This is a genomic window from Erythrobacter sp. S249, from assembly GCF_057364975.1.
Window position 1 is genome coordinate 2,342,797 of sequence record NZ_CP200287.1, and the last position, 457,304, is coordinate 2,800,100.

At 59.1% G+C, this 457,304-nt stretch carries 407 protein-coding genes, 8 tRNA genes, 3 rRNA genes, 1 other RNA gene, 1 pseudogene and 1 riboswitch (2 of these 421 only partly in view); of the genes and pseudogenes, 215 read left to right on the forward strand and 205 right to left on the reverse strand.

The genetic code is table 11. The features are described 5' to 3' along the window. Together AC0V6V_RS11100 and AC0V6V_RS11105 are read left to right on the forward strand one after the other, a co-directional pair. Window positions 1–302, forward strand: partial view of a VOC family protein gene (locus AC0V6V_RS11100; RefSeq protein ID WP_486165446.1) — the 3' portion only. It extends 271 nt beyond the left edge of the window; 302 of the gene's 573 nt are visible here — the last part of the coding sequence; its start codon lies off the left edge, out of view; it ends in the stop codon at window positions 300–302. 176 nt (window positions 303–478) lie between these two features. Further along, complete coding sequence (locus tag AC0V6V_RS11105) at window positions 479–2,401, forward strand: putative bifunctional diguanylate cyclase/phosphodiesterase (RefSeq protein WP_486165447.1); 1,923 nt, start codon at window positions 479–481, stop codon at window positions 2,399–2,401. 63 nt (window positions 2,402–2,464) lie between these two features. Here AC0V6V_RS11105 and AC0V6V_RS11110 read toward each other — a convergent pair. Beyond that, window positions 2,465–2,555 (reverse strand) — tRNA-Ser (locus AC0V6V_RS11110). A gap of 317 nt (window positions 2,556–2,872) precedes the next feature. Between AC0V6V_RS11110 and AC0V6V_RS11115 the strand changes: the two genes are divergently transcribed. The 3 genes from AC0V6V_RS11115 to AC0V6V_RS11125 all read left to right on the forward strand — a co-directional run bounded on the left by AC0V6V_RS11115 (window position 2,873) and on the right by AC0V6V_RS11125 (window position 5,602). Next, a complete protein-coding gene (locus tag AC0V6V_RS11115) occupies window positions 2,873–3,751 on the forward strand; it encodes a DUF1134 domain-containing protein (RefSeq protein ID WP_486165448.1) in 879 nt (292 codons plus the stop codon). Between the two features lie 90 nt (window positions 3,752–3,841). Then, window positions 3,842–5,017, forward strand: coding sequence for an amino acid aminotransferase (locus AC0V6V_RS11120; RefSeq protein WP_486165449.1), 1,176 nt, complete (start codon window positions 3,842–3,844; stop codon window positions 5,015–5,017). 12 nt (window positions 5,018–5,029) lie between these two features. Then, window positions 5,030–5,602 carry a GNAT family N-acetyltransferase gene (locus AC0V6V_RS11125; RefSeq protein ID WP_486165450.1) on the forward strand — a complete coding sequence of 191 codons (573 nt, stop codon included), beginning with the start codon at window positions 5,030–5,032 and terminating at the stop codon, window positions 5,600–5,602. On the opposite strand, the gene AC0V6V_RS11130 is transcribed toward AC0V6V_RS11125, so the two are convergent. From AC0V6V_RS11130 to AC0V6V_RS11155, 6 genes are all read right to left on the reverse strand, one after another. Continuing rightward, window positions 5,599–6,222, reverse strand: coding sequence for a riboflavin synthase (locus AC0V6V_RS11130; protein WP_486165451.1), 624 nt, complete (start codon window positions 6,220–6,222; stop codon window positions 5,599–5,601). The genes AC0V6V_RS11125 and AC0V6V_RS11130 overlap by 4 nt on opposite strands. Before the next feature lie 14 nt (window positions 6,223–6,236). Further along, window positions 6,237–7,184 (reverse strand): bifunctional diaminohydroxyphosphoribosylaminopyrimidine deaminase/5-amino-6-(5-phosphoribosylamino)uracil reductase RibD, encoded by a 948-nt coding sequence (gene ribD / locus AC0V6V_RS11135; RefSeq protein ID WP_486166089.1) that lies wholly within the window; start codon window positions 7,182–7,184, stop codon window positions 6,237–6,239. 32 nt (window positions 7,185–7,216) lie between these two features. After that, window positions 7,217–7,687 carry a hypothetical protein gene (locus AC0V6V_RS11140; protein WP_486165452.1) on the reverse strand — a complete coding sequence of 157 codons (471 nt, stop codon included), beginning with the start codon at window positions 7,685–7,687 and terminating at the stop codon, window positions 7,217–7,219. A 61-nt stretch (window positions 7,688–7,748) separates the two neighbouring features. After that, entirely contained in the window at window positions 7,749–8,483 is a 735-nt protein-coding gene (locus AC0V6V_RS11145; protein ID WP_486165453.1) for a M48 family metallopeptidase, read from the reverse strand. Further along, the gene (locus AC0V6V_RS11150; protein WP_486165454.1) at window positions 8,480–8,956 is read right to left on the reverse strand and encodes a YcgN family cysteine cluster protein; all 477 of its coding nucleotides are present in this window, start codon (window positions 8,954–8,956) and stop codon (window positions 8,480–8,482) included. The genes AC0V6V_RS11145 and AC0V6V_RS11150 overlap by 4 nt, the downstream gene beginning before the upstream one ends. After that, entirely contained in the window at window positions 8,944–9,576 is a 633-nt protein-coding gene (locus AC0V6V_RS11155; protein ID WP_486166336.1) for an SCO family protein, read from the reverse strand. The genes AC0V6V_RS11150 and AC0V6V_RS11155 overlap by 13 nt, the downstream gene beginning before the upstream one ends. A gap of 101 nt (window positions 9,577–9,677) precedes the next feature. Between AC0V6V_RS11155 and AC0V6V_RS11160 the strand changes: the two genes are divergently transcribed. From AC0V6V_RS11160 to AC0V6V_RS11180, 5 genes are all read left to right on the forward strand, one after another. Then, the gene (locus tag AC0V6V_RS11160; protein WP_486165456.1) at window positions 9,678–10,328 is read left to right on the forward strand and encodes an ankyrin repeat domain-containing protein; all 651 of its coding nucleotides are present in this window, start codon (window positions 9,678–9,680) and stop codon (window positions 10,326–10,328) included. Window position 10,329: 1 nt separating this feature from the next. Continuing rightward, a complete protein-coding gene (locus AC0V6V_RS11165) occupies window positions 10,330–10,989 on the forward strand; it encodes a COQ9 family protein (protein WP_486165457.1) in 660 nt (219 codons plus the stop codon). Between the two features lie 141 nt (window positions 10,990–11,130). Then, entirely contained in the window at window positions 11,131–11,640 is a 510-nt protein-coding gene (gene ssb / locus AC0V6V_RS11170) for a single-stranded DNA-binding protein (protein WP_486165458.1), read from the forward strand. Between the two features lie 170 nt (window positions 11,641–11,810). After that, complete coding sequence (locus AC0V6V_RS11175) at window positions 11,811–12,215, forward strand: hypothetical protein (RefSeq protein WP_486165459.1); 405 nt, start codon at window positions 11,811–11,813, stop codon at window positions 12,213–12,215. Beyond that, window positions 12,212–12,415: a helix-turn-helix transcriptional regulator gene (locus tag AC0V6V_RS11180; RefSeq protein WP_472639636.1), complete on the forward strand. Its 204-nt coding sequence runs from the start codon at window positions 12,212–12,214 to the stop codon at window positions 12,413–12,415. The genes AC0V6V_RS11175 and AC0V6V_RS11180 overlap by 4 nt, the downstream gene beginning before the upstream one ends. Here the strand turns inward: AC0V6V_RS11180 and AC0V6V_RS11185 are convergent. Both AC0V6V_RS11185 and AC0V6V_RS11190 read right to left on the reverse strand, forming a co-directional pair. Further along, window positions 12,412–12,951 carry a YceD family protein gene (locus tag AC0V6V_RS11185; protein WP_486165460.1) on the reverse strand — a complete coding sequence of 180 codons (540 nt, stop codon included), beginning with the start codon at window positions 12,949–12,951 and terminating at the stop codon, window positions 12,412–12,414. The two genes, AC0V6V_RS11180 and AC0V6V_RS11185, sit on opposite strands and share 4 nt — an antisense overlap. After that, complete coding sequence (locus AC0V6V_RS11190; protein ID WP_486165461.1) at window positions 12,948–13,475, reverse strand: ubiquinol-cytochrome C chaperone family protein; 528 nt, start codon at window positions 13,473–13,475, stop codon at window positions 12,948–12,950. Before AC0V6V_RS11190 ends, AC0V6V_RS11185 begins: the two co-directional genes overlap by 4 nt. Window positions 13,476–13,690: 215 nt before the next feature. Between AC0V6V_RS11190 and AC0V6V_RS11195 the strand changes: the two genes are divergently transcribed. The 5 genes from AC0V6V_RS11195 (at window position 13,691) to AC0V6V_RS11215 (ending at window position 19,525) form a co-directional block, all read left to right on the forward strand. Further along, on the forward strand, window positions 13,691–14,182 hold the full coding sequence (locus AC0V6V_RS11195) for an outer membrane protein assembly factor BamE (protein ID WP_486165462.1): 492 nt from the start codon (window positions 13,691–13,693) through the stop codon (window positions 14,180–14,182). A gap of 42 nt (window positions 14,183–14,224) precedes the next feature. Further along, window positions 14,225–14,785: an ATP-dependent protease subunit HslV gene (gene hslV / locus AC0V6V_RS11200; protein WP_486165463.1), complete on the forward strand. Its 561-nt coding sequence runs from the start codon at window positions 14,225–14,227 to the stop codon at window positions 14,783–14,785. Window positions 14,786–14,829: 44 nt separating this feature from the next. Continuing rightward, window positions 14,830–16,131, forward strand: coding sequence for an ATP-dependent protease ATPase subunit HslU (gene hslU, locus AC0V6V_RS11205; protein WP_486165464.1), 1,302 nt, complete (start codon window positions 14,830–14,832; stop codon window positions 16,129–16,131). After that, window positions 16,128–16,541, forward strand: coding sequence for an ACT domain-containing protein (locus tag AC0V6V_RS11210; RefSeq protein ID WP_486165465.1), 414 nt, complete (start codon window positions 16,128–16,130; stop codon window positions 16,539–16,541). Before hslU ends, AC0V6V_RS11210 begins: the two co-directional genes overlap by 4 nt. Window positions 16,542–16,642: 101 nt before the next feature. Next, window positions 16,643–19,525 (forward strand): M16 family metallopeptidase, encoded by a 2,883-nt coding sequence (locus AC0V6V_RS11215; protein WP_486165466.1) that lies wholly within the window; start codon window positions 16,643–16,645, stop codon window positions 19,523–19,525. 38 nt (window positions 19,526–19,563) lie between these two features. Here AC0V6V_RS11215 and AC0V6V_RS11220 read toward each other — a convergent pair whose 3' ends face one another. The 3 genes from AC0V6V_RS11220 to AC0V6V_RS11230 form a co-directional block, all read right to left on the reverse strand. Next, on the reverse strand, window positions 19,564–21,402 hold the full coding sequence (locus tag AC0V6V_RS11220; RefSeq protein WP_486165467.1) for an ABCB family ABC transporter ATP-binding protein/permease: 1,839 nt from the start codon (window positions 21,400–21,402) through the stop codon (window positions 19,564–19,566). A 74-nt stretch (window positions 21,403–21,476) separates the two neighbouring features. After that, window positions 21,477–22,427, reverse strand: a complete 951-nt coding sequence (locus AC0V6V_RS11225) for a retropepsin-like aspartic protease (RefSeq protein WP_486165468.1) — start codon at window positions 22,425–22,427, stop codon at window positions 21,477–21,479. 118 nt (window positions 22,428–22,545) lie between these two features. Continuing rightward, window positions 22,546–24,108, reverse strand: coding sequence for a lipopolysaccharide biosynthesis protein (locus tag AC0V6V_RS11230; protein WP_486166337.1), 1,563 nt, complete (start codon window positions 24,106–24,108; stop codon window positions 22,546–22,548). A gap of 604 nt (window positions 24,109–24,712) precedes the next feature. Here AC0V6V_RS11230 and AC0V6V_RS11235 point away from each other — a divergent pair. The 8 genes from AC0V6V_RS11235 (at window position 24,713) to AC0V6V_RS11270 (ending at window position 34,797) form a co-directional block, all read left to right on the forward strand. Then, window positions 24,713–26,198 (forward strand): 16S ribosomal RNA (locus AC0V6V_RS11235). A gap of 188 nt (window positions 26,199–26,386) precedes the next feature. Then, window positions 26,387–26,463: transfer RNA gene (locus AC0V6V_RS11240), tRNA-Ile, on the forward strand. Window positions 26,464–26,481: 18 nt separating this feature from the next. After that, window positions 26,482–26,557 (forward strand) — tRNA-Ala (locus AC0V6V_RS11245). A gap of 281 nt (window positions 26,558–26,838) precedes the next feature. Beyond that, window positions 26,839–29,628, forward strand: a 23S ribosomal RNA gene (locus AC0V6V_RS11250). Between the two features lie 128 nt (window positions 29,629–29,756). Then, window positions 29,757–29,871, forward strand: a 5S ribosomal RNA gene (gene rrf, locus AC0V6V_RS11255). Together the 16S, 23S and 5S rRNA genes with 3 tRNA genes alongside form the textbook arrangement of a ribosomal RNA operon. A gap of 99 nt (window positions 29,872–29,970) precedes the next feature. After that, window positions 29,971–30,047: transfer RNA gene (locus AC0V6V_RS11260), tRNA-Met, on the forward strand. Between the two features lie 273 nt (window positions 30,048–30,320). Then, a complete protein-coding gene (locus tag AC0V6V_RS11265; RefSeq protein WP_486165470.1) occupies window positions 30,321–31,904 on the forward strand; it encodes a bifunctional AfsR/SARP family transcriptional regulator/alpha/beta hydrolase in 1,584 nt (527 codons plus the stop codon). Between the two features lie 220 nt (window positions 31,905–32,124). Further along, window positions 32,125–34,797: a DEAD/DEAH box helicase family protein gene (locus AC0V6V_RS11270; RefSeq protein WP_486165471.1), complete on the forward strand. Its 2,673-nt coding sequence runs from the start codon at window positions 32,125–32,127 to the stop codon at window positions 34,795–34,797. Between the two features lie 10 nt (window positions 34,798–34,807). Here AC0V6V_RS11270 and AC0V6V_RS11275 read toward each other — a convergent pair whose 3' ends face one another. The 10 genes from AC0V6V_RS11275 to AC0V6V_RS11320 form a co-directional block, all read right to left on the reverse strand. Further along, the gene (locus tag AC0V6V_RS11275; RefSeq protein ID WP_486165472.1) at window positions 34,808–37,399 is read right to left on the reverse strand and encodes an EAL domain-containing protein; all 2,592 of its coding nucleotides are present in this window, start codon (window positions 37,397–37,399) and stop codon (window positions 34,808–34,810) included. 68 nt (window positions 37,400–37,467) lie between these two features. Further along, window positions 37,468–40,659: a S8 family peptidase gene (locus AC0V6V_RS11280; protein ID WP_486165473.1), complete on the reverse strand. Its 3,192-nt coding sequence runs from the start codon at window positions 40,657–40,659 to the stop codon at window positions 37,468–37,470. 394 nt (window positions 40,660–41,053) lie between these two features. Beyond that, window positions 41,054–42,919 (reverse strand): methyl-accepting chemotaxis protein, encoded by a 1,866-nt coding sequence (locus tag AC0V6V_RS11285; protein WP_486165474.1) that lies wholly within the window; start codon window positions 42,917–42,919, stop codon window positions 41,054–41,056. A gap of 173 nt (window positions 42,920–43,092) precedes the next feature. Continuing rightward, a complete protein-coding gene (locus AC0V6V_RS11290) occupies window positions 43,093–44,586 on the reverse strand; it encodes a putative bifunctional diguanylate cyclase/phosphodiesterase (RefSeq protein WP_486165475.1) in 1,494 nt (497 codons plus the stop codon). A gap of 234 nt (window positions 44,587–44,820) precedes the next feature. Then, on the reverse strand, window positions 44,821–45,675 hold the full coding sequence (locus AC0V6V_RS11295) for a CheR family methyltransferase (RefSeq protein ID WP_486165476.1): 855 nt from the start codon (window positions 45,673–45,675) through the stop codon (window positions 44,821–44,823). Beyond that, on the reverse strand, window positions 45,666–46,775 hold the full coding sequence (cheB, locus tag AC0V6V_RS11300) for a chemotaxis-specific protein-glutamate methyltransferase CheB (protein ID WP_486165477.1): 1,110 nt from the start codon (window positions 46,773–46,775) through the stop codon (window positions 45,666–45,668). The genes AC0V6V_RS11295 and cheB overlap by 10 nt, the downstream gene beginning before the upstream one ends. Before the next feature lie 29 nt (window positions 46,776–46,804). After that, window positions 46,805–47,170 carry a response regulator gene (locus AC0V6V_RS11305; protein WP_486144498.1) on the reverse strand — a complete coding sequence of 122 codons (366 nt, stop codon included), beginning with the start codon at window positions 47,168–47,170 and terminating at the stop codon, window positions 46,805–46,807. Between the two features lie 54 nt (window positions 47,171–47,224). Next, window positions 47,225–47,665 (reverse strand): chemotaxis protein CheW, encoded by a 441-nt coding sequence (locus AC0V6V_RS11310; protein WP_486137340.1) that lies wholly within the window; start codon window positions 47,663–47,665, stop codon window positions 47,225–47,227. Then, complete coding sequence (locus AC0V6V_RS11315; RefSeq protein ID WP_486165478.1) at window positions 47,662–50,094, reverse strand: chemotaxis protein CheA; 2,433 nt, start codon at window positions 50,092–50,094, stop codon at window positions 47,662–47,664. The genes AC0V6V_RS11310 and AC0V6V_RS11315 overlap by 4 nt, the downstream gene beginning before the upstream one ends. Window positions 50,095–50,179: 85 nt before the next feature. Beyond that, complete coding sequence (locus AC0V6V_RS11320; protein ID WP_486165479.1) at window positions 50,180–51,559, reverse strand: MATE family efflux transporter; 1,380 nt, start codon at window positions 51,557–51,559, stop codon at window positions 50,180–50,182. Window positions 51,560–51,704: 145 nt separating this feature from the next. Between AC0V6V_RS11320 and AC0V6V_RS11325 the strand changes: the two genes are divergently transcribed. Then, a complete protein-coding gene (locus tag AC0V6V_RS11325) occupies window positions 51,705–52,469 on the forward strand; it encodes a class II aldolase/adducin family protein (protein ID WP_486165480.1) in 765 nt (254 codons plus the stop codon). A gap of 34 nt (window positions 52,470–52,503) precedes the next feature. Next, window positions 52,504–53,106 (forward strand): (2Fe-2S)-binding protein, encoded by a 603-nt coding sequence (locus AC0V6V_RS11330; RefSeq protein ID WP_486165481.1) that lies wholly within the window; start codon window positions 52,504–52,506, stop codon window positions 53,104–53,106. Between the two features lie 44 nt (window positions 53,107–53,150). Here the strand turns inward: AC0V6V_RS11330 and AC0V6V_RS11335 are convergent, their stop codons facing one another. Further along, on the reverse strand, window positions 53,151–55,325 hold the full coding sequence (locus tag AC0V6V_RS11335) for a TonB-dependent receptor (protein WP_486165482.1): 2,175 nt from the start codon (window positions 55,323–55,325) through the stop codon (window positions 53,151–53,153). 177 nt (window positions 55,326–55,502) lie between these two features. Here AC0V6V_RS11335 and AC0V6V_RS11340 point away from each other — a divergent pair, with 177 nt between their 5' ends. Next, on the forward strand, window positions 55,503–55,847 hold the full coding sequence (locus tag AC0V6V_RS11340; protein WP_486166090.1) for an arsenate reductase family protein: 345 nt from the start codon (window positions 55,503–55,505) through the stop codon (window positions 55,845–55,847). Between the two features lie 27 nt (window positions 55,848–55,874). Here AC0V6V_RS11340 and AC0V6V_RS11345 read toward each other — a convergent pair whose 3' ends face one another. Beyond that, complete coding sequence (locus AC0V6V_RS11345) at window positions 55,875–57,251, reverse strand: MFS transporter (protein ID WP_486165483.1); 1,377 nt, start codon at window positions 57,249–57,251, stop codon at window positions 55,875–55,877. A gap of 115 nt (window positions 57,252–57,366) precedes the next feature. Between AC0V6V_RS11345 and AC0V6V_RS11350 the strand changes: the two genes are divergently transcribed. Beyond that, window positions 57,367–57,999 (forward strand): class I SAM-dependent methyltransferase, encoded by a 633-nt coding sequence (locus tag AC0V6V_RS11350; RefSeq protein ID WP_486165484.1) that lies wholly within the window; start codon window positions 57,367–57,369, stop codon window positions 57,997–57,999. A 49-nt stretch (window positions 58,000–58,048) separates the two neighbouring features. Here the strand turns inward: AC0V6V_RS11350 and AC0V6V_RS11355 are convergent, their stop codons facing one another. After that, window positions 58,049–58,891, reverse strand: coding sequence for a glycerophosphoryl diester phosphodiesterase membrane domain-containing protein (locus tag AC0V6V_RS11355; RefSeq protein ID WP_486165485.1), 843 nt, complete (start codon window positions 58,889–58,891; stop codon window positions 58,049–58,051). A gap of 64 nt (window positions 58,892–58,955) precedes the next feature. Between AC0V6V_RS11355 and lipB the strand changes: the two genes are divergently transcribed. Together lipB and AC0V6V_RS11365 are read left to right on the forward strand one after the other, a co-directional pair. Continuing rightward, window positions 58,956–59,669 (forward strand): lipoyl(octanoyl) transferase LipB, encoded by a 714-nt coding sequence (gene lipB / locus AC0V6V_RS11360; RefSeq protein ID WP_486165486.1) that lies wholly within the window; start codon window positions 58,956–58,958, stop codon window positions 59,667–59,669. Further along, the gene (locus tag AC0V6V_RS11365) at window positions 59,654–60,022 is read left to right on the forward strand and encodes a hypothetical protein (protein WP_486165487.1); all 369 of its coding nucleotides are present in this window, start codon (window positions 59,654–59,656) and stop codon (window positions 60,020–60,022) included. Before lipB ends, AC0V6V_RS11365 begins: the two co-directional genes overlap by 16 nt. On the opposite strand, the gene AC0V6V_RS11370 is transcribed toward AC0V6V_RS11365, so the two are convergent. Then, the gene (locus tag AC0V6V_RS11370; protein WP_486165488.1) at window positions 60,023–61,141 is read right to left on the reverse strand and encodes an alkene reductase; all 1,119 of its coding nucleotides are present in this window, start codon (window positions 61,139–61,141) and stop codon (window positions 60,023–60,025) included. Between the two features lie 67 nt (window positions 61,142–61,208). Between AC0V6V_RS11370 and AC0V6V_RS11375 the strand changes: the two genes are divergently transcribed. Beyond that, window positions 61,209–62,099, forward strand: coding sequence for a DMT family transporter (locus AC0V6V_RS11375; RefSeq protein WP_486165489.1), 891 nt, complete (start codon window positions 61,209–61,211; stop codon window positions 62,097–62,099). A gap of 64 nt (window positions 62,100–62,163) precedes the next feature. Here the strand turns inward: AC0V6V_RS11375 and AC0V6V_RS11380 are convergent, their stop codons facing one another. The 3 genes from AC0V6V_RS11380 to AC0V6V_RS11390 form a co-directional block, all read right to left on the reverse strand. After that, window positions 62,164–62,748, reverse strand: coding sequence for a prolyl hydroxylase family protein (locus tag AC0V6V_RS11380; protein ID WP_486165490.1), 585 nt, complete (start codon window positions 62,746–62,748; stop codon window positions 62,164–62,166). 40 nt (window positions 62,749–62,788) lie between these two features. Further along, entirely contained in the window at window positions 62,789–63,790 is a 1,002-nt protein-coding gene (nadA, locus tag AC0V6V_RS11385) for a quinolinate synthase NadA (RefSeq protein ID WP_486165491.1), read from the reverse strand. A gap of 88 nt (window positions 63,791–63,878) precedes the next feature. After that, complete coding sequence (locus AC0V6V_RS11390; protein ID WP_486165492.1) at window positions 63,879–64,751, reverse strand: MBL fold metallo-hydrolase; 873 nt, start codon at window positions 64,749–64,751, stop codon at window positions 63,879–63,881. A gap of 96 nt (window positions 64,752–64,847) precedes the next feature. Between AC0V6V_RS11390 and glpK the strand changes: the two genes are divergently transcribed. Beyond that, complete coding sequence (glpK, locus tag AC0V6V_RS11395) at window positions 64,848–66,317, forward strand: glycerol kinase GlpK (protein WP_486165493.1); 1,470 nt, start codon at window positions 64,848–64,850, stop codon at window positions 66,315–66,317. Between the two features lie 116 nt (window positions 66,318–66,433). Here glpK and AC0V6V_RS11400 read toward each other — a convergent pair whose 3' ends face one another. Together AC0V6V_RS11400 and AC0V6V_RS11405 are read right to left on the reverse strand one after the other, a co-directional pair. Continuing rightward, window positions 66,434–66,895 carry a DUF1465 family protein gene (locus AC0V6V_RS11400; protein ID WP_486165494.1) on the reverse strand — a complete coding sequence of 154 codons (462 nt, stop codon included), beginning with the start codon at window positions 66,893–66,895 and terminating at the stop codon, window positions 66,434–66,436. Between the two features lie 128 nt (window positions 66,896–67,023). After that, a complete protein-coding gene (locus AC0V6V_RS11405; RefSeq protein ID WP_486165495.1) occupies window positions 67,024–67,233 on the reverse strand; it encodes a YdcH family protein in 210 nt (69 codons plus the stop codon). A gap of 322 nt (window positions 67,234–67,555) precedes the next feature. Here AC0V6V_RS11405 and AC0V6V_RS11410 point away from each other — a divergent pair, with 322 nt between their 5' ends. The 5 genes from AC0V6V_RS11410 to tilS all read left to right on the forward strand — a co-directional run bounded on the left by AC0V6V_RS11410 (window position 67,556) and on the right by tilS (window position 73,656). Next, a complete protein-coding gene (locus AC0V6V_RS11410; RefSeq protein ID WP_486137318.1) occupies window positions 67,556–67,723 on the forward strand; it encodes a YdcH family protein in 168 nt (55 codons plus the stop codon). A 389-nt stretch (window positions 67,724–68,112) separates the two neighbouring features. Further along, window positions 68,113–70,383 (forward strand): phosphoenolpyruvate--protein phosphotransferase, encoded by a 2,271-nt coding sequence (ptsP, locus tag AC0V6V_RS11415; protein ID WP_486165496.1) that lies wholly within the window; start codon window positions 68,113–68,115, stop codon window positions 70,381–70,383. A 176-nt stretch (window positions 70,384–70,559) separates the two neighbouring features. Then, on the forward strand, window positions 70,560–71,381 hold the full coding sequence (locus AC0V6V_RS11420) for a helix-turn-helix domain-containing protein (protein ID WP_486165497.1): 822 nt from the start codon (window positions 70,560–70,562) through the stop codon (window positions 71,379–71,381). 291 nt (window positions 71,382–71,672) lie between these two features. Next, window positions 71,673–72,644 carry a tetratricopeptide repeat protein gene (locus AC0V6V_RS11425; protein ID WP_486165498.1) on the forward strand — a complete coding sequence of 324 codons (972 nt, stop codon included), beginning with the start codon at window positions 71,673–71,675 and terminating at the stop codon, window positions 72,642–72,644. A 43-nt stretch (window positions 72,645–72,687) separates the two neighbouring features. Then, complete coding sequence (gene tilS / locus AC0V6V_RS11430) at window positions 72,688–73,656, forward strand: tRNA lysidine(34) synthetase TilS (RefSeq protein WP_486165499.1); 969 nt, start codon at window positions 72,688–72,690, stop codon at window positions 73,654–73,656. A 38-nt stretch (window positions 73,657–73,694) separates the two neighbouring features. Here the strand turns inward: tilS and AC0V6V_RS11435 are convergent, their stop codons facing one another. From AC0V6V_RS11435 to zwf, 5 genes are all read right to left on the reverse strand, one after another. Further along, entirely contained in the window at window positions 73,695–74,549 is an 855-nt protein-coding gene (locus AC0V6V_RS11435; protein WP_486165500.1) for a L,D-transpeptidase family protein, read from the reverse strand. Between the two features lie 143 nt (window positions 74,550–74,692). Then, complete coding sequence (locus tag AC0V6V_RS11440; RefSeq protein ID WP_486166394.1) at window positions 74,693–77,467, reverse strand: phosphoenolpyruvate carboxylase; 2,775 nt, start codon at window positions 77,465–77,467, stop codon at window positions 74,693–74,695. A gap of 11 nt (window positions 77,468–77,478) precedes the next feature. Next, on the reverse strand, window positions 77,479–78,459 hold the full coding sequence (glk, locus tag AC0V6V_RS11445) for a glucokinase (RefSeq protein WP_486165501.1): 981 nt from the start codon (window positions 78,457–78,459) through the stop codon (window positions 77,479–77,481). Between the two features lie 3 nt (window positions 78,460–78,462). Further along, complete coding sequence (edd, locus tag AC0V6V_RS11450; protein WP_486165502.1) at window positions 78,463–80,271, reverse strand: phosphogluconate dehydratase; 1,809 nt, start codon at window positions 80,269–80,271, stop codon at window positions 78,463–78,465. Continuing rightward, the gene (gene zwf, locus AC0V6V_RS11455; RefSeq protein WP_486165503.1) at window positions 80,264–81,721 is read right to left on the reverse strand and encodes a glucose-6-phosphate dehydrogenase; all 1,458 of its coding nucleotides are present in this window, start codon (window positions 81,719–81,721) and stop codon (window positions 80,264–80,266) included. Before zwf ends, edd begins: the two co-directional genes overlap by 8 nt. Window positions 81,722–81,885: 164 nt before the next feature. Here zwf and AC0V6V_RS11460 point away from each other — a divergent pair, with 164 nt between their 5' ends. Further along, entirely contained in the window at window positions 81,886–82,905 is a 1,020-nt protein-coding gene (locus AC0V6V_RS11460; RefSeq protein WP_486165504.1) for a LacI family DNA-binding transcriptional regulator, read from the forward strand. Window positions 82,906–82,942: 37 nt separating this feature from the next. On the opposite strand, the gene AC0V6V_RS11465 is transcribed toward AC0V6V_RS11460, so the two are convergent. After that, on the reverse strand, window positions 82,943–83,740 hold the full coding sequence (locus tag AC0V6V_RS11465) for a transglutaminase-like domain-containing protein (protein WP_486165505.1): 798 nt from the start codon (window positions 83,738–83,740) through the stop codon (window positions 82,943–82,945). A 197-nt stretch (window positions 83,741–83,937) separates the two neighbouring features. On the opposite strand from AC0V6V_RS11465, the gene AC0V6V_RS11470 reads away from it, so the two are divergent. Continuing rightward, window positions 83,938–84,762: a hypothetical protein gene (locus tag AC0V6V_RS11470; protein ID WP_486165506.1), complete on the forward strand. Its 825-nt coding sequence runs from the start codon at window positions 83,938–83,940 to the stop codon at window positions 84,760–84,762. 97 nt (window positions 84,763–84,859) lie between these two features. Here the strand turns inward: AC0V6V_RS11470 and AC0V6V_RS11475 are convergent, their stop codons facing one another. Then, window positions 84,860–85,063 carry a hypothetical protein gene (locus AC0V6V_RS11475; RefSeq protein ID WP_486165507.1) on the reverse strand — a complete coding sequence of 68 codons (204 nt, stop codon included), beginning with the start codon at window positions 85,061–85,063 and terminating at the stop codon, window positions 84,860–84,862. Between the two features lie 246 nt (window positions 85,064–85,309). Between AC0V6V_RS11475 and AC0V6V_RS11480 the strand changes: the two genes are divergently transcribed. Further along, window positions 85,310–86,977, forward strand: coding sequence for a bifunctional helix-turn-helix transcriptional regulator/alpha/beta hydrolase (locus AC0V6V_RS11480; RefSeq protein ID WP_486165508.1), 1,668 nt, complete (start codon window positions 85,310–85,312; stop codon window positions 86,975–86,977). A gap of 203 nt (window positions 86,978–87,180) precedes the next feature. Beyond that, window positions 87,181–87,561, forward strand: coding sequence for a hypothetical protein (locus AC0V6V_RS11485; RefSeq protein ID WP_486165509.1), 381 nt, complete (start codon window positions 87,181–87,183; stop codon window positions 87,559–87,561). 4 nt (window positions 87,562–87,565) lie between these two features. On the opposite strand, the gene rimO is transcribed toward AC0V6V_RS11485, so the two are convergent. The 4 genes from rimO to serS all read right to left on the reverse strand — a co-directional run bounded on the left by rimO (window position 87,566) and on the right by serS (window position 92,314). Then, the gene (gene rimO, locus AC0V6V_RS11490; RefSeq protein ID WP_486165510.1) at window positions 87,566–88,975 is read right to left on the reverse strand and encodes a 30S ribosomal protein S12 methylthiotransferase RimO; all 1,410 of its coding nucleotides are present in this window, start codon (window positions 88,973–88,975) and stop codon (window positions 87,566–87,568) included. A gap of 72 nt (window positions 88,976–89,047) precedes the next feature. Continuing rightward, window positions 89,048–90,133 carry a potassium channel family protein gene (locus tag AC0V6V_RS11495; RefSeq protein WP_486165511.1) on the reverse strand — a complete coding sequence of 362 codons (1,086 nt, stop codon included), beginning with the start codon at window positions 90,131–90,133 and terminating at the stop codon, window positions 89,048–89,050. Between the two features lie 16 nt (window positions 90,134–90,149). Beyond that, a complete protein-coding gene (gene surE, locus AC0V6V_RS11500; protein WP_486165512.1) occupies window positions 90,150–90,914 on the reverse strand; it encodes a 5'/3'-nucleotidase SurE in 765 nt (254 codons plus the stop codon). Beyond that, window positions 90,914–92,314, reverse strand: a complete 1,401-nt coding sequence (gene serS / locus AC0V6V_RS11505) for a serine--tRNA ligase (RefSeq protein WP_486165513.1) — start codon at window positions 92,312–92,314, stop codon at window positions 90,914–90,916. The genes surE and serS overlap by 1 nt, the downstream gene beginning before the upstream one ends. 166 nt (window positions 92,315–92,480) lie before the next feature. Here serS and AC0V6V_RS11510 point away from each other — a divergent pair, with 166 nt between their 5' ends. Next, complete coding sequence (locus AC0V6V_RS11510) at window positions 92,481–93,830, forward strand: sulfotransferase family protein (RefSeq protein WP_486165514.1); 1,350 nt, start codon at window positions 92,481–92,483, stop codon at window positions 93,828–93,830. 62 nt (window positions 93,831–93,892) lie between these two features. Further along, window positions 93,893–94,105 carry a TIGR03643 family protein gene (locus AC0V6V_RS11515; protein WP_486165515.1) on the forward strand — a complete coding sequence of 71 codons (213 nt, stop codon included), beginning with the start codon at window positions 93,893–93,895 and terminating at the stop codon, window positions 94,103–94,105. A gap of 81 nt (window positions 94,106–94,186) precedes the next feature. Here the strand turns inward: AC0V6V_RS11515 and AC0V6V_RS11520 are convergent, their stop codons facing one another. Together AC0V6V_RS11520 and sppA are read right to left on the reverse strand one after the other, a co-directional pair. Beyond that, window positions 94,187–96,121, reverse strand: coding sequence for a hypothetical protein (locus AC0V6V_RS11520; protein WP_486165516.1), 1,935 nt, complete (start codon window positions 96,119–96,121; stop codon window positions 94,187–94,189). Window positions 96,122–96,453: 332 nt separating this feature from the next. Continuing rightward, window positions 96,454–98,340 carry a signal peptide peptidase SppA gene (gene sppA, locus AC0V6V_RS11525; protein WP_486165517.1) on the reverse strand — a complete coding sequence of 629 codons (1,887 nt, stop codon included), beginning with the start codon at window positions 98,338–98,340 and terminating at the stop codon, window positions 96,454–96,456. A gap of 231 nt (window positions 98,341–98,571) precedes the next feature. Here sppA and AC0V6V_RS11530 point away from each other — a divergent pair, with 231 nt between their 5' ends. Further along, window positions 98,572–99,609 carry an aspartate carbamoyltransferase catalytic subunit gene (locus tag AC0V6V_RS11530; RefSeq protein WP_486165518.1) on the forward strand — a complete coding sequence of 346 codons (1,038 nt, stop codon included), beginning with the start codon at window positions 98,572–98,574 and terminating at the stop codon, window positions 99,607–99,609. Continuing rightward, window positions 99,606–100,838, forward strand: coding sequence for a dihydroorotase (locus tag AC0V6V_RS11535; RefSeq protein WP_486165519.1), 1,233 nt, complete (start codon window positions 99,606–99,608; stop codon window positions 100,836–100,838). The genes AC0V6V_RS11530 and AC0V6V_RS11535 overlap by 4 nt, the downstream gene beginning before the upstream one ends. Before the next feature lie 122 nt (window positions 100,839–100,960). Here the strand turns inward: AC0V6V_RS11535 and AC0V6V_RS11540 are convergent, their stop codons facing one another. From AC0V6V_RS11540 to AC0V6V_RS11550, 3 genes are read right to left on the reverse strand one after another with little or no spacing between them, the layout of a single operon-like run. Next, complete coding sequence (locus tag AC0V6V_RS11540) at window positions 100,961–102,307, reverse strand: SPOR domain-containing protein (protein WP_486165520.1); 1,347 nt, start codon at window positions 102,305–102,307, stop codon at window positions 100,961–100,963. Between the two features lie 57 nt (window positions 102,308–102,364). Further along, window positions 102,365–102,940: a hypothetical protein gene (locus AC0V6V_RS11545; protein ID WP_486165521.1), complete on the reverse strand. Its 576-nt coding sequence runs from the start codon at window positions 102,938–102,940 to the stop codon at window positions 102,365–102,367. Window positions 102,941–102,955: 15 nt separating this feature from the next. Further along, window positions 102,956–103,678, reverse strand: coding sequence for an AAA family ATPase (locus AC0V6V_RS11550; protein WP_472639565.1), 723 nt, complete (start codon window positions 103,676–103,678; stop codon window positions 102,956–102,958). A gap of 241 nt (window positions 103,679–103,919) precedes the next feature. Here AC0V6V_RS11550 and AC0V6V_RS11555 point away from each other — a divergent pair, with 241 nt between their 5' ends. The 4 genes from AC0V6V_RS11555 to bfr all read left to right on the forward strand — a co-directional run bounded on the left by AC0V6V_RS11555 (window position 103,920) and on the right by bfr (window position 107,561). Then, window positions 103,920–105,002 carry an SPOR domain-containing protein gene (locus AC0V6V_RS11555; protein ID WP_486165522.1) on the forward strand — a complete coding sequence of 361 codons (1,083 nt, stop codon included), beginning with the start codon at window positions 103,920–103,922 and terminating at the stop codon, window positions 105,000–105,002. A gap of 111 nt (window positions 105,003–105,113) precedes the next feature. Next, window positions 105,114–106,421 carry a DUF418 domain-containing protein gene (locus tag AC0V6V_RS11560; RefSeq protein WP_486165523.1) on the forward strand — a complete coding sequence of 436 codons (1,308 nt, stop codon included), beginning with the start codon at window positions 105,114–105,116 and terminating at the stop codon, window positions 106,419–106,421. Between the two features lie 283 nt (window positions 106,422–106,704). Next, window positions 106,705–106,908 carry a (2Fe-2S)-binding protein gene (locus AC0V6V_RS11565; RefSeq protein WP_486137286.1) on the forward strand — a complete coding sequence of 68 codons (204 nt, stop codon included), beginning with the start codon at window positions 106,705–106,707 and terminating at the stop codon, window positions 106,906–106,908. A 170-nt stretch (window positions 106,909–107,078) separates the two neighbouring features. Beyond that, window positions 107,079–107,561, forward strand: a complete 483-nt coding sequence (gene bfr, locus AC0V6V_RS11570; RefSeq protein WP_472644364.1) for a bacterioferritin — start codon at window positions 107,079–107,081, stop codon at window positions 107,559–107,561. Between the two features lie 109 nt (window positions 107,562–107,670). Here the strand turns inward: bfr and AC0V6V_RS11575 are convergent, their stop codons facing one another. The 4 genes from AC0V6V_RS11575 to AC0V6V_RS11590 form a co-directional block, all read right to left on the reverse strand. Then, complete coding sequence (locus AC0V6V_RS11575; protein WP_486165524.1) at window positions 107,671–108,162, reverse strand: DUF2721 domain-containing protein; 492 nt, start codon at window positions 108,160–108,162, stop codon at window positions 107,671–107,673. Window positions 108,163–108,219: 57 nt separating this feature from the next. Then, a complete protein-coding gene (locus AC0V6V_RS11580; protein WP_486165525.1) occupies window positions 108,220–109,020 on the reverse strand; it encodes a hypothetical protein in 801 nt (266 codons plus the stop codon). 117 nt (window positions 109,021–109,137) lie between these two features. Beyond that, on the reverse strand, window positions 109,138–110,595 hold the full coding sequence (der, locus tag AC0V6V_RS11585; protein WP_486165526.1) for a ribosome biogenesis GTPase Der: 1,458 nt from the start codon (window positions 110,593–110,595) through the stop codon (window positions 109,138–109,140). Between the two features lie 75 nt (window positions 110,596–110,670). After that, window positions 110,671–110,967: a DUF3297 family protein gene (locus AC0V6V_RS11590; protein ID WP_486165527.1), complete on the reverse strand. Its 297-nt coding sequence runs from the start codon at window positions 110,965–110,967 to the stop codon at window positions 110,671–110,673. Window positions 110,968–111,204: 237 nt separating this feature from the next. Between AC0V6V_RS11590 and AC0V6V_RS11595 the strand changes: the two genes are divergently transcribed. The 5 genes from AC0V6V_RS11595 to clpX all read left to right on the forward strand — a co-directional run bounded on the left by AC0V6V_RS11595 (window position 111,205) and on the right by clpX (window position 117,516). After that, a tRNA-Leu gene (locus AC0V6V_RS11595) sits at window positions 111,205–111,289 on the forward strand. A gap of 105 nt (window positions 111,290–111,394) precedes the next feature. Then, window positions 111,395–113,044 carry a trigger factor gene (tig, locus tag AC0V6V_RS11600; protein ID WP_486165528.1) on the forward strand — a complete coding sequence of 550 codons (1,650 nt, stop codon included), beginning with the start codon at window positions 111,395–111,397 and terminating at the stop codon, window positions 113,042–113,044. A gap of 258 nt (window positions 113,045–113,302) precedes the next feature. Next, window positions 113,303–115,042, forward strand: a complete 1,740-nt coding sequence (locus AC0V6V_RS11605; protein ID WP_486165529.1) for a methyl-accepting chemotaxis protein — start codon at window positions 113,303–113,305, stop codon at window positions 115,040–115,042. A 229-nt stretch (window positions 115,043–115,271) separates the two neighbouring features. Then, window positions 115,272–115,976: an ATP-dependent Clp protease proteolytic subunit gene (locus AC0V6V_RS11610; RefSeq protein WP_472644370.1), complete on the forward strand. Its 705-nt coding sequence runs from the start codon at window positions 115,272–115,274 to the stop codon at window positions 115,974–115,976. A 271-nt stretch (window positions 115,977–116,247) separates the two neighbouring features. After that, a complete protein-coding gene (gene clpX / locus AC0V6V_RS11615) occupies window positions 116,248–117,516 on the forward strand; it encodes an ATP-dependent Clp protease ATP-binding subunit ClpX (RefSeq protein ID WP_486137277.1) in 1,269 nt (422 codons plus the stop codon). On the opposite strand, the gene AC0V6V_RS11620 is transcribed toward clpX, so the two are convergent. Both AC0V6V_RS11620 and AC0V6V_RS11625 read right to left on the reverse strand, forming a co-directional pair. Continuing rightward, complete coding sequence (locus tag AC0V6V_RS11620; RefSeq protein ID WP_486165530.1) at window positions 117,513–118,226, reverse strand: polysaccharide deacetylase family protein; 714 nt, start codon at window positions 118,224–118,226, stop codon at window positions 117,513–117,515. The two genes, clpX and AC0V6V_RS11620, sit on opposite strands and share 4 nt — an antisense overlap. Window positions 118,227–118,387: 161 nt before the next feature. Next, entirely contained in the window at window positions 118,388–118,960 is a 573-nt protein-coding gene (locus AC0V6V_RS11625) for a fasciclin domain-containing protein (RefSeq protein ID WP_486166338.1), read from the reverse strand. A gap of 293 nt (window positions 118,961–119,253) precedes the next feature. Here AC0V6V_RS11625 and AC0V6V_RS11630 point away from each other — a divergent pair, with 293 nt between their 5' ends. After that, window positions 119,254–120,516, forward strand: a complete 1,263-nt coding sequence (locus AC0V6V_RS11630) for an acyltransferase family protein (protein WP_486165532.1) — start codon at window positions 119,254–119,256, stop codon at window positions 120,514–120,516. Here the strand turns inward: AC0V6V_RS11630 and AC0V6V_RS11635 are convergent. Genes AC0V6V_RS11635 through mtgA form a run of 4 tightly spaced genes read right to left on the reverse strand, consistent with a single transcriptional unit; the run spans window position 120,513 to window position 123,511 of the window. Further along, window positions 120,513–121,295: an anti-sigma factor gene (locus AC0V6V_RS11635; protein ID WP_486165533.1), complete on the reverse strand. Its 783-nt coding sequence runs from the start codon at window positions 121,293–121,295 to the stop codon at window positions 120,513–120,515. The genes AC0V6V_RS11630 and AC0V6V_RS11635 overlap by 4 nt on opposite strands. Continuing rightward, entirely contained in the window at window positions 121,292–121,873 is a 582-nt protein-coding gene (locus AC0V6V_RS11640) for a sigma-70 family RNA polymerase sigma factor (protein ID WP_486165534.1), read from the reverse strand. Before AC0V6V_RS11640 ends, AC0V6V_RS11635 begins: the two co-directional genes overlap by 4 nt. Continuing rightward, on the reverse strand, window positions 121,873–122,826 hold the full coding sequence (locus AC0V6V_RS11645) for a cation diffusion facilitator family transporter (RefSeq protein WP_486165535.1): 954 nt from the start codon (window positions 122,824–122,826) through the stop codon (window positions 121,873–121,875). The genes AC0V6V_RS11640 and AC0V6V_RS11645 overlap by 1 nt, the downstream gene beginning before the upstream one ends. A gap of 4 nt (window positions 122,827–122,830) precedes the next feature. Continuing rightward, window positions 122,831–123,511, reverse strand: a complete 681-nt coding sequence (mtgA, locus tag AC0V6V_RS11650; protein WP_486165536.1) for a monofunctional biosynthetic peptidoglycan transglycosylase — start codon at window positions 123,509–123,511, stop codon at window positions 122,831–122,833. Between the two features lie 111 nt (window positions 123,512–123,622). On the opposite strand from mtgA, the gene AC0V6V_RS11655 reads away from it, so the two are divergent. Then, complete coding sequence (locus tag AC0V6V_RS11655) at window positions 123,623–124,957, forward strand: M20 metallopeptidase family protein (RefSeq protein WP_486165537.1); 1,335 nt, start codon at window positions 123,623–123,625, stop codon at window positions 124,955–124,957. A gap of 70 nt (window positions 124,958–125,027) precedes the next feature. Here AC0V6V_RS11655 and AC0V6V_RS11660 read toward each other — a convergent pair whose 3' ends face one another. From AC0V6V_RS11660 to AC0V6V_RS11670, 3 genes are all read right to left on the reverse strand, one after another. After that, window positions 125,028–125,618 (reverse strand): hypothetical protein, encoded by a 591-nt coding sequence (locus AC0V6V_RS11660; RefSeq protein ID WP_486165538.1) that lies wholly within the window; start codon window positions 125,616–125,618, stop codon window positions 125,028–125,030. A 249-nt stretch (window positions 125,619–125,867) separates the two neighbouring features. Next, window positions 125,868–126,770 (reverse strand): RNA polymerase sigma factor RpoH, encoded by a 903-nt coding sequence (gene rpoH, locus AC0V6V_RS11665; RefSeq protein WP_486165539.1) that lies wholly within the window; start codon window positions 126,768–126,770, stop codon window positions 125,868–125,870. Between the two features lie 113 nt (window positions 126,771–126,883). Beyond that, window positions 126,884–127,837: an RluA family pseudouridine synthase gene (locus AC0V6V_RS11670; RefSeq protein ID WP_486165540.1), complete on the reverse strand. Its 954-nt coding sequence runs from the start codon at window positions 127,835–127,837 to the stop codon at window positions 126,884–126,886. A 16-nt stretch (window positions 127,838–127,853) separates the two neighbouring features. Between AC0V6V_RS11670 and AC0V6V_RS11675 the strand changes: the two genes are divergently transcribed. The 6 genes from AC0V6V_RS11675 to AC0V6V_RS11700 all read left to right on the forward strand — a co-directional run bounded on the left by AC0V6V_RS11675 (window position 127,854) and on the right by AC0V6V_RS11700 (window position 132,514). Continuing rightward, complete coding sequence (locus AC0V6V_RS11675; RefSeq protein WP_486165541.1) at window positions 127,854–128,279, forward strand: M67 family metallopeptidase; 426 nt, start codon at window positions 127,854–127,856, stop codon at window positions 128,277–128,279. A 9-nt stretch (window positions 128,280–128,288) separates the two neighbouring features. Beyond that, window positions 128,289–128,942: a histidine phosphotransferase family protein gene (locus tag AC0V6V_RS11680; protein WP_486166339.1), complete on the forward strand. Its 654-nt coding sequence runs from the start codon at window positions 128,289–128,291 to the stop codon at window positions 128,940–128,942. Window positions 128,943–128,946: 4 nt separating this feature from the next. Beyond that, window positions 128,947–129,693, forward strand: a complete 747-nt coding sequence (locus AC0V6V_RS11685; RefSeq protein WP_486165542.1) for an N-acetylmuramoyl-L-alanine amidase — start codon at window positions 128,947–128,949, stop codon at window positions 129,691–129,693. A 126-nt stretch (window positions 129,694–129,819) separates the two neighbouring features. Beyond that, complete coding sequence (gene aqpZ, locus AC0V6V_RS11690) at window positions 129,820–130,557, forward strand: aquaporin Z (protein ID WP_486165543.1); 738 nt, start codon at window positions 129,820–129,822, stop codon at window positions 130,555–130,557. Between the two features lie 96 nt (window positions 130,558–130,653). Beyond that, an RNA gene (gene rnpB / locus AC0V6V_RS11695) (RNase P RNA component class A) lies at window positions 130,654–131,100 on the forward strand. Window positions 131,101–131,809: 709 nt separating this feature from the next. Continuing rightward, window positions 131,810–132,514 carry a hypothetical protein gene (locus AC0V6V_RS11700; RefSeq protein WP_486165544.1) on the forward strand — a complete coding sequence of 235 codons (705 nt, stop codon included), beginning with the start codon at window positions 131,810–131,812 and terminating at the stop codon, window positions 132,512–132,514. Between the two features lie 343 nt (window positions 132,515–132,857). Here the strand turns inward: AC0V6V_RS11700 and AC0V6V_RS11705 are convergent, their stop codons facing one another. The 4 genes from AC0V6V_RS11705 to AC0V6V_RS11720 all read right to left on the reverse strand — a co-directional run bounded on the left by AC0V6V_RS11705 (window position 132,858) and on the right by AC0V6V_RS11720 (window position 140,251). Further along, window positions 132,858–134,351, reverse strand: a complete 1,494-nt coding sequence (locus AC0V6V_RS11705) for an FMN-binding glutamate synthase family protein (protein ID WP_486165545.1) — start codon at window positions 134,349–134,351, stop codon at window positions 132,858–132,860. 177 nt (window positions 134,352–134,528) lie between these two features. Continuing rightward, window positions 134,529–137,930 carry an autotransporter domain-containing protein gene (locus tag AC0V6V_RS11710; RefSeq protein WP_486165546.1) on the reverse strand — a complete coding sequence of 1,134 codons (3,402 nt, stop codon included), beginning with the start codon at window positions 137,928–137,930 and terminating at the stop codon, window positions 134,529–134,531. Between the two features lie 210 nt (window positions 137,931–138,140). Further along, window positions 138,141–139,451: a UDP-glucose dehydrogenase family protein gene (locus tag AC0V6V_RS11715; protein WP_486166340.1), complete on the reverse strand. Its 1,311-nt coding sequence runs from the start codon at window positions 139,449–139,451 to the stop codon at window positions 138,141–138,143. Continuing rightward, window positions 139,448–140,251 carry a metallophosphoesterase family protein gene (locus tag AC0V6V_RS11720; RefSeq protein ID WP_486165548.1) on the reverse strand — a complete coding sequence of 268 codons (804 nt, stop codon included), beginning with the start codon at window positions 140,249–140,251 and terminating at the stop codon, window positions 139,448–139,450. The genes AC0V6V_RS11715 and AC0V6V_RS11720 overlap by 4 nt, the downstream gene beginning before the upstream one ends. A 272-nt stretch (window positions 140,252–140,523) precedes the next feature. Here AC0V6V_RS11720 and AC0V6V_RS11725 point away from each other — a divergent pair, with 272 nt between their 5' ends. Next, window positions 140,524–141,384: a TorF family putative porin gene (locus AC0V6V_RS11725; protein WP_486165549.1), complete on the forward strand. Its 861-nt coding sequence runs from the start codon at window positions 140,524–140,526 to the stop codon at window positions 141,382–141,384. A gap of 153 nt (window positions 141,385–141,537) precedes the next feature. Here AC0V6V_RS11725 and AC0V6V_RS11730 read toward each other — a convergent pair whose 3' ends face one another. Then, window positions 141,538–142,188 (reverse strand): SIMPL domain-containing protein, encoded by a 651-nt coding sequence (locus AC0V6V_RS11730; protein ID WP_486166092.1) that lies wholly within the window; start codon window positions 142,186–142,188, stop codon window positions 141,538–141,540. 193 nt (window positions 142,189–142,381) lie between these two features. On the opposite strand from AC0V6V_RS11730, the gene AC0V6V_RS11735 reads away from it, so the two are divergent. Further along, window positions 142,382–142,819 (forward strand): VOC family protein, encoded by a 438-nt coding sequence (locus AC0V6V_RS11735; protein WP_486165550.1) that lies wholly within the window; start codon window positions 142,382–142,384, stop codon window positions 142,817–142,819. 88 nt (window positions 142,820–142,907) lie between these two features. Here the strand turns inward: AC0V6V_RS11735 and nhaA are convergent, their stop codons facing one another. Then, entirely contained in the window at window positions 142,908–144,131 is a 1,224-nt protein-coding gene (gene nhaA, locus AC0V6V_RS11740) for a Na+/H+ antiporter NhaA (protein WP_486165551.1), read from the reverse strand. 74 nt (window positions 144,132–144,205) lie between these two features. Between nhaA and AC0V6V_RS11745 the strand changes: the two genes are divergently transcribed. From AC0V6V_RS11745 to AC0V6V_RS11765, 5 genes are all read left to right on the forward strand, one after another. Further along, window positions 144,206–145,642 carry a glycosyl transferase family protein gene (locus AC0V6V_RS11745; protein WP_486165552.1) on the forward strand — a complete coding sequence of 479 codons (1,437 nt, stop codon included), beginning with the start codon at window positions 144,206–144,208 and terminating at the stop codon, window positions 145,640–145,642. After that, window positions 145,639–146,808: a hypothetical protein gene (locus AC0V6V_RS11750; protein WP_486165553.1), complete on the forward strand. Its 1,170-nt coding sequence runs from the start codon at window positions 145,639–145,641 to the stop codon at window positions 146,806–146,808. Before AC0V6V_RS11745 ends, AC0V6V_RS11750 begins: the two co-directional genes overlap by 4 nt. A 90-nt stretch (window positions 146,809–146,898) precedes the next feature. After that, entirely contained in the window at window positions 146,899–147,810 is a 912-nt protein-coding gene (locus tag AC0V6V_RS11755; protein WP_486166093.1) for a sulfite exporter TauE/SafE family protein, read from the forward strand. Beyond that, a complete protein-coding gene (locus AC0V6V_RS11760; protein ID WP_486165554.1) occupies window positions 147,807–148,571 on the forward strand; it encodes a TIGR02186 family protein in 765 nt (254 codons plus the stop codon). Before AC0V6V_RS11755 ends, AC0V6V_RS11760 begins: the two co-directional genes overlap by 4 nt. A 110-nt stretch (window positions 148,572–148,681) precedes the next feature. Next, window positions 148,682–150,511, forward strand: a complete 1,830-nt coding sequence (locus AC0V6V_RS11765) for an ATP-binding protein (RefSeq protein WP_486165555.1) — start codon at window positions 148,682–148,684, stop codon at window positions 150,509–150,511. 244 nt (window positions 150,512–150,755) lie between these two features. Here the strand turns inward: AC0V6V_RS11765 and AC0V6V_RS11770 are convergent, their stop codons facing one another. From AC0V6V_RS11770 to AC0V6V_RS11780, 3 genes and pseudogenes are all read right to left on the reverse strand, one after another. Further along, complete coding sequence (locus tag AC0V6V_RS11770; RefSeq protein ID WP_486165556.1) at window positions 150,756–151,499, reverse strand: 7-carboxy-7-deazaguanine synthase QueE; 744 nt, start codon at window positions 151,497–151,499, stop codon at window positions 150,756–150,758. 550 nt (window positions 151,500–152,049) lie between these two features. Further along, a complete protein-coding gene (locus AC0V6V_RS11775; protein WP_486165557.1) occupies window positions 152,050–152,763 on the reverse strand; it encodes a LysR substrate-binding domain-containing protein in 714 nt (237 codons plus the stop codon). A 66-nt stretch (window positions 152,764–152,829) separates the two neighbouring features. Next, a pseudogene (locus tag AC0V6V_RS11780) lies at window positions 152,830–152,904 on the reverse strand (hypothetical protein); the annotation flags it as partial. On the opposite strand from AC0V6V_RS11780, the gene AC0V6V_RS11785 reads away from it, so the two are divergent. Further along, window positions 152,879–153,499: a UrcA family protein gene (locus AC0V6V_RS11785; protein ID WP_486166341.1), complete on the forward strand. Its 621-nt coding sequence runs from the start codon at window positions 152,879–152,881 to the stop codon at window positions 153,497–153,499. The pseudogene AC0V6V_RS11780 and the gene AC0V6V_RS11785 sit on opposite strands and share 26 nt — an antisense overlap. Before the next feature lie 285 nt (window positions 153,500–153,784). Here AC0V6V_RS11785 and AC0V6V_RS11790 read toward each other — a convergent pair whose 3' ends face one another. Then, window positions 153,785–156,682: a valine--tRNA ligase gene (locus AC0V6V_RS11790; RefSeq protein WP_486165559.1), complete on the reverse strand. Its 2,898-nt coding sequence runs from the start codon at window positions 156,680–156,682 to the stop codon at window positions 153,785–153,787. A 235-nt stretch (window positions 156,683–156,917) separates the two neighbouring features. Between AC0V6V_RS11790 and AC0V6V_RS11795 the strand changes: the two genes are divergently transcribed. The 4 genes from AC0V6V_RS11795 to AC0V6V_RS11810 are packed head-to-tail and all read left to right on the forward strand — an operon-like array spanning window position 156,918 to window position 160,527. Then, complete coding sequence (locus tag AC0V6V_RS11795) at window positions 156,918–158,030, forward strand: ABC transporter permease (RefSeq protein WP_486165560.1); 1,113 nt, start codon at window positions 156,918–156,920, stop codon at window positions 158,028–158,030. Between the two features lie 2 nt (window positions 158,031–158,032). Next, on the forward strand, window positions 158,033–158,845 hold the full coding sequence (locus AC0V6V_RS11800) for an ABC transporter ATP-binding protein (protein ID WP_486165561.1): 813 nt from the start codon (window positions 158,033–158,035) through the stop codon (window positions 158,843–158,845). Between the two features lie 54 nt (window positions 158,846–158,899). Next, the gene (locus AC0V6V_RS11805; protein WP_486137238.1) at window positions 158,900–159,847 is read left to right on the forward strand and encodes an MlaD family protein; all 948 of its coding nucleotides are present in this window, start codon (window positions 158,900–158,902) and stop codon (window positions 159,845–159,847) included. 14 nt (window positions 159,848–159,861) lie between these two features. Further along, a complete protein-coding gene (locus AC0V6V_RS11810) occupies window positions 159,862–160,527 on the forward strand; it encodes an ABC-type transport auxiliary lipoprotein family protein (protein WP_486165562.1) in 666 nt (221 codons plus the stop codon). Between the two features lie 4 nt (window positions 160,528–160,531). Here AC0V6V_RS11810 and AC0V6V_RS11815 read toward each other — a convergent pair whose 3' ends face one another. From AC0V6V_RS11815 to crcB, 5 genes are read right to left on the reverse strand one after another with little or no spacing between them, the layout of a single operon-like run. Beyond that, window positions 160,532–161,233 carry an ATP12 family chaperone protein gene (locus AC0V6V_RS11815; RefSeq protein WP_486165563.1) on the reverse strand — a complete coding sequence of 234 codons (702 nt, stop codon included), beginning with the start codon at window positions 161,231–161,233 and terminating at the stop codon, window positions 160,532–160,534. Beyond that, the gene (locus AC0V6V_RS11820) at window positions 161,230–161,463 is read right to left on the reverse strand and encodes a hypothetical protein (RefSeq protein ID WP_486165564.1); all 234 of its coding nucleotides are present in this window, start codon (window positions 161,461–161,463) and stop codon (window positions 161,230–161,232) included. The genes AC0V6V_RS11815 and AC0V6V_RS11820 overlap by 4 nt, the downstream gene beginning before the upstream one ends. Continuing rightward, window positions 161,460–162,119, reverse strand: a complete 660-nt coding sequence (locus AC0V6V_RS11825) for an HAD-IA family hydrolase (protein WP_486165565.1) — start codon at window positions 162,117–162,119, stop codon at window positions 161,460–161,462. Before AC0V6V_RS11825 ends, AC0V6V_RS11820 begins: the two co-directional genes overlap by 4 nt. Next, a complete protein-coding gene (locus AC0V6V_RS11830) occupies window positions 162,116–163,387 on the reverse strand; it encodes an RluA family pseudouridine synthase (protein WP_486165566.1) in 1,272 nt (423 codons plus the stop codon). Before AC0V6V_RS11830 ends, AC0V6V_RS11825 begins: the two co-directional genes overlap by 4 nt. Then, window positions 163,384–163,788: a fluoride efflux transporter CrcB gene (gene crcB, locus AC0V6V_RS11835; RefSeq protein ID WP_486165567.1), complete on the reverse strand. Its 405-nt coding sequence runs from the start codon at window positions 163,786–163,788 to the stop codon at window positions 163,384–163,386. Before crcB ends, AC0V6V_RS11830 begins: the two co-directional genes overlap by 4 nt. Window positions 163,789–163,904: 116 nt before the next feature. Between crcB and AC0V6V_RS11840 the strand changes: the two genes are divergently transcribed. The 10 genes from AC0V6V_RS11840 (at window position 163,905) to AC0V6V_RS11885 (ending at window position 172,108) form a co-directional block, all read left to right on the forward strand. Next, window positions 163,905–164,447, forward strand: coding sequence for a DUF4287 domain-containing protein (locus AC0V6V_RS11840; protein WP_486165568.1), 543 nt, complete (start codon window positions 163,905–163,907; stop codon window positions 164,445–164,447). Window positions 164,448–164,621: 174 nt separating this feature from the next. Then, window positions 164,622–164,828: a 30S ribosomal protein S21 gene (gene rpsU, locus AC0V6V_RS11845; protein WP_006834591.1), complete on the forward strand. Its 207-nt coding sequence runs from the start codon at window positions 164,622–164,624 to the stop codon at window positions 164,826–164,828. 114 nt (window positions 164,829–164,942) lie between these two features. Next, window positions 164,943–165,548: an FKBP-type peptidyl-prolyl cis-trans isomerase gene (locus tag AC0V6V_RS11850; protein WP_486165569.1), complete on the forward strand. Its 606-nt coding sequence runs from the start codon at window positions 164,943–164,945 to the stop codon at window positions 165,546–165,548. Between the two features lie 22 nt (window positions 165,549–165,570). After that, window positions 165,571–165,873 carry an Asp-tRNA(Asn)/Glu-tRNA(Gln) amidotransferase subunit GatC gene (gene gatC / locus AC0V6V_RS11855; protein WP_486165570.1) on the forward strand — a complete coding sequence of 101 codons (303 nt, stop codon included), beginning with the start codon at window positions 165,571–165,573 and terminating at the stop codon, window positions 165,871–165,873. 1 nt (window position 165,874) lies between these two features. Then, on the forward strand, window positions 165,875–167,356 hold the full coding sequence (gene gatA / locus AC0V6V_RS11860; protein WP_486165571.1) for an Asp-tRNA(Asn)/Glu-tRNA(Gln) amidotransferase subunit GatA: 1,482 nt from the start codon (window positions 165,875–165,877) through the stop codon (window positions 167,354–167,356). Window position 167,357: 1 nt separating this feature from the next. Then, window positions 167,358–167,615, forward strand: a complete 258-nt coding sequence (locus AC0V6V_RS11865) for a hypothetical protein (RefSeq protein ID WP_486165572.1) — start codon at window positions 167,358–167,360, stop codon at window positions 167,613–167,615. Next, complete coding sequence (locus AC0V6V_RS11870; RefSeq protein WP_486166342.1) at window positions 167,608–168,789, forward strand: glycosyltransferase family 4 protein; 1,182 nt, start codon at window positions 167,608–167,610, stop codon at window positions 168,787–168,789. The genes AC0V6V_RS11865 and AC0V6V_RS11870 overlap by 8 nt, the downstream gene beginning before the upstream one ends. After that, window positions 168,786–169,643 carry an FkbM family methyltransferase gene (locus tag AC0V6V_RS11875; protein WP_486165574.1) on the forward strand — a complete coding sequence of 286 codons (858 nt, stop codon included), beginning with the start codon at window positions 168,786–168,788 and terminating at the stop codon, window positions 169,641–169,643. The genes AC0V6V_RS11870 and AC0V6V_RS11875 overlap by 4 nt, the downstream gene beginning before the upstream one ends. Continuing rightward, window positions 169,643–171,139, forward strand: coding sequence for an Asp-tRNA(Asn)/Glu-tRNA(Gln) amidotransferase subunit GatB (gene gatB / locus AC0V6V_RS11880; RefSeq protein WP_486165575.1), 1,497 nt, complete (start codon window positions 169,643–169,645; stop codon window positions 171,137–171,139). The genes AC0V6V_RS11875 and gatB overlap by 1 nt, the downstream gene beginning before the upstream one ends. Window positions 171,140–171,187: 48 nt before the next feature. After that, window positions 171,188–172,108, forward strand: a complete 921-nt coding sequence (locus AC0V6V_RS11885; protein ID WP_486165576.1) for a DMP19 family protein — start codon at window positions 171,188–171,190, stop codon at window positions 172,106–172,108. A 26-nt stretch (window positions 172,109–172,134) separates the two neighbouring features. On the opposite strand, the gene AC0V6V_RS11890 is transcribed toward AC0V6V_RS11885, so the two are convergent. The 4 genes from AC0V6V_RS11890 to AC0V6V_RS11905 all read right to left on the reverse strand — a co-directional run bounded on the left by AC0V6V_RS11890 (window position 172,135) and on the right by AC0V6V_RS11905 (window position 179,538). Further along, window positions 172,135–173,733: a peroxidase family protein gene (locus AC0V6V_RS11890; protein WP_486165577.1), complete on the reverse strand. Its 1,599-nt coding sequence runs from the start codon at window positions 173,731–173,733 to the stop codon at window positions 172,135–172,137. Between the two features lie 214 nt (window positions 173,734–173,947). Next, window positions 173,948–174,250: a hypothetical protein gene (locus tag AC0V6V_RS11895; protein WP_486165578.1), complete on the reverse strand. Its 303-nt coding sequence runs from the start codon at window positions 174,248–174,250 to the stop codon at window positions 173,948–173,950. A gap of 127 nt (window positions 174,251–174,377) precedes the next feature. Next, entirely contained in the window at window positions 174,378–177,215 is a 2,838-nt protein-coding gene (locus AC0V6V_RS11900) for a M16 family metallopeptidase (RefSeq protein ID WP_486165579.1), read from the reverse strand. A gap of 88 nt (window positions 177,216–177,303) precedes the next feature. After that, window positions 177,304–179,538 (reverse strand): acylase, encoded by a 2,235-nt coding sequence (locus AC0V6V_RS11905; protein WP_486165580.1) that lies wholly within the window; start codon window positions 179,536–179,538, stop codon window positions 177,304–177,306. Window positions 179,539–179,670: 132 nt separating this feature from the next. On the opposite strand from AC0V6V_RS11905, the gene AC0V6V_RS11910 reads away from it, so the two are divergent. From AC0V6V_RS11910 to AC0V6V_RS11920, 3 genes are all read left to right on the forward strand, one after another. Next, the gene (locus AC0V6V_RS11910) at window positions 179,671–181,116 is read left to right on the forward strand and encodes an ATP-binding protein (RefSeq protein WP_486165581.1); all 1,446 of its coding nucleotides are present in this window, start codon (window positions 179,671–179,673) and stop codon (window positions 181,114–181,116) included. A gap of 126 nt (window positions 181,117–181,242) precedes the next feature. Further along, window positions 181,243–183,822 carry an ATP-dependent chaperone ClpB gene (gene clpB, locus AC0V6V_RS11915; protein WP_486165582.1) on the forward strand — a complete coding sequence of 860 codons (2,580 nt, stop codon included), beginning with the start codon at window positions 181,243–181,245 and terminating at the stop codon, window positions 183,820–183,822. A gap of 118 nt (window positions 183,823–183,940) precedes the next feature. Continuing rightward, on the forward strand, window positions 183,941–184,492 hold the full coding sequence (locus AC0V6V_RS11920) for a hypothetical protein (protein WP_486165583.1): 552 nt from the start codon (window positions 183,941–183,943) through the stop codon (window positions 184,490–184,492). 136 nt (window positions 184,493–184,628) lie between these two features. Here the strand turns inward: AC0V6V_RS11920 and AC0V6V_RS11925 are convergent, their stop codons facing one another. Both AC0V6V_RS11925 and AC0V6V_RS11930 read right to left on the reverse strand, forming a co-directional pair. After that, window positions 184,629–187,682 carry a TonB-dependent receptor domain-containing protein gene (locus tag AC0V6V_RS11925; RefSeq protein WP_486165584.1) on the reverse strand — a complete coding sequence of 1,018 codons (3,054 nt, stop codon included), beginning with the start codon at window positions 187,680–187,682 and terminating at the stop codon, window positions 184,629–184,631. 471 nt (window positions 187,683–188,153) lie between these two features. Beyond that, complete coding sequence (locus AC0V6V_RS11930) at window positions 188,154–191,159, reverse strand: TonB-dependent receptor domain-containing protein (RefSeq protein WP_486166343.1); 3,006 nt, start codon at window positions 191,157–191,159, stop codon at window positions 188,154–188,156. 397 nt (window positions 191,160–191,556) lie between these two features. On the opposite strand from AC0V6V_RS11930, the gene AC0V6V_RS11935 reads away from it, so the two are divergent. The 6 genes from AC0V6V_RS11935 to AC0V6V_RS11960 all read left to right on the forward strand — a co-directional run bounded on the left by AC0V6V_RS11935 (window position 191,557) and on the right by AC0V6V_RS11960 (window position 197,340). Beyond that, entirely contained in the window at window positions 191,557–192,093 is a 537-nt protein-coding gene (locus AC0V6V_RS11935) for a hypothetical protein (RefSeq protein WP_486165586.1), read from the forward strand. A 161-nt stretch (window positions 192,094–192,254) separates the two neighbouring features. Beyond that, window positions 192,255–193,427, forward strand: a complete 1,173-nt coding sequence (locus AC0V6V_RS11940) for an acetyl-CoA C-acetyltransferase (RefSeq protein ID WP_486165587.1) — start codon at window positions 192,255–192,257, stop codon at window positions 193,425–193,427. A gap of 139 nt (window positions 193,428–193,566) precedes the next feature. Further along, window positions 193,567–194,352, forward strand: coding sequence for an SDR family NAD(P)-dependent oxidoreductase (locus AC0V6V_RS11945; protein ID WP_472644430.1), 786 nt, complete (start codon window positions 193,567–193,569; stop codon window positions 194,350–194,352). Window positions 194,353–194,520: 168 nt separating this feature from the next. After that, window positions 194,521–195,726 carry a hypothetical protein gene (locus tag AC0V6V_RS11950; RefSeq protein ID WP_486165588.1) on the forward strand — a complete coding sequence of 402 codons (1,206 nt, stop codon included), beginning with the start codon at window positions 194,521–194,523 and terminating at the stop codon, window positions 195,724–195,726. Between the two features lie 115 nt (window positions 195,727–195,841). After that, on the forward strand, window positions 195,842–196,714 hold the full coding sequence (locus tag AC0V6V_RS11955; RefSeq protein ID WP_486165589.1) for a crotonase/enoyl-CoA hydratase family protein: 873 nt from the start codon (window positions 195,842–195,844) through the stop codon (window positions 196,712–196,714). Window positions 196,715–196,872: 158 nt separating this feature from the next. Further along, window positions 196,873–197,340: a MarR family winged helix-turn-helix transcriptional regulator gene (locus tag AC0V6V_RS11960; RefSeq protein ID WP_486166094.1), complete on the forward strand. Its 468-nt coding sequence runs from the start codon at window positions 196,873–196,875 to the stop codon at window positions 197,338–197,340. 127 nt (window positions 197,341–197,467) lie between these two features. Here AC0V6V_RS11960 and AC0V6V_RS11965 read toward each other — a convergent pair whose 3' ends face one another. From AC0V6V_RS11965 to AC0V6V_RS11995, 7 genes are all read right to left on the reverse strand, one after another. Continuing rightward, a complete protein-coding gene (locus AC0V6V_RS11965) occupies window positions 197,468–198,469 on the reverse strand; it encodes a type II secretion system F family protein (RefSeq protein ID WP_486165590.1) in 1,002 nt (333 codons plus the stop codon). Between the two features lie 17 nt (window positions 198,470–198,486). Beyond that, the gene (locus AC0V6V_RS11970) at window positions 198,487–199,458 is read right to left on the reverse strand and encodes a type II secretion system F family protein (RefSeq protein ID WP_486166344.1); all 972 of its coding nucleotides are present in this window, start codon (window positions 199,456–199,458) and stop codon (window positions 198,487–198,489) included. Window positions 199,459–199,557: 99 nt separating this feature from the next. Next, window positions 199,558–200,838, reverse strand: coding sequence for a CpaE/TadZ family protein (locus tag AC0V6V_RS11975; RefSeq protein ID WP_486165592.1), 1,281 nt, complete (start codon window positions 200,836–200,838; stop codon window positions 199,558–199,560). A 3-nt stretch (window positions 200,839–200,841) separates the two neighbouring features. Then, the gene (locus AC0V6V_RS11980) at window positions 200,842–201,498 is read right to left on the reverse strand and encodes a CpaD family pilus assembly protein (RefSeq protein WP_486165593.1); all 657 of its coding nucleotides are present in this window, start codon (window positions 201,496–201,498) and stop codon (window positions 200,842–200,844) included. A gap of 23 nt (window positions 201,499–201,521) precedes the next feature. Then, window positions 201,522–203,162 (reverse strand): type II and III secretion system protein family protein, encoded by a 1,641-nt coding sequence (locus AC0V6V_RS11985; RefSeq protein ID WP_486165594.1) that lies wholly within the window; start codon window positions 203,160–203,162, stop codon window positions 201,522–201,524. A gap of 80 nt (window positions 203,163–203,242) precedes the next feature. After that, window positions 203,243–204,343, reverse strand: a complete 1,101-nt coding sequence (gene cpaB, locus AC0V6V_RS11990) for a Flp pilus assembly protein CpaB (RefSeq protein WP_486165595.1) — start codon at window positions 204,341–204,343, stop codon at window positions 203,243–203,245. Between the two features lie 87 nt (window positions 204,344–204,430). After that, window positions 204,431–204,949 carry an A24 family peptidase gene (locus tag AC0V6V_RS11995; RefSeq protein WP_486165596.1) on the reverse strand — a complete coding sequence of 173 codons (519 nt, stop codon included), beginning with the start codon at window positions 204,947–204,949 and terminating at the stop codon, window positions 204,431–204,433. A 156-nt stretch (window positions 204,950–205,105) separates the two neighbouring features. On the opposite strand from AC0V6V_RS11995, the gene AC0V6V_RS12000 reads away from it, so the two are divergent. The 3 genes from AC0V6V_RS12000 (at window position 205,106) to AC0V6V_RS12010 (ending at window position 207,420) form a co-directional block, all read left to right on the forward strand. Then, a complete protein-coding gene (locus tag AC0V6V_RS12000; protein ID WP_486166345.1) occupies window positions 205,106–206,059 on the forward strand; it encodes an alpha/beta fold hydrolase in 954 nt (317 codons plus the stop codon). Next, complete coding sequence (locus AC0V6V_RS12005; protein WP_486165598.1) at window positions 206,059–207,177, forward strand: NAD(P)/FAD-dependent oxidoreductase; 1,119 nt, start codon at window positions 206,059–206,061, stop codon at window positions 207,175–207,177. The genes AC0V6V_RS12000 and AC0V6V_RS12005 overlap by 1 nt, the downstream gene beginning before the upstream one ends. 66 nt (window positions 207,178–207,243) lie before the next feature. Next, complete coding sequence (locus AC0V6V_RS12010) at window positions 207,244–207,420, forward strand: YegP family protein (RefSeq protein ID WP_472639486.1); 177 nt, start codon at window positions 207,244–207,246, stop codon at window positions 207,418–207,420. 135 nt (window positions 207,421–207,555) lie between these two features. On the opposite strand, the gene rnhA is transcribed toward AC0V6V_RS12010, so the two are convergent. The 3 genes from rnhA to ispH are packed head-to-tail and all read right to left on the reverse strand — an operon-like array spanning window position 207,556 to window position 210,052. Beyond that, window positions 207,556–208,023, reverse strand: coding sequence for a ribonuclease HI (rnhA, locus tag AC0V6V_RS12015; protein WP_486165599.1), 468 nt, complete (start codon window positions 208,021–208,023; stop codon window positions 207,556–207,558). Window positions 208,024–208,051: 28 nt separating this feature from the next. Beyond that, window positions 208,052–209,029: a homoserine kinase gene (locus AC0V6V_RS12020; protein ID WP_486165600.1), complete on the reverse strand. Its 978-nt coding sequence runs from the start codon at window positions 209,027–209,029 to the stop codon at window positions 208,052–208,054. Between the two features lie 21 nt (window positions 209,030–209,050). Further along, window positions 209,051–210,052 carry a 4-hydroxy-3-methylbut-2-enyl diphosphate reductase gene (ispH, locus tag AC0V6V_RS12025; RefSeq protein ID WP_486165601.1) on the reverse strand — a complete coding sequence of 334 codons (1,002 nt, stop codon included), beginning with the start codon at window positions 210,050–210,052 and terminating at the stop codon, window positions 209,051–209,053. A 117-nt stretch (window positions 210,053–210,169) separates the two neighbouring features. Between ispH and AC0V6V_RS12030 the strand changes: the two genes are divergently transcribed. From AC0V6V_RS12030 to tatC, 9 genes are all read left to right on the forward strand, one after another. Then, window positions 210,170–210,820 carry a hypothetical protein gene (locus AC0V6V_RS12030; RefSeq protein ID WP_486165602.1) on the forward strand — a complete coding sequence of 217 codons (651 nt, stop codon included), beginning with the start codon at window positions 210,170–210,172 and terminating at the stop codon, window positions 210,818–210,820. Between the two features lie 157 nt (window positions 210,821–210,977). Then, a complete protein-coding gene (gene argS, locus AC0V6V_RS12035; protein WP_486166346.1) occupies window positions 210,978–212,726 on the forward strand; it encodes an arginine--tRNA ligase in 1,749 nt (582 codons plus the stop codon). Window positions 212,727–212,784: 58 nt separating this feature from the next. Beyond that, on the forward strand, window positions 212,785–213,489 hold the full coding sequence (locus AC0V6V_RS12040) for an SPOR domain-containing protein (RefSeq protein ID WP_486165604.1): 705 nt from the start codon (window positions 212,785–212,787) through the stop codon (window positions 213,487–213,489). A gap of 81 nt (window positions 213,490–213,570) precedes the next feature. Continuing rightward, on the forward strand, window positions 213,571–214,590 hold the full coding sequence (gene nagZ / locus AC0V6V_RS12045) for a beta-N-acetylhexosaminidase (RefSeq protein ID WP_486165605.1): 1,020 nt from the start codon (window positions 213,571–213,573) through the stop codon (window positions 214,588–214,590). Next, the gene (locus AC0V6V_RS12050) at window positions 214,587–215,450 is read left to right on the forward strand and encodes a segregation and condensation protein A (protein ID WP_486165606.1); all 864 of its coding nucleotides are present in this window, start codon (window positions 214,587–214,589) and stop codon (window positions 215,448–215,450) included. Before nagZ ends, AC0V6V_RS12050 begins: the two co-directional genes overlap by 4 nt. Further along, complete coding sequence (gene scpB / locus AC0V6V_RS12055; RefSeq protein ID WP_486165607.1) at window positions 215,447–216,127, forward strand: SMC-Scp complex subunit ScpB; 681 nt, start codon at window positions 215,447–215,449, stop codon at window positions 216,125–216,127. The genes AC0V6V_RS12050 and scpB overlap by 4 nt, the downstream gene beginning before the upstream one ends. 68 nt (window positions 216,128–216,195) lie before the next feature. Next, a complete protein-coding gene (locus AC0V6V_RS12060) occupies window positions 216,196–216,447 on the forward strand; it encodes a twin-arginine translocase TatA/TatE family subunit (RefSeq protein WP_486165608.1) in 252 nt (83 codons plus the stop codon). 40 nt (window positions 216,448–216,487) lie between these two features. After that, window positions 216,488–217,102 carry a Sec-independent protein translocase protein TatB gene (gene tatB, locus AC0V6V_RS12065; RefSeq protein WP_486165609.1) on the forward strand — a complete coding sequence of 205 codons (615 nt, stop codon included), beginning with the start codon at window positions 216,488–216,490 and terminating at the stop codon, window positions 217,100–217,102. A gap of 9 nt (window positions 217,103–217,111) precedes the next feature. Continuing rightward, window positions 217,112–218,008 (forward strand): twin-arginine translocase subunit TatC, encoded by an 897-nt coding sequence (tatC, locus tag AC0V6V_RS12070; RefSeq protein WP_486165610.1) that lies wholly within the window; start codon window positions 217,112–217,114, stop codon window positions 218,006–218,008. Window positions 218,009–218,355: 347 nt separating this feature from the next. Here the strand turns inward: tatC and AC0V6V_RS12075 are convergent, their stop codons facing one another. From AC0V6V_RS12075 to AC0V6V_RS12085, 3 genes are all read right to left on the reverse strand, one after another. Beyond that, complete coding sequence (locus AC0V6V_RS12075) at window positions 218,356–218,574, reverse strand: hypothetical protein (RefSeq protein WP_486165611.1); 219 nt, start codon at window positions 218,572–218,574, stop codon at window positions 218,356–218,358. A gap of 409 nt (window positions 218,575–218,983) precedes the next feature. After that, complete coding sequence (locus AC0V6V_RS12080) at window positions 218,984–220,648, reverse strand: amidohydrolase (protein WP_486165612.1); 1,665 nt, start codon at window positions 220,646–220,648, stop codon at window positions 218,984–218,986. Window positions 220,649–220,657: 9 nt separating this feature from the next. After that, window positions 220,658–221,575, reverse strand: a complete 918-nt coding sequence (locus tag AC0V6V_RS12085) for an NAD(P)-dependent oxidoreductase (protein ID WP_486165613.1) — start codon at window positions 221,573–221,575, stop codon at window positions 220,658–220,660. A 99-nt stretch (window positions 221,576–221,674) separates the two neighbouring features. On the opposite strand from AC0V6V_RS12085, the gene AC0V6V_RS12090 reads away from it, so the two are divergent. The 4 genes from AC0V6V_RS12090 to AC0V6V_RS12105 all read left to right on the forward strand — a co-directional run bounded on the left by AC0V6V_RS12090 (window position 221,675) and on the right by AC0V6V_RS12105 (window position 230,538). Beyond that, on the forward strand, window positions 221,675–222,940 hold the full coding sequence (locus tag AC0V6V_RS12090; RefSeq protein WP_486165614.1) for a threonine ammonia-lyase: 1,266 nt from the start codon (window positions 221,675–221,677) through the stop codon (window positions 222,938–222,940). 311 nt (window positions 222,941–223,251) lie between these two features. Next, window positions 223,252–224,097 carry an arginyltransferase gene (locus AC0V6V_RS12095; RefSeq protein ID WP_486165615.1) on the forward strand — a complete coding sequence of 282 codons (846 nt, stop codon included), beginning with the start codon at window positions 223,252–223,254 and terminating at the stop codon, window positions 224,095–224,097. Between the two features lie 49 nt (window positions 224,098–224,146). After that, complete coding sequence (locus AC0V6V_RS12100) at window positions 224,147–226,336, forward strand: autotransporter assembly complex protein TamA (RefSeq protein WP_486166347.1); 2,190 nt, start codon at window positions 224,147–224,149, stop codon at window positions 226,334–226,336. Then, complete coding sequence (locus tag AC0V6V_RS12105; RefSeq protein ID WP_486165617.1) at window positions 226,336–230,538, forward strand: translocation/assembly module TamB domain-containing protein; 4,203 nt, start codon at window positions 226,336–226,338, stop codon at window positions 230,536–230,538. The genes AC0V6V_RS12100 and AC0V6V_RS12105 overlap by 1 nt, the downstream gene beginning before the upstream one ends. 47 nt (window positions 230,539–230,585) lie before the next feature. Here AC0V6V_RS12105 and AC0V6V_RS12110 read toward each other — a convergent pair whose 3' ends face one another. After that, the gene (locus tag AC0V6V_RS12110) at window positions 230,586–231,251 is read right to left on the reverse strand and encodes a lysozyme (RefSeq protein ID WP_486165618.1); all 666 of its coding nucleotides are present in this window, start codon (window positions 231,249–231,251) and stop codon (window positions 230,586–230,588) included. Window positions 231,252–231,461: 210 nt separating this feature from the next. Between AC0V6V_RS12110 and AC0V6V_RS12115 the strand changes: the two genes are divergently transcribed. Further along, complete coding sequence (locus AC0V6V_RS12115) at window positions 231,462–233,234, forward strand: sensor domain-containing diguanylate cyclase (protein ID WP_486165619.1); 1,773 nt, start codon at window positions 231,462–231,464, stop codon at window positions 233,232–233,234. 84 nt (window positions 233,235–233,318) lie between these two features. On the opposite strand, the gene glnA is transcribed toward AC0V6V_RS12115, so the two are convergent. The 5 genes from glnA to AC0V6V_RS12140 all read right to left on the reverse strand — a co-directional run bounded on the left by glnA (window position 233,319) and on the right by AC0V6V_RS12140 (window position 238,227). Then, window positions 233,319–234,728: a type I glutamate--ammonia ligase gene (glnA, locus tag AC0V6V_RS12120; RefSeq protein ID WP_486137175.1), complete on the reverse strand. Its 1,410-nt coding sequence runs from the start codon at window positions 234,726–234,728 to the stop codon at window positions 233,319–233,321. Window positions 234,729–234,797: 69 nt separating this feature from the next. Further along, window positions 234,798–235,136 carry a P-II family nitrogen regulator gene (locus tag AC0V6V_RS12125; protein ID WP_486144236.1) on the reverse strand — a complete coding sequence of 113 codons (339 nt, stop codon included), beginning with the start codon at window positions 235,134–235,136 and terminating at the stop codon, window positions 234,798–234,800. Between the two features lie 255 nt (window positions 235,137–235,391). Next, window positions 235,392–236,324 (reverse strand): N-acetyl-gamma-glutamyl-phosphate reductase, encoded by a 933-nt coding sequence (gene argC / locus AC0V6V_RS12130; protein ID WP_486165620.1) that lies wholly within the window; start codon window positions 236,322–236,324, stop codon window positions 235,392–235,394. 27 nt (window positions 236,325–236,351) lie between these two features. Continuing rightward, the gene (locus AC0V6V_RS12135; protein ID WP_486165621.1) at window positions 236,352–236,699 is read right to left on the reverse strand and encodes a hypothetical protein; all 348 of its coding nucleotides are present in this window, start codon (window positions 236,697–236,699) and stop codon (window positions 236,352–236,354) included. Between the two features lie 127 nt (window positions 236,700–236,826). After that, a complete protein-coding gene (locus tag AC0V6V_RS12140) occupies window positions 236,827–238,227 on the reverse strand; it encodes a leucyl aminopeptidase family protein (protein ID WP_486165622.1) in 1,401 nt (466 codons plus the stop codon). 67 nt (window positions 238,228–238,294) lie between these two features. On the opposite strand from AC0V6V_RS12140, the gene AC0V6V_RS12145 reads away from it, so the two are divergent. Beyond that, on the forward strand, window positions 238,295–239,170 hold the full coding sequence (locus AC0V6V_RS12145) for a PdaC/SigV domain-containing protein (RefSeq protein ID WP_486166348.1): 876 nt from the start codon (window positions 238,295–238,297) through the stop codon (window positions 239,168–239,170). Window positions 239,171–239,213: 43 nt separating this feature from the next. Then, on the forward strand, window positions 239,214–240,041 hold the full coding sequence (gene map, locus AC0V6V_RS12150; RefSeq protein ID WP_486165624.1) for a type I methionyl aminopeptidase: 828 nt from the start codon (window positions 239,214–239,216) through the stop codon (window positions 240,039–240,041). A 447-nt stretch (window positions 240,042–240,488) separates the two neighbouring features. Here map and AC0V6V_RS12155 read toward each other — a convergent pair whose 3' ends face one another. Continuing rightward, complete coding sequence (locus AC0V6V_RS12155) at window positions 240,489–241,139, reverse strand: heme exporter protein CcmB (protein WP_486165625.1); 651 nt, start codon at window positions 241,137–241,139, stop codon at window positions 240,489–240,491. Continuing rightward, window positions 241,136–241,747 carry a heme ABC exporter ATP-binding protein CcmA gene (gene ccmA, locus AC0V6V_RS12160; protein WP_486165626.1) on the reverse strand — a complete coding sequence of 204 codons (612 nt, stop codon included), beginning with the start codon at window positions 241,745–241,747 and terminating at the stop codon, window positions 241,136–241,138. Before ccmA ends, AC0V6V_RS12155 begins: the two co-directional genes overlap by 4 nt. A 72-nt stretch (window positions 241,748–241,819) precedes the next feature. Between ccmA and AC0V6V_RS12165 the strand changes: the two genes are divergently transcribed. Beyond that, window positions 241,820–242,122 (forward strand): 4a-hydroxytetrahydrobiopterin dehydratase, encoded by a 303-nt coding sequence (locus tag AC0V6V_RS12165; protein ID WP_486165627.1) that lies wholly within the window; start codon window positions 241,820–241,822, stop codon window positions 242,120–242,122. Window positions 242,123–242,183: 61 nt separating this feature from the next. Here AC0V6V_RS12165 and AC0V6V_RS12170 read toward each other — a convergent pair whose 3' ends face one another. From AC0V6V_RS12170 to AC0V6V_RS12195, 6 genes are all read right to left on the reverse strand, one after another. Beyond that, window positions 242,184–242,990 carry an SDR family oxidoreductase gene (locus AC0V6V_RS12170; protein WP_486165628.1) on the reverse strand — a complete coding sequence of 269 codons (807 nt, stop codon included), beginning with the start codon at window positions 242,988–242,990 and terminating at the stop codon, window positions 242,184–242,186. Window positions 242,991–243,100: 110 nt separating this feature from the next. Further along, the gene (locus tag AC0V6V_RS12175; RefSeq protein WP_486166349.1) at window positions 243,101–244,756 is read right to left on the reverse strand and encodes an alpha/beta hydrolase family protein; all 1,656 of its coding nucleotides are present in this window, start codon (window positions 244,754–244,756) and stop codon (window positions 243,101–243,103) included. A 37-nt stretch (window positions 244,757–244,793) separates the two neighbouring features. Then, window positions 244,794–245,192: a hypothetical protein gene (locus AC0V6V_RS12180; protein ID WP_486166350.1), complete on the reverse strand. Its 399-nt coding sequence runs from the start codon at window positions 245,190–245,192 to the stop codon at window positions 244,794–244,796. Window positions 245,193–245,362: 170 nt separating this feature from the next. Next, window positions 245,363–245,941 carry a ricin-type beta-trefoil lectin domain protein gene (locus AC0V6V_RS12185; protein ID WP_486165630.1) on the reverse strand — a complete coding sequence of 193 codons (579 nt, stop codon included), beginning with the start codon at window positions 245,939–245,941 and terminating at the stop codon, window positions 245,363–245,365. 24 nt (window positions 245,942–245,965) lie between these two features. Further along, window positions 245,966–246,877 carry a hypothetical protein gene (locus AC0V6V_RS12190; protein ID WP_486165631.1) on the reverse strand — a complete coding sequence of 304 codons (912 nt, stop codon included), beginning with the start codon at window positions 246,875–246,877 and terminating at the stop codon, window positions 245,966–245,968. A 186-nt stretch (window positions 246,878–247,063) separates the two neighbouring features. Further along, window positions 247,064–247,681 carry a DNA-3-methyladenine glycosylase family protein gene (locus AC0V6V_RS12195; protein ID WP_486165632.1) on the reverse strand — a complete coding sequence of 206 codons (618 nt, stop codon included), beginning with the start codon at window positions 247,679–247,681 and terminating at the stop codon, window positions 247,064–247,066. 106 nt (window positions 247,682–247,787) lie between these two features. Here AC0V6V_RS12195 and AC0V6V_RS12200 point away from each other — a divergent pair, with 106 nt between their 5' ends. From AC0V6V_RS12200 to AC0V6V_RS12345, 30 genes are all read left to right on the forward strand, one after another. Next, window positions 247,788–248,105, forward strand: coding sequence for a 2Fe-2S iron-sulfur cluster-binding protein (locus AC0V6V_RS12200; protein ID WP_472639453.1), 318 nt, complete (start codon window positions 247,788–247,790; stop codon window positions 248,103–248,105). A gap of 42 nt (window positions 248,106–248,147) precedes the next feature. Then, window positions 248,148–249,161 carry a cysteine synthase A gene (locus tag AC0V6V_RS12205; protein WP_486137157.1) on the forward strand — a complete coding sequence of 338 codons (1,014 nt, stop codon included), beginning with the start codon at window positions 248,148–248,150 and terminating at the stop codon, window positions 249,159–249,161. Window positions 249,162–249,173: 12 nt separating this feature from the next. Beyond that, window positions 249,174–249,611 carry a hypothetical protein gene (locus tag AC0V6V_RS12210; protein ID WP_486165633.1) on the forward strand — a complete coding sequence of 146 codons (438 nt, stop codon included), beginning with the start codon at window positions 249,174–249,176 and terminating at the stop codon, window positions 249,609–249,611. Continuing rightward, the gene (locus AC0V6V_RS12215; protein ID WP_486165634.1) at window positions 249,592–250,383 is read left to right on the forward strand and encodes a hypothetical protein; all 792 of its coding nucleotides are present in this window, start codon (window positions 249,592–249,594) and stop codon (window positions 250,381–250,383) included. Before AC0V6V_RS12210 ends, AC0V6V_RS12215 begins: the two co-directional genes overlap by 20 nt. A gap of 465 nt (window positions 250,384–250,848) precedes the next feature. Further along, complete coding sequence (locus tag AC0V6V_RS12220) at window positions 250,849–251,340, forward strand: division/cell wall cluster transcriptional repressor MraZ (RefSeq protein ID WP_486144207.1); 492 nt, start codon at window positions 250,849–250,851, stop codon at window positions 251,338–251,340. Further along, complete coding sequence (rsmH, locus tag AC0V6V_RS12225) at window positions 251,337–252,290, forward strand: 16S rRNA (cytosine(1402)-N(4))-methyltransferase RsmH (protein WP_486165635.1); 954 nt, start codon at window positions 251,337–251,339, stop codon at window positions 252,288–252,290. The genes AC0V6V_RS12220 and rsmH overlap by 4 nt, the downstream gene beginning before the upstream one ends. After that, on the forward strand, window positions 252,287–252,853 hold the full coding sequence (locus AC0V6V_RS12230; protein ID WP_486165636.1) for a hypothetical protein: 567 nt from the start codon (window positions 252,287–252,289) through the stop codon (window positions 252,851–252,853). The genes rsmH and AC0V6V_RS12230 overlap by 4 nt, the downstream gene beginning before the upstream one ends. After that, complete coding sequence (locus AC0V6V_RS12235) at window positions 252,850–254,568, forward strand: peptidoglycan D,D-transpeptidase FtsI family protein (RefSeq protein WP_486165637.1); 1,719 nt, start codon at window positions 252,850–252,852, stop codon at window positions 254,566–254,568. The genes AC0V6V_RS12230 and AC0V6V_RS12235 overlap by 4 nt, the downstream gene beginning before the upstream one ends. Beyond that, window positions 254,565–256,073 (forward strand): UDP-N-acetylmuramoyl-L-alanyl-D-glutamate--2,6-diaminopimelate ligase, encoded by a 1,509-nt coding sequence (locus AC0V6V_RS12240; protein WP_486165638.1) that lies wholly within the window; start codon window positions 254,565–254,567, stop codon window positions 256,071–256,073. Before AC0V6V_RS12235 ends, AC0V6V_RS12240 begins: the two co-directional genes overlap by 4 nt. Then, window positions 256,070–257,560 (forward strand): UDP-N-acetylmuramoyl-tripeptide--D-alanyl-D-alanine ligase, encoded by a 1,491-nt coding sequence (locus AC0V6V_RS12245; protein WP_486165639.1) that lies wholly within the window; start codon window positions 256,070–256,072, stop codon window positions 257,558–257,560. The genes AC0V6V_RS12240 and AC0V6V_RS12245 overlap by 4 nt, the downstream gene beginning before the upstream one ends. Then, complete coding sequence (mraY, locus tag AC0V6V_RS12250) at window positions 257,561–258,631, forward strand: phospho-N-acetylmuramoyl-pentapeptide-transferase (protein ID WP_486165640.1); 1,071 nt, start codon at window positions 257,561–257,563, stop codon at window positions 258,629–258,631. 16 nt (window positions 258,632–258,647) lie between these two features. Continuing rightward, window positions 258,648–259,976 (forward strand): UDP-N-acetylmuramoyl-L-alanine--D-glutamate ligase, encoded by a 1,329-nt coding sequence (gene murD / locus AC0V6V_RS12255; RefSeq protein ID WP_486165641.1) that lies wholly within the window; start codon window positions 258,648–258,650, stop codon window positions 259,974–259,976. Continuing rightward, complete coding sequence (locus AC0V6V_RS12260; RefSeq protein ID WP_486165642.1) at window positions 259,973–261,217, forward strand: FtsW/RodA/SpoVE family cell cycle protein; 1,245 nt, start codon at window positions 259,973–259,975, stop codon at window positions 261,215–261,217. Before murD ends, AC0V6V_RS12260 begins: the two co-directional genes overlap by 4 nt. After that, the gene (murG, locus tag AC0V6V_RS12265; RefSeq protein ID WP_486165643.1) at window positions 261,214–262,431 is read left to right on the forward strand and encodes an undecaprenyldiphospho-muramoylpentapeptide beta-N-acetylglucosaminyltransferase; all 1,218 of its coding nucleotides are present in this window, start codon (window positions 261,214–261,216) and stop codon (window positions 262,429–262,431) included. Before AC0V6V_RS12260 ends, murG begins: the two co-directional genes overlap by 4 nt. Beyond that, entirely contained in the window at window positions 262,428–263,864 is a 1,437-nt protein-coding gene (gene murC, locus AC0V6V_RS12270) for a UDP-N-acetylmuramate--L-alanine ligase (RefSeq protein ID WP_486165644.1), read from the forward strand. The genes murG and murC overlap by 4 nt, the downstream gene beginning before the upstream one ends. Next, window positions 263,861–264,835, forward strand: coding sequence for a UDP-N-acetylmuramate dehydrogenase (gene murB / locus AC0V6V_RS12275; protein WP_486165645.1), 975 nt, complete (start codon window positions 263,861–263,863; stop codon window positions 264,833–264,835). The genes murC and murB overlap by 4 nt, the downstream gene beginning before the upstream one ends. Next, complete coding sequence (locus AC0V6V_RS12280) at window positions 264,832–265,353, forward strand: DUF4262 domain-containing protein (protein ID WP_486165646.1); 522 nt, start codon at window positions 264,832–264,834, stop codon at window positions 265,351–265,353. Before murB ends, AC0V6V_RS12280 begins: the two co-directional genes overlap by 4 nt. Continuing rightward, a complete protein-coding gene (locus AC0V6V_RS12285; protein WP_486165647.1) occupies window positions 265,350–266,360 on the forward strand; it encodes a D-alanine--D-alanine ligase in 1,011 nt (336 codons plus the stop codon). Before AC0V6V_RS12280 ends, AC0V6V_RS12285 begins: the two co-directional genes overlap by 4 nt. Next, window positions 266,347–267,264, forward strand: coding sequence for a cell division protein FtsQ/DivIB (locus tag AC0V6V_RS12290; protein ID WP_486165648.1), 918 nt, complete (start codon window positions 266,347–266,349; stop codon window positions 267,262–267,264). Before AC0V6V_RS12285 ends, AC0V6V_RS12290 begins: the two co-directional genes overlap by 14 nt. Beyond that, window positions 267,264–268,583 (forward strand): cell division protein FtsA, encoded by a 1,320-nt coding sequence (ftsA, locus tag AC0V6V_RS12295; protein WP_486165649.1) that lies wholly within the window; start codon window positions 267,264–267,266, stop codon window positions 268,581–268,583. Before AC0V6V_RS12290 ends, ftsA begins: the two co-directional genes overlap by 1 nt. Before the next feature lie 153 nt (window positions 268,584–268,736). After that, entirely contained in the window at window positions 268,737–270,479 is a 1,743-nt protein-coding gene (ftsZ, locus tag AC0V6V_RS12300) for a cell division protein FtsZ (protein WP_486165650.1), read from the forward strand. A gap of 195 nt (window positions 270,480–270,674) precedes the next feature. Then, entirely contained in the window at window positions 270,675–272,267 is a 1,593-nt protein-coding gene (locus tag AC0V6V_RS12305; protein WP_486165651.1) for a tetratricopeptide repeat protein, read from the forward strand. A gap of 141 nt (window positions 272,268–272,408) precedes the next feature. Further along, window positions 272,409–272,915: a type III secretion system chaperone family protein gene (locus AC0V6V_RS12310; protein WP_486139553.1), complete on the forward strand. Its 507-nt coding sequence runs from the start codon at window positions 272,409–272,411 to the stop codon at window positions 272,913–272,915. A 37-nt stretch (window positions 272,916–272,952) separates the two neighbouring features. Next, window positions 272,953–273,759 (forward strand): pyrroline-5-carboxylate reductase family protein, encoded by an 807-nt coding sequence (locus AC0V6V_RS12315; RefSeq protein ID WP_486165652.1) that lies wholly within the window; start codon window positions 272,953–272,955, stop codon window positions 273,757–273,759. Between the two features lie 119 nt (window positions 273,760–273,878). After that, a complete protein-coding gene (locus AC0V6V_RS12320; protein ID WP_486165653.1) occupies window positions 273,879–274,637 on the forward strand; it encodes a Bax inhibitor-1/YccA family protein in 759 nt (252 codons plus the stop codon). 220 nt (window positions 274,638–274,857) lie between these two features. Beyond that, on the forward strand, window positions 274,858–275,802 hold the full coding sequence (locus AC0V6V_RS12325; RefSeq protein ID WP_486165654.1) for a hypothetical protein: 945 nt from the start codon (window positions 274,858–274,860) through the stop codon (window positions 275,800–275,802). 185 nt (window positions 275,803–275,987) lie between these two features. Beyond that, window positions 275,988–276,205, forward strand: a riboswitch (cobalamin riboswitch). Between the two features lie 115 nt (window positions 276,206–276,320). Further along, window positions 276,321–278,312 carry a TonB-dependent receptor plug domain-containing protein gene (locus AC0V6V_RS12330; protein WP_486166351.1) on the forward strand — a complete coding sequence of 664 codons (1,992 nt, stop codon included), beginning with the start codon at window positions 276,321–276,323 and terminating at the stop codon, window positions 278,310–278,312. 39 nt (window positions 278,313–278,351) lie between these two features. Beyond that, window positions 278,352–279,422, forward strand: a complete 1,071-nt coding sequence (cgtA, locus tag AC0V6V_RS12335) for an Obg family GTPase CgtA (protein WP_486165656.1) — start codon at window positions 278,352–278,354, stop codon at window positions 279,420–279,422. Further along, the gene (gene proB, locus AC0V6V_RS12340; protein ID WP_486165657.1) at window positions 279,407–280,537 is read left to right on the forward strand and encodes a glutamate 5-kinase; all 1,131 of its coding nucleotides are present in this window, start codon (window positions 279,407–279,409) and stop codon (window positions 280,535–280,537) included. The genes cgtA and proB overlap by 16 nt, the downstream gene beginning before the upstream one ends. After that, window positions 280,534–281,442, forward strand: a complete 909-nt coding sequence (locus AC0V6V_RS12345) for an NAD-dependent epimerase/dehydratase family protein (RefSeq protein WP_486165658.1) — start codon at window positions 280,534–280,536, stop codon at window positions 281,440–281,442. Before proB ends, AC0V6V_RS12345 begins: the two co-directional genes overlap by 4 nt. 16 nt (window positions 281,443–281,458) lie before the next feature. Here AC0V6V_RS12345 and AC0V6V_RS12350 read toward each other — a convergent pair whose 3' ends face one another. The 9 genes from AC0V6V_RS12350 to AC0V6V_RS12390 form a co-directional block, all read right to left on the reverse strand. Continuing rightward, window positions 281,459–282,250 (reverse strand): phosphoadenylyl-sulfate reductase, encoded by a 792-nt coding sequence (locus tag AC0V6V_RS12350; RefSeq protein ID WP_486165659.1) that lies wholly within the window; start codon window positions 282,248–282,250, stop codon window positions 281,459–281,461. Then, window positions 282,243–282,698 carry a DUF934 domain-containing protein gene (locus AC0V6V_RS12355; RefSeq protein WP_486165660.1) on the reverse strand — a complete coding sequence of 152 codons (456 nt, stop codon included), beginning with the start codon at window positions 282,696–282,698 and terminating at the stop codon, window positions 282,243–282,245. The genes AC0V6V_RS12350 and AC0V6V_RS12355 overlap by 8 nt, the downstream gene beginning before the upstream one ends. Continuing rightward, window positions 282,691–284,322, reverse strand: a complete 1,632-nt coding sequence (locus AC0V6V_RS12360) for a nitrite/sulfite reductase (RefSeq protein WP_486165661.1) — start codon at window positions 284,320–284,322, stop codon at window positions 282,691–282,693. Before AC0V6V_RS12360 ends, AC0V6V_RS12355 begins: the two co-directional genes overlap by 8 nt. A gap of 96 nt (window positions 284,323–284,418) precedes the next feature. Further along, window positions 284,419–284,718 carry a DUF2849 domain-containing protein gene (locus AC0V6V_RS12365; protein WP_486165662.1) on the reverse strand — a complete coding sequence of 100 codons (300 nt, stop codon included), beginning with the start codon at window positions 284,716–284,718 and terminating at the stop codon, window positions 284,419–284,421. Then, complete coding sequence (cobA, locus tag AC0V6V_RS12370; protein WP_486165663.1) at window positions 284,715–285,473, reverse strand: uroporphyrinogen-III C-methyltransferase; 759 nt, start codon at window positions 285,471–285,473, stop codon at window positions 284,715–284,717. The genes AC0V6V_RS12365 and cobA overlap by 4 nt, the downstream gene beginning before the upstream one ends. A gap of 103 nt (window positions 285,474–285,576) precedes the next feature. After that, window positions 285,577–286,674, reverse strand: coding sequence for a mechanosensitive ion channel family protein (locus AC0V6V_RS12375; RefSeq protein ID WP_486165664.1), 1,098 nt, complete (start codon window positions 286,672–286,674; stop codon window positions 285,577–285,579). Next, window positions 286,671–287,903 carry a cystathionine beta-lyase gene (gene metC / locus AC0V6V_RS12380; protein WP_486165665.1) on the reverse strand — a complete coding sequence of 411 codons (1,233 nt, stop codon included), beginning with the start codon at window positions 287,901–287,903 and terminating at the stop codon, window positions 286,671–286,673. Before metC ends, AC0V6V_RS12375 begins: the two co-directional genes overlap by 4 nt. Window positions 287,904–287,906: 3 nt before the next feature. Further along, window positions 287,907–288,755: a 3-mercaptopyruvate sulfurtransferase gene (gene sseA, locus AC0V6V_RS12385; RefSeq protein ID WP_486165666.1), complete on the reverse strand. Its 849-nt coding sequence runs from the start codon at window positions 288,753–288,755 to the stop codon at window positions 287,907–287,909. A gap of 54 nt (window positions 288,756–288,809) precedes the next feature. Then, window positions 288,810–289,697 carry a hypothetical protein gene (locus tag AC0V6V_RS12390; RefSeq protein WP_486165667.1) on the reverse strand — a complete coding sequence of 296 codons (888 nt, stop codon included), beginning with the start codon at window positions 289,695–289,697 and terminating at the stop codon, window positions 288,810–288,812. 82 nt (window positions 289,698–289,779) lie between these two features. Between AC0V6V_RS12390 and AC0V6V_RS12395 the strand changes: the two genes are divergently transcribed. The 3 genes from AC0V6V_RS12395 to AC0V6V_RS12405 all read left to right on the forward strand — a co-directional run bounded on the left by AC0V6V_RS12395 (window position 289,780) and on the right by AC0V6V_RS12405 (window position 292,533). After that, window positions 289,780–290,283, forward strand: a complete 504-nt coding sequence (locus tag AC0V6V_RS12395; protein ID WP_486165668.1) for a hypothetical protein — start codon at window positions 289,780–289,782, stop codon at window positions 290,281–290,283. A gap of 70 nt (window positions 290,284–290,353) precedes the next feature. After that, on the forward strand, window positions 290,354–290,824 hold the full coding sequence (queF, locus tag AC0V6V_RS12400; protein WP_486165669.1) for a preQ(1) synthase: 471 nt from the start codon (window positions 290,354–290,356) through the stop codon (window positions 290,822–290,824). A 215-nt stretch (window positions 290,825–291,039) separates the two neighbouring features. Beyond that, on the forward strand, window positions 291,040–292,533 hold the full coding sequence (locus AC0V6V_RS12405; protein ID WP_486165670.1) for a hypothetical protein: 1,494 nt from the start codon (window positions 291,040–291,042) through the stop codon (window positions 292,531–292,533). Window positions 292,534–292,586: 53 nt separating this feature from the next. Here the strand turns inward: AC0V6V_RS12405 and AC0V6V_RS12410 are convergent. Beyond that, window positions 292,587–292,662 (reverse strand) — tRNA-Thr (locus tag AC0V6V_RS12410). Between the two features lie 191 nt (window positions 292,663–292,853). On the opposite strand from AC0V6V_RS12410, the gene AC0V6V_RS12415 reads away from it, so the two are divergent. Further along, window positions 292,854–293,270, forward strand: coding sequence for a TM2 domain-containing protein (locus tag AC0V6V_RS12415; protein ID WP_486165671.1), 417 nt, complete (start codon window positions 292,854–292,856; stop codon window positions 293,268–293,270). Between the two features lie 15 nt (window positions 293,271–293,285). On the opposite strand, the gene AC0V6V_RS12420 is transcribed toward AC0V6V_RS12415, so the two are convergent. Genes AC0V6V_RS12420 through AC0V6V_RS12430 form a run of 3 tightly spaced genes read right to left on the reverse strand, consistent with a single transcriptional unit; the run spans window position 293,286 to window position 296,223 of the window. After that, the gene (locus AC0V6V_RS12420; protein WP_486165672.1) at window positions 293,286–294,194 is read right to left on the reverse strand and encodes a hypothetical protein; all 909 of its coding nucleotides are present in this window, start codon (window positions 294,192–294,194) and stop codon (window positions 293,286–293,288) included. Next, on the reverse strand, window positions 294,194–294,925 hold the full coding sequence (locus AC0V6V_RS12425) for a hypothetical protein (protein WP_486165673.1): 732 nt from the start codon (window positions 294,923–294,925) through the stop codon (window positions 294,194–294,196). Before AC0V6V_RS12425 ends, AC0V6V_RS12420 begins: the two co-directional genes overlap by 1 nt. Further along, window positions 294,886–296,223, reverse strand: a complete 1,338-nt coding sequence (locus AC0V6V_RS12430) for a replication-associated recombination protein A (protein ID WP_486165674.1) — start codon at window positions 296,221–296,223, stop codon at window positions 294,886–294,888. The genes AC0V6V_RS12425 and AC0V6V_RS12430 overlap by 40 nt, the downstream gene beginning before the upstream one ends. A 106-nt stretch (window positions 296,224–296,329) precedes the next feature. Here AC0V6V_RS12430 and AC0V6V_RS12435 point away from each other — a divergent pair, with 106 nt between their 5' ends. Together AC0V6V_RS12435 and AC0V6V_RS12440 are read left to right on the forward strand one after the other, a co-directional pair. Then, on the forward strand, window positions 296,330–297,121 hold the full coding sequence (locus tag AC0V6V_RS12435) for a PadR family transcriptional regulator (RefSeq protein ID WP_486165675.1): 792 nt from the start codon (window positions 296,330–296,332) through the stop codon (window positions 297,119–297,121). A gap of 107 nt (window positions 297,122–297,228) precedes the next feature. Next, on the forward strand, window positions 297,229–297,651 hold the full coding sequence (locus AC0V6V_RS12440) for a hypothetical protein (protein WP_486165676.1): 423 nt from the start codon (window positions 297,229–297,231) through the stop codon (window positions 297,649–297,651). A 36-nt stretch (window positions 297,652–297,687) separates the two neighbouring features. Here AC0V6V_RS12440 and AC0V6V_RS12445 read toward each other — a convergent pair whose 3' ends face one another. Next, complete coding sequence (locus AC0V6V_RS12445) at window positions 297,688–298,878, reverse strand: glycosyltransferase family 4 protein (RefSeq protein ID WP_486165677.1); 1,191 nt, start codon at window positions 298,876–298,878, stop codon at window positions 297,688–297,690. 134 nt (window positions 298,879–299,012) lie between these two features. Here AC0V6V_RS12445 and AC0V6V_RS12450 point away from each other — a divergent pair, with 134 nt between their 5' ends. The 4 genes from AC0V6V_RS12450 (at window position 299,013) to AC0V6V_RS12465 (ending at window position 303,634) form a co-directional block, all read left to right on the forward strand. Further along, window positions 299,013–300,176, forward strand: coding sequence for a phosphoserine transaminase (locus tag AC0V6V_RS12450; protein WP_486165678.1), 1,164 nt, complete (start codon window positions 299,013–299,015; stop codon window positions 300,174–300,176). A 108-nt stretch (window positions 300,177–300,284) separates the two neighbouring features. Beyond that, window positions 300,285–301,868: a phosphoglycerate dehydrogenase gene (serA, locus tag AC0V6V_RS12455; RefSeq protein ID WP_486165679.1), complete on the forward strand. Its 1,584-nt coding sequence runs from the start codon at window positions 300,285–300,287 to the stop codon at window positions 301,866–301,868. Window positions 301,869–302,008: 140 nt separating this feature from the next. Then, complete coding sequence (locus tag AC0V6V_RS12460) at window positions 302,009–303,115, forward strand: ATP phosphoribosyltransferase regulatory subunit (protein ID WP_486165680.1); 1,107 nt, start codon at window positions 302,009–302,011, stop codon at window positions 303,113–303,115. A gap of 42 nt (window positions 303,116–303,157) precedes the next feature. Further along, window positions 303,158–303,634, forward strand: a complete 477-nt coding sequence (locus AC0V6V_RS12465; protein WP_486165681.1) for a hypothetical protein — start codon at window positions 303,158–303,160, stop codon at window positions 303,632–303,634. A gap of 4 nt (window positions 303,635–303,638) precedes the next feature. Here the strand turns inward: AC0V6V_RS12465 and AC0V6V_RS12470 are convergent, their stop codons facing one another. Continuing rightward, complete coding sequence (locus tag AC0V6V_RS12470) at window positions 303,639–304,742, reverse strand: alpha/beta fold hydrolase (protein WP_486166352.1); 1,104 nt, start codon at window positions 304,740–304,742, stop codon at window positions 303,639–303,641. Between the two features lie 1,082 nt (window positions 304,743–305,824). Between AC0V6V_RS12470 and AC0V6V_RS12475 the strand changes: the two genes are divergently transcribed. Further along, window positions 305,825–307,114, forward strand: coding sequence for an adenylosuccinate synthase (locus tag AC0V6V_RS12475; RefSeq protein ID WP_486165683.1), 1,290 nt, complete (start codon window positions 305,825–305,827; stop codon window positions 307,112–307,114). 86 nt (window positions 307,115–307,200) lie between these two features. Continuing rightward, a complete protein-coding gene (locus AC0V6V_RS12480; protein ID WP_486165684.1) occupies window positions 307,201–307,779 on the forward strand; it encodes a L,D-transpeptidase family protein in 579 nt (192 codons plus the stop codon). Between the two features lie 6 nt (window positions 307,780–307,785). Here the strand turns inward: AC0V6V_RS12480 and AC0V6V_RS12485 are convergent, their stop codons facing one another. Both AC0V6V_RS12485 and AC0V6V_RS12490 read right to left on the reverse strand, forming a co-directional pair. Next, window positions 307,786–308,166: a DUF6768 family protein gene (locus AC0V6V_RS12485; protein WP_486165685.1), complete on the reverse strand. Its 381-nt coding sequence runs from the start codon at window positions 308,164–308,166 to the stop codon at window positions 307,786–307,788. Beyond that, on the reverse strand, window positions 308,166–308,732 hold the full coding sequence (locus AC0V6V_RS12490; protein ID WP_486165686.1) for an RNA polymerase sigma factor: 567 nt from the start codon (window positions 308,730–308,732) through the stop codon (window positions 308,166–308,168). Before AC0V6V_RS12490 ends, AC0V6V_RS12485 begins: the two co-directional genes overlap by 1 nt. Window positions 308,733–308,862: 130 nt before the next feature. On the opposite strand from AC0V6V_RS12490, the gene AC0V6V_RS12495 reads away from it, so the two are divergent. Continuing rightward, window positions 308,863–309,870: a MarR family transcriptional regulator gene (locus tag AC0V6V_RS12495; RefSeq protein WP_486165687.1), complete on the forward strand. Its 1,008-nt coding sequence runs from the start codon at window positions 308,863–308,865 to the stop codon at window positions 309,868–309,870. Window positions 309,871–309,879: 9 nt separating this feature from the next. Here AC0V6V_RS12495 and AC0V6V_RS12500 read toward each other — a convergent pair whose 3' ends face one another. Genes AC0V6V_RS12500 through argH form a run of 4 tightly spaced genes read right to left on the reverse strand, consistent with a single transcriptional unit; the run spans window position 309,880 to window position 313,666 of the window. Beyond that, entirely contained in the window at window positions 309,880–310,767 is an 888-nt protein-coding gene (locus AC0V6V_RS12500; RefSeq protein WP_486166353.1) for a precorrin-2 dehydrogenase/sirohydrochlorin ferrochelatase family protein, read from the reverse strand. 14 nt (window positions 310,768–310,781) lie between these two features. Beyond that, complete coding sequence (gene lysA, locus AC0V6V_RS12505) at window positions 310,782–312,041, reverse strand: diaminopimelate decarboxylase (RefSeq protein ID WP_486165689.1); 1,260 nt, start codon at window positions 312,039–312,041, stop codon at window positions 310,782–310,784. 12 nt (window positions 312,042–312,053) lie between these two features. Then, a complete protein-coding gene (locus tag AC0V6V_RS12510; RefSeq protein ID WP_486166354.1) occupies window positions 312,054–312,290 on the reverse strand; it encodes a hypothetical protein in 237 nt (78 codons plus the stop codon). Beyond that, a complete protein-coding gene (gene argH / locus AC0V6V_RS12515) occupies window positions 312,290–313,666 on the reverse strand; it encodes an argininosuccinate lyase (protein WP_486166096.1) in 1,377 nt (458 codons plus the stop codon). The genes AC0V6V_RS12510 and argH overlap by 1 nt, the downstream gene beginning before the upstream one ends. A 16-nt stretch (window positions 313,667–313,682) precedes the next feature. Between argH and AC0V6V_RS12520 the strand changes: the two genes are divergently transcribed. After that, window positions 313,683–314,279 (forward strand): TlpA family protein disulfide reductase, encoded by a 597-nt coding sequence (locus tag AC0V6V_RS12520; protein WP_486165690.1) that lies wholly within the window; start codon window positions 313,683–313,685, stop codon window positions 314,277–314,279. Here the strand turns inward: AC0V6V_RS12520 and AC0V6V_RS12525 are convergent. Together AC0V6V_RS12525 and AC0V6V_RS12530 are read right to left on the reverse strand one after the other, a co-directional pair. Further along, complete coding sequence (locus tag AC0V6V_RS12525) at window positions 314,225–315,481, reverse strand: FAD-dependent oxidoreductase (RefSeq protein WP_486165691.1); 1,257 nt, start codon at window positions 315,479–315,481, stop codon at window positions 314,225–314,227. The two genes, AC0V6V_RS12520 and AC0V6V_RS12525, sit on opposite strands and share 55 nt — an antisense overlap. A gap of 93 nt (window positions 315,482–315,574) precedes the next feature. Continuing rightward, window positions 315,575–315,650: transfer RNA gene (locus AC0V6V_RS12530), tRNA-Val, on the reverse strand. Between the two features lie 95 nt (window positions 315,651–315,745). Between AC0V6V_RS12530 and AC0V6V_RS12535 the strand changes: the two genes are divergently transcribed. After that, window positions 315,746–316,726 (forward strand): asparaginase, encoded by a 981-nt coding sequence (locus AC0V6V_RS12535; protein ID WP_486166355.1) that lies wholly within the window; start codon window positions 315,746–315,748, stop codon window positions 316,724–316,726. A 115-nt stretch (window positions 316,727–316,841) separates the two neighbouring features. Here the strand turns inward: AC0V6V_RS12535 and AC0V6V_RS12540 are convergent, their stop codons facing one another. From AC0V6V_RS12540 to fmt, 3 genes are all read right to left on the reverse strand, one after another. After that, window positions 316,842–317,954 carry a zinc-binding dehydrogenase gene (locus tag AC0V6V_RS12540; RefSeq protein WP_486165693.1) on the reverse strand — a complete coding sequence of 371 codons (1,113 nt, stop codon included), beginning with the start codon at window positions 317,952–317,954 and terminating at the stop codon, window positions 316,842–316,844. A gap of 91 nt (window positions 317,955–318,045) precedes the next feature. Continuing rightward, complete coding sequence (gene truA / locus AC0V6V_RS12545; RefSeq protein ID WP_486165694.1) at window positions 318,046–318,807, reverse strand: tRNA pseudouridine(38-40) synthase TruA; 762 nt, start codon at window positions 318,805–318,807, stop codon at window positions 318,046–318,048. Beyond that, the gene (gene fmt, locus AC0V6V_RS12550) at window positions 318,804–319,709 is read right to left on the reverse strand and encodes a methionyl-tRNA formyltransferase (RefSeq protein ID WP_486165695.1); all 906 of its coding nucleotides are present in this window, start codon (window positions 319,707–319,709) and stop codon (window positions 318,804–318,806) included. The genes truA and fmt overlap by 4 nt, the downstream gene beginning before the upstream one ends. A 113-nt stretch (window positions 319,710–319,822) precedes the next feature. Between fmt and recR the strand changes: the two genes are divergently transcribed. The 4 genes from recR to AC0V6V_RS12570 all read left to right on the forward strand — a co-directional run bounded on the left by recR (window position 319,823) and on the right by AC0V6V_RS12570 (window position 323,397). Further along, a complete protein-coding gene (gene recR / locus AC0V6V_RS12555) occupies window positions 319,823–320,419 on the forward strand; it encodes a recombination mediator RecR (RefSeq protein WP_472639389.1) in 597 nt (198 codons plus the stop codon). Window positions 320,420–320,457: 38 nt separating this feature from the next. After that, window positions 320,458–321,036 (forward strand): peptide deformylase, encoded by a 579-nt coding sequence (locus tag AC0V6V_RS12560; RefSeq protein ID WP_486165696.1) that lies wholly within the window; start codon window positions 320,458–320,460, stop codon window positions 321,034–321,036. A 477-nt stretch (window positions 321,037–321,513) separates the two neighbouring features. Continuing rightward, window positions 321,514–322,932: a DNA recombination protein RmuC gene (locus AC0V6V_RS12565; protein WP_486165697.1), complete on the forward strand. Its 1,419-nt coding sequence runs from the start codon at window positions 321,514–321,516 to the stop codon at window positions 322,930–322,932. A 135-nt stretch (window positions 322,933–323,067) separates the two neighbouring features. Further along, complete coding sequence (locus AC0V6V_RS12570) at window positions 323,068–323,397, forward strand: hypothetical protein (protein ID WP_486137089.1); 330 nt, start codon at window positions 323,068–323,070, stop codon at window positions 323,395–323,397. Window positions 323,398–323,499: 102 nt separating this feature from the next. Here AC0V6V_RS12570 and AC0V6V_RS12575 read toward each other — a convergent pair whose 3' ends face one another. From AC0V6V_RS12575 to AC0V6V_RS12605, 7 genes are all read right to left on the reverse strand, one after another. After that, a complete protein-coding gene (locus AC0V6V_RS12575; protein WP_486166356.1) occupies window positions 323,500–324,333 on the reverse strand; it encodes a TrmH family RNA methyltransferase in 834 nt (277 codons plus the stop codon). Between the two features lie 8 nt (window positions 324,334–324,341). Next, entirely contained in the window at window positions 324,342–324,620 is a 279-nt protein-coding gene (locus AC0V6V_RS12580; RefSeq protein WP_486165698.1) for an HPr family phosphocarrier protein, read from the reverse strand. Further along, window positions 324,617–325,042 (reverse strand): PTS sugar transporter subunit IIA, encoded by a 426-nt coding sequence (locus AC0V6V_RS12585; RefSeq protein WP_486165699.1) that lies wholly within the window; start codon window positions 325,040–325,042, stop codon window positions 324,617–324,619. Before AC0V6V_RS12585 ends, AC0V6V_RS12580 begins: the two co-directional genes overlap by 4 nt. Window positions 325,043–325,132: 90 nt before the next feature. Next, the gene (gene rapZ, locus AC0V6V_RS12590; RefSeq protein WP_486165700.1) at window positions 325,133–326,041 is read right to left on the reverse strand and encodes an RNase adapter RapZ; all 909 of its coding nucleotides are present in this window, start codon (window positions 326,039–326,041) and stop codon (window positions 325,133–325,135) included. Window positions 326,042–326,096: 55 nt separating this feature from the next. Beyond that, the gene (locus tag AC0V6V_RS12595; RefSeq protein WP_486165701.1) at window positions 326,097–326,573 is read right to left on the reverse strand and encodes an HPr kinase/phosphorylase; all 477 of its coding nucleotides are present in this window, start codon (window positions 326,571–326,573) and stop codon (window positions 326,097–326,099) included. Next, on the reverse strand, window positions 326,540–328,111 hold the full coding sequence (locus AC0V6V_RS12600; RefSeq protein ID WP_486165702.1) for a sensor histidine kinase: 1,572 nt from the start codon (window positions 328,109–328,111) through the stop codon (window positions 326,540–326,542). The genes AC0V6V_RS12595 and AC0V6V_RS12600 overlap by 34 nt, the downstream gene beginning before the upstream one ends. Further along, window positions 328,104–328,868: a response regulator gene (locus AC0V6V_RS12605; protein WP_486137082.1), complete on the reverse strand. Its 765-nt coding sequence runs from the start codon at window positions 328,866–328,868 to the stop codon at window positions 328,104–328,106. The genes AC0V6V_RS12600 and AC0V6V_RS12605 overlap by 8 nt, the downstream gene beginning before the upstream one ends. A gap of 314 nt (window positions 328,869–329,182) precedes the next feature. Between AC0V6V_RS12605 and AC0V6V_RS12610 the strand changes: the two genes are divergently transcribed. From AC0V6V_RS12610 to AC0V6V_RS12620, 3 genes are all read left to right on the forward strand, one after another. After that, complete coding sequence (locus tag AC0V6V_RS12610; RefSeq protein ID WP_486166357.1) at window positions 329,183–330,799, forward strand: phosphoenolpyruvate carboxykinase; 1,617 nt, start codon at window positions 329,183–329,185, stop codon at window positions 330,797–330,799. 121 nt (window positions 330,800–330,920) lie between these two features. Next, window positions 330,921–331,295, forward strand: a complete 375-nt coding sequence (locus tag AC0V6V_RS12615; RefSeq protein ID WP_486165704.1) for a hypothetical protein — start codon at window positions 330,921–330,923, stop codon at window positions 331,293–331,295. Window positions 331,296–331,322: 27 nt separating this feature from the next. Beyond that, window positions 331,323–331,859 (forward strand): DUF937 domain-containing protein, encoded by a 537-nt coding sequence (locus AC0V6V_RS12620; protein WP_486165705.1) that lies wholly within the window; start codon window positions 331,323–331,325, stop codon window positions 331,857–331,859. Between the two features lie 30 nt (window positions 331,860–331,889). Here the strand turns inward: AC0V6V_RS12620 and AC0V6V_RS12625 are convergent, their stop codons facing one another. From AC0V6V_RS12625 to AC0V6V_RS12640, 4 genes are all read right to left on the reverse strand, one after another. Further along, complete coding sequence (locus AC0V6V_RS12625; protein WP_486165706.1) at window positions 331,890–333,485, reverse strand: DUF1570 domain-containing protein; 1,596 nt, start codon at window positions 333,483–333,485, stop codon at window positions 331,890–331,892. A gap of 168 nt (window positions 333,486–333,653) precedes the next feature. Continuing rightward, window positions 333,654–334,607: a hypothetical protein gene (locus tag AC0V6V_RS12630; protein ID WP_486165707.1), complete on the reverse strand. Its 954-nt coding sequence runs from the start codon at window positions 334,605–334,607 to the stop codon at window positions 333,654–333,656. Window positions 334,608–334,618: 11 nt separating this feature from the next. Next, a complete protein-coding gene (locus tag AC0V6V_RS12635) occupies window positions 334,619–336,460 on the reverse strand; it encodes a DUF885 domain-containing protein (RefSeq protein ID WP_486165708.1) in 1,842 nt (613 codons plus the stop codon). A gap of 52 nt (window positions 336,461–336,512) precedes the next feature. Continuing rightward, window positions 336,513–336,905 carry a DUF3597 domain-containing protein gene (locus AC0V6V_RS12640; RefSeq protein ID WP_486165709.1) on the reverse strand — a complete coding sequence of 131 codons (393 nt, stop codon included), beginning with the start codon at window positions 336,903–336,905 and terminating at the stop codon, window positions 336,513–336,515. A 99-nt stretch (window positions 336,906–337,004) separates the two neighbouring features. Between AC0V6V_RS12640 and AC0V6V_RS12645 the strand changes: the two genes are divergently transcribed. After that, on the forward strand, window positions 337,005–337,223 hold the full coding sequence (locus AC0V6V_RS12645; RefSeq protein WP_486165710.1) for a hypothetical protein: 219 nt from the start codon (window positions 337,005–337,007) through the stop codon (window positions 337,221–337,223). Between the two features lie 113 nt (window positions 337,224–337,336). Here the strand turns inward: AC0V6V_RS12645 and AC0V6V_RS12650 are convergent, their stop codons facing one another. After that, entirely contained in the window at window positions 337,337–338,029 is a 693-nt protein-coding gene (locus AC0V6V_RS12650; RefSeq protein ID WP_486165711.1) for a TonB family protein, read from the reverse strand. Window positions 338,030–338,929: 900 nt separating this feature from the next. On the opposite strand from AC0V6V_RS12650, the gene AC0V6V_RS12655 reads away from it, so the two are divergent. Both AC0V6V_RS12655 and AC0V6V_RS12660 read left to right on the forward strand, forming a co-directional pair. Then, the gene (locus AC0V6V_RS12655) at window positions 338,930–348,166 is read left to right on the forward strand and encodes an SdrD B-like domain-containing protein (RefSeq protein ID WP_486166358.1); all 9,237 of its coding nucleotides are present in this window, start codon (window positions 338,930–338,932) and stop codon (window positions 348,164–348,166) included. Between the two features lie 4 nt (window positions 348,167–348,170). Next, on the forward strand, window positions 348,171–351,704 hold the full coding sequence (locus AC0V6V_RS12660; protein ID WP_486165713.1) for a TonB-dependent receptor: 3,534 nt from the start codon (window positions 348,171–348,173) through the stop codon (window positions 351,702–351,704). 197 nt (window positions 351,705–351,901) lie between these two features. Here AC0V6V_RS12660 and AC0V6V_RS12665 read toward each other — a convergent pair whose 3' ends face one another. After that, on the reverse strand, window positions 351,902–352,558 hold the full coding sequence (locus AC0V6V_RS12665) for an alpha/beta hydrolase (protein WP_472644576.1): 657 nt from the start codon (window positions 352,556–352,558) through the stop codon (window positions 351,902–351,904). Between the two features lie 120 nt (window positions 352,559–352,678). Here AC0V6V_RS12665 and AC0V6V_RS12670 point away from each other — a divergent pair, with 120 nt between their 5' ends. The 3 genes from AC0V6V_RS12670 to AC0V6V_RS12680 all read left to right on the forward strand — a co-directional run bounded on the left by AC0V6V_RS12670 (window position 352,679) and on the right by AC0V6V_RS12680 (window position 355,177). Further along, window positions 352,679–353,656: a cysteine desulfurase family protein gene (locus AC0V6V_RS12670; RefSeq protein WP_486166097.1), complete on the forward strand. Its 978-nt coding sequence runs from the start codon at window positions 352,679–352,681 to the stop codon at window positions 353,654–353,656. 115 nt (window positions 353,657–353,771) lie between these two features. Beyond that, window positions 353,772–354,845, forward strand: coding sequence for a cysteine desulfurase family protein (locus AC0V6V_RS12675; RefSeq protein ID WP_486165714.1), 1,074 nt, complete (start codon window positions 353,772–353,774; stop codon window positions 354,843–354,845). Then, complete coding sequence (locus AC0V6V_RS12680) at window positions 354,845–355,177, forward strand: 2Fe-2S iron-sulfur cluster-binding protein (protein WP_486165715.1); 333 nt, start codon at window positions 354,845–354,847, stop codon at window positions 355,175–355,177. The genes AC0V6V_RS12675 and AC0V6V_RS12680 overlap by 1 nt, the downstream gene beginning before the upstream one ends. Here the strand turns inward: AC0V6V_RS12680 and AC0V6V_RS12685 are convergent. Next, complete coding sequence (locus tag AC0V6V_RS12685) at window positions 355,174–356,094, reverse strand: DUF4349 domain-containing protein (RefSeq protein WP_486166359.1); 921 nt, start codon at window positions 356,092–356,094, stop codon at window positions 355,174–355,176. The genes AC0V6V_RS12680 and AC0V6V_RS12685 overlap by 4 nt on opposite strands. A 211-nt stretch (window positions 356,095–356,305) precedes the next feature. Between AC0V6V_RS12685 and AC0V6V_RS12690 the strand changes: the two genes are divergently transcribed. Further along, on the forward strand, window positions 356,306–357,082 hold the full coding sequence (locus AC0V6V_RS12690) for an ion transporter (RefSeq protein WP_486165717.1): 777 nt from the start codon (window positions 356,306–356,308) through the stop codon (window positions 357,080–357,082). Window positions 357,083–357,267: 185 nt separating this feature from the next. On the opposite strand, the gene AC0V6V_RS12695 is transcribed toward AC0V6V_RS12690, so the two are convergent. Further along, complete coding sequence (locus AC0V6V_RS12695; protein WP_486165718.1) at window positions 357,268–359,034, reverse strand: phage holin family protein; 1,767 nt, start codon at window positions 359,032–359,034, stop codon at window positions 357,268–357,270. Between the two features lie 252 nt (window positions 359,035–359,286). On the opposite strand from AC0V6V_RS12695, the gene parC reads away from it, so the two are divergent. Next, window positions 359,287–361,596, forward strand: coding sequence for a DNA topoisomerase IV subunit A (gene parC, locus AC0V6V_RS12700; RefSeq protein WP_486165719.1), 2,310 nt, complete (start codon window positions 359,287–359,289; stop codon window positions 361,594–361,596). 142 nt (window positions 361,597–361,738) lie between these two features. Here parC and AC0V6V_RS12705 read toward each other — a convergent pair whose 3' ends face one another. The 5 genes from AC0V6V_RS12705 to AC0V6V_RS12725 all read right to left on the reverse strand — a co-directional run bounded on the left by AC0V6V_RS12705 (window position 361,739) and on the right by AC0V6V_RS12725 (window position 365,999). Further along, the gene (locus AC0V6V_RS12705) at window positions 361,739–362,911 is read right to left on the reverse strand and encodes a CCA tRNA nucleotidyltransferase (RefSeq protein ID WP_486165720.1); all 1,173 of its coding nucleotides are present in this window, start codon (window positions 362,909–362,911) and stop codon (window positions 361,739–361,741) included. After that, window positions 362,904–363,512, reverse strand: coding sequence for a CoA pyrophosphatase (locus AC0V6V_RS12710; RefSeq protein WP_486165721.1), 609 nt, complete (start codon window positions 363,510–363,512; stop codon window positions 362,904–362,906). The genes AC0V6V_RS12705 and AC0V6V_RS12710 overlap by 8 nt, the downstream gene beginning before the upstream one ends. Before the next feature lie 13 nt (window positions 363,513–363,525). Next, window positions 363,526–364,071, reverse strand: a complete 546-nt coding sequence (locus tag AC0V6V_RS12715) for a DUF1285 domain-containing protein (RefSeq protein ID WP_486165722.1) — start codon at window positions 364,069–364,071, stop codon at window positions 363,526–363,528. 28 nt (window positions 364,072–364,099) lie between these two features. Further along, entirely contained in the window at window positions 364,100–364,657 is a 558-nt protein-coding gene (locus AC0V6V_RS12720) for a GNAT family N-acetyltransferase (protein ID WP_486165723.1), read from the reverse strand. A 172-nt stretch (window positions 364,658–364,829) separates the two neighbouring features. Then, window positions 364,830–365,999: a PQQ-dependent sugar dehydrogenase gene (locus AC0V6V_RS12725; RefSeq protein WP_486165724.1), complete on the reverse strand. Its 1,170-nt coding sequence runs from the start codon at window positions 365,997–365,999 to the stop codon at window positions 364,830–364,832. Between AC0V6V_RS12725 and AC0V6V_RS12730 the strand changes: the two genes are divergently transcribed. The 8 genes from AC0V6V_RS12730 (at window position 365,998) to AC0V6V_RS12765 (ending at window position 374,125) form a co-directional block, all read left to right on the forward strand. Next, window positions 365,998–366,648 carry a ribonuclease HII gene (locus tag AC0V6V_RS12730; protein ID WP_486166098.1) on the forward strand — a complete coding sequence of 217 codons (651 nt, stop codon included), beginning with the start codon at window positions 365,998–366,000 and terminating at the stop codon, window positions 366,646–366,648. The two genes, AC0V6V_RS12725 and AC0V6V_RS12730, sit on opposite strands and share 2 nt — an antisense overlap. 165 nt (window positions 366,649–366,813) lie before the next feature. Then, window positions 366,814–367,737, forward strand: a complete 924-nt coding sequence (locus tag AC0V6V_RS12735; RefSeq protein WP_486165725.1) for a calcium/sodium antiporter — start codon at window positions 366,814–366,816, stop codon at window positions 367,735–367,737. A 238-nt stretch (window positions 367,738–367,975) separates the two neighbouring features. Beyond that, on the forward strand, window positions 367,976–369,151 hold the full coding sequence (locus AC0V6V_RS12740) for a DNA methyltransferase (protein WP_486166099.1): 1,176 nt from the start codon (window positions 367,976–367,978) through the stop codon (window positions 369,149–369,151). 70 nt (window positions 369,152–369,221) lie between these two features. Further along, a complete protein-coding gene (locus tag AC0V6V_RS12745; protein ID WP_486165726.1) occupies window positions 369,222–369,521 on the forward strand; it encodes a hypothetical protein in 300 nt (99 codons plus the stop codon). Window positions 369,522–369,895: 374 nt separating this feature from the next. Further along, window positions 369,896–370,684 carry an outer membrane protein gene (locus AC0V6V_RS12750; protein ID WP_486165727.1) on the forward strand — a complete coding sequence of 263 codons (789 nt, stop codon included), beginning with the start codon at window positions 369,896–369,898 and terminating at the stop codon, window positions 370,682–370,684. A 112-nt stretch (window positions 370,685–370,796) separates the two neighbouring features. After that, the gene (gene folP / locus AC0V6V_RS12755) at window positions 370,797–371,912 is read left to right on the forward strand and encodes a dihydropteroate synthase (protein WP_486165728.1); all 1,116 of its coding nucleotides are present in this window, start codon (window positions 370,797–370,799) and stop codon (window positions 371,910–371,912) included. Between the two features lie 120 nt (window positions 371,913–372,032). After that, on the forward strand, window positions 372,033–372,806 hold the full coding sequence (locus tag AC0V6V_RS12760) for an outer membrane protein (RefSeq protein WP_486165729.1): 774 nt from the start codon (window positions 372,033–372,035) through the stop codon (window positions 372,804–372,806). 146 nt (window positions 372,807–372,952) lie between these two features. Then, the gene (locus tag AC0V6V_RS12765; protein ID WP_486166360.1) at window positions 372,953–374,125 is read left to right on the forward strand and encodes an alkaline phosphatase D family protein; all 1,173 of its coding nucleotides are present in this window, start codon (window positions 372,953–372,955) and stop codon (window positions 374,123–374,125) included. Window positions 374,126–374,149: 24 nt separating this feature from the next. Here AC0V6V_RS12765 and AC0V6V_RS12770 read toward each other — a convergent pair whose 3' ends face one another. Together AC0V6V_RS12770 and AC0V6V_RS12775 are read right to left on the reverse strand one after the other, a co-directional pair. Further along, entirely contained in the window at window positions 374,150–374,908 is a 759-nt protein-coding gene (locus AC0V6V_RS12770) for an SDR family NAD(P)-dependent oxidoreductase (RefSeq protein ID WP_486165731.1), read from the reverse strand. A gap of 31 nt (window positions 374,909–374,939) precedes the next feature. Beyond that, a complete protein-coding gene (locus AC0V6V_RS12775; protein ID WP_486165732.1) occupies window positions 374,940–376,358 on the reverse strand; it encodes a sigma-54-dependent transcriptional regulator in 1,419 nt (472 codons plus the stop codon). 263 nt (window positions 376,359–376,621) lie between these two features. On the opposite strand from AC0V6V_RS12775, the gene AC0V6V_RS12780 reads away from it, so the two are divergent. The 15 genes from AC0V6V_RS12780 to AC0V6V_RS12850 all read left to right on the forward strand — a co-directional run bounded on the left by AC0V6V_RS12780 (window position 376,622) and on the right by AC0V6V_RS12850 (window position 389,579). Beyond that, window positions 376,622–376,744: a hypothetical protein gene (locus tag AC0V6V_RS12780; protein WP_486137047.1), complete on the forward strand. Its 123-nt coding sequence runs from the start codon at window positions 376,622–376,624 to the stop codon at window positions 376,742–376,744. A 9-nt stretch (window positions 376,745–376,753) separates the two neighbouring features. Next, the gene (locus AC0V6V_RS12785) at window positions 376,754–377,875 is read left to right on the forward strand and encodes an NAD(P) transhydrogenase subunit alpha (RefSeq protein ID WP_486165733.1); all 1,122 of its coding nucleotides are present in this window, start codon (window positions 376,754–376,756) and stop codon (window positions 377,873–377,875) included. 92 nt (window positions 377,876–377,967) lie between these two features. Next, on the forward strand, window positions 377,968–378,342 hold the full coding sequence (locus AC0V6V_RS12790; RefSeq protein WP_486166395.1) for an endonuclease domain-containing protein: 375 nt from the start codon (window positions 377,968–377,970) through the stop codon (window positions 378,340–378,342). Window positions 378,343–378,345: 3 nt separating this feature from the next. Next, window positions 378,346–378,627, forward strand: coding sequence for an NAD(P) transhydrogenase subunit alpha part 2 (locus AC0V6V_RS12795; protein WP_472640940.1), 282 nt, complete (start codon window positions 378,346–378,348; stop codon window positions 378,625–378,627). Window positions 378,628–378,735: 108 nt separating this feature from the next. Then, window positions 378,736–380,199, forward strand: coding sequence for an NAD(P)(+) transhydrogenase (Re/Si-specific) subunit beta (locus AC0V6V_RS12800; protein ID WP_486166100.1), 1,464 nt, complete (start codon window positions 378,736–378,738; stop codon window positions 380,197–380,199). 28 nt (window positions 380,200–380,227) lie between these two features. Further along, a complete protein-coding gene (locus AC0V6V_RS12805; protein WP_486165735.1) occupies window positions 380,228–380,587 on the forward strand; it encodes a hypothetical protein in 360 nt (119 codons plus the stop codon). Window positions 380,588–380,647: 60 nt separating this feature from the next. Beyond that, complete coding sequence (locus AC0V6V_RS12810) at window positions 380,648–381,850, forward strand: parallel beta-helix domain-containing protein (RefSeq protein ID WP_486165736.1); 1,203 nt, start codon at window positions 380,648–380,650, stop codon at window positions 381,848–381,850. After that, entirely contained in the window at window positions 381,847–382,866 is a 1,020-nt protein-coding gene (locus AC0V6V_RS12815) for an SO2930 family diheme c-type cytochrome (RefSeq protein ID WP_486165737.1), read from the forward strand. Before AC0V6V_RS12810 ends, AC0V6V_RS12815 begins: the two co-directional genes overlap by 4 nt. 27 nt (window positions 382,867–382,893) lie before the next feature. Next, entirely contained in the window at window positions 382,894–383,859 is a 966-nt protein-coding gene (locus tag AC0V6V_RS12820; RefSeq protein ID WP_486165738.1) for an alpha/beta fold hydrolase, read from the forward strand. 90 nt (window positions 383,860–383,949) lie between these two features. Next, window positions 383,950–384,666, forward strand: coding sequence for an aspartate/glutamate racemase family protein (locus AC0V6V_RS12825; RefSeq protein WP_486165739.1), 717 nt, complete (start codon window positions 383,950–383,952; stop codon window positions 384,664–384,666). Window positions 384,667–384,952: 286 nt separating this feature from the next. Beyond that, complete coding sequence (locus AC0V6V_RS12830; RefSeq protein ID WP_486166361.1) at window positions 384,953–386,125, forward strand: deoxyguanosinetriphosphate triphosphohydrolase; 1,173 nt, start codon at window positions 384,953–384,955, stop codon at window positions 386,123–386,125. A gap of 8 nt (window positions 386,126–386,133) precedes the next feature. Continuing rightward, window positions 386,134–386,853: an NAD(P)H-binding protein gene (locus AC0V6V_RS12835; protein ID WP_486165740.1), complete on the forward strand. Its 720-nt coding sequence runs from the start codon at window positions 386,134–386,136 to the stop codon at window positions 386,851–386,853. Window positions 386,854–386,888: 35 nt separating this feature from the next. Continuing rightward, window positions 386,889–387,338 (forward strand): ABA4-like family protein, encoded by a 450-nt coding sequence (locus AC0V6V_RS12840; RefSeq protein WP_486165741.1) that lies wholly within the window; start codon window positions 386,889–386,891, stop codon window positions 387,336–387,338. A 90-nt stretch (window positions 387,339–387,428) separates the two neighbouring features. After that, a complete protein-coding gene (locus AC0V6V_RS12845) occupies window positions 387,429–388,979 on the forward strand; it encodes a long-chain-fatty-acid--CoA ligase (RefSeq protein WP_486165742.1) in 1,551 nt (516 codons plus the stop codon). A 3-nt stretch (window positions 388,980–388,982) separates the two neighbouring features. Next, the gene (locus AC0V6V_RS12850; protein ID WP_486165743.1) at window positions 388,983–389,579 is read left to right on the forward strand and encodes a DUF938 domain-containing protein; all 597 of its coding nucleotides are present in this window, start codon (window positions 388,983–388,985) and stop codon (window positions 389,577–389,579) included. 178 nt (window positions 389,580–389,757) lie between these two features. On the opposite strand, the gene AC0V6V_RS12855 is transcribed toward AC0V6V_RS12850, so the two are convergent. Beyond that, window positions 389,758–389,886: an entericidin A/B family lipoprotein gene (locus tag AC0V6V_RS12855; RefSeq protein WP_486165744.1), complete on the reverse strand. Its 129-nt coding sequence runs from the start codon at window positions 389,884–389,886 to the stop codon at window positions 389,758–389,760. A 33-nt stretch (window positions 389,887–389,919) separates the two neighbouring features. Next, window positions 389,920–390,831, reverse strand: a complete 912-nt coding sequence (locus AC0V6V_RS12860) for a DMT family transporter (protein WP_486165745.1) — start codon at window positions 390,829–390,831, stop codon at window positions 389,920–389,922. Window positions 390,832–390,880: 49 nt separating this feature from the next. On the opposite strand from AC0V6V_RS12860, the gene AC0V6V_RS12865 reads away from it, so the two are divergent. Together AC0V6V_RS12865 and AC0V6V_RS12870 are read left to right on the forward strand one after the other, a co-directional pair. Further along, entirely contained in the window at window positions 390,881–391,156 is a 276-nt protein-coding gene (locus AC0V6V_RS12865; protein ID WP_486165746.1) for a hypothetical protein, read from the forward strand. A gap of 9 nt (window positions 391,157–391,165) precedes the next feature. Beyond that, the gene (locus AC0V6V_RS12870; RefSeq protein ID WP_486165747.1) at window positions 391,166–391,831 is read left to right on the forward strand and encodes a hypothetical protein; all 666 of its coding nucleotides are present in this window, start codon (window positions 391,166–391,168) and stop codon (window positions 391,829–391,831) included. Here the strand turns inward: AC0V6V_RS12870 and AC0V6V_RS12875 are convergent. Together AC0V6V_RS12875 and AC0V6V_RS12880 are read right to left on the reverse strand one after the other, a co-directional pair. Continuing rightward, window positions 391,828–393,354, reverse strand: coding sequence for a TadA family conjugal transfer-associated ATPase (locus tag AC0V6V_RS12875; protein ID WP_486165748.1), 1,527 nt, complete (start codon window positions 393,352–393,354; stop codon window positions 391,828–391,830). The genes AC0V6V_RS12870 and AC0V6V_RS12875 overlap by 4 nt on opposite strands. A gap of 259 nt (window positions 393,355–393,613) precedes the next feature. Further along, entirely contained in the window at window positions 393,614–394,966 is a 1,353-nt protein-coding gene (locus AC0V6V_RS12880; RefSeq protein WP_486165749.1) for an O-antigen ligase family protein, read from the reverse strand. A gap of 167 nt (window positions 394,967–395,133) precedes the next feature. On the opposite strand from AC0V6V_RS12880, the gene AC0V6V_RS12885 reads away from it, so the two are divergent. The 4 genes from AC0V6V_RS12885 (at window position 395,134) to AC0V6V_RS12900 (ending at window position 400,907) form a co-directional block, all read left to right on the forward strand. Continuing rightward, entirely contained in the window at window positions 395,134–396,042 is a 909-nt protein-coding gene (locus AC0V6V_RS12885) for a DMT family transporter (protein WP_486165750.1), read from the forward strand. Window positions 396,043–396,221: 179 nt separating this feature from the next. Then, a complete protein-coding gene (gene glmS, locus AC0V6V_RS12890) occupies window positions 396,222–398,045 on the forward strand; it encodes a glutamine--fructose-6-phosphate transaminase (isomerizing) (RefSeq protein ID WP_486165751.1) in 1,824 nt (607 codons plus the stop codon). Next, window positions 398,045–398,437, forward strand: coding sequence for a GFA family protein (locus tag AC0V6V_RS12895; protein ID WP_486165752.1), 393 nt, complete (start codon window positions 398,045–398,047; stop codon window positions 398,435–398,437). The genes glmS and AC0V6V_RS12895 overlap by 1 nt, the downstream gene beginning before the upstream one ends. Window positions 398,438–398,543: 106 nt before the next feature. Next, entirely contained in the window at window positions 398,544–400,907 is a 2,364-nt protein-coding gene (locus AC0V6V_RS12900) for a putative bifunctional diguanylate cyclase/phosphodiesterase (protein ID WP_486166362.1), read from the forward strand. 5 nt (window positions 400,908–400,912) lie between these two features. Here AC0V6V_RS12900 and purQ read toward each other — a convergent pair whose 3' ends face one another. The 9 genes from purQ to infA form a co-directional block, all read right to left on the reverse strand. Continuing rightward, complete coding sequence (purQ, locus tag AC0V6V_RS12905) at window positions 400,913–401,584, reverse strand: phosphoribosylformylglycinamidine synthase subunit PurQ (RefSeq protein ID WP_486165755.1); 672 nt, start codon at window positions 401,582–401,584, stop codon at window positions 400,913–400,915. Continuing rightward, window positions 401,584–401,832 carry a phosphoribosylformylglycinamidine synthase subunit PurS gene (gene purS / locus AC0V6V_RS12910; RefSeq protein WP_486137023.1) on the reverse strand — a complete coding sequence of 83 codons (249 nt, stop codon included), beginning with the start codon at window positions 401,830–401,832 and terminating at the stop codon, window positions 401,584–401,586. Before purS ends, purQ begins: the two co-directional genes overlap by 1 nt. 133 nt (window positions 401,833–401,965) lie before the next feature. Then, window positions 401,966–404,851, reverse strand: a complete 2,886-nt coding sequence (locus AC0V6V_RS12915; protein WP_486165756.1) for a M16 family metallopeptidase — start codon at window positions 404,849–404,851, stop codon at window positions 401,966–401,968. A 182-nt stretch (window positions 404,852–405,033) separates the two neighbouring features. Next, window positions 405,034–405,837: a phosphoribosylaminoimidazolesuccinocarboxamide synthase gene (gene purC, locus AC0V6V_RS12920; RefSeq protein WP_472644626.1), complete on the reverse strand. Its 804-nt coding sequence runs from the start codon at window positions 405,835–405,837 to the stop codon at window positions 405,034–405,036. A 45-nt stretch (window positions 405,838–405,882) separates the two neighbouring features. Next, window positions 405,883–405,957: transfer RNA gene (locus AC0V6V_RS12925), tRNA-Phe, on the reverse strand. A gap of 126 nt (window positions 405,958–406,083) precedes the next feature. Continuing rightward, window positions 406,084–406,266: a DNA gyrase inhibitor YacG gene (locus AC0V6V_RS12930; protein ID WP_486137021.1), complete on the reverse strand. Its 183-nt coding sequence runs from the start codon at window positions 406,264–406,266 to the stop codon at window positions 406,084–406,086. After that, the gene (locus tag AC0V6V_RS12935; RefSeq protein ID WP_486165757.1) at window positions 406,263–407,225 is read right to left on the reverse strand and encodes a ribonuclease E/G; all 963 of its coding nucleotides are present in this window, start codon (window positions 407,223–407,225) and stop codon (window positions 406,263–406,265) included. Before AC0V6V_RS12935 ends, AC0V6V_RS12930 begins: the two co-directional genes overlap by 4 nt. Further along, window positions 407,218–407,796, reverse strand: a complete 579-nt coding sequence (locus AC0V6V_RS12940; protein ID WP_486165758.1) for a Maf family protein — start codon at window positions 407,794–407,796, stop codon at window positions 407,218–407,220. Before AC0V6V_RS12940 ends, AC0V6V_RS12935 begins: the two co-directional genes overlap by 8 nt. A 16-nt stretch (window positions 407,797–407,812) precedes the next feature. Beyond that, entirely contained in the window at window positions 407,813–408,073 is a 261-nt protein-coding gene (infA, locus tag AC0V6V_RS12945; protein WP_472644631.1) for a translation initiation factor IF-1, read from the reverse strand. 206 nt (window positions 408,074–408,279) lie between these two features. Here infA and AC0V6V_RS12950 point away from each other — a divergent pair, with 206 nt between their 5' ends. Beyond that, window positions 408,280–411,138, forward strand: coding sequence for a TonB-dependent receptor domain-containing protein (locus AC0V6V_RS12950; protein ID WP_486165759.1), 2,859 nt, complete (start codon window positions 408,280–408,282; stop codon window positions 411,136–411,138). On the opposite strand, the gene AC0V6V_RS12955 is transcribed toward AC0V6V_RS12950, so the two are convergent. From AC0V6V_RS12955 to AC0V6V_RS12965, 3 genes are all read right to left on the reverse strand, one after another. After that, a complete protein-coding gene (locus AC0V6V_RS12955; RefSeq protein WP_486165760.1) occupies window positions 411,135–411,947 on the reverse strand; it encodes an esterase/lipase family protein in 813 nt (270 codons plus the stop codon). The two genes, AC0V6V_RS12950 and AC0V6V_RS12955, sit on opposite strands and share 4 nt — an antisense overlap. Next, window positions 411,947–413,503 (reverse strand): WS/DGAT/MGAT family O-acyltransferase, encoded by a 1,557-nt coding sequence (locus tag AC0V6V_RS12960; protein WP_486165761.1) that lies wholly within the window; start codon window positions 413,501–413,503, stop codon window positions 411,947–411,949. Before AC0V6V_RS12960 ends, AC0V6V_RS12955 begins: the two co-directional genes overlap by 1 nt. Before the next feature lie 194 nt (window positions 413,504–413,697). Further along, window positions 413,698–414,906, reverse strand: coding sequence for a BaiN/RdsA family NAD(P)/FAD-dependent oxidoreductase (locus AC0V6V_RS12965; protein WP_486165762.1), 1,209 nt, complete (start codon window positions 414,904–414,906; stop codon window positions 413,698–413,700). 79 nt (window positions 414,907–414,985) lie between these two features. Between AC0V6V_RS12965 and uvrC the strand changes: the two genes are divergently transcribed. After that, the gene (gene uvrC / locus AC0V6V_RS12970) at window positions 414,986–416,929 is read left to right on the forward strand and encodes an excinuclease ABC subunit UvrC (RefSeq protein ID WP_486165763.1); all 1,944 of its coding nucleotides are present in this window, start codon (window positions 414,986–414,988) and stop codon (window positions 416,927–416,929) included. A gap of 167 nt (window positions 416,930–417,096) precedes the next feature. After that, window positions 417,097–418,695, forward strand: a complete 1,599-nt coding sequence (locus AC0V6V_RS12975; RefSeq protein ID WP_486165764.1) for an AbgT family transporter — start codon at window positions 417,097–417,099, stop codon at window positions 418,693–418,695. A gap of 61 nt (window positions 418,696–418,756) precedes the next feature. On the opposite strand, the gene AC0V6V_RS12980 is transcribed toward AC0V6V_RS12975, so the two are convergent. The 4 genes from AC0V6V_RS12980 to AC0V6V_RS12995 form a co-directional block, all read right to left on the reverse strand. Continuing rightward, complete coding sequence (locus AC0V6V_RS12980) at window positions 418,757–419,668, reverse strand: OmpA family protein (protein ID WP_486165765.1); 912 nt, start codon at window positions 419,666–419,668, stop codon at window positions 418,757–418,759. 356 nt (window positions 419,669–420,024) lie between these two features. Beyond that, entirely contained in the window at window positions 420,025–420,486 is a 462-nt protein-coding gene (locus tag AC0V6V_RS12985; protein WP_486165766.1) for a GtrA family protein, read from the reverse strand. 15 nt (window positions 420,487–420,501) lie between these two features. Then, on the reverse strand, window positions 420,502–421,188 hold the full coding sequence (locus AC0V6V_RS12990) for a ferritin-like domain-containing protein (protein WP_486165767.1): 687 nt from the start codon (window positions 421,186–421,188) through the stop codon (window positions 420,502–420,504). Between the two features lie 198 nt (window positions 421,189–421,386). Beyond that, entirely contained in the window at window positions 421,387–421,773 is a 387-nt protein-coding gene (locus tag AC0V6V_RS12995; RefSeq protein WP_486166363.1) for a hypothetical protein, read from the reverse strand. A 365-nt stretch (window positions 421,774–422,138) separates the two neighbouring features. On the opposite strand from AC0V6V_RS12995, the gene AC0V6V_RS13000 reads away from it, so the two are divergent. Next, on the forward strand, window positions 422,139–423,005 hold the full coding sequence (locus tag AC0V6V_RS13000; protein ID WP_486165769.1) for a LysR family transcriptional regulator: 867 nt from the start codon (window positions 422,139–422,141) through the stop codon (window positions 423,003–423,005). Between the two features lie 97 nt (window positions 423,006–423,102). Here the strand turns inward: AC0V6V_RS13000 and AC0V6V_RS13005 are convergent, their stop codons facing one another. After that, a complete protein-coding gene (locus tag AC0V6V_RS13005; protein ID WP_486165770.1) occupies window positions 423,103–424,626 on the reverse strand; it encodes a spinster family MFS transporter in 1,524 nt (507 codons plus the stop codon). 116 nt (window positions 424,627–424,742) lie between these two features. On the opposite strand from AC0V6V_RS13005, the gene AC0V6V_RS13010 reads away from it, so the two are divergent. Continuing rightward, window positions 424,743–425,336 (forward strand): hypothetical protein, encoded by a 594-nt coding sequence (locus AC0V6V_RS13010; RefSeq protein WP_486166364.1) that lies wholly within the window; start codon window positions 424,743–424,745, stop codon window positions 425,334–425,336. Between the two features lie 104 nt (window positions 425,337–425,440). On the opposite strand, the gene AC0V6V_RS13015 is transcribed toward AC0V6V_RS13010, so the two are convergent. The 12 genes from AC0V6V_RS13015 to hisG form a co-directional block, all read right to left on the reverse strand. Continuing rightward, on the reverse strand, window positions 425,441–426,055 hold the full coding sequence (locus AC0V6V_RS13015) for a superoxide dismutase (protein WP_486165772.1): 615 nt from the start codon (window positions 426,053–426,055) through the stop codon (window positions 425,441–425,443). A 221-nt stretch (window positions 426,056–426,276) separates the two neighbouring features. After that, window positions 426,277–426,939, reverse strand: coding sequence for a hypothetical protein (locus AC0V6V_RS13020; protein WP_486165773.1), 663 nt, complete (start codon window positions 426,937–426,939; stop codon window positions 426,277–426,279). Between the two features lie 101 nt (window positions 426,940–427,040). Beyond that, window positions 427,041–428,567 (reverse strand): carotenoid oxygenase family protein, encoded by a 1,527-nt coding sequence (locus AC0V6V_RS13025; protein WP_486165774.1) that lies wholly within the window; start codon window positions 428,565–428,567, stop codon window positions 427,041–427,043. 84 nt (window positions 428,568–428,651) lie between these two features. Then, entirely contained in the window at window positions 428,652–429,587 is a 936-nt protein-coding gene (locus AC0V6V_RS13030; RefSeq protein ID WP_486165775.1) for an acyl-CoA thioesterase, read from the reverse strand. Window positions 429,588–429,632: 45 nt separating this feature from the next. After that, complete coding sequence (locus AC0V6V_RS13035; RefSeq protein ID WP_486165776.1) at window positions 429,633–430,664, reverse strand: GNAT family N-acetyltransferase; 1,032 nt, start codon at window positions 430,662–430,664, stop codon at window positions 429,633–429,635. Further along, window positions 430,661–431,572, reverse strand: coding sequence for a transcriptional regulator (locus tag AC0V6V_RS13040; RefSeq protein WP_486165777.1), 912 nt, complete (start codon window positions 431,570–431,572; stop codon window positions 430,661–430,663). The genes AC0V6V_RS13035 and AC0V6V_RS13040 overlap by 4 nt, the downstream gene beginning before the upstream one ends. Then, window positions 431,569–432,708 carry a GNAT family N-acetyltransferase gene (locus AC0V6V_RS13045; RefSeq protein ID WP_486166365.1) on the reverse strand — a complete coding sequence of 380 codons (1,140 nt, stop codon included), beginning with the start codon at window positions 432,706–432,708 and terminating at the stop codon, window positions 431,569–431,571. Before AC0V6V_RS13045 ends, AC0V6V_RS13040 begins: the two co-directional genes overlap by 4 nt. Window positions 432,709–432,932: 224 nt before the next feature. Then, a complete protein-coding gene (locus AC0V6V_RS13050) occupies window positions 432,933–435,047 on the reverse strand; it encodes a sodium-translocating pyrophosphatase (protein WP_486165779.1) in 2,115 nt (704 codons plus the stop codon). 157 nt (window positions 435,048–435,204) lie between these two features. After that, on the reverse strand, window positions 435,205–436,062 hold the full coding sequence (gene thiL / locus AC0V6V_RS13055; protein WP_486165780.1) for a thiamine-phosphate kinase: 858 nt from the start codon (window positions 436,060–436,062) through the stop codon (window positions 435,205–435,207). 90 nt (window positions 436,063–436,152) lie between these two features. After that, complete coding sequence (gene nusB / locus AC0V6V_RS13060; protein ID WP_486165781.1) at window positions 436,153–436,605, reverse strand: transcription antitermination factor NusB; 453 nt, start codon at window positions 436,603–436,605, stop codon at window positions 436,153–436,155. Beyond that, window positions 436,602–437,891: a histidinol dehydrogenase gene (gene hisD, locus AC0V6V_RS13065; RefSeq protein WP_486165782.1), complete on the reverse strand. Its 1,290-nt coding sequence runs from the start codon at window positions 437,889–437,891 to the stop codon at window positions 436,602–436,604. The genes nusB and hisD overlap by 4 nt, the downstream gene beginning before the upstream one ends. Then, window positions 437,891–438,571: an ATP phosphoribosyltransferase gene (gene hisG, locus AC0V6V_RS13070; protein ID WP_486165783.1), complete on the reverse strand. Its 681-nt coding sequence runs from the start codon at window positions 438,569–438,571 to the stop codon at window positions 437,891–437,893. Before hisG ends, hisD begins: the two co-directional genes overlap by 1 nt. A gap of 115 nt (window positions 438,572–438,686) precedes the next feature. Between hisG and AC0V6V_RS13075 the strand changes: the two genes are divergently transcribed. Next, a complete protein-coding gene (locus AC0V6V_RS13075) occupies window positions 438,687–439,751 on the forward strand; it encodes a DUF2332 domain-containing protein (protein ID WP_486165784.1) in 1,065 nt (354 codons plus the stop codon). A 7-nt stretch (window positions 439,752–439,758) separates the two neighbouring features. Here AC0V6V_RS13075 and AC0V6V_RS13080 read toward each other — a convergent pair whose 3' ends face one another. Then, entirely contained in the window at window positions 439,759–440,646 is an 888-nt protein-coding gene (locus tag AC0V6V_RS13080; RefSeq protein WP_486165785.1) for an alpha/beta fold hydrolase, read from the reverse strand. A gap of 5 nt (window positions 440,647–440,651) precedes the next feature. After that, a complete protein-coding gene (locus AC0V6V_RS13085) occupies window positions 440,652–441,464 on the reverse strand; it encodes an SDR family NAD(P)-dependent oxidoreductase (protein WP_486165786.1) in 813 nt (270 codons plus the stop codon). A 183-nt stretch (window positions 441,465–441,647) separates the two neighbouring features. On the opposite strand from AC0V6V_RS13085, the gene AC0V6V_RS13090 reads away from it, so the two are divergent. After that, window positions 441,648–442,250 (forward strand): DUF6445 family protein, encoded by a 603-nt coding sequence (locus AC0V6V_RS13090; protein WP_486165787.1) that lies wholly within the window; start codon window positions 441,648–441,650, stop codon window positions 442,248–442,250. Between the two features lie 12 nt (window positions 442,251–442,262). Here AC0V6V_RS13090 and AC0V6V_RS13095 read toward each other — a convergent pair whose 3' ends face one another. The 3 genes from AC0V6V_RS13095 to AC0V6V_RS13105 form a co-directional block, all read right to left on the reverse strand. Further along, window positions 442,263–442,721: an NUDIX hydrolase gene (locus AC0V6V_RS13095; RefSeq protein WP_486165788.1), complete on the reverse strand. Its 459-nt coding sequence runs from the start codon at window positions 442,719–442,721 to the stop codon at window positions 442,263–442,265. 4 nt (window positions 442,722–442,725) lie between these two features. Beyond that, window positions 442,726–443,565, reverse strand: a complete 840-nt coding sequence (locus AC0V6V_RS13100; protein WP_486165789.1) for a helix-turn-helix domain-containing protein — start codon at window positions 443,563–443,565, stop codon at window positions 442,726–442,728. A 74-nt stretch (window positions 443,566–443,639) separates the two neighbouring features. After that, window positions 443,640–443,912, reverse strand: coding sequence for a BolA family protein (locus tag AC0V6V_RS13105; protein ID WP_486165790.1), 273 nt, complete (start codon window positions 443,910–443,912; stop codon window positions 443,640–443,642). Window positions 443,913–443,962: 50 nt separating this feature from the next. Between AC0V6V_RS13105 and AC0V6V_RS13110 the strand changes: the two genes are divergently transcribed. Beyond that, the gene (locus AC0V6V_RS13110; RefSeq protein WP_486165791.1) at window positions 443,963–444,568 is read left to right on the forward strand and encodes a J domain-containing protein; all 606 of its coding nucleotides are present in this window, start codon (window positions 443,963–443,965) and stop codon (window positions 444,566–444,568) included. Window positions 444,569–444,594: 26 nt separating this feature from the next. Here the strand turns inward: AC0V6V_RS13110 and AC0V6V_RS13115 are convergent, their stop codons facing one another. Beyond that, window positions 444,595–445,434, reverse strand: coding sequence for an oxygenase MpaB family protein (locus tag AC0V6V_RS13115; protein ID WP_486165792.1), 840 nt, complete (start codon window positions 445,432–445,434; stop codon window positions 444,595–444,597). Between the two features lie 101 nt (window positions 445,435–445,535). On the opposite strand from AC0V6V_RS13115, the gene cobS reads away from it, so the two are divergent. From cobS to AC0V6V_RS13130, 3 genes are all read left to right on the forward strand, one after another. Continuing rightward, window positions 445,536–446,528: a cobaltochelatase subunit CobS gene (gene cobS / locus AC0V6V_RS13120; RefSeq protein ID WP_486166366.1), complete on the forward strand. Its 993-nt coding sequence runs from the start codon at window positions 445,536–445,538 to the stop codon at window positions 446,526–446,528. A 75-nt stretch (window positions 446,529–446,603) separates the two neighbouring features. Further along, the gene (locus AC0V6V_RS13125) at window positions 446,604–447,113 is read left to right on the forward strand and encodes a DUF3617 domain-containing protein (RefSeq protein ID WP_486165794.1); all 510 of its coding nucleotides are present in this window, start codon (window positions 446,604–446,606) and stop codon (window positions 447,111–447,113) included. A gap of 86 nt (window positions 447,114–447,199) precedes the next feature. After that, complete coding sequence (locus AC0V6V_RS13130; protein WP_486165795.1) at window positions 447,200–449,407, forward strand: transglycosylase domain-containing protein; 2,208 nt, start codon at window positions 447,200–447,202, stop codon at window positions 449,405–449,407. On the opposite strand, the gene AC0V6V_RS13135 is transcribed toward AC0V6V_RS13130, so the two are convergent. Next, complete coding sequence (locus tag AC0V6V_RS13135) at window positions 449,404–449,826, reverse strand: PaaI family thioesterase (protein WP_486165796.1); 423 nt, start codon at window positions 449,824–449,826, stop codon at window positions 449,404–449,406. The two genes, AC0V6V_RS13130 and AC0V6V_RS13135, sit on opposite strands and share 4 nt — an antisense overlap. After that, window positions 449,819–450,319, reverse strand: a complete 501-nt coding sequence (locus AC0V6V_RS13140; RefSeq protein ID WP_486165797.1) for a PaaI family thioesterase — start codon at window positions 450,317–450,319, stop codon at window positions 449,819–449,821. Before AC0V6V_RS13140 ends, AC0V6V_RS13135 begins: the two co-directional genes overlap by 8 nt. A 126-nt stretch (window positions 450,320–450,445) precedes the next feature. Here AC0V6V_RS13140 and AC0V6V_RS13145 point away from each other — a divergent pair, with 126 nt between their 5' ends. Genes AC0V6V_RS13145 through AC0V6V_RS13155 form a run of 3 tightly spaced genes read left to right on the forward strand, consistent with a single transcriptional unit; the run spans window position 450,446 to window position 452,500 of the window. Beyond that, window positions 450,446–450,604: a hypothetical protein gene (locus AC0V6V_RS13145; protein ID WP_486165798.1), complete on the forward strand. Its 159-nt coding sequence runs from the start codon at window positions 450,446–450,448 to the stop codon at window positions 450,602–450,604. Between the two features lie 16 nt (window positions 450,605–450,620). Further along, window positions 450,621–451,607 (forward strand): hypothetical protein, encoded by a 987-nt coding sequence (locus tag AC0V6V_RS13150; protein ID WP_486165799.1) that lies wholly within the window; start codon window positions 450,621–450,623, stop codon window positions 451,605–451,607. Then, complete coding sequence (locus tag AC0V6V_RS13155; protein WP_486165800.1) at window positions 451,592–452,500, forward strand: transposase; 909 nt, start codon at window positions 451,592–451,594, stop codon at window positions 452,498–452,500. Before AC0V6V_RS13150 ends, AC0V6V_RS13155 begins: the two co-directional genes overlap by 16 nt. On the opposite strand, the gene ruvX is transcribed toward AC0V6V_RS13155, so the two are convergent. The 8 genes in view from ruvX to pyrE are tightly spaced (at most 12 nt apart) and all read right to left on the reverse strand, a layout consistent with a single transcriptional unit that may run on beyond the window. After that, window positions 452,497–452,982 (reverse strand): Holliday junction resolvase RuvX, encoded by a 486-nt coding sequence (gene ruvX, locus AC0V6V_RS13160; RefSeq protein ID WP_472644685.1) that lies wholly within the window; start codon window positions 452,980–452,982, stop codon window positions 452,497–452,499. The two genes, AC0V6V_RS13155 and ruvX, sit on opposite strands and share 4 nt — an antisense overlap. Next, window positions 452,964–454,139 carry a DUF3089 domain-containing protein gene (locus tag AC0V6V_RS13165; RefSeq protein WP_486165801.1) on the reverse strand — a complete coding sequence of 392 codons (1,176 nt, stop codon included), beginning with the start codon at window positions 454,137–454,139 and terminating at the stop codon, window positions 452,964–452,966. The genes ruvX and AC0V6V_RS13165 overlap by 19 nt, the downstream gene beginning before the upstream one ends. A gap of 12 nt (window positions 454,140–454,151) precedes the next feature. After that, window positions 454,152–455,051 carry a signal peptidase I gene (gene lepB, locus AC0V6V_RS13170; protein ID WP_486136971.1) on the reverse strand — a complete coding sequence of 300 codons (900 nt, stop codon included), beginning with the start codon at window positions 455,049–455,051 and terminating at the stop codon, window positions 454,152–454,154. Between the two features lie 8 nt (window positions 455,052–455,059). Further along, entirely contained in the window at window positions 455,060–455,470 is a 411-nt protein-coding gene (gene acpS / locus AC0V6V_RS13175) for a holo-ACP synthase (RefSeq protein WP_486136970.1), read from the reverse strand. Beyond that, window positions 455,467–455,784, reverse strand: a complete 318-nt coding sequence (locus AC0V6V_RS13180) for a hypothetical protein (protein WP_486165802.1) — start codon at window positions 455,782–455,784, stop codon at window positions 455,467–455,469. Before AC0V6V_RS13180 ends, acpS begins: the two co-directional genes overlap by 4 nt. Before the next feature lie 9 nt (window positions 455,785–455,793). Further along, on the reverse strand, window positions 455,794–456,090 hold the full coding sequence (locus tag AC0V6V_RS13185; RefSeq protein WP_486165803.1) for a pyridoxal phosphate biosynthetic protein: 297 nt from the start codon (window positions 456,088–456,090) through the stop codon (window positions 455,794–455,796). 1 nt (window position 456,091) lies between these two features. Next, window positions 456,092–456,832 (reverse strand): pyridoxine 5'-phosphate synthase, encoded by a 741-nt coding sequence (locus AC0V6V_RS13190; protein WP_486165804.1) that lies wholly within the window; start codon window positions 456,830–456,832, stop codon window positions 456,092–456,094. A 10-nt stretch (window positions 456,833–456,842) separates the two neighbouring features. Beyond that, a protein-coding gene (gene pyrE, locus AC0V6V_RS13195) for an orotate phosphoribosyltransferase (protein ID WP_472644692.1) crosses the window boundary here: on the reverse strand, window positions 456,843–457,304 show its 3' portion. It continues 120 nt past the right edge of the window; only the last 462 of its 582 coding nucleotides appear in the window; the start codon falls outside the window, past its right edge — the gene reads right to left on this strand; it ends in the stop codon at window positions 456,843–456,845.

Here is a 457,304-nt window from a genome sequence, read left to right on the forward strand (position 1 = left end):
GGGTTCAGCATTTGGCCTTCCGGGTCAGCAGCGAAGCTGAATTGCTCGCGGCAAAGGCGCATGTTGAGGCGCAAGGGATCGACGTGCTCGGCCCAACGCACCACGGCATTTTCAAATCGATCTATTTCTTCGATCCCAACGGCCACCGCGTTGAACTCGCCGCCGATATCGGCACGGAAGAGCAATATGCTGAGCTGAAACGGGTTGCGCCGCTCATGCTCGATGAATGGTCAGAGACGAAGAAAGCCCCGCGTCACGCCGATTGGCTGCATGAATTGGCCCGCAAAGAACACGGCGCGTAAGCCAGGCAGCTAACACGCTTCTTTCTGACTTGTTTCGACCGTGTAAAATCTGAAATTTGGCCAAGAATTGGCCGCAGCATTTGCGGGGTAATACTTACTTCGCTTTAACCACTTGTGCCTATTGGGTTTCCTTCGATCTCGGAGCGTAAACGCCAATGGCGAAACTATCAGCCTCAATGACTTCCAAAACTGCCTCGGCGGTGCAGGAGATCTATAGGCCGATTATTCGTGGTTATTTCGCCGTCTTTGCATCGTATTACCTGCTTCTTCTCCCAACAAATTTCTTTTATTATCAGGGGATTGAGCTTTGGGTCGTGGTTGGCTTTGCCTCGCTGACCTCTTTGGTCGCACTTGTTGGCTTTTTCCGATTGCGCGAAGAAACTGAAATTGACCTGTTGGAACGCCTACTCGTTGTTGTGAATTTCTTGGTTGTGATGAACGTCGTTACGACGCTCAATTTGCTGTTCGCACCAGAGAAGCTCGTCTATTTCGTGATTCTGGTGATGCTGTTTGCGCTTTCCAGCGTTAGTACGCGCCAATCGGTTCTTTCGATCATCTTCGCAAGTATCGCTTTTGTGACGTATTTCCCGCGCCTCGGATCGTCCGATCAGGTGATGTTTGGCTTTCTGGTGTTTGGCGCGGTCATAGCTTCGCTCTCTATTACATATTACCTGCGTAAGTCGATCACCTACATCGCCACTGCGAAACTGGACGCAGAAGATCAGCTCGACGAGGCGCGTGTCGTCGGTGAAAGCCTGCGGCACAAATCGCTCTCAGACAGTCTTACAGGCCTGCCCAATCGCCGCGCCTTCTTTGAGGCACTTCGCAAATCCAAACACGACGTCAGCCGCCAAGCAAAAGAGAGCCGGGACGATCCACAGACGCCAGTTCAAAACCTATGGCTGATTTTAGTCGATCTCGATGGCTTTAAAGCCGTCAATGACGTGCATGGCCATTTGGTCGGCGATTTGCTGCTTAAGGAAGTCTCCAATCGGCTCATGGCGCATTGCGGCGAGACAGCCCATGTCAGCCGGATGGGCGGGGATGAATTTAACATCATCCTGAAGTCCAGCGGAGACGAGGCGGCCATCAAAGCGTGGTGCGATGAGCTCCTCGAAGAACTCGCCAAATCCTATGTCATCGAGGGCCGCTATGTGCGCATTTCGGGGTCTATGGGCTGCAAGGTCATGGATTTGACCCAAGGCGCACGGTCGCAAATCAACGAGGCCGATTACGCGTTGATGGCGGCCAAGAAGCAGGGCAAAAACCGCACTGTCTTGTTCACCGCGGCTCATGCCAAGCAAGCCGATGAGCGCTATAAGGTCGAACAGGCTCTGCGATTTGCGAACCTGCAAGATGAAATCGAGCTGCTTTATCAACCGCAAGTGGACCTGCGCCAAAACCGGATTGTAAGGGCAGAGGCGTTGGCCCGCTGGTCCAGCCCGATCATTGGCGAAGTGGAGCCGAGCAAATTTATCAAGGTGGCTGAAGAAAGCGGCCTGATTACGCAGATCACGCTGACGGTCGTAGAGCGAGCCTTCCGTACGCTTTCCCTGTGGGCGGCACCGGTGCCGATCGCAATAAACCTGTCGTGCCATGATCTGATCAGCGATCCGAGCATTGATCAGATAATCGACATGGCCCGCGACTTCAAAATTGATCCAGCCTTGGTCGAGTTTGAAGTGACTGAAACGGCGATGATGATCGATCTCGACAAGGCGACCACCAATCTCAAGCGGCTTTCTGAGATGGGTTTCTCGATTGCACTGGATGATTTCGGGACCGGCTATTCCAATTTCAGCTATCTGCGGCGTCTGCCGATTGAGAAGCTGAAAGTGGATCGGTCGCTGATGGAAAACTCCGGCGATCCTATGACTGAGAAGGTTCTGTTTTCGCTGGCTGGTATGGCACGCACCTTGGGTGTGGAATGCCTGCTGGAAGGGATCGAGAGCGAGGTTGACCTGTTGGTTGCTAAGCGCGTCGGCGCCGATGCGGTTCAAGGGTTTCTATTCGGCCAGCCTATGACCGTGGGCGAGCTGAGCAAGGTCTTGGAAGGCGAAGCGCGACAAAAGGCTAGCCCGGAAACTGTCACTCAGTGACAAAGGGCATAGTCCGCGTGCGAATATCGCCGCGCAGCCTGAATCAACATTCCTGAAAGATGGTGGCGGAGACGGAGGGATTCGAACCCTCGATACCCGTAGTAGGTATGGTTCCTTAGCAGGGAACTGGTTTCAGCCACTCACCCACGTCTCCGCAACGCTCGCACTGCGTTTTCGCTGCGAAGGCGCGCTATAGGCGCGGCGATTGCCAGCGGCAAGGTACCTCTTTTCAAAAAATTGGCGAGGGGCAGCGGATAGGGCGGATCTATTGGGCGACGCGGGCGGGCTCGGGCTTCGATCACGCGTACCAGCCGCGCCTTAAACCGCCCTATTTGCGCGATCCACCGGGAAATCGATTCGGTTCATCGTGTTTTCGATTCGATTCATCGCCAGGTAATTGTCGCGCGTGCAGCAAAGGACTCTGCTCGGCCCTGAACAGGCCTGAAAATGGCAATAGGAAGGTTAAACCTGATGGTTTTACAGCAGCTGATCACTCGCACGGGTATCGCATTCGCGGGAAGTATCGCGCTTTTGAGCGCGCCTTTGTCTGCCCAAGGGGTGGAAACATTCGATCCAGACGAGGCTTATGATGCTTCGGCCCAGGCCGACCTTGCGCCAATCGATGGCGACTTGCTCGATCCGGCCAGCGCCGCAGCAACGGGCAGCAATGCCCCCGTGCCGGTGCCAGCGAACGATGGCACTTCGACTGCATGGGGCGTCTCGGCACCTGCGTCCCAGCCAGCGCAGCCAACCTTTGATGATGAGTTCGCCACCTATTCGACCGATACGCAGACGGCCCCTGAATGGTCGAACCCCGATGCGAGCGGTGAAGTTGGCGCGGATCCAACGATCCAAACAGCCAATGCTGACACTTACGGCGAAGACGACCTGATCGGTGCAGCTGAAGGCGTGTTCGGCAAAGGCGCAGAGGGCCTGGCCGGACTGATCGAAGATCTGCTTAAGAAGCAGGGTGAGCCAAACGGCTATATCATCGGCCGCGAGGCTGGCGGCGCTTTCATCGTCGGCGCCCGCTATGGCTCAGGCACATTGCACCACAAGATCGAAGGCGAGCGGAAAGTCTATTGGACTGGTCCATCAATTGGTTTTGATGCTGGCGCCAATGCAGGCAACACCTTTGTGCTGGTCTATAACCTCCACGACACCGAGGAGCTGTACGAGCGCTATCCAGCGGGCGAAGGCCAAGCCTATCTCGTAGGCGGTATGCACGCGAGCTACATGCGCAAAGGCGACGTTGTGTTGATCCCAATCCGTGTCGGCGCTGGCCTGCGGCTGGGCGTGAACGCGGGCTATATGAAGTTTTCCAAGAAGCAGCGCTGGCTGCCGTTCTAAGCAAATCGTGATTTGTTCCGCATAACTCGGTCGCAATAGCGCAAAAGCTGGTTGCGGCATTGCTCGCCACGCGGCATTGCGCATGGCGTTATGCTCAATCGACTCGAAACCCAATCGCCCGACGCGCTGCTCGCGCTGATCAAGCTTTATGCCGACGACAGTCGCACCGATAAGATCGACCTTGGTGTCGGTGTCTATCGCACGGATAACGGCGACACGCCGGTGTTCGCCGCGATCAAGGCGGCAGAACAGCGGCTGGTCGATACGCAAGACAGCAAAAGCTATCTCGGGCCAGAAGGCGACATGGGCTTCGTCAATGCGCTGATGCCCTATATCTTTGGCGATGATGCGACGATGGGTGGGCGCATCGCTGGGATGCAGACTCCCGGCGGGACCGGCGCAGTTCGTCTCGCGGCGGCGCTGGCGCAGAAAGCTGGGCTAGAGCGGCTGTATATGGGCACGCCAAGCTGGCCCAACCACGCGCAAATCTTTCGTGATATTGCAATGGAGTTTGCTCCGTTTGAGCACGCCAAGGCGGATGGCACCGCGAATATCGATGGCGTGCTGGAGGCCATTCGCTCCGGGCAGCCCAATTCCGGCATCCTTCTGCATGGCTGCTGTCACAACCCGACGGGCGTGGAATACACCGCCGAGCAATGGGACGCGATTGGCGATGCCATCGCGGAAACCGGCATCTTCCCGATCATCGATACCGCCTATCAAGGGCTGGGTGATGGTTTGGAAGAAGATGCAGCTGGATTGCGCAGCGTGCTGGCGAAAGTGCCGGAGGCCTTCATCGCTTACAGCTGCGACAAGAACTTTGGCATGTACCGCGACCGGGTCGGGGCGTTTTACATACTGGCCGACGATCAGGCGGTGCTCGACAAGGCGTTTTCGAACGCCAATGCGCTAGCGCGGGCCAGCTGGTCTATGCCGCCTGACCATGGCGGCTCTGCTGTGCGCGAGATCCTGCGTGATGGCGAGCTGACACGGGTTTGGCTTGATGAGCTGGACACAATGCGTGAGCGGATGAGCGAAGTGCGCGCCCGGCTAGCCGCGGCGGGACAGACCGGCGGGGTCGATCTGACGCCGCTGGGTCAACAAAATGGTCTGTTCTCCGTGCTTCCTGTTAGCAAAGAGCAAGTGGCGACACTGCGCGAGAAGCATGGGATCTATATGGCCGCATCGGGCCGGATCAACATTGCTGGCCTTAATATGGGCAATATCGACCGGTTCATCGCCGCTGTTGCTGACGTCACTGTGTAAGGGCAATCGCGGGTGGACCGTCAGCCAACCCTAGAAGGTGAGCGGGTTCTCTTAAGGCCTCTACAAGAAGAGGATTGGGAGGCGCTGTTTTCTATCGCCTCTGATCCCGCCGTGTGGGAACAGCACCCGATGCATGATCGCTGGCGCGAGGATGTGTTCCGCCCGTTCTTTGACGATGCGTTGGCGCAGGGCGGGGCCTTGGCGGTTATCGACAAGACCAAAGATGCGATCATCGGGTCGACCCGGTTTCAGGCGTATGATGAAGCGGACGGCGGATCGGTTGAGATCGGATGGACCTTTATTGCCCCGCGCTATTGGGGCCGCGGCCTCAATCCCGAAATGAAGCGATTGATGCTCGAACACGCTTTTGAAAGTGTCGCGCGCGTCGATTTTCGAGTGGGCGAGACCAATTATCGCTCGCGCATCGCGCTGGAGAACATTGGTGCTGAGCGTTCGCGCCGCACCGAGCTTACCCAATATCAGGGGAGGCGGGTGCTTCACATCGTCTATGAGATCACCGCTGAAAGCTTCGCCTTTGGGCCGCTCGTCTCAAATGAGTCCGACGATGAGGCGGACGAAAGCTAGCGAACCGCTTGCAGGCTCTGCATCCGCTTAAGATAGCGCGCGAGCACGTCAATTTCGAGATTGACCTGATCTCCCACCGTTAGCTGGCCAAGAGTGGTGACCTCGTTGGTGTGCGGAATGATATTGAGCGCAAAGTCGCAGGCGCCGTCTTGGCGGTCGCGCACATCGTTCACCGTCAGGGACACGCCATCCACCGTGATCGATCCCTTGGCTGCGATAAAGGGGGCCATGCTAGCCCGCGCGCGGATCGCGACTTTCCACGAATCGCCTTGCTCTTTCGCCAGAACAACCTCGCCAATCGAATCGACATGGCCGGTCACGATATGGCCGCCAATCTCATCGCCAACGCGCAGGCTTGGCTCGATGTTGAGCGTCCGGCCTTGGGTCCACATGTCTCGAACTGTGCAGGACACGGTCTCACCTGAGACATCCACATCAAACCAGGCATCGCCCGCCTCTCCGCCGCGATCAATAACTGTCAGGCACACTCCAGAGCACGCGATAGACGCGCCAATATCGATCCGCGCAGGGTCCAATGGCGCCGCAATCCGAACGCGCAAATCGCCGCGCTGGTCGAGGGATTGGATCGCGCCGATGGCGGTAACAATTCCGGTAAACATGATTGCGTTCCTTGTTAGCGCTGACGCAGATACGACGTGAACGTGTCTCTGCCAAGCTGGCGATGATCTGCACTGGCCCAGCGGCCATGCGCCGCGTCCAGCGAACTAAGCTCCAAAGCCCCTAGACCGCGCAGGCCGTCGCCAATGACGATGGGCGCGCGGTACAGGTGAAGTTCGTCAATGAGGTCTTCTTTCAGAAAGCTTGCCGCTGTCTGCGCGCCGCCTTCAACATAGAGGTGCTGCACGCCTTCAAGCCCGCCGATCTCGCTTGGCGCGGCAATGGCTTGAACACCCTCTGGCGCCTCGCGGCGGGTCAGCACAACTCGCGATGGACTGCGCGCTTCAAGGCCGGGCAGGCGAACATTGAGACGCGGCTCATCCGCGCGCCATGTGCCGCCCCCGACGAGGATCGCATCATTGCGGGCCCGCTGAGTATGAACATGAGCGCGGGAAGCTTCGCCTGTGATCCATTGGCTGGTCCCATCCTCCAGCGCGATGCATCCATCCAATGACATTGCGAGCTTCAGCGTCACAAAGGGACGGCTGAGCTTAACCCGCGTCAAATAACCCGAAAGGCTGCGCTCTGCGCCCGCATGGTCAAGGATAGTGACGTCAATTCCGGCGGCGCGCAGTCGTTCTACGCCAGCGCCCGCAGTGCGAGGATCAGGGTCGCTATGTCCAATCACAACCCGCGCTGGCTGAGCGGAAGCCAGCAAGTCGGCGCAGGATGGCCCGCGTTCTGATTTGTGCGCGCAGGGCTCTAGCGTGACGTAAATCGTCGCGCCTTTCGCGCCGTCTTGGTCAAGCGCCGCCAGGGCAAGCGCCTCTGCATGCGGGCGGCCGCCAGGCTGCGTCCAACCGCGAGCAATCAGCTGGTCATCACGCACGATCAGCGCGGCTACACCGGGGTTAGGGCGGCTGAGTGGGCGGGCGCGGGCAGATAGCCGCGCGGCAGCCTCCATCCAGACATCGTCGGAATGTGCGGCGCGCAAGGTTATGGCGTTTCGCTTTCGCTGCTCGCCGACGACGTTTGCTCGTTGCGGGAGGAAAGCGCCTCTAGGCGTGCCGCTTCGGCGGCGGCTTCCGCGGCGCGGTCCGCCTCCGCTTGGCGCTCCATTTCTTCAACGTCGAACCCGCTAGCTGCGCCAAGGGCCTTATAGGCATCGCGCTTGCGCTGTTCATATTCCGCGATGCGGGCAGCGCGCGCGTCTTTGGCGGCCTGATTTTCCTCGTTGGAGGCGATGATTTCGTCATCCGTGCGATCCGGCGCGAAGCTGGTGATGTAGGTCACGCTTGGGCGCTCTGGCGGCATATAGGCGGTTTCGGATGTTGCCCACAACATGATGAGCGCAAACGGCAGCGAAGACACGAACAGGATCGGCCAGCGATAGGGGTTGGGCTTGCGAAACTCCGACCAGAAGTCTGCAATACCGGCCTTTGGATTGAAACGCGATTTCGACAGCATGGCGGTAATATAGGGCGCAAATGGGCGCTATGCCAGTGGTGCTTTTGAGTGTGCGCTCATCCTAGCCAAAGCTGGCGTAGAGCGTGCGGCCCTGCTTCTTTAGCCAGCGGTCGGCACGGCTGATGTCCTCTTCATAGAGATCCTCGAGCAGAGCGTAGAATGCCGGGCTGTGATCGAAATGAACCAGATGGGTGACTTCATGCGCGGCGACTGAACGCCTGACAAAGTCTGGTGCCTGCACCAATCGCCAATTGATCCGAATTTGGTTTTTCTCAGAGCAACTGCCCCAGCGTTTTTGCGCTCGGGACAAGCCAACGGGCACTTTTCCCAGGTCGGCGCGCTCGCAATAGTCCGACACGTCTTGTTCGAACAGCGCCAAAGCCTCGCGTTCGAGCCAGCTCTTAAGGCGCTTCTCCAGCGCGTTTTCCGGCCCGCCAACCTGTATCTGATCGCCCACCTTACGCGGGCGGCGCGGAGCATCCTGCGACCACTCGACAACTAATGGCTCCCCGCGAAACAGGATCTCACCGCCGGGCTGAGGCGCACAGCGGCGCGGGATGCGCGCCAATTGCTCGGTCAACCATTCTGTGCGGGAGCGGGCAAAATTGAGTGCCTCGCCCGTGCGCGCCCAGGCTGGCATGCTGATGCGCACTTCGCTGCCATCCGGCGCAAGGCGCAAGGTCAGCCGCTTGGCATTTTTCATGCGCCTGAGCGCAATCGGCAAGATCTGATCGCCCAGCTCTATCTCGTGAGTGACCGGCTCGTCAGACTCTGCGCGGCGCAGCCAATCGATCATGGCGCTGCCTTTACGAAAGGCGAGCTGTCCACGCCTTCGCCCCATTCGACGATGTGATGTTCGAGCGGGCCAGCGTCATTCTCGCTCACAACCCGGCCTGCCACTGACATGCCGGCATGCTTCACCGTTTCTCGGTCGCCGCTGATCAGATAGTGCCATTCTGGCAGATCGCGTCCCTCCGCTCGCATCCGATAGGCGCAGGTCGAAGGCAGCCAGGGCACATCTTCCACGATCTTCAGCGTTAAGCGCAGGCAATCGGGCACGAAGGCTTTGCGGTTGCGATAATCGCTGCACTGCGCGCTTTCGCAATCGAGCAATTTGCAGGCGACATTGGTGTCTGTGATCTCGCCCGTGTCAGCGTCTTCGATCTTGTGCAGACAGCAGCGCCCGCAGCCATCGCATAGGGCCTCCCATTCGGCGCGGTTAAGCTCAGCCAGCTTAAGCGTCCAAAATTCGTCTCTTAGCTCACCCATTTGTCGAGTTCTGCTGCGACCGCCTCTGGCCCTTGATCGGTCGGCAAAGTGGCGAGCGGCTCGCCATTCGGCCCAAACAGGTAAGTGATGGCCGAATGGTTGATCAGATAGCCGCCGCCCGGCGTGTCATCACCGCGCTCATAATAAATGCGAAAATTGTCCGCTGCTGTTTTGACCTGTTCGGCGCTGCCGGTGAGGCCGATCAGATCATCGGAAAAGGCAGAGGTGAATTCGCCGACGATCTCCGGTGTGTCGCGCTCCGTATCAACCGAGATGAAAATCGGCTGGATATTGCCAGCGCGTTCCGGCGAACTCTCGGCAAATTGGCCAAGCCCCTGGATCATGCGCTGCACATCGGTGGGGCATATGTCCGGACAAAAGGCAAAGCCGAAATAGACGATCCGATATTGCCCATCAAAATCCGCCCAGCGCACGGTTTCCCCGGTGGAGCTGATCAGCTCGAACGGGCCTCCGATGTCTGCGCCGGCCAGCGGCGGCTCGCCCACGTCTGCGGCGGCGCTTGGCATGCCAGAGCAGCCTGCCAATGCCAGGCTGGCGGCAAGCGCAAGGCTCGCGAAAAAACGTGGGGCTGGCTTCAAGGTGTTGGCGCGCTGGTTCATGGTCTGCTAACTGAGCTTAGTTCAAAAGGATCGAAGCATTGGGGCTCCGCTTAACTGCGCCCTCAATAATGATCTGGCAGGAAATGTGAAAGGATAGAAGCTTGGGGCGCTCATTTTTACGTAGTTTTGGCGCTGCGGCGGTATTGGCGTGCGGCGGAGCAGCGGCCATGGGGCTTGGCGGTGTGGTGCTGACAGCGCCGCTCGCCGCGCAAGGTTTCTCCGATGGTTTTGAGTTTCTCAAAGCGGTTGAAGAGCGAGACGGCGATGCGGCGACCGCTTTCCTGAACGAGCCAGGCACGACCATCGTCAACAGCCGCGACATCACCTCTGGCGAGACGGGTTTGCACATTGTGGTGGCTCGCCGCGACACCGTTTGGGTGCGCTTTCTGCTGCAGCGCGGGGCCAATCCCAATATCCGCGACAAGAAGGGAGTGACCCCGCTGCAGATGGCCACCACGCTTGGCTTTGTTGACGGAGTGGAAGAACTGATCAAGCGCGGCGCGCAGGTCGATGTCAGTGATAAATCTGGTGAGACGCCGCTGATCGCCGCCGTACACCGGCGCGACACCGCGGTCATCCGCCTGCTGCTGGACAAGGGAGCTGATCCCGACCGCAATGACAATTCCGGGCGCTCTGCGCGGGATTATGTTGAGCTGATGAATTCCAACAGCGCGATCCTCGCGGAGTTCACGCGCGCCGATAAAGAACGCGAAGAAAAGGGAACGGATCGCAATTACGGGCCTTCTTTTTGATATGAGCGATTTTTCTGACATGACTCTGGATGAGCTGCGCATCGCGCTGGCTCCGGATATCGCGGCTTCGGCCATCTTTGATGGCTGGAACGAGACGGCGCTGCTTGCGGCCGCAGATATGGCGGGCGCTGATCCAGATGTTGCAAAGCTGGCCTATCCTGGCGGTGCGATGGACATGATCACAGCCTGGATCGAGAATATCGACGCGCAGATGGAAGCGGAATGGCCCGCTGAAAAGCTGGGTGAGCTGAAAATTCGCGAGCGCATTCGTGAACTCGTCGCGTTTCGTTTGAAAGCGATTGATGGGCTCGATGAGGCCTTGCGCCGCGCGCTCTCGATCATGGCAATGCCGCATAATGCGCCCGCATCGCTTAAGATCGGCTGGAACTCAGCGGATCTGATGTGGCGGCTCGCCGGCGACACCGCGACCGATTACAATCACTACACCAAGCGCACGATCCTGGCCGGGATCTACAGCGCGACTTTGGCTGTCTTCGTCAATGATGACAGTGAGGGCAAAGAGGCAACCTATGCCTTCCTCGATCGCCGCATTGATGGCGTTATGAAGTTTGAAAAAGCCAAAGCGAAGTTTTTGGGCGGAGAGCGCGAGACGTTCAGCCTGTCGCGCTTCCTTGGCCGCCTGCGTTACCCAAGCACATAAGGTTACCGCCAAGATGGAGGTGGATAAGCGCGTTCAGCGCTCGCCTCTGCTTGCCCGCTCGCTTATGACAATAGGGAATCGCAAACACGGGCCGCGGGCATTGCCGCGTTCTCAGGCAACACAAGCAAAGGGTTTCAAGACATGGCGGGTTCGCTCAACAAGGTAATGCTGATCGGCAATTTGGGCGCTGATCCCGAAATTCGCAGTTTCCAAAATGGCGGCAAGGTCGCCAATCTGCGCATCGCGACCAGCGAAACCTGGAAGGATCGCAACACGGGTGAGCGTCAGGAAAAGACAGAGTGGCACACTGTCGCGATTTTCTCCGAAGGCCTCGTCAACGTGGTCGAAAACTACCTCAAGAAAGGGTCAAAAGTCTTTATCGAAGGCAAGCTTCAGACCCGCAAATGGCAAGATCAATCGGGCAATGATCGCTATTCCACCGAAGTGGTGCTGCGCGGTTATGATGGCACGCTGACCATGCTCGATGGCCGCGGCGAAGGCGGCGGTGGTGGTGGCCGCTCAGGCGGCGGCCAAGGCGGTGGTGGCGGCTGGAACCAAGGTGGCGGCGGCTCCGGTGGGGGCAACCAAGGCGGCGGAAACGCTGGCGGCGGCGGAGGTTACGATGATCTCGACGACGACATCCCGTTCTGATCGGTTCAAACCAATCCAAACATCAAAGAGCCTCGCAGCGAGTTTTGCGGGGCTTTTTGTTTGCTGAAATACAGAATGTCAAAAGAGTTTGACATTCACGGAAAAATGTTAAAAGGTTTGTACATTGTCGAAGTGGCAATGAAAATTTCTCAAGAGGAGTCACCCGCATCGTGCTTAAGTCAAAATACAATCAGCGTCTGCTGCGCTACTCAGCAATTGCCGCAGTTGGCGTTGTCATATGCGGCTTAGCCATCGGCTTCATTTCCCGAGAAGGAATTCTTGGCGACAATTCCCTCGTGAAATTCCCGATATTCCTTGCACTGTTTGCTGGTGCATTTGCGCTATCCATACCGTGGTGGAGAAGCCTCGATGACGTTCAAAAGCAAGGCCAGCTAAGCAGCTGGTACTGGGGAAGCACAGCGGGTGGCGGTGTCTTCCTCGTATGGCTGATCGCGAACAATACTCATCACACTGAGTTTTCCCAAGGCGCATTCTACATGTTCTTGGCGCAAGCAGGCCTAGCGCTCTTTTGCTATGCTTTCTGGAAATTCCGCGGCCGGGGCGTGGCAGAATGAAGAACTGCCTGCGCGATCTGCGCAAAGGGCGGGGCCTTAATCAGGCTGATCTTGCCGAGGCTCTGGAGGTTTCGCGCCAGACGATCATCGCGGTGGAGGCTGACAAATACGATCCCTCACTGCCGATGGCGTACCGTTTGGCGGCCTATTTTGATGTCGCTGTGGAAGAGCTGTTCTTCAATCCGTGGAAGGCGGATTAGCTCTTTTTAAGCGCGGCCAGCATGTCTGCCATCGGGCCGTCTTGCTCGCCTTCTGCGACAATCCCAGCCTTTTCGCGGGCTGCATCGGCGTTTGGCCCCTCGGCGTAAGGATCAATCGCCAGGCCCAGGCTTTGCGCGACCGCTTCTCCTAGATCAAAGGCGTCGCCTGAATATTCAATCTCGTCGAGGTCTTCATCGGACAATTCGATCTCGAGGTCTTCAGTCGCATCGGCGAGGGCCGCGCGGGTCGTCTCCGCATCGACAAATTTGAGCGCAATCTCCTCGCTCACTTCAACCGGAAATTCCTCGCCCGATACGGCGCAGATCTGCATGAATTTTGCACGCATGGTTCCATGGGCGCGCACCCCGCCGGTTGTCGCACCTTCCAGAAAGATTTCGGCGCTCAGGGACGATATGCTGGCGAGCGAAAACCGGATTGCGACCGCAGCCCTTTCGGCCTCATCTGCCTCAACCACAATGGGCTTTGCTGGCAGAGGCCGGGCTTTGACCATGCGGCTGAGTTCCGGCGTGCTCATTCTACGCCTTCTGCCTTGATCACTTGCTCATCGCTAAGCGCCGCCAGACGAACCGAGAGATCTTGCAGCTTGCCGGAAACACATGCGGCCGAGGCGGTTTCATCGCGGCCTTCCAAAAAGGTCACATTGCGCGCGACGGCATCCGTGATCTTGGCAGAATCGCCCTCGCCAAAGGCGCTGCGATAAGCGCCTAGACGGCCGCCCAGCACGCCCATCAATTTGCCAACACGCTTACCCACGACCACGTCGTTGACGCCAAATTCGCGCAATTGCCCTTCCATGTCCTCAACGAACAGCTCGGCCAGTAGGGCGCTTTCGCTGCGCATTTCAGCTGCCTCAACGCGCAGGATCACGACGCTGAGCACAGCGGTGATCATGTCGAACCTGCCATCCACGCTGTCATCGACGCCGCATTCCGAATAATAGCTCGGCTCGCGCGCAAGCTCGATGACGCGATGCCACAGCGGGCGCACTTTCTCGCGCGGGTCAGGCGCGGTCCCGAGCATTTTCGATAGGAATGACATTCAGGGCCCTTTCGCCTCAAAGTTCAGCCTTGCGAGCACAAATCTCTGTCGCATTCAGCCAGAATTCAACCAATTCACCCCAGCTGCGATAGACAGCGGCGTTGCAAGGTGCGGGTCAGCCGCTTAAAGCCTTGCAAAATGTGATATAGGAAGCCGCTGAAGTGCGGCAATAGATGGCCTTACATTGGTCATGAATTGAAGGATTGGCGGACACGATGAATAGGCTTGATAGTGCAGCGGGCGCGAACATCTGGCGCAAGGCCCGCGCGCTCACCTTGGGGGCTGGGGCTGGACTGGCGCTGGCCGGGTGTTCTTCTATTCAAGAGACACGCGGCTATGTCGTCGACAACGTCTTGCTGCAATCGATCCAGCCGGGGATTGATAATCAGCGTTCTGTCGAAGGGACCTTGGGCCGCCCAAGTTTTACCAGCCAATATGGCGACCCAACCTGGTATTATGTTTCCAGCGTCACGGGCCGCCGTCCATTGGTGCGCCCGCGCATTCAGCAGCATTCCGTTCTGGCGGTTAAGTTTGATGCGGCGGGCAACGTAGCTTCCGTGGAAAACGCTGGGTTGGATCAAGTCGTGTTCCTCTCACCGGATGGCGACAAGACGCCGACCTTGGGCCGAGAGCGCGGTTTCCTAGAAGACCTGTTCGGCAATATCGGCACGGTTGGCTCCGGTGTCGGACCGACTGGAGCGCAATAGCGCTAGCTTGATTGCCAGAATTGAGCGCCCATATCGCTTGCCATGAGTAACGATACGGCGAGCCACGGCCTGACCCAGTGGCACGGCACCACCATTGTTGGCGTGAAGCGCGATGGCAAAATCGTCATCGCGGGCGATGGTCAGGTATCCATGGGCAACACCGTGATGAAACCCAATGCGCGCAAGGTTCGCCGGATAGGCGAGGGCGGCAAGGTTGTTGCTGGTTTCGCAGGTGCGACCGCCGATGCGTTCACTTTGTTTGAGCGGCTTGAGAAAAAGCTGGAGCAGTACTCCGGCCAATTGCTGCGCGCTGCAGTGGAGCTCGCCAAGGACTGGCGGACGGACAAATACCTGCGCAATCTAGAGGCTTTGATGATCGTGGCGGACAGCGAGACTTTGCTGGTGCTGACCGGCAATGGCGACGTGCTGGAGCCGGAAGGCGGCATCGCGGCAATTGGGTCGGGCGGCAATTATGCGCTGGCTGCGGCGAGAGCGCTGGCTGATTATGAGAGCGATGCGGAGCAAATCGCGACCAAGGCAATGGCCGTGGCAGCGGATATTTGCGTCTTCACCAATGGCAATGTGACACTCGAAACAGTTTAAGCTCGCTGACCGCTGAGCTTCCTCTTTCTTCCTGACGGATAATCATGACAGACAATCTTACACCCAAGGCAATTGTTGCTGCGCTCGATGAGCATATCATTGGCCAAAAAGACGCCAAGCGCGCCGTTGCGGTGGCGCTGCGCAATCGCTGGCGCAGGCAGAGGCTGAACGCGGATTTGCGCGATGAGGTGACGCCAAAGAACATCCTGATGATCGGGCCAACAGGCTGCGGTAAGACGGAGATCAGCCGCCGCCTCGCGAAGCTAGCCGAGGCGCCATTCGTAAAGATCGAGGCGACCAAGTTTACCGAGGTCGGATATGTCGGCCGCGATGTGGAGCAGATCGCCCGTGATCTGGCTGAAGAAGCAATCCGGCTCGAAAAAGAGCGCCGCCGCGAGGCCGTGCGTGAAGCCGCCTCTGATGCCGCAATGGAGCGCCTGCTCAACGCTTTGGTCGGTGATAACGCCTCAGAGGCGACCCGCGAGAGCTTCCGCCAGCGCATCATTCAAGACGCGATGAACGAGGTTGAGGTCGAAATCGATGTGACCGAGGCGCCCAACATGCCGTTTGATATGGGCAATATGGGCGGCAATATGGGCATGATCGACCTGTCAGACATGATGGGCAAAGCGCTGGGCAAGACACCCACAAAACGCCGAAAAATGCGCGTGCCAGAGGCGTGGGACAAGCTCGTCGACGAAGAGGCGGACAAGCGGCTCGATGATGACGATGTTGCGCAAACGGCTTTGCGCAATGCGGAAACCAACGGAATCGTGTTTCTAGACGAGATCGACAAGATTGCCGTGTCCGATGTGCGCGGCGGCTCCGTCAGCCGAGAGGGCGTGCAGCGCGACCTTTTGCCGCTGATTGAGGGCACGACGGTCAGCACCAAATATGGCCCGATGAAAACGGACCATGTGCTGTTTATCGCCAGCGGTGCGTTCCATTTGGCCAAGCCATCGGACATGCTCCCAGAACTGCAGGGCCGCTTGCCGATCCGGGTCGAGCTGCGTGCGCTGACGGAAGAGGACTTCGTGCGTATCCTGGGCGAGACCAAGGCCAATCTGGTCGAGCAATATCGCGCGCTGATCGGCACCGAAGATGTCACCTTGGATTTCAAAGATGATGCGGTCAGCGAGATCGCCAAGATCGCTGCTCAAGTGAACGAGAGCGTCGAGAACATCGGTGCGCGGCGTTTGCAAACCGTCATGGAAAAGCTGCTCGAAGAGATCAGCTTTGAGGCCGAAGAGCACCAGGGCGAGACGATCACAATCGATGCCGATTATGTGCGCGGCCGCCTGACCGAGCTGGCTGGTAATACCGATCTGTCGAAATACATCCTTTGATCGGCGGGCCCGTCAGCGATTTGGCCGCGATGCTGGCCGGCATGGATCCGCTGCTGCACGATCTGCCATATGTGTTCATGCCCGAAGATCGCTGGACCGATTTCTCGATAGAGCTCACTGACGTGTTTGCTTCCATGCTCGAGGAGGAGGGCAGTACTTATGTGTTTCCACTCGATCAAGAATTGGAGATGACAGAAGGCCTGCCGCGGTTTGCGCGGATCACCTTGCAAGTGCACTCTGATCTGGAAGCCGTGGGCCTGACCGCCGCCGTATCATCAGCGCTGGCTCAGGCCGGTATCTCTTGCAATGTCATCGCGGCGTTTCATCACGATCATCTGTTTGTGCCCTGGGACCGGCGTCTTGAGGCGATGGCTACACTAAAGCAGCTCGCAAACGACGCAGGTCGATGATTCTCAACCCTTCGGCGAGCGAGCCCGCGATCATTGCTTGAGCTTGCGCGCTAAGAACGCTTTAACAGTGCCCAACACTTTCATGATTGGGGACTGAAAGCATGATCATTCAGACATTTCGCCGCACTTTCCTTGCCAGCGTTGCAACCGCTGCCTTGGCCATGGGCGTACCTGCCGTTGCCGATGACCATTCCGGTGATGCCGCGCAGGAGGCTCCAACCCTCTCCGCCCCGAAAATCGAATACACCCGCTGGCAGCTGGACAACGGCCTGACTGTGATCGCCCTGCCAGACAACACCACCGCCAATGTCACGACGTCGCTGTGGTACAAAGTTGGCTCCAAGCATGACCCAGAAGGCCGCTCCGGCTTTTCGCATTTGTTCGAGCATATCCTCAGCCGCAAGACGGTGAACATGCCGTACAATATGATCAATAAGCTGACCGAGGATGTCGGCGGCCAGCGCAATGCCTCCAACTGGATTGATCGCACCAATTATTTCGAGACGGTGCCCGCGCAATATCTCGAGACGATGCTGTGGACCCACCGCGAGCGGATGGCATTCCCCGTGGTCGATGCCGAGGTGTTTGAGAACGAACGCAATGTCGTAAAGGAAGAGCTGCGCACCCGCGTGCTCGCACCGCCCTATGGCCGGCTTCAGCGATTCGTGATTCCAGAAAACGCCTATGATGTGCTGCCGATGCGCCGCCCTGGCATTGGATCAATCGAAGATCTGGACTCGGCGACTTTGGATGACGCCCGAGCGTTTCATCAGGCCTATTACGGTCCTGATACAGCGACCCTGATCGTTGCCGGCAATTTCGAAATGGAAAAGCTGCGTGCGCTGGTCGATCAATATTTTGCCGATATTGAACCGCGGGATAATCCGATCAGCCTCGAGATCGAGGGCAATGAACCCGTTCGCACAGAGCCGCGCTCCATCGCCGCCACCGCGCCCAATGTGCCTTTGCCAGTGGTTGGCGGAATTTGGAAAGCGCCACCTGTTAGCAGCGAAGACGCAGCAGCGATTGAAGTGCTCACCGCGATCATGGCTCGTGGCCAAAGCAGCCGCCTGCACACGGCTTTGGTCCGCAGCGGTAAAGCAGTACAAGCCGCGCATTTTGACACAATGACGATGGATGGCGGCTTCATTGCCAATTTTGCCGTGCTTAGTCCTGTGGCAAATTCTGAAGAAGCAAACGCCATTCTGAATGCAGAGATCGAACGAATTCGCACAGAGCCAGTGACCGATGCGGAGCTGACCGAGGCGAAGAACGAGATTTTCTCCTCAGCCCTGTCTCAGCGCCAGACGGTTCGCGGGCGCGCTTTTGAGCTGGGTGAGGCCTTGGTCTCAACCGGCAATCCCGATGCCGCCGATGCGCGGCTTGCCCGAATTGCCTCCGTCACCGCGGAAGACGTGCAACGGGTTGCGGCCAAATGGCTCGATCCAAATGCGAAAGTGTCGATGACCTACACGGCTGGTGAGGATGATCCGTCTACCTATGCCAATCCAGTGCCGCGCCCAGCCTATGGAACGGTGCCGCCTGCCACGGGCGCACCGCTGGAATTGCTTCCTGAAGGGGAGCGCATGGCGCCGCCAGCTCCGATTGACGCGCCGGAGGTTGTGCGCAGCGACTTCGTGACGAGCACGCTCGCCAATGGCATTCCGTTGGTGACGACGCAGACCAGCGACGTGCCAATCGCAACAATCACCATTGTGTTCCCGGGTGGGGACGCGAGCGATCCCGCTAACAAGGCTGGCCTTGCCGGTTTCGTCGCAAGCCTCGCCGATCAGGGCACAGCCACGCGCAGCGCGCCAGAAATTGCCGCGACTTTGGAATCGCTTGGTGCATCGCTGAATATCAGCAGCAGCCCGGACGGGACTTTTGCGAGCCTGACCGCGCCCACGGTCAATCTGAACAAAGCCGGAGAGGTGCTGGTCGATATCATTCAAAACGCCAGCTACCCGACCGAGGAGCTGGAGCGGGAACGCAAGCGCGCGATGGATGGAATTGACGCAACGCTCAAAGATCCAAGCTCGCTCGCTGGATTGGTCGCGACCCGCGTGATGTACGGCGATGCGCCCTATGGCCGGGTCGCCACAGTCAGCAGCATTCCGAACATCACCCGCGAAGACCTGCTGGCAACCCGCGCGGCCTATTGGCATCCGCAGACGGCCAAGATCGTCGTGAGCGGCGGCATTGCTGCGGACGAAGCGGCGACACTGGCAGGCAATCTGTTCGGCGAGTGGGAAGCGAGCAGCGCACCGCCCGCAATGGTCGCGAACCCAGCGGGCAGCGGCACTGCCCCGCGCACTTTGGTGATCGATATGCCCAATGCAGGCCAAGCGGCCGTGATTGCCGGCGTTCGCGGCATCTCGCGCTCGGATGAGGACTTCTATCCCGTCTGGCTGGCTAATACGGTGCTGGGCTCCGGTTCCAACGGGCGCTTGTTCGAAGAGGTTCGGACCAAGCGCGCGCTAGCCTATGGTGCCTATTCGCAAATGCCTCAGCTGGCCGATGCCGCCGTTTGGCGCGCAATTGCGCAGACTGACCATGCGACAGCCGATGATGTTGCGGCGGTCTTCTTTGAAGAGTTTGAGAAGCTGAGCGCTCAGCCGGCAAGCGAAGACGCGATTGAGAAGCGCCGCTTGTTCCTAGGCGGAGCGATTGCGCGCAGCCTGGAGACAAGCGGAGGCTTCAACGGCCTGGTTGCGAGCGCCATGCTGCGCGGGCTCGAGCCGGATGAGGCGTTCCAGATTGCGGATCGTCTGTCGGACGTGAGTGCGGAAGAAGCGGCTCAGGTCGCGGCGGAATATCTGACCAAGGATCGCACATCTCTGGTGATCGTCGGCAAGGCTGAAGACTTCTTGGAAGACCTTCAGGCTCTGCGCGGCGAGGTTGAAGTGATCGCTTTTGACGATCTCGATCTGGCCGCAAGTGATTTGCGCAAGTCAGCCGCTGCGGCGCCCGCTGGCGGCGAATAAACGCGAGACATGGAAGCGGTGAGGGGCGTTCTGGCCTCTCACTGCTTCGTGCCGCCCGCCTCTTCTTCAGCGTTTTCATTGGCCTGCCGCGCCCACATTTCAGCATAGAGCCCGCGCTTATTCAGCAGCTCAGCGTGTGTGCCTTGCTCGGCCAAGCGTCCGGCCTCCAGCACGATGATCTGATCCGCATCGGCAATTGTTGAGAGCCGGTGCGCAATCGCGATGGTCGTGCGGCCAGCGGCAATGCGGCGCAAGGTGGCCAGAATTTCCTGCTCCGTCCGCGTATCGAGCGCGCTCGTCGCCTCATCCAGCAGCAGGATCGGCGGATCTTTCACAAGTGTGCGAGCAATTGCCACCCGCTGCTTCTCACCGCCGGACAGCTTAAGCCCGCGTTCGCCGACCATGGTTTCAAAGCCATCGGGCAAACCTTCGATCAGCGGCGTTAGCGCTGCGTCTTGCGCGGCCCGTTCGATCACGTCGTTGCTCGCATCAGCGGCGCCGTAGCCGATGTTGTAGTGCAGCGTGTCGTTGAACAGCACGCTGTCCTGCGGGACGATGCCGATTGCCTCACGCACGCTGGCTTGCGCGACCTCAGCGATGTCTTGGCCATCGATCAAGATGCGGCCGGAGGTGGGATCGTAAAAGCGGAACAGCAGCCGCCCGATGGTGCTCTTGCCTGCTCCGGAAGGGCCGACAATTGCGACATTGCCAGAGGCTGGCACTTCAAAGCTAAGCCCGTGAAGGATCGTGCGTTCTGGATCATAGCCGAAGGTCACATTGTCAAAGACCAGATGCGGCTTGCGAACGATGAGCGCTGGAGCGCCCGGCGCATCGCGCACCTCTACCTCTGTATCCATCAATCGGAACATCTCCGCCATATCGACGAGGCCCTGGCGGATCGTGCGATACACCCAGCCCAGCAGATCTAGTGGGCGGAACAGCTGCATCAGGAAGGTGTTGACCAGTACCAAATCACCAACGGTCAGCTCGCCCTTGCTCCAGCCCCAAACGGTGTAGGCCATCGCGCCCGCCATAAGGGCATTGGTGATCAGCGATTGCGTTATGTTGAGCAGGCCGAGCGAGTTTTCGCTCTTGACCGCAGCCTCGGCATAGGCCCGCGCTGCTTGGCTGTAACGCTTTTCCTCGCGCTCCTCAGCGCCGAAATATTTGACTGTTTCGAAGTTCAGAAGCGAGTCGACTGCACGGTGCAATGCCTGACCATCAAGGTCGTTCATCTCGCGGCGTAGCTTTGTGCGCCATTCCGTGATCCAGCGGGTGACCGCGATATAGGTGACCACGGTGACAGCGGTTGCAGCAACCAGTTCCCAGCCAAAATTGAGGTAAAAGATCACTCCCACCGCAATCAGCTCAATGGCGGTGGGCGCGATGTTGAACAGCAGGAAGTAGAGCATCATGTCGATGCTCTTGGTGCCGCGTTCGATGATCTTGGTAACCTCGCCCGTGCGGCGCGACAGATGGAAGCGCAGGCTGAGGCGGTGCAGGCGGTGGAAGACATCCTCCGCCAGGCTCAAGGTGGCAGCCTGACCAACGCGTTCGAACACGATGTTGCGCAGGTTGTCGAACAGCAGCGAGGTGAAGCGGCCTAGCCCGTAAGCGATCACTAAGGCCAACGCCACTGTTGCGCCTTCGCTGACCGGACCGGCCATCGCATCGGCGGCGTGCTTATAAGCGAACGGCAGCGCTAGAGTGACGCCCTTAGCCGCGAGCACGAGCACCATCGCTATAACAATCCGCCAGCGCAGGCCCGGATTGTCCTTTGGCCAGAGGTAAGGGAGAAACCGCTTGAGCGTTGCCCAGCTTTCCGCCTCGGGCGGGCGGTTTGCATGGTCAGCAGAAGTGGATGTGTCAGGCGGCATCGGTGGCGACCATGTGGGCGCACCTCAGCATAAGCGCAAGGTTCTCAGGCGGCTGTGTTCTCTTAAGAGCCTTCTTAGTATCGGCTTGTCGGCTGATTCCGGCGAAAGTCGCGGCCAACCGAGCGAGGCAGGTCAAACAGAACGCGTTGCCGCGAGAAGTCGATCGCGACCCGGTCAAACATCCTCAGATGGTTCATGCCCAGGGACAGCACTGGCTTATCCTTCAGGCCTAGCGCTTCAAAGGCTGGCGTGTCAGCAAAGGTGATCGGCACATTCTTGAGGGTCACCCCGCCAATCTCCAGACTCCTTACGAACGACATTTCTCCGGAGGCGGACACGCCGTTGACATCAGTGGTCTGGACCGTCGCGGCACGCTTCGTGCGAATGCGTTGGCGCAGCGCATTATTGGCGAGGCTGGCCTGCGCGCCCGTATCGATAATCACGGTGGTTTTTACGCCTTCAACCTCAGCATTGGTAATCAGCAGCTGGCCCAGCTTGTGACGGGCGCGAACCACGATTTCAAAACCACGCTGGCTGGCTTTTTCTTTGGTGACGTCTTCGATCACCATGGTCTCATCGCGAAAATCGATCAGCACTCTGAAATCTTGCAATGTGTCGAGCCCGATGATGCCGTCCGCACCAACGTGATCTTTATAGAGAACCGGGGCTGCAAGGTTATGGATCGTGCTACCGCCGAGCTCGAGGCTGTCCAACTCAACCACTTCAACTGGGCGGCGGCTGGCCATGCCTACCAGAGTTGCGGTGCCAAGCGACTCTAGACCCAGCGTATCATTGATACCGTGCGTGACGGCGGTCGCCTGGCTGCCAGTGTCGATCATGAAGTTGTAGGGGCCGGCGCCATCAATGGTCACTGGCACGGTCATGCGCTCATTGCGCTCTTCTTCCAGGCTCAAAATCTCTGTGTTCGGATTGGTGAAGCTGGGCGCAATCGACTGATCTCCGGCCTGCTGCCCCATACCAATAAAAGCCATGGAAAGTGCGGGGCCGTACCAGAAATAATGCATAATGTGTCCTCCCATGTGCGCAGACTAGGGATGCTGCGCACTGCCCAAGAGGGACAGACTACCAGACGATTGATGATTGCCCAAACCAAAGCGAGATGGGCTTGCATTCACAGCAGGATTAAGCGCTTGCCGCGGTTGGTGCGGTGCCGCGATTGCGGAGCAGGCCCCATGTCTCGCGCACCTTCGCATTCCATCCGAACCAGAATGTGGCGGCATATACGCTGGCCCCGGCAAAGCCGTTCCACACCAGATCAATGAACGGTGAGCCGAATGAAGCGTATCTTTGCAGGGCGAGCACGACCAACGTCATTGCCCCGCAAGCGACGGCGGTCGGCGCTATCTCTTTCAAAAGAGCGAGCGGTGAGGCGCCAATGCGCGGCAAGGTGAGGGAGAGCGTGATGCAGCACAGCAATGGCGCGGCGACCCACCAAGCATGGACGAGGCCCATGGCTCCGAATTGAACGCCCCAAAGGAATGCGAGCGGCATAATGATCGCGCCAGAGAGACTGGTCGTTAGATAGACCTGCGTTCGGCCCATGGCGTTGGTGACGGGCGAGCAGATCAGATGCAGGGCAAAGAATGGCATTGCCAGCGCCAGTCCGCCGACAATCGGGATCATGCCGGCCCATTTCTCGCCAAATAGCGTTAGGATGGCCGCTTCGCTGGTAAGGGCCAGCCCGACATATATTGGTGCAGTCACCATCATCACCATTCGCGCGGTCTTCAAGAAGTATGGGCCGAGTGGCTTATTCGCGCGGTGCAGCTCTGAATAGGCGGCAAGCCCGACCTCATTGATCGGCGGCAAGAACCGGCCCGTAACAATAAGCGTGAGGAACAAGGCTTCTGAATAAAGGCCGAGGTCATAAGTCGACATCTGACGGCCCGCGATCACGATGTCGCTTTGGCTCTGGATGATCCAGAAGATCTGGCAGAGCGTCAGCGTGCCGCCAAAGGTTACCAGATCCCACGCGCCGCGCGGATCAAATATCGGCTTCACCAATAGGCGTGCTGCAATAGAGAGCCCGATCGCGCGGCTGATAAACATCGCAATCGGCGCGTAGACCAATGACCACACGCCAAAGCCGAGCCATGCGAGCGACAATGCAGTGATCGCCCCAATGGCCGCGCAGGCCATATTGACCTGACCCTGCTTGCGGAACTCGAGGCGCCGGGCGAGCAGCTCAGAGGGGAGGGCGGTAAATGGCACGGTGAAGAAGATCACCGCTTGGATGCGGAGCATATCCTCCACCAAGGGCTCACCAAAGTAAGCGGCGGCGTAAGGCGCGAACAGAAACTGCACGAGTGCCATGGAACCATTGAACAGCAGCAGCAGCCCAAAGATCTGTCCGATCCGTCGCTCGTCAATCTTCTCGGTCTGGACGAGCGAGGTGGCAAAGCTCTGTCCATTGAGGATTGCGAGCGCGGCCAAGACCACTTGGGTCATTGCGAACAGGCCGTAATCTGTCGGCTCTAATAAGCGCACCACCAATATAGTGGAGGTCCAGGTTATGATCTGTGCCGCAACCTGTGTGCCCCAGCGCCATTTCACCGCTGACCTTACGCGCCCTGCAAAACCGTCTTCGCTTTGCATCACACCCTCATGGTTCGCAGGCGACTGGCTTTGGCCAGCGCGCGAATCATCGGCCGAATTTGATTCGGAAATAGGGTGCGTCCCGCTCATTCCTTGGCCCCTAACCCTAAAAGGTGAAGAATCTGCCTGTTTAAATGGCCAGATCGGAGCAAGCCGGAGGGGTGATTCCAGCGATTCATTGGAAGTCAGGGTTGAAAAGCAGCTCCAAGGCCCCATTTCATGTAGGCCAGAGCGCAGCGAAACCCGCAGGAAACCGAGGGTTTTGAAGTTCTTTGAAATAAAATTGCAAAAAGGCGTTGACCGAATCTCAGTCCCCGCCTAGATGACCTCCACCGACGCGGCGATGACGGTTTCTAACCGGCTCGCAGCAATCGGTCGCCAACATAAACGGACAACCGGCCCCCGGTGCAGATCGGGGAACCATTGTTGTCCGCTTCTTATGTTGGTCGGCTCTTTGACATTGTTAGTATATGATGAAGGGACATGTGGGCGACGGTGCCCGGTCCAGGGGTTTTAAGGCTCTGGATACCGGTTAAATTATGCCGATTGCCACATTTTGGAAGTGCACCACGCACCTCCTTAATGATGCATGTTCATTCGTATCCATTACGTTTGACAGCAGGTAATCGGCTCCTTGAAGCTCATGCTTGACTGGCTAGCGAACTTCGGTTCGTGCTGGTTTTGTATGTGACACAAACTTGAGAGTTTGATCCTGGCTCAGAACGAACGCTGGCGGCATGCCTAACACATGCAAGTCGAACGAACCCTTCGGGGTGAGTGGCGCACGGGTGCGTAACGCGTGGGAACCTGCCTTTAGGTTCGGAATAACTCAGAGAAATTTGAGCTAATACCGGATAATGTCTTCGGACCAAAGATTTATCGCCTTTAGATGGGCCCGCGTTAGATTAGATAGTTGGTGGGGTAATGGCCTACCAAGTCGACGATCTATAGCTGGTCTGAGAGGATGATCAGCCACACTGGGACTGAGACACGGCCCAGACTCCTACGGGAGGCAGCAGTGGGGAATATTGGACAATGGGCGAAAGCCTGATCCAGCAATGCCGCGTGAGTGATGAAGGCCTTAGGGTTGTAAAGCTCTTTTACTAGGGATGATAATGACAGTACCTAGAGAATAAGCTCCGGCTAACTCCGTGCCAGCAGCCGCGGTAATACGGAGGGAGCTAGCGTTGTTCGGAATTACTGGGCGTAAAGCGCGCGTAGGCGGCTTATCAAGTCAGGGGTGAAATCCCGGAGCTCAACTCCGGAACTGCCCTTGAAACTGGTAAGCTAGAATATTGGAGAGGTAAGTGGAATTCCGAGTGTAGAGGTGAAATTCGTAGATATTCGGAAGAACACCAGTGGCGAAGGCGACTTACTGGACAATTATTGACGCTGAGGTGCGAAAGCGTGGGGAGCAAACAGGATTAGATACCCTGGTAGTCCACGCCGTAAACGATGATAACTAGCTGTCCGGGCTCATAGAGCTTGGGTGGCGCAGCTAACGCATTAAGTTATCCGCCTGGGGAGTACGGTCGCAAGATTAAAACTCAAAGGAATTGACGGGGGCCTGCACAAGCGGTGGAGCATGTGGTTTAATTCGAAGCAACGCGCAGAACCTTACCAGCCTTTGACATCCTAGGACGGTTTCTGGAGACAGATTCCTTCCCTTCGGGGACCTAGTGACAGGTGCTGCATGGCTGTCGTCAGCTCGTGTCGTGAGATGTTGGGTTAAGTCCCGCAACGAGCGCAACCCTCATCCTTAGTTGCCAGCATTTAGTTGGGCACTTTAAGGAAACTGCCGGTGATAAGCCGGAGGAAGGTGGGGATGACGTCAAGTCCTCATGGCCCTTACAGGCTGGGCTACACACGTGCTACAATGGCAACTACAGTGGGCAGCTATCACGCAAGTGTGAGCTAATCTCCAAAAGTTGTCTCAGTTCGGATTGTTCTCTGCAACTCGAGAGCATGAAGGCGGAATCGCTAGTAATCGCGGATCAGCATGCCGCGGTGAATACGTTCCCAGGCCTTGTACACACCGCCCGTCACACCATGGGAGTTGGTTTCACCCGAAGATAGTGCGCTAACCTTTTAGGAGGCAGCTAGCCACGGTGGGATCAGCGACTGGGGTGAAGTCGTAACAAGGTAGCCGTAGGGGAACCTGCGGCTGGATCACCTCCTTTCTAAGGATATTTACGAAAGCGCCTGACCCTGTGTTGGGAAGAGCTTCGTAACTTCCAAAGAACATTGCCGTCGTCCTCATGTCCTTTCATCACTGGAGATTGCCCTCGGGCAGCTGAAAAGCTGCGCGTGGGGTAAACACCTGAGCTGGCTCACGCCCCTCGCGGTCTAACGGCCGCTTGAGGAGTGTAGGTCCGTAGCTCAGTTGGTTAGAGCGCACCCCTGATAAGGGTGAGGTCGGTGGTTCAAATCCACTCGGACCTACCAGTTATTGTCTGGTCTTTAGGGGCCTTAGCTCAGCTGGGAGAGCACCTGCTTTGCAAGCAGGGGGTCATCGGTTCGATCCCGATAGGCTCCACCAGACAACTTAGATCGTACTCCAGGATGAAAAGAAAGCAAATCTCGCGCAGGGTTTACTCTGATCGTGAGTATGCGGCTTCGGCCGCACATCATTTGACATTGTGAATGGGTTTTTAAATCGATGCCGTGGCGGTATCGTCTTGCTAGCATGAGCTTAGGCTCTGGCTAGAGGGATGGTGCCATCACAAATCAATCAAATTGATTATCTGGCTGAGATAATTCTCTGCACTATCATGAAGACGGCAGCTTTTATGCAGGCTTGTCGTTGATGGTGTGGATTCTCAAGCGTGAGGTAAGAGCATTTGGTGGATGCCTTGGCATGTACAGGCGAAGAAGGACGTGGCACGCTGCGATAAGCGTCGGGGAGATGTGAGCAATCTTTGATCCGGCGATTTCCGAATGGGGAAACCCACCTTCACCATTTCTTTCATTGATCCTTCGGGGTCACTGAGAGAGGTGGATAAGGTATCACCTTAGTGAATATATAGCTTTGGTGAAGCGAACCCAGGGAACTGAAACATCTCAGTACCTGGAGGAAAAGACATCAACCGAGATTCCGTTAGTAGTGGCGAGCGAACGCGGACCAGGCCAGTGCCTTTTCATAAATTAGCAGAACTCTCTGGAAAGTGAGACCGTAGTGGGTGACAGTCCCGTATGCAAAAATGATTGAAAAGGACTTGAGTAGGGCGGAACACGTGAAATTCTGTCTGAACATGGGGGGACCACCCTCCAAGCCTAAATACTCGTACATGACCGATAGCGAACACAGTACCGTGAGGGAAAGGTGAAAAGCACCCCGATTAGGGGAGTGAAACAGTACCTGAAACCGGATGCTTACAAGCAGTTGGAGCCCCTTTAGGGGGTGACAGCGTACCTCTTGCATAATGGGTCAGTGACTTAATCTAGCATGCAAGCTTAAGCCGTTAGGTGTAGGCGAAGCGAAAGCGAGTCTGAATAGGGCGACTGAGTATGTTGGATTAGACCCGAACCCCGGCGATCTAGGCATGACCAGGCTGAAGGTGCGGTAACACGCACTGGAGGGCCGAACCGTTGCATGTTGAAAAATGCTCGGATGAGTTGTGTTTAGGGGTGAAAGGCCAATCAAGCCGGGAAATAGCTGGTTCTCCGCGAAATCTATTGAGGTAGAGCGTCAGATGTATGCCGATGGGGGTAGAGCACTGGATGGGCTAGGGCTGCGCGAGCGGTACCAAACCTAACCAAACTCCGAATACCATCGAGTCTTGTCTGGCAGACAGACGGCGGGTGCTAAGGTCCGTCGTCAAAAGGGAAACAGCCCTAACCTACAGCTAAGGTCCCCAAATAATACCTAAGTGCGAAAGCATGTGGGAATCCCAAAACAACCAGGAGGTTGGCTTAGAAGCAGCCATCCTTTAAAGAAAGCGTAACAGCTCACTGGTCTAAATAAGGGTTCCTGCGGCGAAGATGTAACGGGACTAAAGGTATTTACCGAAGCTTAGGGTTGCAGTTTACTGCAGCGGTAGCGGAGCGTTCCGTAAGTTGATGAAGCCGAAGGGTAACCGACGGTGGAGATATCGGAAGTGCGAATGCTGACATGAGTAGCGATAAAGAGGGTGAGATGCCCTCTCGCCGAAAGACCAAGGGTTCCTGCTCAACGCTAATCGGAGCAGGGTAAGCCGGCCCCTAAGACGAGCCCGAAGGGGGTAGTCGATGGGAACCACGTTAATATTCGTGGGCCTGAAGATGTGTGACGGATCGTGGAAGTTGTTTCCTCTTATTGGATTGAGGGAGCAGCCAAGCGGTTCCAGGAAATAGCCTCTTCATATAGACCGTACCCGAAACCGACACAGGTGGTCAGGTAGAGTATACCAAGGCGCTTGAGAGAAGTATCCTGAAGGAACTCGGCAAATTGCCTCCGTACCTTCGGAAGAAGGAGGCCCTGATTCGAGGCAACTCTTATCAGGGGGCACAGGCCAGGGGGTAGCGACTGTTTATCAAAAACACAGGACTCTGCTAAGTCGGCTTCAAGACGACGTATAGGGTCTGACGCCTGCCCGGTGCTTGAAGGTTAAGAGGAGGAGTGCAAGCTCCGAATTGAAGCCCAAGTAAACGGCGGCCGTAACTATAACGGTCCTAAGGTAGCGAAATTCCTTGTCGGGTAAGTTCCGACCTGCACGAATGGCGTAACGACTTCCCCACTGTCTCCAGGATATGCTCAGCGAAATTGAATTCTCCGTGAAGATGCGGAGTACCCGCGGTTAGACGGAAAGACCCCGTGCACCTTTACTGCAGCTTTAGAGTGGCATTAGGAAAGAACTGTGTAGAATAGGTGGGAGGCTTTGAAACTTGGGCGCCAGTCCGAGTGGAGCCAACCTGTGAAATACCACCCTGTTGTTTTCTGATGTCTAACCTAGGTCCGTTATCCGGACCAGGGACCCTCTATGGCGGGTAGTTTGACTGGGGCGGTCGCCTCCTAAAGAGTAACGGAGGCGCGCGATGGTATGCTCAGGCCGGTTGGAAACCGGCTGCGAGAGTGCAATGGCATAAGCATGCCTGACTGCGAGACCGACAGGTCGAGCAGAGACGAAAGTCGGTCATAGTGATCCGGTGGTCCCTCGTGGAAGGGCCATCGCTCAACGGATAAAAGGTACGCCGGGGATAACAGGCTGATACTGCCCAAGAGCTCATATCGACGGCAGTGTTTGGCACCTCGATGTCGGCTCATCACATCCTGGGGCTGGAGCAGGTCCCAAGGGTTTGGCTGTTCGCCAATTAAAGTGGTACGTGAGCTGGGTTCAGAACGTCGCGAGACAGTTTGGTCCCTATCTGCCGTGGGCGTCGATACTTGAAAGGAGTTGCCCCTAGTACGAGAGGACCGGGGTGAACATACCTCTGGTGTACCAGTCATTCCGCCAGGAGTGCCGCTGGGTAGCTATGTATGGACGGGATAACCGCTGAAAGCATCTAAGCGGGAAGCCTCCCTTGAGATTAGGTATCATCGAACCGTAGTAGACCACTACGTTGATAGGCTGGGTGTGGAAGCGCAGTAATGCGTGTAGCTAACCAGTCCTAATAGTTCTGTTCGCGCTTGTAGAATCTGCACCATCAACGTCAGCCCTGCGTGGCTTTCATTGATTGGTAGAGAATTTCTCAAGCCAGATACGCCCAAGAACACTAAACCAAGTGCATCGATTTAAACCCGTTTTCCGCAAGCTTCATTGCTTGGTGGTCATAGCGTCTGTGACCCACCCGATCCCATCTCGAACTCGGCCGTGAAACCAGATAGCGCCGATGGTACTATGTCTTAAGGCATGGAAGAGTAGGTCGCTGCCAGGCATTGTAGCTTGCGGATTGCGGGACAAACCCATTCACTAGTCAAAGGGCTGATCCGTCAAGGACAGCCCTTTTGACGTCTCTAACGACGTCAAACGGTGCCGCGGGGTGGAGCAGTCCGGTAGCTCGTCAGGCTCATAACCTGAAGGTCGTTGGTTCAAATCCAACCCCCGCAACCATCGCATCATTGAAAAATCATGATAATTTCGCCTCACTGTTACCAGTGGGGCTTTTTGCGTTTCTATGCTGGCAAGCGTTCACGCCGCTTTCGTACGCTGTCGCCATAGTGGGAGTGTTCAGTGTGCGGAGAAACGGGCGGAGCGTTCTTTGCTTAGCTCTACGCGCCGGCCACGTTCACTTTCCAAGCGATGAGTTGCTCGCGCTGGGCGCTTGACCCGCCTGTCCGCTTGCTATTCAGATGTCGCGGACGCAAATCAGGGTTGCAACAAGCCATGGTGCTTGAGATTCAGACATTCGGACCGTTTGAGATCCGGCGTCACGGAGCGGCGCTTGAGCTCCCATCCTCGCGTAAGTCGCGCGCTTTGCTGGCTTATCTGGCGATCACAGGCAAAAAGCACTCGCGGCGTGACCTGTGCGAGCTGTTTTGGGACAACACCGATGATCCGCTCGCGGGGCTACGCTGGTCGCTCTCGAAATTGCGGACCCTGCTTAACGCTGAAGGGTATGAGCCAGTCAATTCCAATCGGGACGAGATGTGGTTCGACGGCAGTCAGGCCCTTTTTGACAAGGACGAGTTCAACGACCTCGGCAATCGCGGTCACAAGTCGGAAAAGGAAGCGGACAAGATTTGGAAGGCGACGTCTGGCCTGCCACTCGCCGATTGCGAACTGCCCAACCAGCCTGAATTTATGACTTGGCTTGAGGGATACCGTCAGGACTATGTGAGGCTGCGCATCGGCGTGGCCAAACGGTTTGCGCGCGATGGGCAATTGCAATGGCAGACGCGGGACAAATGGGCGGAACGCTGGCTACGCTTGGCACCTTATTCGCGCGGGGCCGCTTTCACTGCATTTGAGACCAAATACCATGCTGCGGGCCGGGCTGCGGCAACAGGGCTAGTCGGCCATTTGCGCAAGACTTTCGCAGAAGCAGACGTCGAGCCACCCGTTTTTGAGCTGACTGAGGAACCTAGCGAAGGGATCGTCACACCGCGCGATTTGCTGGCGCCCGAAGAACAGCAAATCCGTTTTGTTGATAGCGGTGACGGTGTCTCGATCGCCTGGGCCAGTGTGGGTGACGCGGCCAATCCGCCATTGGTGAAAGCGGCCAATTGGCTGAACCATTTGGAGCTGGATTGGGATGCTCCAGTATGGAGCCCTCTGTTCAAAGAGCTATCCAAGTCGCATAATTTCGTACGCTATGATGAGCGCGGGTGCGGCCTGTCCGACTGGGATGTGGACGAGATCACTTTCGACAAATTCGTTGAAGACTTGGAGCATGTCGTGGACGCTGCTGGGTTGGAGCGTTTCCCTCTGCTGGGGATCAGCCAGGGGGCAGCCGTGTCGATCCGATATGCGGCGCTGCATCCAGAGCGGGTTTCTGAGCTTATCCTGTTCGGCGCCTATGATCAGGGGTGGCGATTTGATGCAACGCCGGAGCAAGTGCGCGAACGCGAAGCTGTGATGGTATTGACCGAAACCGGATGGGGCATGGATAATCCGGTTTACCGCCACGTTTTCTCGCGCACCTTCATGCCCGATGCGAGCCCGGAAGAGCTCGACTGGTTCGACGAGTTTCAGCGCCTCACCACATCGGCAGAAAACGCCGTGCGGTTTCTAGAGGCGTTTTCAACCATCGATGTGCGGGATGACTTGGCAAAAGTGCAGTGCCCCACGCTGGTGGTTCACAGCCGTGGGGACATGCGGATCCCGTTTGCGACAGGGCGCTCCATTGCGTCGCGAATTCCGGGTGCGCAGCTGGCCGGCGTTGAGAGTCAGAATCACCTGCTGTTGGGCCGCGAATCGGCTTCGATCCGATTTGTGGAATTGGTCCAAGATTTTCTGAAATCGGGCTGAAAACACGGAAATGGCGTTTGAAATTCGAGATAAGGCGACGCTCGCCGTGACCATTGGTTGAGCAGAGACGGCGAGATCGCCTTGAGTGATCAGGAAAATGGAAAATGAGGCTATAAATTGTAGGCGCCGTGAGAAGTGGTCAGTGCTAAAAGTGCCCTGAACCGTACATGTGAAACGATCCAATTTTGCCAAAACAGGCATTGTCCTATAGCCGCACCCTATGCTCGATCGGATGCAGTTTTCAGGCGACTGGCGTGACTATCAGGCGCGTGTTCTCGAGCAGATGCATGACCATCTTGCCGATGACAGACTGCACGTTGTTGCCGCGCCCGGTGCGGGTAAAACCATTCTTGGGTTGGAGATCGTTCGCAGGCTGGGAAAGCCAGCGCTTGTCTTTGCGCCCAGCCTTGCGATCCGCGATCAATGGCGCGAGCGATTATCGCCGTTGTTTATGGACGCAATTCCGGGCGATGATGAGATTTCGCGCGATCTTTCGGACCCCGCCACGCTCACCCTTTCGACTTATCAATCGCTGGATAGCTTTCGGCGCAGCGATGATCTGACCTCGTTGATCGAGAGCCTCAATGCGCATGGGTCATTTACGCTGGTTCTGGATGAGGCGCATCATTTGCGCCGTGCCTGGTGGGATTGTCTGGACCGGCTGCGGCGAGAACTCAAAGACGTCACTATCGTCGCGCTCACCGCGACGCCGCCCTATGATGCGAGCTTTGCCGAGTGGCGCCGATATGAGGATTTGTGCGGGCCGATTGATTTGGAAATCGGCATTCCAGAGCTGGTCCGCAATGGCGACCTGTGTCCGCATCAAGACCATTTGATCCTGTCCGAACCCACCGAAGATGCGCTCGCTTTGCTGGACCGCCGCAGGCAGGCGATTGGCGATTTGCAGCGCGACCTACGCGAAGATGCCGAATTCCTGGATTGGTTGGAACAGCATCCGTGGATGACGGATCCTAAGGGGCATATTGAGGCCATACTTGATGCGCCTGAAATGCTCTCGGCGGTGCTGATATTGCTTGGCTCTACCGGGCGAAAACTCCCCAAAGCGCCGCTTAAGGTGCTGGGGGCGTCAGCGCGTGATTTACCAATGCCTTCTTCGTTCTGGCTGGAGCGGTTGCTCGATGGCTTGCTGGCGCAGAATAAGGACGAGTTTCCGCTTTCCCCTGAACGCCGCAAGACGCTGGAAAACCGTCTCCAGAGGCATGGCCTAATTGAGGGTGGGCGGGCACGGCTGCGCCACACACGCTCGGTCTTCCGGCTGCTCGCATCCAGCCTGGTGAAACTAGAGAGCATCACCGCCATCGCAGAGGCAGAGGCAGAGGCGGCATCGCTGGGCGATGATCTGCGCATGGTTGTGCTGTCCGATCATATCCGTGCTGGAGAGCTACCGGAACGAGTAGAGGACGACTTCAAACCGGCCAAGCTGGGCGTTGTGCCCATTTTCGAAAGCTTGCGGCGCGCCGGTGTGAACGCGGGCAAGTTGGCGGTTCTCACGGGCAGTCTGGTCATCATACCTCAGCGCGCGGTGGAAGCGTTGGAGGCGATTACCGGCGAGCTTTGCCTTGATGCCTCTGACCTGCGAACAAGACCAATCGCAGCCTGTCCTGGCCATTTCGAATTGCAAGTCTCAGGCGGTAGCAATGCCGATCTGGTGCGCGTGATCACGGCCCTGTTCATGCGCGGAGACATTCGGATTTTGGTGGGGACGCAGTCTTTGCTCGGGCAGGGTTGGGACGCGCCGGTGCTCAACAGTCTGGTCCTGGCCAGCAACACTGCGTCTTTCATGCTGTCGAACCAGATGCGGGGGCGGGCCATTCGCATCAATCCTAATGCGCCCAGCAAGGTGTCGAACATCTGGCATTTGGCCACGCTAGAGCCGGATACTGGCGGGTTGGCAGAAGCGCTTGAGACCTCGCTCAATTGGGGGGCATTGAACGATGGAGGCTCGTCGCGCACCTCTGACATTGGGGTGGTTGCCCGCCGGTTCAGAGCGTTTGAGTGCATTCCGAACGGCGCATCGCATCTTATCGAAAGCGGGCTGGGACGCCTTGGTCTTGATCCGAGTTTGACGATCGCGCGGCAAAATGCGGCCACTCTAAGCTATGCTTCAGACCGAGCCGGAATCGCCCAGAAATGGGACGAATCCTTGGGGGAAGGGGAGGCGCGATCGCAAGTGCGCGAAACCGCCGCGCCGAATTATGCGCCAAGGGCGCTAAGCTGGTCTGACACGCTGCAGTCGCTGGTGTGGACCGCGACTGGCAGCGCAGGCATTGCGGCCGCGGATCAGCTGCGCGGGGTTGCATCAATGGAGGGGCTGGGCATTTTCGCGATGGGCGCGCTCGGTGTTGCGACGCTGGCTAGCTTGCCGCGTCTAGGGCGCGCGGCGCGGCTCGCATGGCGCAACGGGTCGCTCGAGGGCAGCTTAAGTGAAGTAGCCAGCGCGGTTCTGACCAGCCTAGGCGAGGCGGGGCTTGTGACCGAAAGCGAGCTTGAAAAGGCGCAAATCACCGTCCGAACCAGCGTTGATGGCCGCAATGATGTGATCGTGTCTGAAGTCAGCCGATCGACCGAACGGCAGGTGATGGAGGGCATCGCGGAGGTGTTGGGGCCTGTGCAGAACCCGCGCTATCTCTTGGTGCGGAGATCGCGGCTTGGATGGCGGCTGCGCGCAGATTTTCACGCTGTTCCCGCCGCCTTGGCTGGGCGCAAGGAAAACGCCGAGGCCTTTGCGAAGATCTGGCGGCAGAAGGTTGGACGCGGTGAGCTTGTCTTCACTCGCACCGCCGAAGGTCGCCAGACCTTGCTGCGCGCGCGGATGCGATCATTCGCCGCTGGTTTTCAGCGATCCGTCGACCGGCGTTCGGCTTGGGTGTAGCGTTTGGCGGTTAGGCCACTTTCAGAGCTGATGTGTCGTCATCTTGCGAGCCATCATGGGCGACAGGCTCAGGGCGTCCGAAGTGGAAGCCTTGGAAGCAAGAACAACCCAGCGCCAGCATGGCTTCGGCCTGGTCTTCTTGCTCGATGCCTTCGGCGGTCACGTCAATCTCAAGCGAGCGTGCCAGCGAGACAATTGCGGTCACTACGGCTTGGCTCTTGCGCGAACCAGCGGCGGCAGCCTGAACAAAATCACGGTCAATTTTGATCATCGAGAAGTTCATTTTCTCGATGTAGTTGAGCGATGAATAGCCGCGGCCAAAATCATCAAGCGCGAAGGAGACGCCAAGCTCTCGCAGGCTCTTAAGCTGAGACTCGAGCTCTTCGTCCATTTCCAGCAGGATGGTCTCGGTGAGCTCCAGTAGCAGGCGGTTTGGCGCAAGGCCGCTGGAAGCGAGAGCATCTACCACAGTCGCGAGGAAAGCGCCGGTGGTGAGCTGCAATGATGAGACATTGACCGTGAGTTTGACATGCTCTGGCCAACTTGTCGCTTCAGCGCAGGCTGAACGCAGCATCCAAGCACCAAGCTGTTCGATCAGCAGGGCTTCCTCAGCGATCGGAATGAATACGCTCGGCGGGACAATACCGCGTTCTGGGTGGTTCCAACGCATCAGGGCCTCATGGCCCATCACTTCGCGGTCAGCGCCGCTGATGATTGGCTGATAAGAAATCGAGAGCTGGCCGTTTTCGAGAGCAGCGGAGAGATCGTTTTCAAGGTCTGAGCGATCTTCGAGGCGGTCACGCATGCTCTTGGTGTAGGATACGTGGGTGCCGCGGCCGCGGTGCTTGGCTTCATACAGAGCGAGGTCAGCATTGGTCATCAGCACACTGTCAGACACGCCGCCGGTTATGGTTGTGATGCCAATCGATGCACCAACGGCGAGCTCGAAGTCGCCAACCTGATAGAGTTCACCGACTTGCGCGATGAGCTTGTCAGCAATTTCGGCGGCTTCTTCAATGCTGGTCGATGGCCGCAGGAACAGGCCAAACTCGTCGCCGCCCAAACGGCCAATGACCGCATCTGGACCGGCAGCATGGCGGAAACGTTCTGCCACTTTTGCCAGCAACTTGTCACCCACCGCGTGGCCGTAAACATCGTTCACCTGCTTGAAGCGATCGAGATCGATCAACATCAGCACGCCTTGATCGCCAGTTTCTGCGCAGGTTTGAGAGACGCTTTCGAGCTGGCTGCGGAAGTGATCGCGTGAGAACAGGCCGGTTAGGCTGTCGTGCTGCGTCACATAAGTGAGTTTTTCGTTCGCTGCGCTGATCGCAGCCCGGCTGCGGTTCACTGTGCGCAGGATCAGAAGCGCGACAATAAAGGCTGCGATGACGAGACCGATGACGACTGAGAGCAGGATCACCTGGTTTTGCGCACTGGTCAGGCGGGCTTCGTTCGCTTCTTTCTCAGCCGAGAGCTTTGAAATGCGCAGCTCTCTGTTCTCCGCATCGAAACGCGCGCCCAGCAGAGCATTGTTTGCAACGGCGGAGAGATCCTGTGCTTGTGCCTCAATCCGGTGGTAGGCGGCCAAATGGTCGGCGGCGAGCTTGTACTCACCGCGCGCGGAGTAAATCTTGTGAGCGGCATCGTGAAAGTCGCGGAACAGCGGAGAGGTTGCATCCAGTTCCTGACCATCAAATGCACGGCCAATATATTCGCCGGCACGGCCAAGGTCGCCGCGGCTAAGCTCAATCTGAGCACGTACGCCGTATAGGAATGGTAGCCATTCTGGCGCTTGGTCGTATGCGATGCGAAGGCCGCGCGCTGCGGTGTCTTCTGCAGCTGCATACTGACCGTTCAAATATTGGGTGGAGGCAATATTGGTGAGGATCCGCGCTTCGAGTAGCGGGCTCGACATTTTGCCAGCAACCGAAAGAGCCTGGCGAAATTCGTCCTCCGCCTCTTCCAACCGGTCGAGCTGTTTCAGCGCGTTGCCGGTGTTGTTGTGCGCTGAGAGGGCTAGAGCGTTGTCTTCTGGAAAGGCTTCACCCGCCTGACGGTAATAGCCGAGCATGCGCTCATAATCTCGCGCGTCAGAATAGAGCGATCCGATGTTTTGCAGCACAATTGCGCGGCTGCGGTTTTCACCCAGCGCTTTATAACGCTCATCTGCTTCGAGGAAGAATGACAGCGCTTCGCCATATTCGGCCTGGCCCGCTTTGTAAGAGGCTTGTGAACGCAGCAGGTCGGCGTGCAGCTTGTCGCCAGGGAAGCTTTTGGCCACTTCGGTGAGCGCCGACGCGATGATCGCTTGCGCCTCATCGCCGCGATTTAGGCGCATCAAGGCCTCGCCCTCGAGCCATTGCGCGGTCAGGCGTGACTTGTTTTCAGCTTGGGTGTCGCCGGAGACGAGTTCTTTGGCTTCGCGCGCTAGCTTTAGCGCCTGTGCGGAATCGCCCATCATCAGGGATTTTGCCTCAGCAATCGTCTCTTCGAATGCGTCAGCAGCAGGGGCGGCGGCAGTAGCCGCAGCGGTGACAGGCATGGCGAGAGCTAATGCAGCCGCGATCAGCGCGGCCCATCCTTTGATCCATCTGCCCATGTTAGTCCCCTATTTCCCCGTTCCGCCTCGATAGTTTCCTTCAAGGTCGGATTATTTGCCGTATCGGATTAGAACCGCAGGCCGACACTCGCGCCGAGCACATAGCTGCGGCGGTCATCGCCGTCCCCATCGCTGATGTAGCGACCGAACAATCCTAATTCCGACGACTTGTTTAGCGGCGTTGCGTAAACAATTTCCCCTGTCATGCGGCGTTTTGTTTCGATGCCGATGGATTGGGTCACAAAACCCAATTCGCCGGTCTCGCGATCGATGACCTGTTCCGAGGTAAATTCCAGCCCACCAGATTCCACATTTAGCGGCTGGCCGACCGAAACACGCAGCACATCATTGCTGCCCATTAGGCCCCGCTTGTTCATCGTGATCTGGCCAGCGGTGCTGGTGATACGATTGCTGTTGGCGAAGAATTGGCCGCTAGCAGTGTCGGTGCCAGCACCGGTTGCAGACAGGTCGAATGAGAAGCCTTGGCCAAGATTGACGCTGGCAGAAATGGTCACTGCGTTGGTCTTTGAGCCATTGCCGAGGAATTCGTCAGAAGATGTTTGCACACCCAGCAGCGCGTCATCCTCGCGCAGGTTGGTCCATTGAACGTTGAGTGAGACATTGTCTGTCACCTTCTGCTCAACGCCGAGGGTCATGGCGCGCGCTTCGCGGGCACCAAGGTTGCGCTGAATTTCGCGCTGCAGTTCCGACACACTTGAGATGTCTTGCCAGTCTTCGCGTTCCTCGCTGAAACCAGCAGTGATCGTGGTCGAAGGCGTTGGCTTGAAGCTCGCAGAACCAAAGACTTCGCCCGAGGCGAGACCCAAAATAGGGTTCACACCGCCAACATGCTGATCGTGATCACTGATCAAGCCGAAGCGTTGGCCGGTCAGCGAAAGCGCGCCTTGGCCATGACCCACAGTGAGAGAGAACTTTCCGCTAGGATCAGACAGGCTGGCTGCGGTGTGGACAGGATCATATGTGCCCGCGTCGGTCAGACGCGGTGCGATCATGTCGTAACGCAGAGTCCATGCGCCCCGGGTTGGAGCAACAGCGGATGTGACCTGAGTCACGCCAATTGTGCCGTCACCATCTTTGTCGGCACCTTTGCTGAGCAGCCATTTTTCAAACCGGCCTCTGATAAAGTCCTGGAAGCGTTGCTCACCACGCCCAAGCACATCGGTGGTGCCGCCATAAGTGAAGGACGATACCGGAATAGCGAAATCGCGGTATGTGTTGCCGATCTTTTCAATCGCCGTGATGAACACCCCATCAGTTTCCCAATGCTGCGGGATGCCCGCGCCCAGCAGCTCGCCTACCGGAGTGATGACAGGCACATTGATATTGCCAATTTTCCGGTGGGTTTTGAATGTCAGCGCACTAAAATCGAGTGGCGATTGCGATGCGGCAACGTCGAGCAGGCCGTGGCCGTAAACTTCGTCAACGCCGGGTGCGCCTAGATCCTGCGCAGAACGGAAGATGATCTCAGCGGTCTCTTCTGGATTGCGCGCGAGCCAGGTCCAACGATCATGGAGCAATGAAATCGCGCCTGATACCAGAGGAGCCGCAAAAGAGGTGCCCGAACGGCGGACCACGCCGCCTTCGCCGTCTGAGACAAGGATCAATTCACCCGGTGCAACAACCGTACGATTGTAAAGCTCATTGCCAGCCTCACATACCCCATTGTTCAGTAGGCAGGCGCTGCCCGGACTATTGGAGAAGCTTGAGATTTCCCCATTCAGGCCAAGCGAACCGACCAGAATGAAGGTCGTGTCGCTGGAATAGTCCCAATCAATGTCCGCTGTTTGCGTAATGCCATCATTACCCGCAGCGACGACATAGGTTGTTTCATGATTGTAGCGTCGCAGGTGAGTGCTGTTCAGCACATCAGCCAAGCCTTGCGAAACCGCCCAACCGCTCTCGCCCAGCGAGAGGTTTACAACACTGACGTATCCGGTTTCGTTGCCGCCAACATAGGCATAAAGAAGCTCTTCAATGCCTTCCTGTACGGCGTCCCAAGTCGCGGTGTTATCCGCATCAAATGGGTTGTAGGTGGCGAGCTGTGCTTGCGGCGCGATGCCCAAAATGCCTTCGCCGTCATGCGCAGCGGCAATCAGACTGGCAACGCCTGCGCCGTGGCCGTTAACCGAGGTTGCACCGCCGCCTGACCAGGCAATGTTGTCAGCAAGGTCGGCGTCAGCAGCAAAGCTGCCATCAATAACTCCGATAACCGCCTGCTTGCCTGAACCTTGAATCTGCGTGATTGACGGGGTCCAGTTGATCGTATTCATCCAATGATCGACATGATCGATCCCGGAATAGCCCATCAGGCTGTCGTGCCAGTCGAGGAAGAATGCAGCGCGATCATTGGCTGATTTGCCAGCGAGTGAAACCTTATCGTTCAGATCAACTCCGTGGCGCGCCAGAACTTCTGTGACGAAATCATCGCGGAATGAACCGCCGGTTTCGGCTTCATAAGCTGCGCCAAATTGAGCCTCAGCCTGATCGATCAACGTGCCAAGCGCATTTAGGATCCGATCGGGTGTGCCGTCGTATACGGGCCTAAATTGCCCGTCTATCTGTGTCGTATAGCGTAAAGAGCCCCAGATTTCGTCTGCGTTGGCCATGTGCGAGCTGTTTTCTGCCCAGAACTCACCCAGCAGTTTCAGATTGGTCGCGTCGAAAGCGCCGATATCGCCATAGAAGGCATCAATATCGCCCCAGAATGCGCCAATGTCGCCGTAGAATGGGCTGATGTCTCCGTAAAACGGATTGATGTCGCCATAGAAGGCACCGATGTCACCATAGAACGGGTTAATGTCGCCGTAGAATGCATCAATATCCCCGTAGAATGCGCCAATGTCACCGTAGAAAGGATTGATGTCGCCGTAGAATGGATCAATGCTTCGCAGCGTCACGCGGCCTGTGTTTGCGCTGAGAGTGGCGTTAACGATTGGAGCGGCTGCTGGACGAACTGTGTTGATGGCCGCGTTGATTGGGGTCGCGGTGACAACAGTCCCTGTGGCTTGATCCGACGACCAAGCGGCGAACGCTGGCGAGCTAAGGATGTCCTGCGCTGCCGTGTCGACGTTTAATGGTAGCAGGCTCTGCGTGTTGGCCGCCAGTTCACTTGCAAGAACGAGGTCTTTCTCATCCAAAACAGGAAGTTCGTCGACCGTTTGATCTTGCGCATAGGCAGGGGCTGCGAGCGATGCCGCTATCGCAATCCCAGCAACTCCTGATGCAAACCTGGTAGCCATTCTATTCATCCAATCAATCATTCGGCGTGCAGACACGCCTTCGTGATGCATGGATTACAGTGGGTCAGTTGGACTTGGATTGATGTGAATGGTTAAAATATTAACAAGTTCAAAGGTCTTCGAGACGGTCGCGCTTGTGGACGAGAATCGCCAGATCAACTGAGGCGCGCTGTCAGAGCGGTAAATTTCTAGTAAATGTCGCTCTTGGCGATCACGCCCACGAAAAATTAATCCGCTTTAAGTTTAACGCCAAACGCGCTGAATGTTGGCTGCTACGAATCGCAATGGCGGTTCGTAAGCGCCCAAAAGGGCCATCTAACGCGGCTTGGGGCTCTCCTTTTGGAGCAGTGTTCGAGCAGAAGAGCTAAGGGATATCATCACTCCTATCGAGCGATCAGCCAGCGCGAACGCGGGTTAGAAACGCCTGAACATGCTCTTTCAGGCTGCCGGCCTGTTCCTCGAGGTCTGTGGCGCTGGTCAGCACTTGGCTGGCAGCGGTTCCAGTTGAGAGAGACAGTTCGCGCACGTCTGAAATGTGGCTTGATACCTGATCGGTTCCGCGAGCAGCCATATCAATACTGCGAGCAAGGTCTTGGCCAGCAACGGATTGCTGATCGACCGCGCTGGCAATTGAGACTGCGGTGCTTTCGAGGTCACGGACTTGACCAGCAATCGCCCGTAATGCGTTGACGCTGGCGCCCGTGGTGTCCTGCATGGCGCTGATTTGCGCCGCGACTTCTTCGGTCGCGCGGCTGGTCTGCATGGCCAGTTCTTTAACTTCGCTAGCGACGACGGCAAAGCCGCGCCCTGCTTCGCCTCCGCGTGCCGCCTCAATCGAGGCGTTAAGGGCAAGAAGATTGGTGCGCTGCGCAATCGTCTGGATCAACTCAACCACTTGGCCGACTTGCTCAGCAGAGGCTGAAAGCTCTGAAATGGTCGTGTCCGCCTCTTTAGTGGCATCGGTAGCCAGGCGTGCGAGCTCGCTTGAAGAGGTCGCTTGGCGGCTGATCTCGCCAATCGACAGGGCGAATTCGTCACTCGCTGCCGCGGCTGCTGTGGCGCCTGAATTGGCTTCCTTCATGCTTTGCACGACTTCGCTGGTGCGCTGGCTCGATTGCTCTGCAGAAGAGGCCATTTGGGTCGCCGTAACCTGCAATTGGCTGGACGCAGCGGCCACGCCTTGGACAACATCACCAACCGTGTGCTCAAATTGCTTGGCAAGCTCATTGAGCATTTCTGCCTTACGTTTCTCGTTTTCGGCGCGCTCTTGCTCGCGATCCTTTTGCTCTTGGATTTGCTCTTCGGCACGCTTCGCTCGTTCACGGCCCCAAATTTCCATTTGGCGGTTGGCGCGTTTGAACAGCTCTAGCGATTTCGCCATATCCCCAATCTCATCACCCCGGTGGTGACCGCGTACTTCGAAGTTGGGATCACCCTTAGCCAGGCGATTCATGCCATCAGTGATGTCTGAGATGCTGTGACCAATGCTGTGCGACATATAACGCAGACCGAGCAGCAGGATCAGCACCGCAAAACACCCGAGTGCGATGACAACTCCGATCATTGTGAAAAAATGGTCTACCGCGGTTTGGCGTACCTGCCCGCCGTAAGCCGCTAGATCGATTGCGAACCTTTGCGAGTCTGCAAATAGTGTGTCGCCTTGATCCGAAAGTTCATAGGAGAGCGCAATGGAAGCTTCGCTGCGCCCTTCGCGATCGAGACTCTGTCGCAGTTCCTCGAATGTAGAGTTATAGGTTACTAAATCTGTCTGAATTTGGTTCAGCTGATCGGCCATTCCCGAGGCGTGCATTGTGATCACGCTATCAATTTGGGCAATGTGTGCTTGCGCAGCTTCGTAACTGTCGCGCTGCCGCTCTAAGGCGATAGCCTCACCGCCAAAGATATAACGGACAGAATTGTAGCGCAGTTCTCCTGTGGTTCCGCGCAAATCAACCGACGCTAGTACGGCGTCGTTGATTTCACTGTTTGTTTCGCTGTTCTTCCACTGCTCTGCTATCTCGACACCAAGCACGATAGCCATGGCAAAGCAGACTGCGAAGAATATGCCGAAAACAGCCTTAATTTTTCCAGCGATCCGCAAGTTGCGAAACCACGTAATTCTATCGAGGAGGAAATTGTTGGTTTGATTGGTGGAATGGCCGAGGCTCGCAATTTCTTCTGCGATTTCGCTTTCCATCTTGCGCGCAAATTCAGGCATCGCGAGCTGTGTGAACTCGTCCTGCTGCGTCATCATGTTCATTTCAGAAATTCCCACCTCAGATCATCGTCGAAAAAGTTCCTGAACGAAAATCCTTTATAAATCCTTCACTGAAGGAACTGAGGTCAAATTATTTGAAAATGAGCATACAAGAAGAATAGTATTATTAATAGGCTATACTAGAAAGTATAACTGCATTGCTTGAAATAATGGGGCTATGCTGCGGCCTCATTGCTAAACCCAGCTTTGTTTTCAACACCTTCAGATGGGGCTGTGAGCAGGCCTGCAATCTCGCCTGCTGGCATGGCTTTGTAATAAAGCCAGCCTTGGATTTGATCGCATCCGGCCGTGCGAACCAAATCAGCTTGGGCTGTCGTCTCTACGCCTTCAGCGGTCACTTCCATCTTCAAAGCGCGGGCGACGGCGATGCTGGAGAGCATCATCGCACGGCTGCCTTCGTCATCGCCGGCTTGGACCACGAGACTGCGGTCGAGCTTCAGCTTCTCGAACCGGAACTGGCGCAAGAAGCCGATTGATGCGTAACCGGTACCGAAATCATCAAGCGCCACATTGACGCCAAAGCCGCGAATGACATCCAGCGTGCGCTCAGCCACAATCGGGTCGAGCACGAGGCAGGTCTCGGTGATCTCAAGCTCGAGGCGCTGCGGCGGGAAGCCGCTTTCCTCAAGAATTTGACCCAATTGGATTGGGAATTCGGGGTTGCGCAATTGAGCCGCTGAAATATTGACAGACAGCTTGAGTTCGCCCCACGGCAGCGCGTCGGTGACGGCTTGGCGAAGTACCCAAAGGCCAATCGCATTGATCAGGCCGGATTCTTCCGCAACCGGGATGAAGACGTTAGGGCCGATGTTCTCCCCGTCTGGGCGATTCCAGCGCAGGAGCGATTCCACCGCTACGATCTTGCCGTCGTCCGCATTGACCAAGGGTTGGTAAGCCAGTGCAAATTCGCCCTCGGCAAGCGCCTTGCGAAGCCCTTCGTCCAGTTCACGCACGGCTTCACGTCGACGGTCAAAGTTCTCACTGAACCACGTACAGCGCATTTTTCCGCCGCGTTTCGACATGAACATTGCGACGTCGCTGCGGCGCATGAGCTCTGACGATTCCATCGGATCATCGCCCGTACAGCGAGCCAGGCCAATGCTGGCTCCGACCGGAATGCGGCGATCGCCGATGGCCAATGGCTTGGCCAATTGCTCCAGCACAGTGCGCGACATGCCTTCCAGAATGGTGCCCGCGACTTCGCCGACCATGAGGATTGCGAATTCATCGCCACTCAAACGATAGCAGCGCGCCTCAGGCTCGCTAGCCGACCGCAAGATGTCGGAGCACTTTTGGATCAATTGATCGCCGACGGCATGACCGAAATGGTCGTTGACCTGCTTGAAGCTATCCAAATCGATAATGGCCACAGCAACTTCCGTCGGTGTGCGCAGCGCATCGTCGATGTCTTGGTGCAGGGCGCGCCGATTGGGCAGCTGGCTCAGTGTGTCGGTAGTGGTCATTGCCTCCAGCTCGCGGGCCTGCATTAGGCCAAGGCGGCTGAGCAAAAAGATGGTCGCAGCGTAAACGAGGATCCCAGCGATCACCAGGCTGGAGGGTGAGCGGAATTCGATATCGTCGCTGATGATGACTATGAGCGAGATAGCGCCAAAGATAAGTGACAAAATTACGAATGGTGCAATCACCATCGTAGACGGCGTGAGCCGCAAAGTTGTCAATTTGTTTAGCACCAAAAATTCCCCGTCTTGCGCTCTGTGGCGCTTTTTGCGAATGCCTTTGCTAAGGGGAATTAACTAAAGAAGAGTAAATTGCCATTTATCGAAGCGTTTGAAAAATAACAGTTTTGTTGTTAAGTTTTGTAAAGCCCGGACGATAAACGAAAATTTTCGCTTACTTTGATCACAGCGCAGTCAGCGCCTGGCCTACCCGGTTGCGGACATGCGCAAAGCTTGCGGGCTTGCGTGGACCGGGCTGTAGATACTTGCGCGGTCTGAAATTGGCGCGAACGCATCGGTCTGACCGACCACGGTTTCTCCGGCACCCAGCATCAAAAAGCCGTCCGGTGCCAGTGCGCTGCGCAGGCGTTCAAAGGCTGCCTGACGTGTGATTGGATCAAAATACAACAGCACATTGCGGCACAAAACCAAATCGAAACTCTGCCGGCTTGGTGGCTCTTTGAGGACATTGTGCTGCTGAAAACGGGTGTAGGCCAGCACGTCATCGTGAAGCTGCCAACCGGTGCTGGTCTCATCAAAATGGCGCAGCATTTGTGCAACGCTAAGGCCGCGCTGGACTTCGAACTGAGTGTAGCTGCCGCTGCGTGCAGTTGCGATCGCGCTGTGCGAAATGTCCGTCCCCAGAATTTCGATCGTCCAATCGTGCCAGCGTGCCGCTTGCTCGGCAAACATCATCGCAATGGAGTGCACTTCCTGCCCGGTTGAACAACCGGCGCTCCAGATGGAAAGGCGCTTGGTCGCTGCGCGCTTCTCTGCCAGCTCTGGCAGAACACTCTCGGGCAGCTGATCGAAAGTCGGCTTGTCCCGGTAAAAATAGGTCTCGTTATTGAGCAGCGCCTCGACCACGCTTTGAGCAAGGCTTTCTTGGCCTCGGTCCGCCAGCAGGCAAACCAATTGGTCGATATTGCTGATGCCATGTTCGCGGAATACGCCAGACAATGCGGTTCCGACCCGCCATCTGCGGCTTTCGGTCAGGTGCTGCCCAGTGTGCGCCGCCAAAAGGTCCGCGATAATCTGGTGGGAGGCTTCGCTCACTTCCATGCCGCAGCATCCACGCGCGCCGGGCCAGCAAGGGCGATCATCGCCTCGCGCAGTTCTTCCGGCGTTCCGACTAGGCTGGTCAAACCAGCTTTGGTGACGGCACCCGGCATTCCCCAAACGGCGCTGGTGTCGGCGTTTTGCGCAAAGATGATGCCGCCATTCTTGTGCAGGGCCTCGGCACCATTGGCGCCGTCGCGGCCCATGCCGGATAAGATGATGGCCAGAGCTTGACCGCCGCATACATCCGCAATGCTTTCCAACATGGGATCGACAGACGGCATACAGCCACTACGCGCCGGGGCGCTGGATGTCTTGGTGATCAGACGGTCGCCGCTGCGACGCAGCGTCATATGGCCATGGCCTGGTGCGACAGCAATTTCGCCCGGCGTAATAACAGTGCCTTCTTCCGCGACAGTCGTCTTGCGTCCGCATGCGACCTCGATTTGGCGCGCGAAAACTGGGATGAAGGAAGCAGGGAGATGTTGAGTGATCAGGATCGGCAGGTCGAAACTTGTCGGCAAGTCGCGCAGCAATAGGTTGAGCGCGTGAATGCCGCCGGTCGAGGCCCCAATAGCGAGCAGCTCGGGGCGCTTTTTCGCTGGCGCAACTTTGCGTTTCGCAGGTTCCTGGGCCGCAGCCTTCGCAGGCGCTGCATCCGTGCATTCGCCTTCGTGGCTCCCCAGAGCTTTGATCTTGCTGAGTAATTGCTCACGATATTCGTCGTTAAAGCCGCCCGGGCGGGGTTTGAGCATCGTGTCGGCAGCGCCCATCGAAAGGGCGGCCATGGTATGCTCTGCGCCGTCTTGCGTCAGCGAAGATACGACCAAGACTTGTGTGTCTTTAGCAGTCTTGAGAATTTCTGGCAGGGCATCAAGCCCGCCCATGCCTGGCATTTCCAGGTCGAGCAAAATCACATCAGCATGGGTTGTCTTAAGCTGAGCGATCGCGCGTTCAGCGCTGCTCGCAGTGCCGGCGATCGACATCGCCTGGTCGCTTTCGACCATCCGCTTGAAAACGGTGCGTACCGTCAGCGAATCGTCGACGATCATCACTTCGACAGGCGCATTGCCAGAGCTATCGCTTGGCGGTGTCCTGCGCAAAGGGCGTTTGGATATGGGTGAGTGGGCGCTCACGCAAATCCAACCAGCTGCAGTTTGATCTGAAGAGTTTCGTGATCAAACGGCTTCATGACGTATTCGTCAGCGCCAGCTTGGATTGCCTCGCGGATGTGCGCGACATCATTTTCGGTGGTGCAGAACACGACCTTAGGCTTGTCGCCATCCGGGCGCTTGCGCAGCTGCGTGATGAACTCAATACCAGTCATGACCGGCATGTTCCAATCGAGCAGCACCACATCGGGCATTTGCTCATCACAGCGATCAAGGCCCATCTGGCCATTTTCTGCCTCGTCCACAACGAAACCCAGGGTCTCAAGAATATGTCTTGAGACCTTTCGGATCACCCGTGAATCATCAACTATCAGGCACGTTTTCATAAGGACCCCTGTTGTTCCTTCGTTGTTGCTTACGCTTCACCCGTAAGTTTTGTCTTAAGCTGCCACTGCGAGAGATTCAGGACCTGCGATGAGCAGAGCGAGATCAATAAGCAAAGCTGGACCGGTTGAGGTCTCAACCATTCCAGTGGTGATCCGTGACCATTCTGGCCCAAACCCTCCACTGACGTTTTCGACTTCGGAGATGGCGGTGTTAATATCGTCAATCCGGTCAACCATCAGCGCGTAGGAATGGTTAGCAATCGTTACGACTGCGCCGCGATGATCGGTCGGAAACTTTTCAGGATCCATGCCGAGCGCGCGGCGACAATCAATCACGGTCAGCGATTGGCTGCGCATGGCGGTGATCCCAGCGATGAAATCCGCGGTGCGCGGCACCGGCGTTACTACGCCAAGCTCAATGACAGAGGATACATTATGCGCGTTCAGCGCGCAGCGGCGGCCGGCAATTTCGACCATAACCATCAAATCGTTCATGATTTACCTCCTGCGCGTGCGCGGCGCAGCGCATCGACCAATCCATCGCGGTCGTAGCGGTAGATTGAGCCATCATTGTCGGCTGCATCTGGTTGGCTGCGAAGGCGAATAAACTCACCCTCGGTCAGGCTCGTGCTTGGCTCGCTATCATCCAAGACAATCGCGATATCGCTTGCCTCGTCTGAGCCGCTGACGACTTCATAACCGGCCGCGCTGACGAGCGGTCCGAGGATTGTGCGCGCCCAGTCACTGTCGGGCAGATGACAGGTCGGCTTGCTCGTGAGCTCTGGCGGCTCGCCATAGCGAGCAAAGACCTCATGCCCGTCAATCAGTGCAATTGTTTGGCCATCCACCAGGGTGAGGGCCTCGACTAGCGGATCATCATCAACCGGTTTGAGCGCACTTTCCAGTTCAATGGCATCATCGACCTCTCGCACTGCATAAAGGAGCTCGCAAGTCTTATCCGAAAGACGCAAGAACCGAACTTTACCGGTTGGCTTTTGACTTTCCGGCAGTCCCACCAGCGGCAGAATGACGCCATCAATGACGGCGCGCTTGCCATCAGGCGCAATGTCCATCTCTTCCGCCTTGGCGGTTTCGATCCGTTGGACCAATTCGAGACGAACGGCGCGTTTGCGGCCATCGTAATCGGTGAACAGCATGGCGCGGCTAAGCGCCTCGTCGGTGTCTTGGTCTCGTTGGTTGGCCGCCTGCAAGACGCGGGTGCGCGCATCAGAGACCAGACCATGTTCGGCTGCGACATTGGTCACATCGAGCAGCAAGATCGGTTGGCCGTCATCCAGTAGGGTTGAGCCGGCATAGACGCCGCAATTCATAACCGCCGGAGCCAGTGGCTTGACCACAAGGTCGCCGTGGTGGTGGATGCGGTCGACAGCCAAAGCGAACAGATCGCCACTTGCAAGGCGCAGCAGCACCATAGTGTGCTCACCCTCGGCAATGTCAGTCCCTGGCAATTCGAGCACTTCTGCCAAGGACAGGCAGGGGATCCGATTGCCGCGGAACGTGATCAAAGCGGTCTCGCCAACGCGGGTGAAATCGAGCGATTTCGACGTCGAGTCGATGATCTCTTCGATATAGCTTTGCGGGATCGCAAAGCGCTGATCGCCGACTTCGACTGTGAGGCCAGCAATGATGCTGAGCGTCAATGGCACCTTGAGGGTGAACATTGAGCCGACACCTGGCGTGCTAGAGACGCTGATTGAGCCTCCGACGCGCTCCAGATTGTCGCGAACGACATCAAGCCCAACGCCGCGGCCAGACACATTGCTGACCGTTTCGGCGGTTGAGAACCCGGGTTCGAACACAAGCTGCAGGATTTTGTCGCGGCTCATGGAAGAGCGCTCAGCTGCGGTGATCAGACCAACAGAAACCGCCTTGGCGGCAATGCGCTCTTCGTTAAGGCCATCGCCGTCATCACTGACCACGATAGAGATGGTGTTGCCAGACTGACGGGCTGAGATCGACAAGATGCCAATCTCGCGCTTACCCTTTGACAGGCGGCTGCTTGGCTCTTCGATCCCGTGGTCGATTGCGTTGCGGATAATATGCGTCAGCGGATCGCGGACGGTCTCAATCATCTCGCGGTCGAGCTCAACGTCGCCGCCTTCCAGGTCGATCAGTACCTGCTTGCCGAGGTCGGCTGACAGATCGCGGACCAAGCGGGGCAGGGCGGTGTAAAGCGTTTCGATCCGCTGCATGCGCATCCGGGTGATGGCATCGCGAACATCAGAAAGAATGGTGGTCAGGCGCTCAAACGGGCCATCAATGGTTGGCTGGTTGCCAGCCTGACGCAGGCGGTGGGCCAGGTCATTGCGGGCCAGAACCATGTCGGAAACACCGCTCATCACGCGGTCGAGCAGGTCAACTGGCAGACGGATGGAGCGCTGAACACCAACGTTTTGGGACATAGCGCGAGGGGCGTCTTGGCCGTCTACTGCCTCTTCAGCGGCGCCTTCTTCGGCGCTTTCAATTGCGGCGGCAACTTCTTCCACAGCGCCAACCAGATCGGACAAACCATCGATCTCGCCTGCGGCAAGATCGCTGTTCTCGCCCAATGAGGCGATCAGGGCGTCATCATTGCCTTCGGGGATCTCGTCGCCGGCCTCGATAATGTCGACCATTTCCACGATCCGATCGATCACGGCCAGAACCGCGCTTACCAAAGCGCTATCGGCTTGGCGGCGTCCAGCGCGGCAATCGGACAGGGCATCTTCTGCGGCGTGGCTTAGGCTAGCCAAACGCGGAAAATCGAAGAAGCCGCAATTGCCCTTCACCGTGTGCACGAACCGAAAAATCGTATCCAAACGCGCGCGATCTGTTGGATCAGCTTCCCAGGCGATGATCTCGCCTTCGCTAGCTTCCAACATTTCCCGGGTTTCTGCGACGAAATCCGCCAGCAGGTCATCCATGACGCCATTGCCCCTAATTGTTTCCAGAGGCCTCTATGGCTTACGATGGTTAACGAACGGTCACCAAAGCGATGTTTTGTGCGCGTCAGCCGCTGCGTGCGCGGCGGAAAATAAACGCGATGATCAGGCAGGCACTCACCGCGCCAAACAGGTTGGCGGCCAGTTCCGCGGTGTAAATGGCGGCGCTGCCCCAGCCAGCCTGGAGCACGAATGCGACCGGCAACATGATCAGGAAGACGCGCGCAACCGACTGGAATAGAGCAAAACTTGCCTTGTCGACCGCGTTCAAAATACCATTGGCAACGATCAGCAATCCAAATCCGGCATAACCCCAGGCCGCAATTTGAAGATAAAGAGCGAACTCGGCGATCACGGCTGGGTCTTCAGTGAAGAAATCGGCGAACCATTCCCCGGCTGTGACCATGGCAATGGCCAGCAGCAGGCCCCAGATTACGCAGAAACCGCCGGCGTACAGGGCTGCTTCGCGCGCTCTCCCAAATTGCTTCGCGCCCCAATTCTGCCCGACAATCGAGCCAATGGATCCCGACAGTGCAAGCAGCGGCACAACCGCGAAACTCTGCAATCGGCCCGCAGCGCCAAAGCCCGCGACAGCGGCTTGACCTTCCGCCGCGATCAACGCGGTGAGAATTGATAGTCCAATTGGGTTGATCGCATTGGAACATGCCGCAGGCACGCCCACGCGCAGCATCGCCAGCATTGGTTCAACGGTCGCGCCCCCGCGCAGCTTCGAGGGGCTGAATGGCAATTGTGTGCGCGACAGCAGATAGAGCGCCATCATCAAACCAATCGCCCAACCTATGATCGTCGCATAAGCAGCGCCGATAATCCCATAGCCCTCAAACCCGAACGCGCCGGTGATCAAGATGGGGTCCAGCACCCAGTTGGCCGCCGCATAGGTGAGCGAGACGTAGCTGGTTTTGCGGGCCTCACCTTGGCCGCGCAGCACGCCGTTCAGCCCCATGATGATTACGATCAGCGGGAAGCCGAGGGCAAAGGGCTGCATATAAATCTTGATGATCGGCAGCAGTTCAGGCTGAGCGTTCATCAGATTGAACAGCGGATCGAGGAAAGCGAACAGGGTAAGCCCAATCGCCAGCCCGGTGGCGATGGCAAACAGCACGCCAAAATTCGCGCGTCTCAATGCTTTATCGTGATCACCTTCGCCCAGCGCCCTTGCGACTACCGAGTTGATGCCGACCATCACCCCAACGCCGAGGCTGCTGAGCGCGACAGATATGGGGAAGACGAAAGCAATCGCGGCGAGTTCGGCGCTGCCCAGCTGACCAATGAAGTATGAATCCACCAATCCAATCGACATGATTGCGGCCACGCCAATCACCATCGGCATGGTTTGCGATATCAAATGGCCGGGGATGGAGCCGCTGGCGAGTTTGGCCGATACCTTTTGAGGCTCGCCCGATTGCGGCTTATCAGAATTGCTCATTTCCTGCTGCGCTAGCCGGGCGGCCGCCGCTTGGCAAAGTGAAATCCCGCTAAAGCGCGTCACGGGTTGGCGAAATGCTTGTGCCGTGCGCGGCAATCATGCGATACGCCTAACGAAAGACAATTTGGATTGAGGAGCGAGCCCAATGGCGACCCAGCTGAAACCGAGTATAGAATGCAGCAAAGAAGAGTGGCAGGCGCGCCTCGATCTTGCCGCTTGCTACCGGATTTTTGACCATCTGGGTTGGGGCGAATCGATCTATAACCACATCTCGATTAAGGTGCCCGGAGAGGAAGACACATTCCTCATCAACCCGTTTGGTCTGCTGTATGACGAAGTGACTGCATCGAACCTTGTGAAGATCGATGTCGAAGGCAACAATGTCGGCCAATCGCAATATATGGTCAACAAGGCTGGCTTCACCCAGCATGCCTATTTCCATAAGCATTTGGGCGCGCGTGCGGATGCGATCTGCCATGTGCACACCACCGCCACCATGGCCGTTTGCAGCCACAAGGATGGCCTGCTGCCGACCAATTTTTACGCCTGCAATTTTCAGGGTCAAATTGGCTATCACGATTTTGAGGGCGTTACCGTTCGTGAGGAAGAGGGCCAGCGCTTGGTTGAGAACCTCGGCGATCACTCAATTTTGATGCTGCGCAATCACGGCCCGGTCGTGATGGACAAGACCATCCAGGGCATGTTTGTGAAGATGTGGGCGCTTCAGCGCGCTTGCGAAATTCAGGTCGCCACGCTCGGCATGGGCAATCCCAATATTGTGCCGCAAGAGGTTGTCGATGTTCACCAGCGCGATCTGTCAGTCATGCAGAGCCAAGGCGGTGCGGGTTTGTTCGATTTTGAGGCATGGAAGCGCAAGATCGATCGGATCGACACTTCCTGGCGCGATTGATTCTGAAACAGATTTTCCAGGTTAGGATGCGCTGATGCCGCGCATGACAGTCAATGATCGTCCAGTCGAATTCGACATGGATCCCGATACTCCGCTGCTTTATGCGCTGCGAGAGGCGGCGAACCTCACCGGCACGAAAAGCTGTGGTGGCGGCTCGTGTGTCGGCGCCTGCATGGTGATCGTCGATGGGGCGGCGCTGCGTTCGTGTCTGATCACAATTGCTGAGGCCGAGGGCCGGTTCATCACGACAATTGAGGGGCTGTCACGCGACCGCTCTCACCCAGTTCAACAGGCGATGGTGGCAGAGCAAGCGATCCAGTGCGGCTATTGCACATCAGGTATTGTCATTGCTGCGGCAGCGCTCATTCAGCGCAATCCCGCGCCGAGCAAGCTGGAAATCGAGCAGGCGATCCCCAACATTTGCCGCTGCGGTGTCTATCCGCGGTTGATCCGCGCAGTCGAGCGCGCAGGGCGGGTGGTCCGCAGGCAAGAGAGCATCAGCGCAGCGCCCGCACCGGGTATCAGCTCAGCCGATGCGGCAGAAAATGTCCCAGCCCTTAGAGTTGGCAATGGCGGGCTAGGCACGGTTGCTACGCCTGAGCCAAGTTCGCAAGAAACCTCGCCGCCAGAGGAATAGCGGCCCTGCCGGGCTTAACCGGCAAGGCCGCATCTGTGTTATTCCTAGAACCGGCCAGTCACCGCAAACCGGGCATTGATCGGCGCGCCAACGGTGGCCTGATGCGTAGAGTGCGAACTCGGGAAATACAGCGTGTCGGTCAGGTTTTCGACGTTCACCTGAACACGCAGGTTTTCCGACACATCAAAATAGGCCGCTGCATCCACCCGGGTGTATGCAGGCAGGATAGCGCGAGTAGTAACCACGTCACCGTTTATGCCCGTGTATGATACAGTTCCGTTGGTGATGAAGCTTTCGCCCTGATGCGTGATGCCAAAACCGATCCCAAATCGCTGCGTCACTTCAATCTGGTTCCAGACCGAGAACATGTTCTCTGGCAATTCGCGTGGACGCAGACCTTCGACACCCAGATTGTCGACCTGCACGCCGTCCAGATAGCTGTAACCTGCTGAAATGTTCCAACCCGGCATAACCTGACCTTGCAACTGGACTTCGAAGCCTTGGATATTGCTGTCAATTACGTCGAGGGTTTCTGGGTTATCATCATTGGGCTGGGGCGAGCTTTGCTCGATATCGAACACGGCTGCGGTAAGGCTGAGGCCTTGCTGAAAGTCCCATTTCACACCCGCTTCAAGGTTAGTGAAGGTGTCGGGAGCCAGCGCATTGTTATTGCCATTGATGTTGGCGAACTGTTCACCTGAACGCGGCAGGAAGCTTTCCGAATAGCTCGCATAGATAGAGATGTTCTCTTGCGGCTTGATAATGATGCCGCCGCGCGGCGAGAACTCTTCATCCTTGCGGGTGCGAAGCTCAAGGTTGTCTGGGTCCAGATTGTTAACCGAGATGTCAAAGCTATCGAAACGACCGCCGATCACGACATTGAGCCAGTCGGTCAGCTTGATCTCGTCCTGAATGTAGAGCGAGAAAACCTCAACATCGACATCGGTGTCGTCATTAAGGTCGCTGAATACCGCCGTCGTGGGATTGCCTGCTGCGGTTACGCCCACGCCATTGCGGAAGTTCAGAGGCCGGGCGATAGCGAAAAATTCATTGTCGTCATTGCTATCTGACCAAACGGGATTGAAACGATCTTGCCGCGAATTGGTGGTGATGTATTCGGCGCCAAAAAGCAGAGTGTGATCCATGCTTCCGGTCTCAAACTCACCGACCAGATTGGCTGAAAAGGTCAGATTGTCGCGCTGTGTGGTGTCGATATAGCCATCGGTTGTGACGACCTCTGGCGTAGCTAGCTGATTATAGCCTGATGCGTAAAAGTTCGAATAGACCTTGTCATAATCGCCATATGCGGCGGAAAATACGCCTTTCCAGTCCTCAGAAAACTGGTGGCTGAGATTGGCACGTAGCAGATGCGCTTCGAGCGTGGTGAAGTTCAGTACTTCATCGCCGAAGACAATATCTTCAAAGGCTTCGACCGGGCGGCCATCGGTGCCGGTCGGGATGCCGCGATCGATGAAGCGTTCGTGGTCAGCATATTCATAGGACAGATCAAGGACTGTATCCTCACCGAAAACGAAACGTACAGTCGGGTTAAAGCCGATCCGTTCACCATCGTAGAAATCGCGATGATTGTTTAGGTTTTCATAGGCCGCGTTGACTCGCAGTGCGACATTTTCACTCGCTGAGAGGTTGATGTCTCCCTGCACGCTAAATTCGCCGAACGTATCCACAGCGATTTGTCCGCCGCCGAATGTTTCGCCCAAGACACCTTTTTTGGTCACGCGGTTCAATACGCCGCCGGTGCCGCCGCGTCCGAATAGGAGGGCGTTTGGCCCGCGCAGGATTTCGACCTGCTCAAGATTGTAGAGCCCGCGGTAATATTGCACGTCGTCGCGCACACCGTCGATGAAGAAGTCCGCTGTCGAGCGAGTGCCGCGAAAGACGATCGCGTCACGGTGTCCTTCGCCCTGAGAGGTGTTCACTCCTGGCGTGTAGTCGACGATTTGCCCAATGCTCGTAATACCGCGCTCAAGGATATCCTGTTCAGTGGTAATCGTGAGGCTTTGCGGGACATCGATGATTGGGGTCGGCGTTTTGACCGAATTGACCTGGCTTGAGTAAAGAACCTCGCCCTCAACGATGATGTTAGACTGTTCGCTTTTGCCATCTGCCTCAGGATCATTGCCGGCTTGAGCGAAAGCTGGTGTGGCGATTGAGGCAGCGCCGATTAGCAAGGCAGTGCGCGAAAAACGAGTGTTCATAGGTAAGAATCTTTCCGTCCCAGGAGTGTTGAGCGGGCTGCTATTGCAAGCCGTTCTCATTTGCAAGTCAATTGAAAGTGATTCGCAGTACTATTTATTGCAAGTGTGGTTTTTGTGCGCGCAATCGGATATCTGGCCGCTGAAACCTTCACTCACACACTAAGCGGAACGGCACCTATGAAAGCGACCATCTGGCACAATCCGAAATGCGGCACCTCGCGCAAAACTCTGGCCATCCTAGAAGAACAAGACGGCATTGATCTCAGCGTGGTGCTCTATCTGAAAGATGCACCAAGCCGGGAAAAGCTTGCTCAGCTGTACAAGGACGCTGGCATCACGCCTCAGCAAGGCCTGCGTTTGCGCGGCACCGATGCGGCAGAGCGCGGCCTGCCAGATGCCGATGCGGACACGGTGCTTGATGCGATGGCTGCGGATTCGTCCTTGCTGGAGCGCCCTCTGGTTGAGACTGAGAAGGGCGTTCGGCTGTGCCGTCCGCAGGACGTAGTGCGCGAAATCCTCTAAGGCTGTCCAGAGCTCCGGACTTTGGGCCTAAGCTTCTTTGCCAGTGAGCGTGGCGTCGGCTTGCAGGCCGCGCCAGCCAAGGATTGCGACGATCAGGCAAAAGACAATCACCAGGCCGAAGCCCAGCCAATCGTTGAGGCCATAGAGCCATACGCCAAGCGCCGGCGCGTAGATAAAGCTCGCGCCTGCAACGCTTGCGACAATGCCGGATGCCTGCCCTTGCTCTGCCCGTGTCACCGCCAAAGACGTGCCGGCTGTTGTGCCCGGCCGGAACAATCCAAAACCCAATGAGGCGATGGCATAGCCAAGCGATAGGCCGAACAGCTCATTCGTTGCGCCCAGTATAGCGGTGCCAATCGCTGCCACGATTACGCCCGACAATGTCGCGACGCGCGGCCCCATCTTGAAGCGCGGGATGAGGCCCCATTGCGCGAGCAATGTCGCCACTGCACCAAAGGCGAGCACCAGGCTGACATAGGTTGCGCCTTGTTCTGGATCGCCTCGCAAGTTCAGCCGGTCGAGCACCAGAAATCCGGTGATGCCCATGATCATGGCCTGTGCATGGCCGCCGATTAGCCCTGCGAACACCCATGGGCGCACCCGCGCATCTGTCCACTTTAGCCGCTCAGGAGTGGCAGGCTGCGCATTTGCTTCATCATCGTCATCAATTTCGAGGCCCTCAGACCCGCTGGAATAAGACGCGGCCTGCCCGCGCGCGGCAAATTGCGGCACGTCATTGGGCAGGTACAAGCGCAGCAGCACCAGTGCAGCGAGGCCGAGAAGGGCAAAACCAAGGAACGGACCGACCAGCCCGATACCCAGAAATGTGACGACCATCAGCGGGGCCAGCACTGGCCCAATCACTGTCCCCAACCCAAAGCTGGAGGCGATCAGTGAGAGCGCATTCGTCCGCTCCGCTCGCGGTGTGCGCGATGCGACATAGGCCTGAACGGCTGGCGGTGCGGCGCTGCCAAACCCGCCAAACAGGCTGCGCGCGGCGGCAAAGGCGATCAATGTCCAAAAGGCGTTCATAAAGCCCGCGAGGCCTGCCCACAGAGCCGCTCCGCACAGGACCATCGAGACGACAAAGCCGGTCAGGCCGAGCGCCATCATCGATTTGCGGCCGCGCTTGTCGGATCTGCGCGCCCAGATCGGCGCGCACACCACCCACAGCAGAGCCGACCAGCTGTAGGCGAGGCTGATCCAGACGTCATTGACCTCCAACGCAGTGCCGATCGAGGGCATCACCGATTGCATCGCCGTGTTGCCCGCCGCCGTCACTAGCATCACCGTAAACAGCAATGTCATGCGCCCGTGCGAGATGGAGCTTTGCCCCCCTCCAGCGCTGGGACTGCTCAGCGCGTCGGGGCGCTGGGTTTCAAGATCGGGTTCTGCATCGGCCATCGGTTGCTGCTGCGCTAGGCCAGCGGGCCTCGGCTTGCAATTGGTTAGCGCCTCTGCAAGGCGGATCAGCGTATTGTGTTTGCTCCCCGATCATAGGTGACGATAGGTCCACTCGATGCAATCTGAAGATTTGGCAATTGGCAGCCGCGGCGGCTTGCGCGCACGCTGGCAGCGCTACGGCGCGCAATGTGCGGTATTTTTCCGCGGGTTTGTGGAGCATCCCCGGATGGTCGGCTCAATCATCCCATCCTCGCGTTTCACCGTGCGCAAAATGCTGGAACCGGTCGATTGGGGCAAATGCGAGGTGTTTGTCGAATATGGCCCAGGCATCGGGACGTTCTGCCGGCCCGTTCTCGATCGCCTACGCGGAGACGCCGCGCTGGTCGTGATCGACACCAATCCGCTCTACATCGATTATTTGACCAAGACGATCCGCGATCCGCGCTTTCACGCGGTGCTTGGCTCCGCTGAACATGTGGAGCAACACTTGGCCGAGCTCGGCCTATCGGATGCCGATTATGTGCTGTCAGGTCTGCCGTTCTCAACCTTGCCTGCTGGCGTTGCGACCAAGATCGCCGAGGCAACCTATAAGGTCATCAAGCCGGGCGGCGCATTCCTAGCCTACCAATTCAGCTCCGCTGTGCGCGACGAATCGGCGAAGTTCTTTGAACGCATTGATGCAGGCTTTGAGTGGCTCAACATCCTGCCATGCAAGCTCTATTGGGCCTGGAAAGAGCCTAAGAACTAATCAGCAAGTCCTGCGGGCTTCGCAAGGTGCGAAGCCCGCTGCTTAGGCTTTACTCGAAGACGTCCTGAACATTCTTGCCGGCTTGATCGCCAGACAATTGCGCGTGGATCGCCGCGAATACAGCCAGGAAAACCGCGCCCAGCACAGCGCTCATCAATGCTGCGATAAATCCATTGCCGATCTGTTCAATCGTTCCGCCCAGCGCGGCGAAGATTGTGCCCGTGACCAAGGTCAGCACCAGCGATACAACGGCAAAAGCGAGGAACAGCAGGAACAGGAACAACAGCAAGCGGAAGCTGTTGCCCTTGGTCAGCTGCCAAGATCGCTTCAGTGCGTTGATCGGATTGTACTCACGCTCAATCGCGATGACGGCGGTGTAGAGCGAGAATTTGATCGCGATGTAGATGATCAATGGGAACGCAATCAGGATAGCAATCGCAATCGCCGGGCCCCCAAGAGCGCTTAGCAATCCGATAGGAACACCAATGACGACCGCGGCACCGAGCGCCATGATAATTGCCGCACCAATATAAGGCAGCAGTCCGCGCGCGCCGAGCTTAATCGCCTCACCCACAGTTGGCCGGGACGTGTCGGTCAGCAGGGTGAGCAGCGCAAGCGTGCCAACCGTCTGGAACAGGGTGATGAGGACGAACAGCCAGCCATATTGGCTGTATTGAGCCGTCATTGCGCCCATAGTCGCATCCATCACCGCTTGAACATCGGCAGGATCACCCGCTGGCGGCGGCGCTGGGTTCACCGCCTCTGGTACAAACACGGCAAGCGCGAATTGCGGGAGAAACAGAAACAGGCCAGCAATGATGATCACCAATTCGCGATTGGCGCCCAGCATTGCGGTTGCTTGCGTCCAGGCTTGGCCCATATCCAGCTTCACGTGTACTTCCCCTACATAATTTCACCCTTGATAAGCGCACTCGATGCCCCCAAGCAATCACCATATGACCGCCGCCGCCAAGACATCACCAGATACCTTGCCCGCATCATCGATTACCGCGATCGATTGGCGGCGTGAGGAGCGCCAGGTGCCTTACACAGAGGCCTTGGCTGAGATGGAGGCGCGCAACCAGGCGATTGCCGAGGGAAGCGAGCGCGAGCAGGTGTGGCTGCTCGAACATCCTCCCGTATACACCGCTGGTACAAGCGCGGCAGACGACGAGCTGCTCGATCCGCGATTTGAGGTCGTTAAGGCTGGGCGCGGCGGACGCTACACCTACCACGGACCCGGACAGCGGATCGGCTATGTCATGCTCGATCTGAATCAGCGCGGCAAAGACGTGCGCTGCTTTGTCCATGCGCTGGAGGGCTGGGTGATTGCCGCCTTGCGCGAGTTTGGGGTGGAGAGTTGGGCGGTCGATGGCCGGGTCGGCATCTGGACCAAGGATGTCGATGGGCGCGAGGCAAAGATTGGCGCGATTGGCGTGCGCGTGCGGCGCTGGGTCACGATGCATGGGGTCTCCGTTAATCTTGACCCAGACCTCACCCATTTCACTGGGATCGTCCCATGCGGGATCGACGAATACGGCGTCACCAGCCTATCGCGCTTGGGCCTCGACATTTCTCCCGCCAAATGGGACGAGGCGCTGATCGCCCATGCTGGCGAATTTTTGGAAACACTCGATAAGGCCGAAGCACGAAGATGCGCATCACAATAATTCCTATCCGTGCGGCTATGCTCGCTCCGCTGGCCTTGGCAATGGCGGCATGCGGTGATGATGCCGCGCCAGAGGCGAGCAGCGGCGAAGAGGTGGCAGAAGCCACCGGCGACGTGCTGGGCGGATCGATCAGCGACGATATGCTGCCGCTGGAGGAAGTCCGCTCACAATCGCCATTGGCCCCGCGTGCCAGCGATGCGCCAGGCTCCTCGGGCGGTGGTAGCGATGCGGATGACGCCGGCGAAGCTTCGGGCGACGACGATGCTGAAACGGCAGAGGCCGAAGCATCCGCTGATGCTCCGGCCCCAGAAACGCCCTCTGAACCTGCGCCCCAAGAGGACGCAGGCCAGTAATCAGGCCGCGTTTTCTGCGCTCGCCTGTTCTTCTTCCAGCGTCGGATAGTCGATGTAGCCTTCCGCAATTGGGAAGTACCAGCTCTTAGGCACATTGGTGTTCGGGTTGAAATGCGCGCCCGCTGCGATCCGCTTTTCCAGATCAGGGTTGGAGATGTACGGACGGCCAAAGCTGACCGCATCGCAGCGACCGCTGGTCACATCGGCATCGGCTTCCTCAGCGCTGTAATCAGAGTTCAGAATCAGCGCTCCTTTGTAGTGCTCGCGGATCACACCATCCTGCTTAGGCACATCCGTCTGGCCGAAGGTGCCATCTGGGCCCGGCTGGCGCAGCTCAACAAAGGCGAGGTCCAGATCATTGCAGACCTTAGCCGCTGCGCCAAAGGTTGCCTCTGGATTGCTGTCATCGGTGCCTTGCGAGTCGCCATTGGGTGACAGGCGAATGCCAACCCGGTCTGCGCCCCACACATCGATCAGCGCCTCCAGCACTTCGCGCATCAAGCGGGTGCGGTTCTCAGGTGAGCCGCCATATTCATCGGTGCGCAGGTTCGTCTTGTCGCGCAGGAACTGGTCGATGAAATAGCCATTGGCGCCGTGCAATTGCACGCCATCAAATCCGGCCTTCTTCGCATTCTCAGCCGCGCGGTGATAGTCACCAATCGTGCGCTTGATATCGTCGAGCGTGGCCGCGCGAGCCTCTGCATAAGGCTGCTTGCCAATCGGCGTGTGCGCCTCGCCCGGTGCAGTCGTCGCGCTGGCGGAAAGCGGCGGGTTCCCGTCGAGGAAATAGGGGTGAACGATCCGGCCCATATGCCACAGCTGCATGACGATCATGCCGCCTTCTTCATGCACGCCCTCAACGATCGGCTTCCATGCTTCGGTCTGCTCGTCGGTCCAGATGCCGGGCGCTGATGGCCAGCCCAGGCCCTCTACACTGATTCCAGTCGCCTCGGTCAGGATCATGCCGGCACCGCTGCGCTGGCGATAATATGTGCCCATCAAGGCGTTCGGCACAAACATCGGTTCGGCCGCGCGCCCGCGTGTGAGCGGCGCCATAAAGATACGGTTCTTGGCCTCAAGCGCGCCCATTGTGAGCGGCTGGAAGAGAGCATCGTGCATAGGGTTGGTCCTCTTTTGCAATCTTTTGTATTTGAGCACTTGGGGAATTGCGGGCTAGGGCGCAAGCATGGAAAACGCTGGGGCGCCTCAAAAACAGCCGTTCGATGCGAGAGCTGCGCTGCTGCTGGCGGCTTTGCTGGGCGGAAATATCGCCCTTGCGACCGGGCCCTGGCTTGTGCGTCTGTCGGATACCGGCCCGGTGAGTGCGGGGTTCTGGCGCCTATTCCTAGCGCTGCCATTTTTGGTGCTGTTCGCGCGGCTAAGCGGTCAGCGGCTGGGCGGGATGCCGCGCAAGACGTTGGTGCTGGTGGCTTTGGGCGCGACCGCATTCGCGCTGGATCTGGCGAGCTGGCATATTGGGATTGGGCTCACCCGGCTGGGCAATGCGACCCTGTTTGGCAATGCCGGGTCGATCATCCTGCTATTTTCCGGCTTTGTCATGGCGCGCATGTTGCCGCGCGGATTTGAATGGCTCGCGATTGTGTGCGCTCTCACCGGTGCTGCGATCCTGCTCGGGCGCAGTCTTGAGATTTCGACCTCGACCTTTGTCGGCGATCTCTTTTGTCTCGCCGCAGGGCTGCTTTACGCGATCTACCTGATCACGTTGCAGGGTGAGCGGGCGCGGTTTGGCTCGTGGAGCCTGCTGGTGTGGGTCAGCGTGTTTGCCTGCCCGGTGCTGCTCGCGCTCGCATTGGCGCTGGGTGAGCCGGTGTGGCCGACCGATTGGACGCCGATCCTGATCCTGTTTGTGAGCAGCCAGCTGATTGGGCAGGGGCTACTGGTCTATTCGCTAGGCCACTTTCCGCCGCTGATCATTGGGCTGGCGCTGCTGACCCAGCCCGCAGTCGCGGCGCTGATTGGATATAGCGTGTTTTGCGAAGTGCTGACGCCGCTCGATTTGCTTGGGATGGTACTGGTCGGTAGCGCTTTGGTGATTGCTCGTATGAAGAGTGGTTGACCGATAAGGTGACCACTCTTGCAAGCAAACGCTGGCCTCTAAGACAATTTAGCGGCTTGTTCGTTCAACTCGCCAACCGCTCAAACATCACGTCAGATCGAAGAACATATTTGGCCCCACTTACCACCTTGGAACCCTTATGCGGCACACGGTGAAAGAATAACAACGCCATGCCTGTTTCGGCTTTGACGCTGTGGCTTATTATGTAATTCGGACCACTCTGGGAGCTAAAGACTGTTTCACCGCCTTCGAATTCCTCATTCAAATAAACCATGAACGTCAACACGCTACGGGTTCTGTCGCCTGGGTCGTAGGTGCCATCAAGGTGCCAATCGAACTGTTGCCCTTCAGTGTATTTGTAAAAACGCATCCGTTCGTTCAACCGGTCTGGTCTCCAATGCCCAAAAAATGGGTTTTCAAGGCTCGGCGCGAGTCTTTGCCAAAGCTGGTCAGCCAATGACATATCGTCCGAGATTACTCGAGTATTGTTGCGAATGTCGGGACGCAATATGGCTCCGACTGCATCATTAATGGTCGCATTGTCGTAACCGGACTTTTCACTCGATGCTATGAGGTCTTCGCACTCAGCCTTTGAGAGGAAATTCCGTATGACACCTATATGCTCGGTCTGCCAATCAAGGACATCCATAAGCTAATTCCAATTTTTGCTGTTCGTCTAAAAAAGATGCTCAATCCGCCGTGAACGCGACCTTGCCCAGATCGCCTAGGCCCACGGTGCCGCCGGCCATGCCGAGCATCCGGTCGAGGCTTTCCTTGGCTTTCAGGCGCAGGTCTTCCTCAATCACGATTTGCGGCTCGAGGTCGCGCAGCGCGACATAGAGCTTCTCCATGGTGTTGAGCGCCATGTAGGGGCAGATATTGCAGGAGCAGTTGCCGTCAGCACCCGGCGCGCCGATAAAGTTCTTCTCCGGCAGAGCCTTTTCCATCTGGTGAATGATGTGCGGCTCGGTCGCGACGATCAGCGTGTCGCCTTCAAACTCCTGCGCAAATTTCAAAATGCCGCTGGTTGAGCCGACATAATCGGCATGATCGACAATCGTCGGCGGGCATTCCGGGTGCGCGGCGATTGGCGCATCGAGGTGCTGTTCTTTGAGCTTGAGCAGCTCCGTCTCGCTAAATGCCTCGTGCACGATGCACACGCCCGGCCACAGCAGCATTTCGCGGTTGAACTTGCGCGCCAGATAGCCGCCAAGGTGGCGGTCCGGGCCAAAGATGATCTTCTGCTCTTCGGGGATCTGCTGCAGGATCGTTTCCGCGCTGGAGCTGGTGACGATGATGTCCGAGAGCGCCTTCACCTCGGTCGAGCAATTGATGTAGGTCAGCGCGATGTGATCGGGATGCGCCTCGCGGAAAGCCTTGAACTTCTCGGGCGGACAGCTGTCTTCTAGGCTGCACCCGGCATCCATATCGGGCAGCACGACGATCTTCTCTGGCGAGAGGATTTTTGCGGTGTCGGCCATAAATTTCACGCCGCAGAACGCGATCACATCCGCATCCGTATCCGCCGCCATCTGGCTGAGCTGGAGCGAGTCGCCAACATAATCGGCGATGTCCTGAATATCGGGCGTCTGATAATAATGCGCCAGGATCACCGCATTGCGTTCTTTGCGCAGGCGATCAATCTCGGCCAGCAAGTCTTTGCCAGAGGGCACTTTGGTTGGGGCGGTCATAAAATCAGATCCCGTGAAATTCAGTTGCTTGGGTCATATAGGTAGGAAATGCGGCGAAATCGAGCAGAATTGGTGGCTTAGGCCCAGCTCAGATCGTGCGCCAGACGCCTGCGTCCTGAGCGGCTAGCCCGCGTTTTTCCAGATCGATGAGATGCGCCTCGACGCTCATTTCCGCCGCTGGGATCAGCCGCTCATCCAGCCCCTTATACATGGCAGGAATGAACTCCGGGATTGGCCGGGCGGCCTCACCCATCAGGCGCAAGATCTGGTTTTCGCGCTGGCGGCGGTGGCCGATCATCCCGCGCACCAGCTGCTGAGGCTTGGTGATCGCTGCGCCGTGGGCCGCGTGATAGACCGCGTCATCGCGCGCCATCAGCCGCTCCAGGCTTTTCATATATTCGCCCATGTCACCATCGGGCGGGATGACGACGCTGGTTGACCAGCCCATCACATGATCACCGGTGAACAGCGCTTTGCTCTCTTCCAGCGCAAAGCACAGATGGTTGGAGGTGTGGCCCGGCGTGTGCACGGCGGTGAGCGTCCAGCCTGTGCCGGTCATCTGCTCGCCGTCTTCCAGAACCCGGTCAGGCGCATAGGTGGTGTCAAAGGATTCGTCGGCGCGCGGGCGATCCGATTTCAGCACCAGCGGCGCGCAGCCGACAATCGGCGCACCCGTGCGCTCAGCCAAAGGCGCAGCGGCGGGCGAATGATCGCGGTGCGTGTGGGTGCACATAATCGCGGCAATTTTCGCATCGCCCACGGTCGCCAGAATTGCGTCGATATGTGCAGGCTCGCTCGGCCCCGGATCGATCACCGCCACATCATCGCCCGCGCCGACCACATAACTCTGCGTGCCAGTGTAGGTGTAAGGCGATGGATTGGGCGCAAGCACCCGGCGGATCAGCGGATCAAGCTGTTCTGCGGTGCCCGTGGGCCAGGGTTTTTCAGGTAGTCCGGTCATGCACTTGCATATGAATGGGAGAATGGCACATGTCACGCGGCAGTTATTTGTTTCGCGCCGGAGCGGGTGGCTCCAGACAATTCAGTAAGGGATCCCATGTCCGACTACATTCTTGTCCTAGATGAAGGCACCACCTCGACCCGCGCGATGTTGTTCGATGCGGCGGGTGCATTTCATGGCAGCGCTCAGGAAGAACTGACGCAGCATTATCCGCAGGCCGGCTGGGTAGAGCATGACGCAGCGGAGATTTGGGACAAGACCTTGGCCTGCGCGCGCGCCGTGATCGAGAAAGTGGGCGGGGCAGAGCGCATTGCCTGCATCGGCATCACCAACCAGCGCGAGACCGTGGTTGCATGGGACAAAGCCACTGGCGAACCGCTCGCCCGCGCGATCGTGTGGCAGGACCGGCGGACGGAGCCTTTCTGTGTCGGTCTGCGCGCGGAGGGGCATGAGGCGGATGTGCAAAAGCGCACCGGCTTGCTCCTTGATCCCTATTTCTCCGGCACGAAAATGCGCTGGCTGATGGACAATTCGGCTGAGGTGCGCGCTGCGGCGGATAAGGGCACTTTGGCCTTTGGCACGATTGAGAGCTGGCTGACGTTTAAGCTGGCGGCGGGCCGTCATATCTCTGACGCCAGCAATGCGAGCCGCACGCTGCTGCTTGAACTGGATGGCGCGCAATTTGATGCGGGCCTGTGCGAATTGCTGGGCGTGCCGCATTCCGCTCTGCCCGAGGTGGTCGATATGTCAGGTGCCTTGGCTGAGACCTCGCCTGACATCTTTGGCCGCACAATCCCGATCACTAGCATGGTCGGCGATCAGCAAGCGGCGACGATTGGCCAGGCCTGCCTCTCGCCGGGGGAGACCAAGGCGACTTACGGCACCGGCGCGTTTGTGCTGACCAATCAAGGTGTGCAGATCCCGCGCTCGCAAAACCGCCTGCTCGGGACCGTTCTGACGCAGATTGGCGGGCAGCGGACCTATGCGATCGAGGGCTCGGTCTTTGTGGCTGGCTCGCTGGTCCAATGGCTGAGAGATACGCTCGGTATTGTGGATGTCGCCAGCCAGACAGAGGAGCTGGCGCGCAGCATCCCTGACACGGGCGGGGTCACGATTGTCCCGGCGCTCGCTGGGCTTGGCGCGCCGCATTGGCGGGCGGAGGCGCGCGGTCTGATCTCTGGCCTGAGCTTTGCGAGCGGCAAGGCGGAATTGGCGAGGGCGGCTTTGGAGGCGATGGCGCATCAAACGCATGACCTCGCATCGGCCTTCGCCAAGGATGGCACCGGTTGGGGCACCTTGCGGATCGATGGCGGGATGAGCGCCAATGATTGGATGGCTCAGGATTTGGCCGATGTGCTCGACATTACCGTCGAACGGCCGGAATTCGTCGAAACAACCGCGCTAGGCGCAGCAATGTTGGCGGCAGCGGGGGCAGGGATGCACAGCGACCTCTCAGCGGCTGCGCAGGCGATGCGCGGCCGGCTCAACAGCTTTATGCCGGCAATGTCGGAAGATGTGCGTGAAGAGCGCTTGGCTCGATGGAAGAAGGCGCTGGCGGCGGCTTAGTTTTAGCATGCCATAGCCAGCCCGCGCCCTCCACCCTTCCACCCGGAGCCTACCGGGAGACAATCCGGGTGGAAGGGTGGAGGGCGCGGGCTAGCTCCGGAACGCCGCAGAAACCTCTACCCGAAACGCCCGAAGGCGCGGCCAATCTTGTCTTGAAACGCGCGTGCTGGCGAGGCCACTTCGAAGTCTTTGCGCCATGCTTCATCAAGCCGGGCGATCCGGCCATGCAGCTTCACAGTTTCTTCAATCAGCTCGCGGGTTTCCGGCTCCAGCTTGGCCAATTGCGACGCATCGCTGTCGCGGTCGCCGGGCAATTCGCCATGACGGCGAACCTGGTTCTCGGTCAGTTCGCCAGAAAAATAAGCGCGCTGGTTCAGTAGCCAAGCGAGCACATGCATCATGCGCGTGGTGGTTTTCAGCCCCTCAATCGAAAGGGCCAGGCGCACCTCGTCGTTCTCGCCCATACCCGGCTCTTTGGTGCCAAGCGCGAACACGGCGCGGACATCATCAGCGAGAATGAGCGCCTCTGAATAGAGGGCCTCAATGATCGGGCGAGAAAGGTTGGGGGTGCGGGTCATATATAGCCCAGTTTGCTAGGCTCGATGCGAAAGTGTCGCCAGCTTGGTAACCAGATTATCTGGGTTAAAGTGCAAACCGTCCCGCGCTGATACACAAACAGCCGCAGAATTCCGTCCGCCTCACGGGGTTACGCAATAATATCGGGTAGCAGACGATCTTCGATTAGCGCGATCTGATCCTTCAGCCGCAATTTGCGCTTCTTCAGCCGCGCGATCTGCAATTGATCAATCGAACCGCTAATCTGCCCCGCCTCGGTGAGGGCATCAATCGCGACGTCGAGATCGCGGTGCTCCGACACCAATAAGGTCAGCCGCTTTTCAAGTTCAGCCTGATTCATGCGGGTGCATCACTCTCTTATGGGTTCTTATGCATTGCTGTTCGTGCGCATTATGCCGATCCGCGCAAAGATACCAATAAGCCTATCAAATAAACTTCTGTCCTAGGCGTTCCGCCTAAGTGCGAATGCGATGGCAGTTCAGCGGGAATGGCACTTTACCAAGGGCATTTGCCCGATGCCAGCCACGTGCCACGTAATGGCCTTAATGTACCGCTTTGCAAGCGAGCGATCTTATGGTTCTATGTCTTTCGGCGGTTCGTCCGCACGCAGGCGAGTCGCTCCAACAGGGGTTTGTTGAACCTCATCATGATGGAGATCATTTATGGCATCGTTTGCAGGATTATCCCACGTCAACGCGCTTGAAACAAAGCACGCTGGGCTTGACGCTCAATTGCGCGACGAGATGAACCGGCCCGTGCCTGATGCTGCCACTATTCAAGCGCTAAAAAAGCGCAAATTGCGTTTGAAGGAAGAGATCCAGCGCATCTAACTTCAACCTGGTCGCACAGCACTTAGGCCCTGTTGATAAACTCCCTCGGGGTCACGGTTTGAAGCAAAATTCGCCTTTCACAGGGCGCGATTACGCAGGAAGTGCGGCGCACTTTCAAGTGATTGCAACGCCGTGAGGGCGAATTTTGGTCAAATCCCTCCGGTACGACACAAGAAACGGCCAGCTAAGCGTCGTTCGTCCTTGAATATGCAATAGCATGTCCTTCGTCCTCACTCCTTTAGCTGGCCGTTTCTTGTATCGCCGTGACCCGAGGGAGTTTATCAACAGGGCCTGAATCCGCGCCCGCAATCAAAGCCGCGATTACGAATGCAATTTCACATGGTGGCGGCTTTGCTTTTGCAGGCGCCATTGCCTAGTTAGGAGCGGTGATGACCGCCGCCGCCTCTGCTCGTAAAATCCTCACCCGCCTGCATGAGGTGATGGCCTCGCGTATGCATGCGCAGGGCAAGCTCGATTCTGTCGTCGACATTGTTGGCGAGAGTCTTCGCAGTGAGGTGTGTTCGATCTATTTGCTGCGCGAAAGCATGCTGGAATTGTTCGCGACCAAGGGTCTGAACAAGGAAGCGGTGCACGTCACGCGAATGGCGATTGGCGAAGGGCTGACCGGGACGATCGCTGATAAGGTTGAGACGCTCAACCTGGCCGAAGCAAAGGCGCATCCTGACTTTCTCTATCGCCCGGAAACAGGTGAGGAAAAATTCCACTCCTTTGCCGGCGTGCCGATTGTCTACCGGGAGCGGGCCGTGGGCGTGCTTTGCGTCCAGCATGTCGAGCCGCGCCGCTATGAAGATGTCGAGATCGAGGCTCTGCAGACCACCGCGATGGTGCTGTCCGAACTGATCGCCAATGCCGAATTGGTTGATGAAGAGGAAGCACGCGGCCTCGCCGAGGGCTTAACTGGCACGCAAACCTTGAACGGTCTGGCTTTGGTGAAGGGTCTCGCCTCCGGGCTCGCGGTCTATCACCAGCCACGCGTCCAGATCGAACAGGTCATGGCCGACGATATTGAGGCCGAGCGAGCGCGGGTTTACCGCGCGTTCGACAAGATGCGAGAGCAGATCGATCACCTCTCCAGTCAAGCGGAGTTCGGTGTTGGCGGAGAGCATGAGGAAGTGCTCGAGACCTATAAAATGTTCGCTTATGATGAGGGCTGGTCGCGTCGTATCAACGAGGCGATCGACAGCGGCCTGACCGCAGAGGCCGCGATTGAGCGGGTTCAGCAGCGGACCCGGATGCGCATGCGTGAGATTGATGACGCGCTGCTGGCGGACCGCATGCACGACCTGGAAGATCTCTCCAACCGGCTGCTGCGAATTGTCTCTGGCCAGCTTGGCACGGCGGCGAGTCAAGGACTGCGCCGCGATACTATTTTGATCGCGCGCAATCTGGGCCCTGCCGAATTGCTCGAATATGATCGCCGCCGATTGAAAGGCGTGATCCTGGAGGAAGGCTCGCTAACCGCTCACGTCGTGATCGTTGCGCGGGCCATGGGCGTACCAGTGCTTGGCCGAGCAGCCGGCCTGCGCGGCATTATTCGCGAGGGCGATGAGATTTTGCTCGACGCTGACAAGGCCAGCGCGACGGTAAGGCCGAGTGCGCAAATGGCCGAGGCGTTTGATGCGCGTTTCTCCAAATCGCGCGAGAAGCAGGCCGCCTATGCGGAATTGCGCGATGTGGAGCCTTTCACCCGCTGCGGCACTCGCATCGAGGTGATGATGAATGCCGGGCTACGCGATGACATGAGCTCGCTCGCGATGACCGGCGCGGACGGTGTCGGCCTGTTTCGCACGGAATTTCAGTTTCTCGTCTCCGCCACTCTGCCTCAGCGCGAACGGCAGACAAAGCTCTACCGCGATGTGTTAGAGGCGGCTGGCGATAAGCCGGTGATTTTCCGCACCGTTGATATCGGCGGCGATAAAGCGGTGCCTTATCTTGCATCTAGCCAGGCGAATGATGATGAAAACCCGGCGATGGGTTGGCGCGCCTTGCGACTGGCGCTGGAACGTGAGGGCCTGCTGAAGGTTCAAGCGCGCTCTTTGCTTGAGGCCTCTGCCGGACGCCCGCTCTATGTGATGTTCCCAATGGTATCAGAGCCATGGGAATTTGATGCGGCCAAGACCGTTTTTGAAGAGCAGCTCGCTTTCATGCGTTCCAAGAAGAAGCTGATCCCGGATGCGATCTATTATGGTGCCATGCTGGAAGTGCCCGCGCTCGCCGAAGTTCTCGATATCCTCTGTCCGAAGCTGAGTTTCCTCTCCGTTGGCACCAATGACCTCACCCAATTCCTGTTTGCCGCGGACCGAGCGAACCCATTGCTCGCTGAGCGCTATGACTGGCTCAGCCCATCGATCATGCGGTTCCTGCGCCGCGTTACGCAATCGACGACGGGCACGGATGTGGCGCTTGGCGTGTGCGGCGAGATGGGCGGCCGGCGGCTGGAGGCCTTGGCGCTGCTCGGCATTGGTTTCCGGCGCCTGTCGATCACACCTGCCGCGGTTGGTCCGATCAAGGAATTGGTGCGCAAGGTTGATCTGAAAGAGATCACGCAGAGAATGAATGATTGGCTGGCAGACCCCGGCGTCAATCTGCGCGACGAGCTGAGCCGCTGGGCGGCTGATCGCGGTATTGAAACCGATTGACGCATTCGTGTGTTAACTGAGCGTGCGTCAGCGCCGTTCTGTCGGAATGGGGATGCGACGAACTGCAAGAATGCTTGACAGCGCAGGCTGCAACCGATTGTTTGCTGCAAAGCACCTTCGGGGAAAATAGGGGTCTGTTCAAAGGCCCGCAAACAAAAGGTCGTATGGTTCGAGTCATGGACGACGAACAAGAAACAGCGGTTGAAGAACTGCCCCTCGAGAGCGTGGGCGCGCAATTGCGCCGTGCGCGCAAAGAGCGCGGCCTCTCGCTAGAGCAAGTTACCGCCGAAACGCGCATTCCGGAACGTCATTTAGAAGTGATTGAAACGGGTGACTTTTCTGCTCTGCCTGCACGCACCTACGCAATCGGATTCTCGCGCACTTATGCGCGGATGATGGGGCTGGATGAGGCGGAGATTGCTGATCAAGTTCGCGCAGAACTCAGCACCGCAGAGGCTGGACGCGAAATGGTCCCGCTCGGCATGGAGCCGGGCGATGCGGCAAAACTGCCATCTTCCGGCCTCGCGTGGGCAGGGGCCTTCGCCGCGGTCCTGTTGATAGCCGGAATGGCGACATTCTATTCGTCTTACTATGGATCGGGCACTGGCCCCGCGCCTCTGGCGGGCGATGAGCCCGTATTGGCTGATGGCGGCGAAAATGCAGGAGCCGGGGCAGCTGGCGACAATGCAGCGAGCAGCAATGGGCAGGTCGTCTTTACCGCATTGGAAGAAGGCGTCTGGGTCAAATTCTATGATGCCAATGATAACCAGCTGCTGCAAAAGCAGATGGCCAGCGGTGAGCGCTTTGAAATCCCATCCGACGCGCAAGGTCCCCAAATATGGACCGGGCGGCCTGATGCCTTTGCGATTACGATTGATGGCAAGTCTGTGCCCAAATTGGCAGAGGATGATTTCATCATGCGCGATGTCGCGATCTCTGCCGATGCTTTGCTCGCCCGTGCGCAGCAGGCGGACCAAGAAGCGACCCCAGATACGTAACGCGAATTTGGCCTAGCCGGACTGAAAGTGCATGAGGCCAGTTGGCGCGAAATGCGCCGCGCATGCCGCTATTTACCGCGTCTGGGCATCTTACCCACGGATTTTCGCCCCTATGGCCCTCGACTTGACGTCATGACCTCGGCACAGATTCGGGCTATATTCATGCGCTTTACACCAAAAGACGCATGCGCCGTGCTGCAATTGCCTCAGGATCGGAGGCTTTTGGCCATGGCGCGGGGTCTTAATCGCTTGGTAAAGCGCCGCAATTGCACAGAGGGAGCCAGATCGAAGATGCGCGCACTCATTTCAAACCGTGTTTTTTCCGCCAAAGCCGGAGGGCGCATGCTCGCCGCTGGATTGGCTGCGGCGGTTGTCGCGACCACGCCTGTACCATCCATGGCACAAGACATTTCTGAGGCGCGCCTGCGCAAGATTGAGGCGGAAATTCGCGCGCTCCAGCGCAATGTCTTCCCCGGCGGCGATGGCCGCTTTTTTGAGCCGCAAATTGCACCCGGTGAGACCACTGCTCGCCCGGCGAACAGCAATTCGACCACAGCGGTTACCGATATTCTCGCGCGGCTCGATGCGATGGAGCAGCAATTGCAGCAGTTGACTGCCCTTGCGGAGCAGAACGGCAATTCGATCAGCCAAGTTGAAGCCCGGGTGACCGCACTTGAATCGGCCGGTGTCCCTGCGCCTGGCATCGACACGGGAACTGATTTCGGTGCCTCCGACAGCAACCTTAGCGCGATGAGCAATGGCGCATCGGCTACGGGCAGCCAGTCTGCCGGTGACAGCACATCTGCTTCGACCAGCGGACCAAGCGCAGAGCGCCTAGCGGCTGTGCAGGCGATTACAAAGCCGATCACAGAAGACCCTGCCGACGATGAATATTCCTACGGCTTCCGCCTGTGGAACGCAGGCTATTATCCTGAAGCTCGGCAGCAGTTAAACAGCTTTGTCGAGCAATATGGCTCGCATTGGCGCGTGACTTATGGCCGCAATCTGCTTGGCCGCGCCTATCTCGATGACAATATGCCGGAAGAGGCCGCCAAGTGGTTCCTGCGCAATTATCAGGCTGACCGTCAAGCCCCGCGTGCGCCCGATAGCCTGCTCTATCTCTCAGAGGCGATGATCGCGCTTAATGACACCAACCGGGCCTGCATCGCATTGGCGGAGTTCGGCGAGACCTATCCGGCGCTCGCCAGCGGGCGCCTGTCCAATCAATATGAACGCAATCGCCAGCGAGTGACCTGCAATTGATAGGCGCGTCTCATCTGATCTGATCACGCGATGGCGCGAGGATTTGCTCGCGCTGTGGCCACTGGATGAACGCCGAGGGCCGCTCGGGTTGGCTGTTTCAGGCGGGGCAGACAGCCTTGCAATGCTGCTGATCGCGCAGGCGTCGGCGGCCGAAAATGGCGGCGATATTACGGTCGCCAGCGTCAATCATGGGCTGAGAGCTGAGGCCGCGAGCGAAGTGGCATTGGTGGAGCGTATTTGCGCCGAGCTCAGCGTGCCTTTCGCTGCATTGAGCGTTGAGCTTGCGAGCGGGAATGTGCAGGCGAAGGCGCGCGATGCGCGCTACGCTGCGCTCGCCGAGTGGGCGGCGGATCATCAGCTTGGAGCGGTCGCGACCGCGCATCATGCTGATGATCAGGCGGAGACCCTGCTGATGCGCCTTGGCAGGGGCAGCGGTCTGTCTGGCCTTGCCGGAGTGCGCGCTGCGACCAAACTGCCTGGAACTGAGATGGCGCTGCTGCGCCCGCTGCTGAGCTGGCGCAAGGCTGAGCTGGAACAGGTGGTCGCGGATGCCGGAATTACCGCCGCCGACGACCCATCCAACCGCGACGATCGCTATGACCGGGCGCGGATGCGCACACGCATTGCGGAAGCCGATTGGCTCGATGCCAGCGCGCTCGCAAACAGCGCGCAGCACCTCTCGGACGCCTGGCGAGCAATCGAATGGTACGCGGATGAGGACTGGGAAACTCAGGTTTACCGAGAAGAGGGCAGCGGCGGCGCGCCCGAATACAAATATTACGCCAATGTTCCGCGCGCGATCTCGATTGAGACGATCATTCGCATCATCGCTGCGCTTGGCGGACAGGCGAGCCGCAGCGAAGCAGGCCGCGCATTCGACCGCCTGTGGGAGGGCGACAATGCTTCGCTGTCTGGCGTGCTGATTACGCCGGGAACGGAAAAAATCGCGAAACTGGGAATGATGATGCGGGTGTGGCGGTTCGCCCCCGAACCGCCCAGAGCGGTGCACTAAGCAGCGCTCGGCGCGTTTGCGCACACCGCATCAGCGGATCAGATGATTGCGTCCCCCACGCCGATCATCTGGCCGCGTGTAATCACAACCTTGTCGCCGCGCTTAGCGATGGCGAACAATTTGGCTGCGAATTCTTCTGGCACACCGACACAGCCGTGGCTGGCATAACCATTCAGCACTGGCGAGCCGTGAATGGCGATGCCATCCCAGGTCAGGCGCAGCGTGTAAGGCATCGGCGCGTTGTTATATTTCTCAGACACATTGTCCTTTTCCTTGGTCAGGATGGGGAACGTGCCGAGCGGGGTTGGGTGTGATTTGGTGCCAAGCAGAGCAACGGCGGTGCCGATTTCGTGGCCATCGCGAAATGCGCTGATCACGCGGGCATCAAGGTCAACCGTGATCACCAGCTTACCGGTCTTGGGCGCGTTGCTCTCGTCCCAGAACCACTCGCCATAGCGGATCGTGCCTTCAATCGGCAGGATCGAATTCACCACGAAGGGATCGTCCGGCTCTGGCGGAGGAGGTGGCACGTCTTGGATAATCTCGCGAGAAATCATGCGAGCTGCGGTTACACCCGCTTCCCGGCCAGCGGCGCGCGGCGTGGTTTCCGGCGCCTCTGAAGCGACCTCGCCAATTGGCGGCAGGCCAGCGGCGATCTCAGCGGCTGCTGGATCGTATGGGGCCGGTAGGCTCGGATCAATCACCAGCGATTCGCCACCAGTCGTTGGATCGATTGGGCGGATCGCCTCTTGAGCGGCGGCATCGGCCACTTGTTCTGCGGCCTCCGCTGCTTCAGCAGCAGGGGTCTGATCGTCGGCTAGGCTAGATGTGCCAGCAAGCGAAACGATGGTGATCGCGGCAGCAATGCGGGCGGATTTTATGAGTTTTAACATGCGGCGCATTATGCCGTAAACTTTCGTGAGTCGCTAGAGGCTAACGAAGGCGCGTCCCTTCGCGAGACGGTCCCCATGCGAAAGTGTTAACGGCAGGGCGAGTGTTAGCTGAATTGTGGTCGCACTCCCCCGCCGTTTCCAGATCACCCATGGGCGCCAAATTCGTTCGCGATGGCCGTCGTCAGCCTCAGCATCAGATTATACGCGCGCTCGATTGGATCGATGTAATCACGGCCAATCTGCGCATAGCCTTCGTTATCGCCATCAGGATAATCGCTCGCCGCATCGACAGCGAAATCTTCTGGTTGAGGGAAAGAGGTTGGGAAGGCGCGGCGCAGCTGTGCCAGCGCGTCTTCAATCCTGAGGCTGAACACCATCTCCAGCACATCATCGCGGCTGATATCATTCGCGCGGCTAAAGGCCGGGATCGAGACGGCACGCAGGAAAATATGCTGCATCAGCGCGAGGCGTAGGGCCTGCGCAGCGCCGATGGTGCGGCGGGTGTTCTCACGGTCTTCCAGCGGTGCTTCATCCGGGATCAAATCGAGCAGGCGGTGGAATTTAAGCGCGTCAACGCGCAGGCGCGAAGCGAGTTTGCGGAACACTCCGGTGCGGTCATCCTTGGTGAGATATTCGGCCAATGTCTCGCACGCGGCAGACAGATGGCTCTCCGTGCCGCGATAGGGCCGGCTGGCCCAATAGGCGGAGTTGAACAGCTCCCCGTGGGCGGCAACCGTCTTGATGCTGGCAAGCGCATTGGAGGCGCGCGCCAAGCGGATCAATTGGCGTCCGCGCGGGCTTTCTTTGATCAGGGCGGCCAGCTCTTCATAATTGCCATCCGCCGCGCTGCCGATGCCGGAGATGATGTTCACCGGATAGCCGAGCTGTTGCAGGATCGAATTGTGCGGAATTGCGCGGATCTGGCGCAGCGACATGTCGCGATCCGCCGAGAGGTCAGACTGACGGCGAGAAACGCGGCTGCCGGTGGAATTGAGCAGGCCCAAGCCGAACGCGGTGACCGCGCGCGAATAGGTCTGGCTGCGCAGATGCTGGCGTTGGTTCGCGCGGATGGCGCGGTAGAAATCCAGACTGATATCGGTGCGGCTGTAGAATGGATCATCGGCCGCTGCCGGATCATTGAGCGGCGCAGTCGCAATCCGGGTCAATGTCGCGCGGGCGAGCTCTGGCGTGGCGAAGAACATGTAGCCATCGCCGCCCTGGAAACTGACCTCAGGCTCCAGCACGATGTCTTTCGCTGCAAAGCGGCTGCGCGCCCACGGGCTGAGCGGCCATGCGAGCCGGTCGTCAAAGCCGCTGGGGTGCGCGCCGCGGCCCATGCTCTCACCGTGGGTGTTGAAGATGAGCGCGGAGACATCATTGAGGCCGTTTTTCGCCATGGCCTGCGCCATGCGCCCTTGCAGCCGTTCAATCGCAAGGCTGGCAGGGATTTGACCGACGAACCGGCCTGCATCGGAGAAACCGGTCTGAATGCAGACCCGGCCGCGCGTGCGGGCATAGGCCTGATATTCCGGCTCAGCGCACAGCGCCTCTAGGAAACGTCCGCCGTGCTCCAGCGCGCTTTCGGTCTCAAACAAAGGCGAGACGTCGACTTTGTCCTCAATCCCGAACAGTTTTGAGAAATAGAGCGCGGCGAGAATGGTGGAGGGCTGCTCGCATTCCGCGATGAGCATGCGGATCGGGGTGTCGGCATCCACAGAGCCGAGGATTTGCGCCATCGCGAGAAACTGCCGGATCGCCGTTGAGCTTTCGATCGCGAGCGATGCGAAATTAGTGCGCAGCGGCTTCACTTCGCCCAGCAGTTTGCGCAGCGTTGCCATGGCGCCCTTGCTGGCGAGATCGAGCGTGTTGTCCGGATCAATCCGGCGGCGGATACCGTTGTGAAGCTGTTTGGCGTTCACGCGGAAATGCACATGCGCCATGCCTAGGCCGTCGGCGCGCATCGCCGCCGCCAGCGTTTTGAGCGCAACGGCATGTGCGGCTTCAGCTGTGCTGGCTTCGTCTTCGAGCTGCGCAATCAGGGGTTTGAGCGACAGCAGCTTGGCCGGATTGTCAGCGGTCAGCCGGTTCGCCGCGAGCGAAAGCGCCTCTGGAGAGCTGAGATCGCTGGTAAACTCGCGCGCGCTGAGCGCTGCGTGGTTCTGAGCGTCGCGCAGGGTCTTGATCAGGCTGTGTTCGCCATCAATCGCGGCCAGACTATCAGCATAGCGGCCCAGGCGCTCGGCTTTCTCGGCCAAGCGGAAGCCGATGGAGGTGTACCATTTGATGTCGGTCCGCCCGTCCATGTCATACCCGACCCAGGTGGCGAAGCGGAACGGCACGGGGGCTAGCTCTTGCCATTGGTCGGGCCAAGTGCCTTGAGCATGGCTCAGCACATCGCTGACGATGGCATCACGCGCATCCTGCGCATGGCCGATGGCTCGCATCGCGCGGTCATGCTCATATTGCAGGGTGATCGCTGGGCGCTGGGTGCCGGTCACGCACACTTCTTTGCCGATATCGCCATCGCGGCCGGCGGCTGTGGCCACCGCGTCTGATTGCTCTGGTGTCAGCAGGAAAGTCGGGTGCGCGGTAAATACGGCGTGCAGGCTGGGGTTTTCCCAGCGCGCTCGCAGCTCGGCAAAATCGCTCGCCCCTGACAGGCTGTCGCTAAGCGCATCGCGGTTCGCCTCTTTGGAAATGGGCGAGACCAAGCGGCGTAATCGCGAGGCGCGCGATTGCAGGCTGGCGCATTCCAGTTCAGCGACCATGCTCTCAAGCTCATCGAGATTGACATTGCCGCCTTCGAGTGCGCGCGACAGGTCCAGCCCCAGCTGGAACACCGGATTAAACAGCGGCGTCTCGCGCGTCTGCTGGTGCAGATCGCTCAGCCGGGTGTGGAGGTCGGTGACGGATTTCATAGGTTTGGTGTTCACAGGTGTTCTCTTGCAAATGCGGTTGCTGCGCCGAGCAGGCCAGGTTGCGGATGGCTAACGATTTTAACTGGGATGCTGGCCATCAATTCTTGATAGCGTCCCTTGTGACGGAACCGGCCAGCAAAGCCAGAGGAAGCGAGCGTTTCGCGAATCCGGTAGCCAAGCCCGCCCGCGATCACGACCCCGCCAAAGCCGCCTTGGGCCAGCGCGATATCGCCGGCTACACTGCCCAGTGCCATGCAAAAGCGGTCAACGGCGGCGGCGGCAAGGCTGTCTTCACCCGATGTGCCCTTGGTCCAAATTTCGATATCATCGCACTCGGCAACCGTGCGGTTCTCCAGCGCGGCAAGCGTTTGATAGATATCGACAATACCGGGGCCGGAGACGATCCGTTCCACTGACACGCGATTGTGCCGCTTGCGCAGCCGGGCAAGGATGGCGTCTTCAATGGCGTCCACTGGAGCGAAATCGAGATGACCGCCTTCGGTTGCCTGAACGCGGAATTCCTCGTTCTCCCCGCGCCATAGGTGCGCAACCCCCAGACCTGTGCCTGGGCCGATCACGCTGAGCGTGCCGGTCGCGCTAAGCGGCTGCTGCGGCCCGGTGAGGTGCACAAAGTGCTCCTCTGGCAGGCGCGCGACCGCATAGGCGACCGCTTCAAAATCATTGACGATGGTATGGCGCGTGGTGCCCAGTTTCTCATTCACCAAGTCCGGGCGGATGATCCAGGGATTGTTGGTGAACCGGATCACCTCGCCGGTAATCGGCCCAGCAATCGCCAGCGCAGCATTGTGAGGCAGAGCGCCGCCAGAGCGGGCCCGGTAATCCTCCCAAGCGGTCTGGAAGCTGACGTGGTCGTCGGTGTGGAGCGTGGTCGGCTCGCCCAGCGCAATTTGGCCGTCTGCCGAAACGCTGGCGATGGCAAAGCGCGCATGCGTGCCGCCAATATCAACCGCAACGATATCCGTGCTGCTCATGCGTTACAGCCCAGCTGCGGCGAGCATGGCGGAGGCGCCTTGCTCTGCCCCGTCAGCCTGATTTTGCAGCATGCGGAACAGCTCGCGGCCCACGCCGTGTTCTTGCGCTGGATCGGCGGCGGGCGTGCGTGCCGAAAGGTCGGCCGTGGTCGACAGCTCTCCGGTCTCAGCGCAAACGGTGATCACATCGCCATCTTGCAAATGGGCAAGCGGTCCGCCGCCTTTGGCCTCTGGCGTGATATGGATCGCGGCGGGCACTTTGCCGCTCGCGCCCGACATCCGGCCATCGGTGACCAATGCGACCTTGTGACCGCGATTTTGTAGCACGGTGAGCGAGGGGGTAAGCGCGTGCAGCTCTGGCATGCCATTGGCGCGTGGCCCTTGGAACCTGACCACAACCACAACGTCGCGGTCTAGCTCGCCCGCCTTAAAAGCGGCCACAACATCGGCCTGTGTTTCGAAAATGCGCGCTGGTGCGGTAACGGTCCAGCGTTCGCGCTCCACTGCAGAGGATTTGAAGCACGCACGGCCGAGATTGCCGGTCAGCAGCTTCATGCCGCCATCGGGCTGCACCGGATCGCTCGCCGGGCGCAGCATGTCGAGATCGCGGCTTTCGGGCACATCGGCCCAGCCCAACTTCTGCTCAGCGTCCAGTACCGGCTCGGCGGTGTAGGCCGCAAATCCGCTGTCCCACATGGTCAGGATATCGCCGTGGCAGAGACCCGCCTCCAGCAGAGTGCGTGCAACATAAGCCATGCCGCCCGCCGCGTGGAACTGGTTCACATCGCCGGAGCCATTGGGATAGACCCGCGCGACCAAGGGCACGACGCTGGAAAGCTCGGCCAAATCATCCCAATCAAAAATGACGCCAGCGGCCCGCGCCATCGCCGGGATATGGATCGCGTGATTGGTCGAACCACCGGTGGCGAGAAGGCCAATCGCGGCGTTGATGATCGCCTTTTCATCGACTACCTGCGCCAATGTGCGTGTCGTGGTGCCGGACAGCTCCGCCAGGCGGTGCATCGCTGCGCGGTCCAGCTCCTGACGCAATTTCGTGCCCGGCGTGACGAAGGCTGATCCGGGCACATGCAGCCCCATCATCTCCATCATCATCTGGTTGGAATTGGCCGTACCATAGAACGTGCAAGTGCCGGGCGAGTGATAACTGCCAAGCTCGCTTTCAAGCAGGGCGTCCCGGTCAACCTTGCCCTCGGCATAGAGTTGGCGCGTTTCCTGCTTTTGCTTGTTCGAAATGCCTGATGGCATCGGGCCAGACGGCACAAAGATCGTGGGCAGATGGCCAAAGCGCAATGCGCCGATCATCAGGCCGGGCACGATCTTATCGCAAATGCCGAGGCAGGCGATCCCGTCATACATTTGGTGCGACAAAGCAACGCCGGTCGACATGGCGATCACATCGCGGCTGAACAGCGACAGCTCCATCCCGTCTTCGCCCTGCGTCACGCCGTCACACATGGCGGGCGTGCCGCCAGCAACCTGCGCGGTGGCGCCGACTTCGCGGGCGTAGATCTTCAGCCGGTCGGGATAGCGGCCATAGGGCTGATGCGCGGACAGCATGTCGTTATAGGCGGAAACAATGCCGACATTCGGGCCGCGCCCGCTCTTCATCGCGTCTTGATCTTCCAGCGCGCCGGCAAAGGCGTGGGCTAGGTTGGAACATGCCACATCCTTGTGCTCAGGCCTCCGGTCGCCCTCGCGCTTCATCAGTTCCAAATAGGCCGTGCGGCTGGTGCGCGAGTTTTCGATCACCCGCTCGGTCACCCGGTGGATCACATCGTTGAGATTACTCATGCCAGCTCACCCCATCGCGTTCGGTCAGGGCGATGGCGCTGCTCGGCCCCCAGCTGCCCGAGGTGTAGGTCTGCGGTTTGACCCCGGCGGCTTCCCAAGCGCTGCGGACTTGATCGACCCATTGCCACTGCGCCTCCACTTCGTCGCGGCGCACAAACAGCGTCTGCTCGCCTTGAATGAGATCGAGCAGCAGGCGCTCGTAAGCGATCCGGCGGTGCTGGCCGACAAAGGCATCAGGCATGGCAATGTCGAGCGGCACTTCGCGCAGGGAAATGCCGTCTTGGCCCAGGCCCGGCACCTTCGCCATCAGGGACAGCGAGATGTTTTCCTCTGGCTGAATGCCAATCACCAGCCGGTTGGGCAGCATGCTCGCGCCCATACCTTCAAAGATGGAGTGCGGCACGCAGCGGAATTTGACGACAATTTCGGTCACGCGTTCAGGCAGGCGTTTGCCGGTGCGCAGGTAAAAGGGCACGCCCTTCCAGCGCCAATTGTCGACATGCGCCTTGATCGCGGTGAACGTCTCGGTGTCGGAATCCTTACCCAGCTCGTCATCATAGCCGGGTACAGCCTCACCGCCGATGGCGCCTGCGCGATATTGCCCGGTTACTGTCTCGCTGGCCTGCACTTCGCGAAGGGCACGCAGCGCCTTCACCTTCTCATCGCGGACCGCGGTCGCGTCAAAGCTCGTCGGAGGCTCCATCGCCACCAGCGCCAGCAATTGCAGCATGTGGTTTTGAACCATATCGCGCAGCGCACCGGCATCGTCATAAAAGGCAACGCGCCCCTCTAGGCCGACAGTTTCGGCGACCGTTATCTGGACATGGTCGATATAGTTCGAATTCCAGATCGGCTCGAACAGGATATTGGCAAACCGCAAAGCAAGCAGGTTCTGCACCGTCTCCTTACCAAGATAATGATCGATGCGGAAAATCCGGTCTTCCGGGAAGGCATCGGCCACCGCATCATTGATAACGCAGCTGGTGGCGAGATCAGTGCCAAGCGGCTTTTCCAAGCACATGCGGACATTTTCGCCCGTCAGCCCGGCGTGTTTCAAGCCGGCAATCGTTGGGCCAAACAGGCTGGGCGCGGTGGACAGGAAAATCGCCATGCCGGAATCGCTGGGGCCGGCCTCGTTTACTTTTTCAGCGAGCGCGTCAAACCCATCGAGCGTGTTTGCATCAAGCGCTTGGTAAGATAGGCGATTGAGGAATGCGGCCATTCCGCCGCGCCGTTCGCCTGGTAGATAGGTTTCCAGCGCTTCACGCGCCAAATTGCGAAATTCCGCATCGTCCATGTCGCTGCGCGCGGTGCCAATGATCTTCAGATCAGGTGACAGCAGCCCGTCGGCGTCCAATGCACACAGGCTCGGCAACAGCATTCTGCGCGACAAATCGCCGGTTGCGCCGAACAAAAGTAAGCGATCAGCAGAGAGCTTTGGCTCAGGCATGCGTATGTTTCTCCCGCGTGCCGCAGCTATGGATTGCGGCAATTGGGTTCTAGCGCGAAGCGCAATGCTCGGCCATAGGTTCGCATAGCTATTCAATTGGGCTATTCAATTGCGCTATTCAGGTGTTTAGGCGGCTGGTCTAAAAAGCGAACCGGGAGAGAGAGATGGATCCTGCGCGGCGGCAATCGCGGGTCACCAGTTTTGACGTTGCAGAGCGGGCGGGCGTGAGCCAGTCGACGGTGTCGCGCGCGCTATCTGGCTCTGCCGTCATCAGCGAGGCGACGCGCAGCCGGGTTCTGGAGGTGGCGAGCGAGCTTGGCTATTTTGTAGACGAGCGCGCCGCGCGGCTGAGGCGCGGGCACACCGGCACTTTGGCAGCGGTGGTAATCACCAAACCGGGCGGCAGCGCCCGCGATGTGAACCCATTTTCCTATGCGCTGCTGGGCGGGGTTTGCGCCGCGGCGGCAGAGCGCGGGCTGGAAGTGCTCGTGTCGCTGCAAGGGGACGAGGACAAGCTGTTCGGCAATTACGTTGAGCGCGGTCAAGCGGAGGGCCTGATCGTGATCGGCACCACGCTGAACCGCCCAGCATGGGAATATTTCCGGGGCATTGGTGAGACGACCGAGCTGGTCGCTTATTGGGGCTCGCCCCTTGGCGATCTCGACTGGGTTTCGTCTGACAATGATGCGGGCGCGCGTATGGCGGCGGAGCATTTGGCCGGGCAGGGGTGCACGAAGCTCGCCTGCATCGGCTCGCGCGGCGGCACTCAGCGGCAGTTTGCAGAGCGCGCGGATACGTTTCTCGCTCACGCAAGCAAGCTCGGCCTAGAAGCGCAGCTGGTTGAAATCGGCGATGAAGATGATCGCCATGATCAGGGCCGCGCGGCGGCAGAGCGGTTGCTGGAAGATGGCATCGCGGTGGATGGCGTGTTTGCGGTTTGCGATGCGCTGGCCTTTGGCGTGCTGGAGGCGCTCAACGCTGCGGGCCGGAAAATACCCGAAGAGATCAAGTTGATCGGCTTTGACGGTTTGCAGGCGGGCGAGCTATCCAGTCCCACGCTAACGACGATTGAGCCAGATTTGGATCAGGCGGGGCGCTTGCTGGTTGAGGCAGTAACCTCTGGCGGGCCGCATTCCGGGATACGGCGAGTGCCGGTCAAGCTGCTGAAACGCGGAAGTTCGTGAGTGAGCGGCGCAGGTGGCGCGGTCAGGGTGAAAAGCCCTAAACCCGGCTGACCTCGACTTTTGACGATAAAAACTGCGCTGGGCCGAACGTCGTGAGGAAACTCACATCGGCCGCATCGCGCCCGACCCCGATAATCGCTATCTCCGATGGTTTCGCCATGCCGGTCGCATCGACCAGATGCCATGCGCCGCGTGCTGGCTCATCAGGATCAGCGAGAAACACCTCAGCCACTGCATGAAAATCCTGCGGGCGGACGTCCGGGCCATAGCAAGCGGCATAGCGCGCCGGGATAAGAGACGCCCGCGCCAGCGCGATCAGCACGTGCGCATAATCGCGGCACACTCCTTGGCGCGCAACGAAGCTATCGGTGGCCGTTGTCAGCCCGCCGCTTGAACCCGGCTCATATCGCATGTTTTCTGCTAGCCAGCCTTCGATCGCAGCAATTCGAGCGCCCCCCGATGTGCCGGAAAACTCTGCCTCGACGAAATTATGAAATGAGCCGGCGGCGCAATAGCGCGAATCGAACAGATATTGCGCCGCCACGCCGGTGATGGATCTGGCGGCTAGCTGAGGCATGGCGGTAAGCTCAATCGGCCTACGCTGCGTTTCGACCTTGGCGCGGTAGGTGGTTTCAAACTGCCCGTTGCTGCTCACCCAAATGCGCGTGCCGATCCCATCATGCGCTGACACCCGCGTGCTCGCCGCCTCGTCTGTCATGTCGACACTTTGCGAGAGGATCCGCTGGCCCGGCAATTCTGCAACCTCAAATTGCAGCAGGGCATCGCCCGGCTCGTCGAATTGGAAAGTGAAGGTCATATGGATGTCGAGGGGCATAGGTCACTCAAGTCTGGCAGGCACATTTGTTCCTCAAACACGCGTTTTTTGCGCTCTTTTAGGTCCAATTGTCCCATCTGGGATATTCAGCCAGCCCGCCTCTGCTTCTAGCCCGCGCCCAGCAGCCACAACCAGTGGCCGTTTTGTCCGGGGAGGGCAAATGTTCCTACCGGAATAGATTACAGGGGTTCGTATCCATGAAGAAATTTTCCATCACCGCTGCCGCTATGGCGGCGCTCTTCGTCGGCTTTGCCGCCGCGCCTGCTCCAGCAGAGGCTGGCCCGTTCGATAAGATCACCAAGAAGGTGAAGAAGGTCAAAAAGAAGGTCGATCAGGCTGAGGACGTCGTCGAGACAGTCGACAATGTGCGGAACGGCGGATCTGGCGGCGGTTTCGCCAATCGCGGCAGCACGTCCAACTCTCCGCGCACTGCGCGGGCTCCTGGCCATGTTGGCGGCGCAGGGGCTGCTCCGGCAAAATACACCGGCCAGCTGCAATGCGCGAACCTGGGCCTGGGCGATGCCTTTGTCGGCCGCCAGGGCACATACACCTTTAGCCAGGGAATCAGCACAGAGGAGCGCACTGGCCTGACCGAGCGCACCAATGTCAGCCCGCAAAACGGCTGTTTCTTCCCCAGTCTTGCGGTTGGCGATGTGCTCTATGTCGAAGTTGATGCGGCCAAGTATAAGAAATACGACTATAAAATTCAGTGCGTTTCCTATGATGGCTCTGAGCAGCTTGGCAATGTCCAGGGGCCGAAAATCAACAATTACAAGGGCAAGGACGTGATGCTGCACAGCGGCAATTCGCTCGGCTACACGCCGACGGCGAGTGGCAGCAATTCCAACCGCTCTGGCGCTTATGACAAATATCTCGCCAAGCGCGGGCGTCAGATGATCACGTTCAACTTTGAGTCTCTGCACACCGATAAGTCAGGCACGGACTTCTATTGCCAATGGTTTGACAAGAATTCTGGCAAGAGCGCGGTGGCCTTTGCCTATCGCCGCGGTCCAGCGGGCTAAACCCAGCAAGCCTAGTGAAATGAGGCGCGGCGGGCGAACAGCGTATTCGCCCGCCGCATCGCAAGCCTTTTAATCATCCAAATCAGCACAGGAATATTCAACTCATGAAAAAGACATTCACCATTTTCGCCGCCAGCGTTCTCGCCATCGGCACCGCGCCTGCGGCAATCGCGCAAAGCTCCTCCAGCGAAGTTTCGAAAAACGGCTCTTGCCCCACCGGATTCAAGGCTTCGGGATCAAGCTGCAAATCATCTAGCAAAGTTGCGCTTCCCAAAATCGGTTCATGCCCGACCGGCTTCAAAGCCTCGGGAAACTACTGTGTCGGCGGTAAGGGAGATTATGCAGAAATCCGCGATGGTAGCTGCCCAAGCGGAACGAAGACATCAGGCAAATATTGCGTGAAGTGATTTTCCCCAAACTGCGACCCTTGGGGAAAGGGCCGCGTCTTTTGCGAGGCGCGGCCCACATTCCCTCGGCGCATGGATGCTGATGCCCGGGCACGCTTCAACTTGGCGAAAACCATTTTGCAGCTATGAGGCGAGGCTTGATGGCTGACGAACGCGAAACCTATGTCGATCGCATTATCCGCGATGCCTATGCCACCATGGGCAAGCCTGAACGCGTGCTTTCTTTGTTGGAGCAAGGGGAGCATCATTTTGAGGCGGGGCAAGAGGACGTTGGCAGCGCGGATCAGCATTTCGTCGAAGCGGGCGAGCTGATTGACGAAGTCTCGACGCTGACGGGCAGCGATTTTGCCAATTTCGTGCTGCCTGATGTGTCGCCCAGCGGGGCGGAGCTGGTCCTGGATCGCTCCCAAAGGCTCGTTTCTTTCGATCCAGAGGTCTTTACCGGGCCAGAGTTGGAAAGCGGCCATCCAGCGCCGGACTGGCTGTGGGATCCAACTGAACGCAGCGAGGATTTGCGCCGCATCCGAGAGACAAAATTGGGCAGTTCCACTGGTTTTCTCCGGCTGTTTACCGCGCCCGACGATGATCAGGGCCGCTGGTTCAATGTCGAAGCTGGCGCAGGGGCGCAGGCTGAGCATGTTCATTTCAAGCTGATCCAGTTTCGCTGGCAAGAGGCGAGCGGCAACCGTTTTCGCGAAGCGCTCGGCCTGACTGAAACCGAGCTAGCCCTGACCCGGCATTTGGTTTCGGGCGGAAATGTGCGCAGCTTTGCGGAACAGCGCGAACGCTCGGTTGGTACGGCTCGCAATCAGCTCAAGGCGCTGCTGCGCAAGTTGGCGATCAATTCTCAGCAAGAGTTGTTGATGCTCTACACCGGCTTTGCCCATTCCCTTCGTTTGATTGACGAGAGCGAGGGGCCAAAGCGGCATTTCTGCAGCCGGATATTTCACGAAGAGGATGGGGACCGCATCGCGTGGGAAGAACACGGCGATCCCAGCGGCGATCCGGTGCTTTACTTCCATCCCTTCTTTGAGGGCGCATTGTTCACCGCTGAGCAGGACGCGGCCGCGCGCGAGGCAGGGCTGCGGGTCATCGCCCCGTGGCGGCCGCTCTCGGGCGAAACAACCGGGCGATCAAAGCGGATCGAATTGGTGCGAGAATTTGCGCGCCGGCTTGATCCGTTCCTTGAGGCGCAAGGGATCACTGAATGCGCCGTCCTCAGCGCCACGGCGGGCACGCCCTTCGCGCTGGGGTTTGCTCAGGCGACGCAGGTGAAGGTCAGCGGTGTTGTTTTGGCCGGACCCTTGGTGCCGTTCCCCACGTGGGCGGACATCGGCATGGTCGATATCGGATACCGCCGGGCGGTACAGATGACGCGGATGGCACCGGCCTTTGCGCGGATATATATTCGCGCGACCTTGGCCGGCTCGCTGCGCGGCGAATTCGACAAATTCATCGACGATTTTTACCGCTCCAGCCCGGATGATAGGGCCTATTACAAACGGCCCGAAATCCGCGAGATGATCCGCCAATCGGGCACTTACACCTTCATAAAGACGCTGGACGGCCCGACCGAGGGCGTGATTATCGAGGCGTTTGACTGGAGCGAGCTGTGCCGTGGCATCGTACCGCCTGTGACCATGGCAATCGGCGCGAATGGTGGGTTTGTCAGCCACGAAAACTATCAGAAATTTGCCGACAAATATGGCTTCGCAGTGGATGCAGAATTCCGCCGCTCTGGCCAGTTGGTGATGCACGATGACCCGGTCCGGGTGTTTGCGCATGTGCGGCGCGAGATTGGCAGCTAGCGGAACGGCGCGGCCTACCCTCAGCAAAACCCCCTTTCGTTTCAGAATAAGTGCGGTAGCTTAAAGGCACGCGATTCTTACGAACAGGGGAGGGCGCTTTGGCTGTTTGTCCGTATTGTTCTGGTGGTCAGATCGATCAGGGATACCTTGATTGCTATAGTTGTGGCGGAACTGGCCACGGTGGACATACGAACCAAGCCTGTATGGCCTGCAATGGCAGCGGCACCGGCGGGCGCGATATGGTCACTTGCTGGAATTGTCACGGCGCAGGAACGGTGCCGGATCCATCGCCTGCGCGCGGCTCTGCGCCTACGAAAAAGCGCGGGGCAAAGCCTGCCAAGGCGCGGCAACAGGCCGCCGCTCACAGCTCGGCCAAGCAATGGACTGCCGGCAATTATGTGTTCTTTGGCATCACCTACCTGCTCTCGCTTGGCTATCTCTCGGATAACTCAGAGCTGGAGGGATGGCCGCTCTATCTCGTCCCGCTGATCCCGGCGGGGATCGTCGGGTCCTATTGGAAGCAGCTGTTCGTGATCGCGCTGATCATTGGCGGTCTCTATATCTGGGGATCGAGCCAGAGTTAGAGACTTAGCGTTGCGCGATTACGCCGAACAGATCGTGCGCATCGGCCTCTTCAATCACTGCGGTGACGATGTCGCCTTGCGCCACGTCGGCTGGGACATTGCGCAAATGCACTTGTCCATCGATTTCAGGCGCATCGGCCTCGGACCGTCCGCTTGCGCCAATGTCGCCGTCTTCATCCGGCTCACCGACCTCATCGATGATCACTGGTAGCGCGCGGCCGACTTTGGCGGCTAGCTTGGCCGCGCTGATCCGCTCGGTGACTTCCATCAGCCGGGCATAGCGTTCTTCCTTGATCGCCTCTGGCACCGGATCAGGCAGAGCATTGGCCTGCGCGCCTTCGACCGGTTCAAAGCGGAAAGCGCCGACGCGGTCGAGCTGAGCCTCTTCCAGCCAATCGATCAGATATTTGAAATCGTCCTCGGTTTCGCCGGGGAAGCCGACCACAAAAGAGGAGCGGACCGCGATGTCTGGGCAGATCTCGCGCCATCCCTGCAGCCGCTCAAGCACTTTGGCCTCGTTCGCCGGGCGCTTCATGCGCTTCAAGACTGAGGGCGAAGCATGCTGAAACGGGATATCGAGATAGGGCGTCAGCAGCCCCTCGGCCATCAGCGGGATGACCTTGTCGACATGCGGATAGGGATAGACATAGTGCAGGCGCACCCACGGCGTGTGGCCCGATTGCGTGCGCAATTGGCCAAGCTCGCGGGCGAGGTCTGTCATATGCGCGCGCGGCTCGCGGCCCTTCCAGGGCTTGGTTTCGTGGCGGGTATCGACCCCGTAAGCGCTCGTATCCTGGCTGATAACGAGCAGTTCATTTGTGCCTGCTGCGACCAGCTTTTCCGCCTCGCGCAGCACCGCATCAATCCGGCGGCTCGCAAGCTTTCCGCGCAGATCCGGGATGATGCAGAAGGAACAGGAATGATTGCAGCCTTCAGATATCTTGAGATAGCTGTAGTGACGCGGCGTCAGCTTGATGTCGTGCTCAGACGGTTGCGGGATTAGATCGATAAAAGGCCCTTGGCTGGGCGGGGCGTGCTCGTGCACGGCCTCCACCACCTGCTCATATTGATGCGCGCCAGTGACGGCCAAAACTTGTGGGTGAGCCGCGCGGATTGCGTCCGCCTCCTCGCCCATGCAGCCCGTCACGATAACGCGGCCGTTCTCGCTGATCGCCTCGCCAATCGCGGCCAGGCTTTCTTCCTTCGCGCTGTCGAGGAAGCCACAAGTGTTGACCAGCACTACGTCCGCGCCGGCATAATCGGGCGACATAGCATAGCCATCGGCGCGCAGCCGGGTAAGGATGCGTTCGGAATCGACGAGCGCCTTGGGACAGCCGAGCGAGACCATGCCGACGCGCTTCTGGTCAGCCACGGGCTTTGGCGATGCAGTGAAGGTGGGGGCGTCTGTATTCATATCTGGCCGCGCCCCTACACGGCTTGCCGGTGATGTGCCAGCGCAACTGGCCCTGCCGGGGCCTTTAACGGCCTAGTGCGCGTCACCATCGGTCTCGCCGTTGATGCTTGGGACGATCTCAACCACGATATCGCCCGGCTGCAAGTTTTGGCATTCGTCTTCCCAAAAGCCGATTGCCCGGCCGCCGCGATAGACGCGCAGGCCGCGCCCGCCGGTGCCCAATTCCTCGATTGAGCAGCCGCATTCTTCCTCGGTTACGACCCGTTCCACCAACTGCACCCGGCCATTTACAGAGGCGAGGTCCGCTAGGTAATCCGAGATATGAGCGCCGCGTGCAGAGCCTGCGAGCAGCAGGCCGGTGAAGCGCACCGGGTTGATCACATTGTCTGCGCCCGCTTGCCGCGCGAGCAGCTCGTTATCATCCGCGCGCACGACGACGCTGATCGGAACTTTCGGCGCGAGGTGCCGCACGGTCAGCACGATCAGGATTGAGGTATCGTCCCGGCCAGCGGACACCAGCACGGATTGCGCAGTGCTCACCTGAACCGCGTTCAAGGTCTGGTCGCGGGTCGCATCGGCGTTCATCACATTGACGCCGAGCTTTTCCGCTTCGACCAGTCGGTCCTCGCTCGGGTCGACGACCACGATATTGCTGGGCTCCATCCCGCGCTCGATCAGTTCGGTGACGCTTTCAGAGCCGGAAACGCCAAAGCCGAGGACGATGACATGGTTCGAGAGCTTCTCTTGAATGCGGTTCATGCGCCACTTCTCCCAGCTGCGCTTGATGATAAAATTGTAGGCGGTGCCCACAAAGATGAAAAACACGGCAAAGCGGATTGGGGTAACGATCACCGCTTCGACCAGCCGCGCGCGGTCTGTCACCGGAGCGATATCGCCAAAGCCGGTGGTGGTGATCGAAATCATGGTGAAATAGACGATGTCGAGAAAACTGACCTCGCCATCGACGCTGTCGACCAATCCGCCGCGATCGAACCAGTGGATCATAACCACGATGGAAATCAGCAGCAGCGCCAGACCCAGTCGGATGCCCAAATCGCCCCACACGGGGATTTTGACCGCGCGTCTTAGCGGGCGAAAGCCAGACTTGCGCCGCTTGGGCGCATCCTTGGGAAACAATGTGTCGAGTTGCTTGGCCATGCCCCGTCCTGCGCCCTTATTCGGCGAATTTCCCCGCTAGAATGTCGAGCGACGAATAATGCGTCAAATCAAGCTGCAAAGGGGTAACGGCAATGTAGCCATCGTCAATCGCCTCCAGGTCGGTGCCGTGGTCCAGCGTGTGCTCAATCGCGTGCAGGCCGAACCAGAAATAGCGGTTGCCGCGCGGATCACGCCCCTCGACAATGCTGCCGCGTGAGTAATCGTGAAAGCCCTGGCGGACCACACGAATGCCTTTGATCGCGTCGGCTTCGAGCGGCGGGAAATTGACATTGACCAGCGTGCGTTCTGCAAACTGCACATCGAGCAGCGGCTTGATCACCCTCGCGCCCCATTCCCGGGCTGCGGCGAATGGGGCGGCGCTTTCCATGCTTTCGCGCGAGTAAACCTGAGACAGGGCGATGGAGCGAATGCCAGCTAGCGCGCCCTCGATGGCGGCGGAGACTGTGCCTGAATAGGTGATGTCATCGCCCAGGTTCGCCCCGCGATTGACGCCGGACAGGATCAAGTCGGGCGGGCCGTCCATCACTTCGCGCAGCGCCATCATCACGCTGTCGGTTGGCGTGCCGGTGACGGCATAGCGCCGCTCGCTAAATTGCTGCAGGCGGACTGGCTGGTTGAGCGTCAGCGAGTGGCCAGCGCCGGATTGTTCCTCTGACGGGGCGCAGACCCAAATGTCGTCCGAAAACTGCCGCGCGATTTCTTCCAGCACCTCAAGTCCGGGCGCATGAATACCGTCATCATTGGTCAGCAAAATGCGCATTAAGCGGCGGGCTCCAACTTGGTTACGCCGCCCATATAGGGATGCAAGACCTCTGGAATAAGGACGCTGCCATCGGCCTGCTGATAGTTCTCCATAATCGCCACCAGCGTGCGGCCCACTGCGAGGCCGGAGCCGTTGAGGGTATGCACAAACTGCGTCTTCTTTTCGCCTTCAGGGCGATAGCGAGTGTTCATTCGCCTCGCTTGAAAATCGCCCGTGTTGGAGCAGGAACTGATTTCGCGATAAGCGCCTTGTCCTGGCAACCAGACCTCCAGATCATATGTCTTGCGCGCGCCAAATCCCATATCGCCAGTGCACAGCAGCATCTTGCGATAAGGCAGGTTTAGTTTTTGCAAAATGCTCTCAGCGGCGCCGGTCATGCGCTCATGCTCGGCCTCGCTATCCTCCGGGCGGACGATGCTAACGAGTTCGCATTTCTCGAATTGGTGCTGGCGGATGAAACCGCGCGTGTCCTTGCCGGCGGAGCCAGCCTCGGACCGGAAGCATTGGGTGAGGGCGGTCATGCGCATAGGGAGCTGAGCGTCGTCAACAATTTCGCCCATCACGGATGCAGTCAGGGAGACTTCGGCGGTTGGGATGAGCCAGCGACGTGTTAGAAATGCGCCATCGATCAATTCGGTCGCATCTTTCCTGAATGCTGAATCTCCAAAAACTTCCGGATGCTCTAGAGCCTTCTGAAGAAGGTTGATTGAATTGCTCGCCCAAGTTGGGGGAGCAGTTTGAAAACTATCCTCGGCGAACTTTGGCAACTTGTCCGTTCCATACATCGCCGCATCATTGACTAAGACCGGCGGCGCACATTCAGTGTAGCCAAACTCGCCGGTTTGCTCATTGAGCATCCATTGTCCCAAAGCCCGGTGCAGGCGTGCCACCCCACCGCGCAAGAAGGTAAACCGCGCACCGGAAACTCTCGCTCCGGTCTCAAATTCCATGCCTAGCGCCGGGCCGATATCGGCGTGTTCTTGCGGGTCAAAATCAAAGCTGGGTTTTTCGCCCCAAGTTGAGACTTCAACGTTGTCCTCTTCGCTCTCACCGCGTGGCACATCATCAAACGGCAGGTTCGGAATGATGTCGAGCGCAGCCTTCAGCTTTTCGCCCAGCTCGCGGTCTTGCTCTTCCAAAGCGGGCAGCGTCTTTTTGAGCTCGCCAACTTCGGCCTTCAGCGCTTCCGCCTTTGCGGTGTCACCTTGGCCCATCGCTTGGCCGATGGCTTTGGAGGCTTCGTTGCGGCGGCTTTGCCCCTCTTGCAGCTTGGTCGCGACCGCACGGCGTTCTTCATCCAGCGCCACAATGCTGCGTGCGACAGGTTCATGCCCACGGCGCGCCAAATTGGCGTCAAAGGCGTCGGGATCGTCTCGGATAATTCGAATATCGTGCATGGGGCCAGCCTATGCCCGCTTGGTTGGCCAAATTCCAGTGCATATGCGGACAAGTGCTCTGCCCTAGGTTGCGCAGGGGTTCAAACCGGCTAGACCAAGGGTCTGACGTCAGATCAGCGCTGCGGGGCAATTGCGGCGAACAGGGGCAAAAATAGAGGGCTACCTCATGCAGCACGGACGGGTCGCGCCTCCGCAACGAACCGCATTTATCGCCGGGCTCAATCGCCTGCTCGGCGCGGGTGAGCGAACGGGCGTTCTCGCCCCAGCGCGTTTCAGCAAAGATGCACTGATGGAGACGGCGGCGCGCAAGACCGGCCTCAGCGATTTTGGCGATCCATGGTTTGAGCGGCCCTTTGAGGTGCTGTTGGATGCAGTGCGCGGCGAGGCCCGGCTCAATCTGGCGGGCCAGCACAGCGCGGTGCAGCAATTCAACAAAGTGCTGACCGACCGGCTGTGGGCGCAGCAATGGTTTGACCGTTTCCCAGAGATATTGGAGCGACCAATCCCGCGCCCGGTGGTGATCGTCGGCCCCATGCGTTCCGGCACCACGCGGCTGCACCGGCTGCTGGCGAGCGATCGGCGCTTCACCCATATGCGCAGTTTTGAAACGATCAGCCCAGTGCCGCGCCCGGATTTTGAGGACGTGTTGGCGGGCAAGGCGAAGGATTTTCGCCCAGTGCTTGCGCGGCGGATCATGAAGGTCGCGCGGGCGGCCAATCCCCGCACGCTCTCGATCCATCCGACCGGGCCGTATGAGCCCGAAGAAGAGCTTGGCCTGCTTGTCTCCAGCATGTGGGGCATGAAGCACGATGCGCAGTGGCAAGTGCCAAGCTATTCCTCATGGTGCGCCAAGGAGGATGCGACGCCGGCTTACCGCCATCTCGCCAATCTGCTGCGCTTGATCGGCTGGTCGCAGCAGGCTTCTCCGCTGCGCCCGTGGATATTGAAGACACCGCAGCACATGCTGGATCTTCCCGCTTTGCTGAACGTGTTTCCTGATGCGCGCCTGATCTTCACCCACCGTGACCCCAGGAGCCTGGTCGGCAGCGCCGCCTCGCTCGCCTGGAACCAGACGATCATATATTCCGATTCTGTCGATCCAGCCCGCATCGGGCGCGATTGGCTAGCCAAGACCGAGCAGCAGATTGAGCGGATGCGCGCGGCGCGTGAAGGACTTGATCCCGAGCGCATGATCGATGTGCAATATGAAGATATGGACCGGGATTGGCGCGGCGAGATGGAACGCGTCTATCGCTTCCTCGATCTCGATATGGCTCCGGCTGAGGCCAAGATGGCGGACTATCTGGAGCGCTCAAAATCCCTGAAACGCCATCCGCATGTCTACCGGCTGAGCGATTTTCAGGTAAGCGCGGATGAGGTGGCGGAGCGCTTTGCCGATTATGTCCGTGCCTTCGATGTGCCGACTGGCGGTTGGGGCGAGGGCATGGGGTCTCGCACCGGCGCAAACGCAGCAGCGGCGCCGATCCAGAAAGAACGACGCCGCCGGTTTGGTTGAGAGCTGGGCGAACAGCCACTCACCATTTGACGCAGGCCATGCGCGTTCCCATCTAAAGCCCCATGGCAAAACCGGATTTAAGCGAAGCAGACGTCAGTGCGATCATCGAAATGGCGCTGAGCGATCATATCAGCTTCGCCACGATAGAGACCGAATACGGCCTGTCCGATGCTCAGGTGAAAGAGCTGATGCGGTCCTCGCTCAAGCCCTCCAGCTATCGCACTTGGCGCAAACGTGTGCGCCGATTTGGCGATCGCCGTGAGACTTACAAATAGGCTGATGCCTGACGGATCGGGCAGAACTTGACCTTGAAAATGTGGGAGGCGAATAAACGCCGCCTCCCACACTCTCCTGATTTAGAAACCGAACAAGACGGTAGCGCGCGATCCAATGCTGCCATCGCCGGTGTTCCCGCTGACCCCAGCGGCGAGATAGACATCTTTCGCGATTTCCCCGGCGAGGTTGCCGGCGAAGGCTTGCTCTCCGCGGTAATTGGCGACTGAGAACGATAACGAGAGCGATTTGCCCGGCGCAATCGCTGGACCGCCCATGGCCATGGCCGCTGCGATCCCGCCCGACAGGCTTTCGTTGACGTCTTCGAGACGGAAGCTGAGGTCTTGCACCCGTCCGCTAAGCGCATCGAACTGAGCGGTGGAGACCTGCGCGACGGCGTTGAGCGCCACCCGCACATTGTCGACCGAGGCGGCTGTCGCCACGCTCTGCCGGCCCAGTGTGCCATTGGCATCCACTGTCACAACGTCCACCGGACCCTGCTGAGCCGCCGTGCTGGCGTCGATATCGCCGATCCGCACGGATGATCCCTCTCCTCCGAGCGCCACTTGGTTGGCTGCCGTAGACGCTGCCTGAAAACCAACCGCAGTCGAGTTCACATGCGTAACGCTCGCCTCACGGCCCACAGCTGTACCAAACTGCGCGGTGACCTCGCTTGAGCTGCCCACCGCTGTGCCAGCGCTGCCGCTGACGTTTGCTTGAAAGCCCACCGCAGCCGCTGAGTTGGCTGTGTCAGTAATATTGACGCCTGCACCGATGCCGGTTGAGAAAGCGCCTTCAACCCGCGCTGAGTTGCCAATTGCGGTCGCATTGAGCGCGCGGGCTTGAGACCCCGTACCAAAGGCCGATGTCCCGTTTGAGGTCGCCACAGAGCGTGCGCCAACAGCCGTTGCCAACGCGCCATTGGTCCGCGCCCGCGCCCCAAACACTGACGCCTCCTGACCAATCGCAATCGTCCGCTCACCCAAAGCCGTCGCGCTCGCACTGCTCGCCACCGCATCCGCACCAAGCGCAATGGCGGCAATTCCTGTTGCTCGCGAGCCTGCTCCATCGCGGTTGGCGTCTGAGCCGATTGCTATTGCATCTTGGCCAGAAGCCTCGGCGGAAGGGGTAACAGCTTGTTCTGATTCAGCGCCAATCGCAATCGAACGCACCCCGCTGCCCAAAGCCCGTGTGCCAACAGCAATAGCGCCATCGCCATCAGAGAATGCTGCGTCACCTACAGCCAAACTCAATGCGCCCTGCGATCTTGCAGCCTCACCAATGGCAATTGCATCACTTCCTTCTGCACTCGCTCCCGGACCGGTCGAACTCACTGCAAAATAGCTCAGCGCAGCCGTATTGATATCGGCTATGGATCGTGCCGCAGCCGCATCAGTGAGCGCTTGCGTTGCATCTGCTTGAGCAGCGGCAGCAGCGCCGCTGACCCCAGAAATGGCGGTGTTTAACTGCCCCAGATTGACCGCATCGGTGTTGGCCGTGCCGCTTGCGACATTCGTAATTCGGCGCTGAACCAGCTGGCTTCCAACAGAGACGCTGTTCGCTTCATGAGCAAGCGAACCATTGCCAAGCGCCACCGCATTGTTTGCAGTTGCGCTAGCGTTTGTGCCGAGGGCCGTTGAATCAAAGCCTGTCGTGCTGCTGCCGCTGCCCACAGCCAATGTGTTTGTAGCTTGCGCGTTCGCGCTAACACCGATCGCTACTCCGTTACTTCCCGTCACGCTGGCATTGCTGCCAATTGCAGTGGCGTTGGTTGCGGTAGCCGAAGAGCTGCGACCGATCGCGGTCGAATCCGCTCCGGTAGCCGTCGCCGCCACTCCGCAGGCAAGCGCAGTGTCATCACTATTGGAATTTGCCCCGCCGTCGTCGTCGAAAAGGATGCCGAGAAGACCATCATCGTCGCGGTCGAGGAAGCAGTCGTCGGCACGCGCTGTGTCCGCAGAGCCTATTCCTACGGCGATTGCTCCCAATGCGGCGGCTGTCATCAATGTAAAACGCATAATTCTACTCCATCTTCGGCCGATGGAGGCAAATCGCCATTCGCAGTTGCAGACGGAATTAAGCGGAGCGTGAGAAACCCGCCGTTATTGCCTCCAGTATTTGGCCCTCCAAATCCAGATTAGAGGCCAGGCAATAATCTGCTAATGTGGAGTAATATGGTAAATAGACCCTCCGCACCAATGCGTATTAAATCCAATAATGAACCAATAGTCATATTGGAGGATGGGGCGTTTACTTATAAGCTAAGTATTATTATCCGAGCAGGTTGTTCTATTAAGCCTGCGTTACAATACAGTGCTAGAGTCGGATTGATCGTTGCGGTGTGCGCAAGTTAGTCCGTGAACAGAGCCTTCAGCATTGCCAGAACGCCTTGGCTCTTACTGCTGGATGCGGCGTTGGGCGTGGCTGGGCATTCGAGGCAATAGGCCTGGACGCCTGCTGTGCCGGACAGGCGTTCAACATCGCTGGCGAGCTGACCAAGCAAAGCGCCGCGTTTCCGCGCGGCCATAGCGAACAGATCGCCGCCGCGCGCGCCGGAGGCGTCCGGGCTGGCGCTGGTCAGCATCTGACGGATCAGCGAATCATATTGCGCGGTGCCCGCGCCGAGGAAGCGCGCGCTATAGCCGTCTTCTTCAAGCTCAGCCTCGGCCGCGACCCAGGCAAGCGCCTCTTCAAAACCGCCGAACTGGTCGACCAGTTTAAGCTGACGCGCGGTCCCGCCGTCCCAGACGCGGCCTTGCGCGATCTCATTAACGCGCGCTGTGTCCATTCCACGCGCCTTACCAACCCTTTCGAGGAAATCGGCATAGGTGTCTTCGACTGAGGCTTGCAGGATCGCATCCACCTCTGGCGTCAGGCCGCCGACAAGGTCAGGCTGGCCAGAGAGCGGCGTGGTGCGATAGCCATCAGCGTTCACGCCGTATTCTGCCGCGGCGTCTTCAAAGGTTGGCAACACGGCAAAGACGCCGATTGAACCGGTGACCGTTTCTGGCTGAGCGAAAATGCGGTCGCCTGCGGTCGCGACCCAATAGCCGCCACTGGCCGCGACATTGGCGAAAGAGATCGCAACCGGAATGTCGTTCGCGCGGTGGCGCTCAATCGCAAGGCGGATTTCTTCCGATGCTAGCACGGAGCCGCCGGGGGAATCGACGCGCACGACGAGGCCAGCAAGGTCATCATCCAGCGCCTCATCAAGGATACGGGCAATTCGCTCTCCACCAGCGGTGCCGGGGCCGGCGTCGCCGTCGACGATCTCGCCAGCGACGGTAACAACGCCAATAGATTTGCCGGAGGCGGATGGAGTTACGTCAGCCAGGAATGGCGCGAATTCTGCCGTTGCATAGGCGCCGGGTTTCTTGCTCCAAGCGTCTTCACCGGCGAGTTCAGCCACGCGCTCACCAAAGGCAATCCGGTCGCCCAGCTTGTCGACGAGGCCCGCGTCGAGCGCGGCCTTGGCCAAGTCGCCTTGTGAAGCGGTGACCCATTCGACCGGATCGCCGGTCACTCGATCGAGGTCGAGCGAAGGACGGGCTTTCTTGACGTTGGCCTGCCATTCTTCCCACATCGCCCCGTACAATCCGGCGAGGTTTTCGCGCGCTTCATCGGACATGGAATTGCGAGAGAAGGGTTCTACCGCCGACTTGAACGTGCCGACGCGGTAAATGCGGGCGTTGATGTTCAACCGGTCTAGCAGGTCGCCGTAATAAAGGTTGCTGCCACCCGGGCCGGCGATCATCGCGCCGCCCAGCGGGTTGATCCAAACCTCGCTGGCATGCGCGGCGAGGTGCATGTGGTCATCGGCATATCCGAGTGCGTAGGTGAGCACTGGCTTTTCCGCTTTGCGAACGCGGTCCATCGCCTCGCCAATGGCTTGCATGTGGACCTGACCTCCGCCGACAAAAGAGGAAAGGTCGAGCACAACCGCCTTGATCCGCTCGTCGGTTGCGGCCGCGTTAAGCGCAGTGACCAGATCGCGTGATCGGTGCTCGGCAACGGGGGCCTGGCCGCTGAGGAAGGTTTGCAGCGGGTCAATCTCAGAGCGTTCTTCGACGACAAAGCCATCAAGCTCGATCAGCAGTGCACCCTCGCGCACTTGGCCTGGGCTTGGGCGGGCAGAAAGCACCGCGAACAGCGCCATGAAAAACAGCAGCATGAAAATCAGCACCAGCCCGTCTTTGACACCGACCAGCAGTTTCCAAACCTTGCCCACAAAACTCATGAATTTTCTTTCAAATAGCCTGGCCACCCGCGCCCTCCACCCTTCCACCCGGATTCTCTCCCGGTATGATCCGGGTGGAAGGGTGGAGGGTGCGGGTGGTGCAGCACCGTTAAAACGTACCTCTGACGCTAAACTAGGCATGCAGCGCGCAAACTTCCATCGCAAACAGCGCAAAACTTGCGCATCAATGGGTTGAGCGCGCGACAGCGCTCGACTAAAGGCATCGCTTTAATGACATTGTCCGGCGAAAACACAGGCTCTGGCCGCTATCCAGCGGGCCGTTTGGCCTTCCCGCACCGCGATCTGGTTGGCATTGGCCAGCTGGAGCGCCACGAAATCCTCTATCTGCTCGAATCTGCGGAGCAATGGGTCGAGCTCAATCGGCAACCCTCCAAGCACACTGATCTGTTGGCCGGGCAGACGATCATCAATGCCTTCTTCGAAAACTCGACCCGCACGCTGCTCAGCTTTGAGATTGCCGGCAAGAGGCTGGGCGCGGATGTGGTGAATATGCACGCCGCGCAAAGCTCTGTAAAAAAGGGTGAGACGCTGATCGATACCGCGATCACGCTGAACGCAATGCGCCCCGATGCGATTGTGATCCGCCACGGGGCGAGCGGCGCGACACAGCTGATCGCGGACAAGGTCGATTGCCCGGTTCTGAACGCGGGCGATGGCAGCCATGAACACCCAACGCAGGCGCTGCTCGATGCGATGGCTTTGCGTCATGCGCTGCGCAAACGCGGCGAGGCGGCGGAGGATTTCACTGGGCTGACGATCACCATTTGCGGCGACATCCTGCACAGCCGCGTCGCGCGCTCCAACCTGCTGTGTCTGCAGGCGCTGGGCGCAAGCGTGCGCCTGTGCGCGCCGCCAGCCTTGATGCCAGCGGGCGTGGAGGCGATCGGCGCGCAGGCATTTCACAATTTTGACGAGGCGCTGAAGGGCGCGGATGTGGTGATGATGCTGCGCCTGCAAACCGAACGCATGCAGGGGCAATTCATCCCGTCTGAGCGTGAATATCACCATCTCTACGGCCTCACGCAGGCGCGGCTCGCCAATGCGGCGCCCGACGCGCTGGTGATGCACCCCGGCCCAATGAACCGCGGGGTCGAAATCGACAGCGAAGTGGCCGATATGCTCGACCGCTCAATCATCACTCAGCAGGTGGAAATGGGGGTCGCGATCCGGATGGCCGCGCTCGACATTCTAACTCGCAGCGCGCGCGGTGTTGAAGGATGGGCGATGGGCGAGGGGAGCGCATCATGAAGCAGTCACAGCCTGTCACAATCACCGGCGGCCAATTGGCGACGCCCGGCGGCATGATCAGTGGCGGCATCCGAATGGATGGCGGCCTCATCACGCAAGTCGGCGCAGACATCGCCGCGCAGGACGGCGACGAAGTGATCGATGCGCGCGGACAGATCATCGCGCCGGGCCTGGTCGATCTGGGCGTGTTTCGGATCGACAAGGCGGCGTTTCATTTCGGCGGGATCACCCGCGCGGCCTTGATGCCGGATCAATCCCCGCCGCTCGATTATCCCAGCCGGGTCAGCATGATCGCCAAGAGCGGCAAGCCAGACCTGTGGGTTCACCCGCTGGCAGCGGCGACCCGCGCGCTGGACGGGCAAGAACTCGCCGAAATCGCGCTGATGAAGGATGCAGGCGCAAGAGGAATCGCCACCGGGCGGCGTTGGATCGCAGATTCCGGCGTGATGCTGCGGGTGCTGCAATATGCGGCGATGCTGGACCTCGTTGTTGTGACGCATGGCGAGGACGATGCGCTGACCGGTGAGGCGGCGGCGACCGCTGGCGAAATGGCCACCCGCATGGGACTACCCAGCGCTCCGGCAGAGGCAGAAGCGCTGGCTATTGCGCGTGATATTGCTCTGGCTGAGATTGCGGGCGCGCGGCTGCATATTCGCCAGGTGACGACGCAGGCTGGCTTTGATCTGGTGCGCGCGGCCAAGGCGCGCGGCGTGAACGTAACCTGCGGGATCACACCTGCGCATTTCATGCTGTCTGACCTTGCGACCGTGCAATTCCCGACTTTCGCAAAATTCTCACCGCCTCTGCGCAGCGAAGCGGACAGGCAAGCGGCGCTGGCAGCGATTGGTGATGGCACCGTCGATGTGATCGCATCGGGCCATGATCCGCGCGGGCCAGAGGACAAGCGTCTGCCCTTTGCCGATGCAGAGGCGGGGATGGCCGGGGCTGAGACGCTACTGGCGATGACGCTGACTTTGGTGCGCGACGAGGTGATCGATATGGCGCGCGCCTTTGCGCTGCTCGCGGGCAATCCGGCGCGCCTGCTTGGCGTGCCAGCTGGTCAGCTAGAGGCTGGGCTAGAGGCGGATATTGCGCTGATTGATCCCGAGGCCCCGTGGATCATCGACCGCCGCAAGATGTCCGCGACCGCAGACAACACCCCGTTTGATCGCCAAGGCGCTCAAGGCCGGGTAAAGGCGCTGTTCAAAGGCGGCGTGCAAGTCGTTTGAGCGCGGTGCGGGCGGCTCCAGCACTTAAGGCAAACACAACTACATACAAAAATACCCCCGGCGTTTCGCGACACCGGGGGTAGTCTTGCTGAATTCTGGAAAGTTCCAGAGGGATCTGTCTCTTAGCGTGTGCGCGCTGCGATCCGCACTCCGCGATCAATCGCGCCGGCTGGCGGGTTGATCTTGGCGTAGGCGAAGCAGCCTTTGCCGGATGAGCGAACGGTTGAACACATGCTGCGTGCGCTGCTGAGGCCAAAGCCAGCGGCTGCGACGCGGAAGAACGTTTTGCCTTTCACTTCCGCTTGCGTGATCACCACATCGTGGTTTGCCAGCTGCGGATAGCGCGATTGGTAGATTTCCCAGGCGCGGTCGGCTTCGGCGCGGCTAGAAAAGCTGCCGAATTGAACCATGTGTGTGTCATCAGAACCAGTTGCGACGGCTGCCATGCGGCGCTGGCTGGATGCCGCGGCCACAGGTGTCGGGCGCTTTCCGTTGTCAGCATAGCTTGTAGGCAGTGCTTGGACGATTGGGTTTGAAACGAAGCGAGCGCGGGCGGGTGCCGGTGCTGGCTTAGGCGCTTCAGCAACCCGTGTAGGGGCTGCGGCAGGTGCCGGATCAAATGTTTCAATCGTGCTGTCGTTCGACACACCAAAGGCGAGAGCTTCGCTTTCGGTTGGCGTGGCAGCGGGTGCCGGTGCCTGAGAAGCAGCCTCAGCGACCATAACGCCTTGGCTTGGGAAGTTGCTGAGCGCGAGATATTGCGGTTGGCCGCCATCTTGCGCTGGGTTCACGCGCAGCAGACCTGCGACGCGGGTTTGGTATTGCTCAGGGGCGCTTTGAGCGGCCCATTCAGCAATCCGGTCGTTCACTTCACCAGCTGGCACATCTTCTGCCGCCATCACGCGGGCAGCGCGCCAATTGCCCGAGAGAGCATAGGTGTAGGCGAGGTTCTGGCGAACCTTCGCGCTGTTTTGGCCGCCGCGCAAAGCATTGGTCAGAACGTGCACGCCCTTTTGCGGCTGTCCAGCCAAAGCATAGGCGAGGCCGAGATCAGCCGGATCAATATCGGAAGACCAAGCATCGAGCTTTGCAAGCGCGCTGCCTTTGTCGCCAAGCGCGGTTTTAGCCAGCGCGTAGCTGAGGACAGTGCGCGGATCGGTGTCGCCGAGTTCCAAAGCATCGTCAAAGCTGGTCGCAGCCGATTGAAAGCGGCCCGATTCTAGATAAGCAGCGCCAAGCATCGCGCGGAATTCTGCATTGCGAGGATCAGCCAGAACCGCTGCCTCTGCATGCGTAACCGCCTTATCGACCTGGCCTTTTTCCAGCGCGGTTTGCGCCTTGCTGAAAGAGGATAGGGCAGGCGGGGCAGCCGAGGTGGTGCAACCTGCAAGCGCTACACTGGCAAGTGCGGTCGAAACAATGAGGCTCATTTTCGGGCCGGTCATTTTGTAGGTTTCGCTGCGGTCCATGGTCATAGTCCTTGTGAGTAACTCTGCTGTCTTGGTTCGATGCAAAAAGTTAACAAATCAGTCGCGTTTCATCTTTTCCGCGAGCGTATCGAGGTCATCGATTTGGTCGAGCAGGGCGTCGAGCGCCTCAGTAACCAATGCTTGCGCGCTCTTGCCTTGCATGGTTGATGCGAGGCGAAGTTTGAGATGGCGATCGGTGTCGAGGCGCAAAGTGAAAGCAGCGCGGCGTCCAGATGAACGCGCGGATGCTTTCGCTGATTTGCGCTTTTTAGCCGGTTTGCTGCTCTTTGAAGCAGGCACTGGAGCGGGCGCTTCGGCGGTTTCCCCGGCAATGCGTGCGGCCAGCTCTTCTTGCTGGCGCAGCACATCAGGTGTGTCCGCGTTTTCGTCCCAATCATGCTCTTCAGCGTCTGCGTCGTTAGGCTCTGCCGGGGACAATTGAACCACATTCGCAGTTTGCGATTGGTCCTCTGTTTCGTCCTCTGCACCCATATCGTTCCAGCCCAAGTCTTCCAGATTTGCAGGCTTGCCTGCATCAGGAAGGTTGGTGAGCTGAGGGCGCATAGCCGGTTTGGCCCCGCCCTTACGAGCGAGCAGCGCGGAATTCAGCGAGGCAAAGCTTGCTTCAGTCATCGCGCAGGTGCTCCTTTATTGAGCGACGCGGCGACCGAAGCCACCACCGCCAGCTGGACGGCCACCGCCGACAGCTTGCTGCTGGGTGCCAGGTGCGGCGAATACGGTGCGGCGGAAATTCTTTTCAAGCCGGTCCGAAATATACTTCCAGAGTGCTGTCATTTCAGCAGCACTGCGGCTTTCCGGATCAACTTCCATGACCGTGCGGCCATCGATCATTGATGCGGCATAATCGGTGCGATGATGCAGCGTGATCGGGGCAACAGTTCCGTGCTGTGACAGAGCCACAGCGGCTTCTGAAGTGATCTTGGCCTTTGGCGTCGCAGCGTTCACTACGAACACCAGCGGCTTGCCAGCGCGCTCACACAGATCAACCGTCGCACCAACAGCGCGCAAATCATGCGGGCTTGGACGAGTTGGCACTACGATCAGTTCGGCAACGCCGATAACCGATTGAATTGCCATGGTGATCGCCGGCGGCGTGTCAATCACGGCCAGTTTAAAGCCCTGCTGACGCAGAACTTGAAGATCATTGGCGAGCCGAGCAACAGTCGTCTGAGCAAAGGCGGGATACTCCGCCTCACGCTCGTTCCACCAATCAGCCAGCGATCCTTGTGGATCGATGTCGATCAGTACGACTGGGCCAGCGCCCGCACGCTGTGCTTGGACGGCGAGATGTCCGGAAAGGGTAGTTTTCCCGGATCCGCCCTTCTGCGATGCTAAAGCTAGTACACGCAAAGCCTTGGTCCCCCTGTTAGGCCGTTGGCGCCGCCTGATTGCGGCTTGGATGACACTGAGATCGCAGGATACCCCTAATTTACAGTTAACGAGGATCACGAAACCAACATCTTGCTTGCGATTAGGGTATGGCAACGAATTCCTAACGGATCGTTCACTATAAGGCACATGTGCACGCCCGTACGCGCAAGCAATCGGGCGGCAAGCACACAGTTTTGACGCTATTTATAAGAGAATGATCATGGCCCATTTCCTTGCCCTTGATGCCGATTCTAAATCTGCAACAGCCCGCGTGTTTGCCGGTATGAGGCTGGCCGCGAGCGGAGCCGTCGCAGCGATCGCTTTGGCAGCGGCGCCGGCAATGGCCGATGTGAAGGCGGGCGTGGATGCATGGAGCTCTGGCGATTTCACCACTGCGGTGGAGCAATGGCGCGGCCCGGCTGGGCGCGGCGATGCCGATGCGATGTTTAACCTCGCCCAGGCATACCGCCTTGGCCGCGGGGTTGAGCTTGATGTCGAGCGCGCGCGCACTCTTTATGCTGAGGCAGCGCGCAAGGGCCACGTAAAGGCGGCCGATAACTACGGGCTGCTCTTGTTCCAGCAGGGCGAGCAAGCGGAAGCCATGCCGCTCGTCACAGCGGCGGCGGAGCGCGGCGATCCGCGCGCGCAATACATTTTAGGCTTGGCGCATTTTAACGGCGATTACGCTCCGAAAGATTGGGTGCGCGCCTATGCTTTGCTGACCTTGTCGGTGTCTGCTGGCCTCCCGCAAGCGAAAGATGCCGTCGCGCAAATGGATCGCTATGTGCCGATCGAGCAGCGCCGAATGGCTCAGTCGGTCGCGCGTGATCTGGAGGCAGAGGCCGTTAAACTGCGCGCTGCGCAATTGGCCGATGCGGAGCTTAATCGCCTGCCATCGGGCACGCAGCCTGGACCGAGGGTTGCGCAAGCCACTCCGGTTCCTGCGCCTAGCGAACCTCGGGTAAACACTAATTTTAGTCTTAATGGCCCAGCCGCGGCTAGCACCACTGCTCCGGCAGCAGCTGCACCGACTCGCGTAACGCCGCCTGCGCCGCGCACCGCCCCGACCGGCAATGGCCCGTGGCGGGTTCAGCTCGGCGCGTTTGGCGTGGCTGGCAATGCAGATCGGCTTTGGAAGAAGCTTTCAGGCTCCAGTGCTTTGTCGGGTGCGCGCAAGATTCTGGTCCCAGCGGGCCGGGTCACGCGCCTGCACGCGGGCGGTTTCGCTTCGCGCGCTTCGGCGCAAAAAGCGTGCAACGCCTTGAAGGCCCAAGGGCAAGGCTGCCTCGTTACCAAGAAATAGGCCCTCGTTTTTCGGCGAACCACCGAAAACGGCCCACGCACTACCCACAGCCCGGCTTTCCCTAAGGCGGAGGGCTGCTATCATGCCACCGGGACAATGGGTGGGATTGACATGAGTGATACGCAAAGTGGGCAAGCGGCCGAATTTACGCTGGGCGATAATGCAGCTGATGGTGTGCCAGAGGGCGGACCGGCTAAGATCTCCGATCGCATCGGCAGCCTAGATTTCATTCGCGGTCTTGCCGTGATGGGCATTTTGGCGGCGAATATCATCGCTTTTGGCCAACCCTTTAGCGCTTACATGTTCCCGGAGGCATTCCTTGTCCCGGCCAATGATCCGGGCGGATGGCAATGGATTGCGCAATTTGTCGTGATCGATGGCAAGATGCGCGGGCTCTTCACGATCCTGTTTGGCGCGGGGCTTTACCTGTTTATGGAGCGAGCATGGGCGCGTGGGGAGACGCGCTGGCTGCAGGCGCGGCGATTATTCTGGCTGCTGCTATTCGGCCTCATCCATTTCTTCTTCATCTGGCGCGGCGATATTCTTGCCTATTATGCCCTAATCGGATGGATCGTCCTGCCATGCCTCAAATGGAAAGCTGACACGCAGCTAAAGGTTGGGCTGCTCGGATATCTGGTTGGCGCAATCCTCTATGCTTTAATGATGGTGCCGCTCGCTTTTGTGGCTGATACGCCAATGGGTGAGCAAGCTGCGTTCAGCGAAATGCGCGATGATTTGGAGGGCGGCAAGCAAGAGGCGCGGGCCGAAGACGCAGTTGAGGCCGAGATCAAGCAATCAGGCGATTACGGCGCATTTGTTCAGCACCGCGTTGAGGAGCATTGGTTTGAACCCTTCGCCAACGCGATGTTCTTTGCGATTGAGACGTTCCCTCTGATGCTCATCGGTATGGCGCTTTACCGGATGGGGTTTTTTAGCGGCGGCTGGGCGCCCTCGACTTTGCGCAAATGGGGCTGGATCGGTCTGATCAGCGGGGGTGCGCTGCATTTGGCCATCGCGCTGTGGGCCAAGTCGAATGGCTTCACCTATTACGGGACGCTCGCGGCGTTTGTCGGGATCAGTCCGCTGCCCAGGCTAATGATGGTTCTGGGAATGGCTGCTTTGCTCGTGCTCGCCGCGCCCAAGGCGACCGGATGGCTGGGGCAACGCGTGTCCGCCGCCGGGCGCGCCGCCTTCACCAATTACCTTGGCACTTCGGTGCTGATGCTGCTGGTCTTCCACGGCTGGGCTTTGGGTCTGTTTGGAGAGCTTAATCGGCCTCAGCTCTATCTGGTGGTTCTGGCCGCCTGCATCATCATGCTCGCATGGTCGAAGCCGTGGCTGGATCGGTTTCGCTATGGCCCGCTTGAATGGCTCTGGCGCTGCCTGACCTACGCTAAGCTGTTCCCGATGAGGCGATGACGGCTTGCTTTAGTTTCCTAGCCACCCGCGCTTTCGGCCCTTCCATCTGGATTGTGGATCCGTACGTTTCGGGATTTGGTGTCCAATATACAATGCAGTGCAGCTCGGTCGCGTCAGCGACCGCAAGGGCGCATGCCCGCCCGCAGCGGCGCGGACTTGTCCGCAAGCCGCGAGGAGATCGCATCGCGGATGCGATGCGGACCGAGTAGAATCCTCTTGCTATTGAGATTAATTCTCATAATGTGCTTTTGCAATTGATTCGCAGGAGTAGCGAAAAGCCGTCATGTATATCTGTATTTGCAATGCGATCCGTGAAACTGACCTGCGTAAGGCGGGCCTTGGCACATCTGGCGATGCAGAAGCGGTCTATGCAAAGCTCGGCAAGCGTCCCAATTGCGGCCAATGCCTTCAAGAAGCTGACAAAATTCTGGATGAAGTGCGCGGCGTTGCAGAGCGTCTTGCTTCTTGCAAAGAACTCGCAATCTAAACTGGCAATACGCTATTGCGAGGGTATCGCAAGTAGCTGAAAATCTTACATTTTTATACGCCCACGCCTTGAATGGCGGCGGTTTTGCGCGCATATAGTGCGCACATCACAACCAGTGTCACCGCCAATCCGCGCCCCGCAGCGCGTTATCTATTCAAGGAGCATCACCCATGAAGGGCGATCCAAAAGTCATCGAATTTCTCAACAAGGCGCTCACCAACGAGCTGACCGCGATCAACCAATATTGGTTGCACTACCGCGTGCTCGACGATTGGGGCGTCACCAAGCTGGCCGAATATGAGCGCAAGGAATCCATCGAAGAGATGGAGCACGCCGACAAGCTGGCCGAGCGGGTTCTGTTCCTCAACGGCCTGCCCAATTTCCAGGCGATCCACAATCTGCGCGTCGGCGAGACTGTCGAGGAAATTTTGAAAGCCGATATGGCGCTGGAAGAAGACGCGATCCCGCTGCTGCGCGATGCGGTCGAATACAGCGAAAGCGTACGCGACTATGTCAGCCGCGACCTGTTTGCGCACATCTTGGACAACGAGGAGGAGCACGTCGACTTCCTCGAAACGCAATTCGACATGATCAAGAACATGGGGCTGGAAAACTACGTCCAGCTGCAAAGCAAGGCCGCTGGCGAAGAGTAAGCTCTCAGCGGCCAGATAGGCCTATCAGTCAAGAAGGACGGGGCGGCTTAAGCGGCTCCGCCCTTTTTGTGTTTGGCCGAGAGTGATGGCAGTATGTCGACCCTCGCCACTAACTCCCATCATCAGGCGTGGCTTTGTCCGATTGGCCAGCGGAGGCCACAAGTGTCTCTCTCGCAAAATGCAGTAGGCCCGTGGTCAGAAATCCCATGGTCGCTATCCATGCGCCCGCGATCAGCGTCCCGATCTGAGGCCGGATAAAGGCGCTGATGAACAGCATGATAATCACTACACAGATCGATAAGGCCGCAGCGGTGCTGAACATCACAGCCCGCTGAACTAGGCGGCGGCGCCGACGCAGCCGGGTCAGCTCGCGCTGTTCGCGGGTCGTGCGGTCTTCGGACAGGCGCTCTTCCAGCCGTTCAATTCGGCCCGCGACCCAGATCAGCCGCGCCATCATCACATTCATCACCGCGCCAATCCCTGCGAGCAGAAATGCCGGTGCTAGGCTGAGCCGGACGATTTCCTGCACGCGCATTGTACTGGAGGTGCGCTCGATGAGGTCAGAGGCAATGTCGGAAGAGGTAAGCAGGTCGAGGAGCATAGCTGCGATCTGATAGTGGCAACGCAAGTTCAGGCAAGGGTTGGCTTTCCGCGCTCGCTAAAATTCCTTGCCGGTGAGGCGATGGTCGAAGCTTTTCGGGGCTGTAGTGCTTTCTTCAAGGCACCAGCTTGTTACGGCATTATCGTAGCGCCCCTGCTTGACAGCTTGGACCAAATTGTCAGGCTTGGTCCGTTCCCCGCGATCATCCACGTACCAAAAAGTCTGGCATTGCTCCGAACTAGCAATGCGAAAGGTTTGTCCGATGGGTTTGATCCCAGGCATGAGCGCGCGCGGCCCTTCCCAAAATACGGAGCGATCAGGCTTGACGGTAACCGAGGTTATTTTCGGTAGCTCTAGGAGCGTCATGCATCGCGCGTCGCATGCGGCTAGTGCGCCATGTTTTGTAGAGCGCTCGTAGCTGAAGCTCTCAATTAAGACGTCACCTGACAAAAAAGCGAAGTCCTCTTTTTCAATGCGCGTTGTATGCGGAATACTCGCGGACCTGTCGAAACCATTAAGGTCGAACCATCTGTCAATTGGAGGAAGAGGGTCGCGATAGAAGGGTCTGCTATGATTGACGAAGCCAAATCTGTTGATCGGCGGTGCCCTTTTTTCAGGAACCGCCTTAGGGCCGTCGAAAATTTCCGGGCTCTGCTTGTAGAATGCAGCTAGCATCGAGACGCCGATAACAGCATAAATTGCCGCAATAAAAAGCGCCTGATCTGGCGGTAGTCGTCTCCTGAGTACTGCTGCAGTCAATGCCAAGGTTAGTCCAAATAATGCGATCCAAGCGTTTAGATGGTAGAACACGGCAAAGGCGAATAAAATGAGCGCAAATAGCGGGGCAAACCAGATCAAGTCTGGACCGGGTTGGCCTGCTCGGGTGCGAAAAGAAGCCTTTGCTACCATTTTTTGAGATTATGATCGTCATCAATAATACGCAAGATAGCGCATTAACTCTATTCAACGAGGAGCCTAGGTCTTATCAGCTCCGCCGCTGTAATTGCCCCCTCCGCCGCGATTGGCATTGTAGGGGTTCTTCGGGCTTTTGAGCGACACGCGCACTGGCACGGCGTCAAAGCCGAGTTTCGAGCGGATGCCGTTTACCAGATAGCGTTCGTAGCTGGTCGGGAGCACTTCCAGACGGCTGCCGAACACCACAAAGCGCGGCGGGCGGGTGCCGACCTGAGTGATGTAGCGCAGCTTGATCCGGCGGCCCTTTGGTGCGGGCGGCGGGTTGTTGGCCAGCGCATCGTCGAACCAGCGGTTGAGCGCGGCGGTGGGCACGCGCTTTGACCAGCTTTCGCGAATTTCAAATGCGCCAGACAACATGGTGTCGAGCCCTTTGCCGGTCTTTGCAGACACGGCAAACAGGGGCAGACCGCGAACCTGCGCCAGACCATCGTCGAGCGCGCGGCGAATGCCGTTGAACAATCCGCTGGGGTCCTCGGCAATGTCCCATTTGTTGATGGCGATCATCAGAGCGCGGCCTTCTTCGAGGCACATGCTGGCGATCTTGAGGTCCTGATGCTCAAGGCCCTGCGTCGCGTCGAGCAGCAATACGACCACCTCGGCAAAATCGACTGCGCGGCGGGCATCGGCGACGGAGAGCTTCTCCAGCTTCTCTGTCACATTGCGCTTTTTGCGCATGCCCGCGGTGTCGATCAGACGGATCTCGCGCGTCTCGCCGCTGTCGGGATCCGTCCAGTCCCAATCGACCGCAATCGAATCGCGGGTGATCCCGGCCTCTGGTCCGGTCAGCAGGCGGTCCTCGCCCAGCATCCGGTTGATCAATGTCGATTTGCCCGCGTTCGGACGGCCGACAATTGCCAGCTTCAGCGGACCCAGCGGGGCCTCTTCTCCCTCATCGAGCGCGAACTGCGCGGCGGCCTTCAGCGCCTCGGCCTTGTCTCCGATTAGCGGCCACAGCGCGCCAAACATATCGGCGACGCCTTCGCCATGCTCGGCCGAAACCCCGATTGGCTCGCCCATGCCGAGCGAGTAGCTTTCTAAAATGCCGTCCTCGCCCTGCTTGCCCTCGGCTTTGTTCGCGACGAGTACGACAGGCACCTTCTCGCCCTTGATCTCGCGCTGTTCGCGCAGGAACCGGGCGACCTCTTGATCAAGCGGGGTCACGCCAGCGCGCGCATCAATCACGAACAGGATCGCATCTGCGCCTTCAATGCTGACCTCGGTCTGCTGGCGCATGCGGCCAGACAGGCTGTCGGGGTCTTCATCTTCCCATCCGGCGGTGTCGACGATCGTAAACTCTAGCCCGGCAAGCTCCGCATCGCCCATGCGGCGATCACGGGTCACGCCCGGCTGATCATCGACCAGCGCGAGCTTCTTGCCCACCAGCCGGTTGAACAATGTCGATTTGCCGACATTGGGCCGGCCAATAATAATGACTTGCGGTTTATCTGTCGGTGTCATGATGCTGTCCTTACCGCTCGCGCGCTGTCCTGTTCAGGCCTGCGCCGCAGCAGCGGTGTAGGCGAGCGGCGGGGTTTATTCCGCTTTGGCAATGGGCGGGTTGTCGCCCAGGTCTTCAAACCATGCCTCAACCGGGCCGTTCAATTTGATGGTCAGCGGCTGGCCTTTGCGGTCCACCGTCTTGCCCGCCTGTACGCGCACCCAACCTTCGGAAATTGAGTATTCCTCAATGTCGTTGCGCACGCGGTCCTTAAAACGAATGCCGATCCCGCGCTGCAGAACCTCTGCATCGAAATGCTTGCTGCGAGGGTTCACAGACAAGTGATCGGGCGGCGTGTCGGTGCCAGCTGTTGGCTTTGTTTCTTCAGTCATGCTCTTTTATCCAAATCCAGAGATTGCCCACACTTATATTCTGGCCACTCACGGCGATGTGCACATGGGTTGGCCAAAGGCGGCGGGGACAAGCGTTTGAAAGTTCTGAGGCGTCCATAGTCGCAGGTGCGCGGCGGAACAAGATCGTTCCGCTTGCCCTTTTTCGCGCACCAGACTAGAGGCGAGCGCAATGCGCGCGGGGGCCGGTTGGTTTCCCGCGCGGCTTCGTTCAATCAAGCGGGCGTGGCGGAATTGGTAGACGCGCTGGTTTTAGGTACCAGTATCGAAAGATGTGGGGGTTCGAGTCCCTTCGCCCGCACCAATGTTTTTCCGCGCCGGTGTTGAGAATTCGCATATCAGATGCGCGTCGTAATGGCGTTTAAGTGTCTGAACTTACGAGATTGTTGAGAAGGTTTCAGTTTTTCCAATGCAGACCAAGCAAACCACCAATGAAGGCCTGAAGCGCGCCTATCAGATCACTGTCACTGCCAAGGAATTGGCGCAAAAGATCGACGCGGAGATCAAAAAGGTCGCCCCTCAGGTGCAAATGCCGGGCTTCCGTCCCGGCAAAGTGCCAGCCAATCTGGTGAAGAAAATGCACGGCGAACAGCTGCACGCGCAGGTTGTGAACGACACGATTCGCGATTCGCTGGAAAAATTGCTCACCGATGAGGGGCTGCGTCCTGCTATGCAGCCTAAGGTTGAGCTGGCTGAGGGCTATGAAGAAGGCAAAGACGCCGAGATCTCGGTCGAGCTGGAGATTCTCCCAGAGGTTGAAGCGCCAAGCACCGACGGCCTGACGCTCGAGAAACTGGTTGTTCCTGTGAAGGACGAGCAGGTCGAAGAAGCGCTGCAAGGCCTCGCGGGCCAGAACAAGAGCTATAAAGACGCCGCCAAATCGAAGAAGGCAGCGGACGGCGATCAGCTGATCATCGATTTCGTTGGCAAGCTTGATGGCGAAGAATTTGAAGGCGGCAAAGCCGAAGACGCGCCATTGGTGCTCGGCTCTGGCCAGTTTATCCCAGGCTTTGAAGAGCAGCTGACGGGTTCGAAGACCGGCGATGAGAAGACCATCGACGTGACCTTCCCTGAAGATTATCAGGCCGCGCATCTCGCCGGTAAAGCGGTTCAGTTCGACATCACTGTTAAGCAAGTGAAGGTCGAAACCGACACCAAGATCGACGATGATTTTGCGAAGAATCTCGGCCTTGATGATCTCGATAAGTTGAAAGAGATCATGAAGGGTCAGCTGGAACAGCAGACCGCCGGTCTCACGCGCACGCAAATGAAGCGCGCTTTGCTTGATCAACTGGCGGCGGGTCATGACTTTGCCGTTCCAGACAACATGGTGGATGCCGAATTTGAGCAAATCTGGGCTCAGCTTCAGCAAGAAGCCGCGAAGGAAGAGAAGCCTGAAGAGGCTTTGAAAGAAATCGAAGCGGAAAAGGACGAATATCGTTCCATCGCCGAGCGCCGCGTGCGTTTGGGCCTGCTGCTGAGCGAAATTGGCCAAGCCAATGGCGTCGAAGTGACCGCGCAGGAAATGCAAATGCTGGTGCAGCAAGCCGCTCAGCAATACCGCGAAGAAGATCGCGAGCGTTTCATGCAGTACATTCAGCAAGAGCCAATGGCCGCTGCTCAGCTGCGCGCACCGCTCTATGAAGACAAGGTCGTCGATTTCCTGTTTGACAAGGCTGAAGTTACCGAGCGCGAAGTGACGCAGGAAGAGCTGCAAGCCGCAATCGAAGCGGATGAAGCCGCCGACAGCAAGCCAGCCGCCAAGAAGAAGGCCCCGGCCAAGAAAGCGGCAGCGAAGAAAGCTCCGGCTAAAAAGCCAGCTGCGAAAAAAGCGCCTGCGAAGGCTGCGGATAAGAAAGAGCCAGCGCCCAAAAAGGCCCCAGCGAAAAAGCCAGCGGCTAAGAAAGCCCCGGCGAAAAAGGCTGAGCCAGCCAAGAAAGCGGCGGCCAAGAAGCCAGCAGCCAAGGCGGATGCCAAGCCAGCCGCAAAAAAAGCGCCTGCGAAAAAAGCTCCGGCTAAGAAGCCTGCCGCCAAAAAGGCACCTGCGAAGAAGAAATAATTCGCCGGGCGCCTCTCTTGCCCTCGCATTTTAGCGGGGCAGGCGACCAGCAAATTGCCGAAACAATACGAGCCGTGATCCAGAAAATGGGTCACGGCTCGATTGCGTTTGCGCGCAGCGTTTAGCCTAGGCCAGCTTTCTCAGCGCGTTCCTAACCCATCTTTAACCATGTGCCGCTATCCCTAACGCAATCTTAGGGCAAATTACGTAGGCATTCCGTCTCGCGTGGCTTCAGGGAACAATGGGTGAGCATGCATCATGAGTAACACGTTCAGCATGTCGTGGCTTAAAAGGCGCTTCGAAGGCGGATCAATCAACGCGCAGGTTGGGCGTATGTTCAACTTGTTTGCGCTGCTGGTTATCGTGCTCGGTGCGGTTGCCACCGTCGGTACGGTTCGAATGGAGCAGCGATCCTCAAAACTGTATGACCAGACCGAAGTTGCCTTCCTGACTGCCAGCATGGACCGCAACGTCAACGTCGCGAAGAACTGGATGGGCGCGTATCACTCTCGTGGACGCGATCCCGAGTTCATGGAAAACGCGATTGAGCGAGTCGAAGACACGATCGTTATGAATGAGCGCCTGGCCGAAGCGGCAGGCTCGATCGATCAAACCTACCTCGCGCAAGCCAAAGAAGTCGAAGCCGGTCTCCAGAACTTCTCTGCGATCCTGGCAGAGGTGCGCGCTGCACCGGATGATATCATCGATCAGGAAGCGTTCCTTGGGCCGAAGTACGATGCCATCGACGTCCTGCTTGACCAAATTGTTGCTATTCGCGAGGACGTGGCCGCTGAAGTGCAAGTCTCATCTGGCCAAAGCCTGTTTGAAATTAAGGCGCTTATCGCGGCTCTAGTCGTTGGGCTGCTTATTGCGCTTGGCCTGGTGTTCCTGGGCAAACGCCTTGTTGCCAGAAACGTGGTGGCTCCGATTGTTGAAATCAGCGATGTCAGTGAACGCATTGTGGCCGGCGAATTTGATCTAGAGATCCCAGCGTCAGATCGCGACGACGAGATTGGCACCCTGTCTTCTGCTCTTACCGTGCTGCGCGGTGTCCAATCTGAGGCGGACGCCAACGCCAAGCTTGAGCTTGAGCGTGAGTTGGTCCGCGAGCGTGAACTCAAAGAAGAGCGTGAGCGTGCCCAAGAAGAGCAGCGTCAAATGCTCAAATCCCTTGCCAATAAGTTTGAAAAGACCGTTGGCGATGTCGCAGCCGGTGTGGCCGCCGCCTCCAGTCAAATGGAAGATTCGGCGACCATTTTGGCACGCAATGTGGAATCTTCTTCTTCCACAGTCCGCGCCGCCAATTCCAGCTTGAAGCAGGCATCTGACGGTATCACCGGCGCTGCCTCCGCCTCTGACGAGTTTGCAATGTCGATCAATGAAGTGAGCCGTCAGGCATCCTCTTCATCTGAGCGCGCTCGCAAGGCTTCTGAAGCGGCGGCGAAGGCCGATGCAACCATCTCTGAACTGACCGGTTCAGCCGATCGCATCAGCCAAATCGTTGAAGTGATCGCTGGGATTGCCCAGCGCACCAATTTGCTCGCGCTGAACGCCTCGATTGAGGCCGCACGCGGCGGCGAAGCGGGACGCGGCTTCTCTGTTGTGGCATCCGAAGTGAAAGAGCTGGCCTCGCAAACAGGCCGCGCAACCGAAGAGGTCGAAAGCCTGATCCGCGACATGCAGGATGCGACCGGTGAAAGCGCCAATGCGCTGGCATTGATCTCAACCGAAGTGGTTGCTCTGGAATCGACCGCCACTGCGATTGCCAGCGCGGTGGATCAGCAAGCCGTTGCTGGCCAGGATCTGGCGCAAAGCATCGATCTGGCCGCCCGCAACACGCAAGACATCAGCGCAACCATCGAAGATGTGAGCGAAGTTTCCATGACCGCGGGCAGCACAGCGACGCAAATGCTCGCCAGCTCGCAGGAAATGTCACTTCAGTCTGAAAATCTGCGCGAACAGGTTGCTGAATTCCTCAAGCAGGTGCGCGCCGCTTAAGCCCGCGCATCGGCGGCGGCTCAGCGAGCTGCCAGCTTATACCTACGCACTACACAAATGCCGCCGGTTGGATTTCCTTTCCAGTTTGGCGGCATTTGCGCGTGCATTGGCGTGTCCGATCACGCAAAAAGAAACTGTGATTGAATGCACAGGTGAAGGTTAAGGCCCTTGAACATTTTCCGTGTGCCCCCGACATAGCAGAACCGAGATAAAGAAGGACCACCAGCACATGATCAACCTGTTCGGCAATTCTGGCGAGACGCACGGCACTCAGGGGCAGTTTACCCGCGATCCGCTAACCGGCGCATTGGTGCCGATGGTGGTTGAGCAAACCAGCCGCGGCGAACGCAGTTTTGACATTTTCTCCCGCCTGCTGCGCGAACGCATCGTGTTCGTCACCGGTCAGGTCGAAGATGGCATGGCCTCGCTGATCACCGCTCAGCTGTTGTTCCTTGAAAGCGAAAACCCGTCGAAGCCGATTTCGATGTATATCAATTCGCCCGGCGGCGTTGTGACCGCTGGCATGGCGATCCACGATACGATGCAATACATCAAACCGCGCGTTTCGACCGTTTGCATGGGCCAGGCGGCCTCTATGGGCAGCTTCCTGCTCGCCGCGGGTGAGCCGGGCATGCGTGTCGCACTGCCAAATTCGCGGATCATGATCCACCAGCCATCCGGCGGTGCGCGCGGCATGGCCTCTGATATTGAAATTCAGGCGCGTGAGATCCTGCGGATCAAGAAGAGCATGAATGATCTGTACGTGAAGTACACGGGCAAGAAACTGTCTGAGATCGAAAAGGCGATGGACCGCGACACTTTCCTCGAAGCGGAAGAGGCGAAGAAGTTCGGCCTGGTCGATAAAGTGTTCGAGACCCGTCCAGAGGGCGACTCGAGCGATGATGAGAAGGGTTCGGGCGGCGCGCCAGAATAAGGCGCACGGTCTGAACTGTAATTTGGGCGCTGATGGCCGAATCGCGATTAAGAATCACCGGTTCGGCTTCCCAAGCCGGGACACAAGCGGCCAAAGTGCGACTTTAAAGACGCCAAAACGGGGCAATTGCCCAAAAAGAGCCGCGTTAATGTTGATTCACAACCGGCCCTATATATTGTTGAGCGAATCCCCACCGGGCACTCGGTTTGGTAATTGGATTACAAGCGGTGTAGTTTGAACCAGTGCGAGTGAAGTCCCAGGACAATAGGAAATGACCAAGTTGAGCGGAACTGACAGCAAGAGCACCCTGTATTGCAGCTTCTGTGGGAAGTCGCAGCATGAAGTGCGCAAGCTTATTGCCGGGCCAACCGTGTTCATCTGTGATGAATGCGTTGAGCTGTGCAACGACATCATTCGTGAAGAGACGAAGGCTGGCATCGCCGGCAAGAAAGAGGGCGAAGTTCCAACGCCTTCGGAAATCTTCGCAACGCTTAACGATTATGTGATCGGCCAGGACAGCGCCAAGCGCAATCTCGCGGTCGCGGTTCACAACCACTACAAACGCCTGAAGCACTCCGGCAAATCGGACGGTGTTGAGCTGGCGAAATCCAACATCCTGCTGGTCGGTCCGACCGGCACCGGTAAGACATTGCTCGCGCAGACGCTGGCGCGCACGTTCGATGTGCCGTTCACCATGGCGGATGCGACGACCCTCACAGAGGCGGGCTATGTCGGTGAAGACGTTGAGAACATCATCCTGAAGCTGCTGCAATCGTCCGATTACAACGTTGAAAAAGCGCAGCACGGCATCGTTTATATCGACGAGATCGACAAGATCACCCGCAAGGCTGAAAACCCATCGATCACCCGCGACGTATCGGGTGAGGGCGTTCAGCAGGCGCTGCTGAAACTGATGGAAGGCACCACGGCCTCTGTCCCGCCGCAGGGCGGCCGCAAGCACCCGCAGCAGGAATTCCTGCAAGTCGACACGACGAACATCCTGTTCATCTGTGGCGGCGCGTTTGCGGGCCTCGACAAGATTATCGCTGATCGCCTGCAAAAGCGCTCAATCGGCTTTGGCAATCATGTTGCTGACCCGGACAAGCGCAATGTTGGCGAATTGCTCGAACTGAGCGAACCAGAAGATCTGCTGAAATTCGGTTTGATCCCTGAGTTTGTTGGCCGTCTGCCAGTGATTGCGACCCTGCACGATCTCGATGTCGATGCGCTGGTCACCATCCTGACCGAGCCGAAGAACGCCATTTCCAAGCAATATGGAAAATTGTTCGAGCTCGAAGATGTCGAGCTGACCTTCACCGAGGACGCGCTCAAGGCGATCGCGGAACGCGCGATCAAGCGTAAGACCGGTGCGCGCGGCCTGCGCTCAATCGTCGAGGGCATTCTGCTCGACACGATGTTCGACCTGCCCGATCTTGAAGGCGTGACCGAAATTGTGGTCGATGCCGAAGTGGTCGAGGGCAAGAAAGCTCCGGTCCAGGTTCTCGGCGGCAAAGACGACGAGAAGGAAGAGGCGGCTTAAGGCCCCGGGTCACTCAGCTCGATTAGCTTCGATACAGGCACAACCTCAAAGCCCTTTCGCTTTAATCCTTTGAGCACGAGAGGCAGCGCGTCGCGCGCTGTTTGATTGCTTCGGTACATTGGATGGATCAGGATTATTGATCCTGGCTCCACGCGGCTTACTATGTCACGCGCATAATCAGCAGGATCGGGATAGCTTTCGGCCTTGTCAGCGACGTCCCACATAATGGTCGTGTATCCCGCTTGGTCGACTACAAGTGGCAAGCCGATAAGGCGCTTACCAAACGGTGGCCGAAACAGTCTACTATCAGATCCATATGATTTCAGGATATCTTTGTTCTTGAGTACCTCGTCGCGATAAAACGCCTGTGATCGGAATAGATTGCGTTTGTGACTATAGGTGTGATTGCCCAGCTCGTGGCCTGCATCCAGAATGCGGCGTGCCTGTTCTGGATAACGTTCCATCCTGTTTCCAATGAGAAAGAATGTGGCTTTGACCCCATGTTGTTCGAGGACCGGCAGCACGGCGCTGACGCCTTCAGGAGTCGGTCCGTCGTCGAAAGTCAGTGCGACAATTTTGCGGTCACTTGGGGCTTTGCAAATGACATCCCCCAAAAGTTGGAAACAATGGGCTTTTGAAATCATATGAATGGATGCGGACGCAAAGAAGAAAGTTGCTAACACCCCAATCCAACGCCATTTCTTCCTCATAAACGACACCCCCTTTGCTGGTCAGATATTATCTTACAGACCTTACCTGAACAAAACCCCGCTTAGCTGATTTCTCAGCCAAGCGGGGTTCTTGGTTTGCGCTGCTGCGGGTGGGAGGGAAGGGGAATTCCGCAGCAGCGCGAAGGGGGATGCGAGTGTTCTTATGCGGGGAGGAACACACCGTCGGTCACGTGGATCACGCCGTTTGAGGTCATAACGTCTGCGGTTGTCACGGCTGTTGAGCGACCGGCTGCGTCAGTGATGACAACGGTGCCGTTGTCGAGGCGCGCGGTCAGCTTGCCGCCGGATACGGTTTCGATGGACGCTTCGCCGCCGTGCTTGTTGATCAGCTTGACCAGATCACCGGCGGTCACTTTACCTGCCACCACATGATAGGTCAGAATGCCGGTCAGCGTATCCTTGTTTTCCGGCTTCACCAGCGTCGCAACGGTGCCCTCGGGCAGCTTTGAAAAGCCTGCGTCGGTCGGGGCGAATACGGTCAGCGGGCCAGGGCTCGACAGGGTATCTACCAAGCCAGCGGCTTGCACAGCGGCGACCAGAGTGTTGTGGACGCCGGTGCCTTGAGCGGTGCCAACGATGTTGGCGGCTTCTTTCTTAGCGGCGTGATCGTGGGCGGCGATTGGTGCTGCCGTGGTCAGGGCCAGACCGGTGGTCGCGGCGATCGCTGCGAATGCGGCGGCTTTAACTTTTGAACTCATCGGGGTCTTAGACATTAAGGTTCTCCTTGTCGGCAAGACCTCCCGTCCTTGCATGGTGGGAGCTACGCAAGAGCCGATGGGATGGATGCGGAAAGGATGAGAAAATTTTGGGTGCGGGTGCGAAAAACGCACTGAAACGTCGGAATTTTGCGGGCTTTATGGGGTTCTTAAGGGGCGCAAAATTAACGTTTTGAGAGCCGTCATCTCGATTTGGGACGCGTCCTTGTGCGCGATTGCAAGCGGGCGGCAGGCGGTGTGTGACAGACCTGCACAGATCTCACTTTCAAGCGACGGACCGATAACCCTCGATGCCCCATTCGAAGCCAGCCCAGCATTATCACGACATCGACGGCATGCGTTCGGTGCTGATGTTCCTGTCGGTCGCGCTGCATGCGGCAACGGTTTACGCGCCTGCGCGCCCGTGGATCACCAGCAATGCGCAGCGGCATGACTTCTTCGACTGGGTGATCTTTGGCCTGCATCTGGTGATCACCCCGACGTTCTTCTTCGTCGGCGGGTTCTTCACCGTCCTGATGCTGGCGCGCCGCACACCGGGCGGCTTCCTGCGCAATCGCTTTATGCGCACGGTCATTCCGCTGATCGCGATCGCGCTGTCGTTCAACATGCTGGAGCATTACCTGCGTTGGAACGATAAGACCGGTGAGAGCGGCCTGATGCGCTGGATCGACAGCGGCGGTTTCGCGCAGATTTGGGCCAGCGGAGAATGGTCGCTGCACCTGTGGTTCCTCGTCAGCTTGGTGCCGATGTTTATCCTATCGGCCGTCGTTCAGGCGGCGATCCCGAAAGATGCGGCGATCCGATCAGCAGCGCTGCGCCTGGTGAACCGTGCCGCTGGCTGGCTGAAGAGCGGCTGGGCCTTTGCCCTGTTCGTGATCGCGCTCGGCGCGGCGAACACCGCTAATTTCGCAGTCGCCAGCCAAGTGCCTGGCGCTTATGATCTGCTCTTTCCCGGCTTTCAGAGCTGGTACAAGCTGATAAGCGAGTTTCCCTTCTTCGTACTCGGTGTGGCCGCTGCGCTTTCGCCCAGCCTGCTTGAGCGGCTGCGCACATGGCGCGCCTGGATGCCGCTTGCCGCGGCGTTTGCCTTTGGCCTCCAGCCCTATTCAGACCCAGAGCAAGGCTTTGCGCTCGGCATGGCGATGCTGTTCCTAAGCCAATTGGCGATCTGGACCTTGGTGCTATTCCTCATCCAGTTCTTCTACCGCTATTTTTCGGCCGACAGCCTGCGCACCCGCTGGCTCGCGGACAGTGCGCTGTCGATGTATCTGTTCCACCACTGTCTGGTCTATATTTACGGACGCGGGTTCACTCAGATCGACTGGCCGATTGCGCTCGAATGGGCGCTGTTGACCGTCGCAGCTGCGGCGACAGTGATCCTTATCCATGAGACAATGATCCGCCGTTTCGCGCTGCTGCGGCTGCTGTTCAACGGCAAGACGGATGTCGCCGCGATCCGTAAAGCGCCCGGGTTCTGGCAGAGCTTCAGCTTGCCCAGCTTTAAGCGCGCGAACAGCGATATGAGCGAAGCGGGCGGAAAGCCTGCGCTCTAAACTTGAGTGAAAGCGCCCTGGGCAACCACGGGGCCAGCGTCTTGATCCACTGGCTTGCCGCCAATTGGTTCGCGCGTCAGCACCAGCTCCACGCCGCTGCCCATATTCTGAGTGATGTCCGCTGACAGGGTCACACTGCGAACCTCGCCCGGCGTCACCACGCCGAGTGATTGCAGCGCGCTGCCATCGGCGGGCACCAGCCACAGTTCATGATCGTGCACGCCGTCTGCGGTGAGGCCAATCGCGCCCACGAGCATGCGCTCGCTCTCTGGCATGTATGTGACATCGAGGCGCAGGCCGGTGTCGCCAATCGGCACTTGCGCAACCAGCGGATCAGCCGCCGCGATTTGCGGGGCCTCTGTCGCGCCGGGCGTTGGAATAGTCTCCGTGCCAGCGGGCAGAACGACCAATGCCAGCGCCGCGACGGCCGCTGCCGTGGTGAATGCGCTGACCCATTGCCAGCGGCGAACCTTGCTCTGCAATTCGACCACATTGGCGCCGTCTAGGCCCGATGCTTCCTCATTGGATGCGGCGCGGACGCGAGCTTCAATTTCGTCCCATACATCCGCGCTCGGCTCTGCGCCGGAAATTTCGTCGGTCCACGGGGCAAACCAATTGTCCCACCATTCCTTGCGCCAGGCAAAGTCAGGATCGCTGGCGAGTTTGCCGCGCGCGGCAAGCAATTCCTCGCCTTCCAGCAGGCCGAGCGAAAACTCTGCCGCCAGCATCGGATCATCGCGCTTGATATCGTCGCGGTCCATGTTGTTCTCGTCGCTCATTCGCTCGCCTCCAGGCAAGCGCGCAGGCGTTGCAGCCCGCGGCGGATCCAGCTTTTCATCGTGCCCAGCGGAACATCGGCCGTCTCGGCCAGCTCCGCATAGGTTTTTCCATCGAAGAACGCCGCGCGAATGTAGCCGCGTGCGTTTTCGTCCAGCCCTTCCAGGCAGGTGTGAATTTGTGCGGTCTGCTCCGCATCGATCAACAGGCTGTCGGCCAATGGCGCCTGATCGGGCAGGGGAGCGGCCTCTTCCACAGGCACAGCGCCGCCGCGCACCTTGCCCGTGCGCAGGCGATCAATCGCGCGGTTGCGCGCGAAGGTCGCCAGCCACGATATCGGGCTCGCGCGGGTGGGATCATAACGATCCGCCCTTTGCCATAGATTTACATAGACGTCCTGCAACGCGTCCTCGGCTTCTTTCCTGTCGCCTAAGATACGCAAGCAAATCCCAAACAGTTTCACCCGAGTGGCGCGATAAATATCTTCGAGCGCGCTGCGGTCACCCTCAGCCAGCCGCGCCATCGCCGCTTTTAGGGCCTCGCGCGCCTCCGCGCTGGCCGGTGTGTGACCGTCCGCCATCAGCAGCAGCCTGCGTTATCGCGCTGGCGGTGGATCTGGATTGTGGTGTGGCTAATGCCGAATTTCTGCTCCAGCTGACCGCTCACCGCGCGCAGAAAACCCTCGTCAAATCCGCCAGGCGCGACCAGATGCGCCGTCAGCGCGGTCTCGGTCGTCGACATTGGCCAGATATGCAGGTTGTGCACTTCGTCCACTCCATCAAGCTCTGCCAAATGACGCCGCACGTCGGCTTCGTCAATCCCAGCGGGCACGGCGAGCAAGCCCATTTTGAGGCTGTCCTTCGCCAGCCCCCATGTTCCCCATGCGATTACGCCAACAATCACAAGGGTGACAAGTGGGTCAATCCACACCGATCCGCTGTAAATAATTGCAATTCCTGCGATTACCACGCCGATTGAGACCAGCGCATCGGCCGCCATATGCAGGAATGCGCCGTGGATATTGAGGTCCGATTTGCTCCCGTGCATGAACAGCAGGGCGGTGACGGTGTTGATCACAATGCCGATCCCGGCGACCACCACCATCACCATTCCTTGCGGCTGGGCCGGTTCAAACAAGCGGTGCGCGGTCTCAAACAAGATCGCCCCAATCGCCATCGCCAGCAGCAGCGCATTGGCGAGCGCGGCGAGGATGGTCGAGCTTTTGAATCCGTAGGTGTAGCGCGCACTAGCGGGCTTTTTCGAGGCGATATGGGCGACCCAGGCGAGGATCAGCGCGAGTACATCGGACAGATTGTGGCCCGCATCCGCGACCAGCGCCATCGAGCCTGATAGAAAGCCGTATGTCGCCTCAATAACGACAAAGATCGAATTGAGCGCGATGCCGATGGCAAAGGCCATGCCGAAATCTGCCGGTGCGTGGCTGTGGCCGTGGCCGTAGTGGCCCGGTGCATGGCTGTGCGCGCGATCATGGCCATGATCATGTGCGTGATTATGCGAATTTCCCTGCCCCATTGCGTTATTCGTAAACGCAATCATCCAGCCCGTCACGCTTTACGACATTGATGCGGGCGCGGATCGTATTCCCGTGCCGGGCCAGCCAGCCGCTGGGCGCAACGACGGCGCGCTTCTTGGGCAGGGGCAGGGCGGCTGCCATGCGGGCGGCCTCAATCGGTTCGAGGCGCGCGACGGATTTACCAAAATATCGCTGCGCCCCAGCCTCTGCGCCATAGGTTCCAATCCCGGTCTCCGCGACATTGAGGTAGACCTCCATGATGCGCCGCTTGCCCCAGATTTTCTCAATCGCGAAGGCAAAGTACGCCTCCAGCCCTTTGCGGAAATATCCGCCGCCTTGCCATAGGAACACGTTCTTGGCGGTTTGCTGCGATATGGTGGAGCCGCCGCGTATCCGCCCGCCTTTGGCGTTGTATTCCAGCGCCTTTTCAATCGCCTCGGTGTCAAAGCCGGAGTGCGTGCAAAACTTGCTGTCCTCCGCCGCGATCACGGCGGCGACCAGATTGGGATCGATATTGTCCAGGCTTTCCCAATCCTTGGTGACGGAGTTTTCATCCATCACCATGGTCGCGGTGATCGGCACAGGCACGAATTTGAACAGCACGATCAGCGCCAGCGATATCCCGAAAAACCACGCAAGAAACTTGGCAGTAAAGCGTAAGAGAAAGGAAAGGCTGCGGCGCATAGCAGCATCGCATCTAATTGCTCTTTGTTGGCGACGCAATCACGCACGCCTTGCGATCTGGGCGGGGCCATGCTTGAACCTGACGCCAACAGGTTTCCGGGAGACAATTCAATGCATTTGCTTCGCACCGCCGCTTCTGCCGTCACGCTCGCGATCGCCGCGTTTGCGGTTCCTGCCGCCGCTGATAATCACAATTTGGCGCAGGCGGTTGAGGCGGATTACGATAGCTATCTTGAGCCGCTGTTCGTTCATTTCCACAAGAACCCAGAGCTGTCCTTCCTCGAAGGCAAGACCGCGGCCCGCATGGCCGAGGAATTGCGCGCGGTCGGGATCGAGGTGACGGAGAATGTTGGCGGCACGGGCGTGGTCGGAATGATGCGCAATGGCGATGGGCCGCTGATCTTGCTGCGGGCGGATATGGACGGTCTGCCAGTGGTGGAGAAATCCGGCCTCGAATACGCCTCCACCGCGACGCAAATCGGCCAGGACGGCCAGGAATATCCGGTCATGCATGCCTGCGGCCATGATGTGCACATCACCTCGATGGTGGGCACGGCGCGCCGCCTAATGGCGATGAAGGACCAGTGGAGCGGCACGATCATGTTCGTCGTTCAACCCGCGGAAGAACGCGTTGGCGGGGCGAAGGCGATGTTGGCCGATGGCTTGTACGAGCGGTTTGGAAAGCCTGACTATGCGCTGGCATTCCACGTGAATTCGGGCCTCGCCACGGGCAAGCTATCGGCATCGGAAGGCATCCAATATTCCAGCGCGGACTCGGTCGATATTCTGGTGCCGGGCGTCGGCGCGCATGGCGCGAGCCCGCACCGGGGCAAGGACCCGGTCTATATCGCATCGCAGATTGTCACCGCGCTGCAATCGATCGTCAGCCGCGAGGTTCAGCCGCTGAAGCCCGCCGTGATCACCGTCGGCTCGTTCCATGCAGGCTCCAAGCACAACATCATCTCTGACCGCGCCGAGCTGCAATTGACCGTGCGCGCCAATGACGAGGAAACGCGCGCGCAATTGCTCGAGACGATTGAGCGCATCGCCGTTGGCATGGGCAAGACGCACGGCCTGCCGGACGATCTGCCGGTGGAGGTGAAGGTCAGCGAGGGTACTCCCGTCACCAATAACGACACAGAGCTGGCGCGCCGCCTCAATGCGGTGATGAAACGCGACCTTGGCGAAGACACGTTTGAGCCGTGGGAGCAGAAGGGCATGGGCGCAGAAGACTTTGCCTATTTCGTCACCGAGGAACTCGATGTGCCGGGATATTACTTCACGGTCGGCGGAACCCCTCAGGCGGCGTTCGATGCCGAAGACAACGGCGGCCCCGCAGTGCCATCGCACCACTCCCCGCTGTTCAAGGTCGCGCCGAGAGAAAGCGTCACATTGGGCACACAGGCAATGATTTCAGCGGTGCTGGATTTGGCGCCTGCGAGTTGAGGCGGGGGCTTTGGGAGGCGTCGACTAAGAGGCGCTCAGCAAGATTTTAGCGGTTGAGCCAGCGTGCTCGTCATTGCGCCGGCACCAGCGGGCTCCAGTCGATGCTGGCAAATAGCTCTTCTGCCAGTGCTTCCGCTCTTCCCTCGAATTCGAGTGGGATAGACCCGCGATATTTCACAATCCATTGATCGCCGGGCAGACAGCCCACCCAGAGGAATGAAGTTAGTTCAGGATGATCAAATCCATAGGCGTTTGCAGCTATTTCATAGCGGGCTTGATACTGCTCCAGATCGACAAAGGCAGGAAATGAAAGTTCAGCATCTGTTGCGGAAGGGTTTGTGCCTGTGTTTTGTGCGATGGCGTCATTTGAAAGTGCAAACTGGCTGATGCAGGTCTCTCCTCGCGAAGGATAGACGTAGAGAGTAAGCTCTGAAGGCATACCGATGTATCGATATCCGATACTCGCATCGCTCCCATTTTCGTCGTATTCGATGACGCGGCCGCGAACATAGTCTCCAACTTGCTGCGGAAATTCAATTCCTACCGCTTTGTGCACATAGGGATCTTCGGGGTTTTCGACCTGCGACTGCGCAATTGCAGCACTGGGTGCGAGCGCAACACAAAGCGCCAGCAATGCCCGCCAAATCGATCGTTTCGTCATTTAGATTCCCTCTGTTCGGCGGGATCCTACATCGAGTTTTTCAGCAGCCCAACACAAAATGCTGGAAACAAACCCTCTAACGTCATCCCGGACTTGATCCGGGATCCAGGGCGATGAAGCGCCGCTTCTGCAATCACAGCACTTCATGCGCCTGAGATCCCAGCGTTCGCTGGGATGACGGGTAGGCGGACACAAAAAAGGCGGCCCGAAATGGACCGCCTTTCGTGTTCGTTTTATCAGACCTAACGCTTACGCAACGCCCGGCAGCAAACGCTCGCCCGCGATCCGCTGCATTGCTTTTTGCAGCTTTTCAAAGGCGCGCACTTCGATCTGGCGGATGCGCTCGCGCGACACTTCGTAAACTTGACTCAGCTCTTCGAGCGTCTGCGGTTTCTCGGTCAGGCGGCGTTCGGTCAGAATGTGCTGCTCACGCTCGTTCAGGCTTTCCATCGCCTCTTGCAGCATTTCGTGGCGCACATTGGCTTCCTCAGCATCGGCAACCATTTCATCCTGCAAGGGACGATCATCGGTCAGCCAATCCTGCCATTCGCCAGAGCCGTCTTCACCATTGCGCATCGGCACGTTGAGGGAGCCATCGCCGCCCATCATCATGCGGCGGTTCATGTTGATGACTTCCTGTTCTGGCACGCCCAGATCGGTTGCGATCTTGGTCACGTCCTCTGGCGACAGGTCGGTGTCCTCATACGCCTCAAGCTGCTTCTTCATCCGGCGAAGGTTGAAGAACAGTTTCTTCTGAGCCGCGGTCGTGCCCATTTTTACGAGCGACCAGCTGCGCAGGATAAATTCCTGCATGGATGCCTTGATCCACCACATCGCGTAGGTCGCGAGGCGGAAGCCGCGATCGGCTTCAAATTTCTTGACGCCCTGCATTAGGCCAACATTGCCCTCTGAAATGAGGTCACTGACCGGCAGGCCATAGCCGCGGTAACCCATGGCGATCTTCGCCACGAGCCGCAGGTGGCTCGACACCAGCTGAGCTGCTGCCTCGGGGTCTTCATGTTCTTGATAGCGCTTCGCGAGCATATATTCCTGCTCAGCGGTTAGCACCGGGTACTTCTTGATTTCGGACAGGTAGCGATTGAGGCTTTGCTCGCCGCTCAGGGCCGGGACTGCACTTTTCGTCTTACTCACTGTTTTCCTAACCTTTCTTGCGTCAACCCGTTGCGTTGGACCTCTGATGAGCATCCGTTTTTCCGGGTCACTCGGTTACATATACGTTGATTGGATATGTTTTGCTTCAACTTTCATCGATTAAAACGCCCCAGTTCGTCGATTAGTTCCCGCATATCCTCCGGTAAATCCGCACGAAACCTTAGTTTTTCGCCCGAAATCGGGTGGAGAAAGCCCAATTCCGCCGCGTGCAGCGCTTGGCGCGCAAATTTTAGCGAAGTGAGCAGGGATTTCAGCGTCTTGGGCGTCTTTCCGTATGTTGGGTCTCCTAATAAAGGATGGCCAATTGATGCACAGTGAACGCGGACCTGGTGGGTCCGGCCGGTTTCCAGTCGGCATTCGATCACTGCGCTCGATTCGAGCCGGTCGAGCACCATATAATGGGTGACCGCATGTTTCCCGCGTGAGGAATTCTTTTCCAGCACAGCCATTTTCTTGCGATTGGCATCTGAGCGCCCGATTCGCTCGTCAATTTTGCCCTCTTTTGCCGCCGGATGGCCCGCGCAAACCGCGATATAGCGGCGGTGCAACGAATGATCTGCAAACTGTTTGGCCAGGCCTTCATGCGCGGCATCGGATTTGGCGACGACCAGCAGGCCAGAAGTGTCCTTGTCGATCCGGTGGACGATGCCAGGGCGCGCGACGCCGCCAATGCCGGAGAGCTCGCCTTTGCAGTGATGCAGCAGGGCATTGACCAGCGTGCCATCCGCATTGCCCGCCGCCGGGTGGACGACCATTCCGGCGGGCTTGTTGACCACGATCAGATGCTCGTCCTCAAACACCACCTCAATCGGAATATCCTGAGGCTGAGCCTCCGCCTCGATCGCGGCGGGGACGTGGATGGCGAATGCGTCCCCGGCCTTCACTTTTGCGCTAGGAGAGGTGGCCGGCGCAGAACCTAATGTAACCCGGCCATCCGAAATCAAAGCCTGCAACCGCGCACGCGACAGCTCGGTGGCCTCGGCCAGCGCTTTGTCGAGCCGCGCCGCGCTCGTAATTGTACCGGTGATGACTTTGTCGCCGCTCATGCTAGGGCCATGCGCGATGGCGATCCCAGTGACAAGAGATGTGGTGAGCGCGCTGGCCCGCGCAGCCCGCGATGCGCATCCGCAGGAGGCATGCGCGATCCTGACCGGCAATCGCGTCCAAGACGGCGCGGAACAGATCACCGGGTTCATTCCAGCGCGCAATGTCCACCCTTCGCCGGAAACCCATTTCGAGATTGACCCGCAGGCGCTCATTGACGCGCACCGCGCCGCGCGCACGGGTGATGGGCCAGAGGTCCTGGGTTATTTCCACTCGCACCCGACCGGGCCAGCGCAGCCCTCTGAGACGGACATCGCCATGTCAGCGGGCGATGGAATGATCTGGGCCATAGCGGGCCTGAGCGAGGGAGGGCGGGCTCTCGGCCTTTACCGCGCGGTGGAAGGCGGCTTCGAATTGCTTTGCAGACAGCCTTTGGAGGGCTAAGACACTCATATGACTTCGCCAACTGACCTCGCGAGCCTGCTGTGCTCGCGTCTATGCCACGATATGCTCTCTCCTGTGGGCGCGCTCGCCAATGGGCTGGAACTGCTCGCTGAAGAGCAAGACCCCGAAATGCGCGAGAAGGTGGTCGAGCTGCTGGAGCAAAGCGCCAAGATCAGCACGGACAAGCTCAAATTCTTCCGCCTCGCATTCGGCGCAGCGGGCGGATTTGGCGAGGCTGTGCCAGTCGAAGAAGCGCATGATGTGATCTCGGCGCTCGCCGCTGACGCCAAAGAGGTAAAGCTCAATTGGGCCATCACCGAGAAAACGCTGCCTAAGCCTGCGGTGAAAGTGATGCTGAACCTGGCGCACATTGCGCTCGATGCGCTGATCCGCGGGGGCACGATGGATATTGGCGCAGAACTGCACGAGGGCAATGTCGAGATCGTGGTCCGCGCAAACGGCAATCGGATTGCGTTTGACGAGAATATCGGCAGCGCATTGCAAGGCGAATTGAAACCGGCGGAACTCTCCAGCCGCACGGCGGCGGCGCATATGATTGCGATGCTGGCGGAAGAAAACGGCGGCGGTCTGCAATATAAGCTGGATGACAATGCTCTGGTGATGGGCGCGGTTATGCCTCAGCCTGCCGGGATGATCGGCTAAGCGTATGGGCGGGCCGGGGCAGGGGCCAAAACCGACTTCGGGCACTGGCGATGAGCTGGTTCATGCAGAGCGGCTCTCCCCCAATTTCAACGAGCGCAAGACGGCGATCAATATGCTGGTCGTCCACTACACCGAAATGGAAAGCGCCGAGGCCGCGATAGAGCGCCTGTGCGATGAAGAGGCGGGCGTCAGCGCGCATTATCTGATCAGCGAAGGCGGCGTGGTCACCCGGTTGGTGCCAGAGGAAAAGCGCGCCTGGCACGCGGGCAAGAGCTATTGGCGGGGCGAGACCGATGTGAACTCTGCCAGCATCGGGATTGAGCTTGACCATCCGGGCCACGGCCTTGGCTACCGCGAGTTTTCCGAGGCTCAGATTGAGGCGCTCGTCCCGTTGATGGCGCGGATCGTGAAGCAATATGACATCCCGCGCGCCAATGTGATCGGCCATTCCGATGTCGCGCCCGCGCGCAAGATCGATCCGGGCGAGCTGTTTCCGTGGGATCGGATCGCACGTTATGGCCTCACCCTGGCCAAGCCAGACAAGCTGGAGCTGGGCGATCCGTTTGACAATGACGGCGCGTTCTACCTTGCTCTGGAACGCTATGGCTATGACATTACCGACGGTATTAAGGCGGTTGAGGCGTTCCAGCGCCGCTGGCGGCCAGAGCTGATCGACGGCGTCATTGATGGACAAATCGGCGCAATCCTGTTTCAATTGCTGCTCGACCGGGATCGGGGGATCTCGCGCTAACGCGGACCACCGCAAACGCGCGCCGAAATGTAATTTTACAACTTAGCCCAGCGCTATGGTGAATTCTGCGTTAAAGGTGCCTCACAGACGGTTTTGGTCGTCGAGAATGAGACGGAGGGATCAATAATGACAAGAAAACTATTCGCCGAATTTTTCGGCACGTTCTGGCTGGTGTTCGGAGGCTGCGGTTCAGCGGTGCTCGCTGCACTTTTCCTGACGCCTGAAGCAGTGCAGCTTGGGATCGGCTTCGTCGGCGTATCGCTGGCCTTTGGCCTGACCGTAATGACCATGGCCTACGCGGTTGGCGGCATTTCAGGCGGCCATTTCAACCCCGCTGTCTCGCTCGGCTTGGCCGTTGCCGGACGTTTCTCTTGGGGCGAACTGGTCCCCTATTGGGCAGCGCAAGTGTTGGGCGCATTCGTTGCCTCGGGCATGCTGTTTGTCATCGCCAGCGGCGCAGCGGATTGGAGCGGCGCAGGCGGCTTTGCCTCGAACGGCTATGGTGAGCTGTCACCGGGCGGCTATTCCATGAACGCCGTGCTGATCGCAGAGGTCGTTTTGACGGCGATGTTCCTTATCATCATTCTGGGATCGACCTCGCCAAGGGCACCGGCTGGCTTCGCTCCGATTGCGATCGGCCTTGGCCTCACGCTTATCCACCTGATCTCTATCCCGGTCAGCAACACCTCGGTGAACCCCGCGCGGTCCACCGGCGTTGCCTTCTATGCAGAGACCGGCGCTGTGGGTCAGCTGTGGCTGTTCTGGGTCGCACCGCTGGTCGGCGCGGCGATTGGCGCATTGATCTGGAAATTCCTGATCTCGCCAGATGATAGCCTAGAGAACGTCGGCGGCGAGGGCGAATAAGCTCAAGCCTCCACAAACATTGCATCCAGAGGGCTGGCTTTCGCAGGAAAGCTGGCCCTTTGTTTATTCAGCGCGCTTCTCTATAGCGCCACTCGTCAGGGGGCCAAGGCAGCCGCGTTCCTTCGACACGCTCAGGATGAGCGGGTTTGAAGGTGCGAGGAAAGTCCGGGCTCCACGAAGCAAGGGTGGCGGGTAACGCCCGCCGAGCGACCCCGGATTTGATCCGGGGGAAGTTCAGGGAAAGTGCCACAGAGAGTATACCGCCGATGGACCCTAAAGGTCACAGGCAAGGGTGAAAGGGTGCGGTAAAAGCGCACCGGGGCCTTGGTAACACGGCCCGCATGGCAAACCCCACCCGGAGCAAGGCCAAATAGGGGTCTCGCGCCGTTTTGCGGCAGGAGCGCTTCGCTCTGAGAGACCCGGGTTGGCTGCTTGAGCTGCGGAGCAATCCGTAGCCCAGATGAATGGTTGCCGCCGCGCGGCTGGTCCTTTCGGGGAAACCGCGCGCGGAGACAGAACCCGGCTTATGAGGCCCCCTGGCGTTTTTGTTTTGCGCACACCATCCGGTGTGCGATTTCCTCACTCCCTTCGGTCGCAGCGGGCGGGCAGTCGCCCTTGCGGCGCTGCGCGCCGTGCTCCGCGACCAAGCAAGATACAATGCGCTAAGGCGCCTGGAGCCAGGCAATTGGCTTGGAATGGTTCGAGGCCGCCGGCCTCGCAAGGGCGCATGCCCGCCCGCAGCGATGCGCCTGTAAGGCGCGTGAGCGAGGAAATCGCACATCGGATGATGTGCGGAACAAAAAAAAACACCACCGTCATCCTGAACTCGGTTGGCTTTCTGCCAGCTGCGCTTCCAGGATAACATCCGCAACCAGCACGAGACTGAGAGTGTTATCCCGGATCAAGTCCGGGATGACGAGTGAGGCGGGTCGTATCAATCAAGGGGCCTTGCACATTCACCCACGTCACCCTGAACTTGTTTCAGGGTCCATCACCCGCACCGCGAACAAGGCAAGGAACCGGCGATGGATGCTGAACTGAATTCAGCATGACGAGTTTTTGTGGCCATCCGTCACCCCAGCGAAAGCTGGGGTCTAGGGCCTCCTGGTGCGGCGCATGCCCGCTTGAGATCCCAGCCCTTCGACAGGCTCAGGAGAATGCCTTTCGCTGGGGTGACGTTCGACGCGCAAAAACCCAAACGAAACGGTAAGAAAGCTGCTCTAATGCTCACCCCATGATAGGAGCCATGAAGATGCGCGGTTTTTTCGGGTTTTGGGTGATGCTGTCAGCGGTTCTCCTCGGCAGCTGCTCGGCTGGCGATAGCACTCTTGCCTATCATTACCGTCTAAAGGTCGAGGTTGAGACGCCGGATGGCGTGAAAACCGGATCGAGTGTCATCAGGGTTGAGACCAAAACGGGTGTCTCGTATTTTAGCGCCCGTGCCAAAGGCGAAGCAGCCGCGATAGACATGCCCGATGGGCGAACCCTGTTTGCGCTGTTGAGATCGGAGAACGAAACAGATTGGGCCAGCGGCATCTTGTTTCTACTCGCGCCGCAATATCACGGCGATGGTGGGATAGAGCAGACCATTCGTGCAATCTTGCGCAATCGCCGAGAGCGGGAGCTGCCGTTTGTGAAGGTTGTCGGGGGCGGCACGGTCAGGCGTGATGGCTATCCCATGCTGGTGACTTTTGGTGATCTGGATGATCCAACCAGTATCGAGCGGGTCGATCCCAATGATCTCCCGGCAACCTTTGGCGAGGGCGTTACCCTCAAGCGGATCACGGTGCAGGTTACCGATGATCCGGTGACTACGGGTATTGAGGAGCGATTGGGGTGGTTAGGGAATACGCGAGGGGCTCTAGTGAATCTTCCAATCAGCGAATATCCTTCTTCCGGGACTCCTTTGCCCCTTTACAACACTCTTACGGATGCTGCGTTTAAGAAAGGCATTTGAAATGAATCGCGATGTCTTTTTCCGATTTTCTCGAGTTAGCACCTTTCACTCCCGTCATGCTGAACTCGTTTCAGCATCCATCGCCGCGCGTTAACGCAGATGTTTATCCTGAGGATGGACCCTGAACCAAGTTCAGGGTGACGACACGGGGTATACGATGGCGCGCTGATTTTCCTACTCAGCGCGCGCTCGCTAGTGCGGGGGCATGCCTTTGCCCACCGCACACCAACCTCCCACTAATCGACTAGACCGATCAATCGCCGCCTCTGTGATCGATTGCTTTTTCACCCCTGTACTGTGTTCCAGCCGTTCCAAGCGTGCTCCAGCAGCGATGAACCGAGCGCTAGGCTGCGGCCTGGCTGGGGGCAGCCATCGGCGGGTACAGCTCGTCCAGAGGCCTGCTGCGGCCATCGGCGCACACGATCCGCACGTGGTAGCGGCGCATCTGGCGCGGCTCGTGCACCCCAACGCTGTGAGCGATTACGCCCACTTCTTTGCGCATCTGCTCGACGAAGTTGGCCACGCGCACAGCCTTGTCGGTCGGGTCCAGCCCGCGCTGCAGGCTGGGATCGTGGGTGGTGATGCCGGTCGGGCAGGTGTTCTTGTTGCACTTCATCGCCTGAATACAGCCGAGCGCAAACATGAAGCCGCGCGCCGAAATCACGAAGTCCGCGCCCGCGCACATCGCCCAGGCAACCTCGCTGGGGGTCACCAGCTTGCCGCTGGCGACGATGCGGATGCGGTCCTTCAGCCCGTGCTTGTCGCGCAGGTCGACCATCATAGGCAGGCTCTCGCGCAGGGTCAGCCCAACGTTGTCGATGAGCGGCAGGGGCGCAGCGCCGGTGCCGCCATCGCCGCTATCGACGGTGATGAAGTCAGGCGCGCTCGCTATCCCTCGTGCATTGATCGCCTCGAACAGCTGATCGAGCCAGCCGTATGCGCCGACGACAGTCTTGAAGCCGACCGGCTTGCCCGTGACCTCGCGAATATGGGCGATCATGTCGAGCAGCTCGTCGATGTTGCCGATATCGGGATGGCGGTTGGGCGAGATGGAGGCGGTGTGCGGCTCAATCCCGCGGATGGCGGCGATCTCCTCATTGACCTTGGCGGCGGGCAGAATGCCGCCTTTGCCAGGCTTTGCGCCTTGCGAGAGCTTGAGCTCGAACATGCGCACCTGCTCATGCGCGGCGACCTCGCGCAGCTTCTCTTCCGACAGGTTCCCGTCCTTGTCACGCACGCCGTACTTCGCGGTGCCGATCTGGAAGACGACATCGCAGCCGCCTTCGAGGTGATAGGGCGAGAGGCCGCCTTCGCCGGTGTTCATCCAGCATCCGGCCTTGGCCGCGCCGTTCGACAGCGCGCGCACCGCCGGGGTGGACAGCGCGCCGTAGCTCATGCCGGAGATGTTGAAGACCGAGGGTGCATCATAGGGGATGCGCGCCGCACCTTCGCCAATGACGAGAGAGCCTGCCTCGACTGCTTCCCGCTCCAGCGTGGGCCAAGGGCAATTGACGAAGATCGGCGTGCCGACGGGGTCGAGATTGCGGGTCGATCCGAAGGCGACATTGGTCGATTTGGCGCCCGCAGCATCGTACACCCAATCGCGCTGAGCCCGGTTAAATGGCATCTCCTCGCGGTCCATCGCGAAGAAGTACTGGCGGAAGAACTCGCCCAGTTCGGAGAAGACGTAGCGCAGCCGGCCAATGACCGGGTAGTTGCGGCGCACGGCATCGGCGGTTTGGAAACGGTCGATGAAGAACAGGACGACGATGCCTGCCAGGATCAAACCGACCACGAAAATGAAGAGTGTGCTCAGCCAGCCGAGTGTGTCGATCATCGTGTTCTCCCAAGAGGCTATCCGCCGCCGGATGCCGATTTGTGGGATAGTACAACTTGCAAGGTATTGGGCAAGGTGAGGCGCGACCGGCGGCGCCTAGATATTGGTGTCCAGACGCAAAAAGGCCGGGCGCCCTTATCGGGAACCCGGCCTTTGTTTACGTTAGGAGTTTCTAGCTTAGAACTTCCAGTTCACCGAGAAGCGCCCTTGGTTGTTGGTGAGGACACCGCGGCCAAGGTCGGACGTGACCGAGAGGCCAGCCTTCACGCGGCTGGACAGAGCCATTTCAGCACCGACGTTGACCGATACCCATTCTGGATCGAGCTCATTGCTGATCTGGAATGCGGCATCAGGTGCGCCGAGGAAGCTGGCCGTGACCGTGTCGACATTGTCAGCCAATTCGCGGGCATAGGCGACCGAGCCAAAGGCCGTGATCTTGCCAGTGCGTCCAACATCAAGGTCAAGCGATGACATCAGGCCGACCTTCGTGCCGAGCGAGGTGAAATCACGGCCTTGGACGTCAAGCCCAAGGTTGCCAGCGCCGTACTCTGAGTAGCCACCGATCTGGTTGCGAACATAATCCATGCTCACAACTGGACCAACTTCAAAGCCTTTAGCGATGTCGAAAGCGTAACCGAGGCGAACCCCGGCGAAGCTCTGCTCGCCATCGGCCTGGCCAAGCGCGCTGCTGAACGATGAACTGAAGCCTGCGGCGCCTGCGCGCTCTGTGCCGTAGTTCTGATTGGCGAAACCGAAGTACATGTCGGCAAAGCCATTGCCCGCTTGATACGCGGCATAGACGGCGGCCGAGCGGCTTTCGTCTTCGTTCGGCTGTGAAGCGCCAATTCCAGCTGCGCTGTTGCGAATGTTGGTCATCGCAACACCAAGACTGAAGTTCTCCGATACCCGCAGATCTGCACCGATGGTGAGTTCACCTGCTTGGGTAAAGGCAGCCTCTTCAAAGGCGGTCGCACCGCTTGACCGGTCAATGCTGCTTACATTGAGGAAGGTTCCGCTAACGGAGCCGAAGAAGCCCAGCTGCCCGTCTTGTTTTGGAGCCGAACCGCCCATTGCGAACCCAGCATTGCCCGCTGCAGAGAACCCTGCCGCTGCACCGTTCGCGCCGCGAAGCGCGAGAGTGCGCTGTGCGATTTGACCGGTGAAACGCTGCGAGAAGCCGTTTGCGATGGTTTGCTGGTTGAACGCATTGAGCGGTGTCAAAGCGCCAAGCGATGCGCCAAGCGTGTCCGCACTAGCGCTATCGATCACATTGAAGATCGACGCAAATTCAGCGAAGCGACCGCCAAAGCGCAGCGTATCAAGCGCTGAACCGAGAGAGGCCAGCGAGCTGTTCTGTCCAAGCAGGCTAAACAAGCTGAGTGCACCGATCTCAACAACCACTTCGTTGCCTTCGACCCGGCTTTCCGCAGTCAGCAATGGCGAACCAGAAATCAGCAGCGTGTTGTCAAACTCGCCATCGATTTCACCTGCGCTCAGAACGCTGAAGGTGCTGCCAAAGCGCGGTACATTATTCTCGCCGAAGACGATTAGATTACCGCCGAGGACAGCAGCACCGGAAACGTCGAGCAAGTCAGCAGATATCACACCGCGGTTTGATTCGACATCGGCGAACAAAAAGCCGCCACTGGTCTGAACATAGTCGCCATTGATGGTCAGCGTGCCAATTTGACCGAGACGATTAGGGCCTACAAAACCATTCACATTGAAGAATGCGTTGGTGTTGATGGTGCCGCGACCGACGAACTCACCGCCCATCAAGGTTACAAGGCCTGTGTTGAGCGTACCGTCGATGCGCGATTCACCATTAAACTGCTCTACGCCGATGATGCTGGTGAACTCAAAACGCCGAGGTAAGACGAATATGGCGCGATCATTATCAACCGTGAGACGATCAATTTCGACATCCATATCGACACGCGTCCGACCGCGATTGGTCAGCAGGACATCGAAATATTGCGCAGGGTTGGCAAATGCCTCGCCGATAGTGCCGTCGGTGTTGTTCGGCACAAATCCGGTTGAGCCTGGGCCAAGCAGCGCAGAGCTTTCAGGAACCGAGATATCGATTTCTTCAAAGCCAGGAGTGATATCGGTGGAGTTGCCAGAAATATCCTGGCCAAGAACCGTACCAAGTTTTGGACCAGAAGCTGTGATACCCGGCTCGTTACCATCTGGGATGCCGTTTACGATGTTGCCGTCGGCATCCTGGATGAAGAAGCCCGGATCAAGATCCTGAGTCCAGTGATCTGGATCGGACCAAGTGCCATTCCCAGCCTTTGCGGAAACATATTTATAGGCTGTGTTCTCAGTGATGAACTCGAAGAATGGGAACAGCGGGTTATAGAAACTTACGTCGCTGTAAGTGCCGCCGAGCCCAAAGAAGTCAAAGCCGCCCGAAAGAACACCGATTGCAAGCGGGAATTCTGCCAGTTGGTCAGCGACCAGCGGTGAACCTGAATCGCCCGGGCCAGTGCCTACTTCGCCGGCGAGGGCATCGCCATCAAAGAAGTCGATCGCTAAGACAGCTTCTAGACTGTCGCAGCTGATGGTATCTCCTGGGAAGACGCAGCCAGCTTGTTGTTCTGGTGTGCGGTCCGGATTATCGAAGTCAGTCCAGTAATAGGCTTGGCTTTCAAAGCCCAGTACCTGCGTTGATGGAGCAAATGCTGGAAACACGCCATCAATGAAGTCACCTGTGCTGCCGAGTAGGCCAAGCATGTTCTCACCTACGCGGCGCAGGAAACGGTTGCCGGCGTTTGTACCGCCAGTGAGGCCGGTACCATTTGTGCCGTAGCCGACTTGTACAACGTGCGTCAGTTCCGTCAGCGGCGTAAGCAGAAGAGGCAAGGACGGTACATCAGTAATTGGCGCGTCGACTGCGATCAAAGCAATATCAGCCCATGGAAAGCCGAGACCCGTATTGTCTGGATTGCCAGTTGGGTGGATCACCACGTCAGTGCTGGAAGCGACACCACCATCAGCATAGCCTGACCCGTCGCCAAGATAGGTGAAAAGGCGGTCCGCGCTGCTTTGTCCTGTTGCTATCAAGATTGTGGTTTCAGCCCCGGCGTCGGGCAAGCCATAGGTTTCCGACGACGTGGTGGCGATCGGACCATCACTACCGTTCAAGCAGTGCGCCGCCGTCAAGATCGTACGCGGGTTGATCACACTGCCTGTGCAGTTGAAGAACACGCCGCCATCTGAGTTACGCTGCTGAAAAATGTGCACTGCGTAGGGCGCAATATCGTCGGGATCACCAAAATCAACGCCGACGTCGTCGCGGACCAGGATGCGCTGCTCAGGATCGCTAATCGTACCAATGTAGCCAGTAGTCGAGCGCGACGTGCGCGCGATTGATGCAGAGGCCGCTGGAATGACAACTTCTGGGATTTCGAACGAGGTGCTGCTCTGTTCAATTCGGAAACCAGCGAAATCACCTTGCGCTTCCGCTGCGATATCTTCGCTGTCGCCACTATTTTCAGAGGCATAGGCGGGCGCCGCTAAAAGCCCGCTTGCAATGCCGATCACACCCACGCTGGAAAGAACATGCCGTTTAATCATATTAAACCCCCAATAAGTTGTTTCTATCAACGACTCGGAAGTTACAATATTTTAACCATGAACACGACTCGAAACCTGCATAAGTGCTGAACGGGAGGGCGGTGAGGCGTGATTATTTTGCGACGCACAGCCGCTAAGCCCCGAGAATCTGTCGCTTTAAGCAGATTCCGCAGGCGGAAAATTTTTCCAAATTTTTATTGATAGGTATGGTTAATTTCGGCCGATGCTGGAGTAGTCAAAGCCAGCGATGCGCATATCATCCGGGTTGTAGATATTTCGCAGGTCAACAATCACGGGCGCTCTGGCCAGATCCTTCACCCGGCCCAGATCGAGCGCGCGAAACGCGTCCCATTCCGTGACAATGGCGACGGCGTCTGCGTCCTTGATCGCCGCATACGGCTCTTCGCACATGATGACATTCGGCATCAGAGGGCTGGCGATCTCCATCCCTTCTGGATCGAAGGCGGCGACCTCAACTCCGGCATCGCCCAAAGTTTGGGCAATGGCGATTGCCGGTGAATCGCGCATATCGTCGGTGTTGGGTTTGAATGTCAGGCCAAGCATAGCGACTTTCTTGCCGCGCGCGTTTTCCGCTCCGCCCAGTGCATCGAGCACCTTTCGGCCCATTGCGCGCTTGCGGCTTTCATTGGTTTTGACCACGGCTTCGACAATTCGGGTCGGGCTGTCGTAATCTTCGGCTGTCTTGAGCAGCGCCAGTGTGTCTTTGGGGAAGCAGGATCCGCCATAGCCAGGGCCAGCGTTGAGGAACTTGGCACCAATGCGATTGTCCATGCCGATGCCGCGCGCCACGTCCTGGACATTGGCGCCTACTTTCTCGCAAAGATCGGCCATTTCATTGATGAAGGTGATCTTGGTCGCGAGGAACGCATTGGCGGCATATTTGATCAGCTCGCTGGTGCGGCGACCAACAAACAGGATGGGCAATTCGTTGAGGAACAGTGGGCGGTAAACCTCGCGCATGATCTCGCGCCCGAGATCATCTTCAGCCCCAATCACGATCCGGTCGGGGCGTTTGAAATCGCCAATAGCCGCGCCTTCACGCAGGAATTCTGGGTTGGAGACTACCGCGAACTTGTGCGCAGTGCCGGTGTCTTTGATGATCCGCTCGACTTCATCGCCGGTGCCAACCGGGACGGTAGACTTAGTGACGATCACCGCTTCATTTGCGAGGTGTTCGCCGACTTCGCGGGCGACCTCATAGACGAAGGTCAGGTCTGCATGACCATCGCCGCGGCGGCTTGGCGTGCCGACCGCGATAAAGATCGCCTGCGCGCCATCGATGCCAGCGGCCAAATCGGTTGTGAAGGACAGGCGGCCAGCTGCGGCATTGCTCGCCACCAGGCTATCAAGCCCGGGTTCGTAGATCGGCATGATGCCATCTTTGAGGCGAGCGATCTTGCTGTCATCTTTGTCGATGCAGACGACCTCGTGGCCGAAATCCGCAAAGCATGCGCCCGATACCAGGCCAACATAGCCCGACCCAACCATGGCAATTTTCATCGCACTTGTTCCTCGTTGAATGTCTTAATCGTGCCGTTATCATCAACAGCTTGCAGAATTCTTCTCTCGGTGCCTTCAAGCACCAGTGCCGTGAGCACGCCCGAGCGGAAGGCGCCAGTGTCGACACCGATCCGGTGCCCGTTGTCCATGACGTTAGGGAAGATGGTGTGGCCGTGTACGATGACTTTTCCAAAGCCGCCTTGGTGCCGCAAAAACCGATCTCTGATCCACAACATGTCGCTGCGCTTTTGCTCATCGATTGGGCGCGCGGGGTCAATGCCAGCGTGGACGAATAGATAATCGCCCGCGATGATCATTTCTTCAAACTCTTCGACGTAGGCGCGCTCCTCAGCGGGGACTATCTTTTGCAGTGCCTCGAACAGTTCCTCAAGCGACATCGCGTTGAATTTTTTCGGCGTGATGTCGTAGCTCAGGATCGTCTCGCGCCCGCCATGTTTTAGGAAATGGCGTAGCACGTCGATATCATCGAAGGCTTCAAGAAACATTTCCTCGTGATTGCCTGCGAGAATGCGGACAGATCGCTTCTGCTGCCATTTGCGAGCCCGCGCGATCACCCCTGCGCTGTCATCGCCCCGGTCGACCAGATCGCCTAGCAAGATAACGTGGCTCTCGGCCTCGCCTGCTTCTGCATCATCGGCCTCAATCGCCTTGATCAACGCCTTGAACAGATCGAGCCGTCCATGAATATCGCCAATCGCATAATAACGCGTTCCCGCAGGAACTGCTGGCAAAGGCGCGTCAGGCCGCGATTGGAAGAGTTTGCGAAGCGTTTTGATCATGGTGCAATTAGAATGCGGTTGAGCCGGTAGGTGGGCGTCGGTGCGCTTTAGGCAAGTGTGGGCTTAACGGCAACTGATCGAGCGCTCACTTTTCGGGTGGTGCAAAATCCACACACTTGCTGCTGTTTACGGGCACTTGCGCAATTTCTCTTGTGCCGCGCGGCATTTCTCGGCAAGAAAAATTCGTACTCAGATGAGATTACCGTAAATAAGTTGGTAACCACTGATGGCGCAGGTGGGACGAAGCAACAACACAACATAAGGAAGTTGTAATGCTCACGTCCATTCGCGGCCTCTCCGCCGCAACTCTATCCGCTGGTTTGCTCATTTCTGCAGCTCCAGCATTTGCTAATGAAACCGAAGCTGGCGAACAATCTCCAGCCCCGGCAACATCCGAAATTGCCACCGTCATCGATAGCGAAACTGACCGTGCAAGCGCACCGGTTGATGCTGCAAAAGCTAGCTATGCCGATGGCGACGCTGGTTTTGAAGTGACGGCCAATGTCGCTTTGGTCAGCGAATATCGCTTCCGCGGTGTTGACCTGTCCGGCGGCGAAATCGCCATTCAGGGCGGCGTCGATCTTTCGACCGATATCGGCATTTACGCCGGTACTTGGGCCTCTTCGCTTGATGAAGACACGGTTGGTTATGGTTCAACCGAAGTTGACGTCTATGGCGGTTGGAGCGGGGATCTGACTGAAGGTCTCAGCCTAGATGTGGGCGCAATTGCCTATCTCTACCCAGACGCCGGCGCTGGTGATTTCGATTACATCGAATTCTACAGCTCGCTTGGCTTTACCTTCGGCCCAGCTGAAACAACGGTCGGCGTTGCCTATGCACCTGATCAGGATTCGCTCGGCGGTACTGACAACTTCTACATCTATGGCGATGTAGGCGTCGGGATCCCAAATACGCCGGTCACGCTGACCGGTCACCTTGGCTACACCGATGGCTTCCTGACATTCACGAATGACAGCAAGGCATTTGACTGGTCAATCGGCGCAGAAGCGGCTGTTTACGGACCGCTCAGCTTCGGCATCTCCTACGTTGGTGTAGAGGGCGATGGCCTGATCGATCCAGGCGGCGTCTTCACCGATGATGCGGTTGTGTTCACATTGAGCGCCAGCATCTAATCACATCTACGACCCTTCGGGTCACAACCCACTTTTGCGAGTGGAGCAGAAAAGGCGCGGGGGTTATGCGCATGGTCCCCGTGCCTTTTTCTTTTTTGGGCGGATCGAGTGCTCCGCCGATTTCGTGCCCAGCAGGTCAGGCCAAGCGCCTGCTCAATCAAGCGAGAAGTTGACCGTGGTGACCACGCGGACCTTTTTATAGGGGCTGTCGCTTTTGCCCCATCCGCCGCCATCGCCATCGCGTGCTTCGATTGAGAAATATCCTTGGGTTGCATCTTTGATGGCGCCAACGCCTGAGCCGGAATCTTGCGCAAATTGTTCTGCAGAGGCGCGGGCATCGCGGGTCGCCTCGGCCACCATTTCTGGCTTGATGTCGTTCAATTTGGTGAAGGTGTAGCTCATGCCAGAACCTTCCTCCAGGAACACACCGCCGCCAACCAGATCAAACTGATTAGCGACCGCCTTTTGCGCCAGCTCGATATTGTCAGTTCTCAGCGCAAGCCGTTGGCGCACAGTGTAAGTCGTGACGCCGCGATTGGTATGACTGGATACATTGGCCCCGGTCGGCTGCAGGCTGCCTGCCGGAAAACCTAGCCCATTAAAGAAGCTCTCGATGGCGCGGGTGTCGCCCTGAACCTTCCCTTGGGCCTCAGCAAGATTGGCCGCGCTGGCAGAGTAAGAGATCGTCCATGTGGCGAGATCTGCGGTAACATCGCGCTCCGCCAAGCCGCGCACCGTCACAGACCGTTCGGCTTCTTTTGCGCGCAGCAATCCATCGCCAAGCAGATATCCGCCCAATGTCATGCCGATTGCTGCGATGGCGGCTGTGCCGAACCAGCGGGTCGTGGTCGCTCCAATCCCGCTCTTGCGCCTTGCACCTTCACGCTCCATCTCTTGCTGCGTATCCATCGCCGTATCCGTCATCGCATCCTCCTTACTGATGCGATGAATTGTGCTTATTTGTCGATGAACTGAGTTTGAACTGAAAAGGCCCATCATGACCAAATATCTTCATTCCATGATCCGCGTGACCGATCCCGATACCACGGTCGATTTCTTTAAACTGATCGGGCTGGAGGAAGTGCGCCGGTTTGATGTTGAGGCGGGCCGCTTCACGTTGATCTTTCTGGCTGCACCGGGACAGGAAGGCGTTGCCGAGGTTGAGCTGACCTACAATTGGCCGCCTGAAGATGGCAGTGAGCCAGAGACCTATGACAATGGCCGCAATTTCGGCCATCTCGCCTACCGGGTGGAGAACATCTATGACACATGCCAGCGTCTGATGGACGCAGGCGTGGTCATTAACCGGCCGCCGCGCGATGGGCATATGGCCTTTGTTAAGTCACCAGACGGTGTTTCGATTGAATTGCTGCAGGACGGCAATCTGGAACCGCAAGAGCCGTGGGCCAGCATGGAAAATACCGGCAGCTGGTAGGGTTCTGATCGGGCATGGTCGCCAACACACGGCGGCGTCCATGTCCACCAATCAGGAACTCCGTTTCGTGCAGCTCAGCCGCGATGCTTTACGCGTTGGTTGGCTGATTGCCCTGGTCGTCGCAGTCGGCATCAGGGTGGGTTGTGGTCAAGCGCAGGACGATAAAGCCGAGCACCGCTGATATCGCCGAGCCGGTGAGGATGCCGATCTTGGCCTCTTCGATGAACATGGGTTGGTCTGGGAAGGCGAGCCCGCCAATGAACAGGCTCATCGTAAAGCCGATCCCGCAAAGGATCGATATGCCCCACACCTCGGCCCAGCTTGCGCCCTCGGGTCGCTGGGCAAAGCCGGTCTTTTCCGCGATGACAATCGTTGCGAAGATGCCCAATTGTTTGCCAACCACGAGGCCCGCCGCGATTGCCACGGGCAGCGGGTCAAGCAAAGCGCCGATCCCCATGCCTTCAAACGAGACGCCGGCATTTGCAAAGCCAAATACAGGAACGACGAGATAAGCGCTCCAAGGCGCCATGCCATGCTCAAGCCGCTCCAGCATGGAGTTGCCGTCTTTGCGGTGCATCGGAATGGTGAGCGCTGCCAGAACACCTGCGATGGTCGCGTGGACCCCGGTGTTAAGCACGCAGTACCACAGTACCAGGGCAAGCAGGATGTAGGGGCTAAAGACGCTGACCTTCATCCGGTTGAGCGCAATCATCAGGCCGAAAACAACGATTGAAGCGACCAGCCAAGCAAGCTTGATCGTGGGCGTGTAGAACACCGCAATCACCATCACCGCGCCTATGTCATCAACGATGGCCACCGTCAGCAGGAACAGGCGAAGCGATGCGGGCACCCGGCTGCCGAGCAGGCCAAGCACGCCCATTGCAAAAGCAATGTCGGTCGCCGCTGGAATGGCCCAGCCGCTGGCATATTCGCCGCCGCCGGAAACCGCGATATAGACGAGGGCAGGGACGGCCATGCCGGCCGCAGCGGCTGCCATCGGCAGCCTGCGCGCGGCGGGATCTGATAATTGCCCGCCAACGAGTTCTCGTTTCACCTCTAGCCCGACGACGAAGAAGAAGATCGCCATCAGTCCGTCATTGATCCAAAGGTGCAGATCATCGAGCTTGGCAATCGGGGTCCAGGCGAGATCGCCGTAGAACAGCTCGCGATATTCGCCCGATAGAGGAGAGTTCGCAGCCAGCATCGCAGCGGCCGCCACGAGGATCAGCAAGATACCGGCAGAGGCATCGCCAACGAACAGAGCGCGCACTGGCGCGAATACCGAGCGTAAAGGGGAGTTTGATTGGGCCATAGTTATCCTACCCCCTCTCGAAAACTTTCTCCCGTTGCAAGCCTTAACCGAGAGCGATACGTTGTTTTGCACAAGTGGGGACGGGGGTCGGCTTGCAACTAATAAATTTTGACGTCTGGCAATGGCTGGTATTGTTTCAGCACGAACTGCTTTTATTCGCAGGTATATTCTTTCTAATAGGCGCCGCTGACGATCTTTTAGTAGACGTTACTTGGTTGTGGCTGAAGCTCACCGGGCGTGCAAAAACGCAACAATTTGAAAAAGATGAAAGCGAAACACCCGAGCTTTGCGGCGATGCGGCGGTGTTCATTCCGACTTGGTCCGAAGCTGAGGTGATCGGCGTTACAGTCTCTGAAGTTCTGAAGCGCTGGCCGCAAAAGGGACTGCGTTTGTATGTGGGTTGTTACCGCAACGACTCGGCGACTATCGCTGCGGCGAGTGATGCCGCCAATGCCGATCCGCGCCTGCGCATTGTGATCCATGACCGCGATGGCCCCAGCACCAAGGCCGATTGTTTGAACCGGATTTACGGCGCGATGTGCGATGATGAGCGTCGGCGCGGTGTGCGCAATCACATGGTTGTGTTTCACGATGCAGAGGACTTGGTCGATCCTGCCGCGCTATCATTGCTCGACCGGCACATTGGCCAGCATGCGGACGGCGCGCAATTCGTACAGCTTCCCGTCCACGCACTGCGAAACAAGGAAAGCCGCTGGATCGGCAGCCACTATTGCGAGGAATTCGCCGAATCTCACAGCAAGGGTATGGTGGTGCGCGATGCTCTGGGCGCTGCGCTCCCAGGGGCAGGGGTTGGCTGCGCGATTGAGCGCGAAGCGATCGAGCATTTGCGCATGCGCCACGCCGACCGTCAGCCTTTCGTCGCCGATTCCCTGACCGAAGACTATGAAATGGGGCTAAGCATCACGGAGATGGGCGGAAAGTCGCGCTTTATCCGCGCACGCGCTGCCAATGGACGGCTGATTGCAACACGCGCGTTCTTCCCTGATCGGATCGACACTGTGGTGCGCCAGAAGACGCGCTGGGTGCACGGTATTGCTCTACAAGGCTGGGACCGCATGGGCTGGTCTGGCAATCTCGTCGAGAGCTGGATGAGGGCACGCGACCGGCGAGGGCCGTTCACCGCTCTCGTCCTGCTGATGGGCTATGCTTTGCTGGCGATATCCGCTGCGATCTGGCTCGGGATTAAGCTGGGCTATGGTGAACCACTGCCATATTCTCACATCGCAATCGGGCTGCTTTGGATCAATTTGGGTGCATTCTGCTGGCGCTCGGCCTTGCGCTTTGCCTTCACTGCGCGCGAGTATGGGACGGCAGAGGGTGTCCGCGCTGTCCTGCGCATTCCAATTGCTAATATTATTTCGATTATGGCGGGCCGCCGCGCGGTTATGGCGTACATCGGCACGCTCGCCGGGCGCGCTATCGTATGGGATAAGACAGACCATTCAGCGCAGCCTGCACGGGTAACTCAGCCAGCAGGTGGCCGCATATGACCCAGATTGCACAATCACGACGCGGCGGGCCGCTCGCCATGCTTGGGCTTGTCTTGGCCGCATGGATCAGCGGGCGCGCAATGCTCTGGGAAAGCCCGTTTCCTATCCCTGAGAGCTTTTCAAAGTCGGTCGACGCGATTTTTGCGGAGGCTCCGGCTGAGCCCGAATTGGTGGCTGTAAAAGCGCCTGGCCCAGATCAGCTCGCCGGCGCAGGCTTCACGGCTCCCGTCCAAGCAAGAGTCCCAGCGATGGACCTTACCGCGGACCAGCTGCGCGGAAGACAGATATTCTCCGACACATTGCATGTCGCCGCGGGGCATCAAATGCTGCTGATGGCGGCGATGAGCCAGCTGCCTCTGCCGCGTGCGGTCGAAGACGCATGGGCGCGTTCGAGCGCTCCCAATCGGCTGGTACAAGATGCGCCCGGCGCCGGATGGAGCCTGCCGGAGAGCGGAACCGACAATGGCGGTAATGCCAAAGCTGATCGTTGGTCGCTCGATGCTTGGGCATTCTGGCGTCAGGGTTCCAATTCCGGACTTGTCTCGCAGGGTCGCGTTCCGGTCTACGGCGCCAGCCAAGCGGGCGCGGTGCTGCAATATCGCGCGGCGCCCAGTTCTCGTCATGACGCGCGCGCTTACGTGCGTGCTTACCGCGCATTGGTCAGCAATGGAGAGAGCGAGGCGGCGCTTGGCGTGTCTGCCCGTCCGCTTGGCGCTGTGCCGCTGCGCGTGCATGGCGAAGTGCGAGTGACCGAGGGCACGTTCGACACCGAGGTGCGCGGCTCTGCTTTTGCCACCACTGAGATTCCAGCGGTCGCCTTGCCTGCGGGCACAAAGGCCGAAGTCTATGCCCAAGGCGGCTATGTCAGCGGCGATAACTCCGTCGCCTTTGTCGACGGCCAATTGGCGGTGACGCGTGAGGTGGCCAAATTCGATCTTGCTAAGCCGCAGTCTGCCCGCATTAGCGTGGGTGGCGGCGTATGGGCCGGGTACCAGGGGGCTGGGCAAGCGGCAGACATCCACCGGGTCGATCTGGGGCCAACCGCGCGGCTTGATGTGCGGATTGGTGAGGTGCCAGCTCGTCTTTCGGTTGACTGGCGAGAGCGGGTGTCTGGCGATGCTGCGCCGTCCTCAGGCGTTGCTGTGACCATTTCCACTCGGTTCTAAGCGAGGCTTCGCCGCAACCCCTTCATGAATAACGGGGTTTGCGCTCAGCATTGTCTTTAATCCATCCGCTTGCTGGGCTACGCCGCTGCTATGGATGTGTACCTGCCCATAGCCAATCTGTCAGTGAACGGTTTTTACATCGTCATGTTGGGCGGGCTGACGGGTATTCTCTCTGGCCTATTTGGAGTTGGCGGCGGGTTTCTTACCACACCATTGCTGATTTTTTACGGCATTCCGCCAACGGTCGCGGCGGCCTCTGCTGCGACGCAGGTAACTGGTGCCAGCGTGTCTGGCGTGCTCGCTCATCGTAAACGGAACGGCGTGGATTACCGCATGGGCCTGGTGATGGTCGGCGGCGGTATCGTCGGCGCGCTGATCGGCGCTTTGCTGTTCCGTTTGCTGCAATCCATTGGCCAGATCGATGTTGTGATCAACGTGCTTTATGTAGTGATGCTGGGCACCATCGGCGGGCTGATGGCGCGCGAGGCGGTTGAGGCTCTATGGCCGCGCAAGGGCGCGACAAAGCAACCGCGCAAACGCCGCCACCACCCTCTGGTTGCCAATTTACCAATGCGCTGGCGGTTCTATCGCAGCGGCCTCTATATCTCCCCGCTCGCCCCGCTCATCCTCGGCGTGCTGGTGGGTATCCTCACCATGCTAATGGGCGTGGGTGGGGGCTTCATTTTGGTGCCAGCCATGCTCTACCTCTTGGGGATGAGCGGCAATGTGGTGGTGGGAACCTCACTGTTCCAAATCCTGTTTGTGACGATGGTGACGACCATGACCCATGCACTGACCACCAAAGCGGTGGACATCGTCTTGGCGGGGCTATTGCTGCTCGGCTCAGTGATGGGCGCGCAATTTGGCACCCAGATCGCGCTTAAGGCTAAGCCTGAGCTGCTGCGTCTGATCCTGGCCGGAATCGTGATCCTTGTGGCGCTGCGCATGCTCTATGGATTGGGCATTGAGCCTGACGAGATTTACACGGTGAGCCCGCTATGATGGCGGCGGTGCGCCTTGCATTCCTGGGCCTTGCAGCGATCTTCTTGAGCGCTCAGCGAGAGCCAATTTTGGTGCCTGAGGTCAGTCAAAAGCGGGTGGAGGTTCGCCAAGGTTTTACGGGGGCTGATCTGCTGCTTTACGGTGCGATTGTTGATCCAGCGGGCCCTGCGCGCGGCACCGAATATGATATTGTCGTTGTGCTGAAAGGCCCCGCAGAGGCGATCCGGCTGCGCGAGAAAGAGCGCATCGCTGGGATTTGGATGAACGCGGAAAGCACCGATTTTCGCTCCGCACCGGCGTTTTTCGCGGTGGCTTCATCCCGCCCGATCCCCGAAATCGTCGATGAGCGAACCGCCGCAATCTATGAGCTTGGGACGAGTTTTATTCAGCTCAGCCCCTCCGGCCAGATTGAGCCGGAAACGCAGACCCGCTTTTCCGATGGCCTTGTTGATATGCGCAGGCGGTTGGGCCTCTACAAAGAGGATATGAACGGCGTCAGGATCACGGAGAAAGTGCTGTATCAAGCGCGGATCAATCTCCCCTCCAATGTGACGACAGGCCAATACACAGCGGAAACCTTTGCGATTGCCAACGGGCGGGTGCTTGCCAGCGCGACTGCGCCGATTTCGGTCGAAAAGGTCGGGCTTGAAGGACGGGTCGTAAACGCAGCCAATCGCTGGGCATTACTCTATGGGCTGGGTGCAATTGCGCTGTCGGTGTTCATGGGATGGTTCGCCGGCCGGGTGTTCGCAAAGGTTTAAGCCGTTGTGCCGCGCGGTCCATCGCGCAGCTTTTCATGCAGTCTTGACGCGATCTTAACCTCAATCTGAGTATGGGTGACCCCAGATAATTTTGGGGAAAGTGTGATCTCATGACAGATATGAGCAATCCGGGTTTTGGTCGTTCGCAAGAAAGTGGTGCACGTGCAACCGATGGCGCCAATGATGCAGTCGCGGGGATGCATGCCGCAACCAGCGCGCCTGCACCAGCTACTGCACCCGCGCCAGCGCCCGAGGCAACGCCTTCGCCCGCTCCAGTTCCGCAGCCCGCTGCTGCGGGTCAGCCAACCTCGCTGTCGGCTGCTGAGCAGAAGTCGCACGAAAATGCCAAGCAACCCATCGGCGTGGTCCTAGAGATTTCCGGTGCTGGCTCCCAGGTCGCCATCGATCTCCAACGCCTCGCTGAATGTATGGAAGACGCCGATCCTTCTATCGCGCTCGCTGGCCAAGTTGGTAGCCAGATCAAGATCCGTGTGGGCGATGCATGGCTGCTGGCCAATGTGCGTGACCAGCGCAAGGATCGCCGCAACGACAAAGGCATCACCGCAAACATCGACTTCCTCGGCGAGGGCCAGGAAGAGAAGCTGACGGGCCGTATCCATGGCTTCCGCCGTGGTGTGACGCGCTATCCGGTCCCTGGCGCGCTGGTCTATCCGGCGACGACCGAAGACTTGAAGCAGATCTACGCCAGCGATGGCCGCGCCAACATCACAATCGGCACCGTCTATCCGACTAAGGATATCCGCGCCGGCATGTATATCGACGCGATGCTGGGCAAGCACTTCGCGCTGCTGGGCTCTACCGGTACCGGTAAATCCACCAGCGCTGCGCTCATCCTGCACCGCATTTGTGAGGCCGCGCCTCAGGGTCACATCGTCATGATTGACCCTCACGGCGAGTATTCCGCAGCCTTCCGTCAAACCGGCCACATCCTCGATGTGTCGAACCTGCAAATGCCGTATTGGCTGATGAACTTCGAGGAGCATTGCGAAGTTCTCCTCACCAGCGATGGCAACGAACGCCAGGTCGATTCTGACATTCTCGCCAAGTGCTTGCTGCATGCGCGCTCCAAGAACCGTTTGGCCGAGACAATGGGCAAGATCACCACAGATTCCCCGATCCCGTACCTGCTGTCCGACCTCGCGACCAAGCTGCAGGACGAAATGGGCAAGCTCGACAAGGCCACATCCTCTGCGCCCTACATGCGGATCAAGGGCAAGCTCGACGAACTCAAAGCTGATCCACGCTATCAGTTCATGTTCTCCGGCATGCTAGTTGGCGACACGATGGCGGACTTCATCGCCAAGGTGTTCCGCATGCCCGGCGATGGTAAGCCGATCTCGATCATCGACGTCTCGGGCGTCCCATCAGACATCACCTCGACCGTGGTTGCCGTTCTCAGCCGCCTCGTGTTCGACTTTGCGATCTGGGGCCGCGAGGAGAAGACCCGCCCGATCCTGCTCGTGTGCGAGGAGGCTCACCGCTATGTTCCAAACGAGAAGAACTCGGACGGCTCATCGGTTGCCAGCATCCTTGGCCGGATCGCGAAAGAGGGCCGGAAATACGGCATCAGCCTGGGCCTCATCACCCAGCGCCCATCCGACCTTGCCGAAGGCGTGTTGTCACAATGCGGCACCATCCTTTCCATGCGTCTCAACAACGACCGCGACCAAGCCTTCGTGAAGGCCGCCATGCCGGAAGGCGCGCGCGGCTTCCTTGATTCCATCCCCGCCTTGCGCAACCGCGAGGTGATCATCTGCGGCGAGGGTGTCGCGATCCCGATCCGCGTGAGCTTCGACAACCTCGAAGAGAGCAAGCGTCCCGCATCCGAAGACCCGAGCTTTGTTGAGCTGTGGTCCGAAGGCGGCGGCGAGGAAGAGGTCGTGAGCCGCGTCGTCCAGCGCTGGCGTTCTCAAGGTTAGCGATTCTTGTGTTCCGCACGCTACCCAGCGTGCGATATCCTCGCTCATGCGACCTAAAGGTCGCATCGCTGCGGACGGCCACTTGGCCGTGCGGCGCTGCGCGCCGTGCTCCGCGACCAAGCCAGATGGATGGCGCAGTTTCGAAGCCGCTAGGGTTCGCAAGCGTGACCGCGCGCCGCGGCTTATGCCGCGAAAGCCAAGCGGGCCGGATGGCCCGCGCCCGGCGCTTGAGGGTGCAAGCAAGCTACGTACCCCTTTCATCACCGTACAGGTGGATGTGCAGCCGGTCTGACATGCGAAAGCCATGTTTTAGGCACAGCGGGCTGAGCCATTCCTCGCGCGCTCGCAGCGTTTCGCTGTCGGTACCTTCTGGCATCAGGAAGACGTGGCCGGGTTTGAACATGTAGCGCCGCTGTAGCTCCAGCACCTCCTCCACATCCTCTGGCGAAGCGATCACGAACTTGAAGTAGGCCCTCGGATCGCACGCGTAGAAGTCGAGCCGCTCCGGGATCAGCGCTTGGCTTCCCTCATTGCCCGAATGCGCGAGCTTGGGGCTGACGTTGTACTGATCAACGCGAATGTCGACATGAGACGGCGCTTTGGTCGTGCCATTGGTCTCGATCTCGATCTCCATATCCGGGATCAGCGCCATCAGATCGGCTAGCGCCGCGCCTTGGAGCAGCGGCTCTCCGCCCGTGATAACCAGCCGCTTCTGCCCCAGCGCCAGGATGCGCGCCGCGACGTCCGCTACCTCTAACGTCACCTGATTGGCCTTGCGCTCGAACGCGATACCACGTCGGTGCGGGCGGCTCTCGTCCCAGCGCCAGGTGTAGGCCGTGTCGCACCATGTACAGGCGAGGTTGCAGCGCGAGAGCCGCATGAACGCCACCGGGGTGCCGACGCTCGGCCCCTCGCCTTGCAGAGAGGCGAAGATCTCCGGCCCGCCGCCATCCGCCACCGCACCGTCTGTTGCCAGCACCAGCTTCATGGTCGAGCGCTTTCTGTTGTGAGTGACCGAGCCGCCCGCGCCCTCCACCCTTCCACCCGGATGGTATCCCGGTAGGCTCCGGGTGGAAGGGTGGAGGGCGCGGGTGGCTTGGCCCCACTCAGTTCATCGCTCCTAGTGCACGCTTGGAACACCTGGAACACAGTCCTAGCGCCAAAAACCAATCGATCACAGGTGTGGGCATTAATCGGTTTTATCGATTGAAGCGGAAGGGATGCAGCATGGTCCATAACCCGAACCTTTCGCATATCCCGGTAGCGTAGGAAACTATGGAAGAGTGTTTCGTTCGGCAGCCCATTCGAAAATTGGAGATTCTGAGCGAGCGACCATTTGCCGGCCGAAAGCCCAATTTCATGATTTCGCACCCGTCCAAACAAAGCCAAGCGCCGAACAAAAATCAGAAAACGAGGCGTTGCAAGTTGTGCAACGCGCCTTTCCCTCTCTGCGATGGCAAGTCTCAGAGATTTATATGATCTATGTCTCGTCAAGCGGCCTTGCCGCCTGACCCTCTCCCAAACTTTCGCTGGAGGCGCTATTGCGTCTCCAGCATCTTTCCAGCCCGAATGCTCTGGCGCTCTTTCTCTGTCTCACTCACAAGCCAGGAACGAAAGCGCTCAATCGCGTGCACACTGCCCGATGCTGGCCGTATCGCGACCACATAACTGCAGGACGTAGGCACATATTCGCCAAATGGCCGCACCAGACCCGCTGGGTCGCCGTAAAACGTCACCATGTCTTCCAGAACGAGCGCCAATCCAAGCCCGCTTCGCGCGGCAGCAATCAATAGACGCCCGTCGTCAAATTTATCGATCTTAAGATCAAGATCATCTGTCAGCCCAATCTCGCTCTTCCAGTCTTCCAGAATGTGGGGCAAATCCCGATGGACTAGAATTGGCGTGGATCTGAGAGCCTTTTTCAGCCCATCTCGGCTATCGACCAGCCCTTCTCGAGCCACAAGGAACGCTCCTTGAGGTCGCAACACTTCAACCTCCACCGGTTCCGCGCCTTCTTCCGCGAAGAAGATGATCATATCCAGACTCTCTCCAAGCTTCTCAACCGGCGAACCAGATGTGTCGAGTTGGAGATTGATGTCAGGATTGCTCTTTCGAAATGCTTCCAATCGCGGGATCAGCCAAGCGGTCGCGAACGACGTCGGCACACCAACTGCCAAACTCTTACTCTTGATTGGACCACGCTGTTCGAAAGCGGCCAGTATCTCGTCAAAAGGCTTTTCAATCTCCGCCAAAAGACGGCGCCCCTCCTGATTAAGCCGGTACTCATTCCCTCGACGAATGAAAAGCGGGCAACCCGTATGCTGCTCGAGTTTTTGAACGCGGCGACTTAAGGCAGAAACCGAAAGGTTGAGATCGAGCGATGCGCGCCGCAGCGAACCTGATCGCGCCGCAGCGACAAAAGCTTCTAAACTTCCAGTGGGCGGCAGGCGACGAATGAGTAGCTCCTTTGTTTGCTTCGTTTACATGCACCACAATGCTGCAGTGCACAACACTTTGCTCACCGAAGACCCCAAAGGCAATCGTCGAAATACCAATACTTTCAATACCTTTAGGGCGTTTCCAATTTTGCAATTTGGTATTGCCTCCTTTGCGATGGAACGGAAATCCGGGCTGGGTATACTGCAGTGCAGCATAAAGGAGGCTAGCATGACAAAATTAATGACCGCGTTTTCAGCCGTATTTCTCGCCGTTGCGATGCCAAATGTCGCTCAAGCCGAAGAGGTGGTTGAATTTGCGTTGAAAGAGAGTGAACTGACCACTCCGACCAAGCGTGAATTGCTACTGGCTCGCATCAAGTCCGAAGCTTTTCTTTCGTGCAAAAGTGCGGCGCTTGATATGCCACAGGCCGCCATCGAGCGTTGCGCAAATGATCTTGCCGATCAATTCGTCGCGGCAATCGCTCACCCTGATCTTTCGCTTCTGTCCAAGCAAGATCCGAAACCGGTATTTCGGGCGGCACGCCGCTAATTTTTTCGGTCAAACTGCGACTAACTCCGGCAAGCTATGCCTTGTCGGAGTTAGTCGTGTCTAAGATCCCAATTTACAGAGTACGGTTGCGTCTGAGCCCATTTGTTTGCCGATCGCTCGCTTCCCTCGAATAGGAGCGTTGGTCATTGGCCACACGCATTTGCCAATCAACGAGTGGCTCTGGCGAACGTTCGTCTTACAAAACCGTCACCCATAACCACTTCCTAGCGCCTGCCTGAAACCAGCTAGCATCGTGGTTCTGTAGGCATGTCGCGAAGCAGGAACCTACCCCAGCCGCGCTAGCGCCGCCATCAGCCGCTCTGCCTCTGCCGAGTGATGCGCGAAGTCGGCTTTGGCCTTCTCCACCGCTTCGGGCTTGGCGCGTTCGACAAAGTTCGCATTGCCCAGGCGGCCTTCGAGAGATTTTGCCTCTTTCTGGCTCGCTGCGAGCGCTTTTTCGAGCCGCGCTTTTTCCTCGGCGATATCGATGATCCCTTCTAGCGGGATCACGAAGACGTCGCTGCCTGCGGTCACTTGCATGGCCGGGCCATCGGGCGCCTCGCCCAGGGTCACCGGGGTCAGGCGGGCGAGCCGTTCGATCGCGGCGCTGCTGCGCTCGATTGTGCTGCTGGCGAGCTCTGATGCGCTTGGCAGGAACGCCGCCAGTTTCGCGCCGGGGGCAATGCCTAGCTCGTTTTTGGCGCTGCGGACATTGCTGGTGAGCTCGATCACCCAGTCAATCGCTTGCGTCGCAGGCTTGCTGACATGGCTGCGCGGATCGGGCCATTTGGCGGTGATGATCGGATATTCGCTGCGATCGTTACCGTTGAGCGCGCCTTGCGCGTGCCACAGCTCTTCCGTGATAAACGGCATAAACGGGTGCAGCATGACGAGGATTTGATCGAGCGCCCACCCGGCAACTTCGCGGGTTTCGGCGGCTGCCGTCTCGCTTGCGCCTTCGGCGAAGACCGGCTTGATCAACTCCAGATACCAATCGCAAAAGCGCGACCAGGTGAATTGATAGATCGTGTTCGCCGCCGCATCGAAACGCAGATCGGCCATCGCCGCGTCCAGCGCCTCTACGGTCTGCTGAACCTCTCCAATGATCCATTGGTTCGCCGCCAGCCGCGCCTCTGGAGCGGCCAGAGTGCTGGATGCACCAATGCCATTGGACTGGCAGAAACGCGTCGCATTCCAGAGCTTTGTCGCGAAATTGCGATATCCTTTGACCCGCTCATTATCCATTTTGATATCGCGGCCCTGGCTTTCCATCGCCGCCATGAAGAAACGCAGCGCATCCGCGCCAAATTCGTCAATCAGGCCGAGCGGATCGACGACATTGCCCTTCGACTTGGACATTTTCGCGCCGTCGGCTGCGCGGACCAGGCCGTGCAAATACAGCTTGGGCCAGGGCGCTTTGCCCATATTGTACTGCCCCATCATCATCATCCGCGCGTCCCAGAAGAACAGGATGTCAAAGCCGCTGATCAGCAGATTATTGGGGAAGTGCTTTTCGAGCAGATTGGTCTCGTTGGGCCAGCCGAGTGTAGCAAAAGGCCACAGCGCGGATGAGAACCAAGTGTCGAGGACGTCTGGGTCTTGATTGAAGAGCAACGACTCTTCGCCCGGAATATCATTGGGATCGCATAGGATGGCTTTGCGCTTACTATCTTCAATCACCGAGATGGGCATCTTGTTGCCGTAGTATTCAAGTGCGTCCTCAATGGCGTCTGTCTCGGCACTGGCGACAAACGCTTTCATCGCATCCGAGTTATCTAGGTCTTGGCGAAGCGTGCCGTCGTCCTGCAACTTCGGCCCAAACCAAGCCGGAATCCGGTGGCCCCACCATAGCTGGCGCGAAACGCACCATGGCTGGATGTTCTCCATCCAGTTGAAGAAGGTTTTCTCCCAGCTTTGCGGGATTATTTCGATTTCGCCCGATTTTACCTGCTCAATCGGTTTCGCGGCGAGTTTTTCCGCATCGACATACCATTGATCGGTCAGCCATGGCTCAATTACCACGCCGCCGCGGTCGCCAAAGGGTGTTGCAATGGTGCGCGGTTCGGCGTCGAGTTCTTGCTCCTCGCCCTTTTTGGTCTTGGCGATATGCGGGATGAGGAAGCCTTGCTCTTTCAGCCGCTCGATTACCAATTCGCGTGCGCCCGGCGTGCCCCCATCTTCTTTGGCTCGCTTGAAGCGGTGCAGGCCGAGGAATTCCTCTGGGACCAGCCCGTCGGAGGTCTGACAAACATTCGCATCGCCATCGAGCATGTTGAGCATATCGCCCGCCGCAATCCCGGCGCGCTTGCCAACCTCAAAGTCATTAAAGTCGTGGCCCGGCGTGATCTTCACCGCGCCGCTGCCCAGCTCTGGATCGGCGTGTTCATCGGCGACAATCGGCACTTTGCGGCCCGTGATCGGCAGGACGACATGCTTGCCAACGACGCTGGCATAGCGCTCATCCGTAGGGTGGACGGCGACGGCCATATCGGCCAGCATCGTCTCGGGCCGCGTCGTCGCAACCTCGATGTAGTCGCGGCCATCAGCCAGCGTTACGCCATCCTCCAGCGGATATTTGAAGTGCCAGAAACTGCCCTTCAGGTCCTGCGTCTCAACCTCAAGATCCGAAATCGCGGTCTTCAGCTTCGGGTCCCAATTGACCAGCCGTTTGTCGCGGTAAATCAGGCCATCATTGTAAAGGTCAACGAAGGTCTTGAGCACGGCCTTGGTGAAATGCTCGTCCATCGTGAATTGCTCTCGCGACCAATCCATTGAGCAGCCCAACCGGCGCAGCTGGCCAGTGATGGCGCCGCCACTCTCGGCCTTCCACTCCCAGACTTTCTCGACGAATTCCTCGCGCGAATAATTGGTGCGTTTGTCCTGGCGTTCCTCCATCTGGCGTTCGACCACCATTTGCGTAGCGATCCCGGCGTGATCCATGCCGACCACCCACAGTGCGTCTTTACCGCGCAGCCGTTCATAACGGATCACAATGTCTTGCAACGTGTTGTCGAGCGCATGGCCGATATGCAGCGATCCGGTGACGTTTGGCGGCGGGTTCACGATGGTGAAGGGTTCCGCGTCCGGACGCTCTGGCCGGAACAGGCCTTTCTCTTCCCAATGCTGATACCAGCGCGCCTCAATATCGGCGGGGCTAAAGGTGGTGGGTAGTTGGTCGGTCATTTTGGCTTTGTGCTCGCGTATGCTCGCGGCCGTAGCCTCCCACGCCCTCCGCCCTACCACCCGGAATATGTCCCGGTAGGTTCCGGGCGTGAGGGCGGAGGGCGTGGGAGGCTACGGACCTCAGAAAAAATCACCCACTCCAATACAGCCGTCATGCTGCGACGCAACGGAGAGTTTCGCCTGCGCAGAAACAGATGGCTTGTGGTGCGCGAAATTTGTCCGCATAGCCTCAACCATGGATGGGGCCGCGCAACTCTCTGTGACCGAGGACGAGGCCGGGCGCATCGCGTTGGCGCTCGAGGGTCCCTTGCTCGTATCCACCGTCGGCCCGCTCGACCGGGAACTGAATAGCCTCTCGCAAGAAATCACAACGATTGACCTGTCCGGCGTTGAAGAAATCGACACCATTGGCGCCTGGGTGATGTGCCGCCTGGCCGCCCGCAATGATGCTGAAATCGTTGGTGCGAACGAACGGGCCAAGCGCCTGCTTGATGCGGTCGAGACCGCAGGCAGCGATGCTGATATCACCCCGCCGCGCGTGCCCGTGTGGGAACGCGTGCCCGAGGCGATGGGTGAGCTGGTCTATGACATGCGCACCGGGATCATCGGCGTTGTCGGCTTCCTTGGCCGGGTTTTAATCGCTGCAGGCCGGCTGATGCGCCATCCCAGCCGTTTTCCGATGAAGGCGATGGTGCGCCAGATGGAGCTGGTTGGCGTTTCCGCTCTGCCGATCATTGGCTTGATGAGCTTTCTCATCGGTATTGTGATCGCTCAGCAAGGCGCGGTGCAGCTCGAACAATTTGGCGCAGAGGCGCTGACTGTGAACCTCGTTGGCCGCATTACTCTGCGAGAGCTGGGCGTGCTGATGACCGCGATTATGGTTGCGGGCCGCTCTGGCAGCGCCTTTGCCGCGCAGATCGGGACGATGAAACTGACCGAAGAGGTCGATGCCATGCGCACCATAGGCATTTCCCCGGCAGAGGTGCTGGTCATCCCGCGCATTCTTGCATCGACATTTATGATGGTGCTGCTGGGCTTCTATGCCTCGATCGTCGCGATCATCGGCGGCGCGGTGGTTGGCCAGGTCGCGCTCGGTATTCCGTTCTTCACCTTCCTGGAGCGTATTCAGGAAGTTGTGCCGACCTATGACCTATGGGTCGGCCTGATCAAAGCGCCGGTGTTCGGCCTGATCATCGGCCTAGCGGGCTGTTATCACGGCATGCGCGTCTCCGGGAATTCTGAGCAAGTCGGGCTGCGCACCACTATGGCGGTGGTTTCTGCAATCTTTGCGGTCATCGTGCTCGATGCGTTTTTCGCCGTGTTCTTTACCGAAATTGGCTGGGGGTGAGGATGGAAGACACGCTCCACCCACGTTTCAGCGGCAACCCTCCGATTGTGGTTCAGGGGCTGGAAAACCGTTTCGGCGATTTCTCCGTACATGAAGACCTGTCGCTGGAGGTTCGCGAGGGTGAGATCCTGGGTGTGGTGGGCGGCTCTGGCACCGGCAAATCGGTGCTGATGCGCTCGATCATTGGTCTGCAAATTCCCACCGCTGGCGATATTTCGGTGTTTGGCCGCAAGATCACCGGCATTGATCCGGATCAAGATCTTGGCGTGCGCAACCGCTGGGGCGTGATGTTCCAAGGCGGGGCGCTATTCTCGACGCTGACCGTGGGTGAGAACGTGGAAGTGCCGCTGAAGAAGTTCTTCCCTGACATTGAAGACGAGCTGCGGCGCGAGATCGCGCGGTACAAGGTGCTGCTGTCGGGTCTTCCCGAAGACGCCATCGCCAAATTCCCATCAGAGCTGTCTGGCGGCATGAAGAAACGCGCCGGCCTGGCCCGTGCGCTGGCGCTCGATCCAGAGCTGCTCTTCCTTGATGAGCCAACCGCTGGCCTTGATCCCATCGGAGCGGCGGCTTTTGACAGCTTGACCAAGGAATTGAAGGAAACGCTGGGCCTCACGGTATTCCTGATCACCCACGATCTCGACACTCTGTACGAGATTTGTGACCGGGTCGCCGTGCTCGCCGACAAGCAAGTGGTGGCCGTGGGCACGATCCCGGAATTGCTCGAAACCGGGCACCCGTGGATCCTCGAGTATTTCAACGGCCCGCGTGGGCGCGCCGCATTATCAACGCATCAACGCGGCGAGCAGGGGTAGACAGATGGACAAGTCCATAGACAAGTCCTGCGATGGACAGGCATAGGTAGGGCAATGGAAACACGGGCCAATCACCTTTGGGTAGGAGCTGTGACGTTGGTGCTGCTGGCGGCGCTGGCGGCGTTTATCGTTTGGATCGCGCGGCTGGGGCAGGGCGAACAGAACGAATATGATATTTTCTATAACCAGTCTGTCTCTGGCCTCGCCAATGGCAGCCAGGTTTCCTACGCTGGCGTTCCCGTCGGCCAAGTGCGCGAAATCGCGCTGTCACAAGAAGACCCTGAGTTTGTCCGTGTCCGTATCCGCGTAAAACAAGACGTGCCTATTCTGGTCGGGACCGAGGCCAGCATCGAGGCCAGCTTTACCGGCGTTTCAACGATCCTGCTGGATGGCGCGCGCAAGGATGCACCCGAAATCACGTGTGAGACCACCGCCTGCCCCGAAGGCGCGCCGGTGATCCCACCGGGCCGGGGCGGCTTTGGCGAGATTGTCGCCAACGCGCCGCTGCTGCTGGAGCGCTTGGCGACTTTGACGGAGCAGCTGAACACCATTCTGGGCCCTGACAATCAGGAGCAAATCTCTGGCATTTTGGCCAACACCAATCGCCTGTCGGGCGAGCTTGCCAATGCCGCACCGCGGCTGGAGGGCACGTTTACCGAGCTTGAGGTTGCTTTGCGCGAAGCGGGCGAGGCGCTCGATGCTTTTGAGCAGATCACCGAATCGACCAATGTCCTGATCAATCAAGAGGGCACCGCGCTGTCGAAAGAGCTGCGCGGCACGCTCGCCTCGGCCAATCTGGCGGCGGCAGAGCTGGCAAAAACACTGGAAGACACACGGCCCGCCGCGCGGCAATTGCGCGAGAGCACCATTCCGAGCGCTGAGGCGACGCTGCAAGATTTGCGCGCGACCAGCCGGGCGCTGCGCAATGTCACTGAAAAGCTCGACAATCAGGGCGCAGGCGCGCTGCTACAGGGTCAGACTTTACCGGATTACGAGCCATGAGAGGGCCGCTCACTATGAACCGTTCATCTGCGCGTTCCGCCGCATTTAAGGCCTTGAAACTGGCTGTTATCGCGCCGCTGGCCATCGGCCTTTCCGCCTGCGTCAGCCTTGGCTCAGAGCCGCCGGAAAGCCTGCTGACCTTGACGCCGACCGCATCAGTGGCTGCTGGCCAAGGAGGCCCGATCGTCAACGATGACGCGATCTTTGTCGCGACGCCAGAGGTGCCCGCTCGCCTTGATGTCACTCGCATTCCGGTGCGGGTCAGCGAAACCGAGGTTGCCTATTTGCAAGACGCCTTCTGGGTCGAAAAACCAGCGCGGCTGTTTCGCCGCTTGATTGGCGAAACCTTGCGTTCGCGCTCTGGCGGCCGCGTGCTGGTGCTCGATACAGATGATGCTCCTTTGGACGCGAAGGTGGCCATTCGCGGGACTTTACGAGAGTTCGGCTATGACGCTGCGCGCTCCGCCGTTGTGGTGCGCTATGATGCGATCATCTCGCAGGACCGGGGCGCTGAGGATAGCGCGTTTGTCACGCGCCGATTTGAAGCGGTGGAGGAGGGCGTGATCGCCGAACCCGCAGCGGTCGGGCAGGCGCTGAACCGCGCGGCGAACCGTGTGGCTCAGGAATTGGCGGATACTTTGGTCAATCCTGCGAGCGCATCGTCCACTCAGCCAGAGTGAGCCATTAGCCGCGCGCTAATGTGATAAACTGATGCGCGGCGAGGAAGTCCATGCGGCGTTTGGCGCGGCGTTCTTCCGCCTCTTCATCGCGGCCCCATAGATCGGCCTGCCACAGCTCCTCGAGGCACACTGCATCCCATAGGCTGTCCGCATCCGCACCCGGCTCGCTCGCCAGAACGGCGGTGATCAGCGAGGACGCCAAAGATGCCATCGCCTCCAGCCCGGCCAATGCAAATGCGCTTTTCCCTTCGATCCGGGCGCGCAAAGCGGCGAGCGCCGCCTCGCTTTGCGGCTTGTGAACGATGCCGCTGACCCGGGTGAAGGTGAAGCCGCCCGCCTCTTCCAAAGGCTGAAGCAGCGGCTCCCACACCTCTTGCTGGCGCGCGAACAAAGCGTCCTCTGGGTCGGCTCGGTAACACAGAGTGTCGGTCTCGCCGTAATTTAGCAGCTTGGTTATCACCTCGCCGCGCGTGCTCTCGACCACATCGAGCGCGTAATCGGCCATATCGCGGTAGACGAACTTGCTGGTGTCGAGCTTTTCGCCTTGCTCGTCCCATTCGGTCGCCATCGCCTCGGCCAGCGCCTTGCTGGGCACGGCTTGAGGCGCGCCGCGGACGGTTTTTATGCCCCGGCCATCCAGCGTCACTTGCCAGCCCGCGCCGTCATCCAGCTGGGTCACCGCAACCTGCTTGTAGAACCGCTTCACTCTTTCGGGCCCTTCCAATGGCGCACCAAAGCATAGGGACCGAAAAGAAAGGTGAGTAGTCCCGCCACGCTGATGACGTAGCCGAGCCAGTCGGGATAGCCCTCAACCACGCCGCGCGTCATCGCAATGCCCAGCATAACCGCGCCAATGCCTATGAAGCGCGCGCCGCTCATTATGGCGACGCGCTGTTTGGCTTGTTGTTCCTTATCAATCGGCGGCTGGTCCGTCATAGCAGCGCCTCCAGCTCGCCAACCTCCGCCGCGATGCCCGCTGCGCCAGCCTCGGTCAGCTCATGCGGCTCGTGATAGCCCCAGGCGACGCCAATGCTGCGGATGTTCGCCTCGGCGGCCATCATGATGTCGAAAGTGGTGTCGCCGATCATCACTGTGTCTTGCGGACGCGCGCCGGCTTCAAAAACGGCGGCCTCCAGCATGGCGGGATGCGGTTTTGACGGGTGCCGGTCGGCGGTTTGCAGCGAGACGAAATGTCCGCGAATATTGTGCGCGGCCAGCACCGCTTCTAGCCCGCGATCCGATTTGCCGGTCGCCACGGCCAGCTGCCAGCCGTCATCGCGCAGGCGGTCCAGCAGGTCGGCGATGCCATCATACAGCGGCTCGTGCAGCAGACCCTCTTGGCGGCGCGCGAAATAGGCGCTTTTGTAATACTCGACGACATTCTTCACATCGTCATCGGGAATTCCGGGTACGAGATTGCGGATAGCAACCGGCAGGCTGAGGCCGACGATGCGGCGCACGTCATTGCGCGGCGGCGGGGTCAGCTTGGCGCGCTCAAACGCCTGCTGCATCGTGTCGCAGATGTCCGCTTGGCCATCGACCAAAGTGCCATCGCAATCGAACACCGCGAGCTTGCCTGCGCCGGCGCTCATTTGCGCTTACCTGCGGGTTTGCCATTGGGCTTGCCAGAGCGCTTGAGCGGTTTGCGTTTCTTGCCCTTGGGATCTCCGCCGGTATTCCCGCGCGTGCCAGCGGTGCGCGTCTTGCGTTCGCCCCGGCGTTCCTTGCGGTATTTCTTGGCGTATTGGCGCGCGACCTGTTTCTTTTCGGCCTTGGTCTTTTCTGGCGCAAGATCGAGGTTCGGATCGGCATTGCTGGCGTTTTCGTCAAAGCCGAGCGCTTCCATACTGGCCGCGAAATGCTCTGGCAGATCGGCGACCACGTCCAGGCGTCCGCCACCGGTTTCCTTACCCTTGTCGCTCTTGTCGCCAGTGGTCCCGCGGCCCGGCTCTGAGATAATCAGGCGCCGCGCGTGTAGGTGCATCTTGCGGCTGATCGCGCCGGTCAGAAACGCGTCCTGCCCGCCATATTTGCCGTCGCCCACAATCGGATTGCCAATCGCGGCCATGTGCACGCGCAGCTGGTGGGTGCGCCCGGTCAGCGGCTCCAACTCAACCCAGGCGGTGCGATTGCCGGCCCGCTCCACGACGCGGTAACGGGTCTTGGCCGGTTGGCCGTCTTCCTCGTCGACATGCATTTTCTCCCCGCCAGAGCCGGGCTGCTTGGCGAGCGGCGCGTCGATCGTGCCTTGCGAAACTTCTGGAATACCGACCACTAGCGCCCAGTAAACCTTGCGCGCGCTGCGCCCGGAAAACCGCTTGGAATAGCTTGCCGCTGCTCCCGGAGTGCGGGCGACCAGCAGTACGCCAGAGGTGTCTTTATCGAGCCGGTGGACGAGGCGCGGGCGCACCCCGGCGTTGTACTCGCCCTCTGCGGGCACAAACGCGTCGAGCAAGCCGTCGATATGCTTGTGCGTCTTGCTGCCGCCTTGGGTTGCGAGGCCCGGCGGCTTGTTAAAGACAATCGCGGTCTTGGTCTCGCGGATCACCATATCGCGCGCTTCTTGAATTTCTTCCTCGGTCAGCTCGCGGCGCTGGCGCGGTCCGCGCTCTTTCTGCTCGCCGCCCGGCGGCACGCGCAGCATTTGTCCTTCGCTCAACCGGTCCTCAGGCTTCGCGCGTTTGCCATCGACCCGGATTTGCCCGGTTCGCGCCCAGCGCGACACAGTGGCAAAGCCGATCTGCGGCAAATTGCGCTTAAACCAGCGATCAAGACGGATCCCATCGTCATCCTCGCCAACGGTGAACTGGCGCACGTTCTTGTCCGCGCCAGTGCCGTTTTCTGCGTCAGAATTGCTCATGGGGCACCCCGCATAATGATAAGGCCTGCATAAAGCGCCGCGACGCCCGCCAAAACAGAGATCAGCGCATAGCCGATCGCAAGGCCTGCCTGTCCGCGCTCAATCATCTGCAGCATTTCCAAGCTAAACGCGCTGAAAGTGGTGAACCCGCCGAGCAGGCCGACACCCAGCAGCAAACGCATACCTTCGCTCGCCCCGCCATGGCGGGCCAGCCAGCCGAACAGCACGCCCATCGCCAGGCTGCCCAGCACATTTGCGGTCAACGTCGCCCACGGAAACGTGCCGGGCACGCCAAGGAAATGCGCAAAGCCGCGGCCCAATTGATAGCGCGCAGCAGCGCCCACAGCGCCGCCAAGCGCAACCGTGGACGTGGCCATGAAAGGAGAAAGTGTGGCAGACATTGCGAGGCTCTTAGACGGGGCGGCCGCATTCGTCATCTGCGCAATGCCAGCAGGCGCGATTTTATTCTCCGCTGCAAGTTTGCTACTCTGCTCAGCCTCTGGAGGGGAGAACACATATGGCAACGCCCGATCAACAGCTCGCGACGATGATCGCCAACATTCCTGAAAAGACCGGCAAGTCGCTGCAGGATTGGATCGATATCATCAATGGCTCTGGCCTGACGAAGCATGGCGAGATCATGAGCCTGCTCAAAAACGAGCACGGCGTCTCGCATGGATTTGCCAATCTGCTGGTCGCAAAATCGAAGGAAACCGGCGAAGAGGTGGACCTGGTCGCGGAGCAATATTCCGGCGGCAAAGCGGGGCTGCGGAGCATTCACGATATGATTGTGCTCTATGCCAATGCGCTGGGCGGCGATGTGGAGGTAGCGCCCAAAAAGTCGAGCGTTAGCCTGCGCCGGGCCAAGCAATTTGCGCTGATCACTCCGGCGACCAAGACCCGGATTGACCTAGGCCTCGCGCTGAAAGGCGATGAGCCAGCTGGGCGGCTGGAGAGCTATAACGCCATGTGCAGCCACCGCGTACGGCTGGAAAGCTCAGGCGATTTTGATGACGAGGTGAAGGCGTGGCTGCGCGAGGCCTATGATCGGGCAGGCTAAACTTACCGCATCGCCCCCGCACAAAAACTTGCCATAGGGCCGCAAATCCACTAGGCGCGACTCAGATTTAGCCGTTCCGTATGGATTCGGCGCAATTTTCGTTGTTTCTATAGATGGTGCTCCCCGCGCTGAATTGTGCGGGCCCGATTGAATTTGAGAAGGTAGTTTCGCTTTATGCAAATCATGGTTCGCGATAACAATGTTGATCAAGCCCTGCGCGCGCTCAAGAAGAAGCTGCAGCGTGAAGGCGTGTACCGCGAAATGAAATTGCGTCGTCACTACGAAAAGCCAAGCGAGAAGCGCGCCCGTGAAAAGGCCGCTGCTGTGCGCCGCGCACGCAAGCTTGAGCGTAAGCGTATGGAACGCGACGGCATCAAGTAAGCCGTCCGTTTTTCGAGCGATATTCGCTTGAATGCACCAACATGATAAGCCATCAGGGCGCGGGTTCATTCCGCGCCCTTTTGTTTGGCGCCACCTTTATATCAGGATTGATACATGGCCGAAGTTACTCGCGTTCCGTTGCAGCCGATTGCCAAGGGCTCGCTGACCAAGCTGTGGCTTGGCGTGCTGATTGCCATTCTTATCGGCGGTGCGCTGGCATGGTCGGCTATGCCAAAGGGCCTCTCGCTCGACACCATCGTAGAAGGCACGGGCGAAATGCCGGGGCCGGAAGACGTCGTGTTCGTGAAGTATAAGGGCAAGCTCGCTGACACTGGCGAGGTGTTCGACGAATCTCAGGACATCCCGCTGCCGGTTGACGGCATCTTCCCAGACGGCAATCCGCTGCCGCTCTCTCAAATGCTGCCCGGTTTCCGTGATGGTGCGGTGCAAATGCAGCGCGGCGGCCAATACGAGCTCTTCATTCCGGCCGATCAAGCATATGGCGATGCGCCGCCGCCAAATGCGCCAATCCCAGCGGGCGCGGACCTCGTGTTTGAAGTCGAGATGATCGACTTTATGACCGAGGAAGAATTCCAGCGGAAAATTGGCATTCTGCAGCAAGCTATGGGCGCAGCAGGGCTTGGCGGGCCAGGTGGTCCGGGCGGCCCTGGTGGTCCTCCACCAGAAGGCGCGCCGCAGCAAATTCAGCCGGGTCAATAATCGCCAGAAGGACGCAATCATTATGTCGGTCGATAGAGCCACCGTTGAAAAGATCGCGAAGCTCGCCCGGATCAAGATGGGCGATGAGGAGCTGGAGCGTATGGCGCCAGAGCTTAGCAATATCCTCGATTGGGTTGAGCAGCTGGGCGAAGTTGACACCAGCGGCGTTGAGCCAATGAGCGCGGTCATCCCCAACGCCCTGCGTCTGCGTGATGACGTGATCGATGCCGATCCCAAGACCGCAGGCGGGCGGCGCGATGATGTGCTGGCCAACGCGCCAGCGGCAGAGCACGGCTTTTTCGGCGTGCCGAAGGTAATCGAATAATATGACTGAACTTACCAATCTCGGGATCAAGGCCATCCGCGATGGCGTGGCCAAGGGCGATTTTACCGCCCGCGAAGTGGCGGAAGGCTTCAACGCCGCCGTTGCAGAAGCGAGCGCGCTTAACGCCTTTATCGTCGCAACGCCTGACCATGCGCTAGCCGCAGCGGATGCTACGGACGCGAAACGAGCCAAAGGCGAAGAGCTGGGCGCGATGGGCGGTGTGCCGATTGGCATGAAGGATTTGTTCGCCACCAAGGGTGTGCAAACCACCGCGGCGAGCCACATTCTGGAAGGCTTCACCCCGCAATACGAAAGCACCGTCTCCAGTAACCTCTGGGCCGCTGGCGCAGGCATGCTGGGCAAGCTGAACCTCGATCAGTTCGCCATGGGCAGCTCGAACGAGACCAGCTATTTCGGCAATGTCTCCTCGCCTTGGCGCAAGGAGGGCTCCAATGCGGCCATGTCTCCCGGCGGTTCTTCCGGCGGTTCGTCCAGCGCGGTAGCCGCGCGGATTGCGCCCGCTGCGACCGGCACAGACACTGGCGGCTCAATCCGTCAGCCCGCCGCCTTCACCGGCATTTGCGGGATTAAGCCAACCTATGGTCGCTGCTCACGTTGGGGCGTTGTGGCGTTTGCTTCCTCGCTCGATCAGGCCGGGCCAATGGCGCGCTCGGTTGAAGATTGCGCGATCATGCTGGGCGCAATGGCCGGGTTTGATCCGAAAGACTCGACTTCGCTAAAGGTTGATGTGCCGAACTGGGAAGCGGCTTTGTCGGCGGACCTTAAGGGCAAAAAGGTTGGCATCCCGCGCGAATACCGGATGGAGGGCACCGATCAGGCGATCCTCGACAGCTGGGAACAGGGCAAAGCATGGCTGAAAGATGCCGGGGCAGAGATCGTCGATGTCTCGCTGCCGCACACCAAATATGCGCTGCCCGCATACTACATCATCGCGCCGGCAGAGGCGTCTTCGAACCTCGCGCGCTATGACGGCGTACGCTACGGCTTGCGCGATCTGCCCGATGGGGCAGGCCTGCAGGATATGTATGCCGAAACCCGCGCGGCGGGCTTTGGCGATGAGGTGAAGCGCCGCATTCTGATCGGTACCTATGTGCTCTCAGCGGGCTTTTACGATGCCTATTACAATCAGGCGCAGAAAATCCGCGCTTTGGTGGCGCAGGACTTTGAGAAGGCCTGGGACGAATGCGATCTGATCCTCGCCCCGACCACGCCAACGGCCAGCTTCCCATTGGGTTCGCTCGATGCCGATCCGCTGACGATGTATCTGAACGATGTGTTCGCCGTGCCGGCCTCGCTGGCGGGACTGCCCGCGATGAGCGTGCCTGCGATGCTGAATTCCGACGGCTTGCCGCTCGGGCTACAATTGGTGGGCAAGGCCTATGACGAGCAGACCGTGCTCGACGCGGGCCTCGCGATCCAGCAGCGTTCTGGCTTCGACCACGCGCCGGAGAAGTGGTGGTAGGATGACCTTCACCGCCATTTTCATCATGGTGTTCTTGGTCGCTTTTGTGCTTTTGGCGGGTCTCGCCATGTATCTGGCGAAGACGATTGATCACGGCGAGGCGCGCTTTGACAGCGAGAGCGGCAAGACATTGCCCAAGGTCTCCACCTTTGATGAGCCTGCGAGCCGGGTAGGCGGGCAGCCGGAGGATCCGACACCGGCGAAACGCATTGAGCCGGGCGAAAAAGACGCGGGCACTGACACGAGCGGGGATGCCTGAGCCTACGTTTACCTCGGCGCAGCCCGCTGCCATCCCCTCACGCTCGCCTAAAGTCGCATTTTTTGCAGGCGGCGATCCGCTCGACATCAAATTGTGGTCCGGCACGCCCTTTTATGCGCTGAGCGCGCTGCGCGAGGTCTGCGATGTTACCTATGTTGAGCGCCGCCCGTTCCCGCGTTTCCTCCATCCGCTTGCGCGCCTGATCCTGCGGGTGAGCGGAGGGCGGATCGACATTCGCATGCTGCGCTGGGTTATCCGGCTGGCGAGCGCGCCTGCGCGGCGGCGGCTGCGAAAGAGCGGAGCGGATGTCTATGTCTCCACCGCATCTTCTGGCCTCGCGGGCATGCTGGGCGAGGATACTCGGCAAATCCTAGTCTCCGATGCGACCAGCACTGCGCTGACCCGCTACTACCCAGAGATGCAGCGCCTGTGGCCGCGCGTGCGCAGCGGGTTCAGCGCGATGGAGCGCGCCGCGATGGAGCAGGCGCAGTGGCTCACCTATCCCTCCGATTGGGCGGCGACCTCTGCGAGCGAAGACTTTGGCATTGATCCGGCAAAGATCGCGGTGCTGCCCTGGGGGCCGAACATGGCCAAGCCGACCGCGCCTCAGGTGCGCACACTGACGGATGGCCCGCTTAAGCTCCTGTTCGTGGGCATTGCGTGGGATCGCAAGGGCGGTGAAATTGCCCTCGACACCGCGCGGTTGCTGGCGGAGCGCGGAACCGAATGCACGCTCGATATCGTTGGGGTGCAGGCCTCTGCCGCTCGCGGACCCGTGCCAGACAATGTCCGTTTTCACGGGCGGCTCGACAAGAGCAATCCTGAAGAGGCCGCTCAGTTGGAGGCGCTGTATGAGGGCGCACATCTCTTTGTCCTGCCGACCCGCGCAGAGGCGCTGGGCATGGTGTTTGCAGAAGCCGCCGCGATGGCTTTGCCTTGCGTTTCCTATGCCACAGGCGGGGTGGAAACGGTGGTGAAGCACGGCGAAACCGGGCTGCTCCTCCCCCCAGATGCGGGCGCAGATGACTTCGCCATCACCATCGCCGCGCTCGCCAATGACCCCGCGCGTTATCAGGCGCTGTCGGCGGCGGCTTTGCGTGATAGTGAGGAACGCTTGGATTGGAGCGTTTGGGCAAAAGCGATGAAGCACTTGATTGAGGACGCCGCATCATGATCCGCAAGCTGCTGGCCAAAGCGCGCGGCGCCGCGAGCAGGCGCGGCCTCACCATTCGCCCGATGACCAATGCGCGCACCGGCGGCTATGCCGGGTTCTCGCTCGGCTGGGGCAAGCAAGCTACGAGCGAGCTGCGCGGCGTTATCGCGCCCGTCGCCCACGGCGAGCACACCGCGCGCTTTTTCGTCAGCAATGAGCGGGACCTGATCCAGAAAGAGCACGTGCGCGGCCGGTTTTACGAGCCGGAAGAGCTCGCCATCATCGCTCGCTATTTCAACGGCGGAACCTATGTCGATGTCGGCGCAAATGTCGGCAATCACGCGGTGTTTGCAGGCACAGCCCTTGGTGCGACCCGCATCTTCGCATTTGAACCCAATCCAGAGGCGCAGGCTTTGCTCGAGGTCAATCTGGCGCTCAACGGTCTGACTGAAAAAACAACGGTTTACACCCTTGGCCTGTCAGATGAGGACGGCGCGGCGCAGCTGGCCTTCACCACCAATAATCTCGGCGCGGCGCGGATTGACGACGCGGCCACAGGCCCCAGCGAAGCGCAAGGCATCACCCTGGCACGCGGCGACAAAGTGCTCGCCGAAACGCACGTGGATTTCATCAAGATCGATGCCGAAGGGCACGAACTCGCCGTGCTTGGCGGCCTTGCCGAAACGCTCGCGCGCAGCACCCCGCCAATTTTCGCCGAAATCGAGGAAAGCCATCGCGCAAAAGCAATGGCATTGCTAGAGGAGCTCGGCTATCGCAAAGCAGAAGAATTCAGCCGCTATCCCGGCTTGAGCAATCTGGTTTTCTTGCACTCGTCATCGGCAAAGTCGTCCGCTGACGAGCCATCGGAGGATTGATGAGTAACTACCGCATTCAGGGCGCAACGGGCGAATGGGAGGTCGTAATCGGCCTCGAAGTGCACGCGCAGGTGACGAGCAATTCCAAGCTCTTTTCAGGGGCCTCGACCGAATTTGGCGCAGAGCCAAATACGCAGGTGAGCCTAGTCGATGCGGCCATGCCCGGCATGCTGCCTGTACCCAATGCCGAATGCATCCGGCAGGCCGTGCGCACCGGCATGGCGATCAAGGCTGAGATCAACAAATGGTCACGCTTTGATCGCAAGAATTACTTCTATGCCGATTTGCCGCAAGGCTATCAGATCTCCCAGCTGTACCACCCGATTGTGGGCGAGGGCGAACTGCTGGTCGAAGCCGATGAGAAGGCGGGCATTCCAGAGGACAAAGTCATCGGGATTGAGCGCATCCACGTGGAGCAAGACGCGGGAAAGCTGATGCATGATCAACACCCGACCATGTCCTATGTCGATCTCAACCGCAGCGGCGTCGCGCTGATGGAAATCGTCTCTAAGGCGGATATGCGCAGCCCCGCAGAAGCGGGCGCATACGTGCGCAAATTGCGCAGCATCCTGCGCTATGTCGGCAGCTGCGATGGCAATATGGAAGAAGGCTCCATGCGGGCCGACGTCAATGTCTCTGTGCGCAAGCCGGGCGATCCGCTGGGCACGCGGACCGAGACGAAGAATGTGAACTCCGTCCGCTTTGTCATGCAGGTCATCGAATATGAGGCCAGCCGCCAGGTCGATGTGATCGAAGGCGGCGGTACGGTTGATCAGGAAACCCGCCTGTTCGACGTCGCCACCGGCACCACGCGGACCATGCGCAGCAAGGAAGACGCGCATGATTATCGCTACTTCCCCGATCCCGACCTGCTGCCGGTAGAGCTGGAGGATTCCTTCCTCGAAGAATGCCGGGCCAGCCTGCCGGAACTCCCCGATGCCAAGCGCACGCGCTACACCGATGAGCTGGGCCTGACGCCGTATAATGCGCGCGAGCTGTCCGCTGAGGTGGAGACATTTGCGCGCTTTGAAACGCTGCTCGGCGCGGTCGCAGGCGCGATTGGCAAGCCAGAGGCAAAGGTCGCCACACAAGTTGCGAACTGGACGCTGTCAGTCGCGCCGGGCGTGATGAAAATTCTGGGCGATGAGGCCAATGCTGAGCACGCAACCGCAGAGGCTCAGGCCGCGATTCTGAAAATGCAGGATGCGGGCGAGATCAGCGGCGGTCAGGCGAAAGAGATTTATGAAATCGTTCTGAAAACCGGGCGCGAGCCGACCGAAATTGCCGATACTGAAGGCCTGAAGCAAGTCAGTGATACCGGCGCGATTGAGGCGGCGATCGACGAAATCCTTGCGAATAATGCGGACAAGGTTGAGCAATATAAGGGCGGCAAGGATAAGCTGTTCGGCTTCTTCGTTGGGCAAACCATGAAGGCAATGCAGGGCAAAGCCAATCCCGGCGTGGTCAACCAGATCCTGAAGGATAAGCTCGGCTAGGCTGTACTGCAGCCGCTGCTTAGGTGAGCGCTTCGACAAAGGTAAGAGATGGCGGAAACGGTCAAGCCAAAGACGACATGGACCGGCTTTCTTGCCAGCGCGCCCTATATGATTGGCGCGATCACTGGCGCGATGCGCTATGACGATTTGGGCCGATATCCTGATCTGGTGCGCGCGATCATTTACTACGACATTTTTGATGCTGAGGTCTCAAATGGCGGGGTGATGCAGTATTTTTTCAATCAGGCCTTTCATTTGCCCGATTTTGCGCGCGCAGCGGAAATTGCGAAACGCCACCCGGACCTGAGCGAAGGCGCAGCCTTCATGGCAGAAGCTCATGCGTCGTGGGACAAGGTGGCGCAGGATGTCGCTCGCGTTCGGGGTAAGGCCAACGCTGCGTCACCGCCCGGTGATGATGAATGGCCAGAAGAACTGTTTTCCGACAATCGATTTGAGGAATTGGAAAACCGCTTCTTTGCGGCGAACGATCAAATTCGCATGAAACTCTATGGTGCGATTTGCCGGGAGCCGGAGGCCTATCTCGATATCATTCCGGATAAACGCGATGCGTCCTATCGTTTTGAAAACGGCTTTCCGATTGGCCCCAATGAAGTCAAAACAAAGCATGATGTTCTAACCGTTTGGTTCACGCCTGATCGTATGCATGTCGAGGTGGAAAGCCGCGGGTTTCTCGATTTTGATCGGCGCGACCGGATATGGGTCGATTTCAAAACAGGCATCAGCGCACAGCGGGAATTCGATGACACCGGGCTGATCAGGCACGCGACAACTCGTGGCATCATGGACCGTCATGGCATCGCAGAAAGCTATGATGCTGATGGCCAAGTGGATCACACGTCTTTGTCGCTAAAGGGCGCAGAGCTGCTCTCAATCTATGCGAGCGGCTTAACGCTGGCCGATAAGAAAGCGATCAAGGAGTTGCTCAAGGACGCAGATGACCTTGATTAGGGCCGCCTTTTCGCAATTTTAGCTGCTCACTCCTGCCCCGGCCTCCAACCTTCGCGGGTCATCCCGACAAAGCGGTCACCAAGGCCCTCGGCATTGCGGATCAGGACGTCGCGCACGGTTGAGGCCGTTTCTATCGCCTCGATGCCTTGCGGGGTGAAAGTATCGCGCTGGACCGCTGGATCGCCCCAGATGTGCTCTGAGAGCAGCGGATTGGTGAGAGCCTGCGAGAACGCGTCCACTGCCACCATGGTTTGCAGCAGCGATGGTAGCGGGCCGTCTTTGGTGCGCGGCTGAGCAAACAGTCCGGTGTAAAATTCGAGTCGGTCGACGCTGCCATACAGGCTTTCCAGTTCGCTCTGCAGCGCGCGGTCCGGGGTGATATCGGCGAAACTGCGCGCAGGCTCCTCGCCAAAGGCCGCCTGATAGTGGGTGAAGGGCGCGATATCATTGTGCCGCGCTTGCTTGACCGCGCTCTCCTCCACGTCGACCAGGAATGTCGCGGTGTTGTGCAGGCCGAGCTCGGTCGCCTGATTGGCGCTGATGTCGGCAAAGGCGCTTGCGAGCCCATGTTCCAGCACCGCCGCATTGTTCAGCCGCAAAGCGCCTCCGGGCAGTGTCTCTCCCGCCCAGACCATCGTTTGCGGGATCAGCGAATGCCAGCGGTAGAGCAGGCTGAACTCGGCGCTGATCCAGTTTGGCTTGTTCCATTCTGCCTTCCACGCGGCGGAGGGATCGGCCTTTAGCATTAGCGGGGTCGAGTTGATGTGATTGATATATTCCTCAACCACGATCTTGATGAAGATCACGGTGTTGCAAGCACGCGCGGCGTCAAACACCCGGCCATCGTTCCAATCGGGATGGCTGCTGGCGATCACATCAGCCAGCCGGTTGTGCTCGCGCAGGAAAAGCGTGTTGAGCATCGTCACTTGCGGCGCGGCATTTGCGCGGTCACCGCCGACCGCGAACAAGGTCTCGCGCATTTCCGGCGTGGTGTGGTCAATGCCCAGCGGCGTATCGAGCAGCGGCTCACCATCTTTGCCGACAAATTCCGGGTTGAACGCCATCCCGCCGGGTTGGAACAGGCGCAGCGGATATTCTTCTCCGTTTACGATCTCGGATTTCAATTTTCCGCGCTTGCCTGGCTCTTCGGAGAGAGTGCGCAGGGTGTGAACCTGCAATTGGGTGCGGCCATAGAGCGGGCACAGGTCAATCTCGTGGTTGGAGGTGTTGCGCGCGCGGTCCTCAAAACTCTCGCCCGTGGCGAAATTGTTGGAGATCATCGTGCGGATGAAGCCATCAGTGAGATATTGCGCGAAGGCCGGAAACAGACAGGTGGATTTCGGGCACAGCCGCTGCGCCGCGCCATCAGGCACGCGGAACAGATCGGCGACCCGCGCGCTATCCGGCAGATCGGGAATGGTCGCGGCTGGCAGGTGCCGCGCGCTGTAGCTGCGGTCGGTCAGGCCGCGCCAGCTGACATGCTCGCTCAGTGTGCTCCATGGATGCGGGCGGCTGCGTGTCTTCTTGACCAAGCGGCCAATTGCAAAGCCATTGATCCAGCGTGCGATCCCCGGTGAAATTTTCGATAGGATCGCTGCGATACGATATGCGATTGTGATAAGCATGAACGCCTGACCTCCCTGCTTGCGGCACCGCCGCTCAGCAGAGGGTGTAGCGCATCACGGGCGGGCAAGATTGTCGATATCCGACAACTTTCTAGGTGGCCTTATCGGAGGCGAGAGAGCCAGTCCGGCGAGCCCTTCTCAAACCAATCGCCCAAAACAAAAGGGCCGCCGGATTGCTCCGACGACCCCTTGTATTCGCTATGATGCGAGTGGCTTAGGCAGCTTTGGTGCCGGTCACTGGCATTGCGCCGAAAGCGCCTGCGTTGACGTTGCCAGCCAGTGTGTCGCCTTCGATGGTGGCTTCGCACTCAAGCTTCATTGGCATTGGAACAGTCATGTTCATTTCCCAGGTCAGCGTGTTGCCGTCGACCTTGCCGTTTTCGACATCCATCGAACCCATTCCGCCGGCCATGTTGCCGCTGAATGTGCCGTCGCCATTGTCGACGATCGTGAACGTGCCGGCTTGGTCGCCCATTGGGCTTTTAACGGTGGTGTTATAGCTACCTGAAAGTGACATAAAATTCTCCGTTGGTCTTGACTGAGCGGGGTGCTCAGAAACTCTGGCATCCTCATTTACACGCGTGTCAGTAGTGTTCAACCACTATCGCCAGAGCGGCGTAGTGGCTGAACATAACCTCATGCGATTATTCGGCTGACGGCAGCTCGCGCACCTCCACAGGCATCCCGAGCTGCTCCAGCTGACTTTGAACGACGCTGGCATCGCCAACCACAACCCAAACGAATTTGTCGGCGCTGATCGCGGCGCGTGCGGCGGCATCCAGGCTTTCTTTCGTCTGGCCGCGATAGCGCTCTACCAGTGTCTCATAGTAATTGTCCGGGCGGCCAAACTGGGCGTTGGTCTGCAACGCGCGCAGAACCGCGCCAGAGGTTTCGAACCGGCCGGGCAGTTCACCGACTTCGGCGGCGACATTGCGAGCAAGCTCTTCGTCGGTCACGCCGCTGGCGGTGAGGAACTCAGTGGTCTCGCGGATCATCTCCGCCACCGAATCGCCGGTGCGATCGGCCTGAACGCCGCCAGAGATTTGATAGACGACCGCGTTTTCACGCGCCTGTGCTCCGCCGCGCACGCCATAGCTCCAACCCTTGGTCTCCCGCAGGTTCATATTCAGGCGGGCGAGGAAATTGCCGCCGAGAGAATTGTTGGCATTGGTAAAGTCGACATAAGCCGGATCGCTAGCATCAAGCGGGGTCAGTTGCGCCCCCAGGATGAAGCTTTGCGGTGAGTTCGGGCGGTTGATCAGGATGATCCGATTGCCCTCAGCCTCGGCGACATCGCCAAAGTTCTTGGCGCCTTTGGTAGCCGCCGGAGCGGTCCAATCGCCAAACACTGCGTTGAGCGAGGTGACGATTTCATCCAGAGGACGATCAGAAATGACGAAAACCTCGCCATTGTCCGGGCGGATCCAGCTGTCTTTGAACGCGACCAGATCATCGCGAGTGATCGCGCTGACGCTCTCAACCGTGCTGGTGTTTCCGTATGGATTGTCAGCGCCGAAAACTTCCGGGCCAATCGCGCGCACGGCCACGCCTTGCGGCGAGTTCATCTGCTGTTTGATACCGGTGATGGTTTGAGCGCGGACACGCTCCAGCTCGCTCACTTCAAACGCAGGCTCACGAATGATTGTCGACATCAGGTCGAGCGACGGGGTGAGGTTTGCTGAAAGCGCGGAAAGCTGGAAGGTGGAGCGATCGGCGCTGGTGTTGCTGGAGATGCTCACGCCCAAGCGCTCCCGCGCCTCTGCGATGTCTTGCGAGGACATCTCTGCTGTGCCTTCGTCAAACAGGCCAAGCGTCAGGCCAGCAAGCCCGTCTTTGCCCGCTGGGTCAGAAGAACCACCGGCATCGAAGGACAGGGTGACATAGGTCGCAGGGACCGCGTCACGTTTTGCATAGGTGACCTGCATGCCATTGGCCAAGGTCGCGCGCTGCACATCGGGGAAGTCGAGCTCTGCCACGGTGTCGATCGGCGGCGCTGGGCGCTCCACCGAAACGGTGAGCGTGTTGTCCGCCGGGGCAGCATCGTCTGCGGCGGCCTCAACCGAAGCCGCCTCTTCATAGGCTGCGTCGCGTTCGCCAGGCTCCAGGACCAGGGTCATTGACGGGCGGGTGAACCACTTTTGCATCGCCGCCTTCACTTCAGCAGGCGTGATCGTGGCAAGCGCATTGAGCTGTTTTGCATAGAAGTCTGGGTCATCGACGAAGACCTCACCCTGCGCCAGCGTCACCGCTTTACCGCCGAACCCGCCGACTTGCTCGAGGCCCCGGATTGTGCCTGCCAGATTGCTGGTTGCCGCGCGGCGAACCTCGTCCTCTGTTGGGCCAGTTTCGATGAATTCAGCGATCAGCTCGTTAAGGCGGGTTTCGAGCGTTTCCAGCTCAACACCTGGCCTGAGCGTTGCACCAACGTTCAGCACGCCAACACGCTGGAACGCGAAATTGCCGGCAGAAACGCTGACGGCCAATTGCTCTTCGCGCACCAGAATTTGGTCAAGGCGGCTGGATGACAGCCCGCCCAAGATTTGCGCGCCGACATTCAGCGCTGTCAATTCGCGGTCAGCAATGCCAGGGGCAGGCCAATATTTGGCGACGTTGGTGGCGGCGACCTTGTCCTTCATTACCGTGCGCACGTCCTGGACCAAAGTCGGTACTTCAGCCGCAGCAGGGGTGTTCACCGGGCCGCGCGCAATTGCTCCGAAGTATTTTTCAACCAGTGTGCGCGCCTCGGCGGCGGATACATCACCGGCCAAAACGATCGTTGCGTTGTTGGGGCCGTATTTATTGCGGAACCAATTGCGCACATCGTCCATCGATGCAGCATCGAGGTCAGCCATCGATCCGATGGGGGTGTGGCCGTACGGGTGCGGCTTTGGAAACAGCGTTTCGACGATCTCGTAAAACACGAGCCCGCCAGGCTGGTTGTCGCCCTGACGCTTTTCATTTTGGACAACGCCGCGCTGGTTATCGAGCTTTTCCTGCGTCACCGCGCCAAGCAGATAGCCCATGCGGTCGCTTTCCAGCCACAGTGCGCGTTCCAGTGCAGGGCGGGGAACCGTTTGGAAATAATTCGTCCGGTCAAAGCTGGTCGTGCCGTTGTAATCGGTCGCGCCCATTTCCTGCAGATATTGGAAATAGTCATTCGGGGCGTTTTCCGACCCATTGAACATCAGGTGTTCAAACAGGTGAGCGAAGCCGGTCTTGCCTTTCGGCTCGTCCTTGGAGCCGACATTGTACCACACTGCGACAGCAACAATCGGCGCCTTGCGGTCTTCGTGAACGATCACGGTCAGCCCGTTTTCAAGCTCGAATGCCTCATGCGGAATGGCAACCTGGGACACCAGATCACTAAGATCGGTGGTCGCCTCAGAGGCTGCGGCATGATTATCCGCCAGAGCAGGCGTCGCTGCGGTCGCGGCAAGCGCGAGGCCGACGGCGGTGAAAGTTGTGGTGAAACGCGAAAGCATAATAGTCCCCAAAGAAGCTGTGCTTGAAATTGGCCTGTTGGTTTCGGCCTGATCGTTTTGAATATTCAGCAAATAAGCATGATTGCGCTCAATTGCTAACGGTATAACGCTGCGCGGCGTTGGCGATCACGTCGTCGCGCCAGAAATAAACCGGCTTCAACTGGTGATCGACGAACAATTGCATCTGATCGGTGTAGTGCGGGCTGTCTGGCCGGGTGATGGCCGCGCCAAAGGGTTGGATCGAGCGGGAAAACACCCGCCCGCCATCGACCGGCCACTCAACCCATTGGATAAAGCTGTCGCCGTGAACCAGCGATAGTCGACCATCTTCATCGACCTGCCAGGTGGTCGAGGCGCGCAAAGTGTCTGACCCGCCATCGAGTGGCAGATCAACATCCCCTTGGCGCAGCCGCAGAAGCTCTGACATGGGCGGGTCCAACCTGCCGAAATGCTCCATCAGATGGGCGCGCTTCTCCAGTAGGAATTCGCGCGTATCGGGCGCATCGTTCTTGTTCTGATATTCTGCCGACATGTATTCCCGGATCATCAACAGGGCGAGCGCATCAGCCGGGCCTTCGCTGTCGGCGGTGAAATCCCAGCTGAGTAACAGATCGCGCGCCTCGGCAAGGTCAGCGTCTCCTGCTGGATCAAGCGCCTCCACCGCATCCCACAAATCCGCGACATAGCCCGCGCGTTCATAGGTCACGTCATATTTGATCCGTTCCAGATTGGCCCGGTCAAGCACTTCGGTTTCGCTCAGCAGTTTCCACGCGCGGCGAGAACGATTGGTCTGCTTGCGCTCCACGCCCAGTACGGGTGAGAAATCCGCAGGGTCGAGATCGCTGCCAGCGCCAGCCGCAGTGAACGGCTCGTTATTTGCGTTGTAGAGCCACCCGCTCGTTGGATTGATCAGCTTGGGCAGCTCCTCATAGCTCACCGTTCCCTCCCAGATCAGATCGCTGCGATTGCCGGGCAGCACGCCGCGCCAATTGGCCTGCACCTCGTCTAGCTCCGGCCGGTCCGGGATCGCCGCATTGTAGACATAGGCGATATTGCCCGCCTTATCGGCATAGATGAAATTCGTGCTGGGAATGTCCATCCGCGCCATTTGCGTCTGCCATTCCTCCAGATCGGTCGTCTTGTTGAGGCGGTAATAGGCATCGAGCTGATCGAGACTGTCCATCGCGCCATAACGGATCGCAAAAGCGCCCGTGTCATTGATGATGACCGGGCCGTGGACGCTGCGATGCACGGTGCGGCGCACGGGCAGGGTGATCGGGCCGAGCTTTACCGGCAGGGTCACGGTCTTGCTTTCGAGATCGCGCCATTCGCCATCGAGCTCATAGCGCGTGCCGCTCTCATCCAAGGTCAGCTCATATATATCCGTCATATCCGGGCGATTGACCGTATTGGTCCAGCCAAGGTGGCGGTTGTGACCAAGGAATGCGAAGGGTGATCCGGGGAAATTGGCCCCGGTGAAATGCCAGCCTTCCTCGCTCTCTACCGTCAGCTCGTACCAAGCGACCCCGCCGCGCAGCGGCTGGTGCGAATTGGAGATCAGCGTCGTCGGCCCGCCCGATTTTTCCGGCGTGACTGCAAAGGCGTTTGACCCCAGCAATCCCGCATCATCGCCCGTCGCCGGTAAGGGGTGAGGGCGGTAGGAGGCTTGCTCGCTCTCATTCCCCGTTGCCCCTGGCGCATCATTGCTTGGCAGGACCGCGCGCGGAAAACCCGGAATGTCGGGCCCAAACTCGCGGCGCAATTCCTCGCCAGTGACCAGCTGCCCGATTACATTGTTCAGCCCAAAGAAGAGCGGTTGGCGCAGGGCGAAACCGGCGGCAATATCTTTGCCGTCCATGGGAAAGAGGTTCGCAAGCTTTAGCTCGCCCGGATGGTCCGCTGCATATTGATTGAGACCGGCGGCATAGGCTTCGAAAAGCGCGCGTGTGTCGGCTGGCAGGGCGTCATAATGCCGGTCCGCCGTGCCGCGCGCATCGAGCAGGTGATAGGCAAAATCGAACTGCGCGCCTTCCTCGCCGGCAATCGCGCCGTAGCGCCCGCGCGACATTGCTGCGACATCCTGCAATGTGAAGAAGTCATCCTCTGCCTGCGCAATCGCTACGCCAAAGGCGACATCAGCATCGGTCTTGCCGTAAATCTTGGGCACGCCAAATTCATCGCGAATGATCTCGGCGTTGTATTGCTTCTTGTCCGGAGCCTCAGCGGTGTAGGCGAAAAACGGCTCCCACGTCATTAGTCCGACCACGGCGACAAAAGCCAATGCGAGCGCGGTAAACCCGGCCCGGGTAATCCATTTGCGCATAAACTCTCCTCTGACTGCCTTGCTAGCGCGCATTTCTCTGCCGGTGAAGGGGCGCCGCGTGCGAAGGGGATTGGGGATTAGGAGGATGCGGGCTCTTCCGCTTTGTGGATTCGGCTCGCTACGCAGGTGTCTGTGAAAGCTCAGATCACCATCGGCCACGAAGCCTCCGGCACGCCGGTGCAGTTCGATATCGAAGAATTGCTGGCGACCCGGCTGCTGGTTCAGGGCAATTCGGGCAGCGGAAAATCGCATTTGCTGCGCCGCTTGCTCGAGGAAAGCTCGCAAATGGTGCAGCAGGTCGTGATCGATCCTGAGGGCGACTTTACCTCCCTAGCTGATGAGTTCGGCCACATCGTGATCGATGCCGCTGCCTATTCCGCAGGCGAGATCGAGGCGCTGGCTCGCCGTATCCGCGAACACCGCGCCAGCGTGGTTCTGGCGTTGGAGGGGCTGGAGGTTGAGCAGCAAATCCGCTGCGCCGCGCAATTCATCGCCGCTCTGTTCGATGCCCCGCGCGAACACTGGTTTCCCGCTCTGGTTGTCGTGGACGAGGCGCAGATGTTTGCGCCCTCGGTCGCGGGCGAGATCGCCGAGGATACGCGCCGGATGACCTTGGGCGCGATGACCAATTTGATGTGCCGCGGGCGCAAGCGCGGCCTAGCAGGTGTGGTGGCGACCCAGCGTCTGGCGAAGCTGGCGAAGAACGTCGCGGCGGAAGCCTCCAACTTCCTGATGGGGCGGACCTTCCTCGATATCGACATGGTGCGCGCCGCCGATCTACTGGGCATGGAGCGCAGACAGGCGGAGCGCATTCGCGAGCTGGAGCGCGGCTATTTTCTGGCGCTTGGCCCCGCGATCAGCCGCCGCCCGGTCGCGGTGAAGATTGGTCCGGTGAAATCGGGCAAGAAAGACGACGTCGGCGGATTGATGCCAATGCCTGCACAGGGGCCCGCCGATATGGAGGCTCTGCTAACGCAGGATTTGGCCGCAGAGGCTGCCAAAGCCAATCCCGCGCCTTCGCCGCCGCCCGCTCCGCCGATTGAGGCGGTTGAGCAGAGCATTGCTCGAAGCGAAGAAGCGCCCGCAGGCGCAGCGGATGCCGCGCCGCAAACCGATGTGCAGGAGCGGATCGCAGCGATCATCAAAGAGCTTGCGGGGTCAAAGGACGCTGCGTTTCAATCGGCGAGTTCTCAGTATCAATCCTTCCTTGCGCGCTGCCGCCGGGAGCGGATTATCGGCCCGATGCCAGATATGCAGGTGTTCCGCCGCGATTTCGCTATCGCAGGCGCACGGCTGGATGATTTGGATGAGGCGACCCGTGCGCGCATCCTGCAGTTGGCGGGGCAGGTTGAAGAAGACTTGCTAGCCCCGTGGCTAGTCATTGCCAGCGCGGCCCATGCTGGCGAAACCGAGGTCGATGAGGATGCGCTGGCGCGCGCCTATGGTACCAGCTCTCCTGGCCGCATCCGGCGCTTGCTCGACCATCTGGAAAAGCAGGGTGTGATCGTCGTACGCGAGGATTTCGGCGGTGTGCGCACGATCATGGTGCCCGGTCTTGAGGGCATTGCAGCCTCCTGATTTGCCGCTGCTGGCGCCTGAAATCGCCTGAAATTTCCGCTGCCCCCTCGCAACAATTGGGGTAACCCCTATATGCGAGTAACACACCTCTTTTGAGGGCAGCTATTTTTAAACGAGGGGTCTTTTATGAATCTCGAAAAATTCACCGACCGGGCCAAGGGCTTTTTGCAAAGCGCGCAGACAGTTGCGATCCGCATGAACCACCAGCGGATTACGCCCCTGCACCTGCTGAAGGCGCTGCTCGAAGACGAGGAAGGCATGGCGGCCGGATTGATCCAGCGCGCCGGCGGCGAGGCTGGCCTGGCGGTCAGCAAGGTCGACGAAGGGCTGGGCAAGATCCCGGTTGTGACCGGCGGCGGCGCTCAGCAAACTCCGGGCCTAGACAATGACACCGTGCGCGTGCTCGATAATGCGGAGCAGATCGCGGAGAAAGCCGGTGACAGCTATGTGACGGTCGAAATGCTGCTGGTTGCCCTGTCACTTGCGCCGGGCGCCACTGGCGAGGCGATGAAGGCGGCTAGCGTGACGCCGCAGAGCCTCAATTCCGCCATCGATCAGCTGCGCGGCGGACGCAAAGCCGACAGCGCGAATGCGGAAAGCTCCTACGATGCGATGGAGAAATTCGCCCGCGATCTGACCCAAGCGGCGCGCGACGGCAAACTCGATCCAGTGATTGGCCGGGACGAGGAAATCCGCCGGACAATCCAGATCCTCGCGCGGCGGACCAAGAACAACCCGGCGCTGATCGGCGAACCGGGCACGGGTAAGACCGCGATTGCCGAAGGCCTCGCGCTGCGCATTGCCAATGGTGATGTGCCCGACAGCCTCAAAGGCCGCACGCTGATGTCGCTCGATATGGGCGCGCTGATCGCGGGCGCGAAGTACCGCGGCGAGTTTGAAGAACGGCTGAAATCCGTACTCGACGAAGTGAAGAACGCCGATGGGCAGATCATCCTGTTCATTGACGAGATGCACACTCTGATCGGTGCAGGCGCGAGCGAAGGCAGCATGGATGCCTCCAACCTTCTGAAACCGGCTCTATCGCGCGGCGAGTTGCATTGTATCGGTGCGACCACGCTCGATGAATATCAGAAATATGTCGAGAAAGACCCGGCGCTGCAGCGGCGTTTTCAGATGGTCTATATCGACGAGCCAAGCGTTGAGGACACGATCAGCATCCTGCGCGGCCTGAAAGAGAAATATGAGCTGCACCACGGCGTACGGATCACCGATGGCGCGCTGGTCGCCTCGGCGCAGCTATCCAACCGTTATATCCAGAACCGCTTCCTGCCCGATAAAGCGATCGACCTGATGGATGAGGCCGCGAGCCGCATTCGCATGGAGGTGGAGAGCAAGCCGGAGGAGATCGACGAGCTTGATCGCCGCATCATCCAGCTGAAGATCGAAGAAAGCGCGCTCGAGAAAGAAGGGGATGCCAATTCCAAGGATCGCCTTGTCGCTCTGCGCGAAGAGCTGGCCAATTTGGAGCAGGAAAGCGCTGAGCTGACCACACGCTGGCAGAATGAGCGCGACAAGATCCAGGCCGAAGGCAAGATCAAGGAAGAGCTTGATGCCGCCCGCCTAGAGCTGGAGCAGGCGCAGCGGGTGGGCGACCTCGCCAAGGCAGGGGAGCTTTCCTATGGCAAGATCCCGGAGCTGGAGAAGCGCCTGGAAGAGGCCGAAGACCTCAATGAAAACGCGCTGCTGCGCGAAGAGGTGACCGAAGAGGACATCGCAGGCGTTGTGGCCCGCTGGACTGGCATCCCGATGGAACGGATGATGGAGGGCGAGCGCGACAAGCTGCTGCAGATGGAAGAGATCATCGGCAAGCGCGTGATCGGCCAGTCCGATGCGATTGTCGCCGTCTCCAAGGCCGTGCGCCGCGCGCGTGCCGGCTTGCAAGACCCGGGCCGCCCGCTTGGCTCGTTCCTGTTCCTCGGCCCAACCGGCGTCGGCAAGACCGAGCTGACCAAGGCGCTCGCTGAATTTCTGTTCGATGATGACCAAGCGCTGGTCCGCATCGATATGAGCGAATTTATGGAGAAGCACTCGGTCGCCCGCCTGATCGGCGCGCCTCCTGGCTATGTCGGCTATGATGAGGGCGGGGTGCTGACAGAAGCGGTGCGGCGCAGGCCCTATCAGGTGGTGCTGTTCGACGAGGTCGAGAAGGCCCACACCGATGTGTTCAATGTGTTGCTACAAGTGCTCGACGATGGCCGCTTGACCGATGGGCAGGGCCGCGTGGTCGACTTTGCGAACACGCTGATCATCCTGACCTCAAACCTCGGCAGTCAGTTCCTCTCCAACCTCCCCGATGACGGCAAAGTTGCCGATGTCGAGAACGAGGTGATGGATGTGGTGCGCGGGCATTTCCGCCCAGAATTCCTCAACCGCCTAGATGAGATCATCCTGTTCCACCGCCTGGCGATGGAGCACATGGCACCGATCGTCGCGATCCAGGTGAAACGCGTGCAAAAGCTGCTGAAGGACCGCAAGATTGAGCTCGACCTGACGGAAGCGGCGCTGCGCTGGCTGGGCCGGGTGGGCTATGATCCCGTCTACGGCGCAAGGCCACTAAAACGGGCGGTGCAGCGTTATTTGCAGGACCCGCTGGCCGAGAAGCTGCTGGAAGGCGGCGTGCCCGATGGCTCGACGGTAAAGATCGATGAAGGCGACGGCGAGCTGAAGATGGACGTCGAGAGCTAGGGGCTTGGCCTAGAGGTTTGGCAGCGTTTAGCGCCCAGAGGTAACAGATGTTTGATGCGTGCGGCTGCCGCTGTTAGCATCTTTAACTCTTGTCCGACCTTCTTAGAAAGCGATCTTTATGGAAAACCACTCAGTGAAAGCAGCGGCACTGGCCTGTAGCGCAGTTTTGGCATTTCAAGCTTCTCCTGCTTGGTCACAGAAGCAACCCGAATTGGAAACTGATAGGCCTGAGATTTTCTCTCAGTTGCTCGATTGTCGGCAGATTGAAGCGATAGAAGAACGAGTGGCTTGTTATGACGCTAGGGTCGATGCCTTGGACAAGGCCGAAGCGGACAACGAGTTGATCATTGCGGATCGCGAGGACGTCAAAGAAGCCCGCAAGGGACTGTTTGGCTTCAACCTCCCAAGGATCAAACTCTTTGGTGGCGATGACCAAGAAACCGAAAATATCGATGAAGTAAGTACATCAATAGTGTCTTCTCGGCAGTTCGGTCGGGGCAAGTGGCGTATCCGCTTGAGCAATGGATCGATTTGGGAGCAGACCGATAGCCGCAGTTTATCTAGAAGCCCTCGAGTAGATGATGCAGTCTTGATTAAACGTGCCTCCCTAGGGAGCTTTTTGGTCAAGATCCGTAACAATCCATGGTTGAAAATGCGCCGTGTAGAATGATGGGATAGTCTGACGAGAGAGATCTCGGACTGTTTCTTAAGAATTAGGCTGGCTATTCCTCTCACTAGAGGATGACCAAAAAAAAGGGGCGGGAGTAATTCCCGCCCCTTTTTATGTTGTGTCGTGGGTGCTTGTATTAGAAGCGACCCGTAAATCCGACCGTGTAACGGCGGCCAAGAATACCTGCGTTGAAGGTATTGGTCGCAGTCGATGGGAACGGAGCCTCTTCTTCGAAAAGGTTGTCGATTGTGAAGCGAACTGCAATTCGTTCATCAATCTCATGACGGAGTGTGGTGTTGATCAGGAGGTAATCGCTAAGACGGTCGAAGTCTTGGATGTCCTCTTCTGCTTCGTCTCGGTCAAATATTGACGACGAGAAGTACACGCCAGTGAGCGAGAAGGTTGTGCCACCGTTACGATATGTAAGGGTTGCATTCGCTTCGTGCCGGAAATCACCCGTTTCACCGTTGAAGTTGGTGGTCGAGTCAACGATCGTCTGGTTTGATTCATCCTGATAGAAGTAACGACCAGCAAGCCCGAGAGTGCCAAGATCGCTATCGCCGCCAAAGACGTCATTCAGGTCGAAATTGTAACGCACCGTGGCTTGTAGACCCGCAAAGTTCAATGAACCTGCGTTCGAATCGCCGGTAAGCGCCCCAGTGATCTGACCAGTGGCATCGCGAGTGAACTGACCACAAGTTGGTGCGTTCGGGAAGTTGGTGCTGTCGAAGCAGCTCGCCAAAATGTCCGTCAGCCCAAGTGTTACAATCGCATTGGTCAGCTCGATATCGATCCAATCAATCGCGAGGCTGAAGTTTGGAATGAAACGAGGTTGAAGGATGACGCCTGCCGTCCACGCTGTCGATGACTCGTTGAGCAAGTTCGGGTTGCCCGAACTTGTAATCTCTTGTGAAGCATCTTGAATGGTGGATTGGAAAGTCGTCGTATCAATACCGATTGAGGCGCAGTTCGCAGCACGTGTTGCTGGATCTGGGCCGTCGTTGACGAAATCCACATCGCACGGATCGTTTGCAAATGAGAACACACTGACAGCCGGCAAGAACAGTTCGGTGATCGCCGGAGCGCGAACTGACTCGGTGTAGCTGCCACGGAATGTGATATCTTCGATCGGTGCAAACACACCGCCCACAGACCAAACTTCGTCTGAGCCAGCGAGGCTGTTGTCGATGTAGCGAGCGGATGCATCAAGCTCCAACCGATAAATGAACGAGTCGTTCTCTGGCTGGATGATTGGAACGAAGACTTCTCCGAAGAACTCATTGGTTTCAAACGAACCAACAACTTCAGAAATCGCGACGGAGCGACCCAAGCCTTCTTGCAAAAAGCCATCAGGAGTGAAGCGTGACCGCTCGTTACGGTTCTCAAAACCAATGTTGAACGATACCGGATTGTCGAAGATGTCGAACGGTGAACCACCAAAGTTTGCGTTGAAGATCCGCTGTGTGTTGACCGATTCCGAAGTTACACCAGTAGTTACGAAGGCAATCGCCTCAGCTGATGGAGCGCCGTCACCGAAAAGGTTGAGCGGTACACAACCGGAAACTGCATTCGGTGTTTCTGGAGTGTTTGCGACATTCGCGGAAGTTGAGGCAGCTGCTGGTCCGTCGCGTGTCACGCGGCAGACAATGTTGCCGTCCGCATCTTCCACAGCATCAACTGCATTGATGAAGTTTTCTTGCACCAGCGACGTGCTGGACGCAATTGATTGCGACCGACCGTAGGAATAAGAAACTTGATAGTTGTAGTCACGTCCACCAAGCTCCACGTCTCCATCAATCCCGAAGACCGAGCGGAACAGGTCGAGTTGACCGAAGTTCGCGTTGTTGCCGCCGAGCAAGTCAAGGCTTGCGCGTTGGAGCGAGAACTGAGTGTCATCATCAGTACCGTCACCATCGGTATCGAAGTTCAGCACCTGAACACCTCCAGCGTCAGCAAGATTGCCTGGTGCCAGAAGAATGCTGCGGGCCTGATCGTTCAGGAATGGGTTGCTCAGCAAAACACCGAGACTGCCTGAGTCGCCGCCAAACAGTTGTGATTGGAAGACAGGTTGGTTGGCCAATTCAGTAGAGTTGGTATCGGCATAGTTCGCTTCGAAGAAGAAACGAATATTGTCGGTGATGTCATAGTGACCGGTTGCAAAGAGCGTCAGCCGTTCGAGCGCCGAAGAAATCTGCGCAGTGTCAGCGAGCGTCAGACCGTCACCGCCTGAAGAATTAACCGCGCCACTCGTCTCACCGAGGTCAAACGGCACAAGATCGCCGTTAGGTGCAAACTGAACGATACCGCCGTCTGGGCCTGTAAAGCCGGCACCAAAGGCTGGTAAAGCCGTTCCGAATGTAAAGCCCTGTGTCGGAATACCACCCCGAGTGAGGGCTGAAATTCGACGATTAACTAGCAGCGTATCGCCGCTGCGGAACAATTGCGCCGATGTACGGTCGCGGGCAGTTGCAAGAATACCTGCAGAATCGGTGTATTCGAAGTTGACTGCGATGTTACCGCGATCTTCGGCGAAATTCCCGCCGACCGTTACCGAGGTACGGACAGTTTCACCGTCACCGTCGTCAAAAAGGCCATATTGCGTGGTTGTTTCAAGGCCTTCGAAGTCATCTTTCAAACGCAGGTTGATTGTGCCTGCGACCGCGTCTGAACCATAAGTTGCAGCGCCGCGAACTGTCAGGACATCAACACCATCGATAAGTGAGACTGGGATCACGTTAAGGTCAACTTGCAGTCCGGATGCCGCACCACTGAAGTTGGAAGCTGTGTTTGACGATACGAAGCGGCGGCCATTGACGAGCGTCAAAGTCCGCTGTGACCCGAGACCAAACAGGTTGGCAAAGTTCTGACCAACGGAAAAGCCAGCTTGGCCACCGTTTGACGAAACCGCGACACCGAAGCCTGGGATTTCGTTTAGAACTTCAGAAATGTTGTTGAATGAACGTTGTTCAATCTCTTCGGCGCCGATGCTTGCGATTAGCGGTGCAGCACCTTCAGTTTCTGGGCGCGCAATCCGCGAACCAGTAACAACGATTCCTGGACCAGCATCTTCAACCGCGTCGTCTACTGTTTCGGCAGTTTCGGCATCTTGTGCTAGAGCTGGGACCGATGCGAGCGCGAGCCCGACGGCGAGGGAGCCGGCGCTAAGCCGGAGTTGTGTCGAAATTTTCATTTGGTTTCATACCCCTATGATTGGTCCAAATCTTTTGTGAATGCGAAGATTTGCATCCGTGAGAAGACTAGAAACATTAGGCACTACAGCCCTTTGCGCTCAAATCTTCCTATTCGATAAGGCACTAGCCGGCCGAAAAATTGGCGCTGCAACGCCAAGAATCCACGCATGCTATTCCTGAAAGGAGTAAAGACCGGTCTGTGGTTGAATGTGAAGCGTTACATCGCGACTCTCAAAAATGAACGCGAGGTGTATCAGAATTGCAACATTTGGGTTGGGCGGTTCGTTAGTGATCGAAACACGTCATTATCTTGCAGCAGGCCCGACTGAAAATGCGCGTGGCTTGGTGGTTCCAGGGCCAGCTAATTTCGCTAATCGATATGCGGTAGAGGCTTGGCAGGGACATCTGGCTAGAAACAAAAAAGCCGCGGACCGAAGTCCGCGGCTTTCTCGTGTTGGCTATCGCCAGGATCAGAACTTGAAGTTGATCCCTGCGAAGAACTGACGACCGGTGTCATAGATGGTCGGGAACGTGTTACCGTTACCGAGCGGTGGACCTGAAGAGGCCGACACAGGTGGTTGTTCGTTGGTGAAGTTGAGCACACCGCCGCGCAGTGAAACTACATCGTTCACGTCATAGAAGAACGAGAAGTCGAGGTAGTTTACCGCTGGCAGATTATCATCGACCACTGGGTTTGCTTCGACCACCTCGTTAGTTGTGCCGCTGAAGTGGCGCCATGCGAGGTTCAAGTCGACACCTGCGAGCGTTTGCAGATCAACAACCAAACGGTGACGATACTCAGGCGTAATTGGCGCTGGGCAACCGTTGTTCAGAGTTCCTGCACACTCGATGATCGTGCCTGGAAGTGGTTCCAGGTCATATGCATCAAGAATGGTACCAACGTAATTGATGCCAACGCTACCGATGCTGTCGATATCCAGCGAGTAGCTCGCTTGGATGTCAAAGCCCGATGTGCTGAGCTCAGCAATGTTACGGTTGATTTGGTTGAAGCCTTCACCCGGAATACCAGATGATGCCAAGGTCCCGCCTGCACCGCGATTAATAAGGGTACATGCAGCAGGGTTACCAGTTTCGAGGCAGTTATCGAGAATGATCTGTGCTGGAATTGCGAAGATCGTGTCCTCGACAGTGACGTCGAAATAGTCAACTGACAGAAGCAGGCCTGGTACAAAGCTTGGTTCGAACACGACACCAAAGGTGACTGTGTCCGAGCTCTCTGGAGTGAGAGTAGGTTCACCACCTGTAATCGACTGGGTTTGACCAGAGATCACATCAAGGATGGTGCCAAACTGAGCAGCAGTTACGCCGGTGTTGGCACACTGCTCGAACGTTGCGATCGGAGCATCCGATGCACAAGGGTCAAACAATGAGTTGCCGTTGGCATTAACGCCTGCTGAGTTGAGGTTCGGAAGACCTGTGTTCACCGCAGAGAACAATTCGATCACGTTTGGTGCACGCACCGAACGCTGGAACTGTGCACGCAGCTTAAGGTCAGAAACCGGTACCCAAACGCCCTCGATACCAAAGGTGTCAGTAGAAACCGAGCTTGACGTGCCGTTACCGCTGTTGGTGTAGTCAGAGTAACGATACGAACCTTCAAGAGTAAGTTCTTCGAAGAACGGACGGTCAGTTACCAATGGAACCTGCACCTCGGTGAAGATCTCATAGACTTGAACAGAACCATCAACCGGGAAGTTGGCGCCGCCAACACCGGTGAAACCACCGCCTGGAACCTGACTGATTTCATCAGGGATAGAGGTCAATGTGTCTTCACGATACTCAACACCGAGCAAGAAGCCGATGCCGTTATCGCTGAACGGTGAACTGAAGCCGTACTCGCCAAGGTCAGCCTGGACGAAACCACCAGCTACAAGCTGAGTTGTTTCACCAAGAACAATGCCAACGCCCTGAAGGAAGTCGGTTTGCTCTTGCGTGATAGCAGTGGTGCCATCAGCGTTACGCTGGAATGGGTTGTAAGGAACACAGCCACCTGATGGGTCGCGGCAGACAACATTGCCGGTGCCATCATCGACGGCGAAGAACGCCTGCTGCAGGTTCGCTACGATAAAGTCGTTTGACGAAACAGAAACGTCACTTGTTTCAGCGTACTGACCAAACACTTCGTAAGACCAGATGTTGTCGCCAAAATCACCGCGCAGGCCAGCGACCATGCGGAAGGTGGTGTTTTCAAGCCGTGAGTTACGCGGACCGCCTTCGACGTTACGGTGAGACGCTGTGATACCAGTTACATCTGTACCAGCCGCGATAGCAGCTGCGTCACAACCGAAGATGTCTGTCAACTGCTGACCAGGTGTGTTCTGAATGAACGGGTTGTCACAGTTGATCGAGTAGGCGCCGATACCGAAAGATGCGGTTTGAGCGATCTGCGCGTCAGATACGTTATCTACGTAAGAGAGGTCGGCGAAGAACTCGAGGTTGTCGCTGATCTCATAGTTACCCTTGGCGTAGATTGTAAAACGCTCTGAAGGACGCTGGAAGAAGTTGAACTCACCAAAGTTGAAGCGCTGATCGGGTGAACCAGCGAAGTCAACGATCGTGCCGTCTGCTTCTTGGAAGGTGAAGCCACCAGGGCCGCCGAAGAGCCGGAAGTTAGCCGAACCAAAACAACCGACGCCTTCAAAGCTGACATCTGGGTTTGAGCTGGTGTCGAGGGTACAAGCCGAGAAATCACGGTTTGACTGGATGACCTGCTCGCGGCGCTCATAGTTGGCATAAATGGTCACGTTACCGCGGCCATCAGCTGTGTTGGTGCCGAGGATACCAGTGATCGAATATTCTGCACCATCCGTTACCGGCCCCGGTGTTGAACCGCCAAACGACTGAAGAACGTTTGAGAAAAACTCAGAACCGTTACCGGTTTGCTGGAAGCCGCCTTGCACGTCGATTTCAACGCCTTCGAAATCCTTCTTGAGGATGAAGTTAGCAACACCACCAACAGCGTCCGAACCGTAAACGGCCGAGCTACCACCGGTGAGAACGTCAACGCGCTCAATCAGTTGAGTTGGGATAACGTCGAGATTAGCAGAGGAAATCGCAGACGAACCGTATGGCAGGCGGCGACCGTCGATAAGGACGAGCGTACGCTGCGAGCCGAGGCCGCGAAGGTTCAGTGTAGCGGTACCAGATGCACCGTTCGAAACTTCACCGGCTTGACCAGCGAAAACCTGAGGCAATTGGTTTACGAAGTCCTCGATCCGGACAGTACCTTGGCCCTGGATCTGTTCCGCTGTGACGGAAACAACCGGGTTGGCGCCTTCGAGGTTCGGGTTAACGTTCAAGCGCGAACCAGTAACGAGGATTTGATTTTCCTCTTCGGCTACTGCGTCTCCATCGCTACTGACGTCGGCGTCTTGCGCAAAGGCGGGGGCCGATGCGAGTGCCAAGCCTACTGCGAAAGAGCCCGCGCTCAGTCGGAGTTGATTGGAAATCTTCATATGGTTTCATACCCTTATGATAATGCCAGCCAAAAATTGGCCCGCATATGTCAAGATGCGATCCCGGATGCCGACCTTAGTGCCAGCGTCAAAACCGCATCCAATTTAACGGCAAAGGCGCAATCGAAATTTCGAACAAATGGCTCAAAATTTACGGACCCGCCGTTCCCTAGGTTCGGCCTAAGAGCCTTTAACCGCCTAAGGGAAGCGTCACAGTTGGCTTTCACGAAATTGAAATCCCGGTGTAGCAGCTTTGCAACACCGCTCTGGGGGTTCCGTTAATCACGTAAAACAACGGTTTACTGCGATTTTTGCGGTCTTCTCTATCGGCTTGGTAACACTTAGCTGTTTGCCTTTTGGGGCTGCTGTGACAATTGTGATGCTGAAAGGAATCTCAATGCGCACCCACTTTACCTTCTTGGCCTTCGGGGCAGCAATGCTCGCCGGAACATCCGCTCAGGCGCAGGAGGCCTCTGAGGCTGGCGTGGATACGCCGGCTGTCATCGATAAGATGTTTCAATGCCGCGAGGTGGAAGATGCTGAGGCGCGTTTGGCGTGCTTTGATCGCGAAGTTGGCCGGGTTTACGAGGCGCAAGCGTCACGCGAACTGGTAATCGCCGATCGAGAACAGGTTGAGAGGACCAAGCGCGGCTTGTTTGGCCTAAGGTTGCCAAAGATCGGGCTATTCAGCGGCGATGACGATAAAGAGCCTGTGAACGAGATCACAGCGACCTTGGCGAGTGCGCAGAAGCGAAGCAACGGGATGTATATCTTCGAGCTCGAAGATGGCGCGCGCTGGCTCCAAACCGAGTCTATATCCGGGTTTCAACGCTACAAGGCTGGCGACACCATCGTCATCAAACAAGCTGCCCTTGGGAGCTTCAAGGCCAAGGTGAATGGCAAGCGCGCGATGCGAGTGCGGCGAATAAACTGAAGTCTGAGAGGTGCCATTCATGGCACCAGCTGGTTGTGCAACAGCCCGCGCCAGAATCTCGGTTGACGTTTACGTAAGCGGACTTTACCTCCTTGGTCATAACTTGGAGCAGGCCTGAAAACAGGGCCGCCCGCACATCGCCCTGAGAGGACATTGCCGCTATGACCACCGCTTATATCGTTGACGCCGTTCGCACAGCTGGAGGGCGCCGAGGCGGCAGGCTTGCTGGCATTCACCCGGTCGATTTGTTGGCCCATTCGCTTGACGCGATTGTTCAGCGCAGCGGCATTGATCCTACGGCGATTGATGATGTGGTCAGCGGCTGCGTCAGCCAGGCGGGTGAGCAAGCCGGGCAGATTGGCCGGATGGCGGTGCTCGCGTCAAAGCTGCTCCCGCAATCCACGCCAGCTGTGTCGATTGACCGTCAATGCGGCTCTTCCCAGCAAGCGATCCAATTTGCAGCGCAAGCCGTGATGAGCGGGACACAGGACGTTGTCATCGCCAGCGGCGTTGAGAGCATGACGCGCGTGCCGATGGGCTCGAACATGACGCTGCATATGAAAGAAGGGCTGGGCAATTACATGTCGCCCGGCGTGCAAGAAAAATATCCGAACGTGCAGTTCAGCCAGTTCATGGGCGCAGAAATGATCGCGCAGAAGCATGACTTTTCAAAGGATCAGATCGACGCCTTTGCGCTCGAAAGCCACAAGCGCGCGATTGCAGCGACTGAGGCAGGCGCGTTCAAAGACGAGATCGTACCGATTGCGATCGAAACGCCCGAGGGCGATGCGATGCACACGGTGGATGAGGGCATCCGCTTTGACGCGACGCTAGAAGGGATTGCGGGCGTGAAACTGCTCGCGCCAGAGGGGCGGATCACCGCTGCCTCTGCCAGCCAGATTTGTGATGGTTCGTCTGCGGTTCTGGTGGTGAGCGAGGAGGCGCTTAAACGCCACAACCTCACACCGATGGCGCGCATTCACAATCTGACCGTGACGGCGGGCGATCCGGTGATCATGCTGGAAGAGCCGCTGTTTGCGACCGACCGCGCGCTGGAACGCGCTGGTCTGAAGATCGATGATATTGATCTTTACGAGGTCAACGAGGCTTTTGCCCCAGTGCCGATGGCATGGTTGAAGCACACAGGCGCTGATCCAGAAAAGCTGAACGTGCATGGCGGCGCGATTGCGCTGGGCCATCCGCTCGGCGCGTCGGGCACAAAATTGATGGCGACGCTCGTCCATGGGCTGAAACGTCATGGCAAGAAATATGGCCTGCAAACGATGTGCGAAGGCGGCGGCGTCGCCAATGTCACCATCGTTGAGAGCCTGTAAGCTATAGAGAATTCGCCCCAAATCCGATCAGGCTGAGCTTGTCGAAGCCCTGTCTTTCTTCGGGTGAGGGGTTCCAGAAGAAGCGCTGCCCTTCGACGAGCTCAGGGCAAACGGAAATTTTGAATATCAGGAGAGTATAATGGAAGTATCAGCCAACACCCCAGCCGTCGTCACCGGCGGCGCATCTGGCCTCGGTGCGGCCACGGCCCGCGCACTCGCGGCCAAGGGCGCTAAAGTTGCCATCTTCGACATGAATGAAGAGAAGGGCGAGGCCATGGCGGCCGAGATTGGCGGCGTGTTCTGCAAGGTCAATGTGACCAGCGATGAAGACGTGGATGCTGGCTTTGCCAAGGCCCGCGAAGCCCACGGCCAAGAGCGGATCCTCGTGAATTGCGCAGGCATCGGCAATGCGATCAAAACCGCCAGCCGCGACAAGCAAACGGGCGAGATCAAGCACTTTCCCGTGTCGGCCTTCGACTTCGTCATTCAGGTCAACCTGATCGGCACATTCCGCTGCATCGCCAAATCGGCGGCTGGAATGATGTCGCTCGATCCGATTAATGAAGACGGCGCGCGCGGCGCGATGGTCAACACCGCTTCTGTTGCGGCTGAAGACGGTCAAATCGGCCAGGCGGCATACTCTGCATCAAAGGGCGGCGTGGTCGGGATGACTTTGCCAATCGCTCGCGATCTGATGCGCGAAGGCATCCGCGTGAACACCATCCTGCCTGGCATCTTTGAAACCCCGCTGATGAACGCTGCCCCGCCGCAGGTGAAGGAAGCGCTTGCTGCGTCCGTGCCATTCCCGAAACGTCTGGGCATGCCAGAGGAATACGCGAAGCTCGCCATGACCATGATCGAAACCGGCTATTTCAACGGAGAAGACGTGCGCCTCGACGGCGGCATCCGTATGGCACCGCGTTGATGGCATGATCCTTGATTAATTTGCCCGCCAAGGTGCATGTCTAAGGCGGCAGTTTATCGGGACTAGCAAAGAAGGCGGGAGAGGCGATTGGCTCACGAGAAGATCTTTCAATCTCGGGCCATTTGGCTCTTCCGCCTTTTTGCATTGGCTATCATTGCCGTCTCGCTAGTGGCCACTCCCGCCTTCGCCGAAGATAGCGATGGATCCGAGCTGCGTCTTGAAAAGGTCTGGAGCTATGATGGCGGCGGCTATGGTTCAGATTTCAAGCTGGAGCCGACACTCGCGATCACGCCGGAGCATGTTCTGGTGTCTGGCTTCATGCCAAAGGGGGACCGGCAGCATCAGGTAATCCGCGCGTTCGACATTGAAAGCGGAGAGCCTGGCGAAGTCCTCAACCACCCTGACGCACAGCCTTTTGAGGGTTTCGGCGAAGCGATCGCAGCGAATGATCGCTTTGTCGTCACTGTCCTTCATCGGAAGCATTCACCAGAAGCTGGCGGCCAGTTGCTGGTCTACGACGTGAACACCCTAAAGCTGCTGCGCCGCATAGAGAACCCGCGTGCCGAGGAATCTGCGTGGTTTGGGATCGCTGGTTTGGCCTTGGATGATGAGCGCGTTCTCGTCTCTGTTTCAACCACGAAAGATAAGCGCGCGAGCGCCTGGGTATTCAGCGCCGAAACCGGTGAGATTTTGCTGACTATTGACGAGCCGGACGTGCCTGAGGAAGGCCGCCGCCTCAGCTATTTTGGCCATACGATCGCAATGAATGAAACGCATATTGCCATCGCCTCAAACGGTCACACAGGCCCGCCGGGCCTCTATGCGCGAGGAGAGGTCTGGGTCTTCGACGCGAAAGATGGATCCTTGCAATACAAGCTCGATCGGCCGGCATCAGAAAAAGCGACCATGTTTGGCCGGTCACTCGTTCTGTCGGATGAACGGCTGCATGTATCGAGCTTGGGCGAAACGGGCCCTCTGAATTGGCCCACAGGACGCCTGCATTCCTATGATTTGGACAGTGGCGAATCGCTTTTCACACTCGAGGATAAGGGCATTCCGACCAAGAATGATGATTTCCTCAACGGTGCTGGTGGGGAAGGATTTCCATCAAACCTGACCGGCGAAGGCAAACTGCTGATTTCAAGCCTGCCAGACTGGTCGGGTTCGCATATGGGGCAGGGCGGGCTAGTGGTAATTGATAACGCCGCGGGTGACCGCCTTTTGACCTATCACCATGAAACCGGCCAGCAAAACGCGCGTTTTGGGCGCGCTCTTGCCGCCGGATACGGATTTATCGCGGTGGCGGAAGAGGTCGGCACGGGCATAAACACGATCCAGCGCGTGACGCTCTATCGGTTGGTCTCACTTAACTAGCGTTGCAAAACGCGGGCTTCGGCTTGATCGAACTGACCTGATGGCTTGTTGAGAAGGACAGTTTTCTTCCTCCAACAGGTGTGCCAGAATTTGTTCGCAACGGAGAGAAACGCACATGACCGACTACACTCAGATACTCGTCGATAAGGCTGATGGCATTGCGACCATCACGCTCAATCGCCCGGAGAAGATGAACGCCTACACCCGCACAATGGGGGCGGAGATCATGGCGGCGATGGATGATATCGACGCGGATGACGCGGTGCGCGCGGTGATCTTTACCGGCAGCGGCGAGAAGGCGTTTTGCGCAGGCGCTGACCTGACGCCGAAAGGGGGAGGGCATGTGTTCTCCGACCCGAACGAGGTTGAGGACCTGTCTGATGAACGTGTGCGTGATGGCGGCGGCTTGCTGACCCTGCGCCTCTACGAGAGCAAAAAGCCGCTGATCTCTGCCTGCAATGGCGTGGCGGTTGGAGTGGGGGCCACCATGCAGCTGGCAATGGATATTCGGCTGGCTAGTGAAACTGCTCGTTATGGCTTCGTCTTTGCCCGGCGCGGGATTGTGCCAGAGGCGGCCTCAAGCTGGTTTTTGCCGCGGATCGTCGGGATCAGCCAGGCGCTTGAATGGTGCTATTCTGGCCGGGTGTTTGATGCAGACGAGGCGAAATCAGGCGGGCTGGTGCGCTCTGTTCATGCGCCGTCCGATTTGCAACATGCCGCCCGAAAGCTGGCAAGCGAGATCGCCGAAAACACTTCTGCCGTATCGGTCGCGATGACCCGGGCGATGATGTATCGGCTCGCCAGCGCAGATCATCCGATGGAGGCGCATAAGATCGATAGCCGCGCAATTTACCGCCTTTCACGCGGCAAAGATGCGAAAGAGGGGATCGCCAGCTTCCTGGAAAAGCGCAAGGCCATGTATCCGGGTAAAGTCACCGAAGACATGCCGGATTTCTATCCGTGGTGGGACGAGGTGACCTACGAATAGCGTCTGCTTAACAGCCAAGCTTGCATTCACCGCTGGTTTCATGGGAAACCAATGCGTTGAATGATCAGGTCGCAGTTAAGAATCGGAGCGCAGGGGTGAGCCAAGCAGGGGGCGAACAAAGGACAGTGGGCGCGGTGCAAACCAGCGCTCGCTCGACAATGCCGGGACAGCTGGCGGACTTTCTGCCCTATCAACTTTCGATTGCATCCAATGCAGTGAGCAGCCTGATCGCTGAGCGTTATCGCAAACGCTTTGGCCTCAAGATCTTGGAGTGGCGCGTGATGGCGGTGCTTGGCGATGCCAAGGATGGCACGGGGCGTCTCACGCAAAGGGCGCTTACCGAGGCGACGTTGATGGACAAGGTTGCGGTCAACCGCGCCTGCAAGGTTCTGGAAGAACGCGGGCTGATCGCCCGTGCTCCCAATGCACGCGATGGACGCTCACACCTGCTGGAGCTGACCGAGGATGGACGGGCTATTCACCGCGAGGTGATGCCGCTTGCGCAAGCGACCGAGAGCGAGCTCTTCGCTGATTTCACCATTGATGAACAGATGAAGTTTCGCGAGCTTTTGCACCGAATGCGTGAGCGTGCCGGATTTCTGGCCGAGGGCGGCGAAGCGGACTGACGCGGCCCAAAGCCAACGGGTATTGATAACCGCAAACAAAAAGGCCCGGCTGCAATAGCCGGGCCTTTCGTCTGTGCGCCGTCTGAGCTTGCTCCATGCCAGCCGACGCGTTGAGTGGTGTCGGACTTTATTCCGATGGCATCAGTGCATCCGAGATCGAGCAGGCTGCTGGGCCAAGAATAACGATGAAAAGCACCGGCAGAATGAACAAGATCAGCGGTACGGTCATAATCGCTGGCAGACGAGCCGCCTTTTCCTCGGCGCGCATCATTCGCTCGTTCCGGAATTCAGCGGACAGAACCCGCAGAGCTGATGCCAGCGGCGTACCATAACGTTCGGTCTGAACCATGGTGGTCACGACGCCTTTAACGGCGTCGAGATTGACCCGGTAAGCCAGATTGTCGAACGCTTGTTTCCGCTCATTCAGGAAGGACAGCTCGATCGCGGTGAGGGCAAATTCATCGCCCAGTTCCGGATAAGCGCGGCCCAATTCCTTAGCAACGCGGTTGAACGCGGCATCGACGGTAAGGCCAGCCTCGGCACAAATCACGAGCAGATCGAGCGCGTCAGGAAGGCCGCGCTGGATTTCCAGCGTCCGCTTGCTTGCCTTATTCGACAGGAACAATTCTGGAGCTTTGTAGGCGCCAAAGACGGCCACAGTCAGCGCACCTGCACGCTTGAAAGCACCCCAGTCTGGGAAATAATCGACCACGTAAATTACGGTCGCTGCGATTGCACCGATCACGATAGGCAAGATCGCGCGCATCATGATGACGTAAACTGCGAGTTCTTTGTTGCGGTATCCTGCGTAAGCCAGTTTCTGCTGAATGTCTTGCAGCTGGCTGTCTTGCAGGATTTTCATACTGTCGAGGCGCTCTTTGACCTTGTCAGTACCCTCGGTCTTGCGGACCAAGCTGGCGCGTTTCTTCGTGTTACCAGTGACAATGCCCGCTTTGAGCTCGTCACGGCGCTCCTCAAGCGCTTTAACGCGCTTGGCCATTGGATCCTTGATCGTCACGGCGGCGTAAATCGCCAAGATCACGGCGAAGGCAGCAAGGCCAGCCAGGATCGTGCCGACGACGATAACGTCGAAGCCAAGCAAAGTGGGGCCGGGTTGAGTGTTCATCATAATATCTCGTCCCTCACTTAGATTTCAAAGCTGACCATTTTGGCCATGATAAACACACCGATCGACATCCAAGTCAGTCCGCCAAGCCCGGCAATGATCAGTCGGTCTTCGGTGAAAAAGCCACCGAGATAGCCCGGGTTGATCCACCAGATCATCGCGAAGACGATAAATGGTAGTGAGCCAACGATGTAGGCAGAAGCTTTCGATTCAGAGCTCATTGCCTTGATCTTCAGCTTCATTTGCGAGCGTTTGCGCAAAACATCAGCCAGGTTCGACAACGTCTCGGCCAAGTTACCACCGGTCTCGCGCTGAATAGCCAGCGTGATGCAGAAGAAGTTGAACTCAGGAATGCCAAGCCGGTCAGCGGTTTCCTGGAGCAATTCCTCCATGGTCCGGCCGATGCGGATGCGCTCGGTGATGCCTTTGAATTCGATGCCTACTGGGCCTTCGACTTCTTGTGCGACAACACCAAGAGTTTCGGTGACTGGCAAACCAGAGCGCAAGCCCCGGACGAGCAATTCGATGCCGTCAGGAAACTTCGCGTTAAACTGGCCAGTGCGTCTTTTGATCATGAAATTCACGACCAAGTGAGGAATACCGGCACCCACTAGCAACCCAACGCCAAGCGCGAGAAAAAGCGCGCCTGATTGGATGTAAACGAGCACAGTAATCACCAAGACGAGACCCAAGGTTGCATAGAGATATTGCGACAATGTCCAAGCCTTGCCGGTTCGATCGAGCCGGATGGCCAGCGCTTCGCTACGCGAGCTTGCGCCAGCGACTTTTTGAGCCTTTGGCTTGCGAGCGGCGATTGCCTTCTTCAGCTGTGCATCGACTTTCGCATCAGTGCTTTGCGAATGGCGATACCTCAGGGCTTCAAGGCGTCGTTTCTGAGCCTTACCAGAGTTTGGGCCAGTCGCGAGGACGTAGCCGCCAACGAGGACTGCAAAAATCACCGTAGTGATGAGCAGGATTTGCAAGATATCCATGCTTTCCCTTCCCGCCTTTCCTTGTTTAGGCGTGACCGATCAGCAAGCGGGGGAGGGCGCCGCACCGATATGCGGTGCGAGCCACTCCCTTAGCGCTTGTTATTCAGCCGGTTCGGCCTCTGATTTGTCTTTCTTCGACAGCAGAGACTTCAGATCAAATCCGCCCAAAAGCGACTTTTTCTCTTCTGTCAGCGCTGCCAAATCGTCTTCGTCAGCGCCCATGATCCGTTCACCAATCTGTTTGATAACAGCGGTGGATTTGCTTGAACGGTTGGCGTCAACGAACACTTGGCCGAGCTTTGCAGCATTGGACGCAGCCTTGATGTCGTATGGAATGACGAAATCAATTTTGCGTTCAATCGATGCTTCAAAATCAGCCTTGCTGATCTCAGCGGTTGCGTTTTGAACCTTGTTGGCAACGACCATCGGATGGGCGTGCGCAGCATTGGTTTTCAGCCAAGACAGAACGCGAATGGTGTCGCGTGCAGATGCCAGGGTCAACTCGCAGGTAACCAGCACGAGATTGACCTCGCCCAGCAGGTGCGGGAAGTTGATCAGCATGTTACGCGGCAGATCAATCACGGTCATTTCGAACGCTTGGCGGAATTCTTCCTCCAATTGTAGGAATGCTGCACCATCGGTCATCAATGGCTGATTGATCGGTGCCTCTGCAGACAGGATCGACAGATTGTCATTAGCGCGGATCATGGCGCGCTCAATGAAGAGCCCGTCAATCCGGCTTGGATTGTCAATCGCATCGGTCAGGCCGCGGCCCGGCTCCAGATCCAGTGCAAGCGCACCTGTGCCGAAATGCACATCGAGATCAAGCAATGCGGTTGGCGCCTTGTGCTCATCACTGAACAACCATGCCAGCGAGGTTGCGAGCGTGGAGGCTCCAACACCGCCGCGCGTTCCGACCACTGCGGTCGAAATGTGGCGTTGCACTTGCTCTGCTTCACCGCCCTTGGGCGAAGTGAACACGGTAAGTGCTTGGTTCAGCGAGTCGTGAATCTGCTGGGCCGAGAGTGGCTTCAGAAGATAGTCGTGGATGCCACTAGCAAGCAGGTCGCGGTACAAACGTACGTCGTTGACTTGACCAACAGCGATCACGACAGTGCCAGGCTCGCAAACTTCTGCGAGAGCATTGATGTCATTCAGCGGATCGCCGCTTTCAGAAAGGTCAACGAGCAGGATCGCAGGGCTAGCGCTGACTGACAGCGACTGGATCGCATTGCGCAGGCCGCCTTTGTTGCACTTCTCTGGCTGCCAGCCCATTTCGATGACGACGGGACGCAGCACGTCGAGTGCATTGTCGTCGCAGATGTAGGCTGCAAATGGATCACGATTGCCGGGCAGTCCGGAATTCCAAGGCGCGTTCATGGATCAATTCCCTCCGGTTGTAGCTGTTGGCAGACCGCCTGCACCTGATGGTTCAGTATCGCGGAATGTGCCGATTGCTTTGTTGCTGGTGGCGATCACGGTTTCGCCGGTGCCCTTCTTGCCCTCGAGCAAGTCCTGTGGATCCGCTACCATAGCAGCCATGTTGCTGTTGGTTGCGCAGCCATAGCCAGGGCTGGTTGCGTTATTGTAATTCATGTCAGACTTGGTTGACCAATCAGGGCAACCAGGTACGGACGCACTCGAGCGGGTGACCACGATGCGGGCTTGGCCCGGATTGAGGAAACCAGTCGTCGTCGGTGCCGTTTCGCTCACGAGCAGGCCATACCGGCCAGCCAGATCGCTCACAGCGGTCTTTAGCGCTGGATTGTTAGTCGGGTCATCAATCGAAATCCGATCACCATAAGACAATTCCATCGTCTCAAACCAACCATCCACGCGTTGCTGCTCAGATATTGGCAGGCCTGCACGATTGGTTTGAACATCAAGCACGAAGTTCGTGCGTTCAACCACTGGTTGCTTGGTGCTGTAGAGACCACGCTCAGTCGGCATACCGCCGCATCCAGCGAGCACCGTTCCAAGCGAGAGGGCAATAGCAATAGCGGGCAGCTTGGCCAGCTTACTGTGAGTTGCTTTGGGCATCATTCTTACCTTTCTCACTTAGATTAGAGGCTAAAACCGGGAGCCGCGGCGTCAGCCTGACGGTCTTTTTTCCGGTCTTTTTTCTTGGCGCGGCGTTCGTCTTCGCGGCTTGAGCCGGGAACGATTGCAGCAGGATCAGCAGCGCTGACTGATGGCTCAGGTGCATTTTCGTCACCAGCAGCCGTTGGTCCAGGACGGACAGCACCGCTCTCGCCAGCGCTATCCTTGTAGCCAATCAATTGCTCGATTTCACTTGCCGCACGATAACCGTCGGTTGGCAATTTGATGTCTCTCGCATCAACCGGCTTTACCAAATAAGGTGTGACGACAATCACCAGTTCGGTCTCACCCTTGCGATAAGAGCGCGAACGGAAGAGGTTGCCTAGGATTGGAATATCACCAACACCCGGGGCCTTGTCGATCGTGTTTTGTGAGGCGTTGCTCATCAGACCAGCGATCATGAAGCTCTGACCTGAGCCGAGCTCCACTGTCGTTTCAGTCCGGCGAATCGTAAGCGCTGGAACCTGGAAGCCATTGAGCGTCACCGCACCCTGGCTCGATAGCTCTGACACTTCCGGTCGCACGCGCAATGAAATTCGGCCATTGGCAAGAACCGTTGGCGTATAAGCAAGGCTGACGCCAAAGTCTCGATACTCGATCGCAACCGAGCCAAGACCCTCACTGACGGGAATAGGAAACTCACCGCCCGCCAAGAATGTTGCGGTTTCGCCCGAAAGCGCGGTCAAGTTAGGTTGTGACAGAGTGGTAACGAGCCCGATTTGTTCGGCAAGATCAAGCGCACCAAGAACGTTAATTCCAAAAAGCCTGCCAAGACCAGCAATTGTATTACCGCCTTGGGAATCAATGCCAGGACCGGTGATCGTTTGCGTTTGCACGACACCATCGGCATCGACGACCACCTGACCAAATTGATCAAGAATTGGGACATTGCGTGAGATGCCTCCTACCCCTTGGCCCGCTGATATCGGCCCGCCGTAATTGAAACCATCTTGGCCAAGTTGACGGCCCGTTCCGATAACGCCGCGGAAGCCATTTGAACCATCAGCTGTGGTCAAGTTGCCTGCAATGTCGCGCGTTAGTGAGCGGCTGACTTCGGCAAACTTCACTTGCAGGTTGACTTGCAGTGGTGTCGCTGTTTTCAGGCGGCTGATCACATTTGCGTCGTCGCCAACGAAAGCTTGCACGAGGCGTTCCGCTTCGGCTGCATCTTCTGGCGCAGCCACAGTACCAGTCAGCAGAACTGTGTTGGTACCCATGGTTGCAACGCCAATTTTCGCCTGCGGCATCGCCAGAGCCAGCATTTGATCAATGCTGCCAATGTTAGAGCCGACGCGAATGTTCGCGGACCAGATCACATTGCCAGACGCATTGCTGGCATAGATCGTTGTTTCACCACCAGAGCGGCCAAATACATACAGCTGACGCTGAGATTTGACTTGCACATCGGCGATTGCCTCGTTGGCAATGAAGACATCCGTCATCGCGCCAGGCACGGTGACCAATTGGCCGCTGCCGATGGATAGGACAACGTCCTGATCCGGGCTGTTCACTTGCTGAGCGGTGGCAATATTTGCCGGAGCCGCAACAAGCGGTAGTGCGGCAATGCTGGCCAGCAGCATTTTTGCAGTAGACAGGCGTTTCATTTTATAGCCCCTTGATGGTTTCCCTTTTGCCGTTTTCACGGCATCCAAACTTTTGATCTGGTTCGTCATTTTCTGTTCCCTCAACGGATCAGCAACGCGCCTGCAGCAGGTGCAGTCTGACCGGCGTCACGCACATTTTGCGATTGGCCTTGACGGAAAGAAGTGGTCGCACCGCGTACACCGCTCACTGGAACTTCAGTGGTCTGCTTGCCGCGAGTGACACGCACGGCTGGGCCGCGATTGATTGGCGCACCATTCACCTTTGCAGAAACGCCCGGTGCAGCTGGGGTGACCCGTGCTCGGCCAGAGTTCTGAGGAGGCACTGTCTTGCGCTGGAAGCGTGAAACATCGCCGCCGGTTGAGAAGGTGGTGCCCTTATCGTTCGGACGGTTCATTGCTGATTGCAGCAACTTTTCTTCTTCTTCAGGCGTTGTGCCCTCTGGAATTTTCACATCGCCAGAAGCAATCGCGCGCTCAAGTTCCGTCTGATTGTCTGCAATCGAGCGCAGAACCAAGCTCAGCGTACCGAGGGTTTGTGCAACAGCCACTTTCTCAGCGATCTTAGGTGTCACTTCGATAGTGACAGTCCGGAACGCACGAACGACGGTCTGGCCATCTTCGGTGGTTGTTTGTTCAGTCGACTGGTCAGTCGCTAGCACGCGCAGATTGCGCAGCACGGTTTCAGCAGCGTTGAGATCTGGTCCGTCGCCTTTGACCGCTTGGGTCAGGACGAGGTCAACTCGGTCGCCTGGGAAAACAAAGCCCGCAACGCCAGTTCTGGCTGACACCGGCACTGTAACAGCGCGCATGCCTGGGCCAAGCGCCGCAGCGAGGAAGCCGCGATCGCCAGGGCTCACAAGCGAACCTTGGGTCAGTGGTTCACCAGCGGTGACCGGATGACGCACGACAGTGCCGAGCAATTGAGTGATGTCTGATTCGCCATCAATGAAGTAGGCATCCTGCACCAACTCTTCCGGCCATTGCTGATAGCTCAGCGCATCGGCGGTGATGATGGTGCCGGTTGGAAGCGCACGCTGCGCAACCAAGACCTTAGGACCGACTGGTACAGCCGCCTCAGCTTCTGGGGCAGCGCCCCCGGCGAACATGCTGCGTGCAGCAAAGGCAGTGCCGACCGCGATGATCAGCGCTCCGATGAGCAAAACAAGCTTCTTCCTGTCCATGGCTTTATAGCCCCCTTGTAATGGCCCAGATGAATTCACGGGCGGATAGATTTGCGCCTTCTAAGCGCAGATTGGTTAAAATCGGGTTCACCCCAAATTCGCAGCCATTGCTGCGCTGGAGAAAATCTTCGGATAAATGACCCACAGGCCGCCGGCCGCGATGGCCACGCCGTAGGGAATTGCGATGCGTTCTTTTTGCTGACGCATGAAATGATATGACGCCATCACGATGGTCAGCGCGCCGCCAGCGAGCGCCATAATGAGCAGCAATTGCATAAAGGCGCTGGGCTCAATCCACAGCGCAAGCGCCGCCAAGAGCTTCACATCGCCGCCGCCCATCATTTTGAGCGCGAACAAAAGCGCCATCGCAAAAAATGTGATGATCGCGATACCGACCTGCAAAACGACGCTGGTCGGATCGAAAATTGTTGGTCCTTCGGGGAGCAAAGACATGCCGCTGGCCCACCAGAAGACCGGCGCGCCAAGGACGATCGCCAGGTTCAGCCAATTGGCGATTCTGCGGCTGCGAATGTCCGTAAATGCGGCAAACAACAGCGCAATTGCCAAGGCAATCAGCAGTCCGTATTGGATGGTTTCACTAAACATTTGGCCCCCAAAGGTTGACGGCCAGCTCGTCTGGTCGCTCCTTCTGAGGGTGTTGCTACAGATTATGACTTACCAAATAGTAACCAAGCCCGAAGGGACGAAATTAGTGACGTCAGCAAAGCCCTCGCCGCGCATAGTTCGAGGGAGCCTGTGATTATGGATCGCCGGGTGATTCCAGCGGCTGCCAGTGAGAGTGTTTGGCGCGCGCACGACGGCCATGAATTGCGCCGGATTGATTGGCAAAGCTCGAGCGCTGCTGATGTAAGCCCGCGCGGCTCTATCCTGTTTTTCCCGGGGCGCGGCGACAATTACGAAAAATATCTTGAGAGCCTGGATGAATGGCACCGCGATGGCTGGCGCGTAACCGCGGCGGATTGGCGCGGGCAGGCTGGGTCTGGACAACTCGGCGATGATGCCGTCACCGGCCACATCGATGATTTTGCGACCTGGGTCGATGATCTGGCACAATTTTGGGCAGACTGGATTGCCGAAACGCCCGGACCGCATGTGCTCGCCGGGCATTCAATGGGCGGGCATGTCGTTATGCGCGCGCTGATTGAGCGCCGGGTCCAGCCTGAAGCCGTTGTTTTGAGCGCGCCCATGCTCGGCATGGCGGGGCCGCCGCTGCCGCTAGCGGTGCTGCATGGGGCGGCTAAGCTGATGAATGTCGTTGGCGAACCAACTCGTCAGGCTTGGAAGTGGAGCGAGAAACCGGGCGAAATGCCCGCGCGTCGCCGCACTCTGCTAACCCATGATGATGATCGCTATGACGATGAACTGTGGTGGCGCGAGCATCGCCCCGAACTGGTGATGGGTCCGGGCAGTTGGGGCTGGGTCGAGCGCGCCTATGCCTCGACCAGAGTTCTTGAGGCGCCCGGCGCGATGGAATCCGTCGACGTGCCGGTGCTCATCCTATCGACCAGCGAAGACAAGCTTGTAAGCCATGCGGATTGCGTCCGTGCGGTGGAGCGGCTTCCCAAGGGAGAGCTGTGCGCCTTTGGCAACGAGGCCCGCCATGAGATCCTGCGCGAAGTGGATGCCGTGCGCGGCCGCGCAATGGACGCAGTTGCCGATTTTCTCGATCGGGTCGCGCCCAAGCCCGCAAGCTGATGCCCGATGGAATTTATGACTTTGCGGTTGTCGGAGCCGGAATAGCGGGGGCTAGTCTTGCGGCTGAACTGTCCGCTCATGCCAAAGTGCTGGTCTTGGAGGCCGAGGATGTGCCCGGATACCACGCCACTGGCCGGTCCGCGGCATTCTGGGATGAGTGCTATGGCGGGCCAGGGGTGGTGCCGCTCACCCTCGCATCGGGGCCGTATCTGCGTGATGGCGGTTTTCTGACCCCGCGCGGCGCGGTGCATTTGGCCCGCGACGAAGATTTGGACGCGCTGAGCGAATTTGAGCGGAGCTTTTCGGATACCGGCGTCACGATTGAGCGGCTCACCCGCGAACAGATTACCGCCAAAGTCCCGCATGTTCGAGGCGACTGGTGTCACGCGATTTGGGAGCCAGCCTGCGCGGATATCGATGTGGCGGGCCTGCATCAGCATTACCTGAAGATCATGCGCCAGCGCCGCGTCGACCTTGTCTGCCGCGCGCGCGTGGCGCGGCTGAATCGCCATTCTGACCCCGGCCTATGGGCGGTCACTCTCGAATCGGGTGAGACCTACGCAGCAGAACGCGTGGTCAATGCGGCGGGAGCATGGGCCGATACGCTCGCGGTCTCTGCAGGCGTCAAGCCGCTAGGCATTGCGCCGATGCGCCGCACCGTCGCGCAATTGCGCGTATCGCCGCGGGCCCCAGACAATTTGCCGCTGGTCCTCGACATCAATGGCGGGTTCTATTTCAAGCCGGACAATGGGCGATTGTGGCTCAGCCCGCATGACGAGATACCGAGCGAGCCTTGTGATGCTGCGCCAGAGGAGATTGATGTCGCCCGCGCGATTGAGCGCTTTGAAGCTGTGGTTGATTGGAAAATTGAGCATGTTGAGCGGCGCTGGGCCGGTTTGCGCAGTTTCGCACCTGACCGGCTGCCGGTTTATGGCTATGATGCTGAGGCATCTGGCTTTTATTGGTTTGCAGGACAAGGCGGCTTTGGCATTCAAACCGCGCCCGCTGCCGCGCGCCTGGCGGCGCAAGAGCTATTGGGGCTCAGTGCGGATGTAATGACTAAGGGCATTGAGCGCGCGCGATATGCGCCGCAACGTTTTGTTACAACCGACGCCTAGCCAACCCGGCTTTGATCTGTAAATTCCCGAATCGCAGTCAAATTCATGACCAAGGGAGACAATACAATGTCGCACAAATTTGAGATCTACAAAGACAAAGCCGGCGAGTTCCGGGTCCGCTTTAGCTATAATTCAGAAGTGATGTTCTCGACCCAGGGCTATTCGAGCAAATCGAGCGCGCAAAATGCGATCGATTCGATCAAGAAAAACGGCCCGGGTGCACCGACTGAAGATAACACCTAAGGCGTTGTAGCGGCTGGCGCATCGCCGCCGCTGCTACATTTCCTGATACAATAGCGGCGTACCGGCATGGTGCGCCGCTTTTGTTTTGAGGTTTGCAGATTGCAGTTAAAGCGCGCCTCAGCGCACCCGCGCCACTCAGGCGTCTTCGCTCTCTTCTTCGTCGCTGGATGATGCCGCGCGGTCCGCCTCATCGCTGGCGAGCTTATCGACGCGATCATTCTCCGGGTGGCCGCTGTGCCCTTTGACCCAGTGCCATTCAACCTGATGCTTGGCCGAGACATCGATGAGCTCATGCCACAAATCGGCATTGCGAACGGGCTTCTTACTGGCGTTGATCCAGCCGCGCTTTTGCCAGCCAGCGACCCATTTGGTCATCCCGTCGAGCACATATTTGCTGTCTGAATAAAGGTCGACAGTGCATGGCTCGATAAGGGCGGACAGGCCTTTGATCGCCGCCATCAACTCCATACGATTGTTCGTCGTGTCGCGCTCTCCGCCCGACAATTCCTTTTCATGACGGCCCATGCGCAGCAGCGCGCCCCAGCCGCCAGGGCCAGGGTTGCCCTTGCAGGCTCCGTCAGTGAAAATCTCGACGTGTTTCATAGCATCCACCATTGCCCGAATAGTTAGCTTACGCAAATATACCTAGGCCCGCTTCGTCGTAAAAGTGCCATCGTGAGACGAATTGCATTGGGTCCTTGCGTGTGACCAATGCGTCATCCGGCGTATCGAGCCAATCCTCTGCCCGGCTTGCGACAAATCGCAGGCACGCGCCCTTGGCGATTTCGGGCAGCAGTTCGCGCTCTGCGGTCTCAAGCGGGCGAACCGCCTCATATCCTTCGACCAGCGCGTTGCCGAGCTCGGTATTATAATGCGTGCCGGAAGGATCGAAGCACCATGCGGCGTGCGTGGTGGCGAGGTCCAATGCCATCGTGCCCCGGCAGGCAAAGTAGAAATCAATCATGCCAGAGACTTCATCGCCCAGCATCAGGACATTGTCCGGAAACAGGTCGGCGTGAATGTTGGAGGCGGGCAGGGCAGACAAATCGAGCGCAGCGGCGTCTTTCGCCGGGCCAAGGACTGAGGGCAGCGCCGGGTTGATGCTCGCGAGGCCAGCCTCACCGCATTTTTCCAGAACCGCGAGATTATCGGCAAAGCCCATCGTGTTCGCGCGGGTTAGCTCAAAATCAGCCGATGCGAGATGCATTTGCGCCAGCGCCCCGCCCACGGCCCGCGTCTGAGCGGCAGTTGGCTGTGTCGGCGATACACCGGGCAAAAACTCGATCAGCGCGATCGCTTTGCCATCCAGCATCCGAAACGCTGCTCCTGCCTCGTCGTGAATGGTGCGCGGCACGGGGCATCCGCCTGCCGACAGATGATCGAGCAGCCCCAGGAAATAGGGCAAATCGCTCAGCTCAATTCGCCGCTCATACATGGTGAGGATAAAGCGTGTGGGCGAATTCGGTGCGCCGCTACCGGTTGTCTCAATCAGCCAGTTTGAGTTCGAGACGCCCTCGGCAATACCCTTGGCTGAAACCAGATCGCCAACATCATAATGCGCGATCAACTGCGCCAATTCCTCAGCGCCAAGATGCGTGTAAACCGCCATTCGCCCGAGCGCTTCGCTGGTCTATTCGGTCAGTTCACGCGGCAGTTTGAAGACCATCTTCTCTTCCGCTGCCGTGATTGTCTGTTCGTTGACCGGGCGCAGTTCCTTGATCTTGGCAACCACTTCGCGCACCAAGATTTCCGGCGCAGATGCCCCGGCGGTGACGCCCAGCGTCTCCACCCCCTCGAGCCATGCCGGGTCGATCTCATTGCTGCGTTGGATCAATTTGCCGGGCGTACCCAGCCGCTCTGCCACTTCGACCAGGCGCAGAGAGTTGGACGAATTGGGCGCGCCGATCACGAGCAGCAGGTCGCATTGTTTGGCGATTTGTTTGACGGCAGCCTGACGGTTGGACGTCGCATAGCAAATGTCCTCCGCCTTCGGCCCGCGAATATTGGGATAGCGCCATTCGAGCGCCGCGATCACTTCGGCTGTGTCATCAACCGACAGGGTCGTTTGCGTGAGATATGCGAGCTCGTCATCCGTCTCAAACGGCAGCTTGTCGACATCTTCCACAGTCTCGACCAAGGTCATCTGGCCTTCGTCAACCTGGCCCATCGTGCCGATTACCTCAGGATGGCCCTCATGGCCGATAAAGATGATGTGGCGCTTCTTCTCGAGCTGACGCTCAGCCTGCCGGTGAACTTTTGAGACCAGCGGGCAGGTCGCATCGACATAGATCATATTGCGCCGCTGCGCTTCTGCTGGAACCGATTTTGGCACGCCATGCGCGCTGAAGACGACCGGGGCGTCGTCTGGCACCTCGTCCAATTCCTCAACAAAGATCGCGCCTTGCGCCTTCAGCGAGTTCACAACGTATTTGTTGTGGACGATTTCGTGGCGAACATAAACCGGCGCGCCGTAGCGCTCGATCGATTTTTCGACGATTTCAATCGCCCGGTCCACGCCTGCGCAAAAGCCGCGCGGGGCCGCAATCAGCAAGGTCAGCGGGGTCTGGTCGGCTTGTCCGCCGCCAGAGGCAGACGAGCTGCCATTGTCGGAATTGGGAAAGGGAGCATTCATATCGCCCCCTCTAGCGCTTTGCGACGTCCGCCGCTAGGGCGTGATACTTCAGTTTTTGTGGTGCGCGGTCAATCGCTGCGCGCGCATTGGATCGATTAATCGAGGACGACCCATTCCATGACGTTTCGCAAGCCGATTTTGCCTGCTCTAGCTCTTGTTGCTGCCCTTGCTGGTTGTGCCCGCGAAGGCGAGTTGGTGGTTGATCAGGGGGTCGGGATCACTGCCGTCCTGACATCCTGCCCATCGGTTGGCATTCCTGATTACACCGGAGATATCACTGCATTCCGCGCCGCTGGCGATCAGACGGCGGCCAATCTGGATATGACCGCAACGATCACCAATCTGCGTCACACCTGTGATGAAAGCGGCGAGAAGGTTTACAGCCAGGCGACCTTTGATGTGCTCGCCCGTCGCACCGATGTTCGCGGCGCGCGCAGCGTCACCGTGCCTTACTTCGTCACCGTGTTGCAGGGCGGCAGCGCCGTTGTGTCAAAGCGGATTGGTGAGGTGACGATCAGTTTTGCTGATGGCCAAGAGCGCGCACAGGCGAGCGGAACCGCGTCCTCTTATATTGACCGCGCTGCTGCGACCTTGCCCGCCGATATTCGCGAGCGGATCACCCGTAAGCGCAAACCTGGCGATGTTGACGCCGCGCTTGATCCGCTGTCCGCACCAGAAGTGCGCGCGGCGATTCAGCGAACCAGCTTTGAAATGCTGGTCGGCTTTCAACTGACTGAGCAGCAGCTGGCCTACAACGCCACGCGTTAGATTGTTCCGCACACCATCCGGTGTGCGATTTCCTCGCTCATGCGACCAAAGGTCGCGTCGCTGCGGGCGGCCGGTCGGCCTTGCGGTCGCTTTGCGACCGTTGCTCTGGCCGCGATCCTCTTGCGCAAGCAGAAAATTAAGGTAGCGCGTGCTTCCTATGACTGATCAACCAACACTCTACGCCGCCTTTGCGGCTAAGACCCACAGCGCGCTTCAGGCTTTGGAAGCGGACGGCGTGCTGCCCGAGGGTATCAATTTCGCCAATGTCACGCTGGAGCCGCCGCGCGATCCGAGCCACGGTGATCTGGCGACCAATGCCGCCATGGTACTGGCGAAGCAGGCGAAGACCAATCCGCGCGCCTTGGCTGAACAAATCGCCGCGAAGCTGGAAGCAGACCCGCAAATCACCAGCGCAGAGATCGCCGGACCCGGCTTCATCAACCTGCGGCTTGATCCTGCGGCATGGCTGGCTGAACTTGCGGCGATCGCTGCGAAGGCAGACGCCTATGGCCGCTCTGACATGGGCGCTGGCACGACAGTCAACGTCGAATATGTTTCCGCGAACCCGACTGGGCCGATGCATATGGGCCATTGCCGGGGCGCGGTGGTGGGCGATGCGCTCGCCAGCCTACTCGAATTTGCCGGCCATTCGGTGGTGCGCGAATATTACATCAATGACGCAGGCGGTCAGGTCGACGTGCTCGCCCGCTCTGCGCATCTGCGATACCGCGAGGCGCTGGGCGAGGATATTGGCGCGATCCCAGAAGGGCTCTATCCGGGCGATTATCTCAAACCGCTCGGCGAAGCGCTCGCGAAAGAGTACGGCAATGCCTATGCCGCCGCCGATGAAAGCGAATGGCTGGCGCTGTTCCGCGAGCAATCGGTTGATGCCATGATGGAGCTGATCAAGGCCGATCTGGCGGTGCTGGGCATTCATCACGATGTCTTCGCCTCAGAGGCTCAGCTGCACCGCGAGGGCAAGCCCGACGCCGCCGAAGCGTGGCTGCGCGAGCATGACCTGGTCTATGATGGCGTTCTCGAAGCACCCAAGGGCAAGGCCCCGCCAGAAGATTGGGAGCCGGTGGAGCTGCCACTGTTCCGCTCGACCAAATTTGGTGATGATCAGGACCGGCCGATCAAGAAATCTTCCGGTTACTGGACCTATTTTGGCGCCGATCTCGCCTATCATATGCAAAAGGCGCAAACCGCCGATGCGATGATCAACATCTGGGGCGCGGATCACGCTGGTACGGTTAAACGGATCAAAGCTGCGGTTGCGGCGCTGGGCGAGGGGCAGGGCAGCCCGACCCCATTCGACGTGAAGCTGGTGCAAATGGTTCAGTTGCTGCGCGGCGGTGAGCCAGTGAAGATGTCGAAACGTTCTGGCACGTTCGTGACGCTGGCCGATGTGGCGGGCGAAGTGGGCAAGGATGTGGTGCGTTTCACCATGCTGACCCGCAAGCCTGAGGCGCAGATGGAGTTTGATTTCGCCAAGGTGGTCGAGGCGAGCAAGGACAATCCGGTCTTCTACGTCCAATATGCGCATGCACGGATTCGCTCGACCTTGCGCAAGGCGGCTGAGGCTGGCCTTGCGCCATCGGGTGAGAATTTAGCGCAATTGGGCGATGAAGAATTGGCTCTGATCCGTTTCGCCGCGCAATTCCCGCGTGAGATTGAAGCCGCCGCAAAAGCGCGCGAGCCGCACAGGATCGCCTTTTATCTTTATGATTTGGCCTCAGAGCTTCACACTTTCTGGAACCTCGGCAATGATTCGCCGCAAAAGCGCTTCATCTTGGAACAAGATGCTGGTTTAACGGGCGCACGGCTTTTCCTTGCTGATGCAATCGGGCAAGTGATCCGTAATGGTCTCGGCGTGCTCGGCGTTGAGGCGGTGGAATTTATGTGAGGGCCGAGAGGCTTTTAATGGAAGGGGCCGCGGGCGGTGATGCCTGCGGGCAACAATTATGAGCGATGCAGCCGAACTCGACTTGTCAGAAGAAGAAAGCCTGCCGTGGCTGGAATCCGATGAAGAAGATGATGATGGCGGTGTGGATACCGCGCGGATCATTGGCTTTGCCGCGATCCTGCTGGTCCTATTGGCTGGTGTGATCGGTGCCGTTTGGTTCGTCACCAACAAGACGGGCGATCAGGAATTGGTCGCCGATGGCAGCACAATCGTTGCGCCGGAAGGCCCATATAAAGAACGTCCGGATGATCCCGGCGGTAAAGAATTTGCCGGCACGGGCAATGTCGCACCGGCGGTTGGCGAAGGCCAAAGCCGTGACGGCGTTGTCGCCGATGCTGACGACACAGCGGGTTCGGCCTCTGGAAATGGCACTGGTGCGGACGGCTCCGACGCTGCTGGCAGCGCATCAACCAGCGCTGGTCCAGCCATTGCGACCCGCACCACCGATGATAAGCCCGCCGCGAGCAGCAGCGTCGGCGTGCAAGTTGGCGCCTATGGCAGCCGGGCAAAGGCGGAGGCTGGCTGGGTCACGCTCACGCGCCAGACGAGCGTTTTGAACGGTGTGAGTCACCGCATCCAAAAGGGCGAGGCGGACATCGGCACGGTCTACCGGCTGCAAGCGGTGGCAGGCAATCTTGCCGCTGCGCAAAAGCTCTGCACCGATCTCAAGGCGGATGGCGTTGCCTGCCAGGTGAAGCGTTGAGGCGAGAGGCCCAGCCACTTTTCCCCACGGATCAGGGTTACCGCGCTTGATTGAACCGGGTGCGCCTGCAAGGTTTCACCAATGACACCGGCCATCTTTGGACTTTCTGGCCCTGCGCTAACCAATGAGGAACGCGCCTTCTTCAAGGAGGCCGATCCGGCGGGCTACATTCTGTTTGGCCGAAATTGCGAAAATGCTGAGCAGCTGCGCGCTCTGACCGATGACCTGCGCAGCCTGCATGGCCGCGATCGTCTGCTGGTTTCGATTGATCAAGAGGGTGGCCGGGTTGCTCGGCTGCGTCCGCCGGAATGGGCGCCCTATCCCGCTGGAGAGGCGTTCGACCGGCTCTATCAAATTGCGCCAGCCAGCGCGATTGAGGCCGCGCGGGCGAATGCTCACGCGATGGCGTTGGAGCTATCGGCGATGGGCATTACGGTGGATTTCCACCCGCCGCTCGACGTTCGTCAGCCCGATGCACACGATGTGATCGGCGACCGCGCTTTGGGCAGTGATCCGGTGCAAGTCGCCGCCATTGGCCGCGCTATCCTGGATGGGCTTGCGCGCGGCGGAGTGACCGGCTGTATCAAACATATGCCGGGCCATGGCCGCTCCATGGCCGACACGCATAAGGAAATGCCGACGGTCACCGCCAGCGCGGAGGAATTGGAGCATGACATTGCCCCGTTCCGCTCGCTCGCCTCAGCTCCCATGGGCATGACCGGCCATTTACTGTTCACCGCATGGGATGCAGACAATCCGGCCACTTTGTCATCCAAGGTGATTTCACAGATCATTCGCGGCGCCATTGGCTTTGATGGTCTGCTGCTGACCGATGATATCGATATGGAGGCGCTGGAGGGCACCATCCCCGAGCGCTCGGCCAAGGCGTATGCTGCGGGCTGCGACATTATCCTCAATTGCTGGGCCAAGATGCACGATATGCGCGGCATCGTGGAGGCTCTGCCCGCCATGTCTGAAGCGACGGCGGCGCGGCTCGACCGCGCGCTGGAAAGCACTCAGGTCCGCGATGACCTGGGCGAGGCGGCGGACTTGCTCGCTAAGCGCGATGCTTTGCTGAACATTGCGGAGGCGGCGGCATGAGCTCAGATGGCTTCATGCTAGAGGGCGGCAGCGGCGAAAAGCCGGAACCCGGCAGCGTGAACAGCGTCGGCGAAGCGCATTGGGGCGATCCCGATGGCGCGACTTCGGAAAAGAGCGAGCGCGAAAAGGCGCTCTATCTGGAGCTTGATGGCTGGGAGGGACCGCTCGACCTCTTGCTGGACCTTGCGCGCCGGCAGAAGGTTGACCTTCGACAAATTTCCATTCTTGCGCTGGTCGACCAATACCTCACTTATGTTGAGGAGGCTGAGGCCATGCGGCTGGAGCTGGCCGCCGACTACCTCGTGATGGCGGCATGGCTGGCCTATCTCAAATCTGCGCTGCTTCTGCCCAAGGATGAGCAAGAAGACCCAAGCCCGGAAGAGCTTGCGATGCGTCTGCAACTGCGGCTCCAGCGCCTCGGCGCGATGCGCGAGGCTGCAGCCCGGCTGATGGGGCGCGACCGGATTGGGCGCGACATCTTCACGCGCGGCGCGCCAGAGGGCCTGCGGATTGATCGCAAGACGCAGTGGAAGTGCGACAGTTTCTCGCTGATCCAGGCCTATGGTCAGGTGAAGGCGCGCACTGCACCGCGCATCTATCACGTCTCTGATCGTCCGGTCATGACGCTGGACAGCGCTTTGGAGCGGGTCTCTTCCATGCTGGGCGTCACGCTCGATTGGATGGAAATTCGTGACTTCTTGCCGCCGCATGCAGAGCCGAAATTGCGCAAGTCCGCGCTCGCCTCCAGCTTTGTCGCTGCGCTAGAGCTCGCGCGCCTGGGCCGGGCAGAGCTGTCTCAGGAAGAGGCTTACGGCGCGCTGCGCATCCGCCGGTTGCAAGAGAAAGTGAGCGCGCATTGAGCGAGGGACCAAGCGAGATCGCGCGCAGTCTGGAGGCAACACTGTTTGCCACTGAAGAGCCGATGAGCATAGAGGCGTTGGGCACGCATCTGGGGGGGATGAGCAATTCCGATGTGCGTGATGGCCTGAAAGAGCTGAGCGAATTTTACGACAAGCGCGGCATCTATCTGGTGGAGCGCGGCAAGCGCTGGCATTTTGAGACTGCGCCGGATCTTGCACATTTGCTGCGCAGAGAGCGCGAGCAGGTTCGCCGCCTCAGCCGCGCCGCGACCGAAGTGCTCGCCATTATCGCCTATCATGAGCCGGTTAGCCGCGCCGATATCGAATCCATTCGCGGGGTTCAGACCGCCAAGGGCACGCTCGACGTGCTGATGGAGGCGGGCTGGATCAAGCTGGCTGGCCGACGTGATGTGCCGGGCCGCCCGGTTATCTATGCGACGACGCCAGAGTTTCTCGATCACTTCGGGCTAAGCTCGCGCCGCGACTTGCCGGGCATCGACGAGCTGAGAGCCGCCGGTCTGCTCGACCCCGTTGATGATGCGTTGGAAGAGGCGATGAGCCCGGATACCGGCGATACGTACGCAGAAGAATCGGAGGCTCTTGGCGCCTCTGACACAGCGGAAAACGCCGTCCCAACTGATCCTGAAACCGGCGCTCCGCCGCACACATTGGATTAGCGACTGGCGTAGCGCCGCCATCGCGCCTATATTGGCGTTCTAGGTTAAGCAGAGAAAGTCATTCCCCCATGGGTTTTAGTGTCTGGCAAATCGCCATCGTCGCCGTTGTGGTCCTCATCCTGTTTGGGCGAGGGCGTATTTCAGAAATGATGGGCGATTTCGGCAAAGGCATCTCCAGCTTCAAAAAGGGCATGAGCGAAGATGTCGACGCGCCTACCGCCAAGCCATCGGAGCCAGCCGGGCAAATTGAACCGCCGGCGGACAAGAGCGCAGCGGCAAGCGAGACCGCGTCTGCAGAGCAGAAAGACGCCTCCAAGTAACCTCTGAACAGAGAGCGGCAATGCGCCGGACCAGCCAAATATGTTCGATTTAGGCGCCGCAGAATTGCTGGTCATCGCGATTGTCGCGGTGATCGTGATTGGGCCAAAGGATCTGCCTTTGGCGATGCGCACGGCTGGCCGCTGGATCGGCCAGATCCGCAAGGTTTCCTCGCATTTTCGCACAGGCATCGATGCGATGGTGCGCGAGGCTGAGCTGGAGGACATGGAAAAGAAGTGGCAGGCGCAGAACGAAGAGATCATGAAGCGTCAGTCCGGTTCGGCAGAGGCAGCCGTCGGTGAGCCGGTTATGACTGGCCCTCCGCCCGCCGCGCCCAAGGCTCAGGCTGCTGAGGTGACAAAGCCAACCGCTCCTGAACCAACCACAGCGGAGGCGAAAGCTACCGCAAAGCCTGCGGCAAGCGCGAGCAGTAAGTCAGCGGGCAAAAAGACGGCGAAGAAAGCGGATAGTGCGGCTGCAACTGCGGCGAAAGAGCCGGAACTGCCGCTTGCTGCGCGCCCCAAGGCCAAAGCAAAGCCGAAAGCCAAGAAGGCAGCACAGGCTGAGACCGCTTCAGAAAGCGCGCCCAAATCCAAGGCGAAGACTAAGCCGCGCGCCAAAGCGAAATCAAAGCCAGCGCCGAAGAGCGAGGGCTAGAAATCAGCAATGGCTCTGGGGATAAGAGATATAGACGAGACGCAGGCGCCGCTGCTTGATCATTTGATCGAGCTGCGCAGCCGCCTAGTGCGTTCGGTCATTGCGCTGACATTGGCGTTTTGTGTCTGCTTCTATTTTGCAGACCAGATTCTAGGCTTCCTGATCCAGCCTCTGAAAGACGCGTTTCCAGAGGGCGAAGGGCAGCTGATCTTCACCAAGCTCTACGAAGTGTTCTTCGTCGAGTTGAAGGTCGCTCTGTTCGCCGGGTTCTTCATCAGCTTCCCGGTGATTGCGAACCAGCTCTGGGCATTCATCGCTCCAGGGCTTTATGCGAAAGAGAAGAAGGCGTTTCTGCCGTTTTTGCTCGCGACACCTGTGCTGTTTTTGGCGGGTGGTTCGCTGGCCTATTTTGTTGTCATGCCGACCGCGTTTCGATGGTTTTTGACCTTTGAAGGTGAGGCTGGCGGGCTCTCTATTGAGGCTCTGCCCGCTGCTGGCGATTATCTCAGCCTGGTGATGCAGTTCATCCTCGCCTTTGGCATGAGCTTTCTTCTGCCGGTTTTGCTGCTGCTGCTGAACCGTGCGGGTATCGTCACGCGGGCGCAGTTCGTTGCTGCACGCCGCTATGTGATTGTCGGCGTGGTGGCGCTTGCGGCGATTGTGACGCCGCCGGATCCGGGCTCGCAAGTGATCTTGGCTATCCCGCTGCTGCTGCTGTTTGAGGGCTCGCTGGTGCTGATGCGCCTGCAAGAACGCGGGCGGAACACGGATGAGGATGCGGAGGGCGACGGCGCGGATACTGCGGAAGAGGGAAGCGTTCTAGAGGCCGGAGACGCGTCTGCTGCCGCCGCCTCCGGGGCAGATGACAGTAAGGCTACCGATCGCGGCGATATCGGCGAGGCATAAAGCTGGAGCTGCGGCTGCGGTTTTGCCGCGCGCCGTTACTGCTAGCGCGCTTTATTGGCCGCCGCTTCAGGACTGACTGACAGTCTCGCCTACCGCTTCTCAAGTATTTTAGTTTGGTGCTTGCTGGTCGTTCGTGGGGGCAGGCGGCATCATTTGATAGGCAGTGCCGATTTGAGCTGAAACTACTCAATGCACCACGAGACAGCCTTCGCATTATTCGCTGGTTTTCTAAGGGGCACGCCCCTCTTATGCCCTCGCGCCAACCGCACCACCGGTTGGCTTCTCAACAGGCCAAAAAAAACGGGGCCCCGAAGGACCCCGTAATTCTATCGATTGTGTTACGTCTATTAGACGCTGACGGGATCGTCGTCGCCATCTGCAGCGATGATGATACCACCGATGACAGCTGCTGCTGCCAGAAGGGCGATGATGATGCCCGAGCCGCCTTCGAGTTCGCTTTCGCCTTCGACTGGAGCAGCCGAACGATCAAATGCGGCTTCTGCGATAGCCGGGGTTGCTGCGAGCGAAACTGCTGCTGTTGCAGCGGCAAGCGTACGGAATTTCATCAATATTCTCCTGATTGATTCTTATTAAACTCGAAATTCGTTGGTTAATTAGGCGATCTATTAGTTTATGGCAACCCCAATCTTGAGCAAAGTGCCGCCATTTTGGTTCTTAAAGTCCTTCGTTTTCAGGGGTGTAGCGAAACGCCCTGCAATCTGATGCATTTTTACCGCACTTTGCAATGCAGAAAATGCTGCAACTGCACACTGAGACATTCTTCAAACAACGTCTGAACACCGAATCGGTTCTCATCGCCTTAATCAACTGCGCAGCTCGGTTTGAACATACGCAAGATCGCTTAGTGATTTGTGCAAAACAGCGGTTCCGACCGCGGCAAACAATTCACTTTGTGATCAATTGGACAATGACCTTGTGATGCGCGGCGTGCAACCACTCAGAGTTCGCGTGGGCTTAGCGCGCGACGACTTGCTCGCCGCCAACCCACACTTCACTGATCTGGGTTGCGCGGATGTCTTCAGGTGATGCCAGCATAGGATCACGGTCGACCAGCAAGAAGTCGGCGCGCTCGCCGGGGATCAAGCGTCCAAACCGGCCATCTGCAAATCCGGCATATGCGGCGTCCGCCGTAAAGGCGCGCAGCGCTTGCTCGCGGCTGACGGTTTCTTGTGCGCGCCATCCACCGAACGGCTCTCCATTGGCATCCGTACGGCTGATTGCGACAGCAATGCCCGCAAAGGCGTCGGCAGGCTCGACCGGTGCGTCAGAGCCAAAGGCAAGGCGGCCACCGACATTGAGTACGCTGCGCCAAGCATAGGCACCGCCGAGACGGTCTGGGCCCAACCGAGCCTCCGCCATCAGGCGGTCAGAGGTTTGGTGGAGCGGCTGCATTGAAGCGATGATCCCAAACTTGCCAAAGGTTGGCAGGTCCGCCGGATCGGCAATTTGCGCATGCTCGATCCGCCAGCGCCGGTCGCCAGTGTAGCTTGAGTTGAGCTCTTCAATCGCGGCGAGCACATCGGAGTTTGCCGCATCGCCAATGGCATGGACGGCAGGCTGAAAATTATCGAGCGCCGCGCGGCTCATCAAATTGCGCAATTGCGCCTGCGACAGCAGCGGCAACCCGCGTGTGCCGGGTTCGTCAGCGTAAGGTTCCTTCAGCGTTGCTCCGCGTGAGCCCAACGCGCCGTCGAGATAGAGCTTTATCCCGCCCATGCGCAGGCGGTCATCGTACAGCCACGGCGTTGGGCCAGGGCCTCCGATCAGCGACATTGTCTCAACGTCGCTGGCGTAGGACATGATCCGCATTTTAAGCGTGCCATTGTCGCCTGCACGCCGATAGGTCTGCCAATCTTCAATCGATGTGCCCATGTCGGCGGCAGCGGTCACGCCATTGGCGAACAGGATCTCCTGTGCTTTTCGCAGCGCCAGATCCCGATCTTCTGGGCGAGGCGGGGGCACGACTGCATTCACCAGGCTTTCTGCCGCATCCACAAAGACGCCGGCGGGTTCCTGACTCCCGGATTTGCGGATGATCCGCCCGCCGCTGGGCGATTGCGACGCGGCTGTGACGCCGGCGGCTTCCATCGCTTTTGTATTGGCCCAGCTCGCATGGCCATCGACCCGGCTCAGCCAGACGGGGCGGTCAGACACGACCGCGTCCAGTTCTTCGGCGGTGGGGAAGCGGCCAAGGCCCCATTTCTCTTGGTTCCAACCGCGCCCGAGGATCCATGGCCGCCCAGGGTTCTCAGCAGCGAACTCTGCGATTTTTTCCAGCGCGTCTTCGAGCGAGGTGGTTTGCGATAGATCCAGCGTCAGTGCGCCAAAGCCAACGCCCATCACGTGCAAGTGTGCATCGATCATCCCGGGCAGCATGACCCGGCCTTCGCCGTCCACGCCGAAATCAATGTCGCTGGGGCGCTCCTCGCCGCGCTCTACCAGATCGGTGATTTTGCCTTCATCGTCGAAAACCAATCCGACAAAGCGCTTCAGTTCGCCGTCTTCGCCAATGGTGATGCCGTCGACGTTATAGACCAGGGTGTCAGCCGCGGCGGGGCTGGCGCTGAGCGCGAGAATAGCAGTGGCGGCGCCAAGCGCGGCGGTGAATTTACGGATCATATCTCTGTCTTAGTCCTTCTTGGCTTGCGGCAGCCGGGTGATGAGTGCGCTGGTGTCGCGGCGTCCGCCGCCCCTCGCTTGCACTTCGGCATAGAATTGATCGACCAGCGCTGTTACGGGTGATGACAGCCCAAGGCGGTTTGCTTCATCGAGGGCATAGCCCAAATCTTTGCGCATCCAATCAATGGCAAAACCGAAGTCGAAACTATCGGCTGCCATGCTGGCCCAGCGATTGTCCATTTGCCAGCTTTGCGCTGCGCCGCCTGAGATCGCTTGATAGGTTTTGTCCATATCAAGGCCAGCGGCCTCGGCCAGCCTGATCGCCTCGGACAGGCCAGCCAGCACGCCTGCGATGCACATTTGGTTGGCCATCTTGGCGGTTTGCCCAGCGCCGACCTCGCCAACATGGACGATCGATTTGGCGTAGCAATCCATGACGGGCGCAGCGCGGGCTAGGGCCTCTTCGCTGCCGCCGCACATAATTGCGAGCTGACCGTTCTCTGCGCCCGCTTGGCCGCCAGACACCGGGGCATCGACGCATTCCAGGTCTCTCTCCACGCATGCAGCAGCCAGCCGCCGGGCCATATCCGCCGACACAGTCGTGTGATCAACCAGCAAAGCGCCTTTGGCCATCGCCGCGAGAACACTGGTCTCGCCAAAGGTCACGCTGGCGAGATCTTCATCATTGCCAACGCAAGTAAATACAATGTCCGCGCCGCTTGCCGCCTCGGCAGGTGTTGCGGCGAACGCGACTTCGAGGCCGTCCTTGGCAAAAGTACCCTGCCATTTTGCGGCCCGCTCCGGTGAACGGTTGTACGCTCTTACATTGTAGCCTGCGCGCGCGAGATGCGCGGTCATTGGGCCGCCCATCACGCCAAGCCCGATAAAGGCGATTGTCAGGTCTGAATTCACTTGGGTTTTGCTCATAGGACGAGGCAGTAATAGCAATTGCCGCACCTGCCAATAAAGCAGATCACGCAATTGGGTTTGCCCTTCGCATCGCAAAGGCTTACTCGCCCGGTCACTATGACAGCACAATCTGCCTCTGCCGCCGCATCAGCCCCCGCAACCTGCGGCCCTGCTGACCTAACCCTTGATCATGTGCGCGCCGCCGCCGCGCGCATTGATGGCGCGGTGGTGAAGACGCCGATGATGCACTCGATCACTCTGTCGCAGATTACAGGGGCGGAGATTTGGCTGAAGTTTGAAAACCTGCAGTTCACCGCCGCCTATAAGGAACGCGGCGCGCTTAATGCTTTGCTGCAACTGACCGATGAACAGCGTGCTCGCGGCGTAATCGCCGCCTCGGCAGGCAATCACAGTCAGGGCCTGTCCTATCACGGCACCCGGCTGGGCGTGCCAGTGACGATCGTGATGCCGCGCACCACGCCGACCGTGAAGGTGATGCAGACCGAGAGCGTAGGCGGCAATGTTGTGCTCGAAGGCGAAACCTTCGACGATGCCAATGCGCACGCGCGCAAGCTGGAAAAGGAAATGGGGCTCACATTCGTGCACCCATTTGATGATCCGCATGTGGCCGCTGGCCAAGGCACAGTCGCTTTAGAGATGCTCGAGCAAAAGTCGGACCTAGACTGTCTGGTCACCCCGATTGGTGGCGGCGGTCTGATCTCTGGCATGTCAACAGTTGCCCGGGCGCTCAATCCCGACATTGAGATGGTCGGCGTTCAGGCCAGCCTGTTTCCCAGCATGTACGCGCGCATCAAAGGTGAAGAGCGCATGTGCGGCGGCGACACTTTGGCTGAAGGGATCGCGGTCAAGCAGCCGGGTGAGTTCACCAGCAAGGTGATCGCAGAGCGCGTCGACGACATCCTGCTGGTTGATGAGCCGGCGCTTGAAAAAGCGGTCGCTTTGCTGCTGCAAATCGAGAAAACCGTCGTAGAAGGCGCGGGCGCGGCAGGCCTCGCCGCAGTGTTACAACACCCCGAACGCTTCGCCGGAAAATCCATCGGCATGGTGCTTTGCGGCGGCAATATTGACACCCGGCTGCTCGCCAATGTGCTGCTCCGCGATCTAGCGCGGCAAGGACGGCTAGCACGCCTGCGAGTGACTTTGCAGGATCGCCCAGGCGCTTTGTTCAAGGTCATGCGGTTGTTCGATGCGCACAACGTCAACATCATTGAGATCTACCATCAGCGCATCTTCACAACGCTGCCCGCCAAGGGCTTGATCACGGACATTGAGTGCGAGGCACGCGACGCGGATCAGCTCAACGCACTGGTCGCGGCGCTGCGCGCGGCGGATTACAAAGTGACCGTGGCTGAGCTCGCGTAAGCCAAGCATTTGAACCAGTGTTGGCCCTATGCAATCGCACTTCTGCGAGGCTCGAGGTGTGGACGCATTTCGAGTGCTTTTCAGCCGGCTACGCGTTAACCCCTAGCGAACAAACTGCATCCGGATTGGTGTCAATCCCAATTCCTGCCCCAAGCAATTGCGCCATTCCTGCGGCAAAATGTGCAAAGTAAGCCTTTATTAACCCTGTTTTGTGGTTAAGATACTTTTACTGCGGCGGCCAAACAGGCATAAGAATGTCTTAACGCCCAACTCCCTGATTCACCCTTTGCACAAGGACTCAAGGCAAACCCGTGACGGCCCCGATCCGCTTTCCTCGTTTCTTTGTTACCAGCCCTGCGCCTTGCCCTTATTTGCCGGGCAAGAGCGAGCGCAAAGTCTTTACAGAGCTGAAGGGCGGTCATGCAGATCAGCTGAACGAAGCGCTCGGCCGCATTGGTTTTCGCCGCAGTCAGACGGTGGCTTACCGGCCCAGCTGCATTGATTGCCAGGCATGCGTTTCCGTTCGGGTAGTCTCGGACGAGTTTAAACCCTCCAGCACGCAAAAGCGGCTGATGAAGCGCAACAAAGACCTCGTTGTTACAGAGTGCCGCCCATGGGCGACCGATGAACAATTTGAGTTGCTCGCCAAATATCTGGGCGCGCGCCATCCCGATGGCGGCATGGCGGCAATGGACGAGCTCGACTATGCCGATATGGTCGAGCATACGCCGGTGACCAGCTATGTTGTCGAATACCGCGAGCCGAGCGAAAATGGCGAGCCGGGCCGTTTGGTCGGTGCGTGCCTCACCGATCGCCAAGGTGATGGTCTTTCGATGATTTACAGCTTTTATGATCCCGATCATGAAGCGCGCGCAGGGCTTGGCAATTTCATCATTCTCGACCACATAGTGCGCGCTGCGGAGCAGGGGCTTCCCTACGTCTATCTCGGCTATTGGGTCGAGGGATCGCCGCGGATGCAATATAAGGTGCGCTATCGCCCGCTCGAACGGCTGACCCGTGAAGGCTGGCAACGTATGTCCGATGAAGAGCAAAGCGAGCTTATTGCTGAGGCCACTGCGCCCAAGACTTCGCTGGACGAGCCCATCAAAGGTGCGCGCGGTAAAGATGGCCAGCCGGTCAAATTCCCAGCGACATAATATCCTGACATTACGAAGCGTATGGCTCGCCGCGGCGATGGGTTGCGCTGTGCATGGCCCATATGCCTATGCGCAGGATGCCTCGCCTGACTTGGCGCAGCCGGCCGAAAACGAGCCCGCTGCCGAGGGCGCAGTGCCTCAACAGGAGCTAAGCGAAGCGCCAGCACCAGCTGCTCCGCCGCCGCCGCGTTCGCTCGAAGACCTGATACCGAATAGTGCGGTCGAAAACGCCGAGGACTGGGCGACGCAGGGCGCGGGGCTTGCTGCGACGTCATCCGAAAGCTTTGAGCTCGCGGACGATCCCGTGACAGATCTAGCTGACGCGCCGGACCCAATCGCCGAAGAGCTCGAAACGCTGACGATTGCGGTGCCCGAACCGCTGACTCCTGATCCTGAGGTTGAGGCGCTGGCAGAGATTGATGCGCCCGATCTCATCGAGCTGCCAGAGCTCGCCCGATTCGATATATCAGACGAATTGGAGCTGGGTTTTCCCGCCGATTCAGAGGGTTTTCCGGAGCGCGCAGAGTTTCTCGCCCGATTTGAAGCACTTTCTACCGTGGAAACTTTAAGCGGCAGCGAGGCCAGCATCGCGCAATTGGCAGCGCGCGCGCGGGCCGATCAAGACCTGCTCCAGCGCACTTTACGTAATTATGGCTATTACGATGGCCAGGTGATCCGCCAGCTATCCGGCGTGCGGCCGGGCGACGACACCGCAAGCGCTCAGCCGCGCGCCCGCTTCGATATTTTGCCCGGTCCGCGATATTCTTTTGGCGAGATCGACCTCGGCGCTCTTTCCGGCGCGCTCGACTACGTCGATTTGCGCAATGCCTTCGCCATTCAGTCGGGCGATCCGCTATACGCCGACCGGATCATTGAGCAGCAAATTGCGCTCGATACGGAGCTGGGAGAGCTCGGCTATCCTTTTGCTGAGATTGATGAGCCGGAACTGCTGATCGATCACACTCGGCGAGAGGGCGATTTGACGCTGCCAGTTCAGCCAGGCGGCAAGTATGTCTTCGGCGAAGTCACCAGCAGCCAGCCGGAGTTCCTGTCTGGCAAGCACCTATCGCGGATTGCTCGGTTTGAGCCGGGCGACACCTATCAGCGCAGTTTGGAATTTGACCTGCGCCGCGCGGTCACCGCAACCGGGCTGGTCTCGAGCGTCACCATCACTCCTAGAGAAGTCGCCCCGCCGAGCGGCGACGACCCGGGCGTGGTCGCGCTCGATGTCGGGGTTGAGCAGGCCAAGCTGCGCACGATTTCCGGCGCGATTGGTTTTGGCTCTGAGGATGGCCTGAAGGTTGAGGCGGGGTGGGAGCATCGCAACCTCTTCCCACCAGAAGGCGCACTGACCGTCCGCGGCATTCTTGGCACGCGAGAACGGCTCGCTAGTCTCAGCCTCAAACGCAGCAATTTCCGCGCGCGTGATCAGGTCCTTACCCTTGATGCCTATGCCAGCGATATTGAAACCGAGGCGGTGGATGCGCGCACCATTGGCCTGCGCGGCACATTTGAGCGGCTTTCCAATCTGCTGTTTCAAAAGCCGTTTAGCTGGGCTTTGGGCGGCGAGCTGCTCTACACCGACGAGCGCAACCAAGGCGTCGATGGCGCGGAATCGCCGCGTCAGGCCTTCGTCATCGGCGGGGTGTTTGGCCGTGCAACGATTGATGCCAGCGATGATTTGCTCGACCCGACCAGCGGATACCGGCTCACTGGTTTCCTCGCGCCGGAGGTCTCGCAATCACTTGGGGTGACCAGCTTTTATCTGCGTAGCGAAGCGGATGCGACGTATTACCAATCGATTGGCTCCACCGTGCTCGCCAGCCGCGCAAAATTCGCGACCATTCAAGGCGCAGGTGTCGATGCCATCGCGCCATCTCGGCGCCTCTATGCGGGTGGCGGCGGTTCGGTGCGCGGCTATGGCTTTCAAGCCATCGGACCGCGCAATCCCGATACGGGAGAGGCCACTGGAGGGCGCTCTCTGGTCGAATTCTCGCTAGAGGCGCGGATCGAAACCGGTTTGCTCGACGGCGCGGTCGAAGTCGTGCCTTTTGTGGATGCAGGCTCCGTCTCGGTCGACAACACGCCGGACTTTGGCCTGATCCGCGTCGGTGCGGGCGTGGGCGTGCGGTACAAAACCGGGTTCGGCCCGATCCGGGTTGATGTCGGCGTGCCGCTCAACCCTAATGAGTTCGACAGCCCGGTCGTCGTCTATGTCAGCCTTGGGCAGGCGTTCTGATGGGCGAGGATGCCGCAATCGAAGAGCAAGCGGAGAGTCCGCCGGTGAAGCGCAAACGGCGCTGGGCCAAGCGGCTGGGCTGGGCGCTGGCGATCATCCTTTTGCCGCTCGTGCTCGCGGCTGCGTTTTTGAGCACGCCCATCGGCAAACGCTTTGTGACCGATCAGATCGCTCAAGTCGCGCCTGCATCCGGGCTGCGCTTTGAGGTTGGGCGGATCGAGGGGGATATATACGGCAAGGCGACGCTGCATGACGTGACCGTGTTTGATCCGGTCGGTGAGTTTCTAACGATCCCAGAGGTCGATCTCAATTGGAACCCGCTCGCCTGGCTTACCAGCGGTCTCGACATACGTGAGCTAAGCGCGCGGCGCGGCACGCTCAGCCGACTGCCAGAGCTGCTTCCCGGCGACCCGGACGCGCCGATCTTGCCCGACTTCGACATTCGCGTTGATGAGCTGACGATCGACAGCCTCACGCTCGCCCCGGGCATTGCCGGTGAGGATGCACAGCAAGTCAATCTGACGGCGGAGGCGGACATTCGCTCAGGCCTGGTGTTTGTCGATTTGGATGGAACACTCGGCAGTGAAGATCGCATTGCCTTGTTGCTGAACGCTATGCCCGATGGCGACGAGTTCGACATAAAGCTCGACTACGCCGCGCCAGCCGCCGGTGTGATTGCGCAGATGGCGGGGCTGGATCGCGGCTACCGCGCGCGCATCGATGGCGAGGGGACGTGGGAGAAATGGCTTGGCCATCTGCTCGTGGAGGAGACGGGCGGCGAAGATACAGCCCGCGTAGCCGGTTTTCAGATCACCAATCGCGCAGGCGAATACAGCCTGCTGGGACAGGTTTCTCCTCCAATTGAGGGCACGGGCATTGCAGCGCGGGCGTTGGGCGATGCACTGTCGCTCTCACTGGTCGGTACGCTGGAAGACAGCACGTTTGACGGCAAGTTCGCTGCCGCCACGCGCGCATTGCTTGCGCGAGGTGAGGGCGCTGTTGATCTGGCTGACAACAGCTTTGATGACTTTGGGGTCAATGCTTTGCTGCGTGATCCGGCACTGCTTGGATCAGCAGTGTCGTTGGAGAATACCAGATTTACCGCGAACCTTGACGGTCCGTTCCGCGAACTTGCTGCCGAGCATTCCTTGCGGATTGGTGCGCTTGTCGCTGGCGAGACAGAGATCGCTAACATCGTCCAATCCGGCACGGCGCGCTATGATGGGGCTGGTTGGTCACTGCCACTCGATGCGACCAGCGGCGCGGTGACGACCGGGATCGCCTCGCTCGATCCAAAGCTGACCAGCGGCATTTTGCGCGGCGGCCTCGATTGGCGCGAGGGACGCCTCACCAGCGACAATCTGCGCCTCGCCTTTGAAACGCTCGGGGCCAATCTCACGCTCAGGGGCGATACGTCGGCGGGCGTGTATGCGCTGGCCGGGCCGGTCAGCGCGCGCGGGTTTGATCTGCCCGATATCGGCAGCGCCAATGCGACCGCGAAGATACTGCTGAAAGCGGGCGCGAATATCCCCTGGAGCCTGCGAGCAAACTTTGCAGGCGAGCTTTCCAGTATCTCCAATGAGACGGTCGCCAATGTCGCAGGAGGCCCGATAAAACTGCGCGGCGGGCTCTCGGTCGGCGGCAATTCGCCATTCTCCTTCACGGCGCTGGAGGCAGACAGCCCGAAGCTATCACTGGCTGCAGATGGCCGGGTCGTCGATGGCACGACTAGCTTAGTCGGCTCTGGACGGCACGCGGACTATGGTGATTTCACGATTGACGGAGCCTTCGGTGTCGAAGGCCCGCGCGCGACATTGGTCTTCGCCGATCCTTTGCCTGCTGCTGGTCTTGCCGATGTGCGCGTTGCGATTGCGCCGAGTGACAATGGATTTGCGATTGATACTGAGGGCGGCTCTCTGCTCGGCCCGTTCAAGGGCACGCTTGGGCTTGCCTTGCCTAGTGATGGTCCGGCGCGGATCGATATCTCAAGCCTCAGAATCTGGCGCACTGATGTGACTGGCGCGCTCGCTTTGGAAGAGCGCGGCCTGCGCGGAAATCTGGCGCTCAGCGGCGGCGGCATTGGCGGGTCAATCGCACTCGCGCCAGAAGGAACAGCGCAGGCATTCGATGCCGATGTGACGGTCCGCGGCGCGCGCTTTGGCGGCACGACCACTTTGGCTTTGGCCAGCGCAGATATCAACGCGAATGGCGCTTTCACTGATGGCTCCAGCCGGATCAATGCCGACGTTTCTGGTTCCGGCCTGGAATACGGCGCACTCTTCATCGGGCGCTTCGCGGGTGAGGCTGATGTGACCGATGGAACGGGCAAAGCGACCGCGTCGATTGCCGGGCGGCGCAGCGACCGCTTTGCCCTCAAATTTGATGGCGATATTGCTCCGCGCCGCCTCGCGCTCTTGGCTCGGGGTGAGTTTGCAGGCCGCAAGATTACGATGCCGCGCCGCGCCGTCCTGACCCAGGCCGAGGGGCAGGAAGGCTGGCGGCTTGCGCCAACGCAGCTCGGCTTTGGCCGGGGCTATGCCATTGTTGAAGGCGCGCTGGGCGGGGCGGAGACCGCCGTGCAGGCTAAGCTTGCCAATGTGCCCCTCTCACTGGCCGATCTCGCCATTGCTGACCTTGGCTTTGGCGGTGTGATTTCTGGCCTGATCGATTACCGCCAAACGGGCAGCGCGCCGCCAAGCGCCAATGCCAAGGTAGAGATCAAGAACTTCACCCGCTCTGGCCTCGTCCTGTCCTCGCGCCCGGTCGATGTTCTCGCGGTACTTGATCTAACGCCGAGCCGATTGAGCGGCGGGGCGGTATTGCGCGAAGAAGGCAACCGGCTTGGCCGGGTCAAGGCCGACATTACCGGCGTTCCGCTAAATGGTGCTTTGATGGACCGTTTGCGGCGTGGGCGGCTGGCTGCGGATTTGAATTACAGCGGCCCGGCTGAGGGTGTTTGGCGGCTGATCGGGATTGAGACATTCGATCTGACCGGCCCTGCGACGGTTTCCTCCAAGGTTACCGGTACACTTTCCAACCCGGTGTTCAACGGCCGGGTCGCGAGCGACAATCTGCGGGTGCAAAGCGCGCTGTCCGGTACGGATATCGCCAATGTTGCTGTGCGCGGGCAGTTTGCTGGATCGCGCCTGCGCCTGACCCGTTTTGCCGGGACAACCGCGCGCGGCGGCACCGTCAGCGGCAGCGGCTCGGTCAATTTCGCCGGATTGCAATCGGGCCGCCCGCCGCAGATTGACCTGCGCGCAGCGGTTGATGATGCGCAGCTGCTTAACGCCAACGGTCTGTCCGCAACGCTGACCGGACCTTTGCGAATAATCTCGAATGGCAGCGGCGGGACCATTGCCGGGCGGCTGAGGATCAACCGGGCCAGCTGGGCGCTGGGTGTTGCGGCGGAAGATATGGCCCTGCCTGAGGTGCGCACAAGAGAAGTGAACTCGCCAGTCGATGCGCGCCCTCAGACCGCATCTGCGTCAACTTGGCGCTATCTGGTGGATGCCAGCACAAATAGCCGGATTTCGGTTGATGGGCTGGGCCTGGACAGCGAATGGGGCGCGGATATTGCACTGCGCGGCACGACCAGCGATCCACGCGTTGGCGGCGAGGCGCGGTTGGTGCGCGGGGCATACACCTTTGCTGGAACACGGTTCGAACTGACGCGCGGGCGCATCGCCTTTGACGCAAACCAGCCGATCAATCCGCGCCTCGACATTGAGGCGGAAACGAGCGCCGACGACGTCAATGTGACCGTTGCGATTGGCGGCAATTCTGACAGCCCTGAAATCACTTTTGCTTCGACCCCACAGCTGCCTGAGGAAGAGATCCTAGCCCGCCTACTGTTCGGCGGTTCGATCACCAGCCTATCTGCTACCGATGCGCTGCAATTGGGCGCGGCCTTGGCGAGCCTGCGCGGCGGCGGCGGGATCGATCCGGTCAGCCAGCTGCGCAATGCAATCGGCCTTGACCAACTGCGCATCGTCAGCGCCGATCCTGCGCTCAACCGCGGTACTGGCGTGGCGCTGGGGAAAAACCTTGGCCGCCGGGTCTACGTCGAGATCGTGACTGATGGCCGCGGGTACAGCGCAACCAGCGTGGAGTACCGGATTACACGCTGGCTCGCTCTGCTCGGCAGTGTATCGACCATTGGACGGCAAAGCGTGGTGGCAGAGATCAGCCGCGATTATTGAGTGGGCCTGTTTTGGGTTTGGCCTGATCCAAGCCCGGCACGCCCAACCTAAGACCCATACAATTTCGCCTCTGCAGCCCGGCGCCGGGTCAGCCCTTTCAGCACCCGTCCGCCAGCTTTGTTCCAGCGCGCGAACTCTCGCATAGCGCCATCAAAATCTCCGGCCTTGTGCTTGCGGGTCAGGGTCGCGCGGGCAATCGCGCCGGTGTTGTAGTGAAAGCTGACCATGGCATCGAATTGCGCTTGGCTGGTGCGGGCATCGCCGAGCGCGCGCGCGACATCGGCGGCATAGAGCGCAAGGTCTTCTTCCAGCCGGGCGTCGCATTCTGCCTGCGTCCAGACGGTGCCAGGACCAATCCGGTCATCCGCGCCAAGCCCGCGCCCGGTTGCGCCCCAGCCAATTGTCCACGGTTCGCTGCCTGTGCCGGGGTCAGGATAGGCCTCTATCAGGCCGTCCGTGCGCAGCCGCGTGCACCCTTCAAACCGTTTGACCATGGCAATGCCTTGCTCGCCAACTCGCATTCCAGAGCGCGCGGACTTTACAATCGGCACGGAGACTTGGCTGCGCTCCGGTCGGCAGGCCGCGTTATCGCCAGCGGCGCAATCGAGCGCGCGATCAAGCTTCGCAACTTCGGATTTGCGAAAGCTCCGGCCCAGCATCGTGCGGACGGCATCGAACAAGGGTTTGCGAGATTTTGAGGTGAGATCTGGCACGGCGGTCGCCTCCTAGTGGGAACAGAGGCGAACCTATTAGGCAGATTGTAGCCGAGTAGGAAAATGGAAAGTTTGCGCGGCGAGAGATGCAAATTTTACATCCTGTTACAATTTCAAAGCTCTATCTTAAGACTTGTGCGGCAGGGCCGGTCCATGGACGGGAACTCTTCTAAAACTGATGCACCAGTAAAAAACTGGGCGATCGGATGCATGGTAGGGACAGCCTATTTTCTGGCTGCCTGCTTCTCCTTTGAACTCGCAATGGGTGTTGGCGGGGTTGCCACGGTATGGCCTGCCAGCGGGATATTGCTGTCCGCTTTGCTACTTGCCCGGCGAAATCAGATCGCCGGGATTGCTGTTGCAGTGGCCGCAGCCAGCATCACGGCGAATGTTCTGTATGGCGCGTCGTTTGGAACCGCCTTGGCGTTCACTGCCGCCAATATCGCTGAAGGGTTGCTGATCAGCCAGCTGGTTATTCGGACCTCTGGCGTTCCGCGCGCTTTAGACGACAAGCGATGGCTTGCGACCTTCTTCGGTGCGGCTGTAATCGGCAGCGCTGCGAGCGCAGCGGTTGCTGCGCTGCTCGCGGGCGAATTGACGCTGCCCTTCTTCGTATCTTGGTTCACGACAGTGTGCCTTGGGATGATGATCGTGACACCTGTGATCGTCACGGCCGCCAATGAGTTTCCGCTCAAGCTTGAGCGGCATTCGCGCAGCTCTGTTCTGCGCTTCGCGGTTTTTACCGCCATTGTTGGTGCCATTTGCTGGGCCGCCGTGGCCCTTGGTGAGGGGCAGTTTCTGTTCCTGCCAGTGATCGCGGTTGCCGCTGCGACTTACGCCTATGGCTCGCGCGGCGCGGCGGTCAGCATCAGCCTTGTCGCGGTTGTCGCCACTCTAGAGACAGACTTCTCAGGTCCGGTGATTGGCGAATTTGCACTGCAATGGGATACGCTGTTCCTGCAGTTCTATCTGCTCAGCCTGCTGTGTTCTGTTTGGCCGCTGTCGGCACTGATGGCGGAAAAGAAAAAGCTGATTGATCAATATGTTCGGTCGACCGAATTGCTCAAGCTGGCAGAGAAAACCGCGAGGGTGGGGCACTGGGCACTGGAACCCGACCAATCTACGCTGATTTGGTCAGAAGAGGTGTTCCATATCCACGGCATTGAGCCAGGAGACCCTAAGCTGGGCGGCGTGGTGTCGTTTGAAGACGTGCGCTCGCTAAATCTTTATCATCCGGAGGATCGGGACAGAGTTCGCGTCATTTTGGTCGATGCGATAGGGGGACGAAAACCCTTTGCATACGAGGCACGGATCGTCAGGCCTGATGGCGCAATCCGCTATGTTTCCAGTATCGGCCACCCTCGGTTTGACGCATCGGGCACGTTCCGCGGCCTGTTTGGAACCTTCCAAGATATCACCGAGCAAACGGAAACGCTCGAAGCCCTGCGCGTGGCGCGGCGTGATGCCTTGCGCGAAGCGAAAACGGCGCTGCGCCTGTCTGAGACTGATGAACTTACTGAGATTGCCAATCGCCGCAAAGTCTTTGGCGAACTGCGTAAAGCGGCTCGGGTGGCCAAGGTTAGCGGCGCACCGCTCACAATCGCGATTTTCGACATCGACCACTTTAAAGCGGTGAATGATCTTCATGGGCACCAGGCGGGTGACGAAGTGCTGAAACGCGTTGCGCAAATCGTGTCTGAACAATTGCGTCCCGGCGACTGTGCCGGCCGCATCGGCGGGGAAGAGTTTCTGGTGATCCTACCTGGCGAAGACGTTGCCACTGCGCACGGGATTATTGAGCGATTGCGTCTCGATGTCGCGGCAGAGAACTGGAAAATCGCTGGCCTCACACAGGTTACGATGAGCGCCGGACTGGCAGCGGTTGACGCGGATGAGAGCATCGAACGATCGATGCAGAAAGCCGACCGTGCTCTCTATGATGCGAAACAAGCTGGGCGAAATCTGCTGCGCACTGCGGCTTAATCTCAGCCTAGAGTCTTCAGAACAAACAAAAGGGGCGCCAAGATCACTCTTGGCGCCCCCTTGTTATCGTGTGTCAGCGGCGGATTAGCTGCTGTAATACATGTCAAACTCGACCGGAGCCGGTGTGGTTTCAAGGCGCGATACCTCTTCCCACTTCAGCTCAGCATAGGCGTCGATCTGGTCTTTCGAGAACACATCGCCCTTCAGCAGGAATTCGTGGTCTGCTTCGAGAGCCTCAAGCGCCTCACGCAAGGAGCCGCAAACGGTCGGCACGTCAGCAAGCTCAGCTGGCGGCAGATCATAGAGGTTCTTGTCCATCGCCTCGCCAGGGTGGATCTTGTTTTCGATCCCGTCGAGACCCGCCATCATCAGCGCCGCAGAGGCGAGATATGGGTTGGCCAGCGCATCTGGGAAACGGAACTCAACCCGCTTGGCTTTCTCGCCAGCGCCGTATGGAATGCGGCAAGAGGCAGAGCGGTTGCGCGCTGAGTATGCGAGCAGAACCGGTGCTTCAAAGCCTGGGACCAGACGTTTGTAGCTGTTGGTGGTGGCGTTGGTGAAGGCGTTGACGGCCTTTGCGTGCTTAATGACGCCGCCGATGTAGTAAAGGCAGGTTTCCGACAGACCGGCATATTCATTGCCAGCGAAGGTGTTCACGCCGTCTTTCCAGATCGACATGTGGGTGTGCATGCCGCTGCCGTTATCGTCCTTGATCGGCTTCGGCATGAAGGTCGCGGTCTTGCCATAAGCATGGGCGACTTGCTGAACGACATACTTATAGATCTGCACGCGGTCAGCGGTTTGAACCAGATTGCCGAAGGTAATGCCGAGCTCATGCTGAGCGGCGGCAACCTCGTGGTGATGCTTGTCCATGGGCAGACCCATTTCCATCATCGTGGCAACCATTTCGCCGCGAATGTCGGTGGCGCTGTCGACCGGAGCAACCGGGAAATAGCCGCCCTTGGCGCGTGGACGGTGGCCCATGTTGCCGCCTTCATATTCCTTGCCCGTGTTGGTTGGCAGCTCAATATCGTCGATAGCAAAACCTGATCCGGCATAGCCGTCTTCGAAACGAACATCGTCGAACATGAAGAATTCTGGCTCTGGCCCGACATAGATGGTGTCACCAATGCCGGTCGATTTGAGATAGGCCTCGGCGCGTTTCGCGGTGGAGCGCGGGTCGCGGGCGTACAGCTGGCCATCGGATGGCTCTACGATGTCGCAGAATAGGATCAATGTTGGGGTCGCGCTGAACGGATCGACATAGGCGGTGTCCAGATCAGGTTTCAGGATCATGTCGGATTCGTTGATCGCTTTCCAACCCTCGATGGATGAACCATCGAACATCAGACCATCGTCAAGTGCGTCTTCGTCCATGACGCTGCCGCACATGGTGAGGTGCTGCCATTTGCCCTTTGGGTCGGTGAAACGCAGGTCCACCCACTCAATGTCATGTTCCTTGATCTGTTTTACGATGTCTTTTGCACTTGCCATGGTCTGTAATTCTCCAGCTTATCTGGTGGTTGCGCCTGCGTTTTTACGAGCAGAGAGGGTGGATGAGGTTTAGATCGCGTCTTCGTTGGTCTCGCCCGTGCGGATGCGCAGGGCGGTCTCAATCGGCGAGACGAAGATCTTGCCATCACCAATGCGGCCGGTTTGCGCAGCGGCGGCGATAGCCTCCACCACACGCTCGGCCAGATCATCGCTGATGACAACTTCGAGTTTTACCTTGGGTAGGAAATCGACGACATATTCGGCGCCGCGATAGAGCTCTGTGTGGCCCTTTTGCCGGCCAAAGCCGCGCGCCTCTGTGACCGTGATGCCGGACACGCCGATTTCATGCAGCGCCTCCTTCACTTCGTCGAGTTTGAATGGCTTGATGATTGCTTCGACTTTTTTCACGGCCCGGTCGGTCTCCCCTGTCAGGCGGTTTTGGTCGCCTTAGACTATAATACGCGCGATCCAAGAATCGTGCCAATCTCTGTGATGGATTGGGTTAGATGATCTGGCCTGCTGCGCAAGGGGCATTCGTTTGAAATGGCTGCAGCGCAAGATCATGTCGCGTGCGGTTCCGCGGGTTGGGTCTGCCCAAAGCACAGACTCTGATTGCCTAAAAATTAGGCAAAGGCTCAGGGCAATTGCTTAGCGGCAGCGTGCTTAGCCGGGCAGGCGAAGGCCAGTGGTTTCTGGCAAACCGCACATGATGTTGAGGTTTTGAACCGCCGCGCCACTCGCGCCTTTTCCAAGGTTGTCGAGCCGAGCGATCAAGCGGGCATGATAGCCGCCTTCATTGCCGAACACATAGAGCGTCATGGCGTCGCTTGCTGGCTCTCCTTCGCGCACGTTAAGCTCGGTCAGTGGCTCTGATGGGGTAACGGTTACGATGGACGACGAGCCGTAATTCTCGGCCAGAGCTTCGCGCAACTGGTTTGGCGTCAGCTTACTATCAATCGCGCCTAGGTGAAGCGGCACTTCAACCAGCATCCCGCGATAGGCGCGCACCACGGCTGGCGCGAAAATTACTCCGTGTTTGAGCCCAGCATGCAGCTTCATCTCGGGCTGGTGCTTATGCGCCATATTCAGGCCGTAGCTGCGAAAGGCGAGGTCGGGTTCGTCCTCAATCCGCTTAATCAAAGCATTTCCGCCGCCAGAATAGCCGCTCACCGCGTTCACAGTGTAGGGCCAATCGGCTGGCAGCAGCCCCGCGCGAACCAATGGTGCGATCAGAGCAAGAAAGCCGGTTGGATAACACCCCGGGTTGGAGACAAATTGCGCCTCGGCAATTTTGTCGAGCCCGATGATCTCTGGAAAACCATAGGTCCAGCCTTCCGCCACTCGGTGCGCGCTGGAGGCATCGATGATCCGCGTGTTTGATCCAGCGGCCAGGGCCACGGCATCGCGCGCTGCATCGTCGGGTAGGCACAGGATAGCGACATCGGCTTCGTGCAATGCCTCTTTGCGTGCGGCTTCGTCCTTACGGCGGTCATCATCCAGCACCAGCAGCTCAAATTCGCTGCGCGTCGCCAGACGCTCGCGGATTTCCAAGCCGGTCGTCCCGGCGGCTCCATCGATGAAAATGCGTGTTGTCATGCTGCGCTGTTTAGCCGCTGACGCGCGCTAAGCAACGATGCTTAAACTATCGGCTTTGACATATCCGCTTGGCCCATCCGGACCAATCGTGGCCCAAGCCCAGTCGCCCGCGACATCGAGCAATTCGATTGCACTGCCGGGATCGAGCGCTGTGACGAGCTCTGCGCTGTCTTGCGGCTGCAGCAGCATGGATGCGCCGCCGGCTGCGACTTCGCGGGGCTCGGGAATAACGTAATGCGCCGCCAAATGCGTGCCCGCGAGCGCGATATGCGCCAGGTCACCGCGCAGCGGCAGAGTACCGGGCTGAGGACGCGCGATCGGGCCGCTCAAACCGAGCACGCCTGATGGCACTTCGTATTTTGCAGCCTTGCTCATAGGAGCCTGGTCCCCTGTCACGGCCCAGCGCGTATCGCTGAGGTCCGGCGCGCTTATACGGCGAAAGCCTTTCGAGCAAGTTAGCCGCTGGCTAGCGGTGGAAAGCGAAGCTCAAATTGGCCCGCGTTCACTCGCTGCCATAGCGCGCTTTGAGCGCATGCCAGCTCGCGCGCAGACCGTAGGCCGCGCCGCCCTTGCTGCGCCCCGGCTTGGGGAAGGGGCGCCAGCCAAAGGTGTCGAAATGCGCCCATTCAATGCCATCGCCCACGAACTTATCGAGAAACAGTCCCGCGACGCTCGCGCCCGCATAGGGATTGCTCTGCGCGTTGGTGAAATCGGCAATGTCGGATTTGAGATAGTCGAAATATCCCTCCGGCAAAGGCAATCGCCACGGCTCATCATCGTTCGCCTTGCCCGCCCCAATCAAGTCAGCGGCGGTCTCGTCACGGCGCGTCATCAGCGCTGGGAAATCGGGGCCCAGAGCAATGCGGGCCGCGCCGGTCAGCGTGGCAAAATCGATGATCAGCTCTGGCTCTTCCTCACTCGCGCGAGTTAGAGCATCACCAAGGATCAAGCGGCCTTCCGCATCGGTGTTGTGGATCTCAACCTTGTGACCCTTGCGGCTGTCCAGCACATCGCCGGGGCGGAACGCCGGGCCAGAAATCGCATTTTCAACCGCTGGCACAAACAGGTGCAATTGCACCTTCAGCCCGCCCCGCATGACGAGGCCCGCAAGCGCGATTGCGTGGGCTGCGCCGCCCATGTCCTTCTTCATCAGGCGCATTCCGGCGGCTGGCTTGATATCGAGTCCGCCCGAATCGAAGCACACGCCTTTGCCGACAATCGCCAGCACTGGGTCCTTGTCGCTGCCACCCTTGGCTTGCCAGGAGAGGTGCAGCATGCGCGGCGCGTGATGGCGCGCAGCGGCGCGGCCAACGGCGTGCACCATGGGATAGCCTTGCTCCAGCGCGTCGCCCTTCGTCACGTTCAAGGTGGCGCCATAGGCCTTGGCGAGTTTCTCGAACTCTGCCTCTAGGGCGGCTGGTCCCATGTCCTCTGCCGGTGTGTTGATCAGGTCGCGGACCAGCATTTCTGCCTCCGCTTCGGCGAGCAATGGCTCAATCGCTGCGGCCTGCTTGGTCAGCAGCACGCGCGGGCCGACCGCGTTTTCATCCTCGCGGTAGCGGGTGAAGCGGTAATGCGCGGTTAGCCAGCCAAACATCGCCGCGCCAGCCTCAGCATTCTCTAGCCGGTAGGTGCCCTCATGCAGCTGCTCAGCCAATCCGGCGAGGCAATAGCTTGAAAGCTTGTCCTTGTTGGCTACGCCGCCGACTGCGAACCAACGGTCGCCATCTGGCACAATGCCCGTTTGGCCAGCGCCGCCGGTGAATTTTTGCGCGGTCAGCGCGGCGCGCTGTCCCGTGCTAAGGGATTTAACCCAATCCTCATATCCATCCTGCGTCACAAGATGGATCGAGACGGCGTCTTGCCCGCGGTCGGGCTGGATCAATTCTTTGGTATCATTCATACTTACGTCATTAGCTTTGAGCGACGACTTGTCACGCGCGAATTGCGCAAGTGGAAGGGTGGACATCATGGGCAGGGCAATGACGGTTTGTGTGGCGGTTCTGGCGGCGGGCGCGCTCGCGTCATGCTCTTCACCGGAAGAAGTCGCCGATGATGTTGGCGTTGCGCAAAACACACCGGCCCCTCCGACCCCGCCCGAAGTGGCTGGGAATGGCAGCGCGCAAGATGATCTGGAGCGCCGCACGGCGGCCGGGTTCAAAGCGGTCAACTTCACCGACAAGGAACAAATCGGCGGTGCCAGCCGCGACTTTGAATACAGCTGGCCTGCTCAGGTTAGCGCGATTCCAGGCCTTGCGCGGCAGCTTCAACAGCGCCGAACGCAAGCCCTAGCCGAGCAGAAAGAATCATGGCGCGGCACGCTGGAGGAGTTTGCGGATAGCGACTGCAATTCTTGCAAGACCGACAGCTATGGCAAGACTTGGCAAGTGGTGGCCGACCTGCCGCGTTTCCTGTCGCTATCGGCCAATCACTATGTCTATGCGGGCGGTGCACACGGCAATTATTGGTTCGACACTCTCGTGTGGGATCGGCAGGCGAATGATGGGGAGGGGGAGGCGCTTGATCCCTATGCGCTTTTTACCTCGACGACCGCCCTGCATGACGCCGTAAGGGCGCCCTATTGTGAGGGGCTGAAGACGGAGCAAGCCAAGCGCCGGGGCAAAGTGGAAGACGGCGGATATTTCAGTGAGTGTCCCAAACTCAATCAGCTAACGCTGCTACTCGGATCATCCACGGGCAAGAGCTTTGATCGGCTGGGATTGCTCGCTGCGCCTTATGTTGCTGGCCCTTATGTGGAGGGCGATTACGAGGTGACTGTTCCGGTCACACAGGCGATTTTGGGCGCGGTAAAGCCGGAATATCGCGCGAGCTTTACGGCAAAGTAAGCCGCCTCTCGCAAATCGCGCGCATTGTCGCTACATAGCGGCAATGACCGAATATCAGCTTATCGAAGGCGATCAGACCGTCTACCGCGACGGCACCATTAAACTGCACGGGCCAGAAGGCTTTGACGGGATGCGCAAGGCCGGACAATTGGCCGCGCGGATCCTTGATGAGGTCGCCAATCTGGTGCAGCCCGGCGTGACCACCGAAAGCGTCGACACCGCCGTGCGCGAAATGATGCTGGATGCCGGATCAGTGCCTGCGACATTGGGCTATCGCGGATACACGCACAGCTGCTGTATCTCGATCAACCATGTGATTTGCCACGGTATCCCGTCCGAAAAAGTCTTCAAAGAGGGCGATATCGTCAACGTCGATGTCACTCCGCTGCTGGACGGCTGGCACGGCGATACATCGCGTATGTTCTTTGCCGGTGAGCCGAGCCTCAAAGCCAAGCGATTGGTTGATGTGACGCATGAATGCCTGATGCTAGGCATCGAAGCGGCGGGCAAACCCGGCGCGCGGCTGGGCGATATTGGCGCCGCGATTGAAGCGCATGCCAAGCAATTCCGCTACGGCGTGGTGCGCGAATTTTGCGGACATGGACTCGGCCGCCTGTTCCACGATGCTCCAGAGGTTGTGCACGCGGCGAAGGCTGGCACTGGGCCGGAACTGAAACCGGGGATGTTCTTTACCATCGAGCCGATGATCAATCTGGGCAAGCCTTGGGCCAAAGTGCTGGGCGACGGCTGGACCGCTGTGACCCGCGACAAAAGCCTATCCGCGCAATTTGAGCATTCGCTGGCGGTGACAGAAGAGGGCACGGAGATATTCACGCTCAGCCCAACGGGTAAAGACAAGCCGCCTTACTGAGGTGCATTGACGGTCTTAAGGATCGTGTTCTTATGATTTGGAATGTTATCGATAGGCGTAATCGAGAGTATCGCTGGCAGAACATCAACGCGATAATCGAAGCTACGGAGCACGATAACTCATGCAAGGATGCTGATCAGGCTCCGGAAAGCGACGTGCTTACGGTGGTAGACTACGAGTTCCGAGACGGAATTTCCGTTGCCGACGCGATCAGGTGGGCAAGTGAAAAGACGTGTGCGGTTACTCTCTATCTTTACGACGCTGGGCGAGGGCACCCGAACCGAGAGCATTTCAATAATATGGGCGCGCGGTTTGAGGGATAGACTTGCCTTGCCGTGCTATGCACCCAGGTGCCTACAAGGCTCATAATTGCTCTTCGTCATCCCGGACTTGATCCGGGATCTAGGGCAAGGGGATATCCCTTGCCAAATCTGAGTCACCTTCGACCTAACCCTCCCGGGCAGCCCTAATCGCAGCTCCTGCCGCGAACGGCGCTATCGCCACCAGCAGCAGGCTGATCGCTGCGACAAAGCCAAGGCTTGCCTGATCCATGCGGGCCAGCGCGCCTGCGCCGAAGATCAGGATTGGCAGCGCCAGCGGGATTAGCAGCAGGCCTGATAAAGCCGCGCCTGCGCGCAAGGACGCTGTGAGCGATGCGATCATCAGGCCAATCGCGGCTAGGCCCGGTGTGCCCGCCAGCAATCCGAGCAGCAGAATGTGCAGTGTCTCTCCATCCAGATTGAGCAGAGCCGCTGCAGGGAATGTCGCCAATATCAGCGGCGGGCCAAAGCTGAGCCAATGCGCGGCCAGACGCACCGCCATGCTGACTTCCTCAGTGACCCCGCGCAGTTTCAGCTGATCAAACACGCCCAGTTCAATGTCGCGCGCAACCAGGCTGTCGAGCGGCAAGATCGCGGCGAGCAAGGCGGCAATCCAAACCACGCCGCCGCCTGTGCGTGCGAGCAAGGGCGCATCCGGCCCGACCGCAAAGGGGTACAGCATTGCGACCGCCAAGAAGAAGATCACGGGCAGAGCCGCCCCGCTGCCGGTGAACGGGAAGAAGCGCGCCAGATCGCGTTTGAGCAGCGCGGTGATCATGCGGCTGGCTCTGGCTCTGGCGCTGCGCGGGGCGCGTAATCAGCCAGTTCCAGCGTCGTGAGGCCAGCAATGCTCAGCGTCTGGTGCGAGGCGACCAGAGCGATCCCACCGCTCTCACAGTGCGCAGCAATCAAGGCCGTCACTTGCTCAATCGCGCGGGTGTCGAGACCGCTTAGCGGCTCATCGAGGAGCCAGATTGGCGCAGCTTGCGCGATCAGCCGCGCGAGCCCCGCGCGCTTGCGCTGACCAGTCGACAAATACCGCACCGGAATATCGAGCAGATTGCCTAGACCCATAGCCTCCACCGCCGGGTCCATATCCGGGCAGCCATCAATCCTTTGCCAAAATGCGAGCGCTCGGCCCAGCGGCAGATCGGGATCAAGACCCATGCGCTCATCGAGCAGGCCTACCGCGCCCTCACTCTCCACCGTGCCCGCAAAGGGGGTGAGCAGCCCCGCACAGCTGCGCAAAAGGGTCGTCTTGCCGGTGCCATTTGCGCCGGTCACATGGCACGCATCGCCGCTTTGCAAAGCCAGGCTCAGCCCCCGGCACAGCACTCGGTCGCCCCGGCGGCAGGCAAGGTCAGATACGGTAAGGCGCGCTTGCATGATTGCACGGCGTTAGGCAAAAGCTGCCCCGCAAACAACACGCTAGACAACAATTGCCTGATCGGAACCGATATGAGCCGTGTGCCTGAACTGACAGATAGCGAAAGAGCGGAGCTGCTCGCGGCTTTCCCAGAATGGAATGAAGTGCGCGAAGGCAAGGCGATTTTTCGCAAGTTTGAGTTCGCCGATTTCTCTCAGGCCTGGGGCTTTATGAACCGTGTCGCCCTGATCGCAGAGAGCCAGGATCACCACCCTGAATGGTTCAATGTCTACAACAAGGTGGAGATCACTTTGACCACGCATGATGCAGGGGAAAGCGGCGGTCTGTCGGCGCGCGATGCGGCCATGGCGAAGGCGATTGCTGAGCTTTCGTGAGTTCCGCACTCACTGCACTCGTGTCGGTGCCGAGGCGTATTACCCTTTTTTCTGACTAGTCCTATTGGCCCAGCAGGCCTGTGCCAGTGCGAGTTTGTTTGCGGACCCGGCCCGGCATCCATCGTTTGGCAAAATTTAGCTGTTTGGCGGTTTTGCCGACGACATAATGCAGTTCGTCACTGTGCACTGCGTTCCAAGCGACCTCGGCGACTTCTTCAACGGGTGTAATTTCCAGACCGGCGGCTAGCACAGTGTCGCGAATTTGCTCGTTAGAGCCGCGATTGCCCGTGCCGTCCAGCAACGGCGTCTCGATGAAGCTGGGGCAGATCGAAGCGACTTTGATCCCATGTTCAGCCCATTCTGCATCCAGGCTCTCGGCGATGCCGCGCACGCCAAATTTGGTCGCGCAATAGACGCTCATGCCGGGAGAGCCAGCAATCCCGGCGGCGCTGGCTGTGTTTAGCAGCACAGAACCTGGCGCTGTCTCTTTCAAATACGGGAACGCGGCGGCGGCACCGTAAAGGACGCCTTTCAGATTGATGTCGAGGCAGTTGTCGATTTCATCCTTTTCCATCTCGTGGATTTGTCCGCCAACCCCGATCCCGGCATTGTTGACGACACAATCAATCCGCCCGCCAGCGGCCATAGCGAAGGCCTCCAGCGCCTCGTCCCAAGCGGCCCGGTCGCGCACATCCAGTTTGTGTGAATAGGAGAACCCGCCGGGAAGTAAGCCTTCGGTGTCCTGCATGCCTTGCACGTTCACGTCGGCCAGCCCCACGAACCAGCCGCGCTCTGCAAACAGGCGCGCGATGGCGCGGCCAATGCCCGAGGCACCGCCAGTGATAAAAATTGACCGACGCTGTGTCACCTGAACCTACTCCCCGAAAACAAGGACGCGCGAGGTCTAATCCCGCGCGCTCTGTTTGTCAGCTGCTGACATGCGTGTCAGAACGGATCGTCTGTGGGTTAAGCGGGTGGCTACTTCGCCAGCGCAGCTTCTAGGCCAACCACATGCTGTGCGCCTTCGAGGATCTGGGCGGTGGAATTGCCAACCGTATCGCCAATTGCTTCGCTGCGTCCACCCAGGCATTCCGCCAGGAAATTCTCGGTGATCGCGGTGTAGGCGATGTTGTTGTTCGGCTTTGCGAAACCGTGGCCCTCATCAGGATAGAGCACGTAAGTGACCGGCACACCGGCATCCTTCATCGCGCCGACGATCTGGTCACTCTCCGATTGTTTGACGCGCGGATCATTGGCGCCTTGCAGGATCAGCAGCGGCTTAGTGATCTGATCGGCCTTATACAGCGGGCTTGCGGCCTTCAGCAAAGCAAGGCCTTCCTCGGTGTTTGGATCGCCCATTCGTTCATGAAAAATCTTCACCATCGGTGCCCAATAGGGCGGAATGGTCGCCAGCAGGGTCTCAAGGTTGGACGGGCCAACAATGTCGACGCCGCAGGCGAATTTTTCTGGTGTAAAGGTGAGGCCAGCAAGTGTCGCATAGCCACCATAGGAGCCGCCCATGATCGCCACTTGATCGGCCGTGGTGATCCCTTGCTCGATCGCCCAGTCAGTTGCATCGATCAGATCATCATGCATCTTCAGGCCCCACTCTTTGTTGCCCGCATTGATGAAGTTCTTGCCGAACCCGGTGGAGCCTCGGAAGTTCACTTGCAGCACAGCATAGCCCCGGTTGGCGAGCCATTGGACGCCGCTGGAAAAGCCATAGTTATCGCGCGCCCATGGACCGCCGTGGACCAGCAGAACCATTGGGATTGCGGCGTCTGGACGGCCACTTGCATCGCTGTCGCTGCCCGGTGGGAGTGTCAGGTAAGATGGCAGGGTTAAGCCATCGCGGCTGGTGATCTCTACCGGTTGCATCGGCTGGAGCGGCGCGCCCTCCAGCTCTGGCCGGGTGATGTAGAACGGGGTGAGGGTCTTGGCCGTGCGGTCATAGATGTAGCTGCCGCTTGGCGCGGTCAGCGGGTCGTTCCACACGATCCAGGTCATGTCGTCATCGGTACGGCTGGCGACGCCGAACTCGCCATCAAGCTGGCCGCCAAGCCAATCGAGCGAGTCCTTGATCTCGGGATCAATAGCGGTCCACTCGGTCTTGAGATAGTTCGCCGAATAGGCCTCCACCACGCCGGTTTTGTTGTTGCGAATGGTGCCGCCAATATCGGCCTTGTCATTCTCCGCCACCAACGTCTTTTCGCCGCTCGCTGTGTCCTGAGCGTAGAGGGCGGCGGTGTTGCGGCCGCGGCTGTCGAGCCAATACAGCGTGGAGCCATCGGTGGTGTAGCCCGCTGGCGAGGTTGTCAGCGAATCTTCCATCGCCGTGTTTTCAAATGGGGCCTCTTCAACCGCGCCGCCCTCGACCCGGAAATAGTCAGTGCCGCCTGCCTCGTTCTGGCGCATCGCCATGCGCAGGGTCAGCGTGTCATCCGCCATAAACCCGGCATAGCTGTTGTTTTCATAGACCAGCTCAAGCTCGCCGGTGTTGAGATCGAGCAGGTGCACATCGTGAAACTGAGGATTGCGATTGTTGAGGCCGATCAGGATTTTGTCGCGGATCGTCTCTGACCCGCCAACGATGTCGACGCGGGTATTCTCAAATGGGGTGAGGTTGGTTTCCACCCCGGTTTCGACATTGATCGAATAGAGCAGAAAGTTCTCATCGCCGCCTTTGTCCTGAATATACAGCAGGCTGCTGGAATTCTGGTGACCAGAAATGCTGGCGGATCGGGCGGTCGGCTGCGCTCGTCATCGCTTTGGCAGCATCGAGATTGTCACGCGGAGCCATCCAGATATTGAGCACGCCGTCCTTTGGCGCGAGCCAGCTGAGATATTTGCCATCGGGGCTGATGCGCCCTTGCGCTTTGGTTGGGTTGCCGAACAGCGCATCGCGCGGGATCAGATCATAAGCTTCGGCGGTTTTGGTCATTGTGGCTCCGGTATTGGCGGCGTGATTGTCTGCAGAGACTGTGCCCGGCAGAGTTAAGACGGATGCAGCGAGCGCCGTGGTCAGCAGGCGTGCAGTGAATGAAAGACGAGAGGTTATGTGAGGGGACATGGGGGTTCTCCGATCGATTTCAAATGGCTGTATTATTCAAATAACACACATCCTGTGCTGCTCACAAGTTTGGGCAGGTACAGGGCTGCACCGCGATAGGTCTGATAGGATTGGCTCTAAGCATCGCGCATCCAGTAGACTGCGCAATGCCTAGAGCCTTTTGAAAGCCGTTAGGTGTTGGGTGTGTCGTCGCTGCTGCGCGAACGCCAAACTTGATAGGCGGCCTTGTCATCAGAGCAAGGCTCCAATGCGAGCACTTTTATCTGATTTTCGGTGCTGCGTCCGGTGCGCGTGTCTTCCTGCAGAGTGAAGCATTGCGTATCATCGGCGAGAGGGCGGATAGTGCCATCTTCACCAAAGCTGACCTGCTGCGCTTCGCTTTCATCACAAGCAGCCAATCCAATCTCGGCGCCTTCAACGGAGACGCAGACATCATATTCGGGCATAAACAATGTGTTGTTTTCAAACATTGCCGCATCAAAGATCTGGTCCGTGCCAAGCGCGCCATCACGGCTGTAGCAAGTGTGGCCTTGCAACCCATTGGCCGGGTCAACGTCTTCGCGGCCCCCTGCAATATCGAGGCAATATTCATTGGTCACACCATCAAGTTGGTCGTTTAGCACGACCTCAACAGCATCAGCACTCGCGCTCGCCTCTGCCTCGGCCGGTGCAGTGGTGGTTTCTGTCGTTGCTTCTGAGCAAGCCGCCAAAGTCAAAACGGCCGCGCCGAGCATTGCAATATTCTTCATGTTTATTCCTCCCATTTGAGATGATTATTCAACGGTGCCTCGCATCAATACCAGATTGTCTAGCACCAGATTCGAACTCCAAATGAATTCGGCATCGCTTGCTTGCGCATCGAAAATGTCAGTGAAATTGGTGTAGCCTGGCTTGTTATCCACTCCGACTGTGTCGTTTGTGTAGGTGACAGCTGCGGGCCAGCCTGTGTCATCGAATTCGGTTGTCATCCATCCTGCTGGGATAGGCCAGAAGGCGGCGGACATTTGCGGGCCATCATCACTAGCAACAGACGCGCAGGCTGAACTGTCGCGGGCGGTGCCCTCATCGACCAGACACGCGCGATCATTGAGCGGGGAGACATAAAAAGTTTGCGCTTTCCAGCTGCTGTCTGTCACTTTCAATGGCGTGCCTTGGGCATCGCGCAGCATAGCCACCAGCCCCGCATCACCGGGATGATAAGACGATGAGCGGTTCTCTTCTGAACCGATCCCCAAATTCTCTTCCCAATCCACGCCCATGAATGCGAGTGTGAGCGGCCGCGACGCGGTGAAGCGGATGACGGAGGCATTAAACGGTGTGAACGGTACCGCATCAACCGCGACGAGCTGGCCGTTGGCGTAAAATTCGAAGTAATTGTCGGCGAATACGAAAAGCGTGAATTCCTCTTCGCCGCCTGCATCGAAGACCGGCACATCGTTCAGATCAATCTCGTCGATCCCACTGGGCGTAAACCCACTGCAATCGTTATAGAGGTCGGCCGCCTTGGGAGCGGTAACGAAATTGGTTTCAGCAGGGACCGTCCAGCTCTTTCCATCATCGCTGGTGATGGTTCCAACAGCGGCAATGCGCGCGTCATCTCCGCACTCGATCAGGGATGCTGTGGTTTGCTCGGCCAGCCCGGTGGAATAACTCGCGCCTTCCGCCTGTCCTGCGCCGTCGCCCAAAACGACTTCATCGGCTGAACTGCAGGCCGCCAGAGATGCAGCGCCTAATCCACAAATTAGCAAGCCGTACCGCATAGTCCCGTTCTCCATCCGTCAACTGAACGGCGGGAGCATTCAGTGATGGCGGCACAGAGTCAATCGATTATCGGTTAGGCGAGCGCGCTGCGGCCTTGAAATTCAACGACATCACAATGCAGGGTTGGCGTAAAAATGCCAGACCCAGATCGCCATTGCCCCGCGATGCGGGCGCCAGCGCTCGCCAATTTGGCGCAGGCCCTTTTCATCGGGTCGCTCGTTTAGCTTCAGCAGTCTTTTGACGCCTTCCTGCACGGCCAGATCGCCGGCGGGCCACATATCGCCGCGCCCTTCTGCAAACAGCAGATATATCTCCGCTGACCAGCGACCGATCCCTTTGACCTTGGTCAGCTCGGCTATGGCTTCTTCATCATCCTCGGGCAGGCCATCAAAATTGACCTCGCCGGTTTGTACGAGCTCGCACAGGCTGCGGGCATAGCCCTGTTTTTGGCGCGACAGGCCGCAGGCGCGCAAAGTGTCAAAGTCGCGGCTTAGCAGGCAGCCGGGGCTAAACCCTTCGCCCAGTTCCGCCTCCAATTTGTTCCACATGCTCGCCGCCGCGGCGACGGATACCTGCTGGCCCACAATCGTGCGCAGCATCGTCATATAGCCGCGGTCTCTGATGCGCGGCTCTGGATAGCCGATCCGAGCGATTTCAGTCGCCAGATCGGCGTCATTTTTGGCCAACGCATCAAGCGAGGCCTTGATTGCAGCTGCGCTCAAACCCACTAATAATTCCCATAGCTATACAATGCGAAATCTGCCTCTAGCAGCGCAGCCGACTATTCGATAGAGCGCTGGCCAATCCAGCGGACACTGAAAAGGATACAATGCAATGCCGAAACTGATCGTCACCAATCGTGAAGGCGAAACGAGTGACATCGAGGTCGAGGACGGCCTGACGGTGATGGAGGCTATTCGCGACAATGGCTTTGACGAGCTGCTGGCGCTGTGCGGCGGATGCTGTTCGTGTGCGACCTGCCACATCCACATCGATCCTGAGTTTACGGCAAAGCTGCCTGAGATGAGCGAAGATGAAGATGATCTGCTGGAATCAAGCGAGCATCGCAATGAAACCTCGCGCCTCTCATGCCAGGTCCCGCTCACTGCAGAGCTCGACGGCTTAAAGGTAACTATCGCAGCTGAAGATTGATGTTGTTTGCGAGTTGGCTCGCAAACTCCTAACTCGCAGTCCATGAACATTACTCAACCTGTCGGCGATACGCTCGCCTTGATCGGAAACACTCCGCTGGTTCGCCTGACTGGGCCAAGCGAGGCGGCGGGCTGCGATATTTGGGGCAAATGCGAATTTGCCAATCCGGGCTCTTCGGTAAAGGACCGCGCGGCGCTCTATATGATCCGCGATGCAGAGGCGCGCGGCGAGTTAAAGCCCGGCGGCACGGTCATTGAAGGCACTGCTGGCAACACCGGTATTGGCATTGCGCTGGTCGCCAATGCGCTGGGTTACAAAACCGTGATCGTGATGCCGGACAATCAGTCGAAGGAAAAAATGGACACTCTGCGTGCTCTTGGCGCGCAGCTGGTGCTCGTGCCGCCGACCAAATACGCTGACCCTGCGCACTTCCAACACACCTCGCGCCGCATGGCGGAAGAAACCGAGGGCGCGATCTGGGCGGGGCAGTTTGACAATGTCGCCAATCGGCGGGCGCATATTGAGGGCACGGCAAAGGAACTGTGGCAGCAGCTGGACGGCAAGATCGACGGCTTTACCTGCGCGGCTGGCACTGGCGGAACGATTGCCGGGGTTGGCATGGGCCTTAAGGAAAAATCCGAGGACGTCCGCATTGCGCTGACCGATCCGCACGGCGCGGCGCTCTATAATTATTACGCAAATGGCGAGCTTAAGGGCGAGGGATCATCTGTGGCCGAGGGCATCGGGCAGGGCCGGATCACCGCCAATCTCGAAGGCGCACCGATTGATACCCAGTTCCGCATTTCTGACGAAGAGGGCCTAGAATGGGTCGCCCGTCTGCTGCGCGAAGAAGGACTGTGCCTCGGCCTGTCCTCTGGCATCAATGTCGCGGGCGCGATTGCTCTGGGTAAACAGCTGGTCGCCGAAGGGCGGGAGAACCCGCAGGTCGCGACAATCCTGTGCGATACTGGCTTCCGCTACCTCTCGACCCTGTACAATGCCGACTGGTTGAAGGCGAAAGAGCTTCCAGTGTTCGACTGGCTCGAACAAGCGTGATAGGCAGCCAATATGGCGTATCGTAAACTGTTTGAGACCCGCGAAGAAGTGGCGCGGGCTGTTGCAGAAAATCCCGATCTTGAGCGCGCAGGCGCACCCCTTGGCGGTACCCGCGAAGAAGCGGTGCAGCGCTTGCAGGTCGGCCTTTCTGGCCTTGCGGCGATGGTGTTGCTCGTCGGTTTGGCCAGCGTGATCCAAGGCCGCGCACAAGTAAGCGAAGACAGCGCTGTGCCAGAAGCCGCGCCGACGACTGAGCCGAGCGAAGGGGCCAAGATCAACGATCCGCTCGCCGAAGCAGGCGTTGTCCCTGATCTGCCGGTGGACCCAAGCCCGGCCGCGACGCAAGAGGCGGCGATTGTTCCTGAGCAGGGCGAAGGCACTGCCGGCGATCCGCTACCCGGGGATGTTGTGCGCGATGGCCCGCGGAACAATGAGCCCAAAACCCCGTAAATTTGCCATTGCTGCGATTGGCGTGCTGGCTCTCGGCGCAGCCGCGCTGTGGTGGCTGGCCCAATCGCGCGACCAGAGCAATGGCCTGCGCGCGAGCACCAGCACTGGATCTGCTGAGAAGGTGGAGCTTGGCCTGATGAGCAGCCTGCCGCTGTATTGGCCGCTGGGCACGGATCTCACCAGCCTGATCGATGCAGAGCAAGAGACGCCCTGGCAGCGCTCGGTTTTGGAGGCGCGCTATGATTTGCGGCTGCTCGACAGTCTCTCACCCGATGATCAGGGTTTTAGTCCGCTAGCGGGGCTGGAGCGCTTAGCGATTGTCCAGCCACGCGGGCTAAGCCCATCGGACAATGTCGCATTGGATGATTGGGTGCGGCGCGGCGGGCAGCTGCTGATTGCGCTCGATCCGATGTTGACCGGGGAATATGAAGTCGCCTTTGGCGATCCGCGCCGCCCAGTGGGCGCTGCGCTGATCCCGCCGGTGATTGAGCGCTGGGGATTGGCGATCAGCTTTGATGACGCGCAGGACGTCAGCGTGCGCTCAGCCGAAATCGCTGGCGGGCAGATCCCGCTTCATATGGCGGGTGTCATCAGCATTCTCGATCCCGCTGCTGCCGCGTGCGAATTGCAGGGCGATGGAATTATCGCGGTCTGCGATATTGGGGAGGGGCGCGTAATGGTGCTCGCCGACGCGGCTATCTTTGAGCATCAAGAGCTCGCCGGAGAACAGGGCAACACGCTGAGCGCCTTGCTTGCACAACCCCTCAACTGAGTCGCCAGCAGCTCGATTCACACCGTCATCACTGCAATCCATTTGATCAGCGCCCAAGCGCCCCAATTTCGCGATCGGGGATTTTGCGGGACGGGCCGGGGAGCAGCGACTCGAAAAACGCGATTCTCGCAGTTTTGACCGGAAAATCAGCGTTTTGAAGCGGGCTCTTTGGTTCCCATGCTAGGTAGTGAAGCGTATGCGCCCTGTATATTAACCATATGAAACAATAATTTACCATCTTATCCCGCGAAATCCCGTAAAAACCCCTTCCATCCCGGTTAAACCCACGATATTACCGTCTTCCATCAAACATGCCCGTTTGTGTTTGCGCCGCCCATCGCGGTTGGCGCGCCGGTTCCGCTCGCGTGCGGAATGGCAAGGCGGAGGGCGTGTTTGGCCTCCTCAACGGGGAGGCGGGGAAAATGAAAGCCCGTGAGGGACGGGTGAGAAGGGGAGTTGGAGCGCGTGTCGTTCGCAGGATTCAGTGGTCAAGCTTATTCGCCCGCCGGCGATAAGGGCCGCTTTGTGCTGCCTCCACTGTTCCGCAAGGCCGTTAAAGAAAGCTCGGAAGGGCGGATCGTCTGCCTCGCAAAGCACGAGCGCTGGAATTGTCTCACCGGCTTTGGCCTATCCCGCAAAACCGAACTTGAAGAGCAGATTGAGCGCGAAGAAGACCGCGCCATCCGCCTTGATAAAGAATTCGACCGTGATCTGCGCGCGATGCAGCTGTTCGGCTTTGTCGAAGTGCCGTTCGATGACAGCGGGCGCTTTGTCATGCCTGACCACCTGCGCAGTCTCGCGCAGGTTGACGATGGCCTGTACTTTCATGGCGGCGGGCGCTTCTTTACGATCTGGAACCCAGATCAGCTCGCGCAAATGGGCGAGCAATGGGAAAGCGCGCAGGCCGCCTGCGCCAATCTGGTTGCAGAAGCTGAAGCGAAGGGGCGCAAGAAATGACCCTTCAATCTGCGCCCCACGTACCTGTTCTGCTCGAAGAAGTGATCGCTGCGCTTGATCCCCAGCCCGGCGATGTCATTGTCGACGCCACTTTTGGTGCCGGCGGCTATACTCGTGCGCTGCTTGATTGCGGTGCGACTGTCCACGCTTTTGATCGCGATCCTGACGCGATCTCTCAAGGCCGCGGATGGAGCGAGGCGCGTAGTTCCCCTCCGCGCTTAGTGCTTCATCCGCGGCGTTTTTCTGAGATGGTGAGCGCAATGGCCGAGGTCGGCGTTGCCCAGGTTGACGGCGTTGCGATGGATATTGGCGTTTCCTCCATGCAGCTTGATCAGGCAGGGCGCGGCTTTGCGTTTTCGGCTGACGGACCGCTGGATATGCGGATGAGCCAGGCGGGCGAGAGCGCGGCTGATTTCCTCAATTCTGCCGATGCCGACACGATTGCCGATGTGCTCTATGAATATGGCGAAGAACGCCAGTCGCGCCGGGTTGCCCGCGCGATTGTTGCCGCGCGCCCGTTGGAGACGACCGGCGATCTGGCGCGCATTGTTCGCAAGGCGCTGGGGCATAAGCCGCATGACAAGAAGGACCCCGCAACGCGGTCGTTCCAGGCGGTGCGCATTCATGTGAATGACGAGCTGGGCGAATTGCGCAGCGGACTGTCAGCAGCCGAGCATTTGCTGCGCGCTGGCGGCAAGCTCGCCGTGGTCAGTTTTCACAGCCTCGAAGACCGCATGGTCAAACATTTCCTGCGCGAAGCATCTGGCGCGGGCCGCGCGGTATCGCGCCATTTGCCCGGGGAAATTCCCGGCGATCCGCCGGTATTTGAGAAACTTTCCAAAGCGATCCGTCCTTCCGAGGCCGAGATCGAACGCAATCCGCGCGCGCGCTCTTCAACCCTGCGCAGCGCCATTCGTACAACCGCCGATGCAAGGAGGTTTGCGGCATGATCGTTTCAGGTTCTCGTATGCGCCAAATCGGCTGGGTTGCGGTGCTCGCACTGTGCGTTGGAATGTTCCTCGCGCTCAGCTTCCGCGTGCATGCTGTGAAAAGCGAAGTTCTGTTGGCTGAACGGCAAATCGTTGAGTTGGAGCGCGAAACGCTTGTGCTGGAAACCGAGTTTCAGGCGCGCGCCAATCAGCGCCAGCTCGCCAATTGGAACATCGTCGAATTCGGCTATCTCGCGCCGCGCGCAGACCAATATCTCGAAGGCGAGCGTCAATTGGCCAGCCTCGGTTCGCCCCAAGTTCCCGGCGCGCCTAGCCCGATCCGGGTTGCCCGGGCGGAGCCTGAAGAAGGCATGCCTTCGCCGCTACGGTCACGTGAAATGGTCTCGCCGATCACGGGCGCGCCTGTGACACTGGCCGCGACGCAGGTTGAAGAGAGTGCAACAACGATGTTTGCCGAGGCTTTCGGTGATTTCCTAGTTGAGGCCTCGCCCATCCGGGCGGCGCAAGCGCGCGCAGGCAGCAGCGCTGCGGCCACTCAAGCAACGGCAGAGACAGCTGAATGAGTGCCTTTGCGGCTCGCCCGGCCATCCCCGCAGGCCGCATCCAACTCGTCAATTTGCGCTATCGCTCGCTGTTGACGGCGCGTTGGCGCGTGCTCTGGATTGTGCTGGTATTTGGTTTGGTCGCTGCGGCGGCCATCCTGCGTATTGCCTATTTGGGGTTTGCTGGACACGCCCCATCGCGCACCAGCCTGGCGGAGCAATTGCTGCCCCCGCGCGGTGAAATCACCGATCGCAATGGTATTCCGCTGGCCCGCGCCTTCCCGGCCTATGCTCTGTGGTATGCGCCAACGGCCATGGGTGACGGCGGCGCGCCGTTGGTTGCCTCGCCGCAAGATGTCGCGTTGAAGCTGGCCAACATTTTTCCGACGATGGATGTGAATGACACAGCCTCGCGTTTGGCCACGGGCCGTGCGGGCTATTTGCGCCGCCGCATTCTGCCGGAAGAAGCGAATGAGATCATGCGTCTGGGCGAGGTTGCGCTGCAAATCCCGCGTGAGACCGACCGCCACTATCCGCAGGGCTCCCTGGGCGCACACATTCTTGGCTATGTCGCGGCAGATGATCGCGGCCGCGTCGGCATGGAAGCGGTGCTGGACGAGCAATTGCGCGATCCCTCGTTGCGCTCAGAATCGGTGCCGCTGTCGATCGACATGCGCGTTCAAGGCGCGCTCGAGGATGAGCTGAGCAAGACAATGCTCGCCACCAACGCATTGGGCGCGGCGGGGCTGGTGCTGGATGTAGACACAGGCGAGGTGATGGCGCTGGCTTCCCTGCCAGAGTTCAATCCCAACCGGATCGATGCCGCTGGCCAGGCAAATATGATGAACCGCGCCACCAACCAGGTGTATGAGCTCGGCTCGACCTTTAAGCCGCTGACGGTCGCCGCCGCGATTGATGCCGGCGTGATCACCGATCTCAGCGCAAATTGGAACGCGCGCCCGGTAAAGATCGGCTCAATTGAGCGCGCGGATTACTCCGACAAGGGCGCGACGCTCAACATTCCTCAGGCGCTGGCCTATTCGTCCAACACCGTCACCATGCGGGTCGCGGATCAGCTGGGGCCAGAGCGGCTGCGCCAGACGATGATCGACCTTGGGATGAACGAGCGTCCCTATATTGAACTGCCAGCGAAAGGCCATCCGATCTGGCCGCGCGGTGACTGGTCGCGCCTAACCAATATGACAGTTGGCTATGGCCACGGTATTTCGGTCACGCCGCTGCACTTGGCGGCCGCTTATGCTGCGATGGTCAATGGCGGCATCTGGCGTCCTGCGACTTTGCACAAGCTGGAGGCGGGCGAGGCTCCGCGTGGTCGCCGCGTGTTTAAGACCTCCACCTCCTCGCGTATGCGCCAATTGCTGCGCATGATTTCGATTTATGGCACCGGGCGCAGCGCCGATGCGCCTGGATACCGTGTGGGCGGAAAGACTGGCTCGGCGGAAAAGCCGACGAAGGGCGGGTACAGCAAGACGAAGCTGATTTCGTCTTTTGCCGCCGCATTCCCAATGGACCGCCCGCGCTATGTTGTGGTCGCGGTGATTGATGAACCGCGCGGCACCGTGGCAAGTTCATTCCAGCGGACGGCGGCGTTCAACGCTGCCCCTGTTGTCGGGCGGCTCGTGCCGCGAATTGGTCCAATGCTGGGCGTGCAGCCAGATACGACACGCGACGTTGATATTAGTGATCTTCGCTTCTTGGTGGAGGGGCGCAAATGAAACTCGGAAATTTAGCAGAGAGGGCAGGCTTGTTCTGCGATGAGGGCGCAGACCTCAGCGTAACCGGCTTTGCCATTGATCATCGCAAGGTCGCGCCCGGCACCGTGTTCGGCGCGTTTCAGGGTCTGGCTTTCAATGCCGAAGAGGTCATCCCTGAGGCGATTGCCGCAGGCGCTGTCGCCATCGTAACGCGCCCCGGCGTAAACGTTGAAGGCGCTGTTCACATCGCCAGCGACAATCCGCGCCGCGATTTTGCGCGATTGGCCGCTGGGTTCTTCACGCCCGTCCCGCCGCATATCGTCGCGGTCACAGGCACCAATGGTAAAACCTCGACCGTCGAGATGACGCGGCAAATCTGGCGCATGTGCGGTGAGCGCGCAGCCAGCATTGGCACATTGGGCGTGACCACGCCGGATGAGAGCGTCTCCACCGGCCTCACCACGCCGGACATTGTCACTTTCCTATCGAATATGAGCGGGCTGGCGCGCGAAGGCGTGAGCCATGTGGCCTATGAGGCATCGAGCCACGGCCTCTCGCAATATCGCAATGAAGGCGTGCCGGTTTCAGCCGCTGCCTTCACCAACTTCAGCCGTGATCACCTCGATTATCACGCTGATATGGATGACTATTTTGCTGCGAAAATGCGGCTGTTCAGCGAAGTGCTGGAGCCGGGCGCAGCGGCAATTATTTGGGACGGCGGGGATAACAGCGAGTGGACCCGCCGTGCCGCCGAGCACGCGATGTCCTCAAATTTGCGCGTGCTTCTTGTCGGCAAGGTGGGGAGCGGCTCCAACGCGTTCCTCCGCCTTGTCGATCGCAAAACGACCCAGCTGGGACAGACGATCGATGTTGAGCATGAGGGGCATGTCTTTTCGATCAAGCTCCCGCTGATCGGTGAATATCAGGCCGCCAACGCTATGGTCGCGGCGGCTCTGGCGATTGCAACCGGCAGTGATGCTGCACAAGCGCTGGATGCGATTTCCCGGCTTCAGCCGGTGCGCGGGCGGATAGAGCGGGCCGTGATCAGCCCGGCCGGTGCGCCTGTCTATGTCGATTACGCTCACACGCCGGACGCATTGGCGGCGGCGATTGCTGCGCTGCGCCCGCATGTGGCGCGCGGGCAGGGCGGGCGCTTGATCACCGTATTTGGCGCTGGCGGGGACCGCGATCCCGGTAAGCGCGAAGCGATGGGCGCCGCCGCCTCTGACAAATCAGACATCGTTATCATTACAGACGACAATCCGCGCGGCGAAAGTCCAGCGGCCATTCGGGCAGACATTATGCGCGGGGCCGCAGCCAGCGCGCGCGAGATTGGCGACCGGCGCGAGGCGATTGGCGAGGCCATTTCGCTCGCCGGAGAACACGACATTGTGCTGGTGGCGGGCAAAGGCCACGAGCAAGGACAGATCATCGGTGCAGGAGAGAATATGCGGGTTTTGCCGTTCGATGACGTAACGGTTGCGCGCGAATGCGCCGCTGCTGGCGGTTCGGGGTCGGGCTCATGAACGCGCCGCTGATCCACGCCGCGTTGCGCGCTTGGCCAGTAACGGCGCGCGATGAACTCAGCGGAGCGCTGTGGAACTCGCGCGAAATCGAGACGGCAACGGGCGGCACGGCGAGCCATCACTTCCAGGCCTCCGGCGTTGAGATGGATTCCCGCGATGTGCGCCCCGGCGATTTGTTCGTCGCGCTTAAAGGCGAGGCGATGGATGGTCACCGCTTCCTCGATAAAGCCTTTGCCGCAGGGGCGGTTGCAGCGATCACAGACCGCGCCGTCGACTATCCGCATGTGCTGGTCGAAGACACCAGCGCCGCCCTGCATGCACTCGCTCATGCCGCGCGCGATCGCAGCCCAGCGGTGCGCATTGGCGTGACCGGATCGGTCGGCAAAACCGGCGTGAAAGAGGCGATCTTTGCCGCTCTAGACCGGGCCAGCAGAGGCGCGGCGCATCGCAGCGTGCGCAGCTATAACAATCACGTGGGCGTGCCGCTCAGCCTCGCCCGGATGCCCGCGCGCAGCCTGTTTGGCGTGTTCGAAATGGGCATGAACCATGCAGGCGAAATTGCGCCTTTGGCCGATCACGTGCGCCCTGACGTGGCGCTGATCACCACGCTCGCGCCTGCGCATATCGAGAATCTTGGCTCGATGGAGGCCATTGCTGATGAGAAAGCGGCGATCTTCACCGGTCTGGCGCCGGGCGGCACCGCGATCATTCCGGCTGATACCGACTACACCAAGCGCCTGATCGGTCATGCCCGTGCGGCGGGGGCTGAGGTCGTGACCTTTGGCCGTCATGCGGACGCGGATGTGCGGCTGCTCGATGCCATTCCGATCAGCACCGGAGGTTCGCTGATCACAGCCGACCTTGGCGATGCGCGGCTATGCTATTCGATTGCAGAGCCGGGCGAGCATTGGATTGCCAATTCCCTCGGCGTCATGGCGGCAGTGCGCGCAGCCGGCGGCGATCTCGCCGCAGCGGGCCTGGCGCTGGCTGAAATGGGCGGGCTGAAAGGGCGCGGCGCGCGGTTCCAGATTGATCTGCCCGGCGATGGCAAAGCCTTGCTGGTCGATGAAAGCTACAATGCAAACCCCGCCTCCATGCGCGCCACCCTGCGGCAATTGGGCCAGACACCGGCGCTGCGCCGGGTAGCGATTTTGGGCAGTATGATGGAGCTGGGTGATTTTAGCCCGCGCTTCCACCGCAAACTGGCCGAGCCGCTTAATGATGCGCGGGTCGATCACGTTATTCTGGTTGGCGAAGAGATGCGCGAGCTGGCCTATGAATTGGGGAAATCCGGCGGCGTTCCGCTTGGCAACCCGGGCAGCTTCACGCATTGCGACGGTCCGGATCAGGCGATTTCCATGCTCAGCGAATTTGGCATCAATGGCGGGGACGCAATCCTTGTCAAAGGGTCAAACTCGGTCGGGCTTGGCGCTCTGGTTACCCATTTTACGCAAACGCACCCAGTTGAGGGGCAACAGGACGACTAAATGCTGTATCTGCTCGCCGAATGGCTCGGGTTTGAAGGGATCTTCAACCTTGTGCGTTATCAGACGTTCCGTGCCGGAGCGACGCTGATCACGGCGCTGTTTATTGGCATGGCAATCGGTCCGCGCTTCATCAACATTTTGCGCGTGCGCCAGGGCAAGGGTCAGCCGATCCGTGAAGACGGCCCGGAAAGCCATTTTGCCAAGCGCGGCACACCGACCATGGGCGGATTGATGATCCTCATTTCATTGGCGCTATCGCTGATGCTGTGGATGGATTTGCGCAGCCCGCTGGTCTGGGCCTGCCTCGCAGTGACAGCCGGTTTCGGGATCATCGGCTTCCTCGATGATTACGACAAAGTCTCGAAAAACAGCCATGCTGGCGTACCCGGCCGAGTGCGGCTTGCGATGGAATTCGTGGTCGCTGGCATTGCGTCTTACATCATCGTTAGCCAGATCAGCACCGATCTTTACGTGCCGTTCTTCTCTGACGTGTCGATCCCTCTGGGGCCGTTCTATTACTTCTTTGCTGCCTTCGTCATCGTCGGCGCAGGCAATGCGGTGAACCTGACCGATGGTCTCGATGGGCTGGCAATTATGCCAGTGATCATTGCCGCGGGCACCTTTGCGATTATCGCCTATCTCGTCGGGCGCACCGACTTTAGCGAATATCTCGGCATTCCTTATGTTGAGGGCGCGGGTGAGCTCGCGATATTCTGCGCCGCGATCATCGGCGCGGGCCTGGCATTTCTGTGGTTCAACGCGCCGCCAGCGGCGGTGTTTATGGGCGACACCGGATCGCTCGCCTTGGGCGGAGCCTTGGGCGCCATCGCGGTTGCCGCACACCACGAGATTGTGCTGGCGATTGTCGGCGGCCTGTTCGTGCTGGAGGCGGTTTCTGTCATCGTTCAGGTCTTCTGGTTCAAACGCACGGGCAAGCGGGTGTTCCGCATGGCCCCGATCCACCACCATTTTGAACAGCTCGGTTGGAGCGAGAGCAAGGTTGTGATCCGTTTCTGGATCATTTCGATCGTACTGGCGCTCGCTGGGCTGGCCACGCTGAAACTGCGCTAAGGAGAGCTGCGCCAAAGTGATCACCTCTGCTGCCTTTGCTGGAAAACGCTATGCCGTGCTCGGCCTGGCGCGGTCTGGCGCGGCCACCGTGGAAGCATTGCTGGCGAGCGGCGCTGAAGTGACCGCATGGGACGAGCGTGAGGAAGCGCGCGAGGCGTTTGTGGGCCGGTGCGAACTGGCCGATCCATTGCAAATCGACCTCACCGGATTTGCGGGCGTGGTGGTGTCGCCCGGCGTCCCGCTCAACACCCATCCAATCGCGCCCTATGCCGCGACATTCGATGTGCCTGTGATCGGCGACATTGAACTTTTCGCTCAGGCCCGTGCTGATCTGCCGCCGCACAAAGTGGTTGGCATTACCGGCACCAATGGCAAGTCGACCACCACCGCGCTGGTGCATCACATTTTGCAAACCGCAGGCGTGCCCAGCGTGATGGGCGGCAATATTGGCGAACCGATTTTGGGCCAAGACCCACTGCCAGAAGGCGGGGTCTATGTGCTGGAGCTGTCGAGCTATCAGATTGATCTTACGTTTAGCTTGGATTGCGATGTGGCAGTGCTGCTGAACATCACGCCGGACCACCTGGACCGGTATGATGGCAGTTTTGAGAAATATGCTGCGTCGAAAGAGCGTCTCATCGCAATGCAGTCTCATTACAAGCTTGTGATTTTTGGTGAGCATGTTTTTTTGCACAACCGGCCGTTGTATGATCGTTGGATGCGAGCGGAGAATGTCTGTGTCTGGTGCATGGCTCACTTGTATCCGCACAATTCCTTAAAGTCTGACGATTGGCCCGGATTGCAAGGGCCACATAACCGGGAGAACGCGTTTGCCGCCGTGCTGGTCGGAGAGGCTTTTAACATCGATGATGAATTGACTGCTCAAGGCCTCCGCACTTTTCCCGGCCTCCCGCACCGCATGGAGCGCATTGCTGAGATCGCTGACGTAACCTTCATCAATGACAGCAAGGCTACCAATGCGGATTCCACCGCGCCGGCCATTGCGGCGTTTCCGCCTGACCCCGATCCCCGCGTGCGCTGGATCGTGGGCGGCTTGGCCAAGGAGGATGGCCTCGGCTCGCTGGCTGGCCTGATGGACCACGTCGCGGGCGCCTACACCATTGGCCGCGATGGCGAGATGTTCGCGCAGGCCATCCGGCCATCAGCACCGGCGCAATATTGCGAAACGCTAGGACAGGCCTTTGCCAAGGCGCATGGTGATGCGCGCGCTGGCGATGTGGTGCTGTTCTCGCCCGCTGCTGCGAGCTTTGACCAATTCCGAGATTTTGAAGACCGCGGTCAGCAATTCCGCGAACTCGTCCATGCCTTGGGAGAGGCCGCATGAATTCCGTCGGTTCACCGGCTTACGGCCCCTATGCGCCAGGCCGCAGCGGCGGATCATTCAACGCGCCTGTCCCGGTGCGGCGCGGGTGGATGGGCGATCTGCGCATCTGGTGGCGCGAAGTCGACAAATGGCTGCTCGGCCTGGTCCTGGTGACGATGTTGATCGGCACTGCCGCCGTGGCTGCTGCCTCGCCTGCCAGCGCAGAGCAGTTGTCGACCGCCGAAGTGCGCCTCGATGAATTTCTGTTCCTGAAATCGCACGTCGTATGGCAAATCATGGGCGTTGGCGTGATGATCGCCACAAGCTTTGCCAGCCGCGACAATGCGCGCCGCATGGGCATTTTGCTGTTTGCCGGAATGCTGGCGCTGCTGTTTCTCGTGCCGATTATCGGGGTCGAGAAGAACGGCGCGCGCCGCTGGCTAGAAGTGGGCATGTCGCTCCAACCCTCTGAGTTCTTGAAACCTGGCTTTGCCATCGCGCTTGCGTGGATTTTAAGCTGGCGGCTCCGTGATCCGGGTCTGCCGGTGCTCACCTTTGTGACGATGATCATGGCCCTCGTCGCGGGCTTGCTGATGCTACAGCCAAACCTTGGCGCGACCATTCTGTTTGCAGGCGTGTGGTTTGTATTGGTGCTGCTGTCTGGCGTATCGGTGCAGCGGATCAGCGCGCTGGTTGGCGCGGGCGTCGTTGGCCTGACCGCGACTTATTTCCTCTATGACAATGCGCGCCATCGGATCGATGCGTTTCTGGGCGGCGGCACTGCGTTTGACCAAGTTGATCTGGCTCAGCGCACTCTGCTGGCTGGCGGTTGGACAGGCAGCGGGTTGTGGCTCGGCATTCGCAAGATGAACCTGCCAGAGGCGCACACTGACTACATCTTCTCCGTCATTGGCGAGGAATATGGTCTGATGATCTGCGCGCTGATCGTGCTGCTCTATCTCGCGATTGTCGCGCGGGTGCTGGTGCGTCTGGTGGACGAGGAAAACCTGTTTGTCCTGCTCGCAGGCGCTGGCCTCGTCACCCAAATCGGCGGGCAGGCCTTCATCAATATTCTCGTCAATCTTCAGCTTTTCCCATCGAAAGGCATGACCTTGCCGCTGATCAGCTATGGCGGCTCGTCAACCTTGGCGGTGTGCTTTACATTCGGCCTGTTGCTCGCAATCACGCGGCGCAATCCGTTCCTAAAGCGCGAGACGCCGGGACTGCGAGACTTTCTAGAAAATAAGGAGGAGCGCGAATGAATAGCGATGCTCCCAAGTCCAATCGTCATTTCGTTCTCGCCGCTGGCGGGACCGGCGGCCATTTGATCCCGGCCTTTGCGCTGGCGGCAGAGCTGGACGCGCGCGGGCACCACGTGGCCTTGATTACGGATGAGCGCGGGGCAAATATCCCGGGCAAGCCTGATTATCTGACCGCGCATGTCCTGCCCGCTGGTCGGTTTGGCAAAAACCCGCTGCGCTGGCTCGGCGGGGCGCGTGCGGTGCGCGATGGACGCAATATGGCGCTGCGCCTGTTTGACGCGTTTGAGCCCAGCGCGGTGATCGGCTTTGGCGGCTATCCCGCTTTCCCGGCGCTGCTCGCCTCGACCAAGGCTGGCATCCCCAGCGTGGTACATGAACAAAACGCTGTGCTGGGCCGGGTTAATCGGCTGCTCGCTGGCCGCGTGGATGCAATCGCCACCAGCTATCCTGAAGTTGAGCGGCTGAAAGAGAAATACGAGACAAAGGTCTATCTCGTCGGCAATCCGGTCCGGGCTGAAGTGCTCGAGCTGCGCAAGCAGGATTTTCCTGAGTTCACCGACGAAGGCCTGCTGCGGGTGCTGGTCACCGGCGGCAGCCAAGGCGCGAGCATCCTCTCCCAAGTGGTGCCCGATGGGCTAGCGATGCTGCCACCGGCGCTGCGCGGCCGCCTGCAAGTGACGCAGCAATGCCGCCAGGAAGATATCGACGCGGTGCGCGAACGCTATTTGAGCCACGATATCCCGGCAGAGCTCGGCACGTATTTTGAAGATATGGAAGAGCGCCTGGCCGATTGCCATGTGTTCATTGGTCGCGCAGGCGCTTCGACCATTGCTGAGCTGACCGCAGTTGGTCGCCCCGGCATTCTGATCCCGCTGCCGATTGCGACGGATGATCATCAGGCCGCCAACACCCGCGAGATCGTGGCCGCTGGCGGCGCGCGCATGGTGCGCCAAGCGAACTTTGCGCCCAAGGAACTGGCCAAGCAAATCCAAGCGATGGCGCAAAAGCCGGCGAGCCTTGCCAACGCCGCGCATGGTGCGTGGAATTGCGGCCGCCCGGATGCGACGAAGGATCTTGCGGACTTGATGGAGAGCTTTGGCGGGGCCGACATGATGGATGTCATCCGCGTGGGTGAGGGCGAAAAACGCAGCGCTGCGACCAGCACCGCAGCCGAAGGCGCGACCAAGGACGCTGTTCGGGATTCTGCGGAATGAAAGGCGTTGCAACCGATATTGGGACAATCCATTTCGTCGGCATCGGCGGCATTGGCATGTCGGGCATTGCTGAGGTCATGCACAACCTCGGCTACGGCGTGCAGGGCAGCGACTTGGCCGAGGGGCCGAGCGTAGAGCGCCTGCGTGCGCGCGGCATCACCGTGCATATCGGGCATGAACGCGAGAATGTGGACGGCGTTAGTGTCGTCGTCACCTCCACCGCCGTTCGCCGCACCAATCCAGAGGTTGCCGCCGCGCTGGAAAACCGCATCCCTGTGGTGCGCCGCGCCGAAATGCTGGCCGAGCTGATGCGTTTGAAATCCACCGTCGCTGTGGCCGGTACGCATGGCAAGACCACCACCACCAGCATGATCGCAGCATTGCTCGACAAGGGCGATGTTGACCCCACCGTCATCAATGGCGGGATCATTGAGCAATATGGCTCCAACGCGCGCCTCGGCGACAGCGATTGGATGGTGGTCGAAGCTGATGAGAGCGACGGCAGTTTTCTGCGCCTAGATGGCACCATCGCGGTTGTCACCAATATCGACCCCGAGCATCTCGACCATTACGGCGATTTCGACGGCGTTAAACGCGCCTTTGTCGAGTTCATTCACAACGTCCCGTTCTATGGGGCCGCCATCCTGTGCGTCGACCACCCAGAAGTGCAGGCGGTTATTGGCCAAGTGCGCGACCGCAAGGTTGTGACCTATGGCTTCTCTTTACAGGCTGACATTTGCGGGGTGAACATTCGCCCGCATGAAGGCGGCAACCGTTTCGATGTGATCATCCGCCAGCGCGGCGAAGAAGATCGCCGGATCGAAGGCGTGAACCTGCCCATGCCAGGCCGCCACAATGTGCAGAACGCTCTTGCTGCGATTGCGGTCGCGATTGAGATGGGCTGCCCCGACGATGTCATCCGCGAGGGCTTTGGCCAATTTGGCGGGGTTCGCCGCCGCTTCACCAAGGTTGGCTCTGTCCCGGTCGAAGGCGGCGCTGTCAGCATCATCGACGATTACGCCCACCACCCGGTCGAAATCCGCGCCGTGCTGGAGGCAGCGCGCGAGGCGGCCTCGGCTGGCGATAGCGAAGGCCGCGTCATCGCGATTGCCCAGCCGCACCGCTATTCGCGCCTCAATGATCTGATGGAAGACTTCCAAACCTGCTTCAACGAGGCGGACGAGGTCTATGTCACCCCGGTTTACGAAGCGGGCGAAGACCCGATTGAAGGCGTTAGCTCGGCCGCGCTCGTCGCGGGCCTCAAATCGCGCGGGCATCGCTCTGCGCAGACGATCGAGGATCAGGCGTCTTTGGCGAGCGCGCTAGCTGGCGACATTCGCAAGGGTGATATCGTCGTGTGCCTGGGCGCGGGCGACATCACCAAGTGGGCGGCGGGGCTCGCGGGCGCAATTGAATCGAAGCGGAACGCATGAACGACATGGTACAACCCGACGACTGGAATGACCGCGACAGCGGTATGGCCCCGACCTGCGCGATTGAGGGCGGCGCGGACGCGCCCGTGCCGACCGAGAACATTCGCGGCCGTCTGACGCAGAACGCGCCTTTGGCAAAATTCGTCTGGTTCAAAAGCGGCGGCAATGCCGATTGGCTGTTTGAGCCTGCAGATCTCGAGGATCTAAAGAGCTTTTGCGAGCAGCTGGACGGAGAAATTCCCGTCATGGCGCTGGGGGTCGGCTCCAACATGATTATCCGCGATGGCGGCGTGCCGGGTGTGGTGATCAAGCTGGGCAAGGAATTCTCTGAGGTCGAGATTACCGGCGAAACGACGCTGACCGCTGGCTCCGCTACGCCGGTCAGCATCGTGTCGAGGCGCGCGGCGAAAGCTGGGATTGACGGGCTTTCATTTTTCACCGGCATTCCCGGATCGGTCGGCGGTGTCACTCGCATGAACGGCGGATGCTATGGCCGCGAAACCTGCGATGTGTTGGTCGATTGCGATGTGATCCTGCCGGATGGACAGTTTGTGACGCTGACGAACAAGGAGCTGCAATACAGCTATCGCCATTCCGCATTGCCCGATGGCGCGGTGGTCGTCGCCGCGCGGTTTGAGGGCTTTCCGGGCGATCCGGACACAATCAAGGCGGAGATGAACCGTATCTCCAGTGAGCGTAAGGACTCGCAGCCAATTGGCAGCATGACCGGTGGATCGACGTTCAAAAACCCGCCTAGCCACAGCAGTTGGAAGCTGATCGATGAGGCGGGCTGCCGCGGCCTGATGAACGGGGCTGCGCAGGTGAGCGAGAAGCACTGCAATTTCCTGATCAACACCGGCAATGCGACCAGCACCGAAATCGAAGGTCTGGGCGAGATGGTGCGTGAGAAAGTCTACGCCCATTCCGGCATTCAGCTGGAGTGGGAAATCAAGCGGGTGGGCAGACCGTGAGAAACTGGTTCAAGAAAGACGGTCTTTCAAAAGGCGAACGTGAAATAGTCGGCAATGTCGACAAACACGGCTGCCACCTTAACGGCGTCTTTGACCCAGAAGGTGATGAGCCGAGCTTTGTTTATTCGATCGGTTTCACAAAAACTCTGGAGAAGGTCGGCATTCCCGATTTTCCCGAAGTCATTATTTTCGGCCTACCTGGCGACTTTTGCGGACCTGCAATCAACCAACTTCTTGCCATGTGTGCCGCCGGACAAGAGCTAAATGAAGGTGTCCGCCTCGATGAGTTCTTCGGGGACTATGACGGTATCGTAAGGCTTGTCCATCCAAGCCGTATTGAAGAAGAATATCTCAATTCTGCAATGTGGTACCACCGTACCCAGATGGACCGAGAATTGTTGAAGGTCGCTCAACTTGTTTGGCCCGATGCCAATGGCGTTTTCCCTTGGGAAGAAGGTTGCGAGGAATGGGTGCGTGCCGATCAACCTGCGCTATACGAGCCGAGACTGGCCTCATGACTGTGCTCTCTAATATTCATATCGCCGTCCTGATGGGCGGCTGGGCCGCAGAGCGCGAGGTCTCTTTGATGACCGGCAATGGCATTGCCGATGCGCTCGAGAGCAAGGGTCACCGCGTCACCCGGATCGATATGGACCGCGATGTCGCTGCGCGGATCGCTGAGGCCGCGCCAGATGTTGTGTTCAACGCGCTGCACGGCGTGCCCGGTGAAGATGGCACGGTGCAGGGCATGCTCGATCTTATGGGCATTCCCTACACCCATTCCGGCGTTGCGACCTCTGTGATCGCGATTGATAAACAGCTGACCAAACAGGCGCTTGTTCCGCATGGTATTCCGATGCCGGGCGGGCATATCGTCGCCTCTGAAGACCTGCATAAGCGCGATCCGCTGCCGCGCCCTTATGTGCTGAAGCCAGTGAACGAAGGCTCATCCGTGGGCGTTGCGATCATCACTGAAGACAGCAATGTCGGCAATCCGATTGCCCCCACTGCCGAGGGGCCGTGGCAGGAATTTAAAGAGCTGCTCGCCGAACCTTTCATCAAGGGGCGCGAGCTCACCACCGCGGTGATCGACGGGCCAGATGGGCCGCGCGCGCTGGGCGTGACAGAGCTGATCATCGAAAGCGGCTTTTACGATTACGAGCACAAATACACCGATGGCTGCACGCAGCATGTCTGCCCGGCGAATATTCCGGCGGACATTGCGGCGCTCTGCGAAAGCTATGCGATCCGCGCGCACCAATTGCTCGGCTGTCACGGCGCGAGCCGCACAGATTACCGCTGGGACGACGAGGCAGGCGAGGCTGGTCTGTTTGTGCTGGAGACCAACACTCAGCCGGGCATGACGCCGCTTAGCCTAGTGCCAGAGCAGGCGAAACATGCCGGAATTGATTATGCCGATCTTGCAGAAATGATCGTGCACGAGGCGCTCAGGATACATGGGGCGGCGAAAGCCGGTTCTGCTGCGCCTGCCAAGCAAACAGGAGGCACTGATGGCGCAGATTAAACGCGGCGGAAAAGGTGTAAGGCGCGCAGTCAAAGCATCGAGCCGGGCGAAAACCGCTCGCCAGGCGCGGGCGCGGACCAGCGGCGTTCTCGACAGTGTGATCGGACTGTTGCCGTTCACTGACGAGCAATTGCAGCGCATCTTCCTGTCTATCATCATCGGCGGCGCAGTGGCGCTGGCGTGGTTCATTGCCAGCCTCGCAGGCGTTCCAGCAATGGCTCAGGCGCAGGTGGCGCATCTCGCCTCTGACGCTGGGTTTGAGGTGCGCCGTGTGCGCGTGACCGGCACCAGCCGGATGGACGAGCAACACGTTTACAGCCGCGCGCTGGCTCAGCGTGACCGGCCTATGCCTCAGGTTGAACTGGAGGCTCTGCGCGAGGAATTGCTGGAATTGCCGTGGGTCAAAGACGCGCGGGTTTCCGCTCAGCTGCCGGACACTTTGGCAATCGACATCGTTGAGCGCACGCCGCATGCGGTGCTGGAAAAGCCAGACCGTCTTGTGCTGATCGATGCAGAGGGCACGGAGCTGGAACCGGTCGCGCGCGACAAGGCGAACAAAATGCTGATGATTTCCGGCCCGGGCGCGAGCCGCCAAGTGGCCGATCTCGATCGCTTGCTGGCCACTGCGCCTGCGCTGAAACCTCAGATTGAGGCAGCAGAATGGGTCGGCAATCGTCGCTGGAACCTGTCGTTCAAAACAGAGCAAGTTCTGGCTCTGCCAGAAGGCGATGACGAAGCGGCGACGGCGCTGGTCAAATTCGCGCGGATGGATGGGCAAAACCGCTTGATCGGCGGAAAAGTCGCGACCTTCGACATGCGTGCACCGCCGCGTATTTATATGCGCGTGCCGGGCCGCTCTGAACAATTGCTCGCCGGTGGATCGGGCGCCGGAGGAACACCGTAATGGCAAGCTCCAAGGGTCACAGCTCCGCCGGAAAAGCGCGCCTTTCCAAGATTTTTGGCGCGGTCAACATCGGCTCCTTCCGCATCTCGGCCATGATCATGGGCGAGACAGAGAACGGCGACCTCATCGTGCTGGGCTCTGGCCACCGCGCCAGCCAAGGGATCAAGCGCGGCTATGTGATCGATATGAGAGCTGCGACCTATGCCATTCGCGATGCGGTGGAGCGGGCCGAGAAAAACGCCGGTGCCAGCGTGCAAAGCGTGTGGGTGGCCTGCGCGGGCGCTGGTCTGGCTAGCAATGTTTCCAAGGTTGAGGTGGAGATCGGCGGACGCCGGATCGAAGAGGAAGATGTTGAGCATCTGCTGATCGCGGCGCGCGACACGATCCAGCCGGACGGGCGGATGGTCCTGCACGCTCAGCCTGCGCATTACACGCTCGACGGGGCGCATGGCGTCGCCAATCCGCGCGGCCTCCATGCAGAGCGGCTAGGCGTTGATGTGCATGTGATGCTGGCCGATGGTGCGCCGGTGCGCAACCTTACCGAAGTCGTGCAAAGCGCGCATTTGGAGGTGGAGGGCGTCGTCGCTGCTCCGCTGGCCACCAGCTATGCTGTGCTCTCGCAAGAAGAGCGTGAGCTGGGCGTTGCTTTGGTCGAAATCGGCAATGATGTGACCAATGTTTCCGTCCACGCTGGCGGCATGCTGCTGGGCCTGCGCGCGCTGCCTTATGGTTCGGGCGATATCACCGATGCGATCGCCAGCGCCTTTGGCATTCGGCGGTTTCAGGCGGAACGGCTGAAATGTGTCTCAGGATCTGCTATTGCCTCGCCAAGCGATCACCGCGAGATGATCCCGGTCAACGGGCCGGGCGATGAAGTGACCGGACCATTGGCGCGCGGTGCGGATGATAAAAACCGCATTGCGAGGGCAGAATTGGTCTCGGTGGTGACGCAGAACCTCTCCCAGCTCACCGATGAAGTGGGCCGGGCGCTGAAGGCGATGGGCTTTTCCGGCTCGCGGGCAGGGCAAGTGGTGCTCACCGGCGGCGGAGCTGAGCTTGCCGGGCTCGCCGAATTTGCGCAAGGTGCGCTAGGGATGCCTGTGCGCATTGGCCGCGCGCCAACGTTAACTGGGCTGCCAGAGGCGCATTCAACGCCGGGCTTTGCGACATTGGCGGGACTGTGCCTCTATGCCGCAGATGACCCAGTCGATATTCGCGCAATCGGCGCGCAATATCAGCAGACCGCCAAATATGGCGGCGGTGTGGTAGGGACACAAATGGCGGCGCGATTATTCCGCGCGCTTAAGGAATACTTCTAAAGAGCCTTGGTAAGAGGCCGAGGGACAATTGAGGCTCTGTGGATAAGGGTTAGTGCGCTATAACCGCGAAGACGCGAATGTGGCACAAGTATTGAGAATTATTACGTATGGCGGGACAAGGATGGGTCGTCTCTCGCCTGAAAGGGACAATTGATGAGCATTAATATCGGACCAGCAGCGAGCGATGACATGCGGCCCCGCATTACCGTGGTGGGTATTGGCGGCGCTGGCGGCAATGCGATTGCGAACATGATTGAATCCGACATCGAAGGTGTCGAATTCATTGTTGCCAACACGGACGCTCAGGCCTTGAGCAGCAGCCCGGCGGCAACCCGCATTCAGCTGGGGCCGGATATCACCGGTGGTTTGGGCGCAGGTGCCCGGCCAGAAGTGGGCAAAGCGGCGGCGGAAGAAACCGTCTCTGAGATCGAGACCGCGCTCGAAGGCGTGAACATGGTCTTCATCGCCGCTGGCATGGGCGGCGGCACCGGCACTGGCGCAGCGCCAGTGATCGCCGAGGCGGCTCGCCGCAAAGGTGTGCTGACGGTTGGTGTCGTTACCAAGCCATTCCTGTTCGAAGGCACGCGGCGGATGCGCGCGGCAGAGGCCGGCATTGACGAGCTGCAAGAGCATGTCGACACGCTGATCGTTATCCCGAACCAGAACCTGTTCCTGGTCGCTCAGGCAGAGACCACTTTCAAAGAAGCGTTCCAGCTGGCCGATGAAGTGCTGCAGCAGGGCGTTCGCTCGATCACCGATTTGATGGTGATGCCGGGCCTCATCAACCTCGACTTTGCCGATGTGCGCTCTGTGATGAGCGAAATGGGCAAGGCGATGATGGGCACAGGCGAGGGCGAAGGTGAAAACCGCGCGCTTGATGCGGCGGAACAGGCGATTGCCAACCCGCTGCTCGACGGTGTCAGCATGCAAGGCGCCAAGGGCGTTATCATCTCGATCATCGGCGGTGAAGACATGAAGCTGCTCGAAGTGGACGAGGCGGCAAACCACATTCGCGAGCTGGTCGACGATGATGCCAACATCATCTGGGGCAGCGCGTTCAACCCTGATCTCGATGGAAAGATCCGCGTCAGCGTGGTCGCGACCGGCATAGAGCAAGGCGCGGTTGGCACGACGCGGGACAGCGCGCCTGTCGCGCTCTCCAGCGCCCGCGCACCTAAGCGCCCGGTTCTGCCATTGCCCGGTGAAGAAGAGGCCGCAGCAGCGGCGGTTGAAGCTGAGCCGCTGACCCTGTCAGAGCCGGAGCCAATGATCCTGTCCGAACCAGAAGTGGACGAACTCGAGGAAGAAGAAGAGCCAATTTCGGTTGAGCCGTTTGATCTTTCCGGCATGCAGGCCGGTGATGATCTGGGCGAGCTGGATGATGACGATGTCGATGGCATTGTCGATCCGCTGGCCGGACTGCGCGATGCAGAGGCCGGTTTAAGCGGCGGCAGCATGCCAGAGCCAGCAGCTGACGACGCGTTTGGTTCGGCTGCAGAGGCTGGCTTTGGCGCGGAAGCTGAGGGTGAAAGTGATGACGGCGAAGCCGCACTCGATCTGACCGCAGAGGCACCGGAAGACGATGCGGACGGCGGCGATGATTTGCTCGCCAGCGCCGACCGTCTGGCCGAAGAAGACAATCCGGTTGAATCCGGCGTGCCATCGCGACGCTCCGGCATCCTTGGCTCCGGCCATGGCGATGGCAGCGACGCAAGTGGCGGCGGTGCAGCAGGCGCGGCGTCTGGCGGCGGCAGCACTCTGTTTGAACGCATGGCCAACCTTTCGCGCAGCTCCGGATCGGACGATGCGGAAGAAGAAGAGGAAGAGGATAAGAGTGGCGAAGACGCACCAGCGCTCAGCATTCCGCGTTTCCTCGGACGCCAAAACAACCAGTAATTGCGCCTAAGACGCGTGAGATAAATCGGGCGGGTGCAGCGATGCGCTCGCCTGATTTGCGTTTGGGGTAGGGTGCCGGATTACTTCTTGGCACACACGGGCCGGCGGGGCGTTATTCGCGAAGATGCGATGTTCACCTCGCTTTCAGTTCGCTTTCGCTAGCGAAAATGTCCCCAGCTGCTAGTTAGAGAAACTATGATTCTGCGGTCCCCCCGTTCGCTTTTTCTGTCCGGCATTGCACGGCGCATCCCGCTCGCGGCGTTTACTGCCGGTGCTGGCCTTGGCCTGAGTATGGCCGCCGTGCCTGCTCATGCGCAGGACAGCGGGGCGACCTCGCGCGAAGTCGTCCAGCCCTTGCCATCGGCTCAGGTTCAGCGTCTCAACCGCGCACTGCTGCGTTTGGCGCGCCGCCCGCGCGATCTCAGCACTCTGATTGAGGCTGGCAATGCCGCGATGCTGCTGGGCGATATGGACGCTGCGATCGGTTTCTTCGGCCGCGCTCAGGATATTTCGCCAACCGACTCGCGGGTCAAAATGGGCATGGCGGCGGTATTTCTTCGCTCGGACCGGCCCATTGAAGCGCTAAGGCTGTTCAATGAGGCAGAGGCCGCTGGCGCTTCCTCCCGCGACGTTATGGGTGACCGCGGTCTGGCCTTTGATCTGGTCGGCAACAATCAGGCGGCGCAGGCGAGCTACCGCGATGCCTTGGCGCTTAATGAAGACAGCGAAGTGGTGCGGCGGCTTGCGCTCAGCCAGGCGATTGCCGGGGACAAGCAAGCCTTTGAAGAGATCCTGAGGCCGCAATTGGACGCGCGCGATTTCGCCGCCTTCCGCACGCAGGCGTTTGGCCTGGCGATTTTGGGCGAGCAGGACGAGGCAGCGGCGATTGTCGATGCCGTGATGCCGCGCGATTTGGCCGCGCGCATGACGCCCTATCTCGCCTTCATGCCGCGCCTGACCAAGGCTCAGCAGGCCGCCGCCGCCAATCTCGGCATCTTCCCTGCCGCCGCGCAAGTGGGCCGCGACGATCCGCGCATTGCGGAATATGCCGCGCAGGGCAGAGCCATTGCGAGCGCAGCGGATACCCGCCTGGCTCCGGCAGGAGAGCCGCTGGGCCGGGTCGCCGATGCGGGTGATGCCGCCGAGCAGAGCTTGACCCCTGGCGTTGAGCAGATTGAGCCGTCTTCTTCCGCGCCGCCTGCGGCTGCGATTGCTGCGGCTCCGGAAACGCAGACTCAGACCACTCCAGCTTCGGCCGAAACAGTTAGTGTGGCCCGCGCAGGCGACGCTGCGGCGACTGCCGAGGCTGGCGGAGTATCGCCGCGCCCTGGATTCGATCTCGCACGAGTGAACACCCGCGAGACGGCACCAGCCCCGCGCTCAAGTGTGGCCGATGCCTTTGCTGAGTTTGGCTCCGATGTGCCGCGCGTTACCAGAGCGGGAGAAGGTGCGGTTGATCTGGCCGCGATTGAAATCCCGCGTGAAAGCGAGATCGAAGCAGAACCGGCAGAACCAGAGCATCCGCGCCGCCAATGGGTGCAGGTTGCAACGGGTAAGGATCGCTCCGCCTTGCGGTTCGATTGGCGGCGTTTTACTCGCACTGCGCCGGATGAATTGAACGGCCTTAACCCGCATGTTGTGCCCTGGGGCGAGGCCAATCGCCTGCTTGCCGGACCGCTTGGCACCGCGCAGGAAGCGCGCCAACTGGTCACTGCGCTGCGCGCCCAAGGTCTGGACAGCTTCACTTACACCAGTCCAGAAGGTCAGGAAATTCAAGAGCTTAAATAAGTTTTTGGGTTACGAACAGCTTTCTGTGCACAGGCTTTGAACAGCGCAATGGGGTTCTCCCCAGCCAGCCGACGCCTCCACATTGCCAAGCGGCCCTTTGCCAAGGCATCTGTCATGGCCGATGACAAAGATAGCCAAATCATGAGACCGCGCGAGAACGAGTTCAGCGCTTCGGAAGACGCCGCGCCGGTCGATATGCTGGCGGCCCTGTTCGAGGCGCGCGGCTGGCCGTGCGAAGTCGTCTCCAGTGACGAGCTGACAGGCGAAGTGCAGGGCAGCTGGACCAAGTATCAGCTGCGCGCGATCTGGCGGGCAGAGGACAATGTCCTGCAATTCATCGCGCTGCCAGACATTCGCGTCAGCGCAGAGAAGCGCCCGGCGGCCTATGAATTGCTATGTCTGGTCAACGAGCAGATGTGGCTCGGCCATTTCGACATTTGGTCCAATGGAGATGTGCTGCTTTATCGCCACGGCGCGATGCTGGGCGATGATGGTATGCTGAGCCTGACCCAAGCGCAATCTTTGGTCGAAACGGCGATTGATGAATGCGACCGGTTTTATCCCGCGTTCCAATTTGTGCTGTGGGGCGACAAGGCCCCGCGCGCCGCGCTAGACAGCGCGCTTGTTGATGCCGCTGGAGAGGCGTAACTCTCTCGCTGGTTAGGCGCGATTGGTAGGGGCGGTTATGTCCAAAGTTCTGATTTTTGGCTGCGGCAATATGGCGGGCGCGATGCTGGCCGGGTGGCTGGCGGCTGGGGTGGATCCAAGCCGCTTTGTGGTGGTCGACCGCTCAATGGAGCGCGCACCAGACGGTGTGGAGCTGTACCGCGAGATGCCGCAAAATTCGGATCATGATGCGATCCTGCTCGGTGTGAAACCTCAGCAGCTTGCGGATTTGCGCCCGCTGCTTCAGCCGGCCGCTGGCCCTAAAGTGGCGGTGCATTCCTTGCTGGCAGGGATCACTCTTGCGGGATTGGCCGAGGCTTTTCCTGATGCCCGCGCGCATTTGCGCGTGATGCCCAATCTTGCCGCGCGCATTGGCAAATCCCCGGTTATTCTGGCGCAAAGCGGCCTTGAGGCGGCGGAGCGCGACAGCGTCTTTGCGCTATACGATCAATTGGGCAGCGCCGTCTGGCTTGGCGATGAAGCGCAATTCAACCTGATGACCGCGCTGGCAGGCTCGGGCCCCGGCTTTGTCTACCGCTTCATTGACGCGCTGGCCGGTGCGGCCACGGACCTAGGCCTGGACCGGGCATCGGCAGACCGATTGGCGCTGACCATGGTGGAGGGCGCGGCCTCTTTGGCGGGCAATGCGGACAGCTCCCCGGGCGAGCTCGCCGACCAAGTGGCCAGCCCAGGCGGCATGACGCGCGAGGGCCTAAATGTGCTCGATGACGGGGCCGCATTGCGCGCACTTTTGCGAGCGACCTTGGCCGCGACCGCGCAAAAAGGCGATGATCTGGCGCAAAGCTCCGCTAAATCAGCAGGATAGTAGTCTTAACGTAGCGTAAGCATCGTGAAGCGGTTTTGCTTGAAATGCGCGGCAAAAATCACGATATTGCCCAGTGAAGGCGCGTATGTCCGCGCCCGCTTTTAACTGTAGGGATGATCATGTCTGATTGGAAAGACACTCAGCAATCACAGCAGGGCTTTGGCTCTTCTGTGCCCCGTGCCGGCGGGAATCTTGCCGGTGAGACGTATGATGAGGGCCTGCGCAAGCATATGCTCTCGATCTACAATTACATGAGCTCCGGCGTATTGCTGACAGGTATTGTCGCAATTCTATTTTCCTGGGGCGGTGTTGAATCGCCAGCCTATTGGCTCGCCGTAAATGGCGGCCTACTGTTCTGGGCGGTTAAGCTTGCGCCATTGGCCTTCGTCCTCGCGATGAGCTTTGGCCTGCACAAGATGAGCCAGTCGACACTGCAAATCGTGTTCTGGTCGTTCGCGACTGTCATGGGCATTTCGATGTCGACGATCTTCCTCGTCTACACGGGCGAATCCATCGCAGTAACGTTCTTCGCCACGGCAGCGGCCTTCGCTGGCCTGTCGCTGTGGGGCTACACCACGAAGAAAGACATTTCTGGCTGGGGCAGCTTCCTGATTATGGGTGTAATCGGCCTGATTATTGCCATGGTGATCAACATCTTCCTTGGTTCTGAAACGATGTCATTCGTTATCAGTGGCATCGGGGTGCTGATCTTCGCTGGCCTCACCGCTTACGATACGCAGATGCTGAAAAACCAGTATCAGCAGATCCGCGGCACGTCCTTCATCGGCAAGGCCGTGATCATGGGCGCGACCAATCTGTACCTCGACTTCGTGAACATGTTCATGTTCCTGTTGCAGTTCCTTGGTAACCGCGATTGATCTGAACGCTCGGCCAGCGCGGTTTGACGCAAAACTTGCCGCGCCAACCGATAAATGATTGCAAACTGTTGATGCCCGGGGCGTGTAATGCGCACCGGGCATTTGCTTTGGTGGCTAAGCGCAGTAACGCATTGTGCTTCAGCTTGGGGCAAGGCAATCTAGCGCATGCATATGGCGCGTTGCCCGGGGCAAGTTACGATATTGAGAGAGGCACATCCTAATGAGCGCAGCACAACTGGCCCAGACGCCGGTACAGCACTTGACCCCTGAGGTCGCATCACCTTCCGCTGGCTCCAAACTGGGGCTGCGCATTCTGACCGTTGCCGCTGGCGCCGCTGCGCTTGGTGCTTGTGCAACAACCCCGCCGCCTCCGCCTCCACCGCCGCCTCCGCCACCGCCTGTGGTCGAAGCCATCCCGGCGCGGCCATTGCCGCCGGGCGGCGCATCCTATGTGATGGATATTCCGGCGACCGGCGCTGATGGTCAACGCATCACCATCAATCGCGGGATCAGCGATGATGAGAAGGTCTGGCACTTCCGCTCCGCTTGGAATGTGGCCGCGCTCAATTGCACCGCCGCGCGCCATGCGCCGGTGCTCGATGCCTACAGTTCTTACATCAAGAAACACGCGCGCGCGCTAAAACGGGTGAACGACCGGATTGACCGGGTTTATCGCAGCCAGCTCAGCTCTCGCCGCAGCGCAATTATGGCGCGCGAAAGCAAGATGACCAGCGTCTATAACTTCTTTGCTCTGCCGCCCGCGCGCTCGAACTTCTGCAACAATGCGCTGGATATCTCGAACCGCTATCTGGCCGCACCGGATGAAGATCCGATCGCTTTTGCCATGGCGAATTTTGAGCTTAAGCAAGCACCGTTTCACACCTTCTTTGCCGAGTACGAGCAATACCAGCGGGAATCGGCCGCATGGGATGCCCGCTATGGCGAGCGTTACGGCGCTTCTCAGCCGGGCTGGGTCGCGGTCCAGGCTGCTCGCCAATCTGGCAATTTCGGATCAACCCCGCCGCCCTCTGGCTTCGTGGCTGATCCGGGAACCAGCGGCAATGCGCAGGTGCCGATTGTGCCGGTGGAAGAGGGCGTAGTCTCTCAACCAGTGACGCAGCCGATCCCTGATGCGGACCCAGCAGCGGCAGATCCCGGCACATAGCGCAGAGCTAGCGCTCCTCACTCCTCGCCGTCGCAGGCATTGTCTTTGCGTGCCATAGCCACCCACGCCCTCCACCCTTCCACCCGGAGCCTACCGGGATACCATCAGGGTGGAAGGCTGGAGGGCGTGGGCGGCGCGGATGTCTGAGAGTTCAACGCGCTTGCGCCCCTTACAAAAGCTGACTAATCGCAATTCCACGCATTGGTAACGGGAATGTGGTGCGGGGCCTTTGGCCCCAAAGCCGCGGCTGTCCCTGCAACTGTAAGCGGTGAGTGATTGACTTCGCGCGGGCTCTGATAGGAGCGCGCAGCCACTGGGAAGGCCGTGAATGGCCGCCTGGGAAGGTGAGAGGCAAGAGCGGTGACCCGTGAGCCAGGAGACCGACCAGCGCGTGTCGCTTGTTGCCTGGTTCAGGGATTGATCCGGCGCGAAAGAATTTTCGTCTCGAGCGACGATTAACGGGGCTGCGTGGGGGTTTGACGCCGCGCGGTCCGTCGCTTTGGACGGAAGGAAATATCTTGAGAAATCTATTGTTGAGCAGCGCAGCTGCTGTGTTTGCGCTCAGTTTGAGCGGCCATGCGGCTGCGCAGGATGAAGGCGCGGCAAGTGAGGCACGCACGCAGAGTGCTGACGATGGAGCGGACCCTGAGTCCCTTTATCTTTCGGCCACTGTGCCCAACATCCTAGTCAGCGCTAGCAGGTCGCGAGAACTTGATGTGACCAAATACACTGGCTCTGCGACCGTCGTGACGCGCGATGATATCGCTGTGCGCCAAGTCCGCGATATTGCCGAAGTGCTGCGCGATGTGCCGGGCGTGGCGGTTAGCGAGACCGCTGGGCAGACCCAAATCCGCCTGCGCGGCAGCGAGGGCAATCATGTCCTCGTGCTGGTCGATGGCATCGAGGTCTCCGATCCCTTCGCTGGCGAATTCGACATCAGCACTTTGCAGGCCGAAATCGGCTCCAGCCTAGAGGTACTGCGCGGCGCGCAATCGGCGCTGTATGGCTCTGACGCAATTGGCGGCGTGGTCGCTTACAACACCGCCAGCGGGAGCGATTTGGAAGGCTTCGCCGCGCGGGTAGAGGGCGGCACGCAGGATACGATCAACGCAGCGGCGCGCTATGGCGCCTCGGGCAGCAATTGGAACGCCGCGCTCAGCGCCAATTTGGTCAGCACTGATGGCCAGCCCAACGCGCGCGGCGGCATTCGCGACATTGGCCGTGACAGCTATACGGTGTCGGGCAAAGGCGCGGTAGAGCTGAGCGAGAATTTCGAACTGCGCGCGGTGGCCCGCTACGTCAAGACCGAAGGGCAGTTCAACGACCAGAACTTTAGCGTTGCCGCGATCCCTGACCCAACCTTTGGATTGGTCATAGACTCTCCCGACACCCGGTTTGAAACTGAGGCATTTTATGCGCTGGTCGGCGCGCGGCTAGAACTGCTCGATGGCGATTGGACGCACGACCTGTCCGGACAGATTGCCGATGTCAGCCGCGACACCTTTGGTGCATTTGGCCGCGCATCAGGCAGCGAGGGTGAGCGGCTGAAGGCCTCTTACGTCTCTGGCATGCAATTCGGCGGCGGCCCGATCGTGCATCAGGTCACATTCGCGGCGGATTGGGAGCGTGAAAGCTTCCGCAATAACGATCCATTTGGCTTTGCCTTCACTGAAGAGCGCGACACCGAAAACACCGGCCTGGTTGGCGAATATCGCCTGTCAGTTGAACAATTTGAGCTCAACGCCGCGCTGCGCCACGATATCAATGACCGGTTCGCAGATGCGACGACTTTCCGCATCGGTGCCGGCTATGATTTCTTGCAGGGCACACGCATTCGCGCCGCCGCTGGATCAGGCATCAAGAACCCCGGCTTTTTTGAGCTGTTCGGATTTGTCGATGGCCAGTTTATCGGCAATCCGGATCTTGAGCCGGAAAAATCAATCGGCTGGGAAGTGGGCGTCGATCAGGATATTGCAGACGGCGCGGTTCGCCTGTCAGCAACCTATTTTGAGAGCGAGCTGGAGAACGAGATATTCACGGCTTTCCCGCCGCCTAACTTCACCGCGACGCCGGGCAACCGAGAGACCGATAGCGAACGGCAAGGGATTGAGCTGTCTGCGCGCGCGCGCTTGGGGCCGCAGTTCGCGCTCGACGCCGCGTACACCTATCTCGATTCTGAGGAAAACGGGGTCGAGGAAGTGCGCAGGCCCGGCAATATCGCCTCTGCCGCGCTGACATGGACCGCGCCGAATGACGCCGCCTCTGCCACGCTGATCGTGCGCCACAATGGCAGCACTGATGATGTGGCCTTCACCGATCCCAGCTTCGTGCCGGTCCGCGTGCGGCTGGATGATTACACGCTCGTCAATCTGGCGGGCGAGGTGAAGCTGTCGGAGAATATCCGCGCCTTTGGCCGGATCGAGAACCTTCTGGGCGACCGCTATGAGCAGGTGTTCAGCTTTGTCAGCCCGGGCCGTTCAGCTGTGATCGGAGTAGAAGCAAGGTTCTAAACTCTCGCTTTCTGATGAGGAAATGCATAGGAGCGCTCTATGCATTTCCTTGATCAAGCCAAGATATACCTAAAGTCGGGCGGCGGCGGGCCGGGAGCGGTCAGCTTTCGGCGCGAAAAGTACATCCAGTATGGCGGCCCGGACGGCGGCAAAGGCGGCAAAGGCGGCGATATCATCTTTGAGGCTGTTGGCGGCCTCAACACGCTGATCGACTTCCGCTATTCGCAGCATTTCAAGGCTCCGCGCGGCGGGCACGGCATGGGCCGTGACCGCACGGGGGCTGGTGCAAAAGACTTGGTCGTGAAAGTCCCGGTCGGCACACAGGTGCTGTCCGAGGACAAGGAAGAGGTGCTCGCTGATTTCACCGAAGTCGGCCAGCGCGTTGTCTTTATGGAAGGCGGGCAGGGCGGACGCGGCAATGCGTCGTACAAAAGCTCCACCAATCGCGCCCCGCGCCAGCATCAACCGGGCGAACCGGGTGAAGAGGCGTGGGTGTGGCTGCGGCTCAAATTGCTCGCTGACGTGGGCCTGGTTGGCCTGCCCAATGCGGGCAAATCGACCTTTATCAACGCGGTGTCCAACGCTCAGGCGAAGGTCGGGCATTACGCCTTTACTACCTTGGTGCCCAAGCTGGGGGTTGTTCGCCACAAGGCCCGCGAATTTGTGATCGCGGATATTCCCGGGCTGATCGCTGGCGCCGCCGAAGGCGCAGGGATCGGTGACCGGTTCCTGGGGCATATCGAGCGCTGCCGCGTGCTCATCCATCTGATTGACATCTCTGGTGATGATCCGGCGGAGGCGATGCGTGTGGTCGCCGAGGAACTCGAAGCCTACGGCGCGGCGCTGGAAGACAAGCCCCAGCTGATCGTGCTCAACAAGGTTGATCTGGCCGATGACGAACTGGCCGAGGGTTTTACCGAGGAGCTGAAAGCTGCGGGCGCGGACGAGGTGTTTGTGATTTCTGGCGCGAGTGGGGCGGGGATTGAGCCATTGCTCGACGCGGTGCTTGGCTATCTTCCGGATCGCACCTCGACCGAGACGAAGGCCGCAGAGGTCGAAGAGCTTCCCGAAAACGAGGATGGGGATGCAGGCGAATGGTCGCCGATTTAAGCGCATTTGCTGATCCTGCCGCTTGCCCGCGTTTGGTGGTCAAGATTGGCTCGGCCTTGCTGGTCCAAGACGGCGCGCCGCGCCGCGAATGGCTCGCGACACTGATCGCTGATGTCGCGCGGCTGCGCGCGAATGGACAGGAGGTGATCCTGGTCAGTTCCGGCGCGATTGCGCTGGGTGCGGCCCGGCTTGGCCTGCCCAAAGGCGGCCGGGCGAGCCTTGCCGATGCGCAGGCCGCAGCGAGTGTTGGCCAAGTCGCTCTGGCGCAGCTGTGGGCGGAAGCGCTGGGCGCGCATGATATTACAGCGGCGCAAATGCTGGTGACGATTGGCGATCTGGAGGACCGGCGGCGTTATCTCAATGCCTCCGCGACGCTCGAACGCCTGCTGGAGGCGGGCGCAGTTCCGGTGGTCAACGAGAATGACAGCGTGGCGACCGAAGAAATCCGTTTTGGCGATAACGATCGGCTCGCCGCGCGCGTGGCGCAGGCGGCGGATGCGAATGCGGTGCTGCTGCTGTCCGATGTTGATGGGCTGTACGATAAGCCGCCGGGAGAAGACGGTGCGCGCCTGATTGAGCGTGTGGACAGCGTCACGCCCGAAGTGATCGCCATGGCCAGCGATGCCTCCTCATCGGGGCTGGGATCGGGCGGGATGACCGCCAAATTGCAGGCCGCGCAGATTGCCGAGCGCGCCGGGATTGCGCTCGCGATTATCAATGGCACGCATAATGCACCGATCACGCGGTTGCAGGATAATGGCATCGGCACGCTCTTCGCGGCCAAGGATGTTGGCGATGCGCGCAAGAGTTGGCTCGGCGGGCGCTTAGCGCCAGAAGGCAGCATCACGGTTGATGCGGGCTGTAAAAAGGCTCTGACCAAAGACGGCGCCAGCGTGCTTGCGGTCGGGATCACTGCGGTGGAAGGGTCGTTCCAGCGCGGCGATTTGATCACCGTGTGCGCGGCGAATGGCACCGTTCTGGCTCAGGGCCTGTCGGAATATGATGCGGTCAGCTGCCGAAGGATCGCGGGCCTGCGCCACGATCATCAGGCAAAAGTGCTCGGCTATGCCCCACGCGCAGCGGTGGTGCACCGCGATCATTTGGTGCTGCTGTGAAGCTGGCCGTCACTGGCTCCACTGGTTTTGTCGGTCAGGCGTTTCTGGACGTTGCCACTGCCACGGGCGAGCACGAGGTCCGTGCGCTGACCCGGCGTGAGCAACCGCCGCGCCAGGGTATCACCTGGGTTCAGGGCACGTTGAGCGATGTGGAGGCCTTGGCCAGGCTGATCGATGGCGTGGATGCGGTGGTCCATATCGCCGGGCTCACCAACACGCCCGATCTCACAGAATTCGAAGTCGCCAATGTGCTTGGCACTCAGAACATGATCGCCGCGACAAAGGCGGCGGGTGTGAAGCGGTTCGTGTTCGTCTCTTCGCTCTCTGCGCGCGAGCCGGATCTGTCCGCTTATGGCGCGTCAAAAGCGCGGGCAGAGACATTGGTGGAGGCCAGCGGTCTGGATTGGACGACGGTGCGCCCGCCAGCGGTATATGGCCCGCGCGACACGGATATGTTTGAGCTGTTCCGCAGTGCCAAATGGGGCCTAGTGCCTTTGCCACCACGCGGGGCAACCTCGATCATCCATGTGCAGGATTTGGCCAATCTGCTGCTCGCGCTGACCGGGCCGGTCGCCCCCAGCCGCGTGCTGTTTGAACCGGACGATGGCCGCGAGGGTGGCTGGAGCCATAAAGAGCTAGCCCATGCGATTGGCGCGGCGATGGGGCGCAAGGTGCTTGCGCCAAACCTGCCCGCTGGCGTGCTGAGCGCGGCGGCGCGCGCGGATAAGATGCTGCGCGGTGACAAGGCCAAGCTGACCGCCGACCGGGTCGGCTATATGTGCCACCCCAATTGGGTGGCGCGCTCGCTGAAAGCGGTGCCTGACCAGATTTGGAAGGCCAAGATATCCGGCGAGGAAGGTCTCGCTCAAACGGCCAAATGGTACCGCGATAAAGGCTGGCTGTAGCGCCCGTCTGAGTGGCTTAGAGGAACGGTTCCTCGCCCGGCTTGTGGATGCCGCATTCGGTCTTGTCCCAGCCTTTCCAACGTCCAGACCGCGCGTCTTCGCCTTCGGCAACTTTGTGTGTGCATGGTGCGCAGCCAATCGAAGGATAACCCTCCGCCACCAGCGGGTGACGCGGCAGATCATGCTCTTCGAAATAGGCTTTGATATCGTCGGCTGACCAATCGATCAGCGGGTTGATTTTTAAGCGCCCCTGCGCATCGGAAGTGTCCACTTCGAAGCGCGGCAGGTTGGCCCGCGTGCTCGACTGGAACGCTTTGCGCCCGGTAAAGCTCGCATCGTAATTCGCCAAAGCTTTGGCCAGCGGGATCACTTTGCGGATTTCGCAGCAACCATCGGGATCGTACGACCAGCGCAGGCCAGTCTCATCCTTTTTGGCAAGCTCTGACTCGTCCGGGGTCAGCACGATCAGATTGGTGAGGCCAATCTTTGCGGCCACCTCGTCGCGGTAGGCAATCGTCTCTTCAAAATGCTTGCCAGTGTCGAGAAACAGCACTGGCACGCTCGGATCAACTTGCGCGATCAAGTGCAGCAAAACCGCGCTTTCCGCGCCAAAGCTGGAGACGGTGGCAACATCGCCTGCGAGGCTGCCCTTAAGCACGCCTTCGAGCATTTCCAGCGTATTGGAGCCGCGAAACATGCGGTTGAGGCGCACGGCGTCGTGCTCGGTAAAGCGCGGTCCGGTCTCTAACCGGTCGACTGCGCGCTCGTGCGCTTCGCCAGTCGTGAGCGGGGCTTCGGGCTTACTCATGGCGCAGCTCCGCAATTGTGCGGCGCGCATCGGCGGCGCTTTGGTAGACATTGCCGAAACCTTCAAAGGCGCGGCGCGCATCGTCTTCGTCGAGTGGTTTGTCCGGCGCAAAGGCGTCAAACCCGCAGCGGCGCATGTGCGAAAGTTGATCGATCAGCACATCGCCAACCGCGCGAAGTTCACCCTCATATCCGGCTTCGCGCAAGATCCGGGCAGCGGAATAGCCGCGCCCATCGGCAAAGCTTGGAAAGTTCACCTCGACCAGCGCAAGCCGGTCGAGGAATGGTAGGAGCACGCGCGCATCATCGCCCGGCTCAATCCGAACGGCGGTGGCGTTGGTCTGATCGCAGCAGGCATCCACGGTCACTGTGCCGTGGTCCGCGACTTCATCATCGCGGAAACGGAATTGCACGTCGTCCGGGCTGGTTCCAAGATCGGTCTTATCCATAGAGCGCCTCCTTAAACGGGGTCATGCCGATGCGGCGGTAGGTGTCGAGGAAGCGTTCGCCATCCTCGCGCGTCTCAAGATAGACGTCGGTGACGGTTTCAACCGCTTTGATCACGCCATCCTCGTCAAAGCCGGGACCGGTGATCTTGGCGAGGCTCACGTCTTCCGCTTCACTGCCGCCGAGCGATAGTTGGTAGTTTTCAGTGCCTTTCTTATCGACGCCGAGAATGCCGATATGGCCGGCATGGTGATGCCCGCAGGCATTGATGCAGCCAGAGATTTTGAGCTTCAGCTGGCCAAGCTCTTCGGTCCGGCCGTTCTTCGCAAAATTCTCTGAAATCCGCTGAGCCAAGGGGATCGAGCGGGCATTGGCGAGCGCGCAATAATCAAGGCCGGGGCAGGCGATGATGTCCTCGATCGTGTCGAGGTTTGGCGCGCCGAGACCTGCAGCCTCCAGCTCAGTCCAAAGCGCGTGCAAATCGGCGATTTTGACATGCGGCAGGACGATGTTCTGCGTGTGCATGACGCGCAGCTCGTCAAAGCTGTATTGCTTGGCTAGCTTCGCCATCAAGCGCATCTGATCGCCGGTCGCATCGCCGGGAATGCCGCCAACCGGCTTCAGGCTGATGACCGCGCTGACATAGCTATCGTGCTTGTGGCGCACGGTATTACGGTCGACCCACAGAGCAAAGTCGGGGTCAGAGCGGTCAACGCTCTTGGGCCCGTCTTCGAAGGCTGGATCGGCAAAGAACGGCTTGATCCGCTCCAGCTCAGCCAAAGGCGGCTCAACGCCTTGCTCCAGCAGGTGCGCAAACTCTTCCTCGACCTGGCGGGTGTATTCCTCTGCGCCCATTTCATGGACCAGGATCTTGATCCGCGCCTTGTACTTATTGTCGCGGCGGCCATAGCGATTGTAGACCCGCAAGCACGCCTCGGCATAGGTGACGAGCTGATCCAGAGGCACAAATTTGCGGATTTGCGGGGCGATCATCGGGGTGCGGCCCATGCCGCCACCGACATAAAAGGTCGCGCCGATCTCGCCCGCGTCGTTCTTCACGATCTGAATGCCAATGTCGTGCAGACGCATGGCCGCGCGGTCAGTCTCCGCCGCGATGACGGCGATTTTGAATTTGCGCGGCAGATAGGTGAATTCCGGGTGGAAGCTCGACCATTGGCGCAGCAGCTCGGCATAGGGACGCGGATCGATCAGCTCGTCATGAGCGGCGCCCGCAAAATGATCGGAGCTGATATTGCGGATGCAATTGCCACTGGTTTGGATCGCGTGCATTTCGACCTTTGAAAGATCGGCGAGAATGTCGGCGGCATCCTCCAGCTTGATCCAATTGTACTGCAGGTTTTGCCGCGTGGTGAAGTGGCCATAACCGCGGTCATATTTGTCCGCGATATCGCCCAACGCGGTCATCTGGCGCGAGTTGAGCGTGCCATAGGGGATCGCGACCCGCAGCATATAGGCGTGGAGTTGCAGGTACAGGCCGTTCATCAGCCGCAGCGGCTTGAACTGGTCTTCGGTCAGCTTGCCGTCGAGGCGGCGCTGAGCCTGATCGCGGAACTCCTCAACGCGGGCATCGACCATCGCTTGGTCATATGAATCGTATTTATACATCGCGCACTCCGTTTGCTTCGAGCAAAGTCGAGAAGCGTTGGTGTGAATGTGTCTCGACTGGGCTCGACACGAACGGCGGGGGAAAAGAAATCGTCATCAGATTACCCAGTCGATTGCTTCGGGGTCTTTAGGTTTGAGGGTGAGGTCCGGGCGGACCGTCGGCCCCAGAGCGCGAATGCGGTCTTTGATATGCGCAGGGCGAACCGAGCCGTCTTCTTCGCGGGTGGCATCGATTGTGTAAGGCACGTTGACGCGCCGGGCGGCTTCCTCGGCGGCAAGGATTTGCTCGGCTTGATCGCCCGCATCGGCGGCATCGTCGACATGGATTGACCAACCTTGGCCGGTCCACCAGACGACATCGCCGCTTTTCAGGTCATTGCCTGTAAGGATTTTCATGTGCGTGCCTCCACCGCGAGTTTCGAGAGAGTTATGTCATCCCGCGCGGTCACATCGCCGATCACGATGAGCGCGGGGCTTTTGACTTTGTGGGCCGTGACGAGCTGCGGCAGACCCGCGAGCAATCCGCGCACAACCCGCATTTCAGGGCGTGCAGCGTTTTCGATTACGGCGACGGGGACATCGGGCGCCAGGCCGTCTGCCATCAATTTTTCCGCGATCTGAGGCGCGGTTTTGACGCCCATATAGATCACCAAAGTGCGCCCCTTACCCGCAAGGCCAGACCAGTCCTGGTCCGACAGGCCTTTGCATTGCCCGGCGACAAAGCTGACGATGCTGGAGGCGTCGCGGTGGGTTAGGGCGATTTGCGCCGCTGCGGCCGCGCCATTGGCGGCGCTGATGCCGGGCACGATCACGACGGGGACACCGGCGGCGCGGGCGTCTTCGGCCTCTTCACCGCCGCGTCCGAACACCAGCGGATCGCCGCCCTTAAGGCGGATCACATCGCGGCCCTTCTTCGCCTCGCGGATCAGCAGAGCGTTGATATCATCCTGAGGCAGAGTGTGCCGCGCGCGCTGTTTTGCAACCGAGATAAACTCTGCGGTGGTGGGAGCCATCGCGAGTATTTCCCGGCTTACCAGCCCGTCATGCACCACCAGCTCGGCCGCCTCGAGCAGCCGCGCCGCGCGCAAGGTCAGCAGGTCGGGATCACCCGGGCCTGCGCCAACCAGATAGATTGTGCCTGTCTTTTCCATGAGGGCGAAATGGGCCGCCCGCCGCGATCACGCCAGTGAGAATGGATTTGCGCCCCTTTAGCAAAGCTATTGCGCGTCTGCTGTAACCCCAGACCGCCGGGGTTTAGGAGGAGTTTTTCGCCGCCATCGCTTCGATCAAGCGGTCCATTTGCTTGCTGGAGCGAAGGTGCAAATCGCGCTGAGGGAATGGAATTTCGACGCCGTGTTCGTCGAAGAGTTCCCACACGCGCTTGTACACATCAGAGCGGATGTTCGCGAGGCCCTCTTCCGGGTCCTGAATCCAGAACCGGATTTCAAAATCGACTGAGTTATCGCCAAAGCCCATGATGTTCACCCGCGCCTTGGGGCTGGGCAAAATGCGGTCGGTTTCGGCAACCGCTTGATGGAGCAGCTTTTCCACCAGCTTCATGTCGCTGCCATAGGATACGCCGACGGGCGCCTTTACCCGCACATCGCGCGAGGAATAGGACCAATTGACCACCTGATTGATCATCAGGTTTTCGTTCGGGATCAGATATTCGGTCTGGTCGCGGGTGATGACGGAAATGGCGCGAATGCCGATCTTGCGGATCTGGCCAAAGCTTTCGTTGCCCGCCTGATCGGTGACAGAGATCACATCGCCCGGCTTGATCGACTTATCCATCAGCAGCAGGATGCCTGAGATCAGGTTACCGAAGGTTTTCTGAAGGCCAAAACCAATCGCCAGGCCAAAGGCGCCGCCAAAGAAGGCCAGCGCGGTAAGATCAATGCCAAGCAGGTCGATCCCGATAAAGAAGGCCAGCGCCCACACCGCCATAGTGCTGAGCTTTTCTGCCAGCAGGCGCTGAGTGGAATCGAACCGTGTGACCCGGCCGAGCAGGTTCTTGCACAGGCGGATCGCCAGCATCGCGCCGGTAATGACCAGCGCAATCACGCCAATCACCAGCAAGATATCGAACAGCGAGACGCGCGTTTCGCCAATGCTCAGCGCCCAGGCATCCAGCGTATCGACGACAGAACCGGCGGCTTCACTTTGCGAGGCGATCCCTTCACGAATGCCGTCGCTGGCGATGATCTCTGATTCCTCCTCTGACGCGGTTTCCGCCATGGTCCAGGCCTGGTCGGTTGCCGCAGCGTCGGGTGTAGCCTCTGTGTCTGCGCCAGCGCTATCGGTGGTGGTAGACGTTTCGTTGGACGAGGAAGGGGGTGTTGTTGCGGTCATATCTCTTTCATCGCGGCAAAGCCGCCTTGCAGGTCTGCAATCAAGTCTTCGGGATCTTCGAGGCCAATCGATAGGCGAATGCTCATCGCGGCGCTAGTATCTGGGCCAGCATTGTCGCCGCCGTCTGCCTCCGCTCCAGGTACGGACATCGTATCGCGAATGGGCGCGGCGTCATAGGGTAGGGCGAGACTTTCAAATCCGCCCCAGGAATAGCCGATCCCGAACAGTTCGAGATTGTCGACCAGAGCGGCGCGGCTTTCCGGCGTCGCATCGGCCAAAGTGAAGCTGAACAGGCCGCAGCCGCCGGTAAAATCGCGGCTCCATAGTTCGTAGCCCGCATCACCTTCCAGCACGGGGCAATGCACGGCGGCAACATCTGGCCGACCGCGCAGCCACGCGGCGATCACCCGCGCGCTTTGAACGCCGCGATCCAGTCTGATCTCCATTGTCCGCAGACCGCGCATAGCAAGCGCAGCATCATCAGGTGAGACGACATTGCCCATTTGCTGGCTTGTCTGTCGCAGACGGCGATAGAAACGCTCTCCCGCGCTCGCGCTGCCCATCATGACGTCGGAATGCCCGCCGACATGCTTGGTCAGGCTCATCACGGAAATATCGCATCCGCGTTCTAGCGCTGGAAAGCCAATTGCGCTCGCCCAGGTGTTGTCGATCAGGCTCACCGCGCCGCGCTCCCGCGCGATCCGGGTCAGCTCGGGCACATCGCACACTTCCATCGTCAGGCTGCCCGGGCTCTCGAGCCACACGGCCTTGGTCCGCTCGCAAAACAGCGCCTCATAAGCGGGAATATCAAGCGGGTCGAAGAAGCGATGCTCCACGCCCCAACGCTTTAGAAAGCCCGTCGCCATGATGCGCGAGGGTTCATAAGAATTGTCGCTGATCAGCAGGACATCGCCCGGTTTCAGAACGCTCAGCAGCGCGCCATTGATGGCGGCCACGCCGCTGGGATAGAGCATCGTGCCCGCCGCGCCCGGCTCCAGCTGGGTCAGCGCCTCGGCCAGCGCCCACTGTGTTGGTGCGCCCTGACGGCCATAATAAAACTTGCCGTCTTTGGGTTGCATACCGCCAGCCTTGCGGTCTGCTTCGCTGGCGTAAAGATGCGTACTACCGCGCCAGACCGGCGGATTGACGACCGGTCCGGTCCATTCTTTGCGCCGCCCCGCGCCGACGATTTTCGTGCCGGTCTTCTTGCCTGATCGGTCGCCTGCCATGCTCTAGTCTCTTGGCCCGGTGGACTTCGGTGTAGCCGGATCGCTGCCCCAATCGGACCAACTGCCATCGTACAGCGCCCAGTCGGTTTTGCCGAGCTGCGCCAGCGCAAGCAGCAAGACGCTGGCGGTGACGCCGCTGCCGCAGCTTGTGGTGATCGGCTTGTCCAGATCAATTCCGGTGTTCTCAAAGGCACTGCGCAAGTCGTCAGCCGGTTTGAAGGTGCCGTCTTCGTTAAAAAGCTGGCTAAAGGGCAGGTTGTAAGAGCCGGGAATTCGACCACCCTCTACGCCATGCACGGGGTCTGCGCCTGCGCCCTCGAATCGGTCGGCACTACGCGCGTCGAGCACTTGCTCTGCGCGTGTGTCGAGATTGGCGAGCATATCGGACTTCATCCGCAAGCGCTTTGGCTGGCTCAGCTCAGGCATGCTGCTGGCTTCGATATCCGTCTCTCCAGCATCGAGCGGGCGGTCTTCCGCGCGCCATTTGGCAAGGCCGCCATCAAGCACCGCGACCGGCGCGATCCATAAGGATGTAAGCAGATACCAGGCGCGCGCGGAGGTTTTCAATGCACTGTCGTCATACATGACAATGCGGTCGCCTAGCTGAATGCCCAGCTCCGAAATGCGGGCCGCCAATTGCTCTGGCCGAGGCAAGGCAGAGGGTACGTCGCTGGTTTTATCGACCAGGCTGGCCAGATCGAGGAACCGCGCTCCGGGTATATGCGCCGCGGCGAATTCAGCGCGCGCATCGCGGCCCGCCGCTGGCAGGTGGAGCGAGGCGTCGAGGATCACCAAATCCTCATCGCTGAGTGCGTCAGCCAGCCACTCGGTGCTGACGAGATTTTCGGTCATTTGGTCCATGCGGCAAAGCGGTAGCGCGCTGGGCCGCTGCCGCCAAGTGCCCGCTTATGCTGGCTGAATATCCAGTTCCCGCACACGCAGGCCCGGAATGCCGCCGGGCGGTGTGTTGAGCGGGATCGGCTGAAGCCGCGCGGCGCTCGCTGTGCTGGGCTGGCCGACGGCGTAATGGCGCGTCACTGGCTCGCCATTGCCCTGTGTGACGGTGATCTGCAACAGCGGCACGAACAGCGGAACATTGCCCTGACGCATCACCTGCAACTTGCTGGTCGGCAATTGCACCTGCCCGCTTTCGGAATGGATCTTGTTGGGGCCGATGCGCGGGATAATCACTGGCTCCGGGCGGTCAAAACCTAGGGCGGCGCTGCCCGGCGCGGCTCCGCTTTGGGCGCTGGTCAGGATCGCAGAGATGGACACATCGCGCACTGCATTGGGCGTGCGATTGGCGAGGTTCAGGCGGTAATCCAGCGTGAAATTCATCACGCTGCGTGTTGCGCGCACGATTTCGATATCAATGTCGATCCGTGCGGGCGCGCTGGGAATTGGCGCGGCCTCCTCCGTTGGCTCGCTGGCCATGGTCATGGCGGGCGCGGGGATTGTGCTTGCTGTTACATTATTGCTTGTGGGCGCGGGTGCAGGCTCGCTTGGGGCCGGTTCAACCTCCGGCTCATGGCGCCCCGCTACCTTTGGTCGCTCGATTTCGGGCACGGCGACGGCGGCTGTCCCGCGCCTGAGGAACAAGGCTCCACCGATCAGTAGGGCGAGCAATGTAAGCCCGCCAGCAATCCACGCCCATAGCGGTATTGTGCCGCTTGCCTCATCGGCAGCGGTGCTCGTTGCTTCCGTATCTGGGATCGAAGGATCGGGCAGCGGGGCGTTGGTGTCAAAACCGGGGTTCGCCGAACTGTGGGTTTCCGCATCCACCGGTGCTGTCACTGCAGGCGATGCGCCACCGGGAGCGGTACTGCCAGCATCGCTTGGTGTGCCTGCGGGCGCTGTCGCCGGACGCCTCGTTGGAATGGCTGAACTCGGGGCCGAACCTGCCGCTCCGGTTGCCTCGGGAGACACCGTGTCGCTCGGACTCAGGACCGGCGTGATCGTTGGCGCAGGCGTTGGCAAGCCGCTTGCTGGCGCGGTTGTCGGCGCGGCCTGCGTTGGCGTAGGTGCTGGCGTATCGGTTGGAATAACGCGCGGCGGCAAAGCGGCTGGACCGGTGTCATCCGCTGGGCCTTCCACCTCTGGCCGGGGCGTGGGCGTGCTGGTCGGCAGGGTGAAGCCGCCCGGTGAGGACTGCGCCACGGTCGGCGCAGCCGCACCAAGGCCCAGCACAACTAAGGCGCACATCATCGCCGCTTTGGGCGCGGACAAAATCCGAAAAGAAGAAACAGCAAGCATGATCTTTGGCGTAACGGGTCTTTTCAAAATGGCTGTGTGCACGGGCGCATTGGCCATAGCACTTTACGAGGGCGGCCGGGCAGCGCGGTTACAACATATCGGCGCAGCACTGCCACCGCATGTCTGACATAGATATTAACGCCGCTCCGTCCAGCTTGTCGCTTGCATGGCGCGCGCTTTCGCGGCAACAGCGCGGCATGGAAACCACACCTAACGATCCCGCTGCGCCTGCATTTCTAGGCAAAGACACGCCGCTGCCGACCTCTCCAGAAGAGGCGGTGCTCGATTATGTGCCGAACCCGCGCAAGGGATCGCTGTTTCTGGTGCGCTTCGCCGCGCCAGAGTTTACTTCGCTATGCCCGGTCACTGATCAGCCCGATTTTGCGCATTTGGTGATCGATTATGCGCCGGGTGACACGATTGTGGAGTCCAAAAGCCTCAAGCTGTTTCTTGGCAGTTTTCGCAATCACAACGGCTTTCACGAGGATGTGACAGTCGGCATTGGCCAGCGACTGGCCGAGGAAATGAAGCCCAAATGGCTGCGCATTGGCGGCTATTGGTATCCGCGCGGCGGCATTCCCATCGATGTATTTTGGCAAACAGGCACCGCGCCAGAGGGCCTGTGGGTGCCCGATCAAGGCGTTCAGCCCTATCGCGGGCGTGGATAGCCCTACAAAACACATCGCATGGCGCGCGGTGAAGATTTTGTTCAATAATCACTTCTAAATTCGGCTACACTCGCTTGGGGAATACTTTGGGGGTGGGCGAACTATGTCTGTTTCAGCGGTGTAATTGGGCGGGCTTAACTTGCCTGTCGCGAGACTGTTGATCTTCAAGGCCGCATGAGACCGCCTCCCTCCACCGCGTTGGAAGGGAAATACGCATGAGAAATACGCTTTTGGTCTCGGCAGTTTTGTCGCTTGGCTGCGCGGCTGCATTGGCCCTAGCTCCGCAGGAGGCACGTGCGGAGGCATGCCTGTTGGATACGAATGAAGACGGCAATGCCGATTCCAACATCGACAGCACGGGCGGCGCGATTTCTGATGACGGCAATAATGAGCTTGCTTGCGGGGTGGGGTCAGATGCCTCTGGCGCCAGCAGCACCGCAATTGGCGGGAGCTCCATTGCGACCGGTGCGAACACCTTAGCCGCAGGTTTTGGCGCGACAGCAACGGGTGGCAACAGCACTGCGATTGGCGTTGATGCAGACGCGACAGATATCAGCGCGACCGCTCTCGGGTATCAGTCTCTGGCCGACAGCGCCGACACAACGGCAATTGGCCGATCCGCTCAGGCGACCGGAATTGGGGCAACGGCGCTTGGCCGCAGTGCTTTTGCTGGAGCAGTGAGTGCGATTGCAATTGGTGCCGACGGCGCAGATGCCGATGCGCTCGGCGCTCAGGCTAGCGGCGTTGCTGCTATCGCCCTTGGCGCGGATGCGGTGGCGAGCAGTGCGAGCGCGACGGCTTTGGGTGAGCGGACGATTGCGATTGGTCAGGAGGCGTCAGTGTTTGGGGCGCGGGCGCGGACCAATGGCGCGTTGGCAACGGCTGTTGGCGCACGCTCTGTGGCGACCTCAAACGGGACATCGGCCTTTGGTACGGGGTCTCAAGCCCGCGCGCTCAATGCGACTGCAGTTGGCAACTCAGCCCGGGTTGAGGGCGCTTTCTCAACCGGCATCGGTGCAGGCGTCAATATTACTGACACAGCCAACTCAGCGGCTGCGGTGGGCTTTCAAGCAAACGTCAGCGGCAGCGCTGGCACAGCGGTGGGCAGCTCAAGCGAGGTCACCGCGCAATTTGGTACAGCTGTGGGCCGTGAGGCGAGCGTTACGCATGTGAACTCGACTGCGGTTGGTTTTCAGGCAGCCTCCACGGCAGCCAACCAAGTGGCGCTCGGAGGAGACGGATCATCCGTGCGGATCGGCGATATCGATGCGAGCACGGCGGCTCAGCAGGGGCCAGTAGATGTCGTGACAGTGGACGCCAACGGCACACTGGGCCGTCAAAGCGTGGCGACAGCCGCCTCGGTCGACAATGTGCGGGTGGCTCTCAATGCTGTAGCGCAGGTCTCGACCGCGCAGTTTGATGCGCTCAGCGGGCGGGTGCAGGCCATCGATTTTCAGCTCGACCAGCTCGACGATGACGTCCGCAGCGGTGTGGCTGCAGCCATGGCTCTGACTGATGCGCCGATGCCCTCTCGCCCCGGTGCAACCAGCTATATCGGGAAGGGTGCAACATTCCGCGGGGAGTTCGGCTTTAGCCTGGGCCTCACCCACCGGCTGAACAGCGATCAACCGTTCGCGATCTCCGCCAGCGTCAACCATTCAGGTGGTAACAACACCGGCGCTAGCGTCGCATTCTCAGGCGAGTTTTGAAGACAGGCGCAGGCCAAAGTCTGGTCTGTCTTCAATGCTGAAAAAGTGGGAAGTGGTGCCGGCTGCAAGATTCGAACTCGCGGCCCCCTGATTACAAATCAGGTGCTCTACCAACTGAGCTAAGCCGGCACATCGCCTTTCCGCTTTTTCAGCGGAGACGCCCGCTAGCCGCAAAATACCCTCAATGTCTAGACCTTCATTGCTGCGAGTTTGCAGAACAGGCTTTGCAGTTCGTAGAAAAGGCGGCCCGAATAGGTCATTTCTCCCTTGTCTAAGGCCCTGCCAAGATACATCGTAGCCGGACATAAGAGGACTGAATGGTGGATCACGAACAGCATATAGACGAGGCGTTTGAGGCCAATAGCAAATCGGTATTGGCCGCGTATTTGCTATGGTTCTTCTTCGGAATGTTCAACGTTCACCGCTTCTACGCGGGCAAGACCAAATCTGCTGTTATCCGCCTGATTATGGCCTGCACCGTCATTCTGTTGCCCATAGTGGTGCTGTTATGGGTCATCGATCTATTTCTGATCCCGTCGATGATCGGTGAGCAAAATCTCAAGACGATCAATTTGATCAAAGCCGGCGCAGGTGGGGCAGCTCCAGATCGGAATAATAGGGATAGGCCTCGCCCTGTTCTGACCGAAGCCGATAGGCGCCGCGAGGCGATGATCGAAGATCTGCGCGCCACCGGATACCGCAAAGAGCGGCGCGATATTTTCAGCCCTTATAACTAGGCGGGTCAACAGGGCCTAGAACGCGCCAAAGGTCCAACCTTCGACGCGGGCGATCTCTGCCGTCAGCGTGCGCGGCTCCCAGCGCTCAGGCTCCTTATGCACTTTGCGCAGCCAGGCTGCGGTCAGCAAAGCGTCAGAGGAATGGTCATCAATCTCGCCAATTTGCGAAACCGGCGGGCTGTCCAATCCCTCTAACGCCGCGTTTAGATCGGCATAGGTCAGCAGTTTGGTGCGCGCACCGCGCCCGCCCATGCTGGCGGCAGCCTCTTTGGCGGCAAGCCCGGTGTAAATCTCCACCAGCAGCGACCCACGCGTCGGGTGCTTGGGCGGGATTGGCTGCACTGGCCAGACCGGCAGATGCCCCTTGAGGTGATGCAGCATGCGCATGCCGGTTAGCGAGCTTTTACCAACCTGCGCCGCGCCAACGAGGTTGAAATTGCTGACCGGGCGGCATTTTTGCGCGCGCTGGGCGGTCTCTGCCTGCCGAAAGCGGCCTTCGCGCGAAATCGCATCGGGCAGATGAAAGCGGTCGCCGACATTGTCCTTGCTATGCCGGAAATAACGCGCGGCTTCTGGATGGCTGAGCAAGCTGTGCGCGCCCAAATGCAGGTCATCGGCGCAGATCCGGTCAATCAATTCCCACAGGCCATTGGCGTGGCGCGGGCTTTCCTCCCAGCCCGGAAAATACGCGCCCGCATCCACAAACGGCAGGCTGATGCCAAGATCAATCCCAACGAGCGTGTTGGAAGGCAGCTCGTCCCGTAGCAATGAAAGCACTTCGGTGCGCGCCCAGCCGCGCGGCGGGGCCTCAACCAGCACGGGCGGGCCGCCTTTGGCATCGGCGAGCGCTAGGGCAATGCCCCTGTGCCGCTCCCCCTTCGCGCCCGACCAATCGATCGCCAAAAAGTGATCAAAATCGCGCATCAATAGCTGGGGCAGGTGTCGCCCGGCGTCAGCGCCCAGCCGCCAGCCGCGCCTGCGACATAGCGGTCGCGCTTGTATTTTGAGAGGTCGTTCCAGTCTGTCACGCGTTCGTGCGGAATGGCCGATAGGTGGAGGCAATCCTCGCCCTCCCAGCGGTCAATCCGCCAATCGGCGAGGAAGGGAGTGTTGGTTTCGACCCGCTCTGGCGTCCAGCCTGCGGAATAGATGCGCCATACGGCAAAGCCTTCAAACCCGCCCCAACCGGTTTCGCTGTGTTGCATGAGGGCGAAGCGGCGATTGCTGGGTGAGAAATTCGGCTTAATGCCGACTTCCATGGATTGCCCAGTGCCGGCGGTGTCGATCAACATATAGCCCCAGGCCTCATACCCCTGCCAGTCAAAGCCGAGAAAGCGATCATCAAAGCGCTCAAAATTGTCGGCTACATCGAACCAAGATGTTTCAATACAAAGGACCGCATCCATTCGGGTTTTGACTGCGATCCAATTCCTCGAAGCGTTGGCGCCCTTTGACCACTCACTTGGCAGCTTAAGGGGCGCTTCGCGGACAGTGTAACCGCCTTCCAATATTGGTTCTGTCGGACATTGCTTTTGCGCATCGGGCGGCGATGCGGCGGCGCTTGATTGCGCTGAGGCGGGAGCGGTGCAGGCGAGGGCCGCCAGCGCTGCGCCCATTATTCCCCGCGCAATTCGGCCCGTTTGTTTGCCCACCATTCCATTCGCTCCTTCACCTTGCGCTCAAACCCGCGTTCGACCGGCGCGTAATAGTCCTGAGGCTCCATCCCCTCTGGCCAGTAATTGTCGCCGGAAAAGCCATCTTCTGCATTGTGATCGTAGGCGTAGCCTTTGCCATAGCCAATGTCTTTCATCAGCTTAGTCGGCGCATTTAAGATGTTTTGCGGCGGCATCAGACTGCCGGTTTCGCGCGCGGATTTGAATGCGGCCTTTTGCGCGGCATAGGCGGCGTTCGATTTGGGCGCGGTCGCGAGATAGAGGCAGGCCTGAACAATCGCGAGCTCACCCTCCGGGCTGCCAAGAAACTCGTAGGCGTCCTTTGCCGCCAGACATTGTGTGAGCGCGTTGGGATCAGCCAGGCCAATGTCTTCGCTGGCAAAGCGGACCAGGCGGCGCAGGACATACATCGGTTCTTCACCAGCGGTCAGCATCCGCGCCATGTAGTACAGTGCAGCTTGCGGATCGGAGCCGCGCAAGCTTTTGTGCAGGGCGCTAATGAGGTTGTAATGCCCCTCGCGATCCTTGTCATAGACGGCGACGCGTCGCTGCAGGAATTGGCCGAGGGCCGCAGGATCAAGCGGTTCAGTGAGTGCTGCGTTGTAGAGTGTCTCCGCCTGACCGAGCAGGAACCGGCCATCGCCATCCGCGCTCGCGATGAGCGCCGCGCGCGCATCCTCGGTAAGGGGGAGGGGGCCTTCGAGTTCCTCTGCGCGGGCGAGCAAGGCTTCCAGTGCTTCATGGCTGAGACGCTCCAGGATCAGCACTTGGCTGCGGCTGAGCAGGGCGGCGTTGAGTTCAAAGCTGGGGTTCTCAGTGGTCGCGCCAACGAGCGTCACCGTCCCGCGCTCTACGAATGGCAGAAAGCCATCCTGCTGCGCGCGGTTGAAGCGGTGGATCTCATCCACGAACAGCAGCGTGCGCTGGCCCGCACCGGCCATCTTGTCTGCCTCGGCAAAGGCTTTCTTGAGATCAGCGACGCCGGAAAACACCGCGCTGATCGAAACGAACCGCATGCCCACACTGTCGGCCAGCAGGCGCGCGATGCTGGTCTTGCCTGTGCCTGGTGGGCCCCACAGAATCATGCTGGAAAGCTTGCCCGCCGCGACCATTCGTCCAATCGCACCGGTTGGCCCGGTCAGATGTTCCTGTCCGATAATCTCGCCAAGGCCCTGCGGGCGCAGCCGGTCCGCCAGCGGCGCGTCCTCGCGCGGCTGGTCAGACCCATCGGGCGAGCCTGCGTTGGGCGGCGGCGCATCATTTCCAAACAAGTCAGTCATTCGTCTGGTCTGATAAGGCGCTGGTCGGAAAATGCCATCCACCTCTTGTATTGATAGCTCTAAGATATATCTTTAGCGCACTAAGAAATATCTGGAGTTGAATGAGATGGGTAGACGTTCAGATCAAGAGAAAGACGAGACACCTTTGGAAGGGAACATTCCTGAAAGGCCAGAAGGTGAGGACTTTGATGTCAATGTTGACGTCGATGTCGACGTAAATGTTGATGTTGAAATGGAGGATGAAATGCCTGGTAGACGCAGGAACAGGAGCAACAGCTGGAACGGCCTAGGACCGATGATCGCAATGATTGCGGCATCGGCAGCCAATGACTGGGAAGACGACATTCGTTTCAGTGCCCGCAAATTCAAGCGTGATTGGCAAGATAGCCCCAAGCGCCGCAAGCGGCGAGCCCGCATGTTTGGCCAGGGCGAACTGCGCCTCGCACTGCTGGCGCTGATCAATGAAGAACCGCGCCACGGCTATGAGTTGATCAAGGCGATCGAAGACATGACGGCGGGCGGCTATGCGCCGAGCCCGGGGGCGGTCTATCCGACGCTGCAAATGCTCGAGGAAGAGGGCAAGATCAAACCGGCCAAGTCGAAGGCCAAGGCAGAGGACGGCGAGACGAGCGGTAAGAAGCCGTTCAAGGCGACCAAAACTGGCAAGGCAGAGCTGAAAGAGCGCGCCGAAGAGGTCGATCAGCTGATGGGCCGGATTAACGAGCACGGCGACCGGGCCGAAAAGGTCAAAGAACGCTCGCCCGATCTGTTCCGCGCGATGGGCAATCTCGGCTCTGTGTTGAAAAACCGGGCCCGCGCCGGAAAGCTCGATCAAAACGCGATGAATGAAATTGTCGACATTATCGACGAAGTCGCCAAGCGTATTGAGAGAATGTGAAATTAGGAACAGCGCGGGCAATCAACCCCCGGTTTGCCCGCTCTGCGCCTTTGATATAACTTCACCCTTCTGAGACTGGGTCGCGCCCATTCTTGGGAGGGAACACAATGGAACAATCTGTCAAAACGCCTTGGCACCTGTGGGTCGTCGGGGTTCTAACGCTGCTGTGGAATTTGGTTGGCGGCTTTAGCTACACGATGACTCGGCTGGGCAAACTCGCCGATCTAGGTATGGGCGCTGAAGAGATCGCCTATTTCGCTAGCCACCCGGTGTGGGCCAACACCTTTTGGGCGCTCGGCGTTTGGGGCGCGATAGTGGGATCGCTGCTGATCTTGCTAAGGTCACGCCACGCGGTGACGGCAACCTTCATCGCGATTGTCGGCCTTATCGGCTCGAACATCTACCAATATACAATGTCGGAAATTCCAGAGAGCCTGCAAAGCCCGATGCTTACAGGTCTAATCTGGGTGACCACTCTGTTTATGCTGTGGTACGCGCTCCGCATGAAGTCGGCGGGCGTGCTGAGGTAGAAGAATAGGCACGGGCGGCTACAGGCGCCCAGCCAACTACGCCACCGCTTGCTCCGCACTTTCCTTTGCGATCAGTGCTGCGCGCTCTTCAACCAGACGGACATACATGTCGGCGACCACGCGGTTGATCGCCTCCCAGCTGTATTCGCGAGAGTTCATCTCGCCCGCGGCGCCGTGGCGTGCGCGCAGGTCGTGATTGGTGCAATAAGGGGCCAGCGCGTCGGCATAGGCCTTGGTATCGCCTGGGGGCACCAGCCGGCCAGTTTCCCAATCATCGACAAGGCTGGATGCGCCGGTGGCACCGGCAGCCACCACTGGCAGGCCGCTCGCCATTGCCTCCAGCGTCACATTGCCGAACGTCTCTGTGATGGACGGGTTGAAGAAGATATCGCCGCTCGCCAGCGCCTTGCCCAGATCAGCGCCGGTTTGAAACCCTGCGAAGATTCCGCCGGGCAGAGCATCTTCGAACCAGCCGCGCGCGGGGCCATCGCCGATAACCAGAACCTTGTGCGGGGCCTGAAGTTTGCGCAGCTCGATAATGCTGTCGGCAAAGACGTCGAGGCCTTTCTCCATGACCAACCGGCCGAGGAAGACGATCGCAATTTCGTCATCCGCCAGGCCCAGGCTGCGGCGCCATTCCATATCACGCTTTGATGGGTCGAAGACGGTGCGGTCGACCCCGCGCGTCCACAGGCCAATGTCGTCATGCATGCCCTGCGCGATCAGCTCGTCAATCATGCTTTGCGATGGCGCGACCAGCGCATCGCAGCGATTGTAAAACCGCCGCAGCATCCACAGCACGGCTGGCTCTAGAAAGCCCATTTTGTAATAGCGCGGATAGGTCTCAAACCGGGTGTGAACCGAGGATAGCACCGGAATATCGTGTTCTTGTGCCCATTTGAGCGCCGCATGGCCCGATGGGTCGGGCGAGGACAGATGCACGATATTGGGCTGGAACTTCTCAAGATCGCGCCTGACCTTGGTATTAAAGCCGGTTGGCAGGCGATACTCGCTCCTTCCCTTCACCGGCATGCGCCAGCTGGGCAGGCTCACCAAATCGCCGGTTGGCTCAAAATCAGGTTCTTCGACGGTAGGAGAATAAACCCGCACCGCCGCGCCCAGACCCAGCAGCGAACCGACGAGGCGATTAAGCGCCTGGTTCGCGCCGTCGCGGGTGTAGTTATAATTGCCGCTAAACAGGGCAATGCGAAGATCGGAAATTTCCATGTTGAGCGCGGCATAGAATGTTGCGAGCCTGTTGAATAGCGTGTTTTGATTTGACTCTTGGGCCAGCATCTCTAGTGCCGCCGACGGGCCACGCGGTCCCAACGCCGCGCGAGCTCTCTGTAAGGAGAGAATACATGACTGAACTACCTGCCGAGCCTGCGCTGAAGCCTGCTCGTCCGCAATTTTCATCCGGTCCGACCGTTAAGTTCCCCGGATGGTCCCTCGACAAATTGAAAACCGAATCGCTCGGGCGCTCGCATCGCTCGGCTGTCGGAAAGTCGCGTCTTAAATACGCGATTGATCTATCGAAAGAGATGCTGGGCGTGCCCGAGGATTACCTCGTTGGCATCATGCCCGCCTCTGACACGGGCGCGCTGGAATGCGCGATGTGGACCATGCTGGGCCAAGGTCCGGCGACCGTTGCGGCTTGGGAAAGCTTCGGCAATGTCTGGATCCAGGATGCAGTGAAGCAGCTGAAACTGCCGAACCTGCAAGTGCTGGATGCCGATTATGGTGAGATCCCTGATCTGAATTCAATCCCGCAAGAAAACGACGTTGTCTTCACCTGGAACGGCACGACCTCGGGCGCGAAGATCCCCAACACGGATTGGCTGGAGCCGGGCCGTAAGGGCGTGACCATCAACGATGCCACCAGCGCGATCTTCGCGCAGGAAATGGACTGGGCGAAGCTCGATGCGACGACCTATTCATGGCAGAAGGTGATGGGCTCAGAGGCGCAGCACGGTATGCTGATCCTCTCACCCAAGGCGATTGAGCGGATCGAAAGCTATGATCCTGAATGGCCGCTGCCCAAGCTTTTCCGCCTGAAGAAGGGCGACAAGATCAATCGCGGCATCTTTGAAGGCGCGACGATCAATACGCCATCTTTGCTGGCGACCGAGGATTACATCGCTGCGCTCGAATGGGCGCAGGCGCTCGGCGGGCGCAAGGCGATGTTCGAACGCGCCGATGCCAACGCGAAAATCGTGAACGATTGGATCGAGGCGACGCCTTGGCTGAAAAACATGGTCAGCGATCCGGCCAAGCGCACCAACACTGGCGTGTGCATGAAGTTCACCGGCGATTGGTACGAAAACCTATCGGCCGAAGATCAGGCAGCTGTGCCGAAGAAAATCGTCAAAATGCTGGAAGAACGGCATGTTGGCTATGACTTCAACGGTTATCGCGACGCCCCGCCGAGCTTACGCATCTGGTGCGGCGGCACGGTCGAGCAAGAGGATCTGAAACGTCTCTTGCCGTGGATCGAGTGGGCTTACGCCCACGTCAAAGCTGGCTGAAGCGATTGGGCGAGTCCCCGCGAAGGCGGGGACCTCCATCAAACATGCGATTTTCCTGACTGCCTGAGGTCCCCGCCTTCGCGGGGACTCGCAAAGGAGTAAATTCCAATGACCAAACCTAAAGTACTCATCTCTGACAAGATGGACCCGAACGCAGCGCGTATCTTTGAAGAGCGCGGCTGCGATGTTGATGTGATCACCGGTGAAACCCCGGACGAGCTGATCGCGCGGATTGGCGATTATGATGGCCTCGCTATCCGGTCTTCCACCACCGTCACCCCCGCCGTTCTGGACGCCGCAGCCAATCTGAAGGTTATCGGACGCGCTGGCATTGGCGTCGACAATGTCGATATCCCCTATGCGAGCGGCAAGGGCGTGGTCGTGATGAACACCCCGTTCGGCAATTCGATCACAACCGCAGAGCACGCGATCGCGATGATCATGGCGCTCGCCCGTCAAATCCCGGCGGCAAACACTCGCACGCAAGCGGGCGAATGGCCGAAGAAGGATTTCATGGGCGTCGAGGTGACCGGCAAGACGCTCGGCCTGATCGGCGCGGGCAATATTGGCGGGATCGTCGCCAGCCGCGCGCTGGGCCTCAAGATGAAAGTGATCGCTTATGATCCTTTCCTGACGGAGGAACGCGCCGTGGAAATGGGCGCGGAGAAGGTCGATCTCGACACGCTGCTGAGCCGCGCAGACTTTGTCTCGTTGCACACGCCGCTGACCGATCAGACCCGCAATATCCTCAGCCGCGAACGGCTGGAGAATGCGAAGCCCGGCATCCGTATCGTCAATTGCGCCCGCGGCGGATTGATCGACGAGGCCGCGCTTAAAGACTGCCTCGAAAGCGGGCAGGTGGCCGCGGCCGCGCTCGACGTGTTTGCCGAAGAACCGGCGAAAGAAAACCCGCTGTTCGGCGCGCCAAACTTCATCTGCACGCCGCACCTCGGCGCCTCCACCACCGAGGCTCAGGTCAATGTTGCGCTGCAAGTGGCCGAGCAAATGGCCGATTATCTGGTCAATGGCGGCGTGACGAACGCGCTCAACATGCCATCGCTATCCGCTGAAGAGGCGCCGAAGCTGAAACCGTACATGGCGCTGGCGGAGAAGCTCGGCAGCCTTGTGGGACAGTTGGCCCACGGCAATCTCACCAAGATCAGTATTGAGCGTGAAGGCGCAGCCGCCGCGCTGAATGGCAAGCCGATTAGCGGCGCTGTTCTGGCCGGTCTGATGCGTCGCTATTCCGACACGGTGAACATGGTCAACGCGCCGTACCTCGCCAAGGAACGCGGTCTCAACGTCAGCGAAGTGCGCCACGAGCGCGAGGGCGCGTACAACACGCTTGTGCGCGTCACGGTGGAGACAGAACAAGGCCCGCGCTCTGTCGCAGGCACTTTGTTTGGCAACACCGCGCCGCGCCTGGTGGAGATTTTCGGGATCGGGATCGAAGCCGATCTGGATGGCCACATGATGTATGTCGTCAACGAGGACGCGCCCGGCTTTATCGGCCGCATCGGTACGCTGCTGGGCAATCATGGTGTCAACATCGGCACATTCCACCTGGGCCGGCGCGATGCGGGCGGCGAGGCGGTGCTGCTGCTCTCGCTCGATCAGCCGCTGACGGCCGAAGTCATCGCCGATGCTGAAAAGGTCGAAGGCGTGAAGCTGGTCAAAGCTCTGGAATTTTGATGATCCCGGCAGATCGTCATCCCGGGAAGCGTAGCTCTGCAAAGCAGACCTGATCCGGGATCTCGGGCGTCTTGGTAAAATGCAAAATGCTCTAGATCCCAGCTTTCGCTGGGATGACGATTTGTTTAGGGACCGCCAGCATGACCAATACCGACAATCTCCTGCCCGTTGGGCTGGCCGACCGTTTGCCCGCCATGGCAAGCCGCATAACCCGCGCCATGCGCGCCAGTCTGGATGCGCTGCAAGCCCACGGTTATGACCGGGTGCGCCCGCCGCTGCTCGAATTTGAGCAATCCCTGGCCGCGCGCATGGAGGGGGTGAAGACCCGCAATGCGTTTCGTTTTGTCGATCCGGACAGTCTGCGCACGCTCGCCCTGCGCAGCGACATTACTCCGCAAATCGGGCGCATCGCGGCGACCAGCATGGCCGACAGCCCGCGTCCGCTGCGCCTCGCCTATTGCGGTGACACGGCGCTGATCCGGGCGGACCAGCTCGACCCCGCGCGCGAACGCCTGCAATTGGGCGCGGAGCTGATCGGGGCGGATACAGCGGAGGCAGCGGGGGAGATCGTTGCGTTGGCGGTGGAGGCCCTGCGCGCAGCGGGTCTCACCGGGATTTCGGTTGATTTCACTCTGCCTGATTTGGTCGATACTCTCGCAGAGAAGGCCATGCCGCTCACCGCTGAGCAGGCCGAAGATGTCCGGCGCGAGCTCGATACCAAGGATGCTGGCGGGCTGAAGCAGGCGGGCGGCGAGGCCTATTTGCCGCTGCTCTATGCAACTGGCGATTTTGCCGAGGCGCGTGACAAGCTGCGCGCGATTGACGCAGGCGGCGCATTGTCCAGCCGGATTAAAGGGCTTGAGGCGATTGCCGCGCGGGTGGGAGACGCTGCCCGCATCACGCTCGACCCGACAGAGCGCCACGGCTTTGAATATCAAAGCTGGTTCGGCTTTACAATCTATGCCGAGGGCGTGCGCGGAGCCGCCGGGCGCGGCGGCACATACCGCATCGGCGGCAGTGACGAAGCCGCAACCGGCTTCACGCTCTACGTCGATGCCGTGGCTGAGGCGGCGCCAGAGGCGGAGGCGGCAAACACGCTCTACCTGCCCAAGGGCTATGACGAAGACGCAGCCGCGCGCCTACGCGCAATTGGCTGGCGCACCATTGCACAACTCGGCGAAGACGAGGACGCCAAGGCTCTTGGTTGCACGCATATCGTTCATGGAGACGACATCACCGCGCTTTAGAAACCTATGCAATCAAGGCCTGAATTGGTGGGAGGGGTAGCAATGTTAAAGCTTATAGTCGCCGCAGCCAGCTTGGCGTTCGCAAGTCCAGCTGCCGCGCAATGGAATTATGAATTCAATGAAGGCGGCCATTACGCCTGGATCACCGATGGCGGCTTTGTCGAGAATTCCTACGACAACGGCATGCACGTGGTTTGCCCCGATGCGGCTCCGTCCGACTTCGACCCATCTGACACCCGCCCCCGCCAAGTGCTCTGCACATTCCGCGTCGCGCTTGACGGCGAGTATCCACGTCCGCCGGCTGTTGTGACCTTCACCTTCGACGATGGCACGGTGATAACTCGCCTGTCGGAACGTGTGGGCGGCGCTCGTCCCCAAATCGGGCTGGAAGGCGACTTGCTGCGGGCGATGGTGTCAAAGTCGAGCGTCACGGTTTCGACAGCCAACGGATCGAGCCACACATTCTCGCTCACCGGATCATCCGCGGCATTGCGCAGCGCGATGGGGCTGTCTTCCTGAGCGCTTAGCCCAAAACCCGTTCCAAAAACGCATCGACCATTGCGGTCGCCGGATCCCCGCTGGCCCCCAATTCCTGATTCATCCGCCGGTGATTGGTGTTTTGCACCGGCAGTGCGGCGGCATCGGCACCTGCGGCGGCCAATTTGCTGCTGAGCATTTGTGATTGCTCGGCCGATTCTAGGCGCGTCGCAACGTGCAGGATCAACCAATTGGGCGCATCTGGCCCGCCGACATGGGCGGCCGGTGACAAGGCGCTTTGCCGCGCGGCATCGGTGCCGAACACTTTGGTGTAAAGCGCCTTTTCCCGCGTGCCTGCGCCCGCAATGCTGGCCGCAATGTCATAGCCTGCGCCATCAAGCAGAACTGCGCCTTTGATCGCCCCGAACGCATCGCCTGCATATTGCGGATCGGTGCTGACCAAGGCGGCCAGATGCGCCCCGGCGCTGTGCCCCATCATTATGATCGTGTTGGGGTCAAAGCCCAATTCGCCGCCCTGCGCGCGCAGGGCGTTGATCGCGCTGGCGATATCCATTGCCTGCTCTTCAACCGTCGCATCCGGGACCAAGCGATAGCCGGTCGAGGCAAAGGCATAGCCAGCGTCGGTGAAATGCGCGGCCTTTTGCCCGATAGAGTTCTTGCGATCGCCAATCGTCCAGCCGCCGCCATGCACAAACAGGATCAACGGCGGAAGATCATTCCAGCGATCCGTTTGCGGCCCATCCTTGGGGGCATAGAAATCCGCTGCTTGGTTTGGATGCGCGCCATAAAAGACCGCAGCATCCACCTTCATACCTGCCTGAGCCGCCGCGCGGCGCTCCCCTCTTTCCCCGCGCCTTTCTCCGCGCTCGCCCCCACGGCGGCCGCCGCGTTCGCCCCGTTCACCGCGGCGTTGCTGGGCGCGTTCGCGGAATTCTGCCGTGCACGTGCTGCTGAATTCGGACAGGTTGTCGCGCAGGCAAGCCCTGATCTCGGAGCGGTCGCGGCCGCACAGCTCGACGACTTCCTGCCGGCATTCGCTCGAGACGCGGCCACTTTGTTGGGCGAGAATTGGTACTGCGATCATTGCTGTCGCCAGTGTGCCAAGGGGGAGAGCGTAGCGTAATTTCATGCCGGGTTCCTGTGTTTCAACTGAGGTCGCATGGTTTGCGCAAATGCACAGCCACGGTTCAAGTCGCGAATTGTCGCAGAGTGTCGCGCTGCCGATTAATGCTGGCTGGATGGCGGCGAACTGGCGTTGCTTTTTAGGGCGAGTGTGCGGGGCTGGTTGCGGCGCGTTGGTCGTGAGACTGACCTTGGTTGGGCGTTGGCTTATAGCGCCGCCGTCATCCTCAACTCGGTTGGCCTGTGGCCAGCTGCGCTTCCAGGGTCCATGCCTTGGCGCGACATACTTGGGTTTGAACCGGCGATGGATGCTGAACTGAATTCAGCATGACGAGCCTAGTCTCTGCCTCCGTCACCCCAGCGCAAGCTGGGGTCTAGTGCCGCTCAGCACGAGGCCAGACCGCCAGAGATCCCAGCCTTTCGACAGGCTCAGGAGAGTGCCTGTCGCTGGGATGACGGCGCGCGCCACTCGATATCGTTCAAGTTTTCCTACTCAGCGCCCGCTCGCTATGGATTGGCTATGTTTTTGCTCCCCGTTCTCCAACCTCCCACTTATCGACCAAATCGATCAGTCAGCGCATCTGCGATCGATTGGTTTTTTGGCCCTGTACTGTGTTCCAACCGTTCCAAGCGTGCTTCAGTAGCGATGAGTGGAGTGGGGTGGGAAGAGGAGTCGTTTGTGGTTCCGCACGCTATCCAGCGTGCGATGTCCTCGGTCGGCTTGTTGGGCGTCAAGCGCCGGCGTTCGCATCCGCTCACTTGGCTATCCTCGCTCATGCGATCTGGCGATCGCATCGCTGCGGGCGGGCGGTTGCCCTTGCGAGACCTCCGGTCTTGAGCCATTCCAAGCCAGCGATCCAGCACTAAGCGTCTTGGAGCTTTGCATCTGGCTCGGTCGCGGAGCACGGTCGGCGATCAGCCGACCGCAAGGCCCTTGCGGCCGCCCGCAGGCCCGGCAGGGCCGAGGAAATCGCACACCGGATGGTGTGCGAAACACAAACACCACCTTGCTCTTGCCCGCGCGACGCCCTAGGCCCGCGCGGTTTGTCGGGTCACACCTTCCCTACCGAATCAGCATGAAAGTAGAGCATGGCTAACGTCACCGTAATCGGCGCCCAATGGGGCGATGAAGGCAAAGGCAAGATCGTCGATTGGCTCGCCAGCCGCGCCGACGCCGTTGTCCGCTTCCAGGGCGGGCACAACGCCGGCCATACGCTGGTGATCGATGGCGAGGTCTACAAGCTCAGCCTGCTGCCATCGGGCATCGTCAGCGGCACGATGAGCATGATCGGCAATGGCGTGGTGCTGGACCCGTGGGCGCTGCGCGAGGAAGTGCAGAAGCTGGAAGGTCAGGGCGTTGCGATCAATGACGACAATCTGGCGATTGCGGACAACTGCCCGCTGATCCTGTCGGTGCACCGCGATCTCGATGCTCTGCGCGAGACCGCGGCGGGCAAGGGCAAGATTGGCACGACCGGGCGCGGCATTGGCCCGGCTTACGAAGACAAGGTTGGACGCCGCGCGATCCGTGTGTGCGATCTGGCGCATCTCGACCGGCTGGAGCCGCAGCTCGACCGGCTGTGCGCGCACCATGACGCGCTGCGTGCAGGCTTTGACCAGCCGCCTGTTGACCGTGAAGCGATCCTGGCGGAGCTGGCCGATGTTGCCGAGTTCGTCCTGCGCTTTGCGCAGCCGGTGTGGAAACGCCTCAAGAAGGTGCGCAAGGCGGGCGCGAAGATCCTGTTCGAAGGCGCGCAGGGCGTGCTGCTGGATGTCGATCACGGGACCTATCCGTTCGTCACCAGCTCCAACACCGTCAGCGGCACGGCCGCCAGCGGCAGCGGGCTTGGCCCGAATGCAACCGGCTTTGTGCTGGGCATTGTGAAGGCGTACACGACGCGGGTTGGCAGCGGCCCGTTCCCGACAGAGCTCGATGACGAGATTGGCCAGCGGCTGGGCGAGCGGGGCCATGAGTTCGGCACCGTTACTGGGCGTCAGCGGCGGGTTGGCTGGTTCGATGCGGTACTGGTGCGGCAAACCTGCTCGATCAGCGGCGTGACAGGCATTGCGCTCACCAAAATCGACGTGCTCGACGGGCTGGAAACGGTGAAGATCTGCACCGGATACCGGCTGCGCGGCAATGTGCTCGACTACTTCCCGAGCCATTCGGCGGATCAGGCCGAGGTGGAGCCGATCTATGAGGAGATGGAAGGGTGGAGCGAGAGCACCGTGGGTGCGCGCTCTTATGCCGACCTGCCAGCGAATGCGATCAAGTACATCCAGCGCGTGCAGGAGCTGATTGAGACGCCGGTGTCGCTGGTGTCGACCAGCCCAGAGCGCGACGATACGATCCTGATGAAGGACCCGTTTGAGGACTAGGGTTAGGGCTGCGCAAGTCCCTGCTTGGGACATAGGGGCCGATGCGCAATTGCGCGTGCGCCGACCTCGCGTTAGTTTGAAGACATATGAAGCGCTTGTTTGCCTTGATTGCTCTGCTGCTGACCGCGTCCTGCGTGGGTCCGGGCGGCGAGACCACTGCGGATGCTACGTCGGATGCTCGGGTGCATACCGGCGCCTATCCGGTGCCGCCTGCGGGCGCTTCGCGCAGCATGCCGAGGCGCGGCGCGCGCTTGGCCGACTACCTCATTGTCGACAAGTCAAAGCGCATGCTGGTCGCCTACAACAACGGCCGCCCGATCCGCGCTTACTATGGCTTGCAGTTCGGCGATGCTCCGGTGGGACACAAGCGCTTTGAGGGCGATGAGCGCACACCAGAGGGCCTTTACACCATCGACACGCGCAACCCACAAAGCAGCTATCACCTGAGCCTGCGGATCAACTATCCGAATGTGAACGACCGGCGCTTTGCCGCGCAATATGGCCGCTCGGCCGGCGGTGACATCTTCATCCATGGCCAGCCCAATGGCGCGGGACGGCGGATGCGCGGGGACTGGACCGATGGGTGCATCGCGCTCTCTAACGCAGAGATTGAGGAGCTGTGGCGCCTCGTGCCCGATGGCACCCCGATCGAGATCCGTCCCTAAACCGCATTAGCCATCGCGCTCTTCAGACAGCAGCGCGACTTGCACCTGCAGCTTCTTCACTTCGCGCAGGATCGTGAGCATGTTCATGCGGGCAAACATCCACTCCTTCGCAAACCCAATCACCACCAGCAATGCAACACCGGCGATCGCCCATAGCGCATGGATCATGGGGTGATCCGTGGAGTGAGCGACCTGCCAGATCACGAACAGGAACAGCACGCCCAGCGCGGCTGTGAAGGCGAAGATCAGCTTCGCCCATCCGCCCAGCGGCCCCTTCCAGCTGTCTCCAATCTGCTGGAACAGTCCGCGGTCGCCTTCTAGGTCTTTCAGGAATTCAAAGTCATCGTCGTCGAGCGCGTCTTTGATGCGGTCATCAGTGCTGGTCATCATATATCTCCTTCAGTGTGTTCGGATAAGGCCGCCTTCAACTTGCGGCGTGCGTGGAACAGGCGGCTTTTCGCGGTGCCTGCCGGGATCGATTGCACTGTGGCGATTTCGTTTAGGGTCAGCCCCTCGGCGAAGTGCAAATGCGCTGCGAGGCGCTGATCGGGCGGTAGGCTGGCAAAGGCCTGCTGCAATGCGAGTGCATCGTCCTGAGCGGGCGATTGCGCTTCTTCTGGCTCGGCCTTTGCAGCCTGATCCCTCTCGTGAATGCTCTTGCTCAGATGCGTCGCCCCGCGCCGGTGCAGGATTGCAAAGACATAGCTGCGAAACCGCGCCGGATCGCGCAGACTGCCAATGCCCTTCCAAATCCCGATCCAGCATTCTTGCGCCAGATCTCGCGCCAATTCGCGGTCGCCGGTGTAGCGATAGGCCGCACGGATCAGCCGAGCATCCCAGCGCTTGTGCAGGCGCGAGAGCGCTTTCTGGTCGCCCTGCTGCACCATCACGACGAGCAATTCGTCGAACAGAATGCCGGGTTTCGGCGAGGCAGGGCGGGTTTGCTCGGTCATTACTGGAGTAGTCGCGCATTCTGCGCAAAAGGTTCAATGACTTGGGTCAAATTGCCTCAGATTTACACGAATTCTTGACTTGGCCACGTTTTGTTCTAGTTGTGTTTCATTCTATCAAGGAGGCGATTCGATGGCTCAAGCAGATTTTTCGTACGATATGGCGCGTGACCCGGCCGGAGAACCTGCCAGTATTGCGGTGTTTGCTGATCGGCCCGCAATGCGCGGTCAGATTGCCGAGGACTTGGTCGGCGCTGGGTTTCGGGCGGCTGATGGCGGCCCGATTGCTGATCTGCTGGAGGGGCCCGTGCGGGTGCTGGGCGATGTTGTCTTGATCGACTGCCCGTCGGTGGACGCGCAGACGTTGGCGGCGCTCTCTAGGCTCGATATGCGGGTTGCGCGGTCGGGTTCGCAATTGATCATCTCCACCTCGCTCGATGCACTGGACGATGTGTTCGCCGCCATGGATCAGTCTGATCCTCAGTTTCTGGTCAATCCCACGCGGGCGGATCGGATTGTCGCGGCGGGCCGGGTGATTGCCAGCGTTTCCAATTCGCGCGTGCGTGAAATGACCGAGGAAGACCGGCTCACTCTGCTGCGGCTGTCTCAGCAGGTTGATGCCATCACCAGCAAACTGGAGGGGCTGTCCGACACACCGGTTAAGCCTCAAGGCTCAGACCAAGTGGCTGCGGGCGATTTTACGGCCAAGCAGACCGCAAGGGATGCCTCGGATCGGACTGATGCGGCTTTGGGCGATAGCAGCCCGACGCCGCTGCACACTGCGCGCCCGCCTTTGCCCGATCCCCGGTTGGTGCGGCAGATTATCGCCAATCGCCAGACCCGGGCGAGGTTCTTTGATGCGGAGCTGTTTGCTGATCCGGCCTGGGATATGCTGCTCGATCTGACGGCGGCTCATGCTGAGCACCGCCGTGTCTCAGTCACCTCGCTGTGTATTGCGGCCGGGGTTCCGGCGACAACGGCGCTGCGCTGGGTGCGGCAGATGGTTGATAGCGGCATTTTCGTGCGGATCGCCGATTCTACCGACAAACGCCGGGCCTTCGTCGCGCTGAGCGAGGCGAGCGCGGATGGTATGGCGAGCTATTTTGCGGCGATCGATGCCCCGCTCAACCTGGCGGCTTAAGCCTGCTGGTTAGTCTGCGCTTTGCCAGCGCAGGATCACGGTTAGAGTGTTGCGGCTCTCACTGAGTACAAACTGTTCAGCGGCGCGGGGGCAGCGAGGGGGAGAGCTATCACCGCCGCTGCCAGCGTTACCTCGCTGTGCGTTGGGGCAAGTGCTCACATCGCAGCTAATGCGAATGGCATCGGCCCGTGCTCGGGCGAGGATGGCGGCGGGAATGTTGCCAATCGCGCAAACTGCATCGGCTTCGCCCAGCATGCGTGATTGCCGGACGGTCAAATCTTCCGGGTCCGCGCTGGAAATGACGAATTCCGCCGTTTCGCGGTTTTGCTTCTCCAATGTGCTGTCCAGCCAGCCCTCCACACGCTCTGGCGATTCCGCGTCTAAGGCGTCCAATGCGCCGCCCTCTCGCAAGGCCTCATCCAAGGCTCGCCGTCTGTCGCCGCCATCGGGAAACTGCTCGCGCAGCTTAGCACGCGCGGCGAACAAGGCCTCCGCCAATTTCCCAAGGCCCTGCGGCAAGATCCGCTCCAGCCTCAGCCGGATGTGTTTTGCAAGGCCCGCTGATGCGCCGCCGGTTCCGACCGCAATCAAGACAGGGTTGCGGTCGAGTATGCTCGGTGTGGTGAAATCGCATAGGTCAGGCTTGTCGACGACATTCACGATCATCCCGGCGCAGCGCAGGTTGATGGCGGCCACTTCGCATGCCTTCGCGTCATCGTAAGCGACAAAGGCAATGCGCACGCCTTCATCCACGGCTTGGGCCATATCATCAATGATGATCCCGCCTGCGCGCTCGACCAGGCGGCGCTTGGGCTCCGCCGCGTCGCCTTCGCCCAGAACCAACACCTTTTGCCCGGCAATCCGGTGAAACAAGGGAAGGCTCTGAAGTTCGCTCATCGGGCTGTGGTTACTCAAGCAAGCCAGTCGGGCACACGCTCGGCATCCATAATCGCGCCCGCATCAATGCGGTCCGCGACCACTGCGAACTGATCGCCATCGACCAAAACCTCGGCTACAAAGCCGCGTGAATTGTAGCTGGAGGCCATGGTCGCACCGTATGCGCCGGCTGTGCGGAACACGGCCAATTCGCCGCTCGCCAGTTCATCGCATTCGCGGCCCATCGCAAAGGTGTCGCCGGTTTCGCAGATCGGGCCAACGATGTTTGCGGTCATTTGTGATCCGCCTGGCTCTACCGCTTCGAAGTGGTGATATGCCCCGTATAGTGCAGGGCGCGCGAGGTCATTCATCGCCGCGTCGACGATGACGAAGGGATTGTTGAGCCCGCGCTTCACGCGCACAACCCGGGTCAGCAAGACGCCTGCATTGCCCGCGATCACCCGGCCCGGTTCAAAGATCAGCTTTACGCCCCAATCCTCCGTCACCCGCGCGACCATTGCGCCATATTCGGAAGGCGGGGGCAGTTCCTCACCCTTTCGGTATGGAACGCCCAGGCCGCCGCCCAGGTCGACATGGGTGATGTTGTGGCCTGCACCGCGCAGCGCTTTGACCAGCTCGCCCAGCTTCTCAAACGCGCGCTCCAGCGGCGCGATATCCGCCAGCTGGCTGCCAATGTGCACGGCGACGCCGCGCATGTTCACGCCTGGCGATTGGGAAAGCTTGCCAAAAATTTGGCCAGCCTGATCGATCGGTACGCCAAATTTGTTATCCGCTTTGCCGGTGGAGATTTTGTCATGCGTACCGGCATCGACATCCGGGTTGATGCGCAGCGCGCAATCGGCCGTCATCCCCATGCTTTCAGCGACTTCGGCGAGCTCGACGCCTTCTTCTTCGCTTTCAATGTTGAACTGGCCAATGCCTAATTTGAGCCCAGCAGCCAGCTCGGCGCGGGTCTTTCCTACTCCTGAGAAGACGATCATCTCGGGCGCCATACCGGCGGCAAGTGCGCGGCGGACCTCGCCAATCGAAACACAATCTGCGCCGTAGCCCTGACGTTGCAACACTTTGAGCACGGCCAGGTTGGGATTGGCTTTGACCGCGAAGGCGATCAGCTTGTCCGGTACGCCGTCCAAAGCCTCGCGAAAGACGCGGGCATGGCGCTCCAACGTGGCGCGTGAATAGACATAGACGGGCGTGCCAACCTCATCCGCGATCCGCGGCAAGGGTACGTCTTCGGCATGCATCACGCCGTCTTTGAGGGCAAAATGGTCCATATTTCGTGTGCTTTATTCAGGGGGGAGATCAAATGGGTCGTCTTCGCGCTCTTCCGAGCGGCGGCGCAGCTCCACGCTGCGTTCTGGCGCGGCGAGGGCATCGCGTTCCAGCAATTCTTCCGCGTTCGGCGGGGTCTCAGCGCCGCGCGGGGCGACGGGCAGGCTCGCGCCTTGCGGCGGGTTCAGGTCCCCGCGGGCGCCGCATGCACCGAGCGCGATCAGCAATGGGATCATGATCAATTTTCGCATTATTCATCCATCCCTAACTCAGCGCGGGCGCGTTTCACTTGGGTTCTTACCTGCTCTGGCGCGGTCCCGCCATAGGAAGCGCGCGCAGCAACCGATGCATTTACCGAGAGGGCCGCAAACACGCGCTCATCGATCCGCGTATCGATTTCACGGAGATCCTCTAGCGGCAGCTCATCAAGCGCGCAGCCGCGCGTCTCCGCCAGCTTCACCGCAGCGCCTGTGATGTGATGCGCCTCGCGGAATGGAATGTCGGCCTCTGTCACCAACCAATCGGCCAGATCGGTCGCCGTGCCATAGCCAAGTTCTGCGGCCTCGCGCATGCGTTCTGTCTTGAACGTGCTGCCCGCGACCATACCGGTCATCGCCGCAATGCTTAAGCCCATCAGGCTGGCGGCCTCAAACACGGGCGGTTTGTCGTCCTGCATATCCTTGGAATAGGCGAGCGGTAGGCCCTTCATCGTCACCATCAAAGCCGTGGTGCAACCGATCACACGGCCAGCGTGGCCGCGCACCAGCTCTGCGGCATCGGGGTTCTTCTTCTGCGGCATGATCGAGCTACCCGTGGAGAGCGCATCGGCCATTGTGACGAAGCCAAAGGGCTGGCTCGCCCACAGTATAAGCTCCTCGGCGAGGCGCGAGAGATGCACGGCGCAGGTTGATGCGGCAAACAGGAAATCCATCGCAAAATCGCGGTCCGACACTGCATCAAGGGAATTCGCTGTAGGCCGGTCAAAGCCCAGCGCATTCGCGGTCATATCGCGGTCGAGCGGAAAGCCTGTCCCCGCCAGTGCGGCCGAGCCAAGCGGGCTTTCATTGAGACGCACGCGGGCATCCGCGAGGCGCGAGCGATCGCGCCGCAGCATCTCGTAATAGGCCATCAGATGGTGGCCAAGCGTCACAGGCTGCGCGGTTTGCAAATGGGTAAAGCCGGGCATCACACTGCCCGCATGCTCATCAGCGCGGGTCACGAGAGCGCGCTGCAACTCCGCGATCCCTGCGTCCATTTGGTCAAACGCTTCGCGCACCCACAGTTTGAAATCGGTCGCGACCTGATCATTGCGGCTGCGCGCGGTGTGCAGACGGCCGGCGACTGGCCCGATCAGCTCGGTCAGGCGTGCCTCCACCGTCATGTGGATGTCTTCCAGGCTCCAGTCCTCTGGCACCCCGCCGCGCTCATATTCGGCTGCGATGGTTTTAAGACCGCCGTCAATGGCCTCTGCGTCTTCGGCGTTCACGATCCCCTGCGCCGCCAGCATGGCGACATGGGCGCGGCTGCCAGCAATATCTTGCCGCCACAACGCCTTGTCGAACGGGATCGAGGCATTGATTTCGCGCATGATCGCACTAGGTCCATCAGAGAACCTGCCGCCCCACATCGTGTTGGATTTGCTCATGTCGCTTCGTTCGCCGTTCTTTGCTTTGGCTGCACTGATGCCTTTGGTGCTGCCTCTTGCCGCCTGCGATAGGGCGCAGGGCGATGGCGCGCAACAACAGGGTGAATTGACGGGTGAAAAGCAGAGCTTGCCCGAAGGCGAAGTGGGCGAGATTGACCGCGCGCAAGCGGGCACTCAGCTGCCCGCTTTGTCGTTCAGCGATGCGGAGGGGAACACGCTCGATCTCGGCGCGCTGGACGGTCAGCCGGTGATCGTGAACCTGTGGGCGACGTGGTGCGCGCCGTGCGTCACCGAAATGCCCTCGCTCGACAATCTGGCAAGCGAGATGGGCGATGACCTGCGGGTCATCACGATCAGTCAGGATATGCGCGGTGCCGATTTGGTCACGCCGTTCTTCGCCAAATATGACTTCGCCAACCTGGAGCCTTGGCTGGATACGCAGGGGACGCTCGACCGTGCGCTCGACAATGGCGGCGTCTTGCCGCTAACGATTTTATTCGATGGGGAAGGGCGCGAGATATTACGCGTGAAGGGCGGCTATCACTGGGACAGCGAAGATGCGTTGGCGCTCATCTCTGAGGAAATTGCCGAGTAATCGGGCGCGGTGAGGCCCAGCGAGGCAAGTGGCCAGCCAAACAGTCCCGACATCAGCAGCGATTGGATGCGCGAGATCGGCCAGATTTGAGAAATCGGCGCGAGCACCCGGTCCCGCAGCAACGGCTTGTATTCCCCATCCGATTGATAAAGCGGCGTGAAGAACGCCGTCACCCATTGATAGAGGTCAACATGATCCCGCCGCCATGACGCGGCGAGTCGCAGTTTTTCATTGAGCGTGCGGCCCTCGGCCAGCCCGCGTTTAAGCGACCACGCATCGAGCAGCGCCATGTTCGCGCCTTGGCCCAATTGCGGGCTGGCGGAATGCCATGCATCGCCAATCATGATCATGCGCTCACTGACCGGACGCTTGGCCGTGCGATGGGCGTAGCGCGCAAAGGTCAGCTGATCACGCGACGTGATGCGCGCAAGCAGCGCCTCTGTTTCCGGCCAAAGCGCGCGTACCTCTGCTTTCCATTCGTCCAGCGGAGTCTCGCGCCATTTCGGGTAATCAGAGACCTTGAGCGACCAGAAAAAGGCCGCCTCTGGCGAGGTGCCGACGCTGCACGAGCCAATCGGGAGCACACCGACCATTTGCGCTGCCCGGCGATAGCGCTGCTCCAGCAGGCCTGTATCAAACGGATCATCTGGCTCCAGCGGCAGGCTCGCCCATAAAGCGCCAAACTCCAGGATATTCTTGCGCGAAGGATCAAACACGCTCGACCAACCGCTGGCATCGACGACAAGATCAAATTCTTCCGATTCGCTGCCATCGTTAAAGGTCAGGCGCCGCCCGCTGTTGCTGAGCGTGCTGCCGGTGATTGCGCGGCCGGTTTTGATTGCGATGCCATCACTCTGGACGGCGCGGTAAAGCACATCGAACAGGCTGGCGCGGTGGATCCCAATGCCAAAGGCACCGGGCAGGCCCAATTGGTCATAATGCGCATCGAGCGCGGTGCGGCCATGTTCTTCCAGACCCTTCAGCGCATGAACACGCGAACCGCGCGCCGCGACCTCGTTCGCAAGCCCAAGCTGCGCCAACACGGCTAGCCCCGTGGGCTGGATCATTAGACCAGAGCCAACTGGGCCAGGCTCATCAAATTGATCAAATAGGCAGATGCGGTGTCCATCGCGGTGCAGCATCAGCGCAGCTGCCAGGCCCGCCGGCCCGCATCCCGCAATAGCAATTGTGTGCCCCATCATGGGAACACGCCTTGCCGCCAATCGGCGTTCACGTCGAGAATTTTCAGCGTGAGAATTTTGGGTGGGTCCGCATCATTTTGAGCCGCAAAATGATGGTGGGCGATGACAGGCTCGAACTGCCGACCCTCTCGGTGTAAACGAGATGCTCTACCAACTGAGCTAATCGCCCGTTCCGTTGAACGGAAGAGGCGCTTCTAGCGGGCATTTCTTGAAAATCAATTGCTATGTGGTGTGAAAATGCATTGAGCGCTATTTGCCCTCGGTATGAGCACCCCAAATATCACTGTTTTGGCCACGGGGGGCACGATCGCTGGCGAGGCAGATAGCGCGACTCGGCACGATTATCGTCCCGGTCAGATCGGAATCGGCGATTTTCTGGCGCGAGTCGAAACTTTGGGCATTGATGCGCATCTGACCGGCCAGCAGGTCGCCAATATCGGCTCTGAGGATATGAGCCCGGCAATCTGGGCTCAGCTTCATGAAGCGTGTGTGGCCGCGATGGACGATCCTGACTGCACCGGAGTGATCATCACCCATGGCACCGACACGGTTGAGGAAACTGCTTTTCTGCTCGATCTGACACTGCCCACACATAAGCCTGTGGTTCTGGTCGGCGCGATGCGGCCTGCCAATGCGGTTGGCTACGACGGCCTGCGCAATTTCGCCAATGCGACGCGGGTGGCGGCCGATCCTGAGGCGGCAGGACGCGGGGTTTTGGTGGTGATGGGCGACCGCGTGTTTGCCGCGCGCGATATCCGCAAGAGCCGCACGCGCGGCACCGACGCATTTCAAGGTTTCCCGCGCGGATCGATTGCGCTGGTGACCCCAAGTGCGCTTGATTGGTTTGGCGCGCCCTGGCGCGTGGGGGCGGACGCTCGCTTTGCCTTCACCACCGATCTGCCGGATGTGCCAATCCTCTTCGTCCATGCCGCCATGACGCCGGATTATGTCGAGCGATTGGTGACCGCCGAAACGCGCGGCTTGGTCGTGGCTGGGCTGGGTGAGGGCAATATGCCGGATGCTGTGCGCAGCGCTTTGGTCGATCTTGCGGCGAGAGGCATGCCGATCATCCGGGCGAGCCGTCTGGATGAAGGTCTGGTCGACCGCGAGCCAGAGGATGATGAGAACAAATTTGTCGCTGCGCGCGCGCTCAATCCGCAAAAGGCGCGGATCCTGCTGCAAATGCTAATCGCGGCAGGAACGACTGAACCCGCCGCGATCCAAGCTGAGTATGATGGTCGGTAGCTAACCCGTTTACCCTGAGCCGGTCGAAGGGCTGCACTTCTTTCTTTGAGCAAGTGCCCGAGTTAAAGTGCAATGCTTCGACAAGCTCAGCGCAAACGATTCTTTGATTTGGTTCCTACCCCTGCGGAGTAACCAGATACTTCTCACCAGTTTTCATCTGGCGATAATCAAGGATCGCGTCCTTGGTCAGCATCTCTTCCAAAGACACTTTTTCCTTATAGTGGCTGGCGAAAGTCGTGGTGAGGTTCTGCAGAACGCGCGTGCGCATTTTGACCACTGTTTCCATGCCAGCCTGTTGCAAGAACGGCGTCAGCAGCCAACCCGACAATGTCCAGCCAAAGCCATAGCTTGGCGTCAGGATCGTAGGACCAAAATCCAACCGGCCATAGATAAACATGCGTTTTGCCTGTTCAGAGCCATAACGCGAAAATTCGGTCATTTTCGAAACCGCGACTTGCTCCATCGCTTTAAACACAGTGTCGGTTGCCTGACCGCCGCCGATGGGGTCAAATCCATAGAACGCATCGGTTGCGTCAATCGCTGCGCGCAATTGCGCCATGAAATCATCATCCGATGAATTCACAACATGCTTTGCGCCTTGGCCTTGCAGCATCGCGACATTGTCTGCACTGCGCACGATATTGACCAACTCGATCCCATCTTCGATGCAAATCCGATTAAGCATTTGGCCAAGGTTGGATGCCGCCGCTGTGTGAATGATCGCTTTTTGACCGTCCATTTTTGCATTTTCGACAAAGCCCAATGCGGTCATTGGATTTACAAAGCTGGATGCCCCTTGTTCGCATGTGTGATCGCCCAGCGGCAGACACATCATCGCATCGGCAATCGCATATTGGCTGAAGGCATTGCCGGGAACGCAGGCCACTCGCTGGCCCATCAGACCCTTTGCCATGTCGCCGTCACCAGTTGCGATAACGGTGCCAGCGCCTTCATTGCCCGCTGGCAAACGTTGGCCATGGCGCCCGCGCTGACCCGACAGGAATGGCTCTGGCATTTGCGCCACAACTTTACCGTGGAAATATTCGGCGTTCTCAAAATCAGCCGCGCTGGTCAGGATTGCGAGGTCCGATGGGTTGATCGGCGCCGCTTCCATCTTGACCAGCACTTGGTTGCCGGTCGGCTCTGGGAAGCTCGCTTCCGCGATTTCGACGGTCAGCGCGCCGCCTGCATCGAGCGTTGTGAAAAGCTGTTTACCAGTGGTCGTCATGGGGGTCTCTCCTTGATTGCTTTGAAGGCTTGGCTAGGCCAGCGATGCGCGCTTGGCTAGGGTGACGTTGCGTAAGGCAGCGCAAGAGACCTCAATCGCCGGTGGGATAGCTCGCCTCGACGAAATAGAGCCCATGCGGCGGCGCGTTATAGCCCAATCTCTGGCGGTCCCGTGCGGCCAATGCCTCGGCGACTTCGTCCTCTTCCCAGGTTCCCATGCCGACCAGCTTGAGACAGCCGACCATGGAGCGGACCTGATGATGGAGGAAGCTGCGCGCGGCTGCATGCACATGAATTTCCGGGCCGAGCTCGGTCGTTGCTCGCTTCACTTCGAGCAGGTCGAGCGTTTTTACCGGATCTTTCGCTTGGCACCTGACAGAGCGGAATGTGGTGAAGTCATGCTTGCCGATCAGGGCTTGCGCCGCGCGCTGCATCGCCTCCACATCAAGCTCTGGGCCGACCTGCCAGGCGCGGTTCCGGCCAAATGTCAAAGGTGCGCGGCGGTTGATGATGCGGTAAAGATAGCGCCGCCCGGTGCAGGAAAAGCGCGCGTGCCAACCCTCGTCCACTTCCTCGCAGGCAGTGACGGCAATCGGGTGAGGGCGCAATTGCCCGTTCAGCGCCTCCATGAAGCGGAACGGGGTGAAGTCTTTCTCAATATCCATATGGCTGCGCATGGCGAGCGCATGGACGCCCGTGTCTGTCCGCCCGGCGCTGAGCAATTGCGCGTCCTCGCCGGTGATCCGGTGCGCGGCCTCCTCGACAGCCTGCTGAACACTCGGCCCGTGTTTTTGCCGCTGGAGCCCTTGGTAAGGCGAGCCGTCAAATTCCAGAGTAAGCGCAAAGCGGGTCACGTCAGGACCGTGCCTTTTGCCACGGCGCGCCCGCGCAAGAAGTCTTCGCGATCCATCGCTGGTTTGCCAGCGCGCTGGAGCCGGACAGGGCGGAGTGCTCCCTTACCGCAGGCAATCGCGAGATCGGCGTCTAGCACTTCGCCCGCTGCTCCTGAGCCCTCGCATGCCTCTGCGCGTAGCAGCTTCACGCGCTCGCCTTTCAGCTCAAACCAAGCACCGGGGAAGGGAGCGAGCCCGTGAACATGGTTCACTAAGTCAGCGGCGGGCTTCGACCAATCGATCCGCGCCTCTGCCTTGTCGATCTTGGGCGCATAGATCGCCGCATCATCATCCTGCTCCTGAGGCGCGATGTTTGGCAGGTCAGCGAGCACTTCGATCATCGCATTGGCGCCAAGCTCGGCCAGTTCTTCGGTCAATTCACCGGTCGTCTTGTCCAAAACGGGCGTGGTCACTTTGGAAAGCATCGGGCCGGTATCGAGCCCAGCCTCCATCTGCATGATCGTAACCCCGGTCTGCTCGTCCCCCGCCATTACCGCGCGGTGGATCGGCGCGGCCCCGCGCCAACGCGGCAGCAGCGAGGCATGGATATTGAGGCAGCCATGCGTCGGCGCATCCAGCACGATTTGCGGCAGGATCAGACCGTAAGCCGCCACCACGGCTACCTCTGCGCCGATTGCCGCAAACTCCGCGCGCGCCTCGTCCGGTTTCAGCGATTTGGGATGGCGCACGGTGAGACCCAATGCCTCCGCCTTCTGCTGCACTGGCGATGGGCGCAGCTTTTTGCCGCGGCCAGCTGGGCGGGGCGGCTGAGTGTAAACACACGCCACTTCGTGCCCCGCTTCATGCAGAGCGGCCAAGGCCGGCACTGCAAAATCGGGCGTTCCCATAAAAATTATGCGCATCAAAAGATAAACCGTTCACCCTGAGCCTGTCGAAGGATCGTCCTTACTTTGAGCGCTGGAAAAAGAAAGTGCCGGGCTTCGACAAGCTCAGCCTGAACGGTTAGAGGGCAGGCATGGCATCGCAAGAGATCGAAGCGCTCTCCAGCACATTGGCCCGGCTTCCCGGGCTGGGGCCGCGTTCTGCCCGGCGCGCTGTGTTGTGGCTGGTGAAGAACCGGGAACAGGCGCTGCCTGCTCTGCTTGATGCGCTCGGCGCAGTCAGCGAGACTTTGGTTGAATGCGCAACCTGCGGCAATGTCGACACGAGCGACCCTTGCGGCATTTGCGCCGATCATCGGCGCGATGCGAAATCGCTTTGCGTGGTGGAGGACGTCGCCGATGTCTGGGCGCTGGACCGGGCGCGGCTGTTTTCAGGGCGCTATCATGTGCTGGGCGGGCGCTTATCTGCGCTTGATGGCATTGGTCCGGAAGACCTCAACATCACCGATCTGCTCACCCGCGTGGAAGGCGGCGAGGTTGATGAAGTCGTACTGGCGATGAACGCCACGCTGGAGGGGCAAACCACCGCGCATTACATTGCGGAGCGGCTGGAGCCCTTTGGTCTGCGGATCACGCAGCTAGCGCATGGTCTGCCCGTGGGCGGAGAGCTGGATTATCTCGACGAAGGGACGCTGGCTCAGGCGCTTCGGGCGCGGCGCCCAGTAGACTAGGCTTGCGAGCTGCGCGCGCGGACACTAAATCACTATCCATGGCTATTCGTGAAATCCTAGAAGTGCCGGATCCCCGGCTCAAAATCGTGTCTGAACCTGTCACCCAGTTCGATGACGAATTGAAAACCCTCGTCGCTGACATGTTCGAGACGATGTATGATGCACCGGGTATTGGCCTGGCCGCGATCCAAGTTGGTGTGCCTAAACGCCTGCTGGTGATCGATCTGCAAGAGCCGGATATGGACGCAGAGCCAGAGGAATGCGGCCACGATCACGGCGATGGAGAGGGCTCGCACAAGCACTACCCAGTGAAGAAAGAGCCGCGCGTTTTCGTGAACCCGGAAATTCTCGATCCGGCAGAGGAGCTGGCCACCTATCAGGAAGGCTGCCTTTCCGTTCCAGAGATTTATGCCGATGTAGACCGTCCGGCGACGTGCCGCGTGCGCTATCAGGATGTCGAGGGCAACACCCACGAGGAATCGCTCGAAGGCATGATGGCGACCTGCATCCAGCACGAAATGGACCACCTCGAAGGCATCCTGTTTATCGACCACCTTTCACGCCTGAAGCGCAGCATGGCGCTGAAGAAGCTGAAGAAGATCAGGCAAGCGGCTTAAGCCACAGCTTTCCCCAACTAGCTCACACTCCTCTGTTGGATTGAGTGTTGCAGTCTGATAGGTTCTATCTCTGTTCTAACGATGGAGGTGCCATTCGATTGCCTAGAACGCCGGCGGGCGGATAGTACGGTGAGAGCTCTCGCTGTTAGGACGACTTAGCCGACATTTGGTATGAATTCCGCGTTGCGGGATAAGAGGACCAAGTTCGGTTAGACTGCTCCCATAGCAAGCTCCAAACATTCAAGAATTTGACAGGAGATGAGCCATGTTACGGCTTTATTCTACCTGTCGTCTTTCTGACGGCACCCATTGGATGCTGGTGAGGCCTGATGGCGCAATTTATGCTGTATCGGATGTTGGTTTTCCAACCGCCGAGCAAGCATTGTGCGATATCGGAGTCTCGGACGGAGAGTAACGACCTTTGTTTCCGGCGGCTGTGATTGTTTTGCAACCGCCGGAGCACTGGAGGGAAATAGCATGGATACGACCCTTCTCGCGATCATCACACTCATTCTCGGCCTGCTTGTCGGCGGCGGCGCGGGTTGGTTTTTTGCCTCGCGTCCGGCAGCGGAGCTGCGTGAGCGGCTGAGCGAGAAAGAGGGTGAGTTTAAGCAGGCAATCGCGGAACTGGGCGAGGCGCGCATTGAGGTGTCGGCGCTTGGCGAAAGGGCCGCGCGAGCAGACAGTCTCGCCAGCGATCTGGACAGGTTGCGCGAGGAAAACTCAGGGCTAAAGGCGCAGGCCGCGACCTTTGCTGAGCAGAAACGTCTGCTGGAGGAATCGCGTGGGGCTCTGCTGAAAGAGTTTGAGAACACCGGCGCCGCTGTGCTGGGCAAGGCGCAAGAGGCATTCCTGCGCCGCGCAGAAGAGCGCTTCAAGCAATCGGAAGAAACCGGCGAGGCCAAGATCAAATCGCTGTTGCAACCGGTTGGTGAGCGGCTTGAAAAATACGAACGCCAGGTGGAAACGCTGGAGAAGCAGCGGGTCGACGCTTTTGGACAGCTAAACGGCTTGATCCAATCCATGCGCGAAGGGCAGGAAGAGGTCCGGCGCGAGGCGCAGCGGCTCGGCAATTCACTCACCAATGCCCCGAAAGCTCGCGGGCGCTGGGGCGAGCGGGCGCTGCAGAATGTGCTGGAGCAATGCGGGCTTGCTGAGCACACCGACTTTCATCTTGAGCAATCGATGGAGACCGACAGCGGCCGCCTGCGTCCCGATGCGATCATCAATGTGCCGGGCCAAAAGAAGCTGGTCATCGATGCTAAAGTGTCGCTCAATGCTTATCAGGCTGCATTCGAGGCGGAGGATGACGGCGAACGCGCGCGGCACCTTGATCTGCACACCAAGAGCATGCGCAATCACGTTCAGACGCTCGGCTCGAAAAGCTATCAGAGCCAGTTTGAGGACGCGCCCGATTATGTTGTGATGTTCGTGCCGGGCGAGCACTTCGTTGCCGCCGCCCTAGAACACGATCCAGAGCTGTGGGACTTTGCCTTCAGCAATAAGGTGCTGCTTGCCACGCCGACCAATTTGGTGGCGATCGCACGCACGGTCGCGCAGGTCTGGCGGCAGGACAAGATGGCCGGAGAAGCGCAGGAAATCGGCAAGCTTGGCGCGGAGTTGTATGACCGGCTCCGGGTTGCGGCTGAGCATATGAAGCGCGTTGGCGGGGGCCTTGAAACGGCGGTCGCGAACTACAACAAGTTTGTCGGCAGTTTTGAGCGCAACGTGCTCACATCCGGCAAGCGCCTGGCCGATAAAGGCATTGAGATCGGCAAGCGCGAGATTGAAGAAGTGCCGCTGGTCGAAAGCGCGCCGCGCTACAACGCGCAGGATGCAGCTAATGTACCGGATGATCTTGGCACGCTCGATGACAAACGCGATGCGGCGGAATAGCTGAGCCTCCTAAATCAAGGCCAAACATCCCGTTCGTGGACACTTGCTTGAAAAGCAACACAGGATGTTGCCAAACCCCGAACACCTGCCTAGGCACCTCGGCGCCCAAAGACGGGATATGAAGGGGATCAATAAATGAAGAAGACAAATCTTTTCGCGGTAGCAACCGCAGCAGCTCTGACACTTTCAGCATGTGGCGGCGAAGCAACCGACGCACCTGCAGAAGGCGCAGCGGAAGAAACCACAGAAGCCACTGAAACCGCAGCTGCTGAAGAGTGCAACGAAGAGACCCTCGTTGCTAAGGCAACTGAAGTTGGCGAGAAAATGAAAGAGCTCGCTAACGATCCAGAAGCAATGCAAGCCATGGCTGCCAAGCTTCAAGAAGTTCAAGCGCAAGCTCAGGAAGAAGGCTACGACGTAGCTGCTGCGTGTGCAGTTTATGACGAGATGCTTGCTGAAGGCTAAGCGCTCATCACATTGAATATCGCATCGGCGAGGCAGAGCTAGGTTCTGTCTCGCCGATTTGCTTTGGGGAAGGGCGTACGTGCGGCGTCCTCTTATTCGGACCTAATCTTCCAGCCTAGCGAGCACCTCATAGGCCAGCACTGCGCCCGCCACCGCTGCATTGAGCGAATCGGCGCGGCCCCGCATGGGCATCGTGACCCGCAGATCGCACTCCGCCTCATAAGCCTCCGGCAGACCTTGGGATTCGTTACCCACCAGGATGAAGCAAGGATTGCGGTATTCAGCACCGCGATAAGGCACGGCATTTCTGAGAGACGCCGCGACCAATTGGCCCTCTCCGCCTCTCAGCCAGGGCAGAAATTCTTCCCAGCGCGCTTGCGCGATCCCTTGCGTGAACACCGCGCCCATGCTGGCGCGCACGGCCTCCGCGCTGAACGGGTCGGCGCAATCGTCGATCAGGATCAATCCGCCCGCGCCAACTGCGTCGCAGGTTCTCAACATGGTGCCCAAATTGCCCGGATCGCGCAGGTCCTGTGCCACCATCCATATCGGCGCAGCGGCGCGGTCTAGAGCGCTGAGCGCAGTGTCGAACTCGTCAAACACGCCGACGACGCTTTGTGCGTTGGATTTGCCGGTAATCTTGGTCAGAATGTCGGGCGTTGTGGTGATGATCTCGCCGCCCGCGGCGAGCACGTCATTTTCCAGAGCATCGAGCAAGCTATGCTGATCGCGCGCCTCCGCCATCACGAGTGTTTGCGGAATGTGGCCGCATTCGCGCGCATCGGTCAGCAGGCGCAGACCCTCCGCCAAGAATTGCCCGGCCCGTTTGCGGTGCTTCTTATCGCGCAATGAACGCAGATATTTGACCGTGGCATTGGAGAACCCGGTGATGTGCTTGCGACCGGGTTCGAATGTGTCGTTTGAGGTGTCAGGCATTGGCCCGCTCACTCCTCGCCAAAGCCGTCTCCGACGAGCGCGCACAATTCCTCAAGCACGGCTTCCGCGCCGTCGCCTTCAACGATGAGGTCGACGCTGTCGCCTTTGGCTGCGCCGAGCATCATCAGGCCGAGGATTGAACCGCCAGCAGCTTCGTTGCCGTCCTTCGCAACGCGCACTTTGATGCCTTCGGGAAGCGCAGCGACCGCTCCTACAAACTTAGCGCTAGCTCGGGCATGCAGGCCGCGCTGATTGACGATTTCCATGGTGCGGCGGGTTTCGGTCATGCTTGCGCCTTACTCGGCTTGGCGTCGTCTCCGAGCAGTTCACTGGCGACGGTAATATAATTGCGGCCAGCTTCTTGCGCTGCATGCACGGCTTCGCGCACGTCCATTTTGCCGCGTGCACCGGCGAGACGGATCAGCATGGGCAAATTGATCCCCGCGATCACTTCCACCTTGCCGCCATCGAGCAGTGAAATGGCGAGATTGGAGGGTGTGCCGCCGAACAAGTCAGTCAGGATGATAACGCCGCTGCCGCTTTCGACCGTTGTGATTGCTTCGGCGATATCCTGACGCCGCTGCTCCATATCGTCATTGGGACCAATGCAAACCGTCGCGATGCTTTCTTGCGGACCAACGACGTGCTCCATCGCATCGACAAATTGCTCCGCAAGGCGGCCGTGGGTGACCAGAATCAAACCAATCATGTGTGAAGTCCGGGTCCGTTCGTTACCTGCGGCGCGGGGCATTGAGACAGCAATGCCGAGGCCCAATCGTTGCGAAAAGGCTCAGTTGCGTCACCCACGTTCAATTTCGTCGGCGGCGCGAGAGCCCAAATTGCGGTGTCGGACAGTGGGCGAAAAGCCTGCCTCGCGCAAGCCTCTGGCCATCTCTTCAGCGGTGAAAACTGAGCGGTGTCTCCCTCCGGTGCAACCAAAGGCGACGTGGACATAGGCTTTGCCCTGCGCCTGATAGCGCGGCAGCAGGGTCAGCAAGAGGTCGCGGATCTGGGCAAAAGCCTGGCCAAATGCGGGATCGCTGGCGACATGTTTGGCGACCGGTTCGTCTTGGCCGGTCAGTTCGCGCAAGCCCTCTACCCAATGCGGATTGTCGAGAAAGCGCATGTCGAAAACCAGATCGGCGAGCGGCGGCATTCCGCGGGCAAAGCCAAAGCTTGAGATGGTCAGCGTAGTCGGCTGCCCGGTTTCTTCGCTGAACAGATCGCGCACGTGATTTTGCAGCTGATTGCTGGCGAGCTCGCTGGTGTCGATCACGATATCGGCCCAGCGCCGCAGCGGATCGAGCAGTTCGCGCTCGGCCTTAATCCCCTCTTGCAAAGGGCGGCCTTGCGCCATGGGGTGGCGGCGGCGGGTTTCGTTGTAACGCCGCTCCAGCTCTCCACTGGTGCAATCAATGAACATGAAGGTGATCGAGATATCCGGGCGTTTCGCCAGCTCTTTGACAAGCTCAATGATGTTGCCAGGCACAAATCCGCGTGTCCGCGAGTCGAATCCGATCGCCAATGGCGCGCCCTGTTGGTCGGGATTGGAAATGAGCCGCTTCAGCAGGCGAACCGGGAAGTTATCAATCGTTTCCCAGCCCATATCCTCCAGCACATCGAGCGTGGTTGATTTGCCCGCGCCGGATAGGCCTGTGACTAGCAGGATTTGCTGGCGTTGATCGCTGAATGGGCTGGGCTGTTTCATGCGCGAATAGATGCCTTTGCGTGTTCGACCCTTGGCCGCGTTCTTCGCGCTCGTCTCACCGGATTGCAAGCCCGCTCTGCCATCCGTGGAGTTTTAATGCCCATAGCGCGCGCTCCGCTGGCGCGATTGTACCGGGCACGAAGGGTAGGGTGGGCACTGCCCAGCCGAGCAAATCGCGAGTGTCGGCTGCCTCGCGATAGCGCGGTGCGTCATCGGCTAGGGTCAGGATCAGCGTGAGAGGTGCGCTCGTCGTAGGAAGGTCTACGATACCCACGCCTCGGATCTCCAGCTTGCCGGTGATGTTCAGTGGGGGTGAGGCGATGATTTGCTCGCCCTCCCGAGAGAGCGTGACCCCATCATCACCGATCAGCTGCGCTCCGCGTTCGATCAGGGCGAGAGCGAGTGAGGATTTGCCGCTGCCCGGCTTGCCTTCGATTAGCAGGGCTTGGCCATCCACGGCGACCGCGCTGGCATGGACAAGCAGCGACTCCATGTCGATCAAATCGCCGCTGGCAGTTGCAGCCGTAGGCATGCGCCGCTTTCACCATCAGCGCGGCTTTCGGCGACGAGCGAGCCATCATGCGCCTCGGCAATGGCCCGCGCGATGGCAAGCCCGAGGCCGGAGTGGTTGCCGAAATCCTCATTGTCTGGGCGGATCGAGTGGAAGCGTGTGAACACTTTTTCGCGCGCGTCCTCTGGAATGCCGGGGCCTTCGTCGCAGACGGTCAGCGCGACGCATTCGCCATCGTTCTCGATCTCAACCAGGATCGGCGCCTTAGGCGGCGAGAAGGACACCGCATTGTCCAACAAGTTCTCGACCACGCGCTCCAAACGAGGGCCAACCCCGATGACATTGGCGGCAAATCCGCGCGCCTTAAGAATGATCTCTCGGTTGCGATTTTCAGCGCGGTCTTCGCGGCTGCCGATGATGGCCCGTACCAGATCGGACAGGTCGATTCGCTCCAGCGTGGCGCGCGACATTTCAGAATCGATCCGGCTCGCGTCGGAAATCTCAGTGACGAGACGATCTATGCGGCGCACATCATGGGTCGCAATATCCGTGAGTTTCTTGCGCGTCTCTTCGTCTTCGACGCGCGGCAATGCTTCGATGGCGCTGCGCAGGCTTGCGAGCGGGTTTTTGATTTCATGCGCCACATCAGCGGCAAAGCTATCGACCGCATCAATCCGGTGACGCAGCGCGCCGGTCATGTCGGAAACCGCGCGGGCGAGCAGACCGATCTCATCCCCGCGTTCCGGCAGACGAGGAACTTCGACTTCGCGTTCGCGGCCCTGGCGCACTCTGACGGCTGCATTGGACAACAGGCGCAGCGGGGTGACGATTGTGCGGGCAAGGAACAGGGATAAGAGAAACGAGGCGAACAAGACAATCAGAACTGCAATCACCAAGGTCGACCGCGCTGCGCGCACCGCCTCGGTAATGTCGACCGCATTGCGTGTGGTCAGCAAAGTCGCGCCATTCAAGCCAACAGGAGCGGCAGCGGTGATCACCGGGGTGCCATCGCGCCAATCGTAAAGCGTGATTTGGCTGATGCCTTGCTCGCGTGCAGCAACCAGTTCTGGCCAATCATCCGCCTGGTCCGATTCCTTCTCGACATAGTCTGTGACCGGCTCTGCGCTGACGACGGTGTCGACCGCACGGTCTAGCCAGCGGGCAAAGCGCAGGTTCCAATCATCATCGCTGATGTCGTCTAATTCAAATGCGGGGCCGTCTTCATCGAGGGCGAAGCTGTCAGCCCAGAGCAGCCCTTCCGCATCGAACATGCGCATCCGCATTCGTTGCTCTTTGCCAATCTGCACCAGCAGCGCTTCTTGGCGCTCGCGGGTGACGCCAGCCAAAGCCTCGGCGGCAATCTGGGCCTCGATCCGGGCCAGTTTGAAGCGCTCATCGAGCAGCTGCGTACGGTAGCTATCAATGTAGAACAGCCCGCCGCCGAGGAACAAAAGCGGCAAGAGGTTCACAATAAGTATGCGCGCGGTGAGCGAAAAACGGCCCGTCAGGCTGAGGCGTTCCACTCCTTGATCCAGCGTTGGAGCATCATCTTCAACCATCAGTGAAGCTGTAGCCTGCCCCGTAGAGCGTATCGATCGCGCCAAATTGCGGATCGACGACGCGGAATTTGCGCCGCATGCGCTTGATATGGCTATCCACTGTCCGGTCATCGACGAAAATATCGTCCGGATAGGCCGCATCCATCAATTGGTTGCGGCTTTTGATCACGCCGGGACGCGCAGCCAGCGCTTCCAAGATAAGGAACTCTGTTACCGTCAGGCTGACCGGTTTTTCGTCCCAAGTCACATGGTGGCGCGCAGGGTCCATATACAGCCGCCCGGTTGAGATGCTGGGATTGACCGGCTCAATTTCTTGGGTCTCAATCCCTATGGCTTTGCTCGGGTCAGCACGGCGCAGAATCGCGCGAATACGGGCGATTAGCAGGCGCAGGCTGAACGGCTTAGCGATGTAATCATCTGCTCCCAGCTCAAGACCCACTTCCTCGTCGAGCTCATCGTCTTTGGAGGTGAGAAAGATAACTGGCAGCGCGGTGTGCTCGCGCACTTTGCTGAGCAATTCCAGCCCGTCCATCTTCGGCATTTTGATGTCGAACACGGCGAGATCAGGGGGATTGTCGAGCAGCGCCTTCAGCGCGGTTTCGCCGTCGGAATAGAGCCGGGTCACGAACCCTTCCGCCTGCAGCGCGATCGAGACTGTGGTGAGGATATTGCGATCGTCATCGACCAGCGCGATGGTCACTTCATCGCCTTTGGCAGGCTCTGCCTTAGTCATGATATCGCTGGTGCTATCGCTCATTCGTTATGTCTCCCAGCCACTTAGTCTGCGCTTGGTTAGGGTGCCTGCGCGGTGCGGCGCTCACGCCATGAATAGCCGCATCAAGCGCCATAAACAACGCGGGCGTTGAGAGCGCAAGCGCGGCTTGCAAAGATGGCAGTAGATATTGCGCTTGCCGCGTTTGACGGGGCTGCTGCGCGCATCTATGCACACGTATGCATAAACGGACCAGCGCAGGCCACTGACGCACCGCAAGACATTCGAAAGCGGTCGCCGGGGAAGCAATGTTTCCGGTTTCATAAATTGCACAACCATAATGGTTCAGGAGAAATGCGTTGACCCCGCTTGCCCACCCTTTGTCATCACAGGGTATTGAAACCTCAGCTGAAATTCACCCTAACCTCGGCACACCAGAGCTTGTCGAAGCCTCGATTTCGAAGGGCGAGGGCGCCCTGTCGAAGGACGGCGCATTGGTTGTGAAAACCGGCGCGCACACCGGGCGCAGCGCGAAAGACAAGTTCATCGTGCGCGATTCTGTCACCGAGAACACGGTCTGGTGGGGCAAGGTCAATGCCTCCATGACGTCAGAGCATTTTGCCGCGCTCAAACAGGATTTCCTCGCTGCCCTTGGCGAGAAAGAAACCCTCTATGTCGCGGATCTGTTCGGCGGGTCGCAGGCAGAGCACCGCGTCAATGTGCGCGTGATCAACGAGCTTGCCTGGCACAATCTGTTTATCCGTACTCTGCTGGTCCGTCCAAACACTGACGAGCTCGCCGATTTCGCTCCAGAATACACCATCATTGATCTGCCCAGCTTCCGGGCCGAGCCGGCGCGTCATGGCACGCGCGGTGAGACGGTGATTGCGGTCAATCTGTCTGAAAAGCTGATCCTGATTGGCGGGACAAAATATGCAGGCGAGATGAAGAAGAGCGTCTTTGGTATTCTCAATTATCTGCTGCCGACCAAAGGCGTGATGCCGATGCATTGTTCAGCCAATATCGGGCCGGACAATAAGACGGCGGTGTTCTTTGGGCTGTCAGGCACTGGCAAAACCACGCTCAGTGCGGACGCTTCGCGCACGCTTATTGGCGATGATGAGCATGGCTGGTCCGACACAGCGGTCTTCAATTTTGAAGGCGGCTGTTATGCCAAGATGATCCGCCTGTCTGAAGAGGCTGAGCCTGAGATTTACGCGACCACCAAGCGCTTCGGCACAGTGCTCGAAAACGTGGTGATGGACGAACACACCCGCACGCTCGACTTTGACGATAACTCGCTGGCTGAGAACACGCGCGGTGCCTATCCGATTGATTTCATCCCGAACACCAGCGCCGACAATCTGGGCCCAGTGCCCAGCAACGTCGTGATGCTGACCGCGGATGCGTTCGGCGTGCTGCCTCCGATTGCGCGGCTGACACCGGAACAGGCGATGTATCACTTCCTATCGGGCTACACAGCGAAAGTCGCTGGCACAGAAATCGGCGTGACCGAGCCAGAGGCCACCTTCAGCACCTGTTTTGGCGCACCATTCATGCCGCGCCACCCGAGCGTCTATGGTAATCTGCTGAAAGAGCGCATTGCCAAGGGCGGCGTGCAATGCTGGCTGCTCAACACTGGTTGGACTGGCGGCAAATACGGGGTTGGCAACCGGATGCCGATCAAGGCGACACGCGCACTGCTTAATGCGGCGCTCAACGGTGATCTCGACAATGTCGAATATCGCCGCGACGACAATTTCGGCTTTGATGTGCCCGTCCATGTGCCAATGCTGGCCGAGGCAGGGATCGATCAAGCGATCCTTAACCCGCGCGAGACCTGGGCTGACAAGCGTGAATATGATGCGACGGCGCACAAGCTGGTGCAGCTGTTCATCGACAATTTCGCAGAATTCGAAGCGCATGTTGATGAAGGCGTGAGGCAGGCCGCACCGGATGCACCGGTCGCCGCATAACACAATTTTACAGTTGGAGAGGAAGGCCCCGCCCGGCGAGATAGCCGGAGCGGGGCCTTTTCATTTGCGGCCATTGCGCGCAGACTAAGGCAATCAAGAATCATTAGAAGGGATCAATAATATGAGCATTCTCGACAGCATTATGCAGCAAGTTTCAGGCTCACCAGACACGGTTGCGAGCCTCGCTGAAAAGGTTGGAATTGATCCTGCTATGGCTGAGAAAGCTGTTGCCGCACTTGGCGCCTCGCATGGCGAAGACGGCGATACTGTTGAACTGGCCGCGCAAAAGACCGGCATGGATGCCGGCGCGCTTAGCGGCATCATGGAGCAAATGGGCGGAGAAGGCGCATTGGGCGACTTGGTTGGTAAAATGCAAGATGCAGGCGAGGGCGAAGGTATGCTCGGCAATCTTGCAAGTATGCTTGATCAGGATGGCGACGGAAACCCGATCAATGACGTGATGGGCATGGCCAAGGGTCTGTTCGGTAAGAAATAATCACGGCGCTTGATCGAGGGGACGGATATGAGTTTAGGCCAAATTTTGCAGCAAACCGGCGCGATTTCATCGATGGCGCGCGAGCTCGGCATTGATGAGGGTACGGCCAAGACAGCCGCTGGCGCTTTGCTCCCGGCGATTGTCGCCGGGATGGGACGCAGCGCAACTGGTGGCACCTCGACCCCTGACCCAATGGGAGGACTAGGCGGACTGGCTGGCGCTATTTTGGGTGGCGGCTCCGGTGGCGGCGGTGGTCTGGGAGGCGGCCTGCTGGATGCGGTGCTGGGCACTCAGGCGACGCCGGTCAATCAAGGCAATGATATCCTTGGCAACATCTTCGGCAGCAAGGATGTGAGCCGTTCGGTCGCTGGCGAAGTCGCCGCGATGACAGGGATTGACGAGGGCATTCTGAAAAAGATGCTGCCTATCCTCGCCATGGCCGCTGCTGGCTATATGGCGAAACAAGCAACCGGCGGCGGCGCTGCCCCGGCTGGCGGATCATCAGGTGGCGGAGCGCTGGGAGGGATCCTCGGCTCAATCGTGACCGGAATGATGAGCCGCTAACTTTAAGGCTTATGGTGGAGCAGAGGAGGTCTACTCGTCTGCTCCACCATCACTATCATCATCACCAGGGCCTGCTGGGACGCTGACCTGAGCAACGGGAGCAGTTACCGCCAAATCGCGGCCGGTGATCACTGTGCCTTCCTCGGTTTTGTCGAGCAGTGCGATGATGTTCTTTGCGCGCTCGGCCTGATTGCCTCCGTGCGGATCACTGGCCAGAGGCTGCAGCGAGCTTTTTGCGATGGCAATCTTGCCTTCCCGCATTTGCATCATCGCGGCCCGCATCCACAAACCCTTGTCGAATGGCGCGAGTTCTGCAGCGCGTTCCAGCGCGTGTTTGGCATTTTCGGGCGGTTCTACACCGCGCTGAGCATAGCTGCGATAATAGTAGATCAGCGGCAGCGGATGATCATTCTCAATTTTGTTGAGCTGCGAAAACGGCTGCATCGCCAGATCAATCGCGGCCTTCTCATCCTCTGCATCGCGCGCCATCCGGAACAGAGCATAGCCCTTTTGCACATAGGGATTGGTGCGCGTTGGATCGATCACAATGGCTGCATCGGCGGCGGCAATGGCTTCGGCATCATTGCCCGCGTCGTACTCTGCCTCTGCAAGAGCTGAGAGGACGCCAGCATCACCAGGGTATTTCGACGCAACTTCTCGCGCATCAACGAGCACTTCTGCGGCTGTCTCTTCGTCGACGCCGCGCTGCGATCTGATGCGGATTGGCATCATCTCGGCCTCGCCCTTGGGCAGCTTGCGCAGCGTGACTTCGCCGATAGGGAGTCTTTCTGGTGCGAGGCCAAGGCCGGGCATGCGCTTCCGCAGATAGGATCTCAGTTCTTTTTCAAGCTGATCCAAATCACCAAAGGCCTTTTTGCCCGCCTCTAGTGAGGATAGGCCCGAGAGCACCTCTGCTTGGTATTTGCTGAGCTGACCCTGCCGGTCTTCGTTGAAGGTAAGGTAATGGTAGAGCAGCCAGCTGCGTCCATAGAATGCGTCATAGCCCTTGCCGCGATTGCTCTCGTAAAGCTCGTGGTCAAGCAGCTCATAAATGCTGACATCAGCGGAGTTGAAAAGTTCATTGGCGCGGTGCTGTGCTGGAAGCCCAATTTGAATGCCGCCTTTACTTGGAAACGATGCTGACGCGAAAAACTCGGCCGCACCTTCACTGAGCCAGCGCGGCATTCCGAAGCGCGATTGTGAGATTAGGAAGTGGTGCGCGTATTCGTGAAGCAGAATGATCGTCGAGAAGTCCGGATAGCCACTTTTATGGCGGATATCCTGCACAAATGCTCGGCTTGCTCCTGCTCTTGGGCGATAGAATCCCGCGACATAGCGGCTCTTTCTGCCTGATAGCTTGCGCACGTCTCGTTGGCTTCCAACGACGAAGATCACCACTCTGTTGGAGGGGCTGGGTTTTTCTACCTTACGTCTGGTGAGCAATTCCATAGCCGCATGAAAGCGCTCAAGGTTTTGCGCATAGCGGCGAATGTCTTTCTCGCTGTCATCGGCGTAAATCACGAAATGGTCGCTTGATGCTTCGTGCCAATCCGCGCGTGCTGGCGCAGCGCTTAGAAATGCGAATGTCAGTAAAAGAGATACGAATAGACGCGCGAATACCATCATGATTGCCCCGTTAGTGCGACCGAGCACTTAAGAAGCGCTCGTATCTGAAGCATAACGGCATTTATTTGGGTTTCTAGGGGCTTTGTTTAGCTTTCTAGACCGTCGAGACAGTTCCAGATCTGCGAGACGACGGCGGAGCCTTCGCCCACGGCGCTGCCGCTTGGCAGATCACTGCCCATCGGCGACTTCCTCCACCGGGTGCCTCAGGATGATGTCTGATAGGAACAGGCGCGCGCTTTCCTTGGCGGCGAGTTGCTGCATCGGGCCAAAATACCACGCCGGGTCGAGCAACCGGTCATAGCGAATGGTCAGAGCGACACGCGTGCCGCCATCAGCCGTTGGCGTGAAGCGGACATCAGTGCCGTCGATATCCATGTAATTGCCAAGATAGCTGTCGTTGCGCGTGATTTTTGTGCGGACGTGATCGGCGCTGACTTTGTCGATGCGAACATGCATCTCGCCCTGATGGGTGTTGGTGAACACCCAGCGTTTGTAGGTGAAACGGAGCGTGTGCTTATCGCCCGGCGCCAGGCTGCCCGCCTGAATGCTGTCGGGCATGGGGAACAGATCCAAGAACCAGTGCCGGTCGCTTTCAAAACTGATCGGCTGAGCCATGTTCGCTTGCAGTTCGGCGACGCTAAGCGGGGTGTCCGCGACCAAAGTGGCGGTCGCCGGACGCGGCACCGTGGTTGCCGAAAACAGACCTTCGCTCACCAGCATTAGGACCAGTACGGGAATGGCTGCGACCTTGAACGTGTTGGTCAGATCGCTGCTGCCTTTGTCATCCAGGCTTTTTTCTCTCGCCAGCCAAGAGAAGAAAAAGCCAATTGTTGCAAAGCCATAGTAGATCGGCATGAACATCAGGACGCAGATGAAGCCTTCAAACAGCAACACCGAGGTTGCCAGAAAGACGATCGTCATAATCCGCATATGGTTGAGATAGCGGTAGCGATATCGGGTGCTCTCGCTCGATTTGGTGAGGAATGCGAGCGCAACCGAGATGACGAACGGGACCAGAATGTAGACTAAGGTCGTGGTGCCAAATTGGCTATCCAGCAGAAAGCGCAGGGTCAGGGTCGAGACCCCGATCACAACCAACAGCACTTTCCAGGAAATTCCCATTCGGTGCCTCCTTAGCCGCGCGCTCCCGCGATATAGCGGTCGACATTCTTGGCGACGACATCGAGCGGCGCATTGCCGCCCAGGATCACGGCGGTGTTGAACGCCTTAAAGTCATAGGCCTCGCCCAGCTCACCCTCTGCCCGCGCGCGTTGGCGCACGATTTCGCTGTGCCCGATCTTGTAGCTGCAGGCTTGGCCCGGCCAGCTGCAATAGCGGTCCACTTCGCCGACAACTTCTTCAAACTTGCTGCCATTACGCTCCACAAAGAACTGGCGCGCCTGATCTCGGCTCCAGCGTTTGGAGTGCAGGCCGGTGTCGACTACCAGGCGGCAGGCGCGGAAGGCGAGGCTTTGCAAATAGCCAAGCCGCCCGACCTTGAAGTCGTCATAGGCGCCAAGTTCATCGGCGAGCTGCTCACCATAGAGCGCCCAGCCTTCGCTGAATGCGCCGAACGCGAGGATCGAGCGGATTAGCGGCAGGCGGTTGGAATATTCGCCTTCCCATACGTGGCCCGGGATTGCTTCGTGATAGGTCAGGTCGGCAAGGTCATATTTGCGGTGCAAATCGGTGGTGCGCAGATTGATCCAGAACCGGCCTGGGATGCTGCCATCCTTGCTGCCCGCGCCGCCATAGGCGCCGGGTGCGCCAGGCTCTTCATTGATGGGGATCCGGCGGACCTCCATATTGGGATCAACCAGCTCGTTAAAGGCGCGCGGCATTTGCGCTTTGATCCATTCAATCCGCTCATCGATGAAGGCGAAGATTTCCTCGCGGCCCGGATCGCCCTCGGCAAATTTATATCGAGGATCTTGGCTAAGCGCCTGCATGCGCTCGCCCACGGTGCCTTGTGTGAAGCCGATTTCTTTTAGGATCGGGTCCATCTGGCCTTGCAGTTCGGCGAGTTCTTCCAGCCCCTGCTCGTGGATTTCATCGGGCGAGAGCGAGGTCGTGGTTGAGGCGCTGGTGGCCCAAGCGTAATATTCCTCGCCCTGCGGCTGGCTCCATATGCCGGGGGCGGAACTTGCGATCTCGCGCTGCTCTCTCAATTCGTAGAGTTGTGCCTCCAAGAGCGGAACGATTCCTACTCTAACCGCCTGACGGACCTGCGCTGCACCAGTGTCGCTGCCTTCGATGTTGGAAGCATCCAGAGGCCCAGCGTAACTCTCGTCTGCACTCGCTATACTCGCTTCCATCTGGGCAATTGTCTTATCAAGTAGGAAGTCAGGGGGGACGACGCCAATCGCGCGAGCATCTTGTATTCGCGCAAGTTCGTCGGACAGGACCGACGTTACTTCGTCGACGCGCTTGACGTAGAACTCGACATCCTGTGCATCGCGCAGTGGTTGCGTCGCATCGAAAAAGCGCGGCATGTCGATGTAGGCACCGACGTTCTGGATCACCAGATAAGGGGCGTTGCGCCAGCTCCCGACGGCCACATCGCCGTACGGCAGCGCCATCCCCTCTAGAGATTTAGAAAATGCGCTTTCGACTACTTGAAACCCCACCCGTTGGTCTGGTGTAAGCTCATGGTTAAGCAGGGCTCCGCGAGCAAGTTCGAGAGAGTCTCGAAGTGTTGATCGGTAGGCATCGCGTGCGTCCTCGCTCACCATTCCAAAAGTGCCGCGCAAATCTGCATACGTGCCAATATCAACCCCTAGGCCAGTAGCACGCCCAGGTTCGTGGCGAAGCATCCCATAGGCAATATCATCCAGAATTTCGTCTGGATCGAAACTGGCAACCGGCATATTGGAGATTCGTTCGCTCGCACAGCCCGGCAGCAGCGCCAATGCAGAAACGCCGCCAAGCCCGCTAAGGGCCTGACGGCGCGTGATGTTCATGTTTGAATTGGTCATGCAGGCGGTGTTACCGCGCGGCAGGCCGCTGTCAATCTGAACAATGGGTCAATCAGTCGAGAAATTCAGCTGGCACGGTGCCGCCGTTTTTCGCGAGCTCCTGCATGGTTTTCTTATGCAGCCAGATGTTTTCCTCAGCCGTGCCGGAATAGTCGGTATCGCCTAACTCGCCGGCCAATTCCTTGCGGTTGCCAAAGCTGGGGTCGACCCCGATCAGTTTCATCAGATCGACGATCGATGTGCGCCAGTTGAGCTTGTCTGCGCCGTCCATCGCGTCGAGCTTTGCCGTGACATCAACTTCGCTGATGCCTGCAGGCTTCGCATTAGCCGCGGCGGCAACCGCTGCGGCTGCTCCAGCGGCGGCACCAGCGGCGGCGGCTGGTGATTTCTTCTCGTCTTCGTCCTTGCCGAAGATTGCGCCTTTGATTGAACTGAAAATACCCATTTTGTCCTCCTATTATGTTTATGCGGGGTTGGACGTGGAATATTCCAACTCTGCGACAATTGCACTATGCCGCGAACCACAACCAGAGGCAATTCGAACATGAACCTTGTGCTTTCAATTGTAATGCTGGCCGCGTTCGCCCTGATCATCGGGGCGGTGTTCCTGTGGCGGCGCACGGGCGCGATTAAGCAGCCAGCGCTAATGGTGCTGCTGGCGGCGATTGCGATTGGCAACGTGCTAATCTGGACGCTGCCCGATGCGAGCGGCAATTCGCCGATTGATCAGGTGGAGGCTGCCGGAGCGGAGGGTGCCGGATAGCTGAACGGCCCTCGCCACCCCGCGCCCTCCACCCTTCCACCCGGAGCCTAATGGGAGATCATCCGGGTGGAAGGGTGGAGGGCGCGGGGGGCTAGGTCCTCAACGAGCAGGCTTCAATTCGGCAATTGCCAGTTGATTGAGCTGGTGTAGATCCCGGCCGTCGGCGCGCCGCTTGCATCCATCGCAGGGTCAAACCGCGCGCGTTCGGCGATCAGCGAGCAGGTCGCGCTATCGAGCGCGCTGTGCCCAGTGGACCGCGTGATCGAGCAATTGGTGACCCGGCCAGAGGTGCTCACCTCCAGGCTGAAGCTCGCTTTCCCGGAATAGCCGCGGCGGATCCAAGACGAGCGATAGTCATTGTCCGTAACCCAGCGCGAGGCGTCATTGGCAGGCTTCGCCGCAATCGGATCGAAAGTCGGCATATTAGGGGTGACTTCACCTACGCCATTGCCAATCTCCGTCCCCGGGATCGGCCCTAGGTAGATGTCACCGCCGACCGGCGGCAGCTCACCAGTGGTGCTCACAAGTGGACCTGTGGTCGGAATGGGGTTTGGGATTGGTGGGACGTAGAAGTCCGGCGGAGTTGGGCTCGTTTTGGGCGAGGTATCCGGTTCTGCAGTCGGCTCAGGAGGTGGAGGCGGGAGGGTGGGCGTTATCGTGACAGCACCGAAATCATCAGGTTCTGTCGGGATGACCGCTTTCACCGCCAGCCCGATGACCAGCAGGCCAGCGAAGGCGGCGGGAATGCCAATTGCCCCAAGTATTGCGACCGGTTGGCCCGTTTGGTTTTGTGTGACGTAACTCATTACAAGGCTCCTCTCTTCAAGGAGCGGTCACCTTGAGCGTTTGCTCGCCCATAGGCGCCGCTCCGGAGGCATGTTACAACATTACATTTGCATGACAAGAACTTTCGAGTTGCGTTTCAGGACTTTATGTTTGGGCCTCAAGCGCCGGCGGCGGCATCCGCCGCCTTGGCTATCCTCACTCACACGACCTAATGGTCACTCGCGGGACCATTCCCGGCCAAGGGTCTAGAGCTCTGACGCTTAGTTTGTTTATTGGCTTGGCTTCCAAGGCATTCGGCACGACGGGCGGTCGCCTTTACCAAGTTTGGGGCCTCGACCCATTCCTCGCTAAAGGTCTAGCTGCTTGGCGCTTGACCTTACCCTTCCGGCTTGGTCGCGGAGCACGGTCGCGCCAGCGACCGCAAGGCCGATTGGCCGCCCGCAGGCACGCACGGGCCGAGGATTTCGCAGCACGGATGTGCTGCGGAAAATAGAAAATGATCAAGTGTGCAGAATTCAGTCAAGTTGATCCATCTGTCAGAGCAGCGCTGAGTTCGCATATTCCGCTGCGACCGCTTACACTCATTGCGCAGCCGAAAGCCGACTTTCCGCTCACGACCCAACTACGGTCATGCCTAATGATCGATAGGCAGAGTCGAACCGATAAGCGTATGGAAGATGCTTTGTGCGCCCAAGCTTACCGAGCCGGAAAGCACTGAGATTGCGCATCGCGCCCAGACACATTCTTCAATCAAACTAGGAGGTTCGCCGCGCGGCGCTGCTACCGAGAGCCTATTTTTACAGAAGTCCAGTTTACATAGTTTTACAAGAAATGCCCACTAAGTTTTTGACTGTATTAAACTAATCTACCTACTGCGCCTCATACGTAACCGGCAAATCCGGTTCACAATGGGCGGGCACATGGACAAGTTTCTAAGACTAAACGTCAAGCTGATTGCAGCTGTATTTATGTCTCTTGCGGGCATTTCTGCTGCGCAGGCACAGGATCTGCAGGTGTCGCAATACGATGTCGCGCCCGATCCAATTGCAGCCTCAGCGGAAGCGACATTCACACTAACTGTGGCGAACAACAGCCCGCCCACGGTTAACGATGCGGTCGTCACAATCGACATTGCATCTAACTTCGAAGTGATAAACGCCCCTGGCAACTTCCCTGCGTTCTGTGTTTTGAGCGGCGCGGTTGGTAGCCAAGTTCTCACCTGCAACCTTCCGCCACTACAGGGCGGGGGTCTCCCAAATGCGCAAACATTTACGTACAATGCGATCGCCAGCACCGCTGGAGCCACCCCGACAACGGCCACCATTTCATCAGCGACAGCGGTTGATGGCAATTCTGGCAATGACAGCCTAAGCATCTCGCCAACAGTCCGCGGCGGTGCAGATCTTTCGGTTGCGAAGTCGGGTTCTGCGCCAAGCGTCATAGCGGGCGGCGAGCTGACCTACACGCTTACCGTAACCAATGATGGCCCGGACACGACGTCGGCCGTGCGCATTGTCGACAACCTCCCGGCAGCTAGCGACTTTGACTTTCAAAGCGCCAGCGGCACCGGCTGGAATTGCGGCGTTTCAGGCCAGGTCCTGACGTGTGATTATACCGGTGCAGCCCCGGCAGTCGGGTCGGCCTACCCGAATATCTCCATAGTTGGTGACATTGTGTCCGCTTCGGCAGGCACAATTTCCAACATTGCAAGCGTAGAAATTACGGATCCGCTTGTCCTCGACCCCGATGTTTTGAACAATACGTCGAACCAGGTTGTGACTAATGTTGAGCCGGGCAGCGATATCGTCGCGGAAAAGACAATGCCTGCTACGATCACCGTGGGAAGCACGGAGACGATCAGGCTCACGATCAACAATTCCGGACCGCAAACCATCCCAGCCGGAACCACCATTACGGACACGATCGACGGTTCGCTAACAATCGGTGCGCTACCCGCAGGCTGCTCGCGGTCGGGCCAAACTGTGACCTGTACGGCAGGTTCACTCAACGCACCGGGTCAAGCAAACTTCGACATACCGGTGACTGCAGCCACCGCGACAGGCGGCTCCATCAACAATATCGCGGACATCACCGTGCCAGCTGGATTTTCCGATCCGGATGCCACCAACAACACAGTGTCGGTTCCGTTTGAGGTTGTTGAGCCAAATGCTGATCTACGCTTGCGGGCAAAAAACAAATTTCCAAATCCAGTCGCGCCGGGAGCGAACGTTACATCGCGTATCTTCGTTCGCAATCAGGGGCCATCCATTGCGAGCTATTCACCCTCCAACCCGCTGATTATCACCGACACACTTGGGCCAGATGAGACGTTCGTCAGCAGTCCAACGAGCGCTTTCACCTGCTCGGTCAGCAGCAATGTGGTAACATGTCAGACGAATGGAACGGGCACGCTTGCCGTTGGTGCAGACATAGAGCTTCGCATCATTAGCCAGGCTGGAACGGGAACGGACGGCAACATCACAAATATCGCCTGCACGGATACATCCGCAGGTTCTCAGCACACGCCATCGGCCGCAGCAAGCCCGACAGGCAATGATTGTATTTCACGTTCGGTTCGCGCGACCACAGAATCCGCTGACCTCGCCGTTGAGAAAGACGTAAGTCTTTCGCCCACAAGTGGGTTTGTGGAGAACCTGACGGTTACCGATACCGATCAGGTGTTTTACATCCGTCTGCGCGCAACCAACCTTGCTGGCGATACCGCTCGGTCGGTTCGTGTTCGCGATAACCTTCCAAACTTCCTGAACGACGGCAGTTTTGTCACCAATGTAACTCAGGAGAGTGTGACCAAAGGTTCGCTCACTTACAATTCCAACAATGGCCGGGCGGACTGGAATTTCACTGATCTTGCAGCCGGCGACACAGAAACCATTGTTCTGCGCGTTGAGCGCCCGTTTGGCAGCGGCACATTTACGAACTCTGCCAATATTTTCTCGAGCAACACGACCGAGCTCGATACCAGCAACAACAACAACACCGCTGACTACACGATCGAAGCCATCGCGGACATGACCGTGAATTCGAAGTCGGTAACGCCGGATCCGGTGCAGGTCGGTGTCCCAGCAACCTATCTGATCAGTGTGCGCAACGACGGCGCAAACCAGGCAGAGAATGTTGTACTGACTGACGTTATCGACCCAACGCGGTTCGAGATCATCGGCACGCCGACTACAACGAAGCCAAGTGGTTCGTGTTCGGTTGTGACTGCGACTGGAACCGTAACTTGCGCCCTTGGTCAGTTTATCCGCAACGAAATCCGCCAGGTCACAATCCAAGTCCTACCGAAATTCCCATTCGGCACTACCGGACTGGGCGGCTTCCCGGTCACCTATGTTAACCGCGCGTCGGTAACGACCGATACGCTGGATAGCGATGGGGGTACGGATCCAAATGCAGGCAACAACTTCTTTGATCTGCCGCATGACGTCGACGCGCCTGGATTTGATCTTGGCGTTACCAAAGTGGAATCGAACCCGGCTACCGATGATCCGGTCCGCTTTGATGAACTCCTGAACTACGACATTCGCGCGTCAAACTTCGGGCCATCGCGCGCAACCGATGTTCTGATAACCGATATTCCAGAGCCGCCAGCTGGCCTGACCATGACCCTTTCATCGGTCACCATTAATCCGATCGCTGCCAATGGTGGGCTCTCCTTGCAGGCTGCGCCGAATGCTGGTTGCTCGCCTTCTGGAGCCAATGTGCTTTGCCGGATAGATACGACCAATACGGCAGACAATTTCCTCGACGCTGGCAGTCAAGTCATCTTCCGCCTTAGCTTCGCAATGGGCGGCACCCCGCCAGCGAATATCGTAACCTTTGCTAATGCGGTTGAACTGACGTCTGCTGAGCAGCCAGTTTGGAATGGTTCGGGCGCTGATGTGCAAACCGGCAACAACCGTGCCCGTCAGACCACCACAGTTCTGCCATCGACTGACCTTGAGATAGTTAGCAAGGTCCGCAATGGGGCGCTTCAGCGCAGCATTAATGAACCAATCGAATATGTGATCCGCTTCCGCAACAATGGTCCGTCTTCGGCGACCAGCGTGATCATCACCGATACTTTGCCATCTGGCTTCGTCTTTAGCGCCGCCCCAGCACCTAGTGCGTCAATCCCGGCTGGCAGTTCTGCAACAGTTAGCGCTGTATCTTGTTCAGGCACAGGCACCATCATCTGCGAAATAGATGGGACATTCCCACCGGGCACGGCGGAAACGGTCGACCTCAGCGTCTTTGCGCTGGCGCAAGACCCTTACAATGGCCCGCTCGCCCCAACTGATGCAACCAACGTCGCATCCATCACGCCAGGCGTTGATGCCTTCGGCAGCCCACTGAGCGAAGACTCTAACTCGGCCAACAATGATGGCTCGGCCAACACGCAAATTGTCCCATCTTCGGTGGCGGGCACGTCCTATGCGGATGATAATGACAACGGCACAATCGAAGCTGGTGAAGGGCTAGACAATGTTACGATCACGCTGACCGGTACCGATGCGTTCGGTAACCCCGTTAGTGTGATGACCACCACCGACACCAATGGCAACTATACCTTTGCGAACCTGCCGCCATCAGGAACGGGTGGATACACGATTGTCGAGACCCAGCCTTCTGGGACTTATGACCTGGCAGAAACTGCAGGCAGCGCAGGAGGTACAGTCGACAATGCGGCCTTCGGTGACGCTGCTGCACAAAACACAATCAGCGCGATCGTACTGCCTGCCCAAACAGCAGCGACTGGATATATCTTCCAGAACCACACCGATGCCATGATCCTCGCTGCCGACGACACTGAAACCGGTGTGAACGGCGTTACCGGCCAGACCAATGTTTTAAACGTATTGGCGGATGACCTGTTCAATAACAATGCGGCAGGAACGACCGATGTCATCATTACGGTGGCTACCGGATCTAGTGTTCCAAACGGACTGACGTTCGATCCTTCCAGCGGGAATGTGTCGGTTGATCCCGGCACGCCTGCTGGAGATTACACGTTCGACTACACCATTTGTGACGCTGCTGATCTCGGGAATTGCTCGACCGCGACCGTCACCATTACCGTTGATCCGACGCAAATTCAGGCAGTCGATGACACCGAGACCGGCATTGATGGCATCTCTGGCCAAACGAATGTTCTCAACGTGCTGACTGATGATACGCTCAACAACGCGTCAGTCGATATTAACGACGTGACGATCACTGTTGCGACCGGTTCGAGCGTGCCAAACGGGCTCACTTTTAACCCGGCAACAGGTCAGGTTGATGTCGATCCCGGCACACCTGCGGGCGATTACACATTCGACTACACGATCTGCGAAAATCTGAACTCGATGAATTGCTCAACTGCCACAGCCACTGTGACGGTTGACGCGGCGCAGATCCTCGCTGTCAACGACACCGAAACTGGCGTGAACGGAGTGACCGGGGCACCTGATGTCCTCAACGTTCTGACCGATGATATGCTCAACAATGCGTCAGTCGATCCTAACGACGTGACGATCACTGTGGCGACCGGTTCAAGCGTGCCAAACGGGCTCACTTTCGACCCGGCCACAGGCAGCGTTTCGGTAAATCCTGGGACACCTGCGGGCGACTACACATTCGACTACACGATATGTGAAAATCTGAACTCAATGAACTGCTCGACTGCGACGGTAACTATCACTGTTGATCCGACGCAAATTCAGGCAGTCGATGATACCGAGACTGGTATCAATGGGGTGACCGGACAAACCGGCGTCCTCAACGTGCTAACGGACGATACGCTCAACAACGCGTCAGTCGATATTAACGACGTGACGATCACTGTTGCGACCGGTTCAAGCGTTCCAAGCGGGCTCACCTTCAACCCAGCAACCGGACAAGTGGATGTCGATCCCGGCACACCTGCGGGCGATTACACATTCGACTACACGATCTGCGAAAATCTGAACTCGATGAATTGTTCGACTGCAACGGTGACGATCACTGTTGATCCGACCCAGATCCAGGCAGTCGATGATAGTGCCGGCGGCATTAACGGCGCGGCTGGCGCGAACAATGTCTTGAATGTGTTGGCCGATGACACGCTGAACAATGCACCTGTAGCTGGCACTGATGTTACCATCACAGTTGCGACTGGTTCTAGCGTCCCAGCTGGCCTCACCTTTGATCCCTCTACTGGCAATGTCTCGGTCGATCCGGGCACGCCGTCAGACACCTACAGCTTCGATTACACCATCTGTGAAATCCTGAATTCGATGAACTGCTCGACCGCGACCGCCACGGTGACGGTCGTCAGCGGACCGATTACAGCTGATGATGATAGCACTGCGCCACTAAATGGCGCTGATGGGGCCGTTGGTGTGATCGATGCGCTCGATGGCGATATGCTCAATAACGTCCAGGCGACTTTAACCACGGTTGAAATCACGGTTGAGACCCCGGCGACGCCTATCAATGGCGGCCCGGTCCCGGTCCTCAATCCTGCGACAGGCCTGGTCGATGTGCCAGCAGGCACCCCGGCTGGCACCTACACGATCGATTACGAGATTTGTGAAATTCTCAATTCTGGCAATTGTGCGGACGCGACCATTACGGTTCCTGTTATCGCCGCACCGATTAGAGCAGTAGACGAGAGCATTGGCGGCATAAACGGCGCCTCTGGCCAAGACGATGTGTTGAATGCGCTTGTCGGCGATACGCTGAACAATGCGCCTGCGACCACGGCCAATGTCACCATCCAGCTTGCGCCGGGCGAGACACTGCCGACTGGCATTACCTTCGACACTGCGACCGGCAATGTAAGTGTAGAGCCCGGAACGGCAGCGGGGACGTATAGCTTTGACTATCGAATCTGCGAGATACTGAACCCGGAAAATTGCGCAATTGCGACTGAGACCATCACAGTGGTCGCAGCACCAATCCTCGCAGTCGATGACACAGAGGTTGATGTAAATGGCGATACTGGCGCGCCCAATGTGCTCAATGTGCTGGATGACGATATGCTCAACAATGCTGCGGTTGCAGCGGGCGATGTTGTCATTACAGTTGCAACTGGTTCTAGCGTTCCGGCGGGTCTAACATTCGATCCGGCGACCGGTAATGTTTCAGTTGATCCGGGTACGCCCGCTGGCACTTACGCATTCGACTATACCATCTGCGAAGCGCTGAACCCCGGAAATTGTTCAACCGCAACCGCAACAGTGACGGTCATCGCTGCGCCGATCCAAGCGGTTGATGATACCGCGACCGGCGTGAACGGGGCCGTTGGCGCACCTGATGTGCTCAATGTACTCAGCGATGATACCCTAAGCGATGATCCCGTTGAACTGGCCGATGTCACAATCACGGTGGCCACTGGCTCAACAGTACCAGCGGGCCTGACATTCGACCCTGCAACGGGCAACGTGTCGGTTGATCCGGGCACTTTGGCTGGCGATTACACGTTCGATTATACGATTTGTGAGAACATTAATCCGACCAATTGTTCCACCGCGACGGTAACGATCACAATCGATCTAAACCCAATTGAGGCGCTGCCCGATACTGCAGAGCCGACCAATGGCGCAGATGGAGCCGCGGGCGTGATCGATGTTCTCGGCAATGACACGCTGGCGCTGGAACCGGCGGACACATCAGGCGTGACCATCACGGTCGATACCCCTGCAACTCCGGTCGACGGCGGCCTGGTCCCCGTACTCAATCCGACGACAGGACTGGTTGATATTCCACCCGGCACACCGGCGGGCGACTATGTCATTGAATATACGATCTGTGAGCAGACTAATCCGGTCAATTGCTCCACCACCACGGTAACAATTCCGGTAACCGCTGGCCCCATTGAAGCGGCGGACGACACGGTCGCCGACGTCAATGGTGCAGACGGTGCGGATAATGTCCTGAATGTGCTCACCGGAGATACTCTAAATGGTGACCCAGCGACGATTGATACAGTCACAATCACAATTGCTCAGGGTTCGAGCATTCCCGATGGCCTGACCTTTGATCCTGCCACTGGCAATGTCTCGGTTGATCCGGGCACGCCAGCAGGCGACTACAGCTTCGACTACGAAATCTGTGAAATCCTGAACCCGACCAATTGCACCACTGCAACGGCGACGGTCACAGTGGTTGCACCGGAAATTGCCGCGGTTGACGACAGCGCGACCGATATCAATGCCGCTGACGGCGCAGAGAATGTGGTCAACGCCTTCACGGGTGACACGTTGAACGGTCAACCTGCTGATCCAAGCAATTCCACTGTTGCCTTGGCGCCGGGTGAGACATTGCCAGCGGGCATCACGTTTGATCCAGTAACGGGCAATGTCAGCGTCGCTCCGGGAACGGCTGATGGCACGTACAGCTTCGACTACGTGCTGTGCGAAATCTTGAACCCGGCTAATTGCACGACTGCAACTATCACGCTCACTGTGGTGCCACCGGTCAGCTCGGTCAGCGGGATCGTGTTCCTTGATGCGAACCTCAACGATGCGTTTGAAGGCAGCGAAGATCTGCTTGAAAGCTGGACGGTTGAAGTAATCCGCAATGGCGAAGTTGTTGCCACAACTCAGACCGATGCAGACGGCTTCTACTCAGTTGAAGACCTGCTTAGCGGGACTGGATACACTATCCGCTTCCTACACCCAGTAACGGGCGTGGAATTTGGCACGATCGAGGACGCTGATCTGCCAATTAATGGTGCGCTGGACGATCAGAACCTGCCGATTGATCCATCAGGTGTCGTTTATGATGCAATCACTCGCAATCCAGTTCCGGGTGCAGTTGTCACCTTGGTTGATGCCAACGGCACGCCGCTGCCAGAGATCTGCTACGTTGACGCCTCGCAGTTCAACCAGATCACCGGGCCAGACGGATATTACCGTTTCGACATTGTCGCTGGGGCCGCGCCTCAGTGCCCGGTTGGACGGACGGAATACCGCATTGAGGTGACGGCACCGACTGGGTTCGCGAATCCTGAATCGACGGTCATCGCTGCTGAGGACGGTCTGCTTAATGTAGCTGGCCTAACCAATCCGGCTGCGATTGTGCCAAATATCAATGCGCCGCAAGTTGGGGAGCCAACCACCTACTACCTCGGCTTCCTCATTGGTCAGGGCGATTCTGATGTGGTGAACAACCACATCCCGCTCGATCCATTTACATCACGCAGCGACCTGCTTGTCACCAAGACCAGCAATGTACGCAGCGCCAGCCGCGGTGATCTGGTTCCGTACACTATCACAGTGCGCAACACAGAAGCCGCAACGCGGGCATCCGTCGACGTGGTCGATATCCTGCCTCCAGGCTTCAAATATGTGCCAGGATCTGCACGGGTTAACGACATCGCAGACGAGCCGCTGGTGTTCAATCGTGAGCTGCGCTGGGAAGATCAGACCCTGCCGGGCAACGAGACATCGGTTTACAGCATAATCGCTGTGATCGGCGCGGGTGTGACGGAGGGTGATCGGATCAATACTGCGGTTGCTCGTAGCGGGCTCGACGACCGAGACCTGTCTAATCGGGCTCAAGCGGTTGTATCGATTGTCCCAAGTGCGATCTTCGATTGCGCGGAGATTATCGGCAAGGTGTTCGATGATCTCGACGGCGACGGCTATCAGGATGAAGGCGAGCCGGGCATTCCGGGGGCACGTGTGGCGACCGTCAATGGTCTGCTGATAACCACCGATGAATACGGTCGCTATCACATCACTTGCGCGGCTGTTCCAAACGCTCAGATCGGTTCGAACTTCGTGCTGAAGCTTGATCCACGTACGATCCCGGCTGGCTACTGGCCGACCACGGACAACCCGCAATCGATCCGCCTAACCCGCGGTAAGATTAGCGAATTGAACTTCGGTGTTCAGCGCGCACGGGTCGTCAATATCGAACTTGATGCTGGTGCTTTCCTCGATGGTTCAACCGAACTCCGAGATGAATTTGCCGCGCGCTTGTCGCAGCTCCCCCAGATCGAGGCTCAGCGCCTTGTGCTGCAAGTGAGTTACGCCGCAATCGGGTCTGAATCAGAGGCGCTTGCAGACAGCCGTATGGCGGCGATCCGCAAAACCCTTCGGTCAGTGTTTGATGAAGGCTGGGATGGACCAACCCCAACGATTGAGACGAACATCAACCGGCCCATTGCCACAAGCGGAGAGGAGTAAAATCATGACAAAACGCTCCAACGCACTAATGCTTTCAGCAAATTCTGGCCGCGCCATGCGCACCGCGATGCTCACTGGGATTTCGTTTGCGGCGCTCGCTGCTGTGCCTTCGGCTGCCTCTGCGCAATCGGAAAACGGCTTTGAAGCCCAGTCGAAGGTCATTGTTAGTGATCCAGGCATGCGGATCACGCTGGACCCGCAGAAACAGCCAGAAACAGTCAACCCATATTCGGTGCAAGTTCGCACGGATCAGACCCATGTTGATCCCGTTCTGGCAGCGGCTCTGGCGGGCAGTGATCGGGTCGTTGTCAATGGTCAGCCGGCGACCTTCGTCAGCTACACCAATTACCCCTCGTTCATTGCGCGAGCTGAGGTGCGGATTTTCCGTGCTGGCGCCAGCGTCGATGCAGAGCCATTGGCAATCGTTAAAGCGAGTGCAGAAGGCGTTGCTCGCTGGACGCCCACGGAATTGGCTGGGGCTGAGCTGTACTTTGTCTACCGTGTCTATGATGCGGACGGGAACTTTGACGAAACGCAGCCTGGCGAACTGACGGTTCTCAAAGAGCCGTTTGAGGATGCCGTCGCTCCCATCCGGCCGCTGTTTGGCACGCGCGACACAGCTGCGATCCGCAACATCCGCCTCTCGCGGTCGGTCACGATTACTGTAACCGGCACCGCTGGTTCCGCAGATGAATTGGTAAGTGTCGCGGGCCAATACGCACCAATCGAAGATGATGGCCGGTTCGTAAGCCAGCAGATCGTCCCCGGCGACACTCGCGCGGTCAAGGTGGCCATCGGAACGCATGACAAAGTCAATTACACCGCGACGCGCGACGTTGATGGTGCGAAGGACGATTGGTTTATCGTTGGCCAAGGCGACCTGACGCTGGTCGCTAACAATGGCAGCGGCACCGCGGTTGAGGTCAGCGGCGATCCGCTGACCAATGGCACCAATCTGGCCTCGCGTGCGGCCTTTTACGCGAAGGGTAAGCTGAAGAACGGAATTTCGATTACCGCCTCACTGGATACTGGTGAGACATTGCTCGAAGACATCTTCAGCAATCTGGATCGAAAAGACCCGCGCCAATTGCTGCGCCGGCTCGATTCAAACGAATATTACACGACTTACGGCGACGATTCGACGCTGGTGGAGGATGCCCCGACGCAGGGACGCTTCTACCTCAAGGTTGAGAAAGACAAATCGAGCCTGCTGATTGGCAATTTCATTGCTGATATACAGCAAGCCGAATTGGCCCAACTCAACCGCGGATTGTTCGGTGCGATTGTCGATCACAAGAGCATCGAAACCACCTCTTTTGGCGAGAGCAAAGCACAATTCACTGCGTTTGCGTCTGATCCCGGTACAATCGCTGGGCGCGATGAATTTCGCGGAACAGGCGGCTCGCTCTATTTCCTCAATCGCCGTGACATTTCCATCGGATCGGAACGCTTGAGCGTTGAGATCCGCGACCGCGACACCGGCTTGCTTCTTTCGCGCCGCGACCTGCGTCCGCAGGAAGACTACGACATCGACTATTTCCAGGGCCGTATTGTGCTGCTCAGTCCGCTGTCTTCGACTGCTGCCGATGGCAGTCTGGTGCGTCAGAGTTCTGGGCCAGGCAACATTCCGGTATTGGTTGCGCGCTATGAGTATTCGCCAACCGTTGGCGACCTTGATGGCTACACAATTGGCGGGCGCGGCGCGGCATGGCTCGGCGATACGTTGCGACTGGGCGCGACGATTCAGCGCGAGACGACGTCCGATGCCGATCAGACTTTGCTCGGTGCAGATGCGACCCTGCGACTGCATGCGGGCACTTACCTTAAAGGCGAGCTTGCGCAATCGGACGGGCCCGGATTTGGCCAAGCCAATTCGGTCGATGGCGGCCTGACATTCACCAACCTCGCCGCACCGGGCGTCGCTGGTATTAAAGCTAAGGCGTATCGCGGCGAGCTTGGCGTCAACTTCGCTGAATTGTTCGGCAGCAATGAGAACCTTGGGCAGTTGTCGGCGTTTTATGAGCAGTTCGATGCTGGCTTCAGCGCCAATTCGCAGCTTACTCAGGCAGACACCACTCGTTGGGGCTACGCGATCAACGCACCGCTTGGCAAAGCCACTCAGATTGATGCCAAATTTGAACGACTAGAAACCGATCAAATTGGGGAGCGCACCGTTGCCTCTGCTGACCTGACGCAGAAGCTGAGCAGCCAAGTTTCGCTGACCGCAGGCGTGCGCCACGATGATCAGGCTATCGGCCTTGTCAACAACAGCTCGCAGTCGGGCGAACGCAGCGATGTTGCACTCCAGATTGATTTCGATCCTATCGACGGGAACTGGTCAATTTTTGGCTTTGGCCAATTAACCGTAGACCGTGATGCGACACGCCAACGCAACAACCGCGCTGGGGTAGGCGGAACCGCTGACATCAGCGACCGCTCTTCGCTCAGCGCCGAAATTTCCACCGGCGATGGCGGGGTCGGCGCAAATGTTGAACTGGCTCATCGCTATGGCAATGGTTCTGAGGCCTATCTTGGATACGGATTGTTCACCGACCGCAATGATCTGGGCCTTAGCCCGGTTGGCAGCCTGGCTCAGACCAATCGCGGCACCTTGACGCTTGGCACACGCCACCGCTTCTCCAGTGCGCTCAGCATCAATGGCGAAAACCGTATCGGACACGGCGGCGAAGCGCCTAGCATCGTTCGCAGCTTCGGCCTCAATTGGGATCCAACCGAACACTGGTCCTTCTCTGGTTCGTTTGAAACCGGGCGTATCGACGATGCAACCACTGGTCTGTTCAAGCGCACAGCGGCGACAGTCGGCCTAGGTTACACCGATGACGAAATTCAGGTCACGTCCAACATCGAAGCCCGGTTTGAAGACGGCGAAAATCGCAAGCAGAACGTCTGGCTGGTCCGTAACACCGCGTCGGTTCAGGTAAACCCGGATTGGCGAGCGCTTGGGCGGCTCAATTTTGCCCTGGCTGATTCCGAAACGGACGACGTCCGTCTGGCCGATTTTGTCGAAGGCACGATTGGCTTCGCCTATCGTCCGGTTCTGAACGACAGGCTTAACCTGCTTGCCCGCTACACCTTCTTGGAAGATCTTGGCCCGATTGGCCAAGTTACATCCGGAGGTGAAACCGCCTCGCCGAAGCAGCGTAGCCATATCATTTCGATTGATGGCAATTATGACCTCAGCAAGACGCTGACCTTAGGGGCGAAGTACGCCTACCGTCAGGGTAGTGTATCGCTCGGCCGCGAAAGCGACGTGTTTGTGTCCAGCACCACTCAGTTGGGCGTGATCCGACTGGATTGGCGACTTGTGAAGGAATGGGATTTCCTGATCGAAGGACACTTGCTCACCAATGATATCGGAAGGGATGAAAACTGGGGCGGCCTGGCCGCCATCTATCGCCACATTGGCAACAATGCGAAGGTCGGCGTGGGCTACAGCTTCTCCGATTTTTCCACCGACCTTGCAGATCAGAGCTACTCGTCCGACGGGTTCTTCATCAACCTATTGGGCAAATTCTGATTTAGGCAGACAGCGTCCCTAAATCCTGCGCTAACGTAACGGCAATGCGTTATCGCAAGGATTGGGATGAGTTGTTGTCTGATCAATGCGACCGCCTGCTTCCACCCCCTCGTTGCAGCCATTCCGTAGCTGCGATAAGTCGCCCGAAACCTGACGGGTGAGCCAAATTGTCTGGATTCAATAATTGATCCGAAGGATCACTTAATCGGACAATCCGGCGACAGGCGGAAGTCGAGATAATTGTCGACTGAGGCCATCAGATCATCGGTTTCGTTCTCGAAGAAGTGGTTTGCGCGCGGGATCTCTTCGTGGTGGATCGTGATGTGCTTTTGTGTGCGCAGCTTATCGACCAGCTTCTGCACTGCGCTTGGCTGAACCACGGTATCGGCGGCGCCTTGCACAAAGATGCCGCTCGCGGGGCAAGGGGCCAGGAACGAGAAGTCATACATATTCGCTGGCGGCGCGACAGAGATGAACCCGCGAACCTCTGGGCGGCGCATCAGCAATTGCATGCCGATCAGCGCGCCAAAAGAATAGCCCGCAACCCAGGTCGTCTGCGCCTCTGGGTGGATCGATTGCACCCAATCCAGCGCGCTCGCCGCATCGGACAATTCGCCAATGCCGCTGTCAAAGCTGCCCTGGCTGCGGCCGACGCCGCGAAAGTTAAAACGCAGGGTCGCAAAGCCGCGGTCGACGAAGGTCTTGTACATCCGCTGCACAATCCGATCGTTCATGGTGCCGCCGCCCTCTGGGTGCGGATGAAGGATCATCGCAACAGGTGCGCGCGGACGCGGTGGCGGGGAAAAACGACCTTCGAGACGGCCTTCTGGACCGGGAAAGATGACTGATGGCATCGGAAACCTTGTGAAATAAAATGTGCGCGTATCACCGGCTGGTGCATGCGAAGACGCGGCCTATATAGGAAACAATGCAAGAATCGCAATTTTTTGTGAGGGGTTCTCATTAAGACACGCATTTATCTTGATCATGCGGCCACGACGCCGCTGAGGCCAGAGGCGCGCGCAGCGATGGAAGAGGGCTTTGCGATTTGGGCAAATCCCTCCTCTCCGCATGGCGAAGGGCGCAAGGCGAAGGCCGCGCTGGAGGATGCGCGGGCCCGGATTAAACGTGCGCTAAACTGGGACGGAGAGCTAATCTTCACCAGCGGCGCGAGTGAGGCGCTGTGGATCGCGCTCAATCGCAGCAAGGCTGATCGTAGGATAGTGAGCGCTGTCGAACATGATGCGGTGCTTCGCGCTGCGCCGGATGCGGAAGTGGTCTCTGATGAAACTGCCTTTGGCGATGATGCGATATTGGCCGTTCAGCATGTGAATTCAGAATCCGGCGTTATCAATCCTGTTGCGCAGATGGCCGAGACGGTGAAGCCGGGCGGCACAGTGGTGTTGTCAGATTGCTCTCAAAGTGCGGGCAAAATGACGCTGCCCGACGCGGATATGCTGGTGGTCTCTGCCCATAAATTTGGCGGCCCGATCGGGATCGGCGCGCTGCTGCTGCGCGATTTCAACTTGCTCAATCCCATTGGCGGGCATGAGCGCGGCTATCGCCAAGGGACCGAAAATGTACCCGGTGCGCTGGGCATGGCGGCGGCCTTAGAGGCGGGCGATTGGCAGACCACTGCGGCGCAGCGGCAAGGGTTTGCCCAACAGCTGGGCGAGGGCGTGCTGACGATTGGCGACCAGGCGAATTACATCTTTGCAGTGACCCATCCGACCATGAGCGCGCAGGCTTTGCTAATCCGGCTCGACGCTATGGGTTTTGCAGTGTCGGCGGGCAGCGCATGCTCGTCTGGCACGCTGAAGAAAAGCCGCGTGCTGGATGCGTTTGGCGTCTCCGATGAAGTCGCCGCGCGGACTATTCGGGTTAGCCTGGGTTGGAGCACGACACCGGAAGAATTGAATGCGTTTGCGCAGGCTTGGAGCAGCCTTGCCTAATGAAACCCGCCTGTGCTGAGCTTGTCGAAGCACTGCATTTTTTCTGGTTCGATGGACGAAAAACAAGAACAGCCCTTCGACAAGCTCAGGGCGAGCGGATAGAGGGGGCAAAGCAATGATCTACCTCGATTACCAAGCCACGACCCCGCTCGCGCCCGAGGCGCGCGATGCCATGCTGCGCTGGCTCGATGGGCCGGACGGCACCGGCTTTGGCAATCCGCATTCACCGCATCGTATGGGGCGTCAGGCGGCGGCTGCGATTGAGCTGGCGCGTGACCGGGTTGCGGCTTTGTTTCCCGCAGGCGGCAAAGTGATCTTCACTAGCGGCGCGACCGAGGCGCTCAATCTCGCGATCCGGGGCTCAGGAGGCGATGGTGCGGTGGCTTTCTCCGCGATTGAACATTCCGCCGTTGGCGACACGGCCAAGGCGGCGGGCGCGCATCATTTGCTAAGCGTGGATAATCAGGGTTTGTGCGATCCCTCGCAAGACCTGCCTAAGAACACGCGCATGGTCGCGGTGATGCAGGTCAATAATGAGATCGGCACGGTGCAGCCGACACTGGAATGGCACCGCCGCGCGAAGCAAGCGAACGCGCTGTTTCTGGTCGATGCCGTGCAGGCTTACGGCAAAATCGAGGTGACCGGCGCTGATATGATCGCGATTAGCGCGCATAAGTTTCACGGGCCGAAGGGCGTGGGCGCGTTGTGGGTGCGAGACGGCGTGGAACTCAAAGAAGTGCAGACCGGCGGCGGGCAGGAGCATGGCGTTCGCTCCGGCACTTTGGCTCCGGCTCTGATCGCTGGCATGGGCGCCGCCGCGCATCTGGCAGCGGAGCGTGTGACCGAGGACGCGCAGCATATCGAAACGCTGTGGAACAGAGCTCGCGAGCTGTTTTCCGATTGGACCGTGAACGGCAGCGAAGAGGCGCGCTGGCATGGCAATCTCAATATCCGGGGAGAAGGCTTGGATGTGGCCCGGCTGATGTCCGATTGTCGCACGATCATGTTCAGCGCGGGGTCCGCCTGCGCCAGCGGATCGGGGCGGCCCAGCCATGTGCTCAAAGCCATTGGCCTTGGCGACAAACAGGCGAAATCCTCGATCCGGCTCGGTTTTGGCCGCTATACGACGATGGAGCAGATAGAAGCGGCGGCAGAGGCCATCAATGCGGCCGCCAAGGAGCAGCTGTGATGGGGGTGAAAGTCCACTTTACCGATGCCAAAGGCGCATCTGTTGAGGTCGAGGGTGAGGCGGGCGACAGCCTGCTGAAGGTCGGCCAAGCGCATGGCCTGCCGCTGGAGGGAACGTGCGAGGGACAGATGGCGTGCTCCACCTGCCATGTGATTGTCGCCGCCGAATGGTTTGACCGGCTGGAGCAGGCGAGCGAGGAAGAAGAGGATATGCTCGACTTTGCCGCCGGCGTGCGCCGCACCAGCCGCCTGTCCTGCCAGATTGAGCTCACCGAAGCGCTGGACGGGCTGGCGGTGACCATCCCGTCCGAAGCGCATGATATGTCGGCTTAGGCCTCGCTCGCGGCAGGTGCTTCGCGGCGGGCGTTCTTCCAGAACCGCAGGCGATAGCCAAAGCGGTGCAGCACCCAGCGAAGCGCTAGGAGCAGGAATATAATCGGGAACAGCACGGTCCCAGCCATCATCATAAACGCAATCGTACTGCCGAGTATCGTGCCCAGCGAATTCCAGGCGGCTTCTATTGGTTCGCCAAAGCTGCCGGAAACGGCGCTCACTTCGCCGGCTTCATAGCGGATTGTCATCTCGCTGAATGCGACGCGGGTGCGCATCGTTTCGAGCCAACTGCGGGCCTGATCGATTTCCTGATTGACCTGCGCGACGGCGCGTTCGGCCTCGACGAGTTCGCCGACAGTGCCATTTCGAGAAGCGAGGATTTGCATCAGTCGATCACGTAGCAATTCGCGTGAACGCAGCCGCGCCTCTGTGTCGACGATCTGTTTCGACAAATCCTCGCCGGTCAGCGAGGACGACACCAATTCCCCATCTGCTTCGCCCGTCGTGGTTTCGAGTTTCTTGGCGAAATCGCGCGCTTCTTTGGCAGCGACAGCGATGTGCAGATTTCCGCTAGAGTATTCGTCGCTGTCGCGCGCTTGGTTCATCGAGATCACGCGGCATCCATTGCTGCCCAGCTCTTCGCACATGGCAACATGGGTTTGCTGGACCTTTCTGATGCTATCGAGTGGAAGATCAAAACCAAGCCGATAGGTGTAGGCGATTTGTGGTTCGTCGACCGGTATATCCGCGCTTTCGGGTGCAGATGGTGATGATACTGCCTCGGCTGCGACGTCCGCCTCGGCCAAAGCAAAGTCTGAGCTTGCGCTCATTTCTTGGGTGGCCTCACTGCAGGCGGCGAGGGCAAAGACGCTGATCGTTGCCACCAATGTTACGCTTATCTTCCTACCAAACTTCATGATCACTCTCCTGAAAAAGAGGCGAATTGGGGCGGGGTGCCTCATTTGCGCCTAATTTTCGCCATAATTGTGCCACATTTTAGTTTCGTTGCAAGCCCCTTCTTTTTCTGAGCATCACGCGCTGCTCCTTCTGGCGAGGTGCGAAAGGCGGTGTTAAGGGGGCGGCCAAGGTCACTGTTTCCTTGCCTTAATCACCGTTGGAGTATCCGAAATGACGCTGCGAGAGCGCGCCCAGAACTTGGTCGAATCCGGCTCTTTTGAGCGCGTTATCATTGCCGTCATCGTGATCAATGCGATCGGTTTGGGGATGGAGACCTCGCCCTGGGTCATGTCGAATGTGGGCGGGGTCGTGCAGATGCTCGACACGATCGCGCTGACAATTTTCGTGATTGAATTGCTGATCAAGCTGTTTGCCTACCGCTTTGCCTTTTTCAAAAACGGCTGGAACATCTTTGATCTGGTGATCGTCAGCGTCGCGCTCGTGCCCGCGAGCCAGCAATTCTCTGTTCTGCGGGCGCTGCGCATCCTGCGGGCGCTGCGCCTGATTTCGGTCGTGCCCAGCATGCGGCGCGTCATCGTCGGCCTGTTTAAGGCGATCCCCAGCATCGGCACGGTGATCGTCATGCTGCTGCTGCTGTTCTACATCAGCGCGGTGATGGCGACGAAGCTGTTCGGCGAGAGCTTCCCGGAATGGTTCGGGACGCTTGGCGCCTCGCTTTATTCGCTGTTCCAGATCATGACTCTGGAAAGCTGGTCGATGGGCATCGTGCGCCCGGTGATGGAGGAATACCCTTACGCCTGGGCGTTCTTCGTGCCGTTCATTTTGATGACGAGCTTCATTGTCCTCAACCTGTTCATTGGTGTGATTGTGAACGCCATGTCAGAGGCGACAGAAGAAGACGCGCACGGCGAACGCGAGGAAATCCTGATCCAATTGCGCGCTTTGCGAGAAGACATGGCGGCGCTGAGGGACGGCAGCAAACAATGAAGTCAAGCCCGCTTCCGGCAAGCTCGAGCTTTGGGTTTAAGGTGAGCTTTTTTGGGGGTAGGGGACCAACAACTAATTAGTTTCCGCCCCTCCCGACGGCCCAGCAGATCAAATACGATTGGACGTGGCCTAGGCTGTCTCGCCGGCGGTCAAAATGTTGGTTTTTGGCTTAATTGGTCGGGCACCTATTGCCCTTCAGCTGTCCGAGTTTGTTCTTGTTCGTAACGGACCAACCGCTTTCGCGTCGCTTCGCGATAGCTTTCCACTGTGTCATCGTCGAAGTGCGGCGGAAAGGCGATTTCTTCAATGGGAAGCCCCATACGTGCCAGAGCAAAGCACCATTCTCTTCGCTGCTTCCATTCGGACGTGAGCGGTGATCCGCTCATGCCAGAAAGCTGGTTAATGCGCGGAATTGCGGCTTTTGCTTTTGGCCCCATCTCTTGTAACGCGGTAGCCATTAACCGGGAGGTCCATTGGCGCTTATTGCTAGGTTCTAAAAGACCGCCCTCTATCACTTGGAGCATTTGCGGAACGGCTGACTCACCCTGGTCGACCAACCGAATAAGAAATGGAGTGAATTCGAAGGTTTCGCGATAATTTTCCCACATATACTGCTCCTGCTCGGTAGGCGTTGCAAAGGTGCCCTGCGGCATCTTGTTGAGCAGTTCAACAAAAGCCGACCGTGCCTTGGAATCCTGTTCCTCGATCGCTCGTTGCACTAACCCGGTGCGTAGCGGTGTGAGATCGGTCTTGCCGCGCAGCGCGCCCAAAAGCCGATCGCGTGAGATGGGGAAGCGATCATCTTCTAGAAGCGCGCCGACCAAAGTCAGCTCACCTTGCGGCAAGCCATTGCTGTTCGCCGCCAGCCATAAGTCGCCCAACGCCAATTGCTCAGCGTTCGCTTGCGGATTGGCGAGTGTGGCGATGACCTTTTCGCGCAAATCTTGTCCGGCTTGATCGTCAATCTCAGGCGCTTGAAGGCGGACCAATTCGATAAGGGATTTAAGCGCCTTGAACGTATCAAGCCGCCCGCCTTCACGCTTGACTTGTTTGGCGAGACGAAAGCGTCGGCCTGAAAAGCCGTCCGCCGCGCTACCCCCTATAAACTCCAGGAAGAAGAAGGGGGCGGGCACCCAATGCTCGGTGACGCCGGTGCGCCCCACCAGATCGCCTCGGTGGTCGTGAATCTCGATATGCAGGAAACGCGGGTCTTCATAAGGGCGCGGCTTATCGATGAAGGCGATGGTGAAGTCCGCCGCATCGTCGGGACTGGCCGGGGCTGCCATCAGCGGTTCCTCACCAGTCATGCGCTGCGCCCACTGGGCGTCAAGCTTCTCTTCCCGCATTTTCAGCTGCTCCCAGCCTTCGCTGAAGCCATCCTTCGTGTTGGCCCGCGGGAAATGCTTGAGGATTGGCGAAGCTTTGAGAGGCTCGGACCGCACACCGGGCTGATCTTGGCCAAGGCGATAAACGACCGCGACCGGTTCTTCGTCTTTCGTCTGCGTCACATCGATCACCGCCGCGACGTCCGGTTGGTCAAGGATAGCCAAGCACAAAGCGTTGCAGCCCTCGCGTCCGGCGTTTTCGTGGAAGGGGGTATTGTAGCCCTCAACCTTCACGACCCCGCTGAGGCGAAAACCTTCGGGCGTAGGAGCAGCGGGTCTCACTGCGGCTTCGAACCGGGCAACCTCGCTGCGATGGAATGGCTGCATCACCACCCAACCGATCACGCCCGAGGCGACGAGCGAGAATAGCGTTGTAGTCACACTTGGCTCAAACGGCAGTAAGGTGCGGATAAGCAAGGCGAGCGCGAGATAGCAGAAGACAGTCGGCGCGAGGCTGAGGATCAGCCCGGGTACAAGCAGAAGGAAAAAGCCCATGATAACAAGGCCAGGCATCAGCCAGGCAAGCACGCCCAGAATGCCGCTAACAATCACCGCTGTTTTCAACATGGTCTCTCGGGCCTCTCGTGAGCTCAGTGCTATGCGCTCACCTAGGTAGCTAACCCCAAAAGAGAAAAGAATCGTAAAGTCTTACACCCCTCGATGAGGCGTTTGGGTGAAGCGGAGCACGAGGCCGTATAGGCCAATGGATCTGAACCTCATGTCTACTCTTGGATCGCAAGCTGAAAGTCCGCTTTTTGCGCCCATTCCTGTGGAAACCCCTCTCCCACGGCGCGGACTTGCTTGCTAAGTCGTTGAGCGATGGCTGACACCAAAGACACGACCACCGGCGATCTGCCCGAAGATCCGTTTGATGCAATCGTCGATGCGCCGTTCGATAGCGCGCTCGAGGAACGCTATCTTGTATATGCTCTCTCGACGATTACGGCGCGGTCTTTGCCGGATCTGCGCGATGGCTTGAAGCCGGTTCATCGCCGCCTGCTGTGGACCATGCGCCAGCTAAAGCTTGACCCAAGCAATACGTTCAAGAAATCCGCCCGCGTTGTGGGCGAGGTAATCGGTAAATATCACCCGCATGGCGATACCGCCGCTTACGATGCGATGGTGCGGCTCGCGCAGGATTTCTCGCTGCGCTATCCGCTGGTCGAGGGGCAGGGGAACTTCGGCAATGTCGATGGCGATAATGCTGCCGCCTATCGTTACACCGAGGCGCGCCTGACCAAGACCGCGATGCAATTGATGCAGGGTCTGGACGAGGGCACGGTCGATTTCATTCCGACCTACAATGGTGAGGAAGAAGAGCCGGAATTGATGCCCGGCCTGTTTCCCAATCTGCTGGCCAATGGGGCGAGCGGGATTGCGGTGGGCATGGCGACCAATATCCCATCGCACAATGTCGCCGAAGTGATTGATGCCACGCTGGAGCTGATCGACAATCCGCATGTCGAGCACGAGCGGCTGATGGAGCTGTTCCAGGGGCCAGACTTTGCAACTGGCGGGCAAGTGGTCGACAGCCGTGAGGCAATCAGCGAGGCCTATGCAACGGGGCGCGGCAGCTTCCGCCTGCGCGGCCGGTTCTTTGCCGAAGAGGCGGAGAAGGCCGAAGACCGCGATGCCGGGATTGAGCGGCTGGGCGGCGGGCAATGGCAGCTGGTCATTTCAGAAATTCCGTATCAGGTCGCCAAGGGCAAGCTGATCGAACAGATCGCTCAGGCGATAGCGGACAAGAAGCTGCCGATCCTTGAGGATGTGCGCGATGAAAGTGACGAGCAAATCCGCATCGTCCTCGTCCCGCGCAGCCGCAATGTGGACCCGGAGCTGCTTAAGGAATCGCTGTTTAAGCTGACCGATCTTGAGACCCGCTTTGGCCTCAATCTGAACGTGCTCGACGCCACCCGCACCCCGATGGTGATGGGCCTTAAAGAGCTGCTGGAAAATTGGACGCGGGCGCAGATCGATATCTTGCAGCGCCGCGCGCAGCACCGGCTGGATAAGATCGCCGCCCGGTTGGAGCTGGTCGAAGGTTATATCACCGCCTTCCTCAATCTCGACCGCGTAATCGAGATTATCCGGACCGAGGACGAGCCCAAGCCGGTGATGATCGCGGAGTTCAAGCTCAATGATCGTCAGGCCGAGGCAATCCTCAACATGCGTCTGCGGTCCTTGCGCAAGCTGGAGGAAATGCAGCTGCGCGATGAAAAGACTGCGCTGCTTGAGGAGCAAGATGGGCTTGAGAAATTGCTCGCATCGCCAGCGCGTCAGCGGACCCTGCTGAAGAAAGACCTACGCGCGCTGCGCAAGGAATATGGCGAGGACACGCCGCTCGGCAAACGCCGCACGCGGATCGAAGAAGCGGCCCCGGCGGTCGAGTTTTCGATGGATGCGATGATCGAGAAAGAGCCGGTGACGATCATCCTGTCGCAAAAGGGCTGGATCCGCGCTGCCAAGGGCCATGTCGATCTGGCGCAAGAGTTCAAATATAAGGAAGGCGATGCGCTCGCCTATATCTTGCATGCGCAGACGACCGATAAATTGCTGATCGCGGCGGAAAACGGGCGGTTCTACACGCTGGGCTGTGACAAATTGCCAGGCGCGCGCGGCTTTGGCGAGCCGGTGCGCACGATGATCGATTTGGAATCGGACACGAATATCGCGAAAATGCTGGTGCATAAGGAAGGCGGCCGTCTTCTGCTCGCCTCCAGCATCGGCAAGGGCTTTGTTGCGGAAACCTCTGAGCTGCTCGCTGAGACCAAGAAGGGCAAGCAGGTCGTGAACCTGAAGGGCAATGCGCAGCTGCAAGTGATGCGGGAAATCGCGCCGGAGCATGATCACGTTGCCTGCGTCGGCGACAATCGCAAGCTGGTTGTCTTCAATCTAGAAGAAATGCCAGTAATGGCGCGCGGACAGGGCGTGATGCTTCAGCGGTACCGCGACGGCGGGTTGTCTGATGCGATCACCTTTGTACTGGGCGAAGGCCTAAGCTGGCAGATGGGCGGATCGGGCGAGCGGACCCGGACTGAGACGGATATCCACCTATGGAAGGTCGCGCGCGGCGGGGCCGGGCGGATGCCACCGCAGGGCTTCCCGAAGAGCAATAATTTCGGGGGTTAGGGGGGGCACTCTCTCAAACCCGTTCGCCCTGAGCTGGTGGCGCTAGGCGCCGTCTTCGACTCCGAAGGGCTGCACTTCTTCTTCCAGCGGCACGAATGAAAAGAGCAGTGCTTCGACAAGCTCAGCACGAGCGGGTTCTAGTTCAATCGCCTAGTGTCTCGCTGAGCAATGCGAGTATACGTTCGCGGCTTGGGAAACCTTCCTCGACCCAGCGCGCCTCAACGGTCTGCAACAACCGCGCAACCTCCGGGCCAGCCTGCACGCCGCGCGCGACAATCTCTCCGCCTTTGAGCGGGAATTGCGGCCGCTCCCAATCTTTCACCGCGCTTGCATCCTGGCCTAGCAACAGCAGTCGGTCGGCTGCGCCTTGCGCGCCTTCATAATAGGCGAGCGCGAGCGGGTTCGTGCCATCATCTTGACTGCGTTCCGCCGCGCAGATCAGGCGCGCGCGCTGAGCCCGCGACAATCGCAGCCGTGCCGCCATTGCTTCAGAAACCTCACGAATGGGCGGCAGCAGAGCGGCCAAACGCCGCAGCGGATCGGGCGCAAAACCTTGTGCGGTTTCCGCCGCGATCAGATTCTGGAGCGCTGCAAGATGCGCTTTGCAAGCCTCTGGCAGGATCACGCCCAGCACGCCCTTTGCGTGCATGCGCGCGGTGGTCGGGTGCGGATCGGGCAGGGCAAGAATGCCGAGCAATTCGCCCGAAACCCGCTCCCGGCTGAGGCCCTTGAGCGTCCCGGCCAGCTCTTCGCAGGCTTCCTCGGCTTCGGCATTCAAGTCCGCGCCAAAGCGTGCCTGAAACCGGTAATAGCGCAGTATCCGCAAGTGATCCTCGCGAATGCGGGTGCGGGCATCGCCAATAAAACGCACGCGCCGCGCGGCGAGATCATCCAGCCCGCCAAAATAGTCGGAAATTTCCAGTGTCTCGGGATGCGCGAACAGCGCGTTGATCGTGAAATCGCGCCGGGCGGCGTCCTCCTGCCATTCCTGCGCAAAGGCGATGGTTGCGCGCCTGCCGTCGGTGGCGACATCGCGGCGCAGGGTCGTGACCTCCACCGGTCCACCCTCAAGCACGGCGGTGATGGTGCCATGGTCCAGCCCGGTGGGAACCGTGCGAATGCCCGCCTCGCGGCAGCGGTCAATCACCACGTCCGGCGTCAGCTTGGTCGCGCAATCGACATCGTGGACGGCCATGCCGATCAGAGTGTCGCGCACCGCCCCGCCGACCCAGCGAATATTGTCTGCGCCTAGCGCCTCTGTCAGCGCGCGCAAATCGGCGCGCTTGGGCCAGTCTGCTGCGGCGAGATCAGGCACCGCTCACCAGCCTTTCAGGCGCAATCCGCCGCGACAGATTGGCGATGATTGCTGCCGTCACACCCCAAATGCGAAAGCCCTCGTAACGCATTTCCAGATAATGACGCATTTGCCCGCGCCAGAAAACCTCATGGCTTTCCCAATTCTCCTCCTCCAGCAAAGTCGCAAGTGGCACCTCGAACCATGCCTCGACCTCTGCCGGGCTGGGGGTCAGTTCTAGGTCAGGCGGCACCACAGCGAGCACCGGGGTCACATTGAAGCCCGTGCCGGTTTGATAGCAATCGGTTTCCCCGATAACCTGCACATCGGCGGGATCAATCGCGAGCTCTTCCTGCGCCTCTCGCAGGGCGGCGGTGATCGCGTCTTCGCCGGGGTCTAGCTTGCCGCCTGGAAAGGCGACTTGGCCGGGGTGATCGCGCATATCCTGCGGGCGCTGGGTTAGGATGACGCCCGGTTCAGCCCGGTCGGTTACCGCGATCAGAACGGCCGCCTCTGCTGTGCGACCGCCTTCCAAAAAGCTCTTATCGCTCAGCAGGTCGGTGATTTCGTGCCGGTGCCCGTCTTCGTAAAGGCGGCTGAGATGAGCGAAGAGCGAGCTCATATTGGCGGGCGCCTCAGGGCAGAAGCGAGAAGGTCTCGCCCCCGCTTGAAACGGTCCAGTCATCGCCGTTCGCAATCGCGATTTCAGCGAGCTGCGCATAGGTAGAGCGGTTGAGGCGCGCTTCGCAGCCGCGCCGCACGTGCAGATAAATCGCGGGGGTTTCTGCATCGCCCGCTGCGCGCAAGGTATGCTCCGGCCCGGCAATCACCAGCTCATCGGTGTTCAGGAAAAAGGCGAGCCCGCCCTCACGCTGAGCGCAGTCGGTTGCGATAAAGGCCGCGTCCTCCACCTCAATGCTGAGCTTCTCAAACGGGCTGACCAGGAAATGCTCACCCGATGCATCGCGCGTTAGCAGGCCAGAGAAGGCTCTCACCATAGCCTCGCGCCGGATCGGATCGCCATCGTGAAACCATGTTCCATCGGCGGCAATACGCATGCGGCTGTCGCCCATTTTAGTCGGGGCCCACCCTTCAACCGGGGGCAATTTGCGCGCCGCAACTTGCTCAGCAATCTGGGCCAGCGTCAGGTCGGCGAGATAAGGGGGTGGTTCGTAAGGCATTTACAGCGTCAGCGATGCCAGATGTCGATCACTTCGCCAAGTCTGAGCTGTTACTTGCCGTCTCAAAAGAACCCCATGGACCAAGGTTGCCCTTGGCAGGAAGCACCGCCGGATTGTCACAGCGCACCAGCAGCCGAGCCGGATCATTCGGGCCGGGCGCGCGCCACCCGGCGGTAGGCTCGGCGCTAAACCCAAAGAAGCGGCCATAATATTCCGGATCGCCGATCATCACTTGCGGCAGCGCGGGGGCATTGCCGCCCATATTGGCGATCGCCTCCAGGCTGGCGAGCATCAGTGCCTTGCCATAGCCCTCGCGCTGATGCTCTGGCAGCACGGCAACCGGGCCAATCATCAGCAGCGGATAATTGCGCCCATCGGGATCGGTCAGCGCGACCGGCCACACCTGGATCGTGCCGACCAGCAGGTCATCCTCGTCGAGCGCGGCGAAGCTGAGGCCTTCCAGCCATTCAACGCCTTCGCGAATCCGGTACGCGGTGCGCGCATGGCGATCTGGGCCAAAGGCACGGTCGAGCAATTGCTCGATCATCGCGGCTTCAACCGCGGCAAGAGGGATCAGTGTTGCCATCGTGCCGGGCGCTTAGGCGGTTTTTATCAGACCCTCAAGCGCCGGGCGCGAGCCATCCGGCTCGCTTGGCTTTCCTCGCTCACGCGATCAAAGATCGCATCGCTGCGGGCGGCCGTGCGGCCTTGCGGTCGCTGCGCGACCGATCAGCCTTCCCAGTACGCGGTCTGCTCTTTTACTTCGGCGAAACCTTGAGCAGCTTGCCGCCTTCGCCGTCTTCGATCAGCCAGATGTTGCCATCCGGGCCTTGCTCAATTCCGCGAATGCGCGCGTCGAACGTGTGGCGCGCAACTTCGGTGGCGGTGTCGCCGTCAATCTCGACATGCACAATGCCTTGTGCGGCGAGGCCTACCATCAACGGATCGCCCTTCCACGCTGGGAATGCATCGCCGGTGTAGAACAGGAAATCACCCGGCGCGATCACAGGGGTCCAGCCAATCGCTGCGGTTTGAAATTCTGGACGGGTCGAGTGGTTCGGGATCGGGTCGCCATTGTAATGCTCGCCGTCGGAAACCGTTGGCCAGCCATAATTGGTGCCGCGGGTGACCTTGTTAAATTCATCGCCGCCTGCTGGCCCATGCTCCAGATCCCACAATTGGCCGTCTGGATCGAACGCCAGGCCCAGGACATTGCGGTGGCCGTACGACCAGATTTCTGAGGTGATGCCGCCTTCTTCAGCAAAAGGGTTGCCCTCTGCTGGCGTACCATCGAGGTTGAGGCGCACGACCGTGCCCAGATTGTTGGTGTTGTCCTGCGCAGGCTCCAGCTCTTGGCGGTCGCCGCTTGATACGAACAGATATTGCTCATCAGGAGAAACGGCGATGCGGTGCGAATAATGCCCGCGCTTCCCGGTCTTGGGCGCTTGGCGCCAGATCACGTCTAGGCCCGAAACTGCGCAGGCCTCTGCCTCGCAAGACAATGTGCCGCGGCCCAATACTGCACCGCGCGTGTCGCCGTCGCCAGCCTCCGCCCAGCTGAGATAGATCGTGCGCTCAGACAGGTCTTCGCCAGCTTCCGATGGCAGGAAGGCAATATCGCCAAGGCCTCCTTGGCCGCCATAATCGACATTGGGCATGCCGGTGACTTCCATCACGGTGCCGCTGGCTGTGTCGACCGCGCGCATGGTGCCGGGTTTCTCAGTCAGAAAGATCATGTCCGTGCCGGGTGCAAAAGCCACCGCCCAGGGTTCGTTGAACTCACCCATCGGCTCCACACTGTAGCTGACATTGGTGGGATCGGCCGCGCCTTCAGCGGCGGTCTCGTCCACGGAATTTGCATTGCCGCAGCTTGCGAGCGCGAATGCGGGGAGGGATAGGGCGAATGCGAGCTTGGAAAATTTCATCATGGTCTCTGGAACTCCCAAAACAGAATTTGGTGCCCCGGATTTTTCGAAATCGGGGGTCATAATTGGTGTCGATGAGGCGGGACGGGGCCCGCTGGCTGGCCCGGTAGTGGCGGGAGCCGTCGTTTTGTGCAAGTCGCCGCCTGAAGGTTTGGCGGATTCCAAGGCACTTTCGCCGAAAAAACGCGCACGGCTCGATCTGGAAATCCGCGAGAGCTGCGCCTGGGCTGTGGGCGTGATTGAGCCGCCGCAGATTGATGAAATCAATATCTTGCAAGCGACCTTTCAGGCGATGACGGATGCGACCGCGCGGCTGTGCGCAGCATTGGCGGAGCGCGGGATTGAGACCATCACCGAGGTCATCATCGATGGCAATATGACGCCGGCGGGCCGGCGCGATGGCTGGCGCTGGCCCGCGCGCTCTATCGTCGGCGGCGACGGGATTGAGCCCGCGATATCGGCTGCGTCCATCGTTGCTAAGGAATGGCGCGACCGGATCATGATTGAGGCGGCGCAGAAATATCCTGAATATGGCTGGGAGCGGAACAAGGGCTATGGCTCGGCTGCGCATATGGAGGCGCTGCGTAAACACGGGCCCACGCCGCTGCACCGCTACAGTTTTGCACCTGTTGCTCAGGCGTCTTTGCTTTGAGCGCGCCGTTACGCGCGCCGTAGCCACCCGCGCCCTCCACCCTTCCGCCCGGAACAGTTTCGGATACGATCCGGGTGGAAGGGTGGAGGGCGCGGGTGGCTACGGTGAACGAGACATAAACTCTATTCGCTTTTAAGTTTCCTGTGGTTCGCTTAAGCGCCGCGCATGTTGAACGCGATTCTCTTGAGCCTTGCGGGCCTGGTTGGCCTGGCGATTGGCGGCGAACTGTTGGTGCGCGGTGCGGTGGGCATTGCGCAAAAGCTGGGTATTTCCACTCTGGTCACCGGTTTGGTGATCGTTGGCTTTGCCACCAGCATGCCGGAAATGGTCGCCAGCGTTCAGGCCGCGCTCGAAGGATCGCCGGGCATTGCTTGGGGCAATATCGTTGGCTCCAACCTCGCAAACACTTTGCTGATCCTGGGCGCGACGGCGCTAGTGATGCCGATTGCGCTGACCGGGGGCGGGCGGCGCGATGCCGTGGTCGCTCTGATCGCGACAATTGGCCTCGCGGCCTTGGCCTATTCTCAGCTGGGTGCGCGCTGGATTGGCGGCGCACTGCTGGTTGGCATCGTCAGTTATATCGTCTGGCGCTATTTCTTTCCGGGTGCAGCGCAGGAAGACGATGATGACGATGACGCGCCAGAGAACGGCTATGTCGCCTCGGCTCTGTTCGCTGTGGGCCTCGCGGTCTTGGTGTTCAGCGGCCAGATATTGGTGACCGGCGCGATTGATCTGGCAACCCTGTTTGGGGTCAGTGAGACCGCGATTGGCCTCACCGTGGTCGCCTTTGGCACCTCGCTGCCTGAACTCGCGGCATCCGTTGCGGCGGCTTTGCGCGGCAAGCCGGGCCTGGCGATTGGCAATGTCGTTGGCTCAAACATCTACAACATTCTGCTGATCGGCGGCGTCACTATGGGGATCGCCCCATTTGCCCTGCCGGAGAATTTGCTGGGCGTTCAAATGGGCCTGCTGATCGCCAGCGCGGTCGCATTGCTCGGCCTGCTCTGGTTTGCAAAATCGATCGGGCGGTCCATGGGCCTCGTTCTGCTCGCCGCGTTCCTCGGCAATGTCGTGTTCGTGTTCATGTGAGTTAGTTTGGCCGCAAAGACAGGTTTTGAGTCTTTCGCGCCACACCCCCTCTATTTCGGCCCCCTGCCGCCGCGCGAGACTCCATATCTTGTGGGGCCTTGTTTCGTTCCGCGTGTGAACTTGCGCCGCTAACTGCTTGTTAACCATAAAAGCCGATCAAGTTTGTCTTGACGTGGAGTCCGCTTGGACTCACCCTGTGGATAACTTTGCGCGGTTAGACGCGGTTCGGGGAAATATGATGGGTGTGATGGAAACCGCAAAACTGCGGGCAGGGACAGTAATTGCAAAAACGCCAAAGCAGGCGGGCAGAGCGAAGGCTGCGCCTGCTGCTGACGTGCCGGTTGGCCAGATCCTGTCTGGTGATTGTGTTGAGGCCATGCGCTCGCTGCCCGACAACAGCGTCGATTGCGTGTTCGCCGATCCGCCTTACAATCTGCAATTGGGCGGCGATCTCAACCGCCCGGATGGCAGCCAGGTCGATGCCGTCACCGATCACTGGGACCAATTCGACAGCTTCCAACTGTATGACAAATTCACCCGCGACTGGCTGACCGAGGCGCGCCGCGTACTGAAACCGGACGGCGCCCTATGGGTCATCGGCAGCTATCACAACATCTTCCGCGTCGGCTCAATCCTGCAGGATCTCGGCTTTTGGATCCTCAATGATATCGTCTGGCGCAAGACCAATCCGATGCCGAATTTCAAAGGCACACGGTTCACCAATGCGCATGAGACCCTGATCTGGGCGAGCATGGGCGAAAAGGCCCGTTATCAATTCAATTACCGCGCGATGAAGACGCTCAATGACGAGCTGCAAATGCGCAGCGATTGGGTGATGCCGATCTGCGCCGGGCAGGAGCGGCTGAAAGAAAACGGCAAGAAAGCCCATCCAACGCAAAAGCCCGAGGCGCTGCTTTACCGCGTGCTGCTGGCCACCACGGAAAAGGGCGACGTCGTGCTCGACCCATTCTTTGGCACGGGCACCACCGGCGCGGTGGCAAAGCGCCTTGGCCGCCAATGGATCGGCTGCGAACGTGAGGATTTCTACCGCGGCGTTGCGATGAAGCGGATCGAGAAAGAACTGCCGCTGGATGAAAGCGTGATTGAGACCATGCAAAGCAAGAAGGCCGCGCCGCGCGTTGCCTTCGGGACTTTGGTGGAGAATGGCTACATCAAGCCGGGTACAAAGGTGTTCGACAAGAAACGCCGCTGGATCGCAACAGTGCGCGCCGATGGCTCGCTGGAACTCGACGGCGCGAAGGGCAAGCAGATCGGTTCGATCCACGGACTAGGCAAAGACCTGCAAGAGGCCCCCAGCTGCAACGGCTGGACCTTCTGGTACTTCGATGACGGCGCCGATGTGAATCCAATCGACGCAGCCAGGCAACGCTTCTTGCTGGCCAACGAAGACTAGGTCTTTGCAGCCGAGCGGGCTACGTTCTACGGCGAGCTAATGTGTAGCTCAAATTTGCGAAGAGCTCCGTGTGTCTGAAAACTACCGCCAGAAGCTGCTCAACTGGTTTTGCACCATGCTGCTATTGCTTCTGGTGTGCACTCTGTCGTTCGGAATTAGCTGGCGCATGATAATGATCTACGCTGGCTTGGTTGGCGACGACTGGCCGTTAGACGCTTTTGCCGGCCCTTTGGGAGAGGCTTTTCGTCCCTATTTCCGATTCTTTCCACTTCTCGCGGTTTGGCATTTCTTCGATTTGATCGAGAGCGATAACAATCCGAGCCGCTGGAGGGGGTGGTTTGCCGGATATCGCAGCCTTTTTTCTTACTGATTCCGGCCAGTCCATTTGCGGTGTTGAGCGCGATTGATGGACATGTCCTAAGGATTTGTAGCAATCCTATAGTTTCCGATGAGTTTGTCTTCTGGGACCATTGTGAACCGTCGTCTTTCGTGACGTTCCTCCTCTACTTATTGTTCGCTCCCTTGATGCTGGTGGCGTGCGTCAGCAAAGCGATCACAGCTATCCTCTCGCACCGTCGCCCAAAGCCGCCTGCATGAATCCAATCGACGCAGCCAGGCAACGCTTCTTGCTGGCCAACGAAGACTAGAGGCAGCTCGCCGCAAGGCACCAGATTTCCGCAGCTTAGGTTCATGTTTCCAGCGCGATTTTGCGTGTTCGGGGGCGCAACCTAATTCGAGGAAATCATGACAAAGTCCTTCAAATATATCGCTTTTGCCGGTGCGGCGTTTGGCGCACTTGCGGTTCCCTCTGCGGCTTTGGCCGAGGGGCCTTATGTTGGCGTTAGCGGCGGGATCAGCCTGCCCAGTGACAGCCAAAACTCAGGAGAATTTGATGCCGATGTTGCGGCAACTGCTGATTTTGACGCGATTGCTGCGGAAACCCCGCTGGAATGGAATTCCCAATTCGATAATGGCCTCGCGCTAAGCGGGCAGGTTGGATACGCCTTTGCCAATGGCTTCCGCGTGGAGCTGGAAGGGGCCTATTCCGAATATGACGTATCGGGCCATTCGGGCCTGAGCGTCGGCGGCGCGGATATTGACGGCGTTGATGTAGTCGTGCTGACCCGCGGCGCGGCCGATGCGGCAAACCCCACCGTTGGCGCAGTGATCGCCGATGGCCAGGGCGATGTCAGCAATTTCGGCGTCTTCGGTAATGTCTTTTACGACATCAACACCGGCGGCTCTTTCAAGCCGTATGTTGGCGCAGGCCTCGGTTACCAATGGGTCGATGCAGAGTTCTCGCCATCGGGCGTCGACGTTGCCAATGATGACGATGGCGGCTTTGCCTATCAGCTGATGGCGGGCGCGAGCTTTGCGCTTTCACCGCGCGCCGAGGTGTTTGGCCAATACACTTACCGCGCCACTACCGAAGACAGCGAAGTTGAGCTGAACCTTCTTCCTGCAACGCTCGGGATCGAGTCAGAGCAATCGATCGTCTCTGCCGGTGTGAGGTTTAAGTTCGGCGGCGAATAATCGCTAAACATCCTCGGGAAAGGGGCCGTGCCAGCAGGCATGGCCCCTTTTTTGTGCGCGGAGACAATTGAGGCCTTTGCGCTGGCTGATTTGCGTCCTAACCCTGATGGCTATGAGTGAGAGCATCTATATCTGCCCGATCGGCTTTGCGCCGGGTCCCCAGCACAATGATGGGGCCGCGATCCAGCTGGCTGGCTCGATGGTCTACGCGAGCCGCTTTGCCTGCGTGGTGCGCCAGGACGGCGCAGTCACAGCGCGGCATCTGTTCGGCGTGCGTGAGGCGGAGGATGCCTTTGCTAAGCTCGGCGGCGAGCTGGAAGCTGAGGCGCGCGGGCAATGGGCCAACCTGCAAAAGGTCCATGCGCCGCTAGAGCTGGGCGAGCGCATCATTCGCTTTGATCAGCCGCAGGTGATGGGCATTCTCAACGTGACGCCTGACAGTTTTTCTGATGGCGGCGACTTTCTGGAAAAGCCGGATGTGGGCCGCGCTCATGCCTCCGCTATGTTGGAGGCGGGCGCGAGCATCATCGATATTGGCGGGGAAAGCACCCGCCCAGGTGCCGCCGCGACGTGGGAGGGGGACGAGAAAGACCGCGTCCTGCCGGCGGTGGAATATTGCGCCAGTATGGGTGCAGCGATTACCGTAGATACACGCAGAGCAGGCGTGCTGGAGGCGGCGCTGGCCGCTGGCGCACATGCTGCCAACGACGTCTCGGCCATGCGCTATGACCCGCGCACCGCCGAATTGGTCGCGAATGCGCTATGCCCAGTGATCCTGATGCATGCGCCGGGCAGCGGCGAGGATTTGCACGAGGGCGGCGATTACAAAGACGTCGTCTTTGACGTGTTTGATTTCCTCAAAGAGGTCCGCTCCAACGCGATCGCGGCGGGTATTGCAGAGGATAAGATCATCCTCGATCCCGGCATCGGCTTTGGCAAAAGCCTGGCGGAAAACCTCGCATTGCTGAACGCGCTGCCATTGTTCCATGCGCTGGGGTCTCCGATCCTTCTGGGTGTCAGCCGCAAGCGGATGATCGGGGCCTTGTCGAACGAAGCAGGTGCGCATGAGCGGCTTGGCGGATCATTGGCGCTGGCGACGCTCGGCATGAATGCGGGCGTGCATATCCTCCGCGTGCATGATGTCGCTGAGACGGTTCAGGCGCGCAACGTCTGGCGCGGAATGCGCGATGCGGCGCTGACGGATTTTGAGCATTTGCCGCCGCTTTAGGTTGTCTGCGACAGCTTCGAAAATTTGCCAGTCGTGAAATAAAACAAGCGGGTCTGTGTAACCACTCGGGCGAGGGGCGCGAAAGGAGAGGCACCCCCTATCGAAAATTGGACCCCGCAAATGATCTTTTCCAGCACCCCTCGCACTCTTGCAATTTTGCTCGCTCTTCCAGCGATGGCTTTCGCCGCGCCAGCCGCCGCTCAGTCGGATGACTTCACCCCGGAAGGCGGCGTTTACGTATCGCTGCAAGCGGGCGTGACCTCGCCCAGCGATGAAACCTTCGACGGTGTTCAAGACCCACAAGGCGCATCACCCGGTGTGGCCGGCGCGCCTGCCAGCGTGGACGTGCAGTCGGACGAAGGCTTCGTTGGTACGGTTGCTGTTGGCTACCGCATTCCTAAGCGCGTTTTCGGCCTGTTCCAGCCGAGCGTTGAAGTGGAATATTCCTATGCCAACGCCGATGTGAGCGGCGGCAGCTTTAACGGCGGTGATCAGATTTTTGGCGGCGACACAGAGATCAACACCTTCTCGATCAATTATCAATCCGACATTCGCTGGTCAGATGATCAGAAGGTTATCCCGTTTTGGGGCGGCGGCATCGGCGTTGCAGAGGTTGATGCCAATGCAACCTACTTCCCCAACAATGGCGTCGCGACCGCGCCAACCTTTGCTGTGACCGGTTCAGACACGGGCCTCTCGCTGCAAAGCAATCTCGGCGTTCAGTTCGTCCTTACCGACAATGTCGAGCTTCAGACCCGCCTGCGTTACCAGCGCGTATCAGGCCTAGATTTTGAGCGTACGTTTGTCGGTGGCGGCGCGAACGATTTTAACTCTGATGTCAGTGGCCGCTTTGAAACCGTCAGCCTGTTAGCAGGCATCCGCTACCGTTTCTGAGTGATCACGCTGGACCGATTGCCAGCGATCTGAACCAATGAAATCCCCCTTTGGCCCCGAGCCAGAGGGGGATTTTGTTTGCGTGTCATAGAAAGGTCATGGCAAGCGCTCATCTGACGATTCAGATTGCCTTTTGGAGCTTACCTATGCGCGTTTTCTCGCCTCTCATCGCCGGATTGCTTGTTTCTGTGGCTTCGCCCGCTCTGGCTGATGACCATGGCCATTCAGAGGGCGCAAACGAAGTCGCGCTGAGCGCGGACGAGCTGCTTGCCCCGTATTACGCGAAGCTTCAGGCGCAGATCGACCTGCCGGTTGCGCCCGACAATGTGCAGCTGTTGCCTGATGGTTTGGTGACACGCCTGGCCTTTGGCAGTTGCAACCATCAGTCGCGCAGCCAGCATATGTGGGCACAGATTGCGGCGACCAATCCTGACCTGTTCCTGTTTATTGGCGACAACAATTACGGTGATCAGGGTTGGAAGGGTGACGCCTCACTCAGTACTTTGCGCGCCGCCTATCAGCAGCAGGCTGAAACGCTGGAGCTGGCCGAGTTTCGCACCAAGGTGCCGATGATGATCACATGGGATGATCACGATTTTGGTTTCAACGATGGCGGCGCGAATTTTGCATTCCGTGGTTGGTCAGAGACTATCTTTGAGACATTCTGGGGATCATCCGATGAAGTGAAATCGCGCCCTGGCATTTATGAAAGCCGGATCTTTGGGCCAAAGGGCAAGCGCGTGCAGATTCTCATGCTCGACACCCGCTTCTTCCGCTCTGATTTGGACGCGATGGCTTACACGCCAGAGCGCCCGCCGCTTGGCCCCTATGTGCCAAGCACTGATGCCAGCAAGACGATGCTCGGCGATGCGCAATGGCAATGGCTAGAGCAGGAATTGGCCAAGCCAGCTGACCTGCGGGTTGTGGTCTCTTCGATCCAAGTGCTGACCGATGCGCACAATTACGAAAGTTGGGAGGCTCTACCGCTGGAGCGGGCCAAGCTCTATGGTATGCTGGCAAACCGCGAAGAGAGCGGCGTTGTGATGCTGTCTGGCGATCGGCATGCGGGCGGTATTTACCGCGACACGCCAGCGGAAGCGGGCGAGCAGGTTTGGGAGCTCACCAGCTCTTCTATGAACTATTCGTTCTCTTCGACCGAGCGCAACACGGCGCGCGAACCCGATCCAAAGCGGGTTACGGATTTCATTTCTGAAGAGAATTTTGGCTTGGTCGAAATCGACTGGGACGCGAAGAGCTTTACTATGAGCCTGCGCGGCAGTGAGGGTGAGACCCGCGTAACGCAGACGGTCAGCTTCTAAGCCCAAACTAGCTTTGGCGGCGGCTTACAGTGTGAAGCCGCCGTCAGAAACCATCACGTGCCCGGTCAGGTTCGTACCTGCATCCGACAGCATGTAGAGGATATCGCCCGCGATCTCTTCGCTGGTGGCGAAACGCCCCAGCGGTGTTGTGCTGGCCATTGCCTTGATCGTCGCCTCGCGGCCTTGCGTTTCGACCGAGCGCTTAAAGTCATCTGAGCTTTCCCAGATGTTGGTGTCGACCCCGCCCGGTGCGATGGCATTCACGCGGATGTTGTTGGGTGCGCCTTCCAGCGCGGCAATACGAGTCATGTGAGAGACCGCCGCTTTCGCAACGCCGTAAGGGCCGATGCCTGCAATCGGCTTCATGCCGGTTGAAGAAGAGGTAATGACCGCGCTGCCGCCGCCGTCTTTCATTGCTCGCATGGCGGCGCGCAGGGTCAGGAAAGCGCCATCGAGATTGACGTCCATCACCCGGCGCCATTCGGCAAAGTCGAGGTTGGCGATCTGGCCGTGTCCGCCAATGCCTGCGTTAACGGCGGCATGGTCCAGCCCGGTCAGACGCGGCTCCAGCTCCTGCCATAAGGCTTCGTCCGCAACGCTGCCGGTGATGTGTTCAACATCGCAGCTGAGGTTCAGCGCTTCCATTCCGGCGGTATCGAGGTCCACCAGAAACAGCTTGCTTGCGCCGCGCGCCGCCAGAGCTTTCGCGCATGCCGCGCCAATGCCGGAGGAGGCGCCAGTGACGAGCGCCGTGCGCCCGGAAAAATCTTGGTTTTGTGTCATGACGCTGCGCTAGTCGGATCGCATTCGTGTATCAAGCGGCGTTGTCGATCCCAAGATCGGAAAGCTTGCGATACAAGGTCGAGCGGCCAATCCCCAGACGGCGTGCGACCTCGGTCATCCGGCCGCGATAATGGCCGATGGCGAGGCGAATAACGTCGGCTTCGATCTCTTCGAGTGGCCGCAGATTGCCGTCCTCAGTGTAGAGCATCACGCCCACGCCCTCATGCTGAGGTGAGGTCAGTTGTTCAAGCTCGCCGAGCATTTCGGAGAGCTGCGGGAAGCTGTCTGCGGTCAGCGTCTGATCTTCGCAATAGACCGCCGCGCGGAACAGGACGGATTGCAATTGGCGGACATTGCCCGGCCAATCGAACGCCGCGAGCAGTGTCAGCGCGCTGTCGCTGATGGACAGGTGGTTGAGGCCGGGTTGCTCGCCAATGCGGGTGAGGAAATGCCGGGTCAGAGCCGAAATGTCGCCTGTGCGCTCGCGCAGAGGCGGAAGTTCGATTTTGGTCCCGCCCAGCTTGTCGGCCAGTTTCTGGTCAAAATGCTTGGTCTTGGTCAGCCGCTCCAGCGAGTAATTGCTCGCCGACAGCAAGCGGACATCGACGCGGAAACCGTGGGCGGCGCCAACCGGGCGGACGATGCCGCTTTCTAGTGTTTCAGCCAAGCGGGCCTGCATTTCATTGGGCAGGCGATCAACTTCATCGAGCAGTAGCGTGCCCCCGTCGCAATGCTGCATCGCGCCAATCTGGCGATCAAACGCCCCGGGAAAGGCGTCTGGCTCGTGCCCGAACAGGACGGATTCGACCGAGTTCGGCGGCACGCTGCCGATGTTGATCACGCGCAGCGGCGCCTTGCTGCGTGGGCTGGCGGCGTGCATCGCGCGCATCAGCATTTCTTTGCCGGTGCCGCTTTCGCCCTCGATCAGGACATGCCCGTGGCCGCGCGCGGCCTTGGCGGCTTGCGCCAAAGCGGTGCGAAATTTTGGCGCGGTGCCGATCATCGCATCGAAATCGAGCGTCGCCGACATTTTCTCAGTCAGCGGGGCGAGTTCTTTTTTAGGCGTTTCGCGGGTGGTTACGCTGCGCAGCGCTTCCATCAGGCGGTCGGGCGAAATCGGTTTGACGAGATAATCGCTCGCGCCTGCTCGCATGGCTTCCACGGCGAGCAAAGGCGATGCGCTGGTCGTCAGCATCAGGATCGGCAGGGCGGGGCGGCGAATTTTCAGCTCTTGGATAAGGCCGCAGGCATCATCGCCTGGCACCCACTGATCGAGCAGGATCGCGGACAATTGCATGCCCTCGCGTGTGCCGAGCATCGCGATCGCTTCTTCCGCGTCGCCCGCCACGATAATCCGCCAGCCTTCACGCGCGGCAATTGCTGAGATCAAGCGACTTTGTGCCGGCTCGTCATCAATCAGCATTACCAGGCGCGTTTCCAGTTCGGACATCGACGTTTACATCCCAAAACGCCTTGAGAGCCTTCCCCCAAGGTCACTTAATGGATGGGCTTACCGAACAGGAGTAAAGACCCGATTAAGGCTATTCGCTGTTCCTTTCGCAAATCCCTTAGCGGAGCGGTCAATCATGCTTTTCCTGCCCCAAGCAATCGCGCGGGCTTGAGCTTGCCCGCGGGCTTCGATAGGGCATATCCAGAACGCCTCACGCAAAGGGTTTTTGTGAGGCCAGACAACGATTTGAAGGAATATGCGCGATGGCAGCCAACGATATGGACCATGCTAAATCAACCTATGACAGCTTCATTGCTTCGCTGAAGTGGGCCATTCCCCTGATTTGCGTGATTACTCTGTTCGTCATCATGATGATCGCTGACTAGGACGCCTGCATGAAGATCGCCGTTCTTAAAGAGCAAGCCGCCGGTGAAACGCGCGTTGCCGCAACACCGGAAACAGTTAAAAAGTTCATTGGCTTAGGCAATGAGGTGGCGATCGAAAGCGGGGCGGGACTGCATGCCTCCATTACGGACGAGGCGTTTGTAGAAGCCGGCGCCAGCGTCGGCAAAGCGGCCGCTACGATCAAAGACGCCGACATCGTTCTGGGCATTCAAGCGCCTGACGTAAAAGCGCTGAAAGGCGCGAAATCCGGCGCATGGGTTGCGGCCCTATTTGATCCATTCAGCGATACTGCGCGGGTAGAGGCCTATGCCGCTGCTGGGCTCGAGGCGCTGAGCATGGAGTTCATGCCGCGCATCACCCGCGCGCAGAGCATGGATGTGCTCTCCAGCCAATCGAACCTGTCGGGTTATAAAGCGGTGCTGGCGGCGGCGGACACCTACGGCCGCGCCTTTCCCATGATGATGACGGCCGCTGGCACGGTTCAGGCGGCGAAAGCTTTTGTTATGGGCGTCGGCGTTGCTGGCCTCCAAGCGATTGCGACCGCGCGGCGGCTGGGCGCTCAAGTGTCGGCGACCGACGTCAGATCCGCTACCAAGGAACAGATCGAAAGCCTTGGCGCAAAAGCGATTTTTGTTGAGGATGTGGCCGGAATTGAGGGCGAAGGCTCGGGCGGATACGCCACGGAAATGAGCGATGAGTATAAGGCGGCTCAGGCCAAGCTCGTCTCAGAGCACATCGCGAAACAGGACATTGTGATCACCACCGCGCTGATTCCCGGACGCGCAGCGCCGGTGCTGATCACGGACGCGCAAATCGCGACGATGAAGTCGGGCAGCGTGATTTTCGACCTTGCAGTGGCGCAAGGTGGCAATGTTGAGGGCTCAAAGCCCGATGAGACGGTCGAGAAGCACGGCGTCAAAATCATCGGCTATGCTAACACGCCTGCACAATTGCCCGCCGATGCCTCGGCGCTGTTTGCGCGCAATCACTTCAACTTCCTTAGCGCGTTCTGGGACAAGGAAGCGGGTAAGCCAGAGCTGGACGAAGAAATCGGCGATGCGATCCGCTTAACCCAAGGCGGCAAGGTGGTGAACGAGAGGCTCCAGGGGTGAGTTTGAGCATCCCAAATCCTACCCGCTATGGGGAGGGGGACCGCGCGCAGCGCGGTGGAGGGGACGCGCGGTTCGTCGCCAGACCGGAAGTCGTGCGCGCCCGTGAACTCCGAAAAAACATGATGCTGCCCGAACGTATGCTGTGGCAGCGCCTTCGCGCCCGTCCACAGGGTTTCAAATTTCGCAGGCAGCATCCGATAGGCCCATATATCGCTGATTTTTGCTGTCTGTCTGAAAAGCTGGTCGTCGAAGTCGATGGCAGCGCACACGATTCACTTGATCGCGCCAAGTTTGACGAGAGGCGTATCGCATTCATGAAAGAAAACGGGTTCAGGGTTTTGCGGGTGGCTGCGCGCCGCGTGTTGGCGGATGCCGATGCGGCCGCAGAGGCAATCGTCGCGCGTGCGGCGGGTCCCCTCCACCAGCCTGCTGCTGGTCCCCCTCCCCGTGCCGGGGAGGCTGCATAACCAATGGACTTTATCTCAATCCTTTCGATTTTCGTATTGGCCTGTTTTGTGGGCTATTACGTTGTCTGGTCGGTCACCCCGGCGCTGCATACGCCGCTGATGGCGGTGACCAATGCGATTTCTTCGGTGATCATCGTAGGCGCGCTGATCGCGGCGGCTGAGGCGGGCAGCCCAACGGCCAAATATCTCGGCCTGTTCGGCGTGGTTTTGGCCAGCATCAACATCTTCGGCGGCTTTGCCGTGACGGAGCGAATGCTCGCCATGTACAAGAAGAAGGAGAAGTAAGAGATGACTTTGCTTCTCAATCTAGTGCGATCTTCAGCGCAAGCATGTAGTGACGTGTATAGCGACGGTGGGTATTGCGATCCTAGTAATCCCGACTCCCACTTTGCTATTGCAACAAGAGCACGCGAAGCGGCGGAAGCGGTAGATGCATCCCAGTTGACAAACTCTTGGGTAGCGCTCGCCTATCTTATCTCCGGCGTGTTCTTCATCCTCGCATTGCGCGGGCTGTCTAGTCCAGCGACGAGCCGCGCGGGCAACCGTTATGGGATGCTCGGCATGCTGATCGCCGTCGTCACCACTCTGGTGACGCACAGCATCGCGACCCTGCCAGAGATCGGTATCGCAATGTTCCTGGGCGGGATTATCGGCGTCACCGTCGCCCGCAAAATCGCCATGACGGCGATGCCAGAACTGGTCGCGGGCTTTCACTCGCTGGTCGGTTTGGCTGCCGTTGTCGTGGGCCTTGCCGCATGGCTCGACCCGGCAAGTTTCGGGATCACCGACGCCGCTGGGCAAATTCTGGTCGTCAGCCGGATTGAGCTGGGCCTGGGCATCGCGATTGGTGCGATCACCTTCTCCGGTTCGGTCATTGCCTTCCTCAAGCTCTCCGGCCGGATGAGCGGATCGCCGATCATGCTGCCAGGGCGGCACGTGATCAATCTTGGCACATTGGCCGCGATCCTTGGCTTGATCGCCTATTACGCCATGTCGACCGAGGCTGGCGCGGGCGAGGGGCAGCTGATCATCGCAGTTACCGTGCTCGCCTTTATCATCGGCTTCCTGCTGATCATTCCAATCGGCGGCGCGGATATGCCGGTCGTCGTGTCCATGCTTAACAGCTATTCCGGCTGGGCGGCGGCGGCGATGGGCTTCACGCTGGGCAATAGCGCGATGATCATCACTGGCGCTTTGGTTGGCTCGTCGGGAGCCATTCTCAGCTACATCATGTGCAAGGCCATGAACCGCAGCTTCATCAGTGTGATCGCGGGCGGCTTTGGCGCGGATAGCTCAGGCGGCGGCGATGGCGAGGCGCGCGAACAGCGCCCGTACAAGCAGGGCAGCGCAGACGATGCGGCCTTCATGCTGGAACAGGCGGAAAAGGTCATCATCATTCCCGGTTACGGCATGGCGGTGGCTCAGGCTCAGCACGTACTGCGCGAAATGGCCGACACGCTCAAAGAAAAGGGCGTCGAGGTGAAATACGCGATCCACCCGGTTGCCGGGCGGATGCCGGGGCACATGAACGTGCTGCTAGCCGAGGCGAATGTTCCCTATGACGAAGTGTTCGAACTGGAGGACATCAACAGCGAATTTGCGCAGGCGGATGTCGCCTTCATCATCGGCGCGAACGACGTGGTGAACCCGGCGGCGAAAACCGATAAGAGCTCGCCGATCTACGGCATGCCTGTGTTCGACGTCGACAAGGCGAAGCAAGTGTTCTTCATCAAGCGCAGCATGGGCGGGGTCGGCTATGCCGGGGTCGACAATGATGTGTTCTACATGGACCAGACGATGATGTTGCTGTCCGACGCCAAGAAGATGGTCGAAGAGATCGTGAAGGCGCTGGATTGATCCCGATGTTTCGAGATGTCTGCGAAAAATGCTAAAGCGCTATCTGATCATAATTGCTGCGATAGCCTTGGGCGTTGCCTTTTCATGGTTTGTATTTCGTGATGACGGCTTGGTTGAACAAGTAACGGAAGAACGCATTGAAGCGGCCCTGATCGAAAAGGGCGCCCCGCCTCAGCTTGCAGGCTGTATGGCGGGCCGCATGGTCGATCGTCTGTCGCTGCTGCAACTGAAGAAGCTGGAGCGGCTGCGCGCGCAAGAGGGTGAGAGCGGCATTCCCCTCTCTCCCGGCGATCTGCTCGCGCGGATCCGCCGCGTTGACGATCCAGAGGCGGTTGAACAATTGGCCAGCGCAGCGGCGCTGTGTTCGCTCGGCCTCGGCGGGGACTGACGCCGCTCTTGCAATCCCGGCTCAAGGCGGCACAATGCTTGCCACTTGGGAGGGATCATCATGCTGAAACTTGCACTCGCCGCGCTCGCTGCACCCGTCGCGCTCACCTGCACGAGCGCCGCCATGGCAGAGACGCACACGATTGAGCCTGGCGAGGGCGCTCAGGAGCGCTTGCAGGAGGCGCTGATCCTTGCCGAACCGGGTGATGAGATCGTGCTCGCCGCCGGGCGCTATGCGCTGACAGATGGTCTCAGCCTGGACGTTGACGGCGTGACCCTGCGCGGCGCGGGAATGGACGCAAGCGTGCTCGATTTTACAGCGCAGGAGGGTGCGGGCGAAGGTTTGCTGGTGACGTCAGACGATGTCACTTTGCGCGATTTCGGGATTGAGAATGCTAAGGGCGACGGGATCAAATCCAAGGGCGCGGATCAGATCATCTATCACGCGATCCGGGTGGAATGGACGGGTGGCCCAGACGCCAGCAATGGCGCCTATGGCATCTATCCAGTCGAGGCGAGCAATGTTCTGGTACAAGACAGCTATGTTCGCGGGGCATCGGATGCGGGCATCTATGTTGGCCAGTCGGAAAACATCATCGTGCGCCGCAATCGCGTGATGGAAAATGTCGCCGGGATCGAGATTGAAAATAGCAATTTTGCCGAGGTGACAGAGAACCTCGCGACCAAGAACACAGGCGGCATTCTGATCTTTGATTTGCCCGGCCTGCCCAAAGTCGGCGGCGGCAATGTGCTGGTCGCGCGCAATGCGGTGATCGACAACAACACCGGAAATTTCGCGCCAGAGGGCAATATCGTCGCCAGCGTTCCCGCGGGAACCGGGGTGATGGTGATGGCGAACAAAGACGTGCACATTCGGGAGAATGCGCTGGTCAACAATTCAACCAGCCACGTGATGATGATCGCCTACACACAGCCCTTCGATGACGAGCGGTATCAGCCGCGTCCGGTGGATGTGGTGGTAAAGGGCAACATCTATGGCACGGGTGGCAACGCGCCTGATTTGCCCGGTGGCACACAATTGGCCGCGATGACCGGAGGTTCGCTGCCGCATATTTTCTCAGATGGATTGGGCAAAGGTTTGATTGTCGAAGATCCAACGCCAATTCTCTCGCTGGGCCTTACCCGCGTTGGCCAACCGATAACTGAGGCGAAACCGGAGATCCTCAATCCGGTGATCGCAGGTGAGACGGCTGAGCTGCCCAAGGTTGCTCTACCTGAGGGCATGGAGGCGCGTCTCAAGTGATCCGCGGCGGCATCCTGTTAGGGCTGGCCACGCTCGCGCTGGCAGGCGCAGTCTCTCAGTCTGAGGCACGCTCTCCAGTCGCTGTAAACAACAGCGCCGTTATGGAGGGCATGCCCAAAACACTGTCCGAGTTTGGCTTTTTCTCTCGTCTAGGTTCGCAGGAATCGTTCAGCGCTGCCGACTACACGCTCAAAACACCGCTCTATTCCGACGGCGCGGATAAGCTGCGCTTTGCCTATGTCCCCTTTGGCAAGGCGATGAAGGCAAATGGGGATGGCCTGCTCGAATTTCCTGTCGGCAGCGCGCTGATCAAGACCTTCGCCTTTGGTGAAGGCGCGGACCGGCGCCTCATTGAAACGCGCCTGTTGCTGCACCGGGCCGAGGGCTGGGTGGCGCTGCCCTATGTTTGGAATGAGGAGCAGACGGATGCGCGGCTGGCGGTGGCGGGGGCGCGTATCCCTGTTACGCGGCCTGATGGGACCGAGATCAGCTACCGCGTGCCCAACAAGAACCAGTGCAAGCAGTGCCATGTGAAAGATGGCGAAGTCACGCCGATTGGCCCCAAGGTTAGGAACCTGCCCACCGAATGGCTCAGTGAAGCGGTTGCAGATGGGCGGCTCGACAAAATGCCAATGGTGACAGCGGGCCTGCCTCATTGGGGCGAGCGTGACAGCGAAAGCGCCGATGTGGCCGCTCTTGCCCGCGCCTATCTCGATGTGAATTGCGCGCATTGCCACCAACCTGACGGCATGGCGTCAAATTCCGGGCTTGATCTGCGCTGGGAACAAGACGATCCACACGCTCTGGGTGTCCGCAAACCGCCCGTCGCGGCCGGGCGCGGGGCAGGGGGGCTGCTGGTTTCGATTGATCCGGGCTCGCCGGACAAATCGATCCTCGTCCACCGTATGAATTCGGTCGATCCTGGAGTTGCGATGCCAGAGCTGGGCAAGTCGACCATTGATGCAGACGGGCTGGCTGTGATCCGCCGATGGATCGACCAAATGCCCGCGCAGTGAGCCGTCAAAACTATAGGAATTCCGACAATGAAGCGTCTGTTCAAAGTCCTAGCCGTGCTCATCGCGCTGCTGATGCTCGCATTTGTGGTGTTTCGCACGCCCGACACCGATCCAGCGGAGATGCGCGCCAAATACGCCGGTGAACCCTCGCAGTTTGTCGAGATTGGCAACGGCGTGACCGTGCATCTGCGCGATGAGGGACCGCGCGATGCGCCTGCGATCATGCTGCTGCATGGTTCCACGGCCGATCTGCACACATGGGAGCCTTGGGCGGACGACCTCAAAGAAACTTACCGCGTCATCCGTTTTGACCAGGTCGGCCATGGGCTGACTGGGCCTGACACTAATGCAGACTATTCGCGTGAGAGCTTTGTTGCCGATATTGGCGAGGTCGCCGATGCTTTGGGCCTGGACCGGTTCGTCATCGCGGGCAGCTCAATGGGAGGAAGCCACGCGATGGCATATGCGCTCGTGCATCCTGAACGGCTCGAGGGAATAGTCTTGGTCGGTGCCAGCGGAGCGCCAGTAAGACGTGACGGGGGAGGCGGGAGTTTTGCGATGACTTTGGCTCAGACCCCTGTGGCGAACCGGTTGATGGCACACATCACGCCGCGTTCGATGGTTGAGCAATCCTTCACTAAAATGGTCAGCAACAAAGCTATGGTGACGCCTGCGATGGTTGATCGATATTGGGAAATGCTGCGCTACCCTGGCAACCGCTCGGCTACGATCACCCGTTTTGCAGCTGAACGGGTCGTCTTTGATGCGGAAGAGGTTAGCGCAGTTGAGGTGCCCACGCTGGTGATCTGGGGTGCTGAGGATCCATTGATCCCGGTCGAATCGGGCCGCTGGTATGATGAGCAGCTGCCCAATTCCACGCTGGTGGAATATGAAGAGATTGGCCATTTGCCGCATGAAGAGGCCGCTCAGCCGACGCTGTCTGACCTCAAAAGCTGGCTGCTGAGCCTGCCATCGATCCGGCCCGAGCTCTAACTCATCAAATCTTGTAAAGCCTGTAGCGTACTGGCTCCTCGCTCGCTAAGGCGGGGCGCGACAGGGCTATTTTAGATTTAAGGACTACCTTTGAGAAAATTGGGCCTGATTGGCGGTATGAGCTGGGTTTCGACCGCCATGTACTACGAACGCATCAATCGAATCATCCAAAAAGACGGACAAAAGCACGGTCGCCCGATGGCGAGCGCACCGCTGCTGATCGAAAGCCTCGACTTTTGTGAGCTTTATGGTCTGCGCGAAGATGCTGATTGGAAACGGGCCGCAGGCGTATTGTCTGAAAGCGCGAAACGGTTGGAAGGTGCTGGCGCGGGCGCACTGATCATCTGCGCCAACTCAATGCACAAGCTTTATGAGGATGTCGCAGGCGCCGTCGGCATCCCGATCCTGCACATTGCAGAAACCGTCGGCGCGGCGATGCAAGCGGCTGGCTGCAAGAATGCGGCGCTGATCGGCACTCGGAACGTGATGACCGAGAGTTTTTATCGCAAGCGGCTGGTTGCGCACGGCGTTGATCTGCTCCCGCCGAATATGGACAATGTCGAGCTTCTCGACCGGATCATTTACGAGCAATTGATGGTCGGCAAGGCGACCCGCGATGCGGAACGATCCATCCGTACGATCATCACCAATAAAGAACAAGAAGGCGCCAAGGCGATTGTTTTGGCCTGTACTGAGATGAATTTGGTCGTGGATGCCACCGCCAACATCTTGCCAGTGTTCGATTCGACCCGGATTCACTGCGAGGCTGCGGCGAATTGGCTGCTTGGCGAGGATTTGCCAGGATAAGCGGCAGCCGACCCCGTCTCACCCACGATTTGTCGCGTTCTTACAAGTCGCGCCCTATTCACACCGATGTAAGTTCCTACCAATGGTGGAGACGCGCTGCCGTCCGAGCCATCGGGTCGCTAACCGACAGGCTGAGGGGCTGCTCAGTTGAAACAACGAGCGGCCCCGCGAGCTTTGTAGGTCCTGACCCTCATATGCCTGGCGAATATCTGATCTTTATGAATGCGTTCGCTCTCTGTTCAGGTTGTGGTGAACGATGCGCTGACTTAAGCGCGCAAGGGTGGATATGACCCGCGCCCCTTACGCCGCTGACCCCGCCGCACCGCGCGGCCGCGAATTTGACAATCGCTCTGGCTCGGCGCGCGCTGAGGTGAGGGGGCCGCGCAGCGAGTTTCAACGCGACCGCGACCGGATCATCCACTCGATGAGCTTCCGTAGGCTCAAATCCAAAACTCAGGTCTTTATCGCGCCGGAAGGCGATCATTACCGCACGCGCCTCACCCACAGTCTTGAAGTCGCGCAGATTGGCCGCGTGCTGGCCCGCGCTCTGGGTTTGGACGAGGATCTTACTGAGGCGCTGTGTCTGGCGCACGATATGGGGCACCCGCCCTTTGGCCATGCGGGAGAGGCGGCGCTGTCTGAGGCGATGCAGCGGCACGGCGGGTTCTGCCACAATGCGCAGTCGATGCGCACGCTGATGCGCTTGGAATCGCCCTATCCCGACTATGATGGGCTCAACCTGACGTGGGATCTGTTGGAGGGGCTGGCCAAGCACAATGGCCCGGTCGAGGCACCCAATTGGGCTTTGGCGGAGCTGGATGCGGCATTCCCGTTTGATTTGGGCGCGTGGCCATCATTGGAGGCCCAGATTGCGGCGGTCGCCGATGATATCGCCTATGATAATCACGACATTGATGACGGCCTGCGGGCCGGGTTCTTGGGCCTTGATGACCTCTTGGAATTGGATTTCCTCGAACACCAATGGCGGGCGGTCGAAAAACGCTTTCCCAATGCCCCGCGAGAGCGGCAATTGCGCGAGCTGGTGCGCGATCAAATCGGCATGATGGTCAATGATGTGTTAGAGCACACGCGCGCCAGTATCAGCGGCATGACCTCCGTCGATGAGGTGCGGGCTGCTGGCAAACAGTTGGCCGGGTTCTCGCCCGGTTTTGCCGCTCAGGAACGATCGCTAAAGACCTTCATGTACGACAAGCTCTATTACCACCCGGAACAAGTCGCCGCCGCTGGCCGTGCCCGCGATGTGGTGGCGCGCTTGTTCGCGGCCTATTCTCAGGATCACCACCTGATGCCGCCCGAATGGCAGGCGCGCCTACCCAAGGACGACCCGCAGCGTGCCCGCACCATCGCGGACTTCATCGCCGGGATGAGCGACCGGTTCGCGATGGAAGCCTGCACGAAGATCTATGGCGAAGCGCCGCAGGGGCTTTCTAATGTTTGAGGTGGCGAATGTCTGACGTGTGCCGCATTGCCCTTGTCGGTGCGACCGGCCTGATCGGTCGGCGCGTGATCGAGACCAGCAATGATGTCGATGATGTGCGCATCATTGGGGTCTCGCGGCGCGAGGCTCCGCTGCCCGATGGCGCGCGTATGGAAATGTATGTCGCCACGCCGGATAAATGGGGCGAGGTGTTTGAAACGATCAAGCCGCGCACTTTGATCTGTGCGTTGGGCACCACCTGGAAGAAATCGGGCCGCGATGAAGAGGCGTTTCGCAAGGTCGATCATGACCTCGTTCTTGCCACCGCAGAGGCGGCGGTGGAGGCTGGTATTACCAATCTGGTGATGGTCAGCTCTGCCGGGGCCGATTGGCGCTCCAAAACCTTTTATCTGAAGGTCAAAGGCGAGACCGAGACGGCGCTGTCCAAGGTTGGGTTTAAGCGGCTCGATATTCTGCGCCCCGGCCTGCTGCGTGGGCCGCGCACCAATGATTTGAGGGTTGGGGAGAAGCTGGCGATGATCGCCAGCCCTGTGCTTGATCCCATGCTGGGCGGGAAATGGGCGTCCTATCGCTCCATTGATGCACGTGTGGTGTCAGAGGCGGCGCTCGGTCTGGCGATGCGTAAAGCGGCCGGTCGATTTGTGCATGACAATGACGCGATGAAGCGGGCCGCGCGCGAATGGCGCCAGCGTCTCGAACGGCTGGAGCAGCAGGCCGAGCAAGGTTAAGCAAGCCCCGCGCGGACCCAAAGGGAGCACTGGCGATGGATTGGAATGCAATTTTTGGTGCGGTGAACCTGCTTGCCATTGTCGCTTGGATCGCGCTGGCTTTCCTGCCGCGCAGCCCGGCGATCCTTGCCGCTGTGCTGTACGTCGGGGTTGGCATCTTGTGTCTGGTCTATGGCGTGTCTCTGATCGGCGTGCTCACCGGATTGCTGCCCAATGAGAGCGGGGCGGGCGCGAATTTCAATACTATTGAGGGCGTGCGCGCGATCTTTGCCAGCGATGCGGGTGTGACCATCGGCTGGACGCATTATCTCGCCTTTGACCTTTTTGTCGGCATCTGGATCGCCCGCGATGCTGATGCAAAGGGCCTCTCCCGGATTGTCCAAGTGCCGATCCTGCTCGCTACCTTGATGGCAGGGCCGCTGGGCCTGCTGATTTGGTTGATCGTGCGAGAGCCAGCGGCGCGCGCCAACGGACGCCGGAGCTGATCCCAGCCAATCCCGCAATCTGCTTGGCAAATGCGCGCTGTCGTGCGTAAACTGCGCGATAAACAAAACAGAAAAATCGGAGAGAGATCGGTGACCGCACAGGCGCATTGCACCTTTGATGCATTCGTTTCCCATTGGGCCAGCGAACGCCCGGACCAGACGGCCTTTGAACAGGACGGCGAGACAGTAACATTCGCTGAGCTGGATGACCTAACCCGCCGGATGATCACCGTGTTTGAAGCGAATGGTATCGCCAAGGGAGACCGGATCGCGTGGCTGGGTAAAAACCGCACGATCTATTACGCGATGTTCCTGGCCGCGGCGCGCATGGGCGCGGTGATGGCACCGATTGGCTGGCGGCTCGCCCCGCCAGAGGTCGCCTATATTCTGAAAGACACCGGCGCGAAGCTGATGATCACCGGCATCGGCTTTGCCGAAGTCGTCGCCAAGCTAGCGCCAGAGATCGCAGCGACGGTAAAAATCATCGAAGAGCCAGAGATGTACGCCGCGATTGAGGCAGCCGCTCCGGCCAGCTTCACCCCGTCCGGGCCCGATGATGCCGTGCTTCAGCTCTACACCAGCGGCACCACTGGCAATCCCAAGGGAGCCGAGCTGAGCAATGCGGCGCTGGTCGCTTTGCGCAACAGCTCAAAAGAGGCGGGTGATCCGTGGAACAGCCCAGGGCCTGATGATTGCATGCTGGTCGCCATGCCCTGTGCGCATATTGGCGGTACAGGAATCGTGATCGCCTCGATCGCCAACGGTATCCGCGCGCTCATTCAGGAAGAGTTTGACCCTGGCCAATTCCTCAAAGGGATTGAGGCGGGGGCCACGCAATCCTTCGTCGTGCCAGCGGCTTTGCAAATGGTGATCCAGCACCCGAACGCAAAAGATGTCGATTTCAGCGGCGTCAAATACATCATGTATGGCGCGGCTCCGATGCCGCTGGAGCTGCTGAAAGAGGCGGTGCGCACCATGCCTCAGGCTGGTTTCCTGCAGGTGTTCGGCATGACTGAGACCTGCGGCACGGTGACCTTGCTTCGGCCAGAGGATCACTCGATTGAAGGCAATGAGCGGATGCGCTCGGTCGGGTGCGCGATGCCGGGCACCGATATTCGCATTTTCGATGAGAACAGCAATGAAGTGCCGCGCGGCACCATTGGCGAGATTGTCGTCAAATCGCCCTCCAACATGCTCGGCTATTGGAATCTGCCAGAGGCAACAGAAAAGACGATCCGCGATGGCTGGCTGTATACAGGCGATGCCGCGATCATGGATGATGATGGTTACATCTACATTCAGGACCGCATCAAAGATATGATCATCTCTGGCGGAGAGAATGTCTATCCCGCGCAGGTTGAAAGCGCGATTTACGGCCACCCAGCGGTTGGCGAAGTGGCGGTGATTGGCGTGCCCGATGACACATGGGGCGAGGCGGTGAAGGCCTGTATCGTCCCCAAACCCGGGCAGACGGTCGATACCGACGATGTGATCGCCTATGCGCGCGAGCAGCTCGCTGGATTCAAAGTACCCAAGAGCATTGATGTGATCGAGGTCATGCCGCGCAATCCATCAGGCAAAATCCTGCGCCGCCAATTGCGTGCGCCCTATTGGGAGGGGAAGGAGCGGCAGGTCAACTGAACTGTGAAGAAGCACGCGCCCGCGACACTGCGCAATCGCAAGCCGATTGCTGAGGTTCTGGCTGGCGAGCTGCCTGCAGACGGAACGGTGCTGGAGGTGGCCAGTGGCAGCGGAGAACATGCGGTCTATCTCGCCGAAGCGTTTCCGCAGCTGACCTGGCAGCCGAGCGATCCATCGCCGGAGGCTCTGGAATCGATCGCCGCCTATCGCTCAGAATATGCGGGCGAAAACCTGCTCGCGCCGGTCCATCTCGACGCCAGCGTGCCTGCCAATTGGTCGGCAAAGCGCCTGGATGCTATGCTGTGCGTCAACATGGTGCACATCAGCCCATGGGCTGCGACACTCGGATTATTTGCTGGGGCGGCGCGCATTCTAAATGAGGGCGCACCGCTGATCCTCTACGGACCGTATTATGAGCAAGGCGTGGAGCCTGCCCCATCAAATCTGGCGTTTGATGCGAGCCTGCGTGAGCGCAACCCCGACTGGGGCATTCGCGACGTGGCCGATGTCGACAAAGCCGCTGATGATCAAGGATTTACGCGGGCAAATCGCTATGAAATGCCCGCGAATAATTTGATTCTGATTTACCGAAAAGGCTAGACTGCCTTATCGACATCGTTGGCAACAGATTCCAAATCTTGCCCGGCTCCACGGACGGTGTTGCAAGCTGCTGATGTTAAAACGAGCGCGGACAGCGCGGCGGCGATAAAAGACTTCCGGATCATCATTTTCCCTTCGAGTTAATGCTGGTCCAATGCTTTTGCCCAGAGTTTGGTTCCTAAATCGCTTCGTCTACATCATCGGCGACGGACTCTAAATCCTGGCCAACGCCGCGTACTGTGTTGCAAGCGGCGGAAGTGAGGGCGAGTGCAGCTACAGCAGCGGCAATCAGAGTTTTGCGGACCATGGTGTCTGCCTTTCGTTTGGTTTCGCTGTCTCACTAGCTCGCAGCAGATGAACCTGTCTTGCCACTTGCCAGCATTCGTTCGCGATATGCGATGAGCAGCCCTGCGGCTATGATGAGCGGGGCGCCGAGCCACAAATTGGCGGATGGCGGGCTGGAGAAAATGAGCACCCCATACAGGGTTGCCCATAGCAGCGAGGTGTAATCCATCACGATGATCACCGCCGCCGAGCCGAAGCGCAGCGAGGTCGTGAGCAGAATTTGCCCGAGTGCGCCCGCCGCTGCCATGGCGAAGATGATCGCCCAGGTTTCGCCGTCATGCGGCTCAATCACGAATGGCACAAACAAAGCCATAAACGGGGCGGTGATGGCGGTGAACCAGAACACAATCGTCCAGGGGTTCTCGCTCTTGTTGAGGTCTTGGATTTGGAACGAGATCAAGGCGACGAGCAAGGCCGCAACCAGGCCCACTGCTGCGCCGATGGGGTCGATCATGCCCGATGCGCCCGGCTGAACGATCACCAGCACCCCGGCAAAGCCAAGGATCACCGCGCCCCAGCGATATTTGCCGACAGTCTCGCCAAACAGGATCACCGAGATCATCACCGCGAAAAACGGGGTGGTGAAGCTGATCGCGGTTGCCTCGGCGAGTGGTAGTAACGTCACCGCGCCATAGACACAGAACATGCCGGTCAGCCCCGTAATAGCGCGTCGGACATGGGCGCCCATGCGCTTGGTCTTGGTCTGCGCGAGCCGCCCGGTTGCCCAGAGAATGGCGGCTATCGCGATGAAGGTCAGCGCCTGACGCCAAAATATCAGCTCGGCCAGATGCACGCCTTTTTCACTGGCCAGCTTCACCAGCATCGCCATAGTCGCCAGCGTGCCCGCTGTGATCAGTCGAATGCCCAGAGCAAGCATCGGGCGAGGGCGGGCAATCGAACCATCCATAGCGCCTGCGTGTAAGCGGATCGCCGCGTTTCACAAGCGTAGCATTGCCATGGATCGCACCGTGGCTATAGCCGCGCCCGCGATGATGGAGTTTTTACACGATCTGCTGTTTGCCAGCGACGCGCTGATCCTCGCGCTTGTCGGCGGGGCATTGATGGTGTTTGCCGGCTTCGCATCGTGGATGGACCGGCGGCGCAGCAGGGAGCGCCCGATCGATCAGCTCGAAAGAGTGGGCTGGGTGCCGTGGACGAGCGTGTTCGTGCTGTCCGCGATTATGGGCATGGGTCTGCTGACGCTGTCACTGCCGGTTGTGTTGCGGAATTAATGAGATATTGTGAGCCGCATGTTGCGGTACGCGGCGTCTTCTCTTGCTTTAATCTTTTTCTCGGCTTCATTCGCCGTGGCTTGCGAACCAGACGATGTCGGCTTTCGAGTTGACGACACGATATTCGCGGGCCGATTAGTCGAATATGACGTGGTCCGCTTGGCGAGCGGCGAAAGAGTTGCAGGCATTCTCACCTATGAAGTGGACGAGTTACTAAGAGGCGACGTTGGAGGCAAAGTGTCTCTTGTTTGGGGCGGCACTCCGTGGGGAGGCGGTGTTCCTGATTCCATCCACGCCTACCCGACAGAAATTGTGGGTATTGCAGCACAAGGGTTTCCTAAACTCAGCGCCAACTTTACTGAGGCGGATGATCCGATGAGGCTGCGTCTAAATGGCATGCGATATTTGGTGACTGGCGGCTGCGGTGATCGGTTTGGAATGCCCGCATCAACAGAAAATGTTGCGAAAATCCGAAGTTGGATCGATGCTGAGACGGTGCAACCAAGTGGGCCATTGGCCTATCTTAGTCGTTATGATGAGGAAGCGTCTGTTTCAATTCTGGCGCGCAGTATCCGAAACAAGCTTTGGATCGGCGTCTGCGTTGGACTTGCTGCGCTACTCGCTTTCATTGCTTGGAGCGTGGGCCGAAGGCGACGCAGACGCGGCGCAACCTAGAGACACGCTTCCAAATACGCCTGATCAAAGCCGTACTGACGCGCTTTTTCAAGCGTGTAAGGACGCAGGCCAGAGGCGCGGAATTCGCCTAGGATCTTACCGTCTTCGCTCTCGTCGAGATACTCGAACTTGAACAGGTTTTGGGTCACGATCACATCGCCTTCCATCCCGATAACCTCGGTGATGTCGGTGGTGCGGCGTGAACCATCACGCAGACGTTTTACCTGAACGATCAGATCGACCGATTCGGCGATCTGAGTGGAGATCGCTTGTTTCGGGATCTTGATGTCGCCCATCAAAATCATGTTTTCCATACGGCCTAGGCACTCACGCGGTGAGTTGGCGTGAAGCGTACACATCGAGCCATCGTGGCCGGTGTTCATGGCGGCGAGAAGGTCGAAACATTCAGCGCCACGAATCTCACCCAGGATGATGCGGTCTGGGCGCATACGCAGGGCGTTCTTAACAAGGTCACCGATGGTAATCGCGCCTTGGCCTTCAAGGTTAGGCGGACGAGTTTCCAGCGGCAGCCAGTGCGGCTGTTGCAAGCGAAGCTCGGCAGCATCCTCAATGGTCAGCACGCGCTCGCCCGGATCGATCATTTTCGACAGAGCGTTGAGCATGGTCGTTTTACCCGAACCCGTACCGCCCGAGATGACGATGTTCATCCGACATGCGCCAGCGATTTTCAGCGCTGTACACATCTTCTCGTCCATCGAACCAAAGTCTTTGAGCATGTCCAAGGTGATTGGCTTCTCAGAGAACTTACGAATGGAGATCGCGGTGCCTTTGAGGCTCAGAGGCGGAACGATCACGTTAACACGTGAGCCATCCTTCAAGCGGGCATCGGCCAGCGGCGTGGTTTGGTCGACGCGGCGGCCAACCTGATTCACGATGCGCTGAGCAATCTGGAAGAGGTGCTGTTCATCGCGGAACCGGATCGGCGCGATGGTCAGCTTACCGCCTTTTTCAATATAGGTCTGATCAGGGCCGTTGACCATGATATCAGACACGTCTGGATCGGTGAGCAGCTCTTCGAGCGGGCCGAAACCAAGCAGCTCGTCGATCAGAACTTTTTCCAGCGCGAATTGTTCGCGGCGGTTCAGTGTGACCTTAAGTTCGGCCAGCACTTCCATGATAATAGGGCGAAATTCTTCCGACAGCTCTTCTTTAGAAAGCGTCGCAGCCGCTTCAGGGTCGACGCGTTCCAGCAAGCGTGGAAGCACTTGTTCTTTGATCTTGTGAACGCTGGCTTCAAAGCCGCCTTCTTCAGATTCGGTAGAATGGGTCGCATTCATGCGCTCCGTAAGGCGATCCATCGCATCATCGGTCGCGTTACCAGTGCTAACTGGAGCGGGCTTTGGCGCTGCTTTTTTCTCAGGCTCTTCGTCCGGCAGAGGCGGGAATTGCTCACCACCTTTGTCCGCGCTTCCGCCCGTTTTCATCGGCCGGGCAACTCCAAACGCGGGACGCCCACCGGCACCACCTCCGCCTGCGCCACCTTTTTTACCGAATGCGCTCATCGCAAGCCCCCTAGGCCGTAAATCATACACTGCATATCAACGTCCGCTGACGAAGACTGCCTCTCTGAAAATGGTGAATAGTCTGGAAACCTTATTTTTTCCCTAAGGTTGGCGAAGCAAAAAAGTGTTATGTTGCAACGCCGGCCTTGGGCAATGCCCCGATATTCAAGATGACGTTTGCCGCCGGCTTTGTCGCGGTCCAAAATATGGCGACCAGTGCCAATGCGAAGTGCCTGACTTGATATGCTGGCTTGGTAAATCAATGACTGCGACTGGTGACAGATTTGCCAGTTACGAGGATAACGAGCGAGAACAGCACAATCATCACCGGGTATGGGTGATAAAGTGATCCTTCGAGCAATGACATAGTGAGAAGCCCGGCCAGCGCACCCAATGCAGGCAAAGCGAGCTTGGCGTCCTTTGTGATGGAGTGTGGAATGCGCGCCACAGCAAACATAGCGAGAATGGCTAGTGATGCCGTCCCTACGAAACCCCAGTCGTAAAGAAACTGAAGGACCGAATTATGGGGATGATTGAACCCCTGGTGTGCTGCGTTCACATCAAAGCGAAACTGGCCTTGACCATGGCCGAAGATTGGCTTCTCGAGCACTTTGTTCCAAGTCTCGATCCAAATTTCAGTTCGGCCGCTGTAGAAATCTCTTCCAGTTAGTTTGTCTGGACCAATGCGAGAAATGATTCGGGCAATGCCCCAAGTGGATACAGGAACGAATGCCAGGGATGCAACCGCTGCTGCCGCGAGGCTGGCAAAGACTTTGGGCAAATAACCTTTTTGCGTGAGCGTTTTTCCAAACATCCCGACGAGAAGCAGGGCAAAAAGAAGGCCGATGGAGGCAGCGCGCCCGCCGCTGGTGAATACACACCAGGCGCCAATGGTCATAACTATCCAACTGAGAACAGCGCGTTGCTTGCCACTTTCAGTCACCAAAAAGCCAGCAGAAATGCCGGCTGTTGCAAGTCCGAAGAAGGCAACTTGACGAATGTTTGAAACCCCCGGACCAAACCTGTTCCAGTTAAAGTTGGAATCAAGAGCGTAGAGTAATGCGAGTCCATAAAATATCGTGAAATAGACAACACCGCCGATTGCAAGCGCTCGCATGGCTAAGCGGCGCGCTCCGCGCCAATCGGTCGAGAAGCGTTCGTAGCATGCGGCGAAGAACAGAATGTGGATCGTGGTGATGATGAGGCCAGCTATGGCAAGCGATCGGTCTGTCTCTGCTGAAAGATTGGATATAATTATTGTGAACGCGAAAACACCCAGCACGACGCGTGTTGTGGTGCCTAGTTCACGCCAAACCGTTTGCCATTTAGCGCCTGAGATGAACGCGATGTAGATAACCAATAGCTCGGCTAGCAGGATCGGTGTTGAAAAGTGCCGCATCGTCGGAACTTCTGCAAACTTCTGCCCGGTTACTACAGCGAACACCGGGGCGGCTAGTAACAGCACCAAGCAGGCGAACTTAGCGGCCAAATGAGGCGACAATGCAGGTGCGGCGCCGCGCGGCTTTGACAGCGCAGCAGCGGGCGCGGTCACGCCGCTTTTTCCCTCATTTAAACCCATTATCGGCCTTTCTTCGCGAAGCGCGTAGTTCATGGACAATAATGGTTAATGTTTGATCAAGGGCTCGGCTTTTCGCGAAGAGAATAGCGCCTTAGGCGCGGCTATAGCTCGCCGCTGATCATCAAACGACAATCGCCTTTCCATTCTGGCGATAAGCGCCTAGCGCGGCGACTTCGTTGAATGAGTGAGGCCCGCGGGCAATGCAGCACGACCAAAGAGCTGGACTGGCCTATGCGGCGGCAGGCTTTGTCATTTTGTCGATCGGCGATGCTGTGATTAAAAGCATGGCCGAAGAATGGCCTGCGGTTGCGGTTGCCGCTTTGCGCTTTTCCATCGGCGCGCTGGGCCTATCGGTGCTGCTATGGCGCAGTGAGGGGCGACGCGCATTTGTGCCGCAAAACCCTTGGCTTCAGCTGGTTCGCGGCGTGTGCCTTGCGGTGGCGAGCCTGTGCTTCTTCTCTGCCGTCTATATCATGCCATTGGCCGAGGCGATGGCGATTGGCTTTCTCGCGCCGGTACTGACGCAGGTGTTTGGCGGGCTGATCTTGGGCGAGAAGATCCGCCCCGCCGCATGGGCCGTGTCGGTGATTGCCTTAGCGGGGGTTATGATGATCTTGCGGCCTAACCTAGCGGAAATTGGGTTAGGGGCGTTGTTGCCGCTGGTATCGGCAACCTTCTTTGCGCTGATGATGGTCGCCAACCGCGCGAGCGCCGGACAGGGCAGCGCCTTGTCGATGCAGGTCTTTATGGCGGGAGTGGCATCGCCTATCCTGATCTTGGCCGCCGTTGGGGCAAAGTTCTCCGGCCTTCCAGAGCTCGATTTTGGCTGGCCAAGCTGGGATGTGGCCTTGCGCTGCACCATCGTGGCGGTCACTGCCAGCACCGCGCATTGGCTCGCCTATCTTGGCACATCCAAAGCGGGTGCGTCACAAGTCGCCCCGGCGATCTACGTGCAAATGCTGGTCGCGATTGCGCTGGGTTGGTGGTGGTTTGGCGATGTGCCTGATCTGTTGACCCTGGGCGGTGCCGGGATGATCATTGCGGCTGGTTTATTCCTGTGGTGGGACAGCCAAGGCTCGCCCAAGCAAAGCGCCAAACAGTCCAGTTGAGCAGACAGGCTCTTGAAGCTGAGCTATGACCCGTTACAGGGGCGGGGCAAGCAGCAGACACGGCCGAAATGCATCAGCGCGTTTGGCAAGACGATATTCATCCACTGCCGCCTAGTTCCAGCGCAAGGTATAGCGCGTAAGATGGGCCAGGCGCGCCAGCAGGGGTAAGAGACAAGACTATGTGCGGAATCATCGGAATTGTTGGGAATGAGCCGGTCGCTGACCGCCTGGTCGATGGCCTCAAACGCATGGAATATCGCGGCTATGACAGCGCGGGTATTTGTGTCGTCGATGACGCCCAGCTGGTTCGCCGCCGAGCTAAGGGTAAGCTATCTAACCTTCTGGGCGTTCTCGCCGAGGATCCCGTCGAAGGTACAATTGGCATCGCTCACACGCGCTGGGCTACACACGGCGCCCCGACCACGACAAACGCACATCCGCATGCCACCAATGAACTCGCGCTCGTGCACAACGGCATCATTGAAAACTACAAGGAATTGCGCGCCGAACTGTCCGACGAAAATCGGTCTTTTGAGAGCGAAACCGATAGTGAAGTTGTCGCTCACCTGATCTCTTCGCGGATTGAAAAGGGCATGTCGCCAGAGGACGCGGTGGCTGAAGTGTTGCCGAAATTGCGCGGCGCTTTCTCTCTGGCAATCACATTTCGCCAGCATCCTGATATGCTGATCGGCGCCCGCCTTGGTTCGCCGTTGGTCGTCGGCCATGGCGAAGATGAGATGTATCTCGGCTCAGACGCGCTTGCATTGGCGCCGCTCACACAGCGTATCTCCTATCTCGAAGAAGGCGATTGGGTGGTGATCAAGCGCGACAGCGCGCAGGTCTATAACGTAGAAAATCAGCCCGTGACCCGCGATATCCAAGCCTCTGGCGCGACCGCGGCGGCGGTTGAAAAGGGCAATTTCCACCACTTCATGCAGAAAGAGATTTTTGAGCAGCCAACCGTGGTTGCACAAACGCTCAGCTCTTACCTACGCCAGGCAGATAACACCGTTGCTCTGCCTCAACTTGATTTCGACATTTCGCAGATCAAGCGTTTGACCATCGTCGCCTGCGGCACCTCCTTTTACGCCGGTATGGTCGCGAAATATTGGTTTGAGCAATTCGCCCGCGTGCCGGTCGACATCGATGTCGCCAGTGAGTTTCGCTATCGCAATCCTGTGCTGGAGGAAGGCGGTCTCGCGCTGTTTATCTCTCAGAGTGGGGAGACCGCCGATACGCTCGCCGCGCTGCGCCATTGCAAGGCCGAGGGGCAGACCATTGGCGTCGTCGTCAACGTGCCGACCAGTTCCATGGCGCGCGAGGCGGACCTGCTGTTGCCTAGCCATGCCGGGCCGGAAATCGGGGTTGCCTCGACCAAGGCCTTCACCTGTCAGCTCGCCGTCTTGGCCGCGCTCGCCGCGCATATGGCGGTGAAGAAAGGCCTGATGAGCCGCGAGGAAGAGGCTGAGGTGGTGACCCATCTGTTGGAAGCTCCCGCTGCGCTCAATGAGGCGCTCGACCATGACCAAGACATTGCCAGCATGGCGCATCTGATCGCTCCAGCCCGCGATGTGCTCTATCTGGGTCGCGGACAGGATTATCCGCTTGCTTTGGAGGGCGCGCTAAAACTCAAGGAAATCAGCTACATTCACGCCGAAGGTTACGCCTCGGGCGAGATGAAGCACGGTCCAATCGCGCTGATCGACAAAGACGTGCCGGTGGTGGTGATCGCCCCATCTGGCCCGCTGTTTGAAAAGACCGTCTCCAACATGGAGGAAGTGCGCGCACGCGGCGGGCAAGTGGTGCTGATCTCTGATGCGGAAGGCCTGGCGCAAGCAGGCGAGGGCTGCATCGCGACGATCGAAATGCCGGTGGTTCACCCGCTGATCGCGCCGCTGGTTTACGCTATTCCAGTGCAATTGCTGGCCTATCACGTTGCTGTGGTGAAGGGGACTGACGTTGACCAGCCCCGCAACCTTGCCAAATCTGTGACGGTTGAGTGATGACAGCGGGCAGCGGTGATGGCCAAGACCTCTTAAGTCTAGAGGGCGGCTGCCATTGCCGCGCCGTCCGCTTCCGGGTGCAATCTGAGCGCGCGCCGAAAATGCTGCGCTGCAATTGCTCGATCTGCGCGGTCTCTGGCTATCTCCACCTGTTCATCCCGCATGACCGGTTTACGCTGCTGTCAGGCGAAGAAGCGCTTACCTCATACCGCTTTGGCTCAGGCGAGGCGGAGCATTTGTTTTGCAAGATTTGCGGAACGAAAAGCTTCTACCAGCCGCGCTCCCATCCCGAGGCGTGGAGCGTCCATCTCGCCTGTCTTGATGACAGCAGCGCCTTGTTGCCAGAAATCCGCGATTTTGACGGTCGAAACTGGGACCGAAGCAAGCTGTAACAGGGGTTCGCAGCTCGTGGCGCAATCGGCTCGTCAGGCCGCAATTCCCCCTAAGCCCGCCTCGTAATTTACTTCATACTAACCTTTGCTGGATAGCCGCGGGGGTGTGATCGAAGATGATGTCCCCCCGCAGCCTGCCAATCGCCGGTTGTCTATGCTCGCTGTGCTGGGATTAACCGGGGCAGGGGATAACGATTGGGCGCGGCTGCGCGGCCTGCAATATTCAGGGCTCTCAGCGCTCACGTTCTTCAGAACCTACATACATGCGATCATGGGCCTGTTCACGGTCCACATTTATTCCGGCAGTATCAGTCTGATTTGGCTGGCGTTTTGGTGGGTCTCTTTGGTGCTGCTCCAGATCCGCGGAGTGCGGTTTGACCGCACTTTGGCCGATGCCGAATATCGCAAGCTGTCGCGCCAGGAATTCTACGGGCAGGCGCTTACCCCCCTGCTCTCTGGGGTGCTGTGGGCGGTGCCAATCCTGGTATTCGCGCCTTACGGCTCGCTACCAGACCTGATGACGCTGCTCGTTGTGGTTGCGACTTTGACGGCGGCATCGATCTATTTCTACGCTGCGGCCCCGCTCGGGATTTTCGTGTTTACCCTCACCGTTGGCGTGGCCGCGGTCACGCATTTGGCGCTGCAAGGGCTCTGGACGGTCGCGGTCGCCGGGACGTTTTACGGCATCAGCTGTCTGTTTGGCACGATCGAGGTGGCGCGCACCTATCTCACCGCGCGGATCGCAGAAAGCAGCGTTGTTGAAAAGGAGCAGGTCGTCTCCCTGCTGCTGCGCGAGTTTGAAGAGAATGAGGCCGATTGGCTGTGGGAAGTCGATACCGCGCGGCGTCTGCGCGGCGTTAGCCCGCGGTTCGCCTATGCGCTCGGCTGTCCTCAGGCGGAGGCGGAGCGCCGCCCATTGCTCGAACTGATCGCGGGCGACACTTGGGAGAGCGGCAAGTTTCCGACCAGCCTGCATGATCTGGCTGAGCGACTGAAACATTGCGAGAACTTCTCCAACCTGCTCGTCAATGTGACCATCCGTGGTGAGAAGCGCTGGTGGGAGCTGTCAGGCACACCAATGCGCGACGACCAGAACCGCTTTATTGGTTTTCGCGGGGTCGGCTCCGATGTGACAGAGGCGCGCGCTTCGTCTGAAAAGATCGCTTACCTTGCGCGCTATGACACACTCACCTCTTTGCCTAACCGATTGCAGCTGACCGAGGCGCTGGGCGATGCGTTGGTGTTCGCCGAGCAATGGCGCACACGCTGCGCTCTGCTGATGGTGGATCTCGACCGGTTTAAGGCGGTGAACGATTCGCTTGGCCATATGGTCGGCGACAAGCTGCTGGCTCAGGTATCTGCGCGTCTGCAGGCCCTGATGGGGCAGGATCAGATGTGCGGCCGATTGGGCGGCGATGAATTTGCGATTGTGCTGCGCGATGTCAGCGACCGTGAGATCATTCGCACCACCGCCAACCGCGTGATTGAGGCTCTGACGGAGCCGTATCAGGTCGATCAGCACACACTTTACGTTGGCGCCAGCGTAGGCTCAGCCGTGGGCCCGCGCGATGGCAAATCGGTTGAAGAATTGATGCGCAACGCCGACCTTGCGCTTTACCGCGCTAAGGATGCGGGCGGCGGCGAGCACTTTGACTTTGAGCCTGTGCTCCATGCCTCTGCCGAAGAACGCCGCCAGCTTGAGGTGAGCCTGCGCAAGGCGCTCGACCGAGATGAGATGGTGCTGCACTATCAGCCAGTCGTTGACGCCAACAGCGAGAACATCGTCAGCTTTGAGGCCCTCGTCCGCTGGGACAGCGCCGATCACGGCTTTGTCAGCCCGGGTAAATTTATCCCGTTGGCCGAGGAAACGCGTCTGATCGTGCCGATTGGCAAATGGGTCCTGCGCGAGGCATGCCGCGAGGCGTGCAATTGGCCCAAGCACGTGCGGGTCAATGTTAACGTATCACCAGAGCAATTGCTGGAGCCGGACTTCTACGAAGATGTCGTGGCTGTTCTGGCAGAGACGGGGCTGCATGCAGACCGCCTCGAAGTCGAAGTGACTGAGAGCATCTTCCTGCGCGATGCCTCCATCGCCCGCAAAGCTCTGGAGCAGATCATGGCGCTGGGTTGCAGCGTTGCGCTTGATGACTTTGGCACGGGCTATTCCTCGCTCGGTTACATCCGCAAGCTGAGCTTCTCGACCATCAAGGTCGACCGCACCTTTGTGCAAGGCGCGGCGCAAAACAGTTCTGAAAGTCTGGCGATCATCAATGCGGTGGTGGCGATGGCCAAGAGCCTCGATATGACCACGACGGCGGAAGGCGTGGAGACCATTGAGGAAGCCAAGCTCATCCGTGAGATGGGCTGTGACAAGATCCAAGGGTTCTACTTCGGCCGTCCAATGCCAAAGAACGAAGCGCTGCGTCTGTTCGATGCAAACGGCGGCGACGGCGAACGCCAAATCGCCTAAGCGGTTTAGACCAGCGCTGCGATAGCGCTTTCAAACAGCATGCGGCCATCGGTGCCGCCTTGGGCGTCTTCTACGGCGCGCTCTGGGTGCGGCATCATGCCCAGCACATTGCCGCCCACGCTAAGCACCCCGGCAATATCGCGGCGTGAGCCATTACAGGGTTCTGCATAGCGGAACGCAACCCGGCCATCGCCTTCGATCCGGTCGAGCGTCTCTTCATCAGCGAAGTAATTGCCATCGTGGTGCGCCACTGGAATGTGGACGGTGCCTTTGCCTGCGTAAGCGCGCGTAAAGGCCGATTGCGTGTTCTCGGCAATCAACGGCACAGTGCGGCAGATGAAGTTCTGGCTGGCGTTGCGCATCAATGCCCCGGGCAACAGGCCGCTCTCGGTTAGCACCTGAAAGCCATTGCACACGCCCAATACGGGCACGCCACGATCCGCCGCGGCAATCACGCTGCGCATGATCGGGCTGTTCGCGGCCATCGCACCAGAGCGCAGATAGTCACCATAGGAAAAGCCGCCGGGCAGGGCGATAAAATCGAGATTGTCAGGCAGCTCTGCATCGCCGTGCCACACCCGGATCGGCGCGGTGCCCGATACGAGTTCCAAAGCGCAGGCCATATCCCGGTCGCAATTGGAACCGGGAAACGTGATCACAGCGGCACGGAAACCCATCAGGCCGCTCCCGCTGTTTCCAGCTTCTCAATCGTGAAGTCTTCGATCACCATATTCGCGAGCAGTTTTTCGCACATCGAATTGAGCGCTTCGTCGCTCGTGCCGTCGGCCACGTCCATTTCGATCATCCGGCCAATGCGAACGTCTTCGACGCCCTCAAAGCCCATGCCATCCAGCGAATGGTGCACGGCGCGGCCCTGTGGGTCGAGCACTCCGGGTTTAAGGCGGACGAGAATACGGACTTTCATGGGCGGCTCACCTGACTACGCGCGTGGATGGGCGAATGATGCGCAGCCTATAGCGCAGCCCCGTGCTGGCGCAATCATTGCTGGGCAGCTTGCCCACTATCACGAGCGCTTTTCGCGCTTGCTCGGGCTGGCGTTAGGGCGCGATGCTGTCTGGCAGCTCAGCGTCCTCGTGGATCACCAGCACTTCGACCGCTTCATCAGCCTTAAGGTATTGCGCGGCCGCTGCCTGAATATCGGCAGGCGTGATGGCTTTCAGCGTATCAGGTGCGTTGAGGAAACGCTGCAAGCGGTCAGACTGGCTTTGCGCATTGTCAGCGAGTCCCATCCACCCGCCGAGTGATTTCAGCGCATTGTCATAGCTTTCCAGCATTGGCTGGCGCGCCCGGTCGATCAAATCACTTTCCAGCGGCGCTGCGGCGAGTTCGCTCAGCATTGCGCGGATCGCCGCTCGCGTCGGCTCCAGCTCCGCAAAATCGACCGAGGCCGTTACGCTGAATGTGCCGTAGCCAGCGTAAATGCGGCTGGTGGAGCTGCCAGCCGACGGCGAATAGGCCTTGCCCAGTTCCTCGCGAAGACGCTCTTGCAATTGGATGCGCACCACGCGGCTCAGCAGTGATAGGCGCAGCGCCTCGGATAGGTCGCTGTCATCGGTTGTCGGCCAGACCATGCGGACTAGAGCTTGGTCGGTTTCGCCGGTGTGGGTCAGCGTTTGCAGCCCCCGTTTTGCGGTGAAGCCGCGCTGGCGGGCTTCCGTGCGCAGTAGGAATTCCGCCTCGCGGGCGGGCAGGGCGCCCAATGTGCTGGCCACCGCTGCGATGGCTGCGTCTGGATCAAAGTCGCCGACCAGCGCAATTTCAATCGCGCCGCTTTCCAGCCGGTCGCCGATGTCAGCCTTCAACTGCGCGAAACTGCGCGCAAGAAACGCCTCTTGCGGCTGCAGGCTGAAACGCGGGTCGCCATCGGACAGGATCCCGCCCAGCCGATTGCTGAGCGCACGTGACGGTGTCGCATCAAGATTGGCAAAGTAATTCTCGATATTCTTGGCATAGCGCTCTTCGCCCTCGCGCCGGTAACCGGGATCGGTCAGCGCGGCGGCGAGCAATTGCATCTGCAATTGCAGATCGCGCGGCGTGGTGCTGCCCGACATGCGGAACGCGTCCGTACCTGATCCGATGTTAAAGCCAACGCTGCGCCCGGCGAGTACGCTTTGCAATTCGTCCTGACTATGCTGGCCGAGGCCGCCGGTGGCCAGCACGCTGACCATTGCGGTGCGCAGCGGATCGTCTGCAGTATCGAGCAAGGTGCCGCCATCCAGGCTGACGCGGTAGCTCACGCGGTCTTTACGAATATCGGTGGTCTTGAGGTTCAGCCGCACGCCATTGGCAAAGCGGATTAGGCGGAAATCGAACCGATCATCGACCGTGTCGGAGACGATTTCGCCCGGCGTGCCAAAGTCGCTGTAGGCAAAGCTTTGCTCGCCCATATCCTCGGGTGCAGCGATTTCTGCTGCCATACCCTCGGCAAGAGCTGCGCGCAGGGCCTCTTCGCCGCCCTCAGGCGCGCTGCGCCCTTGGAACCGGATCAGCGGATCGCCAGCGGCTGGCAGGTCCGCGATCAGCGCGGCAAACACGCGGCCCGGCGTAATGCTGGGGGCGAGCGCTTCAAACCGCTCTAGCCGGTATTGGGGATCGGTGGGGATGCGTTCTGAACCGACCAGCCGCAGGGCCGCATTGGCGAACGCCCCATTGCTGCGCGTGTCCGCCGATGCGACGCCATTTTCCAGCGCGGTGCGAAGGTTGGCGACTTGCTCGGTCACTTCCGCCTGTGTGAAGCCGAACTCCACCGCTTGACGCACTTCGCGTAAAGCGGCGACCAGCCCTTTGCGCCATTCGCCATCGGCGCTGCTGATCGACAGGCTGGTGGAGCGGGCGTCTTCGAACAGATCATTGCTGCTGAAGCCCGCACCGCGAAACGGTGCGTCCTCGCCGCGCGCCAAGCGGGACAATCGCCGGCCAATAATGCGGTAGCCAATGCTGCGCAGCAGCGCCACATCGCGCGTTGCTACAGTGTCTGGCCGGTCTTCCCATTCGGAAAAACTGGTCAGGCTCACGCTCTCTGACAGGGCGGGGTCGGTGTAGATATCGACCTCTGATTCGCGCTCAATCGGGATCGGACCGGTGACCGGCTCAGCCGGGGCCGGGCCGCCTTGCCAATCGGTGAAGACTTCACGGATCTTGGCTTCCATCATGGCGGCAGGAAAATCGCCGACGATCACCATCACCGTATTGGAGGGCACATAGGTGCGCTCGTAAAAGCCGCGCAAATCATCCGCGCTCGCGTTCTCAAGCACATCGAGCGTTCCAATCGGCAGGCGGTCCACGAACCGCGCGCCGGGGGCAAAGAAGGCGAGCTGATCTTCGGTCGCCTTTTGCTGGAAACCGCGCCGGTCGCGCCGCTCCGCCAGAATAACGCCGCGCTCGCGGTCTACTGCATCTTGCGCAATGGTCAGCTCGCTCGCTGTCTCGCGCATCAGCATCAATGCCGTGTCGAGCAGGTCTTCCTCGTTCTTGGGAAGATTGAGCATATAAGTGGTGGTCTCAAACCCGGTCGAGGCATTGGTGTCCGCGCCGAAGGCGAGGCCTTTGCGCTCCAACAGTTTGATCATCTCGCTTTCGGGAATATTGGTTGAGCCGTTGAAGGCCATATGCTCCACAAAGTGCGCAAGGCCGCGCTCGCTATCGGTTTCGTCGAGCGAGCCAGAGCCGATCTGCATCCGCACCAATGCGGTGCCTTCCGGCGTGGAGTTTTCGCGGATAATATAACGCATGCCATTATCCAGCACGCCGAACACAAATCCGGGATCGACGGGCACGTCACTGGTCTCAAACGCCCACAGCGCTTCCTCAGCCTGGACGGTTTCAGTGGCGGCCTGCTCTTGCGCCGCGAGAGACTGAACAAGAACCAGGTTGGGAAGCGCAAGCAGCGCTCCTGCGATGAGCGCGCGCGAGGTAAAATTCATATGCTGAAATTGTGCCCTATGATCATATAACGATGGCTTCTTAGCGCATTGAAACTGAACATGGCATTTTAATCGGCGCCGCAGGCGCCGCAAGGGCCCCGTGCCCGCTCGCAGCGCTTCGGGCTAGCCTGTAAAGCCCGAGGACATCGCATGCCCGGATGGGCGTGCGGAACACCAAACGCTTACTTTTTCGGAGGGGTTTTGCCGCGCATCCGGTTGCGATGGGTCGACAGGTCCAGCACTTCGCCGGGACCATTGTCTTCGTCCTGCAGCAGGCCGAGCCGCCGCGCGACTTCGCGGTACGCTGCCTCTTCACCGCCCAAATCGCGGCGGAAGCGGTCTTTATCCAGCTTCTCGCCGGTCTTCATGTCCCACAGGCGGCAGCCATCCGGGCTGACTTCATCGGCCAGAATGACGCGGCTGAAATCGCCATCGAACAGGCGGCCAAATTCCAGCTTGAAATCGACCAGGCGAATATCGATCCCGGCGAACATACCGCACAGGAAATCATTCACTCGGATCGCCATCGACGACATATCGTGCATTTCTTCGACGCTGGCCCAGTTAAAGCACGCAATGTGCTCCTCTGAGATCAGCGGATCGCCCAGGGCATCGTCCTTGTAATAATACTCAATCAAGGTGTGCGGCAGCGGCTCACCTTCTTCCAGGCCCAGCCGCTTGCAAATCGAGCCGGCGGCGACATTGCGCACCACGACTTCGATCGGGATAATCTCAACCTGACGCACCAATTGCTCGCGCATGTTCAGGCGGCGGATGAAATGCGTCGGGATGCCGATATGGGCGAGGCGGGTGAACACATGCTCGCTGATGCGATTGTTGATCACGCCTTTGCCGTTGATGGTGCCCTTTTTCTCCGCATTGAATGCGGTCGCATCATCTTTGAAATATTGGATAATCGTGCCCGGTTCTGGACCCTCATAGAGGATCTTGGCCTTGCCTTCATAGATTTGGCGGCGACGGGTCATGCTGGGCCTCCTGGCTCGCGGGTATAAAGCCGCTGCTGAAGCGAATGGTGCCCGGGGGCGGATTTGAACCACCGACACGCGGATTTTCAATCCGCTGCTCTACCCCTGAGCTACCCGGGCATTCGCTGCGGCGACGGGTTTGGCGTTTGGCACGCTTTGCCCGGCGAGCAAATGAGAGCGGGCCTATGGCGCGGGCGGCGATGTTTGGCAAGAGGGAAATAGCCTCAGGCACAGGTTCTTTTATGCTCAGCCTTGCTGTTCCCAATCTTCGCGCGCGATCTCTTCTGGGGATGCCGGGCGGCTGGGCAGGGCGTAGCCATCGCCAAACCACTTGGCGAGGTCGAGATCCTTGCAGCGTTGGGAGCAAAATGGGGTGAAGTCCTCAGCGCGGGCTTTCTTGCAGATCGGGCAGGTCTTAATCTTAGTCATAGGCCCACAATTTGCGCCTGAGATCCTTCCAGCGCAAGGCTCGGGTTCGTCTCAATCCGCACTTCTTTGCCTGTGCGCCTTGCGAGTTCCACCAGCCATTCTTCCTTGAGCTTCGATTTGAGCGCCGGATGGACGGTGAGGAGCAATATAGCGCCCGTTCCCTCAGCATGCTCTGCCCTGCGCAAGGCCATCCGCGCGCATGCTCCGACCCGCGAGGTTGAGAATCGGTGGAGCAGCGATCGCCCTTCGAGCCGGGCAACGATTTGCACAAAGCCAAAGCCGTTCATCGCCGTGCGCTCATGCGGCCAGTCATCGAGTGCTTCTTCGAGGGCCGCATCCACGGCTTTGCGCCCTGCCTTGTCTTGGATAGTCGGAAAATCGATCCCGATATTACCTGCCAGATCGAACCAGCGCAGTGCCTGCGCGATGGCGGGCACAGCTGCCAATGACAGCTCTAACGGCCTTCCTTCACCGTCAATGTCGATCAGGGTCATCGCAGGCGTGACACTGATGATCAGCGAGCCGCCGGCGAAGTGGATTTGGCCAGAACTGGCCGCGTCCCAAACCTCTTCCCAGAGGCCTGAAGGGAAACGGCGCACATGCTTGCCCGTCGCAAACACGGATGGCGGCGGGATATGCGGGTTGTCATCGGCGAAATATCGCGCCTGTGCTCGCTTTAGGCGGCCGCGTTCCGCCATCGCCTCGCGGGTAATGATCAAGCGCACCTCGCTGCCCTCGCTTGCATCGCGGGGAAGGCCGTCTGCGTTGATCTCAACCCCGCGCGGGCTAACGCATAAAGCACGCGATGATCCGGCCTTACGAGAGAGGATTTTGGCCATCAAAACCGTTCGAGCGCAATCTTTGCTCAGCCAAAACAGCTTAGCCGCCAATATCTGATAGTTCTCGGTCAAGAGCGCGCGGGTCTCGCCAATTCCCTCTTCGACAAGCCACTCAGCCAATGGCAAATCCCGCCGATTTCAGCAGCGCGCGGGTCTCGTACAGCGGCAGGCCCATCACGCTGGAATGGCTGCCCTTGATCCATTGGATCAGTCCCTCCGCTGCGCCTTGGATCGCGTATCCGCCCGCTTTGCCGTGCCATTCCCCGCCCGCCAGATAGCTGGCGATTTCCTCGTCAGAGAGGACTTTGAAGCGCACGACATTCTCGCTCAGCCGCGTGCGGATACCGCCATCTGGCGCGCGCAGGGCAATCGCAGACAGCACGACATGCCGCCGCCCGCTCATCAGTTTGAGGCAAGAACGCGCTTCGTCTTCCATCTCGGTCTTGGGCAGGATGCGGCGGCCAACGGCGACCACTGTGTCGCCAGCGAGAATATGGGCGTCGCTATCAGCGCTGGCAGCCTGCGCCTTTTCCAGAGCCATGCGCGCGGCATAGTCGCGCGGAAGCTCGCCCTTATGCGGTGTTTCGTCGATATCGGCCGGGGCCACATCATCGGGCGCAATGCCAAGCCGCGCGAGCAGATCGCGCCGGCGCGGACTGGCCGAAGCTAGAACGAGTTTGGGGGCGCTCACTCAGCGCACCTCAATATTATGGCGTTGGGCCAGGGCCTTGGCCAGGGCCGCCGCGTCCGGGCATAAAGCGATAGGTGATGCGGGCCTTGGTGAGGTCATACGGTGTCAGTTCGCACAGCACTTCGTCACCCACCAGCACGCGGATACGGTTCTTGCGCATTTTGCCCGCGGTGTGGCCCAACACTTCGTGACCGTTTTCAAGCTCGACCCGGAACATCGCATTGGGAAGCAGTTCGACGACCTTCCCGCGCATTTCGAGGAGTTCTTCTTTGGCCATGTATATCCTTATGCAAACAGCTTTTCTGAGTAAAATCACTCATTCAGGCGCGCGCTTTAACCCCGCCGAGAACAAAATGGAAGTCTCGTGCGTTAGGGGCATCAAGCGGATGCACTCTCGGTGCGTCTTTTACGCGACACTTTGTGATGCAATTCGATACAATTCAGGTGCTTGTCTGAGGGCACCCGATGTCTGAAGAGGACCAAATGAAATTCTCCCAACTCCTTTTGTCCGGGGCTAGTCTCGCCGGATTGGCCAGCTTGGCCGCCTCACCCGCATTGGCTCAGCAACAGCGCGATGTGCCCGAAAGCGAACAGTCCGATATCGAACTCGGCACGACCGGCGGCACGCCTTCTGGCGGCGAAATTGTTGTTCAGGGGCGGCGTCTGCGCGGTCAATTGGATGTTGAACAGGCCCCACTGTTGGAGCTGAATGAGGATGATATCGCTGGTGAGGGGGTTACCTCGATTGCCGATCTGGTGACACAGGTTACCAATCAGACCGGCTCTGCGCGCGGGCGCGGCGGCGGCGGACGGCCGGTAATTTTGGTCAATGGCATTCGTATCGGCAGTTTCCGCGAGCTGCGATCCTATCCGCCTGAAGCACTCGAGAAAGTCGAAGTGTTCCCCGAGGAGGTAGCGCAGCGGTTTGGCTTTTCGCCTGATCGCCGGGTGGTGAACCTCATTCTGAAGGATAATTATTTCAGCCGCGAGATTGAGCTGGAATTTGAAGGGCCCTCTAGCGGCGGATATATCGCGCTGGAACAAGAGCTGGGTTTTCTGAAGATTGCCGATGGCGGGCGGTTTAACGCGAATTTTGAAGCGCGAGATCTTTCCCTGCTGACGGAAAGCGAGCGCGATCTGATCCAGACGCCGGGCTCCATTTCTGAACTGGCGAGTGATCCCGACCAAGCGGAGTTTCGTTCTTTGATCGCGGATAGCCTGCAATTGGAAGGCAGCGTGAGCTGGGCCAAGGCCTTGGTTGACAGCGGCACATCGCTTAGCGCCAATCTCAATTACACTCGCAATCAAAGCCGCAGTCTGTCCGGCCTCAATATCGTCGAGCTGGATGATGGCGCGGGCAATACGCTGCTGCGGACATTTGGCGAGGAGGACCCGCTGGAGCGGCGTGTGTCGATCGACACCTACGAAGCATCCGGCTCCTTGACCCGCCCACTTGGCGCATTCCGCCTGACCGCGACTTTCGATGGCAGTCGGATCGACAGCGAAACGGAAATCGACCAGCGCTTTGATACGCAGGCGCTCCAGGACGCGGCCTTGGCGGGCACGCTGGCGCTCGACGGAACTTTGCCGACCTCAGCGGAGGCGGGCTTTGAAACGGCGCGCTCGCGCAGTTGGACGGCAACCTCGAAAGTGACCGCGCGCGGTCCGCTGGCTGACTTACCGGGCGGCGAATTGCTCGCGACCTTCGATGCCGGATACAGTTGGGACCGCATTGAAAGCAGTGACACTCGTTCGGTTGTTGACGCGCGCCTGACGCGCGGCGATCTGGAGGGCGGGGTCAATCTCGTCATCCCGATAACCAGCACCCGCACGGGTTTTGCAGATGCAATCGGCAGCTTTACCCTCAACGCACAATTTGGCGCCAATTACCTGTCAGACTTTGGAACCTTAACGGATTGGACCGCCGGTCTCGTTTGGGCTCCGACCGACAATCTCGACTTGACTGCCACCTATATTGAGCGCGAAGTCGCCCCGTCACTGGGCAATCTCGGCAATCCAGAGATCATTACGCTCAACACGCCCGTGTTCGACTTTGTGAACGGCGAGACTGTGCTGGCGAGCGTGATCACGGGCGGCAATCCTAATCTGTTGGCTGAGACCCAGCGCGACTGGCGTTTTGCGGCCAATTGGTCACTGCCGTTCTTGCGCGGGTCCCGGCTGGGCGTCGAATACATCCGCAATCGCTCCGATGACGTGACCAGCGATTTTCCGGCGCTAACCGAGGAAATTGAGAACGCCTTTGCCGATCGTGTGACGCGTGATGCGGGCGGCACCTTGGTGGCGCTGGATAGCCGCGCAGTGACCTTTGCAGAAACCCGCGCGGAGCGGCTGCAGTTCACATTTTCCACGCGCGGCAGTTTTGGCGGGTCAAGTGCTGCAGCTGGCGGTGGTGGCCGCGGCGGACCTCCTGCTGCAGGCGGGCCTCCAGCCGGCGGCAGGCCTGATGGAGCAGGCCGTAGAGGCGGCGGCGCAGGCGGCCCACCGACCGCTGAGCAACGCGAGCAATTCATGGCGTTCCGGACGCGCATCTGCGCCGATGATGGACTGGATGTGCTCACCCGTCTGGTCGCAGCGGTTGAAGCTGGCGAAGACACCTCGGACATTCTGCCGAGCTTCGATCCAGAGCGTTTTGGCCGGATGCTATCACGCGCTCGCGATGAAAATGGCGAGATCACGCCAGAGCGGATGGCTGAGTTCCGCACGCGCTTTTGCAGCATGGATCCCGCGATGATGCGCGGAGGCGGCAGAGGCGGAGAACAAGCTGGCGCGGCGCAGGGCGGCAGACCGCAAGGTGCAGGCGGAGCGCCCCGCAATCCATTGACCGGCGGCTTTGGCCGCGACGGACGCGGACGCTATTTCGTAAACCTCACGCATACGCTTGAACTGGCGAATGAAATCCTGATCGCGCCGGGATTGGAACCGCTCGATCTGCTGGATGGCGATGCCACCGGTTCCTTTGGTCAGGCGCGCAATGCGACCCGGCTGGAGGCGGGCATTTTCCGCAATGGCATGGGGATGCGCATTTCGGGCCGCTACACGGGCAGCGCTCGGATTGATGGATCGGCCTTGCTTGGGTCGCCGGATCTGTTTTTCGATGACCTTGCGACCGTCGATTTGCGCGTGTTCGCGGATCTTGGCCGGATATTGGGCAAAGATCAGGGCTTCCTAAAAGGCTTCCGTATCGCTTTGCGCGCAGACAACATCTTTGACGCGCGCCGCAGAGTGACCGACAGCAATGGTGAAACGCCAATCAATTTCCAACCGCAACTGATCGACCCAACCGGCAGGTTCGTTGGCATCGACTTTAGAAAGGTGTTCTAAACGTCGAGTTTGGGAAACATCCAGCGGCGCATCGCGCTTGGTTTGAACGGCTTCCAACTGCCCTCTTTCTGGGCCAGCCGGTCAGCCATGGCGATCATCACCGATGGGTTTACGCCTAGTCCTAAGTGGCTGGCGTAAACCTCGATATTCTCGCTCGGGAACTCGCCCTTTTTCTGCACGGAGCCGCGCCAGTGAACCACGCCGTCGGTCTTGGTCAGGATTGACGTCGTCGGCACCGGCGGGGCGACATCCAGCCCCTGGAACTGTCCGCCGCGCAGATGCTCGGGCTCATCGCCGTTGAAGAATTTGAACAGGCGCGCCGCGCTGGTGTGGTTGCGATCATCAGAGATCGGGCTGCCTAGGCTGATCACCAGACGCACCTTTTCTGGATGCAATTTCGCCAGCTCGCGCGCTAGCACACCGCCTAGGCTCCAGCCGATTAGAGAAACCTTGCGGCCCGTGTTCTCAAACAGCTCCTTCAGCTGCGCTTCGATCACTTGCAACAGCTCTTCATTGACGCGGACATTGCGGCCCGCGTCCCAGCCATGCGCATCATAGCCCAAGTCCCTCAGCAGGCGGCGCATTGGCACGGTTGAGCTGTTGGTCGCCATGAAGCCGGGCAGGACCATGACAGCATGGCCATCACCCTTGGGTAGCTGCGACAGCATCGGGCGCGAGGCATAAAACGCGCCCAGCTCAAAGAAGGCGCGGCCTTCGGTCAGCGTCCAGAAGCGGTGCGGCGGCTTCGCCTTCGTTTCCTCGAGAAATCGATCTGCTTCCATGGCTGAATTTGGTGCGATGCTCGCCATTATGCTTTCTTCCCAACCCGTTTTTGTGGTGTTTTGCGTTTTGTTTTTGTTGCCGGTTTCTTGGCCGACGCTCGTTTCGCCGCTGTCTTTTTGGCTGGCGCCTTCTTTGCTCGCGCTCGTGTCGTCGCCTTCTTCTTTGGTGCCGGTTTGCCGGCCGCAGATGCCGCCGCCAGCAGCTCTTCATAGCTGTCTTGCAGGCACTGCGAGTAAAATTCTGGGTCCGGCATGATATCGCGGCACGCGGTGAAGCTAATGTATGCCTCATCGACATAGCTCTGCACGACATGGGCCAGGCCCAACCCATCGGTCAGGCAAATGAGAGAAAGCGCCATGCTCTCCATTCGCGCCCCTGATGAATAGATATGTACGGGCGGCCCGGGGACATTGGTCACCACTGTGTTGAACGGCATGGCGAGCTTGTGCGCGATGCTGACCCGGCTGAACAATTGCGCGCCCAGCGCCATGTAAAGCGCGGGATTGACCTTGCTCACCTCGGTCATGGTGCGCGCGCCCAGCGCGTTCGTCATGGCTTTTGAATTGCTGGTCTGGCCATAGACATATTCCAGCCGCTCTTTCGGATCGGCGATATGCGTGCCCAGGGGTGCGACCATGGCGGCGACCTGATTGCCCATATCGCCCTTCTCATCCTTGGAGCGGACGGAGATCGGCGCCATGGCCGTCATCGTCGATTTGGGCAGATCATCCTTGGATGTGAGGTATTTGTGAAGCGCGCCGCCGATTACCGCAATCGCCACATCATTGACCTTCGCATCAGGCACGAGCGTGCGGATCGACTTGAATTTGTCGAGCGGGAACGCGCAGCCTTCAACAACGCGGTGCGGCGAAATCGAGCGGTTAAAGCGGGTGCGCGGGGGCACCATGTCGGTGCTGAGCTTGAAATCGCGCGCAATCAGGCCTTTGATCGCGCTGGCCACGCCGGGAAGGGATTGCGCCGCGACCTGCGCCTGTTTCAGCGGGTTGAGCAGCGCATTGATATAGGATTTACCTAGCAGTTCCGCTGGGCCCGGCACCTTTTCCGGTTTCCACGTGTCGGCCTTTTTCAGCGGCTCGACATCGGGCGTCATCGTATGGAGCGCCTCCATCAGATCAATCCCGCTCATCCCATCAATCGCGGCGTGATGGACCTTAGTCACAAAGGCAAAGCAGCCGGGCGGATAGCCGCGAACATTGTCGAGCCCCTCAATCACGGTGAATTCCCACGGCGGGCGGTTGAGGTCTAGCGGGCGAGCGTGGATGCGCGCGGACTGAATGCACAGCTGGCGCCAATCGCCGGGCTTGGGAAGGGCGACGTGGCGGACATGATATTCCAGATCGAAATCGGGATCCTCGATCCAATACGGATAATCCAAGTCAAAGGGCACGCGAACGAGCCGCTGGCGCATGGTTTTGGAGAGCTGCATCCGGCCTTCGATGAAGCTGAGGATGTCTTTAAAGCGGACAAACCCGCCGGGCGCCGTTTCCGGATTGTAGATCAACACGCTGCCGATGTGCATCGGCGAATTTGGCGATTCCAGCGCTACGAACGATGAATCCATGCCTTGCAATTGGCGCAAGGTGTTCTCCCGCTTTTGTCTGTCCTATCGCTTCACTGCTTGAGGACAACCAACCCAAGACCGGGCGGTTTCGACCTATTTTTAGGCTCTATGAACAAGCGCTATAGACATTTCCTGTGCGAGACAACCTGCCGCGCGCGGTAGGTCTTGCCCTTAGGTAAGGTGGTTTTGTAATATTATGACTCGGCGATTGCTTCTGCGGCTGCCACTCCGCTGGCCCAGGCCCATTGGAAATTGTACCCGCCCAGCCAGCCTGTCACATCCACAGCCTCGCCGATGAAATACAATCCCGGCACGTTCTTCGCCTCCAGCGTTTTGGAGGAAAGCTCGTTTGTCGCAACGCCGCCTATCGTCACCTCGGCCTTGGCGAAGCCTTCGGTGCCGTTGGGGGTGAAGCGCCAATCGGCGAGTTTGCGCTGAGCCTCTTGCAGTGCCTTGTCGGGCACATTGCCAAATTCACGTTCAATGTTCAGCCGTTCAGCAAGCGCATCGGCAAGCCGGGCGGGCAAGTGCTCACGCAGAGCGCTGCGGATGGTGGCGCGCGGGTTCTTGGCCTTCAGATCGACCAGCCAATTGCGATCCATCGCTGGCAGGAATTCGATCCCGATTTCCTCGCCATGCTTCCAATAGGATGAGACTTGCAGGATCGCCGGGCCGGACAGGCCGCGGTGAGTGAACAGCGCGGCTTCTTCAAATTCGACCTTTGACTTCTTGACGCCAGTGCGCGCTGTCACCGGCGCAGAAACACCGGACAATTCGCGGAACAATACGTCCTCACCGCCGAGTGTCAGCGGGACGAGGGCAGGGCGCGGCTCCACGACTTTCAGGCCAAATTGCCGCGCCAGCTCATAAGCGTAGTCCGTTGCGCCCATTTTCGGGATCGACGGCCCGCCGGTCGCCACCACCAGCGATTTTGCGCGCATCGCCTGACCGTTCGCTTTGACTGCAAACTCGCCGCCATCTTCCACCACATCGCTGACATGCGCATCGCACAGCACATCAACTTGTCCGCCGTGCTGTGCCGCCTTGCCGCATTCATCGAGCAGCATTTCCACGATCTGCTTGGCTGATCCATCGCAGAACAATTGCCCCAGCGTCTTCTCGTGCCAGGCAATGCCATAGCTGTTCACCAGATCGATGAAATCTTGCGGCGTGTACCGGCTGAGCGCAGATTTAGCGAAATGCGGATTGGCGGAGAGGTAATTCGCCGCAGTCGTGCGCGAATTGGTGAAATTGCAGCGCCCACCGCCTGAAATAAGGATCTTCTTGCCCGGCGCATTCGCCTTTTCCAGCACAGCCACGCGTTTGCCGCGCTTGCCCGCCTCTGCCGCGCACATCAGCCCGGCGGCGCCCGCGCCCAGAACGATCACATCATATTCTTGCATGGCCGCACCGATAGGCGGGTGTGCAAGCAATGCCAATCACGCATTGCCAATCGCGCAGTGCGGTCCCTATCTGATGGGCATGGCCCGGACACCTGCTGGCACCTCTGACAATCCCCACGGGGCGGACCGCTTTAATGAAGAGCGGGCGGCCTATACCGTGTCGAGTGCACAGCCGAATCTGGAAGCTGGCGTTACCGCGATCAGGGAGACGGTGAAGACCCTGAAACCGATCCCCGGCGTTTACCGCATGCTCGATACGCGCGGCGATGTGCTGTATGTCGGCAAGGCGCGTAGCCTCAAGGCGCGGGTGGCGAATTACACTCAGGTCAATGGCCTCTCTGGCCGGTTGCAACGCATGGTCAGCCAGTGCCGCGCGATGGAGATCATCACCACCAATTCCGAGGCTGAGGCGCTGCTGCTCGAGGCGCAGCTGATCAAGCGGTTTCGCCCGCCGTTCAACGTATTGCTGCGCGATGATAAGAGCTTTCCCTTCATCCTGCTGCGAAGCGATCATGAGTTTCCGCGCATCCACAAGCATCGCGGCGCGCGCAAGGCGAAGGGCAATTATTACGGGCCGTTTGCCAGCGCGGGCAGCGTGAACACCACGCTCAATGCGCTGCAAAAGCTGTTCCTGCTGCGGTCTTGCACCGACAGCTTCTTCAAGAACCGCGACCGGCCATGCCTGCTGTATCAGATCAAACGGTGTTCCGCGCCGTGCGTTGGGCGGATCAGCGAGCTGGATTATGACAAGCTCGTTGATCAGGCGAAGAACTTCCTCGCGGGCAAATCCGGGCAGGTTCAGCAAGATCTGGAAAAGCAGATGGCGAAGGCGGCGGAGGAGCTTGATTTTGAGACTGCCGCAATCCTGCGCGACCGATTGCGCGCGGCGACATTCATTCAAGGCAGCCAAGCGATCAACGCCAGCGGCGTGGGCGATGCCGATGTCTTCGCGCTCCATGCGAAAGGCGGGCAGGTCGGCATCCAGGCTTTCTTCATTCGCGGCGGACAGAATTGGGGGCACCGCGCGTTCTTCCCAACCCATACGAAGGGCGTGGAGGAGGATCAGATCCTCTCCAACGTGATCCTGCAGTTCTATGAGGAAGTGCCGCCGCCGCCGATGATCCTGGTTGATCGGGAGTTGCCAGAAAGCGAGCTGATCGAAGCGGCGCTATCTGAAGTCGCTGACAAGAAGGTCGCGCTGTCCGTCCCGCAACGCGGCGACCGGCGCAAGCTGATGGAGCAGGCGAGCCGCAATGCGGTGGAGGCGCTGGAACGGCGGCTGGCCGAGACCGGCACGCGCGCCAAAACCAACCGCGAAATGGCCGAATTTCTGGAGCTGGACGCCCCGCCGCAGCGGGTCGAGATCTACGACAACAGCCATATTCAAGGCGCGAAGGCTGTCGGCGCAATGGTGGTGGCCGGGCCGGAAGGCTTTGAAAAGTCGCAATATCGCAAGTTCAACATCAAGTCCGCGCAGACCAATGACGACTACGCGATGATGCGCGAGGTGATGGAGCGAAGGTTTACCCGCGCGATGAAGGACGACCCGGACCGGGAGCGTGAAGGCGTGTGGCCCGACCTTGTCCTGCTCGATGGGGGCAAGGGACAGATGTCGAGCGTGCAGGAAGTGCTGGGTGAGCTCGGCATTGAAGATCTGGCCGTGATCGCGATTGCCAAGGGCCCGCATCATGGCCGCGAGGGACGCGAGGTGTTCCACTTCCCCGACGGGCGAGAGAAGATGCTGCCGACCAACTCGCCGGTGCTGTACCATTTGCAAAACCTGCGCGACGAGGTTCACCGCTACGCCATCGGCGCGCACCGGGCGAAGCGATCCAAAGCGATCACCGCCTCTCCGCTGGATGAGATCCCCGGCATCGGGCCTGCAAGAAAGCGCGCGCTGCTGCTGCATTTCGGCACGGCCAGCAAGGTACGGGCCGCATCGCTGCAAGACCTCCAACGCGCGCCCGGCGTCAGCGATGCAGTGGCGCAGACGATCTATGATTTCTACCACGCGGGTGGGTGAGCGTGTGGCACCATAGGGTAGTCTATGGATTCCCACATTCTCCAAAATGGCCAGCGGGGTTCTTTCGTCACGACATCACCCCTTGCCATGCGCCTCTAAGCCCCTATCGATCTTGCGTTCATCTTCGCAAGATTATCACGGGTAATCCCAACTGACCGGAGCAATCCATGAGCGAACTTCCCGCCACCACTGACGAGCACACCCAAGGCAAGCGCAACGCCTTCACCCGTTTTCTTGATGGGGTCGAATGGCTTGGCAATCTGCTGCCGCATCCGGTCACTTTGTTTGCGGTGCTGGCGGTTGGGATTGTGCTGCTGTCTGGCCTGCTTGGTTGGATGGGTGTCGCGGTGGAAGATCCGCGCCCGCTCGGCGCGAAGGGTGTGGCCGAGGATGGGATGATCCGCGCGGTCAGCCTGATGGACGGCGATGGCATCCGCCGCATCTTTACCGGCCTGGTCGACAATTTTACCGGCTTTGCCCCGCTGGGCGTGGTGCTTGTCGCGATGCTCGGCGTTGGTGTGGCGGAGAAATCCGGCCTGCTGTCCGCCGCGGTGCGCAGCATGGTGCTCAATGCCCCGCCAAAGCTCGTGACGGTCGCGATTGTGTTTGCAGGCATCGTCTCCAACACGGCCTCTGAGGTCGGTTATGTGGTCCTGATCCCGCTTGCCGGCGCGATATTCTATGCGCTGGGACGCCATCCGCTGGCCGGTATGGCCGCCGCCTTTGCCGGGGTGTCCGGCGGCTATAGCGCGAACCTGCTGATCGGCACGATCGATCCATTGCTCGCCGGTATCACGCAAGAGGCCGCTCGCCTGATCGCCCCGGACTACACTGTGGTCGCTACGGCCAATTGGTATTTCATGATGGCCTCCACGGTCCTCATCACGCTGATCGGCTCGCTGGTCACGATTTACATCGTGGAGCCGAAGCTCGGCAAATATGATTCCTCGCTGGCTGATCCGACGATCTTGGATGACCGGATGATGGAACAGGTGAGCGCTGATGAGCGCAAGGGGCTGCGCTGGGCGGGCCTGGCGCTGCTGGGCGTGCTGGGGTTGATGGCGCTGACGCTGCTGCCGGAATGGGGCGTGCTGCGGAATCCCGATGATGGTGATCGGATCGACAGCCCATTCTTCGATGGTTTCGTCGTTTGGATCCTGATTTTCTTCGTCGCGCTTGGTTATGCCTATGGCCGCGCGGTGGGGACGATGAAGACTGACCGCGATATCATCGACGCGATGGCCGCCGCGCTCTCCTCGCTCGGCCTCTACATCGTGCTGGTGTTCTTTGCCGCGCAATTCGTTGCCTTCTTTGGCTGGACCAATCTGGGCGCGATCACCGCGGTAACGGGCGCGAATTTCCTAGTTGAGACCGGGATGACGGGACCGGGGATTTTCTTCATGTTCATCATCCTGTGCGCGCTCATTAACCTGTCTCTTGGCTCAGCCTCGGCGCAATGGGCCGTGACCGCGCCGATTTTCGTGCCGATGCTGATGCTGGTGGGATATTCGCCAGAAGTGATTCAGGCGGCCTATCGGATTGGCGACAGCACCACCAATATCATCACCCCGATGATGAGCTATTTCGGGCTAATCCTGGCCTGGGCAACGCGGTATAAGAGCGATCTGGGCGTGGGCACGATGATCGCGATGATGCTGCCCTATTCGATGTTCTTCATCGCGTTTTGGTCGGTGTTTTTCTATCTCTGGACCTTTGTGTTCGGTCTGCCAGTGGGGCCGGGCTCGCCCACGTTCTATGCGCCATAAAAAACGGGGCAGGCCGCAAAGCCTGCCCCGCATTTTTCAATCGGAGAGAGTGTGGCCGGAATTAAAGGCCTTCGACGCTCTTGCTGACCAAGACGTTCACTGCAACGCGGCGGTTTTGCGCCTTACCCTGTGGGGTTGAGTTGTCAGCTGCCGGATCGGCTTCCGCCATGCCGGTTGGGGTCAGCATGCGATATGGCTTCCAACCACACTGTTGCTGGAGATAGTTCACAACGCGGCTGGCGCGCTTTTCGCTCAGCTCTTGGTTGATCTCATAGCTGCCGGTTGAGTCGGTGTAGCCGACGACCAGAAGCAGCGCGTTGTCCATCGTATTGGCTTGCTCAGCCGCGCTGCAGAGCTCGGCGCGCGCCTGGCTGGAAAGATTGTACCGGCCAGTGTCAAAATAGACATTGGTGGTGCCTCTGATGTTGTATTGATCGATGTCACCAAAGCGGCCGCGCAGCGCCTCTGTAGCGGCGGCGTTCTTCGAGATTGCCGCGCCTTGCTCGCCGAACTGCTGCTCGGTGCCGTTGCGGATCATCGAGGCGGTGCGCAGATCCTTGTTCTTCAGGTTAACGCGGGTGGCGACAAGACCGCCAGCCCATTCAACCGTCTTCACCGTTACTGGCAGGCCGTTGAGCAATTGCTCAGAGCCCAGCTTGTCACGGCTGAGACCCAGGAAGCCGCCCTTGGCGCGGATCTCGGTGCCATCGCTCAGGCGGATCGCTGTGCGTGAACCATCAACCGTCGTGACTTGAAACTCACCATCGCGGCGGGCTGAGATAAAGCCATCAATTTCTGGTCCTTCTGGCATGCCCGACAGATCAGCAGGCGGTGAGCCAGTGACCGTGGTCAGCACTTCGCCCTGTTGGGCAGGAACCGGCATAGGCTCTTGGCCGATTGCGCCGCTTGCCATGGGCAGGGCGATCACAGCCGACAGGAAAAGAGCGGTATGCTTCTTTGAAATGGCAGTCATTAAAGTACTCCTCAAAACTATGGCAGCCAGCCGTTCGTCGTCTCGGCATTTCGTAGACCGCCCCCTGTGATGGCGTGTCTGGCTGCTAAAGCCCCCTCGAAAATTCTTGCACAACATGTGCGCTTGAATGCCGCTTTCCAGGCGACATGTGACGCCTGACTGTCACTCAAACCTTTCTCCCAGATGAACAGAATGGTCAGTTTTGTTAGTTGTACGGGTCGTTTGACCGCTTGCTGCGACGAACCGTTGCGACGAACCGTTGCGCAATTGGCGATTGGATTGGCTTTGTCACAATTCATCGAGCGGCACGCGTTGGAAGAGAGAATCGCTGCCAGATGCTCCGGAGCAAGCGGCCGCTAGACCCGGCGGAAGTTCCACACGGCGTTGAGCACGAACACCAGCAGCCCCGCGACAACGGACACCAACACGCGCGCGACCATATAGTCGATGGGGGTCAGCGCCAGCATCACCGCCATCAGCGCCATAGTCACGGCAAGGCCAATCGCGCCATTGAACAGGAATAGAGCATATCCGCTGGCCAGCGCGCGTTCGGTCCCGCGGAAAATCCAGCTCCTGCCCAGGAAATAATGCAAGGTGTTAGCCACGGCGAAACCGATGCCAGAGGCAATGATCTTTCCCATCCCAGCGCGCTCGACCAGCAGCCACAGCACGCCAAGCCCGATCAGGAAGACCCCGGTGCTAACTACGGTGTTGCGCATCAGCATCCATCCGACCCGTACCTTAAGCAGGCGCGTGATCAGGCTGCCGCGCGGGCGGTCATCGGGTGTGTTTTCGGTAGGCTCTGCCGTTTCGCTCACTCTGGGTGCGTTTCGTTAGGTCGCGGAGCGCAGCCGGTCGGAATAGCGATCCGGGTCTTGCTCGCCGTCATCGGCCCACACGTCCTTGCGCGTCACAAACGGGTTGAGGAACAGGATCGGCAATTTCAGAAACAGCAGCTCTGAATGGATAAAGCCGTCAACCGTGCGCTCCCACCATTTCGGCTCGCGCTTGGCATTGTCGCGCAGCCAGCCGTCATAGGGCGCCCAATGGCTTGGTTCGTCCCGCTCGATCACTTTGAAGATCTTCACCAAGGCGGGGTCGGATTTCACAAAGGGGTTCTTCAGCAAAATCTCGATCTGTTTGTACCCGCGCTTTTCCGTCAGAGAGATGACCCGGCACAATCGCTCAAACAGTTCATCACGCTCGATCACCGCCTGCGTATCGAGCTTGTCGATCGGGGTGCCAAACATGATCTCGATAAAGCGATCAATATGGCCAAAGGTGCGGTCGAGGTGGATCGGATGCTTGCCTTGAAGCTCAAACCAGCGCTTGAACATGACGTAATGCTTGCGCTCATCCGCGCGGTGTTTCTCGATCATGGTGATCAGCGGATCGCCCGGTTCACAGCGCGCCCGCACAGCCTCCAGCACGCGGTCGAGCGCGGTGTATCCGCGATGCTCATTATAGATGTAGATTGACCCGAGAAGGTCCAGGTAGCGCCGGCGAAACCAATCGATCATGCCATTCTCCTATAGAGGTAGGGTACGGCAAAAGCGGTGACTGACAAAGCTATGGCGCTGATACCGTAGCGCCCTGATCAATCTGTGCACGAAAACGCGGCCGAAAGCCAGAGTTTCCGTACCGCTCCCGGTGCAAAGGCTGAAGCTGCCTGCCGGGAAACCGCCGCAAGTTAGATCCCTACGACATAAAGCCCGGCGTCAGTCTTTCTCTGCGTAGAGATAGACATAGGTCTTGAGGTGACGGCGATTAAAGCGACCGATTTCCTCAACAATGTCGGTCTCAGTCTTTCGGAACTCCGACCGATCGGAAGGAGAGGTAAAGTAAAGAACGCCGACCGCATCTGGTTGTTCGATACCCGCTGCACGTTCAACGTAGATGCGCGCTTCACGTCGCCAGCCAGAGGCGCGTGTTAATGCCAGATCGTCGATGCTATCCTCGTGTCTCTCGCGTTCGGCCAGAGACGTTTCACCGTTTGAATAGCTCAGTTTGATGACATATCCGCGCCCGCTTGCGTCTTGAGGGAGCGCGGGATTTTCCTCCAACCGGTTGAATTCACCGGCAGCCAAGAAGCTTGGCGCTGGCACCGATCGATCAGAAACAATCGCCGTGAGTTCCTTTAGCAGATCACTCCCAACATCGGAGCATCGCAGCAAGGCAAATCGACCAACTGATGGCAGGCTCCTAGGTCCACGCTGCTCGGTGACGCGACCTTGGCGAAGCAAAGTGCATGCGTGATCGCCAGGCAGAGAAAGAGATTGGCCCGAATGGGCGAACAGGACTCCGGTCGTTGTGGACGATGACACATCGGTCGTGCTTGTGCACCCTGGCACAATGCAGACACAAAGAATGGAAAGAAGTAGCCGCATAAATCCTCCTGTTTCGTGCCTAGCATCGATACGGGCACATCTGGTGGATTTACATTTTGACTCTATGGTTCATAATTGAACCAATGGATCGCTGGCCAGACTACGAACTCATCATTGCGCTATCCCAAGGGCGAACGTTGCGAAAAGCTGCAGCGCTGCTGGGTTTGTCGCACGCGACGGTCTCCAGGAGGCTATCGCGGCTTGACGCCCAATTTTCTGAACCCTTGTTTGAGAAAAGCTCTGATGGATATGTTCGCACAAGTCTGGGCGACGCATTGTTCGATGCCGCCCAAAAGATGGACGAGTGTTCACGTGTTGCGGTGGACAAATGCCGCGAGCGACAAGGTGATGTGAAATCGGAGGTGCGATTTTCTTGCACCGATAGCCACGCGCGTTACCTTCTTGATAATGCACTGGAACGCTTTCAGACAGAAAACCCGGATGTCAGACTTAATCTGGTGGTCTCGTCGACCTTGGCGGATCTTGATCGGAGCGAAGCGGATGTTGTGTTGAGGTGTGCTGAAGCTCCGCCAGAACATCTGGTTGGCCGGGCACTCTTCCCGCTTAGCTACGGTTTTTATGTTCATAAGGACTGTTCTGACGCGGACATTGCCGGCCTTTCTTGGATTGCTCATGCAACCGATTGGGACCCACGGTCAGACAACAGGCTGAGCAAGAGGCTGCGCGCGCTGACTGTTTCCACGATTTCTTCCAGCGTGATGCACCGGGCAAGATGTGTGGGCAGAAAAGCCGGGCTTGCCTACTTGCCGTGTTTTGTCGGCAACGCCGATCCTTCACTCCGTCGCCTGAGCGAAACAGAAATAGACCGCACTCGGCGCTTGTGGCTGCTTACTCATCCTCGTGTGAAAGACATTCAGCGCGTCTCGGCCTTCATGCAGTTTCTCTACCCGGCGCTCGCATCAAAAAAGGAGCTTTGTGCTGGTCTCTAACAACCTCGACATCTGCGGCTCAGTCGCTCAATCAATGGCCTACGTGCTGCAAAAAATGCGAGAGCAGTCGGCCTGCCAATGCCGCAAAAGTAACCCCTCACTCTTGTGAATTGGCAACCATGTCGCGCTGAAGCGTGCGGCCCGCCAATAGGTAATGCAGGGCCGCCCAGCCATAAATGCAGCTGAAGATCACAATCGACCACTGAAGCCCGCGCGCTTCCGCACTGGAGCATGCTTCCATCGCCTCCAGCTCTGAGCCGCCGAGCAGCGCCTTCGCATCAGCGCCAAGCGAAAGCAGTGGCTTGCACGTCTCCAGCGTAAGTCCGAGCGCTTGCCCGTCGAGGAACATAGTCTTGAGGACAGTCGAGAGCACGCCAATTACCGGCGGGCCAAGGCCGTAGCCGAGCAAGTTGACCACAAACAAAGTGATCGCAACCGATGTTGCGCGCATCCTGCTATCGACCACTCCGCCTGAGACCGCATACATCGGCCCGAGGTAGAAATAGTGGATCATCGCGGCAATCATCAGCGCCGGCACCGCCAGCCAGAGGTTAGGCATTAAGAAGCCAAATGCGTAGAGCGGCACGGATGCTCCCATGCCAATCGCGGGCAGCCACGAGAGCGCATTGGGATACTTTTGGGACATCTTGTCCGCCAGCCATCCGGAACTGAACACGCCAATCGCCGCCATAATTCCCAAGACAACCCCGTAGAGCAAAGAGGCCTCTTGGATCGTGAGGCCGTGCGTGCGCAGCAGGAATGAGGTGGTGAACTGCGCAACGCCGTAGCCGACGAAAGAAGCGAGCGTCGCACCGAACACAATGTGCCGGTAAGCTGGCTTCTTGGCCAAAACCGCCAGCGCCTCTTTGAAGCTGGCCTTTTCCAGGCCTTGTAGCGCAGCAGGATCGGTGTAGCCGCGCGGCGGCTCTTTAATGCTGCGCCAAACGATCAGTCCTAACAGCAATCCTGGCAATCCAACCACGACAAAGGCCACCCGCCAGCCTTCGACTTGTGACCAGTCCAGATCGCCAAATAGAGAGCCGATGCCGATTGAATTCACAAACGCGCCGTATTGCGCGCCGTCTAGCCCAGCCAGCTGACCGCCGAAAACCGAGGCGAGCATTCCGCCGAGCGGCACGCCCAGAGCGTAGACCGAAACGGCGGTCGCGCGGCGGGATGGCTTGAAATAATCCGCAATCAAAGACTGAGCGGGCGGGGTGCAACCGGCCTCACCAATGCTGACGCCAATTCGGAACAGGAACAGCATCATAAACGACATCGCAAACCCGCACAGAGCCGTGAACAGGCTCCAGATGACAACGGCAGCCGAGATGATAGCCACACGGTTGTAGCGCTCTGCGCCGCGCGCAATTGGGATGCCGATGAAGGTGTAAAGGACGGCGAAGGCAGGCCCGCCGAGCAAGCCCATTTGCCAATCTTCCAGCCCAAAGGTGAGCTTGATTGGCTCCGTCAGAATATTGATGATCGTGCGATCAATGAAATTGAAGATATACACGATGAGCAAGGCGCTCAGAACATAAGCGCGGTAGCCAGGCGTTCCGAAACCTTCGGAGGCAGGAGGAGCCGCACCTGTCGGTGCGTGCACAGTCGCTTCGGCCATCAATTTCTCCCAAACAGCATTCGTCGATGTTAGGCCGAGTGGTTCTCAGCGCCATCACCGCGCAGCTTTTTTGCTTGCCCGCACCTTCTGAGCATTTGTGCCAGAGGTAAAGCCCCATGACGCGGCGCGCGGTTTCTGCGGCGAGAATGGTCAGTGATGGGGGTAGGTTAGTAGGCGCTTTCCTACACATCACCCATGCGCTTATCGCTGAGGGCATGAAGTTCTATCCGCCGCGCGTTTCTCAGCCTCGCAAGCCGCCCAGGCGCATTCCGCCGTTTTACGCCGTACCGGTGAAACAGCGTGTGGACGGCTGGACGCCACTGAGGCAGGCGGAGTTTATCGGCTGGCTTGCGCAAACGCGCTCAGTGACGGATGCGGCGCGCAGGGTCTCTATGGCGCGCGAAAGTGCTTACCGGTTGCGGACGCAAATATGGTCGGAGAGTTTCTGCACGGCGTGGGATGCGGCGCTCGCAAAGGAATGGCAGCCGTGCGATATTGGGACGGCGCCTGATGCTGTTTTGGGTGCGCTGCCAAAAGTCACACTTCGCGAGCTGGAATGGCGCATTGAGAGCGGCATTTGGCGGGTGATTTTGCGCGGCGGTAAATATGTCGGAGTACGCCAAAAGCCCGACAATTCTGCGCTTTTGGCGCATCTTGCGCGCTGTCCAGTATCGCTGGGTGATTGCCGCCAGCAGGCAGCGTCACGATGAAAAGTCACACTTTTGAAAAGCGTATCTGCGTTCCAAAAAAGCCCCCACTCCGCGCTGGGCGGAGCAGGGGCTGTTTCGCTCACATTGCTGTGATCGTGTTCGGCTTAGGCCGGGTAGACCCAGGCTGTGCCGCGAGCGAGGTTCTCAGATGCGAAGGCCCAGTTGAGCTTCGAGCCGACAACCGCGTCGAGATAGGCCGGACGCTTGTTCTGATGGTCGAGGTAATAGGCGTGCTCCCACACGTCGACGACCAGCAGCGGGTTGACGCCGTCTTGGTCAGCCAGCGTGTCGCCATCGTGGGTTTCCTCGATGGTGAGCGCGCCGTCCTTCTCAGCCAGCCAGACCCAGCCGCTGGCGAAGTGGCCAGCACCGCGGGCTTTGAGCTGTTCCTTGAGCTCGTCGACAGAGCCGAATGCGGCGTCGATCTTGGCTTTGAGCTCGTCCGATGGTGCGGTCTCGGTCGCCGCCATGGAATGCCAGTAGAACCCGTGGTTCCACGTTTGCGCGGCGTTGTTGAACAGCCCTTGGTTGCTGCCGCGGGCGGCGCCAACGATCGCTTCGAGCGAGGCATTGGCGTGATCGGTGCCGTCAATCGCGGCGTTCATCTTGTCGATATAGGCCTGATGGTGCTTGCCGTGGTGAAACGACAGTGTCTCGGCCGAAACGGCGGGTGCAAGTGCGGTGTCTGCGTAAGGTAAGTCGATGAGTTTGAAAGCCACTTTGGTCCCTCTCTTATGGAATCTGGATCGCTATAGGGACAATGCACGGCGTGGGTAAAGGTTGCATAGCAATTGGAATTGGATGTCTGCGGTGCGAGCAGCAGGGGCTTGCCGCAACAGCCCATGCTGAGTGCAGAGCGGAGCTAGCGCTGGATCAGGAAACGGATCGGCCTGTCAATCGCAATTGGATTGGTGGCGGATGTGACGGTAAAGACGTTGGTTCAAGGGCTGAGCGGCGCGGTAAATCCGTCGGCCATCTCACCCACCAAGGCCAGTCCTTCGATTGTATGCATCTCAGCGCCTGCAATCACGCCGCCAGCCGCAAACAGACCGGAAAACGGGCCACCGGTGATCAACTCAACCTGACGCATACCATCCGCGCGTTGCTGGCGTTGAAGCTCTGCAAACCTGTGGGCTGCGGTATCAGTCGAACTCATGGTGAACTGTGGAAGCTCAGTGGGGACCTCGGTGCCATAGGGGTCCTGCGCAGTGTTCATGCCGGGTTGGCCCGTGGGCTGACGCAGCGGAAGATCAACCGCAAGCTGCTGAGCAGCAGTGGTGAAAGGAGAAGCTTTGTAGGTATCAAGCGAGCTTTGGAACTGCCCTTGTTGGCGCGGGCCAAGCTGGCTCATCACAGCAGCCTCGAGGTCGGCAGCGCTGAAGCCGTCGGTCATGCCGGTGGCCTGATACGTCCCGGCCGAAATGCTCTGCATCGCCATATCGACGCTGGCGGCGAGGCGGTCAGTCTCCAAGCCCGCCGGGCCGGTGGAGGAGCCGATCAGATTGTCGGCCATCTCAGCAGCGCTGATCCCATCAGAGCCAGAACCGGATTGGCCGGGGCCGACCCCAGATACGCCGTTATTGCCGCCTTCGATGCTTGCCACGTGCCATGCTCCTGATTGCTCTGATGCTTACGCGCTGTGTTATCAGGAGGCGGACGGGCGGGGCATCTGCAAAACGTATAGGGCTGTGCGCGCTCGCCGGATCAGGCAGCGGCCTCTTGCAACTGGCGAAGCTTGAAGGCGCGGTCGCTGGCCAGCTGCGAATGCTCGACCCAGGTGGAATGCACCCCGCTGCTGATCTTGTGCGGCAAAGCGAGGCGGCAGATCGGACCTTTCGCCACATCGCTGGCGTCCAGAATGGCGAGCTCAGATGTGCCGCTGTTCTCGTCGATCAGGAAGGTGACGAGATAGCCGTCATCCTCCGCCAGTGTCTCGCCGTCGGCGCCCTTGCGCGGGATCATCGGGCTCTCGCTGGCATATACGCCGTCCGGCAGGGTGAAGATATGCTCTTCGCCGGTCTTTGTGTCTTGCCGGACATAGCCGTTGAACAGGAACCAGCCGGGCCGGGCCGTCGTCGACCAGACATAGCGCGATTTGCGCATGGCAAAGGCTGGGTTGATCATACCAAATTCGACGATCCGTTCCGACAGGCGCTCTTCCTTGCACTCGCCGGTGGTCAGGTTGAAGCGCCAGCGGTGCAGGCGGCTCTTGAAACTGTGCTCATCGACATAGGCCATCATCCGCCCATGTTCGCCTTGCTCCTCCAGCGGCTGTGGCATGGGTTCGTCTTGGTAATAGCCTTCCATGACGACTTCATCACCGTCTGGCCCGCTCTCTTCCCAAGCGTTCGTCCAGTGCAGCACATAGGTCGGCGAGGCTTCGAACCAGCGGATGTCCTGCGCACTGCCATGGCGCGGGATCAACGCAAAACGAGTCGGTACTCCTTCGTGCAGGCGAGCGGCATGAATGCCGCGCTCAAGCAACTTCGCGTCCCAGAACAAGGGCATGTCGTTTAGGATCGACCAGTTCGGCGTGATCGCCATGTCATGCGGCAGGCGCGGACCATCAAGCGGGACCGGTGTGTAGTGAACCAGCTTACCCGTCCGGTCGACAACGCCGTAATGCATGTAGGGCGCGTGCACGGAATAGTTGAAGAACATCAGCTCGCCGGTGCTCTCATCCACTTTGGGATGGGCAGAAACTCCGTCAATCGGTCCCCAAGGCGCTTTGCCAAGGTTCTCCAAAGTCACCGGGTCCATCTGCCAGGCCTCGCCGCATTGATAGAGCGTTGCCAACGCGGTGCCCGCATGGACCAGAATATCGGTCGAGGCGGTGTCCTTAAGCCCGCCATGCGCGCCAAAGCCTGGGCGCAGCGACGTCCCGGGAGGGTCCATCAAGCCGCCCCACAGCGCCTGCCCTGCGATCTGCTCCGCCTCAAAGCACTGAGTGCGCACAAAGCGATTGCGATAGCTCGCCTTACCGCCCGAAATGTTCACTTGATGCACCATCGCATCACCGTCAAACGGATGGTGCCGGCCCAGCGGTTGGTGCGCCGGGTTCTCTGTATTGCGCAGGTAAATGCCATCAATATCGGCTGGAATTGTGCCCTCAATCACTTCCAGCTCATCCACATCCACCTCTTCGTGAACCGGCGTCCATGGCCCGGAAAGATATGGGTGGTTGCTGGGTTCAAGCGTCGCTTTAACCGGCGGTTGGCGAGTGATTTGCATTGCGGTGTTCTCCTGATCGCTCAGCCTAGCGGGGAGGGCGGTGATATCAAGGACAAGCGCTGCGCAGGCTGTTCTATTTCGCCTCTACTTCGCCTTGCGGCGCCGGATCATGCCTTCTTGAGCGATACTGGCGACGAGTTCGCCTGATTGGTTGAACACGCGGCCCCGGTTAAATCCGCGTCCATGGCCGGACCACGGGCTGTCGGTGGCGTAGAGCAGCCATTCGTCCGCGCGCGCTTCGCGGTGGAACCAGATCGTGTGGTCAAGACTCGCCCCGACCAGTTCGCCGCGCATCCAACTGAGCCCGTGGGGCAGGGCGCTGGTGCCGAGCAGCGTGAAATCGCTGGCATAGGTGATCACGGCGCGGTGCAGCCCTGGGTTATCCTCAATCGCGGGCAGCGGCGCGCCGGTGCGAAACCATGTGTGCGCTTTCGGTTCGCGCGGCTCAGAGTTCATCCAATGCAGCCGGTCAATCGTGCGCATTTCAATGGCGCGCGGGCGCAGCATCATCCGGCGCTGATCCTCGCTCAGCTTATCGCCCAGCTTCGACACCATCTCGTGGCGCACATCCATATCGCTGCGCAGCTCTTCCGGCCCCTCGACATCGGGCATCTCTGCATCGCTGTGTTCCAGCCCCGTTTCGGGTGTTTGAAAGCTCGCGGTCAGATTGAGGATCGGCTTGCTTTCGCCGGCTTCATTGGTCTGGCTGGCAACAACCCGGCGATTGGAGAAGCTGCGCCCGTCAAAATCGCGCGCGATCCGGTAGTCAATCGGCGGGCCTTCTTTGCCGCCGCGCAGGAAATAGGCGTGCAGCGAGTGCGCTTGTTTAGGCTCATCCACGGTCGCTTGCGCGGCCTGAATAGCCTGCGCCAGCACTTGGCCGCCAAACACGCGGCCCATGCCGCCTTTTTGCGGACGGCCGGTGAAGTTGTCCGGCGTGCTCTGTTCTACTGTGAGCAGTTTGATCAGCCCATCGACGAGCTGCTCATTGGTCGGAATATTGTCTGAAGTGTCGCTCATTTCGCCGCTCGCAATGCGGCGCGAGGGCGACAACGTCAAGCAGGCTTAGCGTTCCCACACCCGGCGCAGCAGAGCGGCTGGCAATGCGCCGCGCACAAACAGCAGATCAGAGACGCTGGAGGCCTCTTCTGCACCCATTTGTCGCTTGTAACCGCCATCGCCAAGGCCCCAGTCAATGCGGGCAAGGCTGCGCTTTGCGGCGCTCGTGAAATCGTCATAGAGCAGCACGCGTCCGGGCGAGAACTTATGGAATTGCTGATCAAAATTGTTCGCGATGGCATAGCGCGTGTCGCCGCAGTCGAGCCCAAAGGTGAAGGCCGCGGGGATATCGCCGACATGCAGCAAGCTGCCCCGGATCATTGCCGCGATCGCAGGGTCCTCAGCGATGCCTTCCCAGAATGAGCGCAGCGCCGGATCGTGGAATTTGGTGTCGCCGCCCTGTTCAAGCTGCCCGACCCAGGAATTGCTTTCAATTTCGGCAATGGCGTCGCGGGTTTCATAGGTCCAATCTTCGCCAGTGAAGTGCGAAATGGTGACCGGGCCGGTTTTCTCCAGCTGGCGAACGCGCCAACGATCTTTCTGCTGGCCTTTGGTCGAGGGCCAATTGCCTGACGCCGTCAGCACGACAAGATCGAGCACGAACAGCTGACCAACCGGGCGGGACAGCACGCGCCAGCCTGCCTCGGCTGCAGCGGCTTTGAGCACGTCGAGCGACGGATCGTCGTCGACCACCGGGCCCATGCGCCAGACATTGCCGAGCTGCTTTGCAAGCGCCTTTTCCTTGAGAGCCGCCGCGAGCTCTTCTGCTGTGCACTTGCTGTCCAATGGAGCGCCGCGAAACGGCCAATAGGCGCCTGAGACTTGCTTGATCGCGACGGGACCAAGCTTTTTCTCGCACATAGGAAAGGCGGCAATCGCTTTGCCATCATTGCTGCGCGCGACAAGCTCGGTCGTTGCCGGATCGCGGCCTGATGCAAACCACTGCGCCCTTAAGAAAGCGCGGCGCGGATCATCTGCCTCCGCAAGGCGGTCCAGCTCCGATTGGGGCTGCGTGTCTACAGGGAAAGGCGCGTTCATGACAGCGGCGGCAATCCAGCGCGGCCAAACAGGCGGCGCCATACGCGAAAGCTTAGCGCTTTGGCGCGGTTGCTGGCGGGCCAGCGTTTTGGCGCATTGGGCGTCAGACCGATCCGGCGCATCAGCACATTGGCGCAGCGCGCATCGCTCTCATCATAGCTCCAATTGGATCGCCAGGTGATCGACAGCGAAATCGAGCTGTGTGGCCCATTGCGCACGAAATGCGGGGCCATCACCGGCACATAAGCGGCATCACCAGGACCAAGCGGAAACTCACGGCCTTGCCCTTCAAAGTTATCGTCCCACTTGAGCTCGCGCGCCCCGCCTGCGTGATAAGCCTCGTGCTCACCATCGGCCGCAAAGCGCGTGTCGCCAGCGGGGAATTGGGTCATCACCTTGCTGCCCGTCACCTGCAGCAGAATGTTATGCTCTGGGTCGAAATGATAAGGCGTCACGGCATTGGGGCTGGAGATGAAAATGAACCCTTGCGGGGTCAGCATCTCGCCGGTTTTGGCCTCAATCTCAGCCTGCAATTCGCCGAGCAAATCGTGCAGCAATGCCTGATAGGATGGCACTTGCTCAACATTCTTGAGCACTGCCCAGCTGTTCGCCTCATGCACTTTGCGGATCGTCTCTGCGATGGTGAGGCCGTTGCTGTCCGGTTTGCCATCGACGCCAATCGGCAAATCGCCACGATTGTATTCGACCGAGCCTTCTGGAAGGCGCTCTGCCATGCCGGCCAGCGCTTCGATCTCCAGCAGAGGATGCTGATCGAGGGCATGGCGCAAAACATGCGGCGTTTCTGGATAGCGCGCGGCAAAGTGACCGCGCGCATTCGCATCAAAAATCGCCGGGGCAGAGGCGCGCGCGCTTTGCCAGTCGGTTGCGTCTGTGATGGGCGCGTTCATTGCGGGTTTCCTTTGCGCAGCTCGCGGCGCATCAATTGCTCAAACACCGCGCGGCGCAATTTCCCGCCGATCGCGACGTTGACGCTATGGATGCTGCGTTTCTCGCGCCACAAGCGCTCGATCATCGAGTGTCCTTCGACGGCACAGCTGTCGGCCCATTCGATAAATTCGTTATTGAGCAGCTCCAGATTGTCGAGCTGGAGCAAAAGGCCGGGCGAGTACTTCGCGTAACGCTCGTCAAAGGCGGTCTTGAAACTGTAGGCACCCGGCGGCGTTATGAAGTTTGCGAGCATCGCGATGGCTCGCGCGTCGACCCTCAAAGCGAGCCGTTCCAACCGGCCAGAGCGTGCCGCGCCGGCCAAGGCGTCGATAAAGAACTGTTCGGTATGGTCTGCGCTGGCGAGGGCGGAGCCTTCGGCACCTTTCCAGCCTGCGCGTTCCACGGAGAGAAACTCGCGGGTCCATTCGTCGATACCTTCTTCGCCTTCGGTCCGGTCCAAGCTGAGGGTGCCTTCTTCTGCGAGGCGTTTGCGCAGGCGGCGCAGCTCTTTGCGCCGTTTCTTGGTCATGGATGTCTCGAGATATTCCTCGGGTGAGATTTCGGCGTCCAGCATGGCGCGCTCTTCCCGGCGCACAATGGCGCTCGGGCGATCATGCTCGGCCAAGGCTTCGCGCAGGCCCTCGGCCACCGGGCCATCGGCGGGCAATTGCGGCAAATGCAGGAACAGCGCCTGGCGCGGCTTGTGGTCGAGCGCGGTGAACAAGGTGCGCCAGAAATCGATCTCATGCCCTTTGGCGATCAAGGGCGCTCCGCAAAAGCTGTTTGCGTGCAGCGCAGCGCCGCAATGCGGCACGGGATAGCCGTAATATTGGCGGGATTGCTCAAGCGGGATGAGACCTAGCAGGTTGCCGCCAACGATATAGGCGAACACTTCGACCTTCGCGCTTTCTGGCAAATTGGCGAGCGAGGCGGAGAGAAACCACTCTTCGAAAAAGGGGTTGGGTTCGGCCGCGCAATTGGTCAACTCGTCCCATGCGGCAAGGAAAGCAGTGCGGCTGATTTGGGCAGGCGTCAGGGCATGCATCCCATCGCTCCAACCCGCAAGCGGGCCAGAGTGAGAAGGGGCGCTGGGCATTGCAGGCGCGCTTGCCATGTCCATCCGTTAACCTTTTCCCAGCGTGCAGAATCGCGCGCGGGGCGAGGTTTAGGCCATATGACGTTAAGGAAGCGTTTGTGCGACGCGCTTGGAGTGCGAGTGTTTGAACGTGGCGTCGGACCACAAAAAACCCCGCCAGACCTGCGCCCGGCGGGGTTCAAAAATGTTTGCAGCCGATTGTTCAGCTGCAGATTGGCGTCAGATCAATGCCCGCCAGCCAGCGCCGCGAGCAGAAGCAGCGCGACGATGTTGGTGATCTTGATCATTGGGTTCACGGCTGGGCCAGCGGTATCCTTATAAGGATCGCCGACGGTATCGCCGGTCACAGCGGCCTTGTGCGCCTCTGAGCCTTTGCCGCCGTGATTGCCATCTTCGATGTACTTCTTGGCATTGTCCCATGCGCCGCCGCCAGCGGTCATGGAAAGCGCCACGAAGATGCCCGAGATGATCACACCCAGCAGCAATGCGCCTAGAGCGGCAAAGCCCTCTGCCTGGCTGCCTGTTGCCGCTGTCACAGCGAAGTAGACAACGATAGGTGCCAGCAGCGGCAGCATCGAAGGCAGGATCATTTCCTTGATCGCCGCTTTCGTTACCAAATCGACCGTACGCGCATAATTCGGACGGCTAGTCCCGGCCATAATGCCAGGATCTTTCGAGAACTGGTCACGAACGTCGATAACCACATCGCCAGCAGCGCGGCCAACGGCGGTCATGCCCATCGCACCGAACAGGTACGGGAGCAGCGCGCCGAGCAGCAAGCCAACAATGACATACGGGTTTTCAAGGCTGAAGCTGACTGCAAGATCTGGGAAGAACTCTTTGAGGTCAGCGGTGTAGGCCGAGAACAGAACAAGAGCAGCCAGACCGGCAGAACCGATTGCATAACCCTTGGTCACAGCTTTCGTGGTGTTGCCAACGGCGTCCAGCGCATCGGTTTTTTCCCGAACGCTTTCTTCCATCTCAGCCATTTCAGCGATGCCGCCAGCGTTGTCGGTGACAGGACCGTATGCGTCCAAAGCAACAACCATACCGGCCAGCGCCAGCATCGAAGTTGCCGCGAAGGCAATGCCCATCAGACCAGCGAGCTGGTATGTCACAATGATACCGATCACGATCACAATGGTTGGTAGTGCGGTCGATTCAAGGCTGATAGCCAGACCTTGAATGACGTTGGTGCCGTGTCCAGTCTCAGACGATTTCGCAATCGAGCGGACCGGGCGGTATTCTGTGCCCGTGTAATATTCGGTGATCCAGATGATCAGGCCAGTGATGACCAATCCAACCATCATCGCCAGGAACAATGACATGCCAGTGAACGTGTTGTCGCCCAGGGTGTATTCCGTGGCCATGCCAACCGCATAATCGGTCGCAAAATAGATCGCGACAGCGGACAGGACCGTGGTGACGATAAAGCCCTTGTAGAGCGCGCCCATGATGTTGTTCGAAGAACCGAGACGAACAAAGTACGTCCCGATGATCGAGGTCACGATGCACACACCGCCAATGATCAGCGGCAGGCTCATCAGCGCAAGTAGGCTGTCAGCGGCAAGGCCGGTGAACAGCAGAGCGGTCAGAACCATGGTCGCGCCAACGGTGACAACATAGGTCTCGAACAAGTCAGCGGCCATGCCAGCACAATCGCCAACATTGTCGCCCACGTTATCGGCGATGGTCGCCGGGTTGCGGGGATCATCCTCTGGAATGCCGGCTTCAACCTTGCCAACCAGATCGGCGCCGACGTCGGCAGCCTTGGTAAAGATACCGCCGCCCAAACGCGCAAAGATAGAGATCAGCGAAGCGCCAAAGGCGAGGCCGACTAGCGCGTCGATGACTTCGCGTTTCTCAGCCAGGACAGTCAGGTCCATGCCCATTGTGCCAACGAGTACGTAGAAGAACCCTGCGATGGACAGCAGCGCGAGGCCCGCAACCAGCAGGCCGGTAACCGCACCAGCGCGGAACGCTACTGTCAGCCCTTGTTGAAGGCCGGTTTCAGCCGCCGCCGCTGTGCGCACATTGGCACGCACAGAGATGTTCATCCCTATAAAGCCAGCCACACCGGACAGAACAGCACCGACAACAAAGCCGATGGCCGAAACCGCGCCAAGGAAAATGAAAACGAGTATGGCAACCACCACACCGACGATGCCGATCGCAGTATATTGCCGTTTGAGATAAGCCTGTGCGCCTTCTTGAACGGCGCCAGCAATTTCTTGCATTTTGGCGTTCCCGGCACTCGCGCTGAGAACTTGTTGGCTGGTGACAATGCCATAGATGATGGCAACGACGGCCAGCCCAATTGATATGAGTGTTAAGTCCACTGAATGAATCCCCTCTCCCAGGATGAAGATTGCGCCTGGGTTCTCCCATTGACGCAGTGGATTGAAGCATACGGACTGATGTCAAGCTGGCAAGGAGGAAACGGGGCGGCTCCGCCCATTTTACCAGTTTTGCTGAGAGCGGCCGGGCAATTCGGGATCATCCGTGCTGATAGCCCAGGCCCTGCGCATTGACGATTGGGTTGCCATCGAGCGTGAGTGGAGCAAAGCCGAGCGGCTGAACATTGCCAATTCGTGTGGCGGGAACGGGCAGGGTCAGTCCCTCTTGCGCGGTAAATAGCAGCTCGTAGTCATCGCCCCAGCGCATGCAGTCCTCGCGCCTCTTGCTACCCACTACCGGCACACTCTCGCTCTCGATTGTTAGTGTGACCTCGCTCGCCTCCGCGAGGCGGAACGCATCGAGCAGCAGCCCGTCTGAAACGTCCATCATGGCGCTGACATGCGGCGCTAGTGATTGCCCTTGCTGCAATAGTGGGCGAGGGCGGTTGAACGCCTCGAGGTGCTCAGTCGCACCTTCAAAGCCGAGCATGGCGGCACCGAGCATGCCGGTGATATAGAGAGCATCGCCGGGTAACGCGCCGCTGCGCGACGGAACCGGCGTATGCATTGCCCGGCCAATGACGGTGAGACCAAAGGTCAGCGGACCTTCAGCGGAAACGGTGTCTCCACCTAGAATTGGCACATTGTAGCGGCTGAGCGCTTCGCTGAGACCCGCAAGGAAGCGTTCGTCATCTCGCCCCAGCGAATGGCCCAGCAATACGCCAATTGGCTCAGCTCCCTTGGCTGCGAGGTCAGACAGGTTTGAGGCGACCAGTTTCCAGGCAACATTAGCCATGTCGGCATCGGGGCGAAAATGCGTGCTCTCGGCCATAACGTCATGGGTTAGGACCAAAGTTTCGCCGCCGATCTCCAAGACGGCGCAGTCATCGCTTAATCCGCGCGCACCAGAATGGAGCGGCAGAGCGCGCAAGGCGGCGATGAAATCGACTTCATTCATTGAGCGACCTTATCCATTCGTCCTGAGCCTGTCGAAAGGCAACGGATTTTGGAGTGCTCTCGCATCGACATGCTCGGCATGGTGGAACTTTTAAATTCGTGCGTCCTTCGACACTGCATCCAGGATGCCATTCACAAACTTCGCTTCGCGGTCATCGAAGAATGCCTTCGCCACATCAACATATTCGTTGATCGCCGCTGCGGCTGGCACATCGTTGCGTGCGAGCAGCTCGTAAGTCCCGGCGCGCAGGATTTGCAGCATGGTTTTGTCGAGGCGTTTCAGCGTCCAGCCATCGGCCAGTTTGGCGGTCAGCAAAGCGTCGATCTCTTCGCCGCGCGCGTCAACTCCGCGCACGACATCATCGAAGAACTCGACTTCGGCATCGGCGAATTCGTCTTCATCGATCGTCTTGCCGAGGCGGTGCTGATGAAACTCATCGAGCAACTTCGCGAGCGCAGTGCCCTCCATCTGCAGTTGATAGAGCGCCTGGACGGCGGCGAGCCGCGCGGTTGAGCGGGCTTGAGAGCGAGCGGGTGTGTTCATTTCAGGCGAAGTTCCACTGATTTGGCATGCGCGGGCAAACCCTCTGCATGGGCAAGGGTCGCCGCCGCCGGACCGATCGCAGCAAAGGCATCGTCATCCAGTGCGATAAAGCTGGTTCGTTTCATGAAGTCGAGCACGGACAGCCCGCTGGAAAAACGCGCGCGCCGGCCGGTTGGCAATACGTGATTGGGCCCGGCGACGTAATCGCCCACGGCCTCTGGCGTCATCCGGCCAAGGAATACGCTGCCCGCGTGATTGATCTTCGAAAACAGCGCTTCGGGATCAGCCACAGCGAGTTCGACGTGCTCAGCGGCCAGTCGGTCCGCGAGTGCAGGCGCCTCGTTCAAGTCTTCGACCAGAATGATCACGCCGTGATCGTCCCAGCTTTGCTTGGCGGTTTTTCCGGTGGCGAGCTGCGACAGCTGCACGGTCACGCGGTCTTCAACCTGAGCAGCGCAGGTCCGGTCATTGGTGATCAAAATGGACTGAGAGGTCGGGTCATGCTCGGCCTGGCTCAGAAGATCGGCGGCGATCCAGTCTGGATCATTGTCGCAATCTGCGATCACCAGAATTTCGCTCGGCCCTGCGACCATGTCGATGCCGACAACGCCGTAAAGCTGTCGCTTGGCCTCTGCGACATAGGCATTGCCGGGGCCAGTGATCACATCGACCGGCTTGATCCGCTCGGTGCCATAGGCCAGCGCGCCGACCGCTTGCGCTCCGCCAACGCGCCAAATCTCGCTCACGCCTGCGACGTGCGCGGCGGCGAGAACAAGCGGATTCGAATTGCCCTTGGGTGTCGGCGTAACCACGACAATGCGCTTAACACCTGCGACCTTAGCTGGGATTGCATTCATCAGCAGTGACGAAGGATAGGCCGCGCGCCCGCCCGGCACATAAAGCCCGGCGGCATCAACGCTGCGCCATACCGCGCCTTGGCGCACGCCAGCTTCATCGGTGAAGTCGCGGTTCGCCGGGATTTGATCGCGGTGATAGGCCTCAATCCGGGCAGCGGCGAGGTTCAAGGCGTCGCGCAATTCCGGTTCAAGACCGTTATACGCTGCCTCGCAGCTTTCAGGCGAAATCGACCACTCTTCGTCAGTGCTCAGGTTGTGCCCATCAAAGCGCTGGCTGTATTCCACCAGCGCCGCATCACCCTTTGCTTTCACGCGGGCGAGGATGTCGCTGACTTTCCCAGAGACGTTCTCGCCGCTTTCGCGCCGGGCATTGACGATCTTGGCAAAGCGCTGCTCAAAATCGGCATCTTTCGTCGACAGCTTTTGCATTAGGCGACCTGCTTTTCGGCGGCTTGCGCTTCCATATCGGCGCGGAATGCGGCGACAAGCTCAGCCACGCGCGGATCGGTTTTCAGCGCCGCACGGTTCACGATCAGCCGGGCAGAGATATCGATGATCTTCGATGTCTCGACTAAGCCATTGTCCTTCAGCGTCCGTCCGGTCGACACCAGGTCAACGATCTGACGCGCGAGGCCAAGTGACGGGGCGAGTTCCATCGCGCCATTGAGCTTCACGCATTCGGCTTGAATGCCCTGCGCCTCAAAATGGCGCCGGGTCAGGCTGGGATATTTGGTCGCAACCCGAAGGTGGCTGGCGCTGGATTGCTCTTCCGTGTCATCCACACGCTGCGCAACCGAGAGGCGGCAATGGCCGATATCAAGGTCCACCGGCGCGTAAAGATCAGCGTAATCAAACTCTTCGATCACGTCAGAGCCAACAATTCCAACTTGCGCCGCGCCATGCGCCACGAACGTCGCCACATCAAACGCGCGGACCCGGATGAGTCGCATATCGGCGCGATTTGTGCCAAAGCTGAGCGCGCGGTTGCTCTTGTCGTGAAACGCGGCCTCGGGCTCAACACCGGCGCGCGCCATCACAGGCAGAGCCTCATCGAGGATCCGCCCCTTGGGAATGGCAAAGGTGAGCTGGCCTGAATTGTCCGTAGTCATTGCGGAGCTGCACTTAGGCATTGCACTGCCAAAGGGCAACACGGACGATCAGGTAAACCTGCCTTTGATCGCGCGACCAAGATGGTGAGGAGACACGTTACATGAGTGACAGGGCATGAGCGACGGGGCGATTATGGATACCTCAGACTTTGACGCGGCGCTGGATTGGCAGGCGACCCATGCCGAGGAAAACGGAGCTCCGTGCACCGCGCGAATTGTCCGGGCTTTGGCTGCTGTGGCAAAGGGGGAGACTGCCGTCGCTCAGCGGATGACGAACTGGCCGGGCCTTACTCTGAAGGACGCCATGCCGCTCAGAATTGCGGGCGGCTTGCACTATTTGGTTTTGAGCGGTGCGGATGATCGTTTGGTCCCGGTGTATCGCGGCGAGATCACTGACCAGGGCAAGGTTGATGCGCTGGTTTGCGCGGTGGTGGAGGCGCATGACGCAGCACTCGTCCCATGGCTTGATGGACCGCCGCAAACCAATGAGGCCGGGCGCTCAGCCAGCATCATGGCCGGTCTGTTGTGGCTGGCTGGCTGCGTGCCTGCGAAGTTCGATATGTTTGAACTCGGCGCAAGTGCCGGGGTCAACACTATGATGGACCGCTACTTTTACCGCTTGGGCGAGACGGAAAGCGGGCCGCCAAGCTCTCCAATGCAGATCAAACCCGAATGGCGAGGCGCTTCACCGCCGACCGCCGAAATAGACATCACCGCCATTTGCGGCTGCGATATTGGACCGATTGACTTAAGCGATACGGATGCGGCTCTGCGGCTGAAAAGCTATGTCTGGCCGGACGCGCAGGAGCGCATGCAGCGGATCGACGCCGCAATTCAGCTCGCGAGCGAGCGCGCGCCCGATATCGTGCAAATGGACGCAGGCGAATTCGTGCGGGAGCAATTGGCCAAGCCGCAAGAACCCGGCACGACCCGCGTCATGTTTCACTCGATCATGTGGCAATATATGCCTGCAAGCACTCAAAGTGAGATTACGGCTGCGGTTATGGCGGCTGGTGCCGAGGCGAGCGCCGAGAAACCATTGGCATGGGTTTCGCTTGAAACCGACCCTGCGACATTCCGTCACGAGCTGAGGGTTCGCTACTGGCCCGGCGGGGAAGAGGAGGTCTGCCTCGCACACGCGCACCCGCACGGGGCTTGGGTAGAGTGGAGCGGGGGCTAGAGCTTGTCTAACTGGCTAGGAATCTCTCCATTGCCGCGTTGACCTTCTCTGGTGCTTCCCAGGGCACAAAATGCCCGCAATCCTGGACTTGCTCGATGGTTAGGTCGTCAATGATCTCGTCCAGCCCTTCTAGGTTTTCGGCGGGCAAAGCCAAGTCGTCCATCGCCCAAATCACTAATGTCGGGATGGTCAGCTGCGGCAGATCTGGCCCAGTGTAATCCGACGGCACTTCGAATGGTTCGTCCATTGTCGGCACTGAGATCGGGCTGGCGCGGTAATAATTGATCATGCCAAAGGCGGCATCGCGGTTTTGCCAATCGCGCAGCAAGGCCTCGCGTTCTTCCGGCTCCATCGCAGCTGGGCGATCCCACTTCACCTCTTGCAGCATCAGGCCGGTTAGACCTTGATCCTTGATTAGTGCGTCATTCGCTGTGTCCTTGAACCCGCGAATATATTGGCTTGCCTCGCGCTGGCCTGCATGAGTGTAGAGCAATTTCTGGAAGATCGAGGGATGCGGGGCATTGGCGATTATCGCGCGCTCGACCCGCATATGCTGACCACCCAGCGCCACGCCCCAGGCAATCGCGCCGCCCCAATCATGGCCAACGATTGTGAATTTCCCAATGCTCAGTGCATCGGCGAGCAGGAAGATATCGCCAATCAGCTTGTCCGGGGTGTAAGCCTCAACCTCCTGCGGTTTCGACGAACCGCGATAGCCTCGCTGGTCGGGCGCGATGCAGCGGAAGCGATCCTTGAAATGCGCGATCTGGTGGCGCCATGTCCGGTGGCTTTCAGGAAAGCCGTGAAGGAAAATCAGGACCGGGGCATCGAGCGGGCCTTCATCGACCACATCCAGATAAATTCCATTGGCGAGGTGCACGCGTTTTTGTTCCATCGCGCTCAATCCTCTGCCTCCATTTTCTCCATATAGCCGCTGGCGACCATGCCAGCGATTTGGTCGAACAGAGCATCGGGCGTACGGCGCATCTCGCCCATCGCCAGCTCAGCCCCTTGCGCCACGATGATCTCGCGCTCGCCAGCGGCAATCCCGTCGAGCATTGTGTTGGCTGCATCTTTGGCAGAGATGCCATTGTCGATCACATCATCGGAGCGGCCCCGTTTTGCGCCATCAGCTGTCAGAGCGTTGCGCGCGACATTGGTGGCGACGGAGCCAGGGTAGATCATGTGCACATTGACGCCCGATTGCGACAATTCTCCGCGTAGGGCGTCGCCATAGCCAGCGAGGCCAAACTTCACCGCGCTATAGGCTGTGCGCATGGGCACACCGACTTTGCCCGCGATGGACGAGATAAAGGCGATGCCGCCAGAGCCTCGCTGGGCCATGTGTCCGATCAAGCCTTGTGAGAAGGAAATCTGAGCGGTGAGGTCGATATCGATGATATCGCGGTAGACCTGCATATCCGTGTTGAGCGCGCGGCTGCGCTGAGACACGCCCGCATTGGCGAACGCTAGGTCGACGCCGCCTTTCCAGGCGATTGCCTTGGCCGTGGCATCGGCAAGCGCAGCGTCATCGCGCACGTCAAAGGGCAGAAGCAATGTCTCGCCGCAATCCTTCGCGACCTCGGCAAGCCGCGTTTCATCGCGGCCCGACAGCACCAAATGTGCACCTCGCCGCGCCAACTCGCGCGACAGCGCCGCGCCAATTCCCGAAGATGCGCCAGTGATCCAAGCGGTTTTGCCGGTGTAATCCATTTTCTCTCCCTTGCCGAACAGATGATTGAGTATTGGTGTGCTGGCAAGCCCTCACATAGGAATACCGGGCCAATGCCGACCTGTGATCGCAAAGCGCGGAATTGAAAAAGATTTCGGAGAGCTTACAGCGAGCCGCAATCCTAAGTCATGACGGTTTGTACCGCATTTTCGGAGAGTTGCGCGATGGCTATTTCGTTTCTGGTTGTTGATGATTTCCTTGAGAATCCGGATGGTATGCGCAACCAAGCGCTCAGGCTGGAGTATCCTGAGTTGGAGGGGCAGTACGTAGGCCGCAACTCTAGAGAACGTGCGGACTTGCCCGGTCTTGATCAGTATGTGTCGCAGCTCGTCGGTGAGAGGCTTAAGCCTGTAAATCCGCCGCAATCACACGGAAAGTTTCGCGTCACTTTGGCAGAGCACGATGATGTGCCAGCCATTCACAATGATCTCTCGCAATGGTCGGGTATATTGTATCTGACCACGCCAGAGCACTGCCAAGGAGGAACTGAGTTTTTCAGGCACAAGAGAACGGGCCTTGAGAGCACGCCCTTCAATGATGCGGCGGCGCGAGCGGCAGGGTTTGCCTCTCAGACTGATGCGATAAAGCAAACGATTGATGCTGATGCTTTGAACCATGATGCTTGGGAAAAGACCATGGAAATACCCATGCGCTACAACCGGCTGTTGCTGCTGCGCCCTTGGTTGTTCCACACTTCGGGAAAAGGCTTTGGCACCTCGATCGAAAACGGGCGATTGATCTACACGATGTTTTTCACGCTTGGATGAGCTTGGGTAACGTTAGTCAGAGTTACCGAGCCCGATCTGGATTAATTCGGCAATATTTTCTGGGTAGATCGCTTCGTGCCAGCTCTCAAGTTCGTCCATGGTGAACCAGCGGTGCTGCGTCATCACTGTGCGCTCCAGCTCTGTGTGGCGCGAGGTATCGATCAGGTCGCTGTCCGCGCGTACGATGAAATAGCGCTCATCCGCCCGCACGGGTTCACCTTCGACGGTGATGAACTCTGGCTCGATCCGGGCGATTTGCGGGCCTGGATCGGCGACTATGCCGGTCTCCTCCAGCAATTCGCGCCTTGCTGCCTCTTCAAAGCTCTCGCCAGCCTCGCATTCGCCGCCAGCGGTTACCCAAAACGGCGGTCTGTCAGCGACATCGAAGCGGAACATAAGTGCGCGGTTTTCAGGGCTGAGAACAATAATCCTCGCCGCGCGCCTGATACGCTTCTTTGCCGCTTCGTGCATACGTTTAATCCTCGTTCCGGCTTTCTTCGCGCAGCTTCAGACCGGCGGTCTGCAATGGCGTGACAGCATTCTTGAATTGCCCGGGCGTCATGCGCGTGAATTTGCGAAACTCTCGGTTGAGATGCGACTGATCGAAATAGCGCATCTGCGCCAAATCCTTTTCGCTGGCATTGCCAAACCCGCGCATCGCGGCCGCCATGTCGAGGAACTTGCTGCGCCGCAAAACACCCTTCGGTGTCAGTCCAAAGGCATCCTTGCAGCGGCGCTCTAGCTGACGGATGGAAATGCCAATGTCTACAGCAGCCTGGTCAATTCTGATCGTGCTGTCTCTGCGCGCAAACACCTCAAATTTGGCAAGCTGCTTGTCGACCTGAGGGTGCCCATGTTGCTCGATCCGGCGCAGGATAACGGCCTCCATCGCCGCAACTTTCGCTTCGTCACTCCCCGCCGCACTGATGCCTTGTTGTAATTCGCGGGCCAGATCGCCCCACTCGTCCGCCAGAGGCAGCAGCCGGTCGACATATTCAGTGTGTGGCTTGGCGAATAAACCGCGCCAACCGCTGGGGCGGATGGCAAATCCTACGACGTTGAAACTGCCCTTTACGCGGACCTTAAACGGGCTTGCATTGGCTCCGAACAGCAATGTGTCGCTGGGCCGGGACCATTCGCCAGGCGCAATCTCACCGGACCAATCACCCTCAACCAGGCAGCGCACAAAGGCGGTCTCTGACAGCAGGAAATCTTTGATCACCATGGTTTCGGGCAATTGCGCCTGAAACACATAGAACCGCCTGATGTAAGGTGCGGCTTCGGGCGAGGGGTGATAGGTGCGAGACAGCAGCATCAGCCCGCCTGATCATGAGCTCGCATTGTCTCCGCTCCCCAGCTTCCCTGCACAAGTTTGGCGATTGGCTCGCTCTAACTTTCCGGCACGCTTGCCTTTATCGCAACAGCATGCACCCGTTCGCCGACAATGTCACCCAATGCAGCGATAACGGCACGCTGCCGGGCGAGGCGGTTCATTTCGGCGAATGCCGAAGCCTCGATCATGATGGTAAAGTGCGATTCGCCGCTGCCATCATCCCCGGCGTGGCCCGAATGCTGAGCGCTATCATTGATGATATCGAGCTTGCTTGGCGAAAAAGCCTCCGTCAGCAGTTGTGACATTTCTTGGGCAATTGAGCCGTTCATCGCGTTCTCTCTCTTGGATTTAGGGTTGTGAGACCCCATGCTCTATTTTTATGCGCTCTGCCAAGTTTCATGGACGTCACGAAGACGCTGCACGCGATTGCGAAGCCCCGGGCTGCGAGGAGGCTGGCGAGTTTCGCGCGCCTGGCAACCGCCCCAATGGCTTTGACGGTCCAGGGGAATGGCGCTGGATGTGTCTGGAGCACGTACGCCAGTTTAACTCGGGCTACGATTGGTTCGAAGGCATGAACGCAGAGGAAATTCTCGCCGCGCAATCGCCGGCATCTGGTTGGAAGACCGAAAGTCCGAGTTTCAAGCCAACTGCTGGCATTGATGGCATGCCGCGCTGGGCCGATTTTGATGATCCCTTGGATGCGATCTCCGCGCGAGCCGCCGGGATAAAAGGGCGCGCTAGGCGTGATGCAGAGGCTGCTCCCAATGGCTTTGGCGGGACACGTTTCTCTGCGGAAGAAATCGGCGCGCTTGAAGCAATGGGGCTGGGACAAAATACCGATCGGCCGCGCCTGCGCCAGCGATATTCGGAGCTCGTGCGGCGTTACCACCCAGACCGCAATGGCGGGGACCGCAAATACGAAGCGCGCCTCGGCAAAGTGGTGGAGGCCTATCAATTGCTACGGAAGGCGCGTGCTTTCAGCTAGGCGTTAGGGCGACCAGCTCCGCCGAGCTAGGTCTGCCGAAATGCCCAGCGCAAGGTCCGGCCCATGCCCCAAGTTGCGGCGCGCGCGGGGATGGCGCTGAGACCGGGTGCGGTGAGTCCCAGCATGCTTCTGCCCCATGGCGGCAACATCGCGACCGCATCGCCGCCCAGCATGGCTTGCACGCCGGGCGGCGCGCCCTCGGGCTTTTGGTTGAGCACTAGATTAGCGATCTCGCGAGCCTCCGGTGAAGGGCGCAGATCAACGCGCAACTCGCGGAAAATCGCATCTGCCTCTGCCCGGGTTTCCGGCACTGGGTCTGCGCCGAGGGCGCGGGCGATTACTGCAAACTGGCGGTAATACTCATCCTGCTCGCTGCGCGGCATATTCGGCCGCACATGACGCATATATCCCGCCAGGAAGCTTTGTGCCTCGGCGACATGCACCCAAGCGAGCGTACGCGGATCATTCGCGATGTAAGATGATCCATCTGGCAGAGTTCCGGTGACCTGCGCATGGATGCCATTGACCCGCTCAATCGCCGCCATTGCGTGGTCGCGGTGGCCAAAAGTGGTCACCGCGATGAACTTTGCCGTGCGGCGCAGGCGGCCATGCATGTCTTCGCGAAAGTTTGAATGGTCGAGCACGCCCTGGAGCGCATGGGGGTGGAGCATTTGCAGCAGCAGGCTGCGAATGCCGCCGGTCATCATCCCGACGAGATCAGCATGCACCATGCGGATCGGCGTATCACGCTCAAATAAGGCCTCGTCTGATGGCGGCTCCGGCTTTTGCCCGGCGCTGGCATCGTTGAAGACATCGCGGACCTGCTGAACCAGTTTCAGCCGCAGTTTTTCAATTGGGTCGGGCATCAAGCTCCAATATAGGAAAGGCACGTCATTTGAAAATGTTGGCGTATGATTTTGACGGGATGCTTGCAGGTGCGCGTTCCTCGCGATAGGCGGTGTCCACGATGAATTCTCCTGCAGACAACAGCTTCGACGGCGCCGGCAGCGCGCTTCCCCCTAAGCCCGACACAACGGTCGATGTGCGCGACACATTCGGCATTGATGTCGATTGGCAAGTGCCCGCATTCAGCGTGGCAGAGGCGCATGTGCCAGAGATCGACGACAGCTACGTCTTCGATCCTGACACGACGCTCGCGATTCTGGCCGGGTTTGAGCACAACCGCCGCGTGATGGTTCAAGGCTATCACGGCACGGGTAAGTCCACGCATATCGAGCAAGTCGCCGCGCGGCTTAATTGGCCCAGTGTCCGCGTGAACCTGGACGCGCATATCAGCCGGATCGATTTGATCGGGCGCGACGCGATCGTGCTGAAAGACGGCCTGCAAGTCACCGAGTTTAAAGAAGGCATCCTTCCGTGGGCGCTGCAGCACCCGGTCGCGCTGACCTTTGACGAATATGATGCGGGTCGCCCGGATGTGATGTTCGTTATCCAGCGCATTCTGGAATTTGATGGCCGCCTCACGCTGCTTGATCAAAACCGTGTGATCACGCCGAACCCCTATTTCCGTCTGTTCGCAACGACCAATACCGTTGGCCTTGGCGACACCAGCGGTCTGTACCACGGGACGCAGGCGATCAACCAAGCGCAGATGGACCGTTGGAACATCGTGGTCGCGCTCAACTATCTGCCTGCGGAAACCGAGCAGAAGATCGTTAAGTCGAAAACACCAGAAACTGATGACGCAGTGATCGCGGATATGGTCAAGGTTGCGGACCTGACGCGCCAAGGCTTTATGAACGGCGATATTTCGACCGTGATGAGCCCGCGCACAGTCATCACTTGGGCGCAGAATGCCGCGATCTTCAAAAACCTCGGCTTTGCCTTCCGCCTCTCGTTCCTCAACAAATGTGACGAGGCAGAGCGGGTTTTGGTGAGTGAATATTACCAACGGGTCTTCAACGAAGATTTGCCAGAGGGCATCGCGAAGACCGGTTAATTTGGTTCTCTAGACACCTGCAGAGTGCGGTCGAAAACACTCTGATCTATCCTTATAGTCGCAAAGGAAATTACTATGAATAAGCCTATCCTCGCCGGAATGACGTTCGCATCCGCCCTCGCTTTGTCCGCATGCGGCGGCGAAGCGGCCCCGGATGGCCAGCCGGATGCCGGCATGTACTCTCAGGAAATTCAGGTTACTGAGCTGTCCTTTCCCGGCATGGACGAGGCCCAGCAAGAGCAGGTCCGCAATCAGATGGAACAGGCCTCTGGCAATGGCCAAAGCTATTGCATGAGCGCACAAGAAGATGCGCCTGATTGGAAAGACGTCGTCGAAGAAATGAACGAGGGGATGGGCGGCAATTGCACCGAAGTCTCTCGCGAAGATTCGGACACTTCGATCGATCTTGAGATGGAATGCAAGGGCGCACCGCAAGGGGACATCAAGACCAAATTTGTTGCCTCTGCGACCGACAATAGCTTCACTGCTGACATCAAATTCGACATCGATAACAAGCAGTTTGACCAGCAAGCCAGCGTGGCGATGACGATGACTGCAACGCGCACCGGCGACTGCGACGCCTGATTTTGGGCCGGGCCCGAGAGCTTCGGGCCCGCCTCCTCCGCAAAAAATGCTCGCAAGCGCTGTGTTAATTGTATAACACAGCGGATATGTTTCGGCGGCAACGACCAGACGATGACGAAGGCATAAGCCCCAGGCCGGGTGACCGGCGAGAGGCGGGCTATTATTCGCTGCAAGACCCCTATGGCAGCGCGCTCGATGAATTCGACAACAAATTCGATTGGGGGCAGCACGGCCAAAAGCCCAAACGCAGCTGGTTGAAATGGCCCAGCCTGCCGAGCTGGGGCCGCCGGTCAAAGCGCGATGGCGGCGATGATCTCGGGGTAGAGTTTGAACCTGGCCATTATCCGGCACCTGCAATCCCAGCGACCAAGTGGCAGAAACGCCGCAAATGGTTTGTGCGAGGGATTGCGTTGTGCCTGCTGGGCTTCATCCTGATTGTCGGCTGGCTGGCGTTTACCGCGCCGCTCTCAAAATCGCTTGAACCGATTGCGCCGCCTCAAATCACTTTGCTTGCCAGCGATGGGACCCCGATTGCCCGCAGCGGCGCCGTGGTCGATGAACCGGTTGAGGTTGAGGAACTGCCCGAACATGTGGTCGGCGCGTTCCTGTCGATTGAGGATCGCCGTTTTTACTCGCATTGGGGCATCGATCCGCGCGGCATAGCGCGGGCGGCTTGGTCAAACCTGTCTGGCGGACCGCGCCAAGGCGGCAGCACCATCACTCAGCAGCTGGCGAAGTTCACCTTCCTCACGCCTGAGCAGAGCATGACGCGTAAGGCCCGCGAGGCGCTGATCGCGCTTTGGCTGGAGACTTGGCTGACTAAGGATGAAATCCTCGAGCGTTATCTCTCCAACGCCTATTTTGGCGACAATCAATATGGCCTGCGCGCGGCCAGCCTGCATTACTTCTATCGCCACCCAGAGAACCTCAAGCCTGAGCAGGCGGCCATGCTTGCAGGTTTGCTGAAGGCGCCGAGCAGGCTCGCGCCGACAAAGAACTATGACCTTGCGAAAGAGCGCATGGGGCTGGTGATCTCTTCAATGGTGGAAGAGGGCTATTTGACGGCGGAGGATGCCGCGAGCCTGCCTTCGCCAAAGCTTGATGTGCGGGCGCGCAATACCCTGCCGACAGGTACGTATTTTGCGGATTGGGCGCTGCCGATTGCGCGCAAAGATGCGGAGGCGAGCTATGCCAAGCAGGCGCTAACGACGACCTTGGATGCGCGCCTTCAAGCGCTCGCGAGCCGGGTGGTTGGCCGCGCGAATCTGGGCGAAGCGCAGGTCGCCTTGGTCGCAATGCGCCCATCGGGTGAGGTTGTTGCAATGGTTGGCGGCAAGGATTACGCGAAATCTCCTTTCAACCGAGCGACGCAGGCCCGCAGGCAACCAGGTTCCACCTTCAAGCTTTTCGTCTACCTCGCTGCGCTGGAGGCCGGGTGGCAGCCGGATGATACCATTCCGAACACGGCCATTGAGCAGGGCAGCTACCGACCGAAAAACTCTGGGGAGAATTATTCCGACGAATTGACCCTTGAGCAGGCGTTTGCGAGCTCCAGCAATGTGGCGACGGTTCGTCTGTTCCAGGAGATTGGCAGCGAGCAAGTGATCGCAACCGCGCGTGCGCTGGGCGTTAAGTCCAGCCTGCCTGTGGGAGATCCCAGCCTTGCGCTCGGGACCTCAACCATGACCTTGCTTGAGCTCACCTCAGCCTATGCGGGTCTGGCGGGCAACACCTTCCCGATTGAGCCCCATGCGTTTGAGGAGGAAGAGGAGGGTTGGCTCGACTGGCTGACATCAGGCGAGGATAGCCTGTCGGCGCGAACGCATGAGAACATCGAGCAGATGCTGCGCGCGGCGATCAACAACGGGACAGGACGGGCCGCCACTTTGCCGATTGCGAACTACGGCAAGACGGGCACGACCCAGAATTACCGCGACGCGCTATTTGTCGGCTACGCGGGCGATCTGGTGGTTGGCGTGTGGGTCGGCAATGATGACAATTCCTCGCTGGGCGGCGTCACAGGCGGGGGAACACCGGCCCGCATCTGGCGCGATTTCATGCGCGGCGCCTTGTCGCTCGCTCCGGCGAAACCAACGAGCGCGCCTGATCCAGAAGGTCCCGTGCAGCCGCTCGATGTCGGCGAGGGCGAGACAATCGTGATCGACGAAAACGGCTCAGAGATCAGCTTTAATGAAGAAGGGATCACCTTCTCAACCGAAGTCGAGGGCGTGCCTTTGGAGCTGAGGATTGATGAAGACGGGCTCAATCTGGAGCCTGCGCCGCCCAATCGCTAGTCACGCTCTGCCATCAAGATATTGAGGATGGCGGTGGCGATTGGCCGATCGCGATCATCCTGCCACGCCTCAACCGCGATATTGGCATTGCGCCGTCCAAGCCGGGTGATCCGGCCCATTGCGTAGGTCTGTTTTTGCTTGCCTGCGGCGAGAAATTGCACAGTGATATTGACTGGCTTCAGCTGAGGACTACGGCCTTCGCGCACCAACACTGTTCGCAAAGCGGCATAGCCAGCGTTTTCGAGCAGACCGGCAGTTGCACCGCCATGAAAAGCGCCCGGTCTGCCCTCAATCACGGAACTGAAGCCGACCGTTAGAACCGGCAATTCGCCTTCTAGCCCATGCAATGAAATGCCCAGAGCGCGGGCATAGGGAGGGAGCACCAGCGCGGTTGCTGGATCGTCTTGCGTATCACTCATCGCCCGTCCCCGCAGAGCTGGCGGCGTCTTTGCTGATGGGCACCTTGCCTTGGCGCGGATCGCGGCCAATGGTCATGAATACGCCCGCGACATGCGCGACCGGATCATCCGGGTCGCCGTCATGGGCAATCCCCCGCACAAATGCCGCCGATTTGGTGGTGCGATAGCATTCAACCCGGCCGATCACAGCGGCGCGTTCTTTCGCTGGCCGCTGGTAATCGACCCTCAGGTCGAGCGTCGCGATGGGGGTGAAATCGCCCTTCGTCGTCCAGATGCTCATCCCGCTCGCCATGTCCATCAGGCTGACGATTGGGCCAGAGGCCAGGACGGCGCGATCTTCCTCGCCCAGCAAGTCCTCTCGCCAAGGCAATTCCAGCTCCACCCAGTTCTCACCATGGTCGCGGTAACGCATCCCCAACCAGCCGGAATGGCCATGCTTGGTGAAGAATTTGGACGCCTCTGCGGGGTCAAATCGGGCTTTAGGCGAGCTCATAAACAGACCTCTGTCCCGAGCGTTCCAACATTACAATCTTTTAATTTCAGCGAATTTGCCGGCCCGGTCATTCTTGGTCTCGCACCGCGGCAATCACGTTTCGGTGCGACCTTGGAGGGTAACAAAATGAACCTAGCTAAAATTGATCTCGCTTCGCTGCCTGGACTGGAAACCGCGAGCGGCCTGTTTGGTTCCGCGATGCAATCTGGGGCCACATATGACGACCGGATCGTGGTCATCATGGTTTATCTCTACGACACCATTCCAACCGCTGCTGTCGTTTAAGCAGGTAGTGCAAGCGATGCGGATTCATCCTGATATCGCGGCGCTGCGGAGTGATCCCACTCTGCAGCGCCATGCGCAAATGCCGATGACGCGCGCGGTTGCCGACTGGCAGTCGAGGAGCGACGTCATCGCTCTCAAAGAAGAGCTGGAGGCCTATGATGCGGGGAGGCCGCTGGGCATGTGCGAAACCTTGTCTGGCGTGCTCAGCAATTATGAGACCGCTTCGCGCTTTATTGGCGATTGGTGCAATGGGTTGCTGGCGCCACTAATGGAACAGCCGCTGGGCCAAGTTCCACTCCGCCATAATGTCGCACCGGGATTGGCGACGCTGCAACTGATGAATAGCGGCAGCACGACGCTTTCGCTGTTCGTCTACAGCGAGCTGAGCTCCGCCGCCGAGCCGCAAAGCGCGGTCTTCGCCGACCGTGAGGTTTGCGAGATTGTTTTGGCAGGGAATGCGCACGGGGTGCAGCATCAGCTGACCGGGATCCATTCAGGCCGGGCGCGCATCAATTCCTGCCCTACCACTTACGAAGCGGGCAGCTGCGTCACGCAGCCGTCGGGTGTCCAAACCCGAGAATTTCTGAAGGTTGAGGGCTCAATGCTGTTGCTGCAGCTGACCCGCATCCCAGCAAAGCCGAAGCCGTCGCGCGAATACCTGCTGTCCGACGGCACGCTGATCCATCAAGTCAGCGCTAACAAACGTTCCAGCCAGCACTTTATGGCGGTGGATGTGCTGGGCGCTATGGAGCGCCATGACGCCGTTCCCGTGATGCAAGAACTGGCTCTATCTATGGTTGATGATGCTGACCTGCGCTGGGAGGCTGTTCGCCAGACCTTGGCGCTGGATGCAGCCGAGGGAATGGCCTTGCTCGGTAGATTGTCCGGGCGGCAGCATGATCCGATTGCTCAGCCTGCTGCGTCGCTCGAGCAAACCCTGATCGCTGCCAATGCGCGGCTTGCCGATCTGGCGAAGGAGGCCGAACCTTGCCCCGTATCATAGAAGCGCCGACCGACAGCACGGCTAGCCTAGAGGAGACCATCGAAGCGCTCGCCGGAATTGACTTTGATCCGGCCTGCGAGGAGCGAACAGAGCAGGCCGCGACTTACCTGCGCGGGCTGACCAATAACCGCACTTTTCTCGGCGATATGCTGCTTGATCAGATCAAACATCGCCACCGCGAAGTCGGCCAGGAAAGCGGCTACGGGCCGCAGTCCATCGTGCTTAGCCCGCTGGCCGGCAATGTCTTCCTGCGTGCGAATATCTGGCCGGCGGAGGATGATCTGTGTTTCAAGGCGAGCGGGGCCAAAAGTTTCGTCTATGGCGTTCCGCACGATCACAATTTCTCGTTTTTCACCAGCGGCTATTTGGGGCCGGGCTATCGCAGCGATTACTACGAATATGATTATGCGGATCACGCGGGCTATCCCGGCGAGGATGCGAAGCTGACCTTTGTGGAGCGCACCGCTTTGTCTGAAAATAAGCTGATGCTGTACCGCGCGCACCGCGACATCCACAGCCAGTTGCCTCCAGAAAGCCTCTCGGTCTCTATTAATGTGATGCATGTCGACCCGGCGCAGCATTGGTACGATCAATATGGCTTTGATCTGGAGGAAGAGCGGATTGAGCGCGTGCTGAGCCCCAATTCGACCGAGGCTTTCCTGCGGATCGCGGTGGCCACTGGCAGCGACGAAGCGCAGGATTACGCCGAATGGGTTGGGCGCCATCACCCAAGCGAACGCCTGCGCCAGGCCAGTTTTGAAGCGCGCAGCGTGCAGCTGGCCGAGAGGCAAGATCGAGATGCTTTGTGGCAAGAGGCGGAAGGGGCGGGTGGCCGGATGCTGGCGGAAATCGCGCGCGGCAAGCGGGCGGAACTGGCTGCGGGCGTGCCCTAGAGCACTCCGCCTGCCAGCCGGTCTATTGCGCCTTGCAAGATCACGGCGGCCGCGTGGCTATCAATCGCTTCGGCGCGTTTCGCGCGGCTCATATCCTGACCGATCATTGCCGCCTCGGCGCTTTGCGTGGACCAGCGCTCGTCCCACAGCAGTATTGGCAGATCGAAGCTCTCGGCAAGATTGCGAGCATAGGCGCGGCTGCTTTGCGCACGCGGCCCCTCGCTGCCGTCCATATTGCGCGGCAGACCAATGACAATCCCGGCGCTGCTGCGGTCCTTTATCACCTTGCGCAGTTCTTCACGGTCGCGGCCAAATTTGCCGCGCGGCAAGGTTGTGTGATTGGTCGCAAATCGCCATCCGCCGTCGCAGGTTGCGGTGCCGATGGTTTTGGTGCCAAGGTCGAGGCCGAGGAGCGCCCCGCCATCAGGCAGAGCGCTGCGAAACTCGCCCGCATCCTCCGTGATCAGCGCGCTGCTTGCCATGCGAGAGCTCGGCGCGCGATGTCCGCCTGTGTGTTGGCCCAGAATAGTGGGATGTCATAAACGTGGTAATTGTTGCCCGGCAGCACGTAGGGGCCCATCTCAGGAGGGTCGCCAATCAGCAGCAGGCCGCGCTCATCACAGCGAGCAGGGACCGCGCCGGGCACCAGTTCGCCGTCGCTGATATCAGTGTTGGGTACTAGAGTCCCGAGGTTCGCTTCCATCGCTGCCTCGGCCCCAATCGTCCCGGTCAGCGGGTTGGTGCACAGGATCTTGCTGTCCCCGCGCAGCGTCCCGTCAAAGCCGGTCGATTTGGCGTAGGTTTCCATCACGTCCGACGGATCGGCAGGCTCCGCAAAGCTTGACCATGACAGCACGCAGCCCGCCTGATTGGCGGTCGCGCACGCTGGCATGCCAAGGGCGAGCAAATCATGCTTGATCGAGATTGGCCAGCCGACTGCGTATGCGGCGATGACGCGCGGCGCGATCTCTGTTCCGCTCACTTCCTCGCGCAGCAGGCGCAGCATATGCAGCGAGCCTTGGCTATGTCCGACAAGCGCGATCGGCGTGTCTTCGTCGAGCGAGCTCAAGAAGTAGCGATAGGCCTCCAGCACATCGGCATAAGCGGCATCGATGGCTTGCTGTCCCTCCGGTGCGTCGGTCAGGAATGCGCCCATAGTCGCCTGGCGATAGCGCGGCGCCCAAATCTCTGACGCTGCGTTAAATGGACTGGCCATGCCGCGCACATAAAGTCTCGCGACGCGCTCGGCCTCTTCCGATCCAATCGGCGCATTCCAATTGGCGCGCTCAAGATAGCTGGTCGGGTGGATGAAGAAGACTGCGAAATCGGGCAGATCTGACGCCGTGACGTCACTTGGGCGCTGCGCAGGCGCAGGTCTTGCGGTGGTTTCACCCTCATTTGATGTTGGCGCATATGCGGGTTGCCAGCGGGCGGGATCGGTCACGCCGATACCCGGGCGCGAATACCACAGCGCGGGGTCTTCATAGGCGTTGTCAGCCAAGGCCTCTTGTTCGACAAATTCCGTGTCAGGCACCAAAGCAAAGGCGGCCAGATCGCCTTTGAACATCTCCCAGCCGATGCGGCCGACCAGAGCGGCGACGATGCAGAACGCGATGAAATAGAGGAATTTCTTGGCCATATGCTGGCTCGCTTACTCGCTGTCTGCTGCGCTGCGCTCGGCAATAGCGGGGCGCAGCGTGGTCCAAGCGCGGTCACCGCGCAAGCTGCTCCACCAGCTGCCTGGGTTCCAAGTGGTTGAGCCGTCGAGCGAGAAGGTGATGAATTCTGCGCGCCCGCCAATGTTCTCCAGCGGGATCGCGCCGCCAAGGCCGCGCTGCGGGATTGTGGCGCGGCTGTCTGCGGAATGATCGCGGTTATCGCCCATCACGAACACAGCGCCCTCTGGGATCATCAGCGGCCCGAAATTGTCGTGCGGCTGGCCCTCGATGTGGTCGATCGTCAGATAGGTCGCGCCATTGGGCAGCGTCTCACGGTAGGTCGGCGGTTCGTAGAATTGAGCGCCGCTGGCTTCGCGGGCCCGGTATGGTTCGAACGCGGTTAGGCAAGGGCGATCATCGCAGGTTAGCTCTTCTTCGAACGGGATGCGCACCGCTGGCACAACCTCACGCTTGATCGCTTCGCCATTGAGAATGATTTGCCCCTCGCGCACTTCGATTGTGTCACCGGGCAGAGCGACCACGCGCTTGATATAGTCCTCGTCGCGAACGGGATGTACGGGGATGACGATATCGCCATATTCAGGCGTGCTGCCAAACGCCCGCCATTCACCGCGCGGCAGCAGGTGAAAACTCGCCGATGCCCAAGACCAGCCATAGGGATATTTGCTCACCACCAATCGGTCGCCAACGTGCAGGGTCGGCATCATCGAAGTGGACGGAATGTAAAACGGCTTTGCCACCAGGCTGTGAAACGCGAGCACCGCGAGCAGCATCAGCAGAAGTCCGCGAAGCTCCGCGAACCAATTGACCTTTTCTTCGGCCGTTTCGTCGGTTTTGATGCTGGTGTCTGTCACTGTCGTGGCTTCGGTCATAATGCTCGTTAGGTCTGGGGGATGGGCAGCGCTTCGATAATGACGAAGGCCTGCGCCCATGGATGATCGTCGGTTAGGGTCAGATGAACATGCGCCTCATGGCCTTCCGGGACCATTTCCGCAAGACGCTTCGCCGCGCCGCCCGTCAGCGCGAGTGTCGGCGCGCCAGAGGGCGCGTTGACCACGCCGATGTCTTTCATAAAGACGCCGCGCCGAAATCCGGTGCCGACCGCTTTGCTAAAAGCTTCTTTCGCTGCGAATCGCTTCGCATAGGTGCCAGCGATGGTGAAGGGACGGCGCTGAGCCTTGGCGCGCTCTTTCTCGGTGAAGACGCGGTTTTCGAACCGCTGGCCAAAGCGGTCGAGCGAGTTTTGGATCCGCTCAATATTGCAGAGGTCCGATCCGGTGCCGATGATCATATGGCCACTCCGCTGAAAAATCCGATTGCGCCGAGAGCCAAGAGGAAGCTCACGCCCCAAAGCAGAGTCGCCTCCCGGACTTTATCCTTGTTCCACAAGACAACGGTCGCGACCAGCAGAGCGACGTTGATCAGAAATGGGCTAAGGACCATCAGGGTATCAAGCAGTGGGATCGGATCGCCGCGGTGAACCTCTGAGCCGAAAGCCATGCCGATCAGTGCAATAAAGCCGGTTCCGAGCAGGCAAAGCGCATACCAGCAAACCATGATGGCAAGCATCCAACCCGGCTTTTTCTGCTCAGCGCTGTTATCCATGCGTCATTCTCACCCGCCCAAAGCCCGCGTCATTACCATCACCAGCAGGCCCAAAGCCGCCGCGTGCAGCATTACCTGGGTCTTGAATAAGGGGTGGGTAAAATCGCCATTCCCGCGTTTCAGTGAACCAACATAGCCGAAAATCTGTAAGGCCACCCAGCCAATTGCGAAGGCGACCAGCACGCCATTCGACAAAGCATATCCTAGAAAACCGATGCTGAGAATGAACAGGCCCGCTGCGCCAAAGGCCCAGCGTTTTTGTTCAGCGGTTAGATCGGGGAGGTCTGGGCGGTCGGCGTCGCTCACACTAGCGCGCCTCGTCCATCAATTCACGCATCCGCCGGATCGCTGGCTCTAGGCCGGTGAACACCGCTTCTCCAATCAGATAGTGCCCGATGTTAAGCTCTGCGATTTGCGGAATGGCCGCAATCGGCTGGACATTCTCAAAGGTCAGCCCGTGTCCCGCATGCGGCTCAATCCCGTTTTTCGCGGCCAAAGCGGCCATGTCGGAAATGCGCTTCAGCTCCGCTTCGATTTTCTCGTTGTCCCCGTCAAGAAAGGCGTGAGCATATTCGCCAGTGTGAAACTCGACAACGGGCACGTCGAGACGCAAAGACGCGTCCAGTTGGCGGTCTGTTGCCTCAATGAACAGCGAAACGCGGATGCCCGCTGCCTTCAGCTCCTCAACAATTGGTGCGAGAGTGTTGTGCAATCCGGCAGCATCGAGGCCGCCTTCTGTCGTGCGTTCCTCGCGCTTTTCCGGGACGATGCAGGCCGCATGCGGTTTGTGCCGCAGCGCAATTTCGAGCATTTCCTGTGTCGCAGCCATCTCAAGATTGAGCGGCAGCTCAGTCGCGGTCTGGATTCGGGCCAAATCCTCATCACGGATATGACGGCGATCTTCGCGCAAATGGGCGGTGATCCCATCGCCGCCCACGCTGGCGACGATTTCCGCCGCGCGCACAGGATCGGGATGGTCGCCGCCGCGCGCATTGCGGATGGTGGCGACGTGATCGATGTTAACGCCCAGTCTGAGCTTCGCGGTCATATATGGATGCCTATTCCTTGCGGCTACCCGGCTTCGTCACCGCGATAGCGGCAAGTTCTGCGGGCACTTCATCATCGGAATATGTGGGGAAATTGATCGCAATCAATGGGTAGAAGGGCACACCTAGGTCCACCTCTCCCCCAGAACGATCGATCAAAGAACATTCTGCGATAACCTCACCGCCTTCGCGCGCAACGGCGGCAATCGCCTCGCGGCTGGACAGGCCGGTGGTCACCACGTCTTCCACCATCAGCACTTTGGCGCCCGGTTCCAATGCGAATCCCCGGCGGAAGTGAAATTCACCATCCGGACGCTCCAGAAACAGCGCGTCTTTTTCCATGCACCGACCAACTTCATGGCCGATAATAATGCCGCCCATGGCCGGTGAAACCACAGTATCCACAGCCGCGCGCACCTCTCTTGGGATGTTTGCGCACACCGCGCGGGCCAGCCGACCAGCGCGTTCTGGGTT

Excerpts from the sequence above, each read along its gene's own strand:
- AC0V6V_RS11105 (WP_486165447.1), top strand. The coding sequence starts at position 479 with ATGACTTCCAAAACTGCCTCGGCGGTGCAGGAGATCTATAGGCCGATT.
- AC0V6V_RS11115 (WP_486165448.1), top strand. The coding sequence starts at position 2,873 with ATGGTTTTACAGCAGCTGATCACTCGCACGGGTATCGCATTCGCGGGA.
- AC0V6V_RS11120 (WP_486165449.1), top strand. The coding sequence starts at position 3,842 with ATGCTCAATCGACTCGAAACCCAATCGCCCGACGCGCTGCTCGCGCTG.
- AC0V6V_RS11130 (WP_486165451.1), bottom strand. The coding sequence starts at position 6,222 with ATGTTTACCGGAATTGTTACCGCCATCGGCGCGATCCAATCCCTCGAC.
- ribD (WP_486166089.1), bottom strand. The coding sequence starts at position 7,184 with ATGGAGGCTGCCGCGCGGCTATCTGCCCGCGCCCGCCCACTCAGCCGC.
- AC0V6V_RS11140 (WP_486165452.1), bottom strand. The coding sequence starts at position 7,687 with ATGCTGTCGAAATCGCGTTTCAATCCAAAGGCCGGTATTGCAGACTTC.
- AC0V6V_RS11145 (WP_486165453.1), bottom strand. The coding sequence starts at position 8,483 with ATGATCGATTGGCTGCGCCGCGCAGAGTCTGACGAGCCGGTCACTCAC.
- AC0V6V_RS11150 (WP_486165454.1), bottom strand. The coding sequence starts at position 8,956 with ATGGGTGAGCTAAGAGACGAATTTTGGACGCTTAAGCTGGCTGAGCTT.
- AC0V6V_RS11155 (WP_486166336.1), bottom strand. The coding sequence starts at position 9,576 with ATGAACCAGCGCGCCAACACCTTGAAGCCAGCCCCACGTTTTTTCGCG.
- AC0V6V_RS11165 (WP_486165457.1), top strand. The coding sequence starts at position 10,330 with ATGAGCGATTTTTCTGACATGACTCTGGATGAGCTGCGCATCGCGCTG.
- ssb (WP_486165458.1), top strand. The coding sequence starts at position 11,131 with ATGGCGGGTTCGCTCAACAAGGTAATGCTGATCGGCAATTTGGGCGCT.
- AC0V6V_RS11180 (WP_472639636.1), top strand. The coding sequence starts at position 12,212 with ATGAAGAACTGCCTGCGCGATCTGCGCAAAGGGCGGGGCCTTAATCAG.
- AC0V6V_RS11185 (WP_486165460.1), bottom strand. The coding sequence starts at position 12,951 with ATGAGCACGCCGGAACTCAGCCGCATGGTCAAAGCCCGGCCTCTGCCA.
- AC0V6V_RS11190 (WP_486165461.1), bottom strand. The coding sequence starts at position 13,475 with ATGTCATTCCTATCGAAAATGCTCGGGACCGCGCCTGACCCGCGCGAG.
- AC0V6V_RS11195 (WP_486165462.1), top strand. The coding sequence starts at position 13,691 with ATGAATAGGCTTGATAGTGCAGCGGGCGCGAACATCTGGCGCAAGGCC.
- hslV (WP_486165463.1), top strand. The coding sequence starts at position 14,225 with ATGAGTAACGATACGGCGAGCCACGGCCTGACCCAGTGGCACGGCACC.
- hslU (WP_486165464.1), top strand. The coding sequence starts at position 14,830 with ATGACAGACAATCTTACACCCAAGGCAATTGTTGCTGCGCTCGATGAG.
- AC0V6V_RS11215 (WP_486165466.1), top strand. The coding sequence starts at position 16,643 with ATGATCATTCAGACATTTCGCCGCACTTTCCTTGCCAGCGTTGCAACC.
- AC0V6V_RS11220 (WP_486165467.1), bottom strand. The coding sequence starts at position 21,402 with ATGCCGCCTGACACATCCACTTCTGCTGACCATGCAAACCGCCCGCCC.
- AC0V6V_RS11225 (WP_486165468.1), bottom strand. The coding sequence starts at position 22,427 with ATGCATTATTTCTGGTACGGCCCCGCACTTTCCATGGCTTTTATTGGT.
- AC0V6V_RS11230 (WP_486166337.1), bottom strand. The coding sequence starts at position 24,108 with ATGAGCGGGACGCACCCTATTTCCGAATCAAATTCGGCCGATGATTCG.
- AC0V6V_RS11265 (WP_486165470.1), top strand. The coding sequence starts at position 30,321 with ATGGTGCTTGAGATTCAGACATTCGGACCGTTTGAGATCCGGCGTCAC.
- AC0V6V_RS11270 (WP_486165471.1), top strand. The coding sequence starts at position 32,125 with ATGCTCGATCGGATGCAGTTTTCAGGCGACTGGCGTGACTATCAGGCG.
- AC0V6V_RS11275 (WP_486165472.1), bottom strand. The coding sequence starts at position 37,399 with ATGGGCAGATGGATCAAAGGATGGGCCGCGCTGATCGCGGCTGCATTA.
- AC0V6V_RS11280 (WP_486165473.1), bottom strand. The coding sequence starts at position 40,659 with ATGGCTACCAGGTTTGCATCAGGAGTTGCTGGGATTGCGATAGCGGCA.
- AC0V6V_RS11285 (WP_486165474.1), bottom strand. The coding sequence starts at position 42,919 with ATGAACATGATGACGCAGCAGGACGAGTTCACACAGCTCGCGATGCCT.
- AC0V6V_RS11290 (WP_486165475.1), bottom strand. The coding sequence starts at position 44,586 with ATGGTGATTGCACCATTCGTAATTTTGTCACTTATCTTTGGCGCTATC.
- AC0V6V_RS11295 (WP_486165476.1), bottom strand. The coding sequence starts at position 45,675 with ATGGAAGTGAGCGAAGCCTCCCACCAGATTATCGCGGACCTTTTGGCG.
- AC0V6V_RS11305 (WP_486144498.1), bottom strand. The coding sequence starts at position 47,170 with ATGAAAACGTGCCTGATAGTTGATGATTCACGGGTGATCCGAAAGGTC.
- AC0V6V_RS11310 (WP_486137340.1), bottom strand. The coding sequence starts at position 47,665 with ATGAACGATTTGATGGTTATGGTCGAAATTGCCGGCCGCCGCTGCGCG.
- AC0V6V_RS11315 (WP_486165478.1), bottom strand. The coding sequence starts at position 50,094 with ATGGATGACCTGCTGGCGGATTTCGTCGCAGAAACCCGGGAAATGTTG.
- AC0V6V_RS11320 (WP_486165479.1), bottom strand. The coding sequence starts at position 51,559 with ATGAGCAATTCTGATAAGCCGCAATCGGGCGAGCCTCAAAAGGTATCG.
- AC0V6V_RS11325 (WP_486165480.1), top strand. The coding sequence starts at position 51,705 with ATGGCGACCCAGCTGAAACCGAGTATAGAATGCAGCAAAGAAGAGTGG.
- AC0V6V_RS11330 (WP_486165481.1), top strand. The coding sequence starts at position 52,504 with ATGCCGCGCATGACAGTCAATGATCGTCCAGTCGAATTCGACATGGAT.
- AC0V6V_RS11335 (WP_486165482.1), bottom strand. The coding sequence starts at position 55,325 with ATGAACACTCGTTTTTCGCGCACTGCCTTGCTAATCGGCGCTGCCTCA.
- AC0V6V_RS11340 (WP_486166090.1), top strand. The coding sequence starts at position 55,503 with ATGAAAGCGACCATCTGGCACAATCCGAAATGCGGCACCTCGCGCAAA.
- AC0V6V_RS11345 (WP_486165483.1), bottom strand. The coding sequence starts at position 57,251 with ATGGCCGATGCAGAACCCGATCTTGAAACCCAGCGCCCCGACGCGCTG.
- AC0V6V_RS11350 (WP_486165484.1), top strand. The coding sequence starts at position 57,367 with ATGCAATCTGAAGATTTGGCAATTGGCAGCCGCGGCGGCTTGCGCGCA.
- lipB (WP_486165486.1), top strand. The coding sequence starts at position 58,956 with ATGACCGCCGCCGCCAAGACATCACCAGATACCTTGCCCGCATCATCG.
- AC0V6V_RS11365 (WP_486165487.1), top strand. The coding sequence starts at position 59,654 with ATGCGCATCACAATAATTCCTATCCGTGCGGCTATGCTCGCTCCGCTG.
- AC0V6V_RS11370 (WP_486165488.1), bottom strand. The coding sequence starts at position 61,141 with ATGCACGATGCTCTCTTCCAGCCGCTCACAATGGGCGCGCTTGAGGCC.
- AC0V6V_RS11375 (WP_486165489.1), top strand. The coding sequence starts at position 61,209 with ATGGAAAACGCTGGGGCGCCTCAAAAACAGCCGTTCGATGCGAGAGCT.
- AC0V6V_RS11380 (WP_486165490.1), bottom strand. The coding sequence starts at position 62,748 with ATGGATGTCCTTGATTGGCAGACCGAGCATATAGGTGTCATACGGAAT.
- nadA (WP_486165491.1), bottom strand. The coding sequence starts at position 63,790 with ATGACCGCCCCAACCAAAGTGCCCTCTGGCAAAGACTTGCTGGCCGAG.
- AC0V6V_RS11390 (WP_486165492.1), bottom strand. The coding sequence starts at position 64,751 with ATGACCGGACTACCTGAAAAACCCTGGCCCACGGGCACCGCAGAACAG.
- glpK (WP_486165493.1), top strand. The coding sequence starts at position 64,848 with ATGTCCGACTACATTCTTGTCCTAGATGAAGGCACCACCTCGACCCGC.
- AC0V6V_RS11400 (WP_486165494.1), bottom strand. The coding sequence starts at position 66,895 with ATGACCCGCACCCCCAACCTTTCTCGCCCGATCATTGAGGCCCTCTAT.
- AC0V6V_RS11405 (WP_486165495.1), bottom strand. The coding sequence starts at position 67,233 with ATGAATCAGGCTGAACTTGAAAAGCGGCTGACCTTATTGGTGTCGGAG.
- AC0V6V_RS11410 (WP_486137318.1), top strand. The coding sequence starts at position 67,556 with ATGGCATCGTTTGCAGGATTATCCCACGTCAACGCGCTTGAAACAAAG.
- ptsP (WP_486165496.1), top strand. The coding sequence starts at position 68,113 with ATGACCGCCGCCGCCTCTGCTCGTAAAATCCTCACCCGCCTGCATGAG.
- AC0V6V_RS11420 (WP_486165497.1), top strand. The coding sequence starts at position 70,560 with ATGGACGACGAACAAGAAACAGCGGTTGAAGAACTGCCCCTCGAGAGC.
- AC0V6V_RS11425 (WP_486165498.1), top strand. The coding sequence starts at position 71,673 with ATGCGCGCACTCATTTCAAACCGTGTTTTTTCCGCCAAAGCCGGAGGG.
- AC0V6V_RS11435 (WP_486165500.1), bottom strand. The coding sequence starts at position 74,549 with ATGTTAAAACTCATAAAATCCGCCCGCATTGCTGCCGCGATCACCATC.
- AC0V6V_RS11440 (WP_486166394.1), bottom strand. The coding sequence starts at position 77,467 with ATGAAATCCGTCACCGACCTCCACACCCGGCTGAGCGATCTGCACCAG.
- glk (WP_486165501.1), bottom strand. The coding sequence starts at position 78,459 with ATGAGCAGCACGGATATCGTTGCGGTTGATATTGGCGGCACGCATGCG.
- edd (WP_486165502.1), bottom strand. The coding sequence starts at position 80,271 with ATGAGTAATCTCAACGATGTGATCCACCGGGTGACCGAGCGGGTGATC.
- zwf (WP_486165503.1), bottom strand. The coding sequence starts at position 81,721 with ATGCCTGAGCCAAAGCTCTCTGCTGATCGCTTACTTTTGTTCGGCGCA.
- AC0V6V_RS11460 (WP_486165504.1), top strand. The coding sequence starts at position 81,886 with ATGGATCCTGCGCGGCGGCAATCGCGGGTCACCAGTTTTGACGTTGCA.
- AC0V6V_RS11465 (WP_486165505.1), bottom strand. The coding sequence starts at position 83,740 with ATGCCCCTCGACATCCATATGACCTTCACTTTCCAATTCGACGAGCCG.
- AC0V6V_RS11470 (WP_486165506.1), top strand. The coding sequence starts at position 83,938 with ATGAAGAAATTTTCCATCACCGCTGCCGCTATGGCGGCGCTCTTCGTC.
- AC0V6V_RS11480 (WP_486165508.1), top strand. The coding sequence starts at position 85,310 with ATGGCTGACGAACGCGAAACCTATGTCGATCGCATTATCCGCGATGCC.
- AC0V6V_RS11485 (WP_486165509.1), top strand. The coding sequence starts at position 87,181 with ATGGCCTGCAATGGCAGCGGCACCGGCGGGCGCGATATGGTCACTTGC.
- rimO (WP_486165510.1), bottom strand. The coding sequence starts at position 88,975 with ATGAATACAGACGCCCCCACCTTCACTGCATCGCCAAAGCCCGTGGCT.
- AC0V6V_RS11495 (WP_486165511.1), bottom strand. The coding sequence starts at position 90,133 with ATGGCCAAGCAACTCGACACATTGTTTCCCAAGGATGCGCCCAAGCGG.
- surE (WP_486165512.1), bottom strand. The coding sequence starts at position 90,914 with ATGCGCATTTTGCTGACCAATGATGACGGTATTCATGCGCCCGGACTT.
- serS (WP_486165513.1), bottom strand. The coding sequence starts at position 92,314 with ATGCACGATATTCGAATTATCCGAGACGATCCCGACGCCTTTGACGCC.
- AC0V6V_RS11510 (WP_486165514.1), top strand. The coding sequence starts at position 92,481 with ATGCAGCACGGACGGGTCGCGCCTCCGCAACGAACCGCATTTATCGCC.
- AC0V6V_RS11515 (WP_486165515.1), top strand. The coding sequence starts at position 93,893 with ATGGCAAAACCGGATTTAAGCGAAGCAGACGTCAGTGCGATCATCGAA.
- AC0V6V_RS11520 (WP_486165516.1), bottom strand. The coding sequence starts at position 96,121 with ATGCGTTTTACATTGATGACAGCCGCCGCATTGGGAGCAATCGCCGTA.
- sppA (WP_486165517.1), bottom strand. The coding sequence starts at position 98,340 with ATGAGTTTTGTGGGCAAGGTTTGGAAACTGCTGGTCGGTGTCAAAGAC.
- AC0V6V_RS11530 (WP_486165518.1), top strand. The coding sequence starts at position 98,572 with ATGACATTGTCCGGCGAAAACACAGGCTCTGGCCGCTATCCAGCGGGC.
- AC0V6V_RS11535 (WP_486165519.1), top strand. The coding sequence starts at position 99,606 with ATGAAGCAGTCACAGCCTGTCACAATCACCGGCGGCCAATTGGCGACG.
- AC0V6V_RS11540 (WP_486165520.1), bottom strand. The coding sequence starts at position 102,307 with ATGGACCGCAGCGAAACCTACAAAATGACCGGCCCGAAAATGAGCCTC.
- AC0V6V_RS11545 (WP_486165521.1), bottom strand. The coding sequence starts at position 102,940 with ATGACTGAAGCAAGCTTTGCCTCGCTGAATTCCGCGCTGCTCGCTCGT.
- AC0V6V_RS11555 (WP_486165522.1), top strand. The coding sequence starts at position 103,920 with ATGGCCCATTTCCTTGCCCTTGATGCCGATTCTAAATCTGCAACAGCC.
- AC0V6V_RS11560 (WP_486165523.1), top strand. The coding sequence starts at position 105,114 with ATGAGTGATACGCAAAGTGGGCAAGCGGCCGAATTTACGCTGGGCGAT.
- AC0V6V_RS11565 (WP_486137286.1), top strand. The coding sequence starts at position 106,705 with ATGTATATCTGTATTTGCAATGCGATCCGTGAAACTGACCTGCGTAAG.
- bfr (WP_472644364.1), top strand. The coding sequence starts at position 107,079 with ATGAAGGGCGATCCAAAAGTCATCGAATTTCTCAACAAGGCGCTCACC.
- AC0V6V_RS11575 (WP_486165524.1), bottom strand. The coding sequence starts at position 108,162 with ATGCTCCTCGACCTGCTTACCTCTTCCGACATTGCCTCTGACCTCATC.
- der (WP_486165526.1), bottom strand. The coding sequence starts at position 110,595 with ATGACACCGACAGATAAACCGCAAGTCATTATTATTGGCCGGCCCAAT.
- AC0V6V_RS11590 (WP_486165527.1), bottom strand. The coding sequence starts at position 110,967 with ATGACTGAAGAAACAAAGCCAACAGCTGGCACCGACACGCCGCCCGAT.
- tig (WP_486165528.1), top strand. The coding sequence starts at position 111,395 with ATGCAGACCAAGCAAACCACCAATGAAGGCCTGAAGCGCGCCTATCAG.
- AC0V6V_RS11605 (WP_486165529.1), top strand. The coding sequence starts at position 113,303 with ATGAGTAACACGTTCAGCATGTCGTGGCTTAAAAGGCGCTTCGAAGGC.
- AC0V6V_RS11610 (WP_472644370.1), top strand. The coding sequence starts at position 115,272 with ATGATCAACCTGTTCGGCAATTCTGGCGAGACGCACGGCACTCAGGGG.
- clpX (WP_486137277.1), top strand. The coding sequence starts at position 116,248 with ATGACCAAGTTGAGCGGAACTGACAGCAAGAGCACCCTGTATTGCAGC.
- AC0V6V_RS11620 (WP_486165530.1), bottom strand. The coding sequence starts at position 118,226 with ATGAGGAAGAAATGGCGTTGGATTGGGGTGTTAGCAACTTTCTTCTTT.
- AC0V6V_RS11625 (WP_486166338.1), bottom strand. The coding sequence starts at position 118,960 with ATGTCTAAGACCCCGATGAGTTCAAAAGTTAAAGCCGCCGCATTCGCA.
- AC0V6V_RS11630 (WP_486165532.1), top strand. The coding sequence starts at position 119,254 with ATGCCCCATTCGAAGCCAGCCCAGCATTATCACGACATCGACGGCATG.
- AC0V6V_RS11635 (WP_486165533.1), bottom strand. The coding sequence starts at position 121,295 with ATGAGCGACGAGAACAACATGGACCGCGACGATATCAAGCGCGATGAT.
- AC0V6V_RS11640 (WP_486165534.1), bottom strand. The coding sequence starts at position 121,873 with ATGGCGGACGGTCACACACCGGCCAGCGCGGAGGCGCGCGAGGCCCTA.
- AC0V6V_RS11645 (WP_486165535.1), bottom strand. The coding sequence starts at position 122,826 with ATGGGGCAGGGAAATTCGCATAATCACGCACATGATCATGGCCATGAT.
- mtgA (WP_486165536.1), bottom strand. The coding sequence starts at position 123,511 with ATGCGCCGCAGCCTTTCCTTTCTCTTACGCTTTACTGCCAAGTTTCTT.
- AC0V6V_RS11655 (WP_486165537.1), top strand. The coding sequence starts at position 123,623 with ATGCATTTGCTTCGCACCGCCGCTTCTGCCGTCACGCTCGCGATCGCC.
- AC0V6V_RS11660 (WP_486165538.1), bottom strand. The coding sequence starts at position 125,618 with ATGACGAAACGATCGATTTGGCGGGCATTGCTGGCGCTTTGTGTTGCG.
- AC0V6V_RS11670 (WP_486165540.1), bottom strand. The coding sequence starts at position 127,837 with ATGAGCGGCGACAAAGTCATCACCGGTACAATTACGAGCGCGGCGCGG.
- AC0V6V_RS11675 (WP_486165541.1), top strand. The coding sequence starts at position 127,854 with ATGGCGATCCCAGTGACAAGAGATGTGGTGAGCGCGCTGGCCCGCGCA.
- AC0V6V_RS11680 (WP_486166339.1), top strand. The coding sequence starts at position 128,289 with ATGACTTCGCCAACTGACCTCGCGAGCCTGCTGTGCTCGCGTCTATGC.
- AC0V6V_RS11685 (WP_486165542.1), top strand. The coding sequence starts at position 128,947 with ATGGGCGGGCCGGGGCAGGGGCCAAAACCGACTTCGGGCACTGGCGAT.
- aqpZ (WP_486165543.1), top strand. The coding sequence starts at position 129,820 with ATGACAAGAAAACTATTCGCCGAATTTTTCGGCACGTTCTGGCTGGTG.
- AC0V6V_RS11700 (WP_486165544.1), top strand. The coding sequence starts at position 131,810 with ATGCGCGGTTTTTTCGGGTTTTGGGTGATGCTGTCAGCGGTTCTCCTC.
- AC0V6V_RS11705 (WP_486165545.1), bottom strand. The coding sequence starts at position 134,351 with ATGATCGACACACTCGGCTGGCTGAGCACACTCTTCATTTTCGTGGTC.
- AC0V6V_RS11710 (WP_486165546.1), bottom strand. The coding sequence starts at position 137,930 with ATGATTAAACGGCATGTTCTTTCCAGCGTGGGTGTGATCGGCATTGCA.
- AC0V6V_RS11715 (WP_486166340.1), bottom strand. The coding sequence starts at position 139,451 with ATGAAAATTGCCATGGTTGGGTCGGGCTATGTTGGCCTGGTATCGGGC.
- AC0V6V_RS11720 (WP_486165548.1), bottom strand. The coding sequence starts at position 140,251 with ATGATCAAAACGCTTCGCAAACTCTTCCAATCGCGGCCTGACGCGCCT.
- AC0V6V_RS11725 (WP_486165549.1), top strand. The coding sequence starts at position 140,524 with ATGCTCACGTCCATTCGCGGCCTCTCCGCCGCAACTCTATCCGCTGGT.
- AC0V6V_RS11730 (WP_486166092.1), bottom strand. The coding sequence starts at position 142,188 with ATGACATTGGGCGGATATCTGCTTGGCGATGGATTGCTGCGCGCAAAA.
- AC0V6V_RS11735 (WP_486165550.1), top strand. The coding sequence starts at position 142,382 with ATGACCAAATATCTTCATTCCATGATCCGCGTGACCGATCCCGATACC.
- nhaA (WP_486165551.1), bottom strand. The coding sequence starts at position 144,131 with ATGGCCCAATCAAACTCCCCTTTACGCTCGGTATTCGCGCCAGTGCGC.
- AC0V6V_RS11750 (WP_486165553.1), top strand. The coding sequence starts at position 145,639 with ATGACCCAGATTGCACAATCACGACGCGGCGGGCCGCTCGCCATGCTT.
- AC0V6V_RS11755 (WP_486166093.1), top strand. The coding sequence starts at position 146,899 with ATGGATGTGTACCTGCCCATAGCCAATCTGTCAGTGAACGGTTTTTAC.
- AC0V6V_RS11760 (WP_486165554.1), top strand. The coding sequence starts at position 147,807 with ATGATGGCGGCGGTGCGCCTTGCATTCCTGGGCCTTGCAGCGATCTTC.
- AC0V6V_RS11765 (WP_486165555.1), top strand. The coding sequence starts at position 148,682 with ATGACAGATATGAGCAATCCGGGTTTTGGTCGTTCGCAAGAAAGTGGT.
- AC0V6V_RS11770 (WP_486165556.1), bottom strand. The coding sequence starts at position 151,499 with ATGAAGCTGGTGCTGGCAACAGACGGTGCGGTGGCGGATGGCGGCGGG.
- AC0V6V_RS11790 (WP_486165559.1), bottom strand. The coding sequence starts at position 156,682 with ATGACCGACCAACTACCCACCACCTTTAGCCCCGCCGATATTGAGGCG.
- AC0V6V_RS11795 (WP_486165560.1), top strand. The coding sequence starts at position 156,918 with ATGGATGGGGCCGCGCAACTCTCTGTGACCGAGGACGAGGCCGGGCGC.
- AC0V6V_RS11800 (WP_486165561.1), top strand. The coding sequence starts at position 158,033 with ATGGAAGACACGCTCCACCCACGTTTCAGCGGCAACCCTCCGATTGTG.
- AC0V6V_RS11805 (WP_486137238.1), top strand. The coding sequence starts at position 158,900 with ATGGAAACACGGGCCAATCACCTTTGGGTAGGAGCTGTGACGTTGGTG.
- AC0V6V_RS11810 (WP_486165562.1), top strand. The coding sequence starts at position 159,862 with ATGAACCGTTCATCTGCGCGTTCCGCCGCATTTAAGGCCTTGAAACTG.
- AC0V6V_RS11820 (WP_486165564.1), bottom strand. The coding sequence starts at position 161,463 with ATGACGGACCAGCCGCCGATTGATAAGGAACAACAAGCCAAACAGCGC.
- AC0V6V_RS11825 (WP_486165565.1), bottom strand. The coding sequence starts at position 162,119 with ATGAGCGCCGGCGCAGGCAAGCTCGCGGTGTTCGATTGCGATGGCACT.
- AC0V6V_RS11830 (WP_486165566.1), bottom strand. The coding sequence starts at position 163,387 with ATGAGCAATTCTGACGCAGAAAACGGCACTGGCGCGGACAAGAACGTG.
- crcB (WP_486165567.1), bottom strand. The coding sequence starts at position 163,788 with ATGTCTGCCACACTTTCTCCTTTCATGGCCACGTCCACGGTTGCGCTT.
- AC0V6V_RS11840 (WP_486165568.1), top strand. The coding sequence starts at position 163,905 with ATGGCAACGCCCGATCAACAGCTCGCGACGATGATCGCCAACATTCCT.
- rpsU (WP_006834591.1), top strand. The coding sequence starts at position 164,622 with ATGCAAATCATGGTTCGCGATAACAATGTTGATCAAGCCCTGCGCGCG.
- AC0V6V_RS11850 (WP_486165569.1), top strand. The coding sequence starts at position 164,943 with ATGGCCGAAGTTACTCGCGTTCCGTTGCAGCCGATTGCCAAGGGCTCG.
- gatC (WP_486165570.1), top strand. The coding sequence starts at position 165,571 with ATGTCGGTCGATAGAGCCACCGTTGAAAAGATCGCGAAGCTCGCCCGG.
- gatA (WP_486165571.1), top strand. The coding sequence starts at position 165,875 with ATGACTGAACTTACCAATCTCGGGATCAAGGCCATCCGCGATGGCGTG.
- AC0V6V_RS11865 (WP_486165572.1), top strand. The coding sequence starts at position 167,358 with ATGACCTTCACCGCCATTTTCATCATGGTGTTCTTGGTCGCTTTTGTG.
- AC0V6V_RS11870 (WP_486166342.1), top strand. The coding sequence starts at position 167,608 with ATGCCTGAGCCTACGTTTACCTCGGCGCAGCCCGCTGCCATCCCCTCA.
- AC0V6V_RS11875 (WP_486165574.1), top strand. The coding sequence starts at position 168,786 with ATGATCCGCAAGCTGCTGGCCAAAGCGCGCGGCGCCGCGAGCAGGCGC.
- gatB (WP_486165575.1), top strand. The coding sequence starts at position 169,643 with ATGAGTAACTACCGCATTCAGGGCGCAACGGGCGAATGGGAGGTCGTA.
- AC0V6V_RS11885 (WP_486165576.1), top strand. The coding sequence starts at position 171,188 with ATGGCGGAAACGGTCAAGCCAAAGACGACATGGACCGGCTTTCTTGCC.
- AC0V6V_RS11890 (WP_486165577.1), bottom strand. The coding sequence starts at position 173,733 with ATGCTTATCACAATCGCATATCGTATCGCAGCGATCCTATCGAAAATT.
- AC0V6V_RS11895 (WP_486165578.1), bottom strand. The coding sequence starts at position 174,250 with ATGTCACTTTCAGGTAGCTATAACACCACCGTTAAAAGCCCAATGGGC.
- AC0V6V_RS11900 (WP_486165579.1), bottom strand. The coding sequence starts at position 177,215 with ATGCTTTCGCGTTTCACCACAACTTTCACCGCCGTCGGCCTCGCGCTT.
- AC0V6V_RS11905 (WP_486165580.1), bottom strand. The coding sequence starts at position 179,538 with ATGCGCAAATGGATTACCCGGGCCGGGTTTACCGCGCTCGCATTGGCT.
- clpB (WP_486165582.1), top strand. The coding sequence starts at position 181,243 with ATGAATCTCGAAAAATTCACCGACCGGGCCAAGGGCTTTTTGCAAAGC.
- AC0V6V_RS11920 (WP_486165583.1), top strand. The coding sequence starts at position 183,941 with ATGGAAAACCACTCAGTGAAAGCAGCGGCACTGGCCTGTAGCGCAGTT.
- AC0V6V_RS11925 (WP_486165584.1), bottom strand. The coding sequence starts at position 187,682 with ATGAAAATTTCGACACAACTCCGGCTTAGCGCCGGCTCCCTCGCCGTC.
- AC0V6V_RS11930 (WP_486166343.1), bottom strand. The coding sequence starts at position 191,159 with ATGAAGATTTCCAATCAACTCCGACTGAGCGCGGGCTCTTTCGCAGTA.
- AC0V6V_RS11935 (WP_486165586.1), top strand. The coding sequence starts at position 191,557 with ATGCGCACCCACTTTACCTTCTTGGCCTTCGGGGCAGCAATGCTCGCC.
- AC0V6V_RS11940 (WP_486165587.1), top strand. The coding sequence starts at position 192,255 with ATGACCACCGCTTATATCGTTGACGCCGTTCGCACAGCTGGAGGGCGC.
- AC0V6V_RS11945 (WP_472644430.1), top strand. The coding sequence starts at position 193,567 with ATGGAAGTATCAGCCAACACCCCAGCCGTCGTCACCGGCGGCGCATCT.
- AC0V6V_RS11955 (WP_486165589.1), top strand. The coding sequence starts at position 195,842 with ATGACCGACTACACTCAGATACTCGTCGATAAGGCTGATGGCATTGCG.
- AC0V6V_RS11960 (WP_486166094.1), top strand. The coding sequence starts at position 196,873 with ATGCCGGGACAGCTGGCGGACTTTCTGCCCTATCAACTTTCGATTGCA.
- AC0V6V_RS11965 (WP_486165590.1), bottom strand. The coding sequence starts at position 198,469 with ATGATGAACACTCAACCCGGCCCCACTTTGCTTGGCTTCGACGTTATC.
- AC0V6V_RS11970 (WP_486166344.1), bottom strand. The coding sequence starts at position 199,458 with ATGGATATCTTGCAAATCCTGCTCATCACTACGGTGATTTTTGCAGTC.
- AC0V6V_RS11975 (WP_486165592.1), bottom strand. The coding sequence starts at position 200,838 with ATGAACGCGCCTTGGAATTCCGGACTGCCCGGCAATCGTGATCCATTT.
- AC0V6V_RS11980 (WP_486165593.1), bottom strand. The coding sequence starts at position 201,498 with ATGCCCAAAGCAACTCACAGTAAGCTGGCCAAGCTGCCCGCTATTGCT.
- AC0V6V_RS11985 (WP_486165594.1), bottom strand. The coding sequence starts at position 203,162 with ATGAAACGCCTGTCTACTGCAAAAATGCTGCTGGCCAGCATTGCCGCA.
- cpaB (WP_486165595.1), bottom strand. The coding sequence starts at position 204,343 with ATGGACAGGAAGAAGCTTGTTTTGCTCATCGGAGCGCTGATCATCGCG.
- AC0V6V_RS11995 (WP_486165596.1), bottom strand. The coding sequence starts at position 204,949 with ATGTTTAGTGAAACCATCCAATACGGACTGCTGATTGCCTTGGCAATT.
- AC0V6V_RS12000 (WP_486166345.1), top strand. The coding sequence starts at position 205,106 with ATGGATCGCCGGGTGATTCCAGCGGCTGCCAGTGAGAGTGTTTGGCGC.
- AC0V6V_RS12005 (WP_486165598.1), top strand. The coding sequence starts at position 206,059 with ATGCCCGATGGAATTTATGACTTTGCGGTTGTCGGAGCCGGAATAGCG.
- AC0V6V_RS12010 (WP_472639486.1), top strand. The coding sequence starts at position 207,244 with ATGTCGCACAAATTTGAGATCTACAAAGACAAAGCCGGCGAGTTCCGG.
- rnhA (WP_486165599.1), bottom strand. The coding sequence starts at position 208,023 with ATGAAACACGTCGAGATTTTCACTGACGGAGCCTGCAAGGGCAACCCT.
- AC0V6V_RS12020 (WP_486165600.1), bottom strand. The coding sequence starts at position 209,029 with ATGGCGGTTTACACGCATCTTGGCGCTGAGGAATTGGCGCAGTTGATC.
- ispH (WP_486165601.1), bottom strand. The coding sequence starts at position 210,052 with ATGAATGCTCCCTTTCCCAATTCCGACAATGGCAGCTCGTCTGCCTCT.
- AC0V6V_RS12030 (WP_486165602.1), top strand. The coding sequence starts at position 210,170 with ATGACGTTTCGCAAGCCGATTTTGCCTGCTCTAGCTCTTGTTGCTGCC.
- argS (WP_486166346.1), top strand. The coding sequence starts at position 210,978 with ATGACTGATCAACCAACACTCTACGCCGCCTTTGCGGCTAAGACCCAC.
- AC0V6V_RS12040 (WP_486165604.1), top strand. The coding sequence starts at position 212,785 with ATGAGCGATGCAGCCGAACTCGACTTGTCAGAAGAAGAAAGCCTGCCG.
- nagZ (WP_486165605.1), top strand. The coding sequence starts at position 213,571 with ATGACACCGGCCATCTTTGGACTTTCTGGCCCTGCGCTAACCAATGAG.
- AC0V6V_RS12050 (WP_486165606.1), top strand. The coding sequence starts at position 214,587 with ATGAGCTCAGATGGCTTCATGCTAGAGGGCGGCAGCGGCGAAAAGCCG.
- AC0V6V_RS12060 (WP_486165608.1), top strand. The coding sequence starts at position 216,196 with ATGGGTTTTAGTGTCTGGCAAATCGCCATCGTCGCCGTTGTGGTCCTC.
- tatB (WP_486165609.1), top strand. The coding sequence starts at position 216,488 with ATGTTCGATTTAGGCGCCGCAGAATTGCTGGTCATCGCGATTGTCGCG.
- tatC (WP_486165610.1), top strand. The coding sequence starts at position 217,112 with ATGGCTCTGGGGATAAGAGATATAGACGAGACGCAGGCGCCGCTGCTT.
- AC0V6V_RS12075 (WP_486165611.1), bottom strand. The coding sequence starts at position 218,574 with ATGAAATTCCGTACGCTTGCCGCTGCAACAGCAGCAGTTTCGCTCGCA.
- AC0V6V_RS12080 (WP_486165612.1), bottom strand. The coding sequence starts at position 220,648 with ATGATCCGTAAATTCACCGCCGCGCTTGGCGCCGCCACTGCTATTCTC.
- AC0V6V_RS12085 (WP_486165613.1), bottom strand. The coding sequence starts at position 221,575 with ATGAGCAAAACCCAAGTGAATTCAGACCTGACAATCGCCTTTATCGGG.
- AC0V6V_RS12090 (WP_486165614.1), top strand. The coding sequence starts at position 221,675 with ATGACAGCACAATCTGCCTCTGCCGCCGCATCAGCCCCCGCAACCTGC.
- AC0V6V_RS12105 (WP_486165617.1), top strand. The coding sequence starts at position 226,336 with ATGGGCGAGGATGCCGCAATCGAAGAGCAAGCGGAGAGTCCGCCGGTG.
- AC0V6V_RS12115 (WP_486165619.1), top strand. The coding sequence starts at position 231,462 with ATGGTAGGGACAGCCTATTTTCTGGCTGCCTGCTTCTCCTTTGAACTC.
- glnA (WP_486137175.1), bottom strand. The coding sequence starts at position 234,728 with ATGGCAAGTGCAAAAGACATCGTAAAACAGATCAAGGAACATGACATT.
- argC (WP_486165620.1), bottom strand. The coding sequence starts at position 236,324 with ATGACAACACGCATTTTCATCGATGGAGCCGCCGGGACGACCGGCTTG.
- AC0V6V_RS12135 (WP_486165621.1), bottom strand. The coding sequence starts at position 236,699 with ATGAGCAAGGCTGCAAAATACGAAGTGCCATCAGGCGTGCTCGGTTTG.
- AC0V6V_RS12140 (WP_486165622.1), bottom strand. The coding sequence starts at position 238,227 with ATGAATGATACCAAAGAATTGATCCAGCCCGACCGCGGGCAAGACGCC.
- AC0V6V_RS12145 (WP_486166348.1), top strand. The coding sequence starts at position 238,295 with ATGGGCAGGGCAATGACGGTTTGTGTGGCGGTTCTGGCGGCGGGCGCG.
- map (WP_486165624.1), top strand. The coding sequence starts at position 239,214 with ATGACCGAATATCAGCTTATCGAAGGCGATCAGACCGTCTACCGCGAC.
- AC0V6V_RS12155 (WP_486165625.1), bottom strand. The coding sequence starts at position 241,139 with ATGATCACCGCGCTGCTCAAACGCGATCTGGCGCGCTTCTTCCCGTTC.
- ccmA (WP_486165626.1), bottom strand. The coding sequence starts at position 241,747 with ATGCAAGCGCGCCTTACCGTATCTGACCTTGCCTGCCGCCGGGGCGAC.
- AC0V6V_RS12165 (WP_486165627.1), top strand. The coding sequence starts at position 241,820 with ATGAGCCGTGTGCCTGAACTGACAGATAGCGAAAGAGCGGAGCTGCTC.
- AC0V6V_RS12180 (WP_486166350.1), bottom strand. The coding sequence starts at position 245,192 with ATGTCCCCTCACATAACCTCTCGTCTTTCATTCACTGCACGCCTGCTG.
- AC0V6V_RS12185 (WP_486165630.1), bottom strand. The coding sequence starts at position 245,941 with ATGAAGAATATTGCAATGCTCGGCGCGGCCGTTTTGACTTTGGCGGCT.
- AC0V6V_RS12200 (WP_472639453.1), top strand. The coding sequence starts at position 247,788 with ATGCCGAAACTGATCGTCACCAATCGTGAAGGCGAAACGAGTGACATC.
- AC0V6V_RS12205 (WP_486137157.1), top strand. The coding sequence starts at position 248,148 with ATGAACATTACTCAACCTGTCGGCGATACGCTCGCCTTGATCGGAAAC.
- AC0V6V_RS12210 (WP_486165633.1), top strand. The coding sequence starts at position 249,174 with ATGGCGTATCGTAAACTGTTTGAGACCCGCGAAGAAGTGGCGCGGGCT.
- AC0V6V_RS12215 (WP_486165634.1), top strand. The coding sequence starts at position 249,592 with ATGAGCCCAAAACCCCGTAAATTTGCCATTGCTGCGATTGGCGTGCTG.
- rsmH (WP_486165635.1), top strand. The coding sequence starts at position 251,337 with ATGACCCTTCAATCTGCGCCCCACGTACCTGTTCTGCTCGAAGAAGTG.
- AC0V6V_RS12230 (WP_486165636.1), top strand. The coding sequence starts at position 252,287 with ATGATCGTTTCAGGTTCTCGTATGCGCCAAATCGGCTGGGTTGCGGTG.
- AC0V6V_RS12235 (WP_486165637.1), top strand. The coding sequence starts at position 252,850 with ATGAGTGCCTTTGCGGCTCGCCCGGCCATCCCCGCAGGCCGCATCCAA.
- AC0V6V_RS12240 (WP_486165638.1), top strand. The coding sequence starts at position 254,565 with ATGAAACTCGGAAATTTAGCAGAGAGGGCAGGCTTGTTCTGCGATGAG.
- AC0V6V_RS12245 (WP_486165639.1), top strand. The coding sequence starts at position 256,070 with ATGAACGCGCCGCTGATCCACGCCGCGTTGCGCGCTTGGCCAGTAACG.
- mraY (WP_486165640.1), top strand. The coding sequence starts at position 257,561 with ATGCTGTATCTGCTCGCCGAATGGCTCGGGTTTGAAGGGATCTTCAAC.
- AC0V6V_RS12260 (WP_486165642.1), top strand. The coding sequence starts at position 259,973 with ATGAATTCCGTCGGTTCACCGGCTTACGGCCCCTATGCGCCAGGCCGC.
- murG (WP_486165643.1), top strand. The coding sequence starts at position 261,214 with ATGAATAGCGATGCTCCCAAGTCCAATCGTCATTTCGTTCTCGCCGCT.
- murC (WP_486165644.1), top strand. The coding sequence starts at position 262,428 with ATGAAAGGCGTTGCAACCGATATTGGGACAATCCATTTCGTCGGCATC.
- murB (WP_486165645.1), top strand. The coding sequence starts at position 263,861 with ATGAACGACATGGTACAACCCGACGACTGGAATGACCGCGACAGCGGT.
- AC0V6V_RS12285 (WP_486165647.1), top strand. The coding sequence starts at position 265,350 with ATGACTGTGCTCTCTAATATTCATATCGCCGTCCTGATGGGCGGCTGG.
- AC0V6V_RS12290 (WP_486165648.1), top strand. The coding sequence starts at position 266,347 with ATGGCGCAGATTAAACGCGGCGGAAAAGGTGTAAGGCGCGCAGTCAAA.
- ftsA (WP_486165649.1), top strand. The coding sequence starts at position 267,264 with ATGGCAAGCTCCAAGGGTCACAGCTCCGCCGGAAAAGCGCGCCTTTCC.
- ftsZ (WP_486165650.1), top strand. The coding sequence starts at position 268,737 with ATGAGCATTAATATCGGACCAGCAGCGAGCGATGACATGCGGCCCCGC.
- AC0V6V_RS12305 (WP_486165651.1), top strand. The coding sequence starts at position 270,675 with ATGATTCTGCGGTCCCCCCGTTCGCTTTTTCTGTCCGGCATTGCACGG.
- AC0V6V_RS12310 (WP_486139553.1), top strand. The coding sequence starts at position 272,409 with ATGAGACCGCGCGAGAACGAGTTCAGCGCTTCGGAAGACGCCGCGCCG.
- AC0V6V_RS12315 (WP_486165652.1), top strand. The coding sequence starts at position 272,953 with ATGTCCAAAGTTCTGATTTTTGGCTGCGGCAATATGGCGGGCGCGATG.
- AC0V6V_RS12320 (WP_486165653.1), top strand. The coding sequence starts at position 273,879 with ATGTCTGATTGGAAAGACACTCAGCAATCACAGCAGGGCTTTGGCTCT.
- AC0V6V_RS12325 (WP_486165654.1), top strand. The coding sequence starts at position 274,858 with ATGAGCGCAGCACAACTGGCCCAGACGCCGGTACAGCACTTGACCCCT.
- cgtA (WP_486165656.1), top strand. The coding sequence starts at position 278,352 with ATGCATTTCCTTGATCAAGCCAAGATATACCTAAAGTCGGGCGGCGGC.
- proB (WP_486165657.1), top strand. The coding sequence starts at position 279,407 with ATGGTCGCCGATTTAAGCGCATTTGCTGATCCTGCCGCTTGCCCGCGT.
- AC0V6V_RS12350 (WP_486165659.1), bottom strand. The coding sequence starts at position 282,250 with ATGAGTAAGCCCGAAGCCCCGCTCACGACTGGCGAAGCGCACGAGCGC.
- AC0V6V_RS12355 (WP_486165660.1), bottom strand. The coding sequence starts at position 282,698 with ATGGATAAGACCGATCTTGGAACCAGCCCGGACGACGTGCAATTCCGT.
- AC0V6V_RS12360 (WP_486165661.1), bottom strand. The coding sequence starts at position 284,322 with ATGTATAAATACGATTCATATGACCAAGCGATGGTCGATGCCCGCGTT.
- AC0V6V_RS12365 (WP_486165662.1), bottom strand. The coding sequence starts at position 284,718 with ATGAAAATCCTTACAGGCAATGACCTGAAAAGCGGCGATGTCGTCTGG.
- cobA (WP_486165663.1), bottom strand. The coding sequence starts at position 285,473 with ATGGAAAAGACAGGCACAATCTATCTGGTTGGCGCAGGCCCGGGTGAT.
- AC0V6V_RS12375 (WP_486165664.1), bottom strand. The coding sequence starts at position 286,674 with ATGACCGCAACAACACCCCCTTCCTCGTCCAACGAAACGTCTACCACC.
- metC (WP_486165665.1), bottom strand. The coding sequence starts at position 287,903 with ATGGCAGGCGACCGATCAGGCAAGAAGACCGGCACGAAAATCGTCGGC.
- sseA (WP_486165666.1), bottom strand. The coding sequence starts at position 288,755 with ATGACCGAAAATCTCGTCAGCACCGAGTGGCTGGCTGACGCACTCAGC.
- AC0V6V_RS12395 (WP_486165668.1), top strand. The coding sequence starts at position 289,780 with ATGGCTGAACTCGGGGCCGAACCTGCCGCTCCGGTTGCCTCGGGAGAC.
- queF (WP_486165669.1), top strand. The coding sequence starts at position 290,354 with ATGGAAACCACACCTAACGATCCCGCTGCGCCTGCATTTCTAGGCAAA.
- AC0V6V_RS12405 (WP_486165670.1), top strand. The coding sequence starts at position 291,040 with ATGAGAAATACGCTTTTGGTCTCGGCAGTTTTGTCGCTTGGCTGCGCG.
- AC0V6V_RS12420 (WP_486165672.1), bottom strand. The coding sequence starts at position 294,194 with ATGCGCGATTTTGATCACTTTTTGGCGATCGATTGGTCGGGCGCGAAG.
- AC0V6V_RS12425 (WP_486165673.1), bottom strand. The coding sequence starts at position 294,925 with ATGGTGGGCAAACAAACGGGCCGAATTGCGCGGGGAATAATGGGCGCA.
- AC0V6V_RS12430 (WP_486165674.1), bottom strand. The coding sequence starts at position 296,223 with ATGACTGACTTGTTTGGAAATGATGCGCCGCCGCCCAACGCAGGCTCG.
- AC0V6V_RS12435 (WP_486165675.1), top strand. The coding sequence starts at position 296,330 with ATGGGTAGACGTTCAGATCAAGAGAAAGACGAGACACCTTTGGAAGGG.
- AC0V6V_RS12440 (WP_486165676.1), top strand. The coding sequence starts at position 297,229 with ATGGAACAATCTGTCAAAACGCCTTGGCACCTGTGGGTCGTCGGGGTT.
- AC0V6V_RS12445 (WP_486165677.1), bottom strand. The coding sequence starts at position 298,878 with ATGGAAATTTCCGATCTTCGCATTGCCCTGTTTAGCGGCAATTATAAC.
- AC0V6V_RS12450 (WP_486165678.1), top strand. The coding sequence starts at position 299,013 with ATGACTGAACTACCTGCCGAGCCTGCGCTGAAGCCTGCTCGTCCGCAA.
- serA (WP_486165679.1), top strand. The coding sequence starts at position 300,285 with ATGACCAAACCTAAAGTACTCATCTCTGACAAGATGGACCCGAACGCA.
- AC0V6V_RS12460 (WP_486165680.1), top strand. The coding sequence starts at position 302,009 with ATGACCAATACCGACAATCTCCTGCCCGTTGGGCTGGCCGACCGTTTG.
- AC0V6V_RS12465 (WP_486165681.1), top strand. The coding sequence starts at position 303,158 with ATGTTAAAGCTTATAGTCGCCGCAGCCAGCTTGGCGTTCGCAAGTCCA.
- AC0V6V_RS12470 (WP_486166352.1), bottom strand. The coding sequence starts at position 304,742 with ATGAAATTACGCTACGCTCTCCCCCTTGGCACACTGGCGACAGCAATG.
- AC0V6V_RS12475 (WP_486165683.1), top strand. The coding sequence starts at position 305,825 with ATGGCTAACGTCACCGTAATCGGCGCCCAATGGGGCGATGAAGGCAAA.
- AC0V6V_RS12480 (WP_486165684.1), top strand. The coding sequence starts at position 307,201 with ATGAAGCGCTTGTTTGCCTTGATTGCTCTGCTGCTGACCGCGTCCTGC.
- AC0V6V_RS12485 (WP_486165685.1), bottom strand. The coding sequence starts at position 308,166 with ATGACCAGCACTGATGACCGCATCAAAGACGCGCTCGACGACGATGAC.
- AC0V6V_RS12490 (WP_486165686.1), bottom strand. The coding sequence starts at position 308,732 with ATGACCGAGCAAACCCGCCCTGCCTCGCCGAAACCCGGCATTCTGTTC.
- AC0V6V_RS12495 (WP_486165687.1), top strand. The coding sequence starts at position 308,863 with ATGGCTCAAGCAGATTTTTCGTACGATATGGCGCGTGACCCGGCCGGA.
- AC0V6V_RS12500 (WP_486166353.1), bottom strand. The coding sequence starts at position 310,767 with ATGAGCGAACTTCAGAGCCTTCCCTTGTTTCACCGGATTGCCGGGCAA.
- lysA (WP_486165689.1), bottom strand. The coding sequence starts at position 312,041 with ATGGACCATTTTGCCCTCAAAGACGGCGTGATGCATGCCGAAGACGTA.
- AC0V6V_RS12510 (WP_486166354.1), bottom strand. The coding sequence starts at position 312,290 with ATGCGAAAATTGATCATGATCCCATTGCTGATCGCGCTCGGTGCATGC.
- argH (WP_486166096.1), bottom strand. The coding sequence starts at position 313,666 with ATGTGGGGCGGCAGGTTCTCTGATGGACCTAGTGCGATCATGCGCGAA.
- AC0V6V_RS12520 (WP_486165690.1), top strand. The coding sequence starts at position 313,683 with ATGTCGCTTCGTTCGCCGTTCTTTGCTTTGGCTGCACTGATGCCTTTG.
- AC0V6V_RS12525 (WP_486165691.1), bottom strand. The coding sequence starts at position 315,481 with ATGATGGGGCACACAATTGCTATTGCGGGATGCGGGCCGGCGGGCCTG.
- AC0V6V_RS12535 (WP_486166355.1), top strand. The coding sequence starts at position 315,746 with ATGAGCACCCCAAATATCACTGTTTTGGCCACGGGGGGCACGATCGCT.
- AC0V6V_RS12540 (WP_486165693.1), bottom strand. The coding sequence starts at position 317,954 with ATGACGACCACTGGTAAACAGCTTTTCACAACGCTCGATGCAGGCGGC.
- fmt (WP_486165695.1), bottom strand. The coding sequence starts at position 319,709 with ATGCGCATAATTTTTATGGGAACGCCCGATTTTGCAGTGCCGGCCTTG.
- recR (WP_472639389.1), top strand. The coding sequence starts at position 319,823 with ATGGCATCGCAAGAGATCGAAGCGCTCTCCAGCACATTGGCCCGGCTT.
- AC0V6V_RS12560 (WP_486165696.1), top strand. The coding sequence starts at position 320,458 with ATGGCTATTCGTGAAATCCTAGAAGTGCCGGATCCCCGGCTCAAAATC.
- AC0V6V_RS12565 (WP_486165697.1), top strand. The coding sequence starts at position 321,514 with ATGGATACGACCCTTCTCGCGATCATCACACTCATTCTCGGCCTGCTT.
- AC0V6V_RS12570 (WP_486137089.1), top strand. The coding sequence starts at position 323,068 with ATGAAGAAGACAAATCTTTTCGCGGTAGCAACCGCAGCAGCTCTGACA.
- AC0V6V_RS12575 (WP_486166356.1), bottom strand. The coding sequence starts at position 324,333 with ATGCCTGACACCTCAAACGACACATTCGAACCCGGTCGCAAGCACATC.
- AC0V6V_RS12580 (WP_486165698.1), bottom strand. The coding sequence starts at position 324,620 with ATGACCGAAACCCGCCGCACCATGGAAATCGTCAATCAGCGCGGCCTG.
- AC0V6V_RS12585 (WP_486165699.1), bottom strand. The coding sequence starts at position 325,042 with ATGATTGGTTTGATTCTGGTCACCCACGGCCGCCTTGCGGAGCAATTT.
- rapZ (WP_486165700.1), bottom strand. The coding sequence starts at position 326,041 with ATGAAACAGCCCAGCCCATTCAGCGATCAACGCCAGCAAATCCTGCTA.
- AC0V6V_RS12595 (WP_486165701.1), bottom strand. The coding sequence starts at position 326,573 with ATGCCTACGGCTGCAACTGCCAGCGGCGATTTGATCGACATGGAGTCG.
- AC0V6V_RS12600 (WP_486165702.1), bottom strand. The coding sequence starts at position 328,111 with ATGGTTGAAGATGATGCTCCAACGCTGGATCAAGGAGTGGAACGCCTC.
- AC0V6V_RS12605 (WP_486137082.1), bottom strand. The coding sequence starts at position 328,868 with ATGAGCGATAGCACCAGCGATATCATGACTAAGGCAGAGCCTGCCAAA.
- AC0V6V_RS12615 (WP_486165704.1), top strand. The coding sequence starts at position 330,921 with ATGAGCATTCTCGACAGCATTATGCAGCAAGTTTCAGGCTCACCAGAC.
- AC0V6V_RS12620 (WP_486165705.1), top strand. The coding sequence starts at position 331,323 with ATGAGTTTAGGCCAAATTTTGCAGCAAACCGGCGCGATTTCATCGATG.
- AC0V6V_RS12625 (WP_486165706.1), bottom strand. The coding sequence starts at position 333,485 with ATGATGGTATTCGCGCGTCTATTCGTATCTCTTTTACTGACATTCGCA.
- AC0V6V_RS12630 (WP_486165707.1), bottom strand. The coding sequence starts at position 334,607 with ATGGGAATTTCCTGGAAAGTGCTGTTGGTTGTGATCGGGGTCTCGACC.
- AC0V6V_RS12635 (WP_486165708.1), bottom strand. The coding sequence starts at position 336,460 with ATGACCAATTCAAACATGAACATCACGCGCCGTCAGGCCCTTAGCGGG.
- AC0V6V_RS12640 (WP_486165709.1), bottom strand. The coding sequence starts at position 336,905 with ATGGGTATTTTCAGTTCAATCAAAGGCGCAATCTTCGGCAAGGACGAA.
- AC0V6V_RS12645 (WP_486165710.1), top strand. The coding sequence starts at position 337,005 with ATGAACCTTGTGCTTTCAATTGTAATGCTGGCCGCGTTCGCCCTGATC.
- AC0V6V_RS12650 (WP_486165711.1), bottom strand. The coding sequence starts at position 338,029 with ATGAGTTACGTCACACAAAACCAAACGGGCCAACCGGTCGCAATACTT.
- AC0V6V_RS12655 (WP_486166358.1), top strand. The coding sequence starts at position 338,930 with ATGGACAAGTTTCTAAGACTAAACGTCAAGCTGATTGCAGCTGTATTT.
- AC0V6V_RS12660 (WP_486165713.1), top strand. The coding sequence starts at position 348,171 with ATGACAAAACGCTCCAACGCACTAATGCTTTCAGCAAATTCTGGCCGC.
- AC0V6V_RS12665 (WP_472644576.1), bottom strand. The coding sequence starts at position 352,558 with ATGCCATCAGTCATCTTTCCCGGTCCAGAAGGCCGTCTCGAAGGTCGT.
- AC0V6V_RS12675 (WP_486165714.1), top strand. The coding sequence starts at position 353,772 with ATGATCTACCTCGATTACCAAGCCACGACCCCGCTCGCGCCCGAGGCG.
- AC0V6V_RS12680 (WP_486165715.1), top strand. The coding sequence starts at position 354,845 with ATGGGGGTGAAAGTCCACTTTACCGATGCCAAAGGCGCATCTGTTGAG.
- AC0V6V_RS12685 (WP_486166359.1), bottom strand. The coding sequence starts at position 356,094 with ATGAAGTTTGGTAGGAAGATAAGCGTAACATTGGTGGCAACGATCAGC.
- AC0V6V_RS12690 (WP_486165717.1), top strand. The coding sequence starts at position 356,306 with ATGACGCTGCGAGAGCGCGCCCAGAACTTGGTCGAATCCGGCTCTTTT.
- AC0V6V_RS12695 (WP_486165718.1), bottom strand. The coding sequence starts at position 359,034 with ATGTTGAAAACAGCGGTGATTGTTAGCGGCATTCTGGGCGTGCTTGCC.
- parC (WP_486165719.1), top strand. The coding sequence starts at position 359,287 with ATGGCTGACACCAAAGACACGACCACCGGCGATCTGCCCGAAGATCCG.
- AC0V6V_RS12710 (WP_486165721.1), bottom strand. The coding sequence starts at position 363,512 with ATGAGCTCGCTCTTCGCTCATCTCAGCCGCCTTTACGAAGACGGGCAC.
- AC0V6V_RS12715 (WP_486165722.1), bottom strand. The coding sequence starts at position 364,071 with ATGCCTTACGAACCACCCCCTTATCTCGCCGACCTGACGCTGGCCCAG.
- AC0V6V_RS12720 (WP_486165723.1), bottom strand. The coding sequence starts at position 364,657 with ATGGCAACACTGATCCCTCTTGCCGCGGTTGAAGCCGCGATGATCGAG.
- AC0V6V_RS12730 (WP_486166098.1), top strand. The coding sequence starts at position 365,998 with ATGGTCTCTGGAACTCCCAAAACAGAATTTGGTGCCCCGGATTTTTCG.
- AC0V6V_RS12725 (WP_486165724.1), bottom strand. The coding sequence starts at position 365,999 with ATGATGAAATTTTCCAAGCTCGCATTCGCCCTATCCCTCCCCGCATTC.
- AC0V6V_RS12735 (WP_486165725.1), top strand. The coding sequence starts at position 366,814 with ATGTTGAACGCGATTCTCTTGAGCCTTGCGGGCCTGGTTGGCCTGGCG.
- AC0V6V_RS12740 (WP_486166099.1), top strand. The coding sequence starts at position 367,976 with ATGGGTGTGATGGAAACCGCAAAACTGCGGGCAGGGACAGTAATTGCA.
- AC0V6V_RS12750 (WP_486165727.1), top strand. The coding sequence starts at position 369,896 with ATGACAAAGTCCTTCAAATATATCGCTTTTGCCGGTGCGGCGTTTGGC.
- folP (WP_486165728.1), top strand. The coding sequence starts at position 370,797 with ATGAGTGAGAGCATCTATATCTGCCCGATCGGCTTTGCGCCGGGTCCC.
- AC0V6V_RS12760 (WP_486165729.1), top strand. The coding sequence starts at position 372,033 with ATGATCTTTTCCAGCACCCCTCGCACTCTTGCAATTTTGCTCGCTCTT.
- AC0V6V_RS12765 (WP_486166360.1), top strand. The coding sequence starts at position 372,953 with ATGCGCGTTTTCTCGCCTCTCATCGCCGGATTGCTTGTTTCTGTGGCT.
- AC0V6V_RS12770 (WP_486165731.1), bottom strand. The coding sequence starts at position 374,908 with ATGACACAAAACCAAGATTTTTCCGGGCGCACGGCGCTCGTCACTGGC.
- AC0V6V_RS12775 (WP_486165732.1), bottom strand. The coding sequence starts at position 376,358 with ATGTCCGAACTGGAAACGCGCCTGGTAATGCTGATTGATGACGAGCCG.
- AC0V6V_RS12780 (WP_486137047.1), top strand. The coding sequence starts at position 376,622 with ATGGCAGCCAACGATATGGACCATGCTAAATCAACCTATGACAGCTTC.
- AC0V6V_RS12785 (WP_486165733.1), top strand. The coding sequence starts at position 376,754 with ATGAAGATCGCCGTTCTTAAAGAGCAAGCCGCCGGTGAAACGCGCGTT.
- AC0V6V_RS12795 (WP_472640940.1), top strand. The coding sequence starts at position 378,346 with ATGGACTTTATCTCAATCCTTTCGATTTTCGTATTGGCCTGTTTTGTG.
- AC0V6V_RS12805 (WP_486165735.1), top strand. The coding sequence starts at position 380,228 with ATGCTAAAGCGCTATCTGATCATAATTGCTGCGATAGCCTTGGGCGTT.
- AC0V6V_RS12810 (WP_486165736.1), top strand. The coding sequence starts at position 380,648 with ATGCTGAAACTTGCACTCGCCGCGCTCGCTGCACCCGTCGCGCTCACC.
- AC0V6V_RS12820 (WP_486165738.1), top strand. The coding sequence starts at position 382,894 with ATGAAGCGTCTGTTCAAAGTCCTAGCCGTGCTCATCGCGCTGCTGATG.
- AC0V6V_RS12830 (WP_486166361.1), top strand. The coding sequence starts at position 384,953 with ATGACCCGCGCCCCTTACGCCGCTGACCCCGCCGCACCGCGCGGCCGC.
- AC0V6V_RS12835 (WP_486165740.1), top strand. The coding sequence starts at position 386,134 with ATGTCTGACGTGTGCCGCATTGCCCTTGTCGGTGCGACCGGCCTGATC.
- AC0V6V_RS12840 (WP_486165741.1), top strand. The coding sequence starts at position 386,889 with ATGGATTGGAATGCAATTTTTGGTGCGGTGAACCTGCTTGCCATTGTC.
- AC0V6V_RS12855 (WP_486165744.1), bottom strand. The coding sequence starts at position 389,886 with ATGGTCCGCAAAACTCTGATTGCCGCTGCTGTAGCTGCACTCGCCCTC.
- AC0V6V_RS12860 (WP_486165745.1), bottom strand. The coding sequence starts at position 390,831 with ATGGATGGTTCGATTGCCCGCCCTCGCCCGATGCTTGCTCTGGGCATT.
- AC0V6V_RS12865 (WP_486165746.1), top strand. The coding sequence starts at position 390,881 with ATGGATCGCACCGTGGCTATAGCCGCGCCCGCGATGATGGAGTTTTTA.
- AC0V6V_RS12875 (WP_486165748.1), bottom strand. The coding sequence starts at position 393,354 with ATGAGCGCATTCGGTAAAAAAGGTGGCGCAGGCGGAGGTGGTGCCGGT.
- AC0V6V_RS12880 (WP_486165749.1), bottom strand. The coding sequence starts at position 394,966 with ATGAACTACGCGCTTCGCGAAGAAAGGCCGATAATGGGTTTAAATGAG.
- AC0V6V_RS12885 (WP_486165750.1), top strand. The coding sequence starts at position 395,134 with ATGCAGCACGACCAAAGAGCTGGACTGGCCTATGCGGCGGCAGGCTTT.
- glmS (WP_486165751.1), top strand. The coding sequence starts at position 396,222 with ATGTGCGGAATCATCGGAATTGTTGGGAATGAGCCGGTCGCTGACCGC.
- AC0V6V_RS12895 (WP_486165752.1), top strand. The coding sequence starts at position 398,045 with ATGACAGCGGGCAGCGGTGATGGCCAAGACCTCTTAAGTCTAGAGGGC.
- purQ (WP_486165755.1), bottom strand. The coding sequence starts at position 401,584 with ATGGGTTTCCGTGCCGCTGTGATCACGTTTCCCGGTTCCAATTGCGAC.
- purS (WP_486137023.1), bottom strand. The coding sequence starts at position 401,832 with ATGAAAGTCCGTATTCTCGTCCGCCTTAAACCCGGAGTGCTCGACCCA.
- AC0V6V_RS12915 (WP_486165756.1), bottom strand. The coding sequence starts at position 404,851 with ATGAATTTTACCTCGCGCGCGCTCATCGCAGGAGCGCTGCTTGCGCTT.
- purC (WP_472644626.1), bottom strand. The coding sequence starts at position 405,837 with ATGACCCGTCGCCGCCAAATCTATGAAGGCAAGGCCAAGATCCTCTAT.
- AC0V6V_RS12930 (WP_486137021.1), bottom strand. The coding sequence starts at position 406,266 with ATGACTAAGATTAAGACCTGCCCGATCTGCAAGAAAGCCCGCGCTGAG.
- infA (WP_472644631.1), bottom strand. The coding sequence starts at position 408,073 with ATGGCCAAAGAAGAACTCCTCGAAATGCGCGGGAAGGTCGTCGAACTG.
- AC0V6V_RS12950 (WP_486165759.1), top strand. The coding sequence starts at position 408,280 with ATGAAATTCTCCCAACTCCTTTTGTCCGGGGCTAGTCTCGCCGGATTG.
- AC0V6V_RS12955 (WP_486165760.1), bottom strand. The coding sequence starts at position 411,947 with ATGGCGAGCATCGCACCAAATTCAGCCATGGAAGCAGATCGATTTCTC.
- AC0V6V_RS12960 (WP_486165761.1), bottom strand. The coding sequence starts at position 413,503 with ATGGATTCATCGTTCGTAGCGCTGGAATCGCCAAATTCGCCGATGCAC.
- AC0V6V_RS12965 (WP_486165762.1), bottom strand. The coding sequence starts at position 414,906 with ATGCAAGAATATGATGTGATCGTTCTGGGCGCGGGCGCCGCCGGGCTG.
- uvrC (WP_486165763.1), top strand. The coding sequence starts at position 414,986 with ATGGCCCGGACACCTGCTGGCACCTCTGACAATCCCCACGGGGCGGAC.
- AC0V6V_RS12975 (WP_486165764.1), top strand. The coding sequence starts at position 417,097 with ATGAGCGAACTTCCCGCCACCACTGACGAGCACACCCAAGGCAAGCGC.
- AC0V6V_RS12980 (WP_486165765.1), bottom strand. The coding sequence starts at position 419,668 with ATGACTGCCATTTCAAAGAAGCATACCGCTCTTTTCCTGTCGGCTGTG.
- AC0V6V_RS12990 (WP_486165767.1), bottom strand. The coding sequence starts at position 421,188 with ATGATCGATTGGTTTCGCCGGCGCTACCTGGACCTTCTCGGGTCAATC.
- AC0V6V_RS13000 (WP_486165769.1), top strand. The coding sequence starts at position 422,139 with ATGGATCGCTGGCCAGACTACGAACTCATCATTGCGCTATCCCAAGGG.
- AC0V6V_RS13005 (WP_486165770.1), bottom strand. The coding sequence starts at position 424,626 with ATGGCCGAAGCGACTGTGCACGCACCGACAGGTGCGGCTCCTCCTGCC.
- AC0V6V_RS13010 (WP_486166364.1), top strand. The coding sequence starts at position 424,743 with ATGACGCGGCGCGCGGTTTCTGCGGCGAGAATGGTCAGTGATGGGGGT.
- AC0V6V_RS13025 (WP_486165774.1), bottom strand. The coding sequence starts at position 428,567 with ATGCAAATCACTCGCCAACCGCCGGTTAAAGCGACGCTTGAACCCAGC.
- AC0V6V_RS13030 (WP_486165775.1), bottom strand. The coding sequence starts at position 429,587 with ATGAGCGACACTTCAGACAATATTCCGACCAATGAGCAGCTCGTCGAT.
- AC0V6V_RS13035 (WP_486165776.1), bottom strand. The coding sequence starts at position 430,664 with ATGAACGCGCCTTTCCCTGTAGACACGCAGCCCCAATCGGAGCTGGAC.
- AC0V6V_RS13040 (WP_486165777.1), bottom strand. The coding sequence starts at position 431,572 with ATGAACGCGCCCATCACAGACGCAACCGACTGGCAAAGCGCGCGCGCC.
- AC0V6V_RS13045 (WP_486166365.1), bottom strand. The coding sequence starts at position 432,708 with ATGCCCAGCGCCCCTTCTCACTCTGGCCCGCTTGCGGGTTGGAGCGAT.
- thiL (WP_486165780.1), bottom strand. The coding sequence starts at position 436,062 with ATGAATGAAGTCGATTTCATCGCCGCCTTGCGCGCTCTGCCGCTCCAT.
- nusB (WP_486165781.1), bottom strand. The coding sequence starts at position 436,605 with ATGAACACACCCGCTCGCTCTCAAGCCCGCTCAACCGCGCGGCTCGCC.
- hisD (WP_486165782.1), bottom strand. The coding sequence starts at position 437,891 with ATGCAAAAGCTGTCGACGAAAGATGCCGATTTTGAGCAGCGCTTTGCC.
- hisG (WP_486165783.1), bottom strand. The coding sequence starts at position 438,571 with ATGACTACGGACAATTCAGGCCAGCTCACCTTTGCCATTCCCAAGGGG.
- AC0V6V_RS13075 (WP_486165784.1), top strand. The coding sequence starts at position 438,687 with ATGAGCGACGGGGCGATTATGGATACCTCAGACTTTGACGCGGCGCTG.
- AC0V6V_RS13080 (WP_486165785.1), bottom strand. The coding sequence starts at position 440,646 with ATGGAACAAAAACGCGTGCACCTCGCCAATGGAATTTATCTGGATGTG.
- AC0V6V_RS13085 (WP_486165786.1), bottom strand. The coding sequence starts at position 441,464 with ATGGATTACACCGGCAAAACCGCTTGGATCACTGGCGCATCTTCGGGA.
- AC0V6V_RS13090 (WP_486165787.1), top strand. The coding sequence starts at position 441,648 with ATGGCTATTTCGTTTCTGGTTGTTGATGATTTCCTTGAGAATCCGGAT.
- AC0V6V_RS13095 (WP_486165788.1), bottom strand. The coding sequence starts at position 442,721 with ATGCACGAAGCGGCAAAGAAGCGTATCAGGCGCGCGGCGAGGATTATT.
- AC0V6V_RS13100 (WP_486165789.1), bottom strand. The coding sequence starts at position 443,565 with ATGCTGCTGTCTCGCACCTATCACCCCTCGCCCGAAGCCGCACCTTAC.
- AC0V6V_RS13105 (WP_486165790.1), bottom strand. The coding sequence starts at position 443,912 with ATGAACGGCTCAATTGCCCAAGAAATGTCACAACTGCTGACGGAGGCT.
- AC0V6V_RS13110 (WP_486165791.1), top strand. The coding sequence starts at position 443,963 with ATGCGCTCTGCCAAGTTTCATGGACGTCACGAAGACGCTGCACGCGAT.
- AC0V6V_RS13115 (WP_486165792.1), bottom strand. The coding sequence starts at position 445,434 with ATGCCCGACCCAATTGAAAAACTGCGGCTGAAACTGGTTCAGCAGGTC.
- cobS (WP_486166366.1), top strand. The coding sequence starts at position 445,536 with ATGAATTCTCCTGCAGACAACAGCTTCGACGGCGCCGGCAGCGCGCTT.
- AC0V6V_RS13125 (WP_486165794.1), top strand. The coding sequence starts at position 446,604 with ATGAATAAGCCTATCCTCGCCGGAATGACGTTCGCATCCGCCCTCGCT.
- AC0V6V_RS13130 (WP_486165795.1), top strand. The coding sequence starts at position 447,200 with ATGTTTCGGCGGCAACGACCAGACGATGACGAAGGCATAAGCCCCAGG.
- AC0V6V_RS13135 (WP_486165796.1), bottom strand. The coding sequence starts at position 449,826 with ATGAGTGATACGCAAGACGATCCAGCAACCGCGCTGGTGCTCCCTCCC.
- AC0V6V_RS13140 (WP_486165797.1), bottom strand. The coding sequence starts at position 450,319 with ATGAGCTCGCCTAAAGCCCGATTTGACCCCGCAGAGGCGTCCAAATTC.
- AC0V6V_RS13145 (WP_486165798.1), top strand. The coding sequence starts at position 450,446 with ATGAACCTAGCTAAAATTGATCTCGCTTCGCTGCCTGGACTGGAAACC.
- AC0V6V_RS13150 (WP_486165799.1), top strand. The coding sequence starts at position 450,621 with ATGCGGATTCATCCTGATATCGCGGCGCTGCGGAGTGATCCCACTCTG.
- ruvX (WP_472644685.1), bottom strand. The coding sequence starts at position 452,982 with ATGGCAAGCAGCGCGCTGATCACGGAGGATGCGGGCGAGTTTCGCAGC.
- AC0V6V_RS13165 (WP_486165801.1), bottom strand. The coding sequence starts at position 454,139 with ATGGCCAAGAAATTCCTCTATTTCATCGCGTTCTGCATCGTCGCCGCT.
- lepB (WP_486136971.1), bottom strand. The coding sequence starts at position 455,051 with ATGACCGAAGCCACGACAGTGACAGACACCAGCATCAAAACCGACGAA.
- acpS (WP_486136970.1), bottom strand. The coding sequence starts at position 455,470 with ATGATCATCGGCACCGGATCGGACCTCTGCAATATTGAGCGGATCCAA.
- AC0V6V_RS13180 (WP_486165802.1), bottom strand. The coding sequence starts at position 455,784 with ATGGATAACAGCGCTGAGCAGAAAAAGCCGGGTTGGATGCTTGCCATC.
- AC0V6V_RS13190 (WP_486165804.1), bottom strand. The coding sequence starts at position 456,832 with ATGACCGCGAAGCTCAGACTGGGCGTTAACATCGATCACGTCGCCACC.